441 protein-coding genes, 3 tRNA genes, 1 pseudogene and 6 riboswitches (2 of these 451 cut by a window edge) are annotated in these 461,373 nt (G+C 35.2%); of the genes and pseudogenes, 368 read left to right on the top strand and 77 right to left on the bottom strand.

The genetic code is table 11. The features are described from left to right. From GSH73_RS09970 to GSH73_RS09875, 20 genes are all read left to right on the top strand, one after another. Nucleotides 1-546 carry the 3' portion of a glycoside hydrolase family 1 protein gene (locus GSH73_RS09970; protein WP_014758159.1) on the top strand. Its footprint begins 849 nt before the window's first position, so only the last 546 of its 1,395 coding nucleotides appear in the window; its start codon lies off the left edge, out of view; the stop codon is at nt 544-546. Nucleotides 547-773: 227 nt separating this feature from the next. Further along, nucleotides 774-1,784, top strand: coding sequence for a LacI family DNA-binding transcriptional regulator (locus GSH73_RS09965; RefSeq protein WP_014758160.1), 1,011 nt, complete (start codon nt 774-776; stop codon nt 1,782-1,784). 24 nt (nt 1,785-1,808) lie between these two features. Further along, nucleotides 1,809-3,287, top strand: a complete 1,479-nt coding sequence (locus tag GSH73_RS13465; protein ID WP_014758161.1) for an ABC transporter permease — start codon at nt 1,809-1,811, stop codon at nt 3,285-3,287. 11 nt (nt 3,288-3,298) lie between these two features. Continuing rightward, nucleotides 3,299-4,258 (top strand): carbohydrate ABC transporter permease, encoded by a 960-nt coding sequence (locus tag GSH73_RS09955; RefSeq protein WP_014758162.1) that lies wholly within the window; start codon nt 3,299-3,301, stop codon nt 4,256-4,258. Between the two features lie 79 nt (nt 4,259-4,337). Beyond that, nucleotides 4,338-6,086 carry a type 2 periplasmic-binding domain-containing protein gene (locus tag GSH73_RS09950; RefSeq protein WP_014758163.1) on the top strand — a complete coding sequence of 583 codons (1,749 nt, stop codon included), beginning with the start codon at nt 4,338-4,340 and terminating at the stop codon, nt 6,084-6,086. 78 nt (nt 6,087-6,164) lie between these two features. Then, nucleotides 6,165-7,931, top strand: coding sequence for a hypothetical protein (locus tag GSH73_RS09945; protein WP_014758164.1), 1,767 nt, complete (start codon nt 6,165-6,167; stop codon nt 7,929-7,931). 52 nt (nt 7,932-7,983) lie between these two features. Continuing rightward, entirely contained in the window at nt 7,984-9,255 is a 1,272-nt protein-coding gene (locus GSH73_RS09940; RefSeq protein ID WP_014758165.1) for an alpha-L-fucosidase, read from the top strand. A 51-nt stretch (nt 9,256-9,306) separates the two neighbouring features. Next, nucleotides 9,307-11,385 carry a beta-galactosidase gene (locus tag GSH73_RS09935; RefSeq protein ID WP_014758166.1) on the top strand — a complete coding sequence of 693 codons (2,079 nt, stop codon included), beginning with the start codon at nt 9,307-9,309 and terminating at the stop codon, nt 11,383-11,385. Then, entirely contained in the window at nt 11,385-13,709 is a 2,325-nt protein-coding gene (yicI, locus tag GSH73_RS09930) for an alpha-xylosidase (RefSeq protein ID WP_014758167.1), read from the top strand. The genes GSH73_RS09935 and yicI overlap by 1 nt, the downstream gene beginning before the upstream one ends. A gap of 389 nt (nt 13,710-14,098) precedes the next feature. Further along, complete coding sequence (locus GSH73_RS09925; RefSeq protein WP_014758168.1) at nt 14,099-15,583, top strand: alpha-N-arabinofuranosidase; 1,485 nt, start codon at nt 14,099-14,101, stop codon at nt 15,581-15,583. A gap of 213 nt (nt 15,584-15,796) precedes the next feature. Continuing rightward, complete coding sequence (locus tag GSH73_RS09920; RefSeq protein WP_084214989.1) at nt 15,797-16,987, top strand: sugar ABC transporter substrate-binding protein; 1,191 nt, start codon at nt 15,797-15,799, stop codon at nt 16,985-16,987. An 87-nt stretch (nt 16,988-17,074) separates the two neighbouring features. Then, nucleotides 17,075-18,046 carry an ABC transporter permease gene (locus tag GSH73_RS09915; RefSeq protein ID WP_014758170.1) on the top strand — a complete coding sequence of 324 codons (972 nt, stop codon included), beginning with the start codon at nt 17,075-17,077 and terminating at the stop codon, nt 18,044-18,046. Between the two features lie 11 nt (nt 18,047-18,057). Then, nucleotides 18,058-19,554: a sugar ABC transporter ATP-binding protein gene (locus GSH73_RS09910; protein ID WP_014758171.1), complete on the top strand. Its 1,497-nt coding sequence runs from the start codon at nt 18,058-18,060 to the stop codon at nt 19,552-19,554. Between the two features lie 15 nt (nt 19,555-19,569). Then, entirely contained in the window at nt 19,570-20,550 is a 981-nt protein-coding gene (locus GSH73_RS09905) for an ABC transporter permease (protein WP_014758172.1), read from the top strand. Nucleotides 20,551-20,637: 87 nt separating this feature from the next. Further along, nucleotides 20,638-22,035 carry an L-fucose/L-arabinose isomerase family protein gene (locus GSH73_RS09900; protein WP_014758173.1) on the top strand — a complete coding sequence of 466 codons (1,398 nt, stop codon included), beginning with the start codon at nt 20,638-20,640 and terminating at the stop codon, nt 22,033-22,035. 13 nt (nt 22,036-22,048) lie between these two features. Beyond that, a complete protein-coding gene (locus GSH73_RS09895; protein WP_014758174.1) occupies nt 22,049-23,743 on the top strand; it encodes a ribulokinase in 1,695 nt (564 codons plus the stop codon). Then, on the top strand, nt 23,712-24,353 hold the full coding sequence (locus GSH73_RS09890; protein ID WP_014758175.1) for an L-ribulose-5-phosphate 4-epimerase: 642 nt from the start codon (nt 23,712-23,714) through the stop codon (nt 24,351-24,353). Before GSH73_RS09895 ends, GSH73_RS09890 begins: the two co-directional genes overlap by 32 nt. A 36-nt stretch (nt 24,354-24,389) precedes the next feature. Then, entirely contained in the window at nt 24,390-25,871 is a 1,482-nt protein-coding gene (locus tag GSH73_RS09885) for an L-fucose/L-arabinose isomerase family protein (protein ID WP_014758176.1), read from the top strand. A 185-nt stretch (nt 25,872-26,056) separates the two neighbouring features. Continuing rightward, the gene (locus tag GSH73_RS09880; protein ID WP_014758177.1) at nt 26,057-27,169 is read left to right on the top strand and encodes a GntR family transcriptional regulator; all 1,113 of its coding nucleotides are present in this window, start codon (nt 26,057-26,059) and stop codon (nt 27,167-27,169) included. Beyond that, entirely contained in the window at nt 27,166-28,452 is a 1,287-nt protein-coding gene (locus tag GSH73_RS09875; RefSeq protein WP_014758178.1) for a sn-glycerol-1-phosphate dehydrogenase, read from the top strand. Before GSH73_RS09880 ends, GSH73_RS09875 begins: the two co-directional genes overlap by 4 nt. 23 nt (nt 28,453-28,475) lie before the next feature. On the opposite strand, the gene GSH73_RS09870 is transcribed toward GSH73_RS09875, so the two are convergent. Then, the gene (locus tag GSH73_RS09870) at nt 28,476-31,337 is read right to left on the bottom strand and encodes a cation-translocating P-type ATPase (protein WP_014758179.1); all 2,862 of its coding nucleotides are present in this window, start codon (nt 31,335-31,337) and stop codon (nt 28,476-28,478) included. Between the two features lie 157 nt (nt 31,338-31,494). Here GSH73_RS09870 and GSH73_RS09865 point away from each other — a divergent pair, with 157 nt between their 5' ends. From GSH73_RS09865 to GSH73_RS09815, 11 genes are all read left to right on the top strand, one after another. Further along, a complete protein-coding gene (locus tag GSH73_RS09865) occupies nt 31,495-31,731 on the top strand; it encodes a hypothetical protein (protein WP_013787363.1) in 237 nt (78 codons plus the stop codon). A gap of 32 nt (nt 31,732-31,763) precedes the next feature. Next, complete coding sequence (locus GSH73_RS09860; protein WP_014758180.1) at nt 31,764-33,959, top strand: heavy metal translocating P-type ATPase; 2,196 nt, start codon at nt 31,764-31,766, stop codon at nt 33,957-33,959. Beyond that, nucleotides 33,901-34,128: a hypothetical protein gene (locus GSH73_RS09855; RefSeq protein WP_014758181.1), complete on the top strand. Its 228-nt coding sequence runs from the start codon at nt 33,901-33,903 to the stop codon at nt 34,126-34,128. The genes GSH73_RS09860 and GSH73_RS09855 overlap by 59 nt, the downstream gene beginning before the upstream one ends. 65 nt (nt 34,129-34,193) lie before the next feature. After that, entirely contained in the window at nt 34,194-34,553 is a 360-nt protein-coding gene (locus GSH73_RS09850; RefSeq protein ID WP_014758182.1) for a hypothetical protein, read from the top strand. A gap of 126 nt (nt 34,554-34,679) precedes the next feature. Beyond that, nucleotides 34,680-36,239 carry a UDP-glucose--hexose-1-phosphate uridylyltransferase gene (gene galT, locus GSH73_RS09845; RefSeq protein ID WP_014758183.1) on the top strand — a complete coding sequence of 520 codons (1,560 nt, stop codon included), beginning with the start codon at nt 34,680-34,682 and terminating at the stop codon, nt 36,237-36,239. A 17-nt stretch (nt 36,240-36,256) separates the two neighbouring features. Then, nucleotides 36,257-37,414, top strand: coding sequence for a galactokinase (locus tag GSH73_RS09840; RefSeq protein ID WP_014758184.1), 1,158 nt, complete (start codon nt 36,257-36,259; stop codon nt 37,412-37,414). Between the two features lie 17 nt (nt 37,415-37,431). Then, nucleotides 37,432-38,421 carry a UDP-glucose 4-epimerase GalE gene (gene galE / locus GSH73_RS09835; RefSeq protein ID WP_014758185.1) on the top strand — a complete coding sequence of 330 codons (990 nt, stop codon included), beginning with the start codon at nt 37,432-37,434 and terminating at the stop codon, nt 38,419-38,421. An 11-nt stretch (nt 38,422-38,432) separates the two neighbouring features. Continuing rightward, a complete protein-coding gene (locus tag GSH73_RS09830; protein ID WP_014758186.1) occupies nt 38,433-39,623 on the top strand; it encodes an ROK family transcriptional regulator in 1,191 nt (396 codons plus the stop codon). Nucleotides 39,624-39,706: 83 nt separating this feature from the next. Next, the gene (locus tag GSH73_RS09825; RefSeq protein ID WP_014758187.1) at nt 39,707-40,432 is read left to right on the top strand and encodes a YesL family protein; all 726 of its coding nucleotides are present in this window, start codon (nt 39,707-39,709) and stop codon (nt 40,430-40,432) included. A 77-nt stretch (nt 40,433-40,509) separates the two neighbouring features. After that, complete coding sequence (locus GSH73_RS09820; RefSeq protein WP_014758188.1) at nt 40,510-41,145, top strand: ferritin family protein; 636 nt, start codon at nt 40,510-40,512, stop codon at nt 41,143-41,145. Between the two features lie 46 nt (nt 41,146-41,191). After that, nucleotides 41,192-42,475, top strand: a complete 1,284-nt coding sequence (locus tag GSH73_RS09815; RefSeq protein WP_014758189.1) for an ABC transporter substrate-binding protein — start codon at nt 41,192-41,194, stop codon at nt 42,473-42,475. On the opposite strand, the gene GSH73_RS09810 is transcribed toward GSH73_RS09815, so the two are convergent. Together GSH73_RS09810 and GSH73_RS09805 are read right to left on the bottom strand one after the other, a co-directional pair. Then, nucleotides 42,472-43,017, bottom strand: a complete 546-nt coding sequence (locus GSH73_RS09810) for a YkoP family protein (protein WP_014758190.1) — start codon at nt 43,015-43,017, stop codon at nt 42,472-42,474. The two genes, GSH73_RS09815 and GSH73_RS09810, sit on opposite strands and share 4 nt — an antisense overlap. A 14-nt stretch (nt 43,018-43,031) precedes the next feature. Continuing rightward, complete coding sequence (locus GSH73_RS09805; protein ID WP_014758191.1) at nt 43,032-43,742, bottom strand: polysaccharide deacetylase family protein; 711 nt, start codon at nt 43,740-43,742, stop codon at nt 43,032-43,034. 165 nt (nt 43,743-43,907) lie between these two features. On the opposite strand from GSH73_RS09805, the gene GSH73_RS09800 reads away from it, so the two are divergent. Together GSH73_RS09800 and GSH73_RS09795 are read left to right on the top strand one after the other, a co-directional pair. Beyond that, complete coding sequence (locus GSH73_RS09800; protein ID WP_038069990.1) at nt 43,908-44,957, top strand: FAD:protein FMN transferase; 1,050 nt, start codon at nt 43,908-43,910, stop codon at nt 44,955-44,957. Further along, nucleotides 44,944-45,312 (top strand): NusG domain II-containing protein, encoded by a 369-nt coding sequence (locus GSH73_RS09795; protein WP_014758193.1) that lies wholly within the window; start codon nt 44,944-44,946, stop codon nt 45,310-45,312. Before GSH73_RS09800 ends, GSH73_RS09795 begins: the two co-directional genes overlap by 14 nt. Nucleotides 45,313-45,336: 24 nt before the next feature. On the opposite strand, the gene GSH73_RS09790 is transcribed toward GSH73_RS09795, so the two are convergent. The 3 genes from GSH73_RS09790 to ku all read right to left on the bottom strand — a co-directional run bounded on the left by GSH73_RS09790 (nt 45,337) and on the right by ku (nt 48,802). Continuing rightward, nucleotides 45,337-46,998, bottom strand: coding sequence for a peptidoglycan D,D-transpeptidase FtsI family protein (locus GSH73_RS09790; protein ID WP_014758194.1), 1,662 nt, complete (start codon nt 46,996-46,998; stop codon nt 45,337-45,339). A 67-nt stretch (nt 46,999-47,065) separates the two neighbouring features. Next, nucleotides 47,066-47,989: an ATP-dependent DNA ligase gene (locus GSH73_RS09785; protein WP_014758195.1), complete on the bottom strand. Its 924-nt coding sequence runs from the start codon at nt 47,987-47,989 to the stop codon at nt 47,066-47,068. A 3-nt stretch (nt 47,990-47,992) separates the two neighbouring features. Continuing rightward, nucleotides 47,993-48,802, bottom strand: coding sequence for a non-homologous end joining protein Ku (gene ku / locus GSH73_RS09780; RefSeq protein WP_014758196.1), 810 nt, complete (start codon nt 48,800-48,802; stop codon nt 47,993-47,995). Nucleotides 48,803-48,952: 150 nt separating this feature from the next. Next, a riboswitch (cyclic di-AMP (ydaO/yuaA leader) is annotated at nt 48,953-49,070 on the top strand. Nucleotides 49,071-49,075: 5 nt separating this feature from the next. Between ku and GSH73_RS09775 the strand changes: the two genes are divergently transcribed. The 6 genes from GSH73_RS09775 (at nt 49,076) to GSH73_RS09755 (ending at nt 53,945) form a co-directional block, all read left to right on the top strand. Further along, nucleotides 49,076-49,756, top strand: a complete 681-nt coding sequence (locus GSH73_RS09775) for a C40 family peptidase (RefSeq protein ID WP_014758197.1) — start codon at nt 49,076-49,078, stop codon at nt 49,754-49,756. A 266-nt stretch (nt 49,757-50,022) separates the two neighbouring features. Next, nucleotides 50,023-50,412: a helix-turn-helix domain-containing protein gene (locus GSH73_RS09770; protein ID WP_233432466.1), complete on the top strand. Its 390-nt coding sequence runs from the start codon at nt 50,023-50,025 to the stop codon at nt 50,410-50,412. 3 nt (nt 50,413-50,415) lie between these two features. Further along, nucleotides 50,416-50,589 carry a sigma factor-like helix-turn-helix DNA-binding protein gene (locus tag GSH73_RS13590; RefSeq protein ID WP_233432467.1) on the top strand — a complete coding sequence of 58 codons (174 nt, stop codon included), beginning with the start codon at nt 50,416-50,418 and terminating at the stop codon, nt 50,587-50,589. A 25-nt stretch (nt 50,590-50,614) separates the two neighbouring features. Next, nucleotides 50,615-51,037: a PaaI family thioesterase gene (locus GSH73_RS09765; protein WP_014758198.1), complete on the top strand. Its 423-nt coding sequence runs from the start codon at nt 50,615-50,617 to the stop codon at nt 51,035-51,037. 40 nt (nt 51,038-51,077) lie between these two features. After that, entirely contained in the window at nt 51,078-51,824 is a 747-nt protein-coding gene (locus tag GSH73_RS09760) for a cysteine hydrolase family protein (RefSeq protein WP_014758199.1), read from the top strand. Nucleotides 51,825-52,037: 213 nt separating this feature from the next. Next, nucleotides 52,038-53,945 carry an acyltransferase family protein gene (locus tag GSH73_RS09755; protein WP_014758200.1) on the top strand — a complete coding sequence of 636 codons (1,908 nt, stop codon included), beginning with the start codon at nt 52,038-52,040 and terminating at the stop codon, nt 53,943-53,945. Nucleotides 53,946-53,988: 43 nt separating this feature from the next. Here the strand turns inward: GSH73_RS09755 and GSH73_RS09750 are convergent, their stop codons facing one another. From GSH73_RS09750 to metA, 3 genes are all read right to left on the bottom strand, one after another. Further along, nucleotides 53,989-54,918 carry an APC family permease gene (locus GSH73_RS09750; protein WP_268744524.1) on the bottom strand — a complete coding sequence of 310 codons (930 nt, stop codon included), beginning with the start codon at nt 54,916-54,918 and terminating at the stop codon, nt 53,989-53,991. Continuing rightward, nucleotides 54,906-55,328, bottom strand: coding sequence for an amino acid permease (locus GSH73_RS13865; RefSeq protein WP_268744523.1), 423 nt, complete (start codon nt 55,326-55,328; stop codon nt 54,906-54,908). The genes GSH73_RS09750 and GSH73_RS13865 overlap by 13 nt, the downstream gene beginning before the upstream one ends. 143 nt (nt 55,329-55,471) lie before the next feature. After that, nucleotides 55,472-56,389, bottom strand: coding sequence for a homoserine O-acetyltransferase MetA (gene metA / locus GSH73_RS09745; protein ID WP_014758202.1), 918 nt, complete (start codon nt 56,387-56,389; stop codon nt 55,472-55,474). A gap of 62 nt (nt 56,390-56,451) precedes the next feature. Continuing rightward, nucleotides 56,452-56,559: riboswitch (SAM riboswitch) on the bottom strand. A gap of 188 nt (nt 56,560-56,747) precedes the next feature. On the opposite strand from metA, the gene GSH73_RS09740 reads away from it, so the two are divergent. From GSH73_RS09740 to GSH73_RS09705, 8 genes are all read left to right on the top strand, one after another. Continuing rightward, the gene (locus GSH73_RS09740) at nt 56,748-57,893 is read left to right on the top strand and encodes a geranylgeranyl reductase family protein (protein WP_014758203.1); all 1,146 of its coding nucleotides are present in this window, start codon (nt 56,748-56,750) and stop codon (nt 57,891-57,893) included. Between the two features lie 93 nt (nt 57,894-57,986). Continuing rightward, nucleotides 57,987-58,211, top strand: coding sequence for a copper chaperone CopZ (gene copZ, locus GSH73_RS09735; protein ID WP_014758204.1), 225 nt, complete (start codon nt 57,987-57,989; stop codon nt 58,209-58,211). A 159-nt stretch (nt 58,212-58,370) separates the two neighbouring features. Beyond that, nucleotides 58,371-59,303: a cysteine synthase A gene (gene cysK / locus GSH73_RS09730; RefSeq protein WP_014758205.1), complete on the top strand. Its 933-nt coding sequence runs from the start codon at nt 58,371-58,373 to the stop codon at nt 59,301-59,303. Between the two features lie 334 nt (nt 59,304-59,637). After that, nucleotides 59,638-61,344: a DNA polymerase/3'-5' exonuclease PolX gene (gene polX, locus GSH73_RS09725; protein ID WP_038068557.1), complete on the top strand. Its 1,707-nt coding sequence runs from the start codon at nt 59,638-59,640 to the stop codon at nt 61,342-61,344. Nucleotides 61,345-61,417: 73 nt separating this feature from the next. Continuing rightward, a riboswitch (SAM riboswitch) is annotated at nt 61,418-61,520 on the top strand. Between the two features lie 133 nt (nt 61,521-61,653). Next, nucleotides 61,654-62,946, top strand: coding sequence for a homocysteine synthase (locus GSH73_RS09720; RefSeq protein ID WP_014758207.1), 1,293 nt, complete (start codon nt 61,654-61,656; stop codon nt 62,944-62,946). 128 nt (nt 62,947-63,074) lie between these two features. Further along, complete coding sequence (locus tag GSH73_RS09715; protein WP_014758208.1) at nt 63,075-63,794, top strand: PspA/IM30 family protein; 720 nt, start codon at nt 63,075-63,077, stop codon at nt 63,792-63,794. A gap of 6 nt (nt 63,795-63,800) precedes the next feature. Further along, entirely contained in the window at nt 63,801-64,451 is a 651-nt protein-coding gene (locus tag GSH73_RS09710) for a coiled-coil domain-containing protein (RefSeq protein WP_014758209.1), read from the top strand. Between the two features lie 161 nt (nt 64,452-64,612). Then, entirely contained in the window at nt 64,613-65,884 is a 1,272-nt protein-coding gene (locus GSH73_RS09705) for an Nramp family divalent metal transporter (protein ID WP_014758210.1), read from the top strand. A gap of 49 nt (nt 65,885-65,933) precedes the next feature. Here GSH73_RS09705 and GSH73_RS09700 read toward each other — a convergent pair whose 3' ends face one another. After that, nucleotides 65,934-66,224: a hypothetical protein gene (locus tag GSH73_RS09700; protein WP_014758211.1), complete on the bottom strand. Its 291-nt coding sequence runs from the start codon at nt 66,222-66,224 to the stop codon at nt 65,934-65,936. 113 nt (nt 66,225-66,337) lie between these two features. After that, on the bottom strand, nt 66,338-66,964 hold the full coding sequence (locus GSH73_RS09695) for a class I SAM-dependent methyltransferase (RefSeq protein ID WP_014758212.1): 627 nt from the start codon (nt 66,962-66,964) through the stop codon (nt 66,338-66,340). 118 nt (nt 66,965-67,082) lie between these two features. Here GSH73_RS09695 and sigY point away from each other — a divergent pair, with 118 nt between their 5' ends. The 6 genes from sigY (at nt 67,083) to GSH73_RS09665 (ending at nt 70,312) form a co-directional block, all read left to right on the top strand. Further along, the gene (sigY, locus tag GSH73_RS09690) at nt 67,083-67,613 is read left to right on the top strand and encodes an RNA polymerase sigma factor SigY (protein ID WP_014758213.1); all 531 of its coding nucleotides are present in this window, start codon (nt 67,083-67,085) and stop codon (nt 67,611-67,613) included. Further along, nucleotides 67,610-67,975: a DUF5345 family protein gene (locus GSH73_RS09685; RefSeq protein ID WP_014758214.1), complete on the top strand. Its 366-nt coding sequence runs from the start codon at nt 67,610-67,612 to the stop codon at nt 67,973-67,975. The genes sigY and GSH73_RS09685 overlap by 4 nt, the downstream gene beginning before the upstream one ends. Nucleotides 67,976-67,983: 8 nt before the next feature. Then, nucleotides 67,984-68,319, top strand: coding sequence for a zinc ribbon domain-containing protein (locus GSH73_RS09680; protein ID WP_014758215.1), 336 nt, complete (start codon nt 67,984-67,986; stop codon nt 68,317-68,319). 3 nt (nt 68,320-68,322) lie between these two features. After that, on the top strand, nt 68,323-68,529 hold the full coding sequence (locus GSH73_RS09675; protein WP_014758216.1) for a PLD nuclease N-terminal domain-containing protein: 207 nt from the start codon (nt 68,323-68,325) through the stop codon (nt 68,527-68,529). 123 nt (nt 68,530-68,652) lie between these two features. Continuing rightward, nucleotides 68,653-69,573 carry an ABC transporter ATP-binding protein gene (locus GSH73_RS09670; RefSeq protein WP_038068542.1) on the top strand — a complete coding sequence of 307 codons (921 nt, stop codon included), beginning with the start codon at nt 68,653-68,655 and terminating at the stop codon, nt 69,571-69,573. Next, nucleotides 69,560-70,312, top strand: coding sequence for an ABC transporter permease (locus GSH73_RS09665; RefSeq protein WP_014758217.1), 753 nt, complete (start codon nt 69,560-69,562; stop codon nt 70,310-70,312). Before GSH73_RS09670 ends, GSH73_RS09665 begins: the two co-directional genes overlap by 14 nt. A gap of 179 nt (nt 70,313-70,491) precedes the next feature. Here GSH73_RS09665 and GSH73_RS09655 read toward each other — a convergent pair whose 3' ends face one another. Further along, nucleotides 70,492-70,644 (bottom strand): DUF1540 domain-containing protein, encoded by a 153-nt coding sequence (locus GSH73_RS09655; protein WP_014758218.1) that lies wholly within the window; start codon nt 70,642-70,644, stop codon nt 70,492-70,494. A 171-nt stretch (nt 70,645-70,815) separates the two neighbouring features. On the opposite strand from GSH73_RS09655, the gene GSH73_RS09650 reads away from it, so the two are divergent. The 13 genes from GSH73_RS09650 (at nt 70,816) to GSH73_RS09595 (ending at nt 91,066) form a co-directional block, all read left to right on the top strand. Further along, entirely contained in the window at nt 70,816-71,136 is a 321-nt protein-coding gene (locus GSH73_RS09650; RefSeq protein WP_014758219.1) for a DF family (seleno)protein, read from the top strand. 18 nt (nt 71,137-71,154) lie between these two features. After that, entirely contained in the window at nt 71,155-73,551 is a 2,397-nt protein-coding gene (locus GSH73_RS09645) for a heavy metal translocating P-type ATPase (RefSeq protein ID WP_014758220.1), read from the top strand. A 13-nt stretch (nt 73,552-73,564) separates the two neighbouring features. Then, nucleotides 73,565-73,735: a hypothetical protein gene (locus GSH73_RS13900; protein WP_013297276.1), complete on the top strand. Its 171-nt coding sequence runs from the start codon at nt 73,565-73,567 to the stop codon at nt 73,733-73,735. A gap of 156 nt (nt 73,736-73,891) precedes the next feature. Then, nucleotides 73,892-74,797 (top strand): UDP-N-acetylmuramate dehydrogenase, encoded by a 906-nt coding sequence (gene murB / locus GSH73_RS09640; RefSeq protein ID WP_014758221.1) that lies wholly within the window; start codon nt 73,892-73,894, stop codon nt 74,795-74,797. Between the two features lie 7 nt (nt 74,798-74,804). Then, entirely contained in the window at nt 74,805-75,536 is a 732-nt protein-coding gene (locus tag GSH73_RS09635) for a PHP domain-containing protein (protein WP_038068549.1), read from the top strand. 5 nt (nt 75,537-75,541) lie between these two features. After that, on the top strand, nt 75,542-76,396 hold the full coding sequence (gene rapZ, locus GSH73_RS09630) for an RNase adapter RapZ (protein WP_014758223.1): 855 nt from the start codon (nt 75,542-75,544) through the stop codon (nt 76,394-76,396). A 44-nt stretch (nt 76,397-76,440) separates the two neighbouring features. Continuing rightward, complete coding sequence (locus GSH73_RS09625) at nt 76,441-77,412, top strand: YvcK family protein (RefSeq protein ID WP_014758224.1); 972 nt, start codon at nt 76,441-76,443, stop codon at nt 77,410-77,412. 426 nt (nt 77,413-77,838) lie between these two features. Continuing rightward, nucleotides 77,839-79,122, top strand: a complete 1,284-nt coding sequence (locus GSH73_RS09620) for an IS110 family RNA-guided transposase (RefSeq protein ID WP_014757542.1) — start codon at nt 77,839-77,841, stop codon at nt 79,120-79,122. 530 nt (nt 79,123-79,652) lie between these two features. Further along, nucleotides 79,653-85,250: an alpha amylase N-terminal ig-like domain-containing protein gene (locus tag GSH73_RS09615; RefSeq protein ID WP_014758225.1), complete on the top strand. Its 5,598-nt coding sequence runs from the start codon at nt 79,653-79,655 to the stop codon at nt 85,248-85,250. A 390-nt stretch (nt 85,251-85,640) separates the two neighbouring features. After that, nucleotides 85,641-86,981, top strand: a complete 1,341-nt coding sequence (locus GSH73_RS09610) for an ABC transporter substrate-binding protein (protein ID WP_014758226.1) — start codon at nt 85,641-85,643, stop codon at nt 86,979-86,981. Nucleotides 86,982-87,054: 73 nt separating this feature from the next. Next, nucleotides 87,055-87,933 carry a carbohydrate ABC transporter permease gene (locus GSH73_RS09605; protein ID WP_014758227.1) on the top strand — a complete coding sequence of 293 codons (879 nt, stop codon included), beginning with the start codon at nt 87,055-87,057 and terminating at the stop codon, nt 87,931-87,933. Then, complete coding sequence (locus tag GSH73_RS09600) at nt 87,933-88,757, top strand: carbohydrate ABC transporter permease (protein WP_014758228.1); 825 nt, start codon at nt 87,933-87,935, stop codon at nt 88,755-88,757. The genes GSH73_RS09605 and GSH73_RS09600 overlap by 1 nt, the downstream gene beginning before the upstream one ends. Nucleotides 88,758-88,933: 176 nt before the next feature. Then, nucleotides 88,934-91,066, top strand: a complete 2,133-nt coding sequence (locus GSH73_RS09595; protein WP_014758229.1) for an alpha-amylase family glycosyl hydrolase — start codon at nt 88,934-88,936, stop codon at nt 91,064-91,066. A 65-nt stretch (nt 91,067-91,131) separates the two neighbouring features. Here the strand turns inward: GSH73_RS09595 and GSH73_RS09590 are convergent, their stop codons facing one another. Continuing rightward, nucleotides 91,132-93,225 carry a methyl-accepting chemotaxis protein gene (locus GSH73_RS09590; RefSeq protein WP_014758230.1) on the bottom strand — a complete coding sequence of 698 codons (2,094 nt, stop codon included), beginning with the start codon at nt 93,223-93,225 and terminating at the stop codon, nt 91,132-91,134. Nucleotides 93,226-94,130: 905 nt separating this feature from the next. Here GSH73_RS09590 and GSH73_RS09585 point away from each other — a divergent pair. From GSH73_RS09585 to GSH73_RS09555, 7 genes are all read left to right on the top strand, one after another. Continuing rightward, nucleotides 94,131-95,393, top strand: a complete 1,263-nt coding sequence (locus GSH73_RS09585; protein WP_014758231.1) for a sugar ABC transporter substrate-binding protein — start codon at nt 94,131-94,133, stop codon at nt 95,391-95,393. A gap of 49 nt (nt 95,394-95,442) precedes the next feature. Beyond that, entirely contained in the window at nt 95,443-96,363 is a 921-nt protein-coding gene (locus tag GSH73_RS09580) for a carbohydrate ABC transporter permease (RefSeq protein ID WP_013787422.1), read from the top strand. Between the two features lie 4 nt (nt 96,364-96,367). After that, nucleotides 96,368-97,249 carry a sugar ABC transporter permease gene (locus GSH73_RS09575; protein ID WP_014758232.1) on the top strand — a complete coding sequence of 294 codons (882 nt, stop codon included), beginning with the start codon at nt 96,368-96,370 and terminating at the stop codon, nt 97,247-97,249. A gap of 119 nt (nt 97,250-97,368) precedes the next feature. Then, entirely contained in the window at nt 97,369-98,352 is a 984-nt protein-coding gene (locus tag GSH73_RS09570) for an acyl-CoA dehydratase activase-related protein (RefSeq protein WP_014758233.1), read from the top strand. Further along, complete coding sequence (locus GSH73_RS09565; RefSeq protein ID WP_014758234.1) at nt 98,349-99,419, top strand: 2-hydroxyacyl-CoA dehydratase; 1,071 nt, start codon at nt 98,349-98,351, stop codon at nt 99,417-99,419. Before GSH73_RS09570 ends, GSH73_RS09565 begins: the two co-directional genes overlap by 4 nt. Nucleotides 99,420-99,531: 112 nt before the next feature. Then, nucleotides 99,532-100,350: a helix-turn-helix domain-containing protein gene (locus GSH73_RS09560; protein ID WP_014758235.1), complete on the top strand. Its 819-nt coding sequence runs from the start codon at nt 99,532-99,534 to the stop codon at nt 100,348-100,350. A gap of 14 nt (nt 100,351-100,364) precedes the next feature. After that, nucleotides 100,365-102,089, top strand: coding sequence for a glycoside hydrolase family 13 protein (locus tag GSH73_RS09555; protein WP_014758236.1), 1,725 nt, complete (start codon nt 100,365-100,367; stop codon nt 102,087-102,089). 62 nt (nt 102,090-102,151) lie between these two features. Here the strand turns inward: GSH73_RS09555 and glgP are convergent, their stop codons facing one another. Next, complete coding sequence (glgP, locus tag GSH73_RS09550; RefSeq protein ID WP_014758237.1) at nt 102,152-103,771, bottom strand: alpha-glucan family phosphorylase; 1,620 nt, start codon at nt 103,769-103,771, stop codon at nt 102,152-102,154. Between the two features lie 185 nt (nt 103,772-103,956). Here glgP and GSH73_RS09545 point away from each other — a divergent pair, with 185 nt between their 5' ends. The 12 genes from GSH73_RS09545 to GSH73_RS09490 all read left to right on the top strand — a co-directional run bounded on the left by GSH73_RS09545 (nt 103,957) and on the right by GSH73_RS09490 (nt 118,254). Continuing rightward, nucleotides 103,957-104,193 carry a hypothetical protein gene (locus GSH73_RS09545; RefSeq protein ID WP_014758238.1) on the top strand — a complete coding sequence of 79 codons (237 nt, stop codon included), beginning with the start codon at nt 103,957-103,959 and terminating at the stop codon, nt 104,191-104,193. 88 nt (nt 104,194-104,281) lie between these two features. After that, nucleotides 104,282-105,247, top strand: a complete 966-nt coding sequence (gene whiA / locus GSH73_RS09540; protein WP_014758239.1) for a DNA-binding protein WhiA — start codon at nt 104,282-104,284, stop codon at nt 105,245-105,247. After that, complete coding sequence (locus tag GSH73_RS09535; RefSeq protein ID WP_014758240.1) at nt 105,240-105,506, top strand: HPr family phosphocarrier protein; 267 nt, start codon at nt 105,240-105,242, stop codon at nt 105,504-105,506. Before whiA ends, GSH73_RS09535 begins: the two co-directional genes overlap by 8 nt. 50 nt (nt 105,507-105,556) lie before the next feature. Beyond that, on the top strand, nt 105,557-106,864 hold the full coding sequence (locus GSH73_RS09530; RefSeq protein WP_038070195.1) for a DRTGG domain-containing protein: 1,308 nt from the start codon (nt 105,557-105,559) through the stop codon (nt 106,862-106,864). 10 nt (nt 106,865-106,874) lie between these two features. Then, nucleotides 106,875-110,309 carry a DNA polymerase III subunit alpha gene (locus tag GSH73_RS09525; RefSeq protein ID WP_014758242.1) on the top strand — a complete coding sequence of 1,145 codons (3,435 nt, stop codon included), beginning with the start codon at nt 106,875-106,877 and terminating at the stop codon, nt 110,307-110,309. A gap of 73 nt (nt 110,310-110,382) precedes the next feature. Further along, entirely contained in the window at nt 110,383-110,580 is a 198-nt protein-coding gene (locus GSH73_RS09520; RefSeq protein ID WP_013787433.1) for a hypothetical protein, read from the top strand. 70 nt (nt 110,581-110,650) lie between these two features. After that, a complete protein-coding gene (gene pfkA / locus GSH73_RS09515) occupies nt 110,651-111,616 on the top strand; it encodes a 6-phosphofructokinase (protein WP_014758243.1) in 966 nt (321 codons plus the stop codon). Between the two features lie 11 nt (nt 111,617-111,627). Beyond that, nucleotides 111,628-113,379 carry a pyruvate kinase gene (gene pyk, locus GSH73_RS09510; RefSeq protein ID WP_014758244.1) on the top strand — a complete coding sequence of 584 codons (1,752 nt, stop codon included), beginning with the start codon at nt 111,628-111,630 and terminating at the stop codon, nt 113,377-113,379. 46 nt (nt 113,380-113,425) lie between these two features. Further along, nucleotides 113,426-113,848, top strand: coding sequence for an acyl-CoA thioesterase (locus GSH73_RS09505; RefSeq protein ID WP_014758245.1), 423 nt, complete (start codon nt 113,426-113,428; stop codon nt 113,846-113,848). A 149-nt stretch (nt 113,849-113,997) separates the two neighbouring features. Then, a complete protein-coding gene (locus tag GSH73_RS09500; RefSeq protein ID WP_014758246.1) occupies nt 113,998-116,109 on the top strand; it encodes a glucan 1,4-alpha-glucosidase in 2,112 nt (703 codons plus the stop codon). 101 nt (nt 116,110-116,210) lie between these two features. Further along, entirely contained in the window at nt 116,211-117,569 is a 1,359-nt protein-coding gene (gene rlmD, locus GSH73_RS09495; protein WP_014758247.1) for a 23S rRNA (uracil(1939)-C(5))-methyltransferase RlmD, read from the top strand. A gap of 190 nt (nt 117,570-117,759) precedes the next feature. Beyond that, nucleotides 117,760-118,254 carry a GNAT family N-acetyltransferase gene (locus tag GSH73_RS09490; protein ID WP_014758248.1) on the top strand — a complete coding sequence of 165 codons (495 nt, stop codon included), beginning with the start codon at nt 117,760-117,762 and terminating at the stop codon, nt 118,252-118,254. 442 nt (nt 118,255-118,696) lie between these two features. On the opposite strand, the gene GSH73_RS09485 is transcribed toward GSH73_RS09490, so the two are convergent. Further along, entirely contained in the window at nt 118,697-119,242 is a 546-nt protein-coding gene (locus tag GSH73_RS09485; protein ID WP_014758249.1) for a TetR/AcrR family transcriptional regulator, read from the bottom strand. 147 nt (nt 119,243-119,389) lie between these two features. Between GSH73_RS09485 and GSH73_RS09480 the strand changes: the two genes are divergently transcribed. Then, nucleotides 119,390-120,526 carry an alpha/beta fold hydrolase gene (locus GSH73_RS09480; RefSeq protein ID WP_014758250.1) on the top strand — a complete coding sequence of 379 codons (1,137 nt, stop codon included), beginning with the start codon at nt 119,390-119,392 and terminating at the stop codon, nt 120,524-120,526. Between the two features lie 273 nt (nt 120,527-120,799). On the opposite strand, the gene GSH73_RS09475 is transcribed toward GSH73_RS09480, so the two are convergent. Continuing rightward, nucleotides 120,800-121,702, bottom strand: a complete 903-nt coding sequence (locus GSH73_RS09475) for an IS3 family transposase (RefSeq protein ID WP_014758251.1) — start codon at nt 121,700-121,702, stop codon at nt 120,800-120,802. Continuing rightward, nucleotides 121,699-121,986, bottom strand: a complete 288-nt coding sequence (locus GSH73_RS09470) for a transposase (RefSeq protein WP_014758252.1) — start codon at nt 121,984-121,986, stop codon at nt 121,699-121,701. Before GSH73_RS09470 ends, GSH73_RS09475 begins: the two co-directional genes overlap by 4 nt. A 40-nt stretch (nt 121,987-122,026) precedes the next feature. On the opposite strand from GSH73_RS09470, the gene GSH73_RS09465 reads away from it, so the two are divergent. From GSH73_RS09465 to GSH73_RS09420, 10 genes are all read left to right on the top strand, one after another. Beyond that, nucleotides 122,027-122,989, top strand: a complete 963-nt coding sequence (locus GSH73_RS09465) for a UPF0236 family transposase-like protein (RefSeq protein WP_014758253.1) — start codon at nt 122,027-122,029, stop codon at nt 122,987-122,989. Nucleotides 122,990-123,185: 196 nt separating this feature from the next. Beyond that, the gene (locus GSH73_RS09460) at nt 123,186-123,956 is read left to right on the top strand and encodes a helix-turn-helix domain-containing protein (protein ID WP_014758254.1); all 771 of its coding nucleotides are present in this window, start codon (nt 123,186-123,188) and stop codon (nt 123,954-123,956) included. 62 nt (nt 123,957-124,018) lie between these two features. Then, nucleotides 124,019-126,922, top strand: a complete 2,904-nt coding sequence (locus tag GSH73_RS09455; RefSeq protein ID WP_014758255.1) for a DEAD/DEAH box helicase — start codon at nt 124,019-124,021, stop codon at nt 126,920-126,922. A gap of 457 nt (nt 126,923-127,379) precedes the next feature. Then, nucleotides 127,380-127,862, top strand: a complete 483-nt coding sequence (locus GSH73_RS09450; protein ID WP_014758256.1) for a MarR family winged helix-turn-helix transcriptional regulator — start codon at nt 127,380-127,382, stop codon at nt 127,860-127,862. A 126-nt stretch (nt 127,863-127,988) separates the two neighbouring features. Continuing rightward, nucleotides 127,989-129,248, top strand: a complete 1,260-nt coding sequence (locus tag GSH73_RS09445; protein ID WP_014758257.1) for an MFS transporter — start codon at nt 127,989-127,991, stop codon at nt 129,246-129,248. A gap of 136 nt (nt 129,249-129,384) precedes the next feature. Continuing rightward, nucleotides 129,385-130,044 (top strand): response regulator transcription factor, encoded by a 660-nt coding sequence (locus tag GSH73_RS09440; RefSeq protein ID WP_014758258.1) that lies wholly within the window; start codon nt 129,385-129,387, stop codon nt 130,042-130,044. Next, nucleotides 130,041-131,072, top strand: a complete 1,032-nt coding sequence (locus GSH73_RS09435; RefSeq protein WP_014758259.1) for a HAMP domain-containing sensor histidine kinase — start codon at nt 130,041-130,043, stop codon at nt 131,070-131,072. The genes GSH73_RS09440 and GSH73_RS09435 overlap by 4 nt, the downstream gene beginning before the upstream one ends. Before the next feature lie 64 nt (nt 131,073-131,136). Further along, nucleotides 131,137-132,096, top strand: a complete 960-nt coding sequence (locus GSH73_RS09430) for a daunorubicin resistance protein DrrA family ABC transporter ATP-binding protein (protein WP_014758260.1) — start codon at nt 131,137-131,139, stop codon at nt 132,094-132,096. A 1-nt stretch (nt 132,097) separates the two neighbouring features. After that, nucleotides 132,098-132,910 carry an ABC transporter permease gene (locus tag GSH73_RS09425; protein WP_014758261.1) on the top strand — a complete coding sequence of 271 codons (813 nt, stop codon included), beginning with the start codon at nt 132,098-132,100 and terminating at the stop codon, nt 132,908-132,910. A 470-nt stretch (nt 132,911-133,380) separates the two neighbouring features. After that, on the top strand, nt 133,381-135,066 hold the full coding sequence (locus GSH73_RS09420) for an SWIM zinc finger family protein (protein WP_014758262.1): 1,686 nt from the start codon (nt 133,381-133,383) through the stop codon (nt 135,064-135,066). Nucleotides 135,067-135,314: 248 nt separating this feature from the next. Here GSH73_RS09420 and GSH73_RS09410 read toward each other — a convergent pair whose 3' ends face one another. Beyond that, nucleotides 135,315-136,190 (bottom strand): nitroreductase family protein, encoded by an 876-nt coding sequence (locus tag GSH73_RS09410; RefSeq protein ID WP_014758263.1) that lies wholly within the window; start codon nt 136,188-136,190, stop codon nt 135,315-135,317. A gap of 316 nt (nt 136,191-136,506) precedes the next feature. Between GSH73_RS09410 and GSH73_RS09405 the strand changes: the two genes are divergently transcribed. Next, nucleotides 136,507-137,406 carry a DUF1848 domain-containing protein gene (locus GSH73_RS09405; RefSeq protein ID WP_014758264.1) on the top strand — a complete coding sequence of 300 codons (900 nt, stop codon included), beginning with the start codon at nt 136,507-136,509 and terminating at the stop codon, nt 137,404-137,406. Between the two features lie 23 nt (nt 137,407-137,429). Here GSH73_RS09405 and GSH73_RS09400 read toward each other — a convergent pair whose 3' ends face one another. Beyond that, nucleotides 137,430-138,392 (bottom strand): small ribosomal subunit Rsm22 family protein, encoded by a 963-nt coding sequence (locus GSH73_RS09400; protein WP_014758265.1) that lies wholly within the window; start codon nt 138,390-138,392, stop codon nt 137,430-137,432. A 113-nt stretch (nt 138,393-138,505) separates the two neighbouring features. On the opposite strand from GSH73_RS09400, the gene GSH73_RS09395 reads away from it, so the two are divergent. Genes GSH73_RS09395 through GSH73_RS09385 form a run of 3 tightly spaced genes read left to right on the top strand, consistent with a single transcriptional unit; the run spans nt 138,506 to nt 142,323 of the window. Beyond that, entirely contained in the window at nt 138,506-140,845 is a 2,340-nt protein-coding gene (locus GSH73_RS09395) for an ATP-dependent DNA helicase (RefSeq protein WP_014758266.1), read from the top strand. Continuing rightward, a complete protein-coding gene (locus GSH73_RS09390; protein WP_014758267.1) occupies nt 140,845-141,513 on the top strand; it encodes a 4'-phosphopantetheinyl transferase family protein in 669 nt (222 codons plus the stop codon). Before GSH73_RS09395 ends, GSH73_RS09390 begins: the two co-directional genes overlap by 1 nt. 36 nt (nt 141,514-141,549) lie before the next feature. Continuing rightward, on the top strand, nt 141,550-142,323 hold the full coding sequence (locus GSH73_RS09385) for an alpha/beta hydrolase (RefSeq protein WP_014758268.1): 774 nt from the start codon (nt 141,550-141,552) through the stop codon (nt 142,321-142,323). A 26-nt stretch (nt 142,324-142,349) separates the two neighbouring features. Here the strand turns inward: GSH73_RS09385 and pepT are convergent, their stop codons facing one another. The 3 genes from pepT to GSH73_RS09370 all read right to left on the bottom strand — a co-directional run bounded on the left by pepT (nt 142,350) and on the right by GSH73_RS09370 (nt 144,910). Beyond that, on the bottom strand, nt 142,350-143,576 hold the full coding sequence (gene pepT / locus GSH73_RS09380) for a peptidase T (RefSeq protein ID WP_014758269.1): 1,227 nt from the start codon (nt 143,574-143,576) through the stop codon (nt 142,350-142,352). Between the two features lie 90 nt (nt 143,577-143,666). Then, nucleotides 143,667-144,263, bottom strand: coding sequence for a 30S ribosomal protein S4 (gene rpsD, locus GSH73_RS09375; RefSeq protein WP_014758270.1), 597 nt, complete (start codon nt 144,261-144,263; stop codon nt 143,667-143,669). Nucleotides 144,264-144,412: 149 nt separating this feature from the next. Beyond that, the gene (locus GSH73_RS09370) at nt 144,413-144,910 is read right to left on the bottom strand and encodes a nitroreductase family protein (RefSeq protein WP_014758271.1); all 498 of its coding nucleotides are present in this window, start codon (nt 144,908-144,910) and stop codon (nt 144,413-144,415) included. Between the two features lie 122 nt (nt 144,911-145,032). Between GSH73_RS09370 and GSH73_RS09365 the strand changes: the two genes are divergently transcribed. The 4 genes from GSH73_RS09365 to GSH73_RS09350 all read left to right on the top strand — a co-directional run bounded on the left by GSH73_RS09365 (nt 145,033) and on the right by GSH73_RS09350 (nt 148,363). Continuing rightward, on the top strand, nt 145,033-145,521 hold the full coding sequence (locus tag GSH73_RS09365; protein WP_014758272.1) for a hypothetical protein: 489 nt from the start codon (nt 145,033-145,035) through the stop codon (nt 145,519-145,521). A gap of 33 nt (nt 145,522-145,554) precedes the next feature. Then, the gene (locus GSH73_RS09360; protein WP_014758273.1) at nt 145,555-146,052 is read left to right on the top strand and encodes an HD domain-containing protein; all 498 of its coding nucleotides are present in this window, start codon (nt 145,555-145,557) and stop codon (nt 146,050-146,052) included. 64 nt (nt 146,053-146,116) lie between these two features. Continuing rightward, nucleotides 146,117-147,472: a glucose-6-phosphate isomerase gene (locus GSH73_RS09355; protein ID WP_014758274.1), complete on the top strand. Its 1,356-nt coding sequence runs from the start codon at nt 146,117-146,119 to the stop codon at nt 147,470-147,472. Between the two features lie 93 nt (nt 147,473-147,565). Further along, nucleotides 147,566-148,363 carry a sugar phosphate isomerase/epimerase family protein gene (locus tag GSH73_RS09350; RefSeq protein WP_014758275.1) on the top strand — a complete coding sequence of 266 codons (798 nt, stop codon included), beginning with the start codon at nt 147,566-147,568 and terminating at the stop codon, nt 148,361-148,363. Between the two features lie 25 nt (nt 148,364-148,388). Here the strand turns inward: GSH73_RS09350 and GSH73_RS09345 are convergent, their stop codons facing one another. Together GSH73_RS09345 and GSH73_RS09340 are read right to left on the bottom strand one after the other, a co-directional pair. After that, a complete protein-coding gene (locus GSH73_RS09345) occupies nt 148,389-149,318 on the bottom strand; it encodes a DUF362 domain-containing protein (protein WP_014758276.1) in 930 nt (309 codons plus the stop codon). A gap of 150 nt (nt 149,319-149,468) precedes the next feature. Further along, nucleotides 149,469-149,563: riboswitch (SAM riboswitch) on the top strand. Between the two features lie 240 nt (nt 149,564-149,803). After that, nucleotides 149,804-151,315, bottom strand: coding sequence for a hypothetical protein (locus GSH73_RS09340; protein ID WP_014759563.1), 1,512 nt, complete (start codon nt 151,313-151,315; stop codon nt 149,804-149,806). 282 nt (nt 151,316-151,597) lie between these two features. Here GSH73_RS09340 and GSH73_RS09335 point away from each other — a divergent pair, with 282 nt between their 5' ends. After that, the gene (locus GSH73_RS09335) at nt 151,598-152,500 is read left to right on the top strand and encodes a methylenetetrahydrofolate reductase (protein ID WP_014758277.1); all 903 of its coding nucleotides are present in this window, start codon (nt 151,598-151,600) and stop codon (nt 152,498-152,500) included. 22 nt (nt 152,501-152,522) lie between these two features. After that, on the top strand, nt 152,523-154,928 hold the full coding sequence (locus GSH73_RS09330) for a homocysteine S-methyltransferase family protein (RefSeq protein ID WP_014758278.1): 2,406 nt from the start codon (nt 152,523-152,525) through the stop codon (nt 154,926-154,928). A 30-nt stretch (nt 154,929-154,958) separates the two neighbouring features. On the opposite strand, the gene GSH73_RS09325 is transcribed toward GSH73_RS09330, so the two are convergent. From GSH73_RS09325 to GSH73_RS09315, 3 genes are read right to left on the bottom strand one after another with little or no spacing between them, the layout of a single operon-like run. Beyond that, on the bottom strand, nt 154,959-155,531 hold the full coding sequence (locus GSH73_RS09325) for a manganese catalase family protein (protein ID WP_014758279.1): 573 nt from the start codon (nt 155,529-155,531) through the stop codon (nt 154,959-154,961). A gap of 12 nt (nt 155,532-155,543) precedes the next feature. After that, a complete protein-coding gene (locus GSH73_RS09320; RefSeq protein ID WP_014758280.1) occupies nt 155,544-155,804 on the bottom strand; it encodes a spore coat protein CotJB in 261 nt (86 codons plus the stop codon). A 2-nt stretch (nt 155,805-155,806) separates the two neighbouring features. Beyond that, complete coding sequence (locus GSH73_RS09315) at nt 155,807-155,989, bottom strand: spore coat associated protein CotJA (RefSeq protein WP_014758281.1); 183 nt, start codon at nt 155,987-155,989, stop codon at nt 155,807-155,809. A gap of 145 nt (nt 155,990-156,134) precedes the next feature. Between GSH73_RS09315 and rlmD (GSH73_RS09310) the strand changes: the two genes are divergently transcribed. The 29 genes and pseudogenes from rlmD (GSH73_RS09310) to GSH73_RS09165 all read left to right on the top strand — a co-directional run bounded on the left by rlmD (GSH73_RS09310) (nt 156,135) and on the right by GSH73_RS09165 (nt 181,489). Beyond that, nucleotides 156,135-157,493: a 23S rRNA (uracil(1939)-C(5))-methyltransferase RlmD gene (gene rlmD, locus GSH73_RS09310; protein WP_014758282.1), complete on the top strand. Its 1,359-nt coding sequence runs from the start codon at nt 156,135-156,137 to the stop codon at nt 157,491-157,493. 645 nt (nt 157,494-158,138) lie between these two features. Next, on the top strand, nt 158,139-158,471 hold the full coding sequence (locus tag GSH73_RS09305) for a carboxymuconolactone decarboxylase family protein (protein WP_014758283.1): 333 nt from the start codon (nt 158,139-158,141) through the stop codon (nt 158,469-158,471). Between the two features lie 17 nt (nt 158,472-158,488). After that, complete coding sequence (locus GSH73_RS09300) at nt 158,489-158,899, top strand: cupin domain-containing protein (RefSeq protein WP_038069446.1); 411 nt, start codon at nt 158,489-158,491, stop codon at nt 158,897-158,899. Nucleotides 158,900-159,432: 533 nt separating this feature from the next. Then, nucleotides 159,433-159,984 (top strand): flavodoxin, encoded by a 552-nt coding sequence (locus GSH73_RS09285; protein ID WP_014758285.1) that lies wholly within the window; start codon nt 159,433-159,435, stop codon nt 159,982-159,984. Between the two features lies 1 nt (nt 159,985). Beyond that, entirely contained in the window at nt 159,986-160,948 is a 963-nt protein-coding gene (locus GSH73_RS09280; RefSeq protein WP_014758286.1) for an aldo/keto reductase, read from the top strand. Between the two features lie 40 nt (nt 160,949-160,988). Next, nucleotides 160,989-161,834 (top strand): aldo/keto reductase, encoded by an 846-nt coding sequence (locus tag GSH73_RS09275; RefSeq protein WP_014758287.1) that lies wholly within the window; start codon nt 160,989-160,991, stop codon nt 161,832-161,834. 91 nt (nt 161,835-161,925) lie between these two features. After that, nucleotides 161,926-162,543 carry a flavodoxin family protein gene (locus tag GSH73_RS09270; RefSeq protein ID WP_014758288.1) on the top strand — a complete coding sequence of 206 codons (618 nt, stop codon included), beginning with the start codon at nt 161,926-161,928 and terminating at the stop codon, nt 162,541-162,543. 86 nt (nt 162,544-162,629) lie between these two features. Further along, nucleotides 162,630-162,944, top strand: a pseudogene (locus GSH73_RS09265) (hypothetical protein); the annotation flags it as partial. A 118-nt stretch (nt 162,945-163,062) separates the two neighbouring features. Continuing rightward, nucleotides 163,063-163,215, top strand: coding sequence for a hypothetical protein (locus GSH73_RS09260; protein ID WP_014758289.1), 153 nt, complete (start codon nt 163,063-163,065; stop codon nt 163,213-163,215). Beyond that, on the top strand, nt 163,166-163,321 hold the full coding sequence (locus tag GSH73_RS13895; RefSeq protein ID WP_489884299.1) for a hypothetical protein: 156 nt from the start codon (nt 163,166-163,168) through the stop codon (nt 163,319-163,321). The genes GSH73_RS09260 and GSH73_RS13895 overlap by 50 nt, the downstream gene beginning before the upstream one ends. Further along, nucleotides 163,254-163,733, top strand: coding sequence for a flavodoxin (locus GSH73_RS09255; RefSeq protein WP_038069456.1), 480 nt, complete (start codon nt 163,254-163,256; stop codon nt 163,731-163,733). The genes GSH73_RS13895 and GSH73_RS09255 overlap by 68 nt, the downstream gene beginning before the upstream one ends. A gap of 251 nt (nt 163,734-163,984) precedes the next feature. Further along, nucleotides 163,985-164,368 carry a MerR family transcriptional regulator gene (locus GSH73_RS09250; protein WP_014758291.1) on the top strand — a complete coding sequence of 128 codons (384 nt, stop codon included), beginning with the start codon at nt 163,985-163,987 and terminating at the stop codon, nt 164,366-164,368. Between the two features lie 121 nt (nt 164,369-164,489). Further along, entirely contained in the window at nt 164,490-165,323 is an 834-nt protein-coding gene (locus GSH73_RS09245; protein ID WP_014758292.1) for a deoxyribonuclease IV, read from the top strand. 21 nt (nt 165,324-165,344) lie between these two features. Continuing rightward, nucleotides 165,345-166,256, top strand: a complete 912-nt coding sequence (locus GSH73_RS09240) for a ribonuclease Z (protein ID WP_014758293.1) — start codon at nt 165,345-165,347, stop codon at nt 166,254-166,256. Between the two features lie 121 nt (nt 166,257-166,377). After that, entirely contained in the window at nt 166,378-167,676 is a 1,299-nt protein-coding gene (gene tig, locus GSH73_RS09235; protein ID WP_014758294.1) for a trigger factor, read from the top strand. A 4-nt stretch (nt 167,677-167,680) separates the two neighbouring features. Then, complete coding sequence (clpP, locus tag GSH73_RS09230) at nt 167,681-168,265, top strand: ATP-dependent Clp endopeptidase proteolytic subunit ClpP (protein ID WP_014758295.1); 585 nt, start codon at nt 167,681-167,683, stop codon at nt 168,263-168,265. A gap of 20 nt (nt 168,266-168,285) precedes the next feature. Beyond that, nucleotides 168,286-169,560, top strand: coding sequence for an ATP-dependent Clp protease ATP-binding subunit ClpX (gene clpX, locus GSH73_RS09225; RefSeq protein WP_013788585.1), 1,275 nt, complete (start codon nt 168,286-168,288; stop codon nt 169,558-169,560). 61 nt (nt 169,561-169,621) lie between these two features. Further along, entirely contained in the window at nt 169,622-170,482 is an 861-nt protein-coding gene (locus GSH73_RS09220; protein ID WP_014758296.1) for a sigma 54-interacting transcriptional regulator, read from the top strand. 70 nt (nt 170,483-170,552) lie between these two features. Beyond that, nucleotides 170,553-172,871 (top strand): endopeptidase La, encoded by a 2,319-nt coding sequence (lon, locus tag GSH73_RS09215; RefSeq protein WP_014758297.1) that lies wholly within the window; start codon nt 170,553-170,555, stop codon nt 172,869-172,871. Between the two features lie 2 nt (nt 172,872-172,873). After that, nucleotides 172,874-173,476 carry a ribosome biogenesis GTP-binding protein YihA/YsxC gene (gene yihA / locus GSH73_RS09210; protein ID WP_014758298.1) on the top strand — a complete coding sequence of 201 codons (603 nt, stop codon included), beginning with the start codon at nt 172,874-172,876 and terminating at the stop codon, nt 173,474-173,476. Between the two features lie 223 nt (nt 173,477-173,699). Continuing rightward, nucleotides 173,700-174,356: a F0F1 ATP synthase subunit A gene (locus GSH73_RS09205; RefSeq protein WP_014758299.1), complete on the top strand. Its 657-nt coding sequence runs from the start codon at nt 173,700-173,702 to the stop codon at nt 174,354-174,356. A gap of 82 nt (nt 174,357-174,438) precedes the next feature. Then, on the top strand, nt 174,439-174,663 hold the full coding sequence (gene atpE, locus GSH73_RS09200; protein ID WP_013788580.1) for an ATP synthase F0 subunit C: 225 nt from the start codon (nt 174,439-174,441) through the stop codon (nt 174,661-174,663). A gap of 22 nt (nt 174,664-174,685) precedes the next feature. After that, nucleotides 174,686-175,174, top strand: a complete 489-nt coding sequence (gene atpF, locus GSH73_RS09195; protein ID WP_013788579.1) for a F0F1 ATP synthase subunit B — start codon at nt 174,686-174,688, stop codon at nt 175,172-175,174. After that, nucleotides 175,162-175,695, top strand: a complete 534-nt coding sequence (atpH, locus tag GSH73_RS09190; protein ID WP_014758300.1) for an ATP synthase F1 subunit delta — start codon at nt 175,162-175,164, stop codon at nt 175,693-175,695. The genes atpF and atpH overlap by 13 nt, the downstream gene beginning before the upstream one ends. Nucleotides 175,696-175,724: 29 nt before the next feature. Next, nucleotides 175,725-177,245: a F0F1 ATP synthase subunit alpha gene (atpA, locus tag GSH73_RS09185; protein WP_014758301.1), complete on the top strand. Its 1,521-nt coding sequence runs from the start codon at nt 175,725-175,727 to the stop codon at nt 177,243-177,245. Beyond that, complete coding sequence (gene atpG / locus GSH73_RS09180) at nt 177,245-178,102, top strand: ATP synthase F1 subunit gamma (protein ID WP_014758302.1); 858 nt, start codon at nt 177,245-177,247, stop codon at nt 178,100-178,102. The genes atpA and atpG overlap by 1 nt, the downstream gene beginning before the upstream one ends. 38 nt (nt 178,103-178,140) lie before the next feature. Further along, the gene (gene atpD / locus GSH73_RS09175) at nt 178,141-179,526 is read left to right on the top strand and encodes a F0F1 ATP synthase subunit beta (RefSeq protein WP_014758303.1); all 1,386 of its coding nucleotides are present in this window, start codon (nt 178,141-178,143) and stop codon (nt 179,524-179,526) included. A 10-nt stretch (nt 179,527-179,536) separates the two neighbouring features. Further along, the gene (locus tag GSH73_RS09170) at nt 179,537-179,950 is read left to right on the top strand and encodes a F0F1 ATP synthase subunit epsilon (protein ID WP_014758304.1); all 414 of its coding nucleotides are present in this window, start codon (nt 179,537-179,539) and stop codon (nt 179,948-179,950) included. An 81-nt stretch (nt 179,951-180,031) separates the two neighbouring features. After that, nucleotides 180,032-181,489 carry a PepSY1/2 domain-containing protein gene (locus GSH73_RS09165; RefSeq protein ID WP_014758305.1) on the top strand — a complete coding sequence of 486 codons (1,458 nt, stop codon included), beginning with the start codon at nt 180,032-180,034 and terminating at the stop codon, nt 181,487-181,489. Nucleotides 181,490-181,500: 11 nt separating this feature from the next. On the opposite strand, the gene GSH73_RS09160 is transcribed toward GSH73_RS09165, so the two are convergent. The 5 genes from GSH73_RS09160 to GSH73_RS09140 form a co-directional block, all read right to left on the bottom strand. Continuing rightward, the gene (locus GSH73_RS09160) at nt 181,501-182,367 is read right to left on the bottom strand and encodes a DMT family transporter (protein WP_014758306.1); all 867 of its coding nucleotides are present in this window, start codon (nt 182,365-182,367) and stop codon (nt 181,501-181,503) included. Between the two features lie 19 nt (nt 182,368-182,386). Further along, the gene (locus GSH73_RS09155; RefSeq protein ID WP_014758307.1) at nt 182,387-184,024 is read right to left on the bottom strand and encodes an NAD+ synthase; all 1,638 of its coding nucleotides are present in this window, start codon (nt 184,022-184,024) and stop codon (nt 182,387-182,389) included. Nucleotides 184,025-184,111: 87 nt separating this feature from the next. Beyond that, nucleotides 184,112-184,921 (bottom strand): ABC transporter permease, encoded by an 810-nt coding sequence (locus GSH73_RS09150; protein ID WP_014758308.1) that lies wholly within the window; start codon nt 184,919-184,921, stop codon nt 184,112-184,114. Beyond that, nucleotides 184,914-185,660 carry an ABC transporter ATP-binding protein gene (locus GSH73_RS09145; protein ID WP_014758309.1) on the bottom strand — a complete coding sequence of 249 codons (747 nt, stop codon included), beginning with the start codon at nt 185,658-185,660 and terminating at the stop codon, nt 184,914-184,916. Before GSH73_RS09145 ends, GSH73_RS09150 begins: the two co-directional genes overlap by 8 nt. Nucleotides 185,661-185,727: 67 nt before the next feature. Beyond that, nucleotides 185,728-186,744: an ABC transporter substrate-binding protein gene (locus GSH73_RS09140; RefSeq protein WP_014758310.1), complete on the bottom strand. Its 1,017-nt coding sequence runs from the start codon at nt 186,742-186,744 to the stop codon at nt 185,728-185,730. 186 nt (nt 186,745-186,930) lie between these two features. On the opposite strand from GSH73_RS09140, the gene GSH73_RS09135 reads away from it, so the two are divergent. The 4 genes from GSH73_RS09135 (at nt 186,931) to GSH73_RS09120 (ending at nt 191,721) form a co-directional block, all read left to right on the top strand. Continuing rightward, entirely contained in the window at nt 186,931-189,438 is a 2,508-nt protein-coding gene (locus tag GSH73_RS09135) for an O-antigen ligase family protein (protein ID WP_014758311.1), read from the top strand. Nucleotides 189,439-189,548: 110 nt separating this feature from the next. Then, nucleotides 189,549-190,427 (top strand): pyridoxal 5'-phosphate synthase lyase subunit PdxS, encoded by an 879-nt coding sequence (pdxS, locus tag GSH73_RS09130; RefSeq protein ID WP_014758312.1) that lies wholly within the window; start codon nt 189,549-189,551, stop codon nt 190,425-190,427. A gap of 1 nt (nt 190,428) precedes the next feature. Continuing rightward, nucleotides 190,429-190,995 (top strand): pyridoxal 5'-phosphate synthase glutaminase subunit PdxT, encoded by a 567-nt coding sequence (gene pdxT, locus GSH73_RS09125; protein ID WP_014758313.1) that lies wholly within the window; start codon nt 190,429-190,431, stop codon nt 190,993-190,995. A 144-nt stretch (nt 190,996-191,139) separates the two neighbouring features. Beyond that, nucleotides 191,140-191,721 (top strand): YdcF family protein, encoded by a 582-nt coding sequence (locus GSH73_RS09120; RefSeq protein WP_038069441.1) that lies wholly within the window; start codon nt 191,140-191,142, stop codon nt 191,719-191,721. Nucleotides 191,722-191,772: 51 nt separating this feature from the next. On the opposite strand, the gene GSH73_RS09115 is transcribed toward GSH73_RS09120, so the two are convergent. Then, complete coding sequence (locus GSH73_RS09115; RefSeq protein ID WP_014758315.1) at nt 191,773-192,156, bottom strand: carboxymuconolactone decarboxylase family protein; 384 nt, start codon at nt 192,154-192,156, stop codon at nt 191,773-191,775. Nucleotides 192,157-192,663: 507 nt separating this feature from the next. On the opposite strand from GSH73_RS09115, the gene GSH73_RS09105 reads away from it, so the two are divergent. The 16 genes from GSH73_RS09105 to GSH73_RS09030 all read left to right on the top strand — a co-directional run bounded on the left by GSH73_RS09105 (nt 192,664) and on the right by GSH73_RS09030 (nt 211,157). Beyond that, entirely contained in the window at nt 192,664-193,041 is a 378-nt protein-coding gene (locus GSH73_RS09105; RefSeq protein ID WP_014758316.1) for a nucleotidyltransferase family protein, read from the top strand. Next, nucleotides 193,038-193,541, top strand: coding sequence for a ribonuclease toxin HepT-like protein (locus GSH73_RS09100; RefSeq protein ID WP_014758317.1), 504 nt, complete (start codon nt 193,038-193,040; stop codon nt 193,539-193,541). Before GSH73_RS09105 ends, GSH73_RS09100 begins: the two co-directional genes overlap by 4 nt. Nucleotides 193,542-193,650: 109 nt before the next feature. Then, nucleotides 193,651-193,750, top strand: a riboswitch (TPP riboswitch). Between the two features lie 113 nt (nt 193,751-193,863). After that, a complete protein-coding gene (gene thiC, locus GSH73_RS09095; RefSeq protein ID WP_014758318.1) occupies nt 193,864-195,168 on the top strand; it encodes a phosphomethylpyrimidine synthase ThiC in 1,305 nt (434 codons plus the stop codon). A 25-nt stretch (nt 195,169-195,193) separates the two neighbouring features. Beyond that, nucleotides 195,194-195,676: an energy coupling factor transporter S component ThiW gene (gene thiW / locus GSH73_RS09090; protein ID WP_014758319.1), complete on the top strand. Its 483-nt coding sequence runs from the start codon at nt 195,194-195,196 to the stop codon at nt 195,674-195,676. 80 nt (nt 195,677-195,756) lie between these two features. Next, a complete protein-coding gene (locus tag GSH73_RS09085; protein ID WP_014758320.1) occupies nt 195,757-196,059 on the top strand; it encodes a ferritin family protein in 303 nt (100 codons plus the stop codon). A 432-nt stretch (nt 196,060-196,491) separates the two neighbouring features. After that, nucleotides 196,492-197,178, top strand: a complete 687-nt coding sequence (locus GSH73_RS09080; protein WP_014758321.1) for a GntR family transcriptional regulator — start codon at nt 196,492-196,494, stop codon at nt 197,176-197,178. A gap of 41 nt (nt 197,179-197,219) precedes the next feature. Further along, complete coding sequence (gene uxuA, locus GSH73_RS09075; RefSeq protein ID WP_014758322.1) at nt 197,220-198,293, top strand: mannonate dehydratase; 1,074 nt, start codon at nt 197,220-197,222, stop codon at nt 198,291-198,293. An 80-nt stretch (nt 198,294-198,373) separates the two neighbouring features. Further along, on the top strand, nt 198,374-199,342 hold the full coding sequence (locus tag GSH73_RS09070; protein WP_014758323.1) for an ABC transporter permease: 969 nt from the start codon (nt 198,374-198,376) through the stop codon (nt 199,340-199,342). 15 nt (nt 199,343-199,357) lie between these two features. Beyond that, a complete protein-coding gene (locus GSH73_RS09065; protein ID WP_014758324.1) occupies nt 199,358-200,230 on the top strand; it encodes a carbohydrate ABC transporter permease in 873 nt (290 codons plus the stop codon). A 144-nt stretch (nt 200,231-200,374) separates the two neighbouring features. Further along, nucleotides 200,375-202,042, top strand: a complete 1,668-nt coding sequence (locus tag GSH73_RS09060) for an ABC transporter substrate-binding protein (protein ID WP_014758325.1) — start codon at nt 200,375-200,377, stop codon at nt 202,040-202,042. A gap of 133 nt (nt 202,043-202,175) precedes the next feature. Further along, nucleotides 202,176-204,245: an alpha-glucuronidase family glycosyl hydrolase gene (locus GSH73_RS09055; protein ID WP_038069454.1), complete on the top strand. Its 2,070-nt coding sequence runs from the start codon at nt 202,176-202,178 to the stop codon at nt 204,243-204,245. An 89-nt stretch (nt 204,246-204,334) separates the two neighbouring features. Next, complete coding sequence (locus GSH73_RS09050; protein WP_014758327.1) at nt 204,335-205,495, top strand: Gfo/Idh/MocA family protein; 1,161 nt, start codon at nt 204,335-204,337, stop codon at nt 205,493-205,495. An 18-nt stretch (nt 205,496-205,513) separates the two neighbouring features. Continuing rightward, nucleotides 205,514-206,584 (top strand): Gfo/Idh/MocA family protein, encoded by a 1,071-nt coding sequence (locus GSH73_RS09045; RefSeq protein ID WP_014758328.1) that lies wholly within the window; start codon nt 205,514-205,516, stop codon nt 206,582-206,584. Nucleotides 206,585-206,610: 26 nt separating this feature from the next. Beyond that, entirely contained in the window at nt 206,611-208,653 is a 2,043-nt protein-coding gene (locus tag GSH73_RS09040; protein ID WP_014758329.1) for a glycoside hydrolase family 52 protein, read from the top strand. A gap of 17 nt (nt 208,654-208,670) precedes the next feature. Continuing rightward, nucleotides 208,671-210,173, top strand: a complete 1,503-nt coding sequence (locus GSH73_RS09035; RefSeq protein ID WP_014758330.1) for a GH39 family glycosyl hydrolase — start codon at nt 208,671-208,673, stop codon at nt 210,171-210,173. A 21-nt stretch (nt 210,174-210,194) separates the two neighbouring features. Continuing rightward, nucleotides 210,195-211,157, top strand: a complete 963-nt coding sequence (locus GSH73_RS09030) for an acetylxylan esterase (protein ID WP_014758331.1) — start codon at nt 210,195-210,197, stop codon at nt 211,155-211,157. A gap of 21 nt (nt 211,158-211,178) precedes the next feature. Here the strand turns inward: GSH73_RS09030 and GSH73_RS09025 are convergent, their stop codons facing one another. Continuing rightward, nucleotides 211,179-212,786, bottom strand: a complete 1,608-nt coding sequence (locus tag GSH73_RS09025; RefSeq protein WP_014758332.1) for a response regulator — start codon at nt 212,784-212,786, stop codon at nt 211,179-211,181. Between the two features lies 1 nt (nt 212,787). Beyond that, nucleotides 212,788-214,536, bottom strand: coding sequence for a sensor histidine kinase (locus GSH73_RS09020; protein WP_014758333.1), 1,749 nt, complete (start codon nt 214,534-214,536; stop codon nt 212,788-212,790). Between the two features lie 541 nt (nt 214,537-215,077). Here GSH73_RS09020 and GSH73_RS09015 point away from each other — a divergent pair. The 4 genes from GSH73_RS09015 (at nt 215,078) to GSH73_RS09000 (ending at nt 223,188) form a co-directional block, all read left to right on the top strand. Further along, on the top strand, nt 215,078-216,757 hold the full coding sequence (locus GSH73_RS09015) for an ABC transporter substrate-binding protein (protein WP_014758334.1): 1,680 nt from the start codon (nt 215,078-215,080) through the stop codon (nt 216,755-216,757). Nucleotides 216,758-216,842: 85 nt separating this feature from the next. After that, a complete protein-coding gene (locus GSH73_RS09010) occupies nt 216,843-217,820 on the top strand; it encodes an ABC transporter permease (protein ID WP_014758335.1) in 978 nt (325 codons plus the stop codon). A gap of 31 nt (nt 217,821-217,851) precedes the next feature. After that, a complete protein-coding gene (locus GSH73_RS09005) occupies nt 217,852-218,757 on the top strand; it encodes a carbohydrate ABC transporter permease (RefSeq protein WP_014758336.1) in 906 nt (301 codons plus the stop codon). 132 nt (nt 218,758-218,889) lie between these two features. Continuing rightward, entirely contained in the window at nt 218,890-223,188 is a 4,299-nt protein-coding gene (locus GSH73_RS09000) for an endo-1,4-beta-xylanase (protein ID WP_014758337.1), read from the top strand. Nucleotides 223,189-223,241: 53 nt separating this feature from the next. On the opposite strand, the gene GSH73_RS08995 is transcribed toward GSH73_RS09000, so the two are convergent. Further along, on the bottom strand, nt 223,242-224,483 hold the full coding sequence (locus GSH73_RS08995; RefSeq protein ID WP_014758338.1) for an endo-1,4-beta-xylanase: 1,242 nt from the start codon (nt 224,481-224,483) through the stop codon (nt 223,242-223,244). A 256-nt stretch (nt 224,484-224,739) separates the two neighbouring features. Here GSH73_RS08995 and GSH73_RS08990 point away from each other — a divergent pair, with 256 nt between their 5' ends. The 19 genes from GSH73_RS08990 (at nt 224,740) to GSH73_RS08900 (ending at nt 245,709) form a co-directional block, all read left to right on the top strand. Further along, the gene (locus GSH73_RS08990) at nt 224,740-226,062 is read left to right on the top strand and encodes a sugar ABC transporter substrate-binding protein (RefSeq protein WP_014758339.1); all 1,323 of its coding nucleotides are present in this window, start codon (nt 224,740-224,742) and stop codon (nt 226,060-226,062) included. Between the two features lie 184 nt (nt 226,063-226,246). Beyond that, complete coding sequence (locus GSH73_RS08985) at nt 226,247-227,572, top strand: sugar ABC transporter substrate-binding protein (RefSeq protein WP_014758340.1); 1,326 nt, start codon at nt 226,247-226,249, stop codon at nt 227,570-227,572. A 96-nt stretch (nt 227,573-227,668) separates the two neighbouring features. Then, complete coding sequence (locus GSH73_RS08980; protein WP_014758341.1) at nt 227,669-228,553, top strand: carbohydrate ABC transporter permease; 885 nt, start codon at nt 227,669-227,671, stop codon at nt 228,551-228,553. A 13-nt stretch (nt 228,554-228,566) separates the two neighbouring features. Continuing rightward, a complete protein-coding gene (locus GSH73_RS08975) occupies nt 228,567-229,427 on the top strand; it encodes a carbohydrate ABC transporter permease (RefSeq protein WP_014758342.1) in 861 nt (286 codons plus the stop codon). A 53-nt stretch (nt 229,428-229,480) separates the two neighbouring features. Further along, on the top strand, nt 229,481-230,281 hold the full coding sequence (locus GSH73_RS08970; protein ID WP_014758343.1) for a polysaccharide deacetylase family protein: 801 nt from the start codon (nt 229,481-229,483) through the stop codon (nt 230,279-230,281). Nucleotides 230,282-230,394: 113 nt separating this feature from the next. Further along, a complete protein-coding gene (locus tag GSH73_RS08965) occupies nt 230,395-231,045 on the top strand; it encodes a copper amine oxidase N-terminal domain-containing protein (RefSeq protein ID WP_014758344.1) in 651 nt (216 codons plus the stop codon). A 152-nt stretch (nt 231,046-231,197) separates the two neighbouring features. Beyond that, entirely contained in the window at nt 231,198-231,800 is a 603-nt protein-coding gene (locus GSH73_RS08960) for a TetR/AcrR family transcriptional regulator (protein WP_014758345.1), read from the top strand. Between the two features lie 122 nt (nt 231,801-231,922). Next, nucleotides 231,923-232,627 carry an ABC transporter ATP-binding protein gene (locus tag GSH73_RS08955; protein ID WP_014758346.1) on the top strand — a complete coding sequence of 235 codons (705 nt, stop codon included), beginning with the start codon at nt 231,923-231,925 and terminating at the stop codon, nt 232,625-232,627. Continuing rightward, nucleotides 232,628-235,879: an FtsX-like permease family protein gene (locus GSH73_RS08950; RefSeq protein WP_014758347.1), complete on the top strand. Its 3,252-nt coding sequence runs from the start codon at nt 232,628-232,630 to the stop codon at nt 235,877-235,879. A gap of 137 nt (nt 235,880-236,016) precedes the next feature. After that, nucleotides 236,017-236,367 carry a phenylpyruvate tautomerase MIF-related protein gene (locus GSH73_RS08945; protein ID WP_014758349.1) on the top strand — a complete coding sequence of 117 codons (351 nt, stop codon included), beginning with the start codon at nt 236,017-236,019 and terminating at the stop codon, nt 236,365-236,367. A gap of 12 nt (nt 236,368-236,379) precedes the next feature. Next, nucleotides 236,380-236,523, top strand: a complete 144-nt coding sequence (locus tag GSH73_RS08940) for a DUF2397 family protein (RefSeq protein WP_014758350.1) — start codon at nt 236,380-236,382, stop codon at nt 236,521-236,523. Between the two features lies 1 nt (nt 236,524). Further along, the gene (locus GSH73_RS08935) at nt 236,525-236,908 is read left to right on the top strand and encodes a DUF2399 domain-containing protein (RefSeq protein WP_014758351.1); all 384 of its coding nucleotides are present in this window, start codon (nt 236,525-236,527) and stop codon (nt 236,906-236,908) included. 115 nt (nt 236,909-237,023) lie between these two features. Then, nucleotides 237,024-238,394, top strand: coding sequence for a phosphomannomutase/phosphoglucomutase (locus GSH73_RS08930; protein ID WP_014758352.1), 1,371 nt, complete (start codon nt 237,024-237,026; stop codon nt 238,392-238,394). A 144-nt stretch (nt 238,395-238,538) separates the two neighbouring features. Next, entirely contained in the window at nt 238,539-239,099 is a 561-nt protein-coding gene (gene loaP, locus GSH73_RS08925) for an antiterminator LoaP (protein ID WP_014758353.1), read from the top strand. An 18-nt stretch (nt 239,100-239,117) separates the two neighbouring features. After that, the gene (galU, locus tag GSH73_RS08920; protein WP_014758354.1) at nt 239,118-240,026 is read left to right on the top strand and encodes a UTP--glucose-1-phosphate uridylyltransferase GalU; all 909 of its coding nucleotides are present in this window, start codon (nt 239,118-239,120) and stop codon (nt 240,024-240,026) included. Between the two features lie 22 nt (nt 240,027-240,048). Beyond that, nucleotides 240,049-240,987, top strand: coding sequence for a YveK family protein (locus GSH73_RS08915; protein ID WP_014758355.1), 939 nt, complete (start codon nt 240,049-240,051; stop codon nt 240,985-240,987). A gap of 157 nt (nt 240,988-241,144) precedes the next feature. Then, the gene (locus tag GSH73_RS08910; RefSeq protein ID WP_014758356.1) at nt 241,145-242,194 is read left to right on the top strand and encodes a YkvI family membrane protein; all 1,050 of its coding nucleotides are present in this window, start codon (nt 241,145-241,147) and stop codon (nt 242,192-242,194) included. 97 nt (nt 242,195-242,291) lie between these two features. Continuing rightward, nucleotides 242,292-242,945 (top strand): DUF2225 domain-containing protein, encoded by a 654-nt coding sequence (locus tag GSH73_RS08905; RefSeq protein WP_014758357.1) that lies wholly within the window; start codon nt 242,292-242,294, stop codon nt 242,943-242,945. Between the two features lie 64 nt (nt 242,946-243,009). Continuing rightward, complete coding sequence (locus tag GSH73_RS08900) at nt 243,010-245,709, top strand: calcium-translocating P-type ATPase, SERCA-type (RefSeq protein ID WP_014758358.1); 2,700 nt, start codon at nt 243,010-243,012, stop codon at nt 245,707-245,709. Between the two features lie 3 nt (nt 245,710-245,712). On the opposite strand, the gene GSH73_RS08895 is transcribed toward GSH73_RS08900, so the two are convergent. From GSH73_RS08895 to GSH73_RS08885, 3 genes are read right to left on the bottom strand one after another with little or no spacing between them, the layout of a single operon-like run. Continuing rightward, nucleotides 245,713-246,045: a hypothetical protein gene (locus GSH73_RS08895; RefSeq protein ID WP_014758359.1), complete on the bottom strand. Its 333-nt coding sequence runs from the start codon at nt 246,043-246,045 to the stop codon at nt 245,713-245,715. Between the two features lie 53 nt (nt 246,046-246,098). Then, nucleotides 246,099-246,515 carry a nucleoside-diphosphate kinase gene (gene ndk / locus GSH73_RS08890; protein WP_014758360.1) on the bottom strand — a complete coding sequence of 139 codons (417 nt, stop codon included), beginning with the start codon at nt 246,513-246,515 and terminating at the stop codon, nt 246,099-246,101. Continuing rightward, on the bottom strand, nt 246,516-247,925 hold the full coding sequence (locus GSH73_RS08885; protein WP_014758361.1) for an MFS transporter: 1,410 nt from the start codon (nt 247,923-247,925) through the stop codon (nt 246,516-246,518). Nucleotides 247,926-248,099: 174 nt separating this feature from the next. On the opposite strand from GSH73_RS08885, the gene GSH73_RS08880 reads away from it, so the two are divergent. The 4 genes from GSH73_RS08880 to GSH73_RS08865 all read left to right on the top strand — a co-directional run bounded on the left by GSH73_RS08880 (nt 248,100) and on the right by GSH73_RS08865 (nt 252,084). Continuing rightward, the gene (locus GSH73_RS08880; RefSeq protein ID WP_014758362.1) at nt 248,100-248,909 is read left to right on the top strand and encodes a lipid II flippase Amj family protein; all 810 of its coding nucleotides are present in this window, start codon (nt 248,100-248,102) and stop codon (nt 248,907-248,909) included. An 81-nt stretch (nt 248,910-248,990) separates the two neighbouring features. Then, on the top strand, nt 248,991-249,467 hold the full coding sequence (locus GSH73_RS08875) for a ribonuclease H-like YkuK family protein (RefSeq protein ID WP_038069401.1): 477 nt from the start codon (nt 248,991-248,993) through the stop codon (nt 249,465-249,467). A 172-nt stretch (nt 249,468-249,639) separates the two neighbouring features. Beyond that, the gene (locus GSH73_RS08870) at nt 249,640-250,827 is read left to right on the top strand and encodes an FprA family A-type flavoprotein (protein ID WP_014758364.1); all 1,188 of its coding nucleotides are present in this window, start codon (nt 249,640-249,642) and stop codon (nt 250,825-250,827) included. Between the two features lie 63 nt (nt 250,828-250,890). Continuing rightward, nucleotides 250,891-252,084 (top strand): NAD(P)/FAD-dependent oxidoreductase, encoded by a 1,194-nt coding sequence (locus tag GSH73_RS08865; protein WP_233432468.1) that lies wholly within the window; start codon nt 250,891-250,893, stop codon nt 252,082-252,084. Nucleotides 252,085-252,102: 18 nt separating this feature from the next. Here the strand turns inward: GSH73_RS08865 and GSH73_RS08860 are convergent, their stop codons facing one another. Continuing rightward, entirely contained in the window at nt 252,103-252,966 is an 864-nt protein-coding gene (locus tag GSH73_RS08860) for a phosphatase PAP2 family protein (RefSeq protein ID WP_014758366.1), read from the bottom strand. A gap of 165 nt (nt 252,967-253,131) precedes the next feature. Here GSH73_RS08860 and GSH73_RS08855 point away from each other — a divergent pair, with 165 nt between their 5' ends. The 6 genes from GSH73_RS08855 to larC2 all read left to right on the top strand — a co-directional run bounded on the left by GSH73_RS08855 (nt 253,132) and on the right by larC2 (nt 257,002). Next, nucleotides 253,132-253,602: a hypothetical protein gene (locus GSH73_RS08855; protein ID WP_014758367.1), complete on the top strand. Its 471-nt coding sequence runs from the start codon at nt 253,132-253,134 to the stop codon at nt 253,600-253,602. A gap of 82 nt (nt 253,603-253,684) precedes the next feature. Beyond that, nucleotides 253,685-254,200 (top strand): CDP-alcohol phosphatidyltransferase family protein, encoded by a 516-nt coding sequence (locus tag GSH73_RS08850; RefSeq protein WP_014758368.1) that lies wholly within the window; start codon nt 253,685-253,687, stop codon nt 254,198-254,200. A gap of 65 nt (nt 254,201-254,265) precedes the next feature. Continuing rightward, a complete protein-coding gene (larE, locus tag GSH73_RS08845; RefSeq protein ID WP_014758369.1) occupies nt 254,266-255,093 on the top strand; it encodes an ATP-dependent sacrificial sulfur transferase LarE in 828 nt (275 codons plus the stop codon). Further along, on the top strand, nt 255,080-255,835 hold the full coding sequence (gene larB, locus GSH73_RS08840) for a nickel pincer cofactor biosynthesis protein LarB (protein WP_014758370.1): 756 nt from the start codon (nt 255,080-255,082) through the stop codon (nt 255,833-255,835). Before larE ends, larB begins: the two co-directional genes overlap by 14 nt. A 4-nt stretch (nt 255,836-255,839) precedes the next feature. Continuing rightward, nucleotides 255,840-256,571, top strand: a complete 732-nt coding sequence (larC, locus tag GSH73_RS13720) for a nickel pincer cofactor biosynthesis protein LarC (protein WP_014758371.1) — start codon at nt 255,840-255,842, stop codon at nt 256,569-256,571. Between the two features lie 35 nt (nt 256,572-256,606). Beyond that, complete coding sequence (larC2, locus tag GSH73_RS13715) at nt 256,607-257,002, top strand: nickel pincer cofactor biosynthesis protein LarC2 (protein WP_014758372.1); 396 nt, start codon at nt 256,607-256,609, stop codon at nt 257,000-257,002. Between the two features lie 12 nt (nt 257,003-257,014). Here the strand turns inward: larC2 and GSH73_RS08825 are convergent, their stop codons facing one another. Next, entirely contained in the window at nt 257,015-257,593 is a 579-nt protein-coding gene (locus GSH73_RS08825; protein WP_014758373.1) for a biotin transporter BioY, read from the bottom strand. Between the two features lie 386 nt (nt 257,594-257,979). Between GSH73_RS08825 and GSH73_RS08820 the strand changes: the two genes are divergently transcribed. The 6 genes from GSH73_RS08820 (at nt 257,980) to GSH73_RS08795 (ending at nt 263,921) form a co-directional block, all read left to right on the top strand. Further along, on the top strand, nt 257,980-260,616 hold the full coding sequence (locus GSH73_RS08820; protein ID WP_014758374.1) for a valine--tRNA ligase: 2,637 nt from the start codon (nt 257,980-257,982) through the stop codon (nt 260,614-260,616). 28 nt (nt 260,617-260,644) lie between these two features. Next, the gene (locus GSH73_RS08815) at nt 260,645-261,181 is read left to right on the top strand and encodes a GNAT family N-acetyltransferase (RefSeq protein ID WP_038069394.1); all 537 of its coding nucleotides are present in this window, start codon (nt 260,645-260,647) and stop codon (nt 261,179-261,181) included. A gap of 57 nt (nt 261,182-261,238) precedes the next feature. Next, nucleotides 261,239-262,516 (top strand): bifunctional folylpolyglutamate synthase/dihydrofolate synthase, encoded by a 1,278-nt coding sequence (locus GSH73_RS08810; protein WP_014758376.1) that lies wholly within the window; start codon nt 261,239-261,241, stop codon nt 262,514-262,516. Between the two features lie 50 nt (nt 262,517-262,566). Next, on the top strand, nt 262,567-262,800 hold the full coding sequence (locus tag GSH73_RS08805; RefSeq protein WP_014758377.1) for a hypothetical protein: 234 nt from the start codon (nt 262,567-262,569) through the stop codon (nt 262,798-262,800). A 71-nt stretch (nt 262,801-262,871) separates the two neighbouring features. Continuing rightward, nucleotides 262,872-262,946: transfer RNA gene (locus tag GSH73_RS08800), tRNA-Pro, on the top strand. Between the two features lie 63 nt (nt 262,947-263,009). Further along, nucleotides 263,010-263,921: a YncE family protein gene (locus tag GSH73_RS08795; protein WP_014758378.1), complete on the top strand. Its 912-nt coding sequence runs from the start codon at nt 263,010-263,012 to the stop codon at nt 263,919-263,921. On the opposite strand, the gene GSH73_RS08790 is transcribed toward GSH73_RS08795, so the two are convergent. Beyond that, nucleotides 263,908-264,423 (bottom strand): DUF4364 family protein, encoded by a 516-nt coding sequence (locus GSH73_RS08790; protein ID WP_014758379.1) that lies wholly within the window; start codon nt 264,421-264,423, stop codon nt 263,908-263,910. The two genes, GSH73_RS08795 and GSH73_RS08790, sit on opposite strands and share 14 nt — an antisense overlap. Before the next feature lie 93 nt (nt 264,424-264,516). Continuing rightward, the gene (locus GSH73_RS08785; RefSeq protein WP_014758380.1) at nt 264,517-264,813 is read right to left on the bottom strand and encodes an alpha/beta-type small acid-soluble spore protein; all 297 of its coding nucleotides are present in this window, start codon (nt 264,811-264,813) and stop codon (nt 264,517-264,519) included. A 123-nt stretch (nt 264,814-264,936) separates the two neighbouring features. On the opposite strand from GSH73_RS08785, the gene GSH73_RS08780 reads away from it, so the two are divergent. Then, nucleotides 264,937-265,614 carry a 4Fe-4S double cluster binding domain-containing protein gene (locus GSH73_RS08780; protein WP_014758381.1) on the top strand — a complete coding sequence of 226 codons (678 nt, stop codon included), beginning with the start codon at nt 264,937-264,939 and terminating at the stop codon, nt 265,612-265,614. A gap of 72 nt (nt 265,615-265,686) precedes the next feature. Further along, the gene (locus GSH73_RS08775; protein ID WP_014758382.1) at nt 265,687-267,504 is read left to right on the top strand and encodes a WD40/YVTN/BNR-like repeat-containing protein; all 1,818 of its coding nucleotides are present in this window, start codon (nt 265,687-265,689) and stop codon (nt 267,502-267,504) included. 163 nt (nt 267,505-267,667) lie between these two features. Here the strand turns inward: GSH73_RS08775 and GSH73_RS08770 are convergent, their stop codons facing one another. Continuing rightward, nucleotides 267,668-268,033: a hypothetical protein gene (locus tag GSH73_RS08770; protein WP_014758383.1), complete on the bottom strand. Its 366-nt coding sequence runs from the start codon at nt 268,031-268,033 to the stop codon at nt 267,668-267,670. Between the two features lie 357 nt (nt 268,034-268,390). On the opposite strand from GSH73_RS08770, the gene GSH73_RS08765 reads away from it, so the two are divergent. From GSH73_RS08765 to GSH73_RS08695, 15 genes are all read left to right on the top strand, one after another. Beyond that, complete coding sequence (locus GSH73_RS08765; protein WP_152528716.1) at nt 268,391-268,585, top strand: hypothetical protein; 195 nt, start codon at nt 268,391-268,393, stop codon at nt 268,583-268,585. A gap of 126 nt (nt 268,586-268,711) precedes the next feature. Further along, on the top strand, nt 268,712-269,722 hold the full coding sequence (locus GSH73_RS08760) for a LacI family DNA-binding transcriptional regulator (protein WP_014758385.1): 1,011 nt from the start codon (nt 268,712-268,714) through the stop codon (nt 269,720-269,722). Between the two features lie 59 nt (nt 269,723-269,781). Further along, nucleotides 269,782-272,106, top strand: a complete 2,325-nt coding sequence (locus GSH73_RS08755) for a kojibiose phosphorylase (RefSeq protein ID WP_014758386.1) — start codon at nt 269,782-269,784, stop codon at nt 272,104-272,106. A gap of 147 nt (nt 272,107-272,253) precedes the next feature. Continuing rightward, nucleotides 272,254-273,525, top strand: a complete 1,272-nt coding sequence (locus GSH73_RS08750; RefSeq protein ID WP_014758387.1) for an ABC transporter substrate-binding protein — start codon at nt 272,254-272,256, stop codon at nt 273,523-273,525. Nucleotides 273,526-273,609: 84 nt separating this feature from the next. Then, nucleotides 273,610-274,509 (top strand): carbohydrate ABC transporter permease, encoded by a 900-nt coding sequence (locus GSH73_RS08745; protein WP_014758388.1) that lies wholly within the window; start codon nt 273,610-273,612, stop codon nt 274,507-274,509. 13 nt (nt 274,510-274,522) lie between these two features. Further along, a complete protein-coding gene (locus tag GSH73_RS08740; RefSeq protein ID WP_014758389.1) occupies nt 274,523-275,332 on the top strand; it encodes a carbohydrate ABC transporter permease in 810 nt (269 codons plus the stop codon). A 102-nt stretch (nt 275,333-275,434) separates the two neighbouring features. Beyond that, a complete protein-coding gene (locus tag GSH73_RS08735) occupies nt 275,435-276,457 on the top strand; it encodes a LacI family DNA-binding transcriptional regulator (RefSeq protein WP_038069361.1) in 1,023 nt (340 codons plus the stop codon). Between the two features lie 391 nt (nt 276,458-276,848). After that, on the top strand, nt 276,849-278,132 hold the full coding sequence (locus GSH73_RS08730; protein WP_014758391.1) for an ABC transporter substrate-binding protein: 1,284 nt from the start codon (nt 276,849-276,851) through the stop codon (nt 278,130-278,132). Between the two features lie 87 nt (nt 278,133-278,219). Beyond that, nucleotides 278,220-279,095, top strand: a complete 876-nt coding sequence (locus GSH73_RS08725) for a carbohydrate ABC transporter permease (RefSeq protein WP_014758392.1) — start codon at nt 278,220-278,222, stop codon at nt 279,093-279,095. After that, on the top strand, nt 279,095-279,940 hold the full coding sequence (locus tag GSH73_RS08720; protein ID WP_014758393.1) for a carbohydrate ABC transporter permease: 846 nt from the start codon (nt 279,095-279,097) through the stop codon (nt 279,938-279,940). The genes GSH73_RS08725 and GSH73_RS08720 overlap by 1 nt, the downstream gene beginning before the upstream one ends. Nucleotides 279,941-279,976: 36 nt before the next feature. Beyond that, on the top strand, nt 279,977-282,313 hold the full coding sequence (locus GSH73_RS08715) for a glycoside hydrolase family 65 protein (RefSeq protein ID WP_014758394.1): 2,337 nt from the start codon (nt 279,977-279,979) through the stop codon (nt 282,311-282,313). Then, entirely contained in the window at nt 282,303-282,962 is a 660-nt protein-coding gene (pgmB, locus tag GSH73_RS08710; RefSeq protein ID WP_014758395.1) for a beta-phosphoglucomutase, read from the top strand. The genes GSH73_RS08715 and pgmB overlap by 11 nt, the downstream gene beginning before the upstream one ends. A 66-nt stretch (nt 282,963-283,028) precedes the next feature. Continuing rightward, nucleotides 283,029-283,799, top strand: coding sequence for a polysaccharide deacetylase family protein (locus GSH73_RS08705; RefSeq protein WP_014758396.1), 771 nt, complete (start codon nt 283,029-283,031; stop codon nt 283,797-283,799). A 239-nt stretch (nt 283,800-284,038) separates the two neighbouring features. Further along, nucleotides 284,039-284,698 carry a single-stranded DNA-binding protein gene (locus GSH73_RS08700; protein ID WP_014758397.1) on the top strand — a complete coding sequence of 220 codons (660 nt, stop codon included), beginning with the start codon at nt 284,039-284,041 and terminating at the stop codon, nt 284,696-284,698. 28 nt (nt 284,699-284,726) lie between these two features. Then, the gene (locus tag GSH73_RS08695; RefSeq protein ID WP_014758398.1) at nt 284,727-285,254 is read left to right on the top strand and encodes a cob(I)yrinic acid a,c-diamide adenosyltransferase; all 528 of its coding nucleotides are present in this window, start codon (nt 284,727-284,729) and stop codon (nt 285,252-285,254) included. 22 nt (nt 285,255-285,276) lie between these two features. Here the strand turns inward: GSH73_RS08695 and dapD are convergent, their stop codons facing one another. From dapD to GSH73_RS08670, 5 genes are all read right to left on the bottom strand, one after another. Beyond that, nucleotides 285,277-285,990 carry a 2,3,4,5-tetrahydropyridine-2,6-dicarboxylate N-acetyltransferase gene (gene dapD / locus GSH73_RS08690; protein ID WP_014758399.1) on the bottom strand — a complete coding sequence of 238 codons (714 nt, stop codon included), beginning with the start codon at nt 285,988-285,990 and terminating at the stop codon, nt 285,277-285,279. 6 nt (nt 285,991-285,996) lie between these two features. Further along, nucleotides 285,997-286,752, bottom strand: coding sequence for a 4-hydroxy-tetrahydrodipicolinate reductase (dapB, locus tag GSH73_RS08685; RefSeq protein WP_014758400.1), 756 nt, complete (start codon nt 286,750-286,752; stop codon nt 285,997-285,999). 13 nt (nt 286,753-286,765) lie between these two features. Further along, the gene (gene dapA / locus GSH73_RS08680) at nt 286,766-287,647 is read right to left on the bottom strand and encodes a 4-hydroxy-tetrahydrodipicolinate synthase (RefSeq protein WP_014758401.1); all 882 of its coding nucleotides are present in this window, start codon (nt 287,645-287,647) and stop codon (nt 286,766-286,768) included. Between the two features lie 32 nt (nt 287,648-287,679). Next, a complete protein-coding gene (locus tag GSH73_RS08675) occupies nt 287,680-288,663 on the bottom strand; it encodes an aspartate-semialdehyde dehydrogenase (RefSeq protein ID WP_014758402.1) in 984 nt (327 codons plus the stop codon). A gap of 129 nt (nt 288,664-288,792) precedes the next feature. Beyond that, nucleotides 288,793-289,662 (bottom strand): hypothetical protein, encoded by an 870-nt coding sequence (locus GSH73_RS08670; RefSeq protein ID WP_014758403.1) that lies wholly within the window; start codon nt 289,660-289,662, stop codon nt 288,793-288,795. 162 nt (nt 289,663-289,824) lie between these two features. Here GSH73_RS08670 and GSH73_RS08665 point away from each other — a divergent pair, with 162 nt between their 5' ends. The 3 genes from GSH73_RS08665 (at nt 289,825) to GSH73_RS08655 (ending at nt 292,153) form a co-directional block, all read left to right on the top strand. After that, the gene (locus tag GSH73_RS08665) at nt 289,825-290,106 is read left to right on the top strand and encodes a hypothetical protein (protein WP_014758404.1); all 282 of its coding nucleotides are present in this window, start codon (nt 289,825-289,827) and stop codon (nt 290,104-290,106) included. Nucleotides 290,107-290,235: 129 nt separating this feature from the next. Then, nucleotides 290,236-291,570 carry a type I glutamate--ammonia ligase gene (gene glnA / locus GSH73_RS08660; protein ID WP_014758405.1) on the top strand — a complete coding sequence of 445 codons (1,335 nt, stop codon included), beginning with the start codon at nt 290,236-290,238 and terminating at the stop codon, nt 291,568-291,570. Nucleotides 291,571-291,583: 13 nt separating this feature from the next. Then, nucleotides 291,584-292,153, top strand: a complete 570-nt coding sequence (locus GSH73_RS08655) for an ANTAR domain-containing response regulator (RefSeq protein WP_014758406.1) — start codon at nt 291,584-291,586, stop codon at nt 292,151-292,153. A gap of 129 nt (nt 292,154-292,282) precedes the next feature. Here the strand turns inward: GSH73_RS08655 and GSH73_RS08650 are convergent, their stop codons facing one another. Then, on the bottom strand, nt 292,283-294,016 hold the full coding sequence (locus GSH73_RS08650; protein WP_014758407.1) for an FAD-dependent oxidoreductase: 1,734 nt from the start codon (nt 294,014-294,016) through the stop codon (nt 292,283-292,285). Nucleotides 294,017-294,154: 138 nt separating this feature from the next. On the opposite strand from GSH73_RS08650, the gene GSH73_RS08645 reads away from it, so the two are divergent. Both GSH73_RS08645 and GSH73_RS08640 read left to right on the top strand, forming a co-directional pair. Next, entirely contained in the window at nt 294,155-294,682 is a 528-nt protein-coding gene (locus GSH73_RS08645; RefSeq protein WP_233432469.1) for a Gx transporter family protein, read from the top strand. A gap of 9 nt (nt 294,683-294,691) precedes the next feature. After that, nucleotides 294,692-295,651, top strand: coding sequence for a polyprenyl synthetase family protein (locus GSH73_RS08640; RefSeq protein ID WP_014758409.1), 960 nt, complete (start codon nt 294,692-294,694; stop codon nt 295,649-295,651). Nucleotides 295,652-295,694: 43 nt separating this feature from the next. Here GSH73_RS08640 and iadA read toward each other — a convergent pair whose 3' ends face one another. Further along, on the bottom strand, nt 295,695-296,864 hold the full coding sequence (gene iadA, locus GSH73_RS08635) for a beta-aspartyl-peptidase (protein ID WP_014758410.1): 1,170 nt from the start codon (nt 296,862-296,864) through the stop codon (nt 295,695-295,697). A 106-nt stretch (nt 296,865-296,970) separates the two neighbouring features. Here iadA and pdxR point away from each other — a divergent pair, with 106 nt between their 5' ends. From pdxR to GSH73_RS08615, 4 genes are all read left to right on the top strand, one after another. Next, nucleotides 296,971-298,404 carry a MocR-like pyridoxine biosynthesis transcription factor PdxR gene (pdxR, locus tag GSH73_RS08630; RefSeq protein WP_014758411.1) on the top strand — a complete coding sequence of 478 codons (1,434 nt, stop codon included), beginning with the start codon at nt 296,971-296,973 and terminating at the stop codon, nt 298,402-298,404. Nucleotides 298,405-298,491: 87 nt separating this feature from the next. Further along, nucleotides 298,492-298,674: a spore coat protein gene (locus GSH73_RS08625; protein ID WP_014758412.1), complete on the top strand. Its 183-nt coding sequence runs from the start codon at nt 298,492-298,494 to the stop codon at nt 298,672-298,674. A gap of 11 nt (nt 298,675-298,685) precedes the next feature. After that, nucleotides 298,686-299,225, top strand: coding sequence for a spore coat protein (locus GSH73_RS08620; RefSeq protein ID WP_014758413.1), 540 nt, complete (start codon nt 298,686-298,688; stop codon nt 299,223-299,225). A 109-nt stretch (nt 299,226-299,334) separates the two neighbouring features. Then, complete coding sequence (locus tag GSH73_RS08615; protein WP_014758414.1) at nt 299,335-300,879, top strand: glycosyl hydrolase family 18 protein; 1,545 nt, start codon at nt 299,335-299,337, stop codon at nt 300,877-300,879. Between the two features lie 14 nt (nt 300,880-300,893). Here the strand turns inward: GSH73_RS08615 and GSH73_RS08610 are convergent, their stop codons facing one another. Together GSH73_RS08610 and GSH73_RS08605 are read right to left on the bottom strand one after the other, a co-directional pair. After that, complete coding sequence (locus tag GSH73_RS08610) at nt 300,894-301,301, bottom strand: bactofilin family protein (protein WP_014758415.1); 408 nt, start codon at nt 301,299-301,301, stop codon at nt 300,894-300,896. A gap of 36 nt (nt 301,302-301,337) precedes the next feature. After that, the gene (locus GSH73_RS08605) at nt 301,338-302,252 is read right to left on the bottom strand and encodes a M23 family metallopeptidase (RefSeq protein ID WP_014758416.1); all 915 of its coding nucleotides are present in this window, start codon (nt 302,250-302,252) and stop codon (nt 301,338-301,340) included. Between the two features lie 174 nt (nt 302,253-302,426). Here GSH73_RS08605 and GSH73_RS08600 point away from each other — a divergent pair, with 174 nt between their 5' ends. The 4 genes from GSH73_RS08600 (at nt 302,427) to GSH73_RS08585 (ending at nt 304,378) form a co-directional block, all read left to right on the top strand. Beyond that, entirely contained in the window at nt 302,427-303,431 is a 1,005-nt protein-coding gene (locus tag GSH73_RS08600) for a glycosyltransferase (RefSeq protein ID WP_014758417.1), read from the top strand. Nucleotides 303,432-303,532: 101 nt separating this feature from the next. Then, complete coding sequence (locus tag GSH73_RS08595; RefSeq protein WP_051408276.1) at nt 303,533-303,853, top strand: hypothetical protein; 321 nt, start codon at nt 303,533-303,535, stop codon at nt 303,851-303,853. Nucleotides 303,854-303,906: 53 nt separating this feature from the next. Further along, nucleotides 303,907-304,182, top strand: a complete 276-nt coding sequence (locus GSH73_RS08590; RefSeq protein ID WP_014758419.1) for a YkuS family protein — start codon at nt 303,907-303,909, stop codon at nt 304,180-304,182. Further along, nucleotides 304,175-304,378, top strand: coding sequence for a hypothetical protein (locus GSH73_RS08585; RefSeq protein WP_014758420.1), 204 nt, complete (start codon nt 304,175-304,177; stop codon nt 304,376-304,378). The genes GSH73_RS08590 and GSH73_RS08585 overlap by 8 nt, the downstream gene beginning before the upstream one ends. Before the next feature lie 28 nt (nt 304,379-304,406). Here the strand turns inward: GSH73_RS08585 and GSH73_RS08580 are convergent, their stop codons facing one another. Both GSH73_RS08580 and GSH73_RS08575 read right to left on the bottom strand, forming a co-directional pair. Next, nucleotides 304,407-305,552: an amidase domain-containing protein gene (locus GSH73_RS08580; RefSeq protein ID WP_014758421.1), complete on the bottom strand. Its 1,146-nt coding sequence runs from the start codon at nt 305,550-305,552 to the stop codon at nt 304,407-304,409. 149 nt (nt 305,553-305,701) lie between these two features. Next, a complete protein-coding gene (locus GSH73_RS08575) occupies nt 305,702-306,109 on the bottom strand; it encodes a putative zinc-binding protein (protein ID WP_014758422.1) in 408 nt (135 codons plus the stop codon). Between the two features lie 189 nt (nt 306,110-306,298). Here GSH73_RS08575 and GSH73_RS13710 point away from each other — a divergent pair, with 189 nt between their 5' ends. The 11 genes from GSH73_RS13710 to thiI all read left to right on the top strand — a co-directional run bounded on the left by GSH73_RS13710 (nt 306,299) and on the right by thiI (nt 317,064). Continuing rightward, the gene (locus GSH73_RS13710; protein WP_014758423.1) at nt 306,299-306,433 is read left to right on the top strand and encodes a hypothetical protein; all 135 of its coding nucleotides are present in this window, start codon (nt 306,299-306,301) and stop codon (nt 306,431-306,433) included. Between the two features lie 34 nt (nt 306,434-306,467). Continuing rightward, a complete protein-coding gene (locus GSH73_RS08570; protein WP_014758424.1) occupies nt 306,468-308,030 on the top strand; it encodes a recombinase family protein in 1,563 nt (520 codons plus the stop codon). Nucleotides 308,031-308,209: 179 nt separating this feature from the next. Then, nucleotides 308,210-309,322, top strand: a complete 1,113-nt coding sequence (locus GSH73_RS08565) for a glycosyltransferase family 4 protein (RefSeq protein WP_014758425.1) — start codon at nt 308,210-308,212, stop codon at nt 309,320-309,322. 12 nt (nt 309,323-309,334) lie between these two features. Next, complete coding sequence (locus GSH73_RS08560; protein ID WP_013787818.1) at nt 309,335-309,601, top strand: metal-sensitive transcriptional regulator; 267 nt, start codon at nt 309,335-309,337, stop codon at nt 309,599-309,601. 98 nt (nt 309,602-309,699) lie between these two features. Next, complete coding sequence (locus GSH73_RS08555) at nt 309,700-309,900, top strand: DUF3006 family protein (RefSeq protein WP_014758426.1); 201 nt, start codon at nt 309,700-309,702, stop codon at nt 309,898-309,900. A 101-nt stretch (nt 309,901-310,001) separates the two neighbouring features. Then, entirely contained in the window at nt 310,002-310,247 is a 246-nt protein-coding gene (locus GSH73_RS08550) for a (2Fe-2S) ferredoxin domain-containing protein (RefSeq protein WP_014758427.1), read from the top strand. Continuing rightward, nucleotides 310,244-311,962, top strand: a complete 1,719-nt coding sequence (locus GSH73_RS08545; RefSeq protein WP_014758428.1) for a [Fe-Fe] hydrogenase large subunit C-terminal domain-containing protein — start codon at nt 310,244-310,246, stop codon at nt 311,960-311,962. The genes GSH73_RS08550 and GSH73_RS08545 overlap by 4 nt, the downstream gene beginning before the upstream one ends. After that, entirely contained in the window at nt 311,959-313,119 is a 1,161-nt protein-coding gene (locus tag GSH73_RS08540; RefSeq protein WP_014758429.1) for a SpoIIE family protein phosphatase, read from the top strand. Before GSH73_RS08545 ends, GSH73_RS08540 begins: the two co-directional genes overlap by 4 nt. 15 nt (nt 313,120-313,134) lie before the next feature. Further along, nucleotides 313,135-314,649 carry a 4Fe-4S dicluster domain-containing protein gene (locus tag GSH73_RS08535; RefSeq protein WP_014758430.1) on the top strand — a complete coding sequence of 505 codons (1,515 nt, stop codon included), beginning with the start codon at nt 313,135-313,137 and terminating at the stop codon, nt 314,647-314,649. A 112-nt stretch (nt 314,650-314,761) separates the two neighbouring features. Further along, nucleotides 314,762-315,916: a cysteine desulfurase family protein gene (locus GSH73_RS08530; protein WP_014758431.1), complete on the top strand. Its 1,155-nt coding sequence runs from the start codon at nt 314,762-314,764 to the stop codon at nt 315,914-315,916. Nucleotides 315,917-315,918: 2 nt separating this feature from the next. Then, entirely contained in the window at nt 315,919-317,064 is a 1,146-nt protein-coding gene (gene thiI / locus GSH73_RS08525) for a tRNA uracil 4-sulfurtransferase ThiI (protein WP_014758432.1), read from the top strand. A 30-nt stretch (nt 317,065-317,094) separates the two neighbouring features. Here the strand turns inward: thiI and ychF are convergent, their stop codons facing one another. Then, nucleotides 317,095-318,186 (bottom strand): redox-regulated ATPase YchF, encoded by a 1,092-nt coding sequence (gene ychF / locus GSH73_RS08520; RefSeq protein ID WP_014758433.1) that lies wholly within the window; start codon nt 318,184-318,186, stop codon nt 317,095-317,097. A gap of 169 nt (nt 318,187-318,355) precedes the next feature. Between ychF and GSH73_RS08515 the strand changes: the two genes are divergently transcribed. The 42 genes from GSH73_RS08515 to GSH73_RS08310 all read left to right on the top strand — a co-directional run bounded on the left by GSH73_RS08515 (nt 318,356) and on the right by GSH73_RS08310 (nt 359,273). Beyond that, nucleotides 318,356-318,928 carry a YhcN/YlaJ family sporulation lipoprotein gene (locus GSH73_RS08515; RefSeq protein ID WP_014758434.1) on the top strand — a complete coding sequence of 191 codons (573 nt, stop codon included), beginning with the start codon at nt 318,356-318,358 and terminating at the stop codon, nt 318,926-318,928. Nucleotides 318,929-319,026: 98 nt separating this feature from the next. After that, a complete protein-coding gene (yfmF, locus tag GSH73_RS08510; protein ID WP_014758435.1) occupies nt 319,027-320,289 on the top strand; it encodes an EF-P 5-aminopentanol modification-associated protein YfmF in 1,263 nt (420 codons plus the stop codon). A 6-nt stretch (nt 320,290-320,295) separates the two neighbouring features. After that, nucleotides 320,296-321,564 (top strand): EF-P 5-aminopentanol modification-associated protein YfmH, encoded by a 1,269-nt coding sequence (gene yfmH, locus GSH73_RS08505; RefSeq protein ID WP_014758436.1) that lies wholly within the window; start codon nt 320,296-320,298, stop codon nt 321,562-321,564. Between the two features lie 155 nt (nt 321,565-321,719). After that, nucleotides 321,720-322,151 (top strand): division/cell wall cluster transcriptional repressor MraZ, encoded by a 432-nt coding sequence (gene mraZ, locus GSH73_RS08500; RefSeq protein WP_038069353.1) that lies wholly within the window; start codon nt 321,720-321,722, stop codon nt 322,149-322,151. Nucleotides 322,152-322,161: 10 nt separating this feature from the next. Next, the gene (gene rsmH / locus GSH73_RS08495; protein ID WP_014758438.1) at nt 322,162-323,094 is read left to right on the top strand and encodes a 16S rRNA (cytosine(1402)-N(4))-methyltransferase RsmH; all 933 of its coding nucleotides are present in this window, start codon (nt 322,162-322,164) and stop codon (nt 323,092-323,094) included. Nucleotides 323,095-323,115: 21 nt separating this feature from the next. Next, nucleotides 323,116-323,547, top strand: a complete 432-nt coding sequence (gene ftsL / locus GSH73_RS08490; RefSeq protein ID WP_014758439.1) for a cell division protein FtsL — start codon at nt 323,116-323,118, stop codon at nt 323,545-323,547. Nucleotides 323,548-323,559: 12 nt separating this feature from the next. Beyond that, complete coding sequence (locus tag GSH73_RS08485) at nt 323,560-325,635, top strand: stage V sporulation protein D (protein ID WP_432416191.1); 2,076 nt, start codon at nt 323,560-323,562, stop codon at nt 325,633-325,635. 88 nt (nt 325,636-325,723) lie between these two features. After that, nucleotides 325,724-327,178 (top strand): UDP-N-acetylmuramoyl-L-alanyl-D-glutamate--2,6-diaminopimelate ligase, encoded by a 1,455-nt coding sequence (locus GSH73_RS08480; protein WP_014758441.1) that lies wholly within the window; start codon nt 325,724-325,726, stop codon nt 327,176-327,178. Next, a complete protein-coding gene (locus GSH73_RS08475; RefSeq protein ID WP_014758442.1) occupies nt 327,175-328,548 on the top strand; it encodes a UDP-N-acetylmuramoyl-tripeptide--D-alanyl-D-alanine ligase in 1,374 nt (457 codons plus the stop codon). The genes GSH73_RS08480 and GSH73_RS08475 overlap by 4 nt, the downstream gene beginning before the upstream one ends. Beyond that, the gene (gene mraY / locus GSH73_RS08470) at nt 328,545-329,495 is read left to right on the top strand and encodes a phospho-N-acetylmuramoyl-pentapeptide-transferase (RefSeq protein WP_014758443.1); all 951 of its coding nucleotides are present in this window, start codon (nt 328,545-328,547) and stop codon (nt 329,493-329,495) included. The genes GSH73_RS08475 and mraY overlap by 4 nt, the downstream gene beginning before the upstream one ends. Nucleotides 329,496-329,545: 50 nt before the next feature. Next, the gene (gene murD / locus GSH73_RS08465; protein ID WP_014758444.1) at nt 329,546-330,910 is read left to right on the top strand and encodes a UDP-N-acetylmuramoyl-L-alanine--D-glutamate ligase; all 1,365 of its coding nucleotides are present in this window, start codon (nt 329,546-329,548) and stop codon (nt 330,908-330,910) included. A gap of 5 nt (nt 330,911-330,915) precedes the next feature. Further along, the gene (spoVE, locus tag GSH73_RS08460; protein ID WP_014758445.1) at nt 330,916-332,022 is read left to right on the top strand and encodes a stage V sporulation protein E; all 1,107 of its coding nucleotides are present in this window, start codon (nt 330,916-330,918) and stop codon (nt 332,020-332,022) included. A 4-nt stretch (nt 332,023-332,026) separates the two neighbouring features. After that, the gene (gene murG, locus GSH73_RS08455; RefSeq protein WP_014758446.1) at nt 332,027-333,121 is read left to right on the top strand and encodes an undecaprenyldiphospho-muramoylpentapeptide beta-N-acetylglucosaminyltransferase; all 1,095 of its coding nucleotides are present in this window, start codon (nt 332,027-332,029) and stop codon (nt 333,119-333,121) included. A 70-nt stretch (nt 333,122-333,191) separates the two neighbouring features. Beyond that, complete coding sequence (gene murA / locus GSH73_RS08450) at nt 333,192-334,442, top strand: UDP-N-acetylglucosamine 1-carboxyvinyltransferase (protein ID WP_014758447.1); 1,251 nt, start codon at nt 333,192-333,194, stop codon at nt 334,440-334,442. Between the two features lie 62 nt (nt 334,443-334,504). Then, nucleotides 334,505-335,224: a cell division protein FtsQ/DivIB gene (locus tag GSH73_RS08445; RefSeq protein WP_014758448.1), complete on the top strand. Its 720-nt coding sequence runs from the start codon at nt 334,505-334,507 to the stop codon at nt 335,222-335,224. Nucleotides 335,225-335,241: 17 nt separating this feature from the next. Further along, entirely contained in the window at nt 335,242-335,961 is a 720-nt protein-coding gene (locus GSH73_RS08440; protein WP_014758449.1) for a DUF881 domain-containing protein, read from the top strand. Then, the gene (locus GSH73_RS08435; RefSeq protein ID WP_013787843.1) at nt 335,961-336,308 is read left to right on the top strand and encodes a small basic family protein; all 348 of its coding nucleotides are present in this window, start codon (nt 335,961-335,963) and stop codon (nt 336,306-336,308) included. Before GSH73_RS08440 ends, GSH73_RS08435 begins: the two co-directional genes overlap by 1 nt. A gap of 22 nt (nt 336,309-336,330) precedes the next feature. Then, on the top strand, nt 336,331-337,557 hold the full coding sequence (gene ftsA / locus GSH73_RS08430) for a cell division protein FtsA (protein WP_014758450.1): 1,227 nt from the start codon (nt 336,331-336,333) through the stop codon (nt 337,555-337,557). Nucleotides 337,558-337,574: 17 nt separating this feature from the next. Beyond that, nucleotides 337,575-338,663, top strand: a complete 1,089-nt coding sequence (gene ftsZ / locus GSH73_RS08425; protein ID WP_014758451.1) for a cell division protein FtsZ — start codon at nt 337,575-337,577, stop codon at nt 338,661-338,663. 232 nt (nt 338,664-338,895) lie between these two features. Continuing rightward, nucleotides 338,896-339,738 (top strand): sigma-E processing peptidase SpoIIGA, encoded by an 843-nt coding sequence (spoIIGA, locus tag GSH73_RS08420; RefSeq protein ID WP_014758452.1) that lies wholly within the window; start codon nt 338,896-338,898, stop codon nt 339,736-339,738. A gap of 15 nt (nt 339,739-339,753) precedes the next feature. Then, nucleotides 339,754-340,479, top strand: coding sequence for an RNA polymerase sporulation sigma factor SigE (gene sigE, locus GSH73_RS08415; protein WP_014758453.1), 726 nt, complete (start codon nt 339,754-339,756; stop codon nt 340,477-340,479). A 65-nt stretch (nt 340,480-340,544) separates the two neighbouring features. Beyond that, nucleotides 340,545-341,315, top strand: a complete 771-nt coding sequence (gene sigG, locus GSH73_RS08410) for an RNA polymerase sporulation sigma factor SigG (RefSeq protein ID WP_013787848.1) — start codon at nt 340,545-340,547, stop codon at nt 341,313-341,315. 86 nt (nt 341,316-341,401) lie between these two features. Then, nucleotides 341,402-341,653, top strand: coding sequence for a YlmC/YmxH family sporulation protein (locus tag GSH73_RS08405; protein WP_014758454.1), 252 nt, complete (start codon nt 341,402-341,404; stop codon nt 341,651-341,653). A gap of 88 nt (nt 341,654-341,741) precedes the next feature. Beyond that, entirely contained in the window at nt 341,742-342,209 is a 468-nt protein-coding gene (gene nrdR / locus GSH73_RS08400; RefSeq protein WP_013787850.1) for a transcriptional regulator NrdR, read from the top strand. A 40-nt stretch (nt 342,210-342,249) separates the two neighbouring features. Further along, entirely contained in the window at nt 342,250-342,957 is a 708-nt protein-coding gene (locus GSH73_RS08395) for a response regulator (protein ID WP_014758455.1), read from the top strand. After that, nucleotides 342,950-344,311, top strand: a complete 1,362-nt coding sequence (gene pnpS, locus GSH73_RS08390) for a two-component system histidine kinase PnpS (protein WP_014758456.1) — start codon at nt 342,950-342,952, stop codon at nt 344,309-344,311. Before GSH73_RS08395 ends, pnpS begins: the two co-directional genes overlap by 8 nt. Before the next feature lie 93 nt (nt 344,312-344,404). Continuing rightward, nucleotides 344,405-345,298, top strand: a complete 894-nt coding sequence (locus GSH73_RS08385; protein ID WP_014758457.1) for a phosphate ABC transporter substrate-binding protein — start codon at nt 344,405-344,407, stop codon at nt 345,296-345,298. A gap of 77 nt (nt 345,299-345,375) precedes the next feature. Further along, nucleotides 345,376-347,055 carry a methyl-accepting chemotaxis protein gene (locus GSH73_RS08380; protein WP_014758458.1) on the top strand — a complete coding sequence of 560 codons (1,680 nt, stop codon included), beginning with the start codon at nt 345,376-345,378 and terminating at the stop codon, nt 347,053-347,055. A 101-nt stretch (nt 347,056-347,156) separates the two neighbouring features. Continuing rightward, nucleotides 347,157-348,062 (top strand): phosphate ABC transporter permease subunit PstC, encoded by a 906-nt coding sequence (gene pstC, locus GSH73_RS08375; protein ID WP_014758459.1) that lies wholly within the window; start codon nt 347,157-347,159, stop codon nt 348,060-348,062. Then, a complete protein-coding gene (gene pstA / locus GSH73_RS08370) occupies nt 348,059-348,946 on the top strand; it encodes a phosphate ABC transporter permease PstA (RefSeq protein ID WP_014758460.1) in 888 nt (295 codons plus the stop codon). The genes pstC and pstA overlap by 4 nt, the downstream gene beginning before the upstream one ends. A 37-nt stretch (nt 348,947-348,983) precedes the next feature. Continuing rightward, nucleotides 348,984-349,733, top strand: a complete 750-nt coding sequence (pstB, locus tag GSH73_RS08365) for a phosphate ABC transporter ATP-binding protein PstB (RefSeq protein WP_013787856.1) — start codon at nt 348,984-348,986, stop codon at nt 349,731-349,733. Nucleotides 349,734-349,746: 13 nt separating this feature from the next. Next, nucleotides 349,747-350,403: a phosphate signaling complex protein PhoU gene (phoU, locus tag GSH73_RS08360; protein WP_014758461.1), complete on the top strand. Its 657-nt coding sequence runs from the start codon at nt 349,747-349,749 to the stop codon at nt 350,401-350,403. A gap of 81 nt (nt 350,404-350,484) precedes the next feature. Next, nucleotides 350,485-351,201 (top strand): DUF1614 domain-containing protein, encoded by a 717-nt coding sequence (locus tag GSH73_RS08355; RefSeq protein WP_014758462.1) that lies wholly within the window; start codon nt 350,485-350,487, stop codon nt 351,199-351,201. Continuing rightward, nucleotides 351,182-352,315 carry a stage II sporulation protein P gene (gene spoIIP, locus GSH73_RS08350; protein ID WP_014758463.1) on the top strand — a complete coding sequence of 378 codons (1,134 nt, stop codon included), beginning with the start codon at nt 351,182-351,184 and terminating at the stop codon, nt 352,313-352,315. Before GSH73_RS08355 ends, spoIIP begins: the two co-directional genes overlap by 20 nt. Nucleotides 352,316-352,355: 40 nt before the next feature. Continuing rightward, nucleotides 352,356-352,814: a DUF3189 family protein gene (locus GSH73_RS08345; protein WP_014758464.1), complete on the top strand. Its 459-nt coding sequence runs from the start codon at nt 352,356-352,358 to the stop codon at nt 352,812-352,814. Beyond that, nucleotides 352,811-353,275, top strand: coding sequence for a DUF3189 family protein (locus tag GSH73_RS08340; RefSeq protein WP_014758465.1), 465 nt, complete (start codon nt 352,811-352,813; stop codon nt 353,273-353,275). Before GSH73_RS08345 ends, GSH73_RS08340 begins: the two co-directional genes overlap by 4 nt. A gap of 51 nt (nt 353,276-353,326) precedes the next feature. Next, a complete protein-coding gene (locus tag GSH73_RS08335) occupies nt 353,327-354,628 on the top strand; it encodes a DUF512 domain-containing protein (RefSeq protein WP_014758466.1) in 1,302 nt (433 codons plus the stop codon). A gap of 4 nt (nt 354,629-354,632) precedes the next feature. Continuing rightward, nucleotides 354,633-355,952 carry a ribosome biogenesis GTPase Der gene (der, locus tag GSH73_RS08330; protein ID WP_038069382.1) on the top strand — a complete coding sequence of 440 codons (1,320 nt, stop codon included), beginning with the start codon at nt 354,633-354,635 and terminating at the stop codon, nt 355,950-355,952. A 16-nt stretch (nt 355,953-355,968) separates the two neighbouring features. Next, nucleotides 355,969-356,565, top strand: a complete 597-nt coding sequence (gene plsY, locus GSH73_RS08325; RefSeq protein WP_014758468.1) for a glycerol-3-phosphate 1-O-acyltransferase PlsY — start codon at nt 355,969-355,971, stop codon at nt 356,563-356,565. A gap of 13 nt (nt 356,566-356,578) precedes the next feature. Then, on the top strand, nt 356,579-357,571 hold the full coding sequence (locus GSH73_RS08320) for an NAD(P)H-dependent glycerol-3-phosphate dehydrogenase (protein WP_014758469.1): 993 nt from the start codon (nt 356,579-356,581) through the stop codon (nt 357,569-357,571). A 100-nt stretch (nt 357,572-357,671) separates the two neighbouring features. Continuing rightward, nucleotides 357,672-359,150, top strand: coding sequence for a stage IV sporulation protein A (gene spoIVA, locus GSH73_RS08315; RefSeq protein WP_014758470.1), 1,479 nt, complete (start codon nt 357,672-357,674; stop codon nt 359,148-359,150). Nucleotides 359,151-359,197: 47 nt separating this feature from the next. Then, nucleotides 359,198-359,273, top strand: a tRNA-Pro gene (locus tag GSH73_RS08310). A gap of 143 nt (nt 359,274-359,416) precedes the next feature. Here the strand turns inward: GSH73_RS08310 and GSH73_RS08305 are convergent. Further along, complete coding sequence (locus GSH73_RS08305; protein ID WP_014758471.1) at nt 359,417-360,643, bottom strand: M48 family metallopeptidase; 1,227 nt, start codon at nt 360,641-360,643, stop codon at nt 359,417-359,419. Nucleotides 360,644-360,778: 135 nt separating this feature from the next. Between GSH73_RS08305 and GSH73_RS08300 the strand changes: the two genes are divergently transcribed. From GSH73_RS08300 to GSH73_RS08285, 4 genes are all read left to right on the top strand, one after another. Then, the gene (locus tag GSH73_RS08300) at nt 360,779-362,455 is read left to right on the top strand and encodes a B12-binding domain-containing radical SAM protein (protein WP_014758472.1); all 1,677 of its coding nucleotides are present in this window, start codon (nt 360,779-360,781) and stop codon (nt 362,453-362,455) included. An 11-nt stretch (nt 362,456-362,466) separates the two neighbouring features. After that, nucleotides 362,467-363,201 carry a glycerophosphodiester phosphodiesterase gene (locus tag GSH73_RS08295; RefSeq protein WP_014758473.1) on the top strand — a complete coding sequence of 245 codons (735 nt, stop codon included), beginning with the start codon at nt 362,467-362,469 and terminating at the stop codon, nt 363,199-363,201. 19 nt (nt 363,202-363,220) lie between these two features. Then, complete coding sequence (locus tag GSH73_RS08290; RefSeq protein WP_014758474.1) at nt 363,221-363,871, top strand: hypothetical protein; 651 nt, start codon at nt 363,221-363,223, stop codon at nt 363,869-363,871. A gap of 66 nt (nt 363,872-363,937) precedes the next feature. Beyond that, nucleotides 363,938-364,459, top strand: coding sequence for an O-acetyl-ADP-ribose deacetylase (locus GSH73_RS08285; RefSeq protein ID WP_014758475.1), 522 nt, complete (start codon nt 363,938-363,940; stop codon nt 364,457-364,459). Nucleotides 364,460-364,494: 35 nt separating this feature from the next. Here GSH73_RS08285 and GSH73_RS08280 read toward each other — a convergent pair whose 3' ends face one another. After that, complete coding sequence (locus tag GSH73_RS08280) at nt 364,495-365,301, bottom strand: undecaprenyl-diphosphate phosphatase (protein ID WP_014758476.1); 807 nt, start codon at nt 365,299-365,301, stop codon at nt 364,495-364,497. Nucleotides 365,302-365,444: 143 nt separating this feature from the next. Between GSH73_RS08280 and GSH73_RS08275 the strand changes: the two genes are divergently transcribed. Both GSH73_RS08275 and sspI read left to right on the top strand, forming a co-directional pair. After that, the gene (locus GSH73_RS08275; RefSeq protein WP_014758477.1) at nt 365,445-365,717 is read left to right on the top strand and encodes a pro-sigmaK processing inhibitor BofA family protein; all 273 of its coding nucleotides are present in this window, start codon (nt 365,445-365,447) and stop codon (nt 365,715-365,717) included. 75 nt (nt 365,718-365,792) lie between these two features. After that, nucleotides 365,793-365,993, top strand: a complete 201-nt coding sequence (gene sspI, locus GSH73_RS08270; protein WP_014758478.1) for a small acid-soluble spore protein SspI — start codon at nt 365,793-365,795, stop codon at nt 365,991-365,993. 33 nt (nt 365,994-366,026) lie between these two features. Here sspI and GSH73_RS08265 read toward each other — a convergent pair whose 3' ends face one another. After that, complete coding sequence (locus tag GSH73_RS08265; RefSeq protein WP_014758479.1) at nt 366,027-367,382, bottom strand: hypothetical protein; 1,356 nt, start codon at nt 367,380-367,382, stop codon at nt 366,027-366,029. A gap of 111 nt (nt 367,383-367,493) precedes the next feature. Here GSH73_RS08265 and GSH73_RS08260 point away from each other — a divergent pair, with 111 nt between their 5' ends. From GSH73_RS08260 to GSH73_RS08185, 17 genes are all read left to right on the top strand, one after another. Continuing rightward, nucleotides 367,494-368,672, top strand: coding sequence for an FprA family A-type flavoprotein (locus tag GSH73_RS08260; protein WP_014758480.1), 1,179 nt, complete (start codon nt 367,494-367,496; stop codon nt 368,670-368,672). Nucleotides 368,673-368,735: 63 nt separating this feature from the next. Next, complete coding sequence (locus GSH73_RS08255; protein ID WP_014758481.1) at nt 368,736-369,047, top strand: hypothetical protein; 312 nt, start codon at nt 368,736-368,738, stop codon at nt 369,045-369,047. 229 nt (nt 369,048-369,276) lie between these two features. Then, the gene (zwf, locus tag GSH73_RS08250; RefSeq protein ID WP_014758482.1) at nt 369,277-370,755 is read left to right on the top strand and encodes a glucose-6-phosphate dehydrogenase; all 1,479 of its coding nucleotides are present in this window, start codon (nt 369,277-369,279) and stop codon (nt 370,753-370,755) included. Continuing rightward, complete coding sequence (locus tag GSH73_RS08245) at nt 370,742-371,371, top strand: cyclase family protein (RefSeq protein ID WP_014758483.1); 630 nt, start codon at nt 370,742-370,744, stop codon at nt 371,369-371,371. Before zwf ends, GSH73_RS08245 begins: the two co-directional genes overlap by 14 nt. Continuing rightward, nucleotides 371,368-371,595, top strand: coding sequence for a hypothetical protein (locus GSH73_RS08240; protein WP_014758484.1), 228 nt, complete (start codon nt 371,368-371,370; stop codon nt 371,593-371,595). The genes GSH73_RS08245 and GSH73_RS08240 overlap by 4 nt, the downstream gene beginning before the upstream one ends. Before the next feature lie 15 nt (nt 371,596-371,610). Then, nucleotides 371,611-373,410 carry an oligoendopeptidase F gene (gene pepF / locus GSH73_RS08235; RefSeq protein ID WP_014758485.1) on the top strand — a complete coding sequence of 600 codons (1,800 nt, stop codon included), beginning with the start codon at nt 371,611-371,613 and terminating at the stop codon, nt 373,408-373,410. After that, complete coding sequence (gene sdaAB / locus GSH73_RS08230; RefSeq protein ID WP_014758486.1) at nt 373,410-374,093, top strand: L-serine ammonia-lyase, iron-sulfur-dependent subunit beta; 684 nt, start codon at nt 373,410-373,412, stop codon at nt 374,091-374,093. Before pepF ends, sdaAB begins: the two co-directional genes overlap by 1 nt. A 24-nt stretch (nt 374,094-374,117) precedes the next feature. Beyond that, nucleotides 374,118-374,993, top strand: a complete 876-nt coding sequence (gene sdaAA, locus GSH73_RS08225) for an L-serine ammonia-lyase, iron-sulfur-dependent, subunit alpha (RefSeq protein ID WP_014758487.1) — start codon at nt 374,118-374,120, stop codon at nt 374,991-374,993. A 159-nt stretch (nt 374,994-375,152) separates the two neighbouring features. Beyond that, complete coding sequence (gene aroB, locus GSH73_RS08220; RefSeq protein WP_014758488.1) at nt 375,153-376,223, top strand: 3-dehydroquinate synthase; 1,071 nt, start codon at nt 375,153-375,155, stop codon at nt 376,221-376,223. Between the two features lie 72 nt (nt 376,224-376,295). Further along, nucleotides 376,296-377,120: a prephenate dehydratase gene (gene pheA / locus GSH73_RS08215; RefSeq protein ID WP_014758489.1), complete on the top strand. Its 825-nt coding sequence runs from the start codon at nt 376,296-376,298 to the stop codon at nt 377,118-377,120. Between the two features lie 24 nt (nt 377,121-377,144). Beyond that, a complete protein-coding gene (aroF, locus tag GSH73_RS08210) occupies nt 377,145-378,161 on the top strand; it encodes a 3-deoxy-7-phosphoheptulonate synthase (RefSeq protein WP_014758490.1) in 1,017 nt (338 codons plus the stop codon). After that, a complete protein-coding gene (locus GSH73_RS08205) occupies nt 378,158-379,003 on the top strand; it encodes a prephenate dehydrogenase (protein WP_014758491.1) in 846 nt (281 codons plus the stop codon). The genes aroF and GSH73_RS08205 overlap by 4 nt, the downstream gene beginning before the upstream one ends. Before the next feature lie 24 nt (nt 379,004-379,027). After that, nucleotides 379,028-380,299: a 3-phosphoshikimate 1-carboxyvinyltransferase gene (gene aroA / locus GSH73_RS08200; protein ID WP_014758492.1), complete on the top strand. Its 1,272-nt coding sequence runs from the start codon at nt 379,028-379,030 to the stop codon at nt 380,297-380,299. Nucleotides 380,300-380,317: 18 nt separating this feature from the next. Then, nucleotides 380,318-381,004 (top strand): response regulator transcription factor, encoded by a 687-nt coding sequence (locus GSH73_RS08195; RefSeq protein WP_014758493.1) that lies wholly within the window; start codon nt 380,318-380,320, stop codon nt 381,002-381,004. After that, nucleotides 380,994-382,364, top strand: coding sequence for a sensor histidine kinase (locus GSH73_RS08190; protein ID WP_014758494.1), 1,371 nt, complete (start codon nt 380,994-380,996; stop codon nt 382,362-382,364). Before GSH73_RS08195 ends, GSH73_RS08190 begins: the two co-directional genes overlap by 11 nt. 91 nt (nt 382,365-382,455) lie before the next feature. Next, nucleotides 382,456-382,602, top strand: a complete 147-nt coding sequence (locus tag GSH73_RS13460; RefSeq protein WP_014758495.1) for a hypothetical protein — start codon at nt 382,456-382,458, stop codon at nt 382,600-382,602. A gap of 57 nt (nt 382,603-382,659) precedes the next feature. Further along, nucleotides 382,660-382,788: riboswitch (cyclic di-AMP (ydaO/yuaA leader) on the top strand. Then, nucleotides 382,788-383,612, top strand: a complete 825-nt coding sequence (locus GSH73_RS08185) for a cell wall hydrolase (protein ID WP_014758496.1) — start codon at nt 382,788-382,790, stop codon at nt 383,610-383,612. (Overlaps the previous riboswitch by 1 nt.) A 64-nt stretch (nt 383,613-383,676) precedes the next feature. Here GSH73_RS08185 and GSH73_RS08180 read toward each other — a convergent pair whose 3' ends face one another. The 5 genes from GSH73_RS08180 to GSH73_RS08160 all read right to left on the bottom strand — a co-directional run bounded on the left by GSH73_RS08180 (nt 383,677) and on the right by GSH73_RS08160 (nt 386,440). Further along, nucleotides 383,677-384,240: a TMEM165/GDT1 family protein gene (locus tag GSH73_RS08180; protein ID WP_014758497.1), complete on the bottom strand. Its 564-nt coding sequence runs from the start codon at nt 384,238-384,240 to the stop codon at nt 383,677-383,679. A gap of 225 nt (nt 384,241-384,465) precedes the next feature. Continuing rightward, nucleotides 384,466-384,798: a hypothetical protein gene (locus GSH73_RS08175; RefSeq protein WP_014758498.1), complete on the bottom strand. Its 333-nt coding sequence runs from the start codon at nt 384,796-384,798 to the stop codon at nt 384,466-384,468. Between the two features lie 56 nt (nt 384,799-384,854). Continuing rightward, nucleotides 384,855-385,520, bottom strand: a complete 666-nt coding sequence (locus GSH73_RS08170; RefSeq protein ID WP_014758499.1) for a hypothetical protein — start codon at nt 385,518-385,520, stop codon at nt 384,855-384,857. 37 nt (nt 385,521-385,557) lie between these two features. Beyond that, nucleotides 385,558-386,058 (bottom strand): hypothetical protein, encoded by a 501-nt coding sequence (locus tag GSH73_RS08165; RefSeq protein ID WP_160175247.1) that lies wholly within the window; start codon nt 386,056-386,058, stop codon nt 385,558-385,560. A 67-nt stretch (nt 386,059-386,125) separates the two neighbouring features. Beyond that, nucleotides 386,126-386,440, bottom strand: coding sequence for a hypothetical protein (locus tag GSH73_RS08160; RefSeq protein WP_014758501.1), 315 nt, complete (start codon nt 386,438-386,440; stop codon nt 386,126-386,128). 221 nt (nt 386,441-386,661) lie between these two features. Here GSH73_RS08160 and GSH73_RS08155 point away from each other — a divergent pair, with 221 nt between their 5' ends. The 8 genes from GSH73_RS08155 to GSH73_RS08120 all read left to right on the top strand — a co-directional run bounded on the left by GSH73_RS08155 (nt 386,662) and on the right by GSH73_RS08120 (nt 392,800). After that, entirely contained in the window at nt 386,662-387,810 is a 1,149-nt protein-coding gene (locus GSH73_RS08155) for an ROK family transcriptional regulator (RefSeq protein ID WP_014758502.1), read from the top strand. Between the two features lie 18 nt (nt 387,811-387,828). Beyond that, complete coding sequence (nagB, locus tag GSH73_RS08150) at nt 387,829-388,599, top strand: glucosamine-6-phosphate deaminase (protein ID WP_014758503.1); 771 nt, start codon at nt 387,829-387,831, stop codon at nt 388,597-388,599. Nucleotides 388,600-388,689: 90 nt separating this feature from the next. Further along, on the top strand, nt 388,690-389,352 hold the full coding sequence (locus GSH73_RS08145) for a cytochrome c biogenesis CcdA family protein (RefSeq protein ID WP_014758504.1): 663 nt from the start codon (nt 388,690-388,692) through the stop codon (nt 389,350-389,352). Nucleotides 389,353-389,357: 5 nt separating this feature from the next. Then, entirely contained in the window at nt 389,358-389,948 is a 591-nt protein-coding gene (locus GSH73_RS08140; protein ID WP_014758505.1) for a peroxiredoxin family protein, read from the top strand. Nucleotides 389,949-390,032: 84 nt separating this feature from the next. Further along, complete coding sequence (gene trxA, locus GSH73_RS08135) at nt 390,033-390,365, top strand: thioredoxin (RefSeq protein WP_014758506.1); 333 nt, start codon at nt 390,033-390,035, stop codon at nt 390,363-390,365. A 104-nt stretch (nt 390,366-390,469) separates the two neighbouring features. Beyond that, nucleotides 390,470-391,159: a response regulator transcription factor gene (locus tag GSH73_RS08130; RefSeq protein ID WP_014758507.1), complete on the top strand. Its 690-nt coding sequence runs from the start codon at nt 390,470-390,472 to the stop codon at nt 391,157-391,159. Then, nucleotides 391,152-392,501, top strand: a complete 1,350-nt coding sequence (locus GSH73_RS08125) for a sensor histidine kinase (protein ID WP_235062566.1) — start codon at nt 391,152-391,154, stop codon at nt 392,499-392,501. Before GSH73_RS08130 ends, GSH73_RS08125 begins: the two co-directional genes overlap by 8 nt. A gap of 56 nt (nt 392,502-392,557) precedes the next feature. Continuing rightward, nucleotides 392,558-392,800, top strand: a complete 243-nt coding sequence (locus tag GSH73_RS08120) for an SHOCT domain-containing protein (protein ID WP_014758509.1) — start codon at nt 392,558-392,560, stop codon at nt 392,798-392,800. A 35-nt stretch (nt 392,801-392,835) separates the two neighbouring features. On the opposite strand, the gene GSH73_RS08115 is transcribed toward GSH73_RS08120, so the two are convergent. After that, nucleotides 392,836-394,323 carry an aminotransferase class I/II-fold pyridoxal phosphate-dependent enzyme gene (locus tag GSH73_RS08115; RefSeq protein ID WP_014758510.1) on the bottom strand — a complete coding sequence of 496 codons (1,488 nt, stop codon included), beginning with the start codon at nt 394,321-394,323 and terminating at the stop codon, nt 392,836-392,838. Nucleotides 394,324-394,670: 347 nt separating this feature from the next. Between GSH73_RS08115 and GSH73_RS08110 the strand changes: the two genes are divergently transcribed. Then, the gene (locus GSH73_RS08110) at nt 394,671-398,438 is read left to right on the top strand and encodes a phosphoribosylformylglycinamidine synthase (RefSeq protein ID WP_014758511.1); all 3,768 of its coding nucleotides are present in this window, start codon (nt 394,671-394,673) and stop codon (nt 398,436-398,438) included. A 31-nt stretch (nt 398,439-398,469) separates the two neighbouring features. On the opposite strand, the gene GSH73_RS08105 is transcribed toward GSH73_RS08110, so the two are convergent. Together GSH73_RS08105 and GSH73_RS08100 are read right to left on the bottom strand one after the other, a co-directional pair. Next, complete coding sequence (locus GSH73_RS08105) at nt 398,470-399,924, bottom strand: MFS transporter (protein ID WP_014758512.1); 1,455 nt, start codon at nt 399,922-399,924, stop codon at nt 398,470-398,472. Nucleotides 399,925-399,926: 2 nt separating this feature from the next. Beyond that, nucleotides 399,927-400,382 (bottom strand): MerR family transcriptional regulator, encoded by a 456-nt coding sequence (locus tag GSH73_RS08100; protein WP_014758513.1) that lies wholly within the window; start codon nt 400,380-400,382, stop codon nt 399,927-399,929. Between the two features lie 119 nt (nt 400,383-400,501). Between GSH73_RS08100 and amrA the strand changes: the two genes are divergently transcribed. The 10 genes from amrA to cobA all read left to right on the top strand — a co-directional run bounded on the left by amrA (nt 400,502) and on the right by cobA (nt 412,673). Further along, entirely contained in the window at nt 400,502-401,908 is a 1,407-nt protein-coding gene (gene amrA, locus GSH73_RS08095) for an AmmeMemoRadiSam system protein A (protein ID WP_014758514.1), read from the top strand. After that, nucleotides 401,905-402,885 (top strand): AmmeMemoRadiSam system radical SAM enzyme, encoded by a 981-nt coding sequence (gene amrS, locus GSH73_RS08090; RefSeq protein WP_014758515.1) that lies wholly within the window; start codon nt 401,905-401,907, stop codon nt 402,883-402,885. Before amrA ends, amrS begins: the two co-directional genes overlap by 4 nt. A gap of 558 nt (nt 402,886-403,443) precedes the next feature. Then, on the top strand, nt 403,444-405,249 hold the full coding sequence (locus GSH73_RS08085; RefSeq protein ID WP_014758516.1) for an ABC transporter substrate-binding protein: 1,806 nt from the start codon (nt 403,444-403,446) through the stop codon (nt 405,247-405,249). 20 nt (nt 405,250-405,269) lie between these two features. Then, nucleotides 405,270-406,274, top strand: coding sequence for an ABC transporter permease (locus GSH73_RS08080; protein ID WP_014758517.1), 1,005 nt, complete (start codon nt 405,270-405,272; stop codon nt 406,272-406,274). Nucleotides 406,275-406,280: 6 nt separating this feature from the next. Beyond that, a complete protein-coding gene (locus GSH73_RS08075) occupies nt 406,281-407,117 on the top strand; it encodes an ABC transporter permease (protein WP_014758518.1) in 837 nt (278 codons plus the stop codon). Nucleotides 407,118-407,122: 5 nt separating this feature from the next. Then, nucleotides 407,123-408,145: an ABC transporter ATP-binding protein gene (locus GSH73_RS08070; RefSeq protein WP_014758519.1), complete on the top strand. Its 1,023-nt coding sequence runs from the start codon at nt 407,123-407,125 to the stop codon at nt 408,143-408,145. Then, the gene (locus GSH73_RS08065; RefSeq protein WP_014758520.1) at nt 408,120-408,917 is read left to right on the top strand and encodes an ABC transporter ATP-binding protein; all 798 of its coding nucleotides are present in this window, start codon (nt 408,120-408,122) and stop codon (nt 408,915-408,917) included. The genes GSH73_RS08070 and GSH73_RS08065 overlap by 26 nt, the downstream gene beginning before the upstream one ends. 137 nt (nt 408,918-409,054) lie before the next feature. Then, on the top strand, nt 409,055-410,293 hold the full coding sequence (hemA, locus tag GSH73_RS08060) for a glutamyl-tRNA reductase (RefSeq protein ID WP_014758521.1): 1,239 nt from the start codon (nt 409,055-409,057) through the stop codon (nt 410,291-410,293). Then, the gene (gene hemC / locus GSH73_RS08055; protein WP_014758522.1) at nt 410,290-411,183 is read left to right on the top strand and encodes a hydroxymethylbilane synthase; all 894 of its coding nucleotides are present in this window, start codon (nt 410,290-410,292) and stop codon (nt 411,181-411,183) included. The genes hemA and hemC overlap by 4 nt, the downstream gene beginning before the upstream one ends. After that, on the top strand, nt 411,183-412,673 hold the full coding sequence (gene cobA / locus GSH73_RS08050) for a uroporphyrinogen-III C-methyltransferase (protein ID WP_014758523.1): 1,491 nt from the start codon (nt 411,183-411,185) through the stop codon (nt 412,671-412,673). The genes hemC and cobA overlap by 1 nt, the downstream gene beginning before the upstream one ends. Before the next feature lie 31 nt (nt 412,674-412,704). Here the strand turns inward: cobA and hemL are convergent, their stop codons facing one another. Genes hemL through hemB form a run of 3 tightly spaced genes read right to left on the bottom strand, consistent with a single transcriptional unit; the run spans nt 412,705 to nt 415,537 of the window. Beyond that, nucleotides 412,705-413,997 (bottom strand): glutamate-1-semialdehyde 2,1-aminomutase, encoded by a 1,293-nt coding sequence (gene hemL, locus GSH73_RS08045; RefSeq protein ID WP_014758524.1) that lies wholly within the window; start codon nt 413,995-413,997, stop codon nt 412,705-412,707. Beyond that, nucleotides 413,994-414,581, bottom strand: a complete 588-nt coding sequence (locus GSH73_RS08040) for a precorrin-2 dehydrogenase/sirohydrochlorin ferrochelatase family protein (protein ID WP_014758525.1) — start codon at nt 414,579-414,581, stop codon at nt 413,994-413,996. Before GSH73_RS08040 ends, hemL begins: the two co-directional genes overlap by 4 nt. Further along, complete coding sequence (hemB, locus tag GSH73_RS08035; RefSeq protein WP_014758526.1) at nt 414,563-415,537, bottom strand: porphobilinogen synthase; 975 nt, start codon at nt 415,535-415,537, stop codon at nt 414,563-414,565. The genes GSH73_RS08040 and hemB overlap by 19 nt, the downstream gene beginning before the upstream one ends. Nucleotides 415,538-415,726: 189 nt before the next feature. Here hemB and GSH73_RS08030 point away from each other — a divergent pair, with 189 nt between their 5' ends. From GSH73_RS08030 to GSH73_RS07965, 14 genes are all read left to right on the top strand, one after another. Beyond that, nucleotides 415,727-416,599, top strand: a complete 873-nt coding sequence (locus GSH73_RS08030) for a 4Fe-4S binding protein (protein ID WP_014758527.1) — start codon at nt 415,727-415,729, stop codon at nt 416,597-416,599. Continuing rightward, a complete protein-coding gene (gene thiS / locus GSH73_RS08025; protein ID WP_233432471.1) occupies nt 416,596-416,820 on the top strand; it encodes a sulfur carrier protein ThiS in 225 nt (74 codons plus the stop codon). The genes GSH73_RS08030 and thiS overlap by 4 nt, the downstream gene beginning before the upstream one ends. Continuing rightward, on the top strand, nt 416,817-417,638 hold the full coding sequence (locus tag GSH73_RS08020; protein ID WP_014758529.1) for a HesA/MoeB/ThiF family protein: 822 nt from the start codon (nt 416,817-416,819) through the stop codon (nt 417,636-417,638). Before thiS ends, GSH73_RS08020 begins: the two co-directional genes overlap by 4 nt. Continuing rightward, nucleotides 417,635-418,048 (top strand): M67 family metallopeptidase, encoded by a 414-nt coding sequence (locus GSH73_RS08015; protein ID WP_014758530.1) that lies wholly within the window; start codon nt 417,635-417,637, stop codon nt 418,046-418,048. The genes GSH73_RS08020 and GSH73_RS08015 overlap by 4 nt, the downstream gene beginning before the upstream one ends. Nucleotides 418,049-418,072: 24 nt before the next feature. Next, the gene (locus GSH73_RS08010; protein WP_014758531.1) at nt 418,073-418,330 is read left to right on the top strand and encodes a sulfurtransferase TusA family protein; all 258 of its coding nucleotides are present in this window, start codon (nt 418,073-418,075) and stop codon (nt 418,328-418,330) included. Continuing rightward, on the top strand, nt 418,320-419,546 hold the full coding sequence (locus GSH73_RS08005) for an O-acetylhomoserine aminocarboxypropyltransferase/cysteine synthase family protein (protein WP_014758532.1): 1,227 nt from the start codon (nt 418,320-418,322) through the stop codon (nt 419,544-419,546). The genes GSH73_RS08010 and GSH73_RS08005 overlap by 11 nt, the downstream gene beginning before the upstream one ends. Nucleotides 419,547-419,608: 62 nt before the next feature. Beyond that, complete coding sequence (gene cysD / locus GSH73_RS08000) at nt 419,609-420,409, top strand: sulfate adenylyltransferase subunit CysD (RefSeq protein WP_014758533.1); 801 nt, start codon at nt 419,609-419,611, stop codon at nt 420,407-420,409. An 11-nt stretch (nt 420,410-420,420) separates the two neighbouring features. Then, entirely contained in the window at nt 420,421-422,106 is a 1,686-nt protein-coding gene (locus tag GSH73_RS07995; RefSeq protein ID WP_014758534.1) for a sulfate adenylyltransferase subunit 1, read from the top strand. 17 nt (nt 422,107-422,123) lie between these two features. Beyond that, nucleotides 422,124-422,972, top strand: coding sequence for an ABC transporter ATP-binding protein (locus GSH73_RS07990; protein ID WP_233432472.1), 849 nt, complete (start codon nt 422,124-422,126; stop codon nt 422,970-422,972). Then, nucleotides 422,884-423,672: an ABC transporter permease gene (locus GSH73_RS07985; RefSeq protein ID WP_432422540.1), complete on the top strand. Its 789-nt coding sequence runs from the start codon at nt 422,884-422,886 to the stop codon at nt 423,670-423,672. Before GSH73_RS07990 ends, GSH73_RS07985 begins: the two co-directional genes overlap by 89 nt. Before the next feature lie 26 nt (nt 423,673-423,698). Beyond that, nucleotides 423,699-424,427, top strand: a complete 729-nt coding sequence (locus GSH73_RS07980; protein ID WP_014758537.1) for a phosphoadenylyl-sulfate reductase — start codon at nt 423,699-423,701, stop codon at nt 424,425-424,427. A 167-nt stretch (nt 424,428-424,594) separates the two neighbouring features. Further along, nucleotides 424,595-425,368 (top strand): Lrp/AsnC family transcriptional regulator, encoded by a 774-nt coding sequence (locus GSH73_RS07975; protein WP_014758538.1) that lies wholly within the window; start codon nt 424,595-424,597, stop codon nt 425,366-425,368. Nucleotides 425,369-425,476: 108 nt separating this feature from the next. Then, the gene (locus GSH73_RS07970) at nt 425,477-425,707 is read left to right on the top strand and encodes a hypothetical protein (protein ID WP_152528713.1); all 231 of its coding nucleotides are present in this window, start codon (nt 425,477-425,479) and stop codon (nt 425,705-425,707) included. Nucleotides 425,708-425,750: 43 nt separating this feature from the next. Next, nucleotides 425,751-426,254, top strand: a complete 504-nt coding sequence (locus GSH73_RS07965) for a hypothetical protein (protein ID WP_014758540.1) — start codon at nt 425,751-425,753, stop codon at nt 426,252-426,254. A gap of 115 nt (nt 426,255-426,369) precedes the next feature. Here the strand turns inward: GSH73_RS07965 and GSH73_RS07960 are convergent. Then, nucleotides 426,370-426,453, bottom strand: a tRNA-Leu gene (locus GSH73_RS07960). Nucleotides 426,454-426,575: 122 nt separating this feature from the next. Between GSH73_RS07960 and hflX the strand changes: the two genes are divergently transcribed. Next, nucleotides 426,576-427,814, top strand: a complete 1,239-nt coding sequence (hflX, locus tag GSH73_RS07955; protein WP_014758541.1) for a GTPase HflX — start codon at nt 426,576-426,578, stop codon at nt 427,812-427,814. Here the strand turns inward: hflX and GSH73_RS07950 are convergent. Further along, entirely contained in the window at nt 427,804-428,286 is a 483-nt protein-coding gene (locus tag GSH73_RS07950; RefSeq protein ID WP_014758542.1) for a DUF3189 family protein, read from the bottom strand. The two genes, hflX and GSH73_RS07950, sit on opposite strands and share 11 nt — an antisense overlap. A gap of 240 nt (nt 428,287-428,526) precedes the next feature. Between GSH73_RS07950 and GSH73_RS07945 the strand changes: the two genes are divergently transcribed. The 4 genes from GSH73_RS07945 to GSH73_RS07930 all read left to right on the top strand — a co-directional run bounded on the left by GSH73_RS07945 (nt 428,527) and on the right by GSH73_RS07930 (nt 430,385). After that, nucleotides 428,527-428,955 (top strand): NUDIX hydrolase, encoded by a 429-nt coding sequence (locus GSH73_RS07945; RefSeq protein ID WP_014758543.1) that lies wholly within the window; start codon nt 428,527-428,529, stop codon nt 428,953-428,955. A gap of 66 nt (nt 428,956-429,021) precedes the next feature. Continuing rightward, the gene (locus tag GSH73_RS07940; protein ID WP_014758544.1) at nt 429,022-429,669 is read left to right on the top strand and encodes a YigZ family protein; all 648 of its coding nucleotides are present in this window, start codon (nt 429,022-429,024) and stop codon (nt 429,667-429,669) included. A 69-nt stretch (nt 429,670-429,738) separates the two neighbouring features. Further along, nucleotides 429,739-429,978, top strand: a complete 240-nt coding sequence (locus GSH73_RS07935) for a hypothetical protein (RefSeq protein ID WP_014758545.1) — start codon at nt 429,739-429,741, stop codon at nt 429,976-429,978. A 17-nt stretch (nt 429,979-429,995) separates the two neighbouring features. Then, nucleotides 429,996-430,385 carry a CoA-binding protein gene (locus GSH73_RS07930; protein WP_014758546.1) on the top strand — a complete coding sequence of 130 codons (390 nt, stop codon included), beginning with the start codon at nt 429,996-429,998 and terminating at the stop codon, nt 430,383-430,385. 91 nt (nt 430,386-430,476) lie between these two features. Here GSH73_RS07930 and GSH73_RS07925 read toward each other — a convergent pair whose 3' ends face one another. Both GSH73_RS07925 and GSH73_RS07920 read right to left on the bottom strand, forming a co-directional pair. Next, nucleotides 430,477-430,872 (bottom strand): sulfite exporter TauE/SafE family protein, encoded by a 396-nt coding sequence (locus tag GSH73_RS07925; RefSeq protein ID WP_014758547.1) that lies wholly within the window; start codon nt 430,870-430,872, stop codon nt 430,477-430,479. Nucleotides 430,873-430,892: 20 nt separating this feature from the next. Beyond that, nucleotides 430,893-431,252 (bottom strand): sulfite exporter TauE/SafE family protein, encoded by a 360-nt coding sequence (locus GSH73_RS07920; protein WP_014758548.1) that lies wholly within the window; start codon nt 431,250-431,252, stop codon nt 430,893-430,895. 188 nt (nt 431,253-431,440) lie between these two features. On the opposite strand from GSH73_RS07920, the gene GSH73_RS07915 reads away from it, so the two are divergent. Beyond that, nucleotides 431,441-432,175 (top strand): YebC/PmpR family DNA-binding transcriptional regulator, encoded by a 735-nt coding sequence (locus GSH73_RS07915; protein ID WP_014758549.1) that lies wholly within the window; start codon nt 431,441-431,443, stop codon nt 432,173-432,175. 9 nt (nt 432,176-432,184) lie between these two features. On the opposite strand, the gene GSH73_RS07910 is transcribed toward GSH73_RS07915, so the two are convergent. Further along, on the bottom strand, nt 432,185-432,631 hold the full coding sequence (locus GSH73_RS07910) for a chemotaxis protein CheW (RefSeq protein ID WP_014758550.1): 447 nt from the start codon (nt 432,629-432,631) through the stop codon (nt 432,185-432,187). A 142-nt stretch (nt 432,632-432,773) separates the two neighbouring features. On the opposite strand from GSH73_RS07910, the gene GSH73_RS07905 reads away from it, so the two are divergent. From GSH73_RS07905 to GSH73_RS07805, 21 genes are all read left to right on the top strand, one after another. Beyond that, nucleotides 432,774-433,325, top strand: a complete 552-nt coding sequence (locus GSH73_RS07905; RefSeq protein WP_014758551.1) for a hypothetical protein — start codon at nt 432,774-432,776, stop codon at nt 433,323-433,325. A 76-nt stretch (nt 433,326-433,401) separates the two neighbouring features. Beyond that, nucleotides 433,402-433,899 carry a crossover junction endodeoxyribonuclease RuvC gene (gene ruvC / locus GSH73_RS07900; RefSeq protein ID WP_014758552.1) on the top strand — a complete coding sequence of 166 codons (498 nt, stop codon included), beginning with the start codon at nt 433,402-433,404 and terminating at the stop codon, nt 433,897-433,899. Then, entirely contained in the window at nt 433,896-434,456 is a 561-nt protein-coding gene (ruvA, locus tag GSH73_RS07895) for a Holliday junction branch migration protein RuvA (RefSeq protein ID WP_014758553.1), read from the top strand. The genes ruvC and ruvA overlap by 4 nt, the downstream gene beginning before the upstream one ends. A gap of 9 nt (nt 434,457-434,465) precedes the next feature. After that, entirely contained in the window at nt 434,466-435,461 is a 996-nt protein-coding gene (ruvB, locus tag GSH73_RS07890; RefSeq protein ID WP_014758554.1) for a Holliday junction branch migration DNA helicase RuvB, read from the top strand. Nucleotides 435,462-435,470: 9 nt separating this feature from the next. After that, nucleotides 435,471-435,683 carry a DUF2905 domain-containing protein gene (locus GSH73_RS07885; protein WP_014758555.1) on the top strand — a complete coding sequence of 71 codons (213 nt, stop codon included), beginning with the start codon at nt 435,471-435,473 and terminating at the stop codon, nt 435,681-435,683. Between the two features lie 19 nt (nt 435,684-435,702). Beyond that, a complete protein-coding gene (locus GSH73_RS07880) occupies nt 435,703-437,286 on the top strand; it encodes a SpoIID/LytB domain-containing protein (protein ID WP_014758556.1) in 1,584 nt (527 codons plus the stop codon). A gap of 29 nt (nt 437,287-437,315) precedes the next feature. Beyond that, nucleotides 437,316-438,341, top strand: a complete 1,026-nt coding sequence (gene queA, locus GSH73_RS07875; RefSeq protein ID WP_014758557.1) for a tRNA preQ1(34) S-adenosylmethionine ribosyltransferase-isomerase QueA — start codon at nt 437,316-437,318, stop codon at nt 438,339-438,341. A 12-nt stretch (nt 438,342-438,353) separates the two neighbouring features. Further along, entirely contained in the window at nt 438,354-439,478 is a 1,125-nt protein-coding gene (tgt, locus tag GSH73_RS07870; protein WP_014758558.1) for a tRNA guanosine(34) transglycosylase Tgt, read from the top strand. A gap of 1 nt (nt 439,479) precedes the next feature. Then, nucleotides 439,480-439,764 (top strand): preprotein translocase subunit YajC, encoded by a 285-nt coding sequence (gene yajC, locus GSH73_RS07865; protein ID WP_014758559.1) that lies wholly within the window; start codon nt 439,480-439,482, stop codon nt 439,762-439,764. A 98-nt stretch (nt 439,765-439,862) separates the two neighbouring features. Then, nucleotides 439,863-440,255 (top strand): TIGR04086 family membrane protein, encoded by a 393-nt coding sequence (locus tag GSH73_RS07860; protein WP_014758560.1) that lies wholly within the window; start codon nt 439,863-439,865, stop codon nt 440,253-440,255. 54 nt (nt 440,256-440,309) lie between these two features. Further along, nucleotides 440,310-440,447 (top strand): six-cysteine ranthipeptide SCIFF, encoded by a 138-nt coding sequence (gene scfA / locus GSH73_RS07855; protein ID WP_084214943.1) that lies wholly within the window; start codon nt 440,310-440,312, stop codon nt 440,445-440,447. Between the two features lie 62 nt (nt 440,448-440,509). Next, nucleotides 440,510-441,889 carry a thioether cross-link-forming SCIFF peptide maturase gene (gene scfB / locus GSH73_RS07850; protein WP_014758561.1) on the top strand — a complete coding sequence of 460 codons (1,380 nt, stop codon included), beginning with the start codon at nt 440,510-440,512 and terminating at the stop codon, nt 441,887-441,889. 82 nt (nt 441,890-441,971) lie between these two features. Further along, nucleotides 441,972-443,207 carry a protein translocase subunit SecD gene (gene secD / locus GSH73_RS07845; RefSeq protein ID WP_014758562.1) on the top strand — a complete coding sequence of 412 codons (1,236 nt, stop codon included), beginning with the start codon at nt 441,972-441,974 and terminating at the stop codon, nt 443,205-443,207. Nucleotides 443,208-443,220: 13 nt separating this feature from the next. Next, nucleotides 443,221-444,159: a protein translocase subunit SecF gene (gene secF, locus GSH73_RS07840; protein ID WP_014758563.1), complete on the top strand. Its 939-nt coding sequence runs from the start codon at nt 443,221-443,223 to the stop codon at nt 444,157-444,159. 14 nt (nt 444,160-444,173) lie between these two features. Further along, on the top strand, nt 444,174-444,485 hold the full coding sequence (locus tag GSH73_RS07835) for a phasin family protein (RefSeq protein WP_014758564.1): 312 nt from the start codon (nt 444,174-444,176) through the stop codon (nt 444,483-444,485). Nucleotides 444,486-444,550: 65 nt separating this feature from the next. Next, nucleotides 444,551-446,221 carry a 2-polyprenylphenol 6-hydroxylase gene (ubiB, locus tag GSH73_RS07830; RefSeq protein ID WP_014758565.1) on the top strand — a complete coding sequence of 557 codons (1,671 nt, stop codon included), beginning with the start codon at nt 444,551-444,553 and terminating at the stop codon, nt 446,219-446,221. 26 nt (nt 446,222-446,247) lie between these two features. Continuing rightward, on the top strand, nt 446,248-448,701 hold the full coding sequence (gene recJ / locus GSH73_RS07825; RefSeq protein WP_014758566.1) for a single-stranded-DNA-specific exonuclease RecJ: 2,454 nt from the start codon (nt 446,248-446,250) through the stop codon (nt 448,699-448,701). Next, nucleotides 448,698-449,219, top strand: a complete 522-nt coding sequence (locus tag GSH73_RS07820; protein ID WP_014758567.1) for an adenine phosphoribosyltransferase — start codon at nt 448,698-448,700, stop codon at nt 449,217-449,219. The genes recJ and GSH73_RS07820 overlap by 4 nt, the downstream gene beginning before the upstream one ends. A 31-nt stretch (nt 449,220-449,250) precedes the next feature. Next, a complete protein-coding gene (locus tag GSH73_RS07815; protein ID WP_014758568.1) occupies nt 449,251-451,407 on the top strand; it encodes a RelA/SpoT family protein in 2,157 nt (718 codons plus the stop codon). 42 nt (nt 451,408-451,449) lie between these two features. Beyond that, nucleotides 451,450-451,899: a D-aminoacyl-tRNA deacylase gene (gene dtd, locus GSH73_RS07810; RefSeq protein ID WP_014758569.1), complete on the top strand. Its 450-nt coding sequence runs from the start codon at nt 451,450-451,452 to the stop codon at nt 451,897-451,899. A gap of 12 nt (nt 451,900-451,911) precedes the next feature. Next, the gene (locus tag GSH73_RS07805; RefSeq protein ID WP_014758570.1) at nt 451,912-452,553 is read left to right on the top strand and encodes an MBL fold metallo-hydrolase; all 642 of its coding nucleotides are present in this window, start codon (nt 451,912-451,914) and stop codon (nt 452,551-452,553) included. Here GSH73_RS07805 and GSH73_RS07800 read toward each other — a convergent pair. After that, nucleotides 452,548-453,525, bottom strand: a complete 978-nt coding sequence (locus tag GSH73_RS07800; RefSeq protein ID WP_014758571.1) for an AIR synthase family protein — start codon at nt 453,523-453,525, stop codon at nt 452,548-452,550. The genes GSH73_RS07805 and GSH73_RS07800 overlap by 6 nt on opposite strands. Nucleotides 453,526-453,651: 126 nt before the next feature. On the opposite strand from GSH73_RS07800, the gene GSH73_RS07795 reads away from it, so the two are divergent. From GSH73_RS07795 to pyrE, 8 genes are all read left to right on the top strand, one after another. Beyond that, the gene (locus GSH73_RS07795; protein ID WP_014758572.1) at nt 453,652-453,894 is read left to right on the top strand and encodes a hypothetical protein; all 243 of its coding nucleotides are present in this window, start codon (nt 453,652-453,654) and stop codon (nt 453,892-453,894) included. Nucleotides 453,895-454,087: 193 nt separating this feature from the next. Then, complete coding sequence (pyrR, locus tag GSH73_RS07790; RefSeq protein ID WP_014758573.1) at nt 454,088-454,621, top strand: bifunctional pyr operon transcriptional regulator/uracil phosphoribosyltransferase PyrR; 534 nt, start codon at nt 454,088-454,090, stop codon at nt 454,619-454,621. A 205-nt stretch (nt 454,622-454,826) separates the two neighbouring features. Next, on the top strand, nt 454,827-455,759 hold the full coding sequence (locus tag GSH73_RS07785; RefSeq protein WP_014758574.1) for an aspartate carbamoyltransferase catalytic subunit: 933 nt from the start codon (nt 454,827-454,829) through the stop codon (nt 455,757-455,759). Then, nucleotides 455,743-457,038 (top strand): dihydroorotase, encoded by a 1,296-nt coding sequence (locus GSH73_RS07780; RefSeq protein WP_014758575.1) that lies wholly within the window; start codon nt 455,743-455,745, stop codon nt 457,036-457,038. The genes GSH73_RS07785 and GSH73_RS07780 overlap by 17 nt, the downstream gene beginning before the upstream one ends. Before the next feature lie 55 nt (nt 457,039-457,093). Continuing rightward, nucleotides 457,094-458,014, top strand: a complete 921-nt coding sequence (gene pyrF / locus GSH73_RS07775) for an orotidine-5'-phosphate decarboxylase (RefSeq protein WP_014758576.1) — start codon at nt 457,094-457,096, stop codon at nt 458,012-458,014. Nucleotides 458,015-458,022: 8 nt separating this feature from the next. Then, nucleotides 458,023-458,754, top strand: a complete 732-nt coding sequence (locus GSH73_RS07770; RefSeq protein WP_014758577.1) for a dihydroorotate dehydrogenase electron transfer subunit — start codon at nt 458,023-458,025, stop codon at nt 458,752-458,754. Further along, nucleotides 458,751-459,656 (top strand): dihydroorotate dehydrogenase, encoded by a 906-nt coding sequence (locus GSH73_RS07765; protein ID WP_014758578.1) that lies wholly within the window; start codon nt 458,751-458,753, stop codon nt 459,654-459,656. The genes GSH73_RS07770 and GSH73_RS07765 overlap by 4 nt, the downstream gene beginning before the upstream one ends. Nucleotides 459,657-459,691: 35 nt before the next feature. Beyond that, entirely contained in the window at nt 459,692-460,267 is a 576-nt protein-coding gene (gene pyrE, locus GSH73_RS07760) for an orotate phosphoribosyltransferase (RefSeq protein WP_014758579.1), read from the top strand. Nucleotides 460,268-460,291: 24 nt separating this feature from the next. On the opposite strand, the gene GSH73_RS07755 is transcribed toward pyrE, so the two are convergent. Next, nucleotides 460,292-461,373: the 3' portion of a class I SAM-dependent rRNA methyltransferase gene (locus GSH73_RS07755; RefSeq protein ID WP_014758580.1), read on the bottom strand. 94 nt of this gene lie beyond the right edge of the window; the window shows 1,082 of its 1,176 coding nt (coding positions 95-1,176); its start codon lies beyond the right edge, outside the window; it ends in the stop codon at nt 460,292-460,294.

Genomic DNA, 461,373 nt, shown 5'->3' with positions numbered 1-461,373 from the left:
CTTGAACTCATAAAGAATAATACGGTTGACTATCTTGGAGTAAATTACTATCAGCCAAGAAGGGTTAAAGCAAAGGAAAACATGCCAAATCCTTATGGAGTATTTACGCCTGATTGGTTTTTTGATGAGTATGTAATGCCAGGAAGAAGGATGAATCCGTACAGAGGATGGGAGATATATGAAAAAGGAATATATGACATCTTGATAAATGTAAGGGACAACTATGGAAACATTGAATCGTATATTTCAGAAAACGGCATGGGCGTGGAAGGAGAAGAACGCTTCATAAAAGACGGTGTAATCCAGGATGATTATAGAATAGATTTTATCAAAGGTCATTTAATATGGCTTCATAAGGCGATTGAAGAAGGATGCAATGTAAAAGGCTATCACCTTTGGTCTTTCATGGACAACTGGTCATTTATAAACGCTTATAAAAATCGCTATGGGCTCGTATCAGTCGACATATCAACACAAAAGAGGACTATCAAGAAAAGTGGATATTGGTATAAAGAATTAGCAAAAAACAATGGGTTTAGCGAATGAAATTTTCCCTCTTTATGAGGGATTTTTTTATTTGTTATAGAAATTGTTATCTATAAAATTATTTTTTTCAGGAGATGTTTAAAATTAAGATAGAAGTAATAGTGAGATTAATCTACGAATTGCTATGTTTTTGAGATAAAAAATTTTTTATGATAAAGCAGGAATTTTTAAATTTTTGTAGAATAAATATTATAATATAGAAATTGATTACTATGGAGGTATTTAATTTGGAAAATGTAACGATAAAAGATGTTGCAAAGCATGCACAAGTGTCAATAGCAACTGTTTCGAGAGTGCTAAACGACAATTATCCTGTTAGTAAAGAGACTAAAGAAAAAGTTTTAAAAGCAATGAATGAGTTGAACTTTAAACCCAATAGTATAGCAAGAAGTTTGAAAAGCAATATTACACATTTAATTGGTGTAGTTATTCCTGATATTTCTAATTCGTTTTTTATGGAAATAATAAAAGGAATTGATAGTGTTGTCAGCAAGGAAGAATATAGTTTAATTCTTTCATACACAGATGAAAATTTCGATAAAGAGCTAAATGTTCTTAAAAGATTGTCACAAAAACGTGTTGATGCAATAATTTTGGCATCTTCGAATACAGATAATAAATATGTTGATGATTTAATTAAGGAAAATATTCCTGTTGTATTGATAGATAGAAAGATTAAAACCAGCAATGTGGACGTTATTGCAAGTGATGATTTCGGAAGTGCTTATACGTTGACTAAATATTTGATAGAAATGGGACATAGGGATATTTGTATTGTAAATGGCAATTTAAATGTTAGCACTGGCATAGAAAGATATGATGGATTTAAAGCCGCTATGATGGATTACAACATTGAAATTAAAGATGAGCTTGTACTAAATGGGTATTATTCTTGGGAAAAAGCATATGAAGAAGTAAAAAAATTAATTGTGGATAAAAAGATTATACCATCAGCTATTTTCGCAGCTAATAATAGGATGGCTGAAGGTACGATGCTAGTGTTAAAAGAGAATCATTTAAAAATTCCTGATGATGTTTCCCTTGTGACTTTTGAAGAAATTGAAAATCAGAAATTGATAGAACCAAAGCTTACCTGTATTAAACAAAATGCGTTGTTGATGGGGAAAAAAGCCGGACAAATGATTTTAGAAAGAATAAAAGATAAAGAAACGAATCCTAAAGAGATAGTTGTAGTGTCTGATCTCGTTATTAATGGCTCTGTCAAAAAAATAAATTAAATTAAACTATAGGTGGTGAATATAATGCCTGGAACAAATAGTGTTTTAGTGGTATCAAAAAATCAGCTTAACAAAATCAACACTTGGATGTTTTTACTGCGCGGATGTGCGATTCTGATTTTGGTATCAACATTTATTCCTGCATTGAACCCAGCGATGGTCAGTGGTTTGATTGATAAGAATTCTGCTTTATTTACTATGGCAGTGTCTTATAGTTCGCTTGTAGAAGGATTTACAAGAGCGATAAACAGAGGATGGGTTAATAGCAGTACAGTGCTAAACATATATGTTTCTTCTCTTCTGACATTTCTTAGTGTTGCGGCGATTGTGGCAGGTTGTTGCATGACGCTGGGTAAGTTGAAATTGCAAAGATTAGGTATAAAAATTATCATTATAGGGTGTGGAGCAGCTATAATTTCTTTGCTTCTTTTGTTTCCGGCGTATTATGCTCTTTGTGGAAGTACTAACCTTAACGCAGTTCAACCTATGATATCATATTCATATTTGATTTTTGCTATATTTTTAATTATTTGTGCTATATTAGGGATTGCTAATATAAAATTATTACCAAAGCCGTCGGAAAACGATAAATATGAAATGGAAGCAAAATATAAATTGTTTTTAATGGCGCTCCCGTTTGTAATCCTTTGCTTTTTGTTCTCATATTTGCCTCTTTGGGGATGGCGGTATGCATTTTTTGATTATACTCCAGGACTTGGACTAAGCTGGAATAATTTCGTTGGACTTAAATGGTTTGAATTTTTGTTTAAAAATGCAGCTAGTAGAGCTGATATCATAAGGGTTATGACAAATACTCTTGCGATGAGTGGAATTGGTATTGCAACGTCGTTCTTGCCAATGGCTTTTGCAATTTGCCTTACAGAAATAAGATCAGTAAAATTGAGAAAATCAATTCAAGTTGTTACAACGATACCGAATTTTATCAGTTGGGTTTTGGTATACAGTTTGGCTTTTGCCATGTTTTCTACTGAAGGTTTTGTCAACACAGTTTTGATAAAATTAGGATTGGAGAAAACTGCCACTAATTTTCTTATGAGTGGAAGTCATATTTGGCTTAAAATGTGGTTATGGGGAACATGGAAAGGTCTTGGATGGAGTGCAATCATATACATAGCAGCCATCTCAGGCATAGATCAACAACTTTATGAAGCAGCTACTGTGGATGGTGCAGGACGATTTAAAAAAATATGGCATATTACTATACCGGGACTTATGCCAACATTTTATGTGTTACTTCTCCTGAGTATTGCAGGCATTCTTTCAAATGGCATGGACCAATATTATGTATTCAGGAATGCGGCAAATCAAAATTCAATTGAGGTGTTAGATTTATACGTATATTTATTAGGGCTTGGCAGTGGGGGCACTGGAAATATACCGTTGGCAACGGTTGTTGGCATGTTGAAATCTGTAATCAGTATTACGTTATTAATGGCTGCAAATTGGTTTTCTAAATTGTTACGTGGTGAAAGTATAATTTAGGGGGATTAGTTATGAATGTAGATAGTGTAAATAAGACTAATTTATCATCGAAAAAGTTTAAGGTATTTAAGGTTAGAAATGATAGAAGTTTAGGCGATATAATTTTTGATTTCTTTAATCATGTGTTTTTCATATTGTTTAGTTTAATTTGCTTATTCCCATTTTATTATCTTTTTATAAACACTATAAGTGATAATAATTTAGTAAGCTCAGGACAGATATTATGGTATCCTAAAGGAATTCATTTTGATAATTACTTAGCTCTGCTACAAGTACATGATCTTGCAACTGCAACATTTGTATCTGTAGCCAGGACTATTTTAGGAACGGCTTTAATGGTATTGGCATCGGCTTTTGTTGGATATTTAGTGACAAAACAAAAAATGTATGGTCGTAAGTTCATTTATCGCTTTATAGTAATTACCATGTATTTTAATGCTGGTTTAATTCCATGGTATTTGAATATGTCCATGCTTGGCTTAACTAATAATTTTTGGGGTTATATAATTCCTGGAATAGTATCGCCATTTAATATTATATTAGTAAAAACATATATTGAGTCAATACCACCAGATCTTGAAGAAAGTGCCGAAATTGATGGAGCGGGATATTTTACTATATTTTGGAAAATTATTTTGCCGCTATCTAAGCCCATTTTAGCTACTATTGCCATATTTGGTGCTGTTGGCAATTGGAATAGTTTTACCGATTCTATGATATTAATGTCTGGGAATCCATCATTATATACATTACAGTATAGGTTGTATATATATTTGACAAGTACATCAGATTTAGCGACTCTCATGAATTCAGGCGGTTCAGTTTCTCAAAATGTCATAAATTCAGTCATGAATATGAGGACGATGAGAATGACTGTAGCGATGGTTACTCTTATTCCAATTTTGCTGGTATATCCATTTATGCAGCGATACTTTGAGAAAGGAATTATGATTGGTGCTGTTAAAGGATGAGATGTTTGGATAAGTTAAAAATTAATATTTTAAAAATATTAATTTTTATAAATATCATAATTTTAAAGGAGGTTTTAATGTGAAAATCAGGAAATTTGTAGCCGTTTTAGCAGCCAGTTTCATGGTATTATTTACGTTGGCTGGCTGCACACCTAAAGTAACTCAAACAAAATCAAATAATTCAAATGCTGTTTCAGCTAATTCAAAAGAAGGCGACATAGCATCAATCAGACCTATGAACCCTATAACACTTACTGTCTATAGCCAGCTGGCGAATTTTCAAGGTGAACAAACAGGATGGTTTGCGAAGGTCCTTTTGGACAAATTCAATGTAAAATTGAATATAGTTAAGGATGGCGACGGTGTCTTTGCTACAAGGCTGGAATCAGGCAATCTTGGTGATATAGTGGTATTTGGAAATGACTCTACAGATTACCAGACAGCAGTGAAAGCAGGCGCATTGCTTGATTGGAATAAAGACAATTTACTTGATGATTACGGTCCTTATATTAAAGCACATATGCAAATGGCATTGGAAAAGAATAAATCCATTTCTGGAGGACATATATATGGTTTTGGACACGATGTAGGCAGTAGTGCTACAGAACATTCAGCTCCATTTTATGGTCCGTTTATTAGATGGGATTTGTATAAACAGTTAGGATATCCAAAGATAAATACATTAGAAGATTTTATTCCTCTTTTAGAAAAAATGCAGCAATTAGCGCCAACATCTGATACAGGGAAGAAAACATATGGAGTCTCTTTATTTAAAGACTGGGATGGAAATATGGTTATGTTTGTAAAAGCAACGGCAGCTCTATACGGTTGGGATGAATTTGGATTTGGATTGTATAATGTGAATACAGGAGAGTATCAAGATGCACTAAAGCCAGGCGGAGAGTACTTAAGGATGTTAAAGTTCTACAATACTTTATATCAAAAAGGGTTACTTGATCCAAACTCCATGACGCAGACTTTTGACGATGTAACACAGACTTACAAAACAGGTGGTGCATTCTTTAATATATTTGACTTTATGAGCAGTGCAATATACAATACACCAGATCATCTGAAAGCAGGAAAGGCCATGATGCCTTTAGTAGCTTCTGATCAAAAAAATGTAGCTTACGGTTTAAATATGTATGGAGGAAATCGTGTCTGGACTATTGGTGCAAAAACACAATATCCTGAATTATGTATGGCTATTATAAATTGGCTATCGACACCTGAAGGTGTAATGACAAACAACTATGGACCGAAAGGAGTGACTTGGGATTACGATAAGGAAGGCAGACCGATTTTGACACAATTAGGTGAAAAAGCCATGAGTGATGGCAATACAGAGCTTCCTGCTCCATATTCAGGGAAATTCAGCGATGGTGTTGATGAAATAAATAACACTACTTGGGCAATAGATTCGAAAAATCCAGATGCGAAAAATGGAGATACTTACAACTATAAATTCTGGGAAACTCGACAATCATTGCCTGTAAGTTCAATTGAACAGGATTGGAGAGACAAAATGGGCGTTCCTAACTTGGATCAATATTTGGTGAAAAACAATCAATTAGCAATTTCCCTTGGAACTACTTATTCTGCTACACCTATGTCTAATGAATTAACTACTACCTGGAACCAAGTAAAGCAAATAATTGTAAATGGTTCTTGGAAAGCAATATATGCAAAATCAGATGCAGAATTTGACTCCATTGTAAAAGATATGACGAATCAAGCATATGCACATGGATATGAGGATTGTATAAAGTATCAACAGCATGAAGCACAGATACGTAAGTCATTAGATGACAAAGTGAGAAATAAATAAGCAGTATTGGGGTCTTACGCTTATTTGGTAAGATCCCAATTTTTCAATCAATTTAAACGAAAGGAGCATTTATCAATCATGAACATTGAAGGAAACAACCATTCTTCAGATAAAGAATTTGGTACGAAAAGTTATAACAATTTTAAAGCTGCAATATACTGCCCTGTCGGCGATTTAATAGGCATTACAGATATAGAGCTATTTGCAAAAAAATTTGAATGGATTGAGAAACATATAAACATAGGAAAAGTCTACTTGGAAACATATCGGCAAGGTGTTACTATTTCTAATGAACAAATCATAAAGTTAATAAACTTTTTTAAAGAAAAAGGAATTGAGACTGCAGGAGGGATTACGACTGACAATGCTCAAAATGGGGAAGGAGGTTTTAATCCACTATGCTATACCAATCCTGATACAGTTCAATTTCTAAAAGATGTGGTGGAATTTACGGCTTCACTATTTGATGAAATAATTTTAGATGATTTTTATTTTACAAATTGTAGATGTTCATCATGTATCGAAGCAAAAGGGAATAGATCGTGGAAAGATTTTAGATTAGAGTTGATGAAAGAAATCTCTGAGAAAATAATAGTCGGTGCAGCTAAAGCGGTAAATCCAAATGTAAAGATGATTATAAAATATCCAAATTGGTATGAACATTATCAGGAGACAGGATATAATCTTGAAGAGGAACCTAAGATTTTTGATGGAATTTATACAGGCACAGAAACGCGAAATCCTACATATACTCAACAGCATTTGCCAAAGTATCTAAGCTATTTTAATTTGCGTTATATGGAGAACGTAGCACCTAAGCGGAATGGTGGCGGTTGGTATGACCCATTTGAGTGTTCATACAATCTTACATCATACGCAGAGCAAGCTTACTTGACGTTGTTTGCAAAAGCAAAAGAGGTGATGATGTTTAGTTTAGGGTCATTATTGAATCCAGAGTTTTCGCTATGTGTGCCTGTAAATGGCCAAATTTTTACGGATTTGGATTCTTATTTAGGAGATATAGGTGAACCGATTGGTATTGCTACGTACTTGCCATATCATAGCCATGGGGAAGACTATTTGCATGACTATATAGGTATGTTGGGAATTCCACTTGAGCCATATCCTAAGTATCCCGAAAATGCCAAAACAATATTTTTAACAAAAACTGCAGCTATGGATAAAGATATTGTCTTTAAAGTAGCTAAAAGCTTAGAAAATGGTGCAGATGTTATAGTTACTTCTGGTTTTCTTGAAGCAGCTACAAATCTTGGATTTCAGAATGTATTGGCAAATGTTACAATAACAAATAGAAAGACAAGTATTAACAGTTACGCTTACTCAAATGATGGAGGAATTACATTTGGTGGCTGTGAAGAATCGTCAAAATCAATCGAAATACCACAAATAGAATTTCAGACTAATGATACTTGGGAACTTATTGCAGGCCTTGGACAGGATAATAACTTTCCTATATTGTTAAAAACAGTTTATGGGAAAGGACATCTATATATACTTACTATACCTGAAGATTATGGGGATTTATACAATTATCCCAGAAAAATTCTCTATATAATTCGAACTGTATTTTTGAAAAATAGTCCCGTAATGTTAGATTCTGTTTCAAAGATAGGATTGTTTCTTTATGATAATGACTGCTTTATTTTACATTCTTTTATACCTTGGTACGATGAAGTTTGCTTGATATTAAAAAATGGGTATACATCTGTAAAGGATTTGGTGAATAAAAAGATTTTAAAGGCGGAAATTGAGAAAGGAAATTATGTTATAAGACTTCGTGTTTCTCCAGGAATAAATAAAGCATTTAAGCTTATAAAAGAATGAATAATGTTTAACTGTGGTTTAAATTCAAAGTTAACGAAAAGGAGGTTTTGTTATGATACCAAAAAAAGCGAAATCTATTAACTGGTTTACAAATGCCCGTTTTGGTATGTTTATACACTGGGGATTGTATGCAATTCCTGCACGAGGTGAATGGGTACGCAGCCAAGAAAGAATATCTAATGAAGACTATGAAATATATTTTAGAGAATTCAATCCTACAAATTATGATCCTAAGAAATGGGCTCAATTGGCTAAATATGCAGGCATGAAATATGCTGTAATGACTGCGAAGCATCATGACGGATTTTGTTTATTTGACAGTAAATTAACTGATTATAAGTCCACAAATACGCCTGTTAAAAAAGATTTAATAAAAGATTACTTAGATGCTTTTCGAAAGGAGAATTTGCGCGTTGGATTATACTATTCGTTGCTTGATTGGCATCATGATGAATATCCTGCATATAATGATCCCTATCATCCCATGAGAGGAAATGAATTATTTAGAAACAAGGAGTATGATTTTTCTAAGTATGTAGATTACATGCACAGTCAGGTGAGAGAGCTTACAACAAATTACGGTAAGTTAGATATTATGTGGTTTGACTTTTCTTATGATGACAAAACAGGGGATGCATGGGGAGCATCAGAGCTTGTCAAAATGGTTCGTTCTAATCAACCAGAAATATTAATAAACAGTAGATTAGGTGGCAATTTAAAGTCAATAGATCCAGAAGTATATGCAGGTGATTTTGCAACACCTGAGCAGATGATTCCAGCAGAAGGTGTTTTTGATGAATTGGGCAATCCTGTGCCATGGGAAGCATGTATAACAATGAATGATCATTGGGGGTATTGTGCAATAGATAAAGATTTTAAATCTGCAAAACAAATTATAAGACTTTTGGTAGAATGTGTGAGTAAAGATGGCAATTTGCTTTTAAATGTTGGCCCAAATGCAAAAGGGGAAATACCAGAAGAATCTGTAGAGGTGCTTTTGCAAATAGGTAAATGGATGAATAAAAATAGCGATAGTATTTACGATTGTGGGTCATCTGAACTGCCAAAACCAGAATGGGGAAGGTACACGAAAAACGGAAAAAAACTATATGCACATATTTTTGAAAGAAGTTTAGGACCGATAGTATTGAAGGGATTAAAAGGGAAAATAAATAAAGCCAGATTGCTGTCTGATCTTTCAGAAATTAAAGTTACTGATTACTGGCATAACAATTTAGATGATCAAGATAGTGCATTTCTTGACGTTCAATGGGCAGGACTCCCGGACGAAATTGATACTGTAATCGAGTTGGAACTAAAATAATGAAAATACATCTTAATATATGATTATATATAGTTAAATGGAGGAAAATTTATGAGAGAGTATAAACCAATAAGTGAAAAATATCCACATTTTCTCCATGGAGGCGACTATAATCCAGATCAATGGCTATATTATCCTAAAATTTTAGATGAAGACATAAGATTGATGAAATTAGCTAATTGGAATGTGGTAAGTCTAGGCATATTTGCTTGGGCCGCTTTAGAACCAGAAGAAGGAAATTATCAATTTAAATGGTTGGACAGTATAATGGACAAGTTGTATGACAATGGAATATATGTCATACTTGCAACACCTAGTGCTGCACCTCCTGCATGGCTTCTTGAAAAGTATCCAGAAGTAGCGAGGGTTGATTCAAATAGAATAAGACATCTTTTTGGAGGGAGGCAGAACCATTGTTTTACATCTCCAATATACAGAGAAAAAGTGAGAAATATCAATAGAAAACTTGCAGAGAGATATAAGGACCATCCAGCTTTGATTGCTTGGCATGTATCAAATGAATACGGAAATGATTGTCATTGCAATTTATGTCAAGAAGCATTCAGAAATTGGCTTAAGAAAAAATACGATAATGATATAAAAAAATTAAATCATGAATGGTGGAGCTACTTTTGGAGCCATACATTTACAGATTGGTCACAGATACAAACGCCATCACCAATTGGCGAAACAACTATACATGGATTAAACTTGGATTACAAGAGATTTGTAACAGATCAGACTATAGATTTTTTTGAAAATGAGATTGCACCTTTAAAAGAGCTAACACCAAATATCCCTGTAACAACTAATTTTATGGGGACTTTTCCGGGACTTAACTATTGGAAATTTGCAAAACATCTTGATGTCATATCATGGGACAGTTATCCAACTTGGCATGGAAATGAAGAAGATTGGGTAGTTGCATATAAAACAGCATTTGTTCATGACATAAATCGCTCCCTTAAAAGTGGGCAGCCATTCATGCTGATGGAAAGCACACCAAGTGTTACAAATTGGCAGCCTGTCTCAAAATTAAAAAGACCAGGAATGCATGTTTTATCATCAATACAGGCAGTTGCTCATGGAGCAGATACTGTTCAGTATTTTCAATGGAGAAAAAGCAGGGGCGGATTTGAAAAATTTCATGGTGCAGTAGTGGATCACTGTGGACATGAGAACACAAGAGTATTTAAAGATGTTAAAGAAGTGGGAGAAATACTAAAAAAGTTAGATTCGATTATAGGTACAACTGTAGAACCAGAGGTGGCTATAATTTACGATTGGGAGAACAATTGGGCGATAGAAGATGCAAAAGGCCCAAGGCAAGAAAAAAAAGATTACCTTTTGACGTGTCAATCACATTATAGGCCATTTTGGAGTAAAGGTGTTCCGGTAGATGTGATCGACATGGAAAGCGATTTTAATAGATACAAGCTGTTGATAGCTCCAATGCTTTACATGATAAAAGAAGGTGTAACTGAAAAAATAAAACAATTCGTAAAAAGTGGTGGAACTTTTGTAACGACGTATTTAAGTGGCATAGCAAACGAAAATGATCTTTGTTATCTAGGTGGTTTTCCAGGACCGCTAAAAGAGGTATTGGGGATTTGGAGCGAAGAAATAGATGCATTGCACGATAAAGATGAAAATTATGTAGTTTTTAATGAAACTAATGAATTAGGTATTAAAGGTGAATATAAGGCGAAAGAGCTTTGCGAAATTATTCATCTTGAAGGAGGAAGAGATTTAGCCAAGTATAAAGGAGACTTTTATGCAGGTTATCCTGCTGTGACAGTTAATAATTATGGTAATGGAAAGGCATATTATATAGCATTTAGAAATAATGATGATTTTGTGGATGATTTCTATGACAAAATAATAGAACTTTTAGATATAAAAAGAACGATAGATATTGATTTGCCAATGGGCGTTACTGCTCAATTACGAACAGATGGAAATAGAGAATTTATATTCTTGTTAAACTTCACAGATGAAGAAAAGAAATTAGATCTAAAAGACATTGAATATATAGATATAGTAGATAATAGCATGTTAGACGGAAAAGTTATGTTGCCGCCTTATGGATTTAAGATTATAGAAAATAGAAAACAAGGGGTTGATAGATAATGAAATTTACAGATGGAAATTGGCTTGTTAGAGAAGAATACAAGGTTTATGGAGCCACTGAAGTAAATGATTATGAGATTAGTGATAATAGTGTAATTTTATATGTACCTACGTTTCATGTAAACAGTAGAGGAGATACATTAGGCGGTCCTCTTCTGACTGTAGAAATAAGTTCGCCTATGGAAGATGTGATTAGTGTTAAATTATATCATTTTAAAGGTAAAGCAAATAAGAGCCCTAAATTTGAGATAAACAGAAAAGATGTCATAGAAGTAGGTATCAAACAAGATGATAGTCATATTACTTTTACAAGCGGAAATCTTACGGCTAAGATAAAAACTAAAGGAGATTGGTCAATTGACTTTTTTATAGGCGATAGACGAATTACTGGTACAGGTTTTAAAAACATGGCATATATAACATCGCAAAATGGAAAAAATTATTTAAGAGAGCAATTAGACTTGGGTGTTGATGAATATATATATGGCTTAGGAGAGAGGTTTACGCCTTTTATTAAAAATGGTCAACAGGTAGATATATGGAATAGGGATGGTGGTACCAGCAGTGAGCAAGCGTATAAAAATATACCACTTTATGTAACAAACAAAGGATATGGTGTTTTTGTAAATGATACTGGACTTGTATCATATGAGATAGCTTCTGAGAGAGTTTCAAAAGTGCAGTTTAGTGTAATGGATGAAGAGATGGAATATTTTATAATCGGCGGAGGAACCATAAAAGACGTACTTATAAATTATACTTCTCTAACAGGTAAGCCATCATTGCCTCCTGCGTGGTCATTTGGATTGTGGCTTACAACATCATTTTTAACAAATTATGATGAGAAGACGGTTAGCTTTTTTATAGATGAAATGCTAAGGAGGGACATACCACTTAGTGTATTTCACTTTGATTGTTTTTGGATGAAGGAATTTCAGTGGTGTGATTTTGAATGGGACTCAAGATACTTTCCTGATCCTGAAAATATGTTAAAGAGGTTAAAGGAAAAGGGCGTTAAGATATCTGTTTGGATAAATCCATATATAGCTCAAAAGTCGAAACTATTTGCTGAAGCAGCAAAAAACGGCTATCTCCTGAAAAAGGCAAATGGGGATGTATGGCAATGGGATCTATGGCAGCCTGGAATGGGAATAGTTGATTTCACAAATCCTTATGCGTGCCAATGGTTTTCATCAAAATTAGAAAAACTTGTTGACATGGGCGTAGATTGCTTTAAGACAGACTTTGGTGAGAGAATCCCAACAGATGTTGTTTACTATGATGGCTCTGATCCTGAAAAAATGCACAACTATTATACATTTTTATACAACAAAGTAGTTTATAATACACTTGCTAAAAAATTTGGGAAAGATAAAGCGATTGTTTTTGCAAGGTCAGCTACAGTAGGTAGTCAACAGTTCCCAGTTCATTGGGGTGGAGACTGCAATGCTACATATGAATCAATGGCAGAAACCTTACGTGGTGGTTTGTCATTAAGCATGTCTGGATTTGCTTTTTGGAGTCATGATATAGCAGGATTTGAAAGTACAGCCACGCCAGATATATATAAAAGATGGACGGCTTTTGGACTTTTGTCATCACATAGTAGACTTCACGGTAATGCAGCATATAAAGTGCCTTGGGTATACGATGAAGAAGCAGTTGATGTATTAAGGCATTTTACAAGATTGAAAAACAAATTGATGCCTTACCTTTATTCAAAAGCTTATGAAGCATCAATTACTGGCATACCAATAATGAGGACAATGGTTATGGAATTTCAAGATGATCCAACTTGTGCGTACATTGATAGACAATATATGCTTGGAGATTCTCTATTAGTTGCTCCAATATTTAATGAAGAAGGAATTGCAAAATACTATTTACCAAATGGGAAATGGACTAATTATTTAAATGGCGCGGTCATAGATGGTCAACAATGGATTCAAGAGAAACATGGTTACATGAGCATACCTCTTATGGTTAGACCAAATACGATTATCGCAACAGGAAATATTGACAGTAGACCTGACTATGATTATTTGGACAATGTAACTTTTGAGATATTCCAGTTAGAAGATGGTTTAGAGACATCTACAATAGTTTATGGAATAAACGGAGAAGATAAAGTGACCGTAATTGCTAAAAAAGAAAGAAATTCAATTGAAGTGAATGTAAATGGTACCCAAAAACCTTGGACCATATTGCTGAGAGGAATTTATAATGTAAATGAAGTAGCAGGCGCTTCATATGATAATTGTGAGTTTGGCGTAAGGATAATACCTGAGAAAGATAGTTCAAAAATAAATATCATATTGTTATGAAATATTATCAATAAACAAAAGGTTTCCATTAATAAACTTATAATGTGGAAACCTTTTATTTTATTTTCATAAAAAATTTTTAAAATCAAAGAAGGAATTTTAAAAATGACGTCGAATATATTATAATAAGATGTACGTACAATGATAAAATTATATGTAATTTATAAGCACGTAAAAAGAATTGCCTTAAAATGGCTGATAATCTAAGGAAAGATGTTAGCATAAAAAAATTTTAAAAAAATTTTAAAATAGAAGGAGGAATTTTAAAAAACATGTAGAATATATATTAATATAAGATGTACGTATAAATCAAAATCATAATGTCAAATGTATAGATAAGTATTGCGGTTATTCGATAAAAGTAAACTTTATATTAAGGGAGCATTTATATGTTAGCAAAAATCGTTATCAATGCGGATAATAAAAAAGGCAAGATCAGTAAAAATATCTACGGACATTTTGCAGAGCATTTAGGAAGATGTATTTATGGTGGATTTTGGGTTGGAAAAGATTCAGAGATACCCAATATAGATGGGATTCGGAAAGATGTTGTTGAAGCATTAAAGAAGATTAAGATACCTGTGTTGAGATGGCCTGGTGGATGTTTTGCGGATGAATACCATTGGAAAGATGGTATAGGACCTTACGAATCAAGACCAAAGATGGTCAATGTACATTGGGGCGGTGTAATCGAAAACAACCATTTTGGTACACACGAGTTTTTTGAATTATGCGATCTTTTGAATGCAGAGCCATATATTTGCGGTAATGTAGGCAGTGGTACAGTCCAAGAGATGAGAGAATGGATAGAATACATGACATTTGATGGAGAGTCGCCAATGGCAAGTTTGCGAGCTTCAAATGGTAGAAAAGAACCGTGGAAGCTTAAATACTTTGGTGTTGGCAATGAAAGCTGGGGCTGCGGTGGTAATATGCGTCCAGAGTATTATGTTGATGTATATAGAAGATATTCCACATATGTAAGGAATTTTGGCAGCAATAGGATATTTAAGATTGCTTGTGGACCCAATACAAACGATTATAATTGGACAGAAGTGTTGATGAGAGAAGCTGGAAAGTTTATGGATGGCCTTAGTTTGCATTACTATACAGTACCAGGCACATGGGAAAGAAAAGGAACAGCTACTAATTTTGACGAAGAAGAATGGTTTATTACCATGAAGAAAGCGTTGTACATGGACGAATTAATAACAAAACATTCTACGATAATGGATAAATATGATTCTGAAAAAAGCGTTGCGTTAGTTGTAGATGAATGGGGCACATGGTACGATGTAGAGCCTGGTACAAACCCTGGGTTTTTGTATCAACAAAATACAATGAGAGATGCTCTAGTTGCAGGCATTCACTTTAACATATTTAATAAGCATTGCGATAGAGTCAAAATGGCTAATATAGCACAGACCGTAAATGTTTTACAAGCCGTTATTCTTACAGATGGGCCTCAAATGGTACTCACACCGACATATCATGTATTTGACATGTATAAGGTTCATCAAGATGCAGAATTATTAGATTTTAATATTGATACACCTGAATATATGGTAGATTCAGAAGAAAGCATACCTCAAGTGACAGCAACTGTTTCTACTGATGATAGTGGGAAAATTCATATTTCTCTGTGCAATCTAAGTCCTAAAGAATCAATAACAGTGGAGTGTGAACTTAGAGGAGCAAATGTAAACAAAGTAACAGGGACAATATTAACTGCTGATGAAATGAATGCACATAATACTTTTGACAATCCTAATAAAGTTGTACCCAAAGAATTTGACGAAATTAAAATTACTGAAAATAAGATGGTTATAACAATGCCTAAGATGGCGATTGTAGGGGTAAAAGCATGTATATAGGTAGAATATTTGTAAAAGATTTTAAGTTTGAAAGGATTTATTTCTATAACTTGTTTTCATAAGGATTTTTCCATTGTGATCAATTGATGACGAACTAAATAACATTTTAGACATTTTTGAATGGAAAAATCCTTTGAAATAAATTAAATGCCTTATATTTATTATAAGGTTATACAAAAAATATAATGAAAGGAGAGTTTATCAGTGAAAAAAATGAAAAAAATTATTGCCTCAATTTTAGTTCTTGCAATGTTGTTTTCATTAAGTGCATGTGGCAATAGTAATTCAAACAAGACAGCACAAAATAATAGCACTAGTAGTAGCAATTCAACAACTCAAAATTCAAACTCAAATAATCAGAAAATTAAAATTGGTGTATCTATTTGGAGCTCAACAGACGTTCTTGGTAGCCAAGTCAAAAAAATGCTTGATTATGCAGCAAATGCACTTGGCATAGAATTGATGTACGTAGATCAAGGGCATATTTCTGAAAAGGTTACAGCCAGTGTTAAAACGTTAGCTGCTGCTGGATGTCAGGGAATAATAATTTGTAACTCTGCTGACTCGGAAATGGCATCGGCAATTCAAACTGCTGATCAATATCATGTATATCTCGCACAGTTTTTCCGCATAATCAGCAAAGATAGAAGTCCACAAATATATGAACAAGCGCAGAAATCTAAATACTATGTTGGTGCAGTTCATGAAGATGAAGTAGTAAATGGATATAATCTTGTAAATATCTTGATAAACAAAGGCAAGAGGTTTATAGGTTTAATAGGATGGAATCCAGGTGATGCTACATTCCTCCTAAGATGGGAAGGCTACAAGAAAGCTGTTGATCAATGGAATCAAAATCATCCAAATGACAAAGTTTTCATGACAGAACCTGTATATGCTGGTACAACCGCTGATGGTGGTGCATCTGCAGCTACTTCATTGATGAATTCATATCCAAAGATGGATGCGTTGATCGTTGCAGGTGGTGGAGGAGATCCTTTAGTTGGTGCATTAAATGCTATTAAAAATGCTGGAAAGACTGGTAAAATAGGTGTCGTTTCTACAGACTTTTTGCCTGACTTAGGACAAGAGTTACAAAGCGGTGCAATGACTGCTGAATCAGGTGGTCACTTTGCAGATCCATTATATGCTCTTATGATGGTTTACAACGCAATAAGAGGTAAGTATGTAAAACCTGAAAATAGTTTTTATGAGATAAAGTTCCCGTATCTTTATGTTTCATCTCCAAGTGAATACAACGATTATCAAAAATATTTTGTAGATAGTTTGCCTTACAATACAGAAGAAATAAAAGCAATGGCGAATGATTCATTCCAGCAATTAGCTGAACAAGCATTGAACTTGTCTATAGACGATGTTAAGAAGCGTCATGGCGGTCAATAAAGTTCATAAACGTAAGCTTGGTTAAGTTTTAAAAAGCCGTCAGTCATAGCGGCTGACGGCAAAATACAAATTAGGCGGGTGATAATAATGAGCAGTAGTACAGATTTTGTCAAAAGGAAAAGTATTGATGTATACTTTAAAAAATATTTTGGTATTTTATTGTTAATATTACTTACAGTAATCTTTTGGTTTATTTTTAAAGTGATTTCGCCAAATAATTTTGGGACACCAGGAAGACTTTTATCGTATTTTCAATCAAGTTTAATTTATGCTGTTGGCGGGTGTGGTCTATATTTTATCGTTGCCATGGGCTTATGGGATTTTAGCATTGGAGCTAATCTTGTTTTATCATCAATATTAGCATGCTATTTTTCTCAACATTATGGATATTTAGGGTTAATTTTAGCGCCTATTGTTAGTGGGACATTGATAGGTTTATTGAATGGTATTGTCTATATAAATTTTCATATACCATCAATGATTGTTACTGTTGGACTTTCGCTAATATATGAAAGTTTAAGTGTTTTTGCGACACAAGGTCAAGAGCAAATTTTAGGCCCAAATTATCGTGCTTTTGGAACATACCCATATAATGTAATTTTAGCAATATGTGCCTTTGTATTTGTGAGTTTAGTTATTAAATATACGAAGATGGGAACTTACATGTATGCAATAGGCAGCAATGAATATTTAGCTAAAAATATGGGTGTTGATGTAAATAAGTTTAAAGTATTATCGTATGTGCTATGTGGTTTTTTAGTTGGTATCATGAGCATTCTAAATATCAGTTATGGAACATCTATGACTGCTGCATCTGGCATGTCATCAATGAGCATGAATTTTACACCTTTAATGGGAACTTTTTTTGGAATGTCATTTAGGAAATACGGAACGCCTGTAATAGCTATCATAATTGGTGAATTCATAATTTCACTAATTTTTAACGGATTTGTCGCTATTGGTGCTCCTACTACAATTCAAAACGTTGTTACAGGAATAGCTTTGTTGTTGATAGTTACAATTACTACAAAACCAGTTAGAGGCATTGTCGTCAAGTGAGGTGAAATATATTGAAGGAAGAAATTTTAAGAGTAGAAAAATTAAATAAATATTTTGGTAGTAATCATGTCGTAAAAGATGCTACTCTATCATTTAAAAGAGGAGAGATACATGGTTTAATTGGAGAAAATGGTTCAGGAAAATCCACGCTAGTTTCTATGATATCAGGTATTTATGAAATAAATAGTGGAAAAGTTTTTTTAGAAGGCAGAGAAATTAAGGTAAGATCTCTTGTCGAAGCAAATAGAAATGGCATTTCCATAATTGTTCAAGAGGCTGGTACGATATTAGGCTTAACTGTAGCGGAAAATATTTTTTTAGGCAATGAGGAAAAATTCATAAAACATGGTATTAAAAATATTGCATCTATGAATAGAGAAGCACAAGAATTATTAGAAAAATACGAATGCAGTAACATAAATGCTACAGATTTAATCGATAAATATAATTTTGAAGAGCGAAAACTTATCGAAATAATTAAAGCTATATATATTGGACCAAAAATTTTTATTGTTGATGAAACAACTACTGCTTTAAGCCAAAATGGTCGCGAACTATTATATAAGCAGATGACACGAATAAAAGAAGAAGGAAATACTGTTATTTTTATTACTCACGATTTAGATGAATTAATCAAATGGACTGATCGCATTACGGTGATGCGTGATGGTGTAGTAGTTGATACAGTTGATAGTGATTCAGTAACGGAAGATGATATAAAAAGATTAATGGTAGGAAGAGAATTAAGCGGACATTATTATCGTACAGATTATGAAAAACCTGTATTTAAAGAAACAGTTCTAAAATTAAGTAATGTAACTGTGCCAGGACAGTTCGACAATATTAGCTTTGATTTACACAAAGGAGAAATCCTTGGAATTGGTGGACTTAGTGAATGCGGAATGCATGAGATAGGTAAAGCAATTTTTGGAGCATCATTTAATAGATCAGGCGATGTTGTTCTTGGAAATGGAGTTAAGATTAACTCTATTGAAGTTGCTATAAAAAATGGTATTGCCTATGTTTCAAAGGATAGAGATAATGAATCGCTTATAGTTAATGATACAATTTCAGACAATATCTGCATTACATCGTTAGATGATTTAAAAGAACACAACATAATATTTAATGGTAAACTTAGTAAATTTGCCAATAAATATGCGGAAGTATTAAGCGTAAAGATGGAAAATGTAAATCAGTTAGTATCGGATTTATCTGGCGGCAATAAGCAAAAGGTTGCTTTGGCAAGGTGGATTGCTAAAAATTCTGAAATATTTATATTAGACAGTCCAACCAGAGGTATCGATGTTAAAGTTAAAGCTGATATTTATGATTTGATGACTGAGATGAAAAACCAAGGGAAATCAATACTTTTGATTTCTGAAGAAATTTTAGAATTAATAGGTATGTGCGACAGAATTTTAATAATGAAGAACGGAAAAATCAATGGTGAATTTATGAGAGACATTAATTTAACAGAGGAAGATTTAATAATGAAAATGATTTAAGTGAGGGTGAAATGTATGACTGACTTGCAGAATAGTGTTGAGATAAATGGTGTAAAAAACAAGATACAAAGATATTTGGAAAAGCCAATTGCAAGAAGCATATTACCAGTAGTAGGGTTGGTAGTCGTATTGGTTATGTTTACTATGCTAACAGGCGGTAAAATTATAAGTCCATTAAATGTAACATTATTGCTTGATGAAGTGTACGTGCTTATGATAGCTTCAATTGGCGTGTTTTTTATCATGACGATGGGATGCTTAGATTTTTCTCAGGGATCCATACTTGGAATTGCATCGATAGTATTTTCCTATCTATCTGGCTTTAATATTTTGTTGGCAATTGTAGGTGCAATTATTGCAGGAGCGATTATTGGAGCAATAAATGGTTTTTTTCACGTGAAGCGTAAAATACCTTCATTTATTGTTACAATATGTACAATGTTTTTGTTTCGTGGGCTTATTGCATATTTGACGACTAATTCACCTGTTTATGCGGTAAGTGATATTTTGAATTATAACACAGTAACAGTTAAATTAATATCAACAGGGGTAATTTTATTGATTGCTTTTTTAATTTTCCACTTTACTAAGTTGGGAATCTATTTAAAAGCAATTGGGGCCGGAGAAATTGGTTCAAGATTTGCTGGAGTAGATGTTGATAAGATTAAATGGTTAATGTATATAGTAGCTGGAATGATTACAGGATTCGCAGCATTCATAAATGTTATTGAAGTTGGATCTGTAACAGCATCAGGTGGAAGTATGTTTGAAACAGAAATTTTAATTGCATTAGTTTTGGGAGGATTACCAATTACAGGAGGTGTGATGGCGCGCTTTTCAAACATCATTACAGGTGTGCTGACATATAAGGTTTTGTCTGCAGGATTAAATATGATAGGTCTTACAACTCAAACTCAACAATTAATAGAAGGTATTATATTCTTGTTAGTTGTGGCGCTCTTCAGCGATAGAAAATCGTTGCATATTATTAAATGATATAGTAATTGGATTTTCTTAAGCTATAGGTAGTTTTTTAAATCAAATCTAAGATAAAACTTATTTTAATCCAAAGGAGTGATTATTGTGTACAAAGATGAAAAGCCCAGGATAGGTTTTTTGGGTATTATGCAGGAGTTATACGATGATATGTTGCCTGGTATTACTGAAAGGCAAGAGATGTATGCACAACAGGTTATAGGTAGATTAGGTGATGTTGCTGATTTTTATTTCCCAGGTGCTGCAAAAAACAGAAATGATATAGAAAGGATAGTTAAGGAATTCAACGATAAAGATCTTGACGGAATAATGATCGTGATGCTGACATACGGACCAGCCACAAATCTTGTGAATGCTTTAAGAAACAATAGGCTTCCGATTATGCTGGCGAATATACAGCCAGAAAGCACTGTGACAGACGATTGGGATATGGGGGACTTGACCTACAACCAAGGTGTTCATGGTGCACAGGATACTTCAAATATTATTCTGAGAATGGGCATAACTTGTCCTGTTATAACAGAAGATTGGCATTCTGATGAATTTAAAGATTTTGTGAATGATTGGGCAAAAACTGTAAAGACAGTAAAAGCTTTGAGGAATATGAAGATAGCACAATTTGGAAGAATGCATGGTATGTATGACATAATGGGTGATGATGCAGCTTTTACAAGAAAATTGGGGCCGCAAATAAACCAGGAGTACATTGGCCAAGTTTTTAGATATATGGAAGAAGCTACAAATGAAGAAATTGACAAAGTGATAGAGGAAAACAAGAAGAACTTTTATATAGATCCTAAATTAAGTGATGAGAGCCACAGATATGCTGCAAGGCTTCAAATAGGATTTAAGAAATTGCTTGAGGAGAAAGGGTACTCTGGCTTTAGTGCTCACTTTGATGTGTTTAAAGGCGATGGAAGATTTAAGCAGATACACATGATGGCAGCATCAAACTTGATGGCAGAAGGATATGGCTATGCGGCAGAGGGCGATGTAGTTACGGCAAGCCTGGTGGCAGCAGGTCATGTTTTGATAGGCAATGCACACTTTACCGAGATGTATGCGATGGATTTTAAGAGAGATTCAATTTTGATGAGCCACATGGGAGAGGGCAATTGGAAGATAGCCAGAAAAGATAGACCTATAAAATTAGTCGATCGAGAGCTTGGCATAGGAAAGCTTGATAATCCTCCAACAGTGGTGTTTATGGCTCAACCAGGCATTGCGACATTGGCATCATTAGTGTCTTTAGAAGGCGAAAAATATAGACTTGTTGTTTCAAAGGGAGAAATTTTAGATACAGAAGAAGCGAAAAATATAGAGATGCCGTATTTCCATTTTAGACCTGAAAACGGAGTTAGGGCTTGTCTAAATGGCTGGCTTAAAAATGGTGGTACACATCATCAGTGCTTGACATTAGGTGATGCTACTAAAAGATGGAAGCTTTTATGCGAATTATTAGATATCGAGTATGTTGAAGTGTAAAGGGGTTGGTAACATGGCAAAATTTTCAATAGGTATTGATTACGGCACAGAATCTGCAAGGGCATTGCTTTTAAATCTTGATACAGCAGAGGAAGTAGCTTCTTCAACGATGAACTATCCGCATGGAGTCATGGATGAGAGACTTCCAGACGGGACAGTATTGCCGCAGGATTGGGCATTAGAGCATCCTGATGATTATATAGAAGTTTTGAAAAAGATAATTCCAGATGTGATAATGAAATCTGGTGTAAATAAAGATGATGTTGTAGGTATTGGCATAGACTTTACAGCATGTACGATGCTTCCTATAAAAAAAGATGGTACGCCTTTGTGCGATTTACCAGAATATAAATCAAATCCCCATGCGTATGTCAAACTGTGGAAGCATCACGCAGCACAGCCTGAGGCAAATATGCTAAATAAGATTGCATCCGAAAGAGGTGAGGATTTCTTAGCAAGATATGGTGGAAAGATTTCCTCCGAATGGCTGATACCGAAAATATGGCAGATTTTAAATGAGGCTCCAGATGTCTATGAAGAGGCAGATAAATTCATAGAAGCGACTGATTGGGTGATATTGAAGCTTACTGGCAATGAAAGGAGAAATAGCTGTACTGCAGGCTATAAAGCCATTTGGCACAAGAGAAAGGGGTATCCTTCAAAGGAATTTTTTAAAGCATTGGATGAAAGGCTTGAAAATGTAGTAGATGAAAAGCTGTCAAGAGACATATATCCTTTAGGAACAAAAGCAGGTGAATTAACTGAGGAAATGGCTAATATGATCGGTTTAAAACCTGGTATTGCTGTTGCGGTAGGCAATGTCGATGCACATGTTTCGCTGCCTGCTGTAGGCGTAGCATCTCCAGGAAAGATGGTTATGATAATGGGCACGTCTATATGCCATGTAGTCTTAGGCGATAAAGAAGTTGAAGTTCCTGGTATGTGTGGAGTAGTTGAAGACGGTATTGTGCCAGGATATTATGGATATGAAGCTGGACAGTCAGCAGTAGGAGATATATTTGCTTGGTTTGTAGATAATTGCGTTCCAGATGGTTACAAAAAAGAAGCCGAAGAAAGAGGCATATCTGTACATCAGCTTTTGACAGAAAAGGCTTCAAAGTTAAAACCAGGAGAAAGCGGACTTCTTGCACTTGATTGGCTTAATGGAAATAGATCTGTCTTGGTTGATGCGGATCTTACTGGTTTGATTTTAGGATTGACACTCAGGACGAAACCTGAAGAAATATACAGAGCTTTGATAGAGTCAACAGCGTACGGTACACGCATGATAATAGATACATTCAATGAGTATGGCATAAAGATAGATGAACTTTACGCATGTGGTGGACTTCCTGAAAAAAATCCGATGCTTATGCAGATATACGCTGATGTGACAAACTTGGAGATAAAAGTTTCCAAGTCAAACCAGACGCCTGCGTTAGGTGCGGCAATGTTTGGCGCAGTGGCGGCAGGGAAGGAAAATGGCGGTTTTGACAGCATATTTGAAGCAGCTAAAGTAATACCAAAGTTAAAAGATGAAACATTCAAGCCTATCCTTGAAAATGTTGAAATTTACGAGAAGCTCTTTCAGGAGTACAAACTGCTCCATGACTACTTTGGAAGAGGTGCAAATGATGTGATGAAAAGGCTTAAAAACATAAAAGAGGTGGTTTCAGATGTTAGAGAACCTAAAACAACGTGTATATAAAATGAACATGATGCTTCCTAAAAACAATTTAGTCACAATGACAAGCGGCAATGTCAGCGGAAGAGATCCTGAGACAAATCTTGTAGTCATAAAGCCCAGCGGAGTTTTGTACGATGAAATGACGCCAGATGATATGGTAGTCGTGGATTTGGATGGCAATGTGGTTGAGGGTAAGCTAAAACCATCTGTCGATACTGCTACACATCTTTACGTCTACAGGCATAGAAATGATGTAAACGGCATTGTCCATACACACTCACCGTATGCTACAAGTTTTGCCGCACTTGGCCGGTCAATTCCGGTCTATCTTACAGCTATTGCAGACGAGTTTGGATGCGCAATTCCTGTAGGGCCTTATGCCAAAATTGGCGGGGAAGAGATAGGAAAAGCCATCGTAGATTATATAGGTGAGAGTCCTGCAATACTTATGAAAAATCACGGCGTTTTTACCATTGGCAATTCACCTGAAGCAGCCTTAAAAGCTGCTGTTATGGTAGAAGATACAGCTAAGACGGTGCACTTATCACTGCTTTTAGGCACACCTGATGTAATACCAGATGAAGAAGTAAAAAGAGCCCATGAAAGATATCTTACAAAATACGGTCAATGAAAAAAATGATGTCAGTTTAATGAAGGAGGACTTTGCATGATAAACATACCAGAAGTTAAAGTAGGAATTGTAGCTACCAGCAGGGATTGTTTTCCAATCACTTTAAGTGAGAAAAGAAGAAATGCGGTAGTAAAAGCATGTATTGAAAAAGGCATATCTATAAATGAAGTCACCACAACTGTAGAAAATGAAATAGATGCAATGAATGCATTGAAAGAAGCTTACGACTTAGGTGTAAATGCACTTGTTGTATACCTTGGGAATTTTGGACCTGAAGGTCCTGAGACGATGCTTGCCCAAAAGTTTGACGGTCCAGTGATGTTTGTAGCTGCAGCGGAGGAGACAAAGGACAATCTTTACGATGGACGCGGAGATGCGTATTGTGGGATGCTTAATGCGTCGTACAACATAAATTTAAGGAATTTAAGGGTTTATATACCGGAATATCCGGTTGGCTATGCAGATGAAATAGCTGATATGATATCAGATTTTAAAGATATTTCAAGAGTGGTGCTTGGACTTAAGAAGCTAAAAATAATGAGCTTTGGTCCAAGACCGCAGGATTTTCTTGCATGCAACGCCCCTATAAAACCTTTGTACGACTTAGGAATTGAGATAATGGAGAACTCGGAATTAGATCTATTTGAATCATTCAACAATCATAAGGATGATAAAAGGATTCCAGATGTTGTAGAAGACATGGAAAAAGAATTAGGCGCAGGAAATAAGTACGGAAGCATATTGCCAAAACTTGCCCAGTATGAGCTGACTCTTAAAGATTGGGTAGAAAAAAACATTGGTGCATCAGAGTATGTTGTGTTTGCAAACAAGTGCTGGCCAGCATTTCAGACACAGTTTGGATTTGTGCCATGCTTTGTAAATTCAAGGCTTGCAGCAAATGGCATACCTGTGGCCTGTGAGACAGACATTTACGGTGCACTTAGCGAGTACATCATAACATGCGCTACAGACTTGCCAGCTACGCTTCTTGATATAAACAATACAGTGCCAAAGGATATGTACGAAAACAATAAGGAAATCATAGGAGATTATAAAAATAGCGATCTTTTTATGGGATTTCACTGTGGCAATACCAGCAGTTGCATGATGAAAAATTTCTCTATGAAGTATCAAAGAATAATGCACAGGTTGCTGGAGCCAGACAAAGAGCCTGATATAACGAGAGGTACATTAGAAGGCACTATAAGGCCTGGCGACATAACTTTGTTTAGGCTGCAAAGCACTGCAGATACTAAGCTTAGAAGTTATGTAGCAGAAGGCGAAGTGCTTGATATAGATCCTATGTCATTTGGAAGCATTGGAGTGTTTGCGGTTAAAGAGATGGCTCGCTTTTACAGGCATGTATTGATAGAAAAGAATTTCCCGCATCATGTTGGCGTTGCATTTAAACATGCAGGTAAAGTCTTGTACGCCGCTATGAAGTTATTAGGCGTAGATGATGTTTCATTTAATCAGCCAGCTTCAATGTTGTACAAAAACGAGAACCCATTTAAATAAGATGTTTTTAAATTATCACCTGTTTAGATAATTTCAGGTGATAATTTTATTACCTTATTTTAAATAATAAAATAATTGTGACGAATATTTAATAAATATTTTGTCGGATTTGGAATTTAGTTATATTCTGAGTAAGCGATATAATTATATATAGGTAGATATGATGTGAGGGAGGATGTTTGATTTTGGAAGAAAATGTACCAAAATATCAAATAGTAAAAGACTATATTACCAATTTAATAATAAAGAACAATATAAACATAGATGATCCACTGCCGACGGAAAGCGAACTGATGGAAATATTCGGTGTAAGCAGACATACTATTAGGAAAGCTCTTGATGACCTTGAAAATGAAGGGTGGCTTTACAGGAAGCAAGGTCTGGGGACTTTTTGCGCAGATAGGAATTCTGTGAAAAGCTATGATAATAAAAATATTGCAGTCATAACGACGTATATAAACGACTATATATTTCCAAGGATCATAAAAGGAATTGATCAAATATTAGCTAAAAATGGATACTCCATATTGCTTTTCAATACGAATAACCGCATTGAGACTGAAATGGACATATTGGAGAACGTCTTGGCGAAAGACATTAGAGGACTGATCATCGAGCCTACAAAAAGCGCACTACCCCATATCAATCTAAATTATTTTGATGAGTTAAAAAACAAAGGGATACCGTACATTTTTATCAATAGCTTTTATGAAGAATTAAATCCATCTTACATCATTCAGGATGATGAAGGTGGAGGATACATGGCAACAGACCATCTTATAAAACTTGGGCACAAAAACATAATAGGCATATTTAAAAGCGACGATAACCAGGGGCTTAATAGGTATAAAGGATATGTGAAAGCCTTAAGGGAGCACAATATTAAAATCAAAGAGGACAACATAATCTTTTATACGACGGAAGAGATGAAGACAAAACCAAGGGAAAAAATATACGAGATATACTCGAAGTGGGTCAATAAACCGACGGCTATTGTCAGCTACAACGATCAAATTGCCATGTGGATCTTAGATCCGATAAGAGAATTGGGCTACAGCGTGCCTGATGATATTTCGATTGTAAGCTTTGATGACTCTGATTATGCAGAGCTTTCCAATGTAAAACTTACATCCATCATACATCCTAAAGAAGAAATGGGAAGGCTTGCTGCTTCGACTCTATTTGACCTAATAAAAAAAGGGAAAAAGGCTTTTGCAAATCCTGTAAATATTCGCATAAAACCTGAAATAAGGATTAGAAATTCTACTAAGGAGATCGAATTGGAGGAAGTGCGATGAATGATGGCACAAAGATAAAGGAGATAGAAATTTGCAGTGGCGCCTTGCATGATGTTCCGAATATATTGAATAAGGTAGGTATAAATTCTAAAGTATTGATCGTATGTGATAAAAATACTTACGAAGCTGCAGGATTGACTCTAAAAAATGTATTGGAAGATAAAAAGTACGATGTGCTGTTGTGCAATCTGAATAGAACTGGAAATTTAGTGCCTGATGAAAGGGCAGTAGGTGAAGTGTTGATACATCTTAATGATGGCATTGAGGCTTTAATTGCCGTTGGTTCAGGCACAATAAACGATGTTGTGAAATTTGTAAGCAGCAGAGCTAAAATACCGTATGGCATAGTTGCAACAGCTCCATCGATGGATGGATATGCGTCATCTGTGTCGCCTCTTATCGTAAATGGCTTCAAAAGGACTTACGATGCTACGTATCCAATATTTATTGTGGGTGATACTAAAGTGCTTAAAGATGCACCATATGACATGATTGCATCAGGATTTGGAGATATAATCGGCAAATTCACATCATTAGCGGATTGGTATGTAAGTAACATCATAACGGGAGAGGACTATTCTGAGGAAATCGCAGATGATGTGAAAAAGTCCCTTTATAAATGTGTAGATGTCAGCAAAAGCTTAAAAAACAAGGATGAAAGTGCTGTAAGTAAGCTTATGGATGCGTTAATTTTGTCAGGCATATCGATGCTTAAGTTTGGAAATTCCAGGCCTGCATCGGGTGCAGAGCATCATCTGTCACATTTCATCGAGATGAAAGAGCTTTCAAACGGGGAAATTCATCACTCCCATGGCGCAAAAGTAGGCATAATGACGAAAATCGCTGTCAAACTTTACAATACTGTATTTTCTTTTGACAGAGATGATATTATTGAAATGATGAAGGAAAGAAAGAGTGAATCAAAAGATGAGTTTGAATGTAGGATAAATAGAAATTTTGGAAAATTATCATCTGAGATTTTTGACGATATAGGTTATTACTATTTGGATGAAGCTGAGAGAAGAATGAGACAGGATAGGATTTTGGACAATTGGGATACGATGAAGGAGTGGGTATCAGAAAATGTACCGACGGTGGAGTATGTTGATGAGCTTTTAAATGACGCCGGCGCACCAAATGATGTTGCATATCTTGAACTTAAATATGATGACCTTAAAGATATCTTATTGAATGCAAAAGAGGTAAGAAAAAGGTATACCATTTTAAGGCTTGCTGAAGACATAAACATCGAGAAGATATTTGACATGGCGATAAAGAATTGAGGCCAAAAGCTCTCAATTCTTTATTAAATTCTGCTGATGATGCCGGAGCTTAAAAGAACGATGAGCCAATCCATAAGGCTAAGCTTTGCATTTCCAAATATATTTGCAATAGGGTTTACGTATATGGTTGCCAATAGCGTTGCGATAGATATGGCTACAGATGGCACCAACAATTTATTTTGTGATATTGGTGTAGGCATTTCTGCACGTCTTGCGTCAAATACATTGAACATCTGTGCCATGACTAAGTTTGAGTATGCCATGGTTTTGGCGATGACTGGATTTCTAAGTGCTTCACCGTATTTAAAGGCAAATAGCGTCGTAAATCCTATTAAAGAGCCTCTTTTGAGTATGTAGTTGTATAGTTTGCTGTCAAGCAATTGTGCATTTTCATTCTTTTTAAGTTTTAATGATGATGGTTCTACTCCTAATGCCAGAGCAGGTATTCCTTCAGTGACAAGATTTATGCTTAAAATCTGGCTTGATGTAAGCGGCATTTCCATGCCTGTCATGGATGCCATGGCTAAAGCTATTATTTCGCCAACATTTCCTGACAAAACGTATCTTAAAAATTTTTTTATGTTTTCGTTGATGCCGCGACCTTCTTTTATAGCCATGACAATGGTAGTGAAATTGTCATCAGCCAGTGTTATATCGGAGGCATTTCTTGTAACGTCTGTTCCGCCTTTACCCATTGCAATGCCGATATTTGCCTCTTTTACTGCTGGTGCATCGTTGATGCCATCTCCTGTCATGGCAACGATGTACCCTTTTTTTCTCAAAGCTCTGACGATCTTTAGCTTGTGATGCGGAGAAGTTCTGTAAAATATGTTTACGTCATCTATAAGGTTTATTAACTCATCGTCATCCATTTTATCAAGCTCTTGGCCTGAAATTGCTTTTTTGCCTTTTAAAAGTCCGATTCTCTTTCCTATTGACACAGCAGTGTTTTTTTGGTCTCCTGTTATCATGACAACGTTAATCCCACTTCTAAGGCATTCTTCAATAGTCTGACTGACTTCATCCTTTGGCGGATCTTCCATGCCTATAAGACCAGCAAATATGAAATCACTGTCAACGTTATTGTCTTCATCGTTTAAAATCTTGTAAGAAACAGCTAAGACTCTTAATGCTTTGTTAGACATTTCATCGTTTTGCCTGATGATCTTGTTTTTGTTTATTTTTCCTAATTTTATAGCTTTGCCTGACCTTAAAAAGTAGCTGCATTTGTTTAATATCACATCAGGAGCTCCTTTTGATATGGCCAACTTGTATGAAGCAGTATCGACTACGACAGTCATGAATTTGTTTGACGAGTCGAAAGGTATCTCATCAATTCTCTCGTATTGTTTATTCTCAATGCCAGCTTTTGCTGCAGCAACGATTATAGCACCTTCTGTTGGATCACCAGATACTGTCCAATCATTTTCTTTTTTTATCAATTTTGAATTGCTGCACATAGCACCGTATTGTAAGATTGAATATAGGTCTTTATCATCTTTTGGATTTATCTTGACATTGTCATGATAAAAACTACCTAATGGCGAATACCCAATTCCTGATATGATCCATATTTTATCGAGAGTCCGTATTTCTTTTACTGTCATTTCGTTTTTTGTAAGTGTACCAGTTTTATCGGTACATATTACATTGGCTACTCCCAATGTTTCTACAGAATTAAGTTTTCTCACTATAGCATTTCTTTTTGCCATTCGCTGTACACCGTAAGCTAAAGCTATCGTCACGATTGTAGATAAGCCTTCTGGTATGGCTCCTATAGCAAGGCTTATGCCTATTCCAAGCATCTGCGAGAAGGATTTGCCTCTTATTATTCCGCTTAAGAAAATGCTGAAGCTGATAATTATGATTGCTACTGTTATGTTTTTTCCTAAAACTTCAAGGCTTTTGTTAAGTGGCGATAAAACATTTCTTTCTTCATTTAGCATTTTTGCAATTTTGCCTATTTCTGTTGACATTCCGGTTGAGACTATGATAAGCTTGCCGTATCCTTTGGTGATGCTTGTTCCCATGTAAGCCATGTTTTTTCGTTCAGCTAATGGGATATCATCTTTTAGTATCACCAAATCGTGCTTTGACGATGGATGGGACTCACCTGTCAAACAGCTTTCATCAGTCTCAAGATTTTTACATTCAACGATGCGACCATCCGCAGGAACAATGTCTCCTGGATTTACGATCACTACATCTCCTGGTACAAGTTCTGATGAGCTTAACAATGATATTTTACCGTCTCTTAAAACAGATGATCGAGGCGATGTCAACTTGTGCAGCGATTCTAAAGATTTTTCCGCATTGTACTCTTGAAGCACTCCAAGGCTTGATTCTATTACGACAATCGATATTATCACGATAGAATCAGCTACATCTCCAATCAAAAAAGAAATACCGCCTGCAAAAAGAAGTATCTTAAATAGGTAGTTGTTAACTTGACTTAACATCATTTTAAAGAAGGATGGTTTATTTCCGCTTATCAGTTGGTTCAAACCGTATGTACTCAGTCTTTTTTTAGCTTCAACTGTTGATAGCCCATTGTCAATATCTGAGTTTAGGACTTTTTCTATTTGCCTCTTTGTCATGATGTGCCAAGGGTATTGAGCTTGTTGTTTCATAGGGAAAATATCTTTACCATCTCTTATATTGAATTTTATCTTGTATATTTCTTTCTTTATGTCTTCGACTTTTAAACTGCTGTCAAAAGCAACGATTATATTTCCTGTCATTGGGTTTGCTGTTACGCTTAATATTCCACTTTTGAGGGATAGATTTTTTTCCAGCCTTTTCGCTAATAATTCATTTCTGTATAGGCCGTTTACGGAGAACCTGATTCGCTTCGTATATGATGTATATTTTCTTATGAGTTCCATCTTCATACCTCCAGAACGTCTTATAATAAAAATATTTTGTCCAAAATTTTTTATTTCACAGAAGGAAAAATTATGAATGACAGCTTTCGATGACTTTCATTAATATTATTTGTAAATGGCGGTTAAAATAAATAAAAATAGACAGGAGGTTTTTAAGATGAGCAAAGAATTTTGGATTGGCGTAGGAGCATTGGGAATAGCACTTTTATTGGCGAAGCCGGCAAAGAAATTAGCGGTAGGGCTTGTAGGCACTGCCATGATTCTTGCCGATAAAGGCAAAGAATTGGCTATAAACGTGAAAGAAGAAGTAGAAGACATAATAGCCGAAGCCCAGTATCAACATACTCAATCAAAAATAAAGACACAGCCTGAAACAGCAGATAATCCCTCATAAGAGGGATTATGCGTGTATTTGGAGGATTTGACATGATAAGAGAGATTTTTTCGCTGCCTGGATTAGCACGATTAAGCTTTGATGTACTTTACAAAGACAAATCCATTGAGAAAAAGATTAATCATTATTTAAAAAGATCTAAAGGGATCAAATATATAAGTGCCAGCAGTGTTACTGGAAAAGTGCTTGTCAAATACGAAGGCAAGACAATAGAAGAAATAAAAAGAGAAATCATAAATGCTATTTTCAAAGATAATGTAGATGATAATGTAAAGCCGTATGAACCAGAAGATTTACCGCTTAAGACTCAATTTGTGATGGTATTTATGCCATTGGCTGCTACGATTTACACCGCATTAAAGCGCATATTTGCTGGTAAATCGCCGTTAAGCGGCCATTATGGGTTATTAAGCATGTCATCAATTGTGTCGATTGTGGCTGGATACCCAATATTTAGAAGTGGCATAAATACACTGTTTAAGGAACACAAAATAAATGGCGATTTGATGATAACAGTTGCTACAACTATAATGCTTTTTATAAGAGAAAGCATATTAGGGCTTGTGGTAATTTTTCTCGTCAATTTAAGTGTCCTTATTCACTCGTTAAACATACACTATAATAAAAAAGCACTTGAAAGCTTCCTTAAATTAAAGCCAGGTAAAGTGTGGATGGCATTAGAAGGAAGAGAAATAGAAGTGCCTGTAGAGGAGCTTAATGAAGGCGATGTGATTTCGCTTAAAAAAGGTGATGTGGCGCCGTATGAATGCGAAGTAGTTGAAGGCAGTGCAATTGTAGATGAAAAGTATATACGAGGAAAAGTAAAGTACGTCAAAAAGCAAAAAGGCGATAAAATCGTAGAATCATCTTTGATCGTCGATGGAGAAGTAAAGGGCAGAATAACTGATATTGAGGCAAATGAAAGCATAGAAGATCTGTACAAGATTGTGGAATTAGAATCAAAGGAGAAGTATATTACAAATACTGCTGATGTATATATCAACAAAATTATACCGCTGTCTTTTATCATTACAGGGCTTGTGGCGCTTTATACAAATGATATATTGAAGGGAATATCATCAATGCTTGTTTTATGTCCATGTACTTTTGCACATGGTTCTACTGGTGTCTACGGCATAGCTGTCAAAAATGCGGCGAAGAGAGGTATATTGATAAAAAGTTCATCTGCAATCGAAAATATGGCAAAAGCTGATGTGCTGATTTTTGACAAAACGGGAACTCTTACGGAAGGCAGACCTATTGTAAGCGAAATTTTGCCGTCATCAAATACTGACAAAAATCATATATTAAAGATAGCTGCGTCTGCAGAATCTGGTGTCATACATCCTGTAGCATTGTCTATAATTAAAAAAGCAGATGATATGGGAATAAAAGTAGAAGATTTTTCTCATGGCAAAGAAGTCAAAAGCATGGGTGCTTTTGCTTATGTAGATGGGAAACAATTGCACGTTGGCAACGAAAGGTTTATGGAGATAAACAACATTGATCTACATGATGTGGAGGATCTCAGCAATGTTTTAAAAAACCTAAATAGAGGTGTGATATACGTTGCTGTTGATGGGAATGCTATTGGCGTCATCGGAATGAAAGACGTGCTTAAGAAGAAAAGCAAAGCTGCAGTAGAATTTACACGATCATTAGGCTTTAACGATGATGGTATCTATATTTTATCAGGTGATGATAAAGAACCCACAGATAGAGTGGCTTATGAATTAGGTATAGTAAATGCGTTTAGCAGTGTATCGCCTGATGAGAAGAAGAATTTTGTAAAAAGGCAAAAGGATGATGGCAGAACTGTCGTAATGGTCGGCGATGGACTAAATGATGTGAAGGCGATGAGAAGCGCTGATGTTGGAATCATTTTGGGAAGGCCCATAAGTAAGAAGATATTAAAAGCCCTCGATGTGGCTGTAATCGACGAAAACCCTTTAAAAATACCGTATTTGATAGAGCTATCAAGGTATTCAAAGGAAGTGATAAATCAAAATCATGTTATAGCATCGATGATGAGCTATGTAGAATACATCATGACGCTTTTTGGCAAAGTGAATCCATTTATGGCAGCAATGCTGCACAGCATTAATCAGATGATCGTGTTGGCCAATTCGCTTAAAGTCTATAAATATTCATCAAGGAGGATTATTTCTGATGGAAGAAATGAAAAAGAAATTCGAAGAAGCTTCGAAAGTTTTACGACAGACGGTTGACATATCATTTACAGAGTATTCAAAAGACAAATCAACTAAAAATGAAATTGTAAAATTGTGGCAGTTAACAATTAACGATTTTTTACAATATGCGGTAAAGATGAGCGAAAAACATCAGGCTAAAGAATTGTACAAATCAATTGCAAGAGCACTCATTTTTGGAAAATAGCGATTTAATAATATATTTTTTTCGGGATAAAATAATAGAAGAACCTATGAAGGGAGGAAACTTCAATGGGTATCGTTAAAACTTTAGGAAGTAGAAGCTTTTTCTGGGGAATTGGTGTTGCTGCATTAAGTTATATTTTATTTCCAAAAGCAAAAGAGAAAGTAAAGCCAGTTCTAATAAATGGCGTAAAAAGCACTTATGATATGGCTGATAAGGCATCTTCGGCAATCAATAAAGGCAAAGACAGAATAGCGAAAATGTTTAGCGACAATGAAAGAAATGACAAAGCAGATGAAAACTTGTATCAAAGCGAGATAGACAACTTAGAAGAAGAAAGAGAGAAGGCAATAAGAGAAGTAAATGAGCTTAAAAGCAGGATAGAAATGTTAGAAAGTGAGTTAAGCAGATTAAAAACTGCTGAATGATTAAAAAACCCAACTAAACGTTGGGCTTTTTTTAGTGTAAATTAACTTTATTAAAATATTGAAAAAAGTTGAAGAATGTAGTATCATGTTATTAAGATGACAATGAATACGAAAGGAATGTGTGAAATGGATGTTACTACTGCTTCGCTAAAAATCGAAGAACTGCTTTTATATGCCTTAAAGCATGGCATAATAGAAAGTACAGACTATATCCAATGTCGCAATTCACTGCTGGATTTGTTTGAGATACAGGAGCCGTACAATGGGCCTGTAGATGATGTCAATTTAGACGATCCACATGATATTCTCAATTCTCTTTTAGATTATGCATACGAAAAAGGTTTTTTTGAGGAAAATACGATTACAAATAGAGATCTTTTTGATACAAGGATTATGGGTTTGTTGATGCCAAGACAGTCTGAAGTCATTAGAAGGTTTGATGATATAGAAAGATCAGCAGGCATTGAAAAAGCCACAGACTATTTTTACAGCTTGTCAAAAGATTCATATTATATACGGATGGATAGAATTGCGAAAAATAAATACTGGAGAACAGATACAGAGTACGGCAGTTTAGAGATTACCATCAACCTTTCAAAGCCTGAAAAGGATCCAAAAGACATAGCGGCAGCTAAAGCATTAAAAGAGACAAACTATCCTAAATGCCTTTTGTGCCTGGAGAATGTAGGCTTTAGCGGCAATTTGAATCATCCAGCGAGGCAAAATCATAGGGTGATACCAGTAAAGGTTGCGGGAGAGCAGTGGTATTTTCAGTATTCGCCTTATGTTTACTACAATGAACATTGCATATTATTTTACGAAAAGCATGTGCCGATGCAAATATCAGAAAAGACGTTTATAAGGTTATTGGACTTCATAGATCAATTTCCACACTATTTTATAGGTTCTAATGCTGATTTGCCGATAGTAGGTGGTTCTATCTTATCCCATGAGCACTTTCAAGGTGGACGTCATGTGTTTCCTATGGAGGAAGCAAAGGTAGAAAAGCGTTATAAAAGTGAAATGTTTAAAGATGTGGACGCTGGAATATTGAAGTGGCCTCTATCAGTAATAAGGCTTTCAAGTAAAAACAGAGATGAATTGCTGAAGGCATCATCCATGATTTTAAGAGAGTGGAGAAATTACAGCGATCCATCTATTGATGTAATTGCGTATAGTACAGTTTCTGGAAGTGAAATACCACATAATACCATAACACCTATTGCAAGGAAAAATGGTGATGGTGTGTATGAGATGGATTTAGTCCTGAGGAACAACAGGACAACCGATGAATACCCTTATGGTATTTTTCATCCACATGAGGAGCTCCACCATGTAAAGAAGGAAAATATAGGGCTTATTGAAGTTATGGGGCTTGCTGTTCTTCCTGGAAGACTTAAAAATGAACTTGATGATATAGAAATGATATTATCAGGTGACAGAAAATACGACAAAAAAGAGATTTCTGCAGATGATCCGCTTTTTAAGCATGTGCCATGGATTGATGAGCTTGTAAATAAATATGGTATGAATCTTAAGAGGGAAGAGGCAGAAGTTGTAGTAAAAGATGAGGTGGGTAAAATTTTCTTAAAAGTGCTGATGGATGCAGGCGTCTTTAAGCGGGATGAGAAGGGAAAAGCGGCATTCGATAAGTTTTTAGATAGCATACATTTTAAAAAAATTTAATAAAGGAGAGGGATTAAATGGCAACAAAAATTGTGGAAGAATTTAAAAGAATCTATGGCAGTAGCGAAGGAGTAAGGTTATTCTATTCGCCAGGCAGGGTAAATTTAATAGGGGAGCACACAGATTACAATGGAGGATATGTATTTCCATGTGCTCTTGACTTTGGGACGTTTATGGCCATAAGAATGAGGGATGATGGAAAGGTACGCCTTTCTTCACTGAATTTTGATCTTAAAGTCGAAGTGGACATAGACGAATTAATTTATGATAGAAAAGATGACTGGGCAAATTATCCAAAGGGCGTATTGAAAGTTTTGCAAGATGAAGGTTATAAGCTAAGAGGGTTTGAAGCGCTGTACGAAGGAAATATACCAAATGGAGCAGGACTTTCTTCTTCTGCATCCATAGAGCTTGTAACTGCTGTGGCCATGAATGAAATTTTGAATCTTGGAATTGATAGGGTTGAATTAGTCAAAATGTGTCAAAAAGCCGAAAATATTTTTGTTGGTGTCAATTGCGGCATAATGGATCAATTTGCTGTAGGAATGGGCAAAGCTGACTATGCTATATTTTTAAAATGTGATACAATTGATTATAAATACGTTCCACTTAAATTAGATGGTTACAGGATAGTTATATCAAATACAAATAAGCGAAGGGGGCTTCAAGATTCTAAGTACAACGAGAGAAGGAGTCAGTGCGAGGCTGCATTAAGCTACCTTAAGAAGAAATTGGATGTAGACAATCTTGGACAGGTTACACTGGAAGAATTCGATAGATACAGATATTTGATACCAGACGATGTTTTAGTAAAGAGGGCAAGACATGTGGTGACAGAAGATGAGAGAGTTTTGGATGCTGTAGAGGCGTTAAAGAATAATGATATTAAACGATTTGGCCAACTGATGGTACAGTCTCACAATTCGTTAAGGGATGACTACGAAGTTACCGGCAAGGAATTGGATGCTTTAGTCGATGAAGCGCTTAAATTAGATTACGTCTTAGGCTCCAGAATGACAGGTGCAGGGTTTGGTGGATGTACCGTAAGCATCGTCAAAGAAGAATTTGTAGAAGATTTCATTAAAGAAGTGACAAAAGGATACAAGGAAAGAATAGGTTATGAACCGTCCATGTATGTGACGGGTGTAGGAGATGGAGCAAAAGAAATAAAATAGAAAGGGGTATATATTGTATGTCTATTTTAGTGTGCGGTGGTGCTGGATACATTGGCAGCCATACTGCCTATGAGCTTTTTAAAAGAGGAGAAGATGTAATAGTAGTTGACAGTTTGATAACAGGCCATAAAAAAGCGGTAATTGGAGGCAAGCTTTACGTTGGGGATCTTAGGGACAGCGAATTTATGGACAAAGTTTTTGAAGAAAATGACATAGAAGCCGTCATTGACTTTGCGGCATATTCTTTAGTAGGTGAAAGTGTTGGCAAGCCATTGGATTACTATGAAAACAATGTATATGGGACAATGTGTTTACTTAAGAAAATGGTTGAGTTTGGAGTTGATAAGATAGTGTTTTCATCTACTGCTGCCACATATGGAGAACCTGAAAGAATTCCCATAAAAGAAGACGACAAGACATTTCCTACAAATCCTTATGGTGAAACTAAATTGGCTGTAGAGAAAATGCTTAAGTGGTGTGACAATGCTTATGGAATAAAGCATGTTGTGCTTAGGTATTTTAATGTGGCCGGTGCTGATGAAAGCGGAGTCATAGGGGAAGATCATAATCCAGAAACCCATCTTATACCACTTATCTTGCAAGTGCCATTAGGGAAAAGAGAATTCATAGAAATCTACGGTGACGACTACGACACAAAAGATGGTACATGTGTAAGAGATTATATACACGTTACAGACCTTGCTGATGCTCATATTTTGGCATTAGATAAGCTAAGAAAGGATAAGAGCAGTGCAATATACAATTTGGGAAATGGAGAAGGGTTTACAGTCAATGAAGTTGTTGAAACAGCAAGAAAAGTGACTGGACATCCAATACCAGCAAAAATTGCAGCAAGGCGCCCTGGAGATCCTGCTAAACTGGTAGCATCATCAGACAAGATTATAAATGAGTTAGGCTGGAATCCTAAGCACGATTCACTTGAGGAGATTATAGAGTCTGCGTGGAAATGGCATAAATCAAATCCTTATGGATTTAGCGATAAATAGAGGTGGTAATTTTGGCAGATTTGATTCCAGTAAGTTACAAGTTATTGAAAGGAATGAATGAAAGTCTCATATTGAATGTGATACGTCACAACAAATACGTATCAAGGTCTGAAATAGCAAAGATAACGAATTTGACGCCACCTACAGTTACGAATATCATAAACAAGCTCTTAGAAGATGGGCTTGTGAAAGAGGACAAATTAGGGGAATCCAGCGGTGGCAGGCCGCCTGTCATATTGAAGATAAATAACGAAGCTTTTGATATAATCGTGATAATAATCGGGACAGATATAATGGAAGAGTACCTATTGGACGCTGAACTCACAATAAAAGAATCAAAAGTTGACAACATAAAAAAAGAAGATGCGGAAAGCATATTCAAACTTTTGTTTGACAGAATAAGGTATTTAAAAGATATTTCAAAGAAAGAGATAGCTGGCATCGGCATAGTAGTTAGAGGTCCTGTAAAGTCAAGCGAAGGCATATCTGTATTTTCTCCTAACATAGGATGGAGAAATGTGCCTATAAAGGATATGATAGAAAAAGAATTTGGGATTCCTACGTTTGTTGAAAATGATGTTAGAGCCATGGCTTTAGGTGAATTTTACAACGGAATTGCTAAAAATGTCGGCAATGTTGTGTTTTTAAAGGTGGGACACGGAATAGGCTCTACAATAATATTGGATGGGAAAATATACAGAGGAATTAATGACATGGCTGGTGAGATAGGACATACTACAATTGATGTTGCAGGTCCTAAATGCAGTTGTGGTAATTATGGATGCTTTGAAGCTTTGGCATCTGAGAAAGCGCTGGTAAACAATGTGGTAAAAAGGATAAAAGAGGGATCTTATTCTCTCGTATCTGAATACGTCAACGGAGATTTAGAAAATATAACAACAAGATTTGTGTACAAAGCTGCAGAAGAAGGCGATGAAGTTGCCTTGTCAGAGTTAAACAAGATCGCCATTTACTTAGGCATAGGCATTGCGAATATAGTCAATATCTTTAGCCCTGAGTTGGTGCTCATATCAGGAGGAATAGTGAGAGGTCGAAAGTTTATAGAAGACGTTGTATTGGAAACCATCAAAAAGCGCTCTTTTGAAGCAAACTATTCATCATGCAGCATTGCTTTTTCAAATCCAGATTACAATACGGCCCTGATGGGTATATCGAATATAATATTAGATAGTATTTTGTAATGCTATCTAATATTTTTTATCATTGAAAATTCTCTGCATACCATTTATAATTGAAGTATAGACTGATATAGGAGAGGTAAACGATGTTTGGAAATTTTTTTAATAGAATGTACTATGGTGATCCGCGGAGACCTGATTTAAAAGCTGATGATATACCCAAGAAAGGTGTTTCATTGTTTTTTGATATTTTAAAGAACAATTTCTGGCAGCTTATAAGCCTTAATCTTTTATTGATTGTGTCGTGCATACCTATTGTGACGATAGGACCTGCTTTGGCGGGGTTTAATAATGTGCTTAGGAATCATGCACTTAATAGAAATGTGTGGCTTTGGAATGATTTCAAAGATGGGTTTGTTAAGAATTTTAAGCAAAGCTTTATAATTACGTTGATAAACGCTTTAGCAGCTTTTATATTAATCAATAATTACAAGATTTATTCTTCATACAGTACAGGCTTTATAAAGATTGCAGGCAGCTATATTACTATATTTATTGGCTTTATACTTGTTCTCATGAATGTGTATATTTATCCTTTGATGGTTACGTATGATTTAAAGATAAAGCATATATATAAAAATGCTTTGATATTTTCAATCATAAAGTTGCCTCAGACGATAGGCATTGTGCTATTAAGCTTATTATTGTTTGGACTTTGCATTTTGTTCGCGTTTATTCCGCTTATTGTCATTGGATTTAGCTTAGTCGGGCTTGCCATAAATGTGTATGACAGAAGCGTGTTCGAGAAGTACATTGACAGCAGAGTCAATCAAGGAGATAAAAAAATGGAAGATAAACCTGAAAATCAGTAGATGTATAAAACTTTCCATAATGGATAATATAACTAACGTTAGCTTATATTACACATTATGGAAGGAGCGAAAGATATATGGAAAATAAGGAAAGCTTAATGAAAGTTTTATCAGATGGCATAAATAGTGAGGCTCTGGCGATTGAACAGTACATGGCTGATTTAGACAAGATTCGCAATCCTTATGTGAGAAACATCTTTAAAAAAGTGCTGTTTGATGAAAAATCACATCAAAATAGCTTTAGGAGAGCCTATGATTTTTTTGGTAAGACTCGCAACAATGAGCTTACATGGCAAGACAATGTGTCGATGAGATTTAAAATGCTAAGCAATTTTATGGGTACAAATACTACAAAAGGCTTTTTACTGGGAATAAGCGCTGCATTTATACTTGCATCTATAGGGCCAAATATAAAAAGGGCTTTGAAGCCAGTAGCTGTTGGTGCTGTCTCTGGTGCGATGACAGTATCTGAAAAGATGAAGAATTTAGCAGATGCAGCAAAACAAAACATCGATGGCATAGCAAAAGATGCTGTAAAGTACAAAGACGAGCAGTTGTCGAAAATGAGAAGTGATAGCGATGAGATCGCAAAAAGCATCATAGAAGAGCTTCAGAATCAAAGGGATGCAGCCTTAAAAGAAGCACAGGATCTAAAAGCGAGAATGGATGCATTAGAAAAAGAAATAAGTGAACTTAGTAAAAATAAAGAGTGATATGGAATGTTTAACGTGAATATAGATAGAGTAAGAGGTGAATCTTATGAAAAAACCTTTTGCTCTTTTTTTAATTTTATTGATTGTTGCTTTTTTAGTCATATGGCCATATTACATGTACTTGTATGAAACAGGCAAAATAAACTTTACAGAAGTTAATGACGAAGACTATAGAGGGATAATTACATTTTGCGATTTTCCCCATTGGTCAACTGATGATCCGATAGGTTTTAATTTTATAAAGAAAAAGATACAGGATTTTGAATATTTGCATCCAGGGGTTATAATTGAATTTGAGCCAATTAAAAGTGGAAATTTTTATTATAATGTCAATGATATAATTGGCAATGGCAAACCCGATATAATCCCTATAACTTCAGACAGCCCATTTATCTACAATGGCAAATTAAATCCCCTTGACAAATATATAGATAAAAACTATAAGAAGTCATTAAGAGAGAATGTCCTCAATGGATTCATGTACGACAATAGCGTTTATGGCATTCCTTTAGGGATGTACACAAGTGTCATTTACATTAACAGCGATTTATTCAGCAAAAAAGAAGTGGAAGTTCCCCAAAATGGAGAGTGGAGCTATGAGGAGTTTTTAAATGATATGGATAAGCTTACTTATCAAGAAGGCAAAAAAGAAAAAAAGAATTTCTACGGAGTAACTATGTATATAGAAAGAAGTTATAATATTTGGGGATTTTTGATGGCTGATGGCTTAAACATAATCGATGATAAAGGGATAGTTTCATTTAAAGGACCGCAGGCGGAGTCTGGCCTTAAAAAATTGATAGAATTATATGCAAAAGGGACAATAGATCCTGTGTCTTTTGGTGGTGATTACAGCAAAGTGTGGGACAGTTTTACAGCGAATAAAGAAAGCGCTGTTTTGGTTGATGAAAGTTACAAAGTTCAATACCTTAAATACCTTGAAAACAAGAATAAACTTTTTCAGTTTGATGTTGCGCTGTATCCAGAAGGAGATGGCGATGTGCCTATAACAATATCTCCAAAAATTTACGGTTATGGCATCACAAAGCAGAGCGACAAAAAGAAGTTGGATATGGCAGTTAAATTTGTAAAATTCATTACAGATTCTCAAGAAAGCGTAGAAAAGATAGGGTATATTCCAGTGAAGAAGGATGTGCCTATAACCGATGAACTTATGAAAAAAATTGACATGGCAGTGAAATACACTGATAATATACCGAAGAATTGGCATGATAAAAATATCATGTTTAATAAAGCATTAATAGATGGATTAAAAGATAAAGAAAGTGAAAAAGTGATTTTGGAAAAAATCAAAAAAGCATTAAATTAGTAGCGGTTGTTTATCGTCTTTTTTGTAATCAAAACCATCTTTGCCGTAAATTTATTGTTGCGAAGCCGCTTAAATCCTTCAGGGTGAAATATGCCCAGAAGAAAGCTTTCATAATGAGTGATTATGAATCTTTCAAGAGGTGATTTCATGTCCATTACTTCAAAGCCCAGCATTTCCACACCTTGATTGAAAAGTGTGTATCCCATAAATACATTTACATCATCAAAATCGTGATTTTCATTGATGTAAGCTTTTAATGCCTTTAAAGATTTTTTAAACCTTTTTAGTACTATGATGCCTATAGCAATAGGTGAACTGCTGCTGGATGTTATTTCGGTAAGGACTTTGTTGTTTAAGTGAAGCTCAGCAAATTTATCGCCTTTATCTAAAACTGTGCCATCTTTCAGCACGATCTTTTTGCCTCTGTATCTTTTTATTGCGATTCTTATTTCAGAATCATCTCCACCTACTGTGTGGATATTATTTAATTTTGCAAATACAAATTCCCACAAAGACCAAATGTACATAAAAATCTTTTTCATAATGATTACCCCGTTTACGAAAAGATAAATTTATTTATGTCGACAATTTCTAAGTTTTTCTCTTTTATCCCGCTTATTATCTTATCAAGAGCTATAAGCATTGTCTCAGGAGCTTCTTTGTCTGACCCTATGTTGTCGCTGCTATCGTGAAATATCAAAATGTTTCCACCTTTTACTTTGTTTAATACGCGATTAACTATCAGATTTGGATCTTTTACTTTCCAATCCCAGCTCATGTAGCTCCATAAAATTATTTTGATGCCTAATTTTTTTGAATATTGGTAGATAAAAGTTGTAAATAGTCCCCACGGTGGCCTATAATATGAAGGATACTTTCCGGTAATCTGAGAGATAATTTCGACTGATTTTAATAATTCCTTGTATGTGGCAATAGGTCCTAAGAACCAGTTTATGTGATGCTTATAACCGTGTATGCCTATCTCGTGACCTCTATTTACGATTTCTTTGGCTAAATCTGGATACTTTTCAACTTTGTCTGCCAACAAAAAAAAGCACGCTTTAACATTGTATTTATCCAAAAGGGACAAAAGTGTAGGCGTGTACTCAGGATCTGGACCGTCATCAAAAGTAATCGCTATCCATGGCACTTTCTTTTTTCTGCTTGTATAGATGACATTATAATGGAAAATACGACCCAGCATAGTAGGAAGCAATGCTACTAAAACTAAGTAAAGTATGTAAATTTTTATCATGAATTTTATCATTCCGCTAATTTCCCCCTTACAATAAGATTATATACGTAAAAAATGAATCTTACAAGTTTATAGAGCTTGAAATGAATGCTAATAGCATTTTGCTTGAAGAGTTTAGAAAAAAAATTTATAATAGAAGAGGTGAATTTAACTTATATTGAGAGGATTGTTTAGATGATGAATCATTTGATAAAAAAAGTTGTGGCAATTATTGTGACAATGCTTATCGCTGTATCCGTTGTAGGGTGTGGCAACAACGATCAACAGTATACGCGTACTGATTTTATGATGGATACTGTCATGCAAGTCACTGCATACGGCAGGAATGCCAAAAAAGCAGTTGATGAGTCTATGAACAAATTGAGAGAAATCGACAATCTTATGAGCAGTCAGAAAAGCGGCAGCGATGTACAAAAGATAAACGACAATGCTGGTGTAAAGTATGTGAAAGTAAATCCTGAGACGTTTTACGTCATAAAGACGGCTTTAAAGTACAGTAAAATAAGCGACGGGTATTTCGATATAACTGTCGCTCCATTGGTGAATTTATGGGGTATCGGTACTGACCATGCCCATGTTCCGACGGAAAGCCAGATTAAGGATGCCATGAAATACATAAATTACAAAGATGTATTGCTGGATGAAAAGAACGATGAGGTGAAATTAAGCAGAAAAGGCATGGCAATTGACTTGGGAGGAATTGCCAAGGGTTTTGCCGCAGACGAAGTAGAAAACATTATGAAAGAAAATGGTATAAAGCACGCGCTTATAAACTTAGGCGGCAGCAGCGTATACCTTTATGGTTCAAAGCCAGATGGCTCCAACTGGAATATAGGCATACAGAATCCTTTTGGAGATAAAGGTACGTATTTTGCTATTGTTTCAGGCAAAGACATGCTTATTGATACATCTGGCAATTATGAAAGGTACTTTATTCAAAACGGCAAAAGGTACCATCATATATTAAATCCTTTTACAGGGTATCCTGCAGAAAGCGGCGTCGTCAGTACGACAATAGTTTCTTCTAATATTAAGTCTATTGATGCTGATGCTTTATCTACGATTACCTTTATTTTAGGCGTTGACAAAGGGATGAAATTGATAGAGAGTATGCCTGGCGTAGACGCGATTTTTGTCACACCGGACTATAAAGTATATGCAACATCAGGCCTTAAAGGTAAATTAAAGATAACAGATTCGAGGTTTAAGCTATATGAAAATAGGTGATAAGATTTTAATAGGTGTTCTTTTGATTATTTCTCTTGTTTCTGCCTATTTTACTTATGACAAGGCGCTATCAAGAACTGGCACAGATGTTGTAATTGAAGTAAATGGTTCTAAATATCAAGAATTGCCTTTAAACGTTGATAAAACAGTGACAATCCACAATGGCCAGCATTTAAATGTCGTTGAGATAAAAGATGGCAAGGTCAGAATGAAAGAAGCCAATTGCCCAGATCAGATATGTGTCAGGACTGGCTGGATAGATAAGGAAGGCCAGCAGATAGTATGTCTTCCCAATAGAGTAGTTGTAAGAGTTACAGGTGGTAAAAAAGGAGAAGTGGATGATGTAGTATATTAAATAGCCGCGCATTTTTGTGCACGGCTATTTCTTTATCATCAGATATCTTAACGTATTTGAAAGTATGTCTTTTACGACAGGTGCTGCGATTTCGCCACCCATGTGGCCGTTTTTAGTAGGATTTCTTATGACCACTAAGACGGCTACTTGAGGGTTGTCCACAGGTGCGAATGCGGCAAAAGATGCTGTGTATTTCCCAGGCGAATAATTTTCAGTTGTGCCTGATTTTCCTCCTACTGTAAAGCCGGATATTTGACATGCTGTTCCTGTTCCTTCATCGACGACTTTTTTAAGCAACTCTTTCATTGTGTTTGACGTATCTTGTGATATTACTTGTCGTATGACTTGAGGTTTAAATTCTTTTATGACTTTATCGCCTGACTTTATTTCTTTTACTATGTTTGGTTTCATCAAGTATCCACCATTTATAGTTGCCGAAAAAGCATCTATCATTTGAAGTGGTGTCACTGCTATGCCTTGTCCAAAAGACATGGATGCAAGGTCTACAGGATGAACATTTTTCTCTGGTATTATCATGCCAGATGCTTCGCCTGGAAGCTGTATTCCAGTCGGGCTTCCGAACCCAAAGGCGTTTATGTACTTGTACAATGTATTTAATTTAAGCCGTTCTACGATTATCTTCATGAATACAGTATCGCTGGACATTGCCACTGCTTGTGAAAAATCGATATTTCCTAATTTTGTCCAGCTATTTATCCTGTGGCCTGATACTATGTAGTAACCGGGATCGTAAAATTGCTCATTTGGCGTGACTAAAGATTCTTCTAATGCAGCAGATGCTGTTACTACTTTAAATACTGATCCTGGTTCGTACAGATAAGATACAGCAGGATTTGACCATGTGTCGATGGAGCTGACCTTATTTGGCTCATTTGGATCAAAATCAGGAATATTTGCCATGGCTAAGATATCGCCTGTCTTCGGATTCATCACGATTGCAGAAATGCCATTAGCAGGGCTGTAAGTTTCATAAGCTTTTTCTATGGCTGTTTCTGCATATCCCTGAATAACTGAGTCGACAGTAAGGACTAAATCATCGCCTTTTTCTGGCTCATACAATTTTTCGGGAAGTCCTATGACATGACCTACTTCGTCAGTTGTGGCTACTTCTAATCCCGATGTTCCTTTTAAGTATTTATCAAATGAGTATTCTAAACCGTATAGACCATTTCCGTCTACACCAGTGAATCCTAATGTCTGTGACAATAGACTGCCGTCTGGATAGCTTCTAATGTTGGTATCTTCTACGTATATGCCTGCAAGGTTTAACTTTTTTATCTTGTTTACATTGTCCAGTGAGACATTTTTTTTAAGGACAGTCCACTCAGAATTTTTATTGCTGAGAAGCTTGTACAGTGAATCTTTTTTCATGCCTAATAAGCTGTACAATTTGTCTGCGACTGCATCTGGATGTGTTATATTTTTAGGTGCAGCATATACATCGCCGCCGCTTACATTAGTGGCCAGGATATTTCCATTTGCATCGTAAATAATTCCTCTCTGTGGCTTTAATACTATCTTAGATGTTGTCTGATTTTTTACGGCCAGTGAATATTTTGGAGCCATGACAACCTGTAGCCATATTAATCGTGCTACAAGACATGCGATTAAAAATAAAAATGTTATTAATACGAGCAAAATGCGCTTTTTATTTATTGATGCCAATTGAAAGTATCCCCCTTGTACGTTTATAATTTTATTTTAAATCAATAATGTGTACATTTCAATTGGTTTACATGAATCTGCATTCGGTAGGTTTCACATCTAAGGCAAATTCTAAGAAAGATGGTGCTCTCATTTTGAAATTTTCTGACCATTCCATGAATTTAACCTTACATACAATAAAAGGCATTATCCATTGAACGTTGTTAATGGCAAGACCGTAAAATTCCGATCCGACCTTCAGATCATTGGCGACATATAAGAACGATGATAATTCTTTTTGTGATATTCCAGATTCTACATTTCCAATGTGCACAAGTTTGTCCTCCTCGTTGTAAAGGCCCAAGACTAACGCAGTTTTGTCTATCATATAACCTAATATTACAGCATTTAGCACTATGTGGTGTTTGAATTTTTGCCACAGACTGCTTCTTTTTCCTAAATAATATTTTGAGTCTGCTTTTTTAGCCATTACTCCTTCCAATTGTTTTTTGCCAGTTTCCGCAAATAAAGTTTTGCCGTGTCCAAATATGTAATCAGATATCCTTATTAGATTGCTTTCACTGACGATTTTACTTAAAATTTCTCTGCGCTCAATCAGTGGGTAGTTTAATAACTCTTTTCCATCAACATATATTACATCCCATGTTATAAATATTGCGGGATTGGATTTACTTAAAAGTTCGATTCTTAGTTTGTTTTGTTGGTGTTTTCGCATCATTATGTTTCTATAGCTTGGTTTATTGTCTTTTAGAACGATCAATTCACCGTCAAGTATGGCTTCATTTGATTTTAGACATTTATTTATGTTCATAAGTTCTGGAAATTGGTGGCTTATATTTACAAGTCTTCTGTCTTGAAGCTTTGTAGAAGATGAAAGAAATGCTATTGTCCTTGAACCATCCCATTTGATTTCATATACCCAATTCGGATCGTCAAATACATTTCCCGATATAGCCAGCATAGGAGGAATTTTTTCATCCATCATGGACAATCTTTATGCACCTTTTTTCTTTTTTGTTTTTTTTGCCATGTTTTCTTCTTTTACTGACTCGATGCTGGCTTTTAATGCACTTACAAGATCCAGGACATTTTCTTCCTTTGGCGATTCGGGTATTTCGATTTTTCTATCTTGAATTTTCGACTCGATTATTTCAATTAGAGCTTTTCTGTAATTGTCATCGTATTTTTCTGGAGAAAAATCAGATGTCAGAGTATCCACAAGCTTTATAGCCATTTTCACCTCATTTTCATGAAGATCTACATTGCGGATAGGCGGAAGCTCGTTTGTACTTCTTATTTCATCAGGGAAGTGCATTGTTTCCATTACCATGTAGTTGTCATTGAAAACTCTTATGCAGGCTAAATCTTGCCTTGAGCGTATGACGACTCTTGCAACTGCAACACGGTTTAATTTCTTCATAGAATCTCTTAAAAGTACGTATGGTTTTGCACCTATTTCATCTGGTGCGATGTAGTATGTCCTATCGAAATATATAGGGTCTATTTGTCTTAAATCTGTAAAATCGATAATGTCTATCGTTTTAACTGTTGACTTTGGAATTCTCTCTAAGTCTTCTTCATCTATGATGACAAATTTTCCTGGCTCATATTCATAGCCTCTTACGATTTCTTCATCAGAAACTTCTTTATTGCACACAGGACAAATCTTCTCGTATTTTATGGGTGATTTGCAGTCCTTGTGAAGCTGTCTAAAATGGATAGAGTTGTCTTCTGTGGCTGCATAGAGTTTTATGGGGATGCTGACAAGGCCGAAACTAATGGCTCCTTTCCACATTGAACGCATTTTTTCACCTTCTTTCGATATTTATTAATTAGTATAACCATGAAAAACTCACAATCTTCAGGTAATTTATGGAATGTGGTTGACTTCGATACAATTTACCTTTATAATATTAATTAATTATTAAAAATATAAATTTTTTATTAAATTTATTTAAAAAATATGCCTAATCGAAAGAGCGGGGGATATCTTTGGGGTGAATCCGCGTATGCGGTAGGGTTTCTCTTTACCGAACCCGTCAACTAACCTCGTAGGCATAAAGAGAGGATGAATGAATTGAATTACAAAAAAATAGTGGCAACAGCGGTTGTGTCAATAACGCTTATGCAAGCGCCAAGTGCATTTGCAATGGAACTTTTAAAATACGGCTCGAAAGGACAAGCAGTGGTTAGCCTGCAGCAAACGTTAAACAGGCTTGGCTATAGCACAGGTGGTATTGACGGAATATTTGGCAGCAAGACAAAAAGTGCAGTGATCGCATTGCAAAAAAGGTATGGCTTATCTCCAGATGGGATTGTAGGACCAGCTACAGAGGCTGTACTAAATAGGACGACTGTAACTGGCGTTTCATCAAGGGGTGGTTATGATCGCCCATCAAATTTTGATATAGTAAACATTGCAGAAAGATATCTTGGAGTACCGTATGTTTTCGGTGGTACTACACCTGCAGGTTTTGATTGTTCTGGATTTGTTCAATATGTGTTTAGGCAAGCTGGAAAAAGCATCGGTAGAACTACGTATGACCAATATGCAGGTGGAAGGGCTATAAGCTTATCTGATCTTCAACCAGGCGATATATTGTTTTTCTCTACATCAGGCGGTGGTCCTACACATGAAGGCATATACATAGGAGGTAATCGCTTGATACACATGAGCGATTCACTTGGTAAGGCTGCTATCGCAGATTTCAGCGGTTGGTTTAGGACGTACTATATTGGTGCAAGAAGATATTATTAAAATTTAAAAGAGAAGATCTACATAGAGGCGCATGTGTTTTTTGATTTAACATATGTGTCTCTTTTATTTTTGGAAATTCCATAAAGTCCTAAAGGGAAATCTTTGTTTTGCCAGTAAGTAATGCCATAAATAACTGATTATTATAAATTTTCTCCATTGACTTTTTATAACTCGCAATTACAAAAACATTTGTTCGTTTAATATAATTAAAGCACAGTGCTGCACTGAAAGGGACCGGTCCTCACTTTATGTGGGGTGTGTAGTAGATGATAAGCTATAATGAACTGTGCTTTAAGGCTAAAAGTGGTGATAAAGATTCTGTCTATGAGATTTTAAAAAAATTCAATCCTCTTTTGATAAAATTAGCAAAGAAGTTTCCATACGACAGTTTTGATGATATGATTCAGGATGGAAGAGAAGTGCTCATTACTGCTATTCATCAGTTTGATGAGAAAAAAGGCAAAGAATTTATAGCATATGGCAGTATGCAGCTTAAATTTTACTTTTTAAATGTCTATAGAAAGAAAAAGCCATTTCTTTCTTTGAATGCAAAGGCAGATGATGATGAAGATGAGATCATCGATTTGATTGAAAGCGATGGACTTACGCCGGAAGAAAAATTTTTTGATGATATCATGAAAAAGGATTTAAAATAAGCCTTGAATAGACTTACTGCAAAGCAGAAAAACATAATAATGCTTTACTTTTTCGAGAGAAAAACGCTTGTTGAAATATCGAAAGAATTAGGAGTAGGTTACCAAAGTGTTGTTAAACTTAAAGACAGGGCTTTAGATAGATTAAGATTTTTGATAAAAAATGATATAATTATGTAAAACGGCTTGAAAGGATGATGTATACTTGGAAGCTAAAAATCTCGGTATAAATGAAGAATTATTCAAAGAAATAATCGAGTTGAACCAAAAAGCTCAGTTTCACAATCTAATCGGCATGGAGATTGCTGAGCTTGGCAGTGGTAAAGTGACGATGGAAATGACGATTTCCGAGAAACATCTAAATATCTTTGGGATTGCTCACGGCGGTGTACTTTTTTCTCTCATGGATACAGCTATGGGAATTGCTGCAAAGACGATGGGGAAAAACATGGTGACTCTCGAGATGAACATAAACTATATAAAGCCATTAAAAGACAAAGACAGGATCAAGGCAATAGGGAAGATCATCCACATGGGCAAGACGACTGCTGTTGCAGTATGTGATGCATACAATCAAGATGGCAAACTTGTGGGGTCTTCCCGTGAGACATTTTACTGCATAGATTAAATGGTATACAATAAATATAAGATGAAAGGAGGCCATGAAAATGAATTTTGATAGCTTTTTGTACAATACAAGACCTTTTTTGAATTATTTGTTTGATTTTTATAGCAACTTAGATGACATGAAGTTAAGCACCGTCATAAAAGATGCCGGAAGTGCTGACAATGTGTCGATTATAGTCGTTGACATGATAAATGGTTTTTGCAAAAATGGAGCTTTGTCAAGTCCTCGAATAGGAGGGATTATAGAACATATAAAGAGCCTCATTAAAGCTTCATACAGAATGGGCATAAAGAATGTGATGTTTGTAAATGATGCACATGTCAAAGGCGCTGCAGAATTTGCGAATTATCCAGAACATTGTGTCAAAGGAACTGATGAAAGCCGTATTGTAGAGGAGCTTTTAGAAGTAGTCAAGGACAAGCCGAATGTGTACGAGAAAAATTCGCTAAATGTTTTTTTCGGCGGAGAAGATGGCGATGGGAATGAGTTTTTGAGAAAGATATTTGATATGATAAAAGGAGGCAAATCTACATTTATCATCGTAGGTAATTGCACTGATTTGTGTGTATATCAGACGGCGATTTCTATAAAGATGATTGCAAATGCCAATAATTTAAGTGCCAATGTGATTGTGCCTGAAAATTGTGTTGAGACTTATGATATAAGTGTGAAGACGGCGGAAAGGCTGAAAATAGTTCCACACGATGGCGACTTAACACATACTATGTTTCTATACCACATGAAGCTTAATGGCATAAATATAGTCAAAGAACTGCTGGAAGAATAAAATAAAAAGTTTTAAAGAGCTCTTTAACGTATAAAGGGCTCTTTTTATTAATAAATATTTATAAGATATTTATATTTTGTTTATCAGTTGTAATGCTGTTGTAATATTGATAATATATAATGGATTCATAGAAAAATGGCTGTTTTAGATGAATGATGAAGAATTTTGTTGCAAATTGCTTTTTATTGTGAGGGATCTTAGGAGGGGATTTCAGTGCCAAAGCCTTTAAACGAAAACGCAAGATACATGGCAGGACTTGACGGGCTACGGGCTTTAGCTGTACTTGCTGTCATTGGGTATCATCTTAATCTGACTTTTTTGCAAGGTGGTTTTTTTGGCGTCAGCATATTTTTTGTGTTGTCAGGATACTTGATAACAAATATAATTGCATCAGAATGGGAGAAAAACAATAAAGTTGATTTAAAAAATTTTTGGAAGCGCAGGATGTTGAGGCTGTTTCCAGCCCTCTTTATCATGATAATTGTAGTCGTCTCTTATGTTACGCTTTTCGACGCTTCAAGGCTTTCATCTATTAAAGGTGATGCTATAACAAGTTTGCTTTATGTCAACAATTGGTGGCTTATATTCCACAAGGTATCTTACTTTGCTAAATTTGGGCCACAATCAACGTTTGGCAATCTATGGTCACTGGCTGTTGAAGGACAGTTTTACCTTATTTGGCCATTAGCTTTGATTGCGGCATTTAAGTATATAAAGAAGAAAAAGCACATTTTTATTATCACTTTGCTGCTTTCTGCGCTTTCTGCCTTAGCAATGGGTATGATGTACATTCCAGGAATGGATCCCAGCCGTGTGTATTATGGCACCGATACTCGCGCTTTTGGGCTTCTTTTAGGTTCAGCTTTAGCACTGATTCTGCCCAGCAACAAATTTTCTCACACTGAGGCTAAAAGAAAAGTATTGATTTATGATGCGATTGGCTTTTTGGCAATAGCTTCGGTTTTTGCTATGCTTATGTACGTCAATCAATACGATTCTTTTGTATATAAAGGCGGCATGTACTTGCTATCTATAATAACTGCTGTAGTGGTGGCTGTGTCAGCACATCCTAAAAGCTTGTTAGGAAAAATATTAGGATGCGGTCCATTAAGATGGTTGGGGGCAAGGTCGTATGGAGTGTACCTTTGGTACTTTCCAGTGCTTATTTTGACGACGCCAACTGTAGATACGAAAGGCTTAGACCCTATTCGGGCGCTATTGCAGGTATTTATGATCATCGTTATTTCTGCCTTGTCATGGAAATACGTGGAGGATCCAATAAGGCACGGGGCACTTAAAAAAATCATAAACGACTTAAAATCATTGAGATTTGAAAAAGGTAAAATACTACCTACACTTAAAACATCTGCTTTAGTTTCATTATCCGTATGCTTAATGGGTATTTTTATTGCGGGCATGAGTGGAATCATACCTGCCAGCGCATCAGTTTCATTAAATTCAGGTGCGGCAAATGCTGCTTCAGATTCACCATCTTATGTAGAAAGCGGTAATAGTAATAGCAGTGATTTACAGGGATACAATGATAATCTGCCAGATAATAGAAGGGATATTAAATACTATCCGTATAAAGGAGGGAATCCCAGCTCAGCGGCCTCAAGTAGCGGTAATTCCACAATCAGCCCTGTACAGGATGGAAAGGGCATAACCATAATAGGTGACTCAATATTGATAGATACGAAGCCTTATTTGGAGGAGATGCTGCCGGGAATCACCATCGATGGCAAAGTAGGCAGGCAAATGTATCAGGCAAAAGATGTCGTGAAAAGCCTTAAAGCAAAGGGAAAAATAGATACTTTGATAGTTGAGTTGGGAACAAATGGGCCTTTCACTGAAGACCAGCTTTTGTCGCTTTTAAAGAGTGCAGAGCCCGTAAAACACGTAATATTGGTAAATGTTCGCGTCCCACGGCCCTGGGAAAGCATCGTAAATGAGACATTGTCAAAAGTGTCTTCAGAATATCCACATACTACTTTAGTCGACTGGTATAAAGCCAGTTATGGACACGATTCATTCTTTTCACCCGATGCGGTTCACTTAGAGCCCAGTGGTGCTAAGTATTTTGCTTCACTTATAGCAAACGCAGTAAAAGAAGAAAATTAAAGCTATGTAAAAAAGGCTGCATTTTGCAGCCTATATTTTATAATTATTCTAAGACTTTTCGAATCTCGCTTAGTTTTGTGCTATTTTTGTACTTCATGTATATATAGAATGGTATGCCGCACATAAGCATTATGAATCCGTACATGACAGTCTCGGCTCCAGATCCGTATATTGTCCACATAGCGTATGCAAATCCTAAAAGCGGAACAATGGAATTTTTTATAAAGCCTAATACGCTGACATTTTTGTCTCTTTTTATAAGAAGCATCATTTCAGATGCGGCTGTAAAAGCGTATACGGGCAGGAAAGATAGAGTTGCCAGCAATATTATGAAATTAAACGCAGAAACAAGAGATTTTGTATAGTTCATCAGCAATAGCAAATTTACAAGTACCGATCCTATAATCAATGACACGTGAGGAGTCTTGTATTTAGGATGTACTTTTGAAAAGATTTCTGGAAATAGGCCGTCTTTACCTGCCGCATAAGCCACACGAGCTGTAGATAAAAGCCATCCGACAGTTGTGCCGAGCACACTTACTACAGAGCCTACTATTATGACATTTGCAATGTTTTTTCCTAAAAACTGTTTAAGGATGTCAGCTATAGGAGAAGCACTTTTTGCAAGCTGGCTTTGCGGCATTGCACCCATTGCCGAGAGGTTTATGGCAAGGTACATTACTACTGCTATTAATATCCCCAATATTGTGCTTAATTTTACGTTTCTTTCAGGGTTTTTGATTTCTTCAGCAGTTATTGACGCAGTTTCAAGTCCTACAAATGCCCACAGCGTTGAAGTGGCTGCTGCAGATAAAGTATTCATGCCTTTTCCTGCAGGGAATAATGGCATTACATTGCTTGACTTGAAATGCACTGCTGATACGATTATGAAGAACAAAAAAAGACATACTTCAAAAACAGTTATTGTTGTTTGAGTTGATCCAGCCTTTTTTACACCTATTATAAAATCCATAAGATTCCACTGGTGTACAGAAAAGCAGCTAAATGATTTTGCGATAAAATCGGGAATAAAGCGCTTGAATAACTGGCAACTGCAATGACAACGGCAGCGTTTCCGATCCAAGAACCATTCCAGTATAGCCACGCATTGATAAAACCTATAAAGTCTCCAAAAGCTAATTTTGAGTATTCGTACGGGCCACCAGCTTTTGGAATCCTTGAACCTAAATTTGCAAATGACAATGCCAACAATATTGATCCAATGCCTGTAACAAGCCATGCCAGTATTGTTGCGCCTGGGCCTGATTTAGATGCAAGTGTAGCAGGAAGCATGAATATGCCGGAACCCATCATGTTGCCTGTCACAAGCGCTGTAGCGATAAATAGGCCAATGTCTTTTTTAAGCTTTTGTGTTTTGTCCATATAGTACAATTCCTTTCTATAAATTTTTGAAATAGCATAATTAAATTAGCACAGGAAAGTGAAAAAGTCAATGAATAATTTTGCAAAAATGATATAAAAAATGCAGGATATAAAATTTAGCTTTATACCTGCTTAAATTGCGCTTATTCAATTGAATTTACATCGTATGGAGTTTTTTGATATACATAGTAGTTTAACCAATTAGAAAATAATAGATTTGCATGGCTTCTCCATTTCACAATTGGCTCATTATTGGGGTCATCTCCCGGGAAATAATGTTTTGGTATTTTTATGGGTATGCCTTTTTTTAAATCCCTTTCGTATTCTGATTTTAACGTCAAAGGGTCGTATTCAGAGTGGCCTGTCACAAATATCTGTCTTCCAGATTTTGATGATACTATGTATACGCCTGCTTCGTCAGATTCAGAAAGTATTTCAAGGTCATCTACAAGCTCTATATCTTCTTTTCTGACTTCTGTGTACCTTGAATGGGGCGCATAAAATTCATCGTCAAAACCTCTTAATAAATCGACATTTTTCTTGGAAACCTTATGCAAAAACACGCCAAACATCTTCTCTTTCAGCGGGTATTTTGGTACGCCGTAGTGATAATAAAGACCAGCTTGAGCACCCCAGCAAATGTGGAATGTTGAAAATACATTGTGTTTGCTCCATTCCATTATTTCTTTAAGCTCATGCCAATAATCTACATCTGAAAAGTCTAAAGTTTCTACAGGTGCTCCGGTTATTATGAGGCCATCAAATTTTTCGTATTTTACATCATCAAACGTTTTATAAAAAGCTTCTAAATACTCTGGCGCGGTGTTCTTAGATTTATGTGATGCCGCATAGAGAAATTTTAGATCAATTTGCAGTGGATTATTGCTAAGTAACCTTAATAGCTGTGTTTCTGTCACACTTTTTGTAGGCATCAAGTTTAAGATGGCGATTTTAAGGGGGCGTATATCTTGATGAATAGCCCTTTCTTCAGCCATTACGAATATATTTTCTTTAGCTAAAATATCGATGGCAGGTAGGCCATTTGGTATATTGATGGGCATTTGCAAACCTCCTTCAATGTAAAAATAAAACGCCTCAGAGATGAGGCGTAGATACTCACATCTACTCATCTCCCAAAGCTATACGCTTTGCAGGAATTAGCACCATTTTCATAAAACATGACGGTTGCCGGGTTTCATAGGGCCAGTCCCTCCACCGCTCTTGATGAGTTTTGATTTACGATTTTAAATTGTTAAAATAATTATATATTCATTAATTGATGATGTCAATAACGTGAAAGGTATTTTCCATCGTTCCTTGTATCAACAACTGTTTAATTATAAATAGATTAAAATAATCCAATTTGCAGCTTTTATTTAGCATATTTTGCAATTATAATTGAACTTAGAGGTGAAAAAAATGTATGATGCAATAATAATAGGTGGAGGACCTGCAGGATCCACATTAGGAAGAAAGCTGTCTAAAGAAGGATATAAGGCATTGTTGATAGAAAAGCATGTTTTTCCAAGGTACAAAGCCTGCGGTGGCGGAATAACGAAAAGGTGTTATAAGTTATTAGATATTGATATAAGCCAATATGTAGAAGATATTACCAATGAAATTGTCTTTAAATTTCCAAACGGCAAACAGACTGTTTTACAAACCGATGAACCTATAATATATCAGGTAGACAGGGTTAAATTTGACAAATATTTGATCGATATGGCAGCTTATTACGGGTGTGAAATACATGATGGGGAAACATTTTATGACTTTTATGATAATGGAAAAAGTCTTGTTGTGATGACAGACAAAGGCGAATATGAAACGAAGATTTTAGTAGGTGCAGATGGGATAAACAGCAACGTGGCTTATAAAACAAGATTAATAAACGGTAAAAAAGGTATAGCGCTTGAAGGTGAAGTATATGTCGATAATAGCTTAATAGATGGATTAAAAGGAAAAGTTGTGGTGGATTTTAATGCGATAAAATATGGATATGGATGGGTATTTCCTAAAGGTGATAGATTGTCTATTGGTGTCGGGACTTTTTTAAATAAAATTTCAAATATAAAGGAAATACTGTCTAAAATGATAGAGGGAAATGTGGACGAAAATATAAAAGACTGTAAAATTTACGGTCATCAATTGTCGTTTCCTGATGGAAGCGATGGGGTATTTAATGATGATAAAGTAATACTAATTGGAGATGCTACAAGGCTTGCCGATCCATTTACAGGTGAAGGGATATACAATGCTTTGCTTACTGCAGACATCTCTTTTGACGTTATAAAAAAGCATTTCGATGGAGAATGTGGATTGAATGAATACACTCTTAGACTCAATAGAGAAATTGTGCCAGATATCGGTTGGGCATACAGATTAGCGCAATTCACATACAATAATATGGACTTCATAGAGAAATCTGTAAGGCATTTTCCTAATGTGCTATCATACTTTGTAGATATAATGATGGGTGATAATACATATAAGAATTTTAAGGTAAAGGTTCCAATGTATTCACTGCGTATAATGAACTCTAAGACGAAAATCAAAGTAGAATGAGATGATATCATAAAATAATTGACTTTCATGTTCAGTTAAATTAAACTATGTATAGGTAATACCCCTTATGAGTATAGAAAGGAGAGTTTAAACATGAGTTTATTTGGTCCAAAAGGTGAAACTGTGACGATCGATGTAAGAGGTATGTCGTGCAATCATTGCAAAATGACTGTAGAAAAAGCATTAAAAGGCCTTGATGGAGTGTCAAAAGCGACAGTAGACTTAGATAAGGCCAATGTCACCGTAACATACGATCCTAAAAAAGTTACTATAGATGACATGAAAAAAGCGATAATTGATGCAGGATATGAAGCTTAATATTTTTTATTATATGATTAATTAACCGCTAATGCGGTTATTTTTTTATGTTTAATGTATAATAAAATTGAAAAATGTTGTTTACAAAAAGCTTCATTTGATATATAATAAATACATAAAATCCAATCGGAATAGTATATTTTAAAAGGAGAGGATACAATGTCAAAGATTGCAAAAAATCTTACGGATTTAATAGGCAATACGCCGCTATTAGAATTGTCAAACTACAATAAAGAAAATAACATTGAAGCAAGGCTTATAGCAAAATTAGAGTATTTTAATCCGTTAAGCAGTGTAAAGGACAGAATCGGATATGCTATGATAAAGGATGCAGAAGAAAAAGGGCTTATAAATAAAGACACTGTTATAATTGAGCCAACAAGCGGCAATACAGGAATAGCATTGGCTTTTGTTGCAGCGGCTAAAAAATACAGATTAATATTGACTATGCCTGAAACCATGAGCATTGAAAGAAGAAATTTGCTTAAAGCGCTTGGCGCTGAAATAGTGTTGACACCTGGTCCAGAAGGCATGTCTGGAGCTGTGAGAAAAGCTGAAGAGTTGGCTAAACAGTATGGCAATGCATTTATACCGCAACAGTTTAAAAATCCCGTCAATCCAGAGATACACAGAAAGACGACAGCAGAAGAAATATGGAGAGACACTGATGGCAATGTAGATATATTTGTTGCAGGCATTGGCACAGGTGGGACAATAACAGGTGTTGGTGAAGTTTTAAAATCAAGAAAACCTGATGTAAAGATTGTAGCAGTTGAGCCTGCTGATTCTCCAGTTTTATCTGGTGGAAAACCTGGCCCGCATAAGATACAAGGAATAGGAGCTGGATTTGTGCCTGATGTTTTGAATAGAGAGATCATTGATGAAATATACCAAGTCAAGAACAATGAAGCATTTGAAACTTCAAGGGCATTGGCAAAATCTGAAGGCTTATTAGTTGGCATATCATCAGGTGCAGCCGCATTTGCAGCGACTCAGATTGCAAAGAGGCCAGAAAACAAAGGCAAGACGATAGTCGTATTGCTTCCTGATACAGGGGAAAGATACCTTTCCACATCATTGTACCAAGATTGAACAAAATACTTTAACATAGAGGAATAAAATGGTATAATACCCTGACTTTTACAGCAAAACTCAAAAATCTAAATGAGAACTTTTGGGCTTTCTGATTTTGCCAATAATGCAAGACAATGTCAAGGTTGTAAATGATGGAGTATGCTCAATATTAGCTGTAATTTTTATAACTATCTTTAGGATAGAAAAGTAAACAAACTATAAATCAAAGTATGGTTTACACATGAACCATACTTTATTATTTTTGTTTTACAGTTAAAATGATATAATATATTAAGAATACATCGGCAATTATTTAGGTTGGGTGATATTAAAATATAGAGATGTGATGAGTGTGGATAAGAAAACCGTTGTCAATATACTTAATGAAATAGGGCTTTTATTAGAATTAAAGGGTGAAAATCCTTTTAAGTCGAGAGCGTATTATAATGCTGCTCGTACAATAGAAGTCCTTGATGACGATATTGAAAAATTAATAAAAGAAGATAGATTAAAAGATGTAAAGGGTATAGGTGATGCGATTAATAAAAAGCTTACTGAGCTTGTTACTACAGGTAGACTTGAATACTACGAAAATCTTAAAGCATCAATACCTGAGGGCCTCATTGAGATGTTAAAAATACCAGGTCTTGGACCTAAAAAGATAAAAACATTGTATGACAAACTTGATATAAAGACGGTTGGTGAGCTGGAATATGCCTGTATTGAAAATAGACTTGTAGAATTGCCGGGATTTGGTGAAAAGACGCAGAAAAAAATCTTGGAAGGCATACAATTTATAAAACAGTTTAGTGGTAAGCATCTATTTATGGATGCATATATAGAGGCTACATCATTAAAACAATACCTTGTTGATAGTGGATTGACAATAAGATGCGAGATTGCTGGAAGTTTAAGGCGAAGAAAAGAGATAGTTAAGGACATAGATGTTCTTGCTACCACAGAAAGCCCTGAGAAGCTTATGGATGTATTTACAAAATATGAAGGTATAAGGGATATTGTAGCTAAGGGTGAAACTAAGACCAGCATAACATTGAGATCTGGCATAAATGTAGACTTAAGGGTTGTCAAAGATGAAGAATTTCCATATGCATTGCACCATTTTACAGGCAGCAAAGAGCATAATACAGCTATGAGGCATAGGGCAAAGCAAATGGGAATAAAGATGAACGAATATGGTCTATTTAAAGATGAACTGCCTATTAAATGCCGTGATGAAGAAGAGATATTTAATAGTCTCAATTTATCGTATATTCCTCCAGAACTTCGTGAAAATATGGGTGAAATTGAAGCAGCGGAAAAAGGGCTACTTCCAGTATTAATAGAGGAAAAAGACATCAAAGGGGTTTTTCATGTACATACGATATACAGCGATGGTGCAAATACACTTTTTGAGATGGTGAATGCGGCAAGAGATCGCGGTTATAAAATCATTGGTATCACAGATCACAGTAAATCTGCATTTTATGCGAATGGACTTAAAGAAGAAGATGTTTTAAGGCAATTGGATGAAATAGATGAATTGAATAGCAAATACAGTGATATAAAGATATTAAAAGGCATAGAATCTGATATATTAAGAGATGGCTCTCTTGATTATGACGAAGATATATTGAGAAGATTTGACTTTGTCATCGCATCTGTTCATTCCAACTTTAAAATGAACAAAGACGACATGACAGAGAGAATAATAAAAGCTATAAAAAATAGATACACAAAAATCATTGGACACATGACAGGGAGACTCCTCCTTGCAAGAGATGGTTATGACATCGATGTGTATAAAGTTATAGATAGTGCTGCTGAATATGGCAAAATAATTGAAATAAATTCGAGCCCTTATAGACTGGATATTGATTGGAGATACATAAAATATGCAAAAGAAAAAGGTGTAAAATTTGCAATCTGTCCAGATGCACATAGGATAGAAGGGCTTGATGATGTAAAATATGGTATAGGCATTGCTCGTAAAGGCTGGCTTGAAGCGAAAGATGTGATAAATACGTATGATTTTGATGAATTAAAAATGGTTTTAAAATAAAATTCCAAGAAAACATATTGACATTAATGATTTAAAGTGTTAATATAAATAAAAATAAAATAGAATATGAAACCTCTTATCAAGAGTGGTGGAGGGACTGGCCCGATGAAACCCGGCAACCGGCATATATTATGCGTTTGGTGCCAAATCCTGCAGGGAAACCTGAGAGATGAGAGGAGCGGCGTAAATTTAGCCCTCTTCTACATCGAAGAGGGCTTTTTAATATTCTAAAAAAGTGAAGAGGGGTGAATTGTAAAGAAAGAGCATTTCAATTTTTTAAAATTAAATTAAAATAGAGGAGAGATTTAGATGAGTGAAGAAAGAAAGTTAAAATTTGACACATTGCAGGTACATGCGGGGCAAGAACCAGATCCAACTACAGGTGCAGTGGCAGTGCCAATTTATCAAACATCGTCGTATATATTTAAAGATACTGAACATGCCGCTTCTTTATTTAGCCTTAAAGAACCAGGTAATATTTACACACGAATTATGAATCCAACTAATGATGTATTTGAAAAGAGAATAGCAGCCTTAGAAGGCGGTGTTGGTGCTGTTGCGACAGCTTCTGGCTCTGCTGCTATAACATACGCTATTTTAAATATAGCAGGTGCAGGCGATGAAATAGTATCTGCCAGCACATTATACGGTGGAACATACAATCTATTTGCTTTGACACTGCCTAAACTTGGCATTAAAACGACGTTTGTAGATCCAGATGATCCAGAAAATTTTAGAAGTGCAATAACAGACAGAACAAAGGCATTGTATATAGAGACAATAGGAAATCCCGGGATAAATATACCTGATTTCGAGGCTATAGCGAAAATAGCCCATGAGAATAAAATACCACTTATCGTAGACAATACATTTGCAACGCCATATCTCTTCCGTCCGTTTGAATACGGAGCAGATATAGTAGTACATTCAGCTACAAAATTTATAGGAGGCCACGGGACGTCAATAGGCGGAGTAATAGTAGATTCAGGAAAATTTGATTGGGCAGGAAGCGGAAGATTCCCTGAATTTGTAGAACCAGATTCCAGCTACCATGGACTTAAATACGTTGAATCATTTGGACCGGCCGCATATATTACAAAGTTAAGGGTACAGCTTTTAAGAGATACTGGTGCATCATTAAGCCCGTTCAATGCATTTTTGTTTTTACAAGGATTGGAAACTTTGTCATTAAGAGTCCAAAGGCATGTAGAAAATGCACAAAAAGTAGCAGAATTCTTGGCAAAAAATCCAAATGTGACGTGGGTAAACTATCCCGGGCTTAAAGAAAACAAATACCATGAACTTGCAAAGAAATACTTGCCGAAAGGTGCTGGAGCGATATTGACATTTGGAATAAAAGGTGGAATAAATGCTGGAATCAAATTCATAAACAGCCTTGAATTATTCTCATTGCTGGCTAATGTTGGTGACGCAAAGTCTTTGGTAATTCATCCAGCAAGCACGACACATTCCCAATTAAGTGAGGAAGAATTGGCATTAGCAGGTGTAACTCCTGACCAAATAAGACTTTCGATAGGCATAGAAGACATCGACGACATATTGTATGACCTTGACCAAGCACTTAAAAAAGCAGCAGAATAAATATTATAGAGCTTTCTTCACAATAGAAGAGGGCTCTTGATATTTTTTAGCAAAATAGATATTTTTCACAAGATCTTCACATTTTTAAGGTAATATTAAAATATAAAATTGTAAAGGAGAGATTAATTATGAGTTTAGTAAAACGCATATCTAATATTTTTAGAGCTAAAGCAAATGACATAGTAGAAAAGATGGAGGATCCTGAAGACACTTTAAATTACTCATTAGTAGAGATGAGAGAAAATTTATCTAAAATAAAAAAATCTATGATAGATGTGGCAACATTAAAGAAAAAATTAGAAAATGAATTAAGCGGCATCAATATTAAAATATCAGAATACGGCAAAAATGCTGAATTAGCTTTAGAAAGCGGTAGAGAGGATTTAGCAAAAGCGTCAATACAAAATAAAAATGATTTAATAGAAAAAAAGACAAACCTTGAATCACAGATAAAAAGCATAGAGGAGCAGCTTAAGAATATAGAAAAAAGTAAGGAACAAATGGAAGACAATTTAATAAAATTACAGAGCAAAAAAGAAGAACTTATCACTATGAAAAAAGTATCGGATGCACAGGTAATGATAAAAGAAACGCTGACAGGTATTGCAAATGATACAAGTGATTTAGGTGAAAGAATAAGAAATGCAGAAGAAAAAATTAAAGAAAAATATGCAAAATCACAAGCCATTGATTATATGGTTGATGCAGGCATGCTTGATAACATATTAGATGATGAAGATAATGTAGAAAAAGAATTAAAAGAAATTGAAAAGCAAAAAAGAGCTGAAGAAGAATTTGAAGAACTTAAAAAGAGAGTAGCTGCAAAGAATCAAGCAATTAAGGAGTGAGCTATAGTGGGATGCGGCGGAAGAGGTTTTTATAGGTTCTTTGACTTAATTGATGATTTTGGATGCTGTGGAAATAGAGGATTCTACCATGAAAGACATTACGAATACGACAAATACGATGAAATGATAGCTGTAATAGATAGATTGTACGCAGAGGGTAAAATAGATACTGAATACTACCAAAGATTGAGGAAAGAAGCTGCTATTGGCAATCTAACGATGGACGATTTAATGAGAATTGAGATTAATAGCCAAAAGAAATTAAGCCGTGAATACAAAGATATAGATCCAGAATTAAACAAATATTATGATAAGTTGAATCGAATTGATAAGGCCAAAGAAGAATCAGAGAAGATAAAAAATGATTTATTATCAGAGATTGAGAATTTGAAAAGAAGATCTGAAAGATTAGAGAAAGCTGCAGAAACGATGATTTCTGTAGACGAGGCTTCAACAAAAGATTATATTAAAGAAAAAATAGAAATTGAGAGTAGAATATCGACTCTTGAAAAGAGAAAACAAGATCTTGAAAAAGATATTTCTGACATAGATGAACTTAAAAATGAGTTAAACCTTAAAATCCTTGAATTAAAATCATTAAAGCAAAGAGACATGCTAAATGACTTAAAATTTGATATAAAGGATATGAATAAATAAATAGAACTCTAAAAGGGTTCTATTTATTATTGCAATATAGGGAAATATATTGTATAATCTAATTGATAATGAATTTCAAAATCAAAGAATTGTAAAAATAAGTTTACATTTCTTATTGCTTTATTGAATTCATAAAAAACTTATGTATAAGGGGTGCTTAAATGTCTTTAAACGAAAACGAACTTACACTATCTCATGAATTTGAAGGATCAAAAAAGAAAAAATCTGCTATTTTATTACTACTTGCAACAATAGGTCCTGGGCTTACTGTCATGTTAGCAGATACTGATGCAGGATCTATTATAACATCGGCGCAATCTGGTGCAAGATGGGGTTATAGTTTGTTGTGGCTGCAATTTTTACTTATCCCGATTTTGTATTTTGTGCAGGAGCTTACAACGCGTATTGGAATAACAACTGGTAAAGGGCATGGTGAATTGATCAAAGAAAAGTTTGGTGCAGGTTGGGCATGGTTCTCAGTTTTAACACTTGTGGTTTCTGCTATAGGTGCTTTAGTCACAGAATTTTCCGGCATTGCCAGCGTTGGCTTATTGTTTGGCATACCGAAGTGGATAAGCATATCACTTGCATCAATCTCCTTAATATTAATAACAGGCTTTGGACGTTATACTATTGTTGAACGCATAGCTATATTTATTGGACTATTTGAACTAAGCTTTATACCAGCGGTTGTACTTGCACATCCCGATACTTCGTCAATAATAAATGGGATTATCGGACAGAAGCCTTTCTACGATGAATCTTATAGGCTTCTTATAGCAGCAAATGTTGGAGCGGTAATAATGCCTTGGATGATATTTTACCAACAAGGCGCTGTGATAGACAAAAAATTAACAGAAAAATCCATAAGGTTTAGCCGAATTGACACTGCTGCCGGCTCAGTTGTGACTCAGGTAATCATGGCGGTTGTACTTGTATTAACGGCTGCTACTATTGGACGGATAAATCCAAATGTTTCACTTACGAATATTCAGCAGATTGCTGATTCACTTATACCATTTGTAGGTCAGGTTGGTGGCAAAATCTTATTTTCAGCAGGTATTATCGGTGCTTCCTTGATAGCAGCTGTCGTTGTTTCATTGGCAACTTCATGGTCGTTAGGTGAAGTTATGGATTTTAAGCGAAGCCTTAATTCATCGTGGAAAGAAGCTCCAATATTTTATGGATTATATGCTGCAGGCATTATTGTTTCCGCCATTATCGTTTTATCAGGAGTACCCCTTGTAACATTGACAATTTCGGTTGAAATAATGAATTCGTTGCTTTTGCCAATTGTCCTTGGTTTTTTGATAGCACTGGGATGGAAGGCATTACCTGAAAAATATAAATTAAAAAATTGGGAAAAAATCGTGCTTGCGATAATATACGTACTTGTATGTTCTTTAGGAATTCTTACATTGTTTCAGATATGATTTTAAATATGAATTAACTGTGTAAAAAAGGAGCCATTTGGCTCCTAAATTACTTTTGCTGTTCATTGATTTCGTTCTTTAGCGCATTTGTGCATGCATTTAACATATTTTGCGCATCTTTTTCATCTATATTTCCACCCATCATATTTTGCACATCTTTTGCTGTCAGTCCTTTCATGTAGTTGTACATGGCACTATAGTTGAAATTTGAACCCATCATGTTAAACCCATAGCCGTTATTAATTGTATCGGCTTTTGCTCTTAATGCAGTTATTTGCGTAAATGCTATAGCACCTATTATTAGCACGCCTGCGAATATAGCTATAACTTTCTTTCTCATTTAAGATTCCTCCTTGTTTTTTATTGTGATTTTATTATACAATGCAATTATAAAGATCTTATGAAGATTGAGAAACTTTTTATAGAACTTTTTTATTTCACATATCGACTTTTTTATTTGCCTGCAATTATAAGTTTCATTATGTCAAGAGCCAGGTTTTCTTCTTTGAGTATTTTAAATCCTGAAATCTTCAAATTTTTTACAGTATCTCTATTTATGTTTGCACCCCATGTGTTTACTGTAAGAGGATTGAGTATATCCATTAGTGTACCTAAGATTAGTTTTTTGCTTCTTACGTGCTCAAGCATAAAAAGCTTCCCATCATTTTTTAATACTCTTTTAAGTTCTTTTAATCCTTTTATAGGATCCGGCACAGAACAAAACACACAGCTTGTTACGACAGCATCAAATGTATTATCATTAAACTCAAGGCTTTCTATATCCATTACTCTAATATCGACATCTTTGCCATATCTTTTGGCTTTATCTTTTGCTATTTCTACCATTTTAGGTGAAAAATCAATACCATAAATATTTTTACCTTCAGGATAATATAAAATATTACTGCCAGTGCCAATACCTGCTTCAAGTATAGTGTTTCCTGAAACCTCGGACCAAAGCATATTTCTCCACCTTTTACCACCTGAAGACTCCATAAGGCTTTCCATCAGATCATAATATTTTGCAATTCTTTCATATCTTCTTTTAATAATTTCAGTTCTATTCGTTGAGCTTCCCATATTGAATCAACTCCTTCATGCAATATTATACCTAAATCTATTTTTCTGATAAATCTGTTAAAATAAATGTGAACTTTTTTAAAATTTATGCGTTATATTTATGAGAGGTGGGCATGTGATGGATGAGAGCAAACTTATAAATGATGCAAAAAACGGCGATAAATATGCATTAAATCTGCTTATAACTGAAAATTATAATATTGTTCTTGGATATTGCATTAAAATGACGGGGAATATGTCACTTGCCCAGGACATAGCACAGGAGGCTATGTTGAAAGCTGTATTAAATATTAATAAGTTTACACCGGATTTTAAATTTTCTTCTTGGTTAATAAGGATTGCCATCAATATTTACAAAGATTTTTTAAGAAAAAACAAAATAGCTGAATGTATAGATGATATAGATATATTTTCTGAAAGTAATGTAGAAGATGACATTATAAACAAGGTCCATTATAAGGAAGTTATGAAAATATTGTTAAACCTTCCATATGAAAAAAGGGCGGTATTTATATTGAAACACTATTATGGATATAAATACGAAGAAATTTCTAAAATAATGAATTGTCCAGTTGGAACGGTGCGTTCAAGGTTGCACTACTGCATTAAGTATATTATGAATGAGATGGAAAGAAGGAAATGGATATGAAGAAATATCATAATGATATAGACCCTAAGCTTATAGATTCTTTTTATAATGAGTCAGATAATAAAAACATAGATAATGATGCATTTAATAAACTCAACAAAATTTCAGATATGTTTGATATTTTTAATGAACCTAACGTAAAAATTAATGCATTTGAATTTATCCAAAAAGCTAATGAAATACGTAATAAAAAAAGAAATAGAAAAGAGCTTGCAATCTTCATGCTTGTTTCAATTACGTTTATAGCATTTTTGATTTTAGTTGCATTTAAAGATTTTAAGTTAATAATCATTTGTCAAATTATAATTTATTTATCTTTGCCGTTAACTGTTGTGCCGTTATTAAAATTTAGAGAGGAGTAGAGGCTAAAATGAAGTATCTATTATTTGTTCTATTGATTATATTACTTGTATTACAGGCGACATGGATATTTATAGATGCAAAAAAAAGAGGCGAAAAATATTATTGGCTTTGGGGGTTGTTTGGACTTTTAAATGTGCCATCATCGTTAATAATCTATATTTTGGTGACCCGCTATGAAGTTTCCAAATGTTCGAAATGCGGTGCGTTGATAAAAAAAAGTTACAAGTATTGTCCATACTGCGGCAATATGTTAAAGACTTCATTATGTCCGCATTGTGGCAGGGAGATTAAAGATGAATGGGTATATTGCCCTAATTGCTCAAAAAAATTGAGGGAGGAATAAATTATGTATGATAATTTAAGTACATCTGAAATAATAAGACTTTTTGCTCCATTAATAATTATTCAATTAGGTCTTATGATTTTCTCAATATATCGTCTTACAAAGGATAAAGTCAGATTTTTGCCGAAATGGGCCTGGCTTATAATTATAGTGCTTGGAGAAATTTTAGGACCACTTATGTTTCTCATCATCGGAAGGGAAAAAGAGTAGACAATTTGTCAATCGATCTATCTATCCATCATATTATTCTGATTCCCAATGCAAATAGGTGAAGAATATTTGATCACAATGAATGTAGAAGTTATAAATTGATTAGAGAGGAATGTTTTTTATATGATTGAAGTAAATAATTTAACTAAAAGCTATGGAAATAACACAGTTTTGAAACAAATATCTTTCAAAATCGATAGAGGCTCAATTTATGGTTTTTTAGGGAAAAATGGTGCTGGTAAGACAACAACAATGAATATTCTTACAGGTTTTACCAGATATGATAGTGGCGAAATATATATTGATGGTCTAAAATTTAGTGAAAATAAAAGAAAACTATTAAAAAAAATCGGTTATCTGCCTGAAAATCCCGAGTTTTATAACTATATGAACTCAGAAGAATACTTAAACTTCATAGGTGAATTAAGCAATATGAAAAGCAAAGATAAACGTATTGAGACCATTCTTGAAAGTGTAAATCTAAAATATGCAAAAAAAAAGAAAATTGGGGAATATTCGAGGGGTATGAAGCAGAGACTTGGTATAGCTGCAGCATTGTTGAATGATCCAGAGATAATATTTCTCGATGAACCAACATCTGCACTTGACCCAGAAGGCAGAATTGAAGTATTGGAAATAATAGCTGAATTGAAAAAGCGAGGGAAAACAGTGTTTTTATCAACACATATTTTAAATGATGTTGAAAGAGTTTGTGATTATATAAGTATACTGGATAAAGGTGAAATCATCATATCTCAAAATCTGAATGAGCTTAAAAAGAAATATATCCAGCCTATTTATGACATTGAATTTGAAAATCCATGTGGTGATTTAAGTAATAGATTTGCTGATATAAAGTGGATTGATAGCATAAGAATAAATAAAAATACTGTAAGTATATATGTAAATGACATTTATGAAGCAAAGACAAAACTGATAAGAGAAATCGCAAAACTTGATAATCCTGTAATCTCATATAAAATCCGTGAAGCAAGTTTAGAAGATATATTTATAAGGATGGTGAAGCAAAATGCCAACATTTAATGCATATTTTAAGAAGGAAATAATTGAGTCAATAAGACAATATAAATACCTTATTCTTGCCATTGGTATAATACTTTTTGCGATGCTCGACCCTATCATGTTAAAGATGTTACCATTGATGCTTAAGAATAAGATTCCAGGTGATATCAGTGCATTAATAAAAATAAACTTTAGTACTGCTATTCAAAACTATATAAAGGATTTAAGCCAAATATCTTTTCTAATCGTAATATTGACATTGATGGGGATATTAAGTGATGAGATATCATCGCATAAATTACTTTTTCCATATTCAAAGGGCTTGAATCCTGCTGCAATGGTCGCATCAAAAATATTGCATTATTCAATTGTATTGATAATATTCATATTTTTGGGATTTTCCATTAACTATTATTATGCAGATACCTTATTTAAAGATAATACAATACCTTTTAGTAAAATCATGTTTTCTGCAACATTGATATCACTTTTTTATATCTATACAGTAATATTGCTTACATTTTTGAGCAGTCTTTTTAAGAAATCAATCGTTGCAGCTGTCGCATTGTTGATTATAAATTTTGCGGCTTCAGCACTAATGAATATTGAAAAATTATCCGTATATATACCAAATAAGCTTATTGCATTAGCAAGTACATTTAATACATCAGATATTATAAAACCGCTAATATCTACTTTAATGTTAAGCATAGTATTTTATATCATTTCTATAATTAGAATGAACAAAATTGAAATGTAAAAAATCATTGTTTGCCTCCCAAACAAAATAGTTGTATCGTTTAGTAAAAGCAATACCGATGTTGATGGTATAGTGTATTAATGTGATAAACTGATAAGTAGGAAAATTTTAATAAAATTAAGTGTTAAAAGAAAGCGTTGTATATACGCTTTCTTTTAACACTAAAAATAGACTATTTTTTATCTTGACCTGAATGTGGTACATTCAGTTTCTGCGCTGGTCTTTGCTGTCGGGGTCTTTGGATTTACTTCGATTGATTGTGCATGGCATCTCATATCTTTCCAATATGTGCATGTGTTAACACCACATTTTACTACGCTTTCTGCATTCATAAAGAACACCTCCAATTGATTTTAATCAAAAATTATTATTTGCATAAAGGATGTAGTTATACATAAGCTTGTGAAAAAGCGTTAAAATAATATTGACATAAACATATCGGAATTATATAATAAAATTGCAATACCCATAAGGGGTATAATATGTTTAAAAGAGGAGAATGGATGAAAATGCATATTCGCTTTTTATATTTCGAAGGATGTCCTAACTCAGAACCAGCATTAAAAATGTTAAAAGAGGTTTTATCAGAAAAAAATATTAAAGATGATATAGACATAGTAAAGATAGAGTCTGAAGAAGACGCATATAGATATAAATTTTTAGGTTCACCGTCAATTCATATCAATGGAGAAGACATCGAAAAAGAGAGAAGGAATGATGAACCTCTTTATGGATGCAGAGTGTATAAAGTGAATGGACATAATTCCGGTGTGCCACCGAAAGAAATGATTTCAAAAGCTATTGATGAGGCATTGGCAATATAATTTAAGGAGATGATTTATATGCCTGAAAAAGCTACTTTAAAAATTACTGGCATGACTTGTGCATCTTGTGCCGCTCACATAGAAAAAGGTCTTAAAAATTTAGAAGGAATTGATGAAGCCAATGTCAACTTGGCTGTGGAAAAGGCAACAGTTGTATACGACCCGACTAAAGTTAATATTGATGATATGACGAAAAAAATTGAAGATTTAGGGTATGGTGTAGTAAGGGACAAAGCAGATCTTGTATTGATTGGTATGTCATGTGCTTCATGCGCTACTAAAATAGAAAAGACTTTGAATAAATTGCCCGGTGTATATAAAGCCAACGTTAATTTTGCTACAGAGGAGGCATCTGTAGAATATAATTCAGACGCAATAAGTGTAGAACAGATGGCAAAAGCTATAAGAGACATCGGCTATGATGCGAAAGAAAAAAAAGATAATGCATTAGACTATGAAAAGGATGAGAGAGATGCCGAGATAAAAAGGACAAAAACCATGGTGATTATATCTTCGATTTTGACTTTCCCACTTCTTCTGGCTATGATATTAAAAGTTTTTAAATTGCCTGCAGGAATTTTGGAGGTTCCGTGGTTTCAAATACTTTTAGCAACGCCAGTTCAATTTATTATTGGATATAGATATTACAAAGGTGCTTGGCATAATTTAAAAAATATGTCAGCTAACATGGATACATTGGTGGCTCTTGGCACGTCTGCTGCATACTTCTATAGCTTGTACAATGTTTTTACTAAGCCTATGTCAGAGGTACACAATTATTTATATTTTGAAGCGTCGGCTGTTGTAATCACTCTTATTACATTGGGGAAAATGCTTGAAGCTATAGCGAAAGGCAAAACATCTGAAGCAATAAAAAAACTTATGGGACTTCAGGCGAAAACTGCAAGAGTCATAAGAAACGGAGAAGAAATAGACATACCTATTGAAGAAGTAAAAGTCGGAGATGTAGTTATAGTAAGGCCGGGTGAAAAAATACCTGTAGACGGTGTAATTGTAGAAGGAAGTTCTGCTATAGATGAATCTATGATAACAGGAGAGTCTATTCCTGTTGATAAAAATGTCAATGACGAAGTAATAGGTGCTACAATAAATAAAACGGGCACATTTAAGTTTAAAGCGACTAAGGTTGGGAAAGATACTGTCTTATCACAGATAATAAAGATGGTTGAGGATGCACAGGGCTCAAAAGCGCCTATCCAAGAGATTGCCGATAAAGTGTCAGGAGTTTTTGTACCTGTGGTTATAGGAATAGCAGTAATCACATTTTTGATATGGTATCTTGTTTTAGGAAATCTTAATGCAGGTGTAATAAGTGCTGTATCTGTGCTTGTAATTGCATGTCCTTGTGCATTAGGCCTTGCAACACCAACCTCTGTTATGGTAGGTACAGGCAAAGGAGCAGAAAATGGCATACTTATAAAAGGTGGGGAATATTTGCAAAAAGCAAAAGAGATTAATGCTATTGTATTAGACAAAACTGGTACTATTACAAAAGGAGAACCAGTAGTCACTGATGTCATTTCGTTCAGCCAATTGAAAGAGGATGATTTGCTGTATATTGCTGGAATAGCTGAAAAAAATTCTGAGCATCCGCTTGGTAAAGCAATTGTGAATAAATCAAAGGAAAAATGCGAAAAATTGCCAGATCCGAGCAAATTTGAGACTATACCAGGCTACGGTATTTGTGCTATAATTAACGAAAAAGAATATTATATTGGCAATAGAAGGTTGATGGATAGGCAAAGTGTAGATATATCTGACATAAAACATTATTTAGAAGATCTTGAGAGCGAAGGCAAAACCGTTATGATTTTATCATCTGAAGGCAAAGTTTTGGGTGTAATAGCGGTTGCGGATGTGCCTAAGGAAGATTCAGCAAAGGCTATACAAGAATTAAAAGCTTTAAACATAGATGTATACATGATAACTGGTGACAACGCAAAAACTGCTGAGGCCATTGCAAAGCAAGTAGGTATTGCACACGTGTTAGCAGAAGTTTTGCCAGAAAAAAAGGCGGAAGAAGTCATAAAATTACAAAAACAGGGTAAAATAGTTGCAATGGTTGGAGATGGGATAAATGACGCTCCAGCATTAGCACAGTCAGATTTAGGTATTGCTATAGGCACAGGGACAGACGTGGCTATAGAAACATCAGACATTACACTTATAAGTGGCAGTCTCATGAGTTTGGTGACAGCCATAAAATTAAGCAGAGCTACTATGAGAAATATCTACCAGAATCTGTTTTGGGCTTTTATTTACAACACGATAGGAATACCATTTGCTGCAGCAGGTCTTTTGAATCCAGCTATTGCAGGGGGTGCAATGGCATTTAGCTCAGTATCAGTTGTATCAAACGCCTTAAGGCTGAGGAGGTTCAGATCAGCTAATTAGTGAGGTGAGTTATATGGAATGCCCAAATTGCAAAAGCACTAATGTGGGCAAGATAGGCAATAACCTATATTTTTGTAGGGATTGCAATTGTGAGATTAAGATTAAGAAATGTACGGCTGTTGTTAGTGTTTATGACTCTGAGGGCTGCATTAGTAAAAGATTTAAAGTATGTTACAATGTTTGATGAAGGCTTACAGGCCTTCTATTTTTTTGTCTTTTTTATGTTTAAAAAAAGTGTTATACTCTTAAATGGAAAACAAAATGGAATTAAACATGATAATAGTTGATAAAATATTACTGAATGAAGGTTTCCTGTAAATACATGTAGGGAGTTGATATATTGGAAAAGATTGTAGAAACATTAAGGAAAGTGGTTTCGGATGAGAATATATATATAAATGAACCTATGTCAAGGCATACATCTTTTAGGATTGGTGGTCCGGCGGACGTACTGATTATACCTCAAAGCGTGGATGAACTGATAAAAGTTATGGGCTTAATAAAAGCTGAAAATATTCCTTATTTTATACTTGGCAACGGAACAAATATCATAGTCTCAGATAAGGGAATAAGGGGCGTGGTGGTAAAACTGACTGCTATTAGGAAAATTTCTGTAGACGGTGAGATAATTGTGTCGGAGGCTGGTGCATTGCTTTCAGTAATTGCCAATACTGCTCTTGACAATGAGCTTACAGGCTTTGAATTTGCCAGCGGGATACCAGGCACATTAGGTGGTGCTATAACTATGAATGCTGGTGCTTACGGCCCTGAAATAAAAGATGTAGTTGAAAAAGTAGAGGTTATCGATAAAGATGGTTCTATATATGAAGTGAAAAATGGCAATATGAGGTTTGGATATAGAAGCAGTTTAATACAGTCAGATAATCTGATTGCAATAAGAGCGTGGATTCACTTAAAAAAAGGGAATTATAAGGATATAAAGGCAAAAATGGATGAATTGAATGGATTAAGGAAAATGAAGCAACCATTGGAATATCCAAGCGCTGGAAGTGTATTTAAAAGGCCAGAAGGATTTTATGCAGGGAAATTGATTCAGGATGCTGGACTTCAAGGGTATGCAATCGGTGGTGCACAAGTGTCTGAAAAACATTGTGGTTTTATAATAAATAGAGGCAATGCGACTGCAGACGACGTTTTAAATCTAATCGCACATATAAAGAGAACAGTCAAAGATAAATTTGGCGTAGATCTGGAGACGGAAGTAAAAATAATTGGTGAAAGGTAATTCGATGATGGAAATTTTTGCTGATTATCACACACACACTGTATTTAGCCATGGAAAAGGTACAATCGAAGACAATGTAAAAGCTGCGATACAAAAAGGACTTAAAGAAATTGCTATCACTGATCATGGACCGAGGCATATATTTTTTGGCATAAGAAGTCGCAATTACAGGAAAATAAGAGACGAAATAGATAGAGTGAACGATAAATTTCCTGATATAAAGGTTTTAATGGGAGTAGAAGCAAATCTTATAAGTTTAAATGGTGATATTGATGTCGATGATGAGCTTTTAAAATATATAGATATACTGCTTATGGGTTATCACACAGGTGTTTCGCCATTTGATTTCTATAACCTTGTCAATTTGTTTGGGAAAAATGCAGCCAGCAAATATTTTATATCTTTAAAACCAGTCGTTAGAGAACAGAACACAGATGCGATGATAAAAGCCATAAATAAATACGATATAAATATAATTACACATCCTGGAGCAAAAGTCGATATAGATACTAAAAGACTTGCTTTGGCGGCTAAAGCAAGAGGAACGGCTCTTGAGATAAACTCAAGCCACGGATACATGACTGTAGAATACGTAAAAATAGCAAAATCTGTTGGTGCAAAATTCGTAATTGACAGCGATGCACATACACCATCGAGAGTTGGCGATTTTGCGAGAGGAATCGAAATTGCGAAAAAAGCAGGACTTACAACAAATGATATAATAAATGCTAAGGAGTGATACAAATGAGATTTGTGATAATTACCGGTCTTTCGGGCGCCGGGAAAAGCCAAGCATTGAAATCTATGGAGGACATCGGATTCTTTTGCATTGACAATTTTCCTCCAGCATTGATACCGAAGTTGGCTGATCTCTTTTATGGTTCTAAAGACATAGATAAAGTGGCGCTCGGTATGGATCTTAGAGGTGGACAACTATTTAAAGATATTTTTTCTGCTATAGACTATTTAAAGAAAAATAAGTACGATTATGAAATAATCTTTTTGGAGGCTTCAGATGAAGCTTTGATAAAGAGATTTAAGGAAACAAGGAGACGACATCCACTTACAGATGGCGGATCAATAATAAACGGAATAAAAGACGAAAGGCAAAAACTTGCGGAAATAAGAAAAATGGCAAACAGCATCATTGACACGACGAATTTAACTGCAGCTCAGCTTAAACAGGAATTGTACAATATTTTCATCGAAGGAAGAAAATTCAAAGGTTTAATCGTAAATGTAATGTCATTTGGATTTAAATACGGTATACCACTTGATGCCGATCTTGTATTCGATGTGAGGTTTTTGCCGAATCCTTATTATATAGATGAACTTAGACCACTTACAGGAAATGATAAAAAAGTAATGGATTATGTCATGAAGTGGGAAGAAGCAAAACAATTTTTAAATAAGTTGGAAGACATGATAGAGTTTTTACTGCCATTTTATATAAGGGAAGGCAAATCACAGCTTGTAATAGCTGTTGGGTGCACAGGCGGTAAGCATAGATCTGTGACTATTGCAAATGCACTGTACGATCTGCTTAGAAAAAGGGATTACACAGCTATAATAAATCATAGGGATATTAGAGAAGAATAACCGATATTTTCCTTTATATGACTTATTGCAAAGGGGTTGCTTGTATGAAGAATTTTGCTTACTTAAATGGACCAAAAGTCGTGGTTATTGGTGGTGGTACAGGATTATCAACAATGCTTAGAGGACTTAAGAAGTACACCCATAACATTACTGCAATCGTAACAGTTGCAGATGATGGAGGAGGTTCTGGTGTATTAAGAGAGGATTTAGGCATGTTGCCGCCTGGTGATATAAGAAACTGTATACTGGCGTTAGCAAATACTGAACCTACAATGGAAAAGCTTTTACAATACAGGTTTACTGATGGTATGCTTAAAGGGCAAAGCTTTGGAAATCTTTTTTTAGCTGCTATGAATGGCATATCAAATAGTTTTGAAGAAGCTGTAAAGAAAATGAGTGAAGTTTTAGCTGTGTCAGGAAAGGTTTTGCCTGTCACATTGGATGATGTCAAACTAAAAGCTAAGTTAAAAAACGGTATAGTCATAGATGGAGAGTCTTTAATACCGAAACTTCAAATGAAAGAAAAAAGCCCGATAGAAAGAATATTTTTGGAGCCGAAAGATGCAAAACCAGTAAAAGAAGCCTTAACAGATATCATGGATGCTGATGAAATTATATTAGGCCCTGGGAGTTTATACACCAGTATAATACCAAATCTATTAGTCAATGATGTGTGTGAAGCAATAGAAGATTCAAAAGCAATTAAGGTATATGTGTGCAATATAATGACACAGCCTGGTGAGACAATTGGCTACGATGCCAATGCACACGTTGATGCGCTTTTTCTGCATGGGTTAAAATCTCTTGACTATGTCATCGTAAATAATGGTGAAATTCCTTATGAGTACAAAGATAGATATAAAGAAGACATGTCGCAACCTGTAAGTTATGATGTAGAAAGCTTTAAGCAAAAGGGAATAAAAGTCATCGAAAAAGATGTGTTAGCAATAAGAAACAATTATATAAGACATGATGAGCAAAAGCTTGCAGAGATACTAATGGGACTACTTGAGTGATTTATTCAAGGTCCTTTTTTTTAACAATAAAAATGATAATAAATTTATTCTTATAAAAAGGGTATGAATAGAGTTTGAAAATTATTAAATACTTCACGCATTAAAATTTGATTGACATTATTGACATTCTTTAGTAAAGATAATATAATATTACTCAAAGGAAAACCGGTTGCGCAAATTTTTTGCACATTCATTTCGTTACAGCAATCTCAAACTATTTTGTTCTAATTTCAGTAAATAAACGATTTTGAAAGGAGGTCAATTGTAGGACAATACGTTAATTTAAATTTGTTTCAATTCAAAAAATAATGGGAGCATTCCTGTAATAAAAAAATATAAGATTTGAAATAAAAAGTACCTCCTGATAAAATACAAGATGTCGATTGTTCATGAACACGACTCTCAAATAACAAGGAGGTACCTAATATGAAGTATAACCAAAATTTAAAGATATTGCAAATAACAGAAAAGACATTAATTGTAGGTGTAGACATTGCTAAAGAGACACATCACGCTAGAGCTTTTGATTTTAGAGGAATAGAATACGGTAAGCGTATTGAATTTAGCAATGACATTGATGGAATGGAAAGATTCTTTAAATGGGCTGCAGAGATTATGAATAAAAGCAACAAAGAGCATTTAATGGTTGGCATGGAACCAACAGGCCATTATTGGCTCTGCTTTGCACAGTTTCTTAAAGATAAGAACCATAAGGTGGTGCTGGTAAATCCATTCCACGTAAAAAGAAGTAAGGAATTTGATGATAACTCGCCAACTAAAAATGACAGAAAAGACCCTAAGACAATTGCAATGCTAGTTAAAGATGGAAGATATGTTGAACCTAATATACCTGAGGGTATATACAGCGAGCTTAGAATTGCAGTGGACATAAGGGAAATGCTTACAAAAGACTTAAATAAGATAAAGAACCGGGTTGCAAGATGGCTTGATATATACTTTCCTGAGTTTAATAAAGTTTTTGCAGATTGGGAAGGGAAAGCGGCACTGATAACATTGAAAGAATTTCCAACGCCTGCAAAGATATTAGGTATTGGAGCCAAAGAAATACTTGCAGCCTGGAAGAAGGAAGTTAACCGTGCTGTAGGTATAAAGAGGGCTTTAAAGCTTATAGAAGCTGCCAGTCGAAGTGTGGGTAAAAGAGATGGCATTGAGATGGCAGAGATAGAGATAAAAATTATACTTGAACAGTACGAAATGCTAGTAAAGCAGTTTAAAGAAATAGAAAGCAAAATAGAAGAGCTTTTTATGCAAGTATCTGATGCTAGTGAAATGCTAGGTATAAAAGGTGTAGGAGTAATAACAGCAGCAACATTTATTGCTGAAGTTAGCGATATAACAAGATATGAGCATCCAAAACAAATCCAGAAGCTTGCGGGTTACAATCTGGTTGAGAATAGTTCAGGGCAGCATAAAGGGCAAACCACCATAAGCAAAAGAGGAAGAAGGCGGCTAAGAAGTACTTTATACAAAATGATGATGCCCATACTTGCAAACAATAAAGAATTTCAGGAATTGCACAAATACTACACCACAAGAAAAGAAAACCCGCTAAAAAAGAAACAGTCCATGATAGTTTTATGCTGCAAGCTAATTAGAGTATTTTTTGTCATACTGAAAAAAGGAGTAAAATACAACGGAAATAAGATGTTAAGAGACATAAAAAGACCAGAGATTAGGAATGCTGCATAAATTGCACCGCCGTGGTGATGATACACCGCAGTCACTCGTCAGTCAAGGGCAAGGACCACGTCTCAGCTTTGCTGCGTTTCACTTCACAAAGCTGACCCTTGACAGCCTCGCTCCTGCGATGGTTTGGATAATTAAGCGGTGCCAAAAATAAAGCAAATAAAGATTTAAAACTCAATTTAAAAATTCGAAGATTGACAAAGAGAGCCGGAATTGTCAGGTTGGTAATTTTACCATAAGGGCATAAGACCCAGCATGGGAGCATAATTGACATCCACCTCATGTAAGGCAGAACGAAGGAATTAAGGACAAAGATCCTGTGAGACATGGGAGGGTATGCCACATGAGCTTAAGTGGAATCCATAGGCCAAAATATGGAAAGAACAATAGAAGCTTATTTGGGTTACATATCACATGTCAAATTCATGAATAAATAGCATTGATATACATGAGGGCTTCTTTGAAGATCGTGAGAATCTGAGAATGAGTGAGATATTAAAAGAAAATCAAAGATTATAGAGGGAGGCTTTGATATGAATAAAAAGCTTTTTACCAACAGATTCATAAGCTTTAATATGTCGCTTTTATTAGTATTGACAGCGGTATTTTCTTCAATACCACTTCACAGTGTACATGCTGCTGATAATGCAAGCGTTGTAGCAAATATCGTAGGGGAATTTCAAGATCAACTGGGTGATTCTAACTGGAATATTGATAGTAACATTACCATAATGCAGTATATGGGAAATGGACTGTATGAATTTACTACGCCAACTCAACTAAAAGCTGGTAGCTATCAGTATAAAGTTGCATTAAACCATTCATGGGATGGTGGAGGTGTCCCATCTCAAGGAAATCTAACGCTGAACTTAGCAAATGATTCATATGTTACATTTTGGTTTGACTATAATACACAATCTGTAACTGATTCTACTAAATATACTCCAATAGCTAATGACAAATTGCCCAGATTAGTTGGAACAATTCAATCAGCTATTGGAGCAGGTAATGATTGGGATCCTGGAACATCGACAGCAATAATGACAGATGATAATTTTGACAACGTTTATTCATACACTGCGCATGTCCCAAAGGGTGACTATCAATACAAGGTGACATTAGGAAATACATGGGATGAAAATTATGGTGCAAATGGTGTGAAAGATGGTTCAAATATACAAATAAATGTCACAAACGATGCCGATATAACGTTTTATTATGATGCAAATACTCATAATATTTGGACCAATTATAGTCCCATCCTCACTGGTTTAGATAACAACATATATTATGATGACCTAAAGCATGATACACATGATTCGTTTTTTAGGAATCCTTTTGGCGCTATAAAAGTAGGGCAAACTGTCACATTAAGAATTCAAGCAAAAAATCATGATCTCGAGTCTGCCAGAATATCGTATTGGGACGATATAAATAAGATTAGGACAGAATTACCTATGACAAGAATAGGTGAAAGTCCTGATGGTAATTATGAATATTGGGAAATAAAGTTGAGTTTTGATCATCCAACGAGAATTTGGTATTACTTTATATTAAAAGATGGAACTAAAACAGCTTATTATGGCGACAATGATGATCAACTTGGTGGTGTTGGAAAAGCAACAGATACTGTAAATAAGGATTTTGAATTAACTGTATATGATAAAAATTTTGATACGCCTGATTGGATGAAAGGCGCTGTCATGTATCAAATTTTCCCTGACAGGTTTTATAATGGCGATACATCTAATGATCATGCAAAGACATTAAGCCGTGGCAATGATCCAATAGAGTTCCATAATAATTGGAATGATCTGCCGGATAACCCTAATAATGCTGGAACTCCAGGTTATACTGGCGATGGTATTTGGTCAAACGACTTTTTTGGTGGTGATTTAAAAGGAATCGATGATAAACTTGATTATCTGAAAGGACTTGGAGTATCTGTAATTTACTTAAATCCAATATTTGAATCACCTTCAAATCATAAGTATGATACTGCTGATTATACAAAGATTGATGAAATGTTTGGTACTACACAAGATTTTGAAAAGTTAATGAGTGATGCACATGCTAAAGGTATAAAAATAATTCTTGATGGTGTATTCAATCACACCAGTGATGATAGTATATATTTTAATAGATACGGCAAATATCCGGGATTAGGTGCATATCAAGCTTGGAAAGAAGGAAATCAGTCTTTATCGCCGTATGGTGATTGGTATACTATAAATTCCGACGGTACTTACGAGTGCTGGTGGGGTTATGACAGTTTGCCTGTTATAAAATCATTAAATGGTAGTGAATATAACGTTACAAGTTGGGCCAACTTTATAATAAACAATGAAAATGCCATTTCCAAGTATTGGCTAAATTCAGATGGGAATTTAAATGATGGTGCTGATGGTTGGCGTTTGGATGTGGAAAATGAAGTTGCACATGATTTCTGGACACATTTTAGGAATGCTATTAATACCGTAAAATTTGAAGCGCCAATGATAGCAGAAAATTGGGGAGATGCGTCCCTTGATTTACTTGGCGATTCTTTTAATTCAGTTATGAATTATCAGTTTAGAAATGACATCATAGATTTTTTGATTGGGCAATCTTTCGATGATGGAAATGGTCAACACAATCCTATAGATGCAGCAAAACTTGACCAAAGGCTGATGAGCATATATGAAAGATATCCGTTGCCTGCTTTTTATTCAACGATGAATTTGCTTGGTTCTCATGATACAATGAGAATATTAACAGTGTTTGGATATAACTCTGCAGATCCTAACGAAAACTCAGACGCTGCTAAACAACTGGCAGAACAAAAGCTAAAATTAGCAACAATTTTGCAGATGGGATATCCTGGTATGGCGGATATTTACTATGGCGATGAAGCAGGAGTTTCTGGCGGTAAAGATCCAGATGATAGAAGAACATTCCCGTGGGGAAATGAAGATACGACATTACAAGATTTCTTTAAAAATATATCAAGCATAAGAAATAACAATCAAGTATTAAAAACTGGTGATTTGGAGACTTTATATGCACAAAATGATGTTTATGCCATTGGTAGGAGAATTATAAATGGTAAAGATGCTTTTGGCACTTCATACCCTGATAGCGCTGCAATTGTTGCAATAAATAGAAGCAAGTCAGATAAACAAATAGCTATTGATACTACAAAGTTTTTAAGAGATGGAGTTACTTTTAAAGATTTAATTAACAACAATGTATCGTATTCAATAAGTAATGGACAGATAGTTATAGATGTACCTGCTATGAGCGGTGTAATGCTTATATCAGATGATGGGCAAGATTTAACTGCTCCACAAGCTCCTTCAAATGTTGTTGTTACTTCCGGCAATGGTAAAGTTGATTTATCGTGGTCGCAATCTGATGGTGCAACAGGATACAATATATATCGTTCGTCAGTAGAAGGTGGTTTATATGAAAAAATAGCATCAAATGTAACTGAAACAACGTTTGAAGATGCCAATGTTACAAATGGATTAAAATATGTATATGCAATATCAGCAATTGATGAATTAGGCAATGAAAGCGGAATTAGTAATGATGCAGTAGCATATCCAGCGTATCCTATAGGGTGGGTAGGAAATCTTACACAAGTATCTGATAATCATATAATAGGTGTTGATAAACCAACAGAAGATATTTATGCGGAAGTTTGGGCAGATGGACTTACAAATAGCACTGGTCAAGGTCCAAATATGATAGCGCAATTAGGATATAAATATGTTGGCGGTACTATTTATGATTCAGTATATGGAAGTGTATATAACAGCGTATATGGCGTAGATGATAGTGGCTTTACCTGGGTAAATGCTCAATATGTTGGAGACATAGGAAATAATGATCAGTACAAAGCAAGTTTTACACCTGATAAAATAGGTCAATGGGAATATTTGATGAGATTTTCCGACAATCAAGGGCAAGACTGGATTACCACAAGCACATTATCATTTTATGTTGTTCCTTCTGACGATTTAATAAAGCCAACTGCACCTTATTTGAATCAGCCAGGTACAGAATCATCGAGAGTCTCGCTTACATGGAATCCATCTACCGACAATGTCGGTATATACGATTATGAAATTTATAGGTCCGATGGTGGAACATTTAATAAAATAGCTACTGTATCAAATGAAGTTTATAATTATATTGATACGAGCGTAATTAATGGTGTAACTTACAATTATAAAGTTGTTGCTGTTGATCTATCATTTAATAGGACAGAATCTAATGTGGTTACAATAAAACCAGATGTAGTACCTATAAAAGTTATTTTTAATGTAACTGTACCTGATTATACACCAGATGCTGTTAATTTGGCAGGAACATTTCCTAATGCTACTTGGGATCCATCAGCACAACAGATGACAAAAATAGATAATAATACTTATAGCATTACACTTACGCTTGAAGAAGGAACACAAATAGAATACAAATATGCCAGAGGTAGTTGGGATAAGGTTGAAAAAGACGAATACGGAAATGAGCTTGCATCAAACAGAAAAGTAACGATTGTAAATCAAGGCAACAATGAAATGACGATAAATGATACGGTTTATAGGTGGAGGGATATTCCAATATTTATATATTCTCCAAGTAGCAATATGACAGTTGATTCTAATATAAGTACAATGGAAATCAAAGGTAACACGTATAAAGGTGCTAAAGTCATAATAAACGGTGATGGTTTTGTCCAAGATGAAAATGGTGTATTTACTAAAGATGTTTCTTTAAATTATGGGATAAATACGATTAAGATACATGTTGAACCAAATGATGGTAGTGTTTATGGTAACGATCAAGGCAGAATAACTGAACTTACAAAGGATATTGAGATTGATGTAATTAGACAAGAGAATAATAGTGGAAGCGGCATAGGAAATAATAATACAGGCACAAGTGGAAGCAATTCAAGCAGCGCAGGGAGCGGTAACACTGAAAGTACAGGTACAAGCACAACAAGTACTACAAGCGGCAATAGCAGCAATACGAACAATACAATTGGAACAGTCAATAAAAATGGCAACATTATCACATTGACGCTTGATGCGGGAAAAGCTAAAGACCTTATAGTAAATTCAAAAGACAAGAAAATCGTATTTGACATAACAACAATAGGTGAAGGACAACAAAAAGTCGTGCAGATTTCTAAGGACATTTTAGACTCAAGTGCTGCCAACGACAAAGACATCGTCATAAAATCAGACAATGCATCGATAGCACTTACGAAAGATGCACTTAACCAAGACCAGATACAAAACGGTGTCAATGTATCAATAAAAGACAATGGAAAGCCTAATGTGACAAATTATGTGCCGCTTTCTAATGTAGTAGACATAACAATAAACGGTAGCAGTGGGAATGTAGCATTGGCAAAACCAGTAGAGGTAACATTAAATATATCAAAAGCTAACGATCCAAGAAAAGTAGCAGTTTACTACTACAACCCAACGACAAATCAATGGGAGTACGTAGGTGGTAAAGTAGACGCATCATCTGGAACAATAACATTCAATGCGACGCACTTCTCACAATATGCAGCATTTGAGTACGACAAGACATTTAATGACATAAAAGACAATTGGGCGAAAGATGTAATAGAAGTATTAGCATCAAGGCACATAGTAGAAGGGATGACAGATACACAGTATGAACCAAACAAGACAGTGACGAGAGCAGAATTCACAGCAATGATACTGAGGCTTCTAAACATAAAAGAAGAAGCATACAGCGGAGAATTTAGCGATGTAAAAAGTGGAGACTGGTATGCAAACGCAATAGAAGCAGCATACAAAGCAGGGATAATCGAAGGTGACGGAAAGAACGCAAGGCCCAATGACAGCATAACAAGAGAAGAAATGACAGCAATAGCCATGAGGGCATACGAGATGCTGACACAGTACAAAGAAGATAATATAGGTGCGACAACATTTAGCGATGACAAATCCATAAGCGATTGGGCAAGAAATGTAGTGGCAAATGCAGCGAAATTAGGAATAGTAAATGGTGAGCCAAATAACGTATTTGTACCTAAAGGAAATGCCACGAGAGCAGAAGCAGCAGCTATCATATACGGCTCATTAGAAAAAAGCGGAAACATATAAAATTGTATAAATTAGTTATGATGAGAAAGATATGATTTTAATTGTTTACTTTTATATCTTTCTCAAAATATAATTTAAGATAACCTTTTTAAATTTTTTTGATTTAATAAATAAGTCTATTGACTTTTGTAATCAAAGGATATAAAATATAATTAAGCAAAGCGCAACCGGTTGCAAATATTCTATGAAATACTATGATAAGGAGGGATGTCTGTTAACTTTAAATTAAATTACATGAAAACGCTTATATATGTAGATAAAAAGAAAAAATAAAAGATTGATAAGATTCATTAAACATTTTTTATCAATATGGAACTGCATAAATTTTATAATTAAAAATCACATAAGTCAATGGAAAAAATTGGCTTATTGAAGAGGAGGATTTTGATTATGAGGAAAACCTCAAAAGTAATTGCGCTGCTTTTAGTGCTTTTAATGGCATTTTCAGTGCTTATAACAGGATGCGGAAATAGTACAAAATCTGATCAAAGCAAAACTTCAGAAAATAGTTCAACTCAAAATAAGACTGAGACTACAAGCCAACCTGTAACATTAGACATTTTCCAATTTAAAGTTGAAATAAAAGATGCTCTTCAAAATGCTATAAATACTTACATGAAAGAAAATCCTAATGTTAAGATCAATTTAGAAACTGTAGGCGGAGGACAAGATTACGGTGCTGCATTAAAAGCTAAATTCAATTCAGGTTCAGAGCCAGCAATATACAATGTAGGTGGACCACAGGATGTTGCTACATGGAAGCCAAAATTGGCTGATCTGTCAGATACAAAAGCTGCAAAAGCCGCTCTTCCTGGTACTCTTACTGGTGTGACGCAGGACGGTAAAATTTATGGTTTACCATTTGATTTAGAGGGATATGGATTAATCTACAACAAACAGATATTCAGCAAAGCAGGTATTGATCCATCCAGCATTAAAACTTTTGATGCATTGGTGAATGCTGTAAAGACTTTGGATTCAAAGAAGAAAGAGTTAGGCATCGAAGCTGTTTTCGCATTCCCGGCAAAAGAAACTTGGGTTACTGGACTCCATCTATCTAATGCATTCTTGTCACCAGAATTTGATGGAGATGTCATGAAAGCATTTAATTCTAAGACAGTAGACTTCAAATATGGTGATGCAATGAAGCAGATGATTGATCTTCAGAATAAGTATTCAGTACAACCTACAGCAAGTCTTGACTACAGCACGCAAGTTGAAAAGCTTTTTGGAACTGGAAAAGTTGCGATGATTCAGCAAGGTAACTGGGTATATCCTACATTAGAGTCACTTGATAAGAACTTTGCACAAAATGATATTGGCATGTTGCCATACCCTGTTCCAGGATATAAAGAAGACTCATATCCCGAAGGTGTCCCAATGTATTGGGCAGTTAACAGCGACAAACCAGCGGATGTTCAAAAAGCTGCTAAAGATTTCTTAGATTGGTTGTATACATCAGATGAAGGAAAACAGATAGTTACTCAGCAGTTTAAGTTTGTCCCAGCATATACTGGGTACAATTCAAATAGCATATCTGATCCGCTTGGAATGCAGCTTTTTGTGGCAGCAAGTCAAGGCAAGACATATGGATGGGTATTCATGGGGTATCCAAACAATTGGGGTCAAAATGTCCTTGGTGCTGATATACAGCTTTATGTGAATGGTTCATTAAGTTGGGATAAAGTGATTTCACATGCTAAACAGGCTTGGGCAGATGCGAGAAAATAATTAAAAATTGTAGTGGGAGAGTATAATTGTATTCTCCCACTTTGCAAATATGAACAAGAAGGAAGGTAATACAATGGCAAAAAAAGCGAAATTTTTTAAAAACGGGATTTGGTATTGGCTTTTTATAGCACCAACACTATTGTCACTTATTATTGTCGTATTAATACCATTTATTATAGGAATATATTATTCATTTACAGATTGGAATGGAATAAATCAACCTGTATTTATTGGATTAAAAAATTTCATGACACTTAGAGACGATGCTGAGTTTTGGAATTCAATAATTTTTACAGCTAAATTTGCAGTCGCGTGTATCGTGATCATAAATGTGGTAGGCTTGAGTCTTGCCATGCTTGTAACAAGAAAAATATTTGCCAGAAATTTCATGCGTACAGCATTTTACTTGCCTAATCTAATAGGTGGACTCATATTAGGATTTATATGGAATTTCATTTTTGTGGATGTGTTTCAAACAATTTCAGACGCTACACATATTGGATGGCTTGGAGGCTGGTTATCCACAACTAATACTGGCTTTTGGGGGCTTGTGATTGTGACATCATGGCAAATGATAGGCTATGTTATGGTGATTTATATAGCATATATTGAAAGCATTCCTACTGATTTAATAGAAGCTTCAAAGATTGATGGCGCAAATTCATGGCAACAATTTAGGAATGTCGTATTTCCGCTTATAGCGCCAGCGTTTACAGTGAGTTTGTTTATTACGCTTTCAAATTCATTTAAACTATTTGATCAAAACTTATCATTAACTGCTGGAGCGCCTGGCAATACCACACAAATGATAACACTTAATATATACCAAACGGCTTTTTCAGCTCAGGAAATGGCTGTAGGACAGGCAAAAGCGGTAATAATGTTCTTAATAATTGCTGTTATTTCTGTCATTCAAGTTTACTTGACACAGAAAAGAGAGGTTGAGATGTGATGAGAAAAGTTCATGTTCAAAAATATTTATTGACATTTTTAGGAATTGTGCTTTCGCTTTTATGGATATCTCCTTTTTATATAATACTTGTCAACTCTTTCAAGACAAAATTAGAGCTGTTTACAAATACATTGTCACTTCCAAAAAGTTTGATGCTGGATAATTATAAAACGGCAGCCGCAAATTTAAATTTAAGTGAAGCATTTTCAAATACATTAATAATAACGGTTTTTAGCATATTGATTATTGCAATATTTTCATCTATGACGGCATATGCACTTCAAAGAGTAAAAAGAAAAAGCAGTGTAATTATATATATGATTTTTACAGTGGCTATGTTGATCCCGTTTCAATCAGTTATGATTCCATTAGTAGCGGAATTTGGCAAATTTCATTTTCTTACAAGGTCAGGGCTTGTGTTTATGTATTTGGGATTTGGATCAAGCTTAGGAGTGTTTTTATACTATGGTGCATTAAAAGGAATACCGACATCTTTAGATGAAGCAGCATTAATAGATGGTTGCAGTAGATTTAGAATTTACTGGAATATTATATTGCCTTTATTAAATCCTACTACGATTACTTTGGCTGTATTGGATATCATGTGGATATGGAATGACTACTTATTGCCATCTTTAGTCATAAACAAAGTTGGTTATAGGACTCTCCCATTAATGATTTTTTACTTCTTTAGTCAATACACAAAGCAATGGAATCTCGGTATGGCAGGGCTAACTATAGCAATTTTACCCGTTGTAATTTTCTACTTCTTGGCGCAGAGAAAATTGGTTACAGCCATAATAGCTGGTGCTGTTAAACAGTAAGATGAATATTTGTATTTAAAACAAGTTAATTTAAAATTATAGACGATATGCAATCGATATAAAAGTATTTTGACATTAATATCGATTGCTTTTATATAACAGAAAGGAGTGATTGAAAACCAATAAATTATTAAACAACTCGCTAATCAAAAAAATAATTAAAAGGAGGGTCTTACATGAAAAAAACGTTTAAATTGATATTGGTGCTGATGCTTTCACTTACACTTGTTTTTGGATTGACAGCACCAATACAGGCAGCTTCTGATACAGCAGTAAGTAATGTTGTCAATTACTCGACGGATGTAATTTATCAGATTGTCACTGATAGATTTGTTGATGGAAATACCAGCAACAATCCAACTGGTGATTTGTATGATCCAACACATACAAGTTTGAAAAAGTACTTTGGTGGAGACTGGCAGGGTATTATTAACAAGATAAATGATGGCTATCTAACAGGAATGGGTGTAACAGCAATTTGGATATCTCAGCCTGTAGAAAATATTTATGCAGTCTTACCTGATTCAACTTTTGGTGGAAGTACATCGTACCATGGTTATTGGGCTCGTGATTTTAAGAGAACAAATCCATACTTTGGAAGCTTTACTGATTTTCAAAATTTGATTAATACAGCTCATGCACATAACATAAAAGTAATTATCGATTTTGCACCAAATCATACTTCACCTGCATCTGAAACCGATCCGACTTATGCTGAAAATGGAAGGCTATACGACAATGGAACATTGCTTGGCGGGTATACAAATGATACAAACGGGTATTTTCATCATTATGGAGGAACAGATTTTTCATCTTATGAAGATGGCATTTATCGTAACTTATTTGATTTAGCAGATTTAAATCAACAGAATAGTACAATCGATTCATACTTAAAATCAGCAATTAAGGTGTGGCTCGATATGGGAATAGACGGTATACGTCTAGATGCTGTAAAACATATGCCGTTCGGATGGCAGAAGAATTTTATGGATAGCATATTGAGCTATAGGCCTGTATTTACATTTGGAGAGTGGTTTCTTGGAACGAATGAAATTGATGCAAATAACACATACTTTGCGAATGAAAGCGGTATGAGTCTTTTGGACTTTAGGTTTTCTCAAAAAGTGAGGCAGGTATTTAGGGATAATACGGATACTATGTATGGACTTGATTCAATGATTCAATCAACTGCATCTGATTATAATTTTATAAATGATATGGTTACTTTTATTGATAATCATGATATGGATAGATTCTATAATGGTGGTTCTACTCGTCCAGTTGAACAAGCATTAGCATTTACTTTGACTTCGAGGGGAGTACCTGCTATATATTATGGAACAGAACAGTATATGACAGGCAATGGAGACCCTTATAATAGAGCTATGATGACCTCATTTAATACATCAACTACAGCATATAATGTAATTAAAAAACTTGCTCCTTTGCGCAAATCTAATCCTGCAATTGCTTATGGTACTACTCAGCAACGTTGGATAAACAATGATGTTTATATATATGAAAGAAAATTTGGGAATAATGTTGCTCTTGTTGCTATAAATAGAAATCTTTCAACAAGTTATAATATAACAGGACTGTATACAGCGCTTCCTGCTGGTACTTATACTGATGTTCTTGGTGGACTTTTAAATGGTAATAGTATTTCTGTCGCGAGTGATGGTTCTGTAACACCATTTACACTTAGTGCCGGTGAAGTTGCAGTATGGCAGTATGTAAGTTCAAGTAATTCTCCGTTGATAGGACATGTTGGGCCAACAATGACAAAAGCAGGGCAAACTATAACAATAGATGGAAGAGGTTTTGGTACGACATCAGGACAAGTTTTGTTTGGTTCGACGGCTGGTACTATTGTCTCTTGGGATGATACAGAGGTAAAAGTAAAAGTTCCTTCGGTGACACCTGGTAAATATAATATATCATTAAAAACTTCAAGTGGTGCTACAAGCAATACTTATAATAATATTAACATTCTTACAGGCAATCAGATATGTGTTAGATTTGTTGTAAATAATGCAAGTACAGTGTATGGAGAGAATGTTTATCTTACTGGTAATGTAGCTGAATTGGGAAACTGGGATACGTCAAAAGCAATAGGACCAATGTTTAATCAGGTAGTATATCAGTATCCTACATGGTATTATGATGTAAGTGTTCCAGCGGGTACAACAATACAATTTAAGTTTATAAAGAAAAATGGCAATACGATAACATGGGAAGGTGGTAGTAACCATACTTATACAGTTCCATCATCTGGTACAGGTACTGTAATTGTAAACTGGCAACAATAGATTAAAATAATAAGGGTCAAGAGATCTAATCGTTATGATTTCTTGACCCTTAATTTACTTTTAATTTATTTACTTATCTTAAAATTGTTAACAGCAGCCATTAATGTATTAGCAATAGTATTTAAATCTCTTGCATATTTTGATATTTCATCTATTGCTTTTTTCTGAGTTTCAGCAGATGAAGAAATCTCCTCAGTAGATGCTGCTGTTTCTTCAGTTACAGATGCTATATTTTCAATAGATGTTATCATATTAGTTTTACTTTGCGATATCCTTTCCATAGAATCGTTTAATTTTTTTAGTTCACTGACAATACAATTTACAGCTGACTGAATATCATGGAAAGTATGTATGGTTTTGTCCAATGCTTTATTTTGTTCTTCTATTGATGAGGTAGCATCTTCAACAATTTTATATGTTGTATCTATGTTAGCTTGTATCTCTCTTATTATCTGTTCTATGGTATTAGCTGCTTTTGATGACTGACTTGCGAGTTTTCTGACTTCATCGGCAACAACAGCAAATCCTTTTCCGCTTTCACCGGCTCTTGCTGCTTCTATAGCAGCATTTAGTGATAGAAGATTAGTTTGATCTGCAATTGAAGTAATTGTTTCTACTATATTGCCAATCTCTATTGATTTTTTCTTAAGGTATGAAGTCGATTCTTTTACTTTATTCTGCATTAAATCAGTTAATTTAGATTTTTCACTTAAATCTTTTATATTTTCAATCCCTTGATTAGTAGCGCAAATTACATTATTTGTTTCATTATTTATGTTTTCCGAATTCTTAATTGCAATGTCTACATGTTTACTTAATTCATCCGTAAGTGACGCACTGTTTTCAGCATCTTTAGCTTGTTCTTGAGCTCCTTTTGCAATTTCTTTCATTGCAATAGCGACTTCATTTGTTATTATTTCGGCTTTTTGTGATGAAGAAGTCAATTTTTCGGAATACAAATTAACATTGTTTGCGGCATTAAATACTTCCATTATGAGATTTTTAATGCCATCAATCATTTCATTAAAACCATTTGCAAGTAATCCAATTTCATCTTTTGCTTTTATATTTATTTTTTGAGCTATGTTTCCTTTTGAAGCTTCATTCATGATTTGCATTATTTTCTTTATATTGGATGTAATGCCTTTTGAGAAGAAATATGCTATTAGAAGCCCTATCAGGAGGCATATTAAGCTAAACAAAATTATATTGTATTTTATTTGTGCCACACTATCATTAAGTTCTGAAGAATTCATATCAACAACTGCTTTCCAACCGAAGTTGCTGAGATTTTTTATAGTTGCAAATTTTACTATTCCGTTATCAGTATATTGAAAGGTGGTATCATTTGAAGAAATCATCTTTTTGCCATAATCTCTTTTGGTTATATATGTAAAAAGGCTATTTTTATCTTTACTTGCTAATATGATACCATCATTTGATAGAATATATACATTTCCAGTTTTACCTATCGCAATTGATGAAATCATATTGGAAAGGGAATCAAGGTTAATGTCAAAGGCTAAAACACCTATTACATCAGATGAAGCAGATGTTAATGAACTTTTAATAGCTTTTGAGACAGTGAAAACTGCACCGTTTGTGCCATTGTTGCTGTAGGGCCCTGTCCACATTATTGAGTCAGGATTTTCTATTGCATCTTTGTACCATTTTTGTGCGGTTGGGTCATAATTTGAATCAAGAGGCAAATCTGGTGATTGAATCATTTTTTTGTCAGGTGTTGCAAAATAAATTATTGATATTTTACTATTCTTTGCATTTAAAATATTTGTAAATAGATCTTGAAGATTTTGCTTATCTGTTGTGAAATCTGCTTTGCCGTAATTTAATAATTGACTGTTGTCAGATAGAATGGTAAGCTGAGTTTCTACATCATTTTTAAAAAGATTTACGTAATTATTTATAAGCTCAAGAGTATCCTTGTTAGAAACGTCGATACGAGCTTTTAGAATTTGAGTAGATTTGTTTGCAGACATATAACCTGTAAATGTAAGTGGCAAAATTATAATTAAAGCGATAAAAACCATTAACTTAGTAAAAATGCTTTTGTTATTTATTACAAGTTTTTGAAAATTTGGTTTAACTAAAGTTGATTTTTGCTTACGAGTGGTTTGAGGTGTTAACAACTTTTTCTTCATAATTACTCCTCCCTCCAAATTAAATAAGCAAAGAACACAAACGATTGCATAATAATATTATAGCATTAATATATAAAATTGCAAATGAAATATATAGAATAGTTTGAACTTAATATCATTTTGATCGAGCATAATAAGATTTAATTAAAATCGTAATTGTAAAAATTTAACTGTATTTTTATAATTGTATATTTAAAATATATTGTTTGAAAATTGCGTAAAAATTAAGATAGAAGTTTTGATGTGGCTGATGAAAATTAATCTAAAATTTTAAAAAGACAGTTATAAAATTTGCTCTTGATATGCCTATTGGAACTGTTATGCGCTTTAGTTGGACCTATAATTCATACGGGACGTTGTAGAAGATAGACTGACAGAAACCAACTTTTAATATAAATGGATTATTGTTGTTACATTAATTGATATGTTAATTTATTAATTGGAAATGTTGAGCAACCTTTATAAAACAAAAACAATATTTTTATAAAAAGCATATTGACAATTTTTGAATCTGGATATACAATTATATTAAAGGCGGCGCAAGCGATTGCAAATTTTATTTGCAGTTAAGCGCTTTTAAAAATAGCGCTAAAGAAAGCGATTGCTGTAATTTAATAGTAATCACTAAGGGGATGATACTAGTAAAAGATTATGATTATGAAGTTTGTCTGCAGCATTTTTAGTTAATATACATCAATTTGTTATTATGTTGGAGAAAAATAAAATGCATTATTGTTTTATTCGGTTGTAAAACTGATATGGAGAAAATCGATGCAGGGCGATGCTATATATACAATAACTATATATGTAAACATTGTAGCAAAAGCTTAGATTGAGGTTTGAAATAAAATTTTGGGATATACCCAAAAAAATCATAAAAATTTTATTTTGTGAGGAGGATTTACATGAAAAAGTACACAAAAATTTTTGCAATACTTACTGCCATGGTATTGCTATTATCAGTTGCTTTAACAGGCTGTGGAAGCAGCAAGACAAATGAATCAAAGTCTTCAGATAATAGTTCTAATAACACTTCTCAGACACAGCAAAAAAAGGAACCAGTTGAATTGACGGTATGGTCACATTTGACAGATCCTGAAATAGCCAAGGTGCAAGAAATCGCTAACAAATGGGCTCAAGAGACAGGCAATAAAGTAAAAGTATTGGCTGATCAAAGCGACTTCCAGGCGTTTTCTACGGCAGCTCAGAGCGGTAAAGGGCCGGATATTATGTTTGGATTGCCGCATGATAATCTTGGAACATTCCAAAAGGCTGGGCTTTTAGCAGAAGTACCTGATGGAGTTATTAATAAATCTGATTATGTCCCGATGAGCATAGATGCAGTTTCATATGATGGGAAGATGTATGCAATACCATTATCAATGGAGACATACGGACTTTTCTACAATACAAGCAAAGTTCAAACTCCTCCAGCTACACTTGATGACTTGATTAAGGTTGGGCAGCAAGTTGGATTCCAATATGATATAAATAATTTCTACTACAGCTTTGCATTTATGGCTGCTTATGGTGGTTATGTATTTAAAAATAATGGAGGCGCTCTCGATCCAAATGACATAGGCTTAAATAATGATGGCGCAAAAAAAGGTTTGTCTTTGATAAGAGATTTTGTAAAAACTTATAAGTTTATGACTGCTGATATTAAGGGTGATATAGCTAAAGGCAATTTCCAAAATGGAAAGATAGGCCTTTATATAAGTGGTCCATGGGATGTTGATGGATTTAAGAAAGCAAATGTTCCTTTTAAAGTGGCTCCACTGCCTACAGTTGATGGGAAGCCGATGCCTTCATTTGCTGGTGTACAGGCAGCTTTTGTAAGCGCTAATTCTAAACATCAACAAGAAGCATGGGATTTATTAAAATATCTTGCTCAAAATACGGCATTGCCTCTTTTTGAAACAGGCAATAGAATTCCGGTTCTCAATTCTGTGTTAAACAATGATGAAGTTAAAAACAACGATATTTTGAATGCATTTGCTGAGCAAGCTAAGAATGCTATTCCTATGCCAAACATTCCTGCCATGACAGCAGTTTGGACACCGGCTGGTAATGCACTGCAGCTTGTAACATCAGGTAAAGCAACTCCTGATAAGGCAGCAGATGATATGGTCAATCAGATAAAGCAGGGTATTGCTACTCAGCAATAAATAAAGGGGCTAAGTGCCCCTTTCCAATTATTTTAGAGGAGGACATTTTATGAAGACAGGAACAAAAATCAGAGACAAATTGACACCATATGCGTTTTTGTCACCTGCAATATTATCAATGACGGTGTTAAGTTTCTTACCTATTGCATATACCATATATATTGCGTTTACCAATTTTAGCCTGAATCACTTTAAACAATATCAATTTGTAGGATTTAAAAACTTTATCGATATTATCAATGGTCCGTTAAGAACGGTTTTTTTGCCAGTGCTTTTATGGACGGTTGTTTTTGCAGCGATAGCAACATTGGCTAATTATGTTATAGGTTTATTTTTGGCGGTTTTACTCAATAACAAAAATATGTGGGAAACGAATATTTATAGAGCCATACTCATAATTCCATGGGCATTGCCATCAACAATTGCAATATTAGCTTGGCAGGGTCTATACAATCAAGATTATGGTGGAATAAATACTTTGCTAAGTTACTTGCATATTTCAAAAATACCTTGGCTTACGGATCCATTCTGGGCAAGAGTGGGAATAATAATTGCCAGTGCGTGGATGGGATATCCTTTTATGATGAATGCATCTTTAGGGGGATTACAAGCTATACCACCAGAGTTATATGAAGTAGCAGATTTGGATGGTGCTACTTGGTTTCAAAAGTTAAGGCTTATAACACTTCCTATGCTTATGTCATCAGCGCTGCCACTTATTATATCATCATTTGCTTTTAATTTTAATAATTTTGGTTCTGTGTTTTTGATAACTGGTGGAGGCCCTCCAAGAACAGATACAGCTTTTGCTGGTACTACAGATTTACTCGTAAGTGCAGCTTATAAAATGACAATGCAATTTAATAGATACGATTTGGCGTCAGCATTGTCAATAATTATATTTTTGATAATTGGAACATTAAGCTATGTGAATATGAGAATGACGCATGCATTTGAGGAGGTGGACTAAAGTGATGACGTCAGCTAATGCAAATATGAATAAAAGCAAATTAAAAGAAGATCGAAAAATGCGTCCAAACGAGAAAGTAACTTTGTGGGTTAGCAGAATTATAATTTGGATTTTCATTATAATAATTCTTTTTCCTGTGGCATGGGTTGTAGGTGCTTCGTTGGGGACAGGTGATGCTTTCTTTTCCGGTACAATTTTTCCAAAGCATATAAGCTTTCAAAATTATATAGACTTGTTTCAAAAAACACAGCTATTAACATGGATAAAAAACAGTATGATCTTGTGCTTTGGAGTGGCTATCATACAATCTATTTTAACATCTACTTCCTCATATGCATTTAGCAGAATGAAATTCGTCGGAAGAAAAAATGGATTAATGACTCTTTTGATTTTACAGATGTTTCCAACATTTATGTCTTTGCCAGCGATATACGGAATTTTGGCAAAATTAGATTTGCTTGATAATTTATATGTATTTGTTTTGGTGCTTGCAGGTGGTAGTGCTTTTAATATATGGCTTTTAAAAGGGTATATAGATGGATTGCCAAAAGAACTTGATGAAGCGGCATTGGTTGATGGCGCGTCATATTGGCAAATATTTATTAGAATAATATTGCCACTTACTGCACCTATGCTTGTTGTAATATTTTTGTTTAGCTTTATAGGGACATATAGCGAATTTATATTGTCAAGTGCTGTACTAAAATCACCTGAAAGTTATACTGTGGCACTTGGACTTCAAAGATTTATTACAAATCAATTTTCAGCCCATTGGACATTATTTGCGGCAGCGTCTGTTGTAGCTTCATTGCCACTTGTAATTATATTTATGGCATTGCAAAGGTATTTGCAACAAGGGCTTGCAGCTGGTGCTGTAAAAGGATAAAATGTTGCACATGGAACAAATTGTAAACACTGGAATGTATTCCAGTGTTTTTTGTATATTATGGTCGTTTAATGTTAAAAATAATATTGTTTTATTATTAAATTATTTGGAGGTAAGAGATGAGTAAAAAGGTTGGTATTCCAAAAGGGCTTTTATACTACAACTTTTATCCTATGTGGAAAGCATTTTTTGAAGAACTGGGCGCTGAAGTGGTTACTTCCAGTGATACATGCAAAAAAATAATTGATGATGGTGTCAAGACTTGTGTTGATGAAACGTGTCTTCCTGTAAAGACATTTATGGGACATGTGATTGATTTGAAGGAAAAAGGTGTTGATTATATTTTTGTTCCCAGAGTCATAAGCGTAGAAAGACATAGATATCTCTGCTCAAAATTTTTGGGGTTGCCTGACTTAGTGAGAAATCTTGTTTCTGATTTGCCGCCAATAATAGATATGAAGATTGATTTTTATCGTGGCGATGATTTTATGAAAAGAGAAATATTGAGAGTTGGTAAATTGTTCATCAACGATGTCAGTAAAATTAAAGACGCATACGAAAAATCTTTAAAAATGCAAAGGACTTTTGAATGCATCGTTCGAGAAGGTTTTTCAAATACAGAAGCAATAAAGATTATGGAAGGAGAAAAATTAGATGCAAATGCAAAAGGGGATTTAAAAATAGCTTTATTAGCCCATCCCTACGATATAATGGATGATTATTTATCTATGGGGTTGATAAATAGACTTAAGAATATGGGAGCTTATGTGCTTACTACAAATATGATAGAAAGAGATAAAATTGAAAAAGGTGCCGGTAAACTTCAAAAAGATTTGTTTTGGACTTATGGAAGGGATATTTTAGGTGCAGGTAAATATTTTATTGAAAGTGAAGATATAGATGGTGTAATATCTGTTTCAGCATTTGGATGTGGACCAGACTCTATCACTGAAGATCTTTTAGAAAGGGATTATAAAAGAGATGGTAGGATTCCATTTATGTCAATAACTATTGATGAGCATACTGGTGAGGCTGGTCTAAATACCAGATTAGAAGCATTTATTGATTTATTAAGATGGCGCAAAGGAGAGATTATGGCATGAAAATAACATATCCACATATGGGTTCATTAAATATGATATTAAAGACGATGTTTGAAGGAATCAATGTAGAAGTTGTGGAGCCACCACCTGTGACTAATAAGACTCTATCAATTGGAGTAAAATATTCACCTGAGTTTGTCTGTCTTCCGTATAAGATAAATCTGGGAAATTTTATAGAAGCACTTGAAAATGGTGCTGATACTATAATAATGTTGGGTGGTATAGGCCCTTGCAGGTTTGGCTATTATGGACAAGCACAAAAAGAAACATTGATAGATTTAGGGTATAAGTTTAATATGATAATATTAGATCCGCCTCATGGAAGGCTAGTTGACTTTTTAAAAGAACTTTCATCGTATTTTCCAGACGTATATTGGAAAGATGCTTTGAAGGCTTTTATTTTTGCTGTTCAAAAAATGATAATTGCTGATAAATTCGAAAAGAAGCTTTTGATTTTAAGAGCACATGAAAATAGAGCAGGAGTTACGACTAAAATCTTTGAAGACTACATGGAAAAAATAAAAAATGCGAAAAACAAAAAAGAGTTAGATGGCATTTACAAAGAAGGCTTGGAAAAGTTAAGACAAAATGCAACTACAAAAAGGGAAATTCAGCTTAAAGTAGCTTTAGTCGGAGAAATCTACCTTATGCTGGAGCCTTTTTCTAATTTGGATATTTGCAGATCATTGAATGAATTAGGCATAGAAGTTACTAAAACTGATTTTCTCTCGGATTATTTGATAAACAGCGCTTTTAAATTGCCTCAGAGAATGGAATTTAAAAAATATGCGCATGGATATTTAGAAAGGGACATTGGCGGTCATGGCTTAAATACTGTTGCAAACACTGTAAAATATGCAGAAAAAAATTACGATGGCATAATACAGATTTTTCCTTTTACTTGCACACCTGAAATTGTCGCACAAGGAATAATCGCCAAAGTAAGCAGAGATAAAAATATACCGGTTATGTCATTAAGCTACGATGAAAAAACCGGTGAAGCTGGCTATCAGACGAGATTAGAAGCGTTTAAAGATTTATTGGAGAGGCGGAGATTGAAAATATAAAAAAATATTAAATTTTTTATCTGGATATCGAAAAAAATATAAATTATTGGTATACTTATATTTGTATATAAATAGATTATTTTTTATGGAAGATCGACGATGAGGTGATTTTATGAATGAACTTGGTGATATACTTAAAAATGCGCGATTAAAAAAAGGCATGACACTTGACGATCTTCAGGAGATTACTAAAATTCGCACAAGATATTTGAAAGCCATAGAAGATGGTGATTTTAATGTGATCCCAGCTTTAGTGTATGCAAAGGGCTTTGTGAAGAGCTATGCAGAGGCCGTAGGTTTAGATGCGGGTGAACTGTTAAAAAAGTATAGTTATCTTTTTGAGGAACCCAAAGAAAAGGATGATGTAGTGCAACATGTAAATGCACCTGTAGAGAAAGAAAGTTCTTTTGATTTATCAGCTCTCCTTAAAAGACTTATAAAGCCATTTATAGGAGTTTTGCTGGTATGCCTTTTTGCATTTGGCGTATATTATATGATAAATCAAATAAATAAAGGATTGGCGCCTCTTCCAAGTACAGAGCAAAGCGCGAATAACACTACTAATAAATCACAAAATCAAAATAATGATAATACTACTTCGAATGATGTATATAGTAATAATCAAAAAACGACTACGTTTAATTTGGTAAACAGCACAAAAAGCGAAGTTGATTATAAAGTTTCACCTGTTGCTGATTCATACAAAGTCGATCTATCTATACCTGGAGAGAAATGCTGGGTTAGTGTGAAGGTGGATGGTGTCAATACCTATCAGTATTTGATGACATCAGGCATGGTAAAAACATTTGATGTCAAAAATAATATAGAAATCTTGATGGGAAATCCGCCAGATGCTAAAATAACAGTAGATGGCAAAGAAATACCACACATCGATATTCCAGCACCAGTAACTGTAAAACTTGAAAAATGAGAGAGGGGTATTGTATGATAAGACAAGCTATATATCACAAAAGTGATGTTCCGTTTGCATATCCTTTAAATAAGGATGAGCTTCATATAGTTTTAAGGACTGCTTCTACAGATATAAAAAGATGTTACATTTTTTATCGTGACAGATATGATTGGATGGGTAAGTTCAAAGTAAAAGAAATGTTTTTAACTCAATCAAATGAGTTATTCGATTATTATGTAACGACACTTAAATTAAACAAGAAATTTGTATACTTTTTTTACTTAATATCTATGAAGGATGAAAGAGTCTACTATACGGAATCAGGTTTTTATGAGGAGAAGCCAGAGAATAGCTTTCATGGTTTTTTTCAGTTTCCTTATATATGCGATATGGATGTTTTTTTTGCACCAAAATGGACAAGCGATTGCATTGTATATCAAATATTCCCTGATAGGTTCAACAATGGAGATAAATCAAATGATCCAGAGAATGTGAGACCTTGGGGTGAGAGACCTGGACCAACTACATTTTTTGGGGGAGATATTCAGGGGATTATTGATAAAATTGAATATCTTAAGGAACTTGGAATTAATGCAATATATATGACGCCAATATTTTTGTCACCGTCTACACATAAATACAATACAACAGATTATTATAAAATAGATCCTCATTTTGGTGATACACAAAAGGCAAAAGAATTAATTGATAAATGCCATAAAAATGAGATAAGAGTGATTTTTGATGCTGTCTTCAATCATTGCGGCTATGACTTTTTCGCATTTCAAGACGTAATTAAGAATGGGAAAGATTCAAAATATTGGGATTGGTTTAACGTATATGAATGGCCTATAAAAACAACACCTCTTCCATCATATGAGGCTTTTGCGGATCATGAATGGAGAATGCCGAAGCTTATGACTAAAAATCCTGATGTGCAAGAGTACTTGCTTAATGTTGCTGAATATTGGATTAAAGAAGTAGGCATTGATGGTTGGAGGCTTGATGTTGCAAATGAAATAGATCATCATTTTTGGAGAAAATTTAGGGAGATTGTGAAAAAAGCGAAGCATGATGCTATAATTGTCGGTGAGGTTATGCATGATGCGTCACCTTGGCTTTATGGTGATCAGTTTGATAGTGTCATGAATTATCCTTTTAAGAATGCTCTTGTTGACTTTTTTGCAAAGAGAAGCATAGATGCAAAGCGATTTAACACTATTATGACTGAACAATTGATGAGGCACATGGATGGTGTTAATAGAGCCATGCTAAACCTAATAGGGAGTCATGATACAGAGAGATTTTTGACAATGTGCAATGGCATGGTAATGCGAATGAAGCTGGCTCTTGTATTTCAATTTGCTTATATTGGAGTTCCGTATATATATTATGGGGATGAAGTTGGTATGGTTGGTGGATATGACCCTGATTGCAGAAGATGTATGATTTGGGACGAAGAAAAACAAAACTTGAAGTTATTCAATTTTTATAAAAGGCTTATTTCTTTGAGAAAGGAAAATGAAGAACTAAGATATGGAACATATAAAACACTATATGCAAAAGATGGAGTTATAAGTTTCAAAAGGGAATACAAAGGTAAATCGATTATTGTGATAATAAATAATAGCAGCAAAGAGAACTCAATATTGTTAAATGGCATACAAGGAAAGGCAGATATTTTAGGAATGGGCAAGATAAAGATAAGGGGTAAAATTATATCATTAGAGCCAAACTGTGCCTATATTCTAAAATAAATTAGTGTTATCCTTTATATGACTAAAGCCGGACTATTTGTCCGGCTTAAAACATGGAAATTTTAACGTTTTGTATACATTAATTCGTAGTATTCTTTAAGCATTCTATTTGCAGAAAAGGCATCATAGGTTGTTCTAATGCTTTCTCTCATCATATTTTCCCATTTTTCCTTATCGTTATAATATGTTGGTACCACTTTATTTAACAGTACATCGTACAATGCTTCAAGGTCGTGCTTGTCTAAAATTTCTACATCATCAGATTCAAATCCATCGCCAAATTGCCAGCCATTTACACCGTCAATGCAAGCTTCAGGCCACCAACCATCTAAAATACTTAAGTTTAATACACCGTTCATAGCAGCTTTCATGCCAGATGTACCGCTTGCTTCCTTTGGCCTTCGAGGATTGTTAAGCCAAACATCGGAACCTCTTGTCAACATTTTACCTATTGTCATATCATAATCTGGAAGAAATACGACACTTTCTGGGTATTTTTTGGTCATCTCAATTAACTTTGCTACGATTTTTTTCCCAACATCATCTAAAGGATGTCCTTTTCCCGAAAATACCATTTGTATTTTTCTTGATTTTAAGTATTCACCTATAACTTCATCATTTGTGAAAATAAGGTCACTTCTCTTGTAAGGGGCAGCTCTTCTTGAAAAACCTATTAGCAATTTGTCTGAATCAAGCTTTACACCAGTGCGTTCATATACAAAATCAATTAATTCTTGTTTTATTATATTATGTGTTTTCAGAAGATTTTCCCCTTTATTGTATGCTTCCGTGATTCTACTATCTACCCATGTTTTTCTATCAATACCGTTTGTAATTGATATGATTGGAGCCGCATTATCAACATGTGCCCACATTTTATTTGCAGTCTGTCCGTGCAATTTTGCGACACCGTTTGCAATTCGTGAAAGTCTTAGCCCTGCAACAGTCATATTAAAGGGAACTCCGCCTATTTGAGCCATTTGCTCAATTGTTAGACCGTTGTTTGCGCCCATGTACATGAGAAGCTCTATGTTGTGAAATTCGTTCCCTTCAATTACAGGTGTATGTGTCGTAAAGACAACTTCTTGTCGTGTTGCATTCCATGCTTCATCGAACGTCATATTTTTATTTTCCATTTTTTCTCGTATAAGTTCCAATGCTGCTAATGCGGCATGGCCTTCATTAAAGTGATAGACATCGATGTCGATTCCCAATGCTCTTAAAGCTCTTACACCACCGATGCCAAGCACGATTTCCTGTGCAACTCTTTCTTCGCCAAACCATCCGTAAAGTTGTCCTGTTATCCATCTATCTCCATTTTCAGGTATATCCGTATCTAAAAGGTACAGTGGTGCATTGTCAAAACTATCTACGAGCCAGACTTTGCAGTATACATCTTGATTTCTAATTTTAACTTTTACTTTCACACCTGTATCTTTTAGAAAATCGTACTTGTAGTTATGATATGCGTCATAAGGATAACCGTCTTTGCCTATATGTTGTTCTGTATAACCTTGTTTCCATAGGATGCCGATGCCTACAAGAGGCATGCCAAGTTCTTTCGCGGCTTTCAAATGATCACCTGCTAAGATTCCAAGGCCTCCAGCGTAAAGTTTAAAATCCGAATGAAGTCCGTATTCCATGCAAAAGTATGCCACTCTTGGGAGTTTTTCTCTGTCCATTTTATACCTCCTTATAAAACTTTTAAGTATATTATAATATTAAAAAATCAACAATGCAATGGGTTGCACAAAATTTCATAACCGATGTACGCTAAGTAACCTTATTTGAGATTTGTGAATATTATGCAGTATATATTAAAATATGGCTAAATGCCATCTTTCCATACTGTAATTGGGGTGAGATTATGGAGGCAAATGGGAGATACGGAAGAGATTATCACTACTATAAAGAGTACGAAAAGCTGTATGGAAGCCTTGATATTTTTAGGTTTTTAGCTGCAAAAAGATTAAATGAACTTGGAGAATATGAAGAGTGGAAAGACTATAAAGAATTCAAAGATTGGCTTTCATCAAGAGAAATATCTGACTGGAAAACCTCGAAAGATTATTTAGAATGGGAAAGAAAAAAGTTAGATTTTTAAATTATTTTCAAACTCCTATAAAAAATTTATAGGAGTTTTTTTAAAATTATGTAGTATAATAGATATAGGACCCTGCGAGGTGATTTATATGTCCTTTTCGTCTATCACAAAAAACGAGTTATCGAGAATATACCCCGATGATAGCTGTTGCAAATTGGCTGAACTTGCTGCTTTGATAAGAACAATAGGCTCAATATCTATATATGGTCATCAGAGAATTAGTTTAAGCCTTGTAACTGAAAATGCTTCTGTGGCAAGATTAGTATTTAAGCTTTTAAAAGATATATTCAATGTTGTAGCAGAGGTGATGGTGAGGAGAAATAGCCAGCTAAAAAAATCCTTAAGCTATTTGATTTTAGTCTCTGACAAAGATGCAGCCGAGAACATATTGAGAAAAGTTGGACTTCTAAAGTATGACGGTGAAGGCAGTAAGTTAAATTATGGCATAGACAAAAGCATTGTCAGCAAAAAGTGTTGTAAGAAGGCATATATTAGAGGTGCTTTTCTTGGAGGTGGTTCGATTAGCGATCCGGAAAAGGCATACCATTTGGAATTTATAACGCACAATTTAGATCATGCTAAGGATTTAAGCAAATTAATAAATAATTATCATTTGCATTCAAAAATTATTGCAAGAAAAAATAATTATGTAGTATACTTAAAAGAGGGAGAACAAATAGTAGATGTCCTAAACATAATGGGGGCACATAATTCCTTATTGAACTTAGAAAATATACGCGTATATAAAGACATAAGGAATAATGTAAACAGGCTTGTTAATTGTGAGACTGCCAATCTTACAAAGACCATAAATGCATCATTGAGGCAGATAGAGAATATAAATTATATAAAGAATAGCGTAGGGCTTAATTACCTCCCGGATAATTTAAAAGAGATTGCAGAAAAAAGGCTTAAATATCCAGATATAAGCCTTAAAGAATTGGGTCAAATGCTAGATCCTCCTGTTGGAAAATCAGGAGTCAATCATAGATTAAGAAAAATTGAAGAAATTGTATCAAAATTAAAAGAGAGGAGAGTCAATAATTATGACTGAAAAGACAGTAGAAATTAAAAATAAGACAGGTCTTCATGCGAGACCAGCAGCTTTGTTTGTACAAGCGGCAAGCAAATTTTCATCACAGATTTGGGTGGAAAAGGAAAATAAAAAGGTAAATGCGAAAAGCATCATGGGTATTATGTCATTAGGAGTTGCACAGGGGAATACAGTGAAACTTATCGCTGATGGCAGCGACGAGCAAGAAGCAATTAAGACACTTGTTGATTTAATTGATTCAAAATTTGGAGAAGAATAATCTAAAAAGGTTTCTTAGGAAACCTTTTTTGCATGAAGGATGATTTTTTTATGACTAAAAATGAGAGGGTGCTGGAGTATCTTAAAAGCCTGCCAGAAGGAACGAAAATATCAGTAAGAAGTTTGGCACAGGCTTTGAAGATAAGCGAAGGCACTGCGTATAAAGCCATAAAAGATGCAGAAAGCATGTATATTGTGACAACTATTCCGAGAGCAGGTACCATAAGGACGAAGCCTAAGAATAAACTGTTTGACAGACTGACGTACGAGGAAATAAAAAATGTCGTGGATGGGACTGTCTTAGGAGGAGAGAATGGGCTCAATATAGAGCTTAACAAGTTTTTGATAGGTGCCATGACAACGGAAGAAATGGTAAAATACATTCAACCAGGTGATCTTATTATACTTGGCAATAGAGATAATGCACAGATGGCAGCATTAAAAGCAGGTGCTGCCGTCCTTATAACAGGTGGATTTGATGCTAAAATAGAAGTTAAAACTTTGGCAGATAAGCTTTCATTGCCATTGATCTCAACTACGTATGATACCTTTACCGTGGCAACCTTGATCAATAAGGCAGTAAACGAGAGGATGACAAAGAAAAGGATACTGCTTGTAAGCAATATCATGTCAACTAACCCCATCTACATGACGACAAATCAGACAGTAAATGATTGGAAGGCACTATTAAATAAGACAAGCCATACGAGGTATCCTGTTGTAGATGAAAGCGGTACTTTAGTTGGAATAGTTACATCCAGAGAAATAGCTAAAGCTGACGATTATGATAAAATAGGAGATATAATGGCCAGAAATCCAATATATGTCACTGAAACTACGACTGTAGCGTTTGCGGCCCATCTAATGATATGGTGGAATATAGAAGTTTTGCCTGTTACTAACAATAAAGAACTTGTCGGCATCATAAGTAGAGAAGACGTGATAAAAGCCCTTCAATACATGGCAAAACAGCCTCAGATTGAGGAAACTATCAATGATACATTGTTAAAAGACTTTCATGCTGAGAAAACACAAGATGGGATGAAATTTTATGGAACGATACCGCAAAACATGGTAAATCAATTAGGAACGGTCAGCAGCAGTGCCCTCATGATGCTTATGAGCGAATGCGGCATATCGTCAGTGACGAGAAATAAAAGATTTGATGCTGTTGTAGATAATTTTTTAGTTTATTTTATAAGGCCTCTACAGACAGAAAAGACGATTGAAGTAAATACCGCTATCATAGATTATAGCGGCAATTTCTGCAAAGTTGAGATATCAGTTTTATACGAAGAAACAATGATTGCAAAAGCACTGATGTCTTTGAGGCTTTTAAAGAACAAAAAACTTTTTTAAGGTGATTGTAATGTTTGTACATTTGCACGTTCACAGCGAATACAGCCTTCTCGATGGTTCATGTAGGATAAAAGAGCTTATAAAGAGGACGAAAGAGCTTGGAATGAATTCCATAGCTATTACGGACCACGGCGTCATGTACGGTGCCATAGATTTTTACAAAGAGGCCGTATCTTATGGTGTAAAACCTATAATTGGGTGTGAAATTTACGTCTCTCCAAGGTCTTTGTACGATAAAGAATACGGCATAGATAATTTGAATTATCATCTGATTTTGCTGTGCAAAAACATGACTGGATATGAAAATTTGATGAAAATTGTCTCAAAGGCATCTATCGATGGTTTTTACTATAAACCGAGGGTTGATCATCAATACTTAAAAGAACACAGCGAAGGCTTAATAGCGCTTAGCTCATGTCTTGGCGGTGAAATACCATCGTATCTCCTTTCTGATGAATATGAAAAAGCTAAAGAGACTGCTATTTTTTATAACTCCATTTTTGGGACAGGCAATTTTTATCTTGAGCTTCAATACCATGGTTTAAGCCAGCAGGAAAAAGTAAATGCGGAATTGATAAAACTTTCAAAAGAGCTAAACATACCTCTCGCGGCCACAAATGATGTTCATTATCTTAATAAAGAGGATCATTTGGCACATGAAGTCCTTTTGTGCATTCAGACAGGCAAGAACATGGATGATGCTGATAGGATGTCATTTCCGACAGATCAATTTTATCTAAAATCCCCTGATGAGATGTATGATATGTTTTCGTATTGCAAGGAAGCTTTGGAGAATACCGTAAAAATTGCCGATATGTGCAATCTGGAATTTGAATTTAATAAGACTAAGCTTCCAAAGTATGAAGTGCCAGATGGCATGAAGTCAGATGAATACTTGAGAAAACTTTGCATGGATGGGTTGTATAAAAGGTATCCAAATCCAACCGATGAAGTGATAGAAAGGTTAAACTACGAGCTTTCTGTAATAGAAAAAATGGGATATGTTGATTACTTCTTAATCGTGTGGGATTTTATTAAATTTGCCCGCGACAATGGAATAATGACTGGTCCTGGGAGAGGCTCGGCTGCTGGGAGCCTTGTGGCATACTGCCTCGGCATAACAAAGATTGATCCTATAAAGTACAATCTCCTTTTTGAAAGATTTTTAAACCCTGAAAGAGTAAGCATGCCAGATATAGACTCTGATTTTTGCTATGAAAGAAGACAAGAGGTAATTGATTATGTAGTCAAAAAGTATGGAGAAGACAGAGTGGCTCAAATAATAACATTTGGTACGATGGCTGCAAGGGCTGCCATAAGAGATGTTGGCCGTGCTTTAAACTTTCCTTACGCTGAAGTTGATGTCATTGCGAAAATGATACCTTTCGAACTTGGAATGACTATAGATAAAGCAATTGAATTAAATCCAGAGTTAAAAGATAAGTACGAAAATGACGAAAAGATTAGGCAGTTGATTGATATTTCAAGATCTCTTGAAGGACTTCCACGTCATGCTTCAACGCATGCTGCAGGCGTAGTTATATCAAGCGAACCGCTGGTAAAATACGTTCCATTGCAGAAAAATGAAGGTTCTATTGTCACGCAGTTTACGATGACGACTTTGGAAGAATTAGGCCTTTTAAAGATGGATTTTTTGGGTTTAAGGACACTTACTGTCATAAGAGACACTTTAGATATTGTAAAAGAGACCAGAGGGATAGATGTTGACATAGACAATATTGACTTTGAAGATAAAGAAGTTTATGCATTAATAAGCAGAGGCGATACTGAAGGTGTATTTCAATTAGAATCATCTGGAATGAAACAGTTTATGACAGAGCTAAAGCCAGAAAAGCTGGAAGATGTAATAGCAGGTATATCGCTTTATAGACCTGGTCCAATGGATCAAATACCCAGATACATAGAAAATAAAAATCACCCTGAAAACATAAAATATGAACATCCGCTTCTAAGGCCAATTCTTGATGTCACTTATGGCTGCATGGTTTATCAGGAGCAAGTTATGCAGATAGTGAGGGATTTGGCAGGGTACTCGTTGGGAAGGTCTGACTTGGTTCGCCGTGCCATGGCGAAGAAGAAAATGAAGGTTATGGAGGAAGAGAGGAAGAACTTCATCTATGGAATCAAAGATGAAAATGGCAATTACATCGTACCAGGAGCTGTAAACAAAGGTGTTGATGAAGATACGGCCAACAGGCTTTTTGACGAAATGATTGATTTTGCCAATTATGCATTCAATAAATCTCACGCTGCAGCTTATGCTGTTGTGGCTTTTCAAACGGCGTATTTAAAGAGATACTATCCTGTTGAATTCATGGCTGCATTGCTTAATAGCTTTGTTGACAATACGGATAAAGTGGCTTTCTATGTACAAGTTCTAAAAAAGATGGGTATACAAGTTTTGCCACCGGATATAAACGAAAGCTATTCCTACTTTACCGTCGCCAATGGCAAAATCAGATTTGGTCTTGCTGCTGTTAAAAACGTCGGCTTAAACGCTACATTAGAAATTGTAGAGGACAGAAAGAAAAACGGCAGATATACATCTATCATAGATTTCTTTGAGAGAATAGACGAAATGCAATTAAACAAGAAAGCCGTTGAAAGTCTCATAAAATCTGGTGCATTTGATTCATTTGGCGTCTACAGATCTCAATTATTAGCAGTTTACGAAGGCATAATGGAAAGCATTCATAGAAGCAGAGAGAGGAATATAAAAGGGCAGATATCATTATTTGAAAGCGATGCGGAAAGCTATAAAATCGATTATTCGCTTCCAGACATCAAAGAATTTTCTAAAGACGTAATACTTTCTATGGAAAAAGAAACTATGGGGCTTTATATTAGCGGACATCCACTTGATGAATATCAAGACGATATACGAAGAATAGCAAATTGTACAACGAGGGACTTGAAAAATAGCGATGACTCATTTGCAAAAAAAACGGCCTTTGATGATCAAGATGTTGTTTTGGTAGGGATTGTAGAAAGCAAGAAAATAAAGTTTACAAAAAACAATAATATGATGGCTTTTGTAAATCTTGCAGATCTGTACGGTACCATCGAAGTCATCGTATTTCCTGCTGTGTACGAAAGATACTCAAAATTTTTAAGTGAAGATTTGCCTGTTGTAGTAAAAGGCAAAGTAAGTTTAAGGGAAGATGAAGAGCCAAAGATTTTATGCGATGAAGTTAAGCCGCTTACACACATGATACGAGAAAAATTGTGGCTTAATGTGAAGGAACAAAAGGATGTGGAAAAGATTAAAGGAATTTTAGTCAAATACAGAGGAAACATTCCTGTTTTTATAAGATATGCAAATAAAAATCTGGCAGCTCAAAAAGATCTTTGGGTAAATGGTGCAAATGAGCTTTTGGACGAACTTGCAAGTGTACTTGGAGAAGAAAATGTTAAAATTGTATAACGTGTAAATATATATTGATATTATACAAAAAATAAATTAAAATAGTAGTTAGAATATTCAAGGAGGCCTTTTTATGTGGACTGTTATATATATGGCGCACAGCATGGAAGTTGCAGAAAAGGTCAAAGATGTGCTGACAAAAGAAGGCTTTTTAGTGAAATTAAAACCATTGAAAAAAAATGTAGACAATAACGACGGCTACTGTGAAGTTATGGTTCCTAATTCAGAAGCTCAGGATGCACAGAATATTATTATTGAATATGGTCTTTAATTACCCCTTATAAGGGGGACTTTTAATAAAATGGGACATATAATGACCCGGTTGGTAAGGAGGATATATTATGAGAACAATAGGAGTTTTAACAAGTGGTGGAGATGCACCAGGCATGAATGCTGCCATAAGGGCAGTGGTAAGATGCGGCATATATAACGGGCTGACAGTAAAAGGCATCATGAGAGGCTATCAGGGGCTTATAGACGACGAGATAGAAGACATGACATTGTCATCAGTAGGTGACATAATTCAAAGAGGCGGTACAATACTTCGTACAGCCAGAAGTGCAGAATTTAAAACAAAAGAAGGAAGAGCCAAGGCTGCAGAGGTATTGAAAAAGCACAATATTGAAGGGCTTGTGGTCATAGGCGGAGATGGCTCTTTTAGAGGTGCACAGCTTTTAAGTAATGAACATGGTGTTAATACGATCGGTATTCCAGGCACTATCGACAATGACATACCGTGTACAGATTATACAATCGGTTTTGATACAGCTTGCAATACGGCTATAGATGCCATCAACAAGATTAGAGACACGGCAACGTCACACGAAAGAGCAAATATCATAGAGGTAATGGGAAGAAATGCTGGGTACATAGCGCTTTATGCAGGACTTGCTGGAGGAGCAGAGATTATAATAATACCGGAAGTCAAGTTTGACATAGATGAAGTGTGCGAAAAAATTTCGTACGGCATAAAGAGGGGCAAGCTGCATCACATAATTGTACTGGCAGAAGGTGTAATGAGCGGTCTGGAGTTATCAAAGATGATTCAAGAGAGACTTCCTAAGCTTGATTTAAGGCATACGACTTTGGGCCACATACAAAGGGGTGGCGCGCCTACTGTCATGGACAGAGTTATCGCAAGCCAAATGGGATCAAGAGCTGTAGAGCTTCTGTTAGAAAACAAATCTCAAAGGATAATAAGCATAAGAAATAACCAGATTGTGGATGATGATATAGACACTGCTTTGGCAATGAAAAAAGAGTTTAATTTAAAGCTTTATGAACTCAGCAAAATATTATCAATTTAAGGAGTGAAGATATGCGTAGAACTAAGATAATATGCACGATTGGTCCTGCCAGTGAAAAATATGAGATATTGAAAGAGCTTATAGAAAGCGGTCTTAATATTTGCAGGTTGAATTTTTCACATGGGGATCATGAAGAGCATGGAAGCAGAATAGACAATATTATAAAGATTAGAGAAGAACTTAAGCTGCCTATTGCAATTATGCTTGATACAAAAGGGCCTGAAATAAGGACTGGCAGATTTAAAGGCGGTGTTGCAGAGCTTAAAGAAGGCCAGACATTTACGATAACATCAAGGGAAATTGAAGGAGATAACACTATTTGTTCTGTTTCATACAAGGGGCTTCCTCAAGATGTGGAGAGAGGTTCTCGCATATTGATTGATGACGGATTAGTATCATTGAAAGTCAATGACGTAAAAGGTGAAGATATAGTATGCACTGTGGAGAATTCTGGTACAATAGGTGATCACAAAGGTGTAAATGTACCTGGTACAAAGCTTAATTTGCCTGCCATAACGCAAAAAGACGTGGATGATATAGAGTTTGGAATAAAAAAAGGAATCGACATGATTGCAGCGTCTTTTGTCAGAAAAGCAGCAGATGTAATTGCCATAAGGAGATTGTTAGAAGACAATGACGCTGGCCATATACTTATCATATCAAAAATTGAAAATCGCGAAGGCGTAGAAAATATTGACGAAATAATCAAAGTCTCTGATGGCATAATGGTAGCCCGCGGCGATTTGGGTGTCGAAATTCCTATAGAGGAAATACCTATCGTTCAGAAAAGGATAATTGAAAAATGCAACAAAGCAGGTAAACCAGTAGTTACTGCTACACAGATGCTTGACTCTATGATAAGAAATCCAAGGCCAACAAGGGCAGAAGTAACAGATGTAGCCAATGCTATATTGGATGGCACTGATGCGATAATGTTGTCTGGTGAAACAGCGCAAGGCAAATATCCTGTAGAGGCTTTTAAGACGATGTCAAAGATAGCTGAAAAGATTGAGACGTATATAAATTACAAAGAAAATTTAGATAAAAATGTGGATTACAATATTTCTATGACAAATGCCATAAGCCATGCTACGTGCACTACCGCGAGAGATATAGGCGCAACTGCCATTATTACATCTACAATATCAGGTTATACTGCGAGAATGGTGTCTAAGTATAGACCGTCAGCACCTATAATAGCAGTGACGCCAAACAAAGATGTTGCAAGAAGGCTTAGCATCGTGTGGGGTGTACATCCATTGATATCACAGGAAGTCAATTCTACAGATGAAATGATAGAAGTATCAGTAAATACGGCTTTAAATGAAGGATTAATTCGAAATGGCGATATTGTAGTAATATCGGCAGGAATACCTGTCGCGACTACAGGCACAACAAATATGTTGAAGGTTCATATTGTGGGAGATGTAATAGTAAAAGGCACAGGCATAGGCACTAAATCCATAAGTGGTGTTGTTTCCATCATAAGAGATCCATACAAGGACAAAGATAAGTTCAGAGAAGGAGATATCATCGTTGCTCAAAAAACTGAAAGGGATTATATGCCTATAATTGAGAAGGCTTCAGCTATCATAACAGAAGAAGGTGGACTAACGTCCCATGCTGCAATAGTTGGATTGAACTATGGATTACCTGTCATTGTAGGCTGTGAAGGAGTAACTTCAAAGCTTAAAGATGGAATGACGGTAACTCTCGATACTGCCAGAGGATTGGTCTACAAAGGTATAGTGAATATAAAATAGGACAGGAAGTCATCTTCTTGTCTTTATTTTTTTGAGGTGATAATACATGTATACTTACGACGTAAAAGTAAGGGTAAGATATGGCGAAACAGATAAAATGGGCATAGTGTATCATGCAAATTATTTAAACTGGTTTGAAATAGGAAGGACAGAATTTTTCAGATCTTTAGGCATGACTTATCGAGAATTAGAACAGAACAATATCATGCTTCCGGTGATAGAAGCCAGTTGCAAATACTTTTGGCCTGCAGAATATGATGATGTAATAATTATAAAGACAAAAATAGGTTTATTGAAAGGCTCAAGGATAAGATTTGAGTACGATATAATGAAAGAAGATGGAAATAAGCTTTTGGCACAAGGCATGACAGAACATCCATTTACGACACTTGACAGGAAACCTGTAAATATAAAGAAGGCTTTGCCACATGTTTACGAAATGCTGAATAAATGCTTTGAAGGTGTATGAAGTTTGAATATAATTCAATAAATTGGTTATAATGGTATTGGTAACCGATTATATCAATGGGCGGCATTCGCCCTATTTTTTTTGCCTTTATATAAAATCGGTTGCACAAACCTCAGATATAATGTAAAATAGTATTGGAGGCGATGAAATTGAATAGAAAACTTATAAAATACCTACCTGTATTATTTCTTGCATCCAGTGTGCTAAGCGGATGTGGAAACAATAATATATCAAGTATGAAAATTGAAAGATTAAATAATGTGCAAGCAATAAATGGCCCGGGAGAGGCCGATACATGGGCAAAAGCCCAGAAACAATGTGTAGGTACTGCAAACAACTATACTTCCAAAGTGTGGTTTACACTTGCAGACGGAGCGATATCTGAGGTTTACTATCCCACTATAGATACTGCTGATGTAAAAAATATTAAATTTTTTGTGACAGATGGAAAAACGTTTGTCTCTGACGAGACAAAAGACACAATAACCAAAGTAGAAAAGTTCACTGAAAAATCGTTAGGTTATAAAATCATTAACACAGATAAAGTTGGGAGATATAAGATAACTAAAGAAGTATTTACTGATGTAAAGCGAAATTCTCTCATAATTAAGACGAAATTTGAAGCTTTAAAAGGCAATGTTGATGATTACAGACTTTATGTAATGTGTGATCCTCATGTAAAAAATCAGGGCAAATACAATGAAGGATACGCAGTTAAGGCAAATGGCAATGTTGCGCTAATTGCTGAAAGAGATGGGATTTACACTGCATTGTCTTCTGATGTAGGCTGGAAAAAGTATTCGATAGGTTATTATAAAGTAAATGATATTGAGACCGATCTTTATAAAAACATGCAAATGACTTACAATTACAATAGTGCAAGAGGCAACATCATAGAAGGTGCTGAAATAGATCTTAAGAAAAATACTCAATTTGAAATCGTATTGTCTTTCGGACAAAGTGAAAATGAAGCGGTAAGGACAAACATGGAAACTTTAAATGATGATTATGGCAGTTTAAAGAAGGCGTATATAGACGAATGGGAGAAGTATTGCAATAGCCTTAATGATTTTGGCGGAAAAGCAAATTCACTGTATTTCAATAGCATGATGATATTAAAAGCCAGTGAAGACAAGACAAACAAGGGTGCTTATATAGCATCGCTATCAATCCCATGGGGTGATGGCCAAGAAGATGACAATATCGGTGGTTACCATCTTGTATGGTCACGAGATCTGTACCATGTAGCAAATGCATTTATTGTTGCTGGCGATACTGATTCGGCAAACAGAGCGTTGGATTATTTAGTCAAAGTAGTAAAAGACAATGGAATGATTCCACAAAATACATGGATAAATGGAAAGCCTTATTGGACAGGCATACAGCTTGATGAGCAGGCAGACCCAATAATATTAAGCTACAGGCTTAAAAGATACGATCTCTATGAAAGCCTTGTTAAGCCTTTGGCGGATTTCATTGTGAAAATAGGCCCTAAGACGGGACAGGAAAGATGGGAAGAAATAGGAGGATATTCACCAGCAACGCTGGCTTCAGAAGTAGCAGGACTTACATGTGCTGCGTATATAGCTGAAGAAAATAAGGATTTTGAATCTGCTAAAAAGTATCAAGAAAAGGCGGACAACTGGCAAAGGCTTATTGACAGCCTAACTTACACAGAAAAAGGTCCTTTGGGAAATGGTCAATACTATATAAGGATAGCAGGACTTCCAGATCCAAATGCTGATTTCATGATAAGCATAGCGAATGGCGGTGGTGTATACGACCAAAAAGAAATCGTGGATCCAAGTTTTCTGGAACTTGTAAGGCTTGGAGTAAAATCAGCAGATGACCCTAAAATACTAAATACGCTGAAAGTCGTAGATGAAACAATAAAAGTCGATACGCCGAAAGGACCGTCGTGGTACAGGTATAATCATGATGGATATGGCGAGATGTCTAAGACAGAACTATATCATGGGACAGGGAAGGGAAGATTGTGGCCGCTGCTTACAGGTGAGAGAGGCATGTACGAGATTGCTGCAGGGAAAGATGCGACATCTTATGTAAAAGCCATGGAGAACTTTGCAAATGAAAGCGGCATAATATCTGAGCAAGTATGGGAAGATACTGGACTTCCTACAGATTCAGCATCACCGCTTAATTGGGCACATGCCGAATACGTAATATTATTTGCATCGAATATAGAACATAAAGTGCTTGACATGCCAGACATTGTTTATAAAAGGTATGCTTCGAAGTGATACACAGATTTTCCGGATGACTATATCCGGGAAATCTGTTTTTTATTGCTTAAATAGAGTATAATTGTGTATGTGAAAATATTAATTTGGAGTGATAATTGTTGCAAAATTTAAACATTGGCGATATATACGAAGTATTCATTGACAATATGGCGCATGAGGGCCAGGGCGTCGGAAGATTAGATGGAATTGCTGTTTTTGTAAAAGGCGCTTTAAAAGGAGAGAAGGTCTTAGCCAAAATTGATGAAAAACATAAAAATTATTTAAATGCACATGTAGAAGAAATATTAGAGCCATCACAGGAAAGAATTATGCCTAAATGCCAATATGCTGATAAATGTGGAGGTTGTATGCTTCAACATTTAACATACAGCGGACAGTTAGAATTTAAAAAACATGTTGTTGAAGAAAGCTTGAAAAGAATTGGGAAAATTGATGCTTCTGTATTTGATACGATAGGCATGTCTGACCCACTGCATTACAGGGATAAAGCGGAATATCCATTGAGCTTTAGAGATGGCATGGTAGAAGGTGGATTTTACGCATCTAAATCACATGAAGTGATCGGCATAGATTCCTGCATGATTCAAAATAGCGTCAGTGTCGATGTGATGAAAACCGTTGTAGAATGGGCAAACGACTATAAGATTGCAGTTTACGACAAAAAAACTGAAAAAGGGATTTTAAGGCATGTGATAACAAAGATTGGTTTTGCAACAAAAGAAGTCATGGTTATCATTGTGGCAAATGGCAGAGACATTCCACACAAGAAAGAACTTGTAAGCCGGCTTAAAGGAAATATTGAAAACTTAAAAAGTGTTGTTTTAAATGTAAATAAAAGCAACGGAAAACAAGTCATGGGTAACAAAAATATTGTCATATATTGTAATGATTATATTACTGATTTTATTGGGGATAAAAAATTTGAAATATCTCCTTTGTCGTTCTTTCAAGTAAATCCGGTTCAAACCAAAGTATTGTATGAGAAAGCGTTGGAATATGCAGATTTAAAAGGCGATGAAACCGTCTTTGATGTGTACTGTGGCATAGGCACGATATCGATATTTTTTGCAGAATATGCAAGAAAAGTCTATGGTATAGAGGTAATACCAGACGCTGTAGAAGATGCGAAGCGAAATGCAGCTATAAATGGAATATATAATGCAGAATTCATCGCTGGAAAAGCAGAAGACGTCATGAAAAAACTTTTTGACAAAGGACTAAATCCTGACGTCATAGTGTTTGACCCACCAAGAAAAGGCCTGGACAAAGAGGTTGTGAAAACGTCCATAGATATGAATCCTAAAAAAATAGTTTATGTTTCTTGTAACCCGACTACATTGGCAAGGGATTTAAGGATTTTTGAAGACAATGGATATAAAACAAAAAAAGTACAACCGGTCGATATGTTTCCATACACACATCACGTTGAGTGCGTGGTATTGATGTCAAGGGTGTAGAACTGGGCTTCTGAAATGGCTTGATATAAGCCATTTGTGTGATTTTGTGTTTGAAGTTGTAGCGTAAAAAATGTGTTTTTTTGCTTCGTGGGAACATATCCAGACAAGCTGCAATGCTTTTGACAGAGCGATTTGGATGTCATTGGTTCGTGAGTGGTCAGTTCAACAGTTGGATAATGGAGGGATTTATATGTTTTTTGGATTAAAAGGTTTCTATATAGATTCAGTTGAGAATAAGGATTTAAATGAAGTTGTTGAAGTTTATAATTCTAATAAACATTTTTTATTAAGCCATATGGACAAGGAAAAAGTAACAAAAGAATGGATACTTCAAGAACTTGAATCAATGAAAGAAGTTGGATTTCATTCTTGTAAGATAGTTGAGATAAGTTCAGAAAAGATAATCGGAGTAATGGACTTTAAGGTAGGAAAAGAAACTTATTTATCACTGTTGATGATACATAATGATTTTAAAAGTAAAGGCTTTGGGAAACTAATTTTTCGAGCTTTTGAGGAATATGCCAAATCACAAAGAAGCAAATGTATCAGAATAGATGTAGTCACTAATTATGACAATTCTGTACTTGATTTTTGGATTAAAAATGGATTTACTAAATTTAAAAATGTGGAATTAAATTGGACAGGAAAAATTTTACCTGCCATTACTATGAAGAAGAACCTATAAATATTAAGACACAACATTTATAAAAGACGAATTATAAAAATAAAAGAGGCTTCCACCGAAAGAATTTATTTGCATAGCATAAGCAAGTTACCTTACAGAAAATCAACGAAAAAGCAAAAAATGCAGTTCAAAGCATAGAAAAACAAAATAGCCTAATAACTTCATGTTGAGTGCGTAGTATTGATGATAAATGTAAAAAATGGATGAGAGGCTGAAAAATGGCTTAAATACAGGGTTTTCCGGTGATTTGCCGCCCGCCGAAAATGTGCTTTTTGGAGGTGGAGGAACAGGGAAGCTTTGTATTTTTATGTGTATAATTGTTCGTGGAAACACATCCACAGCCTTTCGGGGCGGATTTTGGCGGGTAGGGTAGTGCTGACGGAAAAGGCGGGGGTTGATAGTTTGCGGGGACGTGTCTATCAGAATTTTCGTAATATTTAACTCAGAGAGCAGCTATATTTATAGTCTGTTTCAAAATATCTGTTAATTCTTCAGGAGAAGGCTTCATATCGCCCTCGACCCATCGTATTAGCATTCCATATAGCCCTCCTATGCTGTAAGACAATGCAAATTCGAGTATTTTTTCATTGGATTTAATTGTCGGTTTTACAATCTGAAAAATTGAGGGTGCCACTTTTTTTGCCATATTGTAAAGAGTATCCAACAACATGTTTCTTTTCAGTAATTTTAAAAAATCTATATGTTCCTGCCAAAAGCTGAAATAAACTGCGGCAACTTCCGGATAATGCTTTGGCTTGCTTTCCTTTATTTTTTCCAAAAAGCTTGTAGTGAGCAAGGCCATATATTCGTTGAGTATATCTTCTTTGGTTTTATAAAGACGATAAAATGTCCGGCGTGACAAATCTGCTTCCTTACAAATCTGCGTGATCGTAATTTTTGAATAATCATCAGTTGCCATAAGCTTTATTAGTGTATCTGTAAGCATTTTCTTTGATTGTAAAGCAATCCTGTAATTCATTTTGTTCATATATAAAATTCTTCCTTTCTCGTAGAATGTCACAAATTTTGCAAATATGCGGCACAATAGCTTAATCCCTTGAAAAACACTACCAAGTATAGCATAATATGAATTGTAAAGTGCGTCAAGTGTAACATATTAAGGAGGATAAATTTAATGGCTTATATCAAAAATATAACTGGAATTCAGATGTTTGATTTTCAGATAAACCGTGTGCTTACTTACGGAGAAGCAGCGGCAGATGAAAAAGAGGTTGTTGAAAAAGCGGGCAATATTAGGAATTTGGCACAGTGGTTTGATTTTTGGGTTGCGCTTGGGGAAAAGTGCGAAGGTTTAGATGAATACATGCGTGCGGCTTATGCGTACCGGATGGCCGAATTTTTCCTGAAAGAAGATCATCCTCAAAAATATCATATGTATAAAAAATCCGTTGAGAATTTTCATAAGGCTTTTCGCAAGATGAAGCTGGATTATGAAATTCACGAGATTCCTTACATGGGAAAGGAAATACACAGCATAATTTTCAAAAATAAAAACGAGAAAGGAATCTTACTTGCTTGCGGAGGTTATGATTCCTTTATTGAAGAATTTGTGCTGGCGTTAACACAATTTGCACAAGAGGGCTATACAATTATTCTATTTGAGGGTGATGGACAGGGGAAGACGTTGAAAAACGGGCTTAAATTTATTGCAAACTGGGAACGTCCTACATCATGTGTACTGGATTACTACGGTGTAAAAGAATGCACAATGATTGGCATATCATGGGGCGGGTATCTAGCGGTGAGAGCCGCGGCTTTTGAAAAGCGCATTAAGGCGGTCGTTGCATATGATGTGCTTGAAAACGGATTTGACTGTATGACAAGTATACTCCCGAGAGTTTTAAGACTGGTTGTAAGATATTGCGTCTTAAAAAACAAAAAGATATTTGTGAACAGATTGCTTGGATACGTAAGAAAGAGAAACTTGCTTGCAGACTGGGCAATGATGCAGGGCATGTATATCACCGGAACAGATACGCCTTATGATTTTTATAAGGAACTCCAAAAGCATAACCTGTCGCAGGATGTATGCGATAGGCTGAACTGCCATGTGCTGCTGCTTGCAGGGGAAAAAGATCATTATATTCCCAACGACCAATTTTACAAACTAATAAATAAGATAAAATACGCAAAAAGCTTATCCGCAAGGATGTTTACAGAAGCGGAAGGCGGCGAGCAACATTGCCAAATAGGAAATCATCAGCTTGCTATTGAAGAAATCTTTAAATGGATAAAGAAAATTAGCAATTGATGAAAATAAAAGCTTTTAGGGACGCACTGATTAAGTCAAGAGAGGAATTTAAGCTACGAAATGGCAATCGAATTTTTGTACTGCAAACTGCTTGTACGTATGTAAATCTTGAAATATACCAGTGTCATATAAAGAGTCATCGCCAATAAGAACATTTACTGGTACTATGTCAAGAAAAAGTACAAATTAAAATGAGCAAGTTATTTCCTAGTATTTCCGTACGTATTAAATTATGAATTTCAAGCAGAGAATGTCTTTATGCATATTTATTGCTTACCCAATAAGTTTTGTTGCCTTCTTCAAGTATTGTGCTTCATACTGATCTGGCAATTTATAGTCGCAGTGGCTATGAATTCGTACAGTGTTATAAAAGGTCTCAATATATTCAAATACTAGCTTTCTAGCATGATCATAATCTCTGATTTTATATTGATTTAGCCATTCACGTTTAATTAGTGAATGAAAGGACTCTATGCAGGCGTTATCCCAAGGACATCCCTTCTTTGAGTTACTGAGTGTCATTTTTGATGCAGCTTTCCGGTATTCCTTCGATACATACTGACTTCCACGATCACTGTGGATAACTAGTGGGTTAGTTAACCTTCTAGTTGCCTTTGCTTTATTTATGGTATCTAAAACACATGATACATCTAGTGTTTTGGAAAGTGTCCACGCTATAATTTTCCGTGAATATAAATCCATGATACTGGTCAGGTATACAAATCCATCTACAGTCCAGATATATGTTATATCAGTACACCAGACTGCATTAGGAGAGTCCGGATTGAACTGTTGCTGTAAGATGTTCTCAAGAGAACTACTTAAGTTTGAGTTACGCGTTGTAACTGTATAAGGCTTGATATACCTTGCTTTTAAGCCTATTTCTTTCATATATTTACCTACAGTTCTTTCTGAGATGACCTCTCCAGCTTTATGTAGTTCTTTTGTAATTTTAGGAGCTCCGTAAATATCATGAGACTTTGCATGGATTTCACGAATTTTGTCCTGGACAGACTCTTTCCTTAGCTGCTGTTTTGATGGTTTGCGCTTTAACCAAGAGTTATAACCGGATCTGGAAACGCCTAAATGACGCAGCATTCCGCTAACAGAAACGCGGCGTTTCCCTTTGGAAGCTTCACACTTGCGATAGACTTCAAGATAAATCGCCTCTGTCATTTTCCCAGAATGCTGATGGCTTTTTTTAGTACATCAAGTGCATCCTTTGCATCGCGTAATTCTCTCCGCAGCCTGGCATTTTCTTTTTCTACGTCAGAAGCGTAGTTGCCAGAACCACGAGTTGGGATCGTTCCGTTATTTGTGCTATAATCCCTAACCCACTTGCTAAAAGTGCTATAACCTATACCAAGGTTTTCTGCACACCCTCGAAGCCCTAGATCCTTATGGTCAAGGTAATACTTGACAGCTTCCTCCTTAAATTGTTGATCATGTTGTTTTGCCATGAGAAGTTCCCCCATTCTTTCTATATTTATTGTAATACTTATGTGGAACTTTCTCAATTCAACTTGTACTATTTATATTCTACCATCAGATAGACCAAAAGGCAAAAAAAGCAGAGGAAAGAAAGAAATAAAATTAGCAGTAGCATATGATGGATGGGTAAAAAGAAGCCCAGGAAGTGATGAATATATAACACATAACAAAATAGCATGTGCAGGATTTGCAAGCAGTAAAGAATTTAAAGAATTAGTAGATGCAACGATAGCAAAAGAATACAACGTAGACGAAATAGAAATAAAGATAATAAATGGAGATGGAGCAAGTTGGATTAAAGAAAGTTTAGGCGAAGAAGGAGTATATTTTCAATTAGATCCATTTCATAAAAGCCAAGCAGTAATAAAGAATGTAGAGGACAAAAAAGATGCTCACAAATTAATAAAAATGCTAGATGAAGGAAAAGCGGAAGAAAGTCTAGAATACATAACAAAATTGATAATAGAGCAAAAAGATGATGAAAAGCAGAAGGAAAAACTAGAAAAACTATATAACTATTTAGTAGCCAATAAAGAAGGGATAACACCATACCAAAAGAGAGAAGAAATAAAAATACCAGAAGCCCCAGAAGGAATAGAATACAAACATTTAGGGACAATGGAAAACAATATATTTGATATATTAGCAAACAGAATGAATGCAGGTAAAATGAGTTGGACAGAAAAAGGGGCAAACAATTTAGCAAAGATATTAGCCTTAAAGACAAATGGAAAACTTAATAGTGTTGTAGAAGCATATTTTAATGTAACAATTTCAGAAGAAAAATTAGCAGAGATAAAAGAAGAAATAAAACTATCAGCAGCTGATGTAAACAAAAAACAGAAAAAAGCTAAGGCATATCACATACAAAGAGGCGGTATGCCGTTTGAAGGTTGCGCAATGACAAACAGTCGAAAAGCGATAAGGGAAATACTCAGATACAAATGCTTAAGTGAACTAAAAGTCATATAAAAGGTGCAATATAAAAAGAAAAATGGAGCAAAAACAATTGCACGAAAATTCACAATACGTTAAACATTATGCGGATAAAATTTGAAGAAAAAATTTACCAACGACTACTTGACACAAACTTGATATTGAAAAAGTTTGACATATTTGTAGCGTTGTGTTACAATAATTCCAGACTCTCTTAAATGGAGGATTTTTTATGAAAAATAAAGAAGAACTATTCAGGGAAAATCATTTATTCACGCGGGAAGATATTATAAAGTCATTAGAGTTATTTATTGAACATGAAGAACTAAATGAAGAACCTAGATACTCAAATGATGTTTTAAAAAACAGAATAAAGCTTTGCAAAAAATTCTTAGCTGCAGTAAAGAAAAGCAAGCTCCCAGCTTTGTCAGAACTTTGGTGGTTTTATGAATATCAGTTTTTAGGGAATCGTATGGAATTAAACCTATGCCATGCTGATGAAATTAAGGTTGAAAATGGCGAAATAAGTAGCATGATAGATACAGTAGAACATACCTTGATTACTGTTGAATGCGATTACCTTACAGTTGAACAATATGCGTCAATGCTTGGTGTTGAGCCTGTTACCGTCAGACAATGGATTAGGCGTGGGAAATTGAGACATGCCAAAAAAATTGGACGTGACTGGCTGATTCCTGATACTGAAGAAAAACCCCGTAGAGGGTTTACCTGTGTGCAGTATGTAGTAGATAAAGAAGTAAAAATTGAGAGTGATGAATTTCCGTTGCTTTCGGCATGCGACTCAATATCAATATTTCAAGATCAAGATAACAAAAGGAAATTTATTTGTTACCTGAGAAATTATAAAACAAACTTTAGTAGTAAACTTGAATTGACTAGAAGCGAGGCTGAACGACTGGAGCATACAATAATTGAATCAGGAAAAGCAAGAGTTGAAGGAAATATACAATACGTGCCGAACATTCGAGATATTTTAGACTAAGCAATAGGATGTAATAAATCCAAGCTGATGTTCAAAACATGAATTTGGTTTGGAGGGGGAGCATGTCTGTTTTTAGCGAATACAAAGAAAGATTTATCCTTGAGCCTAAAACGGGAAGCGGCTTAAGGAAATGCCAATTAGGTGCTATTTGGGCTCTGAAAAGTTATTTCATTTCAAATACATCTGAAGCAGCAACTCTCATTAGTTTACCAACTGGGTCGGGCAAAAGTGCAATAATGATGGCGGCCTGTTTTGAGTTGAATCTTAAGAAGATTTTAATTATAGAACCTTCAAAAGTATTAAGAACACAAATTAGTGAACAATTTTGCCGTTTAGAGATTTTAAAGCGTATTGGATGCCTTCCAGAAGATTTCCCGGAAGTAAAAGTATATGAAGTGAAGCATATTCAGTCAGCGGATAAGTGGGCGGAAATTTTTCAAGAACACGATGTTGTTGTTGCTCACCCTAATAGTATATCCCCATATTATAAAAAAGTGTCCCCTATCCCAGCTGAATTTATTGATGCTATTTTTATGGATGAAGCGCACCATGAAGCAGCTCCTACTTGGAAAGCAATTAACTCTTATTATAATAATGTAAAGAGAATTTTTTTAACGGCTACACCATTTCGGCGAGATAGAAAAACGATGGAAGCAAAATTGATTTATCATTATTCGCTTAAACAAGCTTTTGATGATGGTATATTAAGACCAGTTGATTTTTTAGGGGTTAAAGCTGGATTAGATACTGAAAGCGATTCAATATTAATAGAAGCTGCAAAGAAAACATTCATTGAGCAAAAAAAATATAATCCAGTTTCCATAATGATAAGAACAGATAGAATTCATCATGCAGAGTACTTGCTTGAACGCTATAAATCTTCAGGTTTAAATGTTGATATTGTACATTCGGACCGAGAAGATCGAGATAATATACGTGTTGTTAATGAAGTTAAGGAAGGCAAACTTGATGGATTAATAAGTGTTGGAATGGCCAGCGAAGGATTAGATATACCTTTGTTAAAAATCGCAGTATTACATGCAACACCGAAATCTATTCCTTATACTATCCAATTTTTGGGTAGAATCTCTCGCCAACCATTAGAACAAAGTGGAAACGCTATTTTAATTGCCAATAAAGATGAGGTTAAAGGAGAGGTTAGCCGTTTATATAACTCTGATGAGACTTGGGCTAAACTTGTACCACAACTAATTGATGAGAGTATGAAGAAAGCACGATATTATCGTTCTGCTTTAATTGATGAACCAGATTTCGTCTTGCCAGACTTAAATATTTACTTTAGTACTGTTATTTATGATGCTTCCGATGACTTTTCATTTAATACGGACTTCAAAGTGAAAAGTACATCTCCATACAGGGTTTCATATGTATCACAAAAAGACATTAATAGCCCACTAGTAGTAATTACAGTAATTGATAAACCTATTGAATGGGCGAATAGAAAAATTTATATTGAGAACTATCTAGATATTCATATTCTGTACCACATTCCTGAAAAGAACCTTTTGTTTGAATTGACTTCTAGTGAAGAAGCGCTCGATTCTTTTACTAAGAGCCTATATATTGGAAGTATAAGTAGGATTTCATATTCAAAATTGTATAAAGCATTATCTAAATTTGATCACGAAAATTATATTATGGTTGGAATGAAAAATGCAGTTATGCCGGGTATTGCACATCCTTCCTATAAAACATTTATTGGGAATAGCGTTCAAGATACGATCCGAAATTCAGAGGGAAGGGTTTTTGGAGTTAGATATGCTCTCATGAATATGGGAGAAAAAAAGACTTGGGGTATCGCAACTAAGAGAAGCAGAGTTTGGGCTATGAAGCGAGGTACCATCGACGAATATAAAATTTGGTGTGATAATTTGGCTGATTTACTAGATTCGAATATTGACTGTTCTACATTACCGGGCTTATCTTTTCTCGCAAGCACAACTCCAATTAATAAACTTGAGGAAGCACCAATAGCAATACTTCAGGATGATGTGTTTTATAGAGCGGAGTTTTTGATAATTAGTATAGAAGGTGGAAAAACGTATATGAATGCTGTACCCAATATTGAGGTTCGATCATTTGATTCTACTAGTGGTATCTTAACTTGCGTTTTAACACTGGAATCATTTTCATGCAAAATGATTATGAACTTTGATAATCCGTTATTGTGGACTGTTGTTTCAAATAAGGCAATAACTATAAGATTGTTCAAGAGTGCAAATGATGTTATTACAGCAGATTTAGAGAAGATCATAAACACCTTTCCACCAACTTTAATTATGCCAAAAGGTTACATAATTGAAGGACGAACAAAGATTATTCCTAATAGCTCTATTGAGGATATACCCGATGAAGTTTGGGTAAAGAAAGATTGGAGCAATTGTAACATTCAAGCAGAAGCATATAAGAAAAAGCCGAATCCCAAAGAACTACCTGTAATTAATAAAACAATAAAATTTATAGAAACCGACTTTGACAAACAGTCTGATATTCTTATTCTTGATGATGGTGCACATGAAATATCTGACTTGATATGGATACAAGGCTTAAAGCATATTATTCATTTTATTCATTGTAAACCATCTAAATCAGACAAGCCGGGTTGTCGGAAAAGTGACTGTGATATTGTATTTACTCAAGCAATGAGGAGTATTCATTGGGTGTATTCGGAACTAATGTTTGAACGTATTAAGGAAAGACTTCATGGTGAATCAAAAATAATATTTGGATCTTCGCAGTTATTGGACGAAATTGCAGCAACTTTTAAAGTAAATCAATGGAAGTACAAAATAATTGTTGCTCAACCAGGTTTTGATATTGATAAGGTATCTAATAAAAAGCTGAGTAACAATAATGTTTATGAATTAGCAATTCCTACGTATGAAAGAATTACAGCAGGATTGGCTGATTTTGAAATATGGGGAAATCAAAAAAATCAAAATTGATATGTACCCGTGAATGACGATTTTTCAAAAATAGCACAAAAACCCATTGACATGTTTCCACATACAGATACTCTAAAAAATGGCCCGCAGACATCAATTCCATCAACTCAAGCCATGTTGAGTGCGTGGTATTGATGACAAATGTAAAAAACGGATGAGAGGCTGAAAAACGGCTTGAATACAAGGTTTTTCGATGATCTACCGCCCACCGAAAATGTGTTTTTTGGCAGCGGAGATGCCGGGAGACCCTGTATTTTTATGTGTGTAATTATTCGTGGGAACATGCCATATTTGTATGTCGGACTTGATTGCAAGTCTGATGAAGTAGAAAAGCGTGATTACAAGATCTTTTATGTTTTGTCACATACTTCCTGAAATAATCATTTCAATTTTGTTGAAATGGAAACGATAATTTAATATAATATTGTTAACGCACCAATGGACGGGAGGGCAGGCTATGAACAAAGAAGAGCAGCTTATAATGGGTTTGAGAGATTTATACAATAAGATAGTTTTTCTTAATAAGTTTAAGATGGAGGAAGCTCTTAAAGGTTACAAACCTTCTGAAGTACATTGTATTGAATATATTGGCAAGAATGTTGAACCAAACGTTACAAAGTTAGCTGAATATTTTTATATGACTAGAAGTGCCATAAGCAAAATAACAAAAAAATTAATAAATAAAGGTGTTATAGAGAGCTATCAGAAACCGGATAATCAAAAGGAAATTTATTTTAGACTTACTGAAAAAGGAAAAGAAATTTATAAAATTCATGAAGAATTGCATAAAGGGTTTCATGAAAGAGATAAAGTCGTATTTGAAGAGATAAGTGAGGAACAATTAGATATTATGCTTAACTTTGTGGAGAAATATAATAGACACTTGGATAACAAAATAAAGAAACAATATAAGAATATAAGTCATAAGAAATCTTTATAATAGAAAAACATGGCAGCCTTATTATTTAATTAAGGCTGTTTTTTAATTTTGTTGACAAAGAAACAAAAAATATGTTATAATTGTTTTGTTTCTTAGGAAACAAAACAATTAGTGAGGTGAACTCAAATGATTAAATTAAAGTTATTTAAAAAAGATTTTATGCTTCTTGTGTTAGGCCAAATTATTTCTATATTTGGTAATCAGATATTAAGATATGCACTGCCTCTTTATTTGCTAAATCAGGCAGGCTCATCTGTTTTATTTGGAACAATTTTGGCGTCTTCTTTTGTTCCTATGCTTTTACTGTTTCCGATAGGCGGAGTAATTGCTGACCGGGTAAATAAGAGAAATATTATGGTGATTTTGGATTTTAGCACAGCAATACTTATTTCTCTATTTTATCTACTGGTAGGTAAAATAGATATAGTTCCACTTATGGCAATTACAATGATTATTTTGTATGGCATACAAGGTGCTTATCAGCCAGCGGTTAAAGCAAGCGTACCTGTGCTAGTAGAATCGGAATATATTATGAAAGCAAACTCGGTTGTTGATATGATTAGCTCTCTTGCCAGTATGGTTGGACCGGTAATCGGAGGTTTTCTATTCTCTGTTTTGGGATTAACACCTATTTTATACGCAAGTATTAGCTGTTTTTTCGCGGCCGCTGTGATGGAGATTTTTATTCATATTCCATTTAAAAAGAAGAAGACAATCGGGAATATATTTACTATCGGGCTTAGCGACATTAAAGAAAGTTTCGGTTTTATGTTTATGGAACGGCCTGTACTCTGGAAAATATCCTTAATATTCGGTTCTTCTAATTTATTATTGATTTCATTGATTATGATTGCTCTTCCTGTATTAATTACGCAGCGTTTAGGTTTTGCTTTGGACACTGCTAACCGATTATATGGCTATTCGCAAGGTGTAGCAGCTACAGGTGCTGTCTTAGGTGGACTACTTGCCGGAGTTTTATCAAAAAAATTAAAAGCAAAGACTAGTCCACTTCTTTTAATCGGTTGTGCTTTATCTATATTTTTAGAAGGTATTGCTCTACATACGCTGAGGACATCTATGGCAATTTACATTGTTTTACTAATTAATTCAGGACTGTTATTGATGTTACAAACATTATTTCAAATTCAGATGTCGACATATATGCAACTTTTAACGCCAAAAGATTTAATAGGAAAAGTTATTTCATGTTTTATGTGTATTGTTATAGGTACAATTCCATTAGGGCAATTTATCTATGGATTTGTTTTTGAACATATAGGAAATTTCACGTATATTCCTTTTTATATAGCCGCACTTATAATGATAGCAATTAGTATCTTTACCCGTCGCATTTTCTATGAAATTGAGTATCTTATAGAACAATAAAAAGTACATGAAGAGAAATTTGACTTTTCGAGGTTACCATGCCATGAAAAAAAAGCTCTATGTATAGTAAGATGACATTGTTCAATTTAAATTTTGTTTACATTTAAAAGATATAATAAATTCGAGGTGGTGAATGATGCCGAAAATTCTCATCGTAGATGATGACCCGTTTATCAGGGAGCTGGTGAGGAAAATATTGCAAAACGGCGGATTTGAAGCTATTGAAGCCTCTGACGGGCGGGAGGCGCTCGAAAAAATCAACGGTTGTGACTGTGCCATCGTCGACATAATGATGCCAAAAATTGATGGATATCAACTTGTTGAGAAGATACGCAAATACTATGAAAACTTACCCGTGCTTATGCTGACAGCAAAGAGCAGTTTAACCGATAAGGCCAGAGGCTTTGAACTAGGCGTGGACGATTATCTCACAAAGCCATTCGAAGGCGAAGAACTGTTAATGCGCATCAAGGCGCTGTTGCGTCGTTATAAAATTGTATCGTCTCAGATTATTACAATTGGAAGGTTGACGATCGACCGCAATGGATTTAGCGCAAATGGTGAAACTATTCCCATGAAAGAGTTTGAATTGCTGTTCAAATTGGCCAGTTCCCCTGGCCGGACATTTTCAAGAGACAAGTTGATAGAAGATATTTGGGGATATGATTTCGACGGCAACGAGCGGACGCTTGATGTTCATATTGGGCGGCTTCGCGAGCGCTTTCCAGAGGAGAAATACGGCTTTAAAATCACGACCGTACGAGGCATTGGATATAAGATCGAGGTGACAGTATGAATAATGGAGAAAGCAGAAAGCCCGGCAAAATCAGCGTAGTTTTTGGATTTTTGGCGTTTTTTATTGCTTTCTGTGTGTTTATAGCACTGGCATATATTATCGTTAGATACGCAGAACTTTCCGAATTTGCGACGGTGATGTTATCGGGAATAGGCGGATTAATATTTTTTTGTGTGTTTGTCGTGCTTATTAACTTTATCCGGATGCAGCGCTTTAAGCATACCGGACATTTTCTACACGATATTTTGCTTGACGCTTTTGAACAAGTTTCACATGGAAATTTTAACATATTTGTTGAATCAAATCCTAACGATCCGCACTCGGAAATAGCGGATGCATTTAATGAAATGGTTAAAAACCTTGGCTCCATAGAAACTATGCGACAGGATTTTATCAGCAACGTCAGCCACGAAATCCAGTCGCCTCTTACGTCGATAAAAGGTTTTGCTGCGATGCTTAAGAACGATGATTTGCTGCCGGAGGAACGCCGGCGATATGCAGAGATTATAGAAATAGAAAGCCAGAGACTTTCAAGTTTGAGCGATAACCTATTGAAACTCTCCATCCTTGATAGCGAAAAGAAACCGCTAAACATCCACAAATATAGGCTTGACTTGCAGCTTCAATCTGTTGCACTAATGCTTGAACCGCAGTGGTCAGCGAAAAATATCACGCTTGAGGCAGATTTAGAGAAAGTAACAATCGATGGTGATGAGGAGCTTTTATTACAAGTATGGGTTAATCTTTTGCACAACGCGATTAAATTTACACCTGATGGCGGCTCAATAAAAGTCACCGCAGGTAATGAAAAAGTTACTATCAGTGATACAGGCTGCGGCATAAGAAAAGAAGACTTGCCTCATATTTTTGAACGGTTCTACAAAGCCGACAAAGCTCGTGACCGTTCACTCGGTGGGAATGGATTAGGACTTGCACTTGTTAAAAAAATTATTGATCTGCATGGATTTTCGATTGATGTGGAAAGTGAAGAAAATAAAGGTACTCGGTTTACAATCCGTTTAATTTGAGTTTAACCTCCGTTTAAGTGGCAGTTATAAGATATGACTGTAAAGAAAAAACGGAGGTGTTTTTATGGACAAAGTAAAAAATAGTGAATACGCAGTCGAAGTTGTGAAACTAGTAAAGATGTTTGACAAAAAGAAAGCTGTAGATGGAATAAGTTTTACAATTCGGACCGGGACAATCTGTGGCCTACTTGGTCCTAACGGTGCTGGAAAGACAACCACCATTAATATGCTTGCAACGCTCATTAAGCCCGATGGGGGAACAGCAAAAATTTTCGGATATGATGTGAAGAAAGATGTGCAAAAGGTGCGTCAACTCATCGGTTTGACAGGGCAATACGCCACATTAGATGAAAGTCTGACAGCGATGGAGAACTTAAAAATATTTGCTCGTCTATTAGGTTTTTCCCGCATTGAAGCAAAACGCAAAGCCGAAGAATTGTTGGAGGAGTTTTCATTGACAGAAGCGGCAAACCGCAAAGTTTCCATGTTTTCCGGTGGTATGCGCCGACGGCTTGATATTGCGGTCAGCTTGTTGTCTAATCCGCCGCTTATTTTCCTTGACGAGCCGACGACGGGGCTTGATCCCCGCACAAGAGCACAGATGTGGCAGACTATTCGAACACTCGTCAAAAATGGCTCTACCATTTTACTGACAACACAGTATCTTGATGAAGCTGACCAACTTGCCGACGATATTGTTGTTATCGATAAAGGCAAAGTTGTTGCTCACGATACTCCAACTGGGTTGAAACGCTCCATAAGTGCCTCAAGTCTGCAATTAACAGTAAAAAATCCCGATTATGCTCCTAAAGCCGCTCAAATCGTGGAAAAAGTTCTTGGAGGCAAGACACAAATATCGGAAGCGGCGGAAATCACCATACCCCTTGCGGACACTGCCAAACTTGTGGATGTTTTGACTAAGTTAAAAGAAATGGGAATCGGCTTAACTGCTGTAAATGTCCGCGAACCGTCGCTTGACGAAGTTTTCCTTGCTCTCACAGGTGACACAAAGGAGGTTGTTTAGTATGAAAGACACTACTATTATTCCTGCTAACGAACGCGAATTAAAAAACCGCATCAGTTTTGATACTGCTATTGAAAATATGCTTACTTTTGCATACAGGACACTTCTTAAAACTGTGTACAATCCTGAAAGCCTTTTGGACGTCACGCTTATGCCGATACTGTTTACGTTAATGTTCACATATTTGTTTGGTGGTGCGATTTCGGGTAACATCGAAAGCTATCTTCCGATTATTATTCCGGGAATTTTGATCCAGACTTGTATCACATCCTCCGGCAATGCTGGCACGCAACTGAGGGAGGACATTGATAAGAGCATATTCAACCGTTTCAAATCCATGCCTATAGCAAGGATATCACCGCTTGCAGGTGTACTGACTGCTGACCTCTTGCGCTATGCCATAGCGGGCGCGATTGTGTTCACAGTCGGTGCAATTATCGGATATAGACCAAGCTTTTTGAAGGTTGTAGTTTCCATCGAATTTATGATGTTTGTCGGTTGGTGCTTAAGTTGGCTGTTTGCGTTTGTGGCTTTGACGGCAAAATCTGTATCATCTGCATCAATGTACGCAATGCTTATCATGTTTCCACTGACGTTTCTGTCAAATGCCTTTGTTCCAACAAAAACTATGCCTAAAGTAGTTCGCTACTTTGCCGAACATATCAATCCTGTATCCAAAGCAATAACGGCTGTGCGAGAGATATTGGGAAATGGAACAATCGGCACGGATTTTTGGATTGCACTAATAGGTACTTTTACAATCTTCATAGTATCTGTACCGCTTACGCTGTGGGCATATAATCGGAACATGTAAGGATTTTTAAGAGAGCAACATATGAAGTGGAATAATTCAAATAAAAATACAAATGAACAGCACCATAGCTTGTCTTCAGGCGAGCTGTGGTGCTGTTAAGACGTAATTCAAGGATACCGACATCTGTTGAAATAGATGATTGGATTGATGAGACTTGGACGAAACATCAGGTAAATCTTCTTGCTTTTGCTTGTCGTCTGGTGTTACATTGATGTAGAAAGCAGGACTGAAATTTTCTGTTGGGAATATCGAATATGACTAAATAGAAATGTTATTTACATAATATTGCTTATAAATTGCATTATGCAATACAATCGCATATAATATTCTATAAAAGAAGGCATTTTAATATAGAAAGGATAGCGAATATATTTGTTCTTGTTAAACCTGAAATCGCGAAATTCTTTTTAAGAAATTCCTTTTAATATGAAACTAAGTTGCCATTTTAGAAAGAAAGCGAGGAACTATAGGTGAATATAAACAATTTTGAAAATCATGTTGACAAAACTATTTTAGATAGAGGGTATGATTATTATATTAATGGCAATATAGTTGAAGTCTATAAACGCGGAGATAACGAATATGTATTTCAAGTACAAGGAAGTGATGATTATGAGGTAATAGTTAAGATAGATAACGATGGAGAAATTATTTATTCAGAATGTGATTGCCCCTATGATTTTGGACCAATATGTAAACATCAAGTGGCGGCATATTTTAAGCTATTTGAGATAATAAATAACAAAAACAATATAATACATATAAAGAAAAATGCGATAAATCAGTTTTCGATTAGAGAAGTACTAAATAATCTTTCTAAAAAAGAATTGATTAAAATAATAATGGATATAACCGAAAATGATGAAGCTTTAAGAAACAGTCTCATTGTAAGATATTCAAAAGGTAGTTACGAACAAGAACTTGAAAAATGCAAAAAGCTTATTAATTCCATTGTGAAAAAATATACAGGCAGAGAAGGCTTTATATCGTATAGAGAAACTTACAGCTTTGTAAATGATATGGAAGATATATTGCGGAAATCAAGAAATACCGATAATATATTATTAGCTCTGGATATTGCATTTCTTCTGCTTAACGAGTCTATAAGAGCTTTTCAATACGCCGATGATTCCAATGGCGATATAGGTTTCCTCGTATCTGAAACTATAGACTTAATAGGAGATATAGTAACAGATGGTAGTTATTTAGATGATGATTTAAAAGAGGAGATATTTAATAAATTGCTTACGCAAATTGACAATGAAATTTTAGACGAATGGAATGATTATAAAATTGATCTTCTTAGACTATGTATTGAATTTGCAGATGTTGAAAAGCTAAGGAATGAGCTTATAGCGAAAATAAAGTCTATTATTACTATGAATTCAGGTGATGAGTATAAAAGATACAGCAATGAGAAGATGTTGCAAATATTGTTTGAAATAATTGACACTTATGGCACTGATGAAGAAGCTTTAGAATTTATAGAAAAAAACTTAGATTATACCTCATTTAGGGAGTTACTTATAAGTAAGTTCATGAAAGAAAAAAATTTTAATAAAGTTATAGAATTAGCTTTAGAAGGTGAAAAGAAAGACAAAAAATATGCAGGATTAGCATTGAAATGGAAGAAAATAAGATATGAAGCCTATAAAAAACTTTCCCTAAAAGAAGAACAAAAAAAATTAGCCAAAGAACTTCTTTTTGAAGGCAACTTTGAATATTACAATGAACTTAAAGAACTAATTACGGGTGATAAGACAGAATTTTACAACAACTTGAAACAAGAATTAAAAAAGAATGAGGGATGGGTCAGCAAGAATATTTATCTTAAGCTTATAGTAGAAGAAAAAGATCTTGATGAGATAATGGAGTTTGTAAAAGAAAATCCAAGTATCATAGAAGGATATGCCGAAATGTTGCAAGAAAAATTTAAAGATGAGGTGATTGAGGTATATAAGAAGCATATAATGGCAGTTGCAAATTCATCATCTAATAGAAAAGAGTATAAAAAAGTATGTGAAGTTGTTAAAAAGTATAAAAAGATAGCAGGCAATAAAAATATGGAGGAAATAGTTGATAAGCTAATTGCTTTATACAAAAATAAGCCAGCATTTGTAGACGAACTAAATAAAATTAAAAAAATAAAAAAATAACAAAGAATGCATCTTTGAGGAATTAGTTAATCCTACAGCTACAACGAATGTGCTGATAAAAATTGCCAAACGATTCAGAGATCTTATGAAATTTCCCCTTGATTGGAGCACCATTGTCTCTATTATTAAAATTGAGACGAACTATCGTTACCTTAAGTGTGGACAATATACACTTTTTATCGTTATGAAAATGATACTGTATATGATTCAATGCTGGATTTACCGGTTCTTGACCAAGGGGATCATTATTATTTCACATCCAGCCTATTAATGTGAAATGTTTCATCCAAAAAATCAAAGCCTTGTTCTTTGAAAAAATTCCATATCCATTGATTCATACCTATCATTTGTATAGGGTTGTAATGAAAGCCAAACAATTTTTGTGCTGGATTTATGTAGCCGTTTTTTTCAACATTTGTTTTCACTTTGTCTGCAAAGTCTTTTCCACTAACTGCTGAAGCGATATTGTAAAGTTCATCTATCAAATAGCTATTTTTGTCATTGATGAACGTGTTGCTGTTTTGATATTTTTCTCCATAATATCTTTCAATTTCTTCATCGCTTAATTTCTTGTACTTCTCATAAAAAACGACTGCATCTTTTTGAAGCTTTTTTCTGGAATTCAGAGTACCTTTTATATTTCCGAGGCACATAGCAAGAATGGGTATAGTAAGTTCTGGTAATTCTAAAAGTTCTTTTATTTCCTCATACCGTAGATTTGGCGTACCTAAATAAACACTGCCTATACCTTTTAAAGTACATGCACATTCAATGCTTTGAGCAACACACATTACATCTTCTAATGAGATAATAAATTCTAAAAAAGATCTGTTTCGCCCGTAAGGCGCTGCATTTATTTCGCACCATCTTTTTTGCTTGTAAAAATCCAAAAGAAATACTAAGACAGTATCAGATTTTTCGATAAAATTTTGTCCAAGAAGATCTTTAAGTTTTGATTTTCTATCTTTGTCTCTTATCTTAATTATAGTACATGGTTGAGTATTTCCTCCGCTGGCAGCATTTAAACCAACCTCAAGAATGTTGTTCAAAACTTTATCGTCTATTGGGACATCAGAAAAGTTTCTGCAACTTCTTCTATTTTTCAATAATTCGATTGCATCCATTTGGCGATCCTCCTAAAATAAAATTATCGCATAGTGCTATACTATTTTATAGTATTATATTAAACCTAAAGTCAAGTATTTTCTTTAATAAGTTTTTATAAACTAATGATTGATGAGAAAAATAACTATTTAAAGACTGACTTATTACATGGATTTCATGATTTGAGAAGATATTTTAAATTGACAAAGGAATATAATGAACAGTATAATTCTTGTACGAGGTAAAAAACTGTTTTGGGTGTTGATTTGTATGTAATTTCATAAGAAGTATGTGATTTCATATCACAGTTGTATTTGCGAAAAGGAAGGATACTATATGATAATAAGCGTCAGCAGGAGGACAGATGTGCCGGCTTTTTACAGTGATTGGTTTTACAATAGAGTTAAAGATGGTTATGTCTTAGTAAGGAACCCTTTTAATCATCATCAAATAAGCAAAGTCTCCTTGTCGTTGGATGCTGTTGACTGCTTTGTGTTTTGGAGCAAAAATCCTGAAAATATGATCGGCAATCTTCACATTATAGACAATTATCCGTTCTATTTTCAGTTTACATTGAATCCTTACGATGATAAAGTTGAAAAAGGTGTTCCGAAAAAATCAAAAATAATTGATACATTTAAGAGATTATCAGATAAAATAGGGCCCAATAGAGTAATTTGGAGGTACGATCCCATCATTATAGCTGAAGCTATTAGCGAGAAATACCATTATAAATATTTTGAAGTATTGGCATCGAAACTTAAAGGTTATACATCAAAGTGTATCATAAGCTTTGTGGATTTTTACCCTAAAGTAAAGAAAAGCCTTGAGAAGATAGGCGCTTTTGAGATTAGCGATGAAGATAAAATAAGGATAGCTAAAAGACTTGGAGAAATTGCGGAAACATATTCTCTTAAAATTGAAACATGTGCAGAAAAAATAGATTTATCTCAATTTGGAATAGAGCATGGCAGGTGCGTGGATCCTAATCTGATTAAGGAAATTTCTGGACGTGATATTAAGGATGAAAAAGACAAGAATCAAAGAAAAGCATGTGGTTGTGCTGCCAGTGTAGATATAGGAGCTTATGATACGTGCTTGCATGGGTGCATCTACTGCTATGCAAACTACAGCAGTAGGGTTGTCAATGGCAATATGACTTTATACGATGTTAATTCTCCATTATTGTGCAGCAGTATAACAGATGAGGATTTAATAACGGAAAGAAACAGGTAGCTATTTTGTTATTATGTCTAATCTCATTCAAAGATAGAACCCCATTTTGTATTTCTGGCTTTTTTGTAAATATCTCCATCGCTTTTCTTGACCGTGACTTTCTTGATGCCATCTTTTGTGCACAAATCCAGTATTATGTGGCCCTTCCTTATCTGCGGATGTCTTATGATTCTGCTTTTTATCATGTTGCAAGGGCTTTTTGATACACATATGTAGGAGAATTTTTCATCTTCGTATGAAAGTTGGCCGTTTTTGACTTTTCTGTGTATGTTTGTTCTTTGTACACGAGATGAAAAGTGACACCAGTCATCAAAATCTATTGGACATTCTTTATCGTGTGGACATGGCGCTATTACATGGGCACCAAGAGGCATTAAGATTTCCAGTGCTCTTTTTATGTTAGAAAAGCCAATCTTAGTTCCCGGCTCTATGATTATCAGCATGTCGTTAGCGCTTTCCCAAAGTTTTTTTATTATTTCACCGTGTACATCATCATTTAGCTCACCGATTGAATACGATGCAATTACAATATCATGTTTAGGCAGTTCAGATAAACTTTCTAAGTCAGCTTCCATCCAAATAGAATTCTTAATAGATCTATTGTTTGAGTTTGCTGACAGCTTTTTGCCGATTTTTATCATGTTTATATTTCTCTCTAAAAGCGTTATCTTATCTAAATCATTCCATATGGAAGTTGCTGCCCATATTGCAGTACCTGGTCCAGCCCCTACATCTAAAATCGATTTTGGTTTTAAATCATCACCGCATATATCTTTTACATCTTTCAAAACTGTGTAGATGGCTTCGAACGTAGCAGGCATCCTGTATGAAACGTATGCAATGGCTTCTTCGTAAGATAAAATATGTTTCTCATCAGTATTTCTGTATCGATTAGAAATGTCAGAAACCAAAGAAATCAATTTATTTACAGGTATCTTGCTTGCTTCTTCTTCGATTCCATTTAAAAGCTCTGTTGGTATGTTCATTAAAAACAGCCCTTTCTATGCGCATTTACAAATATATTATACCATCTTAAATGAATTTATGTTATAATTCAATTCGAGAAATTTTTCTATGATGCGTTAAAGGACTTGATGCGATGGTTAAAGAAAAGATAAAAATTTCAGTCAGAGACATGGTTGAATTTATATTGAGGTGCGGGGATTTAAACGATGAATTTTTAGGCAGCAGTAATTTAAGAGCATTAGAAGGCACAAAGATACACAAAAAAATTCAGAGTTCCAAAGGTGAGAATTATAAAAAGGAAGTAACGTTAAGATACGAGAGAGAATTTGATGAGTTTATTATTGTTGTAGAAGGTCGTGCAGACGGCATCATTGTAGATGACGGCAATGTGACAATCGATGAAATAAAGACTACGAGCGCCAATATAGATGAAATAGATGAAGCCTACAATCCTCTACATTTAGCACAAGCAAAATGTTATGCCTACATATATTCGATTCAAAATAGTTTGAATATGATAGATATCCAACTTACGTATTATCAAGTCGATGACGGCGATATGAAATTTTTAAGGTATACATATTCATTAGATGAGTTAAAAATATTTTTTGACGATCTTATAGAGAAGTACTATTATTGGGCAAGCATGTTATACAATTGGATAAGGGAACGAAACAGTTCAATAGATAAGATGGATTTTCCATACAAGGATTTTCGAAAAGGTCAAAAGAAACTTATGGTAGCTGTCTACAAAGCGATTGAAAATGGAAAGAATCTGTTTGCCGAAGCGCCAACTGGGATAGGGAAAACCATATCTACAATTTTTCCGTCATTAAAGGCGATGAAAAAAGGGTTAACTTCAAAGATATTTTACCTTACAGCTAAGACGATAGCCAGAACAGTAGCAGAAGAAACATTTAACACATTAAGAACCAAAGGGTTAAAAGCAAAAACATTGGTTTTAACTGCTAAGGAGAAAATATGTTTTAATGAAAAGACCGAATGTAGGCCTGAGGCATGTATGTTTGCAAAAGGTCATTTTGATAGGATAAATGATGCGCTAGTTGATATATTTTTGAATGAAGATAATTTTAATCGTTCAAAAATTGAAGAGTACGCAAAAAAGCATATGGTATGCCCATTTGAGTTTTCACTGGATTTATCTTTGTGGTCAGATGTTATAATATGCGATTATAATTACGTCTTTGATCCAAATGTGGGACTTAAAAGGTTCTTTCAGGAAAAAACCGATTTTACACTTCTCGTGGATGAAGCACACAATTTGGTAGATAGATCGAGAGAGATGTTTTCAGCAGAATTATTCAAAAAAGATTTTTTGTCTTTAAAGAAAGAGATTAAAGGTAAAAGCATCAAGCTTGAAAAGTCGTTGTCAAAAATCAATTCAATATTTCTTAAATTGAAGAAAAGATGTGGTGAAAAAGGCTATTTTGTGACAGATGAGATATTTAGTGATCTAAATGGATATTTAAAGCAATTTATAGGAGAAGCGGAATTGTTTCTTTCAAATGAAAGAAAGCCGTTTGCTGGAGAAGCTGTCACCGATCTGTATTTTGAAGTGATCAGGTATCTTAAGGTTTCTGATATGTACAATGAGTCATATACGACTTATGTTGAGAAAAAAGCTGACGATTTAAAAGTCAAATTATTTTGCTTAGATCCCTCTAAACTGCTTAATGAAACGCTTGAAAAAGTAAGAAGCACTGTATTTTTTTCGGCTACACTTATTCCTATGGCGTATTATATGTCTTTATTAGGTGGAAATCGACAAGATTATGGGCTTCGTCTTGATTCGCCGTTTGATATTAAAAACAGGATGATACTTATTGCTAACGATGTGTCTACTAAGTACAAAGACAGAGAAAAAACTTCAGAGGAAATAGTGGAATATATACATACAGTTGTATCAAAGAAAAAGGGGAATTATATTGTGTATTTTCCATCTTATGAATATTTAAACATGGTATACGACATTTACAAGGAGAGAGGCATTGGCTATTTACTTAAACAGGAAAGCGCGATGATGGAAAACGAGAAAGATGATTTTTTACGCATGTTTGAAGACGGTCGAAATGGTGTTTTGGCATTTTGCGTGTTAGGTGGTGCTTTTTCAGAAGGCATTGATTTAGCAAAAGACCGTTTGATAGGTGTTATAATAATTGGTGTAGGCATACCGCAGATATGCCTTGAAAGGGATATAATTAGAGAGCATTTTGAGAGAAAATACGGGCAGGGATATGAATATGCTTACCTTTATCCAGGCTTCAATAAAGTCATGCAGTCAGCAGGGCGTGTCATAAGAACTGAAGAAGACAAAGGTATAATTTTACTTATAGATGAAAGGTTTTTGCACAAAAATTATATTAAGATATTTCCGAAAGAATGGTTCCCATATACAAAGGTAAATAAAAGCAATTTAGGCTTTCATCTTGATAGCTTTTGGGGGAATTTTTAATGGTAGAAATATATGCTGTGAAGGTAACGAGGGATATTGATGAGTATGAATACGAAAAACTATCAGCTTTTTCATCAGAAGAAAAGAGACGAAGGGTAAGCAAGATTAAAAAGCGTGAAGACGCTGTAAGGACGCTTTTGGCGGATGTTATGCTTAGGATTATATTGATTGAGAAATTTGGACTAAGTAATATAGATATCGCATTTTGCAATAACGAATATGGGAAGCCTTTTTTGAAAGACAAAAGCATATTTTTCAGCATATCCCATTCATGCCAATGGGTATCTGTAGCCGTTGATAGAAAAAACCTTGGAATCGACATTGAAAAAATCAGGGATGTCAACTTAAACGTGGCAAAACGATTTTTTTCACCGGATGAGTTTGAAGACATGATGAAAACTTCTGATAAAATAGATTACTTTTTTACTCTTTGGACTTTAAAGGAAAGCTATGTAAAAGCATTGGGGATGGGCCTTCATATACCTTTAAATTCTTTTACAATAAAGATTGGAGATGAAATTAAGCTTTTAAGCGAGAAGGATAACAAATATCATTTTAGGCAATTTTGCGTGGATGATGAATACAAGATGGCCGTATGCGCTGAAAGTAATTTGTTTTGCAATGAAATTAACGTCGTAAACATTGATGAAATTTTTAATTTTATATAATATATGGTATAATTTAGAAAAAAGAGAGGTGATATTGTGCAGAAATCTGTTGAGCTTACGTATGGAGCTAAGACATTGAGAGGCATGATGCACATTCCTGATAGTACAAGCGGAAAAGTGCCAATGGTAGCCATATTTCATGGTTTTACCGGCAATAAAGTCGAGTCCCATTTCATATTTGTGAAATTGTCGAGAGAGCTGGAGAAGGCAGGCATTGGCAGCGTCAGATTTGACTTCTATGGTTCTGGAGAAAGCGATGGCGATTTTATGGATATGACATTTAGCGGTGAAGTAGAAGATGCAAGGCATATTTTAGAATTTGTCAAAAATCACCCGGCTACAGATGTTGATAATATAGGGATATTGGGACTTAGCATGGGTGGAGCGATAGCTGCCATAATCGCAAAAGAGTACAAAGACATCGTAAAATCATTAGTCCTATGGGCTCCTGCTTTTAACATGAGGGACATAGTTGAGCTTCAACAGCAAAGCGAGGCTGGAAATCTGCTTAGTCAACACGGCTTTGTAGACATAGGAGGACTTGCGTTAGGGCAAAACTTTGTGTTTGACATGATTAAGACGGATATATTTCAGTCAGCGAAGGGATACGACAAAGATGTACTTATAATTCATGGGACTAAAGATGAAGCCGTTCCATATACTGTATCGGAGGAAATTTTAAGGACAGTTTACAAAGAAAAAGGCAAGAGAATATCTATTGATGGTTCAGATCATACGTTCAATAGGCTTGATTGGCAGAAAAGAGCTATAGATGAATCAGTGTCTTTTTTGAAAGAAAAATTGAGGTAAAAGGGCCAGTTATTGGCCCTTTAAAATTATCCTTCTGCAATAAGATTTATAATATTAAGTATTACCTCAACTGCTTTTTCGATAGCAAAAGTAGGTATGTATTCGTATTTGCCATGGTAGTTGTGACCGCCAGTAAAGATATTGGGAGTAGGAAGTCCCATGTAAGAAAGCCTTGCACCATCTGTTCCTCCTCTTATAGGGGATATATTAGGTTTTAAGCCGGCAAGCTCCATGGCTTTTACTGCTATATCCACTACTCTCATATCTTTTTCTATTATTTCTCTCATGTTGTAGTATTGGTCTTTTAAATCTATTTCAACAGTATCTTTGCCGTATTTTTCATTTAAGTTGTCGATCAAATTTATCAGATAATTTTTTCGGTTTTCGAAGTTTTCTTTGTCAAAATCCCTTATTATATATTGCATGTGGGTTTCTTCTACATTTCCTTCAAAATTGGTCAGATGATAAAAGCCTTCGTATCCTTCTGTGTTGGCAGGCGTTTCTTCAAGTGGAAGCATGGAAGCAAGTTCCACCCCAATCAACACTGAGTTTTTCATCTTACCCTTTGCCATACCTGGATGGACATTTCTGCCGTGTATGGTTATTTTGGCTGAAGCAGCGTTAAAATTCTCGTACTCCAGTTGTCCAATGTTTTCACCATCGATTGTATATGCAAAATCTGCTCCAAATTTCTCTATATTGAATTTATCGGCGCCTCTTCCAATTTCCTCATCTGGTGTAAAGCATATTTTAATCGTGCCATGCTTTATTTCAGGGTGCGAAATAAGATATTCGCAAGCTGTGACGATCTCTGCAATGCCTGCTTTATCATCGGCGCCTAATAGTGTTGTACCATCTGTTGTAATTAATGTTTTTCCTATGTATTGCTTTAATTCAGGGAAATCATTTGGCGACAAAACCACATTAAGATCTCTATTTAGGATTATATCTTTCCCATCGTAGTTTTCTATAATCTGAGGATTTACATTTTTTCCTGACATATCAGGACTTGTATCCATGTGAGCTATAAATCCCACAACAGGCACATTTTTGTCAATGTTTGATGGTATGGCGCCCATTACATAACCATTTTCATCAACAGACACGTCTTCAAGTCCTATGGATTTCAGCTCGTCAGACAAGATTCTTGCAAAGGCAATTTGACCTTCCGTACTGGGACATTTCGAAGAATTTTCATCTGATGTTGTTTCATATTTTACATACTTTAAAAATCGTTTAACCGCAGTTTCCAATGTTACCCCTTCTTTCACAAAATATTCTACAATTTAATTTTATCACTTATAAAAAAATTTTAAAAGAAATAAAGCCTGGATTACCAGGCTTTAATAAAATTCTACTAATAAATGGTCGTCAATTTCTACAGGAATTTCGCTTCTTCTTGGCAATTTAATTAATTTGCCTTCCATTTTATTTGCATCGACATTGATATATGGTGGAATATCATTTGTGCCGATGCTTTGTTTTATGAGGGGAATATTTCTACTTTTTTCTTTAACGGAGACGACATCTCCGACATTTACTTCATAAGATGGGATATTTACTTTTTTGCCATTTACTAAAATATGGCCATGCGAAACGAGCTGACGTGCAGAATATATTGTAGGAGCAAAGCCCATCCTGTATACAATATTGTCAAGGCGCCTTTCAAGAAGTGAAAGAAGTTTTTCACTTGTCGGTTCCTTGCTTTTTAGTGCTTTTTCAAAATACCTTCTATACTGTCTTTCCTTAACGTTGTAGATTGATTTGAGTTTTTGCTTTTCAAGAAGTCTTCTGCCGTATTCAGAAAGCTTTTTGCCTCTAGCTAGCCCATGCTGTCCAGGAGCGTACGGCCGCTTTAACGAAGGACATTTTGGGCTACCGCATAGGGGACGTCCTACAATTCTGCACATTCTATGCTTTGGTGTTATTGTTCTTGCCAACTGCTCACCTCCATTTTATAATGATAATCATTATCAATTAACCACATCCAAATTATATAGTATGAAATAAAATTTATCAAGTATTTTTTAAGTATATTTTTATCAAAGAACTAAAAAATATACAAAAACCCGGCATTAAGCCGAGTTTTTTAAAATTTTTCCCAATGCAGTACATCACTTAATGATTTTTTGTTTCTTGGAGATGGGTTGTCTTGACTGTACCCTAATGGAATGATAGAAATCATCCTCAGATTAGAAGGAACGTTTAGCCGCTCATTGATGTCATTTTCGTAACTGCGGTCATATCCAGCGACCCAGCATGAAGAAATTCCATATGCTTTTGCCGCTAACATGATGTTTTCTGTTGCGGCAGATCCATCTTCCAGATGATGTCTATTGTCCTTATCGCAGTATACTACAACACATGCTGCCGCATCTTTTATAAATTTGCCGTATGTAGCCTTTTCTGAGATGAATTTTAGAGTGTCTTTGTCAGTCACAACGACAAAATGCCATGGTTGGACATTGTTTCCTGATGGAGCCAACCTTCCGCAATCGATGATGTCCTCTAAAATATTTTTTGGTATCGGTTTATCTTCAAAAGTCCTAACAGCTCTTCTTTGTTTTAATACTTCTATTGCATCCATTTAAAACACCTCCATCTAATATTATAACCACAATAAAATTGATTTCAAAATTTATAAAATATTTATTGACGTAAAACTATCATTATGCAAAAATAATAGTAAAGAAAAGGGGGAGATATGTGATGGGTAGCATTGAAGGCAGAATCGGCGGTGTATTTGCAGGATATGACATATATGCGCTGTTAGAAGATGGAAATGTTAATGGGAGAATTGGAGGCTCTGTCATTGGCGATGATATAAACATAAAGTATTCTTTGGCTGATGGTACTATCAATGGCAGATTTGGAGGAGCGATTTTTGGAAAAGACATATCAGGCAATATCGGAAATGATTTCGTAGATGCAAGGATTGGCGGCGGTATTGATGGGCATGACTTGAAACTGAAACAGGATGGAAATACAGTTTATGGCAGATGCGGAGGCATTGTTGATGGATTTGACGTTCTCATAAATTTTCAAGGGTCTACCGCAACAGGTAGATTAGGCGGCACATTCGATGGTTTTGATGTCGAGTGCCAGTGTGTCGATGTAGAGCCTGTAATATCTGCGGTCATAATTGCATCGGCGTATTATTTGTATAAGAAGCATCAAAATAATAATCACTCTGGTTAAATGAAAGGTAAGTTTACATAAGGAGATGAGATTATGTCGAGGCTTAAATACATTATTGAGCTTAAAGAATACTATGGCGCTGACTTAAAGAGGATAAATCACGCATTGAAAGTGCTTAACTACGCTGACAGGATTGCTTATGGTGAGAATATCGCAGATGAAAAGATGAAAAAGATCATATACATATGTGCAATTTTGCACGATATTGGCATCAAAAAGGCTGAGGAAAAGTATGGCAGCTCATCTGGCAAATATCAGGAGATAGAAGGGCCACCGATTGCAAGAGAAATAATGTTAAAAAATAATGAAGATGAGGATATTATAGATAGAGTTGCATACATTATAGGTGGACACCATACGGCGTCTAAAAATGATGGTGTCGATTTTCAGATAATATGGGAATCAGATCTTTTAGTAAACATTGAAGAAGACGAATTGTACAAGGATAGAAAAAATGTAGCAAATATTATTGAGAGAAATTTCAAGACACAGACAGGCAAGATGATTGCAAATGATATGTTTCTCAGCTAAAGCTTGATAATATGTATTATATGGTATAAAATATGAGATGTAAAAAAAGATTGGAGGTTTACATATGACAAATGTATTAAACTTTGATTATTCAAATGCGCTAAATTTTGTCAATGAGCATGAAATATCATATCTTGAGAAGCAAGCGCTTCTATCGTTAGATATGGTGCTTAATAAGACAGCTCAGGGAAGCGATTTCCTTGGTTGGGTGGATCTGCCTAAAGATTATGACAAGGAAGAATTTGCTCGCATTAAAAAGGCTGCAGAGAAGATAAAATCGGATTCAGATGCACTTGTGGTTATCGGCATTGGTGGCTCGTACTTAGGTGCAAGAGCAGCGATTGAGATGCTTACACACTCATTTTACAATGTTTTGCCGCAATCTGTTAGAAAAGCGCCAGAGATATACTTTGCAGGAAATAGCATAAGCTCTACATATCTTCAAGACTTATTAGAAATATTAGAAGGAAAAGATGTTTCTATAAATGTCATATCGAAATCTGGCACTACTACAGAACCGGCTATAGCTTTTAGAGTTTTCAGAGATTTTCTGGAGAAAAAATACGGAAAAGAAGAAGCAAAGTCAAGGATATATGTTACGACAGACAGGCAAAAAGGCGCTCTTAAAAAACTGGCTGATGAAGAAGGATACGAAACATTTGTCATTCCTGACGATGTAGGTGGAAGATATTCGGTTTTGACGGCTGTAGGTCTGCTTCCTATAGCGGCTGCAGGAATAGATATCGATGAAATGATGAAAGGTGCATACGATGCGTCTATAGTCTTCAAAAAGCCAGACATCAAAGAAAATTTAAGTATGCAGTACGCTGTTTTAAGAAATGCTCTTTACAGAAAAGGAAAATCAGTGGAGATTTTAGTCAATTATGAGCCGAGGCTTCACTATTTTTCTGAGTGGTGGAAACAGCTTTACGGTGAAAGTGAAGGAAAGGATCACAAAGGAATATATCCCGCTTCAGTAGACTTTTCTACGGATTTGCACTCAATGGGACAATTCATTCAAGATGGAAGCAGGATAATGTTTGAGACTGTCATAAATGTCGAAAAGCCTCTTAAAGAAATAACGATAAATGAAGACAAGGATAATGTAGACGGGCTTAATTTCTTGACGGGCAAGACAGTTGACTTAGTAAACAAGAAAGCTTTCGAAGGGACAGTGCTTGCTCACAATGACGGCGGAGTGCCTAACCTAATTGTGAATGTGCCTGAGATATCAGCTTACAATTTTGGATATCTTGTATACTTCTTTGAGATGGCTTGTGGCATAAGCGGGTATTTAAATGGCGTCAATCCGTTTGACCAACCAGGCGTTGAAGCATACAAGAAAAACATGTTCGCACTTTTAGGCAAACCTGGTTATGAAAAAGAAAAAGAGGAATTGGAAAAGAGGCTAAAAAGATAGTTATGAAAGATATGCCGATTGGCATATCTTTTTTTGTCAGAAAGGTTTCATGTATAATATAATATGTAAGAATTGTTTTTGGATGGTGATGAAATGGAAGTAGGTATATCTACGGCTTGTTTTTATCCTGAATTTCTTACTGAGGAGACAATACCGATAATAGCTGAAATAGGCATAAAAAATGTGGAAGTTTTTTTGGAATCTTACAGCGAATATGATAAAGATTATTGCAAAGCTATGAGGGATGATTTAGATAGATACGGAATTGAAGTTAATTCAGTACATGCAATAGGAACCCAATTTGAGCCGCAGCTTTTTTCAGTGACTGAAAGGCAAAGGAACGATGCCTCAAAGATGCTCATTAAAGTCTTGGAAGCGGCAAAGATACTTAAGGCAAAGATTTACGTTTTTCACGGACCTGCTGTTAAAAAGGATACGACACCTAATATTGATTTTGACAAGATTGCGAAATATGTGGATTATATAGCTGACAAATCAGGAGAATATGGGATTAAATTTTCTTGGGAAAATGTCTATTGGTGCTGGTTTGCATATCCGGAATTTGCCACATTCATAAGACAGTCTGTGAAAAGCAGAAATGTTTATTTCACATTGGATATAAAGCAGGCTATGAAAAGCAAGAAAGATCCATTTGAATACTTAAAATCAATGGGTGATAAACTTATCAATGTTCATTTGTGCGATTACGATGATCGCGGCAATCTGTACCTTCCAGGCAGAGGAACATTTGACTTTGCAAAGCTTAATAGAGAGTTAAAAAAATTGGATTACAATGGATCTATCATAATGGAAGTCTACAGAAGCAACTATAAAGATATTGATGACTTAAAAGAAGGCATTGAATACCTAAAAAGCATCTTTGAAAGATAAAGATAAGGGAGTAAACCCTTATCCTTTAAGCTTTACCGGGTACCATTTGCTTTATTCCGCTTGAATCAAGGGCTATGCCATAGCCATACGCTATCGTAGAAAAATTTAGCTCAGCCTGTTGCAATGGTATGCCTTTAATAGTGACGTTTTTAAGCTCGCCTGTGCCTACACCTCTTTTAGCACATTGAAACAAGTAGTTGACGCCCTGAGGCATAAGCCCAAACATTCTGGCACCTACTGTATCTGTTGCTACAGGATCTGTTCCTGCTATTATCATGTTTGCATTGATAGGCTTTCCTTCTGATGGTCCTGTGCCTATCATTGCTTCTTGGCCGCTTAATATCGTAAGATCTATAGATATTTTTTCAGCCATAGCACGTATGAAATTGTGAAGGTCATCGTGTATTCCTAAATTTTTTTTGGGAAATCCGTGTATTTCTGCAGGAGGCCAGCTTAAGGCTATGTTCTTGATTCCAAGCGATACTGTGGCTTCTTCATGCATTTTCATTTGAGTGAATGAAATTAGCACATCCATTTTTTCATAAAGCTCATTTACTTTTGTTGATTTTAAAAGGCAGTCGTCCAGCAACAATTCCACATAAGGACCGTAATTTAGATCTACAAATTCCACGCCTTCTTCTGAAATGACTTTGTCAAACCCATTGTCAGATAAAACTTTCGGTGTAGGATCTCCGCCAGAACCAGCAGCGATTACAATCCTTCCAGGATTTTTGGATTTTACGTATCTTATAAGGGCTCTCAATGTATTTGGCCCTACTATCGTACCGCTTTGAGGAGGTTTGCTTTTGACGAAATTCGGCGTTATCACAACGGTATTGCCTGTTTCGATTAGATTTTGCAAAGGCAGCAAGTTTAAAGCGGTATTTAAGTTTTGTATCTCATCAGGACCAGATGTTATTGCTACTACTGGTTCTACGATTTTTCTGTACCTCATAAAATCACCTCATATATATGATTTGCATTTTATCAAAAATTAAAATAATCGAAGCAAAAAGCCTAAGTAATTTTAACATTTCAACAAATATTTCATTGACAATTGTACCAGAGGACGGTATCATATAATTTAATAAATTAATATGGTAAACTCTTATCAAGAGTAGCGGAGGGACTGGCCCTATGAAGCTCGGCAACCGGATATCACGGTGCCAATTCCAGCAGCATATCGCTGAAAGATGGGAGCAAAAATATCTCTTCTTTTGGCGAAGAGGTTTTTTATGAGTGATTTCGGAAACTAATTTCCAGCGTCATACTATGGCATAAATTAGAAATTAGATACAGAAAATAACAAAGCCTTTGCGATAAAATACTGAAAAGAGGAAAGAAAATGTAAAATAATGAAAATCAATTTAAAAAAAGAGTATAAGAAATAAAGCCTAATAAAATAGGTTTAAAAATTAACAGTATATGGAATCTCAATATTTATGCTGCTCTACCTAATAATCCATCAAGCATAGAAATAAAATCAAACTTAGATTTTTTCAATCTAGCATCAAGATGGATATTAATAGAATGTATCATAATCCAGAAAGACCAACGCTTTTTGCCTCTGGTTTTAGATAGCTCCAACTCATAGTCATTAAGAAGCCTTTTGTTAACACGCTCAGAAGAAGTTCGCTTTTTCATCTCGCATTTCCATTCATCAGAACCACGTGGAATGACGGTAAACAAGCGAGGATCAGATGAAGGCTTCGTATAAACGGTTCTACCATAATCAGAAGAGGAGCACTTATCTTTACAATTACATGAATCAACTTTACCAGTCGCAAAAGGACAGCGCCATTTAATTCTGTTACGGTCTTTCATAAAACCATTGTAAACCATAGATAATCCTGCCATACAGACAGGAATACCATTTTCATTGATTTTAATAGTACCTTGGTACTTGCTGTTGTTTTTATTCTTCTTATTAAGCGGAATTACAGGTTTAATATTCCACTTATTAAGAAGATGATAAGTAGGGTAATTATCATGAGCACAATCACCAATAAATTTATCAAAAACGAAATCAGGATACAAAGCCCTTGCTTCAGACAAAGCAATAATAGCAGTAACACCATCATAACGAGGAGCCTCAACCAAGCGAAGATAAATCGGAATATCAGATTTAAGCTCTTCGTTGTATGTCACTAAAAAATAACCAGAATAACCATAAAACCATGTCTCATGATAACTATCCCAACCATAGCGAGCATCGGGGTCAGAGAACTTGCGATGGCAGTCACAATTAAATATACCCTTATTAGCACAATCACAAGTTCTAATACCGAAAGGACTTCCGCCGGTTTTAATACAAGTACCGTCACCGGAGATAGTAAGTTTTTCAATATCACCGAGGATGCCATCATTGGCGGAAGGCCTAACAGCAACATCGGCAAAAATTTGTTGAAGAAGCTTCTCAGGTCTTGACTCAAAAATTTTACCCTGTAAAGCCAAATCAACAAATTTCTGTATAATACCAGGGTGGCGTGGTGGGAGCTTCTGATTTTTAGCAAGTTTTTTACGTGGTTTGCGTTTAAAAGGATGGAGAGAATCCTGTCGGTCTTTTTCAATATCAGGATCCTCAAGCCATAACCTGTTAATCAAGTCATAATGAGTACCAACACCAGGAATATTATCAGGAGACACGCCAATCATGCAACACAAAAGATTATCATGATGAAGCGTGTAAACCCATTTAGTAATACTGTGACATTTAAGAAGAGACATAAGTACAAAAGACCGAAAAACTTCAGGCTGATTTTTGGCTGGAGAACCAGTATTAGAGTAATAAGGTTCCAGTACAGGTTTAAGAACATCAAGATCTAAATTATAGAGTTTAGATAAAGCTTCAGAAAATTGAAGGACACGATTTTTATCTGAAGCATAAATGGGTTGAATATTTTCGACAAGGAAAGACTGATAATCAGAATGCGAACGCCATGCGCCCAACATAAAATCACCTCAATAACAAGTAGTATGGTAAAAACACCATCCATTTCGATTATTGGGGCGATTTAAAAAAGTCAAGATAGAATGCAACCATATATGTTAAATAAAGGGAAATATAAAGAAAAAATCTTACAATGTAAATAAAGATGTAAATGAATTGGAAATCGAAAAAGGATTTCAGAATGAAATTTTGGGGGATAAATTTAAAAGATGTCTCCTGAAATTCAGATATATCAGGCAACAGAAGTTGCCGAAAATATTCTTTATTTTTAAGGAGGGGTTGTTTTGCCAAAGTCTATAAACTTATGTCAAAAGCTTAAAAATAAGCAATTTGTCATAACTGTGGAGATATCGACGCCAAAAGGAGCTGATATTTCAAATTCTATTGAAGAAGCGAGAAAACTATATGGAATAGCAGATGCTTTAAATATAACTGACTGTCCTATGGCAAACATGAGAATGAGCCCTATTGCATTGGCACACCTTTTGCAAAATCATCTAAATATAGAGACCATATTCCATTTAACGTGTAGAGACAGAAATCTTATTGGACTTCAGGCAGAGCTATTGGGAGCGTATGCTCTGGGAGTTAGAAATATTCTTGCCCTTACAGGAGATGACCCAAAGCGAGGCGATGTGCCCCAGGCAACAGGTGTGTATGATGTAGATTCTGTAGGTCTTGTGAAGATAGCAAAATCACTAAATGATGGATTTGACTACAGCGGAAATAAATTAGAATCATCTACAAATTTCTGCATAGGGACAACAGCAAATCCAAATGATTTAAGATCTGAATCAATAGAAAAATTAAAGACGAAAATAGAAAGTGGAGCATCTTTTATACAGACTCAGCCTGTTTACGATGAGGAGATTTTATACAGATTTCTTGATGCTGTAAAGCAGTTTGATATTCCCGTATTAGTTGGAGTATTGCCGCTTAAAAGTTATAAAATGGCTGTAAACTTGAACGAAAAGGTGCCTGGCATAGAGATACCTGAGAAAATAATAGACAGGTTAAAAAACGGTGAAAAGGGTGAAGGGACAAAAATTGCAATAGAATTTATAAATAAGATAAAAGATAAAGTAGGTGGTGTCCATATCATGCCGCTTGGCAAGACAGATATAGTTGTTGACATTGTAAATGGCGTAAAAAACATAGGACAAAACGATATAGAAGAAGTATTGTAGTCATCATAAGGAGATGTTGCAATTGGATATTTTTGAAAATCTAAAGAATAGTGCAATCGTCTTTGACGGAGCAATGGGCACTATGCTGCAGAAGAAAGGCCTTAAAACAGGAGAATGCCCAGAGTATTACAATCTTTCGCATCCTGACATTGTGTACGAAATCCACAAGTCGTACATAGATGCAGGTGCTGATGTGATTGAGACGAATACATTTGGTGCTAATAGGATAAAATTAAAATCCTACAATCTTTCAGATAAATTGCCTGAAATAGTCAAAAGTGCAGTGCAGATAGCCAGAAAAGCTGCTGGTGATAAAGCTGTTGCTCTCTCTATAGGGCCTATTGGCGAATTAATGGAACCTTTTGGCAAACTGACATTTGACGAGGCTTATAGTGCTTTTGCTGAGGTTGCTGTAGAAGGGGAAAAAGCTGGTGCTGATTTGGCGCTTATTGAGACTATGTCAGATATATTAGAAGCGAAAGCGGCTATTCTCGCTGTAAAGGAGAATACTAATTTAAAGGCAATTTGCACCATGACGTTTCAAGAAGACGGAAGGACGCTTATGGGGACAGATCCTGTTACAGCAGTAGTAAGCCTCCAAGGGCTTGGCCTTGACGCTATAGGTGTCAATTGTTCTACGGGACCTGACATGATGGCAGACATAGTGAAAAAGATGGCTGAAGTCTCAAGAATACCGATTTTAGCTCAGCCCAACGCAGGAATGCCTCATTTAGAAGATGGGAAGACTCTTTACGACATTACGAAAGAGCAATTTGCCGTTGAGACAAAAAAGCTTTTAGAATGCGGGGCATCTATTGTTGGCGGTTGTTGTGGTACGACTCCGGAATTCATCAAGCTTTTGAAAGCGGAGGTACACGGTACAGAGAAAGACTCTATCGTAAAAAAATACACAGCGGTTTCATCAAACACAAAGACCATTTTTATAGGCAGCGATTATCCGGTGTGCATAATCGGAGAGAGGATAAATCCTACAGGAAAGAAAAAATTAAGTGCAGCCATAAGAGAAGGCAATTTTAATCTAATATATGATGAAGCTTTGTCTCAGGAAAAGCTTGGTGCAAGCGTACTTGACGTAAATATCGGTGTACCGGGTATAAATGAAGAGGAATTGATGCCTAAAATCATTTCACAGGTACAGAATATCGTCAACGTGCCGTTGCAGATAGACAGTAGCAATGTAAGGGCGATCGAAAAAGCGGTTAGGGTAGTCAGAGGTAAACCTATTATAAATTCTGTCAGCGCAAAAGAGAAAAGCCTACAAGAAGTGTTGCCTATTGTAAAAAAATACGGTACAAGCGTTATAGGCTTGACAATAAGTGACGATGGTCTTCCTAAAAATGCAGATGAAAGGCTTAAAAATGCCGAGAAAATAGTAAAAGCCGCTTTAGACTATGGAATACCAAAAGAGGATATAATAATTGACTGTATCGCGCTTACAGTATCATCTGAACAGACGGCAGCAATGGAAACATTAAGAGCCATCAACCTTGTCAAGTCTAAGCTTGGAGTAAGTACGGTTATAGGACTCAGCAACATATCTTATGGATTGCCTGAGCGGCAGTTTATAAATACTGCATTTCTCGCAATGGCAGTATCATACGGTTTAGATGCTGTTATAGTCAATCCAAATGATAAGATAACGATGGATATATTAAACGCTTCAATGGTTTTATCATCAAGAGATAAAAGATGCGAAAGATACATAAATACATACAAAAAAGATGATGGGACAAATAAGACGCCAGTATCATCTGTAGAGAAAAAAACTGATGTCAATGCAAGCGATATGCTTTATAGAAATATATTAGAAGGCAAAAAGGCTGACATAGATAGATTAGTGCTGGAAATACTTAATGAGGGCGTAGAACCATTAAGCATAGTTGACAATACTGTAATACCAGCGCTTAAAGATGTAGGAGATAAATATGATAAAGGAATATATTTTCTTCCACAGCTTTTAAATTCAGCAGAAGTCGTTGAAAGTGCTTTTAAAGTTTTAAAGGAAAAGATGCCTAAAGGTATGGGCTCTAAAGGTAAAATAATACTGGCAACAGTTGAAGGCGACATACACGATATAGGTAAAAATATAGTAAAAGTGCTGCTTGAAAATTATGGCTATGAAGTTATAGATCTTGGGAAAGATGTTAAACCATCTATAATTGTAGATGAAGTAAAAAGGACAAATGCGAAGCTTGTAGGGCTTAGCGCACTGATGACAACTACGTTAAATAATATGGAAAAGACTATTGAAGTGTTGAGAAACATAAAGGACATAAAGATAATGGTAGGCGGTGCTGTCCTTACAAAAGATTATGCATTGAAGATTGGAGCCGATTACTACGGAGCTAACGCGCAAGAAGCTGTAAGGATAGCAGATAAAGTGTTTAGTGAATTAAATACGAATTGAGCAGACAAAAAGCCGGTATAGCCGGCTTTTTTAAAATATTTTCTTGCTTCTTAGATGTTCTTGCACCAGATCCAAAGTCTCTCCGAATCTCTGGAAGTGTACAATTTCCCTTTCTCTTAAAAACCTTAATGTATCTTTTACGCAAGGATCGTCAGTTAGATTTATAAGGTGTTCATACGTTGCTCTCGCCTTTTCTTCTGCTGCCATGTCTTCGTGAAGATCTGCGATTATGTCGCCTTTTGCTTGGATATATGCAGCACTCCATAGCATACCTGTCGTATCGCTGTAGAAAAGAGCTCTATCGTGTTCTGTGTACTGTTCTCCAAGGCCTTCCCTTTTAAGCTCCTCTACTTGAACACCTTTTAGTAGCTTAAAGACCAATGTGGCAATTATTTCTAAGTGCCCGAATTCTTCTGTGGATATGTCTGTCAATGTTCCCTTTGCTTGGCCTGTAGGCATTGTGTATCTTTGAGTTTGGTATCTCAACGCCGCCGCCAATTCACCATCCGGTCCACCATACTGTGCAATTAAAAATTTGGCCATTTTAATGTCTGGTTTACACACATTGGCAGGGTATTCTAACTTCTTTTCATACACCCACATAATATCACCTCTTTAATATTGGATTTCCCATGGCCATGGATCATCTACCCATTTAAATCTGTTGCATTGTGAAGGTGTTTCGCCAAAAGACATCAATGGACCGTAAAGCTGCTCATATTGCGCCTTTAGAGATCTTGACTGTTGGCTATAGTAGTTGTAGTCTCTAAGTGCTTTTTGGTCATCAGGATGTGTGTCAAGGTATAGATTTAAATCGATACAAGCAAAATCCAGTTCCATTATTCTTTTGATGAGAGCTACTTGATTCGCGTCCATTGTTAGTACCCCCTCATTTTTTCTTCCATGTAAGGTTTATCTAATTCTGGGAAGATAGTTCCGCGCTTTAAACCTTGTTCAGGAGGATATGATGATACATATCTTTGCATTGGAATATACGCTTCAGCTAAACCTTTTTGACCTACGTCATAGCTTTGTATATAAAATCCATTATACTCATACATATATAAAACCCCCATTTAATGTTTTCGATATATAATATTCAAAAATATATATTTGTGTGATAATATGCGAATGCAGGTTGTTTTGACGTATTCTGCTTTGTATGGTATATATATTGTATATAAATTAGGTTAGGAGTAATGCGATATGAAGAAAAACGATGAGGTAATGATTTATATAGATGATATGAATTTAGATGGTTATGGATTATCACATTTGGATGAAAATATCATTAAAGTGAGAGGAGCCGTTAAGGGACAGAAAGTAAGGGGAAGAATAAAAAAAGTAAAAGGCAAAGAAATTGAAGCAGATATCGTAGAGATACTCGAGAGATCACCTTTAGAACATGATAATGTATGCAAACACTTTGGCAAATGTGGTGGCTGTGCATATTTAAATATAAATTATGAGAATCAATTAAGGTTAAAAGAAGATTATGTAAAAAAGCTTCTTGATGAAGCAGGCATAAAAGATTTTGAATTTTTAGGAATTGTAGGGAGCCCTGATGTTTTTTCGTACAGAAACAAGATGGAGTACACGTTTGGAAAAGATGACAATGACGCGACACAATTGGGACTTCATGTAAAAGGCAGGTATTACGATATTATAACGACGGATGACTGCAGGATTGTAGACAGCGATTTTATTGCATGTTTAAAAAATGTTTTAAATTATACAAGGCAGCAAGGTTTACCACATTATAATATAAAGACACACGAAGGCTATATGAGATACTTAGTCATTAGAAAAGCTGCAAACACAGGTGAAATTCTCATAAATATCGTTACAACATCTCAGCTAAAACACGATTTTAGCAATCTTGTAAATGAGCTTATAAATGCAAAATTAAACGGCAAGCTTGTTGGCATATTGCACACTGTAAATGACAGTTATTCTGATGCAGTTAAATGTGAAAAACTTGAAGTGTTATATGGCAGAGACTATATAATGGAAGAAATACTCGGCCTTAAATTTAAGATAAGTGCATTTTCGTTTTTTCAGACCAATTCAAAAGGCGCAGAGAAGCTCTACAGCGTAGCAAGGGAATTTGCAGGTGAAATATCCAATAAAACTTTATTTGACTTGTACTGTGGCACGGGAACCATAGGGATAATAATGGCACCACTTGCTAAAAAAGTAGTAGGCATAGAACTTGTTGAAGAAGCCGTTGATGCTGCACGAGAAAATGCGCGATTAAATGGGCTTAGTAATATACATTTTATAGCAGGTGATGTCGCACAAAAGATAAGGGAAATAAACGAGAAGCCGGATGTGGTTGTATTAGATCCTCCAAGACCAGGAGTAAACCCAAAGGCTATAATGGACATCATAAAATTAGACCCAGAAAAGATAATCTACGTATCATGCAATCCTGTATCCCTGGTAAGGGATTTAAAGATGCTTACTGAGAGACAGTACAAAGTGGAAAAAGTAAAATGCGTTGATATGTTTCCTCACACATATCATGTGGAGACGGTGGTGCTGTTGAAAAACAAAAAAATGTAGAAAGTTGTATGGTGGAACCATTAATCGGATTATTATTTGGATTAGCACCTATTCTGTGCGCAAATATTAGTTGTTTTTTATGGCCGGAATAATGGGAATCTTTAAGGAAAAGATTTCATGTTTTATGTGTATTGTTATAGGTACAATAATTTATCTATGGGTTTGTTTTTGAACATATAGGGGATTTCACACATGCTCCTTTTTAATTGATAAAAGCATCGTTTAAACGATGCTTTTTTGCTGTGCTCCCGGCATGGGCGGTAACTTGGCATTGAAAGCTCGTTGTAGGCGATATTAAGATAACCATGTCTGATGATTAGTATAAGTTTATATATTTTAAGAAAGATTATTTTTATGATAACATAGAAAAACAATTAAAAAACCTCTTGACTTGGAGTTAACTCAAAGGATTATCATTATATTAACATTTATAGGTGTATGTGTAAATCATATACTATGCATCCCGCATCTATTATGATCGGCAAAGATATTTGGATTTGTAGTTCCAGGTGTAACCATTGGTTATGGCGCTTAATCGTTGCTGGTGCGGTTGTAGCAAAGGATATCCCTATAAATGTTGTTGTAGGCGGAGTGCCTGCAAAAATAATTAAGAAAATATAAAGTATTTAGGAGGGAAGTTTTAAGATGAAAAAACAGACTGCAGGTAGAGATGCCCTGGGAGCATTTGCACCAAAATTTGCTGAATTAAACGATGACGTTCTTTTTGGAGAAGTTTGGTCTAGAGAAGACAAATTATCATTAAGAGATCGCAGTATTATCACTGTGACTGCTCTCATAGCAAAAGGAATTTTTGACAATTCTCTAAAACATCACATTGCCAATGCAAAAAACAATGGTATTAGTGCTGAGGAAATGGCAGAAATAATCACACATTTAGCATTCTATGCAGGATGGCCTAATGCATGGGCAGCATTTTTGTTGGCAAAAGATATATATGCTGAACAATCAAAAAATTGAATGGGGTGAATTTTATTATGGTTAGATATGAATTAGAAAAGATATCTGATTTTCCATTAGGTGAGGAAAATGTAGCATTTGCACAATATTTTACTGGAAAGAGTTATTTAAGCCTCTTAAATGATAAAGAAGTAAATATTCATAATGTTACGTTTGAACCTGGATGCCGAAACAATTGGCATATACATCATGGCTGTGGTCAGATACTTATATGTGTTGGTGGGTATGGCTTATATCAAGAAGCTGGGAAAGATGCACGACTATTAAAAAGCGGCGATGTAGTATATATACCACCGGAGATTAAGCATTGGCACGGCGCCGTCAAGGATGAAGGGTTTGCACATCTTTCATTAACAGTTCCGACGGAAGGAGCAAACACTGAATGGTGTGAACCGGTTACCGATGAAGAGTATAACAAACTACTTTGAAATTTTTAAATAAAGTGTTTGTTTCTGAATGCATTAAATGCAGACTATGATTGGAATCGACGAAGTAATGATGCATTCCATTTTCCTGCGCTTGGCGCATGTGGTAAGCAAAGCATTCTCATAATCTTCAATGGGCAGCTCAAGTGCCTTCTCGCAGTCGGAGCCAGTGGCGTAAAGGATGTTGAAGATTTTTTTGATCTCATATATTTTTTGTCAAATGCTCCTTTCTCGCCTGCTCCAAAGAAACATCGGCAGGCAGTATACCAAACAAGGATTTTGCCATTTCAACTTTGTCCTGTTTTGTATTTGTAAGTTTGGCAATGGTTTTGCCGTTTTTTGTAATTATATATGTCCTATGTGTTCAAAATTTCATTGGATATGTTTCCTACAATGAGTGTGGGGTATGCGCAAGAATTGGGCATATCAAAAAATATTTGTTGAAAACCTCTTGACTTAGAGTTAACTCAAAGACTTATCATGATATTAATACATAATTATATCCTTAAAGCATTGATTTAAAGAGGTGAGTAGAAATGAATAAATTTAATGACAAAAAAATTTTAATAGCCTATTTTTCAAGAGAAGGGGGCAATTATGTCAGTGGTCGCATTGTGAATTTGTCGGTTGGAAATACGGAAGTTGTAGCTAAAATGATTCAGAAAATAACCGGCGGTGAACTGTTCCGCATTAACACGGTAAAAAAATATCCTGATAATTATAAAGAAGCTACAAAAGTTGCTCAGCAAGAATTACGTGATAATGCAAGACCTGAGCTTTCAGAATATCTTGATAATATTGACGACTATGAAATTATCATATTATGCTATCCCAATTGGTGGGGAACTATGCCTATGCCTGTATTTACTTTTCTTGAGAAATATGACTTTACCGAAAAAACCATTATTCCGGTCTGTACACATGAAGGAAGTGGTTTGGGACACAGCGAAAGCGATATAAGAAAGACTTGTCCAAATGTAAGGCTTGAAAAAGGGCTTGCTATAAAAGGTAGCAATGTACATTCAGCTCAGCCTGAGATTGAGAAATGGCTGCAAAAATACATAAATAATTTTGAGGAGGAAAAGTGAAATGGAATATTCAAAATTAGGAAATTCTGATATTCTTGTTTCTCGTATTTGCGTAGGTTGCATGAGCTTTGGTGACACGTCAAGTAATTTTCATGCATGGACACTAAACGCTGAAGATAGTGAAGCAATAATCAAACATGCTCTTGATCTTGGCATAAATTTTTTTGACACTGCAAATGTATATTCTGGCGATACCAGTGAAGAATATCTTGGCCGTGCGATAAAGAACAATATAGCTCGTGATAAGGTAGTTATAGCTACTAAAGTTTATTTTAACGAAGGCAAACTTTCAAAAAAAGCGATACTTCGTGAGATTGATGGCTCACTAAAACGGTTGGGCACAGATTACGTTGATCTTTACATTATCCATCGCTTTGATTACGACACACCGATAGAGGAAACGATGGAAGCACTTGACAGTCTTGTCAAGGCAGGAAAGGTGAGAGCTCTCGGTGCTTCAGCAATGTATAGCTACCAGTTCTACAATATGCAGCTTTCTGCCGAGAAGAACGGTTGGACAAAGTTTGTTTCAATGCAGAATCACTACAATCTGCTTTACCGTGAGGATGAGCGGGAACTTATTCCGATTTGCAAGCAAATGAATGTTGCACTTACTCCATACAGTCCACTTGCTGCTGGAAGGCTTTCACGTCTTGAATGGAAGGCAGATACGAAACGAAGCCAGACAGATAAAACTGCAATGTCAAAGTACGATAGTACCCAAGAGACAGACTATGGAATAGTACTTCGCGTAAATGAACTTGCTAAGAAGTATGATGTAACAATGACGCAAATTTCTCTTGCATGGCATTTTGCTAAGGGAGTTACAGCGCCAATTATTGGTGCAACAAAGGCAAAGTATTTAGACGACGCTGTAGGTGCTCTCAATGTAAGACTTACAGACGATGACATTGCCTACCTTGAGGAACTGTATGTTCCACACAAAATAGTCGGTGCACTTTAATTCTTGATTTTAAATTAATGTATTTGAAAGGGGTATTTGTATGCAAAAAGTAGTTTTAAATAATGGCGTGGAAATGCCGATTTTAGGATTTGGCGTTTATCAAATAAATGATGCCAACGAGTGTGAATGTTGTGTTCTGGATGCGATTGAAGCAGGGTATCGTCTTATTGATACAGCTGCATCATACGGCAATGAAGAAGCTGTAGGAAGAGCAATAAAAAGGAGCGGTGTTCCGAGAGAAGAACTTTTTATTACTACAAAACTTTGGGTTCAAGATGCCGGTTATGAAAACACTAAAAAAGCTTTTGAAAAATCGCTTAAAAATCTTCAGCTTGATTATCTTGACCTTTATTTGATTCATCAACCGTTTGGCGATGTCTATGGCTCATGGCGTGCTATGGAGGAGCTGTACCGTGAGGGGAAAGTCAGAGCAATTGGAGTAAGCAACTTTTACCCAGACAGGCTTGTTGATTTAATCCTCAATAATGAAATACTTCCCGCGGTAAATCAAGTAGAAACGCATCCATTCTGCCAGCAAATTGACAGTCAAAAAATAATGAAAGAATACAAAGTACAAATAGAATCATGGGGTCCTTTTGCCGAGGGCAGAAACAACATGTTTCAAAATGAAGTGCTGGTATCGCTGGCCCAAAAGCACGGTAGATCGGTTGCTCAAATTATATTGCGTTGGCTTGTACAAAGGGGAGTTGTTGCAATTCCAAAATCAGTGCGTAAGGAAAGGATTATTGAAAATTTCAACATATTTGATTTTGAACTTTCTGCAGAAGATATGGATAAAATTGCGACACTGGATAAGAAAGAAAGTGCATTCTTTTCACACAGGGACCCTGAAGTCGTAAAATGGATTTGTTCATTAAAGAGATAAGCTATTAAAGTGGGTATTGAAATGGGACTTTATGCACGGGAAATACAAAGGCTATAGCGAAAAAGATTAGTTGAGATTAGGAGGAAATAGTGTGAAGGTATTACTTATTAACGGAAGCCCTAATGAGAAAGGATGCACATATACAGCTTTGAGCGAAGTAGCAAAAACTTTGACAGAGCAAGGAATTGAAATAGAAATTATCCATGTGGGGAATAAGGACATCAGAGGATGTATCGGATGCCGCAGATGCAAAACTATAGGCAAATGCGTTTTTAATGATATTGTAAATGAAACGGCGCCTAAATTTGAAGAAGCCGATGGCATTGTAGTCGGATCGCCTGTATATTACGCATCGGCGAATGGAACGCTTATATCTTTTTTAGATCGTCTTTTTTATAGTGTGCCGTTTGATAAAACCATGAAGGTAGGAGCGGCGGTTGTATCGGCAAGAAGAGGCGGATGCTCAGCAACATTTGATGAAATCAATAAATATTTTACAATTTCAGGTATGCCAATTGCTTCAAGTCAATATTGGAACAGTGTTCATGGATATACGCCAGATGATGTTAAAAAAGACGAAGAAGGACTGCAAACAATGCGCACACTAGGCAAAAATATGGCATTTTTAATCAAGAGCATTGCATTAGGCAAAGAAAAGTTTGGATTGCCAGAAAAAGAGCAGCGGATTGCTACCAATTTTATTCGATGAAAAAATTTAAAAGAGAAATGAATGTGATTGCGATGTAAGAATATATAAATGGACAAAAGTAAGTTTAGCTTTTTGGAGCTTTTACCGATTGTAACCATGGTCAAGGGCTGGCTGTTATCCACCCTGCCTACTATCGCCATATCGTAAAAGATGCGGAGGAAAAATTTACTCGGTTTGCAAAGATCGTGTTTAATGTTGATAATGCTAAGGCAGGTATTGACGCTCTGACCGACTTTATCAAGGAGTGCGGATTGCCAACAAAAATGGGGCAACTGAAATCTAAAGTGGAGATTACACCAGAGGTGCTGCGTAAAGTAGCCGATACCTGCAATATCATAAAATATAATCCTCGTGAACTGAGCAGGGATGAAATTTATGAAATCCTGATGGAATGCTTGTGATGAAGGAGTATTGTGTCAACAGAGCAAATGTTCATCTTTAGTATGATAATGTTTTTTTAAAACCTAAAAATACTTGAAAATATATTTGAAGCTTTAAAAAAGGAGAGAATAAAACATTATGAAGAAATTAGGCTTTGGATTGATGCGCCTGCCATTATTAGACAATAACGATCAGTCAAGTAAAAAGGCACTCTCGCGACAGTTTTACTTTGACAACAAAAATGCCCACAATGTTTCTGAAAACACGACAAGATATGGAGCGTATTTTTAATGAACAGCTTGAAAAATGCGGCGTTGAGTATTTTGATTATGATCTGCTTAGTAGCTTATTTTTCATGTACTGGTACAACAAAAAATGTGGCGGAAATTCTTGCTGATGTAGCTGGAGCTGACCTTTATGAAATCAAGCCTGAGGTGCCTTATACCGATGCAGACCTTAATTGGATGGACAAGAAAAGCCGTAGTTCGATGGAGATGAAAGATCCGTCCTCACGACCTGCTATTGCAGGCAAAGTTTCCAACATGATGGAGTATGAAGTTGTCTTTCTTGGATTTCCCATATGGTGGTATACGGCACCAAACATTATAAATACCTTTTTGGAAAGCTATGATTTTTCAGGGAAAACTATCATACCATTTGCCACTTCTGGAGGAAGCGGTTTTGGGAAAACGATGGAAAAACTTAAAAATAGTGTTTCGCCAGAGGCAAAAATTAAGGAAGGTAGGATTTTAAATGGAAAGCCATCCAGAGGGGAGCTTGCTTCATGGGTAAAACATCTTGGTTTGTAAATAAAATAAAAAGATGATTTTGCTACTTGATAACAATTAGTTTTTATTCACAAACAGTTAGATTGTTATTAAAAACCTTCTGTATGCAGGGTTTTTCTTGATGCACAATTTTTGTTGGTATAAAGAATAACCCTGTTTTTTATATATTGACAAATAAAAACATGAAGGAGGTTAAAGAATTTTACATTCTCACGGCTGACTTTAAACACTGTAATTATGATATAATATTGGTTATTAGGAGGTAATAATTTATGACGATTGCAGAAGTAAGTGAAAAATACGATATATCGCAAGATACACTTCGCTATTATGAACGGATTGGATTGATTCCTCCTGTGAACCGCAATAAAAGCGGAAACAGGGATTATACGGATGAAGACTGTAAGTGGGTTGAATTTATCAAATGTATGAGGAATGCAGGTCTTTCAATTGAAGTATTAATTGAATATGTTTCGCTGGTGGAAAAAGGTGACGAAACTATTGAGGCAAGGAAAGAACTTCTAATTGAGCAGCGCAATCATCTAATAAAAAAAATAGAAGACATGAATAAAACATTAGAGCGATTAAACTATAAAATTGAAGTGTATGAGAGATTATTGGTTGAGAAAGAGAAAGAGCTAAAAAATGCGAAATAGAAATAAATTGAGATTTATTGTAAATGGGGATCTTTTAATGTTGTTTTGTTTGGAGAAATTGCAGTCATATATTATAATGAAGAAAAAGGCATCTGTCTAAATGCACTTTAGGAGGAAATTTATGTTATATATAGGATGTCACTTATCAGTTTCAAATGGATATAAAGCAATGGCGGAGGAAGCGTTAAAGCTTGATGCCAATACACTGCAATTTTTCACGAGAAATCCAAGGGGTAGCAAGGCGAAGGATATTGATGAGAATGACTGCAATTCGTTTTTAGAAATTGCGGACAAAAATAATTTTTCTAAGGTTGTCGCACATGCACCATATACTCTAAATCCGTCTTCACCAGATGATAGGACGAGAGAGTTTGCCAAAGAAGTAATGGCGGACGATCTTATGCGGTTAGAGTATCTTCCAGGCAATCTTTATGATTTTCACCCGGGAAGCCATGTGAAGCAAGGTGCTCAAAAGGGCATAGACTATACTGTTGAAACGTTAAATCAAATATTAAAGCCAAATCAGTCTACGATTGTGCTTTTAGAGACGATGGCAGGAAAAGGGACTGAAATAGGCCGGTCTTTTGACGAACTGAAGCAGATCTTAGATAGAGTAGATTTGCAAGAAAAAATAGGTGTGTGCTTTGACACATGCCATGTTTATGATGCAGGTTATGATATAGTAAATAATCTCGATGGAGTGTTAGAGGAGTTTGACAAAATCATAGGGTTAGATAAACTTTTTGCTATACACTTAAATGATAGCAAAAATCCTATAGGCAGCCATAAAGACAGGCATGAGAAGATCGGCAAAGGATATATAGGTATAGATGCTATAGCAAAAGTCATAAATCACCCAAGTTTAAAACACCTGCCATTTATATTGGAGACGCCCAATGATCTTGAAGGTTACGGAGAGGAAATAAAGCTCTTGAGAAGCCTTTATAATGATTGATTTTTGATTTGAGGGATTTGTATGTTTGACGTATGTTTATTGGGTACAGGAGGTATGATGCCTGTGCCAGGAAGAAACCTATCCTCTTTAATATTGAGGTATGGTGGTGTTTCTATATTGGTGGACTGTGGTGAAGGCACGCAAGTTCCACTTCAAAAATTAGGATGGGGCTTTTTGAATATAGATACGATATTTTTCACGCATTATCATGCAGACCACATTATGGGGCTTCCTGGCATAATATATCAGATGATAAACCAAGAGCGGAAAAAGAAGCTTAATTTAATAGGTCCTGAAGGAATAGATGTATTGAAAAATCTTTTAAATGTTCTTTTTGTGGAGATGCCGTTTGAAGTTGAATATACTGAATTAAAAGATGAAGATTCATTAAATGTGGGTGGAATAGCAGTAAAAAATGCTGTAATGCAGCATACATCATTGTGCCTTGCTTACAGCTTTGAAGTCAAAAGACTTCCGAAATTTGATGCAAAAAAAGCGAAGGAATTAAACATACCCGTTGAATACTGGCATAGACTTCAGCACGGCGAAAGCATTGCAAAAGATGGCAACATCATGTATACACCTGAAATGGTGTTAGGTTCCGATAGAAAGGGATTAAAGGTAAGTTACTCTACCGACACTCGCCCTACAAAAGACCTCATAAAACTTGCTGAGAATAGCGATCTTTTTGTTGGGGAAGGAATGTACGGCGATCCATCAGATGCAGAAAAAGCAGTAAAAAAATACCATTCCACGTTTTTAGAGACGGCTTTGGTGGCGAAAGAAGCCAATGTGAAAGAGCTTTGGCTGACGCATTTTAGTCCTTCATTGAAAAATCCAGACAAATATCTAAAGTACGCTAAGGATGTATTTGAAAATAGCGTTGTCGGATTTGATATGATGACAAAAGAACTGCGCTTTAAAAACTCATAAAAATAGTTTCATTTATGCTGGAAAATGATAAAATAAAGTATAGACATTTGCTTAAAATAATTTTTATGATATAATAAATAGAAGTTATTAACGCAAACAAATGAATAGGAGGATTTATTTAATGAGCAGTAATCTTAAAAAAATAGAGAACAGTGTTGCAACAATCGAGTTAAATATTCCAAAGGAAAAATTTGAAGAAGGATTAAACTTTTCATACAAAAAAAATGTAGGTAGATTTAATATACCAGGCTTTAGGCGTGGAAAGGCTCCGAGGATTATCGTAGAGAAGTATTACGGCGAGGGTGTGCTTTATGAAGACGCTATAGAGCACGTATTTCCAGATGCATATCAAGAAGCTATTGACTCTTTTAAATTGGAACCGATAGACAACCCAACAATTGACATTTTGCAGATTGGGAAGGGTCAAGATCTTATCATAGAGGCAGTAGTGCCAGTATTGCCCGATGTAGAGCTTGGACAGTACAAGGGTATAGAAGTCAAAAAAGTAGAGTATAATGTTAAAGACGAAGACATTAATAATAGACTTGAACAGATGAGACAGAGGAATGCGAGAGTAGTACCAGTAGAAGACAGAGCAGCTCAGATGGGCGATATAGTTGACATAAGTTTTGAAGGCTTCTTGGACGGCGTGCCATTTGAAGGAGGCAAAAGTGATAATTATTCATTAGAGTTAGGCTCTAAGACATTTATTCCAGGGTTTGAGGAGCAAATAGTTGGACACAATGTTAATGAGGAGTTTGACGTAAATGTAAAATTCCCTGAGGATTACAGAGCTGAAGAGTTAAAAGGAAAAGATGTAGTATTTAAAGTAAAATTGCTTTCAATAAAGCACAAAGAATTGCCGGAGCTAAATGATGATTTTGCAAAAGACGTAAGCGAGTTTGATACATTAGATGAATTGAAAGAGGACATAAAGAGAGAATTACAAGAACAGTATGATTTTAGCGCTAAAGAAGAAATGAAAGAAAATGCTGTAAAGGCAGTTGTTGAAAATTCTAAGGTTGATATACCAGAAATAATGATAGATAGACAAATTGACATATCTTTAAGAGATCTCGATTACAATTTGAGATATCAAGGATTGGATCTCGACAAATACTTAGAGATAACAGGCAAGAGCAAAGAAGATTTAAGGAAAGAAATGCACGATGATGCAGCTTTAAGAGTTAAGACACAATTGGTAGTTGATAAGATAGGGAAAATAGAGAATATAACAGCTACAGATGAAGAAGTAGATAAGAGACTTAATGAAATGGCAACAAATTACAATGTAAAAGTGGAAGATTTGAAGAAAGAGCTGACTGAGTCTCAGATAAACAATATAAAAGACGATATAGTCTACTTTAAGACGATTGACTTTATTTTTGAGAATAGTAAAATTATAGATAAAGAGGAGTGATATTATGAGCTTAGTGCCTATCGTTGTAGAGCAAACAAATAGAGGAGAGCGCTCTTACGACATATATTCCAGGCTTTTAAAAGACAGGATAGTCTTCTTGGGGGAAGAGATAAACGACGTATCAGCAAGTCTCGTCGTTGCGCAGCTTTTGTTTTTAGAGGGAGAAGATCCTGATAAGGATATTTGGCTTTATATAAATAGCCCTGGTGGTTCCATAACATCTGCATTTGCCATATACGATACGATGCAGTATATAAAACCTGATGTTGTCACGATGTGCGTTGGTATGGCAGCATCGGCAGGTGCATTCTTGCTTGCTGCAGGTGCAAAGGGCAAGAGATTTTCGCTTCCAAACAGCGAGATAATGATACATCAGCCATTAGGTGGTACACAGGGTCAAGCTACAGACATAAAGATTCACGCTGAGAGAATCATAAAAATGAAGCAAAAACTAAATAAGATATTGTCAGAGAGGACTGGACAACCATTAGAAAAAATTGAAAGAGATACAGAAAGGGACTTTTTCATGGACCCAGAAGAAGCAAAAGCTTATGGGCTCATTGATGATATATTAGTGAAGAGAAAATAGGCCCCGGAAGAGGTGAAAAAATGGCTAAATATGATAATCAAAAACAGTTGAAGTGCTCTTTTTGCGGGAAGTCACAGGATCAGGTAAAAAGATTAGTTGCCGGTCCAGGCGTATATATCTGTGACGAGTGTATAGAGCTTTGCCAAGAAATCATCGATGAAGAATTTGAAGAAAACATCGATGTAGAGATAGGTGAACTTCCGAAGCCAAAGGAGATAAAAGAGTTTCTTGACCAGTATGTAATAGGTCAAGACAAGGCAAAAAAAGCGTTGGCAGTAGCGGTTTACAATCATTACAAGAGGATTAATAGCAGAGTAAAATCTGACGATGTAGAGCTTCAAAAAAGCAATATCCTGATGTTAGGCCCTACTGGTTCCGGTAAGACGCTTCTTGCACAGACATTAGCCAGGATGCTTAATGTGCCGTTTGCAATAGCAGATGCTACATCACTTACGGAAGCGGGTTATGTAGGTGAAGATGTGGAAAACATCCTTCTTAAGCTTATACAGGCGGCAGATTACGACATAGAAAAGGCAGAAAAAGGTATTGTATACATTGATGAGGTTGATAAGATAGCCAGAAAATCAGAGAATCCGTCGATTACGCGTGATGTCTCTGGTGAAGGTGTACAGCAAGCATTGTTAAAGATTTTAGAAGGTACTGTGGCAAATGTTCCACCTCAAGGTGGGCGGAAACACCCTCATCAAGAATTCATACAGATTGATACCACAAACATCTTGTTCATTGTTGGCGGTGCCTTTGACGGCATTGAAAAGATAATAGAATCCAGGATAGGTAAAAAGTCATTAGGTTTTGGATCAGAGATTCAGAGCAAACAGGAGAAGAAGATAGGTGAGATCTTAAAGAATATCATGCCTGAAGATCTCTTGAAATTTGGACTTATTCCAGAGTTTATCGGAAGGCTTCCTATTGTTGTGACACTTGATTCTCTTGATAAGGATGCTTTGATACGCATATTGACAGAGCCTAAAAATGCACTTACAAAGCAGTATGAAAAGTTGTTTGAATTGGATGGCGTGAAACTTGAGTTTGACAAAAAAGCCTTAAGTGTTATTGCACAAAAGGCAATAGACAGGAAGACGGGCGCGAGAGGATTAAGGTCTATACTTGAAGAGCTTATGCTTGATGTAATGTATGAGATACCATCCAGCGACAACATTGAGAAGTGCATCATAACAGAAGAAACAGTTTTAAACAATGCTCCACCTACGATTGTTTACTCAGAGTCGCAAAAGACAAAAAAGAGAGTCAAGAAATCTGAGTCTGTATCGTAACAAGTAAGTATATAAGAACCTCCTTCTATCACATAATATCAGATGTAGAAGGAGGTTTTTTATGACACAAAATACTGCGATGCCATACGAAGATAGGCAAAAATTCATTCAAATGCATCTTGATGAACCTCTTAAAGAAAAGTGCCGGGTGCAAAAGGTTGGTGATATTTTAGGTCAAGATGAGGCTGTGTTAAAAATACTGAATAATTTGCGGAGCCAAAACCCTAAGAGCATGGTATTAACTGGTCCTGGAGGTTCGTGGAAAAGGGATATTTTAAGAGCGTGTTTTAGAGAGGTTAAAAATAGCGAAGGAAGCTTCTTTAAAAGTGGAGAGTTTGTAGAATACTATCCTGATATGAAAACCAGCGATGTCTTTATTAGCAATTCATTGTTTGGATACGTATATGAAACTGCTTTTGGCTTTTACAAAGTGAAAAAAATAAAGATAGGGCTTGTCACAAGGGCAAATAAGGGGATTCTTTACATTAGTAATGCAGAAAACTTGACGTCAGACAATATTTTAAAGCTTTTAGATGTTATGAAATCGAAAAAAGTGCACTACGAAGACAGTTTGATTTTAAATGCTCCAGATCATGTGAAGCGCTTTTTAAAAGAAGGATTTCCGGCAGATTTTCGTGTTGCTGTTAATGCAGATGATTTTACATTTTTACCAGATGAATTGTTAGATTTATGCGAAATCATTCAATTTAAGGAATACCATAAAAGAGTATTGGCAGATATAATCAAAAATGCTGCTAATAAGGGGATGTTTCACGTTGATGATGGAGTATGCATAAAAATTGCTGACGCTGCAAAAAATGGAGAAGATGCTGTAGGTATGCTTCAGCATCTGGCTATTGAAGCGCTAAAGCATGGGAGAGATGAAATAACTGCAGATGACTTAAAAAGAGTGATTTTATAGTTTTTGAGATTAGAATATTTTAATGTATAATATATTTATCATAAGGCAAATAGGCAAAAGAGGTGACTTTATGGACAAGAAATACATACTACCGATGGTTCCGCTAAGAGGCATAACAGTGTTTCCGTATATGGTCATGCACTTTGATGTAGGAAGGGGAAAATCTGTTAAAGCTATTGAAGAGGCAATGCTTAGAAATCAACTTGTCTTTTTGGTTACGCAAAAACAAGCTGATATAGATGAGCCTTCAATAGATGATATATATAGAGTTGGCACCATAACAAAAGTAAAACAGATGCTTAAACTTCCGGGAGAAGTCGTAAGGGTTTTGGTGGAAGGCATTTCCAGAGCAGAATTAAAAAATCTTATTAGCGATGAAAGCTTTTATGAAGTAGAAGTTTTAGAGAAGATAGATTTAGAGGTAGAAAAAGACAGCGAATTAGAGGCTTTGATGAGAAGTGTAACGTCAGCTTTTGAAGAATATATAAGCATTTCGTCAAAAATACCGTTGGATAGCATTTACAATGTCGTGACGATTGAAGAACCTGGAAGGTTAGCTGATGTGATAGCAGAACATTTAAGCTTAAACCAAGACAAAAATCAAGAGCTTTTAGAGTGCTTTGATCCAAGAGAAAGGTTGGAAAAATTATTAGGATTTATCTTAAAAGAGCTTGACATACTGGAGATTGAAAAAAAGATCAACATGCGAGTTCATAAGCAGATAGACAAAAGCCAAAGAGAATACTATTTGAGAGAGCAATTAAAAGCGATAAGAGCAGAACTTGGTGAAGCTGACGAGATTGATCAAGAAATAGACGAGTATGAAGAAAAAATCGAATCAAAGGATTTGCCTGATTACGTAAAGGAAAAAGCGAGAGAAGAATTAAGAAGGCTAAGCAGAATGGGACCAGGCTATCAAGAGGCTTCTGTCATAAGGACGTACATCGATTGGCTTTTAGACCTGCCGTGGAATGAAGAGACTAAAGATGTGCTTGATATAAAAAGAGCCGAGAAAATATTAAATGAAGATCACTATGGATTAAAAAAAGTCAAAGAGAGGATTTTAGAGTTTTTGGCTGTAAGGAGCTTCCATGAGAAAATGAAAAGCCCTATTTTGTGCCTTGTAGGACCTCCAGGAGTAGGGAAGACTTCTTTAGGAAAGTCAATCGCGAGAGCCATGAACAGAAAATTTGTGCGTCTGTCATTGGGCGGCGTAAGGGATGAAGCCGAGATAAGAGGTCACAGGAGGACGTACGTAGGAGCTATACCAGGTGGCATAATAAATTCTTTGAAAATAGCTGGTTCAAAGAATCCAGTGTTTCTTCTTGATGAGATCGATAAAATGAGCTCTGATTTTAGAGGGGATCCGGCATCAGCCATGCTGGAAGTCTTGGATCCAGAGCAAAATTCTACGTACAGAGATCATTACATAGATTTGCCATTTGATTTGTCAAAAGTGTTATTTGTGACTACAGCCAATACACTTGATACGGTACCGGCTCCGCTTTTAGACAGGATGGAAGTTATATACATTTCTGGATATACAGAAGAAGAAAAGTTGAACATAGCTAAGGAGTATTTGATTCCAAAAATTTTAAAAGAGCACGGTGCTAATGAAGACATCATAAAGATACAAGATTCGGCAATCGTAGGCATAATCTCTGAGTACACCAGAGAAGCCGGTGTGAGATCACTTGAGCAAAACATTGCAAAAGTTGTGCGAAAATCCATAAAGGCCATAGTAGAAAATAAAGAAAAGTCTATAAAAGTAGGAAAGAAAAATCTGCAAAAATACCTTGGGAAGCCAATATACAGGGTAGACAAGGCCAATCTGAAAGATAAAGTAGGCATGGTGACAGGACTTGCGTGGACAAGGGTAGGTGGTGATACGCTTACTGTTGAAGCGACTACGATGCCTGGAAGCGGAAAACTCACATTGACAGGACAGTTGGGAGATGTGATGAAAGAATCGGCACAAGCAGGTTTCAGCTATATAAGGTCAAATGCAGATGCTTTGGGAATAGATAGCGATTTTTACAAAAATTTAGACATTCACATACATGTGCCTGAAGGTGCGATACCGAAAGATGGCCCATCAGCAGGCGTAACAATGGTTACGGCTATGGTATCTGCGATAAAGAAAGTTCCTGTAAAAGGCGATATTGCCATGACCGGCGAAATAACCCTTACAGGTAAAGTCTTACCGATAGGCGGCTTAAAGGAAAAAGTGCTGGCTGCACATAGAGCAGGTATTTTTAAAGTAATTGCGCCAGAAGACAACAAAAGGGATTTAGATGAGATACCGCAAAGTGTAAAGAAGAAAATGGAATTTAAATTTGTTTCAAACATAGATGAAGTTTTGAAACTGTCGTTAGTAGGTGATGAGTGACTATGAAGGTAAAGTCAATAGAGCTTAAAATTTCAGCATACAATAAGACACAGTATCCAAATGATGGACTTAAGCAAATTGCAGTAATAGGCCGGTCTAATGTAGGGAAGTCGTCTTTCATAAATGCAATAGTAAACAGAAACAATTTTGCAAGGGTAAGCCAAAAACCTGGAAAGACTCAGGGAATTAATTTCTACATCGTAAATGATTCTTTTTACTTGGTGGATTTGCCGGGCTATGGCTATGCAGAGGTATCAAAAGAGCTTAAGAAGCAATGGGCTAAAAATATTGAGACGTACTTAAACACATCAACATGCCTGGTAGGTGCCATAATGTTGGTTGATATAAGGCATAAACCTACAGATGACGATGTCTTAATGGTTGACTACTTAAAGAATAGAAGCATTGACTTTCAAGTAGTTGCTACAAAGTCAGACAAGTTGAAAAGATATGAGATACAGATGTCTTTAAAAGTCATATCTGAGACGCTTTTGGTTGATAAGGAGAAGATTATACCATTTTCTTCCTTAAAAAAGACAGGTGTAGATGATGTCTACACCTACTTGGATTCAATTGTTGAACATAATGATGTGACGATTGAGTAAAATTTTTTATGATATAGCATTAAAGTAAATGGGATGATAGACGATATAATTGATGAGGCGATAAAGCCGTAATTTGTGTTTAAATGAAGCATATAAAAGTAATTATGCGAATAATGATAATGAGAAGAAATTTTTTCTAAGTTGTTGCATGAAAATAGGATTTGAAATTTACATCATGAAGTATTATAATTGTATTTATCAATGAGCGAAAGGGGTGATATAAGTGGAAATAGGACAATCGGTAGTGTTTACGATCCCCATATTTGGAGGCATTCCAGTCACAACTACAGTCGTAGTTACGTGGATAATAATGGCCATATTGACGATAGCTTCTCTCATCGTCACCAGAGGTTGGAATCAGGTTCCTACTGGTGTGCAGAATTTTGTTGAGACCATCATAGACGTATTAAATTCTTTTACAAAAGATGCGTTAGGGGAGTATTGGGCATCATTTGCACCGTATTTAGGGACTGTTGCTTTGTATCTGATACTTGCAAACACTATCGATTTATTTGGTTTGACACCTCCTACAAAAGACTTAAGCGCAACTTCAGCTTTGGCAATCATGTCTATCATAGTAGTCATAATTGCGTCGATTAAAGCTAAGGGCTTGAAAGGCTACGCAAAATCATTTTTTGAGCCGATGCCATTCTTTTTCCCTATGAAGATTCTTGATATGTTTACAAGACCACTATCACTTGCAGCCAGGTTGTTTGGCAACATCATAGCAGCTTTTATAATCATGGGCTTAATAAGCAAAGTAGTACCAATAGTCGTACCGGCCATATTCAGCATATACTTTGATTTATTCGATGGTGCACTGCAGATGGTGGTGTTTGTATTTTTGACCATGCTTTATATTGAAGAAGCAGTTGAATAGTAATATAATTTAGATGATTTGTTGATAATTGAAATGTTTTAGCAAAAGATATAATTAAAATTAATTAAAAGGAGAGATGAAAATGAATTTATTGGCTATAGGAGCAGGAATAGCTGCAATTTCAGGTATTGGTGCAGGAATAGGTATAGGTATTGCTACAGGAAAGGCGGTTGAAGCTGTATCAAGACAGCCAGAATCAAGAGGCAGTGTAATGCAGTTTTTACTCCTTGGAGGTGCTTTGTCTGAAGCAACAGCTATTTATGGTCTTTTAGTTGCCTTTTTGATTATATTCTTCATGAAACCATAATGATACGAAAGAAGGTAATAAATTGAGCCTTATAAATCCGTATACTTTCATTTTCACCATAATAAATCTTGTCGTCTTATACTTGATATTGAGAAAATTTTTGTTTAAACCAGTCACGCAATTTATGGAGGAAAGGTCGCAGAGGATAAAAAATTCTCTGGACGAAGCAGATAGAAAGGTTCATGAAGCTAACGAATTAAAAGCGCAATATGAAGAAATATTGAAAAAAGCAGATGATGAAGGAAAAGCCATCATCGACAGAGCAGAAAAGTATGCAAAAGAAAAGGCAGAAAAGATCATAGAAGAGGCAAACATAGAGGCAAAAGCCATAATAGAAAGGGCAAAAGAAGAAGCCGAGACTGAAAAGATAAAGGCGATGCACGATCTTAGGGTTAGCTTGTCACACCTTATAATAGAAGCAGCCTCAAAGGCTATTGGCAATATCAACATCGATGACGACAAAATAATAAATGAGGTGGTTAAGGAGGCAGGTGCATCTTGGAACAAGTAATAGCAAAAAAATATGCACGTGCTCTTTTTAACGCCGCCAGAGAAAATGACAGCATCGAAAAATACTACAGTGAGCTTAAAAGCATATCTGAAATGTTAAAAAATAGACAAATATACAAAATTATTACAACAAGGGGCATCTACATCAAACAAAAGATGCGCTTGATAGATGACATCTTAAATGGTTATGATAAAGAAGTCATAAATTTTATAAAGCTCATCATATCAAAACACAGAGAACACATCTTTCAAGAGATATTTAATGAATATGAGAAACTGTACTTAGACTACAAAGGTATCGTAAATGCCACAGTAGTTTCTGCACACCCGCTTGACTCAAAAACACTTGAAGATATAAAAAGCAGATTGGAGTCGAATTTCAAGAAAACAGTCAATTTAAATCCTACAGTTGATGAGTCTATACTGGGTGGATTGAAGATTATGATTGGAAACAAAGTCATTGATGGTTCTATAAAGGGAAAACTTGAAACAATGCTTAAAAATTTAGTAAGTGTAAGTTGAATTAGACTTTAAAAATAGAAGGTGAATATATGGATATAAAACCTGAAGAAATCACATCAATTCTGGAAGACAAGATAAAAAATTTTGATTTCTCGATTAAAACAGAAGATGTAGGCCGTGTTATAACAGCAGGTGATGGCATAGCAAAGATATACGGGCTTGACGAAGCCATATACGGTGAGATGGTAGAGTTTGAAAATGGCGTATACGGCATGGTGATGAATTTAGAAGAAGACAGCGTAGGCGTAATTGTCTTAGGAGAGCCTGAGTCCATAAAGGAAGGCACAGTTGTAAAAAGAACAGGGAAAGTTGTGGAAGTACCTGTTGGATACGGCCTTTTAGGTAGAGTCGTAAATCCATTGGGACAGCCTTTAGATGGAAAAGGACCTGTAAAAAGTGATGGCACAAGGCCTGTAGAGTATCCAGCACCACCTATAATAAAGAGGAAGTCTGTGGATACTCCGTTGCAGACAGGAATCCTAGCAATTGATGCCATGATTCCAATAGGCAGAGGACAGAGAGAACTTATAATAGGAGATAGGCAGACAGGTAAAACTGCCATAGCTGTAGATACGATAATCAATCAAAAGGATAAAGATGTCTACTGTATATATGTGGCAATTGGTCAAAAAGCTTCTACTATTGCTGGACTCGTAAACACATTAGAGAAATTTGGTGCAATGTCATATACAACAGTAGTTGCGTCAACTGCCAGTGATTCAGCGGCACTTCAGTATTTGGCACCTTATGCAGGTTGTGCGATGGCAGAGCATTTTATGTATGACAAAAAAGACGTCCTCATAGTGTACGATGACCTTTCAAAACATGCTGTGGCGTACAGGACGATTTCGCTTCTTTTGAGAAGGCCACCAGGAAGAGAGGCATATCCTGGAGATGTATTCTATCTGCATTCAAGGCTTTTGGAGCGTTCAGCTAAGCTATCTGACGACATGGGTGGCGGATCGATTACGGCGTTGCCGATAATAGAAACCCTTGCAGGCGATATTTCAGCATACATTCCTACAAACGTCATATCAATAACAGATGGTCAGATTTATCTGGAGTCAGAGCTTTTCTATTCAGGTATAAGACCTGCTATAAATGTCGGCCTTTCAGTGTCACGTGTCGGCGGTGCAGCTCAGAAAAAGGCCATGAAAAAAGTATCTGGAAGAATGAGATTGGAGCTGTCACAGTACAGGGAGTTAGAGGTTTTTGCACAGTTTGGATCTGATCTTGATAAATCTACACTTGATTTGCTAAGGCAAGGCGAGAGAATTGTTGAGATAACTAAGCAGCCAAGGTATCAGCCTATTTCAATGGAAGATCAGGTTATAATGATATACACGGTAATGAATAAGTACCTCATGGATGTTGAGCTTCAAGACGTTAAGAAATTTATAAAAGATTTGCTGGAGTTTATTGACATAAATCATCCTGATATAAAGAAAACTATCAGAGAAACAGGAAAGTTGGAAGATGATACGATCGAAAAGTTGAAGGCGGCTATTGAGGAGTACAGGAGCAAATACGCATCGAAAGGTGATGCATAATGGGAAAGAGAGACATTCAACTCAGAATAAAAAGCGTAAAAGAGACTCGCAAAATAACAAGAGCCATGAATCTCATTTCAGCCGCGAAGTTTAGAAAAGCAAAAACGATGCTGGACAATGTAAGGCCGTACTATGAAAAGATACAATCAACTATGGAAGATATACTTATTCATAGCGGTGAAGCGACTTCACATTATTTTGAAAGACAGCATGAAGCAAAAGGAAAAAGGAAAAAGGCAGTCATCGTCATAACTGGTGACAAAGGATTGTGCGGCGGATACAATCACAATGTCATCAAAAAAGCGGAGGAAGTCATAGATGGTGATACGCAGAATTTGATGGTTATTGGCGAAGTGGGACGCAGCTATTTTCTAAACAAGGGTTACAATGTGGATGTGGAATTTTTATACACAGCCCAAAATCCCACCACATCAGCAGCAGGTGAAATATCTGATTTACTTGTGGATATTTACGATAGAGGGATAATAGACGATATTTACGCTGTTTACACTGAGATGGCTGGATTAAGGCAGATTGTAAAAACGGTAAAAATCTTGCCTTTAGACATAAAGAATTTCAACAGCGATAAAGATGTCAAAATTTTAAGCGATATGATATACGACCCATCGCCGACAAAAGTTTTTAACCTTTTAGTTCCTGAGTACATCAAAGGTTTGGTGTACAGCTTTTTGGTAAATGCTTTTGCATCAGAGCACTTTTCGCGAATGGTTGCGATGGATGGTGCTACATCAAATGCTGACAAGATGATTGCGAAGTACACATTAGAGTACAATAGATTAAGACAGGCTTCTATAACGCAGGAGCTTTCGGAGATAATCGGAGGTTCATCCGTTTAAAGGCTTTGAAAAATTTTTTAGATTGAATGGAGGCTAATATGAATAAGGGTTATATAACACAGGTAATAGGACCGGTTGTTGATATACGTTTTGACGAAGATTTGCCGCCAATCAACAATGCCATAAGAATCCCATTTAAAGGTGATGAGATAATCGTAGAAGTATCTCAGCATACAGGCGACAACACCGTAAGGTGCGTTGCAATGTCGTCTACAGATGGACTAAAGAGAGGGATGGAATGTTTTGATACAGGCGGGCCAATTTCTGTACCGGTAGGCGAAGGAACGCTTGGCAGGATGTTTAATGTGTTGGGCAAGACGATGGACGAACTTGGCGAAGTAAAAGCAGACAAGTACATGCCTATACACAGAGATGCCCCCAGCTTTGAAGAACAAAGCCCAGTAACAGAAATCTTGGAGACCGGCATAAAAGTCATAGATCTTCTTACACCTTATGCAAAAGGCGGTAAGATAGGTTTGTTTGGTGGAGCTGGCGTTGGCAAGACGGTTTTGATTGAAGAGCTTATAAGGAATATAGCGACAGAGCATGGCGGATATTCTATTTTTACAGGTGTTGGTGAAAGAACGCGTGAAGGCAATGACTTGTGGCATGAAATGAAGGAATCTGGCGTCATTGACAAGACTGCATTTGTCTTTGGACAGATGAATGAGCCGCCAGGAGCCAGAATGAGAGTTGCTCTTACAGGTCTTACAATGGCTGAGTACTTTAGGGATGAAAAGCATCAGGATGTGCTTTTGTTCATCGACAATATTTTCAGGTTTGTCCAGGCAGGTTCAGAAGTATCTGCACTTCTTGGCAGAATGCCGTCTGCGGTTGGTTATCAGCCAACACTTGCAACAGAGTTGGGGGCACTTCAAGAGAGGATAACTTCTACAAGAAGTGGATCAATAACATCTGTACAGGCTGTCTATGTGCCTGCAGACGATTTGACAGACCCTGCACCTGCGACCACATTTACTCATCTTGATGCGACTACGGTTTTGTCGAGAAGCATCGTTGAGATGGGCATATATCCAGCAGTAGATCCATTAGATTCTACGTCAAGAATATTGGAGCCAAATATAGTCGGTGAAGAACATTACACTGTTGCAAGGCGTGTTCAGGAAATACTCCAGAAGTACAAAGAGCTTCAAGATATAATAGCAATACTTGGCATGGATGAATTGTCAGATGAAGACAAGCTTACAGTGTATAGAGCAAGGAAGATACAGAGGTTTTTATCACAGCCTTTCTTCGTTGCCGAGACATTTACAGGCATACCAGGAAAATATGTGCCACTTAAGGAAACAATAGAAGGATTTAAGAAGATCGTCAACGGTGAAATGGATGACATACCTGAAGCAGCATTTTTCATGGTAGGAAACATTGACGAAGTGTACAAAAAGGCTGAAGAAATGAAGTGAGGTGCATAACATGGACAATAAGTATCACCTCGAAGTATTGACTCCATATCGCAAATTTTACGATGGCGATGTGGAGGAGATCATTGTTACTACAAGTGCTGGTGAAGTAGGAGTCCAAAAGGGGCACATTCCGATGACTGTCGCATTAGGAATTGGCACGCTTAAAATAAAAAACGACAATGAATGGAAAGAAGCCAGCATTTCAAATGGCTTTATGGAAGTGAAGCAGGACAATGTCGTAATACTTGCTAATGCTGCAGAATGGCCTGAAGAGATAGACATAAAAAGGGCTGAAGCAGCTAAAGAGAGAGCAGAAGAAAGGCTAAGGCAAAAGAAAAGTCAGAAAGAGTATCTTCTCGCTAAAGCAGCATTGAGGCGTGCTTTAGTGAGAATGACAATTGCAAAAAAATACAAAAATATATAAGAATTACCTCCACCATTGTGTATAAAAACATCCTATTTAGACCAAAATCTAAATAGGAGAAAATAGTGGAGGTGTTTTTATATGAAAAAATTAATAGCTTCTGTATTTGCATTTATAATTTTGACAGGAATATTTAATGTTTATGCAGCGGAAACTTCACCTGTTATTTCAAAAGAAGAAGCCATATCTATAGTAAAAGAAAAATTGGGAGACATAAAATACGACAGTGAGAATATTCAATACAGAGAATTTACAAACAAAGACTCTGTATGGATTTTAAGCTATACAAAGAACGATGTTTTTGAGAATACAACTGTCACTGTAGACGCTAAGACAGGTGAAATAATAAGGTACAATTTTATCACTGATTTTAAAGGCAATAAGAATATAAAGCGAAACGATGCGAAAAAGATAGCAGAGGAATTTCTGGACAGAGTAAATCCTAAGAACTTAGGCAAGTACAAGTATGATGCAAATTACAAAAACGACAGTTACGATGAATATAGTTTTAAATGGAAAAGAGAAGAAAATGGCATTGTGTTTCTGTACGACACAATAAATGTTTCTGTAGATAAAAGAACAGGTTTAGTCACTCATTACACATACGATTGGACAGAAGGGGACTTGCCTACACTGAAAAACGTGATCGATATAAATGAAGCTACAAAACTTTTTAAAGAATACCTAAAACCCAGATTGGTTTATACGGTAATTTACAATAGAAATAAAGGCGATGTAAAACTTGTGTATGTTTCACCATCGCCTCAGTACATGATAAATGCGTATACAGGCGACATAATAGACATAAATGGAAACGCAGTAAAGTTAAGTGCTCCAAGCAATGTGGATATTAAAATGGATATGGAGCCTGTATTAAACAAAACACCTGTAAACAAAGATGAAGCATTTAAGATAGCAGCAAAATATGCAGGAAGCGATTATGAATTAAAGGATACAGCCTACATTGAAAAATATGGTGGGCTTAATTTGAAAGTATGGACGTTTTCATGGAACAAATCAAATGGAATAGGCTATTTGCATGTAGCGGTAAATGCGGATACGGGAAATGTGGTGGATATTTTAAAAAGCAGTAAAAGTAGTTTTGATTCATCAATTTCCCGGGAAACAGCCCTTAATAAAGCAGAATCATTTGTAAGAGAAAATTTCAAAGAAGCATTGCCGTATATTGATTTTGGATTTAATGATGTTGATAATATGAATAGCAATATCTATGGATACCACTTTGTCTTCCCACTAAAACATTACAACATACCTTTTATAAACAATGCCATAACTGTAGATGTTGATGGAGATGGAAATGTATCTTCGTATACTTACAAAAACTACGATATACCTTATCCAAAGCCTGTTGACATTATGAATCAAGGCGACGTTACAGCTAAATACCTGAAGAAATGTAATTTTTCATTGAAATATTACAAAACGGAAAAAGGCATTATACCGGTTTATACAGTTGATGATCCTGTTGAATCAAGTTTAATAGATGCAAAGTCAGGTGAAATAATAAAACCATATTAAAAAAGGGCTTTTTAAGCCCTTAAATTATCTTTAGACGGCATTTCAGATAAAATCATGCTTAAAAGCATGAGAAAGCCTCCTATGATGGATCGCAATGTCATGATTTCTCCAGATACTAAATAAGCAGTTATGGCTGAAAAAACTGGTTCTAAAGAGAATATGATGGCAGCATGTGTAGCTGATGTATTAGCTTGCATAGTGTTTTGAACTGCCAATGCAAATGCTGTCGCAAAGATTCCTGTCAATATAAGTGCAAACCAAACGGTTTTGTCAGTCGGTATTGCAGGTTTCTCATAAATAAATGAAAAAATTCCGCTTAATATTGTTACGACAAATATCTGAATTATCGCAAATGATACGGTATCCACAGATGGTGCGTATTTTGCTATCAAAACTACTTGAAACGCAAAAGATACAGCACAAAGGAGAGTGAGAAAGTCTCCAAAGTTAATTTTTAAGTCAATATTGGCCGTCATTAGAAATAATCCACTAAGTGCTAATAATACGCTTAACCATGATGTCTTTGACAGTTTAGTTTTTAAGAAAAATGATTCCAATATAGGTACAAGCACTACATTAAATCCAGTAATAAAACCAGATTTTGATGCAGTCGTGTATTTTAAGCCTAATGTCTGAAAAGCATAACCTAAAAAAAGCATTATGCCTACCATGATAGAAACTGCAAATGTATTTTTATCAATGTGAAGCAGTCTCTTGCCGAACATTATGACAAGCACGATGAGCGCTATGAGAAATCTTAAAAACAAAAAATTGTAAACCGGCAATATACTTGTAGCTTTTTTTACTATGACAAATGTAGAACCCCAAATGATAGTCACTAAGACCAACATTATATCGCTTTTTAATTTTTTAGACAATATTTAAGCCTCCCTTAAATCATGGTCTGAAACGCTGTGCAATTGGCATCCGTCTTCCTACGCCAAATGCTTTTGTGGTAACTTTAAGACCTGGCGCTGCTTGCTTTCTCTTGTATTCGGCGTTATTCACCTTCCTTATGACATCTTTTACCAATGCTTCATCGTAGCCTTTTGACACGATCTCACTTACCGATTTATCTTCTTCTATGTACAGCTTCAATATATCGTCGAGTATCTCATACGGTGGCAGAGAATCTGTATCTTTTTGATTTGGCCTAAGTTCGGCCGATGGAGCCTTTTCTATAGTGGATATAGGGATTATTGTCTTTTCCTTATTTATATACTTTGCAAGCTCATACACCATTGTCTTTGGAACATCAGATATTACAGCAAGCCCACCACTCATGTCGCCATACAGTGTGCAGTATCCTACGGCTATCTCTGATTTGTTTCCTGTTGTCAAGACCATATGACCTTCTCTATTTGATATGAACATTAGATAATTGCCTCTTATTCTGGCCTGGAGATTTTCTTCCGCAAGGTCACCTACAGTATCGCCATTTCTATTAAAAATTGATATGTAGCTTTTAAAGACATCTTCAATAGGTATTACCCGATATTCTATGTTTAAGTTTTTAGCAAGATCTCTTGCATCATCTTTGCTGCCTTCTGATGAATACCGAGATGGCATAGAAACACCCAGCACATTTTCATGCCCTAAAGCCTTTACTGCAAGTGCGCATGTGACAGCAGAGTCAATTCCTCCACTTAAGCCTACAACTGCCTTTTTAAAGCCAGTTTTCCTGAAGTAGTCTTTAAGGCCCAAGATCAGGGCATCGTGAACCCATGATATGTCTTCTTTTACATCTTTTAAAGGCGCAAGATATTTAAGCTCATCAGTATCGATAAAAACGAGATCTTCGCAAAAAGCTTTAAGGTTTGCTACTCTATCACCATTTGAATTTATCACAAAACTATTTCCATCAAAAATCAGTTCGTCATTGCCGCCTACTTGATTTACGTATATAAGAGGCAGTTTGTATTTCTTTGATATTTGTTTTACCATTTGTACTTTTAATTCGTGTTTTCCAAGGTTATATGGAGATGCAGAAATATTTATAAAAATGTCTGGGTTTAACTTATACTGCTCTTCCAAGACATCTATATCGTACCTTGGCCTTTCCCAAAAATCCTTGTCGTTCCAGATGTCTTCACAGATATTGATTGCAAGCCGCATTCCTTTAAAGTCGATGCAAGTACGCTTTTTAGCTGGTTCAAAATACCTTTGCTCATCAAATACATCGTAATTTGGCAAAAGGGTCTTATCTGCTTGTCCCACTATTTTGCCATTGTAAAGGAGAAGCGCTGAATTGTGAAGCAAATAGTCTTTCTCTTCATCTCTTGTAACGGTTCCTACAATGACGCCAATACCTTCTGTTTCAGGCAAAAGCATATCATTAAGGGCTCTATATGATGTTTCTAAAAAATCAGGGTTGTATAATAAGTCCTTTGGAGGATATCCGATTATAGACAATTCTGGGAAAACGATAAGATCCATATTGGCTTTTTTAGCCTCTTTTATATTCATGATTATCTTTTCGCAATTGGTTTTTATATCGCCGACAGTCGGATTTAATTGTGCTAATGCTATCTTCATTTAGTATCACCTCGAATTATTTTCATAAAGATATTTTAGCACATAATAAAAAAAAATACACCAGCATAAACGGTGTATCAATGAAAACTACTGCCACTTGATGATTTTCTTTTCGATGTAGACTAATAGAACGTACATAAGTGCGGCCAGGATAGACAGTATAAGGACACTTGTCATTACTATGTCTAACTTGAATACTTGCCCTCCATAGACGATAAGGTATCCCAATCCTGCTTTTGATACCAAAAACTCTCCTGTTATGACACCGACCCAGGATAAACCCATATTGATTTTTATAGCAGACATGATAGTTGGTATGCTGGCGGGCAGTATACATTTTGTCAGTATTTGAAATTTGGTGGCTCCAAATGTCTTTAGAAGCTTTATCTTATCTTCATCTACCTGTTTAAACCCTGTCTCGAGGCTTATAATAGTCACAATCAGCGATATGGCTAAGCCCATTGTTATAATTGGTGCTTCGCCATTTCCCATCCAGACTATAAATATTGGTCCTAAGGCGATTTTAGGGAGGCTGTTTAAGACGATCAAATACGGTTCTGCGACTTTTGAGGCAAAGTCAGACCACCAAAGCAGTATAGCTATCACTATGCCAGAAAATGTCCCGAGAGCAAATCCAATAAGCGTCTCGCTTAATGTGACCCATATATGCGTAAAAAGTGAGCCGTCTTCGCTTAAGTTTATTATGGTCTTTATCATGCGAGATGGTTGGCTGAACAGAAATGGATCTATGAGCCTTAGCCTTCCTGCTATTTCCCATAATGCGAAAAAAGCAACGAGTATGGATATTTGAGTGATTTTAATGGCGATTTCTTTTCTTTTCACTTTCTTCAGAAATTCTACATGCTCCTTTGACATGTTTTGAGTTGCTTCATACATGCACATCAAGCTCCTTCCATATTTCGTTGAAGTATTCTTTGAATTCAGGTGCTTTTCTGCATCCGATAGGCGATCGGTCGTCACACGTAAGATGTATCTCATATATGTTTTTTACGACTGCAGGCCTTTTGGACAAGACTACAATCCTGTCACACATTGCGATGGCTTCGGAAATATCGTGGGTTACTATTACCGCTGTCTTTTTAACATTTTTCAAAATAGTCCACACTTCATCAGATATGGCGAGCCTCGTTTGATAGTCAAGGGCCGAGAAAGCCTCGTCGAGAAGCATGATATCAGGCTTTAAGGCCAATGTCCTGATTAGCGCTGCTCTCTGTCTCATTCCACCGGATATTTGATTAGGATAATGGTACTTAAATTCTGATAATCCATATCTTTCCAGTAGATCTTCTACGTTTTTTATAGAGTTTTCATTGACAGCGTTTTGTATCTCAAGACCTAAAAGGACGTTTTGCATGATGTTTCTCCATTCAAAAAGATGGTCTTTTTGAAGCATGTATCCTACTTTTCCGTTTACAATTACGCTTCCATTTGACGGCTTTAAAAGACCAGCAATGATAGACAAAAGTGTGGATTTACCGCATCCAGAAGGGCCTATGACGCCTACGAATTCTCCTTCATATACGTTAAATGATACGTCTTTTATAGCTTCCGTCTCGCCTTTTATCGTATGATAGTTTAGAGATATGTTTGAAAGCTCAACCATTACTTTCTTCACCAGATGCACCTCCTGTCATATTTTAGACATGCTTACAGGGGACAATCTTTCGGTTGTCCCCAATTTATTATTTCTTTATTGTTGCGACAGCCTTGTCTGCAAAAGTATTGTCGATTAATGCGTTTGGATCTACCTTGCTGTCGATTTCACCAGCGTTTAATAAGACATTCTGAAGAGCATCAAAATCAGATGGTTTCATCTGTGGTGTAGTGCCCCATGCATCTATGCTTTTATACCTGTCGATTACTTTTGCAATTATATCAATATCAGTATCTGGGAAAAATGATTTTATGTCTTCGGCTACTTGCTTTGATGAATGAGACTGCACGTACAACATGCCTTTGTAAACTGCATTTGTAAAGTGTTGGATGATATCAGGATGCTCCTTTATATAGCTTTTTCTTGCGTTAAATGTTGTATACGGCACATCGTGTCCGGCGGCACCTACAGATGCCACGATGTATCCTCCTTTTTCGCTTTCAACTTGTGATGCAGTTGGTTCAAAAAGTGCCACATAGTCTGCATCTGATCTCATGAAAGCACCTGCTGTCGCTGTGAACTGAAGATTCGTTACAAGATTTACATCTTTTTTAGGGTTTATACCATGCTCTTTCAGTATATATTCAAGAGTCATTTCTGGCATTCCGCCAGGTCTTCCGCCTATTATCTTTTTGCCCTTTAGATTTTCCCATTTGAAATTAGGCTCCGGTTTTTTGCCAACTAAGAAAGAACCATCTTTCTTAGTAAGCTGTGCAAAATTTACGAGATAATCTTGTTTTCCTTCTTTGTACACATAAACGGTGGTTTCTGGACCTTGTAGTCCAATGTCAGCTTGACCTGAAACTACGGCAGTCGCAGCTTTATCTGAGCCTTGTGCAGTAGTTATCTCTAATTGCAGTCCTTCTTCTTTGAAAAAGCCTTTGTTGACAGCTACATAATATGGCGCGTAAAAAATTGAATGCACGGTTTCAATAAAGTTTATCTTTGTAAGCTTTTGCTCTTTTGCCTTGCAACCGGTGAATAAGAAAGATGTAAGTACAAATATGAGTATAAGAGTGAAAATAAGTAATTTTCTGCCTCTCATGTGGATACCTCCTATTTAATTTGATTTCAGTTTATTATATTCTATCAATTGTAAATGGTGATTGAAAAAAGATGAAGTTTTTTTCTTACTTTATTTTGTTAAATGATTTCACAAGGAGGAAATTAAATTTTTTTGTCGAATAAGATTATTTGTGCATTTTTATAAAATATATAAAGGAGAATCGATATGGCACAAAAAGCAGCAAAAAAGAACAAGGTCAACATTGATGTTTCTAAAAGAAGCACAGATTACACAAACGTGATGAATATTGTATTTTACATATCATTGCTTCTTCTTATAGCATTGCCGCCGTATTTTCGTGGCATGTACTTTGACAATGAGTTTTTGCCTACTATATGCATTACTTCAATTGTCGTCATAATATGGTCATTGGTGAAGATTGTAAAAAAAGAGCCGATAATCTCTGAAAGACTGGATTATGCTGCAATATCAATAATAGGCGCATATCTAATCTCTACGTTTTTTGCTGTAAATGTAAGATCTGCAATAGGAGAAGTATTAAAGTACGTCGATTATGTTTTTATATACTTTTTGGTCAGCAGACTTGCCAATGACAAGAAAAAAATATGGATACTTTTGAATGTGCTTGTTTTAAGCTCATTTGGAGTAGCTTTAGTAGGTCTTTTGTCTGCAGCGGGGTACGTAAACTACAATGGTTCATGGGTTGGAGGAAGGATTAATTCCACATTTCAATATGCTAATACTGCTGCATCGTTTTTGATGGCATTTTTGTTTGTAAATTTTGCACTCATATCGTACACAGAAAACAGGTATTTAAAAGCACTTTACGGAGTAGAAGCTTTTATGCAGCTTTATGCTTATGTTTTTACGCTATCCAGAGGCGCTTGGGTGATGTTTCCTTTTCTGTTTTTATTCCTTATAATAATGATGCCAAAAGGGAAAAGGGTAGAGCCATTTATTTACTTGATAGGTATAATCGTAGCGTCAGCGTTGCCAATACTTAAATTTAACTCTGTCGTAAATGGATCTAAGCCTCACAATTTGGTTATGTGGATACTTGTAGGATGCCTCTTAGCATTGTTATTTACGTACATTGTGAGTTTTTTGGTAGAAACGGTAAACAAGATAAGTTTAAAAATAGGCATATCCATAATTGTCATTGTTGGTGTGTTATCAACCGTAGCAGGTTATATGGTATTGACAACGGAAGTACCTCTTACACTAAGTCATAGTCAAAACGAGGCAGATAGCGGTAAAAGTGTTACAAGATTTGTCGACGTGGATGCTGACAGAATATATGTGTTGAAGTACGATGTGATATCAAAGAATGGTGATAATAAGGATTGGGCGTACGACATTACCATAGAAAGCAGAAATGACCTCGATCAGCCTACGAAGATAAAAGATGTGTACGACAAAGAAACTTTCAGTGGTGAAAAGACGATAGAATTCTCCACTTTGAAAGATACGAAAAGATTAGCTATTACTTTTACAAACTATTTTAAAGGTACCTCTGTGACATTTGACAAGGCGTACATCTATCCTAAGAATGACCCAAATGCTGTTCAAAATATAATGCTTAAATATAAATACTTGCCTGAAAATGTGGCATCAAGGATACAAGACATAAGCTTGACAAGCCATAGTAGCTCAGAGCGAATGCAGTTTTACAAGGACGGATTCAAGATTTTCAAAGACTATCCACTTTTTGGTGCAGGCGGAGGTGCTTGGGCGTCACTTTACTTCAAATATCAGTCATACTTGTACTGGACTACACAGACACATAATTACTTCATGCAGGTTTTGCTTGATACAGGCTTAGTTGGAGCTTTAGCGATGATATTCTTCTTAGTTACATTAGTACTGTCAGTTATCAAGCTTTATAAATCCGACTTAGACGTAGAGGAGTGCATACTGCTGGCGGCAGCAACTTTAGGCATATTGAGCATATATGCCCATGCTGCTATGGATTTTGATCTTTCGCTGTCTGCCGTCACAATAGCCTTATATTCCCTTATCGGCATAATAAACAGCATGAACATAAGCAAAGCACCTAAAAATATAGCTGTAGTGAAAGGGAAGAAATTATACAATGGATATTACAGTTTTGGCGTTTTGGCAGCAGGCATAGTTGTCATGTTTATGTCTTTCTCACTTTCCACAGCTTTGAGCTATGCAGAAAAAGGAGACCAATTTGCAAAGACTAACAATATTCCTCAGGCAATGCAGTATTACAAAAGCGCTGTTTCTTATGATCCGTGGAATGCGAAGTACAGGATGTCTTACGGTCAGACATTGGCAAGTATAGCAGATCAGACAAAAGATGGGGCTACTTATCAAGCAGCGATGACCCAAGAACAAAAAGCAGTCGATTTAGAACCGCACAACTCTCAGCTTTTGGCACAGCTTGGAGCATTTTATCTATCTCATGGTCAGATAGATAATGGGCTTAAATATGTTAAAAAGGCCGTCGATGTACAGCCTTTAAGGCCAGAAAATTATCAGCAGTTGGCTGATGCTTATAATAAAGTAGGCATGTTTTACCTGCAAAACAATGATAAAACAAAAGCTAAAGAATATCTTGAAAAGGCTGTAGATGTTGAGAACTTGTTTAATAAGGCTAATTCAAAGTCAGAAGAGCCAAAACCCATGACTGATGCCACAAAGCAAATAATACAAAACTCAAAAGAAGTGTTGAAAGGGATACAGTGATGTATCCCTTTTTTGTATTCATATTGTACTGATTGACATGTTTGTATTAAATAGATACAATTGATATAAATTAATAAAATTGTTATATAAAAATAGGAGGAATAAGTACAATGAATGAAAGATATGAGTTAAATAAAAACTTGGCCCAGATGTTAAAAGGCGGAGTTATAATGGATGTTACAACACCTGAACAGGCTGTAATTGCAGAAAAGGCAGGCGCAGTTGCGGTAATGGCACTTGAAAGGGTACCTGCTGATATAAGGGCACATGGCGGCGTAGCAAGGATGTCAGATCCGAAGATAATAAAAGCCATCAAAGAAGCTGTGTCAATACCTGTCATGGCAAAAGTCAGGATAGGACATTTTGTGGAAGCACAGGTTTTAGAAGCTTTAAAGATAGATTATATAGATGAAAGTGAAGTATTGACACCTGCAGATGAATCATATCACATAAACAAGTGGCAGTTTAAAGTTCCATTTGTTTGCGGTGCAAGAAACTTAGGCGAAGCATTAAGGAGAATTGGCGAAGGCGCTTCAATGATAAGGACTAAAGGCGAAGCAGGCACAGGAAATGTAGTTGAAGCAGTAAGACATATGAGGACTATCAATGCCGAAATCAAAAAGCTTACGACTCTAAGCGAAGAAGAGCTTATGACAGCAGCAAAAGAATTGCAAGCACCTTATGAATTAGTAAAATATGTTGCGAAAAACGGGAGACTACCAGTTGTGAATTTTGCAGCGGGTGGCATTGCAACACCTGCAGATGCCGCACTGATGATGCAGCTTGGAGCAGATGGAGTCTTTGTAGGTTCAGGCATATTTAAATCAGAGAACCCTGAAAAGCGCGCTGAAGCGATTGTAAAAGCTACGACATATTATGATAAACCAGAGATAATAGCAGAGGTATCAGAAGGATTAGGAGAAGCAATGAATAGCATCGATATAAGGGATCTTTCAGAAAAAGATTTATATGCAAGTAGGGGCTGGTAAAATGCGCGTTGGAGTCCTTGCAATACAAGGTTCTGTAAAAGAACACATAGAAAAACTAAAAAGATTAGATGGCATAACACCTGTGGAGGCAAAAGATAAAGAGACTTTGAAAAACATAGACGCACTTATACTGCCTGGTGGGGAAAGCACTGCCATAGGGAAAATGCTTAATGACTTTGACTTAAAAGATGCCATAATAGATCTTTATAGATTTGGTATGCCTATATGGGGAACATGCGCAGGCATGATATTGATGGCCAAACACATCGCAAATGACGATAAAGTTCATCTAGGCATAATGGACATAAAGGTGCGGAGAAATGCATATGGAAGTCAGCTTGACAGCTTTACTGCAAAACTTAGTATGCCTGACGTATCAAAAGAGGAAGTAGATGCAGTGTTTATAAGAGCACCTTATATTGAGGATGTAGGAGAAAATGTAAAAGTGCTATCTATATACGATGGTAAAATAGTGGCTGCAAGGGAAGGAAACCTTTTTGCTACATCATTCCATCCAGAATTGACGGACGACTTAAGTTTTTACAAGTATTTTTTAGGGCTGCATTAATGCAGCCTTAATCGATATTTAAAAAATTTATTAAAAATTTGATGGCAAAAGAAGGATTTTCAAAATTTATGTTGAATTAAATTAAAGTAGTGATATTATCAAAAATATCCCCATTTTTAGGATAGAAAATTTGGTGTTGCCATGATGAAGCTTTTTATAAAGATTACTGTATTCCTAATGATTTTTCTCATCATTTTAAATATCATTGTAGAAATACAAGTGATAGCATTTGCATATAATATAAAACCACTAAAATCTGATGCTATTATCGTCCTCGGTTGTGCAGTTTACGGTGAAAACCCCAGTCCTTTTTATAAAGAAAGGTTAAATGAGGCTATAAAGCTTTATAAAGAGGGATTTGGCAAATATATCATTGTGTCTGGCGGCAAAGGATCTGGTGAGGATATATCTGAAGCAGAAGCAGGGAAAAAATATCTTTTGAAAAATGGTATACCTGATAATATAGTATTAAAAGATGACGAATCGTATTCAACATTGCAAAACCTTAAAAATTCTAAAAAAATTATGGATGAAAAATCGCTGAAGACGGCAATAATTGTATCAAATAGCTTTCATTTAAAAAGGGCAAGCATGATTGCGAAAGAAGCCGGAATAAATGCAAGCTATTCAGGAGTATTTGTAAAAAGGTATTTTTATGAAGAAGTATACGGCTTTTTACGAGAAGTACCTGCATTATTGTATATGTATTTAAAAAATATTGTGTAAAAGGCTTTCCTTTTTTTGTAGAAGAAGGAAAGCCTTTAGTGAAAGCGTATTTTATTTTTCAGATGGCTTTATCATTAGTCCATTGTTGAAGTGGTTCAAACCGCTCATTAGATCGATGACTGATAAAAGCTCTACTATTTCTTCATCAGTTACGCCAGCTTCTTTTAATTTATTGGTGTATGTGGTTATGCACATTTCACAATTGTTTAAAATTGACACAGTTAAAGCGACGAAAAGTTTTGTTTTAGAGTCGATTTTTCCTGGTCCCATTGCTACTTGAGATTTCTGAAGAAATAATTTTAAATATTCTGGCTTATTTGCCATTGCACGCATTGTTGGAGGAACAAATCCCATCTGCTTTTCTATTTGTTCAAATATTTGCTGTACTTCTGGGCTTGCATCTTCCTTGCTGACTAATTTAACACCTATAGCCATACTATCACTCCTAAAAATGAAATAATATATACCCACCCCTCTGTGATGGGGTATAACATAATGATACTACTATTCTATTGTGAATGCAAGTGAGGTGAAAATTTCAGCTTATGTAAGCTTTGAAGCAATTAAAGAGATATTCAACATATAAGTTCCTGTTAGGTTTTTATAAATTTTTATTATTATACTCGTTAAATATTTGCTGTTGTAATTATTGAATCATAAGCCAGTATATCTCCATGGATGTCACTTGATAGACAGGGTTGGATACAATAAATTTAAAGAGGTTATATTAAAGTGTGTGGAATTAAACCATGAAGCTATGGTTGCAGATAGAATATTTTGGTCAGAAACTGAATACAGGTCTTAAGCCTGTTTGTGATAACTAGCTCAAAAGTGAAAGAAACTCCTTCACTTTTTTGATGGTTTATTGTATATTTTAAGTGAATTGATTATTTTGATGTAAAATGATAAAATTAAGCCATATAAATTTTAGGTGGTGATATTGTGCCGCTTTCGGATCAAGAGAGAAAAAATATGCGTGAAACATGGCGTATAAAATTCAAGAAAGATAGAGAAATAGAAAAATATAGAAAAAAAGAAGCTTTTGATAGAGTGTATAAAATTGCAAAGATTCTAAAAGAAAAGTATTTTGTTGATAAGGTTATATTGTATGGTTCACTTGCAAGAGATGACCGTTTTGATAATCTGTCTGATATTGATATTTTTATTGATGGATGGGATGATAGTAAATTTAACTATTGGACGATGCTGATTGATGTTGAAAATGTTGCAAAGCCTTATAAAATAAGCATAGTTACGCAAAAAGAAGCTTATAAATCTCTGCTAAATGAAATATTAAGAGAAGGGAAGATTATAGAGTGACGGATATTAATAAAATTAAAGTCACATTAGCAAGACTACAATTAGAACTTGAGAATATACAGAAATTGTATGATATTTTAAATGAGAGAGGCTTATTAGATAGTAAAAACAGAAAAGAGAAATTGACTGATGATTTCATGCTAAGGGCTGTTGGCTCTATTTTTCATGATTTTTATACTTCCGTTGAGAATATGTTTAAAATTGTGGGTAGAAATATAGATAATTTGATCCCTTCAAGCTCCGAATGGCATTTAGAATTACTTGAACAAATGTCGACTCCTATAGAAGGAGAAAGGCCGGCTTTTATTAGTTCTAATTCAAAGTTTTTGCTTAATGAGTTTAGGGGATTTCGTCATGTATTTCGTAATGTTTATGGATTTAACCTAGTATCAGAACGTATTGAAAGGCTACTAGATATTTTCCCTCATACTGTTGATAATTTAAAAATGGATGTAGTACAGTTTATAGAAGACATGCAATCTATCATGAGAGATGAGTGATTTGAGGCTTAAGGCTCTAATTACTTTTACTTAATACTGTTGATATAATTTTTACCTTTACAATTTTAGAGTTTTAAAGTATAATTAGATTAAATTTAATACTTGCGTAAATAGTTTGCGGGGGAACCATTTTGGTTGAGAAGGTAAAACCTGACCCTTAGAACCTGATGTAGTTAATACTACCGTAGGGAAGCAAGCTTTTGATTATAAAGCTTTACCATGCGGTAAGGCTTTTTTTATTTACTACATTTAAGTATAACCTTCTTTCTCCCCTTCATTTTACAAATATCAAAACAAAATAATTTATGAAAGGATGAGCAAAATGAACTACACTACGCAATTAGACGCAGCAAAAAAAGGAATTATAACTGAAGAGATGAATGTTGTGGCAGCAAAAGAGGACATTGAAGTAGATTTATTGCTGAGCAAGGTAGCTTCTGGTAAAGTAGTCATACCTGCTAATAAAAATCATGAAGCATTAAGTCCTGAAGGCGTAGGGGAAGGACTTAGAACAAAAATAAATGTAAACTTAGGTGTATCAAGGGACTGCAACAATATAGATGCAGAATTAGAAAAGGCAAAAAAGGCAATAGAAATGAAGGCAGAGTCTATCATGGATTTAAGTTCATATGGTAAAACTTTTGAATTTAGAAACAGATTGATAGGCATTTCTGAAGCCATGATAGGTACTGTGCCAGTATATGATGCTATAGGATATTACGACAAAGATTTAAAAGATATTGTTCCTTCGGAATTTATAAAGATCGTCGAAAGGCATGCACAAGATGGCGTTGATTTTATGACTATTCATGCAGGTATCAATAGAGAAACAGCGGAAATTTTCAAAAGAAATGAAAGACTTCTAAATATCGTTTCTCGCGGAGGCTCTTTGTTATATACGTGGATGGAATTAAATGACAAGGAAAATCCTTTTTATGAGTATTTTGATGATATTCTTGACATATGCGCTGAGTACGATGTAACAATAAGCCTTGGCGATGCATTGAGGCCAGGCTGTATAAATGATTCTACAGATGCATGCCAAATAAAAGAGCTTATAACTCTTGGAGAATTGGCAAAAAGAGCTTATGAAAAGAATGTTCAAGTGATTATTGAGGGCCCAGGTCATATGAGGCTAAATGAAATCGAAGCAAATGTTCTGTTGGAAAAAAAGCTATGTAATGGTGCACCGTTTTATGTATTGGGGCCAATCGTAACAGACATTGCACCTGGATATGATCATATTACAAGTGCAATTGGTGGTGCAATTGCCGCAGCAAGTGGAGCGGATTTCCTGTGTTATGTAACACCCGCTGAACATCTGAGGCTTCCAACGATTGAAGATATGAAGGAAGGCATCATTGCTGCTAAAATAGCTGCTCATGCAGCAGATCTGGCAAAAGGCATACGCAATGTAGAAAAATGGGATAATGATATGTCTTATGCCAGGAGAAAGCTTGATTGGGATGAAATGTTTAGATTAGCCATAGATCCTGAAAAGGCAAGAAGGTACAGAAATGAATCTCTACCACATGATAGCGAGACATGTACAATGTGCGGAAATATGTGTGCTGTAAAAAACATGAATAAAGTTATTACAGGAGAAGATATAAGCCTATTAAAATAGTTTTTTAAAATGAGGAGGATTGTAAATGAATATAAAAAAGATCACTTATTCAGCTATGCTGATTGCAATCGGTGTAGTTTTTGCAAATTTTGTATTTTTCCCCGTAGGTGTTTCGAAAACGACACCTATACAGCATATAATTAATGTCATAGCTGCAGTGACACTTGGTCCAGGATATGCGGTACTAATCGCATTTTCAATATCCATAATCAGAAACATAATGGGGACTGGAACACTATTGGCTTTTCCAGGCAGCATGATTGGTGCTTTATTGGCAGGGGTTTTATATAAATTGACAGGGAGAAAGATCTTAGCTGCTTTAGGTGAGGTTTTTGGTACAGGGATAATAGGAGGTCTTGTGGCATTTCCGATAGCTAAATATATCATTGGTAAAGATGTGGGAGCACTTTTCTTCGTCACTCCATTTTTAATAAATACAGTAACAGGAAGCATTATAGCCCTTATTTTGCTTGAAGTTTTGGATAAGTCGAAAAAGGTTTATAAATAAAATATGCTAATTCGGTAAATTCCTAATTTTGTGATATAATGAATTTACAATCAAATAACAATAAAAAAGGGGGCTACAGTATGCCTGATTTTGGTACTCCATTTGCTGGACTTGCAAATAAAAACAAAATAACTCATGAAGAGCTTATAAGAGCTATACGATTTATGGTGGCAGCAGAGTATGAGGCTATACAGTTATACATGCAATTGGCAGAGTCTACAGATAATAAATTAGCAAAGGATGTTTTAATAGATATAGCTAACGAAGAAAGAGTGCATGCCGGAGAATTCTTAAGGCTTTTGAAGGAATTATCACCAGACGAAGAAAAGCTGTATGAAGAAGGAGCAAAAGAAGTAGAAGAGATGATTGAAAAAAATAAATAGATTAGGTGTAGTAAAATTTCACTGAAATGCTGATATGAATACACAAAAATAACGCTTTTAGATTTCGTAAATAAGGAAGGGAAAGATATGGCTTTAAAGGTACAAGTGAAAACTCTCTTGTGCCTTATTTTTAATTTCAATCTTTGTTTTATTTTTCCATAAAAAATTTTTTTAAAAAAAGAAGGATTTTTTGAATTTGCGTAGAATATTTATAATATAAAGAGCGACATATTAATATACTAGTATACAAGTTAAAACTAAAATGATTTTTACTAACTCATTGCTTTATGTCCCCTATGAAATATTTTTAGGAAGAAAAAATTGAATAAAAAAGAAGGAATTTTAAAAAATGTGTCGAATATATAGAAATATGAATATTAATATTCTAGTATACAAGCATACAAGTTATTCAAAAATAGGGGATGTGAAGCGATGGGATTAGAACTTTTGGAAAACAATACGTATGAGTCTAAAAAAGACTACATCTACAGGATGATTAGAAAGAACATAATCGACATCAATCTAAAACCTGGAGAGGTTATATCGGAGAATGATATAGCTAATGCATTTGAAACCAGCAGGACACCTATTAGAGAAGCATTTACGAGGCTGGCAAATGAAGAACTGATTGAAATCTATCCACAAAAAGGCACCTTTGTTTCTTTGATAGATATAAAGCGCGCTCAAGAAGCAAAATTCATGAGGGAAAACCTTGAAAAAGAAATCGTAAGACAGGCTTGTAGAGAGTTTCCAGATGACATCTTGTTTCAGCTTGAAGCGAATATAAACCAGCAAGAATTTTGTGTCATGAAAGAAAATTATATAACCATATTCGACTTAGACAACGAGATGCATGAGCTTATATACAGAGGATGTAAAATGGATAGAATATGGTCGGCCATAAGGTTTATAAGCGGTGATTATGACAGAATAAGGACATTGAGATTGTCTTCTGATACTGATTGGGATGCTATCATAAGCGATCACAAAAATATTGTAAGCGCCATAAAGGAGAAAGATGAAGAAAAAGGTTTAAAGATAATAAGTGAACACTTGACAATGATAGACAGAGATGTAGTACTTTTGAAAGAAAAATATCCAGAGTACTTTAAACAATAAATTACATTGCAACAAAAATCTACAATAAGGGAGTAAGATATATGAAGATGACTTTCAGATGGTTTGGCGAAAAAGACGACAGCGTGACACTTTGGCAAATTCGCCAGATACCGGGTATCTATGGGATTGTAGGGGCTTTGTATGATGTGCCGGTAGGAGAAATTTGGCCAATTGAAAAAATACTTGAATTAAAGACAAAAGTTGAGTCATACGGCCTTAAACTGGAGGTGATAGAGAGTGTAAATGTTCACGAAGACATCAAATTGGGACTTCCGACGAGAGATAGATACATTGAAAATTATAAACAAACTATAAAAAACCTTGGCAAGTTAGGGATAAAAGTCGTATGCTACAACTTCATGCCTGTTTTCGACTGGATACGTACGAATCTAAATGAGGAATTACCTGACGGATCTTATGTAATGTCATACGATGATGATATGTTAAAAGGGAAAGATCCGCTTAAGCTTATTGAAGACATGGACAATGGATCAAATGGCTTTATACTTCCAGGGTGGGAACTTGACCGCCTTAAAGAATTGAAGACGCTGCTTGATATGTACAAAGATGTTGATGAGGAAAAACTGTTTGAAAATTTAAAGTACTTCTTGGAAAATGTAATACCGACATGCGAAGAATACGATGTGAAAATGGCTATACATCCAGATGATCCGCCATGGTCATTATTTGGACTGCCAAGGATCGTAACTTGCAAAGAAAATCTTGAAAGGATTGTAAACCTTGTAGACAGTCCTTACAATGGATTGACGCTTTGCAGTGGTTCTTTAGGCTCAAATCCTGAAAACAATATACCGCAGCTTATAAGGCATTTTGGAAAGATGGGAAGAATCCATTTTGGTCATGTAAGGAATATAAAGTTTATAGGAGAGAGAAAGTTTTACGAATCAGCGCATTTATCAAGCGAAGGATCATTTGATATGTTTGAAATCATGAAAGCTTATTATGATATAGGTTTTGAAGGATATATAAGGCCAGATCATGGTAGGATGATATGGAATGAGAAAGCGAGACCGGGATATGGACTTTACGACAGAGCTTTAGGTGTGACGTATTTGAATGGACTTTGGGAAGCAATAAATAAGATGTCTAAATGAACTATTGTAAGAAAACAGTTGACAGTATTAAAGGCTATATTAAAACTAATTATTTGTTTTGCTGAGAAAGGAGAAAAAGTATGGATTCTGCAATGATTAACAAAGGTGGGGGTAAGGAGGCTAAACAAGGGAAAAATAGGGATTTTAAGAAAACATTAAAAGCTATTAAAAAAGATTGGCAATTATATAGCCTGCTTATACTACCTATAGCATATTACATCATATTTAGATACGTGCCTATGTACGGCAATATCATAGCTTTTAGGAGATTTGTTCCTGGAGGACCTGTATATGGCACGGAATGGGTTGGACTTAGGTACTTTGACATGTTTATACATGACCCATCGTTTTGGCAAGTATTTAGAAATACGATAATTTTAAGTGTTGAGTATTTGGTAATAAGCTTTCCGTTTCCGATAATTTTTGCCTTGCTTTTGAATGAGATCAAAAGTACGTGGTTTAAGAGATTTACCCAAACAGTGTCATATTTGCCATACTTCATATCGACTGTCGTTGTGGCAGATATGATAATGCAGATACTTGATCCATCGTCAGGCGTTATTAACATGATTGTAAAACATTACATTGGGCATACTATCAACTTTTTGGCAGAGCCTCAATGGTTTAGGACTATATACATTGTTTCAGGTATTTGGCAAGGCATGGGTTGGGGAGCTATACTGTACCTTGCAGCGCTGACAAATATCAATCCAGAATTGTACGAAGCGGCTATAATAGATGGTGCCAGCAGATGGCAACAAACAATATATGTGACTATTCCAGGTATATTGCCTACGATCATGATACTTTTGATATTAAACATTGGTGGTCTTTTATCAGTAGGATTTGAAAAGATACTGCTACTTTATAATCCATTGACATATTCTACGGCAGATGTCATATCGACGTATCTGTACAGAATGGGGCTTGTTTCAAATAACTTTAGCTATGCCGCAGCAATAGGCATGTTTGAAGCAGTGATAGGTCTTACTTTGGTTTACACTGCAAACTACTTGTCAAGAAAATTCACAGAATCCAGTCTATGGTAAGGGAAGTGATGATAGATGAAAGAGTCGAAACAATATAAAATATTTAAAGTAGTAAATACAATAATAATGATTTTAGTAATATTGGTTACACTGTATCCTTTCTGGTATCTATTAAGTGTGTCTTTAAGCGGCGAAAAATACGTTTATGCAGGTTTGGTGTCTTTATATCCAAAGGGCTTTACATTAAAGACGTATCAAGTTCTTTTGGCAGAAAAAGAATTCTGGACCAGCTATAAAAATACGATTATTTATACTGTTGTAGGTACACTTGTTTCACTGTTTTTGTCGACGCTTTTAGCGTATCCGTTGTCTAAAAAGCGATTAAAAGGTAGAGGAATCATTTTAGGCTTTGTGGTGTTTACTATGTTTTTTAGTGGTGGACTTATACCGACCTACCTTTTAGTAAACGCTTTAGGCATGAGAAATACCATATGGGGTGTTGTGCTTCCAGGTGCAGTCAGCACGTTTAACGTAATGGTTATGAAGACTTTCTTCGAAGGCATACCGGCGGAGTTAGAGGAAGCTGCAGAAGTTGATGGAATGAGCACATATGGTATTCTTCTTAAGATAATCCTTCCGCTTTCAAAACCTATAATGTACGTTATGGCGCTTTTCTACGCAGTAGGCGTTTGGAACAACTGGTTTGGTCCATTTATATACCTTGATGACAGCTCAAAATTTCCTGTTGCACTTTATTTGAGAAATATTTTAGCAGGTGCACAGCAGACGGCGGTTAGCAGTACATCTGACCAAAGTGAATTGGCTCAAATATCTGCGACTTTAAAATCAGCCAGTGTCATATTGACTTCGATACCAATCATGATGGTATATCCATTTATACAAAAGTACTTTGTTCAAGGTGTCATGATTGGTTCATTAAAAGGTTAAAAGGCATCATTAATGATTATTTAATTCAATAAAAAAGGAGGGAGCATTTGAGTTGATTTTTAAGGGGGTGGTGGCAACATAAAAAACCAAATCTTTATGATGATAAGCTTTTGATTTTAATTAATTAAGAGGAGGATATTTTATATGAGTAAAAATGCAAAAAGATTGCTGTCGTTTTTGCTGGTTGTAGTTTTGGCTGTAGGTGTTTTGTTATCAGGCTGTGGAAATAAAAATTCTTCGTCCAGCAGCAACAATACAAGCAAACAAACTCAGACTGCCACAAACAATAGCGATCCACAAAACCTACACTTTAAATCAGATAAGCCATTAGAATTTACAATGCTTTATAGCGACCATCCAAATTATCCTTACAAATCAGATTGGCTTTTGTGGAAAGCCATAAAAGATGCTACTAATGTCACGCTAAAGCTTACTATAGTGCCAATGAGTGATTATGCTCAAAAGAGAAGCCTTCTTATTAGCTCAGGCCAGGCACCAGAGATAATACCAAAGACTTATCCAGGACAAGAGGTACCATTTGTTTCATCAGGTGCAATACTGCCAATAAGCGACTATATAAATCAAATGCCTAATTTCTCAAGAGAAGTAAAAGAGTGGGGACTTCAAAATGACATCAATTCATTAAAGCAAGCTGATGGAAAGTTCTACGTTTTGCCAATGTTGCATCAAACTTATACAATGCAATATTCGCTGGCAATAAGACAAGATATTTTTGAGAAAAATAATATACCGATTCCAAATACATGGGATGAATTGGAATCAGCTTTGAAAAAGTTGAAAGAAATATATCCAAACACATATCCATTGTCGGATAGATGGCAAGGCAAAGCTTTAATAGGTGAAGCATTACCGACATTTGGTGTGCCGATTGCAGGAAGCGATGGACTATTTGATTGGACTCAAACTTCAACTGTTTTGTACAACAGCGCAAAGGATGATTGGGAATTCTACCCAACATCACAAGAATACAAAGATACATTGACATACTTCAATAGACTTGTAAAAGAAGGACTTCTTGATCCAGCCAGCTTCACACAGACAGACGACCAAGCAGTACAGAAATTTGTAACAGGCAAGTCATTCGTCATCATGACAAATACGCAGGAAATTCAGAATATGATCAATCAGATGAATCAGACATTAGGAAAAGGTAACTTTAAAGTGACGCAGATTTTACCATTGGCAGGACCAAAAGGTGGCGTTATTGCAGGCAATCGTCTTGAAAACGGTATAATGATCTCGGCTAAAGCAAAAGACGATCCAAACTTCCCACAACTTCTTAAGTTTGTAGACTGGTTGTGGTACAGCGAAGCAGGTGAGACCCTTACAAAGTGGGGTGTTGAAGGCGTAACGTATCAGAAAGTCAATGGTAAGTTCCAGCTTATGCCTGACGTAAACTACATGAACTTGAACCCAAGCGGCACAAAGAACTTGCAGAAAGATTATGGTTTCTCTGGTGGTGTCTTCTGCTTGCTGTATGGTGGTCCAAAAGATCTTGCTGAATCGATGATGACTCCAGAAGTAGCAAATTTTGAAAACCAAGTTAATACTCAAAGAAAGCTGTTACCAGTTGCACCGCCTGTGCCGTTTACTGAAAGCCAGAGAGAGCAAGCTAATATGCTTAGCCAGCCAATTTCTGACTATGTAGAACAGATGATGTTGAAATTCATAACAGGTGTTGCATCTATAGACAAAGACTGGGATAGCTATGTACAACAAGTTAATGCTAAAGGCGTAGATCAATTAGTCAAACTTACGAATGATGTATATAAAAGCAGCAAAAACAAATAATGATTGATGTTCATTCTATTTTCCCTTTGATGGCTTGTGCCTTCAAAGGGAAAAATGTTAGTGAGGTAAATTTACTTAAGAGTTCAAAATGATGGTATCATATTATTATAATGGACTTGTGGAGAGTGATATTATGATTAGCGATAGGAAATTTGCTGGCAGTATGTACGACTGCTGGCTTAGATATGAAATTTGTGATGAAAAAGTACTTGATGAATATAAGGATTATTTTAAGTATATTGTCGTTAAAAAAGATAATCCGATTATAAATAATGCTGTCGACGAGCTTAAAAAAGCTTTATCAAAGCTTGTAGATGATGCAAAAGTGTTAAGGCACATGATAGAATCTGATTGCATTTTTATAGGCACGCTTGATGATTTTGAATCAGAAGGATTATATGTTGACTTAGAAGATGAACTTAAAAGTGAAGGATTTGCATTAAAGATATTAAAAAGAAATGGTAAAAATGTATTGTCCATAATTGGCGGAAGCGAAAAGGGCGTTTTATACGGTGTTTTTCACCTTATAAGATCTGTGTTTGGCGGTAAAAATCTGGAAGATACATTGTGCATTGAAAATCCTCAAAATGATTTTAGGATATTAAATCATTGGGATAATATGGATGGCAATATTGAAAGGGGATATGCGGGAAAATCTATTTTCTTTAGAGATAATCGCATAGTCCAAGACTTTTCCAGGATAAAAGATTATGCAAGGCTGCTTGCATCCATTGCAGTAAATGGAGTCGTAATAAATAATGTCAATGTTCATCAGCAAGAAACTAAGCTTATTACAGATGAATTTTTACCTGATGTGGCGAAGATAGCAGATGTATTTAGGAATTATGGAATAAAGACGTACTTAAGCATAAATTTTGCATCACCTGTTGAGATAGGTGGCTTGTCTACTGCAGATCCACTTGACGATGGAGTTAAGAAGTGGTGGAAAGATGCAGCATCGAAAATATACAGTTACATTCCTGACTTTGGCGGCTTTTTAGTGAAAGCAGATTCAGAGTTTAGACCTGGACCATTCACGTATGGGCGCAATCATGCCGATGGTGCGAATATGTTGTCTGAGGCATTAAAACCATATGGAGGTATTGTCATTTGGAGAACATTTGTATACAATTGCATGGTTGACTGGAGAGACCGATCTACAGATAGGGCAAAAGCGGCTTATGATAATTTCAAACCGTTAGATGGAAAATTCTTAGATAACGTCGTCTTGCAAGTTAAAAATGGACCGATGGATTTCCAGATCAGAGAACCAATCACACCACTATTTGGCGCCATGGAAAAGACAAATGTTTTTATGGAGTTCCAGATTACTCAAGAGTATACAGGACAGCAGAAACACTTATGTTACCTTGTGCCGCTTTGGAAGGAAGCTTTAGACTTTGATACATTTGCAAAAGGAGAAGGCTCGTTTGTGAAAAAAGTTGTAAATGGCAGCTTGTTTGGAGCAAGATATGGTGGGATTGTGGCTGTGGCCAATGTAGGAGACAGTGAGTGTTGGACAGGACATCCACTTGCACAATCAAATCTTTATGGCTTTGGAAGGCTTGCATGGAATCCGGACCTTTCATCGAGGGAGATAGCTGAAGAATGGGTGAGGCTTACATTTGGATGTGATAAAGATGTTTTGGATACAGTCGTACCGATGCTTTTGGAATCGAGAGAAATATATGAGGAGTACACAAGCCCTCTTGGGATAGGGTGGATGGTAAACCCAGGCCATCATTATGGCCCTAATGTAGATGGATATGAGTATTCTCATTGGGGTACGTATCACTACGCAGATTTTAAGGGCATAGGCGTCGATAGGACTGTAGCAACAGGCACAGGTTACACAGCACAGTATAAAGAGCCTGTTGCAAAGATGTACGAAAATATAGATACATGTCCTGATGAACTTTTGCTATTTTTCCACCATGTACCGTACAGCCACAAGTTAAAATCAGGTAAGACGGTCATACAACACATATACGACACTCATTTTGAAGGTGTAGAGCGAGCAGAAAAAATGAGGGATGCTTGGATTACGTTGAAAGGAAAAATAAGCGATGAGATTTATGAGGCTGTGTTAGAAAGATTTGACATACAAGTAGTTGATGCTAAAGAGTGGAGAGATGTTGTAAACACTTATTTTTACAGGAAGACTGGCATAAAAGATGAACATGGAAGGAAAATTTATGAATAACCGACTTAGACGAAGCTTGGGAGAGAAATACAGTAAAAATCGAAAAATTTAGATTAATAACTTAGTTGATTGATTGGAGGAAGTTTATTATGATTAATATAGCCATAATTGGGGCAGGTAATATTTCATCTGCTCACATACAAGGCTTTTTAGAGTTTAAAGATAGGTGCAAGATTGTCGCTATAGCTGATATCTACGAAGACAAGGCTTATGAAAAAAAGAAGCGGTTTGGCTTAGATGATGCCATATTGTACAGCAATTACAAAGAGATATTGGAAAGAGAAGATATCGATTTGGTGGACATATGTACGCCGCCTTACACACACGCAGACATTGCAGTGGAAAGTTTAAATTCTAAGAAACATGTAATCGTAGAAAAACCGATGGCATCATCATTAGAAGAATGCGACAGGATGATTGAGGCATCAAGGAAAAACAAAAAGCTTCTTTCAGTAATAGCGCAGAACCGCTTCAGAACGCAATTCATGAAGCTAAAGAAGGTTGTAGAATCAGGTTTAGCGGGGGATATAGTACATGCACAAGTTGACTCATTTTGGTGGAGAGGTCATTCATACTACGATTTGTGGTGGAGAGGCACATGGGAAAAAGAGGGCGGTGGTTGCACATTAAATCATGCAATACACCATATAGACATGCTTATATGGCTTTTGGGGATGCCTGAAGAAGTGCAAGCTGTAATGAGTAATGTAGCGCATGACAATGCAGAAGTGGAAGACATATCCATAGCCATATTAAAGTACAAAAGCGGCGCTTTAGCCCAAGTAACCAGTTCGGTAGTTCACCATGGAGAAGAGCAACAAATTGTGCTTCAAGGCAAAAAAGCCCGAATATCAGTGCCATGGAAAGTATATGCATCTACAGCATCCAGCAATGGTTTTCCATCTGGAGAAGATGAAGAACTGGAGAGGAAAATACAGGAATACTACGACAGCCTTGATGTGACAAAATACACAGGGCACACCCCACAGCTTGACGATGTATTAAAAGCATTAGAATCAAACCATGAAATTTTGGTAAGTGGTAGCGACGGAAGAAATGCAATAGAACTTATAACCGCCATATACAAAGCAGCCACGACAAAAGAAGCTGTCAAATTGCCACTTGAAAAAGATGATCCATTCTACACAGTAGATGGAATAATGGCAAGAGTGCCTCATTTTTATGAGAAAAAAACGTTTGTAGAAAATTTCAATGACGAACGCATAACATTTGGAAGGGAAATAAAGTAAAAAGAGGAGGAACGCCAAATGAGCAAAGAAAACGGTATGTACTATATGCCTGAAAGCAGGGCTAAAAAAGTCTGTGGCGATGGAGAATTTAAATTTGCAGCCATTGGATTAGATCATGGGCACATATATGGAATGACAAAAGGCTTGATAGAAGCTGGTGCTGAAGTAAAGTGGGCATATGACAAAGATCCAGAAAAAGTAGAAAGATTCATAAAAGCATTTCCGACTGCAAAAAAAGCTAAAGGTGAAGATGAAATACTCATGGACAGTGAAGTAAGATTAGTAGCAAGTGCAGCAATACCGTCAGAAAGATGTGACATAGGCTTAAAAGCAATGGATGCAGGTAAAGACTACTTTGCAGATAAACCTCCAATGACGACATGGCAGCAATTAGAGAAAGCAAAAGAAAAAGTCAAAAAGACAAGTAGAAAGTATGCTGTGTACTATGGAGAGAGGCTTCACAACGAAGCATCAGTTTATGCTGGACAGCTAATAGAAAAAGGAGCAATAGGCAGAGTAATACAAGTATTAGGGATGGGACCACACAGAGAAGGAAAAGGAAGGCCAGATTGGTTTTACGAAAAAGACAAATTTGGAGGCATACTGTGCGACATAGGAAGCCACCAGATAGAGCAGTTTTTGTATTATACAGGTGCAAAAGACGCAAAAGTCCAATCAGCAAAAGTAGCAAATTACAATCACAAGCAATATCCCACATTTGAAGACTTCGGCGATGTGACGCTAATTGGAGACAATGGAGCCACAGGATATTTCAGGCTTGATTGGTTTACGCCTGATGGACTTGGCACATGGGGCGATGGAAGGCTGTTTATATTGGGCACAGAAGGCTACATAGAGCTAAGAAAGTACATTGATGTTGCCAGAGAAAATGCTCCAGACCATGTGTACTTGGTAAACAAAGACGGTGAATTTTTAATAGATGTAAAAGGGAAGGTAGGGTTTCCTTTCTTTGGGGACTTGATACTGGACTCATTAAACAGGACAGAAAATGCCATGACTCAGGAGCACATTTTTAAAGCAATAGAGCTGGCACTGGAAGCTCAAACAAATGCCATAAAGGTTGAATGAAATTTATTTAAGAAGAGGTGTTTTAAATGATAAGTAAATCTTTTTATGCGCATCACAGCGCATTTGGCGCTTTCTCAAGTTTTGTAATCGGTAAATGCGGTAAAGGCGGTGGCGTCGTACTAAATGATGTTCGGCCGCCTGAAAACAACGTCTACATTGGATACAAAAGAGATGGTGTTATAAGCTTGCTGCCATTTATTAAAGATGATACAAAAAATGCTGAAGAAGAGTTTACAGGAGAAGTCTCTACAAGCAAAAAAGAAAAAAACATAAAAATCTTTGGGGAAGATGAGATAGAAAGAGAGTTATGCTGGGCATCAGACACTTGGACAGCAGGAGACTTCAAATTTTCCATCATCACTCCATTTGGATACGTAAAAGATCCTTCGGTGATGAATGGAGACGAAAAGAAACTTGCACTGGCACCTGTCATATTTGTACAGTTGACAATGGATAATACTGACAGCGATAAGGATGCTGAGATGATATTTGGCTTTGAAGGTCCGAAAAGGATATTATCTGAGCTTACAGATGGAAAATACTTAGGAGGAGTATACGGCAGAAAATACGGTTTTGCTATCAAAAAAAGCGATGATGTAAGAGAGCTTTCAAGGCTTGATATTTTGACATCATGGGCAAATGACAACTATCAAAATCATGGGCTTGGCAGAGCGCCGTCTTTGATATTTAAAGTGCCGAGAGGGGAGAAAAGGACATATACTGTGGCATTGGCAACGTATCAAAGCGGCGTCATAACAACAGGAATCGATGCTGAATTTTACTACACATCTGTTTTTAAGTCATTGGAAGAAGTATTATCCTTTGGACTTGACAATCAAGATTATTACTTAAATTTAGCAAAGGAAAGAGATGAAGAGCTTAAGAAAAGCGGTTTAAATGAATACAGGCAGTTTTTATTGGCACATGCAGCCCACAGTTACTATGCCAGCACGGAGCTTTTAAAGAGAGACGATGGTATGCCTCTTTGGGTGGTAAACGAAGGCGAATACATTATGATAAATACATTTGATTTGACGGTTGATCATGTCTTCTGGGAAATGAGGTTCCATCCTTGGACGATTACAAATACATTGGATCTGTACTATGAAAAGTACAGCTACAGGGATCAAGCAGGTCTTGCCTTTACGCATGATATGGGTGTCGCAGATGGTTTTTCTAAAGAAGGCTATTCATCTTACGAGCTTCCAAACCTGACTGGATGTTTTAGCTACATGACACATGAGGAGCTTTTGAATTGGGTTTTGACAGGTTCTGTCTATGCAATAAAAATAAATGATAAAGAATGGTTAAAGAAAAACATGGGTGTATTCGAAGATTGTTTCGATTCTCTTGTGGCAAGAGATAAAAATAATGATGGAATAATGGACGTTGACAGTTCAAGGTGTGAGACGGGGTCGGAAATAACGACTTACGATAGCCTTGACGAAAGCTTGGGACAGGCGAGAAACAATCTATACCTTGGTGTTAAGACATGGGCAGCTTACGTGATGTTGCATGGTTTGTTTAAAGAAAATGATCTTAGTGAAAAGGCAGAAAAAGCTTTAGAAAAGGCAAGACAGGCTGCTAATACTATCGTTGCCAAGTTTGACGAAGAAAATCAGTATATACCTGCAGTATTTGAGAATGGCAACACATCAAGGATAATACCTGCTGTAGAGGCATTGGTATATCCATATGTTGTAGGATATACTGACTTTGTAAGTGAAGATGGTGTATTTGGTGGGCTTATAAAAGCCTTAAAGAAGCATGTAATGACGATTATGAAGCCTGGTATATGCATAGATGAAGTATCTGGAGGTTGGAAGCTTTCGTCAACCAGCAAGAACACATGGAATAGTAAAATTTTCTTATGCCAATATGTGATAAAAGATGTGCTTAATATAGACTTTGGAGACAAAGAGATTGAGTGGGACAAAGTACACGCAATGTGGCAACAGGTGTCTTGCAGTGAAGATTGCGCTACAGATCAGGTAAACAGCGATACAGGTACGCCAAGAGGAAGCCGCTTGTATCCGAGACTTGTGACAAGTGTATTGTGGATGAAATAGACTTTGGGGGTCTTAACATGATTAAAGTGATAGTGCCAGATTTTTCCGATAAGAAGTTTTCTGATAGGTGGAGATATTGTGTTGGAACAGGCAGACTTGGCCTTGCGCTACAAAAGGAATACATCGATACATTAAAATATGTGAAAGAAAACATAGACTTTAAGTATATAAGAGGACATGGCCTTTTGTGTGACGATGTAGGAATATACAGAGAAGATGTGGTAGGCGATGAAATAAAGCCTTTTTACAATTTTACCTATATAGATAGGATTTTTGACTCATTTTTAGAAATCGGAATAAGGCCATTTGTGGAAATCGGATTTATGCCTAAAAGATTAGCATCTGGTACACAGGCGGTATTTTATTGGGAGGGGAATGTCACTCCTCCCAAGGATTATAAAAAGTGGGAGAACCTCATAAAAGCTGTCGTTTCGCATTTCATATCAAGGTACGGAATAGATGAAGTGGCAAAATGGCCATTTGAAATTTGGAATGAGCCGAACTTAAAAGAGTTTTGGAAAGATGCTGACGAGAAGGAGTATTTTAAGCTGTACAAGATAACTGCAAAGGCTATAAAGGAAGTAAATGAGAATATAAAAGTAGGAGGACCTGCTATATGTGGTGGTGCTGACTATTGGATAGAAGATTTTTTGAATTTCTGCTATGAGGAAAATGTTCCTGTAGATTTTGTGTCGCGACATGCGTATACGTCTAAGCAAGGCGAATATACGCCGCACTTAATATACCAAGAGATCATGCCGTCGGAATACATGCTAAACGAATTTAAAACGGTGAGAGATATCATTAAAAACTCGCATTTTCCAAACCTTCCGTTTCACATAACTGAATACAATACATCTTACAGTCCTCAAAATCCTGTACATGATACGCCATTTAATGCTGCCTATATTGCCAGGATTTTAAGCGAAGGCGGAGATTATGTTGATTCATTTTCTTACTGGACGTTTAGCGACGTTTTCGAAGAAAGAGATGTGCCGCGATCGCAATTTCATGGAGGATTTGGACTTGTGGCTCTAAATATGGTACCAAAGCCTACCTTTTACACATTTAAATTTTTTAATGCTATGGGAGAGGAAATGCTTTATAGAGATGAGCATATGATTGTGACGAGAAGGGATGATGGCTCTGTTGCGCTCATAGCGTGGAATGAAGTCATGGATAAGACTGAAAATCCAGATAAAGAGTATGAAGTCCAGATACCAGTTGGATTCAAAGATGTGTTTATTAAAAGACAATTAATTGATGAAGAACATGGCAATCCATGGGGAACGTGGATACACATGGGTAGGCCGAGGTATCCCAGCAAAAAAGAGATAAATACGCTTAGAGAAATTGCAAAGCCGGAGATTATGACAAGCCATGCTGTTACCAATGATGGATACTTAAATCTAAAGTTTAAATTAGGCAAAAATGCGGTTGTGCTTTATGAATTGACAGAAAGGATTGACGAATCGAGCACATATATAGGACTTGATGATAGCAAGATAAACGGATATTGATATGCATTTGGAGGGATTGATATGGGACTTTTCGACATGCCATTACAAAAACTTAGAGAATACACTGGTACAAATCCATGCCCTGAAGATTTCGATGAGTATTGGAATAGGGCTTTAGATGAGATGAGGTCAGTTGATCCTAAAATTGAATTGAAAGAAAGTAGCTTTCAAGTATCCTTTGCAGAATGCTATGACTTGTACTTTACAGGTGTTCGTGGTGCCAGAATTCATGCAAAGTATATAAAACCTAAGACAGAAGGGAAACATCCAGCGTTGATAAGATTTCATGGATATTCGTCAAATTCAGGCGACTGGAACGACAAATTAAATTACGTGGCGGCAGGCTTCACCGTTGTGGCTATGGATGTAAGAGGTCAAGGAGGGCAGTCTCAAGATGTTGGCGGTGTAACTGGGAATACTTTAAATGGGCATATTATAAGAGGGCTAGACGATGATGCTGATAATATGCTTTTCAGGCATATTTTCTTAGACACTGCCCAATTGGCTGGAATAGTTATGAACATGCCAGAAGTTGATGAAGATAGAGTGGGAGTCATGGGACCTTCTCAAGGCGGAGGGCTGTCGTTGGCGTGTGCTGCATTGGAGCCAAGGGTACGCAAAGTAGTATCTGAATATCCTTTTTTATCTGACTACAAGAGAGTTTGGGACTTAGACCTTGCAAAAAACGCCTATCAAGAGATTACGGACTATTTCAGGCTTTTTGACCCAAGGCATGAAAGGGAGAATGAGGTATTTACAAAGCTTGGATATATAGACGTTAAAAACCTTGCGAAAAGGATAAAAGGCGATGTCTTAATGTGCGTTGGGCTTATGGACCAAGTATGTCCGCCATCAACTGTTTTTGCAGCCTACAACAACATACAGTCAAAAAAAGATATAAAAGTGTATCCTGATTATGGACATGAACCTATGAGAGGATTTGGAGATTTAGCGATGCAGTTTATGCTGGAGCTAAATTCATAAGGAGATGCTTTAAGCATCTCCTTAAACTGTATTTTTTATTAATTTTTTATATTCACTTACGTTTAAGCCTGTGTACTTTTTAAAACATGATGAAAAGTAATTTGGGTCTTGTATGCCTACGACATTAGCTATTTCAAATGATTTCATGTTCTTCTCTTTAATAAGGCTTATTGCTTTTTCCATTCGCTTATTTGTAAGGTATTCTATGAAGTTTATGCCCGTTTCCTTTTTAAACGTACGGCTTAAATAGCTGGGGTTTAAGTAAAAATGCTTTGCTACAAATGATAGTGACAAATTGCTGTCACCAAGATTTTCTTCTATAAATTTTTTAACATTATCAATTAAATTATTTATATTGCTAATCTGTTCTTTGTTGACAGCTTTTATTGTGTTTGTTACTATGGAGGATAAAAACTCTATCATTTCAGGCAACGTTTCTATATTAACTATCTTGTTATACGTGTTTATTTCAGATAAATATACATCGTCAAAATTTTCTTTTAATTCAAGAGAAACCGAGAAGCAAACGGAAATAATGTTTAATGCACTTACGTGTATCAACTTAAGTGCATTTTCACTTTTAACATCTATCAAAGAAAAAACTTCTTTTACAGTTTTTATCGCATCATCTTCTAATCCGGACTTTAAATAAAATTTTAATTCATTTAAGAGATGCATTGTGTCACTGTCTGATTTGCTTTCTCTAAACTGTACGTCCCTATAATGTATTATATTGTTGTTCCCGACTGCAATGTGATAGTTTAATGCGTCGACGGCCTCCATATAAGATGCTCGAACTTCGCTGATATTTTCTTTTATATTTCCGATGCCGATATTTAAAGTACAATAAAGCTCTTTATTTATTTTGTTTTTAAGGCGCATGCAAATTTTATATAAATCTATCTTTTCGTCATTGCTTAAGATGACGATTCTATTCATCTGGTCAGAGAACACAATGATATTTTTTAGCTTTTTAAAATAGCTTTTGACGTAGTTGTTGACTTTAAAATTTTGAATCAAGCGAGATTCTTCACCCATGTCCGTTGAATTAGCAATTTCTATCGCAGCAATTTGAAAATTTCCATTTTTAAAGTTAAGTTTGAAAAAATTAAGCTTTTCAGTTATAGAATTTTCAGACAAGTTGTTAGTAATCAACTCATTTAAAAAACGCTCTTTTAGATAAGGCAGATTCTCATATAGTTGCTTTTTTAGATCATCAAGCTCTTTCTTTTCTTTTTTCTTTCCTTCAATGTATGATTTCACTTTTTTTGCTGTTGTTAAGACTTCGTTTTCGTCAATAGGTTTAAGCAGAAAATCAAAGATTCCCAATTTTACAGATTTTTGGGCATAATTAAAGTCATTGTAGCCTGTAAGAACTATAATTATTAAGGATGGGTGTCTTTTTAAAATGAATTCGCTAAATTCGATGCCGTCTATTCCAGGCATTTTTATATCGGTAAATACAATATCTGGCTTTAATTCGTCGATTAATTTTATGCCTTCATTTGCGTTAGAGGCTTCTCCCACAATCTCCATTCCTAACGATTCCCAGTTTATGCATTGCTTCAAAAGACTTCTTTCTAAATATTCATCATCTATTATAAACACCTTAATGCTATTTTCCAACATTTTAGTCCTCCTCATTTATTGGAATAGTTATTACTATGGTTGTACCTTCGTCTGGTTTGCTGTGAATCTTCACAACATCGTTGTAATTATAGTAGATTTTCAATCTTTCAATCGTAGATCTAAGTCCAACTCCTTTTGATTGACCGGATTCTATTTCCCTTAGCTTTTCTTCACTCATGCCTTTTCCATTGTCAGAGACAATAAGGGTTATTTGATTTGAAGCGTAAAGAGATTTTATTGTTATTATGCCTTGGCCGTCTTTTCCTCTTACACCGTGATTCAATGCATTTTCTACTAAAGGCTGAAGTATCAGTTTTGGTATTTTATATGGCAGCGTCTTATCGTCAATTTCTTTTATGATGTCAAATTTGTCTCCAAAGCGGATCTTTTGAATCGTAAGATAATTGTCTATTATTTCTAATTCATCTTTTATAGTTATTTCCTCGTTGCCGTTCATCAAAAAAGATCTGTAAAACTTTCCTAAAGCTTTTACGATTTTACTGGCGTTTTTCGTGTCATTCATCAAAATCAACGCACTTATTGCATCAAAAGAATTAAACAGAAAATGAGGCTTTATCTGTGATTGCATTACTTCCAGCTCTAATTTCCTTTTCATCTTTTGCTCATTTATTATATCACCGATGAGCTTCTTTATCTCATCGATCATCTTGTTGTACACGTCTTTTAACATGCCTATCTCGTCGTTTCCTGTGACGATATCTACTTTTTCAAATTTACCATCTTTTATACCTTTCATAGAGTTTACTAATTTTACTATAGGTTGCGATATAAAAAGCGATATAAAGAGAAGACCCAGTAAAAGCAACACTATGTTTATGATTATGACAAAAAGAAGTATTATGTTGTAGATCCAAAATTGGCTATTAAGCTCATTAAACGGCGTTATGCTGATGATATTCCAGCCGAAGTCATTTTTCAAGTCTGATATTATATAGACTTTACCATCTATCTTTTTAACTGTTGAACCATTTGGATTGATGAATGTATATATTTCGCTGTTTAAATTTTTGCTGATGTTTGTCGGTTTAATTATTGTATTGCCTTTCTCGTCTCTTATGATTATGCCGGATGTATAGGTATTTATTGAACTATTTATATACTTGTACAAATAGGACTCAGAAATATTTATTATCATGATTCCGGCAGGCTTCTGGCTATTTATATCGTTTATGACCCTTATAAATGATACATATCCTTTATTTCCACTGCTTTGATCTATGAGATCTCCATCATTTGCTTCCAGTATATATTTTCCATTTAAACTCACAAGCCTATCATACCATTTAGCTGTCTTTATTGTGGACAAGCTTATGCTTTTAAAAGAAACATTATCAACAAAGTATTCGTTTCCTCGGTTGTCAAAAATATATATGGAAGAAATAAAGTCGTTAAAGTTTAAAAAATCTGACAAATATTTGCTCATTGGCTGTATATAGCTTGCATAGTTGCCTGCATTTCCGTTTGCTAATGCTGATTGCAGAATCTGGCTTGATATTAATATTTTAGATTGATTGTCTACAGTGTTTATTAACGACTCTATGCTTGAATTAATATTAGACACAATTTCGTTTGAAACCTGCATCACCTTGTTGCTGGTGATATTGCTGTTTATTTCTTGGTACGCAATAGAAAGGAAAGAAATTGAAATAATAAGCACAAACAAGTAATACAGCACTATCTTAGAGGATATACTTAGATCTCCAAACTTTTTAATTACCTTGTCAAACATCTTATTTACTCCTTTGGAGCTGATTTTTTTAAACGCATCTACGAGTAAAGCTGTGTAATATCGATTTTGTGACATTTAAACGAAATACTTTAATTATATTTTATCACATCTTGAGAAAAAAAGTAACCAGTTTATTTGTTGATTAGACAAAGTAAAAAAATTAAAGAATCAGGTAAAAAAATTCTATTTTCTTAAAAAAATTTTGATATATAATTCTCTTATAAATAAAAGTTAGAAATAAAAACAAGTATTAACAATAACTTAATTTTATTCCTTTATATTCTTTTGTTTTATTTAATTTCTTTTAAATTTCTTTTATTCAGCAGAGAAATCATTAAATAATGCTTTAGTAAACGTTAAGTGCAAAATGATGGTATATATGGGTAGATATGTTGCGAATATTTAAACACTTGTTTGATTATTTAAAAATAATTCTCTACTCATATATAAAAATATATTTGAACTATACGGAGGTGGTGATATTATAAAAAATATTTCTGATATTTTCTGAATTTTTTAATATCTTGTGGGAGGGGAAAAGATGAAAGGGAAAAAAGTATTTATTCTAATTCTGTCAATTGTAATGGTTATCTCAGTGCTTTTGACAGGCTGTAGCAACACGAAAACAACCAGCAATAATACAAGTAAAAACACATCTAACAATAATACTAAACAAATGAAGACATTCACACTTTTCTATGATACATCAACAGCTACGCCATATGACTATACAAAAACACCTGTCTGGAAAAAACTTTCTGAATTGACAGGTGTGAATTTACAAGTAAGTTATCTTGTTGGAACAGATGAAACATCAAAAGCGACACTTATGATAAGTGGTGGCGATTTGCCTGATTTAATTGTGGCAAGTAATAACACATTTGAACTTTTTAGAGAGGCTAATGATCTGGTACCTCTTGATGACTTGATTGACAAATACGGTACAAACATAAAAAGATGGTATTCTCAAGAAGATTTAAACAAGATGAAAGACCCGAAAGATGGTCATATCTATTATTTGACACCAGCAAGAAAAACATTATACTTATACCCATATTCTGGTTTCTATCTACCGTTAGAGGTTTTAAGAGAAGCTGGATGGCCTAAGAAATTAACACTTGATCAATATTTTAACATAATTGAAGATTATGTAAAAAAACATCCGACATATAATGGACAGCCAGTAATAGGATTTACTGCTCTCACTGATAGTTGGAAGATATTCACTTTAACTGGTGCTCCAAGTTACTTAGCTGGAAATGCTAATACAGGCGATGTATGGGTTGATGACAATAATAAAGCACATCCATTTGCAATAAGCCAATGGGCACATGATTACTATAAGAAGTTGAACGAAGAATGGAACAAAGGCATACTCGACAAGCAGATGTTTACCAGAAATTATGATTCATATCTATCTTTGATTTCATCAGGAAGGGTTTTAGGATTTTACGATCAACGTTGGGACATACAGAATGCAATTAATTCACTCGAGCAACAGAAACTTTATGACAGAGTACCTTTTGCTTTACCTGTAACCTTCGATGGTGTTACAAAAGAAGACTATAATAGTATGAATATGACAGGCAATAGTGCAGGTATTGTTATAACAAAGAGCTGCAAAGATCCAGTCGCTGCGTTTAAATTTTTAGATGCCATGTGCAGTGATGAAGCTTTGAAGCTTGAAAACTGGGGAATTGAAGGTAAAGATTATTCAGTAAAAGATGGAAAGATGTACATGACACCAGAACAATTGACTCAATATAAAGATAGCAATTATACTAAACAAGAAGGAATCGGACAGTATTGGTATTTCCCACATCCAAATGACGGTGTAAAACTTGCAGATGGCAATTTTGCATCACCTCAAGACACTCCAGAATATATAGCAAGTTCATACAAGCCATACGAACAAGAAGTATTAAAAGCATATAATATAACTAATCTATCACAAATGATGGCACCACCAATTGAGACACCTTACGGTTTTGTATACGATATAAGCATACCAGATAGTGAACAGCAGATTAAGGTTGCAAATCAAAAGGCATCTGATCTTACAAGAAAGTATGTAGCACAAATGATACCTGCAAAACCGGATCAATTTGAAAGCATATGGAAAGAATACGTTTCTGAAATGCAGAAAGCACATTACGACCTTGAAGTGCCATATATCCAACAGCAAATTGATTGGAGAATACAGCATTGGGGTACAAAATAATGAATTAATATAATTAAAAACTTTCTGTAATGAAGTACGAGTTCCGTACTTCATTACGCTTAAAATATTATTTGGAGGATTGAACATGGCTGTTACAGATGCTAGAGTAGAAGTTTTATCAGAAGGGAAAATGATAAATGATAAAAGAGATAAAAGAAAGAAATTTTTAAAAAAATTAGTTCAACAAAAAGAACTGGTATTGATTGTATTGCCGTTTCTTGTATTGCTTATTATATTTAGCTATCTTCCGTTGTGGGGATGGATAATAGCATTTAAAAATTTTAATCCGGCTATTGGAATAAACAAATCGCCTTGGGTTGGACTTGAAAACTTCAAAATGCTGTTTGAAGATCCAACTTTTTATCAGTCAATACGAAATACGTTAGGAATAAGTATTTTAAAATATTTTATTGGATTTTTTTCTTCAATAACATTGGCGGTTTTGATAAATGAAGTTAGAAATATGAAGTTTAAAAAGACAGTACAGACTATTTCATATTTGCCACATTTCGTTTCATGGGTTGTTGCAGCAAGCATTGTCCTCGATGTCTTGTCGCCGGATGGAGTTATAAATCAACTGCTTTTAAAATTTCACATTATAAAGCAGTCCATAAACTTTATAGGAGTTCCACATCTTTTCTGGCCTTTAATGGCGCTTTCGGACATGTGGAAAGAAGTTGGATGGAATTCAATTATTTATCTGGCGGCAATGACTGCTATAGACAGTGAGTTATATGAAGCGGCAAGTATTGATGGAGCAGGTAGGATAAGAAGAATTTTCTCCATAACATTACCATCAATAGTGCCAACCATAAAAATCCTTTTAATATTAAATGCAGGATGGATATTAAATGCTGGATTTGAACAAGTATTTCTATTGTCAAATCCCATGGTCATAGACTATTCACAGACATTGGAATTGTATGTATACAATTATGGTATACCAATGGGCAGATTTTCATTTGCGACAGCAGCCGGTATATTTAACTCAGTTGTTTCTTTAGCAATGGTTACATTAGCAAATAGAATATCGAAAGCACTTAGTGGTGAAAGTGCATTTTAATCTAATTTACAAGATTTCAGGGGGTTATAAAGTGGCTAAAAATAATAGAATAAGGTTGAGCACAGAAGATATTGTATTTGACACGATTAATTACATTCTTCTCACGATTGTAATAATAGTCACCCTGTATCCGTTTGTACATGTGTTGGCAGTTTCATTTAACGATGCTATAGATACTGTGAGGGGTGGAATTTATCTATTTCCAAGAAAATTTACGACTTTTAATTACGTTTCAATTTTAAGCGATCCTGAGATTTACAATGCTACAATCATTTCAGCATTAAGAGCTGTTATAGGTTCTGTTTTAAATGTGATTGCCAGCATAATAGTTGCATATGCCATAAGCAGAAGGGATTTTGTTTTAAGAGGTATAGTTTCAAAAGTATTTACTTACTCAATGTATTTTACAAGTGGCTTAATTCCATATTACTTGCTGATTAGAGATTTACATCTTATGAACAATTTCTTGGTTTACATCTTGCCAGGGATAGTAAGCGCATGGAATATAATGGTTGTTAGGAGTTATATTGATGGCTTGCCAGCCAGTCTTGTGGAATCGGCAAAAATAGATGGCGCTAGTGAGCTGAGGATAATATTTTCTATCATATTTCCACTTAGTGTTCCAGTATTAGCGACAATAACGCTTTTTGTTGCAGTTGGACAATGGAATTCGTGGTTTGATACAATGCTTTTTTGTTCCATGAATCCAAATTTAAGCACATTACAGTATGAATTGCAAAAAGTATTGCAGTCGACTCAACAGTTTACACAACAAGCGTCTTTTGATATGGGGTTAAGAAATAATTCTAATTCAGTTACCCCGGAAAGCATAAGAGCTGCTATGACGGTAGTGGCAGTGGTTCCTATTATGATGGTTTATCCATTCTTGCAGAAGTATTTTGTAAAGGGTTTAACCATTGGCAGTGTTAAGGGTTAGTACATCTTTGGTTTTTTATAAATGCTGAAAGGGGGGAAATTTAAAAATACTTATTAGACAAAATTTTTTAATTGCGAGGTGATAGTAAATAAATTTTTCAATAAATTAAATTTACTGAGGGAGGAAGTAAGAATGAAGAGTATTGTAAACAGAGTTGTATCTATCGTTACAGCTTTAATAATGATTTTTGGGACATCACTGTTTTCACAACACATAAGGGCATTTGCTGATGACACTAATACAAATCTGGTTTCTAATGGGGACTTTGAGACAGGCACAATTGATGGCTGGATTAAGCAAGGTAATCCTACATTAGAAGTAACTACTGAACAAGCAATTGGGCAATACAGTATGAAAGTTACGGGTAGAACACAGACATATGAAGGACCTGCATATAGCTTTTTAGGAAAAATGCAGAAAGGTGAATCATATAATGTATCGCTTAAAGTTAGACTTGTTTCTGAACAAAATTCATCTAATCCTTTTATTACCGTGACTATGTTTAGAGAAGATGACAATGGCAAGCATTATGATACAATAGTTTGGCAAAAACAAGTTTCTGAAGATTCATGGACTACTGTAAGCGGGACTTATACATTAGATTATACTGGAACATTAAAAACATTATACATGTATGTAGAATCACCCGATCCAACGCTGGAATACTATATTGATGATGTTGTAGTGACACCACAAAATCCAATACAAGTAGGAAATGTGATTACCAATGGAACTTTTGAAAATGGAAATACTTCAGGATGGGTTGGAACAGGCTCATCTGTTGTTAAGGCAGTGTATGGAGTGGCTCATAGCGGAGGTTATAGTTTATTGACGACAGGGAGAACAGCTAATTGGAATGGTCCTAGCTATGATTTGACTGGCAAAATAGTACCAGGTCAACAATACAATGTTGATTTTTGGGTGAAATTTGTTAATGGCAATGATACAGAACAAATAAAGGCTACTGTTAAAGCGACTTCTGACAAAGACAATTATATACAAGTTAATGATTTTGCAAATGTAAATAAAGGCGAATGGACAGAAATAAAAGGCAGTTTTACTTTACCTGTGGCAGATTACAGCGGTGTCAGCATCTATGTAGAATCTCAAAATCCTACTTTAGAGTTTTACATTGATGATTTTTCTGTAATAGGTGAAATTTCAAATAATCAGATTACAATACAAAATGATATTCCGGATTTATATTCAGTATTCAAAGATTATTTCCCCATCGGTGTTGCAGTTGATCCGAGTAGATTAAATGATGCTGATCCACATGCTCAATTGACTGCTAAACATTTTAATATGCTTGTTGCAGAAAATGCCATGAAACCGGAAAGCTTGCAGCCTACAGAGGGAAACTTTACCTTTGATAATGCTGATAAGATTGTTGATTATGCAATAGCACATAATATGAAGATGAGAGGTCATACATTGCTTTGGCATAATCAGGTTCCGGATTGGTTTTTCCAGGACCCATCTGATCCGTCTAAACCAGCTTCAAGGGATCTGCTGCTTCAAAGATTAAGAACGCACATAACAACTGTGTTAGATCATTTTAAAACAAAATACGGTTCTCAAAATCCAATAATCGGATGGGATGTTGTAAATGAGGTTCTTGATGATAATGGCAATTTAAGAAATTCTAAGTGGTTACAAATTATAGGACCTGATTATATAGAAAAAGCCTTTGAATATGCGCATGAGGCAGATCCATCTATGAAATTGTTTATTAATGATTACAACATCGAAAATAATGGCGTTAAAACACAGGCAATGTATGATTTAGTGAAAAAGTTAAAAAATGAAGGTGTGCCTATAAACGGAATAGGCATGCAAATGCACATAAGCATAAATTCAAATATAGACAATATAAAAGCTTCTATAGAAAAACTTGCATCATTAGGTGTGGAAATACAGGTAACTGAATTAGATATGAACATGAATGGTGATGTATCTAACGACGCATTGCTTAAGCAAGCGAGATTGTATAAACAATTATTTGACTTGTTTAAAGCAGAAAAACAATATATAACTGCTGTAGTTTTTTGGGGAGTTTCAGATGATGTAAGTTGGCTTAGTAAGCCAAATGCTCCGCTACTTTTTGATTCAAAGTTACAGGCAAAGCCAGCATACTGGGCAATTGTAGATCCAGGCAAAGCCATACCTGACATTCAATCTGCAAAAGCTTTAGAAGGATCACCGACGATTGGTGCAAATGTTGATAGTTCTTGGAAACTTGTAAAACCATTGTATGCTAATACTTATGTGAAAGGAACTATTGGAGCAACTGCTGCTGTTAAATCTATGTGGGATACTAAAAACTTATATTTGTTAGTACAAATTTCAGACAATACTCCATCTAATAATGATGGCATCGAGATTTTTGTGGATAAGAATGACAACAAATCTACTACCTATGAAAGTGACGATGAACATTATATAGTTAAGAGGGATGGTACAGGGAGTTCAAATATTACAAAGTATGTAATGTCTAATGCTGATGGCTATGTAGCACAGATAGCTATTCCAATTGAAGACATTAGTCCTGTGCTGAATGATAAAATTGGATTTGATATCAGAATAAATGATGACCAAGGCAGTGGCAATGTAAATGCGATAACAGTTTGGAATGATTATACAAACAGTCAAGATACTAATACGGCATATTTTGGAGATTTAGTATTATCAAAACCTGCACAGATTGCAACAGCTATATATGGCACTCCTGTTATTGACGGTAAAGTAGATGGCGTTTGGAATAATGCTGAAGCTATTTCGACAAATACATGGGTCTTGGGTTCAAATGGTGCTACTGCAACAGCAAAAATGATGTGGGACGATAAATATCTTTATATATTGGCAGATGTAACAGATAACAATTTAAATAAATCCAGTGTAAATCCTTATGAACAGGATTCTGTGGAAGTTTTTGTAGATCAGAATAATGATAAGACAACTTATTATGAAAATGATGATGGGCAGTTTAGAGTTAACTATGATAATGAACAAAGTTTTGGAGGAAGCACTAATTCAAATGGATTTAAGTCGGCAACAAGTCTTACACAAAATGGATATATTGTAGAAGAAGCTATTCCTTGGACGAGTATTACTCCGTTAAATGGTACTATCATAGGGTTTGACTTGCAAGTTAACGATGCAGATGAAAATGGTAAGAGGACAGGTATTGTCACATGGTGTGATCCAAGCGGAAATTCATGGCAAGATACTTCTGGATTTGGAAACTTGATGCTTACAGGTAAGCCATCTTGGGGCAGTACAAGTAATTCGGGAACTACAAGCAGTAGCAGTAATACAAGCAGTACAATAGGTGTAATCACAAAGAACGGCAACGTTATTACATTGATACTTGATGCAGGAAAAGCTAAAGACCTTATAGTAAATTCAAAGGACAAGAAAGTCGTATTTGACATAACAACAATAGGTGAAGGACAACAGAAAGTTGTGCAGATTTCTAAGGACATTTTAGACACAAGTGCTGCCAACGGCAAAGACATCGTCATAAAATCAGACAATGCATCGATAGCACTCACGAAAGATGCACTTAATCAAAACCAGATACAAAACGGTGTCAATGTATCAATAAAAGACAATGGAAAGCCTAATGTGACAAATTATGTGACGCTTTCTAATGTAGTAGATATAACAATAAGCGGTAGCAGTGGGAATGTAGCATTGGCAAAACCAGTAGAGGTGACATTAAATATATCAAAAGCTAACGATCCAAGAAAAGTAGCAGTTTACTACTACAACCCAACAACAAATCAATGGGAGTACGTAGGGGGTAAAGTAGACGCATCATCTGGAACAATAACATTCAATGCAACGCACTTTTCACAATATGCAGCATTTGAGTATGACAAGACATTTAATGACATAAAAGACAATTGGGCGAAAGACGTAATAGAAGTATTAGCATCAAGGCATATAGTAGAAGGAATGACAGATACACAGTATGAACCAAACAAGACAGTGACGAGAGCAGAATTTACAGCAATGATACTGAGGCTTCTAAACATAAAAGAAGAAGCATACAGTGGAGAATTTAGCGATGTAAAAAGTGGAGACTGGTATGCAAACGCGATAGAAGCAGCATACAAAGCAGGGATAATCGAAGGTGACGGAAAGAACGCAAGGCCAAATGACAGCATAACAAGAGAAGAGATGACAGCAATAGCCATGAGGGCATACGAGATGCTGACACAGTACAAAGAAGAGAATATAGGTGCGACAACATTTAGCGACGACAAATCCATAAGCGATTGGGCAAGAAATGTAGTGGCAAATGCAGCGAAATTAGGAATAGTAAATGGTGAGCCAAATAACGTATTTGCACCTAAAGGAAATGCCACAAGAGCAGAAGCAGCAGCTATCATATACGGCTTATTAGAAAAAACAAATAATCTTTAAGTAAAAAGGCAGAGAGGAATAATCTTCCCTCTGCCTTTTTACTTTGTGATAATTTAGACTGTTATTTCTATTGATATGTCGTTTTTATCTAAATTGAAATGAAATTTTCTATCATTAATGATTAATTCATATTCTCCTAAAAAGCCTGTAAATTCGAATTCACCTGTATTGCTTGTGACAAGACGTGTTTGATGTGTCCACCATTCGTCTTTAATAAGCTTTTTTAATTCGTAATATGATGGCTTGCATGAATTGTCCTCTCTAAGAAGGCCTGCAGGCGCACCAAGCCATGCATTTTCATCGCAGAAATTCCACCATGTGATTGATTCTACCATTGGATGTGAAAAGAGAGTCTTATAATGTTTTACGACTTCCGTTGCTTGTCGTTCTTCCCCATCAGGTGTTGAAGGCCAATCACTTATCTGGTAGTCATTTAGGTCTTCTATTTCAGGTGGCATCAAATGCCCTGATAATAATGTGTTTTCTGTAAAATGCAATGGAATATTGAAATGCGAAAATCTTTCGAGTACTTCTAAAGTTTTTTCAACTCCCCAATATCCTTGATGCATGTGTGATTGGATCCCTATGGCATCAATAGGGATTCCAGCTTCAAGGCATCCTTCTATGAGTATTTCATATGAAATTGATGTATTAAAGTCATTTATAAGGAGAACTGCTTCAGGATTAGCTTTTTTAGCTTCATTAAAAACTTCTTTTACGAGGCGAATACGTCCTAATTCTTTGCATATCCTGGTTATTCCATTGTCGTACTTATTAAAAATAGGCATTATGACAACTTCATTTATTACATCCCATATATTCACTAATCCTTTAAAATCACTTGCTTCACGTTTTATGCGGGATAGCTGAGCCTTTAATATGTCTTCATTGCTCATATCTAAGAGCCAAGGTGCTGTTACAGTATGCCAGCAAAGTGGATGGCCTTTTACAAGGCAACCTTTTGATACAAGCCATTCTGAAGCCTTTTTGAGTCTATTTGTGTCTGGCTTTCCTTTTTCAGGCTCGAACCTGCCCCAATAAAATGGAATCGTAGCATAGTTAAATAAGTCAAAAAATTTCTCAAAACGGTCTTCAATTTTTTCTTTATCATTTTCTTTCAATTCACCATTGGCAAGAGGAAGAGAATCAAATGCTCCACAACCAAATAAAAATTTATGCTTCACCTGAGATACAGCGACTTCTGCATCTTTTATAGGTGAACCATCTTTCTTAACTAACTTTATTTTGGCGATTCCTTTGCGGTGTTTTAATTTATCTGCAGCATCCGCATTCATTATAATCCCTCCAACATATGTAATTGTTTATAAATAAAATTTACTCTCACACTTTGAATAAGTCAATAAATCATACTTATAAGACTAACATAATATTAAGGCGTTTTTTTGTCGCATTTGACTATGTTTTTTTTTTACATTAACAAGTAAAAATATTTAAGATTGTAGTAAAAAAATTATATTCATTATAATTATATGGTATTTTATCATATTATTGTAAACAATTTAATCAAAATAATAGAAAGGATGTGGAGACATGAAGTTGTTTAAAAAGATCATGTTGATCATGCTATCAATTATGTTGATAGTTAGTGCATCGGCATGTGGTACAGGTTCAAGCGGTTCCAGTAATTCTAATGCTTCTAAGTCTTCAAATTCATCTGGTACGCCACAAAAGATAACGCTTACATTCTGGAATATCTTCACTAACGATCCGCAAAAGACCATAGTTAAAAATATAGTAGACAAATGGAATCAGGAAAATCCAAATGTGCAGATAGAGCAAAGCATTACAGAGAATGATGCGTATAAGACAAAGATAAAGACTGCAATAGCGGCAAATGAAGCTCCTGATATTATATACGCATGGGGTGGAGGATTTTCAAAGCCATTTGTTGATGCAGGAAAGATATTGGCTTTGGATGATTATTTAAATGATGGAACAAAAGATAAGATGTTGCCTGGAGCGCTCAATAATATTACGTACAATGGAAAGGTTTACGGCTTGACATTTGCACAGCAAGCCAGCGTACTCTATGTAAACAAAGAGCTTTTTGACAAGTACAATGTAAAGATACCGACAACTTTTAGCGAATTAATCGATGCCATAAAGACATTTAAGTCAAAAGGAATTACACCATTTGCTTTAGGAGAAAAAGATGAATGGCCTGGAATGTGGTACTACGATATGATAGCTCTCCGAGAGGCTGGCGCACAGCTTTGTAGAGATGCGTTAAATGGAAAGGCTTCTTTTGAGGATCAGGCATTTGTGGATGCTGCTGAGAAGCTTCAAGAGATGGTTAATGCTGGTGCGTTTGACCAAGGCGTCATGGGGCTTACAAGAGATGAAGCGACAGCAGAATTCAACCAAGGCAAAGCTGCTATGTATTTTGGAGGAAATTTTGATGCAGCTTCTTTTGAAGTAGATTCTTCATTAGTCAAGGGCAAAGTAGAAGCTGTAAGATTTCCTACCATCGAGGGAGGTAAAGGAGATCCGACTGAATACATTGGCGGTGGCAGTGATGTTTTACTTGTAAATGCCAATACTAAATATAAAGACGAGGCAGTAAAAGCTGCAAAATATCTGGCTCAAAATATGTCTCTTGAGTTTTACAAAGTTGGAGCTGCTTTACCCACATGGAAGTACGACAGTGTAGATCAGTCAAAAGTTGATCCTTTAGAGATACAGATAATGAATAATATAGTAGCTAATTCAAAAGACAGTGTTCTTGCATGGGATCTGTACCTTGAAGGAGATCAAGCACAGACACATAAAGATTTGGTAGCACAATTATTTGCAAAACAGATTACTCCACAGGATTATGCAAAACAAATGCAAGAAAAAATCAATGGGAAGTAAGTTCAGCTTGCCGCAAAGTTTTTGACTGCTTTGCGGCATTTTAAATTTTTGTATAAATGATGAATAGGTAAATAAATTAAAGATTGTGGTAAAAAATTTGTATTCAATAAAGTTTAATGATGCTTTATCATATAAGTGTAAGATGTAAACATTACAATAACAAATTTAGAAAGGATGCGTGGCAATGAAAAGATTAAAAAAACTCATGTTAGTTTTGCTATCGATGATTCTGATTATTTCGGCATCAGCTTGTGGAACTAACTCAAACAATTCAAGTAGTTCCAATGCCTCTAATTCATCGAAGCCGTCTGGTTCATCCGAAAAGATAACGCTTACGTTTTGGAATCTATATACCGGTGAACCTGCAAAGACAAAGGTTAAAGAGATCATCGATCAATGGAATAAGGAAAATCCAAATGTGCAGATTGTGGAAAGCGTGACAGAAAATGATGCATACAAAACGAAGATAAAGACAGCAATAGCAGCAAATGAAGCGCCAGATATATTCGAGACGTGGGCTGGAGGATTTTCACAACCTTTTGTAGAATCAGGCAAAATTCTTCAGTTAGACAGTTATTTAAATGATGGTACAAAAGATCAATTGTTATCAGGTGCTTTTGACAATGTTACGTATGATGGAAAAATATATGGCATTCCATTTGATCAACAAGCGAGTGTACTTTATATAAACAAAGAGCTTTTTGACAAATACAATGTAAAGGTTCCAACAACTTTTAGCGAACTTATCGATGCTATAAAGACATTTAAGTCTAAAGGTATAACTCCATTTGCTTTAGGCGAGAAAGATGAATGGCCTGGAATGTGGTACTACGATATGATAGCGCTTCGCGAAGGTGGCGTGCAGCTTACGAGAGATGCTTTAAATGGCAAAACATCGTTTGACAACCAAGCATTTATAGATGCTGCAGAGAAGCTTCAAGAGATGGTAAACGCTGGTGCATTTGACCAAGGTGTCATGGGGCTTACAAGGGATGAAGCGACAGCAGAATTCAACCAAGGCAAAGCTGCTATGTACTTTGGAGGAAATTTTGATGCAGCAGCATTTGATTCAGATCCATCATCTCTTGTAAAAGGTAAGATTGAAGCGGTGAGATTCCCGACAATAGAAGGTGGCAAAGGCGATCCTACAGAGTATATTGGAGGATCAGTTGGAGCATTAATGGTCAGTGCAAATTCAAAGCATAAGGATGAAGCTGTTAAAGCTGCAAAATATCTTGCAAAACAGTTATCAGACATGGAATATTTGATAGCTGCTGGTTTGCCAGAGTGGAAATACGATAGTGTAGATCAGTCAAAAGTTGACCCATTAGAAATACAGATTATGAATAATATCGTTGCAAACGCTAAAGGTAGTGTTCCTGCATGGGATATTTATCTTAGTGGCGATGCTGCACAGATTCACAAAGATTTAGTAGCACAATTGTTTGCAAAACAGATCACACCTCAGGACTATGCAAAACAAATGCAACAGAAGATAAACGGCAAATAATGATATCTTCAATTTCCTGCTAATTATTCCATAATTAGCAGGAAATTATTTAGCTATAATACTATTTGCTTTACTATTTTTGTTAGGAGGTTTCCTATGGAAAAAATCTTAAGCGATAAGAAGGCTATATTCCTCTTTGTGTTTCCAGCTTTTTTAGTCTTTTTAGTCATCGTATTGCTTCCCATATTTTTTTCTTTCTACTACAGCTTGCTAAAATGGGATGGATTCAGCAAAGGTGTATTTATTGGGCTTCAAAATTATAAGAACCTATTTATAAACAATACAGACGGATTTATTATTTCAGTAAAAAATTCATTTATCTTAGCTTTGCTATCTGTTTTTATTCAGCTACCTATTTCTCTTTTGCTGGCTCTTATTCTCTCAAGAGGCATCAAAGGCGAGAAGTTTTACAGGACTGTTTACTTCATACCTGTCATTTTGTCTACTGTCGTCATAGGACAACTTTGGATGAAAATATACAATCCCAATTACGGCCTTTTGAATTTTATCTTGACTAAGATAGGGCTGCAATCACTTACGAATCAATGGCTGGGAAATACTAAGACGGCTCTGGGAGCAGTTTTTGTGCCCATACTGTGGCAGTACATTGGCTATCACATGCTTTTAATGTATGCATCAGCAAAATCCATACCTACTGACATATACGAAGCTGCTAAAATTGATGGTGCGACAGAATCGCAGATAGCTTTCAGAATAACAATACCTCTTATGAAGCCGATATTAAAAGTCTGCGTCATATTTGCAGTAATTGGTTCTTTTAAAGCTTTTGATTTAATATACGTTCTTACAAACGGCGGACCACTTCATGCCAGTGAAGTGCCATCGACACTTATGTACAATATGATATTCTTCAGATATCAGTATGGTTATGGCAGTGCTATGGCTATATTTATCATATTGGAATCACTGATTGGAACAGTTATCATACAAAAACTATTTGGAAAAGATGAAGCATATTAAAGGTGGTGTAAAAATGGAGAATATAGCAAACAAGAAAAATAAAAGCGGCGGAAGAAAAATTGGTTTTTACCTATTGGAAGCTATGTTGGTGATTTGGGCTATAATACAGCTATATCCATTGTTTTGGTTGTTTTTGTTTTCTGTTAAAAACAATACTGAGATTTTTGGTGGCAATATTTTAGGTTTTCCACGAATATGGCAGTGGTCAAACTATTCTGAAGCATTGTCCAGCGGCAATGTAGGAAGGTACTTTATAAATAGCTCTATCGTCACTATTTTGACCATAGTAATATCAAGTATTTTAGTTTCAACAAGTGCTTATGCCATTGTAAGGATGAAATGGAAGTACAGCAAATTGGTTTTAACCATATTTTTGATGGGTATGATGGTGCCGATACATGCTACACTGCTTCCACTTTTTATAATATTGAAAGACTTGAACTTGCTTAATACTTATGCATCATTGGTGATACCTTATGTGGCATTTGCTATACCGATGGGCATATTCATTTTGACTGGATTTCTTTATACGATACCAAAAGAACTTGAAGAATCTGCTTTTTTAGATGGATGCAGCATATACAAGTCGTTTTATTACATCATACTGCCGCTTATAAGGCCTGCATTGGCGACAATAGCGATTTTTACCTATTTGTCAACGTGGAATGAGCTTATGTTTGCGAATACTTTTATAAACAGCGATGCCATAAAGACATTGACAGTCGGCATAATGTCCCTATCTGGACAATATCAGACGGAATGGGGGCCTATCGGTGCTGGTCTTGTAATCGCTACGATCCCAACCATATTGATATACGTATTATTAAGCGAGCAAGTACAAAAGAGCCTTGTGGTAGGAGCTGTAAAGGGGTAAAATTATAATAGTGATCATATTAGTAGAAAAATTTTTAAAAGGAGATAATGAAAGTGAGAATACGCTTCAGTTATTATCCTGACGGCAAGAAGAAAGCCTTGACTATGAGTTATGATGATGGACAGGTTTACGACAGAAGGCTGGTTGATATCTTCAATAAATACGGCATAAAAGGCACATTCAATCTTAATTCAGGTATGTTTGACGCTGAACCTTATGTATCAAAGGACGAGATAAAAGAATTGTACGATGGGCATGAAGTTGCCGTCCATACAGTAGACCATCCATACCTTACTTTAATACCAAAAGAAGAATTGGTGTATCAAATAATGGAAGATAGAAAGAACCTTGAGACATTGGTAGGATATCAAGTGCGAGGTATGGCATATCCATTTGGAGATTACAACCATAAAGTGGCAAAAAAGCTTAAATCATTTGGGATTGAGTATTCAAGGACTGTTAATTCTACAAAAAGCTTTAGAATACCAAGTGATTTTTTAGAGTGGCATCCAACGTGTCATCATGACCAAGATGTAATAGAAAAACTTAAGGATTTTAAAAATGTTCCAAAGTGGGAGCAGATGCCTTTATTCTACGTTTGGGGACACAGTTTTGAATTTGAGAGAAATGGCAATTGGGAGTTGATAGAAGAATTTTGCAAGATGGCGGCCTTTGACGAAGATGTTTGGTATGCTACAAATATTGAGATTGTGAATTATATAAATGCGCTAAAAAGCTTAAAGTTTAGCGCTGATGGCAGCATTGTATATAATCCATCAGCAATACCTGTATGGATTGAAGTGGACGGTGAGGCGATTAAGATAGATTCTGGTGAGATGAAGAAATTAAAATAGCATTTATTTATGTTCAATCCACTATGTCGATAGCAATACGATATAGTGGATGATTTTTTTGCGGTTTAAGAAAAATTCCTTTTATCCGATATATAGATTGAGGAGGTGATAGTGTGAAAAAGACGATGGCTATTGCACTTTCTGTGGCAATTGTGGCAAGTTCCATATCGCTTGTTGCAGCAAAGCCGAGGGAAGATCATAGAAATGCTTTAAGACAGGAAAGTGCAATAACTGTAAAAAGTGAAAGTAGAGAAGAAGTATCTTTTGGCAAAACCAATGAGGCAACTTACACATTGTATCGTGGAAAAGTCAGAGCCAAAGGTAGAGAAATCAAGTTTGATGTTCCTCCTGTAATCAAAAGCGGCACGATGCTTATTCCAGTCAGAGCTGTTGTTGAAAGCTTAGGTGCAAATGTAAATTGGGATGCTGCAACAAATACTGTTACTATCACAAAAGGTGGTACGACAATTGTATTTGACTTAAACAGCTCAAAAACGTACGTCAATGGTACTGAAGCGACTTTAAGTATGCCGGCAATGGAAATAAGCAATAGGACTTTTGTGCCAATAAGATTTATAGCAGAAACACTTGGAGTAAATATAAATTATGACGATAAAACAGGCGACGTCGATATGGAAGATGGAAGCCAAGAAGGCAGTACAGTGTCGCAAAGTGTTTATGGACAGACAAGTGACACTGTATCGCAAGATGTCTATGGTTCTGATGATACGGTGACAAATAGTGTATATGGCGAACAGGACTAACCGTCACACAAAAAAGTTGTAAGTCCATATTAAAAAAATGGATTTACAACTTTTACTTTATTTTGAAGAATTTTTGGAACTATATAAATTATTGAACACAGTTTTACATTATGATACTATATTTTTAGATTTTAGAGAAAGAGTGAATACTGATGAATGGTGAACAATTGGAGACAAAAGAAAAGATACTTAATGCGACGATTGACATAGTTGGCATGAAAGGAGAGGCGACAATCAGAGAGATCACTGAAAAAGCTGGTGTCAATGTCGCGTCCATAAATTACTACTTTGGCAATAAAAACAACCTGCTAAAAGAAGTAGAAAACTACTACGCAGAGAAACTTTTAAAATCAGGTTATGATATTTTATTGGATACAACTTTGACGCCTCAAAATAGGCTTTTTAAGTGGGCACTAAATTTAATAGAGTACATGTACAAATATCCTGCATTGATTTCTATCATTGTAAAACTGACACATGATGATAAAAGCTACAATCCGGTGATCATTAAAAAAATATATTTTAATGATGAAGTGCAAAGGATAGTTGAGAATATCATTAAAGATATAACAAAAATAGAAGACAGTAGAATTTTAAATTTCAAGTATCTTCAGCTTTTTTCAGGGATTTTGGGCACTGTCATAAATCACGTTGTAGTAAGTATTTACGGTGATGAAAAGAATATTTTAGATTTAGGCGATCCTGAAGAATTAAGACAATATTTGGTACTTTTAATAGAAAGTATTTTAAGGTAAAAGCGCAATTGTTATTTTTTTGATTTTTAAACATATAATATTGATTAAATAGTTTTGTTGTGCTAAACTTAAAACAAACATTTTAAACAGTTGTTTAATTATATGAGCGGGAGTAGATGTAAATGGGAAGCTTTGTAGAAGTTACAAACCTTGTAAAAAGGTATAGGATGGGAGAAATAACCATCACTGCTGTATCTGGAGTAAGTTTCAATATAAATAAAGGGGAATTTACAGTTATAGTAGGTGAGAGTGGGGCAGGTAAGACGACAGTTCTTAATATGCTTGGTGGAATGGATACTTGTGATGAGGGACAAATAATTGTAGATGGAAATGACATAAGCAAATACAATCAGCGACAGTTGACTACTTACCGCAGAAAGGACATTGGGTTTGTATTTCAATTTTATAATCTGGTTCCGAATCTTACTGCTTTAGAGAATGTTGAGCTGGCAACGGACATCTGCGATAATCCAATGGATCCTGTAGAAGTGCTTAGAGAAGTGGGACTTTCTGAAAGGTTAAATAATTTTCCTTCCCAATTATCAGGTGGCGAACAGCAAAGGGTTGCTATAGCCAGAGCATTGGCTAAAAATCCCAAATTGCTTTTGTGCGATGAACCAACGGGGGCATTAGATTATAAGACTGGCAGGGCAATTTTAAAACTATTGCACGATACCTGCAGGAGATTGGGAATGACCATCATAATAATAACTCACAATAAAGCGATTGCGCCAATGGCAGATAAAGTTATAAGCCTTAGAAATGGCAGTATCGATAAGATATCTATTAATGATGCTCCAGTACCTATAGAAAGGATAGAATGGTAAATGGGAAAATCTTTGATGAAAGACATACTTAGAGAGATATCTAATACGAGAAAAAGATTTTTATCATTGTTTTTCATCGTGTTGATGGGTGTTGGTGTTTTTGGTGGAATAAAAGCAGCCAGCCAAGACATGAAGCTTACTGCCTCAAAATACGCTGCTGATTATAATTTGTTTGATGTACAAATTTTGTCTACAATGGGTCTTACAAATGATGATTTGAATAGCATCAAATCTGTAAATGGCGTATTATCGGCATACCCGTTTTACACGGTTGATGCTGTGGTTGATAAAAATAATAAAGGGTTTGTAGTAAAAGTCATAAGTGTAGATCCAGTTAAAATTAATAATGATAAAAATTATGTAAACAAACCTAAACTTTTAGAAGGTAGATTTCCTGAAAACAATTCTGAGTGTGTCGTTGAGACAAAATTTCTTAAAGATTTAGGATTTTCAATAGGCGATACTGTAACCATAAATTTGGATTCTCAAAATCAAAACAATATAAAAAACAAAAAATTCAAAATAGTAGGTGTAGTGGAAACACCTTACTATATTTCAAGAGACAGAGGTTCCAGCAATGTGGGAAATGGTCAGATACAAGCTTTTATGATGGTACCTAATTCTAACTTTTCAATGGATGCCTACACCGAAATAGATGTGCTGGTAGATGGCGCAAAGAAATTTTCTACATTTTCAGATGAATACTACAATTTTATTCAACCTGTAAAAGATGATTTAACAAAATTAGGTAAAACTCGAAGTGAAATCAGATATGAAGAAATTAAAAATAAAGCACAAAAGGAAATCGACGATGCTAAAAAAGCTCTGGAGGATAAAGAAACTAAGTACAACAAGGAATTATCTGATGCAAAAGCAAAGCTTGATGAAACAAAAACTACACTTCAAAATTCTCAAATCCAGTTAAATAAAAGACAAGCCAGTTTTAATGAGCAAATGGCTTTAAACCAGAAAAAAATTGATGATGGGAAAAATCAGATTGCTAATACTCAAGCTGCCATATCACAAAATGAGGTGGAATTAAACAGTGCAGAAGCTGAGATACAGGCAAAAGAAAAAGAATTAAATTATGATGACAACATGAAAAAATTAAGTTCGACGTACGATGAGCTTAATAGTTCTCTGAATCAATTGAATTCTGAGATAAACAATAACCCGTCTTTGAAAGATCAGCTAAAACCAAAGGTAGATGAATTAAACGGGCAAATCGCAAGCATATCAAAACAAATAGATACACTTAATGCCAGCAAAAAAGCATTGGATGAGAATATGGCCCAGTTAAATCAAAAGAAGTCGCAGCTTGAGAATGCAAAAGCACAATTAGCTGCTTCACAGGAAAGCATAAAAGAACAGGAATTAGCTTTAAGCGAAGCCAAGGTTCAAGGACAAATGCAGATAGATAATGCAGCAAAACAGCTAAATGATGCATTATTAAAGCTTAATGATAATTACAAGAAATATGAGGCCAATAAAGCAGAATTTGACAAAGAGATAAGTGAAGCAAAAGAAAAAATAGCATCTTCGGAAGAAAAACTTAAAGATTTAAAAAAGCCTACATGGTATATATTAGATAGAAAATCTAACATAGGCTATGTGGAGTACGGGGACGAAGCAGACAGGATAAAGGCATTAGGCAATGTATTTCCTACCATATTTTTCTTAGTTGCAGCGTTAGTAAGTTTAACTTCTATGACCAGGATGGTTGAAGAGCAAAGGACGCAGATGGGGATTTTAAAAGCTTTAGGTTATGGCAGGCTTGCCATAATGCTCAAATTCGTCATTTATTCATCTGTTGCGACAATATTAGGCGGATTTGCAGGTTTGCTTTTAGGTTTTAACATATTGCCGAAGATAATTTTCAATGCGTACGGGATGATGTATACATTGCCACCTGTGATTACGGAATTTAATTCATATTATGCTTTTGTAGGAATTTCCGCTGCGCTTGTGTCTACTACTGCTGTTGCGGCACTTGTGTGCTTTAATGATTTAAAAGAAGTTCCTGCATCGTTGATGAGACTTAAAGCACCTATGGCAGGCAAAAGAGTTCTGTTGGAAAACGTGAGATTTATTTGGTCTCGACTCGATTTTATGCAGAAAGTGACTGCCAGAAACATATTTAGATACAAAAGGAGATTTTTAATGACTGTAATAGGGATAGGTGGATGCACCGCACTGCTGCTTACTGGATTTGGAATCAGAGACTCAATAAATATCATTGTGTCTAAGCAGTTTAATGAAATCTTCAAATATCAGATGATAACGACTTTTAAAAGTGACGCTTCTAAAGAAGATCTAAAAGAGCTTACAAATGTTATAAATAGTGACAAAAATATAAAAGAAAGCATCATGCTTAATCAATCCAGCGTCGATGTTATAAAAGGAAATGCGAAAAAGAGTGCATTTCTCGTCGTCGCAGGAGATAAAAACCAGTTTAGAGATTTTATAGTTTTGAGAAATAGAAATACAGGTACAGAGATACCCCTCAAAGATGATGGAGTTGTAATAACGGAAAAACTTTCTAATATGCTAAAAATAAAAAATGGCGATTATATATACTTGGATACAGGCAGTGGAGGAAAAGTGAAAGTTAAAATTGATGGCATAGCAGAAAATTATCTACAGCATTACGTTTATATGAGCTCATCTTTGTATGAAAAAGTATTTAATAAGAAGATGCAATCAAACGAGATACTGTCGAAGATAAATGATAGTTCAAGCACGAAAGAAGATGAAATATCTCAAAAGATATTGAAATCAAAAGCTGTAATGACGGTCAATTTTATTTCATCTGTTAAAAAGACGTTTCAGGATGTCGTAAACAATTTGCTGTCAGTCGTGTTAGTCTTGATTGTATCTGCAGGTACGCTTGCTTTTGTGGTTCTTTACAACCTGACAAATATCAATATAACCGAAAGGATAAGAGAGCTTGCTACAATGAAAGTTTTGGGATTTTATGATGAAGAAGTTTCTCTGTACGTCATGAGAGAGAATTTTATCTTGACAATCATAGGGATTTTATTGGGGTTTGTGATGGGTGTTTTTCTTCACAGATATCTCATGTCCACAGTAGAAGTTGATATATTGATGTTTGGAAGAAATATTGAACCGATGAGTTTCTTGTATTCTGCACTTATAACAATGGGATTTTCTATCCTTGTAAGCATCGTAGTGCACTTCCAGCTTAAGAAAGTCGATATGGTGCAGTCGTTAAAAAGCCCAGAGATTGATTAATGAATAGTATTGTGCTATCATCTAATGAAGATTTTAATGATAGCACAATATTTTCTATTTCTGTTGATGAATTTTACACATTAATTTATAATTGTTAATAAGTTATTAAATCTCTATTTGTAAAGGAGTGTATCTATATGCCTATAATCAATTCTATAACAAAGGAAAAACTAAGTGACGACTTGAAAAATACTTTAAAGACAGAGTTTGCATCTATGATGATGGATGTAGCTGGTAAAAGCGAGAATTGGCTTATGGTGAGATTTGCAGAAGGTGACGACATATACTTTCATGGAGAACCTTTAGACAAAGGGGCAATCGTTGAGATACAATTAATAGGAAAGCTTACAAGAGGACAAAAGGAGAAGATTTCAGCCAGAATCTGCGATATTTTTGAAAGTAATCTAAAATATCCCAAGGACAATGTGTACATAGTCATTCAAGAATTTGCTGGTGAAAATTGGGGATACAATGGCAGTACATTTTAAAGGTGAAAAATTATGTCTGATAAAATAGATTTTAATGTCATAAGACCTATTGATGAGGCAAGATACCTTACTGCTGATAATGCATCAAGGTATCGCCTCATCATGCGATATTTTTACCAAAATTATGAGCGGCTTAGATACTGGCTAACTAAATAGGATGTATACGATATTTGAAGAATACAGATTAATCGACACATTAGAATCATACTTTGATAAAAAGCTGACCAGCCTTTTAGATATGCTGTATAAAAACGACACAGATATATATTATTCAGGTGATTTTGATCCGGAGGGATTACAGATAGCCCAAAGGCTTTTTAAAAGATATCCTGACAGATTTCATTTTTGGAGGTACGATGTTGAAGATTATATAAAGGCTTTGTCAGATAAAACATTGTTTGAATCAAGGCTTAAAATGATAGATAAAATCGATACGGTTCAATTAAAGCCTTTAACAGATAAAATGAGATTATTGAGAAAAACTGGCTATCAAGAGCTTATTGTTGATGACATCATTAAAGATGTATTGGCAATAATATAAGAAATATTTAAAATGTAATTGTTAATTTGACAGAATTTTAATGATGTGGCTTGTGAATGTAATATTTTAGTATATAATATATATTGTGAAACGCTAATTTAAAGGAGGGAGTTTTATGGCTCTAAATCAAAATATGTTTAGAATGTATGATATAAGAGGTGTATGGAATGATGACCTTACTGAGGAAACAGCAGAACTTATAGGTAAGGCCTTCGGTACATATATTCAAAATGAAAAAGGTATAAAGGATGTAATTGTAGGCAGGGACAACAGGATATCTTCAAAACCCATAAGAAACGCGGTAGTAGATGGACTTATGTCTACCGGATGTAATGTACTTGATATTGGTGTTCTGTCGACGCCTGCTTTTTACTATTCCCGTATACTATATAATTACGATGCAGGACTTATGATAACAGCAAGCCACAATCCACCACAGTTTAATGGTTTTAAAGTTGCATTTGGCCCGTCTACTATATATGGTGATGAGCTTAAAAAACTATACCATATCGCTGAGAAAGGTGATTTTAAGACTGGGACAGGTTCTTTGAAATACGCATATCCTATACAAAGCTATATAAAGATGATACAGGACAAAGTAAAGCTTGGTGATAAAAAGCTTAAAGTTGTCGTAGACTGTGGAAACGGTACCTGTTCAAACATATATCCTGACATTATATACGGATTAGGATGTGAAGTCTATCCATTGTACTGTGAATCAGATCCAACATTTCCAAACCATTTTCCTGATCCAGTCAACGCAGACAATCTGAAAGACTTGATAAGTGAGGTAAAAAGACTTGGTGCAGACGTTGGCATAGCTTTTGACGGCGATGGAGATAGAATTGGCGTCGTTGATGAGAAAGGCAACATAATCTGGGGCGATATGCTTATGGTGCTTTACTGGAGAGAAATAATGAAAAAACATCCAGGCTCGGATGCCATAGTAGAGGTAAAATGTTCAAAGGCACTGCCAGAGGAGATAAAGAAACTTGGAGGCAATCCGATCTTCTATAAGACTGGTCACAGCCTTATAAAAGCAAAGATGAAAGAAATCAACGCTGTCTTTACAGGTGAGATGTCTGGACACATGTTCTTTGCTGATGAGTATTATGGGTACGATGATGCGGCGTATGCTGCAGCAAGGCTTCTTAGGATACTTTCCAATACGGATAGGACATTGTCGGAACTTTTATCTGATGTTCCAAAATATCCGTCAACACCTGAATTGAGATTGCATTGTGATGATGATAAGAAATTTGACGTTGTAAAGGGTGTAACGGAACATTTTAAAGAAAAAGGGTACGAATTGATTGATATTGATGGCGCAAGAGTCATGTTTGACGGCGGATGGGGGCTTGTCAGAGCATCAAATACGGGCCCTGAATTGATTGTAAGATGTGAAGCTGATACTGAAAAACGGCTTGAAGAAATAAAAGCGGAACTTGCAGATGTGCTGAAAAAATATGGTGTTGAGCTTAAATAGGATTTTACGAGGGACGATAAAATAGTTCGTCCCTTTTTTAATGGAAAAATTTTATTATTTTTTGTTGTAAACGGTCACTAAAGAAGGATTTTTAATATGTCGTGTCGAATACATCTTTAAATACGTCAAAAGGGGGCAGCATATGTGGAGGATGATGAAAAATGGTATGTCATTTATACTAAAACAGGAGATGAACTAAAAGTCAAAAGGTTAATTGAATTGGTATTTTGCAAATTAAAAAGAAAATCTATTAAAGTGTTGATACCTAAAAGAGCTATAATAGAGAGAAAAGGGAAAAATCGAATAGAAAAGATAAAGTTTTTATTTCCGGGATATGTATTTATAAAGACATGCATGAGCTATGAACTTTACAATGATTTTATGAGATTACCGCGTTTTTTGAAGTTTTTAAAAGATGATGCAGAGCCTGCTGAGGTAAAAGAAGAAGAAATAAACATCATACTGGCACTTATAGGAGACTCCGATATAGTCGGATTTTCGACAGGCATAAAAGTAGGTGGAAAGGTGAAAATCATTGATGGGCCGCTTAAAGGTTTTGAAGGTCTTATCGAGAAAATTGACAAAAGGAAAGGAAGGGTAAAAGTTAGGCTAAATGTATCTGGAAATGTCAACCTGGTTGATTTAGGCATCCGAATTGTGGAGAATTTAGACAAAGATGAAAATGAACTGTCAGAAGTTTCGTGATATGATGGGGGAATACGCATGAAAATAAGAAAAGCGATAATACCTGCGGCAGGGCTTGGGACAAGATTTTTGCCTGCAACAAAAGCACAGCCAAAAGAAATGCTGCCAATAGTAGACAAACCTACGATTCAGTATATAGTTGAAGAAGCTGTAAACTCTGGCATAGAAGACATACTCATAATAACCGGAAGAAATAAAAGAGCCATAGAAGACCACTTCGACAAATCAGTGGAATTAGAATTAGAGCTTAAGAAGAAAGGCAAAGAAAATCTTTTAAGCCTCGTTGAAGACATAACAAACATGGTTGACATACATTATATAAGGCAGAAAGAGCCAAAAGGATTGGGCCATGCCATCTACTGTGCCAGAACATTTGTAGGCGATGAGCCTTTTGCAGTTTTATTAGGAGATGATATAGTTGATGCAAAAGTGCCAGTATTAAAACAGATGATAGAGCAGTATGAAAGGTACAACTGTTCAATAATAGGTGTACAAGAGGTGCCAAAGAGCGAAGTAGACAAATACGGCATAGTAGACGCCAATATGATTGATGATAGGCTTTATAGAGTAAACAACCTAATAGAGAAACCAAGGATAGATGAAGCGCCATCGAACATGGCGATATTAGGAAGGTATATAATATCTCCCAAGATATTTGAGATATTGGAAGATGTAAAACCTGGAGCAGGAGGAGAGATACAGCTTACAGACGCACTTAAATTGCTATTGGAGTATGAAGCCATATACGCGTATGATTTCGAAGGGAAAAGGTACGATGTAGGAGACAAGATGGGGTACTTGAAGGCAACGATAGAGTACGCCTTAAAGCGAGATGATTTGAAGGATGAATTTAGAAAATACTTAAAAGAAATTGCGGCTACTGCCGAAAAATATTATGAAGAGGTCGCTATACACAGTGAAAAATAAATAACAAAATAGGAGGAATAAGATGGAAGAAGAAATTTCTTTGAGAGAATTGTTGGAGATTATATGGAAATGGCGAAGGACAATTGCCATTATAACTATTGCATCTGTATTGATAGCTGGTTTATTGAGCTTTTTTGTGATAAAACCTACTTATGAAGCAACTACGACTATAAGTGTATCAGACATAACGCCCCAAACAGGATTTTTTGGTTCAAATACGACAGTTGTTTTGCCTAATCAAAATAGCAATGATGGGTCAATGATACAAAGCGATACAGCTGATAAAGATTTATCGTATTTGTTGTCGTCTATTTTAAAGTATCAAGATATGACAGTAAATACATATAAAGAGGAAGTCACGAATCCACAAGTATTGTTAGATACGATTAAACAATTAAAGCTTGACCCTAAAAGATACACGCTTGATAATTTTAAAAATGAAATTGACGTGCAAACAATTGATAATACTAATTTAATAACAATTACTGTAAAAGAGAAAGATCCTAAATTAGCGGCTAAAATAGCTGATGCTATTGCAGCAAATTTTAAATCTTACATAGTATCAAGAAATAATAGGCAGACAGATAAACTTATAGCCACGATAGAAAGTCTTATAAATCTGCAAAATTCAAAGATTGAGACAGCCACAAACGCATTAAACAGTACAAATCCTGCAAACAAAGCTGAATATGAACAAAATCAGACAAAGTTGAACCTTTTAAAAAGCACGAGAGATATAATGATGGAAAAGTACAACATGCTTCAACTTGTAAAAGCATCTAACTTAGGTGAACAAGGCATAATGGTTACATCAAAAGCCATCGTTCCTGATAAACCTGTATCGCCCAAGAAATCATTAAATATAGCAATTGCCTTTATATTAGGCCTTATGGTAAGTGTGTTTGTAGTATTTTTTGCGGAATATTGGAAAAGCACCAGTGTCAAAGTTGAAAATAAATAATAGAGTTAAACAATGAAAATCCCGTTTTGTAAAGACGGGATTTTTGCATTAGTTGAACAATTTTACAATTGGTTTTATAGTATTAAAAGTGACATATAAATAAAAATCGTTTTGGAGAATATATATATTAGTGAAAAAGTGCTTAGGAGGCGTAATCTTGAAGAATAAAGGATTGTCGGTATTTTCAATTGCTGCTACATATATAGGTACTGTGGTGGGGGCTGGATTTGCATCTGGACAGGAAGTACTGCAATTCTTTGGGTATCACGGTGTCAAAGGATTTGTCGGTCTTTTTGCTGCTGCTATTATATTTATTGTATACGGGTATTTTATATTGCTTTTGGGTAATAAGCTTAATGCTGCTTCCCATTATGAGGTCATTATGAATATTGGAGGTCCTTATTTTGGCAAAATAATGGACTTTGTAATCATATTTTTTTTATTCGGAGCTTTTACAGCAATGGTGGCTGGAACGGCAGCGATTTTTAAAGAACAGTTTGGGTTGCCATCCCAATTTGGAGCTGTTTTTATGGCTGTAGTATCTGTCATGACAGTATTGACAGGGATAGCAGGCGTTATTTCTGCTATTTCTTTTGTGGTGCCGATTTTGCTGGTAGGAGTATTTTTGGTGAGTGTATTAGCTTTGCTTTATACACCAGATATTTCTGTGTTAAGTCGCATATCTATGCCGTTCGATGCAGCTGTCAAAAACTTTTTCGTATCTGGAATCATCTACGCTTCATATAATTTGCTTATGTCTGTAGCAATATTAGCACCTCTTGGAAATCAAACAAAGAATAAATCAGATTTAAAATTAGGCGCTTTATTTGGCGGATTAGGTTTGTGGGCTGGTGCCACAATGATCTTGGTGGCAATTCTTTTGAACATGCCTCAGGTTTCCAATTATCAGATACCTATGCTTTACATCGCTGGCAGATTCTCAACATTGCTTAAGCTAATATACAGCTTTATATTAATCGCAGAGATTTATACGACAGCGGTTGGGAATCTTTATGGTTTTGTGGCGAGATTGACCGATGTTAAAAGCACATTGTATAAGGTCTGCACAATAATAACAGGTGGCGTAGGACTTATATTAAGCGGGTTTGGATTTTCAAAATTAGTGCACTACATGTATCCAGTTGCAGGCTATGCTGGAATTGTGATGTTGATTGGGATAACATATGGTTTGATGAAGAAAAAATGATGTAAATAAGCTATTTTGCTAATATTTTTTGTGTGTAATTCGAAATATATATTGGATAGATAGTATTGCTGCAGACTTCATAGACAGGAGTGAAAATATGAACTCTTTTTTGTACGATGCAAAAACAAAATGCCCAGTATGTGGCAGGGAATTCACTTATACTAAAGTTAGGATGTCCCATTTAAGAACTGTAGAAATCAGAAAGGATCTGTATATTAAGTATGATGGAATAGAGCCTTTTTTTTATGATCCTATTGTATGCCCAAATTGTGGGTATGCTGCATTAAGCGATTCGTTTGACAGCATTACCGAAGAAAGCAGAAAAGAAGTTCTCTCAAAAATAACCACAAACTGGACGAAAAGAAAGTTTTCTGGTGAAAGGACACCTAAAAAGGCCTTAGAATCGTATCTTTTATCTTTGTATTGTTCAGAAATAAAGAACGATAAAGATATAATATTTGCTAAGACATGTTTAAGGATAAGTTGGATATACGATATATTAGGAGATACTGCCAATAAAATGAAGTTTTTGAAAATTTCATTAGACAAGTATGAGAAAGCGTATGCAGGAAATGATTCATTTGAAGGTGAGATACAGCTTATATATCTGATAGGTGAGTTAAACAAGCTATTAGGCAATAGAGATGAAGCTTTAAAGTGGTTTAACAAAGTAATAAATCATCCATTGCGAAGCAATTATTCTATGATAGTGGATTTTGCAAGAGATGAATGGCAAAGCCTAAAAATATGAGGTCATGTTTTTACATGTGACCTCATATTTTTATATGAGGAGAAATGTACAAAGGGGGATACAAATGTTTCAGACAAAGAAACCAGAAAATAGTACAATCTACTTTTTTAATGCTGAATCCGCTAAAAATGGGTTAAGTCAGCAAGAAGCACAGAAAAGATTATTGAAATACGGTCCAAATGTTCTTGATGAAGGTAAAAAGTTGACTGCTTTCGATATTTTTTTAGACCAATTTAAAGATTTTATTGTGATGGTTTTGCTGATTGCAACGCTGATTTCTGCTCTTATGGGTGAAATAGCCGATGCAGTGACGATTACGGTTATCATCATCCTTAATGCGATTCTTGGTTTTGTGCAAGAATACAGGACTGAACAGTCGCTGGACGCTTTAAAAAAGCTTTCCGCTCCATCTTCAAAGGTTTTAAGAGATGGCGCTTTAAAAGAAATTCCTTCAGAAGAAATAACAATTGATGATGTCATAGTCCTCGAAGCAGGCGACAAAGTCCCAGCAGATGCTATTGTATTTGAATCATACAACCTTAGATTGGATGAATCCATTCTGACTGGTGAATCTATTCCTGTGACAAAAGAACCTGCAGAAATAGGGAATAGAAAGGCCGCTTCAAAGAACAGCTTCATATACATGGGTACTGTAGTCACAAGCGGACGCTGCAAAGCTTTAGTTGTTGATGTAGGCATGAGGACTGAAATGGGCAAAATTGCAGGTATGATTAAAGATATCGACGATAACATGACACCGCTTCAGAGAAGGCTTGATAAATTAGGCAAGATCCTTGTAACAGGTTCTTTATTAATTTGCGCTCTTGTAGTGGTAATGGGAATCATTAGAGGCGAATCTATCTATTATATGTTTTTATCTGGAGTCAGCCTTGCAGTGGCTGCCATACCTGAAGGGCTTCCTGCCGTTGTTACAGTGTCGCTTGCAATAGGAGTACAAAGGATGTTAAAGCGAAATGCGATTGTCAGAAAACTGCCGGCTGTAGAAACTCTTGGATGTACTAACGTCATCTGCACCGATAAAACAGGCACTTTGACGGAAAACAAGATGACAGTTAAAAAGATTTTTGTAAATGATGGCATTGTGGAGATTGAAGGCAAGTCAAACAATGTTAAATTCACATTGAATGGTAGAAAAGTAGAACCTATTTACGATCCTGCATTGAAAAGGCTATTAGAAATAGGTTGTGTATGCAATAATGCAGATGTAAAAATAGAAAAGGTCAAAGTAAGAAATGAAGTTGTGGAAGATGTAAAATACGTTGGAGATCCTACAGAAGCTGCTATCATGTATGCTTCAGTTTTAGGAGGCGTATCTAAAGAGTACGCAGAGAAAAATATGAGACGCATTGAAGAAATTCCATTTGATTCAGATAGAAAAAGGATGAGCGTGATAATTGAAGAAGGTGGATTGATTTACGCATTTACAAAAGGTGCGCCTGATGTGGTAATAGAGCTTTGCAATAGGATTTTGAAAGACGGTAGGGAGGTTTCTTTAAGTCAAATTGAAAAGAAAAGAATACTTGATGCAAACGAAAGGTTTAGCCGGGAAGCTCTTAGAGTGTTGGCATTTGCCTATAGGAGGCTTCCTAAAGGAGTTGGATACGGTGATCCATCATTTATTGAGAGGGATTTGGTCTTTGTCGGATTAGAAGGAATGATAGATCCACCAAGAAAAGAAGCATACGATGCTGTGTTAAAGTGCAAATTAGCAGGTATCAAACCTATAATGATAACAGGCGATCATAAGTTGACTGCTGCAGCCATTGCAGATGAATTAAATATGCATTCAAAGACTGATAATATCATGACGGGTGATGATATAGACAAGATGGATGATAAGAAACTCAATGAAGCAGTGGAAAATACCACGGTTTACGCGAGAGTTTCTCCAAAACACAAATTGAGGATTGTGAGAGCCTTAAAGAGCAGGGGATATGTTGTAGCCATGACTGGAGATGGGGTAAATGATGCACCTGCCATTAAAGAAGCTGATATTGGCATTTCTATGGGAAAAAGCGGTACTGATGTGGCTAAAGAGGCATCTTCTATGATTTTGACTGATGACAATTTTGCCACCATTGTAGCGGCAATTGAAGAAGGGAGAATTATATACGACAACATAAGAAAATTTATAAGGTATTTATTGTCGTGCAACATTGGAGAAGTAATAACGATGTTTTTGGCTGCTTTGTCATCTTTGGAGCTTCCGCTTGTTCCTATACAAATTTTGATGGTAAATCTTGTGACAGACGGGCTGCCTGCATTGGCATTGGGGCTTGATCCCGCTGATAAAGACATAATGAATTTAAAGCCGAGAAAGGCAGATGAAAGCATCTTTGCAAACGGCCTTGGGATAAGAATAGGCATCGTTGGAACATTAATGGCTGTTTGCACGTTGTCATCGTACATATTTGCTTTGACTTACGGCACATTGGACAGGGCAAGAACAATTGCGTTTTCGACTTTAGTCATGGTGGAGCTCATACATTCGTTTGAATGTAGATCAGAGAGGCATTTGATATTTGAGTTAGGCTTATTCACAAATAAATATTTGGTAGTTGCAGTTGCTGCATCATTTTTGCTTTTTCTCTCAACTATATACATACCATTTTTAAGCGCTGTCTTCAGGACTGTACCTTTGACTTGGTTTGACTGGCTGGTAGTGGTATTTTTTTCATCTATAGAATTTGTTTTTAACAATCTATATACTGCCTTTGTGTTGCCAAAAAAAGAGGCGAAGTAAATTTTACTTCGCCTCTTTTAAAACTTTCAAAGAATATCTAAGTTCTAAATAATTCACAAGTTTTTTTACTACGTCTTTCTTATCGTCATTTATGAAATTCCATTTATGTCTGTAGTCTGCAATGATGGATTCCGATATTGTACTTTGATTTAACACATCTCTTTCAATGTCTTTGTATATAAAAAGCCTTGAAACCCTTCCAGCACCTTTTGACAATGTCTTTGGATTTATTCCGTAATCGACGACATCAGCTTGCACTAAAGCATACCAATTGTAGTCGTCTATCTTTCCATATATAATTCCATACTTGTTGGTTTTGCTGTATACTTTGATCATTGAATATTCTCCTCCAATAGAATTTTTCTTCTATTAGAGTTTATTTACTTGTCCTAAATTTTATTCGCGTATTCTGGAAACCATAAAAGTATTTCTCTTTTTGCACTTTCCAAGCTGTCAGAGCCGTGCACTATGTTGAATGTCGTATTTGTGCAAAAATCTCCTCGTATTGTACCTGGCTGAGCATCTTCAATTTTTGTAGGGCCGTTTAAAAGCCTTACTATTTTAACAGCATTATCGCCTTCTAAAACCATGGCGAAGACGGGGCCAGACATCATGTAGCGGATGAGATCATTGTAAAAAGGTTTGTCTTTGTGTTCTTCATAATGTTTTTGAAGTAAATCCAATGAAGGCCATATGACTTTTGCGGCTACAAGGTTAAGTCCTTTGCTTTCGTACCTCTTTAATATCTCGCCTATGAGCCCTCTCTTTACACCGTCTGGCTTTACCATAGCAAATGTTTTTTCCATTTACATTCCATCCTTTTCTAAATTATTCTTTTTATTAATTTTATCCCTAACAAGGGATGTTAATGCACAGATTATGGAAAATATTCCTGCGACTATATAAGCATCTCTCAATCCAAGTAAAAATGCGCTGCTGCTATTTATTTTAAGCGATTCATAAAACATCTGCCTGTTGGTAAATATTGCACTTCCCATGGCTATACCAAGAACCATTCCTGCATTTCTCATTGTAGCTAAGAAGGCAGACGCAATGCCAAGTCTATTTTTTGAAACACTGCCCATTATAGAGCTGTTGTTAGGCGTCTGAAAGATTCCGTTGCCAATGCCGAAAAGACCTAATCTTAACATTATTGATGACATTGATGAATGCAATGTCAGCGTTGACATAGAAAAAAGTGCCACCGCTGTAATCAAAGCACCGATAGTAGATAGAATTTGCGCTCCATATCTGTCAGATAAAATGCCGCTTAACGGTGCGACAACAAGCATTATAAGAGGAAAAGACGTCATTATGATACCGGACAAATCTGTAGAATATCCGATTTTTTGCAAAAGAAAGGGTGTCAAAAATGTCATGGTGTTTTGTGCCATAAAATTTATTAATGTGCTTAAATTTCCAAATGTAAATAACCTTATTTTAAATAAGCTCAAGTCAAGCATCGGAAATTCTACTTTGTACTCTATTATCACAAATGCTATAAAAAATACAATAAATGTTAATAGAGATATGATGCTTAAAATAGACGTCCAACCCCAAGTACCGCCTTCGGATATAAACATAAGAAGAGCCGTGAGAAAGATAAACGCTGATAGTGCTCCAAATGGGTCAAATTTTTCTGGCACTCCTTTGTTGTCAGGAACCACTATTTGAGCCCATATAAATCCAATTATGCCTATTGGTATGTTTATATAAAATATAGATCTCCATCCTAAGTACGTAAGCAAGAAACCGCCTAATGTAGGCCCTATCGAAAGACCGACTGACACGGCCATTGCATTAAAACCTAATGCTTTACCTCTTTCGCTTGGGGGAAATGTAGCAGTTATTATAGCTGGAGCCATTGACATAAGCATTCCTGCACCAACAGCTTGAAAAGCTCTTACGATAATAAGCATGTAAATGTTGTTAGACATGCTTAATATGGCTGATGTAACGGAAAAAGTTATTAAACCGTACTGATATAGCTTTTTATAGCCTACCATGTCCCCAAGCCTGCCAAATGTCAGCATAAGACTTGAAAGCATCAACAAGTATGTCATGGAAATCCAACTGGTTGTGGTAATATCCGTGTGAAAAATTTTTGCCAGTTGTGGCATTGCAATATTTGTCACGCTGCCGTCTATAGGACCCATGACTGTACCTATTAATACGGCAGATAAGATTATCCATTTATTAGTGCGAAGTTTTTCCATACGTGCCTTTTCCTTTCTTGTAGTTTTTATAGTGGTTTTGACATAAAAAATTATAACACAGTTTTTACCTAAAAACGAAATGAAGAGTGATTTTAAGGATCATGGTCATGTATTGCTTTTTTTGTTAAATATGTCTATAATTTAACTGTATATTTTAGCTTAGGATGTGTGCAGATGGTAGATGTAAAGAGGCTATTAATCGTTTGCTTTTTCACAATGATAATAAATTTGATTGATACACTATCGTATTCCATAAGGCCATCCGGTGTAAGGACCAGGAAACTGGCAGTATCACTGTCATTGTTTAACATAATGGCTGTAATTTCCAGATTGTCAAACATGATTCAAGGGCCGTTTTTAGGAAGCCTTGTTGATATATCCATAAAGTACAAAATGGTTTCAGCATTAAGCGTTGATATGAGATTTGTCTTGTTGTCGGCTACATTAGGCGCTTTGATAGGTGCACCGTTAATGCCTACATTTGTTTCAGTGTTTTCATCTGCTATAAACGGCATGGAGAAAGCCGGATCTGTGCCGAAACTTGTACTTATGTCTTTAAAGTGGAGCAATATAAAGAAAATAGGGACTAAGATAGTCTTACCTAAGATTAGTATGCTAAGGGGCATTAAAGAGACGAAAATACCTAAAAGCTTTTTGGTTTACAATGTGGTGATAACTTCTATATACACAACAGGCATTATATCGTCATTGTATGCAGGCGCATTGCTGCCTGAGTTTAGGACTACAGCAAGTCTGCTTTCTGGAATAGTCAATGGATTCGCCACAATCCTTTTGACAGTTATTGTCGATCCTGTTGCAGCGCTTATTACGGATCAAGCACTGGCAGGGAAAAGGACACAGCAAGACGTAAATACAATGGTGATATTATTGGTGTTTGGGAAAATAATAGGTACGCTATTGGCGCAGATAGTCTTTGTGCCAGCATCTCATTTGATCCTATTTGTCACAAAATTGATTGTTTAATGAAAATTTAACACAGAAGAAACGAAAATAGTGTATAATATATAAAAAAGGTTCTTATAGGAATCAAAGGAGATGGGTGCCTTGAATTTTGTAAATCCAACAAAAGGCGTTTTGGATATTGATAAGATGTTTAATGATATTGTAGAGTTTATAAAAAGTGATAAAAATTCCAAGTACAAGCTTATGATAGGGACTGATTCACAGCCTGGCAAAGTCATATGCTTTGTTTCTGCAGTAATCATATATCGCGAAGGAAAAGGTGCCAGGTATTACTATAGGAAGTTTCAACATAAAAAGATTCCATCTCTAAGACAAAGGATTTTTATGGAGGCTAATTACAGCATAGAGCTTGCAAATATATTGTCATCAAAATTTGAAAAAATGGGTAAGAAAGATTTTAATATAGAGATACACCTTGATGTTGGAGAGAATGGCATGACGAAAGATATTATAAAAGAAGTAGTAGGTATGGTTACTGGCTGTGGCTTTGATGCACAGGTAAAACCTGATTCATACGGAGCAAGCAAAGTAGCTGATAAACACACAAAGTCAATGTAAATCATGTTCAACGGAAACCTCTTTTGAGGTTTTTATTTTTTTAGCAGCAAATTTCATTTTAAATTTTGAAAAATTATTTTTTTAACTATTGCAATATTGGCAGCAAGTGGTATAATTAAATTAAAAGAAATATAATATTAGTTGATAATTATTATCCACAAGAGGTGATATTATGGATAAAGTTGTAAAAATAAAAAATGACGTTTATTGGGTAGGCGTTTTAGATCCTGATCTTGAATATTTTGATATAATATGGAGGACACCGTGGGGAACTTCTTACAATTCATATCTTGTAAAAGGAAAAGAAAAAATAGCATTGATTGAAACGGTAAAAGAGCCGTTTTACGATGAGTACGTTGATAAGATAAAAAGTCTTGTAAACTTAGAGGACATTGATTACATCATTGTAGATCATACGGAACCTGATCACTCAGGTGCATTGCCAAAACTTCTTAGAGAGGCGGCAAATGCAGAGGTTATCGGCAGCAGAACGGCTATAACTTTTTTGAAAGGACAGATAAACCGCGATTTTAAATTTAGGATCGTGAATGATGGTGACTCTATCGATTTAGGCGGTAAGACATTAAAATTCATCATGGCGCCGTTTCTTCATTGGCCAGACACGATGTTCACGTATTTAGAAGAAGAAAAGATTTTGTTTACATGTGATGCTTTCGGCTGCCATTATACTCCTAAACATCTTTTTAATGATCTTGAAGATGATTTTAGAGAAGCGTACAAACTTTATTTTGATTCCATCATAAGTCCATTTAAGCCAAAGGTTTTAGAAGCATTGGAAAAAATTAAGGATATTCCTCTCGATGTTATAGCTGTAGGACATGGACCTGTCTTAAGGAAAAATATCGATAAATATTTGCAAGATTATAAAGAGTGGAGCAAAGAAGATGGCGTTCACAAGAAGAAAGTGCTTATATACTATGTTTCTGCATATGGAAATACGAGAAAAATGGCAGAGGAGATTGGCAATGGCATAAGAGATTCTGGAGTCATAGATGTTGAAATATATAATGCAAAAGCTGTCGACTTAGATAATGCAAGGGATAAAATGGAAAAGGCGGATGGACTTTTGTTTGGATCACCTACAATTACCGGCGATGCTGTGGAACCTATATGGAATGTCATAGATAAAATAAATCCGATAAAGAACAAAAATAAGCCTGCTGCTGTTTTTGGATCTTATGGATGGAGTGGTGAAGCAATACCACTGATGGAAGAAAGGCTTAAAAGCCTTAGGCTAAATTTAGTTGAACCGGGTCTTAAAGTTAATTTTATTCCAAGCGATGACGATATTGAAAGATGCAGAGATTTTGGAAGAATATTTGCTTCATCGCTTGTATAACATAAAAGTGTTATATGCGTCATGCATATAACACGTAGCTAAATTTTTACATAGAAAGGACTGATGATATTGAAATTTATGATCATTGGAAATGGAATCGCTGCACTTCAAGCTGCTGAAAACATCAGAAAAAATGACAGTGAATCAAAGATCACGATGATCTCGAGGGAGAAATACAACACATACTACAGAGTAAAATTGTCGCATTTGCTTGGACAGCAATTTGATTTAGAAAAATTATATGTAAAACCTAACCAATGGTATGAAGACAACAATATAGATGTTTTGCTTAAGAGAAATGTGACGTCAGTGGATACAGATAAAAAAATTGTGAAATTGGACGACGGCAGCATTTTAGAATACGATATTTTAATAATTGCGTCTGGAAGCTATAGTTTTATTCCTCCAGTTAAAGGAAACGATAAAAAGGGTGTTTACGCTGTAAGAAGCCTTGACGATGTGGAAAAATTAAACGAGTATATAAATGGCAAAAAACGAGGTGTAGTAGTGGGAGGTGGATTGTTAGGACTTGAAGCGGCGTGGTCGTTAAGGCAAATTGGTTATGACGTGACAGTTATAGAATTTTTCCCAAGATTGTTGCCTAAACAGTCTGATGAAGAAGGTTCGAGGATTATTGAAAAGATTATTGAAGATAGCGGCATAAAACTCGTGTTAGGTGCAGAAGTAGATGAGATAACCGGTGATCCAGCAGATGGTGTTGTGCTTAAAAATAAAGACAAAGTCGATGCTGATTTTGTGATATTTTCAGCAGGCGTAAGACCTAATTTAGATGCAATAAATGGTTCGGGCATTAAAATCAACAAAGGGATATTAGTTGATGATTTTATGAAGACAAGTATTGATGATGTATACGCGGCAGGTGATGTTGCTGAGCACAATGGGAAAATATATGGGCTTTGGACCGTCGCTTTAGCACAAGGAAGGACGGCAGGTTTAAATGCCGTTGGCGTTAAGACGGCATACAAAGAAGTCCTTCCATCAAGCACATTGAAGATAACTGGCGTGGATGTTTTTTCGTCGGGAGATATTTTCGATGAAGCTGCAGCAACTTACAGATATAAAAATGGAAATGTTTATTATAAATTGTTTGTAAAAGAAAATAAATTGATAGGAGCGATTCTCATAGGCGATATAACTTATTCTGCAAAAGCGAAGAAAGCTATTGATTCCAGAGTTGATTTAAAAGAACTTTTAATTTCAGCGAAAGATGCCAAGGAGGTATTAGAAAAAATATAATACTTGGAGATCTAAGTATTATAAGAGCTTTTTATTAAGTTTAAGTTTGTTGAATAGAAATGGTGCACCAATTGAAATCCATAGTCCTCCAACGAAATATCTTAAACCATTAAAGATATCGGTATATGGCATCAAGTATTTTAAAACGATTAGTATTACAGCAAAAATCGATAAACCAATTATCAACTTTGCTATTTGACCTTTGATTGTGTTATTTACGGTAAATTTAAAGTAATGGTCGTCGATAAAATATCCTATCGTTGTGCCTGATGCTAATGCCATGTATTCGAAATTTTCATTGTATGGAAATAGAATTATCAATCCTAAAGGCACAATTAGCGAAAGAATTATTTTGTATACAAGCTTCGTGTCGTACTTGCTTTCTATAATTATGCTGTCTACAAGCTCTGCGACTATCACCACTAATAAAGCGATTAAAATTCCACCAACTATATCGACAGGCCAGTGAACACCGAGGTACAACCTGGAAAGAGAGACCAATATTATTGCAGTTACGCCTAAAATTTTTGTGATTTTTTTATTGTATTTAAACATCATTGTGCCCCAAAACGTAGTTGTGCCTTGTGCATGGCCACTGGGAAATGAATACCCACCAGCGGATTGTGTAAAAATCGATCTGATGCCAGGGTATCCAATCGGTCTTTGAACCATCGTCACGTTTTTTATTACTGTATTGACGTATATAGATGACAAAAGCACTAATCCTAATTTAAGCCCAAATCTTTTATCAATGCACCAATAAAATAGAGGCAATGCTAAAAAATAAAAGAATGAGCTTCCCATCATCGTTATACCGATAAAAAAATAATCTAAAATTGGATTTGTTAAAAGCTGAATATCCTTTATAATAGCTGCTTGCATTTTATCACCTCGATATATATATTCTACAAGTTTAGAAATCTTCCTTCAATATCAAATCAGTAATTTATAAAATTATTTAGAATCATTTTTGTCGAAAATTATTTTCCTTTAAAAAGAAGGATTTTTAAAATTTATAAAGAATAATAATATATAGGTGGTGTTAATGTGAAAGCTGAAAAAGTATTTTTGAGAGATGTGGAAAAGAGGGACAAAAAGTCATTTTCTATATGGCTTAAAGATGTTGACGTAGTGAAATTCTTGATAGACATGTTTAAGGTCTCAAGAAAAAGTGAAAATGTATTGAATATTCCCTTTGGGAAAAACAGAAAAATATTTATATTGCAGACAAATGAGGGAGAAAACATAGGCTTTTGTGGACTTTACAATATCAATTGGCAGCTTAAAAGATGCAGCATGTATGTTTACATCGATGATTATGAAAATGTAAGCGATGATGTGATTAGCGATGCTATGAATTCTATTGTAAAAAGCATAGGTCTTTTGAAGAAATTCAGGATATTAGAAGTTCACGCTAAAGCTGATATATTGAAAAAGTATATAGAAAAAATGAACGATGGTAGAAAATGCGACAACGAGTCTGTTTTTGAGATAGGATTAAACGGTAAAATTGTGTGAAGGCCTTGAAGGCCTTTATTTACTTTTTGTCAAATAAATAATATAATACAATACAAGCGATAATTGTTTAAGAGGTGCTTTTATGAACATACCGAATACACTGACTTTGATTAGGTTTGTACTTATACCTGTTTTTGTTTACAGTTTTTTTTACATAAACAACGGTAATATTTATGCTGCAGTCGTGTTCTTAATATCTGGTATTACTGATGTGCTTGATGGGTATATTGCTCGCCATTATAATCAGATAACGAAGGTAGGCATATTGATGGATCCGCTGGCGGACAAGTTGATGATTATAACTGTCCTGTTGAGCCTTTGGGCAAAAGGAGTAATACCATTTTTTATAATATTGATCGTCATTATAAAAGAAGTGACGATGATAATAGGTGCATTTATTTTGTACAAAAGGAGAGATATCACAATACCTGCTAACAGGTTTGGAAAGACTGCGACACTTCTTTTTTATGTAGCTATAATTTTTTCTATATTTGATTGGCCCTACGGTCTTACACTTATGATAATAGCCTTGCTTTTAGCACTTGTAGCCTTTTTTATTTATTCGATAGAGTTTAGGCTTTACAATAAAAAGCAATGATGTTCTAATTCGAAAGTTTTGTTTTTCGAGTTTTTTGTGTTATATTTTTTTGAGGGGGTATGGCTATGAAACTTGAAGAAAAATACGAAAATTTAAAGAAGTACATAGAAAAACTTGGAAGTGCTGTCATAGCTTTTTCCGGAGGAGTTGATAGCACTTTTCTTGCAAAAGTCTGCTATGATGTTCTTAAGGATAGATGTTTAGCTGTTACTGCTACATCTTCTACATATCCGCAAAGAGAATTTAGAGAAGCGCAAGAATTGGCCAAAGAAATTGGTATAAGGCATAAAGTCATAAGATCTGAGGAGTTGGAGATAGAAGGCTTTTCAAAAAATCCTATAGATAGGTGTTATTATTGCAAAAGCGAATTGTTTTCAAAGTTAAAAAATGTGGCAGATGAGGAAGGCATTAAGTATGTTCTTGACGGCACAAACTACGATGACACAGGAGATTTCAGACCTGGAAGGCGCGCAGCAAGGGAATTAGGCGTAAAAAGTCCTTTATTGGAGTGCGGATTTACGAAAAACGATATAAGAGAGATGTCTAAAATTTTGGGACTTCCGACTTGGAACAAACCTGCTTATGCATGTCTTTCTTCTCGCTTTCCTTATGGGCAGGAAATAACAGATGAAAAATTGTCTATGGTGGATAAAGCGGAGGAATATCTTTTGAATTTAGGCTTTGTAGGTTTTAGAGTAAGACATCATGGGGATATTGCCAGAATAGAACTTGACCAAAGACAGATTAACATGATGCTGGATGAATCTGTGAGAAAAAATGTAGTTTCAAAATTAAAAGAGATAGGGTTTAAATATGTAGCTCTTGATCTTGAAGGGTATAGGACAGGCAGCATGAATGAAGCCGTAGCGGAGTTGATAAATGATGTACGATAATTATATAAAAGATGTATTAGAAAAGTACAATAGCGGAATCATGAAATTAGATGAAGCTTTAGAAAAGTTAAAAAAACTTCCTTATGAAGATTTAGGCTTTGCAAAGATAGACTACAATAGAGAAGTCAGGCGCGGATACCCTGAAGTCATATACTGCGAAGGTAAAACCCCTGAACAAGTAAGAGAAATAGCAGCAAGAATGTACGAAAAAGGCAGTGATGTTTTAGGTACGAGAGCATCATTGGATCATTTTAAGGCAGTAAAGGAAGTATGCGATAATGCTGTTTATTACGATGTGGCGAGGATAATATCAATAAGAGCAAATGAGGCAAAAAAGACAAAAGGTGTAATAGGAGTTGTTGCAGCAGGCACATCAGATCTTCCTGTTGCGGAAGAAGCGGCTGTAACTGCTGAGTTGATGGGCAATACTGTGAAGCGCATATATGATGTAGGTGTTGCTGGAATACACAGATTGATGAGCAAAGTGGATGAGCTAAGGAGTTTTAGAGTCATAATATGCATTGCCGGAATGGAAGGTGCTTTGCCTACCGTTGTAGGAGGGCTTGTCGCATGTCCAATCATTGCGGTACCCACAAGTGTAGGATATGGAGCTAATTTTCATGGGCTTTCGGCTCTTCTCGCGATGCTTAACTCATGTTCAAGTGGTGTCAGTGTTGTCAATATTGATAATGGATTTGGTGCAGCGTACTCCGCAAGTTTGATAAATAGGATAGGAGAGTAGATGTATGAAGCTTTTGTACTTTGACTGTTTCGCGGGAATTTCAGGAGATATGACTATTTCATCTCTTTTAGGACATGGCATAGATGTAGACAAATTTAAAGAGGAGCTGAATAAGCTTTCATTAAGTGGATACAGCTTGAAATTTGGAACAGCTAAGAAGAATGGGATAACTGCAAATACTTTTAAAGTCGACTTTGATGAAGAACATCACCATCACAGGACCATGAAGGACATTGAAGACATAATAAATGGCAGTTTGTTAAATGATAACATAAAAGAGATGAGCCTTAAAATATTTCGCAATTTGGCAGATGCCGAAGGAAAAGTCCATGGCATGCCGCCTCATGAAGTTCACTTCCATGAAGTGGGAGCAGTAGATTCCATCATTGACATAGTTGGGACATCTGTGCTTGTAGACATGATAAAACCTGATAAAATCATCTTTTCGAAATTGCCTTTAGGGTCTGGATTTGTGAAAAGCCAGCATGGTTTGATACCTATTCCGGCACCAGCTACAGCAGAATTATTAAAAGGCATACCTGTATACGATAATGGAGTACGCGGTGAGCTTGTGACGCCTACAGGTGCGGCAATAGCTAAAACATTGGCTCATGAGTTTGGAGCGATACCAGAATGTGAATTTGAATCTATAGGATATGGAGCAGGGAATAAAGATTTTGAAGTGCCAAATGTTTTGAGGACGATTATAGGTACTGTAGAATTAAAAAAAAAGTAGAGACCGTTTATATCCTCGAGACAAATATCGATGACATGAGCCCGGAGTATTATCAGTACATATTTGATAGGCTTTTAAAAAGTGGAGCTTTGGATGTCTATGCTACTCCCATATTTATGAAAAAACAAAGACCGGCCAATATGCTTTCTGTGCTTTGCAAGGAAGAAAATTTGGATATTTTAAGAAAAGTGATTTTCGAAGAAACATCTACATTTGGTTTAAGGCAGTATAAAGTGGATAGATATGCTCTTGAAAGAAATTTCAAGGTCATCAGGACACCTTTTGGTGATGTAAGAGTCAAAATGGGTTATCTTGATGGGAAACTCATAAAATCCCATATAGAGTCAGATGACGTAAGAATAATAGCCGAAAAAACAGGCCTTTCTGTGCAGGCTGTTTTAAATGTTTTGCGTCAGTATGATGGCACATAAAAACTGAAAGCATCATCTTTCAGTTTTTATGTGCTTTTTTAATATCGGCATCAATTTTAAAGCTAAGTATGAAGACAGTAAAACTTTTATAAAATCACCAGGTATGTATGGCAGTGCACCTAATAAAATTGCTTTTTTTAAATTTAATTGTGCTACAATACCTAATTGTAGAACTCCCAAAAGATAGACTATCACTATGCCGCCGATTATATTAGAAACAATCAGCTTCAAAAAGCTAATCCTTCCATATTTTAATACTGTAGATGTGACAAATGATGCGATTGGCATAGCCAATAAATATCCACCTGTAGGGCCCATAAGTATTCCTATGCCACCGTGAAATCCTGCAAAAACAGGTATTCCGATTGCGCCAAGTGCCAGATAAATGATCATGCTTAAAAAAGCTGTTGCTGGTTCTAAAAGGCTTCCAGACAACATTAATGCCAATGTTTGACCTGTTATTGGCACAGGAGAGAAAGGAAGTGGTATACTTATAAAGCTTAGCACTACAGTGATTGATGCAAACATAGATGCTAATGTCAGCTTTTTTAAATGTAAAGATAAAGACTTGTTTGAATTGTAGTTATTCAAAAGATTCACCTCCAACATAATTTATTTGTATTATACAAAATGCGACAGATATTTGTCAACCTGATATTTAAATTTAGTTAACAAATAAGCGATATTGACAATTTGTATGTTAATGTATATATTAATATTAATAAAATATTTTGCTGTGATAGTGAGGAGTAAATGTACCAGATAAAAGAGATGGATTCCCAAGGCTGAAAGGTTTCCTTATTGTTGAGTACATTGAAGGTAGCACTGGAGCAAGTAAGCTGAAACATAAGTAGGCTTAAACGGGTATGCCCGATACAGCTTAAGTTATAAAATAAGGTGGTACCGCGGAAAACCTTCGCCCTTTTGGGAAAGGTTTTTTTTATTTTATCAAAACATAAAATCGAAAGGAGATAAAGATGGAAATTTCTAAGACGTACAATCCTAAGGAATTTGAAGATAGAATATACAGCGAATGGATGGAAAAAGGCTATTTTACGCCAAAGATTGATTTAAGCAAGAAGCCATTTACTATTGTAATACCACCTCCAAACATCACAGGGCAACTGCACATGGGTCACGCTTTAGACAATACGATGCAGGACATAATAATCAGATGGAAAAGAATGCAGGGCTTCGTCACTTTATGGATACCAGGCTCAGACCACGCCAGCATTGCTACAGAAGTTAAAGTTCTTGACCAAATCAGAGAAGAAACAGGGCTTACCAAAAGAGACATAGGAAGAGAAAAATTCTTAGAGAGAGCATGGCAGTGGAAGGAAAAGTATGAAAATAGGATTTTGGATCAGCTTAAAAAATTAGGATCTTCATGCGATTGGACGAGAAAAAGGTTCACAATGGACGAAGCGCTGTCGAAAGCCGTAAGAGAAGTCTTCGTTTCTCTCTATGAGAAAGGGCTTATTTATCGTGGAGACAGGATAATAAACTGGTGTCCCAGTTGCAAAACCGCATTATCAGATGCAGAAGTAGAACATGAAGATGAACAAGGACATCTTTGGTACATAAAATATCCTGTAAAAGGTGAAGAAGGATATATAACAATAGCTACTACAAGACCTGAGACAATGTTAGGAGATGTGGCTGTAGCTGTAAATCCTAATGATGAAAGGTACAAACAGTTTATAGGCAAAGTTCTCATATTGCCGATCGTCGGAAGGGAAATTCCGGTCGTAGGTGATGATTACGTAGATCCTTCATTCGGAACAGGAGCTGTAAAAGTTACTCCTGCACATGATCCAAATGATTTTGAAATAGGCATAAGACATGGCCTTGATTTCATAAATATAATGAATGAAGACGCATCGATAAATGAAAATGGTGGAGAATACTCTGGACTGGATAGATATGAGGCGCGAAAGAAGATAGTCGAAAAGCTAAGGGATATGGGACTTTTGGTAAAAGTTGAAGATCTAAATCATAGCGTAGGACACTGTTATAGATGCCATACAACAGTTGAACCATTTTTGTCAAAACAATGGTTTGTCAAGATGGAGCCTCTTGCAAAGCCGGCGTTGGATGCGGTAAGGACAGGTAAAATAGAATTTATACCTGAAAGATTTGAAAAGATATATTTTAATTGGCTTGAAAACATCAAAGATTGGTGTATATCAAGGCAGCTATGGTGGGGTCATAGGATACCAGCATGGTATTGCGATGATTGTGGTCATGTTAATGTCTCAAAAGACGATCCTACATGCTGTGAAAAATGTGGCAGCAAAAACATACATCAAGATGAAGATGTACTTGATACATGGTTTAGTTCAGCATTATGGCCATTTTCGACTATGGGTTGGCCAGAAGAAACAAATGATCTTAAATACTTCTTCCCAACCGATGTGCTGGTTACAGGTTATGACATAATATTTTTCTGGGTTGCCAGGATGATTTTCATGAGCTTGGAATTCATGAAAGAAGTGCCTTTTAGGCGAGTCTTGATACACGGGCTTGTAAGAGACTCGCAAGGAAGAAAAATGAGTAAATCTTTAGGTAATGGCATTGATCCTCTGGAGATAATAGATAAGTATGGTGCTGATACGTTAAGATTCACTCTTATCACTGGCAATGCTCCAGGAAACGATATGAGATTTAGCGATGATAAAGTGGAAGCCAGTAGAAATTTTGCTAACAAGCTTTGGAATGCATCAAGGTATGTGATGCTTAACCTTACAAGTGATGATACGACGCTTTATTTGGAAAATCTCAACATAGCTGATAAATGGATTTTAACAAGGTTAAACGGTGTAATAAAAGAAGTGACAGAAAACTTGGAGAAGTACGAATTAGGTATAGCTGCCGGAAAGTTATACGATTTTCTCTGGAGTGAGTTCTGTGATTGGTATATAGAACTTAGCAAGCCTGTCCTTTATGGTGATGATTTGGAAGCAAAGAAGGTAACGAAGTCTGTCTTAAGATATGTGTTGGATAACACATTGAGACTGTTGCATCCTTTTATGCCGTTTATAACAGAAGAGATATTTAGAAATATACCACATGAAGGCGATACGATTATGCTTAGCAAATGGCCTGAGTACAGAGAAGATTTGATTTTTGAAAAAGAAGCAAAAGATACTATGTTAATAATGGATGCAATAAAGACAATAAGGAATCTAAGGGCAGAGGCTTCTGTAGCACCGTCAAAAAAGGCGAGAGTTATAATAAATACAGACAAAGAAGATGTTATAAAAATATTTAAAGATGGAGAGAATTATATTACTAAACTTGCTGGTGCCAGCGAAGTGATGTATATTAAAGATAAAGATGTGTTGCCTCAAAAAGCTGTGTCAGGTTCAATCGAAGGTGCATTGGTCGTAATGCCTCTTGAAGACTTGATCGACATAAAAGACGAGATAGAAAGGCTTAAATCTGAAAGAGAGAAAGTTTTAAGCGAGATAAAGAGAGCCGAAGGAATGCTTAAAAATGAAAAGTTTGTAGGCAAAGCGCCAAAGCATGTAGTGGACGCTGAAAAAGAGAAATATGAAAAATACAGTGAAATGCTTAAGAATCTTGATGAACGCATCGAGTATTTGCTAAAATGATTTTGATGCCTCTGAAGGAGGTAATATGGTGTTTACACTATTCAAAAGGGTAGAAAAAAATCCGACTTTAACCATAAGGGAAGCAAATATCAAGGATGCCAAAGGAATAGTGAAGCTAATCGAAAGCGTTGGAAAAGAAAAAATATACATGGTTTCAGAAGAGCCGGGATGGACGGAAGAAGAGGAAAGGCAAATGATAAAGCGGCTTGATCGTGGGAAAGACTTGATTTTGGTTGCTGATTATGGTGGACAAATAGTTGGTTGCCTTACGCTTTTTAGATATTATGGTGGCAGATCTTCCAAAGTTCAACATGTAGGTGAGATTGGTATAAGCGTGGATGCTAAATACAGAAATATAGGCATTGGTTCGAAGCTGTTTGAATATGCCATCGATTGGGCCAAAAAGAGAAGCTATTCAAAGCTGTGTTTAAGTGTATTTAGCTCTAATGCCAATGCCATCCATCTGTATCAAAAATACGGATTTGAAGAAGAAGGCCGCAGAAAGAAACAATTTAAAATCGGAAATGAATACGTAGATGAAATAATGATGGGATTATTTTTATAAAATATCCCCAGACAATCGATGTCTTGTCTGGGGTTTTGAATTTCGGAGGATGATAATGTGAATTACAGTGATGCAATGGAATACATTCACAATACTAATAAATTTGGCATAAAATTGGGACTTGATAACATAAGACGCCTTCTTGAGTATATGGGAAATCCTCAAAAAAATCTCAAATTCATTCATGTAGCAGGTACAAATGGAAAGGGTTCTACATGTGCTTTCATAAATAGTATCTTAATCAGTGCTGGGTTTAAAGTAGGACTTTACACGTCACCATATTTGGAAGAATTTGAAGAAAGAATGAGAATAAACAATGAAAATATTCCAAAGGATAAATTGACAGATTACGTTGAATATATAAAGGGCGTTGTTGACAGGCTGTTAGCTGATGGGTATCATCATCCGACAGAATTTGAATTGATTACCGCAATTGCATTTAAGTATTTTTGCGATGAAAATGTCGATTTTGTGGTGCTGGAAGTGGGATTAGGTGGACGCTTTGATGCTACCAATGTCATTGACGATTCTTTAGTATCTGTGATTTCTACGATAGACTATGACCACATGGACAAGTTGGGAGATACTTTGGGAAAAATAGCCTATGAAAAAGCAGGAATAATAAAAGAGAATGGAACTGTAGTAAGTTTTTATCAAAAAGATGAAGCACTGCAGGTGATTAAAAGAGCAGCAAGCCTTAAAAAAGCATCTTTGGATATTTTGGATATTAACGATGTTGAAATAGTAGAGTCCAACAGCGATTATCAGATTTTTAATTACAAAGATTATAGAAATCTTAAGATATGTATAATTGGCAAACACCAGATTTACAATGCCTCATTGGCTTTAATGGCTGTAGAAAAACTTAAATCCCAAGGCATAACTATAAGTGAAGAAGCTATAAGAGCTGGACTTACCTATGCGAGATGGCCTGGCAGAATTGAAGTATTAAACAGATGCCCATTTATCGTGATAGACGGTGCCCACAATCCTCAAGGCATGGCAGTATTAAAAGAGGCTTTAAGCTTGTTTTCTTATGAAAGACTGGTGCTTGTCATCGGTATGTTGAAAGACAAAGATACTGACAAAATGCTTAAGCTAATAGTACCTATGGCAGATATTGTAATAACGACAAAGCCTATAAGCGACAGAGCTTATACGGCAGAAGAATTGGCTGAAAAGATTAAAAATGTGAATCCGTTACATTTTGAAGATATAGATGATGCTATTGATGAAGCTTTGAAAAAAGCCAGTGAAAAAGATTTGATACTTTTCTGTGGTTCACTTTATATGATAGGACATGTAAGAACATATTTGAAAAGGGTAATAAAATAATAAAGACAATAATATAATATACAAAACTACAGTCTCCAGAAGGTGGTTGTATGGAATATAACAGTGCAGATCTTTTACAGGAGATAGACAATGCACTAAAGAGACTTAAAGAGAGCGAATTATACCTTGAAAGGGTGGAGAAAGACAACTACCTTAAAACAAAGCTTGCACAATTAAAATATGATTTTGCGAGGGAAGAATACTTAAGACTTTTGAGAATTGCCAGAGATGAACATATAAAGTACGACATGAAGGACTTATATAAAAAGATCATAGATATTTGATAAGGCAAGAATTCGAATTATTAAATTGTACTTGATATAATGATTTGTTTATGATAAAATTGTAAATGCGTCGGGGCATGGCGCAGAGGTAGCGCGCGCGGTTCGGGACCGTGAGGTCGCAGGTTCAAATCCTGTTGCCCCGACCATTTTTGTGACATTAATACCTTCCGTGCATATTATAAATTAGCATATGCATGGGGGGATGAACATTGAAAATATTCGTTGCCAACAAAGGCGATGACACCATAAGCTATATAAGCGATAATCATACAAGGACATTTCTCAAGTTGATTGATGATGACTTTACTTATAAAAGTGATAAATTGCACATTCCACAGAAGGGACCCCATAGATTGCTTATTAATAGCATAAGAAAAGAACTTTATTCTCTAAATGTGTTTGATGATTCAATAAGTATTATTGACATTGATGATTTTCACCTGCAAGATACTGTATATATTGGGCCATCTCCAAACGATGGTATGATTTTAAATAATCTCATATATGTTTTAAATGGAGATGCAGATTGTCTAACCGTGTTTGACATAATGACAGGTAAGATAATAGAGCAGGTTAATGTGGGCTTTCAGCCACAATCTATAATATACAGTAAAAAGCGCAATAAAATTTTTGTTTCAAATACGAATTCTGACTCGGTTTCGTTGATAAATCCAATTGATTTGTGTGTAGAAAAAACATTGTTTGTCAAGTCAAAACCATTTGGAATGTGTTTATCAGACGATGAAAAGTTTTTATTTGTGGCAAATTCGTATTTAGAGACAGGGCTTGATGGTTCTATATCTGTGTATGACATAATTAATGATACATTTGACGACGATATTAAGTGCGGTAAATTGCCAATATCTGTTGCGTTTTTTAAAAGCTCTTTACTTGTTGTAAATTCGTGTTCTAACACTTTGATGAAGATTGATTTGCGTACAAAAAAGCGTACAGAACTTTTTTGCGGCTATATGCCGGTTTTTGTAAGGGTGTTTAAGAACTATGCATTAATAACTGTTTCTGGTGAAAATAAGCTAATTTTAGTGGATATAGAGAATCTTAAAATTGAAAGGAAAATAGAAGTTGGGAAAGAGCCCGATGGTCTCATTATTGAGGCGTAAGGGCTTTTACAATATAATTGTATACATCATTTGACTTTTGCTTCCAGTTGTCACATACGATCTTTGCTTGTTGAGCATTTACTAAATTTAAATTTATTTCTATAAGAACTATGTCGTTTTCTACAACTTGCAAATTTGCAATGTATTCTCTGTCAGATTTTTTATAATACGTGGCTATATATTGCGATTCTTGCTTGAATTTTTCCTTATTTATGACTATGTATTCATCTATTTTCTTCCTTGTGTCCTCCTGAATGTGCTTAAAAAATAGCTTTAATGCATTTAAACCGAATTCAGTTAATATATATTTACTTTCTTTAAGATCTACAAAATTGCTTTCTTCTAATTCATTTAGGTATTGCTGAAGATAAAAGTAATTCATAAGGTTGTTGTCGGAAATTATTCTGTTTATCTGCTCGCCTGTGATAGGCATATCTATTCTATTTAAAATGTACAAAATTATCAGTTTGTTTTCTGCTAATTCTTGAATCTCATAACTCAACTTTCACACCTCTCACAACATGTTGTATACTATTTATATTCTACCACAAAATATATATCAAAAAAAGAGAGTATTTTAAATACTCTCAAAGTATCATTTGTTCATGTATTCTGCTTCGCTACCTGCTGCGCCGTTTCCGATTTTTGTTGTCTTTTCACCGCTTATGCTGACGCCGTTTGACATGGCGGATTCAGCGTAGTGTACCATTCTTTTTAACATGTGTCCTCCAACAGCGCCGCAATCACGAGATGTAAGTGTACCCCAATAATCTTCAGAGCCTTGTTTTACTGGCAAACCTAATTCTTTTGCTATTTCATATTTTAAATTATCAAGTGCTTGATGCGCTTCAGGCACTACTTTTGTTTTATCATTCCAACTTCCTCTTGCCATGTTTTTACCTCCTCAAAATTATTCCCACATCTAATTTTGCGTAAAAATGTGCAATTTATTCTTTTTTTGCTTAACAATAATGTGTTAAAATTATTTTGGAATAAAAGCAAAAAGGTGATGTGAATGGATAAGCAGAAGATTATTTTAGAAAAAATTAAAGAATGGGGTGCATCAGAAGTTGGCTTCTCTTACCTTGGTGATGTGCTTCCTGAAAGTTTGCAGGATTTGAAATATGGTATAAGTGTTTTGATAAAATTGTCAGATAGAATAATTAATGAAATTGATGATAAACCAACTTATACTTACTTTCATCATTATCGCTCTGTGAATACATTGATAGACCAAATCACACTGAAAACTGTACTTTTATTAGAAAAATGGGGATACAATGCATTAGCTGTACCCGCCTCTCAGTCTATAAAGGAGCTTGGAGAGTACAGAGGATTATTTCAACATAAAACTGCTGCAACAATGGCTGGATTAGGATGGATAGGGAAAAACGGGCTTTTAGTCACTGAAAAATATGGGCCTCGAGTAAGGCTAGGGACAGTATTGACCGATTTTGAATTGGAGCCAGGCACTCCTATTAGCGAAAGCAAATGTGGGGAATGTAACTTGTGCGTAACAAGCTGCCCAGCAATGGCGCTACACGGCAGACTGTGGGAAGCTGGTATAGACAGAAAGGAAATTGTTGATGCTCACGCATGCAGCGAATATATGAATAAAAACTTTAAACACATAGGACGAGGGTCTGTTTGCGGAATATGTATCAGGGTATGTCCATACGGCATCAAAATTTAATAATTTTTTTATGAAATTCTTTTAAATGTCTGATAAAATTTACTTAGAAAGATAAAAAGGGGAGTCACGATTATGTGGCGATTACTATATAAAATGATAATGCCATTAGCGATCTTAACGGTTTTTCTAACTGGCTGTGGTATAAGCAAAACTCAGGAAAATGGCATTAACGATACTACGTATAAAATAAATAGGAATATTGAATTCAGCTATAATCTAAATAATGCTCCCAAATTTGGCCTTCAGGCGATTTACTTTATAAATGGAAAAGATGGATGGGCTGGGGGACAAGGAATCATTTTGTCTACAAATGATGGAGGCAAAAACTGGACAGTTGAACATACAGGTTCTTTTAATATAATAGGGTTTGATTTTGTCAATTCTATTTATGGTTGGGCTATATCATCTGATAAATCTATTTTGAAGACGACAGATGGCGGTAAGACGTGGATTGAATTGCCTAAAATGAATGAGAACATCGAAAATATAAAGTTTGTAACGGTAGACAGAGGCTATGGTACACATGAAGGCAAGCTCTACATCACTAACGACGGAGGTCGGACGTGGGAAAGCATAAATACAAAAATTAAAATTGATTCGTATGATTTCGTCGATCAATATCATGGATTCGCATCGTACAATAATAGTATATATTATACGAGAGACGGTGGAATTTCATGGAATTTTATTTACAACCCATATTTGCAAGGTCAGTGGAATGTAGAGATCTCTGCATTAGATATAAACAATATATGGGTTATTTATAGAGGGAAATGGACATCAGAAAATGAAGAGCCATATCTTATTTTAAAAACTGCAGATGGTGGGAAAAGTTGGACTGCTTTAGCAGAGGAAAAAAATTTTAGCAGTTTTTACGGAAGTCATAAAACCAACAATTTTTTGGGTTATTATTTAAGTTCAATAAACATCGTCGACAAAGAAACTGCTTTTGCTATTGGATTGAATCCGAAAAATGATAGCGATAAGATTTTAATATCCAGAACTACCGATGGCGGAAATACGTGGAGCAGCTATCCTGTTCCGCAATTTGACTTAGAAAGCGTTATTGAAGGACCTATTCCGATGACATTCGTAGACACTTACAATGGTTGGATTGCATCTACGAAGAATGGCAATGGGCTAATATTAAGCACTCTTGATGGTGGCCAAACATGGCAACAGCAGTATCCTGTGAGAAAAGACAATAATCAAAAAAATATTGAATATGTAAATCCGATTATCATAGATGCTTTAAAAGACATTGAAAGCAATGCGATAATTAAGATTTATGCTCCTGCAGTTGTACCTTTGCCAGAAGATAAAAAAAGCATGTATATAACTGCTGTGCCTGAAATGGGGAAGTTTAACAACAGCTACAATGTCGATTTAATCATATCTGATAAACCGTATGATTTAAAAAACACAAAGATAGATTTAAATAATATTAGTGCCAACGATATTTTAGGAGATTTTGGAGGATTTCTTTTTGGGTCAGATGTTGATGCTGAAAATTATGTAAATGCAATCCGTCAGAATAATGGCTTCATAGTCGATAAAGAGAGTAGAAATCTAAATTACAAAGATTTTATATGGGGTCAAGTTTATTATGGGAAAGGCAAGTACAGCGTACAGTGGAGAGAGGGCAGGTGGACTGTTGAAGTAGACTCTACTGACAAGCCTCAGATTGATTTGGCAAAGCAGATGGTGAAATACTTACAAAACTACAATTTGCCTGTTCCGCTAAACAAAGGTTTGATTGTTGTAAATGTGTCCAAAAATAAAACTACAACTAACATTTACTGGACAAAAGAATCAAGTGTATACTATATAAATTACAATTTTAAACCTGTTGACGCATTGCAAATGGCAGTATCGATGAGAGAAAATTGAAAGGTAATATGTATTCCAATTGTCGAAAAGCGCAAATAATTGCTTTGTAGGCAATTGGAATTGTAAAACATAGTTAAAAATTATTTTCAGGCTTATTATATTGTATCTTAACTGAAATAATAAGATAAATTCAGATAAAAAACATTTGTTAGTATATTATTACTTAAAAACTTTTTGATATTAGATCCCATAGCCATCTATTATTATCGACGTCTTCTTCTCCACAATCTATTATTTTAGTATGTGAAGTTACATAATTTCTTACTATCGGGAATTTTGATGCAATAGATTCAACATCTAAATGTGCCATAATTTCTATCATTAACGATTGGGGAGTTATATAAAGTGTTTTTTTGAATATTTCTTTATAGTTTATCAAGATATCTAATGATAATCGCGCTATCCCAGCTTGTTCGTATTCATTATAAAAAGCTTTTAAAGCATCATCATTTAATATATGAGCCCACTTTTCTTCAAAATTCACAGTTATTTTATAAGAACCTGGCTCTGATAATATTCTTTTTACCACAATATCATCTCCTAATAGTTATTTTTTATATTAATAATTCTATGAAATTATTAAATTTTTGTTACATTGAATAGAATTTTGTGTTTTAAAGTTGAAAAATTTCATTAATTTTGTTAAAATAAAAACAGTTATGCATTGCTTTAAGAAGGTGTTTTTATGATTACAAGGAATTTAATTAATATTTTTATATATATTTTTATTTCTTTAATTTTATGCATACAGTATGTTTGGCATGCAGTTATTGTTGGAAGTCATTCTACACATATGACAGTTCAAGAATTTTGCGTATTTATATTTTTATCTATTTTGGTTTGTCTATCTGTATATTTAAACAATATATTTGCGAAGAGAATATTAATGAATTTTATTATGACTTATCTTTTGTTTGCTGAAGAAAGTGTTTTATCTATATTATGGATAGTTTCTATATTAGACAGTTTTAGGTATAAAAATGAAGTTCTTACAACAATTGCTGGATTTATAGGACTTGTTTCTATGTTAATATTATTTTCGCTTGGCATAAAATATATTTTCAGATATACATCTAGATAATTATTGTATGACTTAAATTCTTTAAAAATTTATTTTAAGAAAGCTATTATTATGTATCTTGACATATAAAAAGAAATGGTATACAATAAAATTAAACCAAAACGTTTTGGAAAAGGTGGATATGTAATGGCAGTTACTATAAAAGATATTGCAAAATACGCAGGTGTTTCTGTAACTACGGTTTCCAGAGCTTTAAACGGATATCCGGATGTAAGCGAAGAAACAAGAGAAAAAATCAAGAAGATAGCCGAAGAATTAAATTACTCTCCTAATTCTATTGCAAGAGGATTAGTGACCAATAGGACTCACACAGTTGGTCTGGTTGTTTCAGAACTTATTAAACCTGGTGCATACCATCCGTTTTTTTTGGAGATATTAGCAGGCATAAAGGCAGGTTTAAGAAAAGATAAGTATGATCTCATTTTGTATACAGTTGATCCGACTTCACAAGATGTGACGCCTTATGAAAAATTATGCAATGACAGAAAAGTTGATGGCGCAATTGTGGAAGGGCTAAAATTAAGCGATCCGTATATAGAGGAGATAAAAAACACAGAGATTCCAACTGTATTAATAGATATCCCTATATTAAATGATAAAGTAGGCTATGTAAGTTCAGATAACGTGCAAGCTGCTTTTGAGGCAACAAGCTATTTAATAAAATTGGGACACAAAAATATTGGTTTTATAAATGGGCATAATGATGCTGCAGTGAGTTTTGAAAGATTGGAAGGATATAAAAAAGCTCTTTACAAAAACAACATTCCTTATAAAGACGAATATGTTGTCTTTGATGATTTTACTCAAGATGGAGGATATAATTGTTTCAGAAAGATGATTTTTGAAAATCCTGAAATCACAGCAGTTTTTCATGCTTCAGATTTGATGGCCATAGGTTCATTAAAGGCTGCACAAGATCTTGGCATGCGGGTTCCTGACGATGTATCTATAGTTGGTTTTGATGATATTGAATTATCATCATTGATAACTCCAGGTTTGACAACAATAAGGCAGGAAAATTACAAAATAGGTTATATGGCGGCCAGACATCTTGTGTCGATAATAAAAGGCGAAAAACCGAGGCACATAATAATACCACATCGACTTATTATTAGGCAATCGGCAAAAAAAATATAATTTTTTTTAAGATGTTACCAAAACGTTTCGGATGCGTTTATTTGGCAGGAGGTATACATGTGGCTAAATTTACATTTGTTGACGATATAAATAAATTATTAAGCGATGATAAATGGCTTATTTTACAGGAAAGATATGATAAAAAATTAAATCAGAGATATGAGACGAATTTCACGCTTGCAAATGGATATATGGGACTAAGAGGAAGCTTTGAAGAAGGCTCTGATGATGAATGTCCAGGCAACTTTATTGCTGGAATTTTTGATAAGTCAGAAGCTCAAGTAAGGGAATTGGTCAATGTACAAAATTGGGTTGGCATAAAAGTATATGTTAATGGCAAGAATCTAAATCTTGATAAATGCGAAATCTTAGATTTTATCAGAATTTTAGATATGAAACATGGAATCTTGTTTAGAGGCATTACATTAAAAGATGATTCTGGAATGATTACCCGCATAGAAGGATACAGATTTTTAAGCAAACATAACGTTCATCGAGCTGCCATAAAACTATTCATAACACCTGTGAATTATAATGGTGCCATTGCTGTAGAAAGCATAATAGATGGTTCTGTGTTGAATTCGAAAGAGAATCCAGCCTACAAGACAAAGCATTTACGCATTGTTGAAAATACTAACTTTGTCAATGGCGGTTGTTACCTTGAGACAGCCACAAGAGATGATGATACAAGGATTGGAACAGGCTTTTATGTAAAAGTTTATCGCAGTGATGATGGAAACAATATTGTAAAGCATAAAAGATTTGCTCCATTAGGTGAAATATCTTCAGAATACTATGAGTTTGATGTAACTGAAAATAAAACTGTCGAAGTAGATAAATTTGTTTCAACTTATACATCAAGGGATATATCAAAGGAAAAGATTAAAAGTGAAGTCGAAAAAGATGTTTACAATTTTGCTTCAGAGGGCATAGATAAAGAACTTTTAAAGCATATTGAGATATACGAGAAACTTTGGAATGTTGCAGATATTAAAATAGAGGGCGATGATGAGGCAGATAAAGCTTTGAGGTTCAATATATTTCATCTGATGAGCTCTGTCAGCGAAAGCGATTATAGGGTAAGCATTGCAGCAAAAGCTCTCCACGGTGAAGGGTACAAGGGTCATGTTTTTTGGGATACAGAAATATTTATGCTTCCATTTTTCATATACGTGTATCCAAAAGCAGCTAAGACACTTCTTATGTATAGATACAATCTTTTGGATGCAGCAAGGCAAAATGCCATACGAAATGGATATAAAGGAGCTCAATATCCATGGGAATCTGCTGATACAGGAAATGAAGAGACACCACAATGGGGTGTTGATTATAAAGGCAATCCTGTAAGAATATGGACAGGAGATATAGAGTACCATATAACTGCTGATATTGCTTTCGCTGTTTTTGAATACTATAGAGCTACAGATGATATAGATTTTATGCTTAAATACGGGATAGAAATGATATTAGAAACTGCCAGATTTTGGGTATCAAGATGTGAGTACAATAGTTCTCTAGATAGGTATGAAATAAATGATGTAATTGGACCTGATGAGTTTCATGAACATGTAAACAATAATTCATATACTAATTTTCTCGCGCGGTGGAATATTCAAAAAGCAATTGAATTCGTTGAGTTTTTGAAAAAGGAATATCCATCAACGTACGAAATGTTGACATCTAAGATTTGTTTGACAGAAGATGAACTGAAAAATTGGGGAGATATTATTCCTAAAATTTATATACCATTTGATAAAGAAAAAAAGATTTTAGAGCAGTTTGAAGGTTATTTTAAAAGAAAAGATTACGTAATAGATAAATTTGATGAGAATAATATGCCGATATGGCCTGACGGTGTAGATATTACAAAATTAAATGATACGCAGCTTGTAAAACAGGCTGATGTAGTGATGCTTATGCTGTTATTAGGTGAAGAATTTGATTATGAGACGAAAAAGATAAACTACGAATACTATCAGAAGAGAACAATGCATAAATCTTCGTTAGGTCCCAGCATGTATGCTATCATGGGACTGAAAGTTGGGGATTATAAGAACGCATATTATTCCTTCTTAAGGAGTGCTAATGTTGACCTTGTAGATAATCAAGGCAACACAAAAGAGGGTCTCCATGCTGCTTCTGCTGGAGGTACATGGCAAGTTGCCGTATTTGGATTTGGCGGTTTGTATGTGGACAAAGAGGGTGCCTTGAATATCAATCCATGGTTGCCAGAGAAATGGCGAAAGTTGTCATATCAAATTTATTGGAAAGGCAATTTGCTTCAAATCAATATTGTTAAAGATAACGTTGATGTAAAAATTCTCGAAAGCAATGGAAAGAAGATAAAAGTAAAAATAAAAGGAAAAGATGTTGAAGTTAATTAGATGTGTAATAGGCATAAGCAGAAATTGCTGCTTTGCCTATTAAAGATAAATAATGTGAATAGGGGGGATTTAGGACTACTTTAATATCTTTAATAAGGCTTGGTTTTGTTTAAGATTATATATTTATAGGAGAGGGGTTAAATAAAAATGGGTAAAAAATTTATAAGCATTTTTGTTGTCACAATACTTTTGATAGCTGCTTTGCTTTCTGGATGTTCAACAAAACAAAACACTGCTTCCACCAACAACAATAATAAAACTAACTCTGTTCAGAAACAAGACACTTCAAAACCTGTAACTTTAAAACTTGGAATGTGGTCTTCTTCGCCTGCTGAAACGAAGATTGTAAATGACCAGTTAGCTGCATTTAAGAAAAAATATCCTAATATTAATGTACAAATTGAAACAATAGTAGGCGATTACATGCAGAAACTGCAAACAGAAATTGCTGCAAATGTAGCTCCAGACATTTTTTATCTTGATAGTATGCCTGCACCACAGCTTATGTCGTCAGGAGTTTTGGAACCATTAGATGATTATATTAAGAAATACAATGTAGATGTAAATGATTTCGAACCATCGTTGCTTTCAGCTTTTCAGTGGGAAGGAAAAACGTACGGTCTTCCGAAGGATTATAACACATTAGCGCTATTCTATAATAAAGACATGTTTAATGCTGCAGGTATTAGTGAGCCTCCAAAGACATGGGATGAATTAAAAGCAGATGCTCAAAAATTGACTAAGAATGGTGTAAAAGGCTTGGTTTTATCGTCAGATCTTGCAAGGTTCGAAGCTTTTATGCTTCAAAATGGTGGCTCAGTATATAAAGATGGTAAGGTGACTTTAAATCTTCCAGAAAATGCTCAAGCGCTTGATTTTTACACAGGGCTTATTACAAAGGACAAGGTAGCAGATACGCCACAGAATTTAGGTGGAGGATGGAATGGTGATGTATTTGCAGCTAAAAAAGCCGCAATGGCGATAGAGGGAGGATGGATGATACCATTTTTAAAGGATAAGGATCCAAACCTTAATTACGGAATAGCAGAGCTTCCTGAAGGCAAACAAAAGGCAACATTAGCTTTTACCGTTGCTTATGTAATGAATAAAAACAGCAAAAATAAAGATGATGCATTTAAATTATTGGAGTTTTTAACTGGAAAAGAAGGGCAACAATTTGTTGTTGATTCAGGTCTTGCTCTTCCATCAAGAAAGTCTATGGAAGAAGGATTTAGGACAAAATATCCAGATAGAGTAGCATTTATAGATGGCGCGGCTTATTCTTATCCATGGCAGTTTGGACTTCTTGGGACAAAAGTATCTGATGCTGCAAATAAAGCTTCAGATTCACTTATAATGAAGCAGGCAAAAAATGCTCAAGAAGCACTTGATAATGCGCAGAAGCAGCTTGGACAATGATGTTATGCAGCACCTTAAGGTGCTGCATAAAGATTTTACTATTTGTTTTTTTGCAATTAATGGATTGAAAGGAAGAGTCTTAGTATGAAAGCTCATTCAATTTCAAAGAAAAGATATGTAAATGAAGCTATTTCGGGATACGCCTTTATGATGCCTTTTGTCGTTTCTATTTCTGTGTTTATTATTGGACCATTAATTTATGCATTTATAATAAGCTTTAAAGATTTTTCATACTTAAATCCTTCTTTGAGTCACTGGGTAGGATTTAAAAATTATATAGGTTTGTTAAACGATCAAACGTTTAAAAGGGCATTGCTTAACACAACGATATATTCATTGTTTGTGGTACCTACACAATTATTTATAGCATTAGTCCTTGCATTAGTCGTTGATTCTGATATTAAAGGGAAAACTTTTTTTAGGGTTGCGTATTATATACCTACTGTAACATCGACAGTTGCCGTATCAGTCATATTTTTGTATTTATTTAAAGCAGATGGATTAGTCAACACGATTCTGTCTAAAATCGGAATACATGGTCAGGCATGGTTTAACAATGTCAACTTTGCTTTGCCGTCAATCATGATGATGGCAATTTGGTCATCAGTTGGAAATTATATGGTGATATTCTTGGCAGGACTTCAAGACATCCCTGCGGAATTGTATGAAGCGGCAGAAGTAGATGGCGCAAATAAATTTCAACGATTTATAAAAATAACGCTTCCGTTGTTGAGGCACGTTGTGTTCTTCAATCTCGTAGTCTCGTTGATAGGTACGTTTCAAATCTTTGACCAGGCCTATGTTGTGTCAGGGGGAAGTGGAGGGCCACTTGATGCGACGATGACGGTGGTTCTTGACATATATAAAACAGGATTTAAAGATTTTAACATGGGTTACGCATCAGCTATGGCTTTTGTACTATTTCTGATTATTCTGATTTTAACACTATTGCAGCGAGTATTATTTAAAGAAGAAATGTATTAAGAGGTGATATATAATGACTAAAGTATTTAGATTTGTTCTCTATTTGGTAGCCATAGTTTATGCTGCAATCACATTAGGGCCGTTTATTTGGTCTATAATAACTTCACTCAAACCTACAAGTGAATTAGATAGTTTAAGTGTCAATTTAAAAAATTTGACGTTTAGCAATTATAGTATGATTGTAAGCCAGTTTCCGTTTTTGAGATGGTTCTTTAATAGTTTGATCGTTGCTGCCGCAGTTACATTTGGAAATTTATTGTTTAATTCAATGGCTGGATATGCTCTTGCCAGAATTAATTTTGCAGGCCGCAATTTCTTGTTCATTATTGTGTTAGCGCTTATGATGGTTCCTGGGCAGGTTGTAATGGTGCCAACATATATCTTATTGAGCAAACTGGGCTGGGTGAATACGTATTGGGGACTCACAATACCGTTTTTAACCAGTAGTTTTGGTATATTTTTAATGAGGCAGTTCTTTTTATCTATTCCGAAGGAGATGGAAGAAGCTGCCACAATAGACGGTTTGTCTAAATTTAGGATTTTTCTACAAATAGTTTTGCCATTGTCAAAGCCTGCTCTTACAACACAGTTTATATTCATGTTTACAGGCAATTGGAACAGCTTTTTGTGGCCCAGCCTTTTGACGACCAGCGATAATATGTACACACTGCCAGTTGGATTAAATTCATTTTACGGGCAGTATTATCAATTTTGGAATCAAGTTATGGCAGGTGCTATACTTTTAACGTTGCCTATGATACTTATATTTCTCATTTTCCAAAAACAATTTGTCAAGGGGATTTCCACAACAGGCCTTAAATGATTTGTGTTGTTGTTTTGAAGCAAATGTGATATAATTGTAAGCGGTTACTATTTTATGCGCGTTGCGACTTTAATATTATTGCGAAGGGAATGTATTGTTTGTATGGCAAATATAGATGATGTAGCAAAACTGGCAAATGTCTCAACAGCGACTGTTTCAAGGGTTTTTAATAATAGCCCATATGTCAGTGAAAAGGCAAGGGAAAGCGTATTAAAAGCAGCAAAAGAGCTTGGCTATGAGCCAAGCATATTAGCACGCAGTTTGGCAATGAAGAAGACAAATACTATAGGATTAATAGTTCCTGACATATCTAACCCATATTATAGTGAAGTTGTTCGAGGGATAGAAGATGTGTGCAATATATATAAGTACAACATAATTCTTTGTAATGCCGATAATTCAAGGGATAAAGAAATACAGTACATCGACATGCTGAAAAGTAGATGGGTAGATGGCATAATATTCCACAGTGATTATTTTTCTGATGAAATATACCATATTTTCAAAGATAGAAAAATACCATTAGTATTAGCCGGAAGAGCTACAAGCTATGATATACCGTATGTAGTAATAGACAATAGGAAAGCTGCTTACGATGCTACAAAGTACTTAATATCGCAGGGGCATAAAAAGATAGGTGTTATTCATGGTGATTTGAACGGTATGAAGGAAACTGTTGATAGTGTCGATAGACTTTATGGATTTCTTGATGCTATGAAAGAAGCTGGTCTTAAAGTGTATGATGAGCTGATAAAAGAAAGCAATTTTAAGGCAAAAGGGGGATATATGGCTGCAAAAGAAATGCTAATGGGCAATGTAAAACCAGATGCTATTTTTGCTTTCAGTGATATAATGGCTATGGGAGCTATTAACGCTATTTTTGATGCTGGTTTAAAATGTCCGGAAGATGTTTCGGTAATAGGATTTGATAATCTTGATTTGGCAGAGGTAACGAGGCCAGCTTTAGCTACAGTTGCACAGCCTATGTATGATATTGGTGCTGTTGCAGCTCGCATGCTGATAAAGATAATCGATAATAAAAAGATATCTGAGAAGAAGGTTATTTTAAAGCATAGATTGATTATTCGTCAATCTTGCATTAAAAGAGATGCACAAAAAATTTAAAAAAATAATTGAAAACCTATTGATTATTTTTTTAAAAGGTGCTACAATATAGCTGTAAGCGGTTACAGATTGTGTTTATTGACAGTCTATCTTAGATTGGATGATATAAAAAAACTGTAACTTTTATTTGTGAGAAAACTGTAAGCGGTTACAGTTATACTTTATCAAGCTTAAATTTGGCAAGCAATCAAGCAATAGATAAGATCATTAAAAGTATTTTTTGAAAAAATATTTGAAGTGTCAGTGCTTGCCGGATTTAAGTCAAATTTTTGGTTTATGCATGATAAGTTTTATGCTGCTTATCTGGAAAAACTATAAGGGGGTGCTAAATAAAAAATTCAATTGCAATTTTATGATCATCATAAAAATAAAAAATAGGAGGAGTGTTTGTATGAAAAAAATACTGAGTTTGTTAATTTCGACGATCTTGATAGCTGCTTTAGTGACGGGGTGTTCATCAAGCAATAATAGCAAAACGAGTCAAAATGGTACATCTTCTGGTCAGAACAGCAAAATAACTATAACCGTTATGCAAAGTAAAACCGAAATACAGTCAGATCTTCAAACAATAATTGATGACTACAATAAATCACAGGATAAAGTAGAAGTAAAACTTTTGGGTACTTCAGGAGATAACTTTGCAACTGTTTTGCAGTCTCAGTTTTCTGCATCACCTGAAAAAGCACCTACAATATTTACTATTGCTGGACCAGATACTCCTAAATTTCAACCGTATATGGCTGAAATAAAAAATTCGAAAGCCGCTGAAATGTTGGCAGATGGAGTGAAAGATGATGTCACTGTTGATGGCAAATTATATGGTCTTCCTTCAGCAGTTGAAGGGTATGGTTTGATTTACAATAAAAATTTGTTTAAAGAGGCAAACATAGATCCAGCATCAATAACAAGCATTGATGCATTAGTTAATGCATGTGAAAAATTGTCGAAATTAAACGGTGTTGTTAAACCTATTGCTTTTGCGAAAGAGACGTACTTCTCATTTATACATCCTTTTAACTGGGCTTTCGCAGTTGATCCAAACTACAAGACTGACATAGAGAAGCTCGACAAAGGGCAAATCACTATGAAAGATATACCAAGTGTAGTCCAATGGATAAAAGACATGGACAGGATAAAACCATATACAAACAGTGCACTTGATTCATACGATGATCAAGTGGCGGGATTTGCAAGCGGCAAATATGCTATGATACATCAAGGCGACTGGGTACAATCAGTTTTGGATCAAGACAAACCTAATTTTGATTATGGAATTATTCCGTTCCCGACTGGTGGAAATACAAAATTGGCTGTTGGTACTGCTACTGCTTGGCGTGTAAATAAATATGCAACTCCAGAACAGCAAAAAGCTGCAATTGAATTTTTAGATTGGTTGATAACAAGCGATAAAGGACAAGAATATTCTGCAGATACTTTGAAGTTTATTCCAGCGTATAAAGGAGTAAAAGCTCCAAAGGCTCCACTGGCAGCGGAAGTTGCTCAGTATGTTGATAAAGGTCAAATTATTCCTTGGGTGTACAACAACTACTTCCCTAACGGAATAGATGTTGATGGTTCTAATGTAATTCAGAAATACTATGCTGGACTTATAAAAAATGACGATCAATTCTTGTCAGAATTGACAAATGTTTGGGTTCAAGATGCTGGCAAGTAATTAGCTTAAAGGACATACTTCTTAAATTATATGTTAGAAGAAGTATGTCCTAATTTAAATCAATGTGCATACGATAGGAGTGAAAATATGAAAAAAAATAGCAGTAGATTGACGTTTTGGCTATTTTTGATACCATCGCTGTTTATCTTCATAAATGTAGTAATAATTCCTTTTATATTAGGCATAATTTATTCTTTTACAGATTGGGATGGGTTCACATTTTTTGGTTCAAAATTTGTAGCATTTAACAACTATTTAAAGGTATTTAAAGATCAAAATTTTTTAAGCGCATTTTTATTGACTTTTAGATATGCGATTATTATGGTAATAGTTTCAAATATAATTGGTTTTTCTTTAGCACTTCTCGTTACCAGAAAAATGAGAACCAGAAATATTTTAAGATCTATTTTCTTTATGCCTAATTTAATAGGCGGCTTGATATTAGGATTTATTTGGCAATTTATATTTACAAAACTATTTGTGCAGTTGGGAACTGTGTTACACGCCTCAAATATATTCTTCAACTGGATAAATGATCCTAATATGGCCTTTTGGAGCATTGTAATTGTGTCGGCGTGGCAAATGTCTGGGTACGTAATGATCATATATATTGCTGGATTAGAAAGCATTAACCCGGACATAATCGAAGCATCTCTTATTGATGGCGCAGGTCCTGTAAGAAGACTTTTTAACATAATACTGCCGCTTACTGTTCCTTCTTTTACTATAAGCCTTTTTATAACTTTATCAAATTCATTTAAGCAATATGACACAAATTTATCGCTTACTAATGGAGGACCTTATGGTACGACAGAATTATTGACGATGAATATAGTGCAGACGGCGTATAAGCACAATCAATATGCCATAGCTCAATCAAAAGCTGTTGTATTTTTTGTTGTAATAATGGCTATTACACTTGTACAGGTGTATTTAACGAAGAAAAGAGAGGTTGAGATGTGATGGAGAAAACCAAAAAAAATATGACTATTTTAGAAATATTCGGTTGGATATTGACACTATTCGTTATATTTCCTGTCTACATCATGGTTATTAATTCTTTCAAAGATAGAAAAGAAATATTTACGAATGAATTAAGTCTACCTAAGGCCTTAAATTTCACATATTATATTCAGGCAATACAAAAGATGGATTTTTTGACTGCTTTGGGCAATTCTCTGTTTATAACAGTTACAAGTGTCGTGTTTATAATCGTGTTATCATCGATGGCGGCATGGGTTCTCGAAAGGAATAAAACGACTATTTCCAATATCATTTTTTATACATTTGTCGCAACAATGCTGATACCATTTCAATCTGTCATGATACCATTAGTGCAGTATCTAAGCAAGTGGCAGATTCCGGGGACGAATTTTTCGCTGATTGATACCAGATACGGGCTTATCTTTATGAATATAGGTTTTGGTATAGGTATGTCTACATTTTTGTTTCATGGATTTATTAAAAATGTTCCGCTTGAAATGGAGGAAGCTGCTACGATTGATGGATGCAATAAATTTCAATTGTTTTGGAGAATAGTTTTTCCTAACCTTAAACCTATTATTGTGACTGTGGCTATATTGAATGTTATATCATTCTGGAATGACTATTTGCTTCCGTCATTGGTTTTGCGGAGTCCTAATCTCAGAACTATTCCGCTGTCAACATTTTTCTTCTTTGGAGAGTTTACCATAGAGTGGAATTTGGCATTAGCAGGTTTAGTGCTGACGATAATACCGGTAATTATATTTTACCTGTTCTCACAGAAATACATTATTAAAGGTGTCATGGCTGGTGCAATAAAATAGGTTTGTCGACTTTATTTAGAAAGCGTGGAGGTTCAAATGAAAAAATCAATATATCCTTATGATGAGTGGAAGATAAGAGAAAGCAAATTCCGTATAGAAACAAATTATCGCAATGAAACTATTTTTTCTTTAGGAAATGGATATTTTGGCATGAGGGGTACATTTGAAGAAGGTTACTCAGGTCCTAATGGAACATCATTTAATGCAACATATATTAACGGATTTTATGAAATCTATGATATCAATTATGCAGAAGGTGGATATGGTTTTCCAACTTACGGTGAAGCAATGGTAAATGTTGCTGATAGCAAAATTGTAAAATTGTTTGTAGATGACGAACCATTTGACTTGTTAAAAGGCAATTTGATTGAATATGAAAGAACACTTGACATGAAAGAAGGGTTTACAGAGCGAAAAATTGTTTGGGAGAATGAGAAAAGGAAAAAACTTGAGATAAGTGTAAAAAGATTAATTTCTTTTAAAAGGCAGCATTTAGGCACTATAGTTTTTAGCTTTAAACCGTTAAACTTTAATGGAAAGGTAAAGTTGATTTCCGAAGTCGATGGAAATATATATTATGGAAATGAGACAGATGACATGCGAGTAGGAAACAACATGAGAGGGAAAGTCATAAATACTATAGATAGCTATGTTGACGGATGCATTGGATGGTTAATGCAAAGCACAAAAAGAAGCAAATTAAAATACGTTTGTTCCGTGAACCATGATGTTAAAACTGATTGTCATTATGAGATTAAAAATTATAAATCAGATGATAAAATATGTTTTGAATTTTCTATTGATGCTGAAAAGGACAAAACTTTTCAGCTTGATAAATTTATTTCATACTACACATCAAGAGAATGTTTAGAGGATAAGCTTATTGATAGTGCAGTTAATGAGGTTGTAAATGCTAAATTAGATGGTGCAAATATCATCTTCAAGGAGCAGTTTGATTATTTAGAAGAATTTTGGGCGGATGCAGATGTGGAAATAGACGGCGATATTTCTTTGCAGCAGGGTATAAGGTACAACGAATTTCAATTATTGCAGTCTGTATCAAAGAATGATATTGCGAATATATGTGCCAAAGGGCTGACTGGTGAAGGATATGAAGGACACTATTTTTGGGACTCTGATGTTTACATCATGCCGTTTTTTCTGTACACAAAGCCAGAGATTGCTAAAAACTTTGTAATGTTTCGCTACAACTTATTAGATGCGGCCAGAAAAAGGGCAAAAGAATTGGGATATAAAGGTGCTCTTTATCCATGGAGGACGATAGATGGACCGGAATGTTCATCTTATTTTCCGGCTGGAACTGCCCAATATCATATAAACTCCGATATAGTTTTGTCCATAAAAAAATATGTTGAAGCAACTTCAGACTATGAATTTTTATATAAGTACGGTGCAGAAATTGTATTTGAAACTGCAAGGTTATGGATAAGTATAGGTGCGTATATTCCTTTAAAAAATAATAAGTTTTGCTTGAATTGCGTAACAGGACCTGATGAGTATACGGCGTTAGTTGACAACAATGCGTATACAAATTACATGGCACAGATGAACTTGGAGTACGCATGCTTTATTGCCAAGGAGATGGCTAGAAAAGCTCCCGATCATTTTACGAATATCAAAGAAAAGATTGGGCTTACTGATGAAGAGTTGAATGAATGGAATAATGCTGCAAAAAATATGTATCTTCCGTATTCGGATGATTTTGGAATTATTCCTCAGGATGATAGCTTTCTCTACAAAGAAAGATTGAATGCTAAAGATTTAGAAGATGAAAAGCCGCTTTTGCTTCACAGGCACTATCTAAATATATACAGATATCAGATATGCAAGCAGCCCGATGTACTGTTACTTATGTACCTAAGAAGAGAATTATTTAGCATTGACGAGGTTAAACGAAATTATGATTACTATGAGCCAATAACGACTCATGATTCATCGTTGTCTCCAGCAATATTCAGCATTCTTGCTAATGAGATTGGATATTATGACAAAGCCTATGAATATTTTATGCTGACAGCGAGAATGGATCTAGATGATTACAATGGAAATGTTAAAGATGGGATACACACTGCTTGTATGGCTGGAGCGTGGAGTGCAATTATAAGCGGATTTGGTGGAATGATGACATATCCTGATGGACTTCATTTTATGCCTAATATACCTAAAAGCTGGAGGTCACTATCCTACAATATCAGATATAAAAATTGCAAAATACATGTAAATATTACTCAAGAAAAGGCATCATTTTTGTTGGTTGAAGGCGAGATGTTGAAAATTAGCGTGTATGATGAAGAAATAATGCTTTTAAAAGGTAATACGGTTGAAAAAGAGGTGAAAAAAGTTGATAGATAAAGATGTTAAATACAAAGGAGTGATATTTGATTTAGATGGTGTAATAACGGATACTGCAGAATACCACTACTTGGCGTGGAAAAAATTAGCTGATGAATTAAATGTATATTTTGACAGGAAGATAAATGAAAACTTAAAAGGCATCAGCAGAATTGAGTCGTTGGAGATAATTTTAAAAAATACCGATAAATCTTTCAGTGAAGAAGAAAAGCACCGTCTGGCCGATAAAAAAAATGAATACTACAAAGAGATGATAAAGGAAATAACACCTAAGGACATACTTCCTGGCGTATTAGATTTAATAAAGGAATTAAAAAATAGAGGAATAAAAATGGCTGTTGCTTCTGTAAGCAAAAATGCAAAAACTGTGCTTTTAAACCTTGGATTAATAGAAACATTCGATTATATCGTTGATGCGAATAAAATAAAGAATGGCAAACCAGATCCAGAAATTTTTTTAAATGCTGCTTATGGAATTGATGTTGAACCTAAATTATGTATAGGAATAGAGGATTCTAAAGCTGGAATCGAAGCTATAAATAGAGCTGGGATGCTATCTATCGGAGTTGGCAATTATGAAACGGTGAAAGAGGCAGATATTGTTTTAAAAGACTTAAGTGATTCATCGGCAATATTAAACTTGCTATAAAATAGTAATAATAACCTCCCAAAGGAATAAATTTATTATAGATTCGTAGTTGGGAGGTTATTTTTTGTGAAGATATATTATATCAAGAAAAGCGTCATCATAAACTTATTAGCTGTTTTTGTATTAGCATTTATATCTATTTTGTACACAAATTACGGCGTTCCACCTGTTATAAATACGCTATTTAATATAAATAGACAGCTTCCTATTTACAGTGTTGATATTCCTGACAAGAGGGTTGCTATATCGTTTGACGCATCATGGGGCAGTGATAAGACAGAAAGACTTTTGCAGATATTAAGAGATAAAAATGTAAAGGCTACATTTTTTTTGACAGGACTTTGGATTGATAAATATCCTGATCTTGTAAAAAAAATTTACGAAGAAGGTCATGATGTGGAAAACCACAGCAATACACATCCCCACATGACGCAGTTAAGCGATTCAGAAATGGTAGATGAGATAAAGGCCTGTGAGGAGAAACTTGTAAAGATCACTGGACGAAAGCCTTACTTATTTAGACCTCCATACGGTGATTACAATGATAAAGTCATTGAGATAGCAAAGAGTTTAGGATATTATACCATACAGTGGGATGTGGATTCGCTTGATTGGAGAGGCCTTGATACGGAGGCGATAATAAATAGAGTATTGCCAAATGTCAAAAAAGGTTCTATTATTCTATTTCATAATAATGGCCAATTTACACCTGAGGCAATACCGTACATTATCGATAAGCTGAAAGAAAATGGATATCAAATAGTTCCTATAAGTCAGTTAATATATAAGGAAAATTACTATATTGATCACGAAGGAAGGCAACATAAAAAACAATAAAATTTTATTAACTTGTACAATAATAATTGCAAAAAAATAAAATTAATGATATTATTTTGATAATGTTGAGAAAAATAATATTAAAATTTTTTTGCAATACTTCGTATTGAGGTTGGGTGGTTCAATGAAGTTTATTTATGTAAAACGATTAAATATTTTAATAAACCTGTCATAAATGCTCTTCTTTGATAATATCTATATTTTAAGAAGGTACACATGATGGAAGGGAGAGTAAACAGATGGCAGGCAATATATTGGGGAATAACATGGTTAATTTAGCTGGTAAAATTGTAAATGACTTGGAATTTAGTCACGAGCTTTATGGAGAGCAGTTTTATAATTTCACTCTTGAAGTGCCAAGACTAAGTGATGCAAAGGATATGCTTCCAATCACTATTTCAAACAGGCTATTTGAAGGTATAAATTTAGCTCCAGGCACTAAGGTAAAAATCGAAGGACAGCTTAGGTCTTACAATAGGCAGTCGCCAAATGGTGGTAAAAATAGGTTGATATTGACCATTTTTGCAAGGGACATTATAGTCGTAAGCGACGATGAAAGCATTAAAAATCCTAATGAGATATTTTTAGATGGATTTATATGCAAGGAGCCTGTTTATAGAACAACTCCATTTGGAAGAGAAATATCCGATTTGCTTGTGGCTGTCAATAGACCATACAGCAAGTCTGACTACATTCCTGTAATTGCATGGGGAAGAAATGCCAGATTTTGTGAAAAATTGAAAGTTGGCGATCGCATAAAGCTGTGGGGAAGAGTGCAAAGCAGAGAATATCAAAAAAAAGGAGATAATAATGAAATTATAACGAGAACTGCCTATGAAGTATCCATAACAAAAATGGAAAAAGTGAATAAGGATGATTTAGCGCTGAAAGAAGAATAGATATCTACATACAAAAGGGGAGATTCCATTGAAAAACGGTCTGATTCAAATATATACAGGTGATGGGAAAGGCAAGACGACTGCTGCCATAGGTCTTGCCATAAGAGCTTTAGGCAGAGGCTTTAGAGTCTATATGGTTCAATTTTTAAAAGGTAGAGATACAGGAGAGCTTTATGTTTTGAAAAACTTAGAAAACTTTAAAGTGTTTAGATTTCAGTCAAGTGAAAAATTCTTTTTTCAAATGGATGAGAACGAAAAAAATGTACTTAGGGATGAGATGCATAAAGCTTATGACTTTATAGAAAATGTCATTAAAAATGAAGAATGCGATATGCTCATATTAGACGAAATAATGGGGGTAATACAGAACAATATTTTCTCTGTAGAAGATGTACTTAAACTTATGAAGGAGAAGCCAGACACAATGGAGATGGTTTTAACAGGAAGAAATGCTCCTAAAGAGCTTATTGACAATGCAGATCTTGTAACTGAAATGAAGTTAGTCAAACATCCTTTTGAAAAAGGCATTTCCGCCAGATACGGAATAGAATTTTAAAACCCGGCTTAGCCGGGTTTTTCTAACCTCTTAAATCATCCAATAGTTTAGTTTTTTCTCTGGTTTTTTCGTCTTTGATTTTGACAATTTTAGCAGGAACACCGGCCACGACAGTGTTTGGAGGTACGTCTTCTGTGACGACAGACCCTGCTGCTACAACAGCATCGTGACCAACTCTGACACCTTCTAAAAGGACGGCATTGGCGCCTATGAGTACATTGTCTTCCACGATAACGGGGATACTGCTTGGTGGCTCCAACACGCCTGCTATGACTGCACCAGCGCCAACATGGACATTTTTTCCGATTATTCCTCTTGCACCAACAACGGCATTCATATCTATCATTGTGTTTTCGCCAATTTCAGCCCCTATATTGATGATGGCACCCATCATGATTACTGCATTTTTTCCTATTTTTACTCTGTCTCTTATAATAGCGCCTGGTTCAATTCGAGCATTTAAGTCTTTTATATCCAACAATGGTATTGCAGAATTTCTCCTATCGTATTCGAGGTGATAATCCTTAATTTTGTCTTTGTTTTCATCTAAAAGTTTTTTTACATCTTCTAACTCTCCGAAGATTATTTTGAAATTATCGGTGCCAAAAACTTTAAATGTTTTTTCGTCTACATCTATATTTCCGCTTATGTAGGCTTTTACTGGTGTGGATTTTTTAGATTCCTTTATGAATTTTGCTATTTCATAAGGGTTTGTCAATTCATCTTTTGAATTCAAAAGTCATCATCCTTTCTTGACAAGTGATTCCATGTCATAAAGTCCAGGTTTTTGATTTATTAAAAATTTAGCTGCTAAAAGTGCGCCATTTCCAAATATTTCTCTTGATCTTGCTGAATGGCTAATCTTGATGATTTCATCGTGACCAGCAAAAATCACTTCATGTTCACCTACTACGGTGCCACCTCTTAACGCATGGATACCTATTTCATTTTTATTCCGCTTATCTATATTTGAGTGCCTACCGTACACATATTCCATTTTATCGGCCAAAACGCTATTTATGGCATCTGCAATCAATAATGCTGTTCCACTGGGAGAATCTTTTTTCATGTTGTGGTGCATCTCAAGTATCTCTATATCAAAATTGTCACTTAAGACTCTTGCGGCTTCTTTGACTAAACTTATAAGTACATTGATGCCTAACGACATATTAGCAGACCTAAATATGGGAATATGGTTAGATGCTTCTCTTAAAGAATTAATTTCTTCCTCATCAAGACCTGTTGTTGCAACGACAACAGGTAAATTTTTGCTTACGGCGGCTTTTAGCAATTGTGGCACAGCCGTATGATATGAAAAATCTATTACTACATCGGCATCCACATCTACTTCATCAAGACTTTTGTACACAGGAAATCCGCATTGACACTGATTTTGGTCGATTCCAGCAACAACTTCAAAGTCTGGGTTTTGTGAAGCCATATTTGCGATTACTTTGCCCATTTTTCCACAACAACCATTTATTATCACTCTTATCATTAATACGGCCTCCTTATATTAGCCCAAATTCTTTTAATGTAGATTTTAGTGTGCTTAGATTCTTTTCGGACATATCGACTAAAGGAAGCCTCAACGGTCCGACATTGAAACCCATTAAATTCATTGCTGTCTTGACTGGAATTGGATTCGTTTCTATGAACATGACACTATTTAAAGGATTTAATTCCAATTGCAATTTTCTTGCGGCCTCTATATTTCCATTCAAAAACAGCATTACCATTTCGTGTATTTTTTTAGGCACGATATTTGCAGTGACGGAAATTACACCTATGCCGCCTAATGATAGTATTGGCACGACCTGATCGTCATTTCCTGAGTATATTTCAAATTTATCGCCCATTATTCGCGCTATTTCAGCTATTTGAACTATATCGCTGCTGGCTTCTTTTACACCAACAACATTGTCAACGTGTTTGCATATTTCTAAGTATGTTTCTGGTTTTACATTCATACCCGTTCTACTTGGAACATTGTATATTATTATTGGCTTATCAACATTTTTTGCGATTTCTGTAAAATGTTTGACAAGTCCTGCTTGAGTAGTCTTATTGTAGTACGGCGTTATGACAAGTAGAGCATCAGCGCCAACAGTTGAAGCATATTTGCTTAGTTCAATGCTGTGTCGCGTATCATTGCTGCCTGTTCCAGCTATGACAGGAATGCGACCTTTTACTTTGTCAACCGCAAATTTGATCGTATCCATTTTTTCTTTATCTGTCATTGTTGACGATTCACCGGTCGTGCCACATATTATTACAGCATCTGTACCTTCTTTTATATGCCATTCTAAAAGTTCCTCTAACTTGTTAAAATTAACTCCGTCTTCAGTGAATGGAGTAACGAGGGCAACACCTGAACCCTTAAATACTGGCATCATTTATCATCCTTTCTCAGAACATAAAGACATTATTTAATCAAAAGCTCGGCAATTTGCACAGCGTTAGATGCGGCGCCTTTCCTTATATTGTCAGCCACAATCCACATATTTAATCCGCTGTAGACTGTTTCATCACGTCTTAATCTTCCTACAAATACTTCATCATGTCCTGTTGCGATTGTTGCAACTGGGTATATGTTGTTTTCCGGATCGTCCATTAAAACGACTCCAGGAGCATTTTTTAAAACGCTTCTTAAGTCTTCCATTTGATAAGGTTTTTCAAATTCGATATTGACGCTTTCGCTGTGGGAATTCTTAACGGGTACTCTAACCGTCGTAGGTGATACTTTTATAGAGTTGTCACCCATTATCTTTTTTGTCTCATTGATCATCTTAAGCTCCTCTTTAGTGTATCCATCAGGCAAAAAAACATCTATATGTGGAATGCAGTTATATGCTATAGGATAAGGGAAACATTGATTTTTTTCACCATTTAATGTTCTTTCAAGGTCATCGACGCCTTTTTTACCCGCACCAGATACCGCTTGATACGTTGAGACGACAATTCTCTTGATTTTGTATCTGTCATGAAGGGGCTTTAGCGGGACTACCATTTGAATCGTTGAACAATTAGGATTTGCTATTATACCTTTATTCCATTTAATATCTTGTGGATTTACTTCAGGAACTACCAGTGGTACATTATCATCCATTCGCCATGCGCTGGAGTTGTCAACGACTGTTACTCCTTTTTCTGCTGCTATAGGAGCGTACATTTTACTTACTGTAGCGCCTGCTGAGAATAATGCTATCTTTATGTCTCTATCAAAGCTTTTTTCTGTCAATTCTTCTACAGTGTATTCATTTCCTTTAAATGTAAGCTTTTGGCCAGCAGTTCTTTTTGAGGCGAACAAATACAAATTGTCCACCGGGAAATTTCTCTCTTCTAAAACTTTAATAAACGTTCTTCCTACGAGGCCAGTCGCACCTACGATTGCTACATTGACTCCCATTATTATCCTCCTTAAAAATAAAAATTCATTGATATAGTGCAATAAAGTAAGTTTGTTATTTAAAATATATCATTATTATTATATGAAGTCAATAAAATAAGGTTATACAAAAATAACCCCTAAAAGAGGTTATTTTTGTGACTTTGAGGCTTTTTCAAGCGATTTAATGTCTGTCTCTAAAACGCTTGTTTTGATTTTGGTGATGGTGCTGTCTTTTGACTGTACAGCTTTTTCCAATTCACTAAGACCTGCATCAAATTTATCTGAAGCATTTTTAGCGTCTTTAGGCAGTTTTATCCTTATGTTTTTCCAAATCGCCTTTATATCATCTATATCTTTTAATGCAATATCCCATTTGCCTAAAGACGAATTAAACTCGATGTCTCTGCTGTAAAATCTAAGTTTTTTAATATCTGGTGGTGTTGTTGTCTTAAAGTAATTTTCAATTTCAGGCACAAATTTGTAGACATTATTTGCGGCAATCATTGTATCATCTAAAGATTTGCTGGAGGACTTTGTAGTCAGAATATTTATTGATGTACTTACATTGTTTACTAAATCAGAACTGGCTCCAGCTTTTGCAGCAATAGGGCTTAAAGCATTCCAATTTGTATGTATATCTTTTACAGTTTTATCTATTGCGCTCCATGATTTTTCTTCTGGTGGCTGCTTTTGCTGTTTTTTATTAGCACCTTTTTCATTAGATTTTCCGCCATCTTGACTTTTTGAAGAACTTTGCTTTTTATTCTGAGGTGCTAATGTTGTAGCTGATTGTTGAGTGCTTTTGCCACTCTGGGATTCTTTAAGTTTTTTAGCTTCTTTTATTATCGTGTCGATGTCGCTTTCGATTTTAGTAAGCTCTTTTGGTGTAGACATTTTTTGAGTCGTACTGGGCTTTTTCTGCGGAATGGGCTTTTTTTGCTTATTCTTGCAAGCAGAAAGCTGAAATACTGAAATAAATATCAATAATATGCAGAAAATTTTACGATACTTTTTCATAGAATCACCTCAATAGATAGTATTGCCAGTATGATTTAATTTAATGACTGTATAATTTTTTTAAAATTTGTAAGGTTGTAAATTTTTGTACTTGCATAAGAAAATTATGGTATAATATAATTATAATGTAGTAGCTGAAGGCTACAGGAAAGGAGAGTGTGTATGTGGAATTATAAGATCAAAAAAGTGTCTGTTTTTTCTGTCTTTAAGTTTACATTGTTGTACGGCATTATAATTGGAGCTGTTTTGGGTTTAATTGGAGGTTTATTCGGGAGTATAGGAGATGCTAGATTTTTTGGCTTGGGTGTATTTGGAGGACTCATATTTGGAATAATTTATGGGGTGATGTTGGCGCTAATTAGCGCTTTTGGAACATGGATTTTCAATCTCGTATCTGGTGTAATAGATGGAATAGATGTTGAACTTGAAAAAAAGGACGAATGATATTGTTATGTTGAAATACATATGTTATAATCTTGTAAAGTCATATTTTTAGATGGGCAATGGTGTCCTCAATGAAGGAAGATAATGTCCTTAATTGAGTACACCTATTTTAATTTAAGGAGGATTGTTATGGGAAACAAATACAGTGTAGAAGATGTATTGAGGATTTCCAAAGAGCGTGGTGTTGAGTTTATTCATTTACAGTTTAGCGACATTTTCGGCGTCATGAAAAATGTCTCGATTCCTATTGAAGAGCTGGATAAGGCTTTAAACAATGAAATAATGTTTGACGGCTCATCAATAGATGGATTTGTCAGAATCGAGGAGTCTGATATGTATTTAAGGCCAGATACAGATACTTTTGTAATATTTCCATGGAGGACAACAAGCGGCGTAGAGGCAAGGCTTATCTGCGATATATACAATCCGGATGGTACGCCCTTTGAGGGGGATCCGAGGTATATTCTCAAAAAAAATTTAGAAGAAGCAAAAAAATTAGGTTATACAATGAATGTAGGGCCAGAGTGTGAATTTTATCTGTTTTTGACAGATGAAAAAGGAAATCCTACTACAATCACTCAGGATGCAGCAGGATATTTTGATATGGCACCAGTTGATTTAGGAGAAAGTGCCCGAAAGGAAATGGTTTCTACACTTAAAGAGATGGGATTTGCAATAGAGGCATCACACCATGAAGTAGGTCCAGGACAACATGAAATAGATTTTAAATACGATGATGCGCTTGCAACGGCAGATAATGTTATGACATTTAAAATGGTAGTAAGGATAATAGCTCAAAAACATGGACTCCATGCGACATTTATGCCTAAACCTGTGTACGGGATTGCAGGTTCAGGTATGCATTTAAATCAGTCTCTTATGAAAAATGGTGAAAATGCATTTTACGATCCAAGCGACCAGATGGGCCTTAGCAAAGATTGCTATTACTACATTGGAGGCCTTTTGAAACATGCAAAGGCATTGACGTCCATAACAAATCCTACAGTAAATTCATACAAAAGGCTTGTATCTGGTTTTGAAGCTCCTGTTTACATTGCCTGGTCTGGAAGAAATAGAAGTCCCCTCATAAGGATACCTGCTAAAAGAGGAAATTCAACAAGGATAGAGCTTAGATCACCTGATCCTTCTAACAATCCGTACTTGGCATTAGCTTGTTCGTTAGCTGCAGGACTCGATGGCATAAAAAATAAGATAGATCCACCATCGCCAGTTGATAAAAATATTTATGAAATGAGCGAAACTGAGCTGAATGAATTGAACATAGAGAAATTGCCTGAATCTTTAGAAGAAGCCTTAACCATTTTAGAAAAAGATGAGGTTATAAAAAATGCATTAGGCGAACACATATACAATAAATATGTTGAGGCAAAATGGTCTGAGTGGGATTCCTACAGGACTTACGTCACAAGGTGGGAGATAGACCAATACCTTACTAAGTTTTAAGGTAGGTGTTCTCATGAGTCAATGGCGCATCATAATTGCTGATAGCAATGATTACAGCAGAAGTATGCTTAAAGGGATGCTTTTATCCAGCGGTCACCTGGTATATGAAGCAAGAGACGGTGGAAGCGCAGTAAGGCTTTCGCGATCATTGATGCCTGATCTCGTCTTGGTGGACATGGGCATTGTTGGAATGAATGCTTACGAAGTAGCGCATATTATCGATAGCGATAATGTGGCACCTGTCATATTGATGACACAGACCATTCAAAGAGGTTTTATTGAAGAAGTGAAAAATTATTCTGTATTCGCTTATCTATTGAAGCCAATTGATAAAGCTGTTTTATTAAGCCTTACTGAATTTGTGATAGAAAATCACAAGAAGTATTTATCTTTAAAAAATGAAATAGAAAGCTTAAAAAAGCAAATAGAAGCCCGCAAGAAAATAGAGAGAGCTAAAGGGTTGTTGATGAAAGTAAAAAAACTTGATGAGGAAGAAGCTTATACTTTGATGAGAAAGATGAGCATGGACTCAACACTTCCTATGGAAGTCATAGCAGAGAGGATATTGACAAAATACTCGTAAAAAAAACTTAAGCACATAAAAACGTATTTGTGCTTAAGTTTTTTTCTTTGGGATTAAATGAAAAGAGCTTAAAATATATTTCTGAGTAAATAAAGAAAAGGCTATAGGAGATTTCCTACAGCCTCTTTATTAAAATACATTAAGTTTTAGCTTTTTTCTTCTTACCCAATGTTTTAATACTTTTGAAAGCCAAGGCATTACATAGTAGTCGAGACCAAATGATCTTCCGGCGCCGCCCATTATAGCTATGGCGGTTATGACGTACCACCAGTTGTTGAATGTCGCCATACCTGATAAGTAGAAATTAATATGAAGGAATATGGTTCCAAGTGCAGCAATAAACGTAAATAATCCTGCAACAAGCAAAAGGCCAATACCTATTTCAGACAATGTTATCAACGACTGGAAGAATATGGCGTGAGGCAATATGAACTTTTCCATAAACCATCCATACCATGCAGGCACATTTTGCATTGGAGCTGCTGACGCGCCAGCAGATAATTTGACTGATGACAGCCAACCTTCTTGTATGTGTTGTATGCCGCTTATTATCCACATTAAACCTAAGAAGACCCTCATGAGTGATAGCCAAAACATATTTGTAGTAACAGCTACATGATTTTCAATTATGCTTAATTTGCCTTTATCAGGTACATCGATAAACTGATCTCTTATATACTGTGCGCACATGCCAAGGCCGCTTAAACCAAATAAGTAATGCATGTTTACTATGTGTTTCATAAACGTAGCTGGGTATCCTGACAGCCCGCCTATGCCAGAAAGTTCTGCGATGGCGAATCTTCTTCCTACAGATACCATATTTCCGTGAAGATTTAGTTTAAGCTCTTTCTTTGGCATATTTTTAATGGAGGCGGCGATATTGTATGCAGCGGCATCAGCAGATTGCAAAGCAGATTCAACTAAAGCAGGCATAGGTTTTCCATCTTCTCCTACATAGGAAGCGCTGTCGCCGATGGCATATACATACGGATTAGATGACTCCATGTATTTATTTACTACGATTCTTCCTTTTTTATCTGTATTAAGTCCGATATTGGCGACGAAGCTATTTCCTTGAATACCGCCTGTCCAAATCAGCGTTTTTGTAGGAATTTCTTCGCCTGTCTTTAATGTGATGCCATCTGGTGTAACACTTGTGATCATGGAGTTTGTCTTGACTTCTACGCCATTTTTATTGAGGAAATTCACTACTTTTTGAACTAAATTTTCCCTGCTGACCGTAGGCAAAATTTTAGGCAATGCTTCAACAAGAGTTAATCTAACTTCATCTCTTGAAACTCTGTACTCTTTACACAGCCTATCTACCCACTCCATGAGTTCGCCTATCATCTCTACTCCTGTAAAACCACCGCCGCCAACTATAAATGTAAGCATTTTTGCTCTTTTTTGTCTGTCTGTTTCATATTGTGCCTTTTTAAACATTTCGCGAATGTGCTTATTTATTTTTTCAGCGTCCTTTAAAGACCATAATGTAAAAGCATACTCTTTCATGCCAGGAATTCCAAAATAAGCTGGTTCACTGCCACAAGCTATTATAAGATAATCGTAATCATACTCAGACGTTTCTGAGTACAATTTTTTGTTTTCTATATCAACTTTGTTTATTTCATCTTGTACAATCTTGACGCGCGTGTACTCTAATGCTTCTTTCAATGATACTTTTACGCCTTCAGGCTTTATTCTATTTCCAGCTACTTCGTGCAACTCTGTAAGGTATGTCTGACTATCATTTTTTTCGATAAGTGTTATTTCTACATCGTCGTTAAGTAAATATTTATCAAGTTTTTGTGCAGCAGTAGCTCCTCCAAATCCTCCGCCCAACACTATTACTTTAGTGCTCATATAAAAACCTCCTGTTAAAATTATCTATCATCTTGATTATAGCATAATTATTTAACAAACAAAAATTTTTTAGTAAATGATATCAGTTGATTAAATATAAAAAAACAAATATAATAAATTATGATGTGTTTTATAGGATTGGAGGGCACAAAACTGTCTAATAAAAAACTTGTATATATTTCTATATTAGTTTCGCAAGCATTGGTTTTGAACATTGTTGAAAGCTTTATTCCCGTTCCTATTCCTGTTCCAGGGATAAAGATCGGGCTTGCTAATATAGTCACTTTAGTGACAATATTGCTGTTTGGATTTAAGGAATCTCTCATTGTTGTCATCATGAGGACATTGTTAGCGCAATTGCTTGTTGGAAATTTAACGTCATTTTTGTACAGTGTATCCGGTGGTATTTTGAGTGCATGCATTATGTTTTTTGTCTATAAGAGATACAGCAAATACTTCAGCTTAGTTGGTGTAAGTGTTTTTGGCTCTGTTGCCCACAATGTAGGTCAGCTATTTGTTGCGGCGTTAATCATAAACAATTTTTTAATATTTTCTTATTTGCCTGTACTCATGATTGCTGGAATCATAATGGGGGTTTTCACAGGACTTGTGGCTAACTATTTTAAAAAATACATCAAAAACGTTAAATACGATTCTAAGTGGTAGGTGTTTATTTTGTTTGATAAATATGAGTTTGTCAAGGAAGACATGAAAAAGATAGATGAATTTATTTTGGAAAATATCAAGACTAATTCTCCAACTATAAAAAAAGCGATTGATGATTTAGTCTTATCTGGAGGTAAAAGGATAAGGCCGCTTCTTGTCATAGCTATTGCCAGAATGGGTGAATACAGTGAGGAGAAAATCATTCCAATAGCTGCTTCTATAGAGATAATGCACATGGCTACGCTTATACATGATGATATCATTGATGATTCAAAGATGAGGCGTGGACGAAAGTCGATTCAAAGCAAATACGGTAAAGAAACAGCAGTTTTTACTGGTGATTTTTTATTCAGCCAAGCCTTTAACTTGATAGCTGATATTATTTCCAAGGAAAATCTAAAATTGATCGCAAGAGGCGTTAAAGCTATTTGTGAGGGCGAAATTGAACAATTTGACAATAGATACAATCTTGATTTGAGCATTAGGAAATATCTAAAAAGGATTTACAGAAAAACTGCCTTATTGTTCGCAATTAGCTGTGAATCTGGTGCATCACAGGCGGGACTTACGAAAGAAATGATAAGAGCTATGAGGCACTTTGGATTAGAAATAGGTGTTGCATTTCAGATTGTTGATGATATTCTTGATTACGAAGGTGTAGAGAGAATCGTAGGAAAGCCTTTAGGCAGTGATTTATTAAATGGAATTTACACATTGCCTCTTATTTATGCGCTTAAAACGGATCGCAAGAAGGCGATTGAGGGAATTTTGAAAAAAAGAGATTTAAGCAGAAGAGATGTGAATCACATAATAAAGGAAGTAAGATTGAGTGGTGGTATAGATTACTCAAAAGAACTTGCTGTCAAATATGTAAAAAAAGCTGTTAAATACTTGGAAATTATGCCAGACTGCGAGCAGAAGAATTTGATGATGGATATTGCTGACGATGTGTTGAAGAGGAATTATTGATTTTTGATAAACATAATGAAAGGACATTTTTAAAAATGTCCTTTCATTCGAATATGCCTTTTTTTACTATCTCGTTGAATTTAATCATAAATTGTCCTTTTGCTATGACTGATGAGATGTTTAAATTTTTATCTAAAACTACTAAATCGGCATCAGAGTTTTCTTTTATACAACCTTTTTTTGGGTATAGAAGAAGCACTTTAGCCACATTTTCAGTTATTATTTTTATGGCAGTTTCAAGTGGTAAGACACCATTTGTTATTATCTCTTTTAAATCTCTATAAAGTGTTAATGTACTTCCAACCATGACTTTAATAAGTTTTTTGTTTTCGTCAAACACAGGTATGCTTCCGTTGCTGTCAGAGCTCATAGTCACATTATCCAATGGAAGATTGTTTTCTACAATTTTTCTTACTGCATCTATTGGCTTAAGTGCAGTTTTGGAGTTTTCATCAGGTTTTATATCTGATGTTAAATCGATACGGCCTCCCATCTTTAAAAATTTCATCGCTTGTGAAAAAAGATGATCATTTCTATTTACATGTGTTGGAATAAACTGTGTGACGGGTATTTCAGTATTTTTGACGATGTCTATGATAGGCGTAAGACCTCTTATGCCATCACCAACGTGCAAATGCACAATTCCCGGTTTATTTCCTAACAGCCCGCCAACTCTGGCTTCTGCAGCAAGTTTTGTCAAATCTTCTTCTGTTGGTTGAGCCGATCTGTGATCGGATATTGCGATTTCGCCGGTGCCTAACACTTTATCGATTATCGCTATGTCAGATCTAACGCTATTGGTAAGTGTTCTCGTAGGAAGCTCATAAGCACCTGTGTATATATAGGTGGTAAGGCCTTCTTCTTCCAGTGCCCTTGCTTTTGCCAGCAATTCTGTCATGCTTCTTGTTATGCCATCTGCGCCTAAAAGCCCTACAACTGTGGTAATGCCTGCTTTTGTTAGATCGGTCAGTTTTATCTCAGGAGTTCTTGTCGCAGGACCTCCTTCGCCGCCACCACCTGCAATATGCACATGCTGATCAATAAAACCAGGTACAATTATATTCCCGCTTAAATCGACGGTTGAAAGTTCAGGAAGATCTTTTATATCTATATTTTTTGCTATCTTTACAATTTTTTCGTTGCAGGTAAGTATATCCATTTTGCTTATGCATTTTGGCGTGTAAACTTCTGCGCCTTTTAACAATAAGAACATTTTTCCACCTTCTTTACAGTTTTTTTCTTGCAAATTATTTTGTACAAAATTGTCATTATTTATGTTATCATTAAATTGTATCGAAACAAATTAAGAGGTGTTGAAGATGGTGAATTTTTCAGTAGATAAAAGCAAGTCTACTCCACTTTATATACAGATTTTTAATCAATTTAAAAAATACATTGAAAATGGCAGTATACCACCAGGCTACAAACTGCCAACCATACGTTCTTTAGCCAAAGAATTGGGCGTAAACAATGTTACTGTTATAAATGCATATAGGCTACTTGAGGCAAATGGGTATATAGACAAAAAAGTCGGAAGCGGAACGTATGTATCAGAGACAGTCAGACAATCAGATGTGTCTATCGAAGATATAAAAGCTTTGGAACACGGACAGATACTTGTAAATAAAAACATGATAAATTTTTCATCATCATCTCCAAATCCTGAGTTGTTTCCGGTTGACGATTTTAAAGTGATTATAAACAAAGTTTTGGAGAGAGATGGCGGATACGCATTTGAATATCAAGATACAAAGGGATATATGCCACTCAGAAAAGTCATTGCTGAGTTTATAAAGAAAGATGAGGTAAACATCGATTTCGAAGATGTGCAAATCATATCGGGTGGACAACAGGGAATAGACGTTGTATCAAAGGCGTTGGTAAATTTTGGTGATTGTGTTTTGGTTGAGTCACCTACGTATTCATGGGCCATAGCGTCTTTTAAATCAAGAGGTGCTGAAATTGTGGATATAGAGCTTGAGAAAGACGGAATCAATATAGATGCGTTAGAGGAGAAGCTTAAGATTTTCAAACCAAAATTAATATACACTATGCCGGTTTTTCAAAATCCAACTGGTATATCATACAGCGTAGAAAAGATGAAAAGACTAATTGAGATTGCATACAAGTATGATACGTATATCGTGGAGGACGATTTTTCAAATGAGTTGAATTTCAGCAATAACAAACATTTACCATTAAAAGCTTATGACAAATACGACAGGGTAATATATATAAAAAGTTTTTCTAAGATATACATGCCTGGATTGAGATTAGGATTTATATTATCTCCTAAAAATCTTATAAATTCTTTTGCTGAAGCCAAATATGTTACAGATCTATCAACTTCCGGCTTGATGCAAAGAGCGTTTGAGATTTATTTGAGGGAAGGAATGTGGGAAAAACACGTAGAAAGATTTAAAAAAATCATGAGAAATAGGTTTGATGAGATGAAACGCCTTTTGGCTGACAATAGTTATTTTGAGATTAATATTCCAGATGGGGGATTTTATTTTTGGTTAAAATTGAAAAAAAATATTTCTGCTAAATTGATATATTTAAAATGTATTGAGAGAAACGTTTCTATTGTTCCAGGGAGTATATTTTTTTCCAATAAAATAGACGATTCACATATAAGATTAAGCTATGCGTCATGTGAAGCAGATAAAATAAGAAAAGGCATACTGACTATTGAGGAAGTGATTAAAGATATTGATGAGGCGGGAAATAGTGAATATATTCCAATCGTTTAAAAGCGCTTTAATGCGCTTTTTTTTGAATTAAAAAGAATCAACTACAAATAATAAATATGCAAAAACAATTGTGGAGGAGGTAAAAATATGACATTAACTCAAAAAGAACTTGGATATATTTCGGATGAACTTGCATCAGAGCAATTGATAATAAAGAAGTATCAGACGGCTGTGAATCAAGTGACAGATCCACAGCTTAAAAATCTATTTCAGAAAAATATAAACGTGCATCAAAATCATTACAACTCTTTATTAAATTTATTGAAATAGGAGTGATATAAATGGGTAGAAAAAGTGCAAAAGTAAATACTACTGCCATGAATTCGGCAGCTATGCCGGATATGTCGGGTGGCAGTATTAGCAAACAAATAGATTCATATACAAATTCCAATTTAAAAAATGTATCAGCAAACGCTACTGCTACTGCAACTGGCAGTATAAATGCTACAGGTATGCCTAATGACTATTCGCCGGCAGGTAGCATAAGCAAGGCGATTGACAATACTACGATGCAGAATCTAAATAGTGCAAGCAGTAAGAATCAAACTTATACAGCGGGTGCATCTCAAACATCAACTCTTACTGATAAAGATATAACTGCAGATTGTTTAAAATCAGAAATACTTTTACTACAATCTTATAACAGTGCTTGTATAGAAAGCGCAAATCAAAATGTATATTCCAACATTAAGAATATACTAAATGAAGAACACGATGTCCACTATGAGATATTCAATTTGATGAAACAGAAAGGATGGTATCCTGTAAGCAATGCAAACCAGCAGGATATCGATAATACTAGAAATATGTTTCAAGGATAGATGAGGCCTTTATGGGCCTCATTTCCTTTTTATGAAAATTTATACGGTTGAATATATATGCTTGCCAATGTTATCATATATATTGAAAATGCACAAGGGGGATTTTGGCATGCGTATAAAAAAAGCTTTTTTTATGCTGATAGCAGCTTTTATAGTTCTATCTTTGTTTTTGTTTAATTTCGCTAAAACCAGTGCATCGGCGAGGGTTGTGTATGCTTATGCGACACATGATTACGATTCAGACAACAGTTCTTACGATTCTTTTATGCAAAATGAATCAAACATCAATTACGTAATAACGTTTACTTACGGCATTGATGAAAACGGCAATTTAAACGGTACTGAAAATGATGAGATAAAAGATGAAGCCATAAAAGACAACGTGATACCTCTTTTGCTTATTCACAATATGCGGGGAGGGACATTCGACAATAGTTTGATACATTCCGTATTAAATAATACATCTGCAAGAAATAATTTGATTGATAACATTGTAGGTGCAGTAAAAAGCGGTGGGTACAAAGGAGTTAACATTGACTTTGAGAATATTGGATATAACGACAGACAAAACTACAACCAGTTTTTATCGGATCTAAAATCAAAATTGGAAGTTAACAATTTAATGCTTACTGTTGCTATACCTGCTATGACTTCGGACAGCCCATCAAGCCTTTGGGCTGGAGGCTTTGATTACGCATCAATATCTAAGATAGCTGATAAAATTATCATAATGGCTTACGATCAGCATTGGTCAGGTGGAAGCAGCGGCCCAATTTGCTCGTTTGATTGGCTTCAAAATGTCACTAACTATGCTTTATCGACGATTGATAAGGATAAAATAGTTATGGGGCTTCCGGCTTATGGATACGATTGGTCTTCAACTGGAACGACTTCTGTTACAGAAGACGATGTAAAAAGTTTGATTGGAATGTACGGTGGCAACGCCTTATGGGATAATGTGTATAAGGAACCTTACTATATTTACTATAAAAATGGAGTAAAGCATACTGTATGGTTTGAAAATTCCTATAGCTTTAAGTTGAAATTAGATTATCTTTCATCAGTAGGGATAAACAGTATATCTTTTTGGAGGCTTGGTTACGAAAGTCAGGATTTTTGGGAAGCTATTGAAGGAAATACAGTTGATTATTTCGGAGACATATTTGCAAGTTGGGCAAGAGATGATATCAACGATATGGCGATGCTTAAATATGTCTCCGGATATGGTGATGGTACATATAGACCTAATAATTACATAACAAGAGCAGAATTTGTCACATTGCTTTTAAGAGTAATGGGAATTGACGAAGTTCCTGGTGAAGGATTTTGGGATACGCAGCAGAGTTTTGCAAAAGATGCCATAGCCACAGCTAAAAAACTTGGGATAGTAAGTGGATATAGTGATGGCAGTTTTAGGCCCAATAATTACATAACAAGGGAAGAAATTGCTGCTATAATCGCAAAAGCTTATGGTTATAAGCCATATTCTAATAGTTCATTTATCGACATAAACAATAGCTTTGCTAAAGATGATATTGTCGCTTTGTCAAATAGAGGAATTATATCTGGATATGATACATATCACTTTATGCCAAAAAATTTTGCGACTCGGGCAGAAGCCACAGCGATACTTCATAGACTTATACAAAAATAAGGAGCTTTAGCTCCTTATTTTACATCTTTTTTCTTTTGTTGAGTATCCACATTCTTTTCTGATTTTTTGTTCATTTTACATTTTCCATCAAAGATTGCACCTTCGTCAATGATGAGATTTTGTACTTCTATGTCACCATACACTTTTCCTGTGGATGTTATCTGAACCTGATTTTTTATTGTAAGATTTCCGACTATCTCTCCAGAAACTGAAATATTATCAGCTTTTACATCAGCTTCTATTTTTGAATTTTCTCCGACTATCAAATTACCTTCTACTTCGACTTTTCCAGTAACGATTCCATCAATTCTCATAGTGCCCTGAGAAACGATGTTTCCTTCTATCTTCGTGTTCTTGCCAATTATTGTATCGATTTTATCAGTATTTGCATCAAATGTATTAGCATCTTTTCTTTGAAACATAGTACACCTCCTTTTGGGTTTGGCAACTATCATACGTCATTTGCTAAGATACTTCATAGGATCAACTGGATTGCCATTTAACCTTATTTCAAAATGCACGTGTGGCCCTGTACTGCGACCTGTGCTGCCAGATTTTGCTATGACATCACCCCTATTTACAGTTTGTCCTACTTTTACTAACAGTTGAGAATTATGGCCATAAACAGAAGTGATTCCATAACCATGATTTATCATGACCACATTTCCATATCCGGAAAGCCATCCTGCATAGGTTACAATGCCTTTGCCTGCTGCTTTAACAGGTGTGCCATATCCAACGGCAATGTCTATTCCAGGGTGAAATTCTGAGCTTTCGCCATAAGGGGATGTGCGACTTCCAAATGGTGATGTTATAGGTCCTACGACGGGATAGGATGATGGCAGCGATGCAAGATAATCCAATCTTTTACTTATGTCATCTATCAGTGCTTTGTATTCGTACGTTTTATTATCTATTTCGCTTGAAAGTTCATTTGTAGTTTTTTCATCCAGAGTTAGATTCCTTGAATCACGTGTTATGCCGCCACGACTTGTTTCTGGTGAGCTTAACCCTACCATTCGCCTGACTTTTTGCTCTAACTCGTCAAGGCTTTTCATTTTGTCACTTATTTTCTTGGCATTATCATTAAGCATGGCGATTTTTTTGTCTTGAGATTGATTTATGTCTTGCATTTCTGCTATTTTTTGATTTTTTTCTGCAATTATCTTGTCTTTTTCATAAACTGCAGCGGAAAGATATGTGTATTTTCCTGCAAAATAAAAAAAGGTTGAAAACAAGCCTATCAAAAGTACTGTTGCTGCAAATATATAAGCTTTTAAAGCAGATCTCTTTATTTTAAAGCTTTTTATGTCCTTTTTAGAGCTTGGCACAACCATTATGTTTATGTACTCATCTTTCTTTTTTATGTGCATTTAATCCAGTAACACCTCCTTCATAAAATAGCCAATTAATTATATTCTACATTAAGTTTAAAATTCCTGCTTTGATAATAAATTAACAATATTTGTGGATTTTAGAATTAGCGAAATTGAGATTTTCTGAATATTATGGGTACAAAGTTAGAAAATTTAGCAGGAGGTATTTGTATGGCGACGATTATATATCCACCTACTATTAATTTTAATTGGCTTTATCAGAGACCCCAGCAGATATTAAGCCGTATGTCTGAAAGAAATTATACGGTTTACTATGTTAATAAATCTTTTGATGATAGTTATAATAGAGGAATAATAGAGGTGAAGAAAAATTTATACATTGTAAATGGTGTAGACATTGGCAGTGTAAAGTTTAAAGAGATTCCAATAGTATGGATATCATATCCTCCCAATTACAGTTTTTTAAAAATGTTTAAGAAAAAATATTTGATATTTGACTCTATAGATTATCCATCAGAAGAATTTACAGAATGGAAGCTTAATTTTGAAGAAATGCAAAAAGCTGCCAATATAGTATTTGCTTCATCTGAAAAACTATTTAATATAAATATTAAAGCCAATAAAAGAACTTTTTTGTTGCCAAATGGTGCGGATTTTGATCATTTTAAAAAAGCAAGCAAAATTTTTTCAGAAAGACCTTTTGATTTGCCTGAAGGTAAACCTATAGTTGGATATATAGGAGCATTAGCAACATGGATAGATTGGGATTTAGTGGATTATATTGCTTTAAAATGTCCTGAGTACAAGTTTGTGTACATTGGTCCTAATCTGAATACAAGCAAAGTGCCGGTTAGAGACAATATTTTTTATTTGGGAGAGAAAAAATATGATATTCTTCCAGAATATTTACAGTATTTTGATGTTGCTATAATTCCTTTTAAAATAACTTCTATGACGGAAGGAGCCGATCCAATAAAAATGTATGAATACTTAAGCGCTGGAAAACAAATTGTTTCTTCCAAATTGCCTTCTATCATAAGATGCGATGGAATTTACACTGCCGATGGCAAGGAAGAATTTGTGCATTTAATAAAAAAAGCCATTGAAAATATTGACGTCGTGAAAAAGGAAAGGCTTATGGAAGTGGCGCGAGAAAATTCATGGGATAAAAGAGCAGAGTATGCCGACAGAATTATAAGATATTATTTGATATGATATATTATATTTGCTTAAGATTAAATGTAGCAATAATCAAAATATGATATAATTATTCGAGAAGAAAAAGGTAGATATTAATGTATTTAGGAGTTGTTAGCTTGAAAGGTATTTTGCTGGGTATAATTTTATCTCTTATTGCAGTTATTGCTAATATTGCTTTAAATGGAATACATTCTACGTACGTAAGTTACAGCAACTATTTTTTTATTGTCGGGTGTATTGTAGGGCTTATTGGAGGTTTTTTGTATGTATCATATTGGTTTAATGATATGAGGACTATCAGCAGAATATTTAGAAATCTTGAACTTCCTGAGAGGAGATATGATTTTATTTATATGACACAATGGGGAAAAGTGTTATTGACGGCGGCCGCGCTTTTAATGTTTTTATCGCTTTTAATAGTCCTCCTATGCGAATAAAAAGACACATTAAACTAATAATAATTATGTATTCGCTATTGGAGGTGTTTTTGATGGGGAAAAAGATAGCCGTTGAAAGAGAGCTTTCAAATGTAAAAAGATACCTTACTGGTAAAGGATATGATGTGGTAAATCTTGAGCAAGATAGCAATTTAAGCGGTATTAACGTAAATGATTATGATGCAATTGTAATAACAGGACAACACAAAGACATGCTTGGCTTTGAAAATACGTATACAAGATCGCCAATAATTGATGCAACTGGAATGACGCCAGAAGACATAGAAAACGCGATAAAAAGAAGTACAGGCGGTGATATAAATGGCTAATAGAGATCAGCTAAAAGCAGTGGGTGAAATGTGTCCTGATTTTAGCTATGATGGTTCTTTAGGGAAGGCTTCAGTGATGTCTATGGCAAACTTATCATCAAGAAGCTGTGAAATATGTACTCATTGGGATGTAAAAAATCAGAAATGCAGGATAGATGTCTTTGATGATGTTCTTACAAGTCTTGATCAGACATAAATGATTAAAGAGAGGATCTTGCCTCTCTTTAATCATTTATGTGGATAAACCTATAGATGACTTTCTTATCCCATCCTAAGTCAAATGGAACGTGGTATCTATCAGATGTATGCGTGTTTACGACAGGAATTCCGTAAGAATCAAAACCAGTTACAACGCCGAAGTGAACAATTTCACCCTTTTCTTCATAGCAAATAAGATCGCCTTTTTTTAGTTCCCGTATCGCCCCTGCAGGGTGTGAATCCGATGGTTTTACCATGTCTGTGTATGTACCTTGTGCGATAAGCCTTCCTTTTCCATTGTATATAAGGTAGTTAAACAGTGCAGGAGCTTGTGCCCATGCCGTACTGGAGTCACGACCGTTAAAGTTCCATATGTAGTCCATTTTTAGTCCGCCCCCTTCGTGTAAGACTTGTGAAGCAAAATTTGTGCAGTCGCCACCAATGCCATTGTAATCTCTGTATTTTTTGTTGTATTCATAGTTATTTCCGCTGCCCCATGCAGCACCGGCGTATGTATCAGCATACCTGACAGCACCTTCTCTGTCATAATTTCCTTTTTTTTGATTTTGGGTGTCTCCTGCAGGAGTGGTATTGGTTGGCGATATTTCTGTGGCTATCCCGTCAGCAGGGCTAATATCTATAAATGCCGAATCTTCATCTAATGGATCGTAATACCAATCACGGCGTATCACCCAATTGCCATTGATTTTAACCAATTGAATGGAATGGCGAATCCCAAGCCCCATGTAGTTTATCAAATTAGGCTTTACATTGTACTCGTAGCCCATCTTCATCGTCTCTACCAAATAGAGCCATATAGACTGTTCACCAACTTTTAGACTTTTGATTCTGTAAATTGATTGTGCTTCTACGAATTTAAGATTTCTTTTTTCAGACCATCCTTTTACATAGTCGATTCTCCTTTTTTCATGCTCTAATGCCCATTTGCCGTTTGTGTTAGCAACATCGTAATATTTTTCTATGTCTTTAATATTTCCGCTTAAAAGTACACTTCCTCTTGACTCAAAAAAAGCATCCAGAAAAGGCTTTATTTCTTCTTTGTTGTCTGCTACAGTAGATAATGTTTTATTGAAAAACAATATTCCCCAGATGCTTGTGGCTATTAACAACAAAATAGGAATTGCTATTTTATGATACCCTTTAAATAGCAAAAAATATCCCTCCCTGCCTATCATTTATAGTAAATAATATGTACAAATAAAATAAATAATTCTATGTAACATTCAATGTATTTAAAATTTGAAAATAAAAAAATAAGCATAGAAACTAATGAATAAACTTAGTTTGCTATGCTTAATTTTTATCTATTTAAAAGATTTTTTACTAACATACTGGCATCTTCAGTCATTTTTTGAATGGCCAATTTAGATTTTTCACCTAATTTTCCTCTTTTCTCATCTTTCAGCGAGATCTTTTCTTTCTTCAGTATGTCCGGAAGATAAACTTCCGCTTCGACTTGGCCGCCTTTTTGCAAAATCAATTTTGTCGCGCATCGATCTTTACATCCATTTAAAACCAATACAGGATATTCGTTTATAAAATCTATATCTTCCTGAATATCTACTGCTAAAGCTGGTGGACACACTAAAACGGTGTTTTCAGGGTATAAATCATCAACAAGATTGTATCCAACTTCCCTTGTTATTTGCCCAAAAATTTGCCCAATCCCTGCACAAGGCATTATTGCTACTTTGTCATTATTATTCACAGTAAAATTCCTCCTTCTATGGGATACCCTTATATACCGGGTGGGTATATATCGCCTATTATAATAGCATGATTAGCGATTTTTTTCAATATTATTATGAGGATAGAATTACGGAAGCTTTTTCTGAAATTAAAAAAATTATTGATTCATATATTGTATAAGATGAATTTTAAAGGGGGGGCAGTTCAATTGGGCAGAAAGAAAAAGAAATCAGATAAAATGGATGATGATAATATTGTTGTTGAGAGGGTCTTTAATGAAAAAGGGAAAAGTTTAGATGATTTATTAAAGCAAATCGTTAAACAAGCTTTAAGCATCAAATAATATGTTGTAGTGGTTATTTGTTAAGGAGGGTGCTATGTTAAATAAAATTTGGGATTGTGCCATTTACTGCAGGCTTTCTAAAGAAGATCTTAACAAAGGTTATAGTGAAAGTATAAAAATGCAGGAAAACGAGCTTAAAAGGTATGTTTTTGAGAACAATTGGAACCTTGTCGATGTTTACATAGATGACGGTGTAAGTGGTACTACGTTTGAAAGAAATGATTTTAAAAGAATGATGGAAGATGTGGAAAGAGGATTAGTAAACTGCATCGTGACTAAAGATCTTTCTCGCCTCGGAAGGGATTACATTGAGATGGGAAAGTATTTGGAAAAAATTTTTCCAGAGTACGGCGTTAGATACATTGCTTTAAATGATGGCATCGATACATTAAATGGGGAAGATGATAGCATACCATTTAGAAATGTTGTAAACGACATGTATGCAAAAGATATATCAAAAAAAATTAGATTTAATCTTAGAAGCAAAATGAAAGACGGTTTATTCATCGGTGCATTCGCTCCATACGGATACAAAAAGGATCCTAATAATAAGAATAGATTGGTACCTGCCAACGATATTACGACTGAAGCAATCAAAAGAATTTTTTCATTATATATGGAAGGTTTTGGCAAGCAAAAGATAGCTAAAATATTGACTGATGAAGGTTATCCAACTCCAGCAGAATCAAAAGAAAATTATAAAAATGGTAATCAAAAAATTAAAATGTGGAACAGCAACGCTGTCCACAGAATATTGACAAACGAAGTATATATTGGAACGATTGTTCAGCACAAAAGGAAAAGAATATCGTATAAAGTTAAGAAAATGAAAGATGTTCCTGAAGAAGAGTGGATAAAAAAACCTAATATGCATGAAGCAATTATAAGTGAAGATGTTTTTTGGCATGTGCAAGATATAATAAAGAATCGTTCTAAGTTGAAATTTAGACCTGGACATGTTGTTCATCTTTTTTCAGGCAAGGCAAGGTGTGGCGATTGCGGTTCCTACATGGGATATTTTTACGATAAAGACAGAAAAGAGCCGTGTTGGAAACTTATCTGTGGAGCATTTAGGAAATATGGTTCAAAGGCTTGTACAATGCATTCTATATCCGAAGAAAAGTTAAAACAGGTGATATTGAATGATTTAAAAAGTATTTCAGGAAAATACGTAGACAAAACTCAATTGCTAAAACTTGCAGAAGATTCAGTTGAAGAAAATTATACAGAGCAAAAAATTTTTTATGAAGAGTATAAACGCAAATTATCAGATCTGCAGAATACTTTTAAACAAATGTATTTTGACAAGATCAAAGGACTGTTGACAGATGAACAGTTTAAAATGCTTTCAGAAGGGCTTCAGAAAGAAGCAAGTATTTATAGCGAAAAACTAAAAGAAATTGAAAATGAGATAAATGCTGAAAACAGGAAAATTCATTTGTTGCAGCAGGCGGTGGAAAAAATAAAATGCATAGTCGAGATGAATGATTTGACACGACAAATGGTGGAAAGTCTCATCGATGAAATTGAGATATTTAATGACCACAAAATAAAAATTCATTACAGGTTTTCAAATCCTGAAAATTACATCTCATAGTACGCAACCGCCTGAGTGCGAGGAGTTTCCGACAAATGTATGTGATGAATTCATGCAAAGGCCATTCCCACCTATATTCCCTCCACAGAAAGCTCCGTATTCACCGTATTAAAAGTCGTATTAAAAACAAGAAAAGCCAGCATAAGCTGGCTTTTCTTGTAAGCGTGAGGAGGTTATCTATGAAAATTTTATTTATAACATTTATTGATATTTTAAATTCGCTTCCCCAAAGAAGTCACCATCTTATAGATTATCTAAAAGACAAATATGATTTGACGGTAGTATTTTGCAGATACGATGATTTTGGAGTATTAAAAAAGCAAGAAGGGACTATTAATTATATAGGGATTCCTGTTAAATTTGCAAGTCTTTTTAGCCCGATGATTTTATATAAAAAATATATGGAACTCGATTATTCTAAATACGATATATGCATTGCACAAGGCCCATGGGCAGGTTTGACTGCTGTTGAACTTCTGAAAGCAGGTAGAATAAAATTTTTGGCTTATGAGGATATTGACTATTTTCCTGCGTTTTTTGAGTATGATGATATTTACGAGAGAACGAAAAACATGGAGAAATATTGTATTGAAAATTCCGATGTTACATTTTCTGTTAATCAACATCTGATAGAATTGAGAAAAAACATGACAGGCATTACACCATATTACATACCAAATGGTGTCAATTGTGAATTATTTAGTGGAGAAAGGGAAAAGCATCAAGGAATAGTCATTTTATTTAGTGGTTCATTAGAACATTGGTCGGGTATTGAGATGCCTATAAAAGCCCTTCCTATATTAAGACGAGAGTATGACGTTTCGATGATGATACTCGGGAAGGGAAAATATGAACATGTTCTTAGGAAATTATCGAGAGACTGCAAAGTAAGTGATGCTGTACATTTTTTGGGGAAAGTAAAGTATAATGATTTGCCGATGTACTTTAATAAAGCCGATCTTGGACTTTGTACGCTTTTTCCAACAGAGCTTATTAAATATTCTTTTCCACTTAAAGCTGTAGAATACATGGCGTCGGGTCTTCCTGTCGTAGCAACAGACATTGGCGATTTAGGAAAATTGATTAAAGAAAATGAGTGTGGTATAACTATAAAGTACAATGTATCTGATTTTGTTGAAAAAACTATAGATTTGATAGAAAATTATGATAAAATGAGTATATACGGACAAAATGGGAGAAAATTTGCTAAAATGTTTGACTGGAAAGAACTTTTTAAGAAAGAAATGAGCATAATTTTTGAAAAATTAGATAAGGGGATAAAATATAATTGAAAGGTGAGCGCTATGACCAAAAGTATAAAAGATGATGTACTTTTAAGATTAAAAACCATAAAAGGGCATATAGCTGGAATAGAAAAAATGGTGGAAGAAGACAAAGGGTGTTCTAATATTTTGCTTCAAATAGCAGCAGTAAGAGCTTCCTTGGAAAAGGTTGGATTGTCTATCATAAATGAACATGCTGAACAGTGCTTTCTCGCAAATGAGGATGGAAAGATAACTTATGAGGAACTTCAAAGTGTTGTCGATTTGCTTGTAAAGTTTTTAAAATAAAATGTGTGGCAACAAAACTTTTGCGGCATAAAAGATCCTTCTTAATGTTGATAAAGGAAATTGACGGGTGTATAATTAATAAAAAGAAGGTGTTTTACGTGAGAATACATGGCATTGTAGAAAAAATAGAAGATGATGTGGCTGTAATTGTCCTTGATGACGATAGGAAGATAAACATTCCAACAAAATATCTTCCCAGCAATATTGCTGAAGAAGATGCCATAGATATTTCATTGGATGTCAATGAAAGAGGACGAAAATTAAAAAAGTTGATTGAAGAATCAAGGGAGGAAGACTAATTTTTTAATTTTTTTAACGTTAATTGTTAATAAATTAACTATTGTTTACACACTTTCTTTTATGTAATAAAATAATTGTATACAGTATACGGGTGATTTTTATGGTTATTACTGTTTGTGTAGGAAGTTCATGCCACTTAAAAGGTTCCTACGATGTTATAAACAAATTAAAAGAAATGATTAAAAATTACGGTATTGAGGATAAAGTGGAGTTGAAGGCTGACTTTTGCATGGGCAATTGTTTAAGGGCGGTTTCTGTAAAAATTGATGGCGGTGCGTGTTTATCAATAAAACCAAATAGCGTTGAGAGATTTTTTAAAGAACATGTTTTAGGTGAACTAAAATGAGTGTCATTAATTTCAAAGAAGCCAATTGCAGAAACTGCTATAAATGCATTAGATATTGCCCTGTAAAAGCGATAAAAGTCAATGATGAACAGGCTGAAATCATAGAATACAGGTGCATAGCATGCGGAAGATGCTTAAATATCTGTCCTCAGAATGCAAAAACAGTTAGATCAGACGTAGAAAGAGTTCAATCTTTTTTAAATAAAGGAGAAAAAGTTGCTTTCACTGTAGCTCCATCATATCCTGCTCTTGTTGGACATGATGGTGCTTTGAACTTTTTAAAGGCTTTAAAAAGTTTAGGAGCCGAAATGATAGTTGAGACATCAGTAGGTGCTATGCTTATATCTAAGGAGTATGAAAGGTATTATAATGATTTGAAATATGACAATTTGATTACTACTTCATGTCCATCGGTAAATTATTTGGTTGAAAAATACTACCCTGATCTTATAAAATGCCTTGTGCCAGTTGTATCGCCGATGGTGGCTGTTGGAAGAGCTATAAAAAATATACACGGTGAAGGTGTGAAAGTCGTATTTATAGGCCCGTGCCTTGCTAAAAAAGCAGAGATGAGCGATTTTAGCTGTGAAGGCGCTATAGATGCTGTATTGACTTTTGAAGAAGTAATGAATTTGTTTAATACAAATAAAATAGGTGTTGAATGCACGAAAGAGAATTTAGAAGATGTTGACTCTGAAAGCCGATTTAAATTGTATCCAATAGAGGGCAAAACCATGGATTGCATGGATGTTGATTTAAATTTAAGAAAATTTATCTCTGTATCATCGATAGAAAATGTGAAAGATATTTTAAATGATTTAAGAGCTGGCAATCTACACGGATATTGGATAGAAGCTAATGCCTGTGATGGAGGCTGCATCAATGGCCCTGCATTTGGAAAGTTAGAAAGTGGTATTGCAAAAAGAAAAGAAGAAGTTATAAGCTATTCTCGCATGAAAGAAAGGTTTAGCGGTGATTTCAGCGGCATTACCGATTTTTCCTTAGATTTAAGCAGAAAGTTTATTGATTTAAGTGATAGATGGAAAATGCCAAGCGAGATGGAGATAAAAGAGATATTGTCGAAGATTGGCAAGTTTTCTGTAGAAGACGAATTGAATTGCGGTGCATGTGGCTATGACACTTGCAGGGAAAAGGCTATTGCAGTCTTTAACGGAATGGCGGAACCGTATATGTGCTTGCCATATATGAGAGGGAGGGCTGAAACGCTGTCTAATATCATAATAAGTTCTACTCCAAACGCTATAATTGCAGTTAATAATGAGTATGAAATTCAAGATATGAATAGAGCGTTTGAGAAGATGTTTTTGGTAAATTCAGCCATGGTTAAAGGTGAAGATTTATCGTTGATCTTTGATATATCTGATTTTGTAGAGGTTATTGAAAATAAGAAAAGCATTTTTAATAAAAAAGTTTCGTTTAAAAATTACGGAATCATAGCATTGGAAAGCATCTACTATTTGGAAGAATATAAAATTGCCATTGGAATTTTTACAGATATAACAAAGATGGAGAAACAAAAGGAGAGCTTCTCAAAGCTTAAAAGGGAAAACTACCAATTGGCGCAGCAAGTGATAGATAGACAGATGAAGGTTGCACAAGAGATAGCAAGCTTGTTAGGAGAAACGACTGCGGAGACAAAAGTGATACTGACTAAGATGAAAGATATGCTGTTAAATCAAGGTGATGATGAATGAGTCATTACATCGATATTGCACATGCATCATTGAATAAATACGATGAAGAACTGTGTGGAGATAGTGTTCAAATAATAAGAAAGAAAGATTATGCAATGGCAGTTATGGCAGATGGCCTTGGCAGCGGTGTTAAGGCGAATATTCTATCTACTTTGACAACGCGAATAGTGTCAAAAATGTTGGATATGGGTTCTGAGCTAAGAGATGTTGTAGAAACGGTGGCTGAGACATTGCCAATATGCAAAGAAAGAAATATAGCGTATTCAACATTTACTGTTGTTTCTATATATGGGGACAATGCTCATTTAGTTGAATATGACAATCCATCGGTTTTTTATTTTAAGAATGGTGTGCATAAGAAGGTCGATAGAAAATGTGTTGAAATAGGTGATAAGAAAATCTTTGAAAGCAGCTTCAAATTGGATTTGAATGATGCGCTGATAGTTGTATCTGATGGAGTAATTCATGCAGGCGTAGGAGGGATATTAAATCTTGGTTGGCAATGGGATAATGTTAAACAATATTTATCAAAAGTATTGGAAGTTTACAGCGATGCATCAGATATCTGTTCACAACTTATAACAACCTGCAATAATTTGTACAAAAATAGGCCAGGCGATGATACAACTGCAATAGTGATAAAAGTTAACGAATCTAAAAAAGTTACGGTAATGGTAGGACCGCCGATTTTAAAGAATATGGATGAATGGGTTGTTAAAAAACTCATGAAAAGTGAAGGCTTAAAGGTAGTATGTGGTGGTACCGCTGCAAAAATTGTAAGCAGGATTTTAAATAAAGACGTGATTACATCTACCGAGTATATTGATCCTGATATACCTCCTTATGCACATATTGATGGGATTGATCTGGTGACAGAGGGCGTATTGACTTTAAGAAAGACTGTTGAAATTTTCAAAGAATACATGAATGATAAAGACTCAAATTTGCTGAGATTTTCAAAAAAAGATGCTGCAACTCGATTATTTAAAATCTTAAATTACGCTACTGACGTAAATTTCTTAGTAGGCCAGGCTGTAAACAGTGCCCATCAAAATCCTGATTTTCCATCCGATCTTAGAATAAAGGTCAGGATTGTGGAAGAACTTATAAGCTTATTAGAGAGATTAAATAAAAATGTGGAAGTAAATTATTTTTAGAAAGGATAGATTGCCTTGTTTAAGTTTAACACAGATGTTCAGATGTTAAAGTACGAGGTGCTTTACAACGTAGCTAAATTGACGCTTGAAGATAGGCTTGAAGATGAATACGACGAAATACCTTACGAGATAATACCGGGAACAAAACCGAGGTTTAGGTGTTGCGTGTATAAGGAAAGGGCTATAATTGAGCAGAGAACTAAAGTCGCAATGGGGAAAAATTTAAAGCGCACTATGAAACATGCAGTTGACGGTGAAGAGCCGATAATTCAAGTTTTAGATATTGCCTGTGAGGAGTGTCCTATCAAAAGGTATCGTGTAACTGAAGCTTGTAGAGGGTGTATTACTCATAGGTGTACAGAAGTATGTCCAAAAGGAGCCATAACGATAATAAACAAAAAGGCCAACATCGACTACGACAAGTGCATAGAGTGTGGCAGGTGCAAAGATGCGTGTCCATACAATGCTATTTCTGACAATTTGAGGCCGTGTATTAGATCTTGTTCAGCAAAGGCCATAACTATGGATGAAGAATTGAAAGCTGCCATAAATTACGAAAAATGTACTTCGTGTGGTGCTTGCACATTGGCATGTCCATTCGGAGCCATAACCGATAAGTCTTATATTGTAGACATTATAAGGGCGATTAAGAGCGGGAAAAAAGTTTATGCATTGGTAGCGCCAGCCATAGCATCCCAATTTAAGGATGTAACTGTAGGACAGATAAAATCTGCTTTAAAAGAATTTGGATTTGTTGATGTGATTGAAGTTGCTCTTGGCGCAGATTTTGTAGCTATGGAAGAAGCCAAAGAATTCAGCCATAAAATAAAAGACATAAAAGTCATGACGAGTTCATGTTGTCCTGCATTTGTGGCACACATAAAGAAAAGTTATCCTGAGCTATCGCAAAATATATCGACAACTGTATCTCCAATGACAGCTATATCGAAATACATCAAAAAACACGATCCTATGGCAGTGACAGTATTTATAGGTCCATGTACTGCAAAGAAATCGGAAGTCATGAGAGATGATGTAAAGGGCATAACGGATTTTGCCATGACATTTGAAGAGATGGTTGCTGTGTTGGATGCGGCAAAAATAGACATGAAAGAACAGCAAGATGTGGAAGTGGATGATGCTACGCTTTTTGGAAGAAAGTTTGCAAGATCTGGAGGCGTCTTAGAGGCTGTGGTTGAAGCCGTTAAAGAAATAGGCGCGGATGTTGAAGTAAACCCTGTAGTATGCAATGGGCTTGATGAATGCAACAAGACATTGAAAATAATGAAAGCTGGCAAATTGCCAAACAATTTTATAGAAGGCATGGCTTGCATCGGAGGATGTATAGGCGGTGCAGGCGTAATAAATAACAATGTAAATCAGGCAAAATTGGCTGTTAACAAATTTGGCGATTCATCTTACCATAAAAGCATAAAAGATAGAATCAGCCAATTTGATACTGATGACGTTGATTTCCATGTTGACAGCGGTGAAGATGAGTCAAGTGAAACATCGTTTAAAGAAGCTTAGGAGTTTTAAAAATAATGGGTCCATCTATTGGGCCCTAAATTTTTGTTGAAATATATATCCTTATTAACATATAATATATTTGAATTACATAAAAATGTGAGGACTGATATGTATGGAGGTATATCTTGACAATAGTGCCACGACGAAAGTTCGTAGAGAAGTAGTTGAAAAAATGGTTGAAGCAATGGAAGTCGAATACGGCAATCCATCGTCGGTACATCGTAAAGGATATAATGCAGAAAAGATATTGTCCAAGTCCAGAGAAGATGTGGCGAAATTATTAGGGTGTGAATCACATGAAGTATTTTTCACATCAGGTGGAACTGAATCAAATAATTTGGCTATACGTGGTATTGTGCATAGCATGAAAAGAAATGGCAATCATCTAATAACCACCAAAATCGAACATCCATCTGTATTGAACGTAATGAAGCAGCTTGAAGAAGAAGGCTTTGATGTCACTTATCTTAATGTGGACAATCATGGATATGTAGACTTAGATGAACTAAAAAATGCCATAAATGACAGGACGATTTTGATGTCTATAATGGCTGCCAACAATGAGATAGGCACTATAGAACCATTAGATGAGATTGCTAAATTAAAACGGATGAAAGATAAATTTTATTTTCATGTTGATGGTGTACAGGCAGTAGGAAAAATTAATATCGATTTAAAAAATATTGACATAGACCTTTTGTCTATAAGCGGACATAAAATGCATGGACCAAAGGGCATAGGCGCTCTATACGTAAAAAAAGGAACTAAAATTAAACCTATTTTGTACGGTGGAGGACAGGAAGCAAATTTAAGGTCAGGGACCGAAAATATGCCAGGTATTGTGGGACTTGGTGAGGCATGTCGCTTTATGAAGGACAATTTTATTGAGTACGAGGGTAAACTTAGAGCATTAAAGAAAAGATTGTACGATGGTATAAAAAGTGAGATTCCTGATATTCACTTAAATGGTCCTGACATCGACGACGGTGCTCCTCAAATATTAAATATATCCTTTTTAGGTGTAAGAGGTGAGGTGCTGCTTCACGCTTTGGAAGAAAAGGGCATATATGTGTCAACTGGTTCTGCTTGTTCATCTCATAAAAATACTGAAAGCCATGTATTAAAGGCTATAGGACTAAGTCACGAATACATTGAAGGTGCGATTAGGTTTTCGCTGAGCGTATTTAATACAGAGGAAGAAATAGATTATGCTATTCAAGTTTTAAAGGAGAAAGTGAATTTCTTAAGGAGATACAAAAGGAGGTAAAAATGGAGGTTATTCTTATAAAGTATGGTGAATTAGCTTTAAAAGGCGGTAATAGATCTTTTTTTGAAAATAAACTTGTTAGAAACATTAAAGAAGCTTTAAAAAGCTTTGATGGGGTCAAAGTTGAGAAGACCCATGGGAGAATATATGTAGAAACAAGCAATAATGCAAAAGAAGCTATTGACAGGCTCAGAAAGGTATTTGGAATAGTTGGGATAACAATAGCTAAAAAAGTGGAATTGGACCTTAATGCGATATGCGATTCAGCAATTGAGGTTATGCGACATCATTCAGGTAAGAGCTTTAAAGTGGAGACGAGGAGACCTAATAAATCATTTCCTTATGAAAGCATCGAAATAAGCAGAATGATTGGAGGCGAAATACTTAAAAACGTCGATGACGTTCATGTTGATGTGCACAACCCTGATGTAGTTTTGAATGTGGAAATACGGGAGAAGGCGTATTTATACTCTGATACGGTAGATGGAATCGGAGGAATGCCCATAGGTACCAATGGAAAAGCTGTGGTTTTATTATCAGGCGGAATTGATAGCCCTGTTGCAGCATGGATGATGATGAAAAGAGGAGTAGAAGTAGAAGCTGTGTATTTTCACAGTCCACCTTATACGCAGGAGCGTGCAAAGGACAAAGTAATTGATTTGTGCAAAAAACTTTCAGAGTATGGGCAAGATATATATTTGCATGTGGTGAATTTTACAGATTTTCAACTGGCCATATACGACAAGTGTCCTCCAAAATTGACTACTATTATAATGAGAAGGATGATGATGAGAGTCGCAGAAAACATTGCTCTTAAGTACGGAGCAAAAGCGCTTATAACAGGCGAAAGCTTAGGACAAGTTGCCAGCCAAACCATAGAGAGCTTGTACTGCACAAATGCAGTGACACACATGCCAGTGTTTAGACCACTTATTGGAATGGATAAAAGCGAAATTGTTGAAATTTCTAAAAAAATCGGGACGTACGATATATCTATAAGGCCGTATGAAGACTGCTGCACCATATTCGTTCCGAAACATCCTATTATAAAGCCGGATTTAGATGATGTCATTAAAGGTGAGAAAGAATTAGATTATGAGCAATTCATCAGCAGTCTTGAAATAGATGAGATAAAAGTTAAAAGCTGAAAAATCCCATAGATATTAATCTATGGGATTTTATACGTTAAATCTAAATACTATTATATCTCCATCTTCTACGACATAATCTTTTCCTTCTAATCTCATCAATCCCTTCTCTTTTGCTGGAGTTTCTCCACCTGATTCGACGTAATCTTTATACGATATTACTTCGGCACGTATAAAGCCCTTTTCAAAATCTGAGTGTATTTTGCCGGCAGCTTGTGGCGCCTTCGTACCTTGCTTAATAGTCCAGGCTCTGACCTCTTTTGGCCCTGCTGTAAAAAATGTAATAAGCCCTAAAAGAGAATATCCATGACGAATTATATTGTTTAATCCGGGTTCTTCTAAGCCGTATTCAGAAAGCAATTCATATTTTTCTTCATCTGGAAGTGACGAAAGTTCTTCTTCTATTTTTGCTGATATTACAATAACATCAGATTTCTCATTTTTTGCAAACTCTTTAAGTTTTTTAACATACTCATTTTCGTTTTTAGATATAAGATCGTCTTCTGATATATTTGCTGCATACATAACAGGCTTTGAAGTAAGGAGCATAAGTTGATTTACAAAGGATAATTCCTCATCATCAAAGTCCATTGTGCGTATAGGCTTGCCATCATCTAATGTCTTTTTGATTCTTTCCAGCACATTCAATTCGAATGCAGCAGTTTTATCGTTTTTAGCATATTTGGAAGTCTTTGCAATTCTCTTTTCGACAACTTCCAAATCAGCCAGTATGAGCTCCAATGTTATTATTTCAATGTCTCTTATTGGATCAATGCTGCCTTCAACGTGAGTTATGTTGCTGTCATCAAAGCATCTGACGACATTTAATATTGCATCGACTTCTCTTATGTGCGATAAAAATTTATTGCCTAACCCTTCGCCTTTACTGGCGCCCTTTACTAATCCCGCTATATCGACAAATTTTATCGTGGCAGGTATTATCTTTTGAGGATTCACGATTTTTGCCAGTTCATTAAGCCTTTTGTCGGGTACAGATACAATTCCAACATTAGGTTCTATCGTACAAAAAGGATAATTTGCACATTCGGCGCCTGCTTGTGTTATCGCATTGAAAATTGTGCTTTTTCCAACATTAGGTAGACCAACTATTCCTATTTCCATTTGTATTCCTCCGCTTTTCAAAATCAAGAAAAATTTTTTCTAAATGCATCAAATAGAATTATATATGAAAAAACATAAAACTTCAAACCAAGATATTGGATAGAATTTACATTGGATATTGTAATAAATTGACTTCATCTGAGCAAAATATTGATTGGAGGTGTTTGAATTGAAAAATAGCAAAAAAATTTTTTTAATACTTTTAGCATTGATAATGGCATTGTCTATATCTTTGACGGGTTGCAAGGCATCTAAAAAGCCATTGCCAACAAGATATACTCCTACGACACCTAGGACGACACCAGCTCCGTCACCAGGCATGACTACTCCTGCACCGTCAAGAGTGCCAACGACACCAACTCCAACAACACCTGCACCTACTACACCGACTCCAGCGAAAAAGCCGGTTCCGCAAAGTGTGAGAGCAGCAAAAATAGCCAGCAATGTGGCAAAACTTCCTGAAGTAAACAAGGCTACTGTAGTTATATCTGGAAACACTGCTATCGTAGGTATTGACATGAAGGCCAGTGTCCAAGGCACTCATGAGACGCAGGTTAAGAAAAAAGTAGAGAAGACAGTGAGAGATACTGATAAAGGGATAAAGAATGTATCTGTAACATCTGATCCCGATCTATATACGAGGATAAACAATATCGCAAAAGGAATAGCAGCCGGAAGACCATTGTCTGAATTTACTAAACAGATAACGGAGATACTAAAAAGGATAACGCCAAGTGCATAATATAAACCTGGGGAAACCCGGGTTTATGTTTTGTTGACATATTCGTACTTTTTAAATATAATTAGGTCAACTGGATTATTATAGAAGGAGTGAAAAATATGTCCATCATAAAGGAAAACATGGCAAATGGCATTGAGTTATATGTCAATAAGCTTAATAAGTTTAAGACAGTGACAATTAATGTATATATAAGCAATAAATTAAGCCATGAGACAGCAAAATTTGCATTGCTGCCATCGGTTTTAAGGAGAGGAAGCTTTAACTTTAAAACGTACAAAGAGATAACAAAACATTTAGAAGATCTTTATGGTGCTATGTTTGCTTATTCGGTTTATAAAAAAGGTGAGAGGCAGATTGCACAGTTTAAGATGGAGATTGTAGATAGTACATATTTAAAAGAAGATATATTGGAAGAAAGCGTTAAGTTTATATCAGATATACTTTTGAATCCGTTAATATTAAACGGTGGTTTTGAACAAACATATGTGCAGCAAGAAAAAGAAAAACAAAAAAATCTTATCAATTCTCGCATAAATGAAAAGACAAAATACGCCGTTGAAAGGTGTATAGAGGAAATGTGCAAGGATGAAGATTACTCAATTTATGAGCTTGGAAATGTAGATGACGTAGATAAAGTAGATGAAAAAAATCTTTATGAATATTATAAAAAAGCAATTAAAAGCCTTCCGATAGATATATTTGTCGTAGGCAATGTGGACGTAGATAATGTGAAAGAGTTTTTCAACAAACACTTTAAAATAGAGAGAACGAATGTAGAAGTGATTCCAGATACGCCCATATTGAGAAAGATTGATAAGGTAAAATATGTAGAAGATAGACTTGATGTTACTCAAGGCAAGCTGACTTTAGGATACAGGACAAACGTAAATCCATGGGACGAGGAGTATTTTTCACTTTTAGTATTAAGCGGTGTTTTAGGAGGAGGACCTTTCTCTAAACTTTTTATGAATGTTAGAGAAAGAGAAAGCCTTGCATATTACGCTCAGACAAGGTTAGAAAGATTTAAAGGATTAATGCTTGTAATGTCAGGCATTGAAATTGAAAATTACGAGAAAGCGTTGGAGATAATACAAAAGCAAGTAGAGGAGATAAAATCAGGCAACATATCTCATTATGAATTTAATTCGTCTGTGAAAGCCTTAGTTTCCTCGCTTAATTCAATAAAAGACAGTGGAACACAACTGGCAGATTTTTATTTATCACAGAAACTTTCACATACAGATTACAGCATAGATGATTTTATAAAGAAGATAGAAGAAGTTACCATAGATGACATCGTAGACGTCTCTAAGAAGTTACAATTAGACACTGTCTATTTCATGACAAAAAATGAGGAGTGATATGAAATGATGGAAATATTTAATGACTTGATAAAAGAGAAAATGTATAAATATGAGCATGAAAGTGGCTTGAATGTTTTTGTAATGCCTAAGAAAGGGTTTATAAAGCAATATGCCATGTTTGCGACTCATTATGGCTCTAACGACAGAGAATTTATAATTCCTGGTGAAAGTGAGCCTACGCATGTGCCAGACGGCATTGCGCATTTTTTGGAGCATAAAATGTTTGAAGAAGAAAGCGGAAGTATATTTGAAGAGTTTTCTAAGAATGGAGCTTCTGCAAATGCTTATACAAATTTTACAACTACTGCTTATTTGTTTTCATGCACAGACAATTTTTACGACAATTTAAGACTTCTTTTGGATTTTGTCCAAAGGCCTTATTTTACAGATGAAAATGTCGAAAAGGAGAAAGGCATAATAGCTCAAGAAATTCGCATGTATGATGATGATCCGTCTTGGAGGCTGTTTTTTAATATGTTAGGTGGATTGTACCACGTACATCCTGTCAAGATAGATATTGCTGGTACTATTGAATCTATATCGAAAATTGACAAAGATATTTTGTACAAATGCTACAATACATTTTACCATCCTTCAAATATGGTGTTGTTTGCGGTTGGCGATGTTGACGTGGATAAAGTTGCAGAAATCGTAAATGATAATGTTAAATCAAAGAAAAGAGATGGTCATATAAAACGCATTTATCCTAATGAGCCGTCTAAAATAAACAAGAATTATGTAGAACAAAAGATGTCCGTTTCGATGCCGCTATTTAATATTGGATTTAAAGACAATGACATAGGTTATGGAGGAAAGAGGTTACTTAAAAAGGACATAACTACACAGATTTGCTTAGAGATTTTAGCTGGCAGAAGCTCTGACTTATATGAAGAACTTTATAATGATGGACTTATTGATACAACTTTTGATGTGGAGTACGTAGGTGAAGTAGATCATGGATATTCTATAATAGGCGGGCAATCTATAGATCCTGAAGCTGTGAAAAAGGCTCTTATAGCTAAAATTTCATCCATTTATAAAATAGACGATGCTGATTTCTATAGAATCAGGAGGAAGTTGCTGGGTCGATTTATAAAATCATTTAATTCTGTTGAAAGCATTGCACACAACTTTATATCATATTACATGAAAGACATTAATATCTTGGATTTTACGTCTGTTATAGAAGATATAACTCCTGATGATGTGTTAGATAGATTTAAGACATATTTTAATGAAGACAACTGTGTACTGTCGATAGTAAAGCCGTAAAAATATAATTTTTGATAACGAGTCATACTCGTTATTTTTTTGTGAAAAAATTTTAAATTTGTTGAAGGATTTTTGAGTTTTATATAGAATAAACATAATAAGTGGTTTAAAGTGGTGCAAAGTGGTTAGAAGTGTAACAGAAATGGGTGTTCGGTATGCTGATGGGGCAATATGAACATACAATAGATCAAAAAGGGAGAGTTTTTATACCTGCCAAGTTCAGGGACGAACTGGGGTATAAATTTGTGTTGACGCGAGGGCTTGACAATTGCCTTTTTGCTTACTCCATGTCAGAGTGGTCAAATATTGAGGCAAAGCTAAAGACGCTGCCACTTAACAGAAAAGATGCCAGAGCGTTTACCAGATTTTTCTTAGCAGGCGCCACTGAATGCGAAATAGACAAGCAGGGAAGAGTATTAATACCGAACATCTTGAGAGAACATGCAAAAATTGAGAAAGAAGTCATAATAATTGGGGTATCGTCAAGAGTAGAGATTTGGAGCAAAGAAGTATGGATGGAATATTCAAATAATATTGATGTTTCTTTTGAAGATGTTGCAGAACATTTAGATGACTTAAACATATAAGGTGATTTTTATGGATTTCAAACATGAAAGCGTGTTGTTGCAAGAGACTATTGAATATTTAGAAATTAAGCCTGATGGTATTTATGTAGATGGAACTTTAGGCGGTGGCGGTCACTCAATGGAGATATTAAGACGGCTTGATAAGGGAAAATTAATCGCAATCGACAGGGATATGGATGCCATAAAGGCTGCATCTATTAGGCTTAAAGACTTCAATAATGTAACGTATATTCATGACAATTATAAGAATATAAAAGATATATTAAAAAAATGTGGGATTGAGGGCATAGATGGAGCTTTATTAGACCTTGGAGTATCTTCATATCAATTAGATGAGGCACAAAGGGGATTTTCTTACATGCACGATGCCCCGCTTGATATGAGAATGGACAAAGAAAGTGACCTTACAGCAGAGTATGTTGTAAACAATTATTCAGAAGATGAAATTGCAAAGGTAATTTCTGATTATGGTGAAGAACTATGGGCTAAACGAATTGCAAAGTTTATCGTTGAAGAAAGAAGGAGAAAACCTATTAAGACCACATTTGAGTTAGTAGACATAATAAAAAAAGCAATACCTGCATCAAAGAGGAGGACAGGACCGCATCCTGCAAAAAGGACGTTTCAAGCCATAAGGATTGAAGTCAATGAAGAACTAAAGGGGCTTGAAGATGCTATTGCTGATTTTGTAGATGTAATGAATCCAGGTGGAAGAATTGCTATCATAACATTCCACTCATTAGAAGATCGAATAGTAAAAAATACTTACAAAAAACTGGAGGATCCGTGTACATGCCCTAAGAATTTGCCATGTACATGCGGGAAAAAACCAGTAATAAAGATTGTTACTAAAAAACCTGTTGTACCAAATGAAGATGAAATAAAAGTAAACCCAAGATCTCGAAGTGCAAAACTAAGAGTTGCAGAAAAACTGCTGTTCTAAAGTATAAGGGGGGAGAATAAATTGGTATTAGAAAAGCACGATTACGATTATGAGCTAAAGCCGTATTATGAAGAAAACAAAGGAAAGAAACCCAAAAAGAATAGAAAACTTAAAAATCTTGCAGTGATAGTTTTTGTAGGTGTCTTAAGCATTACCGTTTTGTTTAGGTATGCATTGATCTATCAAAAATCTGTTGCATTAAGCAGCGTAGAAGCAAAAGCCAGTGAAATAGAAAAATTAAACCAGCAGTTAGAAGTCCAAATTGCTTCAATGAGCGATTTGCAGAGGATAGAGGAAATAGCGAAAAATCAGTTAGGAATGGTAGAGCCTGATAAAGGGCAGATAGTCTACATGAGTGTTGGCAAACAAAACCAAGTTGCTGAGAAAAAAACAGATGATGAAAATAGAAATAAAACCTTTCTTGGGAGGATTTTGGGACTGCTGGTGAGATAGGAGGGATTTTAAATATCACCAAGCATTTCTACCAAAAAAAGGATTTTATTTTTGCTGTTTTTTTCTATACTTATAATTTGCGTTCTCGTTGTTAGGCTTTTTTGGATACAGATAGTAAAAAGTGATGAATTTCAAAAGCTTGCCATACCTCAGTGGACATTAGACGTTTCAGTTACGCCAAAACGCGGCTTAATATTAGACAGAAATGGAAAGGCGCTTGCTGAAAGCGCAAGTTCAAACAAAGTTAGCATAATACCAAAAGAATTGAAGGAAAGCCAAAAAGTTGAAGTCGCATCAAAGCTTTCAGAGATCTTGAAAATGGACAAAGAAGACATACTTAAAAAGATAAATAACAAAAATGTGCAAGAGGTATTGATAGCAAGGAGAATTGATGATGATACGGCTAACAAGATAAGAAAATTAAATCTATCTTGTATTGTAATATCTGGAGATACAAAGAGATATTATCCAGAAAAGAATTTAGCTTCCCACATACTTGGGTTTACAGGTGTAGATAATCAAGGACTGGATGGAATCGAGTCTGTGTACGACAGCTATTTAAGAGGAATACCTGGAAGGATTTCATCGCCAGTTGATGCTTTAGGCAGGAAGATGGGGAACGGTGAAGAAGAATACATTCCGCCAATAGATGGTTATAATGTTGTTTTGACGATTGATTCAAACATACAGCATTTTGCAGAGAAAGCCCTTGATGATGCGTATGCACATACTAAGCCGACAAAAGGTGCTGTCGCAATCGTAATGGATCCCAAGACAGGTGATATTTTAGCTATGGCATCAAGGCCCGATTACGATCCAAACAACCCATTTGCCGGTCCCAAAAGCGATTGGTTTAAAAATTGGAGAGATAAGGCTATATCGGATGCTTACGAACCTGGTTCAGTTTTCAAGACAGTTACGGCATCAGCAGCATTGGAGGAAGGTGTTGTTGGCCTAAACGAGCAATTTTATGATCCAGGGTATATCATGGTTGCAGGGCAGAGGATAAATTGCTGGGCCACACATTATAGCGAAACATTTGTACAAGGAGTCCAAAATTCCTGCAACGTCGTTTTTGCGACGATTGCTCAAAGGCTTGGAGTAGATAAATTGTACAAGTACATTCATGAATTTGGCTTTGGAGAAACCACCGGCATAACATTGCCTGGAGAGGCACCGGGCCTTGTAATGAAAGAAAAAGATGTAGGCCCTGTAGAGCTTGCTACAAACTCATTTGGACAGGGAATTGCGGTTACGCCGCTTCAAATGATACGAGCAGTTTCAGCGATAGTAAATGGCGGGAAATTGATGGAACCTCATATAGTCAAAGAGATAGTCGATTCTGATGGGAAACCTATAAAAGAATTCAAACCAACTGTAATAAGGCAAGTGATATCCGAAAAAACATCAGCTACAATGAGGCAGATACTTGAAAGTGTAGTATCTGAAGGCACGGGCAAGGCAGGTTACATAGAAGGGTATGATGTTGGAGGGAAAACAGGCACTACGGAAAAGTATACGCCTGGAAAATATGTGGCTTCATACGTCGGATTCGCACCTGCCGAAGATCCCAAAGTGATAGCGCTTGTGGTAATCGACGAACCTAATGCCGAGACCCACTTTGGCAGTGCGTTAGCAGGACCTGTAGTAAGAAGCATATTGTATGACACGTTGACTTACTTAAATGTAAAACCAAAAGGCATTGTAGCTAAGCCACTTGTAAAAGTACCTGATGTAAGGAATTTAAACTTGAATGAAGCTCAAAATGCATTGTTAAAAGATAAGCTGCAGTTTTCCATCGAAGGAACTGGAAATACGGTTGTAGATCAAATGCCTAAACCGGGAGCGATGGTGGAAGAAGATTCGCAAATTGTCCTGTATTTAAATGAATACAATAATAGCGGAAAGGTTGATGTTCCTGATCTAAAAGGGAAATCTATCACAGAAGTGAGTAACATTTTAAGTTCTTTAGGGCTGAAGATAAAAATCAATGGCTCTGGCATTGCTGTAAGCCAGAAACCAGAAAAAGGTGAAAAAGTTGATAAAGGAACAACTGTTGAAGTCGACTTTAGGCCACTGGAAAATTAATTCAAGCACAATATGCAGTTTTTGATATATGCAAACTGCATAATTGTGCTATACTATTAGATGTATATAATGAATTAGGAGGCCTATTATGAGACTTGTGGATATATTAAAAGATGTGAAATATACGATTGTGAAAGGAAATATCGATGTTGATGTAAAAGGCATTTGTTATGATTCGAGAAATTCAAAAGAAGGTTCGCTGTTTGTAGCAATTAAAGGGTTTAAGTTTGACGGTGCTGATTACATAAATGATGCTGTAGAAAAAGGAGCCATTGCCGTCGCAGTTGAACATGAAGTAAGCATAGATAAAGACATTACCGTCATAAAAGTAGAAAATGCCAGAAAATCATTGGCTAAAATTGCATCAAATTATTACGGTGATCCTTCAAAGCAGCTTTTTATGATAGGTGTGACGGGAACAAACGGTAAGACTTCTGTCACCTACATGATAAAGTCCATACTTGAAAGCCAGAACAATAAAGTTGGGTTGATAGGGACGATTCACAATATGATTGGCGATAAAGTTTATCCAACTGAGAGGACTACTCCTGAGTCATTAGATCTTCAAAGATACCTTCGACTCATGGTTGATGAGGGTGTGAAATACGTGGTGATGGAGGTTTCATCGCATTCATTGGCGTTAAATAGAGTAGATGAATGCAAATTCGACATAGCAGTTTTTACAAATTTAACTCAAGATCATTTAGATTTTCACAAGACGATGGATGAATATGCCAATGCAAAGGCGAAACTTTTTAGGATGGCAAAGACAGCTTGCGTGATAAACATAGATGATGATTATTCTTCATTTATGATAGAAAATTCTAATGCTAAAGTTGTAACGTACGGCATAAAAGATTATGCATACATAATGGCAAAAGACATCAAAAACGATATTAAAGGTGCGAAATTCACTGTCCAAATTGAAGATATAAAAAGTGAAATAGCTTTAAAGATACCAGGGTTATTTAGTGTTTACAACTCACTGGCGGCTATTTCAGTAGCATTTATATTGGGTATACCGCTTCAGTCCGTAAAAATGGCTCTTAAGGATGTCAAGATAAAAGGCAGATTTGAAGTTCTTGACTTGGAGGTGCCTTACAATGTGGTAATTGACTACGCACATACTCCGGACGGACTTGAGAATTTAATGAAGGCATTTGGTGAATACAATACTGGGAAAAAGATATTGCTTTTTGGATGTGGTGGCGACAGAGATAAAGGCAAACGCCCTAAGATGGGAGAAGTTGCTGGCAAATATGCTGATTTTGTAATTATAACTTCGGACAATCCAAGGTCGGAAGAACCTATTGATATAATAAGGGAAATTGAAAAAGGCATTAAAAATACAAAGTGCCCCTATACAATCATTGAAGATAGGAAAGAGGCCATAAAGTATGCACTATCTATAGCAAAGGACAATGATGTAGTGATTTTAGCAGGCAAAGGGCATGAAACATATCAAGTATTAAAAGATAAAGTTATAGATTTTGATGAAAGAGACATAGTAAGAGAGATATTAAATGGAGATGAAAAAAGTTGATTTTAACAGTTAAAGAAATATTAGATGCAACAGAAGGAAAATTGCTATCTGGAGATATAAATATATGCGTAAGCGGTATAAGCACTGATTCGAGGACAATTAAGTCTGGAGACTTGTTTATACCTTTAAAAGGTGAAAGATTCAATGGAGAAGAATTCATAGATGATGCCTTAAATGTAGCTTCTGCTTCTCTTACAGAATCTATCAATTATATCAGACATGATAATAAGCCGATTATATTTGTCAAAGACACAAAAGACGCTTTACACAGGATAGCTAAGTATTACAGAAGCAAATTCGACATTCCGTTTATTGCCGTAACTGGCAGCAGTGGAAAAACTACGACTAAGGACATGATTTACGATGTTTTGTCGATGAAGTACAACGTCTTAAAGACAATCGGAAATTTCAACAATGAGATTGGCTTGCCGCTTACATTATTTAAGCTTAATGATGATCATGAGATGGCTGTTGTCGAAATGGGAATGAGCGGATTTGGTGAGATAAGAAGATTAAAAAACATTGCATCTCCTAATGTTGCGGTATATACGAATATTGGAGTTGCTCATATTGAAAAATTAGGTTCTCGTGAAAATATATTAAAGGCAAAATCAGAGCTTATTGAAGATTTTAAAGATGGCGATACAATCGTAATTAATGCAGATGATGATATGCTGATAAAATTGCTTGACAAAAAAGGTCCTAAATTTGTGACATACGGCATAAATAATGGCAATATAAAAGCTTTTGATATAGAGTTAAAAGAAGAATCTTCAAAGTACAAGGTTTTGATTGATGGATGTGTATTAGACGTAGAATTAAATGTACCTGGCAAGCATAACATATACAATTCATTAGCGGCAATTTGTATAGGAATCCAATTTGATGTCAATAAAGATGATATAAGGAAAGCATTGTCTGAGTTTCAACCAAGTGCTATGAGATTAAATATAATAGATGCTTTTGGTATAAAAATTATAAACGATGTTTACAATGCAAATCCTTCATCTATGAAAGCTGCTTTGTCAGTTTTAGGTGGATATGCCGGCAAAAGAAAAATAGCCGTTTTAGGCAATATGTTAGAGTTAGGACAGTATGCAGACGTTGCGCATCGAGAGGTTGGAGAGCATGTTAAGGAGAATGACATTGATGTGCTTATAACGGTTGGAGATTATGCTTTAAAGATAGCTGATGGCGCCGTAGAAAAAGGGATGGATAAAAATAATGTCTTTAGATGTGGTAATAATGCAGAAGCCATTGATGTCATAAAAAATATTATGAAAGAAAGTGATGTTTTTTTAGTTAAAGGTTCAAGAGGGATGAAGATGGAAGAAATAGTGAAATTTTTGCAGGAGAGTGCTTATAAATGATACAAAAGATGATATTTTCGACAATTGTCTCCTTTTTAATTTCTGTCATATTGGGGCCAATCGTTATTCCGTGGTTGACTAAATTGAAGTTTGGCCAAAGCGTAAGAAGCGATGGACCTAAGACACACCTTAAAAAGGCCGGAACACCTACAATGGGTGGAATAATCATAATTATCTCTTTGTTCATTGCAGATATTGTATTTTCAAAATGGGATAGATACATGGCCTTGTTAATCATGATAACATTAGGATATGGAGTAATCGGATTTTTAGATGACTACATAAAAGTGCGGTATAAAAGATCGTTAGGTCTTACCGCCAGGCAAAAGCTTTTAGGTCAATTTGCATTAGCGATTTTGTTTGCGTATTTTTCAAAGAATATAGTCGGCACTGATGTGATAATTCCATTTTTGAAGCGAGAAATTGACTTAGGCTACTTTTACATACCGTTTATAATGTTTGTAGTTGTTGGAACTGTAAATAGTGTTAATTTAACGGACGGACTGGATGGACTCGCATCAGGAGTATCTTTTATGGTTACCGCTTTTTTTACATTAATAGGCTTTTTTATGAACAATACATCATTAACTGTGTTTGGTGCAGCAATTACTGGTGCACTTCTTGGATTTTTGAAGTTTAATAGATACCCTGCTGAAGTGTTTATGGGGGATACAGGTTCGCTTGCAATTGGTGGCGCTGTAGCGGCTTTGGCTACAATGACTAAATTGCCTGTTATTTTAGTAGTGGTGGGAATTGTCTACGTCGCTGAAGCGTTATCGGTCATAATGCAAGTTGTGTCCTTCAGACTTACAGGTAAAAGGATATTTAAAATGAGTCCTCTCCATCATCATTTTGAGCTTTCTGGTTGGTCAGAGACTAAAGTCGTATTTTTATTTTGGATAGTAACTTTGATAGCAGTATTTGTGTCATTTTATGGGATAAGTTAAATATATCTAAAAAAATAGAATGCAAATTTTTTATGATTTAGGAGGAAAATATGGACTTTTGTGGTAAAAAAATTGTTGTAGCGGGATTTGGGTTAAGTGGCAAAGCTCTTTGCAGGGTTTTGTTGATGTTAAATGCTGAAATATTTGTGTTTGATTCGAAAGAAGAAGATAAGTTTGGCGATGATTTAAAAGAATTTAAAGAAAAAGGTGTGACATTTTGCTTTAAAAAGGTCACAGACGAACTTTTAAATGGCACAGAAATGGTTATTGTTAGTCCTGGGATTTCTATGGACTCTGATATAGTCCTATTATCAAAATCAAGGGGTATTGATGTAATAGGCGAGGTGGAGTTTGCTTACAGGCTATCAAAAGCTCCTATATACGCTATAACTGGGACGAATGGAAAGACTACGACAACATCATTGCTTGGTGAAATATTTAAAGCGTCAGGTGCAAAAACATATGTTGCAGGGAACATAGGATATCCTCTTGTTGAAGCGGCAATAAATGCTAATGCGGAAGATGTAATTGTGGCAGAGATAAGCAGTTTTCAGTTGGAAACAATAAAGGAGTTTAAACCTGAAATAAGCGCGATAATAAATATAACTCCGGATCATTTAAATAGACACAAGACATTAGAAAACTACATTGAGATTAAAGGGCGGATTTTTGAGAATCAAACTTCTGACCAATTTACTGTCTTAAATTATGATGATAAAAATATTTCTTCTTTGTTTAAAAAGGCTAAATGCAATGTTTTTCCTTTTAGCAGAAATAGAGTTTTAGAGTATGGCACATATCTTGAAAATGGGAAAATCATAATTTCTGCAGATGGAGAAAAAAAGACAATAATAGACGTTGAAGACATATATATTCCAGGGAATCACAATGTAGAAAATGCCATGGTAGCAGCTACAATGGCGTATTTAGCAGGCATTGATATTAAAGTCATAAATGAAACGTTGAGGACATTTAAGGGTGTAGAACATAGGATTGAATTTGTAAGAACCATAAATGGAGTAAAATATTACAATGACTCAAAAGGCACAAATCCAGATGCGGCAATAAAAGCTATTGAAGCCATGAAAGGGCCAATCATATTGATTGCTGGTGGATATGACAAAGGTGTAAGTTTTGATGAATTTACTGCTTCTTTTAAAGGTCGTGTAAAAAAATTGATTTTGCTTGGCGAGACAAAAGACTTAATTTACAAATCTGCCATAAAAGAAGGGTATTCAGAAGACGATGTTATTTTTGTAGAAAGCATAGGTGATGCTGTTTATGCTGCTTATAATGCGGCTAAACCCGGTGACAATGTGCTTTTATCGCCTGCCTGTGCAAGTTGGGATATGTTTAGAAATTATGAAGAGAGAGGCAGACTCTTTAAAGATGCAGTAAATTCTTTGAGGGGGTAAGCTTAGTGAATCGTAAGTATCCCGTTGATTACAATATACTTATATCTGTTTTGGTTCTTGTATCCATAGGTGTTGTGATGGTATTTAGCGCAAGCTCTGCAAATGCATATTATCAGTACCACGATTCATTCTACTTTTTGAAACGTCAGCTTTTGTGGGCAATTATCGGCTTTTTTGCCATGACGTTTATGATGAATTTTGATTATCATAAATTGAAGAAGTTGTCAAATGCGCTTTTGATATTGTCCATAGTTTTACTGATAGTAGTATTGCTGCCGGGAATAGGAAGTACGAGGTACAATTCTACCAGATGGATTGAAATAGGTGGATTCACCCTCCAGCCGTCAGAAATAGCTAAATACGCCATAATACTGTTTTTTGCAAAATATTTTGACAACAATCCTAATTATGCAAAAAGCTTCAAAAAGGGAGTTCTTCCTGTGCTATTGATTGCCGGAATATTCTTTTTACTTATTATGAAGCAGCCAAATTTCAGCACTGCTGGTACAATATTTATCATCTCTATAATAATCTTATTTGTGGCAGGTGCAAAGTTATCATTTATGGCCACGTTGTTTGGAGTTGGTGGTTCTGCGGCTATTATCGTTGTGACCAGCATAAAATACATAAGGCAAAGGGTTTTCACTTTTTTAAATCCTTGGCAGGACATAAAGGGACATGGCTATCAAATTGTGCAGTCTCTGTATGCTTTAGGTTCAGGAGGGCTTTTTGGAGTCGGTTTAGGCAGAAGTCGCCAAAAATTCATGTATCTGCCGATGCCGCAAAATGACTTTATTTTCTCAATAATCGGTGAAGAACTTGGTCTTATCGGGACGGCTTCTATATTATTACTTTTTCTGTATCTCATAATAAGAGGCCTTAGAGTCGCGGCAAAAGCTCCGGATGTATTTGGATGTCTTATTGCTACTGGCATTGTAGGAGTAATTGGCGTTCAAACCTTGATAAATGTTGCAGTTGTAACTTCATCAATGCCGGCTACTGGCGTATCTTTGCCGTTTATCAGCTATGGTGGAACATCTACAGTCTTTATGATGGCTGCAATGGGCATATTATTAAATATATCACGGTACGCAAACATGGATAGGAGTTGATGAAATGAGGTATTTGCTGACAGGCGGAGGCACAGGCGGTCACATATATCCGGCAGTGGCGATTGCAAATGAAATCATGCGAAATGAGAAAGATGCAGAGGTATTATTTGTAGGAACAGAAAATGGACTTGAAAAAGAATTGGTGCCGAAATCAGGCTATTCACTTAAAACGATAAGAGTAAAGGGATTTAAGCGCAAATTATCGTTTGATACAATAAAGACAATTAAGATAGCTTTTGATGGCTTGATAGATGCAAAAAAAATAATAAATGATTATAAGCCAGATGTAGTAATTGGAACGGGAGGATATGTGTGTGGTCCTGTAGTCATTACAGCAGCTCTTATGAAGATACCTACGCTAATTCATGAGCAAAATGCTTATCCAGGACTTACAAATAGAATACTTTCAAGGTTTGTAGATATTGTGGCTGTTGCATTTGATGAATCGAGAAAGTATTTTCGAAATAAAGGCAATGTCTTTGTGACAGGTAATCCCGTTAGAATGGAGATTTTGAATGGTGATAGAAAAAAGGCATTGAAAAAATGGGACTTTGACGAGACGAAAAAAATAGTGGTTTCTGTAGGGGGTAGCAGAGGTGCTGCCAAAATTAATGAATACATGGTTGAGGTGATAAAAAAGTCGAAAGAAGAATTTCAGATTCTCATGATAACAGGAAAAAATCAGTATGACAGTGTAATAAAAATGATCAAAGATTACGATATAAGAATAGGAGAAAATATTAAGATAATTCCGTATTGTTATGAAATGGGTGACATTTATTCAATTGCAGATGTAATGGTATGTAGATCAGGTGCAATTACTCTTGCAGAATTGTTAGCTACATCAACTGCATCAATTTTGATTCCGTCTCCGAATGTTACTCACAATCATCAAGAGTACAATGCAAGGGTTCTTGAAAAAAATGGTGCAGCTTTGGTAGTCCTTGAAAAAGACTTAGATGGAGATGTTTTGTACAATAAGATATTATCCATCGTAAATGATTCTGGTAAGCTTAAAAACATGAAGGCAAATGCAAAAAAACTATCGAAGATAGATGCCGCCAATGAAATCTATAGGCTTGTTTGCACGTTAAAATAGGCAATGTAACCTCCTGAAGCATAGGTGCATATTATGAATTGTACAGCTTAACAGGAGGTGATAAGATGGGATGAAATATGTCATTAAAGGAGGAAATAGATTAAAAGGTGAGGTACGGATAAACGGTGCGAAAAATTCTGTATTGCCAATACTTGCTGCAACACTATTAAACAAAGGTGTGAGTATTTTACACTCTTGCCCAAGATTAAAAGATGTTTATTCTATGATAGAAATATTAAGACACTTAGGCTGTACAGTAGAATTTGATGGGTCAGACATCATAGTAGATTCCAGCGGTATTATTGATTATCACATTCCAGACAGACTAATGAGAGCAATGAGATCATCCATTTTTTTGATGGGAGCATTGGTGGCAAGAAATAATATTGCTCAGATTAGCTTTCCAGGAGGATGTGATATAGGGCATAGGCCTATCGATTTGCATATAAAAAGCTTGAAAAAGCTTGGAATATCGATAGACGAATCATATGGATTTATCAACTGCGAAAGCAAATCGATTTGTGGCAACGAAATACATCTTGATATACCCAGTGTTGGTGCAACTGAAAATATAATGCTGGCTGCATCCATGGCTGATGGCACTACAGTTATAGGAAATGCTGCAAAGGAACCGGAAATAGAAGATCTACAGAATTTTCTAAATTCGATGGGGGCTAAGATTTCAGGTGCAGGTACAAATACCATTGTGATAAGGGGAGTAAAAGAGCTGCACGATACTGAATACACCATAATACCTGATAGAATAGTTGCAGGGACTTATCTTATAGCAACTGCTATTACAAAGGGTGAAGTAGTTATTGAAAATGTCATTAAGAGGCATATAGATTCTCTTTTGTCAAAACTAAATGAGTGCGGCTTTAAAGTATCACATGGCAATGATTTTATAAAGCTTAATTCTACTGGTAGAGCCAAGGCAGTTGACATGATAATAACTCTCCCATATCCGGGGTTTCCAACGGATCTTCAGGCACAGATGGTTTCACTTTTATCTACCGCAGATGGAACCTCCATAGTTACGGAAACCATTTTTGACAATAGATTCAAGTACACAGAAGAATTGGTAAGAATGGGGGCAGATATTAAAGTGGATGGGCGAATCGCTGTGGTAAAAGGAGTTGACAAACTTACGGGAACGAATGTTGTTGCAAAAGATTTAAGAGGTGGTGCAGCACTGGTCTTAGCCGGATTGGGTGCTATTGGCACTACAATTGTAGAAGACATAGAACATATTGATAGAGGATATGAAGATTTTAGCGAAAATTTAAAAAATCTTGGTGCTGACATAGAAAGGACTATGTAAAACAGCCGATGCTGTTTTACATCATCTAAAATTTGTACAAGCATACGATAGAGGCGATGTATATGATGGAAGAAAGGCAGTATAAAAAGAAAAAGAGGTTTAGTGTTTTTATCGTGTTTTTGCTTATTTTTTCAATCATACTTTATGTAATTTTATTTAGAACATCATTATTTGATGTAAAAAACATATACGTTTATGGGACAAGAACAGTAGATAAGAGCGATGTCATAAGGCTTTCGGGTATAGAGATAGGCAGCAATATTTTGAAGATCAATAAGTCTGATGTAATTAAATCTATCATGAGGGATCCGTACATTAAAGATGTTTCTATTAACATACTTTATCCGTCAAAGGTAGAAATAAGAGTAGATGAGAGACTATTGGCAGGGCAAATAAGCTATAAAGACAAGTTTTTATACGTAGACACTGATTGTGTTGCTGTTCAGTTAGGCGACTACAACAATAAGTTGCCAATATTAAGTGGTATTAATATTGAAAAATTTGAAATAGGAAGCAAAATCGACAATTTAAGTAATAATAAGGATATAGCAAAACTATTGCCGTTAATATATAATAAGAATATATATAATGCTATAATCGTTAATGGCTCGAAGATTACATTAAAAACGAACTCGGGAATAAATGTAGTATTGGAGAATGTTGATGACATTAACTACTCATTGAATTTTTCTGAAAAAATATTAAATGATTTAGAGAAAAAAGGCTATAACAGTGGAAATGTTCTTATAGTCAGCAACGGAAATCCAATTTATACGCCATAAGAAATGGAGGAAGTGCAGTGAAAAAGAGCTTTTTTGTTTCTATTGCTTTTGTATGTGTCGTCCTTGGCATAATGATATCGACACAGTTTAGAAATGTGAAAAACAGCGATAGCTTGACTGTACAAAGAGCTGAGGAACTTACAAGCAAATTAAATCAAGTTCAAAAAGAGAGAGATGAATTAAAAAAGCAAATAGATGATTTAGAATCGAAAATATCTGATTACGAAAATTCTGCGGCTAAGTCAAGCACAGTAACGAAATCCCTTAAGGATGACCTTGACAAGTACAAAGAATTAGCAGGACTTTCTGACGTTGAAGGGCCCGGTATCATAGTCACAATAAATGATGGCAATACGCAGCTTCAGCCTGGTGCTGATCAAAGTGCTTTTTTGATTCACGATGAAGACCTTCTAAATATAGTTAATGAGCTTAGAGCAGCAGGAGCCGAAGCAATATCTATAAATGATCAAAGACTTGTTGCCACATCTGAAATACGAATGATAGGCAATACCATTGATATTAATTCAGTTAGATTTACACCGCCATATGTGGTGAAAGCTATTGGAAATCCAGATACGTTGGAAGCTGCGTTGCGACTTAAAGGTGGAATCATAGATACATTATCAAATTGGGGAATTCAGGTTAACATTAAGCGCTCTGATAAAATATTAGTCAAAAAATATGACGGCGTTTTAACGTATAAATATGCGAAACCTTACGAAGGAGGGAATAATTGATGGCTTTAATTATCATTTTAAGTTTAGCTTTAGGACTTGCAATAGGCTTTTTCTTGCCAATTAATTTGCCTCCTGCATATACATCATACCTTTCCGTTGCCATACTGGCTGCACTAGATTCTGTTTTCGGTGGAATTCGTGCCAGCCTTGAAAATAAATTCAATAATGCTATTTTTATTTCAGGCTTTTTTGGAAATGCTATATTAGCTGCAGTTTTAGCTTATATAGGTGATGTGTTAGGAGTTCCGATTTATTTGGCTGCGATTTTTGCTTTTGGCAGCAGATTGTTTACAAATTTTGCTTATATTCGGAGATATATTTTGAATAATTTTTCTAAAAAACAATAAACTCCGAGGGGAGGAGAATTAATTGAATGAAATCATAACAGGTATTGATATTGGAACATCAAAAGTATGCACTATAATTGGCCAATGTGACAAAAATGGAGAGCTGAGGATAATTGGCATTGGAATGTATCCATGCAATGGCATGAGAAAGGGAGTTGTTGTTGATATAGAGACAACTGCTTTTTCTATTAAAAAATCTGTCGAACAGGCTGAAAGAATGGCGAATCAAAAGGTTACATCGGTTTATATAAAAATTCCCGGCGGCCTTACTGAAATATATAGAAATAGAGGTCTTGTTGCTGTAACAAGGGATGACAAAGAGATAACCGCACAAGATGTGGAAAGAGTGTTGCAAGCTGCTAAAATAATGGCTTTGCCATCTGATAAACAGATAATTGAGCTTATTCCTATTGAATACATAGTAGATGGTTATGGAGAAATTAAAGATCCTGTAGGTATGGCAGGGATAAGGCTGGAAGTTGATGCGGCGATTGTAACGGGCAGCTTGACAGCAGTACAGAATATGGAAAAATGTGTTAAGAAAGCCGGTTATACCATGTCGGGAATCATAGTAGAGCCATTAGCTACGGCGGAAGCTATAATGACCAAAGATGAGAAAGAACTGGGGGCAGCACTTATCGACATAGGCGCTGGTGTGACAGATATAGCAGTCTTTAAGTCTGGTAATTTGATATATACAGGCATGATACCTGTTGGTGGAAATCACATAACCAACGATTTGTCGATCGGGTTAAAGATTTCTTTCGAAGAAGCCGAAATTATAAAGAAGAAGTATGGTTCCGTGGTGAAGGTAGAGGATGACGAGACAGTAAAAATAGCAAATATAGCAAATCATAGTTCTCAAGAGACCAGACTTAATGATATAATAGATATAATAGAAGCAAGAACAAGTGAAATTTTTACGATGGTTTATGAGGAGATGAAAGACTCTAATGTTATAGACCAGATTTCAACAAATATTGTAATAACCGGAGGAGGAATATCTTTTATAAAAGGCAGTCTGGATTTAGCAGAAAGCATTTTAGGCAAAAATGTAAGGCTGGGTTTACCTAATGCTATTGGAGTTTCTACGCCTGTATATTCAACTGCAGTAGGAATCGTTAAATATGTTTTTGCAAATCGAAAGTATCTATATAAAAAGCAAGCTGAGATTCCGAAAGAAAAGGACAAAAAGAAAAGTGGGGTATTGTCAAAAATAAAAGACTGGTTTAATGATTTTTGGATATGATATGAGGAGGGTCTTATATGATAGGTATTGAAACAGATATGGAGCAATTTGCAAATATTAAAGTTATTGGTGTTGGCGGTGGCGGTGGGAATGCTGTAAACAGGATGATTGAGGCAGGACTTAAAGGTGTAGAATTCATTGCGATTAATACGGACAAGCAAGCACTTTACATGTCAAAGGCTGAGACAAAAATACAGATTGGCGACAAACTGACAAAAGGCCTTGGTGCAGGTGCAAATCCTGAGATTGGAAAGAAGGCAGCCGAAGAGACGAAAGATGAGATAGAAAAGATTATAAGCGGTGCTGATATGGTATTTATCACTGCAGGTATGGGTGGCGGTACAGGTACAGGTGCTGCTCCTGTAGTAGCTGAGATAACTAAGCAATTAGGTATTTTGACTGTTGGAGTTGTCACAAAGCCGTTTACCTTTGAAGGAAAAAAAAGAATGACTCACGCTGAAATGGGGATAAGTGAGCTTAAAAAACACGTAGACGCACTTGTCACGATTCCAAATGATAGACTGTTGCAGGTGGCAGAGAAAAAGACATCGATGTTAGATGCGTTTAAGATTGCAGATGATGTTTTAAGACAAGGTGTCCAAGGTATTTCTGACTTGATTGCAGTGCCTGGTCTTGTCAATGTTGATTTTGCTGATGTTAAGACCATCATGATGGAAACAGGTCTTGCACACATGGGCATAGGAATAGCATCTGGTGAAAATAAAGCTACCGAAGCAGCTAAGCAAGCGGTTCAAAGTCCACTTTTAGAAACATCGATAGAAGGTGCGAGAGGAATATTGTTAAATATAGCCGGTGGAACTAACTTAAGCATATTTGAGGTTAACGAAGCAGCTAATTACATATATGAAACGGCAGATCCTGATGCAAATATCATATTTGGTGCAGTTATTGATGAAAGCTTAGAGGATCAGATTAGGATTACAGTAATTGCAACAGGGTTTGAAAAGAGATTTGAAAGTGAAAAGAAACCGAAAATAGAAAAGGAAATCGCAAAACAAAGCGAAGTTAAAGACATAAACGAGGTTATAAAGTTTGACAATGACGACCTTGACATTCCTACTTTCTTGAGAAGAGGTAGAAAGTAAAAATAGAAACACCTTAATTAATATTTTAATTAAGGTGTTTTTTAATGCCTTTTTAACTACATTAATTAACATTAATGTATAAAATTCTTTAAAAAGATATTAACAACAGATAAAATTTAGTGCCAAATTATAACATTTTTATCGATATTTTTTTATTATAATAGGAATAAAGGGTTGTGGAATGAATATACATAGTTTAGGTAGTTTTTAAAATTATTTGGAGCTGATAGGAGTGTACGCCGATGTAATTTTTATTGAAAACTTGATTATAAATTATATAATTTTATATTTGACTAAGAGATTTTCCAGATCGAATGCCAATAATGCAAAGTTGATTTTTTCGTCTGCTTTAGGTGCTTTGTATGTGATTCTAATATTTTTTTCTTTACCTAATATAATTTATTCACTTGCATTTAAAATAATAATATCTATTTTAATGGTAGCAATTGCATTTGGATTTAACAGATTTTATGAGTTTATAAAAGTCTTAAGCATTTTTTATCTGGTTTCATTTATAATAGGTGGAACGGCTTTTGCATTGATTTATGTTGTTAACATAGACATCAGGCAGATCATAGTGGCAGCAGTATTGCTTGCAATACTTCTGACTTATATTAGTTGGGGCTATATATCAAAAAAGAATATAGAAAGCAGTATTCTGTATAGACTACATATAGACATGGATAATAAAGGTAAAGATGTAAAGGCAATATTGGATACAGGCAACACATTGCATGATCCTATTTCTAATTATCCTGTTGCAATAGTAGAATACGATGCTATAAAAGAATTGCTGCCAGAAAAATTAAAAAATGTGTTTGATTCTATGAGAAGTGAATCCATATTTGAAATGACTAAAGTCATAGATGACGATAAATGGCTTAAGAGGTTGAGATTAGTGCCTTTTAATTCTATTGGAAACGACAGCGGGATTTTGATAGGGTTTATACCTGACAATTTGGAGATTGATGGATATAGAAAATCGCAAAAGAATGTGATTGTAGGAATATATTTCAAAAAGTTAAATGAGACTTCAGATTATGAAGCACTTATAGGTACAGAATTGCTAAATTAATGGAGGGATGATGCGGTGAATATTAAGACAAAAGTGAAAGTAACTATTCAGTTGGCAATACTAAAAGTGTTGACAAAACTGAAAATTCGAGATTCGATCTTTTATGTTGGCGGCAGTGAGGCTTTGCCTCCTCCTCTTTCAGCAGAAGAAGAAATGTTTTTGATAGCGAAAATGGAAGCAGGCGATAATGAAGCCAAGTCAATGTTAATCGAGAGGAATTTGCGCCTTGTAGTCTATATTGCAAAAAAATTCGAGAATACTGGAGTAGGAATAGAAGATCTTATTTCCATAGGAACTATTGGACTTATTAAGTCAATAAATACATTCAATCCTCGTAAAAAGATAAAACTGGCTACTTATGCATCAAGATGCATAGAAAATGAAATACTCATGTATTTAAGGAGAAACAGCAAGACCAGAATGGAGGTTTCATTTGATGAACCACTGAATATTGATTGGGATGGGAATGAGCTTCTTCTTTCAGATATTTTAGGCACAGACAATGAGTTGGTGTATAAAATCATTGAAGACGAAGTCGACAAACAATTATTGAAAAATGCATTAAAAAAGCTATCTGATAGAGAAAAGCGAATCATAGGATTGAGGTTTGGACTCAGCGGTGGAACAGAAATGACTCAAAAGGAAGTAGCTGACCTATTAGGCATATCGCAGTCCTACATTTCAAGGCTGGAAAAAAGGATTTTAAAAAGACTCAAAAAAGAAATAAATAGATTAGTTTAAAATTGAATAAAATTTGCTCCGCAGGTAATACTTAAAATTAACCAATACATTTGGAGGATGGGCATATGAATAATAAAGTAGAGATCTGCGGAGTAAATACTTCCAAGTTACCTGTACTAAAAGGCGCTAAACAAAAGGAACTGCTTTTAAGAATGAAAAACGGCGATAAAAGCGCCAGAGAAGAATTCATAAATGGAAATTTGAGACTTGTATTAAGCGTTATACAAAGATTTAACAATCGTGGCGAGTATGTAGATGATTTGTTTCAAGTTGGCTGTATAGGCTTGATTAAGGCGATAGATAATTTTGATTTAAATCAGAACGTGAAATTTTCAACGTATGCAGTGCCAATGATCATTGGAGAGATCAGACGGTATTTAAGAGATAACAATTCTATTAGGGTTAGCAGATCATTGAGAGATGTGGCATATAAGGCTTTGCAAGTAAGAGATAAACTTGTCAATGAAAATTCAAAAGAACCTACGGTTGGCGATATAGCGAAAGAATTAAACATACCGAGAGAAGAAGTGGTTTTTGCACTTGATGCTATACAAGATCCTGTGTCACTTTTTGAGCCAATATACCATGATGGTGGAGACGCAATATACGTGATGGACCAGATTGGCGATGAAAAAAACGTAGACGAAGTATGGTTGGAACAAATAGCATTAAAGGAGGCGATAAAGAAGTTAAACGACAGAGAAAAGATGATATTGACGATGCGCTTCTTTGAAGGAAAAACTCAAATGGAGGTTGCAAAAGAGATTGGCATATCACAAGCTCAAGTGTCAAGACTTGAAAAATCAGCATTATCCCACATGAGAAAATATATATGACTTGCCTTATGGCAAGTTTTTCTATTGTAATTTGATAAGAATAACTGCATATATTTTTAGTATAAAGATTTGAAGGGGGAATCGAAATGTTTAAAACATCAGATTTAAGAGATAAAGACGTAATTGATGTAAAAACCGGCAAGAGACTTGGCAATATCATCGACATAGAAGTAAACTTGGAGGAAGGCAAAGTAGATGGATTTATAATACCAGGCGAGACAAAAGGATTTAGACTTTTTTCAAAGGATCAGGACTTGTACATACCATGGCATTCTGTAAAAAAAATAGGAGAAGATGTTATACTAATTGATATTAACGAAGATGTAACACAAGTTTGACTATTTACATCAATTTTATTATAATTTTATTAGCAATTGTCGATGAAAAAAGTTTTTTGATCGGTTGTGACGAAAGGAATGATAATTTTTGAAATGTCCTTTTTGCGGTTATTTAGATTCTAAAGTGATTGATTCTCGACCTACCGATGATTCTACTTCAATAAGGAGAAGGCGGGAATGCATAAATTGCGGCAAAAGGTTTACCACTTATGAAAAAGTCGAGCAAGTTCCAATTCTGGTAATAAAGAAAGATTTAAGCAGAGAGTCTTATGACAGGGATAAAATACTAAGAGGCATGATAAAGGCTTGTGAAAAAAGGCCTGTTCCTATTCAAAAATTAGAAGAGTTGACAGATGAAATAGAAAGAGATATTTACAATTCTTATGAAAAGGAAATCACATCTGCTAAAATTGGAGAGATGGTGATGGAAAAGCTTAAAAATGTTGATGAAGTGGCGTATGTAAGATTTGCATCTGTTTACAGACAATTTAAAGACATAAACACTTTTATGGACGAGCTAAAAAAATTGCTAAATGATACCGAGGAGAAGAAATGAATCTTTATTTTTGTACATGAGGTACTTAGGAGGTGCAATTTTGGCACATACAATTCTTGTTATTGAAGATGAAGCCCATATTTTAGAATTGCTAAGGTATAATTTGGAAGCACAAGGGTATAATGTTGTCTTGACTGATAATGGCAAAGATGGCCTTGAGAAATGTAAAGAAACGAATCCTGATCTGGTTCTTTTAGATTTGATGCTTCCAGATATAGATGGCATAGATGTGTGTAAGAAGTTAAAATCAGATGAACATCTTAAAAACATCCCTATAATTATGCTGACTGCAAAGAGCGAAGAAGTAGACAAGATATTAGGATTGGAACTTGGGGCAGATGATTACATTACAAAGCCTTTTAGCATAAGAGAGCTTCTGGCAAGGATTAAAGTAGTGTTAAGAAGATCTAAAAATGAGTCTGAAGATAATGAGATCATTAAGTTTGGAGATATTACGATAGATACTGAAAAGCATTTGGTTTATAAAGGCAATGAATTGCTTGATCTCACTTTAAAAGAGTTTGAGCTTTTAAAGCTTCTATCAAAAAATCGAGGCAAAGTTTTGACTCGAGATTATTTGTTGGACAAGGTATGGGGATATGAATACGCTGGCGAAACAAGAACTGTAGATGTCCACATACGGCATTTGAGAAAAAAGATAGAAGATGACGATAAGCTTCCAGTATATATTGAAACTGTACGTGGCATCGGGTACAAATTAAAGGATACAGGTGAAAGTGATGTTTAAAAAACTGTACTACACCTATTTTATCATAAGCTTTTTAGGCATCTTGGCAACATCATTTTTTTTTATTGGGAAAGTGTCAATGGTGAGGTTTGTCATCGGGATGCTTTTTGGGCTAATTGTCAGCAACTTTTTTGGTTACAGGCTAATAAAAGGTATTGTTCAGCCTATCAATGAGATTACCGATGTTGCTAAAGAGATAACGAAAGGCAATTACGAGCATAGAATTGAGATAAAATCAATCGATGAGATTGGTCAATTATCATTTGCCATAAATACAATGTCGGACAAGCTTCAAGAGACGATAGACGAGCTGTACGATAGAAATGCAAAGTTAGAAGCTATCTTGAAAAGTTTAGTAAATGGCGTTGTAGCTTTTGACGAAAATGAGAAAATTTTGCTCATAAATGATTCGGCTCGGACAATGCTTGGCATTAAGGACAATTATGCAGTTGGGAAACACATATTGGATGTTGTGAGAAATTCGAAATTTCACGATGTTTTAGAAAAAATCATAAAGGATAAGGGATACAATATAGATAACTTTGAGATTGACACATTTAACAAACATCTAAAAATATACTCCAGTCCAATCGTTCATCAAGTCACGCATAAAAAATTAGGATTTGTTGTCATAATAAATGATATAACGGAAATTAGAAAGTTAGAAAAAATCAGAAGTGATTTTGTGGCAAATGTATCACATGAGTTAAGGACGCCACTTACTTCTATAAGAGGTTTTATTGAGACATTAAGGGAAGGCGCAATTGATAATGTTGAGAGAAGGGACAGATTTTTAGAGATCATCGAATTTGAAGCTGAAAGGCTTACAAGGCTAATAAATGACATTTTAACGCTTTCTGAGATAGAAAATTTAAAAGAAGGTTTTGTAAAAGAGGATATTGCAATTGATGAAGAGATTAATGAGATTTTTTATATTATGGAAAAGACTGCTAATGATAAAAATATAAGGCTTATAAAAGATTTGAACTGCAGGAATGTTGTGATTAAGACCAGCAAGGATAGACTTAGGCAGATGATTATTAATCTTGTTGACAATGGCATAAAGTATACTCCTGAAGGTGGATATGTGAAAGTCACCACAAACGATAGAGAAAATAATGTCGTAATAGAAGTAGAAGACAGCGGAATAGGCATATCAAAGGAAAATATACCGAGACTTTTTGAGAGATTTTATCGTGTCGATAAAGGAAGATCCAGAAAATTAGGTGGCACTGGACTGGGGCTTGCAATTGTAAAACACATTGTAGAATCCATGAAAGGTACTATTGCTGTTGAAAGCGAGATTGGCAAAGGCACAAAATTTACGATTATTTTGCCTAAAGAGCAAAAATAGTACATGATTTTACATGATTTTAACACAAGCTTAATACAGGCTTTACAATAGACTGTTATACTAAACTTGTAAAAAAAATACGGAGGTGCAATTATGTCGAAGAGTAAAATAGCAAAAGTTTTGTTGTCTGTATTGATGGTTTTAAGTGTGTTTTTATTTTCTGCATGTGGTCCAAATACTAATAATTCAGGATCATCTAATCAATCAAGTAGCAATCAAGATATTTCTGGCACTGCAACAGCAGTTGGTTCTACAGCTTTACAGCCCTTAGTAGAGCAAGCAGCTACATTATTTAATCAAAAATATCCTAATGCGACTATCAATGTCCAAGGCGGCGGAAGTGGTACTGGTTTGACGCAGGTAGCACAAGGCGCAGCGGATATAGGCGATTCAGACATATACGCAGAAGAGAAATCAGGTATTGATGCAAAATCATTGGTAGATCACAAAGTTGCTGTTGTAGGTTTTGCTGTTGTTGTCAATAAAGACGTGACGATAGACAATTTGACGCAGCAACAATTGGTAGACATATTTACAGGCAAGATAAAAAATTGGAAAGAAGTTGGCGGTCCAGACGAACCTATTGTTGTAATAAATAGACCTACAAGTTCAGGTACAAGAGCTACTTTTAAGAAAATCGTATTAGGTGGACAAGATGAAGTGCAGGGATTGGCGTTGACAGAAGATGCTTCAGGTACTGTTAGAAAGACAGTTGCAGAAAAGAAAGGCGCAATAAGCTATCTTGCGTTCTCCTATCTTGACGATTCTGTAAAAGCTTTGAAGTACAATGGTGTTGCGCCTACAAAAGAAAATGTCATAAATGGCACGTATCCAATTGCATCGTACGAGCACATGTACACTAAAGGCGAACCTAAAGGCGTTGTGAAGGCATTCTTAGATTTTATGATGTCTGATGAAGTTCAAAAAGGACCTGCAGAGAAGCTTGGTTTTATAAACATAAATGACATGAAAGTAACTTTAAAATAGGCAAAAACAAAATATAAAATAATAATTTTTATAAGAGCTGGTATTTATACTGGCTCTTATGTTTAGGAGAGAAATAAATGAAGAAATTGAGTATATCTGGTCTTAGAATCAGAACAAAGATGATACTTCTTTTTTCAATCCTTGTATTGATATCTATAACAATTGTAGGCTTTACTACATATACAATTACAAAAAATTACATAGTCAATGACATACAAAATAGTTTATCAAGTTCCACAAAAACCATGATAAATCAAATCTCGCTTTTAGAAGGTGCTTATAATTCAAGTGAATTTGGAGCCAAACTTCAATATGTCATTGAAAGCGAAAAAGCTTCTTATATTACAAGAGGACTTAAACCACAAATTTACATATTTGATAGGCAACTAAATTCCATAAGATGGCAAGATGGCAGTTTAAAAAAAGAAGAAAACAATGTAATCAGTAAATCACAAATAGCTGAGATGTTTAAGAAAAATAATGGTCTTGTACATACAAAGCTGAGCAATAATGACGTATTAATAAGCTATAGATATATTATTGAAAAGGATTGGCTATACGTAATTATTGTTAGTGAAAATGCTTATTTAAAACCTGTATATGAAATAAGAAATGCAACTTTATTAATAGGTTTATTTTCGCTAATTTTTGCATTTATACTATCAATGATTGGAACTAAAGGGATTACAGAGCCTTTAACAAAATTGCAAAAAGTCTTCAATAAAATTTCAACTGGAGATTTAAAGATTGTATCTGATATTAAGACAGGGAGTCTTGAAATAGTTAATATTTCAAATAGTGTAAGTTACATGGTTTCTAATTTAAGAGACATAGTACAGAAAATTTATAAAATAATTGAAGGATTAAATGCACATGCAGAAACTTTTAAAGATGTTTCTGCAAAATCAATAGAAAAAACAAAAGAAATCTTTGAAAGCATGAAAGAGATATCATCAGGCTCTGAAAAACAGAAGATTGCTATAGAAAATACGACAAATAATATTGTTGAGATTAAATCATCAGCTAATTTGATGATGCTAAATGTAGATAAAACCGTAAATTCGGCTAAAGTTATGAATGAAACTGCTGTGATGGGTTTAAACGCAATCGAAAATGTTGCGGAAAACATGAAAGCAATTAGTTTGAGCGTTCAGGATACTTATGAATTATTTAAAAGATTGGTGATAAATTCAAAAAAGATAAATGACATCGTGGATATCATTAAAAATATATCAAAACAGACCCACTTACTTTCGCTGAATGCAGCAATTGAGGCTGCAAAAGCTAAAGAACATGGAAGAGGATTTAGGGTTGTCGCCGATGAAATAAGGAAATTATCCGTAGATTCTGAAAATGCTATTGTACAAGCATCGGCTATTCTATCTGAAGTGTTAGATGAGATTTACAGCGCTAATACCAGGATAGAAAAAGAAAAAGATGTGATTGCTAAGGGATTGTCTATAAGCGAAAGGGCGAAAGAAAATTTCAATGATATTTATATGAATATAAAGATCACAAAAGAAAATATTTTGGAATTAGAAGAGTATATAAAAAAAGTAACAGGAAATCTTGATAAAATAATGTCGGATGCGTTAATAGTGAAAGAAATATCAGCCGGTTTTAATCAAAATGCTGGTGCTGTGGAGAAAAATATTGATGAAGAGTATGAGATGATAATAAACTTGGAAAAAGCTACAAATGATTTGATTGATTACGCTCAATTGCTAAATGAATCAGTAAAAGATTTTAAGATTTAACATAAAATTAACACAAATTTTACATTACCTTAATGAATATTTTTTTTTATTTTGATACTATAATTAAAGTATTGTCGAAAATTCATATCAGGAGGTAAAAAATGTCTGAAAAGTATGACAAAAGACGAAAGATTTTTGACAAGATTGGAAAAACGTATGCTTTTATTTGTGCTTTCTTATTGATAGTTATAACTGTTTCCATTTTCTACTTTGTTGCAACAAAAGGGTTATCAACTTTTATTGTTGATAAGCGTTCTATAAGCGAATTTCTTTTTGGGACCACATGGAAACCAGATAGGCCTAATAGTCAAGGAGGACTTGCTATAGGTTCACTTCAGTTTATACTGGGTTCTGTGCTTGTATCAGTTTTTGCAATTTTGATAAGCACACCTCTTAGCATATCGGCAGCTATCTTCATGGTTGAAATAGCGAAAAAACTTGGAAGAAATTTATTGCAGCCTGCGATGGAGATATTCGTTGGAATCCCTTCTGTCGTATACGGTTGGATTGGACTTACCGTTTTAGTTCCTTTCATCAGCAAACATATTGGTGGATTAGGTTTTAGTCTGCTGGCAGGTATTTTAGTATTGACGATAATGGTGCTTCCTACGATAACAAGTGTCAGCACAGATGCTATTAAGTCATTGCCTTGGGAGATACGAGAGGCTTCTTATGCTCTTGGTGCTACAAGATGGCAGACGATTAGAAGGGTAGTATTGCCTGCCGCAAAGTCTGGTATACTTACGGCGGTTGTATTAGGGCTGGCTCGTGCTTTCGGTGAAGCTTTGGCGGTTCAAATGGTTATTGGAAACAGCCCGGCGATTCCTTTGTCGTTCTTGCAGCCTATGTCCACGATTACATCTGTTATTACTATGGATATGGCCAATACGGTTACTGGTTCAACTTGGAATAATGCCCTTTGGTCATTGGCATTATTATTGCTCTTGATTTCTTTCGGATTTATTCTCATAATAAGGCTTGTTGGCAGGAGGAGCATGTATAAATGAAATCAAAATTTTACGATAGGTTAGCAACGATTTACTTTTATGTTGTAGCAGGAGTCATAGTGCTTTTTCTCTTATCTCTTATAATGTATATATTGTATCAAGGCAGAAGCGAATTGAATTTGCATTTTATATTGACGCCTCCAAAGTTTATGGAGAAAGGCGGAGGCATAGCACCTCAGATATTTAATTCGCTGTTGCTTTTAGTACTAACGCTTATTATTTCAGTTCCAATTGGAGTTGGTGCAGGACTTTATATGGCAGAGTATGCAAGACCCAGCAAAATAACTGAGTTGATTAGGTTGTCAACAGAGACATTGTCATCGCTGCCATCAATTGTTGTAGGTCTTTTTGGACTTTTAATTTTTGTAAATATGCTTCATTGGGGATATTCGCTTATGTCAGGCGCGCTGGCTCTTACTGTATTAAATTTGCCTGTTATGGCAAGAGTCAGTGAAGATGCTATAAAAAGCGTTTCATCTTCTTTAAAAGAGGCAAGTTTTGCATTAGGTGCCACAAAATGGCAGACTATAGTAAAAGTTTTAATCCCATCTGCATTGCCGGGGCTTATAACAGGCATAATACTCACATCTGGTAGGATTTTTGGAGAAGCTGCTGCGCTTTTATACACCGCTGGTATGAGTACACCTATGCTTAATTTTAAAGTGTTAAATCCATTAATGCCAAACTCTCCATTTTATCCGTTTAGGGCCGCCGAGACTTTAGCTGTATACATTTGGAAAGTTAATAGTGAAGGGCTTGCGCCGGATGCCAGACAAATTGCAGATGGTTCAGCGGCAGTTCTTCTCATAATCGTATTGCTATTTAATATTTTAGCTCGTTGGCTTGGAAATATTTTATATAAAAAGATGACAGGCGGAAAATAATGCAATATAATTATTATAGAAAGGGGAAACCTTTTTCATGAAAAAGATTGAAGTAAGGGATCTTGATTTGTTTTATGGCCAGATGCAGGCTTTGAAAAAAATAAATATAGATGTGGAAGAAAACAGCGTCATGGCTTTAATTGGCCCATCTGGATGCGGAAAGTCTACTTTTTTAAGGACATTGAATAGGATGAATGACCTTATAGATGGGGTGACTATAAAAGGAACTGTAATGATAGACAATCAAAATATATACAAGGATGTGGATGCAATAGAGCTTAGAAAAAGGGTGGGAATGGTATTTCAAAAGCCAAATCCTTTTCCAATGACGATATACGATAATATTGCATACGGTCCGCGAATACACGGGCAGAAAAATAAGAAAATATTAAATGAGATAGTTGAAAAAAGTTTAAAAGATGCAGCTCTTTGGGATGAAGTTAAGGATAGGCTTAATGATTCAGCATTAGGCTTATCAGGTGGTCAGCAGCAGAGATTGTGTATAGCAAGGACATTGGCAATCGAACCAGAGATAATCTTGATGGATGAGCCTACATCTGCTCTTGATCCGATTTCAACCATGAAGATAGAAGAATTAATAGACCAATTGAAGAATAAATATACTATAGTTATTGTTACACACAATATGCAGCAGGCTGGAAGAGTGTCTGACTCAACGTCATTTTTCTTAAATGGCGAGATAATTGAGACAGGAAAAACTGAGGATATATTTTATAATCCACGTGACAAACGTACAGAGGATTATATAACGGGAAGATTCGGTTAAAGGAGGTGCTATTGTGAATAGGACACACTTTGAAAAAGAGTTGGAAGATTTACACTATGATATTTTGAAGATGGGTGCAATGGTTGAAGAAGCTATCGGAAATTCCATATTATCTTTAATAAACCATGATGTAGAAATGGCTCAGAAAGTAATCGATCAAGACGACAGGATAGATGAAAAAGAAGTGGAAATTGACGATAGATGTTCCAGGATAATTTTGACACAGCAGCCGTTGGCAAGAGATCTTAGGATTGTTCTTACAGGCCTTAAGATAAATACTGATTTGGAAAGAATGGCAGACCATGCAGTAGACATAGCAAAAACCACAATCAGAATAGCACATCAGACGTACATTAAGCCTCTCATTGACATACCAAGGATGAGCGACATTGTGAGAGAGATGGTTAAGCTGTCTCTTGACTCTTATGTGAATCAAGATACACAATTAGCTAAGACCATCAACCAAAAGGATGATATTGTCGATAGCTTATACAAGCAGATTTTTAGAGAGCTTCTCACCTATATGATAGAAGATCCAAAAAACATCGATCAAGCTGCACAATTCTTATTTGTCGCACGATATCTGGAGAGAATAGCAGATCATGCCACAAATATATGCGAATGGGTAATATATCTTGATAGTGGGCAGCACATAGATTTAAATGAATAAAAAACAAAAAACACCTTTTTAGGTGTTTTTTTTGTATACTTTTTTTAATACTGCAAAAGATATAAATCGAGGTGATGTTAAATGCCACTTGCTTACATAATATTATCTATAACGGGATTGTTTGTTCTTTTTGGATTCGCTCACAGAGTTTTAGACAGGATGAAGATGACAGACACATGGGCGTTGATAATAATAATGGGAATGATGGTAGGTACGTTCTTGCCGGATATACCATTAGGGAAAAAGATATCTATAAATATAGGAGGTGCTGTGATACCAGCGGCAGTTGCGGTTTATTTGTTCATAAGAGCGGAAAGAGGCGTTGAAAGAATAAATGCTGTAGTATCATCTATATTGGCGGGAACTGCTGTTTACTTGGCTGGAAAATTGCTGCCCAGTGAACCAGAAGCTATGTTTATAGAGCCTAACTATGTTTACGGCATTATCAGTGGTTTGATTGCGTATATGTTTGGCAGGTCAAGAAGATGTGCTTTTATTGCTGGTGTTATGGGAGTCATTTTAAGCGACTTAGCAGAAGGTATCACAAATATAATTTTGGCCAGACCAGGTACAATTTCTGTAGGAGGAGCAGGTGCATTTGATACTGTAGTCATATCGATGATAGTAGCAGTATTTTTCTCTGAAATACTGGGTGAAACAAGGGAAAAAATACAAGGTGGTACATCAAAGAAAAACACAGAACCGCATTTAACCAGCAGCCTTTTAAGCGAGGACGATATTAAAGCCATTAGAGAAAAATATCGCAAAAAGGACAGTGATGATTCAGATGAGAAATAAAAAAGTGATTGTGTTTATATTATTTACAGTATTAGTCACATCATTTTCATTTATAAAAGTAAATGCCGATGACTGGAGCGGCAAAGATGGCGGATATTATACGGTGTATTTAAACAAGACGAATAATGTGCTTTTTAGGATTTCTTGGGATTTAAAAGTAAACGACATGTATTTGTCGCATGACAATAAAATGTATAAGATAATAAAAGTGGATAAAAAAAATGACAAAGCTTATGCTACGTATTTAAAGACGGTAAAACTTCCAGATGTCAACATAGAAGAAGTTTCTCAAGCAATGGCTCAAAAAACAGGCGAAAGAAAAATTGCAATGTATTCTACACACAGTGATGAGTCGTATATACCGACAGATGGAACTGCCAGCATTTATGGACATGGAGGCATATATAAAGTCGATGCATCGTTAAGCAATGCGCTGTCAAAGAAGGGCATCAAAACATTTGTCGATGAGACGCTTTATTTACCGCACGACGCAATGGCATACAGGCGTTCTCGTGTTGGTGCATTAAAAATTTTAAAAAACGATAGACCTGACTTGCTGCTTGACATACACAGGGATGCTGCGCCATACCAAGATTATATACGAAAGATAGCTGGTACAAATGCAACAGGGGTTAGACTTGTCTTAGGCAGAACAAATGCGAATTTAAAAGCAAACCAAGACTTGGCTTTTCGAATAAAAGCAATAGCAGATAAAGAATATCCTAACTTGATAAAAGATATTTTTTACGGAAGTGGCGACTACAATCAAGATTTAACTCCTAATTCGTTGCTGCTGGAATTTGGAACAGATACCCATACAAGGCAGAGAGCTGAAGAATCAGCAAAGTTTATGGCTGACGTCCTTACGAAAGCTGTATATGGTACAGACGAGAAGAAACAAGTTGGCACTTTGACTAATACGCAAAAAGGAACGACATCGCAAAACAATTCTGCTGGTTGGGGCATTTGGATTCTTATAGGTGTAGCCGTTTTTTCAATTGTAGGATTTATGTTTCTGAGTACAGGTGGGCGAGAAATGATGTCTAAGATAAAAGATTATACAAAGAAAGAATTCAGCAGTTTTTTGGGAATTTTCAATAGAGATAAAAAGTGATCTAATTGGTGCAAAAAAGCACCATTTTTACAGTGTGGTGATGAAACTGAAGATAGTATACTACAGTTATTACGGATGTTTTTCATCGGTTGTTGCGGCGTATATTCACGCAGGATACTTAAAAGATGAGATATCAAAAGATACTGTATTTTCTTTGCCGGAAATGCTTGACTTAGACTACGGCGAACTAAAGTACATAGGTCTTGATGAAAACTTACATGAAATTTATGTCATAGGCATGAAAAATTTTAGCGATAATATAAAAAAAACATTAGAAGGGCTTAGAAAGATTTATAATTTGGAGTACGACAGATTAATCTTTATAGACACAAGCATGTATGAACCTAAATATCTAAAATTTATTTTTCCAATGAGAAAGATTGCGATTTTTAAAAAAATTGTCGATGAAATTTTATATAATTGGTTGATTAAGCGCTTTGATGGAATTAAAAATTTAGCTGAAGAATTAAAGAAATATGGTTTTGAGGAGAAAACATGATTATAGCTTATGTTTGTTATGGCAGTGCTCATTCGTCAATTGTGGCAGCAGCGATTCACGTTGGATTTCTTCCTGATGATAGGATTCCTGCTTTTGAAGAAATCTTGTCTTTGCCTCATTATGATATGACAGAAGGTAATCAGATAGGCATTCCGTTTTACATGGGCGTTGACGAATTTGACAATGATGTGTACGCGATTGGAGCTAAAAGCGGAAGGAAGATCATGATGAAGGCTGTAAAAAGCTTTTTAAGAGAATCCGGCATATCTGAAAAAGAAATAATGCTTATTGATACATTGCCAGCTATTGGACTCATGACGAAGTTTGGCGGTATGACGTCCAGAAGATTTAAAATGATATCCATTGGCAGACCTTTTACTGTCTATGGAATAATAAAAAAGTACAAAAACTTTTTAGACATAGTAAACAGTGTGAAGTCCAGATTAAAAGAGCTTGACTAAGTCCTTCTATTAATTCATAATATTATTGGATAATTAGTAGGAGGATATTAAATGGCATATCATAAAATAAAAGATGTACTAAAAGATAGCATTGCTGATGAAGTGGGGATTGAGCCAGGTGATACACTTATATCGATAAATGGCAGTGAAATAACAGATCTAATAGATTATAAGTTTCAAATAGCTAATGAAAATATAGAGCTTTTAATAAAGAAGGGAAATGGAGAGGAATATATTTACGAGATTGAGAAAGATTACGATGATGACTTGGGGCTTATTTTTGAGACAGGGATCATAGATAAGCTAAAGCACTGCAGAAATAAGTGCGTTTTTTGCTTTGTAGATCAATTGCCTAAGAATGTAAGGCGTAGTTTGGCTTTTAAAGATGATGACTATAGATTGTCTTTCCTTCAAGGCAATTTTGTGACGCTTACCAATGTAAGCGATGATGAATTTTCCAGGATTATAAGGTATAAGATGTCTCCAATATACTTGTCTGTTCATGCCACAGATGACGAGATCCGAAAAAAGATGATGAGGAATCCGAATGCTGGAGGGATTTTAGATAAAATAAAGGAGCTTATTAAAAATGATATTGAAGTACACTGCCAAGTAGTCTTATGTCCTGGGCTTAATGATGGGCAAATCCTTGATAAGACGATCGACGATTTGTCAAAGCTTTTTCCTGGAGTAAAGTCAGTTGCTGTTGTGCCGGTTGGGCTTACGGACCATAGAGAAGGGCTTTTTGAGCTTAAAACATTTGATAAAGAAGGAGCACAAGAAGTATTAAATAAAATATCTAAGTGGCAAGATAGATTGAAAAATGATATAAAAACATCATTTGTATTTGCAGCGGATGAATTTTACGTTTTAGCAGGAGCGGACATACCTGATTATAATGCGTATGAGAGCTTTCCGCAAATTGAAAATGGTGTAGGCCTTATGGCGATGTTTAAAAAGCAGTTTGTAGATTACTACAAAAAAATTAAGGATGTGAAACCTAAAGATAGATTTTGTGTTATAACGGGAGTATCGGCATATAAATTTATTGAAGAATTAGTTTACATGTTGAGCAAAAAAGGCATAGATATTAAAGTTGTTCCAATAATTAATAATTTCTTTGGCAAAAAGATCACTGTTTCAGGTCTTATAACAGGCAGAGATATTATAAGTCAATTAAAAGATAAAATAAATGGTGAAACTTTGATAATACCTGATTCCATGATAAAAGAAGGTACTGATTCATTTTTAGATGATGTGACAATAGACGATGTAGAAAAAGAGTTAAATACAAAAGTATTAGTTTCAGAAGTAGATGGTAAAAAATTTATACAAAAGATAATTGGAAGGTGATATGATGGCATATCCTATGGTAGGAATTGTAGGAAGACCAAATGTAGGAAAGTCAACGCTTTTTAATAAGATAACTGGACAACGCATTTCAATAGTTGAAGATCAACCTGGTGTAACAAGGGATAGGATTTACTATGAAACGGAATGGATGGATAAGAGGTTCATATTGGTTGACACAGGAGGACTTGAGCCAGATTCGGAAGATGAGTTTTTTTCGAAAATAAAAATGCAAGTTGAAGCTGCTTTAAAAACGGTTGATTTGATTTTATTTGTAATTGATGGAAAAGAAGGCGTAAGTCCTGTTGATGAGGACATAGCAAATATGCTGAGGAAATCTCGGAAAAAAGTTTTGCTTGTATTAAACAAAGTTGATAATTTTAAGGAAATGCCTATTAGCTATTATGATTCGATGCGGCTTGGATTTGGAGAACCAATAGCAATATCAGCATCTAATGGATTAGGCATAGGAGATTTGCTGGATGAAGTCATTGAAAATATACCTGATCATATAGACGAGTACGATGAAGAAACTATTAAAATATGTTTTATAGGAAAGCCAAATGTAGGCAAGTCTTCTCTTGTCAATAAGATATTAGGTGAGGAAAGAGCTATAGTTAGCGACATACCTGGCACTACAAGAGACGCTCTTGACACGTACTTTGAAAAAGATGATAAAAAATACGTCATAATCGATACGGCAGGCATGAGAAAAAAAGGAAGAATAGAAGATAAGATTGAAAGATATAGCGTTTTGAGGGCTTTAGCTGCAATTGATAGATCTGACATATGTATTCTTGTAATAGATGCTACTGAAGGTCCTACTGAGCAAGATACAAAAATTGCCGGTTATGCATTTGAGCAGAATAAAGCAATGATAATTGCGGTGAACAAATGGGATCTTATTGAAAAAGACAATAGCACCGTAAATGAATATACGAAGCTTATAAGGGAGAAATTTTCTTTTATGAGCTTTGCGCCAATAACGTTTATATCGGCCAAAACCGGTCAAAGATTGAATAAGCTTTTTGAACTAATAAATAGCGTGTGGGAAGAATACAATAAGAGGATTTCTACTGGTACGTTAAACAATGTGATAAGCGAAGCGTTGCTTATAAATCCGCCACCTGCAGAAAAAGGCCGCGTATTAAAAGTATACTACGTGACGCAATTTGGCATAAAGCCACCATCATTTGCGGTGTTTGTAAATGATCCAGAGATAATGCATTTCTCATATGTGAGGTTTATAGAGAATACAATCAGAGATAATTTTGGATTTGAAGGCGTGCCATTGAAAATCGAAGTTAGAAGAAAAGGTGAAAAGTAAAGGAGGTGAATCAACGGTGAAGATAGCATTAGCCGCTATACTTGCCTACTTAATTGGGTCATTTAACAGTGCTTATTTTTTTACTAATTTTATCAAAAAAACCGATATAAGAAAGTACGGCAGTGGAAATGCTGGCGCTACAAATGTCATGAGGGTTCTGGGATTTAAAGTTGCTTTTTTTGTGTTTTTATCTGATGTATTAAAAGGAGTTTTAGCTGTACTTCTTGGTAGACTGATTGCCGGAAATATAGGTGGATATGTTGGAGGGATCGCAGTAGTAGTCGGCCACAATTGGCCTGTTTTCTTGGGATTTAAAGGTGGTAAGGGGGTAGCTACAAGCTTTGGAGCTATTATGACCATAAGTCCTGTCATTGCGGTTTTGTCGCTTATAATAGGGATTGCTGTTATCTCTATCAGCAAGTATGTTTCGCTTGGTTCCATAATTGGAGCATTTACGTTTCTCATTTTTAATATTATTTACTATAGTTCGCTTAATATGTTGATATTTGCAATACTACTTACAGCAATGGTTGTATTTCAGCATAGAGCAAATATAAAACGATTACTCAATGGAACCGAATCGAAATTTGGGCAAAAAACAAATATAAAGTAAAGAGGGATTACAAATGGACGTTGCAATATTAGGCGCAGGCAGTTGGGGAACAGCAATGGCGATTCATTTGGATTCTATGAACCACAATGTTTGCATGTGGACGAGGGATCAAAACCAGGTGGAGGAAATCAAAAAAACAGGCTATAATAGAAGGTACCTTGATGCAAAATTGCCGAAAAGCATTGATATAACTACTGATATATATTATGCGATAAAAGACAAAAAAATAATAGTTTTAGCAGTTCCATCCCACGCAGTAAGATGTACGGTAGAGATGATGAAAGGGATCGTTGATAAATCGGCAATAATTGTAAATTTAGCAAAAGGTCTTGAAACTTCCAGCTTAAAAAGGATGTCCCAGGTTATAAAAGAGATAGTAGATAATCCAGTTGTAGTGCTTTCTGGACCAAGTCATGCCGAAGAAGTCTGTAGGCACATACCTACAGCATGTGTTATTTCATCAAACGATATAAACGCATGTGAATATGTGCAAGATGTAATGATGGATGAAAATTTCAGATTGTATATAAATAAAGACTTGATAGGCGTTGAATTAGGCGGCTCTCTTAAAAATATCATTGCATTAGGTGCTGGCATATCAGACGGGCTTGGCTTTGGAGATAATACTAAAGCTGCTCTTATGACGCGAGGACTTGCCGAAATTACTCGTTTAGGTGTTGCATTAGGGTCAGATCCACTTACTTTTTTGGGCTTGACAGGTATGGGGGATCTTATTGTAACATGCACAAGCATGTATTCACGCAACAGAAGGGCTGGCATAAAAATAGGGCAAGGAAAATCGTTAGACGAAGCATTAAGAGAAATCGGAATGGTGGTAGAGGGTGTTAATACGACTAAATCAGCTTATGAACTTTCTAAAATTCATGGAATTGAGATGCCAATAACTAATGAAATTTATTCGATATTATTTGAAGGCAAAAATCCAAGGGAAGCTGTATATTCATTGATGACTCGCAACAAAAAGCATGAGATGGAGGGCATATAAATTGTGTCCTCTTTTTTATTCATAATTGTCTATTTCCCTCATATATATGTAGTGTTAAAGTATAAAAACTATATTTATCTATAAGAAGGAGGGAAATGATGTGGAAAATTACGATATTTATAAGGATATAGCAGAAAGAACAGAAGGCGATATATATATAGGCGTCGTAGGTCCTGTTCGTACTGGGAAATCAACATTTATAAAAAGATTTATGGATATATTGGTATTGCCAAATATCGACAATTTGAACCTTAAAGAGAGAGTTCAAGATGAGTTGCCTCAGAGCGCGGCAGGCAAGACAATAATGACTACGGAGCCTAAATTTGTGCCAGAGAAAGCAGTGGAGATTTCACTAAATGAAAATACCAGTTTCAGTGTAAGATTAGTAGATTGTGTCGGGTACATGGTTAAAGGTGCGATGGGATATTTAGAAGGCGATAAACCAAGAATGGTCACTACACCATGGTATGATTACGAAATTCCGTTTGAAGAAGCCGCTGAAATAGGGACTAAAAAGGTAATAAATGACCATTCAACAATCGGATTGGTTGTGACCACCGATGGAAGCATTACAGAGATACCAAGAGATAATTACGTAGAACCAGAAGAAAGAGTTATAAAGGAATTAAAAGAAATACATAAACCATTTATAATATTACTGAATTCTACACATCCAGATGACGCCGATACAATTAAATTAGGCAAAGAAATGGAAATGAAGTACGATGTGCCTGTAGTTGTAGTCAATGTGCTTAAGATGAGCATGGCTGATATCAAAAATATACTTGAAAAAGTGCTTTATGAATTTCCAATTACAGAGCTTAATATTGATCTGCCAAGGTGGGTAGATGTACTTGAAAATGAACATTGGTTAAAACAGAGCATAATGAGTACAGTCAAACAAAGTATAGATGAGCTGTTTAGATTGAGGGACATAAAAAAGACAGTTGATGCCATAAAGTCCAATGAGCACATGGGCGATGTAGTGATTAAAAAGATAGACCCAGGTGAAGGTGTCGCAGACATAGAAGCAAAGACGAAGGAAGGTCTTTTCTTTAAAATATTAAGCGATGAATGTGGTCTTGAAATACGTGGTGATAGAGATCTTATGAAAATGATGAAGGAATTATCATACGCGAAAGCTGAGTACGACAAATTAAAAGATGCCATTGAAGATGCCAAGAAAAAAGGCGTGGGTGTTGTTCCTGCCAGCATAGATAATATGGAATTTGAGAAGCCAGAAATAGTTAGACAAGGTGGCAGCTTCGCTGTAAGGCTTAAAGCATCTGCACCTTCCCTTCACATATTTAGAACGGATGTTACAACTGAAGTGTCGCCAATCGTCGGCACAGAAAAGCAAAGTGAAGATTTTGTCAAATACATTACAGAGCAGTTTGAAAATGATCCGGATAAAATCTGGGAGTCAAATATATTTGGAAAATCGCTAAGCGATCTTGTAAAAGAAGGGATGCAAAACAAGCTTGGCAAGATTCCAGACAATGTAAGCATGAGGCTAAGGGATACACTTGAACGAATCGTCAATGACGGCGGTGGCGGTATAATCTGCATCATATTATGACACTTGATTTTTTAAACATTACGTTTTATAATACTATTGTAAGATGTCTGGGTGTGGCGCAGTTGGTAGCGCGCCAGAATGGGGTTCTGGAGGTCGCTGGTTCAAATCCAGTCACTCAGACCATTTAAAGTAATATCAAGGGTTTTAGAGGTTATCCACAGAGTAAAAAATATAGTAGTCAACATTAAACCCAAAAACATATTTAGAGTTACTTAACCACTTCGAAAGGAAGTGGTTATTTTGTTAGTAAAATTTGCAATTTGTTTTTATATCTTAGACTTTTCAACGGCTCTAATTCTATTCATGGCACTTGGATGCGTATAAGAAAACCACTCTATGAATTTTGGAGGTTCTACGTCGGATAAGCTTCTTTCTGCTAAATCTACCTGCAATTTGATTACTACATTTTTATCATGGAGGTATTGGACAGAAAGCAAATCAGCTTGCCTTTCCATTTGTCTTGATATGAAGTTCTGAATCGGATTTATATCGAAATTAACAAGCAGCATAAAAAGATAAAATACTGAGATTATATAAGGTCTATATCTAAGGCTTTGCATTTCGACTATACTTGCCTTCAAAAGAACATTAAAGGCGAGGAAAATTATAAATATTCCTAATGAACCAATTATTATGCTTTTTAAAACGTGATTTTCTTTCCAATGGGCAGCTTCATGTGCAATTACAGCTTTTATTTCATCGGGCGGATATTTTTTTAGAAGTGTATCGTAAAGGACTATTTTACTTGTACTGCCAAAACCATAAAAATACGCATTTGCAAGTGTTGTTCGCTTGCTGGCATCCATTTCTTCAACTCTATCAATTTTTATTCCTGCGTTTTTTGATATGTCGTTTACCATGCTGAGAATTGCTGGATCAGTAACAGGTGTAAATTTGTTGAACATAGGAGCAATGAAGGACGGCCAAATAAAATTTTGCAAAAATAGCATTGCAGTAAGAAATACAGATGCATATATCCACCACGTTTTTTGGAATTTATTTATAGCGAACAATAACAAAACAATTCCGATACTAGATAGAACAATGTCTATTAGAGAGTTTTTGATGTAATCTATCAACCATGACTGAATTGTTTGCACTGAGAATCCCCATTTTACCTGTAGCCTATATGAATAAAAACTAAATGGAAGCGATAACACTTTTAAAATTATCCACAAAAACAGAAAGAATATAAATACACTGAGATAATAATGTTTTCCACTTATTCTTTCACATATTTTTGACAATTTGATTGAGAATCCGCCAAAAACAAACCAAAGCAAAAAAACTAATTGAATTAAAAAAGAAGAAATATACAATAATCTATTTTCTTTATGATATGGAATAGATTTTTCTACTGTATAGTGTGAAAAAAATTTATATACGTCTTGAGATACGATATTAGGTGTCAATGTATAATATATGTACAAGGATGAAAACAACAATGCGATAAATGTCAGCAGAAACCATATTTTATTAAACTTTACGTACAAACTAATCACCTCTTTCTATAGATTATTACTACGAATATATTATATTATATGCAAAGATGGATTTAAAATTATTTTACTTTATTTTGACATGTATGTGCTATAATTAAGATAGATTTATCATTGGAAGGTGCAATAATGAAGACACTGCTGGTAGCATTGAATGCTAAATATTACCATACAAATTTGGCCATAAGAAATATTAAGCTGTATTGTAGACCTATGGACATTGAGCTTTTGGAAATGACCATAAATGATGATTTGGATTTGATTCTGCATGAGATTCTGAACAAAAGGCCTAACCTTATAGGGTTTTCGTGCTATATATGGAATATAGATAAAGTGTTGAAGCTTTGTGAATACATAAAAAAGATCAATAAAGATGTCTTAATAGTTCTTGGAGGACCTGAAGTATCTTATGATTCCGATGATTTACTGAAAATTGGTGTTGCAGATTTTATTGTATTAGGTGAAGGAGAAGCAACTTTTAAAAATCTTTTACAAAGAATCCATAATGGCGAAAACGTGTGTGACTTAAATGGCATAAGTTATATGAATGATGGAAAAGTAATATCGAGAGAGAACACTGATTATGTTTGCTTGGATGATATTCCATTTCCTTATGATGGTGAAGATATTTCCAATAAGCTTGTGTATTATGAGACATCCAGAGGGTGTCCTTTTAGATGTTCTTATTGCTTATCATCTCTTGATAATAAGTTGAGGTATGCCAGCATTGAAAAAGTGAGAGATGATTTAGAGAAACTGACAAGCATGGGTGCAAAAATTGTAAAGCTTATTGACAGATCTTTTGACAGCAACATAAAAAGAGCGGTAGAAATATTGGACATAATAAGAGAGTTGAGGTGCGATACAGTATTTCACTGTGAAGTTAATCCTGAGTTAGTCAATCAAGAGTTTATAGATAGCTTAAAAGGTATAGAAGATAAAGTTCAATTTGAAGTAGGTATACAGACGACTAATAAGGAAACTTTAAAGAATGTATCGAGAAATCCGGACGTCAGCAGTGCGTTAAAAGGCATAAAGCTTATCATAAATGCGGGTGTAAAGGTGCATGTAGATCTAATTGCAGGATTGCCTGGCGACGATTTTAATTCGATTGTGAAATCTTTTAATGATGTATATGAGCTAAATCCTGATGAAATTCAATTAGGCTTTTTAAAGCTTTTAAAAGGAAGTAGCCTTAGAAAAAACAAAGATATTTACGGCATAAGATATAGAAGTGATCCTCCGTACGAAGTTTTAATGACAAATACAATATCTTATATGGAGCTGCATGAGCTTAAAAACATTGCTTTTTTAGTAGATAAGTATTACAACTCTGGGAAATTTAAAATGTCATTAAGATTTTTGCTTGATTTTTTTAAAGAGCCGTTTAAGCTGTATAAACGCCTAAATTACTTTTGGGTAAAGAACGGCTTTTATGGCAAAAAGCATTCCCTGAATGATTTGTTTGATATTATTTATAGATTTGCCTCTTTGGAAGGCATAGATGTTGAGTATTTTAAGGACTGCTTAAGATATGATTACATGTACTTTACTAACAATAAGGCATATCCTGACTGTCTTAAAGAGGATAAAAAAATACCAGATGAAGTAAAATCATTGTTGCGAGATGATGAATGGTTAAAGTGCAATCTGCCGTCAGCAGTTGGTATGTCTAATTCTGAAAAAAATAGAAATCTGTCTATAGGCTTTTTTAGGCATGATGTTTTAAACATGGAGGAAGGAAATGTGTATATGGCCTTTCTCCACTGTGATAATAAAACATATTGTGTAAAAATAAATGTTTAAGGTGGGGTAGTATGTCAAAGACGCTTGTCATAGCACACCGCGGTGATTCTAAAAACGCTCCGGAAAATACGCTGTCGTCATTTAAGAGAGCTGTTGAATTAGGTTCGGATGGAATAGAATTAGATGTACAGCTTAGCAAAGATGGGTATCTTGTTGTAATACATGATGAACGAGTGGATAGGACAACTGATGGAATAGGATATGTTAAAGACTATACGTTAAAGGAGCTTAAAAGGTTAAACGCAGGAATAAAATTTGGCAGAAATTATGCAAGTGAGAAAATACCTACTTTGGCAGAGGTTTTTGAGTTATTGGAAGATAAAAGTGTATTGGTAAACATAGAGATAAAAAGCGGCTTAATATCATATCCGGGAATAGAAGAGAAGCTGGTTAACTGTATATTTGACTATAGTTTTGAAGATTTGGCTTTAATATCATCATTTAATCATTATAGCTTGAAGACAGTGAAAGAGATTGAGCCAAGGCTTAACATTGGACTTTTGTATGAGTGTGGACTTGTTGAACCGTGGCATATTGCAAGTAGGATGCATGCGTATTCACTTAATCCATTTTATGTGAATATAATACCTGAGGTTGTAAAAGGTTGCAAATCGAATAATGTTAAATTGTTTCCGTGGACGGTTGATGATGAAGAACTTATGAAAAATATGATTCGATTGGGGGTCGATGGAATAATCACTAACGATCCGTCAAAGCTGATTAATTTAGAGAAAAAGCTACATTAGTTTTACAGGAGGATATGGTATGAAATCAAACAAGTGGATGAAAGATATGACATTTAAAGAAAAAGCAGAGTACATTTGGGATTATTATAAGATACACATAATAGCTGGGATTATCGTTGTAGCTATAGTTGCATCATTTGTCAATTCAATTTTGACAAACAAAAATTACGTATTTGACTTCTCAATGATAGGGACATCGATAAATTTTGACAAGGAGATGAATTTCCAGAATACCATAACAAAAGAACTTTTAGGTACCGATAAGGGAAAAAATCAAGCATTAGTTGAATTTTATATGTTGACAAAAGGCAGTGACGGTAAGTTTCAGCTTGACCCAACATCTGTGCAAAAACTGATGGTTAAAATTTCTGCTGAAGAAGTGGATGTTATAGCGCTTGACAAGGATAATTTCTATGCACTGGGAAATCAAGGAGCGTTTTTAAATCTTGACAGTGTAAAAGATCTCAATTTAAGCGGATTAGACACAGAAAAGCTTCCTGCTTCAAAAGATGTCAAAGCAGGCACGTATGGTATATATCTTGATAAAGATAATCGCTATTTAGATGAAATTGGATATGATTACCATGACAAAATAATTGCCGTGCTATCCAATTCTAAAAACAAGGACTTGTCAATAAAATTCCTGAAATGGCTTCTTGATATAAAGTAGTTTTTCATGTATACTATGATTGTATTTTCAAAACTTGCTTATGGTGAATATTGACGAGGTGATAATGTGAAAGAAAAGATAAAGCTTCTTAAGGGTGATATAACAGAGCAAGAGGTTGATGCAATTGTAAATGCCGCCAATTCTGGTCTTTTAGGCGGTGGCGGTGTAGATGGTGCTATACATAAAGCAGGCGGGAAAGTAATAGATGAAGAATGCAAAGAAATAAGGGATAGAGAAGGTGGTTGTCCAACAGGAAAAGCTGTAATAACCCATGGAGGCAATCTGAAGGCAAACTATGTAATACACGCAGTTGGGCCAATTTGGAAAGATGGAAATAATGATGAAGACAACTTATTAGCCAGTGCATACATAGAGAGTTTGAAAATAGCTGACAAATACAATTTAAAGACAATTGCTTTTCCGTCTATAAGCACAGGTGCTTATGGATTTCCTGTTGAGAGGGCTGCAAAAATTGCTTTAAGGGCTGTATCTGATTACCTTGACAAAAGTCAAATCAAAGAAGTAAGATTCGTCCTTTATAGTGATAATGATTATGATGTATATTCAAAAGCTTACGATGAATTGTAAAAAAAGCAGACCAAATTTGGCCTGCTAATAAATTCTTATTTTACTATGTTTGTCAATACAAGTCCTATCATGATTATTCCTACTATCAATCTGTAGTAAGCGAAAGGCCTTAATGGATGACTTTTAAGGTACGATAGAAATTTGTCGACAACTATCAGTGCAACGATAAATGACATTATAAAACCTACTGCTAAAGCTTCCCATTCTATAGTGGTCATTGTGGCTATTCCTTTGTGAAGCGATACGACTGTAGCGCCAAGCATTGTGGGTATTGCCAGAAAAAATGAAAACTCTGCAGCGGCTTTTACTGATAGTCCTACCATCATTCCACCCATAATCGTTGATGCCGATCTAGACATACCGGGAAATAGGGACATACATTGTGCAACTCCGATCAAAAAAGACTTTCCTGGAGTTACTTTATCCATGTCATCAATTTTATAGTTTGAAAATGCATTTTCTACAATAATCATCATTATCGCACCTATTACAAGTGCTATAGATACTGTAAATGGTGAGAACAAATGCTTATCGATAAAATCATTAAGCAAAAGTCCTAAAATTGCTGATGGAATGAAAGCTATGACGATTTTAAGCCATAATCTGAATCCCCATTTATTAGGCGCTAAATTTTTTAGAGAATTCCATATCTTTTCTCTGTAGTAGTATACGATAGCCAAAATAGCACCCAGTTGTATGACCACTTCAAACATTGTGGCGTAGGCGCCTTTAAAGTTTAATAAATCTCCAACAATGATCAAATGCCCTGTTGAAGATACGGGTAAAAACTCAGTCAAGCCTTCTACAATACCAAGTATAAATGCTTTGATTAAAAGAATCATAAGATACCGACTCCTTACTATTTATTTGTTAAGCACTATTTAATTTTATATTAACTTTTGGTTTAATTCAACATGTCTTTTTTCCTTCTAATCTATTTTTAATGTGATATAATATGTGTATAAATATGTGGTGAGGTGGTTTTGTGCTTTTGCCTGGATTTTTTTCGTTTGCAATAGGAATCATAATGCTTGCGTTTGTCGTTTGGCTTTTTGGAAAATCAATAAAAATACTTTTTAAATTTATCTTAAACTCAATAATTGGCTATATATTTCTTTTGATTTTTAACTTTTTTGGTTCGATTTTTGGCTTAACATTGCATTTAGATATTATAAATGCTTTTATTGCAGGTGTTTTTGGTATACCAGGAATAATCGTATTGCTGATTTTGAAGTACGTATTTAAAATTCACTTTTAACCCGATTTGGGTTATTTTTTTATAACTAATATTGTTGACTTGATTTGGAATAATAAGTACGAAGGAGGTATTGAAATGGATATAAGAAGGATCATCCTTGACAATTTAAAAAATCGTTCAAAAGACGATATAAAAGGATTTATACAGGAAGCTGTAGATACAAAGGAGGAAAATGCTATACCTGGTCTTGGCATAATTTTTGAAGCAGCATGGGAGAAAATGAACGATGGTGAGAAAAACAACATGATGGATTACATAATGAGAGGGATAAGATAAAGGGTATCTTGCTGGATACCCTTTATTTATTCCTTATAGTAGCAATACTGTCACTATGTAGCCGCAAGTCAGCCCTATGATTACAGGAAGCAAATTTCTTTTGACTATCGCATCAGGGTCGACTTTAATGACGGCTGTTACTGGTACTACACTCCATGGGATTATGGTGCCGCCACCAACCCATATACAGGTGATTTCACCCAATGAAGCCAATATGGACGAATTTATATTAAGTGTATGGGCAAAAGTCTTAGAAAGCGCGCCTACCAAAGGTAGACCGGAGAAGCCTGAGCCTGATAGTCCTGTCAATATTCCTATCAATAGTTGCATTAATGCTACAGTGTATTTGTTTAAAGGAATGTGCTTTGAAAGGTAGATGCCGAGATCCATGAGATATCCTTTTGCATTGGGTCCTATGACTTGTTTCGCAGTTGTCAATTCTCCCAAAAAGAAAAAGGCACTTATCAATATGATTGGAGCGAATGTTTTGATTCCAGACAAAAAACCATTTTTCAAATAGTCTCTTGTTTTGTTCAGAAAATCTTTTTGTACGATAGTTGAAGATATAAGCACGATTATTGCAGTGCCGCCGATTAATGCCGTTGCCGCGTTCCCTTTGATTTTTAAAATATACATCAAAAAGGTGTCGATGGCGAAAAAGAGTACAGCTACAAACGAAATAATGTAACTTTCTTTATAAATTTTCTTTTCATCTAAATTATCATTGTAATTATTTGTTTTTTGCTTATTGTCTTTTAAATTTTTCATTGTAACAAAATAGAAGAAAACTATTGTGACAAAAGATGTTACGCCCCATATGGGTATACTGCTTAAAATTAGCTTTGCTGTAGGTATTCCAAGTGTTTTTGCTGTTACAGATGGAACGCCTTGTATAAAAAAATCTCCTGATAAAGCTGCCCCAAAGCCGAATATGGTTACTAAAGATGCAAAACTCAATTCATCAAAACCTGATTTTAAAACAGGACCTATTAAGACAGCACCTATTAGACCAACGGCAGGTGATGGCCACAAGAAAAGAGATAAAACCATCATCACTATGCCTATGATCCAAAATGTTTTACTTGGAGAATTTAGAAATCTCAATAATGGCTTTGTTATGACAACATCTGCACCTATATCGTCAAGTGCACGGGACATGGCAATAATCAAAGATATGATAAGTATTACCTGCCAAAGTTCTTTTCCGGACACAAATACAGAAGAATACAAGATTTCAATAGATTTCAATACATTTTTAGTCTGCGACAATGCTACGGCAAATATGCCTACGATACAAGGGAAAATTATGTCTTTTCGAAAGACCATAAATAAAAATATTACAAATATTGATATCAAGTAGACAATATGTGTTGTAGTTATGCTTATCATTGTAACACCTCGTTTTTAGGTTTTATTTATCCACTTCAATTACATATTTTGTGTTGAGTTTGGTAAAATTATTAAAAATGTGATAAAATATTCGATAAGGAGGTAGTTAAAATGAAACCAATGAAGCTTAAAGACGGTGTAACAAAAATTGGTGCAGTACACTTTGAAAGAAGATTGTTTGACTCTCTTATCCCACTTCCTGATGGGACGAGCTATAACGCTTATCTCATAGAAGGCAGTGAAAAGATAGCTTTGATAGACACGGTTGATCCTATGAAAATAGAAGTGCTTATAGATCAGCTAAAAGACGTCCAAAAGATAGACTACATCGTATCAAATCATTCTGAACAGGATCACTCTGGTGGGATTCCTTTTGTTTTAGAAAAGTATCCTGATGCAAAGGTTGTATGCACTCCAAAGGCAAAGGCTTTTTTAATGGATCTTCTACATATTTCTGAAGACAAGATAATTACTGTAGAAGACAATGAGACTATATCTCTTGGAGGAAAGACTCTTAGATTCATTCACGCGCCATGGGTGCACTGGCCTGAGACCATGTTTACATATCTTGAAGAAGACAATATCTTATTTACGTGTGATTTCTTGGGTTCACATTTGGCTACGTCGAAGCTTTTTGCAGAAGATGAATGCCATGTTTATAATTCAGCGAAAAGATATTATGCAGAAATAATGATGCCTTTTAGAAATTTTGTGGCAAAAAATCTTGAAAAAATAAAAGATTTGAAAATTGATTACATAGCTCCATCGCATGGTCCTGTTTACAATAGACCACAATTCATTTTTGATGCGTACAATAGCTGGGTATACGATGAGCCGAAAAATATAGTTGTTATACCATATGTTACAATGCACGGTTCTGTTAAAGCGATGGTAGATTATCTGACTGCTGCGCTTTCGCAAAAAGGTGTTGTTGTAAAACCATTTGATTTGACAGTCACAGATTTAGGTGAGCTTGCTATGTCGTTAGTTGACGCTGCCACAATAGTTGTAGGCACGCCGACGGTTTTGGCTGGGGCACACCCACAGGTGATTTATGCCACATATCTTGCAAATGCTCTAAAACCAAAAACTAAATTTTTGTCAATTGTTGGGTCGTACAGTTGGGGTGGAAAAGCTATCGACCAACTGTCCAGTATGATCACGAATTTAAAAGTTGAAGTTATACCACCAGTATTCATAAAAGGTCTGCCGAAAGAAGAAGATTATAAGCTTTTAGATGAATTAGCAGATAATATAGTTAAAAAACATGAAAAAGCAAACATTAAATAATTAATGTATAATAGAAGAATATAATAGTAAATTTGTGTATAGAATATCCTGTGAGGTGATTTCATGATAAATTTAAACGGACAAAATACCATAGCTCCAGGCATTATTAGCGCTATGACAACTTATGAAGAAGATCCACTTTTAAAGAAATCACAGGATGCATTAAATGTGTACGTCAATGGTGACTTTGTTGGTAAAAAAGTGCTTGTTGCAAACGGTGATGGTGGAGTAAATGCGGTAAAGGAGTATCTACTAAACAAAGGATATTCTCACTTTGAATATAAGGTAGACGGCAACAACATAATGATACAGGTTGACGATAGTGTGTGTGATGAAATAAAAAGACTGTTGAATGTGTATTTAACTATACGGTAAGGAGCTTTATTGCTCCTGTTTTTTATTTTTATGATGATTATTGATATTTCTTTATTTCAATAATCACAAAAAAGTAGTATAATATCTATTAAGAAAAATATATTAATAAATAATAATTATTAATGGGCGAAATTTTTTTGAAAGTTATTTTAAAAAAATTTGTTTCTGAGTTATTATAATGTATAGAAGTTGTTAAAATTTAAGACATTAAATGAAAGAAGGTGATATTATGGCAACAGACAATATATCCAGTATTATGGTTATTTTTGGTGGCACAGGAGACTTGACTCATAGAAAGTTGATGCCTGCCATTTACAATTTGCTCTACGATAAAAACCTTCCAGAAAATTTTTGTGTCGTATCGGTTGGAAGGCGTGACAAGACAGATGAGATTTATCGCAATGAAGTATACGAATCTATTAAGAAATTTTCGAGAATTAAAATAGATGATGAGCTTTGGAAAAATTTAAGAGACAGAATATACTATCAAAAGTTTGAGTTTCATGATGATGACGGATACTCAAGACTTAAAGACTTTTTGAAGGCACTTGATGATAGATATAAAACGAATGGAAATAGAATTTATTACTTGGCAGTGGCTCCTGAGTATTTTGAACTCATCGTTGAAAAGTTACATCAGCATGGAATGGCGGAAAATGAAAAGTCGTGGCAAAGAGTCATGATAGAAAAACCATTTGGCAAGGATTTGAATTCTGCAGTTTATTTAAACAAAAAGATAACTGACGTTTTTAGTGAGAAAAACACGTATCGCATAGACCATTATTTAGGCAAAGAAATGTTGCAGAACATAATGGTAATCAGGTTTGCTAATGTGTTTTTTGAACCGGTTTGGAACAACAAATACATAGACAATGTGCAGATATCTTCAAGTGAGACGGTTGGCGTAGAAAATAGAGGTGGATATTATGAAAAAGCTGGTGCTTTAAGAGACATGATTCAAAATCATATGTTGCAGCTTTTGACGCTGACTGCCATGGAACCACCTATTGATCTTACTACTGATTCTATCCATGATGAAAAAGTTAAGATATTGAAATCTCTTAAAGAATTAACGCCGGATCTTGTATTGAAAAATGCAGTGAGAGGTCAGTATGAAGGCTATAGGGATGAGGATAGGGTATCGCCTGATTCTGACACAGAGACATTTGCTGCAATTAAAGTCTTTGTGGATAATTTTAGATGGGCTGGCGTGCCTTTCTACATAAGAACAGGCAAAAAACTGCCAGTGAAATCCACTGAAATAATAATACAGTTTAAACCTCTCCCAGGCGTTTTGTACTTTAAAGAATATGGTGGACTTATGCCAGATCTGTTGGTCATTAAGATACAACCTGAAGAGGGTGTCTTTTTGCAGTTCAATGCGAAAAGACCTGGTACATTAAATAAGGTGATACCGGTGCGAATGGACTTTTGCCAAAATTGCCAAGTCGGTATGAATTCCCCAGAAGCTTATGAAAGATTGATTTATGATGCATTGCGAGGAGATTCTACTCTCTTTACGAGATGGGATGAAGTTGAGTATTCATGGAGGTTTGTAGACAAAATAGCTGAAGTCTGGAAGAACAATAAACCGGATTTTCCTAACTACAAGCCAGGAACTTGGGGACCATCTGATGCTGATGAATTACTTCTTAGAGATAATTTCAAGTGGTGGAACATAGGAGGTTTTTACGATGAAAATATATGATGTTTCAATGAATATCAATAAAAATATGCAGGTTTACAAAAACAAACCGGAGAAAAAACCCGATTTGATTGTCACCAGCGATTTTCCAAAAGACAGCGTTCATGAATCCAGGATATGTATGGACATGCACACAGGTACTCATTTCGATGCACCTCTTCACATGATAGAAGGCGGTGATACGATTGACCATTTTGATATAACAAAAGCTGTTTCAAAGTGCAAAGTTCTTGATTTTACCAACGTAGATGATAAGATAACCGCAGAAGATTTAAAAGAGAAAGAAATAGAAAGTGGAGAATTTATACTTTTAAAGACAAGAAATTCTTACGAAGACAGTTTTAATTTTAATTTCATTTTCTTAGATGCAAGCGGAGCTGAGTATTTGAAAGAAAAGAAAGTAATAGGAGTTGGAACTGATGGACTTGGAATAGAAAGAGCACAGCCAAATCACGAAACCCATAAAACGTTGCTTAGTAATGGCATCACTATATTAGAAGGGCTAAGATTGAAAGATGTTGATGAAGGCGAATATACATTGATTGCTGCTCCTTTAAAAATAGATGGTGCAGAGGCCGCTCCTGCCAGAGCCCTTTTGATAGAGGACGATAAAAAATGAAAGTCAACATTTACAACATAGGCAATTGTATTGTTGGCAATTCAGAGGTTGATTTGGACAGTATCCAAGAAATATCGAACATGCTTATAGACAAATACGGTGAAAACACAATGCTGGAATTTGTTGAAAACTATAAAATGGGGCAAAATTATTCAGATGCCTTTAAAAACGCTTTAAATAAAAAACACATGATTAAAAAATTGAAATTTAAGAAAGACATTTAATATTTGGAGGTTAGTATGGATAAGAAATTGAGAGATCGAAAAGACATCGATGATAAGTACAAGTGGAAATTAGAAGACATATATGAAAGCGATAAAGAGTGGAAGGATGATTTTGACAAAGCTAAAGAAATCATAAGGCAATTGTCAGATTTCAAAGGAAAAATTAAAGATGCAGAATCACTTCTGGCTGTTCTTAAGATAAATGATGCCTTGCAGATGGTCATAGAGAAGCTTTTTGTGTATGCCAGGATGAAAAAAGATGAGGACAACAGCAATGGCAAATATCAAGCATTGACAGATAAGGCTATGAGGATCAATGTTGAAGCATCCAGCGCAGCTTCTTTTATTGCTCCGGAGATTTTGTCGATGGATGAGGAAATCTTAAAAGACTGTATTGAGAATAATGATGATTTTATAGATTACAGGCATTTTTTGGAGGATTTATTAAGGTATAAGCCTCATACGCTTTCAGATAAAGAAGAGATGATATTGGCAGAAAGTGAAGTCATGGCACACTCTCCTGAGAATATATTCAAGATGCTGGATAATGCGGACATCAGATTTCCCTCTATTGAAGATGAAGATGGGGATTTGGTGGAACTGACCCATGGAAATTATATTAAGTACATAAGCAGTAAAAACAGAGATGTGAGAAAGAAGGCTTTTGAATCTCTTTACAGCGTCTACAAAAATTTTGCCAATACGTACGCAGCCATGACAGACTCCAATGTTAAGAAAGATGTATTTTATTCTAAGATGCGAAATTACAAGACATCTTTAGAAGCTTCGCTTTTCGATGACAATGTCCCTGTATCTGTCTACGACAATTTGATAGGGACTATACATGAAAGAATCGATTTGTTACACAGATATGTTTCTATTAGAAAAAGAATGCTTAATCTTGATGAGCTGCACATGTACGATCTCTATGTGCCATTAGTTGCAGACTTCGATAAAGAATATGAATACGAAGAAGCCAAAGATATAGTCATAAAAGCTTTAGAACCGTTAGGGAACGAATACGTAAGCATCTTAAAGGAAGGTTTTGATAATCGTTGGATAGACGTCTATGAGAATAGAGGAAAAACGTCTGGAGCGTATTCGTGGGGAACTTATGGCGTGCATCCATTTGTGCTTTTGAATTTTCAAGGTAAGTTGGATGATGTCTTTACCATAGCCCATGAGATGGGACATTCGCTTCATACGTATTATTCCGACAAAGCTCAGAAGTACATCAATTCTCACTATAAAATATTTGTTGCAGAAGTTGCATCGACTTGTAATGAATCTATTTTAATCGACTACCTTTTGAAAAATGCGAGAGACAAAAGTGAGAAGATGTATTTACTAAACCATTATCTTGAACAGTTTAAAGGAACGATATTTAGACAGGTTATGTTTGCTGAATTTGAGAAGTACACTCATGAAGAAGCTGAGAAAGGCGAGGCGCTGACTGCAGAAAAATTGTGTCAAAAGTATCACGAGCTCAATCAATTTTATTACGGAAATGATATAATAATAGATGGTGAGATCGATTATGAATGGGAAAGGATACCGCATTTTTATTCGAGCTTTTATGTCTACAAATATGCTACAGGATTTTCTGCTGCTGTCGCATTGTCGCAGATGATTTTAAATGAAGGCCATGCAGCAGTAGAAAGATATATAGAATTTTTAAAAAGCGGTGGTTCGGACTATCCACTTAATATCTTGAAAAAAGCAGGTGTAGATCTTACCACAAAGAAGCCGATTTTGGAAGCTTTAAATGTGTTTGAGGATATATTAGATGAAATGGAAAAACTTTTAGACAGGTGATGGATTTGAGAGAGTACAGTGTTTTTGATATAATGGGACCTGTCATGATTGGTCCCAGCAGTTCCCACACAGCGGGAGCTGCTAGGCTGGCAAAGATAGCCAGACAGATAGCAGGTGACGATGTAAAAGAGGTGCAGTTTATACTGTACGATTCTTTTGCGAATACATACAAGGGCCATGGTACTGATAAAGCGCTTGTTGCTGGAATCATAGGACTTGATCCCGATGATGAAAGGCTGCCTCATTCTTTTGAATTGGCAAAAGAACAAAACATATCATTTTCATTTGTGAAAAGTGATAAAGATGCGTCTCATCCTAATACGGTTAGGATGGTCATAAAAAATAAATCAGGTGATGTCATTGAAGTATTGGGTTCGTCAATAGGCGGAGGTAATGTTGTGCTTAAAGAAATTAACGGTATGAGTGTGGAGTTTACAGGAGAATATGAAACGCTCATTACGAAGCATATTGACAAACCTGGTATCATAGCGATGGTGACAAAAGTTTTATCGGAGCACATGATAAATATAGCATTTATGAGGGTGTACAGGCAGTTAAAGGGAGATATGGCTATAATGGTTATTGAATCAGATCAAACGATACCGGAAGATGTGCGAATAAGAATAGAACATATTGATGGGATAGAGAAGGCTATAGTTGTAGACAGCATAAACAAAGCATAAATAAAATGTACTGAGGTGAAGAAATTGTATCAGTTTAGCAGTGGATTTGAATTGCTGGAGCTTACAAAAAAATACAATATTCCTATATCAGAAGTTGTAATAAATTATGAGCATGAGATGACTGGAGATAGTAAAGACACATTAATAGAAAAGATGGCGTCAAATCTTGACGTCATGAGGAAATCTATCGAAAGAGGCTTGAAGGAAGACGTAAAATCTGTAGGCGGTTTTATCGGAGGAGATGCTAAGAGGCTGTACGATAAAATAATTAATAATTTTACAATAAGCGGTGAGACAGTTTCAAAAGCTGTTGCATCGGCTGTTGCAGTATCAGAAGTAAATGCAGCAATGGGGAAAATCGTTGCAGCGCCTACTGCTGGTTCCAGCGGTGTCATTCCTGGAGCATTGATAACTATTGCAAGAAAGTTTGGAAAAAGTGATGATGAATTGATAAAATCTCTATTTACGTCGTCTGGAATTGGGATAATAATAGCAAAGAATGCTACGCTTTCAGGTGCAGAAGGAGGGTGCCAGGCTGAAGTAGGATCGGCTTCGGCTATGGCTGCTGCTGCTTTAGTTGAACTTATGGGTGGTTCTCCTGAGGAGGCCCTTAATGCAGCGTCTTTTGCCATTATGAATCTTTTAGGGCTTGTATGTGATCCTGTAGCAGGATTGGTGGAGGTTCCGTGTGTTACGCGAAATGCAGTTGGTGCTGCAAATGCTTTGATTTGCGCTGATTTGGCTTTGTCTGGCATGAGAAGCATCATTCCTTTTGATGATGTTGTAAGTGCAATGGACAGTGTAGGAAAAGCTATGCCTTGTGCACTTAAAGAGACGGCTGAAGGTGGGCTTGCTAAGACTGCAACCGGCATTAAACTGAAAATGAATATGAGAGAATAGAAAAAGGCTTTACGAGTTATTCGTAAAGCCTTTTTAAAAGCCGATTTTTAATCGGCAATTACCTCTATAAGAGGTAGAACTGTTTAAATTTATTTAATTTTCTATTATAATATATGCATATATGATGATTTTGATACAAAGTTAAAGGGGGTTAATTCAATGGAAATCGTCAATGTAAATTTGAAAAATTATTCATATCCTATTTACATCTCAAATGGAATTTTAAGCGATATTGGATTGTATTTGAGAAACCACTTGAGAAGTGGAAGAGCAATCATAATCACTGATTCAAATGTGTCAAATATGTACCTTCAAAATGTAGAAAATGCTTTATCAAAAGATGGATTTGTTGTAAATCACTCAGTTATAAAAGCTGGTGAGGAAAGCAAAAATTTAGACACAGTAAAGCGATTGTTAGAAGAATGTTTCAACTTTGGCTTATTGAGGGATAGTGCTGTTATAGCATTAGGTGGAGGAGTTGTAGGTGATATAGCTGGTCTCGTAGCTGCGTTGTACATGAGAGGCGTAGATTTTATACAGATTCCGACTACGCTATTAGCACAAGTTGACAGCAGTGTTGGAGGTAAAGTTGGAGTAAATTTAGATAAAGGAAAGAATATTGCAGGTGCATTTTATCAGCCAAAGGCTGTTTTCATTGATACAAGTGTACTGAAAACTCTAAATAAAAGAGAAGTGTTAGGAGGAATTTCGGAGATAATAAAGTATGGCATAATTAAAGACGAATCATTGCTTAGTTTCATTGAAACCAATATGGAGAAGATATTAGATTTAGATGATGATATGATGAGACACCTGATAAAAAGATCGTGTGAGATAAAAAGCGACGTTGTATCAAAAGATGAGAAAGAAAATAGCATAAGAGCAATTTTGAACTATGGACATACTATAGGACATGCTTTAGAGTCAATTACACAATATAAAAAGTACATTCACGGTGAGGCTGTTGCCATTGGTATGTATTATGCTGGTAAAATCTCCTTAAACAGAAAGTACATTGATGAAAGCTATCTTTTGCGCATTAAAAATTTACTGATTTCATGTGGGCTTCCTGTTGATTACGGCAATATAGATAAATATGAAATAATTGATGGTATAAAGCATGATAAGAAAAATAGAGAGGGCAAGATAAAGTTTGTCCTGCCAGTAGGACATGGCAATGCTGAAGTCTTCGATGTTTTAGAAGAAGAAATATTGAATGTGTTGAATTAGCAAAAGGAATTTTCTTGACTTTAACAGAACAAAGTATTAAAATATCAAGAAAATAGTTAAAGGGGGTGTGGCATGAACATTTATTACCTTGGACCGAAGGGCACATTTTCTGAACAGGCTCTTATCTTTTATATTAATCAAAAACGAGGATACTGCATTAAAGAGTTAAAGACAATTCCAGACATTATTACAATGTTGAGCATTAATAAAGATGATGAGGGATTAGTTCCGATAGAAAACTCTATAGAAGGCACTGTAAATGTAACATTGGATATGCTTATAAACGATGCCGATGGTCTTAAAATAAAAGGTGAGGTAGTCATTCCCATATCTCATTGTCTTATCGCTGACAAAAGTTTGGACTTTGACGAAATAAAGGTTATAATCTCTCATCCACAAGCACTTGCTCAGTGCAGAGATTATATCAGGAGAAATTTGCCTAACGCTGAAATCATAACTGCAGATAGCACGGCAAAAGCCGTATCTGAAATAAAGAATAAAGCCCATGCTGCAGCTATAGGCAATGCCAGGGCTGCAGAGATTTACGGTGCACAAATAATCGACAGGGATATACAAGATGTGAAAAACAATTTTACGAGGTTTATCGTTCTTGCCTCGAATGATTGTGAATACACCGGGTATGACAAGACATCCATAATATTTTCTGTTCCAAATGAGCCAGGCAGCCTCTATAAGATATTAGAGGTCTTTGCCAGAGAAAATGTAAATATGACCAAGATAGAATCAAGGCCTTCTAGAAAGAAGATGGGCGAATACGTGTTTTGGGTTGACATTGAAGGTCATAGATGCGATAATCGCATTAATAAAATATTAGGTGTGTTAATGGGTAAAACGGAGTTTTTAAAAGTATTAGGTTCATATCCTAAATACATGTAAAACGGTAGAATGGAGGATTTTTAAATGGTAATTGTTATGAAGCCAAGTGCTACAGAAAAACAAATCTCTGATGTATCAAATCTTTTATTATCTCTTGATTTAAAACCCCACATTTCTAAAGGAGAAGAACGAGTAGTAATAGGTGTGATAGGAGACAAGAAAAAGCTTAAAGATAAAAATGTTGAGCTTATGGAAGGTGTGGAGAAAGTCATACCTATAGTTGAGTCATACAAACTTGCAAGTCGTACATTTAATCCCGTATCGACGATTGTAGATGTAGACGGCGTCCAAGTTGGCGGTAAAAGTGTGGTCATAATGGCTGGCCCTTGTGCTGTTGAAAGCAAAGAACAGCTTTTTGAAAGTGCAGAAGCGGTTAAGAAGTTTGGAGCTAAATTTTTACGAGGTGGAGCATACAAGCCTCGCACGTCTCCATATTCTTTCCAAGGACTTGAAAAAGAAGGACTTGAAATGCTGTATGAAGCTAAAAAGTATACGGGTTTAAAAATTGTCACGGAGGTTATGGACGTTTATTCCATAGAAATTGTAGCTAAATATGCGGATGTATTGCAAATTGGCGCAAGAAACATGCAAAACTTTTCGCTGCTTAAAGAAGTTGGCCGGTCCAACATGCCTGTTCTTTTAAAGAGAGGCATCGCAGCCACAATAGAAGAGTGGCTTAATGCTGCTGAATACATTTTAAGCGAAGGTAACAAGAATGTGATACTTTGCGAGAGAGGAATAAGGACATTTGAGCAGTACACAAGAAATACCCTTGATTTAAGTGCGGTGCCTGTTGTAAAAAGACTGAGTCACTTGCCAATAATAGTCGATCCGAGCCATGGGACAGGAAAATCTTTTTTAGTAAATCCGATGGCTAAAGCTGCAATAGCTGCCGGAGCAGATGGCCTCATAATTGAAGTTCATCCCGATCCTAAAAATGCTTTATCAGACGGTGCCCAGTCATTGACGCCAGACGAATTTAGAGTTTTGGCAGAAGAAATATCTAATGTAGCAACTGCTATAGGACGTGATTTTAAATGATCAAAAAAGTGGCTATCATAGGATTGGGTCTTATAGGAGGTTCTCTGGCCAAAGCCATAAGAAAATATACGAATTTAGGCATAATAGGCATAGACGTTAAAGATGATTATATAGAGGAAGCTTTAATGGAAGGAATAATTGATGATGGTTTAAAAAAGCTTGACATGAAAATAGATGCTGATGTTGTGTTTGTGTGCACTCCTGTTGGTGCAGTCATAAATTGCATAGAAGAAATGCTTCCTCATTTAAAGGACGGCTGTGTGATAACTGATGTTGGAAGCACAAAAAAAACGATAATGGATGCGGTAAAGGGTATATTGCCGAAAGATAAATTCTTTATAGGCGGTCATCCTATGGCAGGCTCTGAAAAGTGTGGATTTTCCTCAAGTAGTTCTGAACTCTTTTTTGGAAGCAATTATTTTATAATTCCCGACGAAAAAACACCAGACAATGTGGTAGAGATTTTTGTCGATGAAATCATTAAAAAAATTGGTGCTAATCCTATACTTGTAGACAGCTATTCACATGATAAGATAGTAGGTATTGTGAGCCATGTACCGCATATCTTATCGGCAGCATTGACTAATTTTGCATATAGAGAAGACGCAGATGCTATAAAATTCGCTGCCGGTGGCTTTAAAGATTCTACGAGAATATCAATGTCCCAGACTGAGATGTGGAAGGATATTATTTTGAATAATAAAGACGTGATAAAAAAGCTGATAATGGATTATGAAAATCTTTTAAACGAATTTTTATTTAGCCTTGATTGTGACGATATAAAATCACTGTGTGAATTTTTTGATTCAGCCAGAGAAATCAGAAAAAGCATAGCTTCTTGACTTTGGAAAGGAATGAATGTTTTTATGGATGTAGAAATTTCTAAAAAAAGCCATCTAAAAGGTGTAGTGAATGTTCCTGGAGATAAATCCATATCCCATAGAGCCATAATGTTTGGCTCTATTGCCACTGGCGATACTGTTGTGAAAGGTTTCTTAAAGAGTGAAGATTGCTTTTCGACGATAAATTGCATGAGAAAGTTAGGTGTAGACATAAAAATAGATAAAGATGATGTATATGTTAGAGGAAAAGGCATGTATCTGAATGAAAGCCTTGATATTTTAGATGCTGGAAATTCTGGTACAACGATGCGCCTTTTATCAGGCATTTTAGCCGGTCAGAAATTTACATCTACTATAACTGGTGATGAGTCTTTAAGAAAAAGGCCTATGAAGCGGATAATAAAGCCATTATCAATGATGGGGGCGGAAATAACAGCGGCTTATGACAACTATGCTCCTCTTACCATAAAAGGTAGTACACTTAATGGAATTAGCTACAAAACAGAAGTTGCCAGTGCTCAAGTAAAATCTTGCATAATGCTGGCAAGTTTGTATGCACAGGACGTTACGATAATCGAGGAACCGTATTTGTCCAGAAACCACAGCGAGCTTATGCTTAATTACTTTGGCGGAAATTTTGAATCTTATGACAATAAGGTGATATGCCGTCCTGTGGAAAAACTGCATGGGTGCGAAATCTTGGTTCCTGGTGACATATCTTCTGCTGCTTATTTTATGGTAGCAGCCAGCATATTACCTAATTCAGAAGTGTTGATAAAAAATGTAAATATAAACAACACGCGAACAGGAATAATAGATGTGTTGAATAAAATGGGTGGCAATATTGAAATAATAGATGCGAAAGTCGTAAACAATGAGCCTGTAGCGGACATAGTAGTAAAATCTTCACATCTAAAGGGAGTTGAGATTGGTGGTGAGATTATACCGAGGTTGATCGATGAGATACCGGTTATTGCGGTAGCGGCAGCTTACGCTGATGGTACTACAGTTATAAAAGATGCTGAAGAACTAAAAGTAAAAGAAAGCAATCGCATAGACACCATGGTAAGCCAATTGAGAAAAATGGGTGCTGACATAGAAGCTACAAGCGATGGTATGGTAATTGGTGGGAAAGAAAAGCTGTTTGGTGCTACGGTTGACAGCTACAACGATCATAGAGTTGCAATGTCATTAAGCATAGCTGCCCTAAAAGCTGATGGAAGTACAAAGATAAAAAATGCTGAATGTGTGAATATTTCATTTCCTGATTTTTATAGCGTACTTAATGTGCTATAATAAAAATTGGTGATTTTAATGGAAGAAAGCATACTCATAATTGAAGATGAGAAAAGAATTGCGAGATTTTTACAGATAGAGCTTGAACATGAAGGTTATAGTGTGACATTAGAATATAGCGGCAATAGTGGTTTAAGAAAGGCTTTAGATGGAGATTACGATTTGATAATCTTAGATTTGATGCTTCCAGGTTTGGATGGTTTTTCAGTCTTGAGAGAACTGAGAAAAAAATCATCAACACCTGTAATAATTTTAAGCGCAAAAGATGAGGTAAAAGACAAGGTATTAGGGCTTGATATAGGCGCTGATGATTATCTTACGAAGCCGTTTTCGATTGAAGAGCTTATGGCGAGAATAAGAAATGCCCTTAGAAAAAATGCAAAGTCAAATGCTAATAAATTGGCATATGATGGCATAACAATGGACCTGTCTACATACGAAGTAAAAAGAGATGGAATAAAGGTAGAGTTGACGAAAAAAGAGTTTGAGCTTTTGAAATATTTGATTATAAACTCTGAAATAGTGCTTACAAGAGAAAATATATTGGAGAATGTATGGGGCTACAATTATATTGGTGAGACAAACATAGTTGATGTGTACATAAGATATTTGAGGAGTAAAATTGATGAACCGTTTAATAATAAGTTGATACAGACGGTAAGAGGTGTAGGATACTCTTTAAGGAAAGAAAAAGATGAAGATTAAAGGCTTTAAATTATCAATAAAGTTGAGAATTGCATTGCTTTATGCTATCATATTTTCATTTATTTTAATAGTGCTTAATGCGTCTGTGTTGTACGGCCTCAAATATTACCTTGTATACCAAGCGTTTGACGATATACAAAATCAATCAGATGTCATAGTCGAAAAGCTGAAAGAGGTTGATGGAATAATTACAAGTGTAGACAAAGATTTGCTTTTCGGATCGTTGATAGGTGAAAATATGTATTTAAAGATTGTGGATTTGCAGGGGAAAATTGTGTACGTGTCTTCACCGCATTTGATTGATATATCCTACGATAAAAATATAAATACACCTACAAAAATAGAAAAAGATGAGACGCATATAGCATACATAAACAGAGAGTACATTTATGGGAATAAGGGCTTTTACATTCAGGTTTATGAGGATTTAAAAAATCAGTATTTCTTTTTAAAGCTTTTGTTTGTGATGATGGCTGTTTCTGATGTCATTGGAGTATTGGTGTCTTTTTTTGCAGGGTATTTTATAACAGGTAGAGCATTAAGACCTGTTGATTATATGGTTAGAGAAGTTCATGCAATCGACGAGAAAAAATTAAATAAAAGATTGAGCGTTAATGGAAATAATGATGAACTGTCTAAGCTTGCTGCTACATTTAATGACATGCTGGACAGGCTGGAAGACTATTTTAAAAGGCAGAATGCATTTATATCAAATGTGTCTCATGAGCTTAGGACACCTTTATCTGTCTTGAAAGGATATATAGAGCTTATAGACAGGTGGGGGAAGGATAACAAAGATGTACTGGAAGAGTCTATAGGTGCTTTAAAAAAAGAAGAGCAAGAAATGGAGATATTGATTGAAAGGCTTTTAATGCTGGCAAGAGGAGATAACAAGACGCTTAATGTAAACAAGAAATTATTTAACGTTTATGAATTGATTGCGGAAATAGTCAGGGATGCTAAAGTGATTTTTAATGAAAAGAACATTGAGATTTTTTGCGATAAAACTTTGGAAGTGAATGCAGATAGAAACCTTATAAAGGAGCTTCTAAGAATAATTCTTGATAATGCATTAAAATACACAGATATTGACGGCAATATAAAAATTTTTGCAGAAGAAGTAGATAAAAATGTAGCCGTAATAATTAAAGACGACGGAATCGGAATACCTGAAGAAGAGATTCCTTATATATTTGATAGATTTTATAGGGTTGACAAAGCAAGGAGCAAAGAAACTGGTGGAATGGGTTTAGGACTGTCTATTGCAAAGCTTATTGTTGAGCTGCATGGTGGAAGTATTGAAGTAAGAAGCAAATTAAATGAAGGATCTGAATTTAAAATAACGATCCCAAAAGTTTGACGGATGGGATTGTTATTTTATTTTTAGTGACATACTCCACAATATATGGTATAATATATTTATAAAATCACTATATATTGGAGGGTATAAAATGTTACAAAAAGAAGCGACGAAAAATCAGCAGATGGAGGTAAAAAGTTCTTCTAAAGAATATACATGCCCTGATTGTGGTGCACAGTTAGTTCCTGAAAGCGGATGTATTTACTGCCCATTTTGCGGTTACAGTGAATGCCACTAATTACCTATATTCCCATCAGTTTAATATGGACATATACAAGCATTCCCCTTATAATTAAAGTAAAATATGCCGAATCCCCGAAAAGGGGTACGGGGGATTTTTCTTTGGGGTGAATCCACTTAGGTGGTAGGGCGGCCCTTTGCCCGAACCCGTCAACTAACCTCGGAGGCAAAAGGGGGATTTTTATGTTAAAAAAATGTATTAAGGTAAAGCCTCTCATTGCTTCATTAGCAGCGGCTCTTTTATTTTCTCAGACGGCATTTGCGGCAACGTATACTGTAAAACCTGGTGATAGCCTATACAAGATAGGCTTAAATTATGGTACAACATACAATCAAATAATGAAGCTTAACAATCTCAGTGATACAGTAATATATCCCGGACAGGTATTAGTTGTACCTGGCAGTGACAACACATATACAGTCCAAAAAGGCGATAGTTTATACTTAATTGCCACAAAATATGGTATTACTGTAGATGCTTTAAAAAATGTAAATGGTTTAACAGGTGATATGATTTATCCGGGGCAAGTTTTTGTCATACCAACGTCTACGTCTGGTACACCATCAACTTCTTCAAGTATAAGAAGCGATGTAACTGCAAACAGAGGTTCAGTCCAAAGAGGTGTTATTTCATACACAAATGCCGATTTGGATCTTCTATCAAGGCTTATAAATGCGGAAGCTGGTGGTGAACCATATCAGGCTAAAGTTGCTGTCGGTGCCGTGATAGTAAATAGGGTAAAAAGCGGTATATTTCCTAACACAATACAAGGCGTAATATATCAAGTCGATAGCAATGGTTACTATCAATTTACGCCTGTTGAAAACGGCTGGATAAATGTACCTGCCACGCCAGACTCAATAAGTGCTGCGAGAGATGCCTTAAATGGTGTAGATCCTACAAACGGCGCACTTTATTACTTTGACAACAGCAATACCAATCAGTGGCTTTGGTCATTGCCGGTTGCATTAAAAGTAGGCAATATGGTATTTTCTTATGCAAGATAAAAATGATCGTTAATGAGAGGCTAAGAGGAGCAAAATGGATACCGAAAGGTATCCATTTTGCTTTCTATAGAGTTTTTGCTTCGTACAAAGTGATAAAACCAAATATTATAAAAATGAACGCTGATATGTAGTGCAAAAGCTTTGTTGGCAATTTCTTGCCTAAATAAACTCCCAATACGATTCCAATGACATCGGCTATGAAAATTCCCGCAGTAGCGCCTAATAAAACAAATACAGGATTTTTGTATGTGGCAGTAAGTGCTAATGTCGAAAGCTGCGTCTTATCTCCAAATTCTGAAATAAAATATGTACTTATTATGGTGAAAACTGGACCGTATTTGGATTTTCTGATTTTTTCATGCCCTTCATGGCCATTTTTTAATGTTATCAACCCAAAAATTAAAAAAGATATGGCAGCCAACAGCTTCACGTATTTTATCGGTATGTACTCTGTGATAAATGAGCCGAACAAAACCGCAATACCCATATTTAAAAGGGCAGCCACTAATATGCTTATTAAAACAGTTCTGGCTTTTATAAATGTGGCAAATGCCATAGCCATAAACTGTGACTTGTCGCCCATTTCAGATGCAAAAACGAGAATAAAAGACGATATTAAAGCATTCATCAAATCTGCCTCCTTGTAATTAGTATGCCAAAAAAATAAAACCTATTACATAATATGTGAACATATTACGTAAAGGTCTCATTCTTTAAGGCAAAGCCAGGTTAAAACCAGCATGTTGACTTTGCCACATATTTATATATGTGAACTACTCCCCCTTACATAGATAGATTATATAATATTTTTAGAAGACATCTACTCCATTATATAATAAGTCAAAAAATTATGTCAATGCAATTTGTTTCCTTTTCTAATTTTTTTCATGTTTATTAATTTTATTATGCCTCCGTAAATGAGGGAAATACCAATTATAGCTGGTATTATAAATGCTATTATATTTAGCACATCTGTCTCATCGATTATGGCGATTATCATGGGAATCAGTATTATAAAACCAATAATTATTTGTATAAAAGGATATTTGCCAACTCCTTTTATTGGTTCAGGAATCTTTCCTGTTCCAATATAATAGCCAGGGTTGTACTGATTTTCCTCCCATTCTTTTAGGTCATCTAATTCCTTCTCAAATTCATTTTTTTTATTCGGCTCATTGTCTTTCATAAATAACACCTCATTGAAACATTCTAACTTTAGAATTATTATACAACTTTAAATTATTAATTCAATATGAAGCCGGGAGACCAATGGATTTTATTCTTGCAGTCTACTATATCGTTAATTAGTCTTTTCCACAACGGATTTTTAATAGCATTCGAAGGAGTAAAATCAGCATTGTTTTCTATCCCATATGTTTTTAGTCCCTTCACATCTTTTTTTACAATTTCCACTAATTTATCATTTATGTCTTTCATCTTAGTAAACTTAGCCAATTGTTCTTTATTTAATTTAATAATTTCGTCTTTGTTGTATGCATAAATGTCAAATGATTGAGGAGGTCTATTCAATATTCGGCTTATGTACAATGAAAATTCCTCTGGAATGTAAGATATAATGTTACCCATAGGTATTTCTTCCATTGCATTATGTACATATATATCTACCAAATCAAAAATATCATTGCTCTGATTTAAAAATTCATTTCCCAGAATGTTAGCATTACCGACTGTAATTTGTTTACTATGCAAAGAATCATTTAATATTTGATCAGTTTTTAAGACTGATGATGCGAAACCAGAGGTATCTTCAAAAACTCTCCTTGAAAGGTAATTGTTTATATTTACCGATTTTAAATATAATAGAAGATTAGAGATAGACGAAACCAGCAATAATGCAATCAAGCCAATAAATATAAAAATCCATAAATTTTTATATTTGATTGTCATAAATACTCCTTTCCAGACCATTTAGTCTAAAATTATTTTAATATTTATCCATACCAGTCATATGCTTAAAATGAGGTAGAGGTCTGATTTCTTGATGAACATAAATAGTTTTAGAAAATCCCAATAGAATTTGAAAATTAATAGTTGCTGTAGCATCTAAAACAGTATCTAAATCTGAATCTAAAACTACACTGGTAACCTTGCATAAAGGAAAACTTTCATCTTGATTTAAGTTTATCAAAAGATCTTTATATACTATTATCCATAGTGATTGGTTATTTCCATTTGGCACATAATAAAACGATTGGTTATTTTCATTTTGTATATAATCATTACCATAACTTCCATTAGCATTTACCTTGGTACGAGGTGCATTAAGCAAAAAGTCATTCAATCCAGCATTAAGTCCAGATTTTACTTTTGATATGACCATATTTGTTTCAGAAGTCACGTCAGATATTACTAAAAAAATTAAAATACATAACATTATAAATACACTAATAACGATATATAGCTTACGAACATGCAATTTTTTCAATCTCCTTTCAAATTTTTAATGGATTAAACGCTTGTTAATTGCTTTAATATATTGATTTTTGATATTTCTACTGCAATTGCATCTTTTGTGCTAACATTTGGAATAGAGTATAAATTAGTGCCAACTTTATAATAATTAAAAAAAATGTATCATTTATATTTGTCTCGCCAGTTGAAAAGTATTTAATAGTACCAATTTTCTTGTCAATAGAAGTGACATCATCAGATGTACCAACATAAGTCTCGCCATTTAAAATGATAATTTTAGAAAATGCCCAGCTTTTTTCTTCATGATCATTTGAGCTATTTTTTGAACAACCTGCTGTAAAAGTCAAAGCAAATATTAATATTGCTATTAATAGGGTTTTTATTATAAAATTCATTTTTTATCCATAGTCATATTTACATCTTTTGTCTTTTAGCTTGCATAATTATAAAACATATATTCTACAAAAATTTAGAAATTCCTCCTAAATCGTATGTAAAAATTATTTACAAAAGCACATTATTGATGGTATAATAATATTAGATAAAAGTTCGAAGCTCGAACTAATTTTTTAAAGATATTTAGTTCGGACTAAGAACTAATTTGGGAGGTGATAGATTGACGCAGTATCGAAAGGGCACCAATTATCTTATCAAAAATATAAACACGGCAAATGTTTTGGATGTCATTAAAAAAATGCAGCCAATCTCTCGCGTGAAAATCTCAAAAATCCTTAATATGAGCAAATCTACTGTATCTGGAATAGTAGATGAATTGATAAAGGAAGGACTTGTAAGTGAGGAGGGATTTGGAAATACCGCGTCTGCAGGCAGAAAACCTATTGAGCTTACATTTAACCCGAATGCGAAATTTTCAATAGGCATCGATATAGAATCGACGAATACAATTGGAGTGCTTACAAATTTGGAAGGAAAAATAATAAAAAAGATAAAAAGACCTACAGGAATAAAAGAAAAAGCTTTCCTAAACACAGTCAAAATCATTAAGGAATTATTAGAACATCGAGATGATATTGCAGGAATAGGAGTTGGAGCTCCTGGTATAACAAATATAGAAAAAGGAACAGTGTACGCACCAGGACTTTCATGGGTTGACTTTAACCTTCTTTCTAAGTTGAAAGAAACGTTTGACTATGACATATTTATAGACAACAGCGTTAATTACGCAGCATTGGGTGAAAGATGGATTGGTTCATGCAAAGATGTCAACAATTTTGTGCTCGTGACGATAGGAAATGGCATTGGTTCTGGAATATACATTAACGGCAAATTAGTAAGGGGACACAAATATTCAGCAGGGGAAGTTGGCTACATGGCTATAGGCAGAGATGCTTTAGGCAAAAAGTATTTCTATGAAGATTACGGGTACTTTGAAAGCAAAGCATCGCTTTTAGGTCTTGTCTCCACATTAAAGAATATGTCGAATGGAAAATTTGATACGATAGAAGATTTTGTTAATGGATATTTGACAAAAGATGAAATTTGCATCAAAGCTTTTGAAGAATTTATAGAAAATTTAAGCATGGGTTTTGCCAACATTATTAGCATATTAAATCCGGAGCTAATAGTAATAGCAGGCGATGTGATAAACTTAGGCATCGATATAGTAGATAGTATAAAAAAGCTTGTTGAGAAAATGGTTCCATTTGATGCAAAAATCATATATACAAAGCTAAACGAAGATGCTGCTGCTATAGGAGCATCTGCAGATGTTCTTCTAAAGACAAATTACTTAATATTAATATAAAATGAAAGGATGATTATTGTGAGATTAATAATAACAAATGACTATGATGAAATGAGCAGAACTGCAGCGGAAATCATAAAAGAACAGGTAAACAGAAAAGCGAATTCTGTATTAGGTCTTGCCACAGGCTCTACACCGCTTGGAACTTATAAAGAGTTAATTAATATGTACAAGAATGGAGAAATTGATTTTTCTTATGTCATAACATTTAACCTTGATGAATATGTAGGATTGCCTGATGACCATCCTCAAAGTTATCACTACTTTATGTATGAAAATTTATTCAACCACATTAATATAAAAAAGGAAAACATTCATATTCCAAATGGCGTTTCGGATGATTTTGATAGAGATTGTAGGTTGTACGATGAAGCGATAGAAAAGTTTGGAGAAATTGATCTTCAATTGTTGGGTTTAGGTGTAAATGGGCACATTGGTTTTAATGAGCCTGATGACTATATAAATACAAAGACGCACATAGTAGATCTGGCGGAAGAAACTATAAATGCAAATAAGAGGTTTTTTAAAAGCATTGACGAGGTTCCGAGAAAGGCAGTCACGATGGGGCTTGGCACCATAATGAAATCGAAGAAAATTTTACTTCTGGCATCTGGTAAAAACAAAGCAAATGCTATAAAAGAAACTTTAAATGGCTATCTTACAACAGATGTCCCATCAACTGTTTTATCGTTACATCCTGATGTTACAGTTGTAATAGACAGTGATGCTGCATCTTTAGTAGATTTAGAAAAAGCAAGAAAGAATGTCGATATCATTTCAAAGCTATAAACAATCGTTTATAGCTTTATTTGTTTTTAAAAATTCGATGTAGTATAATTAAGTTAAACAACCCCTCTATAGGGGGTAAGGGGGATTTAAGTGTCTTTATTTGCAGCGTTTTTAGGTGGGATTGTTTCATTTTTTTCACCATGCATTTTACCGCTAATACCAGTTTATGTGACGTATATTTTCGGCGGTAAGAAGAAAAATTTTTTCAATTTATTTTTATTTGTGTTAGGCTTTAGCATCGTTTTTGTTCTCATGGGAGCTACAGCCAGTCAATTGGGAAAATTTTTTGTTTCATACAAAGTTCTATTTAGAAAAGCCAGTGGCATAATAATATTATTATTTGGACTTTATATGATGGGTATCATAAAGCCGGCTTTTCTGAGCAGGGAAGTAAAATTTAATATTCCCAGCAAAAAGGAGGGATATATTAGCAGTTTCATTTTTGGCATAGCTTTTGCTTCTGGATGGACACCATGCGTTGGTCCTATACTTGCGACTATCCTTTTATATGCAGGTGAACAAAACACTGTATCAATAGGAATTTTTCTGCTGTTTGCTTACTCGTTAGGGATTGGGATTCCTTTTATAGTTGCTGCAATACTAATTGATAAATTTAAAGCATTTTACAAAAAGATAAATTTTATTATGCCGTATATTGAAAAAATTGGCGGTTTGTTTCTGGTGATTTTTGGAGTTTTAATGTATTTTAATCTTATTATAAGGTTTGAAAGCTACATTAATATTTTGAGGTGATTTAAGTGAAATCAAATAAGAAGAAGTCAAATAGTACCAACAAAAATGTGATATTGGCTGTTTCAATAGTTTTAGTCTTGATTTTGGGAATATCAATTTACTTTTTAAACAATTACGTAGTGTCAAGCCAAGCAAAGAATCAAAGTGCGGATAATGCCATCAACAATGCTCAAGTAGGCATAGAAAAAGGCGATTTAGCACCAGATTTTACGCTAAAAGATGTAAATGGAAAAACAGTAACACTGTCAAAATTAAAAGGTAAAAAGGTTATATTAAATTTCTGGGCTACAACATGTCCATATTGTAAGATCGAGATGCCTGAATTAAACAAGTTTTACCAGAATAACAAAAATGATGTTGTTCTATTGGCGATAGATATTGGCGAAGATAAATCGACTGTTGAAAATTATCTTGAAGGAAAGGGATATGGCTTTGATGTTCTTTTAGACGGCGATGCAAAAGTAGCTATGGATTACAAGGTACAATTCATACCGATGTCATTTTTTATTGATAAAGATGGCATAATAAGGGCTATAAGCAATGGCGCAATGACGTACGACGAGGTAGATCAGTATTTTAAGACAATATCTCAATAATTATTGACAATTTGTTAAAAAGGTGGTATATTTAATTTAGCAATAACCCATATACCGGGGGTATAGTATAAGGAGGGATAATGGATGAAACCTATCAACGTAACAGATATGAACTTTGATGCTGAGGTGTATAATTCCGATAAGCCTGTTTTGGTCGACTTTTGGGCTGCATGGTGTGGACCTTGCAGAATGATGTCGCCTGTATTGGAAGAATTTGCAGAGGAATATTCTGATAAAATAAAGGTTGTGAAATTAAATGTTGACGAGAATCCTTTGATTGCATCGCAATATAGGATAATGAGCATTCCGACATTAGGTGTTTTTCAAAATGGACAATTAGTTGACAAAGTTATCGGATTTATGCCAAAAGAACAATTAGAATACAGGCTTGCAAGATATATAGATGCACAGGTATAAGTTTGTGAAAGATCTATAAAAAGATACCATAATTTAGATTGTGGTATCTTTTTTTCATTTATTCTTCACAATTGTAATGTATAATATATTTGAGGTGTTTTATGATGAAAATACTGGCAATAGATGATGAGGAGAAAATCTTGGACGTTATAAAAGCATACCTTGAAAAGGAAGGGTATACTGTATTGACCGAAACAAACGGTGCAAATGCTTTAAATGCTTTTAAAACTGTAAATCCAGATTTGGTCATATTAGATTTAATGCTGCCTGGTGTATCCGGCGAAGAAATATGCAGCAAAATAAGAGCTTTGTCAAAGGTGCCAATTATAATGCTTACAGCTAAAGTAAGTGAAGATGATAAGGTATATGGTTTTACAATTGGTGCGGATGATTACTTAACGAAGCCATTTAGTCCTCGAGAGTTGAGGATGAGAGTCAAAGCCATACTTAGAAGGGCAAAAGATGACCTGCCATTAAATGATATATTCATGTTTAATGATGGAGACCTTGTAATTGATACAAGATCATACGAAGTGAAAAAGAAAGGCAGGGTCGTCAGTTTAACGCCAAATGAGTACAAGTTGTTGACTGTGATGGCGCAAAATCCAAACAAAGTATTTACGAGAAGTGAACTTATTGAAAAGGCTTTTGGCTATGATTTTGATGGTTTCGATAGGACAATAGACGCCCATATAAAAAACTTGAGGCAAAAGATAGAAGATGATCCTAAAAATCCAAGATATATAAAAACTGTGTATGGGGCAGGTTATAAATTTGGTGAAGAAAATGATTAAAAATGATATAAGAACTAAAACTGCTGCATCGTTTATTTCTATTGCTTTATTGTCGATAGTTGTATTCAGCATTACCATAAATATTTTAATAATAAACAATTTTGGAATTTACATTAAACAGTCAGCAAATGCTGAATTTGACAACATTGCTACGTTAATAGCTGAAACGTACAAGGAAACTGGCAATTGGGATGATACAAGCAGCAGAATTGCACATAGTTTGATGATGAGTGGGTATGGCATCGTGGTTAGGGATTTGAAAGGCAATGAAGTAATGAAGATAGCTTCGATGTTTTCGATGATGGGGTTGGCAAATAACAGCAAAACATCAACTAAAACGCTTCCTGTTGTCGTAGATGGTAAAAAAGTCGCTTACGTTGACATAACGTATACTGGCACAATGCCTATGAACAAATTGGATTATAAATTTTTGTACGACGTGAATAAATACATTGCATTAATAACAATATTGACGATCGCATTGGTGTTTATAATCAGCTTGTATGTTTCAAAATACCTTACAAAGCCTATTTTAAATATAGCAAAAGTTGCAAGTAAACTGGAGAACGGAGACTACGACGTTAGAGTAGAAGATATACCAAAGGAAGAGGAGCTTCTTACATTAACTGCTGCTATAAATCATCTTGGTGCATCATTAAAAAGTCAAGGGATGTTAAGAGTACAGATGACGCAAAATATAGCGCATGAATTGAGGACACCTTTATCAACCCTTAAAAGTCACTTAGAAGCTATAATTGACGGTGTTTGGGAACCGTCTAAAGAAAGGATTGAAAGCCTTTATGAAGAAGTTGTGAGATTATCCAATCTCATAAATGATATTGAATTATTGAATAAGATAGAAATTGACAATTTAAAGATAAATAAAGCAAGATTCAATTTATCGGAATTGATTAAAATTTTGTTGATAAATTATGAAAGCATTTTTGTCAATAAAAATCAACATTTGGAGAAAAATATTGAAGATGACATTTTTGTTAATGCAGACAAAGATAGATTATCAGAGGTATTGATCAATTTGCTTACAAATGCTAATAAATACACAGGTGAAGGTGGAAACATAAAAGTAAGACTGTATAGCGAAGGACAGTATGCTGTGATTACAGTTTCTGATAATGGCATAGGCATATCGAAAGAAGATTTGCCTTTTATATACGAAAGATTTTACAGAAGTGAAAAGTCGCGAAGCAGGGATTATGGAGGCAGTGGCTTAGGGTTATCGATTGCTAAGGCCATAATAAAAGCTCATAATGGCACTATAAATGTAGAGAGCATATTAAATGAAGGGACAAAATTTACAGTAAAGTTGCCGTTAGATCTATAAAATTCATGAATTCTTCACAATTTTGTCATATAATAGATTTGAAGGAGGATGATATTATGATGTGGGGATTAATGAATGGATGGGGTTACGGTGGAGGCATAATTTTTGGCCTCATCTGGATGATACTTCAAGTTGTAATAGTAGTAGGCGCTATATATTTTATTGTTTCGCTGTTTCAGAACAAAAAAGGTTCAAATAGAAGTAGTAATGCACTTGAAATCTTGAAAGAGAGATATGCAAGAGGAGAAATAAGCGAAGAAGAATATAAAGAACGCAAAAGAAACTTGGAAGAAAAGTAATTTATAAAAAAGAGCTCTACTTGTTGTAGGGCTCTTTATGCTGTTATATTCAATATCTGCAAATCGTTGACTACTTTTATATATTCAACATTTGGATCTTCTGTTCCTTGAATGCTTAGTTTGGCATTTTTCATTTCAATTACATATTCTATGATTTCTCTGGTTATCCTTTCGCCAGGACATAATATTGGGATACCGGGCGGATATGCCATTAGAAATTCCGAGCTTATCTGTCCGATGCTTTCTTCCAAAGGCAATGCGATATTAGAACATTCGAACGCATATCTTGGGGACAAGACCATTTCTGGTATTTCTGGTATATCTAAAGCTTTCGACATTTCTACATTGTCTTTGTACAGAGTTTCACTGATTTCCCTCAATGCCCTTATAAGGTAATCTACATTCTCTTTTGTGTCACCTATGGAAAATACACACAATGTATTGTACATATCGGCTAATTCTGGTTGAATGTAGTATTTTTTTGCCAGTATATCTTCCAATTCGTGACCTGATATGCCAAGGCCTTTGGCGGTAATAGTGATTTTTGTCGGGTCAAAATCATACGCTCCATCTCGCCCTACAATTTCGTTTCCAAAACAATAAAGTCCATTTATGTTGTTGATCTCTCGACGAGCGTATTCTGCAAGTTCGATTGTCCTGTCCAACAATTCTTTTCCTTCTGTTACCATCTGCATTCTTGCAACATCAAGTGATGCTAATAAAATGTAAGAGGGACTTGTAGTCTGCAAAAGGCTCATAACTTGCTTCACTCTGTTTATATCAATTCTTTTCGATTTGACGTGCAACATAGAGCTTTGCGTCATAGAGCCTATTATCTTATGAGTGCTTTGTGCGCAAATGTCAGCACCAGCTTCCATTGCTGAAATAGGAAGTTTTTCATTGAACTTTAGGTGTGGACCATGGGCTTCATCCACCATCAGTATAGCTCCGTAGTCATGGACTATTTCAGCAATTTTTACAATGTCTGCAGAAACACCATAGTAAGTCGGATTTATAATTAAAACAGCCTTTGCATCAGGATTGTTTCTTAATGCTTCCTCTACAGTTTCAGGAGTCACATTAAGAGCAACGCCTACATTTTTATCAACTTCTGGTTGCATATAAACTGGGATAGCACCACTCAAGATAATACCTGATGTAACAGATTTGTGAATGTTTCTTGGAACAATTATTTTTTCATTTTCTCCCATAACGCTTAGGATCATAGCCTGAATAGCTCCCGATGTCCCATGGATGCAGAAAAATGTAGCATCAGCACCAAAAGCATCGGCAGCTAATTCCTGAGCTTTCTTAATGGGACCGGTAGGCTTGTGAAGGCTGTCAACTTGTTCAAACACAGTAACATCCATCGATAATACATTTTTTCCTACAAAATCAAAAAACTTTTTAGCCATTCCATTGCCTTTTTTGTGACCTGGGACATGAAATGGTATGGTGTTGTTGTTGACATACTCCATTAATGCATCGAATAATGGAGTTTCAAAATGATTTAGCTTTTCCAACTTGATAAACACCCTCTTTCATAAGTTTGGCTCCCAGAATAAAAGCCTGAACCTCGTTGCAATCGGTTCGGGCCTTTGCAGAGCGAAAATACACTTTATTATGTTTTCAATTTATTATAAGATATATTTTTTTAGATTTCAATATAAATTTTTTTCTTTTTTAAGTTTTTTGTTATATAATATGCAGAACCGATTAAGATGACATATACGCATAATAAGCAAACTTAATTGTAAAGTTGTCATTAAATGTTCGGTTTTTATAAGTTAAAATACTTATTGATTTAAGACGCATTATATATTATAATATTACAAAGTTCGTAATTTAGGCTAAATGGGGGAGATATTTTGTGAGTGATGTAAAAAGAATATACGTAGAAAAAAAGCCGCAATACAATATTGAAGCAAAAAAACTTTTTGATGATCTTAAAAATAATCTTAATATTTCTGGGCTTAAAGGTGTAAGGATAATAAACAGGTACGACGTTTTAGGACTATCAGGAGATATTTTTTTAAAAGCTGTTAAGACAATTTTTTCAGAGCCAAATCTTGATGATGTATACATTGAAAATTTGCCATATGAGAAAGATGATAGGGTATTTGCTATAGAATTTTTACCAGGTCAGTATGATCAAAGGGCTGATTCAGCCGAACAATGCATTCAAATACTTACAAATGGATTTAAACCTAAAGTGCTTTGTGGTAAAGTCGTGGTTTTAAGCGGTAAATTGACAGATGAGGAGTTTGACAAAATAAAAAGCTATTGTATTAATCCTGTCGATTCGAGAGAAGCTTCATTGGAAAAAAGAGAAGCTATTGATTTAGAAGTCGATTGTCCTGATGATGTAGAAATTCTTGATGGATTTATTGAATCTGATGATGTTTCAATAGAAAAGGTCTATGAGAAACTGAATTTGGCAATGAGCTTGGAAGATTTTAAATTTTGCCATTCCTATTTTAAAGATGTAGAAAAGAGAAATCCTACAATTACAGAGATAAGAGTTATCGATACCTATTGGTCTGATCACTGTCGCCACACCACATTTCTTACTAACATCAATGATGTGAAAATTTATGATGGAAAATACAATGAACCTATATTAAAAGCTTTTGAGGAATACAAAAATTCCAGAGAATTCGTCTATGGAGAAAGCAAGAAACCAATGTGCCTTATGGATATAGCCACAATTGTGATGAAAGAATTGAGAAAAAGAGGGTTGCTTGACGATTTAGATGAGTCTGATGAAAACAATGCGTGTAGCATCGAAATTGATGCAGATATAAATGGTAAAAGCGAAAAATGGCTGATAATGTTCAAAAATGAGACACACAATCACCCTACAGAAATAGAGCCTTATGGAGGTGCAGCTACTTGCCTTGGAGGGGCGATTAGAGATCCTCTATCAGGTCGTGCATATGTATATCAAGCAATGCGAGTTACAGGTTCTGGAGATCCAAGAACGCCAGTTGAAATGACCATAAAGGGCAAATTGCCTCAAAGAAAGATTACTAAGGAAGCAGCCCACGGCTACAGTTCATATGGGAATCAGATAGGACTTTCTACAGGGCAAGTTTCGGAGATTTACGATGATGGATATGTAGCTAAACGAATGGAGATAGGTGCGGTAATTGGCGCAGTTCCTAAGAGAAATGTTTATAGAGGAAAGCCGGCAGCAGGCGATGTAGTGATTTTGTTGGGTGGTAGAACAGGAAGAGATGGTTGTGGTGGTGCCACAGGTTCTTCAAAAGAACACACGCAAGAATCCATTTATACAAGCGGTGCAGAAGTGCAAAAGGGTAATCCCATAACAGAAAGAAAAATTCAAAGATTTTTTAGAAATCCTGATGTCTTAAAAATGATAAAAAAGTGCAATGATTTTGGAGCGGGTGGTGTGTCTGTAGCAATTGGAGAGTTAAGCGACGGACTTTTAATTGACCTTGATGCTGTACCGAAAAAATACGAGGGTTTGGATGGGACAGAACTTGCTATATCTGAATCACAAGAAAGAATGGCTGTATTAGTTTCACCAGAAGATGCTGAAAAGTTTGTAGAGCTTGCAAAAGAAGAGAATTTAGAAGCCACTAAAGTGGCAAAAGTCACGGATGATATGAGAATAAAAATGGTTTGGCATGGGAAAGTCATCGTAGATATAAGCAGGGAATTTTTAAATACGAATGGAATCTCTCAATTTACAGATGTCATTGTAGACAGTATAAGCTCTGAAAGCTATTTTGAAAGGTTAAAATTTGTCCAATCAATCACTAATATCGAGGAATTGTGGTTTAGGAATCTTGAAGATCTGAATGTGTGTAGCCAAAAAGGATTGACAGAGATGTTTGATTCCACAATTGGCGCTTCAACTGTTTTGATGCCATTTGGTGGCTTGCATCAGATGACGCCTTCAGAAGGGATGGCTGCAAAATTGCCTGTCGTAGAAGGAGATACAGATACGGCAACATTGATGGCATTTGGATATAATCCTAAACTGTCGAAATGGAGTCCTTTCCATGGTGCTGTTTATGCTATAATTGAAGCAACCTCTAAAATTGTGGCAATGGGTGGTGATTATAAGAAGATTAGACTATCACTTCAAGAGTATTTTGAGAAATTAGGCAAGGATCCAAAAAGATGGGGAAAACCATTTAGCTCACTGTTAGGCGCTTTATACGCACAGAAAGCTTTAGGCATACCTGCAATAGGCGGTAAAGACAGCATGTCAGGCACTTTTATGGATATGGACGTGCCTCCTACCTTAGTAGCATTCGCTGTTGCAACTGCTGATGCAGATAAAGTGTTATCTTCAGAATTTAAGAAAAGTGGTGATAAAGTAATAATTATTAAGGCGGAAAGGGACCGGCAAGATTTACCAAATTTTGAAAAACTAAAAAGAAATTTTGATAAGGTCAACGAACTATTAAATGAGAATTTGATATTGGCGGCATCTTCGGTAAAATACGGTGGAATTGCCGAATGCATCACTAAGATGGCTTTCGGGAATATGGTGGGCTTTCAATTAGAGGCGAAAATAAGCGAGGTGGACTTTTTCGTTCCTGAATACGGTTCTTTAATAATAGAAGTAGATGGTGATTTTGATGATGATAAATATTTAAAAGGAATTGATTATAAAATTTTAGGAAGGACGATTGATGAGCCATATATAATTTTAGAAGATGTGAAAATCCATCTTGATGAAGCGAAAAAACACTGGGAAAAACCGCTTGAAAAGATTTTTCCTACCGCTGTGGAAGAAAACATTAGACAAATACCGAATATTATGTACAATAAAAATAATTCTATTAAGGCAAGCCTCAGAGTTGCAAAACCAAGAGTTTTGATACCAGTCTTTCCTGGTACTAATTGCGAATATGACAGCAAAAAAGCCTTTGAAAAAGCCGGTGCATTGGTTGAAACGCATGTTTTTAAGAATTTAACAGGAACTGATATAGATGCGTCTATCGATGAGCTTGTTAAACTAATAGAGAATTCTCAGATAATCATGTTGCCAGGTGGATTCAGCGCTGGCGATGAACCTGATGGTTCTGGCAAGTTCATCGCAACGGTATTTAGAAATCCAAAGGTAAAAGATGCAGTTATGGAATTTTTAAAAAATCGTGATGGCTTGATGCTTGGTATATGCAACGGATTCCAAGCACTTATAAAACTTGGCTTGCTTCCTTATGGAGAGATTCGCGACATTGATACGACCGATCCGACGCTGACATTTAATACGATCGGCAGACATGTATCATGTTATATCAGGACAAAGATAACGTCGAATCTTTCACCATGGTTTAACAATGTCAAATGTGGCGACATTCATGTAATTCCTGTATCACATGGAGAAGGAAGATTTATAGCAAATGATGATGTTTTAGATATGTTAAAAAAGAATGGGCAAATTGCCACGCAGTATGTAGATATGAATGGAAATCCAACAATGGAGATGCCTTACAATCCTAATGGCTCTTACTGGGCTATAGAAGGCATTACAAGCCCTGATGGAAGGATACTTGGCAAGATGGGGCATTCTGAGAGGATTGGCAAGAATGTAGCGAAAAATATATACGGCAACAAGGATCAAAAGATATTTGAAGCAGGTGTTGAATATTTCAAATAAGAAACATAAAAGGTTACGATTCTGTAACCTTTTATGTTTCTTCTGTTTTTATCTTATGAGAGTTTTGGTTCCAATCTGGCTTTGGACCTCTTAAGTATGATATGAACGATGCTATTAGGCTAAATATCATGGATATAAGAAAGGCTTCTCTTAGTCCGGATATAAATTGTGCTATGGCAATACCTTTTGAACCGACTTGCGTGCCGACAAAAAGAGCTTGCATCGCGTCAGGAGTTATGCTTGATGACACGATTGCCATTGACAATGCTATGCTTATTACTTGTCCAGCATTGTTCATCATTGTTCTCGTGCCAGCGGCGATACCTCGCCTGTCGGACGGCACAGAACCCATAATTTCACTCGTATTAGGTGAGAAAAACATGCCAGATCCAAATCCCATAATAAGCATCCAAGTGATGAGTTCGGCAAGAGAAGTCTTTTGGGATATTCTCACAAAGCCCAATAAGCCGATAGCTGAAATCAAAAGACCTATAGAGCTTAATGCTCTCGCACCGTATTTATCAGACAAATATCCGCTTATTGGCGATACAATCATCATGGATAGTGCAAATGGTGCTAAGAATACCCCTGCTTTTAATGGATCCATCGCTTTTATTCCTTGCAGATAAAATATGAGCAAAAATGTCACTGCACCTCTTGCAATGCCATTAAGCAATGTACTTCCAAAAGCAAATGCCAAAATTCTTGTTTTAAACAATCTCAAATCCAACATTGGCTGTTCAGTAGTATTTTCGATGTGAATGAATGCTAAAATCATCGCTATTGATATGATGAATAAAGTTATGATTGACTTATTGTACCAGCCTACAAATCCACCGAAAGACAATGCGATTAAAAATAGCAATAATCCGATTGTGAAAAGCAGTGTGCCTTTTAAATCAAATTTTTGCCCTTCAGGTATTTTGTCAAGCTCTTTTAGCTGAATCAATGCCCATAGAGTACCTATAATTCCAAATGGTACATTTATATAGAATATATACCGCCATCCTAAACTCGTCAAAAATCCTCCTAATATAGGACCTATTACCGATGCTATGCTTACTACCATACTGTTTATGCCAAGAGCTTTGCCAAGTTCGTTTTTTGGAAAAGCGTCTGCTACGATTGCTGTGCTATTTGCAACCATTAAAGAACCGCCAACTGACTGCACTATTCTGTATATAAGCAGTTGTAGTCCGCTGTTTGAAATACCGCACAGCAATGAACCGATAGTAAATATGGCAAAACCGGATACGTACAATTTTTTTCTTCCGAACATATCTGCTATTCTACCGATAGCTGGTACTAATATTGTCAACGAAAGCATATATCCCATTACGATCCACATGATTATACCCATGTTGGCATGTAAACCCTTCATAATATCAGGAAGCGATATTAAAAGCATACTGCCGTTTAATACAGAAAAAAGGGCTCCAAGAGTCGTACAGGATAATGCTATCCACTTGTAACTAATATTTTTCATATTTAGTCTGCCTCCTTTGATTTTTGCTTTAATTTAGATAAATTTAGCAATAGCTCCTCAAATTTTTGTTTTGCCATCAATAGTTTTCTGCTCTTTTCCTCAATCAAATCTATTTGTTTTTCAATCAATTTAGCGTAATTATCGATTGTTTCTGTATCTGCAGTTTCACCAGATAATATGTTTTTGACATTTTTGTCAAGTTCAAGTGCTGCCTTGATTTCAGATAAACTGAAGCCTAGTGAATCCTTCAAAGATATTATCTTTTGGATTTTTTCTATGTCTTCATCTGTGTACAATCTATATCCGGACTCTGTCCTTTTAGGTGAAATAAGGTTTAAATCTTCGTAATACCTTATAGCTCTTTTTGTTAAACCTGTTTTTATTGAAACATCTTCGATTTTGTAATATTTTTTTCCATAGTAAAACCTCCAGAAAAATATTCTACTACTTATTAACATTAACGTCAAGGTTAATGTAAAATTATTTTATAATTTTCACAAGAAAAAACTTTAAAATGCATTATTTGCGGTATAATATATACTTGAAAGGCAATTATAACCAATGTGGAGGTAGGATTATGGGTAAATTAATGTCAGCATATTTAATGCCACACCCGCCAATAATTGTCCCTGAAGTAGGGCGTGGTGAAGAACATAAAATTCAAAAGACAATAGATTCTTTTGAAATAGCATCAAAAAGCATAAAAAATCAAAAACCAGATACAATAATTATCATTTCGCCACATGCGCATGTATTTAGTGATGCTGTATCTATAGATATGATGGAAGAAATTGAAGGTGATTTAGGGCAGTTTGGAGCATACAATGTAAAGATGAAGTTTCAAAGCGATTTATCGTTAGCAAAAGACATAGTTAAAAATGCAGAAAATGAAAAGATACCAGTAGCAAAAATAGACGACAAGATGATAAGTAGATTTAAGCTTTCCAAAAAACTTGACCATGGCTCAATTGTTCCGTTGTATTTTGTCAGAAAATATATTGATAGTTTTAAACTTATAAGGATGTCCTACGGCTTTTTATCATTTGAAAAGCTTTATGATTTTGGCGTCCAAATAGGGAAGTCCATCAGAGAAGGCGATAGAAATGTGGTATTTATTGCAAGCGGTGATTTATCACATAAACTGACACCTGATAGCCCTAATGGATATACACCGAAAGGAAAAGTGTTTGATGAGATGCTGCTGAGTTTGTTAAACAACATGAATGTTAAAGAAATAATCAATATGGATAAAACGTTGATAGAAGATGCTGCGGAATGTGGGTTTAGATCTGTTTGCGTCATGTTGGGTGTGTTGGATGGTTACAATGTCAAGGCAAATATTCTATCACATGAAGGGCCTTTTGGCGTTGGCTACTGTGTTGCTGAATTCATTCCTGAAAGTTATACAGGTATAAGTTTATTAGATGAACTATATAGGATTAAAAGGAAAATGATAGATGATATAAGGAAATCAGAAGACGATTATGTGAAATTAGCGAGAAAAAGCCTTGAATATTATCTAAGAAATAAAAAGTTCATGAATGTTCCTGATGGCTTACCAGAGGAAATGATAAAAACAAAAGCAGGCGTATTTGTATCATTGCATAAAGATGGAGAATTGAGAGGCTGTATAGGCACTGTATACCCTTCAAAGAATAATATCGCAGAAGAAATTATACGAAATGCAGTAAGCGCTGGTACAGAAGACCCGAGGTTCTATCCTGTTGAGATAGATGAACTGGACGACATAGTGTATTCAGTTGATGTTTTGACAAAACCTGAGCCTGTAAAATCAAAAGATGATCTTGATGCAAAAAAGTATGGAGTAATCGTTAAAAGTGGTTATAAAAGTGGGCTTTTGTTGCCAGATCTTGAAGGTGTTGATACAGTAGATCAACAGATATCAATTGCACTCAGAAAAGCCGGTATCTCACCGGATGAAAAATACACTATTGAAAGGTTCCAGGTCGTGAGGCATAAATGAAAGAAGCACTCTATTATGAGAAGATAGACGACGACAGTGTACACTGCTTGTTGTGCCCACAAAATTGTATAATAAAGGATGGGAAATATGGATTTTGCCGTGTCAGAAAAAATATAGACGGAGTGCTATACTCTGAAAATTATGGTGAAATAGCATCTATAGCAATTGATCCGATTGAGAAAAAGCCTTTGTACCATTTCATGCCAGGAAGCTACATACTTTCTGCTGGCACATATGGCTGCAACCTAAGATGCTTATTTTGCCAAAATTGGGAAATATCACAGCAAAGGGTAGAATGTCAGCACCTTCCACCGGAGAAATTAGTTGATATAGCCAAAAAACAGCGAGGCAATATTGGAATTGCGTATACCTATAATGAACCGTCGATCTGGTATGAATATGTGTTAGATTCTGCAAAGATTTCACATAAGGAAGGTCTTAAGAATGTACTTGTGACGAATGGATTTATAAATATCGACCCTTTAAAAGAGCTCTTGCAATATATTGATGCAGTAAATATAGATGTAAAAGCTTTTTCTAATGAATATTATAAAAAAATATGTCATGGAAATTTAGAAAGCGTTTTGAAAGTTGTTGAAGAAGCTGCGTTAAACTGTCATGTAGAAATAACAACATTGGTGGTGACAGGCGAAAACGACGATTATACTGAGATTGAAGAACTTTGCAAATGGGTATCAAGCATAAACAAGGATATACCAGTACATTTTTCTAAATATTTCCCTCGATATAAGATGAAAAATCCAGAAACACCGATAAAAGTGCTTGAAGATATTTATGCTATTGCAAAAAATCATCTGAATTATGTATATTTAGGCAACGTATCTGTATCTGACAACAATACTTATTGTCCTAATTGCGGACATCTATTGATTAAAAGAAAAGGTTATGTTCATGTTGTTGGAATCAATGATGGAAAATGTGAAAGATGTGGGATGAAATTTTACGGTGTGACATAATAGTACAAAACTTGTGTGGAATATAAAAATAAGTTACATTATATTGTCGAAAAAGACAACAAATTGTAACCTATTTTTAATTTTAAAATGAATTGATAATGTTTAAATAAGTTTAAAATAAAAATTTAATATAAATATTGACTTTATGTTTTGTATAAAATATAATAAGTTTAAACAAAGATTTTAGTTACATATTTAGGTTAAATATTAATTTTTTAAACACAAATTCTATAGTGTTTAATTCTTTGTAATCATCATAATAATATAACACTAAAAGTCAAAATTTCATCTTTTAAATTATTACAGTAAATGTTCTATCAAGGATTTTACTCAATATATTACGTATGTACATTTCACAAAAAAGATTTAAAATATATACAATATCACAGTTACAAAAGAACGGCCCAAATAAAAAATCATTGCTTTATCGCTTTCATAATTTAATTAAAATTTTAAAAAGGGAGGTGCCGTCTTTGTATTCTGTTGAAACATGGGGCCTTTTCACATGAATAAAATCTATGATTAGGCTCTAAAGTAAAAAAGAAAGAGGGGGATCTTATGAAATTCAGGAAGATTATAAGCGTGATACTGGTATTTTTAATGGTATCATTGCTTATAGTTGGATGCGGCAACAATTCAAATTCTAACAAGACATCTGAAAACGACAAGACCACCACTACAAGTGAGACTGCTGTAAAACCTGGAGAGGCTACGCCTCGAAATGAGACATTGTATATAAGCGGTTTACAATGGGGACCGCCTACGACGTTTAATCCTTTAAGCCCCAGTCAGACTTCACTTCCGCTGTCTGCAACCAGTATAGCAAGGGAGCTTACTTATGAAACATTGTTTATGTACAATCAGCTTGACGGAAAGATGTATCCGCTTCTTGGTAAGACATATCAGTTTTCGCCAGACAATACGGTTTGCACTGTAACTTTAAATCCTGATGCAAAATGGAATGACGGCGAAAAAGTTACGGCTGACGATGTCGCGTATACTTTTGAGTTGGGCAAAAAATATCCCGTTTCGTGGTCCAGCAACTGGAATTACCTTGACAGTGTAACTGCAAAAGATGAAACAACAGTAGAGTTTAAGCTGAAAAGCGATAATAAAAACCCCTTAATGGTTGAAGAAGCATTAGAATCAGTTTACATTCTTCCTAAACACGTTTGGACAAAAATAGAAGAAAAAGACAATAATGATTTTAGTAAAATATCAAGCGAAGTAAACGCAAATCCTGTGGCATCAGGTCCATACAAAGTTTACTATTATGACAATTCTAAAGTTGTCTTGATAAGAGATGACAACTACTGGGGCAAAACACCATCTATGTGGGGTAAATTGCCTGCACCAAAATATATAGTACACAACATTTTTAAGGACAATGCTGCTGGAGATACAGCTTTAAGACAAAATCAAGTAGACGTTTCACAGCAATTTACGCCCAACATACAGACATTTGGTCCAAATATAAAGACATACTTATCAAAACCACCGTATTATATGCCAGGAGTGATCCCGTGGCTTGTAATCAATGTCACAAAACCGGGACTTGACAATCCAAATGTGCGACGCGCAATAGCAATGGCCATTGACTACGATAAAATTGCTAAGAACGCCATGAGCGGCTATTCAGGAACGATGTCGCCATCACTGATGCTGCCACTTGATTCAGAGCAGAAGCTTATAGATCAAAACCAGTTAGCGCCTTTGCAGTGGAAATCAAATGATATCGCAGGAGCCAATGCACTGCTTGATTCGATTGGCGCAAAGAAAGGACCTGATGGAATAAGGGTGTTAAATGGTCAGAAACTATCTTTTAAGGTTGAATGTCCGACAGGATGGTCTGACTGGAATGCTGCATTGGAAATCGTAACGGAAAGCTGTAAAGAGATTGGCATTAATGTTCAAACGTATTTCCCACAACAATCCGTCTGGAACAACGACATGCAGACTGGCAATTTTGATATGGGAATGTACTCATATCAAGGCATTGGCATATCTTCACCATGGGCTCGTGCATATCAAGCAATGAGTTCAAATGGATATGTTCCTATAGGTCAGACAGCTTATTTTAACTATGGACGGTATAAAAACAGCGAAGTTGACACACTGCTTAATCAGATTCCGACTATAACGGACGAGAATCAATTGAAAGATGCATGGACAAAGCTTAATGAGATCTATCTAAAAGAAGTTCCGATGATTGGCTTAATGTACAGGCCTGCTGATTTCTACACCGTTAATACTTCTGTATGGAGTGGATTCCCTGTTGAAGGGGATGGAACAAATATCCCTCCAAATATCTGCATGGATGGCTATGGAATAGCGGCTCTTTACAAAATTCATTCTTCTAAATAAAAAATAGAGGAGAGTTTAAGGTGAAAAGTTATAGAAAATATATGACAAGTAAAATTGCGTGGTATGTCCTAACTTTTGTAGTAGCCGTATTTCTGAACTTTCTCTTACCAAGGTTGATACCGGGTAACCCGGTATCAACCATTGTCTCAAAAATTACCAGTGGCATGGCAGATACAAATTCAATCAAAAGGGTTTATGAGACGTTTGAAAAAGAGTTTGGACTAAATAAACCTATTTGGGACCAATTTATGATATATGTGTCAAACTTGTTTCATGGCAACATGGGTACTTCTTTTGGACAATATCCAAGGAAAGTTACGGATATTTTGGCGAGTTCAATTGTATGGACGATAGGACTTCAATTGCCGGCAATAATCGTAAGTTGGATTCTTGGCAATGTTTTAGGGGTTCTGGCTGCTTATATAAAAAAAGGTTTTGATAGAATTTTATTTCCAGTTTTTTTGTTTATAAGTTGTATACCTTCATTTGGATTTGCTATTGTAATGGTATGGTTGTTTGCAGTGGCGTTAAAAATAGCACCAGCCAGCGGAGGATATGCGTTTGATATGATTCCAAGTCCTACTTTTTCATTTTTCCTATCTGTTTTACAGCATTATCAGCTTCCATTTTGGTCAATTGTTTTAGTAGGTATTGGCGGTCAATCATTAGGCATGAGGGAAATGTCAATTTACGAGCTTAACGCGGATTATGTTAAATACTGTAGATTACTCGGACTTAGAGATTCAAAGATTGTCAAGTATGTCTTCAAAAATGCGGTTTTGCCACAAATAACAGGTTTGGCGCTTTCTTTAGGCACTATGGTTGGAGGTGCTCTTATTACGGAGATTGTCTTTAGCTATCCTGGTTTAGGCTCTGTACTTTTTAATGCGATAGCGGCGCAGGATTTTCCTCTTATATCAGGGTGTACTCTTTTAATTACTACTGGAGTTCTTGTTGCAAATTTTTTGATAGATATTGCGTATGGGCTGATAGATCCAAGAATAAAAGTGGCACAACGGGAGTGATGGAGCATGAAAGGTAATTTTAAGATGATTTTTAAGTCGGGCAAGTTCGATGTGGGAGTAGCTATCTTTGCTTTATTGATTTTATGTATTGTTATTTTTCCTTTATTAAACAAAGAAGATCCATTAAAGATGAATTACACAATGTTTCAGCCTCCGGGGGCGAATCTGCCATTAGGCGCAGATAATTTCGGACGAAATGAATTAGTTGAATTGATTGCTGGAGGGAAAACATCTTTAATTATAGGAATTTTAGCTGGAGCAATTGCTACATGTATAGGCCTTATCATCGGGCTATCAGGAGGGTATTTAGGAGGGCTGGCAGATAATATTTTGTCATCTGTCACAAATATTTTTATTGTAATCCCATCATTTATTATTCTCGTGCTAATATCTGTAAGCATAAGTTCAAGGTCGTTTTTGACAACAGCATTGGTGATTGGATTTACAAGTTGGCCGTGGACTGCACGAGCTGTAAGGGCACAGACAATATCCCTTCGAAATCGGGATCATGTGAATCTTGCAAAAGTTTCGGGTTATAGCATACCGAAAATTATCTTAATGGAAATATTGCCTTATATTGCATCTTATGTGGGTATGGCATTTATACTTCAAGTCGCGTCGGGAATTCTTTCAGAAGCGACTATATCAATGTTGGGGCTTGGTCCGCAAAATACTGTGACACTTGGGCTTATGTTGAATTGGGCTACCATGTATGAAGCACATATGAGCGGGGCATGGTGGGCTTTTGTACCGCCAGTATTGATGATTGCTCTTATTACATTTTCTCTTAATTTGATGAATACAGGACTTGACCAAGTATTTAATCCACAGATAAGGAGTTAATAATTATGGCTGAAATTTTATTGCAAGTTAAAAATTTAAAAAGCGTATATAAAACAAGGTTCAATGAAAGGATTATTGCTGTAGATGATGTGTCATTTGATTTGGAAAGCGGGAAATGCTTAGGTATAGCAGGAGAAAGCGGAAGTGGCAAATCTACATTAGCCATGAGCATCATGGGATATTACCATCCACCACTTTTTTATGAGAGCGGTGCTGTCTACATAGGCGGAATTGATATTGCTAAATTGCCGTATAATCAATTAAGGGAAAGAATTCTTGGAAAGGAAATGGCTTATATACCGCAAGCAGCTATGAATGCCTTAAATCCTACACAGAAGATAATAAATCTTGTTGCAGACGTCATGAAAGAGCATGTAAAAGGAATATCATTTAATGACGTGAAGAAAATCGCTGAAGAGAGATTTGAAACACTTAATTTACCTAAGGATGTTTTACAACGATATCCCATAGAGCTTTCGGGTGGTATGAAACAGAGAACAGTTATAGCCATCTCCACAATCCTTAATCCTAAAATTTTGGTTGCAGATGAACCTACATCTGCATTGGATGTTACATCGCAGAAGATAGTAATAAAGCTTTTAAAGGATTTAATAAAAAAAGGATTTATAAAAGCGATGATATTTATAACGCATGAATTGCCATTACTTTACAATATAGCCGACGAAATCATGGTAATGTACGCTGGAGAGATAGTTGAATCTGGAAAAGCAGAAGAAATCATATTTGACCCAATTCACCCTTATTCGTATGGACTTATGAATTCAATAATCGTCCCTGAGAAAGGTGTTAAAGGGAAAAAATTAGCAGTTATACCTGGTGCTCCGCCAAATTTAAAATCAAAATTGAATGGATGCAGATTTTTTGAACGATGTCAATTTGCAAAAGATGAGTGCAAGGGTGAGAAGATAAGTTTAAAAAATCATGGAGAAAGAAATTACAGATGCGCTTTTGAAATAGATGAGCTTAAGGAGATGTATGAAGATGGCAAAAAGTCTGCCACTACTTAGCGGGAGAGATGTAACTAAAGTTTTTGCTGACAAAAGGAAAAGAGTCGTGGCTGTTGATCATGTGAATTTCGATTTTAATAGCGGTGAAATAATATCAATTGTCGGTGAAAGCGGCAGTGGAAAGACTACATTGGCAAAAATGATATTAGGTTTGACAGTGCCGACGAATGGTAAAATATTTTTTAAAGATAATCCTATTGATTTGAAGACTAAAAAGAAAAGGATTGAATATTGGAGAAATGTGCAACCTATTTTTCAAGATCCTTTTTCTTCTTTTAATATATTTAGAAAGGTAAATAATGTACTGCTGGACTGCATAAAATTGATAGGAGTCAAACTAAAAAAAGATGAAGAGCATAAGATAATTGAAGAAGCTTTAAGCTTTGTGAATCTAAGATTTGATGAAATATACAATAAATATCCTTTTGAACTATCAGGCGGCCAAATGCAGAGACTTATGATAGCTCGAGTCTTGTTGATAAAACCAAGTCTTGTCATAGCTGATGAACCTACATCCATGATTGATGCTTGCTCGAGAGCCAGCATACTTGATGCATTGATGAAATTGAGAGATGAAATTGGCACTACTGTTGTTTTTATAACGCATGATATAGGCCTTGCATACTACGTCTCTGACAGGATATACGTTATGAAAGAAGGTAGGTTTGTGGAAGAAGGTTTGCCTGATGATGTCATATTAGGTCCTAAAGAGGATTACACAAAACATTTGATTGGAGATGTACCTAAAATAGAAAGTAAATGGGCTATATAAGAATCGCTGTTTTGGTATGGACATGTTCCTATATTGGAGCATGTTTTTTTGTTTTAAGCTTTTTTGAACAGTGTTTTTTGTGTTAAAATTATGATTAGTGTACAAGAGTAAATTTACATCAAAAGGAAGTTGATTGTATGAATGTTAATGGCATAAAGATGGTTGGAATAGATCAAAGCATCCCAATCGAAATTAGGGAAAGAGTAGCATTTAATAAAGATGTTGATGCTGCTTTAAATGTATTAAAGGAAAATGGTTTAGATGAAGCGATAATACTTTCGACGTGCCATAGAAGCGAGATATATTTTTTTTCTGAATCTAAAAGCTTTGAAGATATAAAAAACTTCTATATAAAGTATTTTAATTTGGATGATGAATTTAGAAAGTATTTTTGCTGCATATCAGGATTAGAGGCAGTTGAACATATATTTAGAGTTGCCAGTGGATTGGAATCTATGGTTTTAGGCGAGGACCAAATATTGGGACAAGTAAAAGAATCGTTGATGAATTCCCAAGTAAACGGAATTTCAGGAAAGATATTAAACAAGCTTTTTATGGATGCTATTTCAATGGGGAAAAAGGTACGGACAGAAACGGGATTAAAAAACTATTCATCATCTATAAGCCATATTGCGATAAAATTCGTGGAGAATGTGTTTGAAGATTTGAAAGGTAAAAATGCCTTTGTAATAGGTACAGGAGAGATGGGCAAAATCGCAATAAGGGGGCTTATCTTAAAAGGTGCCAATGTGTCAGTTTCTAACAGAACATATTCAAAAGTGCAGAAATTAAAATCAGAAATGCCGGATATCGAAATTGTCCCTTATTCAGACAAGTATGAACAGATTGCCAAAAGCGACATAGTGATAAGTGCTACAAACGCACCACATTATACTATTTCTTATGATAAATTTTATAATGTCTACAATGGCAAAAAGATCTGTATGGTTGATATTGCACTGCCAAGAGACATTGACCCTAAAATAGGTAGAATCCATGGCGTCAAGCTTTATTCGATTGACGATCTTAAAAGAACTGCTGAAGAAAACAGAAAGAAACAATTAAATGCCATCAAAAATGCTGAAGAAATAGTATTAAAAGGGGTAAATGAATTTAACACTTGGTTCAAAACAATAAAAGTTGAACCGCATATTAAAAAGATAACCATTTATTCTGACGAGATTTGCGACATGGAATTTGATAGGCTTGTAAATAAATTGGAAAAAATGACCGACAAAGACAAGGAAAATATCAAAAAGTCTTTGAAAAGGGTAGCTGAAAAAATGGCTAACGTAATGATAAAGCACCTGAAAGATGATGCTTTAGTCATGGATGAAATATCGTTTTGCATTGATGGGAGTGAAGTGAAAACATGAAGAAGATCAGAGTAGGAACTCGAGGAAGCGAATTAGCTTTGACGCAGACATTGATAATCATAAATGAAATAAAGAAATATAAGCCAGATTTGAAATTTGAAATAGTTAAGATAACCACAAAAGGAGACATTGTTAATGAGGCGTCTTTAAGCGAAATAGGAGGCAAGGGTCTTTTTATTAAGGAAATCGAAGATGCTTTGATGAATGGTGAAATTGATATGGCCATTCATAGCATGAAAGATATGCCCTTTGAAATACCTGAAGGATTGAAAATTTTGCCAGTCTTTAAAAGAGAAGATCCTCGGGATGTTTTTATTTCAAGATCAGATAAATTTATTGATTTAAAAGAAAACGCTAAAGTTGCCACAAGCAGTTTAAGGCGAAATGTACAGATTAGAAGTTTGAGACCGGACATTGATATAGTTCCTATACGAGGCAATATTGCTACAAGGATAAGAAAGATGGATGAATTAAATTTGGATGGAATAGTTTTAGCTGCTGCAGGCATAAAGAGGCTTGGACTTGATAAATTAGTGAAGGATTATTTTCCTGTTGACTTGGTTGTACCTGCGCCGTGCCAAGGTATATTGGCTGTTGAAATAAAAGAGGATTTTGAAAGTGAATTTTTCGAAATATATCCAATGCTTCTTGATGTAAAAACTTTTTTTGAGTCTTCTGCAGAGAGGAAGATAATGAAAAAGGTTGGTGGAAATTGCAAAACACCTTTAGGAGTATACAGTGAATACAAGAATAACGGTAATGAAGAATTGATTTCAATATTGGTTTCATACTATAAAGATGGCAAATTGCTTAAAATTAAAGAAACGGGTCTCATTAAAGATATCGAAAACATTAGTGAAATAATTGTTGAAAAAATTGGAGGGTTATGATGGCAGGTTTTGTTTATTTAGTAGGTGCAGGACCGGGTGACATAGGACTTATTACATTAAAAGCCATAAATGCGATAAAAAAGGCTGATGTAATTGTATATGACAGATTGGTTAATGAAAAGATGCTTGATTTTGCCAAAAAAAGCGCAGAATTTGTGGATGTTGGCAAGATTCCGGGACAGCATAAAGTTGCTCAGTCTGAAATAAATGAGATAATATCAGAAAAGGCTATTGAAGGAAAAGTTGTAGTTCGCTTAAAAGGTGGAGATCCATACGTTTTCGGAAGAGGTGGAGAAGAAGGAGAGTATCTTTACGATAAAGGAATACCGTTTGAAGTGATTCCGGGAATTACCTCTGCTATAGCAGTTTTAAATTATGCAGGTATTCCTATTACACATAGAAATTTAAGTTCATCGTTTCATGTCATAACGGGGCATGAAGCTGAAGGAAAATTAGAAAATTTAGATTGGGAATTGCTTTCGAAGCTTAATGGAACGCTTGTTTTTTTGATGGGTACGAAAAATATTGAATTTATAGTAAATAAGTTGATGGAAAATGGAATGTCTAAAGATATGCCTTCTGCTGTCATAATGAATGGAACAACTCCTTATCAAAAAGCGGTAGAAGGAACTTTATCAGATATTGTAGAGAAGACCAGGAATGAAGGCATCAATAATCCTGCAATAATAGTTGTAGGAAAGGTTGTAAGCATGTATAAAAAGCTTAATTGGTTTGAAAGAAAACCACTTTTTGGAAAAAGAATCCTTTTTACCGGTGATTTTGACTTGAACGTCGATGCAATCGATGAACTATTTAGTAGCGGTGCTGATGTTTTAATATGCCCGACTATCAAAATAGTTTATCAGGTAGATAATGTCATAAAACTTATTGATAATATTGATGATTATGAATATCTTATTTTCACAAGCCAAAATGGAGTCAAAGCCTTTAAAAACGCCATGAGCATGGTGAAGTTTGACTTGAGAAGATTGAATAAAGTAAAGATTGCATCCATCGGCGCAAAAACGAATGAAGCCTTGAATGAGATTTATATATATCCGGAAGTAGTACCAGAAGAATATACTTCAAAGGCTTTAGCAGATAAGCTCAAAAATATTCCAATAAAGGGGAAAGTTGCGCTTTTGACTTCTGATATAGGTGGTGATGTGCTTATTGGAGATTTAAAAGACACTATATTAATAGAGAAAATTGTGGCATATAAAAATGTTCCCAATCATGAAATAAAGGAAAAACTGATTAAAGAATTAAAAAATGGAATTGATATAGCTGTTTTTACAAGTGCATCAACATTTGACTACTTATCTTTGATACTAAAAAATGATGTTTCTCTGTTGAAAGATGTGAAGGTAGCTGCAATAGGTCCTGTGACAAAAGGCAGGATTGAAACGGCAGGTTACAAAGTTGATATTATCCCCAATATATACACACTTGAAAACTTGATTAGAGAGATTTTAAAGCGCGAAGCATGAGCTATATCCTTCGCGCTTTAATGTGTATTTGCTACGCTGAAATTTCTCTCGCTGCTTCAAAGCTGGCTTCAATCGTTCTATCAATGTCTTCATTGGTGTGAGCAGTGGATAAGAAAAACGTTTCAAATTGAGACGGTGGCAGATATATGCCTCTTTTTAACATGGCCTTGAAGTATTTTGCAAATAAGTCTGTATTTGATTTAGTGGCTGTTTCAAAATCGTGAACATTGCCATCTGTGAAAAACATGCACATCATTGTACCGACTCGATTTATTTCAACTTTTATGCCATTTTGCCTCATGCTTTCATATAATCCCATACAAAGTCTGTCAGCTTTTTTGTCAAGTTCATTATAGATAGAAGGATCTTCTGATAGTGCATTTAATGTTTCGTACCCTGCCACCATTGCAAGAGGGTTTCCTGATAATGTACCTGCTTGATAAACAGGTCCATCAGGCGATATCATCCTCATAATATCCTTTCTTCCACCATAAGCGCCAACAGGCAAACCACCTCCAATGATCTTTCCGAATGTTGTTATGTCCGGATTAATGTTATATAGCCCTTGAGCACATGTGTAAGATACTCTAAATCCAGTCATAACCTCGTCGAATATGAGAAGTGAACCATATGACTCTGTGACTTTCCGCAAAGTCTTCAAAAATCCCTCTTTAGGCGGAACAGTGCCCATGTTTCCTGCAATAGGTTCAACAATAACCGCGGCGATATCTTCTCCATATTTTTTAAATATCTCAACTATCAAGTCACTGTCGTTGTACCTTGCTATTATGGTGTTTTTAGCTGTTTCACTTGTTACGCCTTTTGAATCTGGTGTCCCGAATGTAAGAGCACCGGACCCTGCCTTGATGAGGAGGCTATCGGAATGGCCGTGGTAACATCCTTCAAATTTTACTATGATATTCCTTTTTGTGTATCCTCTTGCCAATCGTATGGCGCTCATAGTAGCTTCTGTACCCGAATTCACCATTCTTATTATTTCCACAGATGGTACAGCTTCTTTGATTTTTTCAGCTAATTTGATTTCTATTTCGGTGCAAGCCCCAAAACTTGTGCCACTTTCCAACTGATTTTTTAAAGCATTGACTATGCGGGGATTACAATGACCCAGTATAAGTGGACCCCATGAGAGAACGTAATCTATATATGTATTTCCATCTACATCTTCTATATGGCTGCCAAAGCCTTTTTTTATGAAAATGGGATTTGTTCCAACGGATTTAAACGCCCTTACGGGACTATTTACGCCACCAGGCATGAGAGTTTTGGCTTTTTCAAAGAGAATATTCGACATTTCATAGCTCATTTTTTATCATTCCCTCTCAAAATATTGTACTTATTTATGATATCGTCGTATAATTTTATTTTTTCTTCCTGTGTAGCAGAAGTTGTTTTGAGTTTATCCCTCAGATTGCTTAATTCAGCAATAAGATTTTCAACATCATCTTCAAACATATTGCCAAGCATTTCTTTTATTCGCTTTGCTAATAACGGACTTTTCCCATTTGTTGATACAGATATAGTAAGATCACCTTTTTTCATGACAGAAGGAACTATGAATGTAGAAAGCTCCTTGTCATCTACTACATTCACAAGTATATTTTTTTTCTTACATTCGTTAGAAATCTCTTTGTTTATGATTCTATCATTTGTTGCTACAACAACCAAAAAGTAATTATCAACATCATTTTTTTGATAGCTTCTTCTTATCAAATTAACTTTATGGTTTTTAGGCAGTTCCAAGATCTCATCTGTAAAATACGAGGATAATGCTGTAACAGTTGCGCCAAATTCAAGTAAAGGTAATATTTTTCTGTAAGCTACTTTACCACCACCTATGACAAGGCATTTTTTGTCTAAAATATTCAACATTATAGGATAGTAAGCCATTTTGCAACATCCTTAGCAAAGTAGGTTATTATGATATCTGCGCCAGCCCTTTTTATTCCAGTCAATGATTCCAAAACTGCTGATTTTTCATCAATATATCCCATCTGAGATGCGGCTTTTATCATTGAGTATTCACCGCTTACATTGTAGGCTGCGATTGGGATATTGAATGTATCTTTTGCCCTTCTTATTATATCAAGATACGGAAGTGCTGGTTTTATCATTATTATGTCAGCACCTTCCTCTATATCAAGTGAGATTTCTCTTAAAGCTTCGTCAGAGTTTGCAGGATCCATTTGGTATGATTTCCTATCGCCAAATTGTGGTGCTGATTCTGCCGCTTCTCTGAAAGGACCATAAAATGACGATGCATATTTAGCGCTGTAAGATATTATTGGTGTGTTTACATATCCATTTTCATCTAAAACGTCTCTTATTGCTTTTACACGTCCATCCATCATGTCAGAAGGTGCTACGATGTCTGCACCTGCTATCACATGGGATAAAGCGATTTTTGCAATGTATGAAGTCGTTTCGTCGTTTTGCACATAGCCATCTTTTACAATGCCACAATGGCCATGACTTGTATACTCGCACATGCACACATCTGTTATAATAAGCATTTCAGGTATTGCATTTTTTATGGATTTTATGGCTTGTTGAATTATTCCGTTTTCGTCGTAAGCTTCAGAGCCTAATTCATCTTTTTTTGATGGTATGCCAAAAAGCAATATAGCTGGTATCTTTAACTCGTTTATCTCTTTAACTTCTTTTAAAAGATTGTCAATAGAAAAACGGTATATGCCTGGCATAGAACTAATTTCTTCTTTTATGTTTTCTCCAGGTACGACAAACATAGGATATATCAAATCATCAATATTTATAGAAGTCTCTCTAATCATACTCCTTATAGTTTCGTTTCCTCTAAGCCTTCTTGGCCTCTTTAGCAGTCTCATGATAACACCTCACTTTTTATTTTATTTATATTATATCAACTTTTTGATTGATGTACAGAACACATTATCAAAATTGTGTTTAACAGTTCAATTAAAATTAGATTGACATTAATAAAACGATGTGTTAAATTATAAAAAAAGAAATCCATAAATTCATATCTGTTTACTATGAATTAAAAGGAGGATAAAATGATTTTCGATGATGATTTAGTGAAGGCATTAAAAGATGGTGGATTTATTAAACAAAAGCAAAAAGACTATTATTCGATAAGAATAAGAGTAGTCGCTGGCAATATAACTGCTGAGCAGATGAGGAAAGTATCAGAACTTGCTGAAAAGTATGGTAGGGGATATGTCACATTTACAGTAAGACTGGGGATAGAGATTCCATGGGTACACTACACTAAATTACAAGAAGTCAAGGAAGAGGTTGAGAGAATCGGACTTGCAATGGCTGGCTGTGGACCGAGAGTAAGACCGATTGTAGCTTGTAAAGGTACTGTTTGTCCATATGGATTGATTGACACTCAAGGTTTAGCTAAAAAACTGGATGACGAGTTTTTCCCCACACCTGGTTTTCCTCATAAATTCAAGATGGGCATTTCAGGCTGTCCTAACAATTGTACGAAACCTCAATTTAACGATATCGGATTTCAAGGGCAGGTAGAGCCTGAACTTAATGAGGATTTATGCACAGGTTGCGGACTATGTGCGGATGTTTGCGAAGCGAAAGCAATTTCGATTAAAGATGGTCTTGCTGTAAGAGACGATGATAAATGCATTTATTGTGGTTCATGCATAAGGGTGTGTCCAATGGATGCATGGAAGAAAAAAAGAAGTGGAGTAGCAGTCTTTGTGGGCGGCAAGTTTGGGAAGAAGTACAACTTTGGATACCATATTGCAGACCTTGTTGATGTAGAAAAAATACCAAACATTATTGAGAAAACAATGAATTTTTACAAAAGCAATGGAATCAGCAAAGAAAGGCTTTATGACACAATAAATAGAGTCGGACTCGAAAATTTCAAAAAAGAGGTTTTAGAAAATGAAGATGAAAAGTGAGGAGTGTAGCTATGAATATCAAAGTAAATGGCAATGATCAAAAAATTGACAGAGAGTATACTGTAAGGGAATTGTTAGATGTATTAAACGTTAAAATGAAAGAATATGTAACGGTTCAACTTAATGATGAAATATTGTCAAGAGATGATTTTGATAAAATAATTGTAAAAGACGGAGATACAGTTGAATTCCTCTATTACATGGGAGGAGGAAGTAGATGAATTTTTCCAATGAACAGTTAGAAAGGTATTCGCGTCATATTATATTAAAAGAAGTTGGTGCCAAAGGTCAGGAAAAAATATTAAATTCAAAGGTTTTGATAGTAGGGACAGGTGGACTTGGAGCACCGGCAGCTATGTACCTTGCGGCAGCAGGTGTTGGAACAATAGGATTAGTTGATTATGATAAGGTAGATTTATCCAACCTTCAAAGGCAAATAATTCATAGAACAAAGGACATTGGCAAAGACAAAGTTATATCTGGCAAAGAGACAATCAACGAGATGAATCCTGATGTAAATGTAATAACATATCATGAATGGATAAGCTCTAAAAACATAATTGATATCATAAATGATGAAGATTACGACTTTATAATTGACGGTACGGATAATTTTCCGGCAAAATTCTTAATAAATGATGCTTGTGTGCTTATAAAGAAACCTTTCTCACATGCCGGGATAATAAGATTTGAAGGTCAAACAATGACATATGTACCTGGTGAAGGACCGTGTTATAGATGTGTTTTTCAAGATCCGCCGCCGAAGGATGCCGTTCCTACTTGCAGACAGGCAGGAGTGCTTGGAGTCATGGGTGGGATAATTGGTACGATTCAGGCGACAGAAGCATTAAAATATATACTTGGAGTTGGTGAACTTTTAACAGGCTATTTATTGACATTTGATGCGTTAAAAATGGAATTCAGAAAGATAAAAATATCAAGGAGAAAGGGTTGTCAAGTTTGTGGTGTCCATCCTTCAATAAAAGAGCTGATAGATTATATAGGGCCACAGTGCGATCTTAAGGAGGAACGCAAATGATAATACTGTCAAAGAATGATTATAAAAAAATGTTGGATCATGCGAAGAAAGAAAGTCCTATTGAAGCATGTGGCTTACTTGCAGGAATAGTAGATGGTGAAAAGAAATTTGTTAAGGAAGTTCGTTTACTGACTAATATAGATAGAAGCCCTGAGCATTTTTCAATGGATCCAAAAGAACAATTTGAGGCTTTGAAGCATTTCAGGGAAAACAAACTTATGCTTATCGGGAATTTCCATAGCCATCCTCAATCACCGGCGAGACCTTCTGAAGAAGACAAAAGATTGGCATTTGATAGTAAACTCAGCTATTTAATATTGTCACTTATGGAAAAAGAAAACCCTGTCTTAAAGAGCTTCATAATTGTGGATGGGAATAGCTATGAAGAAGATATTTTAATTGAAGATTAAAAATTTTGGAAAGGAAGTATAGCCGTGAAAGATATAAAAGCTGACAGTTTTATAGATATAACTGATGTAGTATGCCCTATCACTTTTGTCAAAGCAAAGGTGGCTATAGAAGAATTAGAAGATGGGCAAATCCTTGAAGTAAGAATGAATGAAGGAGAGCCGATTAAGAATGTGCCATCCAGCTTTAAAGATGAGGGACATAAAATATTAAATGTTACAAATAACCGAGATGGGACTTATACGATATTTGTTAAAAAGGGAGGCCTTGTCAATGAGGTTTAATACAAAGCTATTACATCTGAATTATGGACCTGATGAAAAGACTGGAGCCTCATTGACGCCTATATATCAATCTACATCATTTAGCCATTCGGCAGAGGAATTGGAGAATATATTTAAAGGCAGCGAATATGGCTTTACATATACGAGAATAAATAACCCAACCATTGAAGCTTTTGAAAGAAGGATTGCATCACTGGAAAGCGGAATAGGGGCAGTTGCATGTTCCTCAGGAATGGCCGCTATAGCTTTAGCTATTTTAAATATCTTGAAGACTGGTGATGAAATACTATCTGGTTCAGGAATATTCGGCGGGACTTATGAACTATTTAAAGATTTCGAAAACTTTGGTATTACTGTAAAATTTGCAAAAGATAATTCCATAGACGCTTTTAAAAGATCAATAACTAATAACACAAAATTGATTTATATCGAAACGATTGGAAATCCTAAATTAGATGTTCCCGATATAAAAAGTCTTTCAGTTCTGGCACACGAAAATAAAATTCCTCTAATCGTTGATAATACTGTAACTACTCCATATTTAATTCGACCGATAGAAATGGGTGCAGACATCGTTATACATTCAACGTCAAAATTTATAAATGGACATGGAAATTCTATTGGTGGAGTTATAGTCGATTCTGGTAAATTCAATTGGGATTTTAATAAATATTCAATGCTTAAAAAGTTCGAAAAATATGGACAATTTGCTTATCTGGCAAAGCTTAGGAAAGGCCTTTTTAGAAATATTGGTGCGTGTATGTCTCCGTTTAATGCATATCTTAATAATTTGGGTTTAGAAACGCTTGGAATAAGGATGGAAAGGCTATGTCAGAATGCTTATGAATTAGCTGTTTTTTTGAAGAAATTTGATAAAGTGCTATCAGTTAACTATCCAGGGCTTAAAGAAAGCCCATTTCACGATATTGCTAAAAGGCAGTTTGGTGATGGATTTGGCGCTGTATTGACAATTCGTGTAGGTTCTAAAGAAAAAGCGTATAAAATGATTAACTCTTTAAAGTATGCAACAAATATCACGAATATAGGTGATACACGTACGCTTATAATTCATCCATCATCTACGATTTTTGCTGAAAGCAGTGATGAAGAAAAAGAATTCATGGGAGTGTTTGACGATTTAATAAGAATCTGTGTTGGACTGGAAGATATAGAAGATTTAAAAGAAGATTTTATGCAGGCTATTGATGGGCTATAATTTTTACTTAAATTATAAGTATTACGATATGTTTACTGATAATTATTTTGTGAGGTGTTAATATGGATAGATTAGATATGTTGGAAGCTGAAAGTATATACATATTAAGAGAGGCTTATAAAAGTTTTGGCAAACTTGGAATGTTGTGGTCGATTGGGAAAGACTCTACAGTAATGTTGTGGCTTGCTAAAAAAGCTTTTTTTGGACATTGCCCGTTTCCATTTATTCATATAGATACGACATATAAAATACCCGAAATGATAAGATTTAGAGATAAGATTGCGAAGGAGTATAATCTCGATCTTATCGTCTACACAAACTGGGATGCTATAAATAATGGCATGGGTCCGGAAAAAGGCAGATTAGTTTGCTGTAAGGCACTAAAAACGGATGCATTGCAGCATGTGATAGATAAGTATAAATTTGAAGGATTGATTGTGGGTGTGAGAAGGGATGAAGAAGGTTCAAGATCGAAAGAGAGGATTTTTAGTGAACGAAATAAAGACTCTGAGTGGAATTACACAAACCAGCCTCCAGAGCTTTGGGATCAGTTTAAGACAGATTTCCCGAAAGGTAATCATATCAGAGTACATCCTATATTGAACTGGACTGAGTTAGATATTTGGCAATATATAAAAAGGGAAAATATACCGGTTGTTGATTTGTATTTTGCAAAGAACGGCAAAAGGTATAGAAGCCTTGGGTGTGCGCAATGCACAGGACAAGTAGATTCAAATGCCTCAACAGTTGATGAAATTATAGAGGAATTAAAGCACACAAATATCAATGAACGGGCTGGAAGAGCTCAAGATAGAGAAGATGCTTATGCTATGCAAAAATTGAGGAAAGACGGTTATATGTAAGGAGGATAAAAATGGTTGAAAGTAAAGAGATTTTCAAAATAGTGGTAGTAGGTCACGTTGATCACGGAAAGTCGACAGTTATTGGAAGGCTTTTGTACGATACAAAGTCATTGCCGGAGGGGGCAATTGAAAAAGTAAAAAGAATATCAAAAGAAACCGGTAAGCCATTTGAATATGCATATTTATTAGATGCTTTTGAAGAGGAACAAAAACAAGGCATAACCATCGATACGACGCAAATTCAATTTCACACGAAAAAGAGAGATTACGTAATAATAGATGCACCAGGACATGTAGAATTTTTGAAAAACATGATATCTGGCGCAGCTAATGCAGAAGCCGCGCTGCTTGTTATCGACGCCAATGAAGGTGTAAGAGAACAGTCTAAAAGGCATGGGTACATTCTTTCGTTGTTGGGTATAAAAAAAGTTTGTGTCTTGATTAATAAAATGGACTTAATAGATTATTCGGAAGAAAAATTTTTAGATGTAAAAAGCGATATGGATATCTTTTTAAAAAGCATTAATGTCTTTCCACAAAAGTATATACCCGTATCCGCTTTTCATGGTGAGAATATAGCTTTAAGGTCAGAAAAGATGCCATGGTATAAAGGCGACACAGTCTTAGATGCATTAGATATTTTTGAAAAGGACAAAGAGATAACCGATAAGCCGTTGAGGCTGCCTATACAAGACGTTTATAAATTTGATAATAGAAGGATTATCGCTGGCAGGATAGAATCTGGCGTACTAAATGTGGGAGATGAAATAGTAATATATCCAAGTAAAAGAACGTCTAAAATAAAATCCATCGAATATTGGCAAGAAAAAGACAGGACGACAAAAGCTGAAGCAGGAATGTCAGTCGGAATTACGCTTTTTGACGAGTTTTTTTATAAAAGGGGAGAATTTATAACTGGCAAAAGCGATGAGGCTCCACTGGTGGGAGATACGTTTAAGGCGAATATATTCTGGATGAGTGAAAACAGGCTGACAGTAAATAAAAGATATAAACTTAAATTGGTTACACAAGAAACAGAATGTGAAATAGCTGCAATTAATAAAGTTATAGATGCTTCTACGCTTTTTTCAAATGATGACGCAAAGGAAGTAAATACTAATGAAGTTGCTGAAGTCGTGATAAAGACAAAAGATAAAATTTGCTTTGATGAATTTAGAAATAATCATGTAACAGGGCGTTTTGTCATTGTAGATGGTTATGATATAAGTGGTGGAGGAATAATAAATGGATTGGAAATTTTAGATGCAGCAAATAAATTTATAAAAGGAAATGTGGAACTTCAAATAACGTGCTTTGATGAATACTATTATTTAATACCATCTAATGAGATAAAAAAAGTAGCTGTTGAAAGAAAATCATACAAAATAGGAGATAAGTTGCCTATAAATGGAGATACGTATTATTACCCTGATAATTTTGATGTTGTTGACTTGAATAATGAGCTATCTGCCTTAATAAGAGACGGTAGATTGGTTGATTTAATCAATTTAAACGACTATGAGTATAAAGGTTATCCTGTATATAGCAGTGATGGATTTTTAGCAAATGTAAAAAATCAAGATGATTTTATCAATTTTAAAAATGATTTTAAGAAGTCAAAGTACGACTTAGTTGATTTCGCAAATAAATGGTATGATCCTATGGCTAATAAGCGGATTGTATATAAAGCTGTTTAAAAGCGGGAACTAAAGAGGTGTCTAATTTGTTTCTTATTGTTGAGAATATATCAAAAAGTTTTGGATTTAATTCAAAAGCGAATTTAGTATTGGATAATGTCAATCTTTTAATAAACAAGGGGGAATTTGTATGCCTTGTTGGCCCTTCCGGTTGCGGCAAGTCTACGCTGCTTAATATAATTGCCGGTCTTGAAAGTGCGTCATGCGGCAGAATTATTTTAAATGGTAGCGTAGTAAAGGATGCAGGCATTGACAGAGCAGTCGTGTTTCAAGAATCTGCTCTTTTTCCTTGGCTTACAGTAATAGATAATGTAGAATTTGGGATGAAAATGGCAGGCATAGAAAAGGAAGAAAGAAAAAGAAAAGCTATGAAATATTTAAAAATGGTCCATCTTACAAAGTTTAAAGATTCATATATTCATCAATTGTCTGGTGGCATGAGACAGCGGGTCGCACTTGCAAGAGCTTTAGCAATTGATTCTGAAGTGCTTTTGATGGATGAACCATTTTCGGCATTAGACAGTCAAACAAGAGATATTTTACAGATGGAATTGCAGCGAATTTGGATGGATACAAAAAGGACGATTGTCTTTGTCACACATAATATAGAAGAAGCGGTGATATTGGCGGATCGCGTCATTGTGATGTCCGCTAATCCGGGAAAGATTAAAAAAGAATTTAAGATAGAACTATCAAGACCGAGAAGACCAGAAAGTCCAGATGTAATTTACTATGTAAGAAAAATAACGGACGAATTAAAGGAGGAGGTAGAAAAAGTTGCAAAAGCTGAATACGACAGCGATTGGAGCATTGAAAAAGATTTGTTTCTATCTAATGCTGATAGCGATATGGGAATTGGTCTATAAAACAAATGTAGAAACTATAAAAATCTGGAATGCAAATGTTATACCTTCTCCAATCTCTGTTTTCCTTTTAATCGTTAGATTATTTAAAACCAAAACGCTTATATATGCAATATTATCCAGCATGAGAAGGCTTGTAATTGGATACTTAATATCTATTGTTATTGGTTTTTTCATAGGTTTTCTGATGATTCGTTTTAAATATATTGAAGAAAATTTCGGTTCATTGATATTAGGATTACAAACTCTGCCTAATCTTGCATGGGTACCTTTTGCAATTCTTTGGTTTGGATACAGTGAAAGTACAATAATTTTTGTTATTGTCATTGGCTCTATATTTTCCATTAGTCTTGCTGTAGATTTAGGGATTAAGAATATAAATCCTATTTATTTGAAAGCCGCAAAGACTATGGGGGCTAAAGGGTATAAATTGCATTTGAATGTGATTGTTCCGGCTGCACTTCCTAATTTGCTGTCTGGTCTTAAAGAAGGGTGGTCATTTGCTTGGAGAGGTTTGATTTCTGGTGAGATGTTGGTTTCTGCAACAGGTCTTGGGCAGATTCTTTCAAAAGGGAAAGACGCATCTAATATGAGTCTGGTTGTTGCTGTAATGGTGATAATTTTAAGTTTGGGCTTAATCATAGATAAATTTGTATTCGGACATATAGAAAAATCAATAAGGTATAGATGGGGTTTGATGTAAATTTTTCATAAAAGAGGTGAGATGCCATGAGCATAGATGAATTAGATCTTGAATTATTAAATAATGAATATAAAGATAAAAGTCCATTTGAGATTGTAAAGTATGTTTATTATAAAATTGGTGCACAACGTATTGCGTTAGCTTCAAGTCTTTCAATAGAAGATCAGCTTTTAACAGATATACTATTGAAGATTGATAATAAAGCAAGGATATTCTTTATCGATACTGGAAGACACTTTCAATCAACTTATGATCTGATGGATCGAACAATGAGGAAATATCATTTTAAATACGAGGTGTATGCGCCTGAAAGCCAGGACTTAGAACTACTGATTAGAGAACACGGTCCAAATCTTTTTTACCAAAGCGTTGATCTTAGGAAAAAATGCTGTGAAATTAGAAAAGTAAAACCGCTAAAAAGAGTTCTTGCTACGGTTGATGGATGGATATGTGGCTTAAGAAGAGAACAATCTGTAACCCGTGAAAATGTAAATATATTTGAATGGGATTGCGTTCATTCTATATACAAGGTGAATCCCATTGCATTTTGGACTGAAGATATGGTTTGGGAGTACATAAAAAAAGAAAATATCCCTTACAACAGCCTTTATGATAAAGGCTTCAGAAGCATTGGATGCCAGCCTTGCACAAGAGCTGTAAAACCTGGAGAAGATGTTAGAAGCGGAAGATGGTGGTGGGAGGACTCCGATAAAAAAGAATGTGGACTTCACATTCAAAATAAAACTGTAGAATAAGCAAAAAACTCGTTTAAGCTATGCTCATTATATGCATAAACTTAAACGAGTTTTTTGATGTTATATGCAAAAATTCTATACGTTTGATAAAAATTTTAGAAGGAATTTCTATACTTTTATAGAAAATATATATAACATAAGTACAAGTGGTAAGGGAGTTGATTTTAATGGGTAAAAATTTTTTTGACAAAGTAAATATTGATCCAAATAAACATATTTTTGATAACTCAATTAATGATGAAGAATTGAAGTATGAAAAAAAGAAAAATAACTTTTTGATATCAATACTTTATAATGCTATTACAAGATTTATTGGATATGAGTCTCTACTTAAGAGCGGGTACTTTTTTATTTTGTGCAATAAAAATGGATATATAATAAAAATTATCAATAATAATGAGTTGACTAATTATTTTAAAGAGTTAAATTTTAAAGAAGGTAATAGTTTGCGGATTGAAGATTGTGGGGTTAATGCAGTAAATCTTTCTATGAAATATAATAACTTAACTGAATTATACGGTAATGATCATTATTGTTGTCTGTTTAAAGATTGGTATTGTACAGCGATGCCAATTAGGGATGGTTACTATGGTAGAGTAATTGGTTATCTTGATGTTTCACGAATTGGAATTAACAACATTGTTCATCAAAATGCACTTCTAAAAAATATAGTTTCTTTTCTTGAAGAAAAAATATCCATTAAAAGCGAGAAGATTTCGCAAATATACGTGGGACTTGATGATATTGACACATTAATTCTATCTTCATTATTGCGCAATGGTGTAAGAAAAGCAGTGCTTGAGGAAATGGGCATTTCGGAGAAAACCCTGAGAAGGCGGGTTAATAAACTTTATAATTTGTTAAATGTAAATAATGATATTCGATTAATTATAAATGCTATGTATTTAAGGATTATAGACTGTTATGGGGATATATTATAAAATTAATATAATTCTTAAAATATTATATTTAATCGATGACCGAAAAAAGGTTGCAAAGAGACTTTCCATATTTTGAATTAAACTTTATAATACTAATTGACAGTAGTAATGTTAGCCTATTCCAGTGTTGTTTGGGGTTTTGGCGAGGAATCTGGAGAAGTAATATTGGCAAGCAATGGTCGTAATGATAATAGTTCTGGAACACGTAAGTGGGTTAGCAAATATGTTCACACATGGGCAGAGACTGTTCCTTCATTTAATATTTCATTAACTGATGTCGGCATTACATTGACTAATTCCAGTGCATCTTGGCAAATTGCCAGTTCTTTAATATATTAACGGTATATATTGCTTATATATAGGAAATAATAGAGGTGATGCTTTGAAAAAGAATAAAAATATTATTAGACTAATTGGTTTATTAGTAGTAGCTATCGTTTTATCAATAATTGTAGGCAAATATTTTTTTGCAAAAACAGTAAATCCTGAAAAATTCTTAAGAGATAAATACTCAAATAAACCCAATTATAGTATCAAAGTGCAAAAGACAAACAAGCATTTTTTAGGTTTTCTCGGACAAGATGGAGAAAATATTTATTTAGATTTGTTTAGAGATGGAAAATACTTTGGAGGATCAGTAGCATCAATAAAGCAAAGAGATTTGGTATGGGTTTATCAATTTCAGCAATATGAAACTCTTGTTGTTATTTATGGATATAATCCTGATTTAAATTATCTTTCATATTACCTCGAGATTTCCAGCACTACTACTGAACCCAAAGTAATTAAAAAGAATATATCGAAAGAAAAATATATCCTTGATATATATGTACTTGATACTAAGTATAATGGTATAGCTAATCTTCAACTTGTTAGAAAAAATTAAAAGAGCAGGATCCCTACATCCTGCTCTTTTATGATGCATAAAACAGCAACCTTTAAATTTCTTAGTCGATTATATTGCAAATTGTTTAATTATAAATTTGTTGAAATAATTCAAATGCCGAAGGTGGGACTCGAACCCACACGGTATCGCTACCACTGGATTTTGAGTCCAGCGCGTCTGCCAGTTTCACCACTTCGGCACGTCACATTAGATATATTATCATATAAAAAATAAAATTTCAATACCTATTTTAAAAATGTTGATTATTTTGTCAGTACAGGATAATATATATGTATCGAATACATGTGTGGAGTGAGTTTTATGGACAACAAAATAAATGATAGCAAGGAAAAGGCAGTATTAGTAGGTGTATTGATTGACGATGATGATAGAGAAAGCATTGAAGAATTGGAGGAATTGGCCAATACGGCTGGTGCAGAAGTTGTAGGTGTAATGACACAATCAAGAACAAATATAGATAGAACAAGTTATATAGGGAAAGGCAAACTTATGGAATTAAAAGAGTTTATCGAGAATAATGATGTTGATGTGATAATCGTTAATGATGAGTTAACAGGCATTCAGATTAAAAATATCGAGGATGTTACAAACGTAAAAGTAATCGATAGAACAGGGCTTATTTTAGATATTTTTGCAAAAAGAGCAAAATCAGCAGAAGGTATGCTTCAAGTTGAATTAGCTCAGTTGAAATACAGATTACCAAGACTTCAAGGAATCGGAAATGATTTATCGAGGTTGGGTGGTGGCATAGGTACAAGAGGCCCTGGTGAGACAAAGCTTGAGACAGATAGGCGACATATTAAAGAGCGAATAAGAGCAATCGAAGGCAAAATAGATGATTTGAGAAGACACAGAGAGCTTTTAAGAGAGAGAAGAAGGAAAAATGAAATTCCTGTTGTAGCCATCATAGGGTATACAAATGCCGGCAAATCTACATTAATGAATGTACTTACAAATTCATCAGTATATGCTGAAGATAAGCTTTTTGCTACGCTTGATCCTACAGCGAGAAAGCTCGTTTTGCCATCTGGGAGAGAAATTGTTTTGATTGACACTGTGGGATTTATAAGAAAACTGCCGCATGATTTGGTGGAAGCTTTTAAGTCAACGCTTGAGGAGCTAAAATATGCGGATGTCTTGCTTCATGTTATAGATATATCAGCGAAAGATGTGATGCATAAAATCGGTGTAGTTGAAAGTGTTCTTAAAGATCTTGATGTGATTGATAAACCTAAGATAAATGTGTACAACAAGTCTGATCTTTTGGACAAGATACCTGAAAACAAAGGTGATAATGTATATATTTCTGCTAAAGAAAGAATTGGCATTGATGAATTGTTAGAAACAATTGACAGATTTACATACAGCGATTTATCTGTTTTAGATTTCTATTTCGCATATGCAAACAATGATGAATACTTGTTTCTGAAGAAAAACTCAAAAATCCTTAAAGAAGAGTATGATGAAAAAGGTATTAAGATAAGAGCACAAGTAAGTGCAATGGAGAAAAATGTATTAAGAGATTTTATTATCTCTTAATGGCATTGTATTCAGCACTTTCTTGTGCTTTTACATTTTTCACAATTTGAACTATGTTTTTGTATGCTTTTGTCACTCCATACGATACTAAAGGCCTTCCTATTACAGGCATTTTCAAAGCTATCGATGTGAAACCACCTATTTTCATTATCCAGTTTGTGGCGGATGATGTATCTACAATAATCAGTCCATCATTTGTGTTGAATAAATGGTAATATAGATCTTTTAATGCTGGCTCTACAAGCTTTTTTACATTTTTTACGCCTAAAGAATATACGTTATTGCCATATTCGTCTGTACCTATTAATACTATATGACCTGTGTCGTTTTGACCGTTTAATCTATCAAACATAGGAATTCCTTCAATTTCTGATTTTGAAGGAATTTTATCTGTTGGCAGCATCCCAATATGGATGTAAGAAGCTATAACTGATGTATGAGTTCCTCCGTAACAATGGTAAATGATATGCATTCAAATCGCTCCTTTCAAATATATTTTTGTTAGAATCTATATTTATTATTCTAAAATTTTTAACCATTTTTAGAAACGAAGATAATTTTATACATAATTTTCTTTTGCTGTGGAAATAATAAAATAAAATTAAAAACAAAAAATTTTAGAAGGAATTTAAGAGTTTATAAAGAATATTATATAATAAGCAAATATTGTGATTAAATCACAATAAATATAAAAAGCTTAGGGGGCTTATATATGTTAATAAGAGAATGCTCTGGTGGAGTTGTATTTAGGGGAGATGAGGTATTTCTCCTAAAGAATGAAAAAAACGAATGGGTATTGCCTAAAGGCGCAATAAGAAACAATGAACTGTCTGTGGATGCAGCGTTAAGGAGAGTAAGGGCTGAAACCGGCTTAAAATCTTTGAATGTCCTATCTACTGCAGGCGAAACCAGTTATGAATTTTATTCTGTTACACGTCAACGTCCTGTCTATAATAAAATCACATGGTATTTAATGTCAACAGATGATAGAGAATTTAACATAAGCAACGAAGATGGCTTTTCAGATGGTGGATTTTACCCAATCGAGAAGGCTTTGGAGCTTATAACTTATAGTCAGGATAGAGCTTTAGTAAACGTTTCTTATTACAAATACAAATCCTTAAGCAAAGTTATCGCATAAAAATAAAAGCCATATGGCTTTTATTTTTATGCGAAAGTCTGGTATAATTTATTATGAGGTGGTAATTTGCTCTACAATTACAAAACGATATATGGGTATGGATGTAAAGAAATAGAAATAAAGAGATCACGGTTTATAGGACATGCAAAACCTGTACAAAATGAGGATGAAGCAATCGAGTTTATAAATAGCATAAAAAGTGCTCATAAAGATGCCACTCACAATGTATATGCATATATTTTAGGTGAAAGGGATGAGATACAAAGGTACAGTGATGATGGAGAGCCTTCTGGTACAGCCGGAGTTCCGGTTTTAAATGTCATAAAAAATGAAGGGCTAAAGAATACAGCCGTTGTGGTGACAAGGTATTTTGGCGGGATATTGCTTGGCGCTGGTGGCTTAATAAGGGCTTATGTTAAGAGCGCAAAATTAGGGCTTGAAGCTGCAACTATTGTTGAGAAGATTCTGTTTAAAAGTGTGCACATAACTGTTGATTATACTCTTTTTGGGACTGTGCAAAACGACCTAATAAAGAATAATTATCTAATAAAAGATATCGAGTATGCTGACAAGGTTACATTAACTGTGTACGTTCAATACGATAAAAAAGATGATTTTATAGAACACATTGTCAATTTGACTAATGCAAAATCTTTCATTGAAGACGGAAGCGATGTATATCTTTATAAAAAAGGTGATAAATATTTAGAATAATCATTTTGTACCTTGTATAGAATTTAATAAAATCAATTTGAATTGCCACATATTCTGGGGGTGCATTAAATGAATTATTACAAAGTCTTGATTTCATGCGGCCATTTAGGCAATTCAAAAGAAATAACTGTTACAAGGTACTTTAAAGCAAAAAATATAATAGACGCTTTTGAAAGCGGTAATAGAATGCCGAGAGCCAAAAGAAAACATTCCCATACATCTGTCTTACTTGTTAAACCTATTGATGAGATTTCATACATAAATGGAAAATGTCAGGAGAGAACAAATAAATATCTAATGATAAGATAGATTTGGAAGGTGATAGAATGGATTACGTTGAAGAAGCATTAAAAAGAAAAGTATGGGCTGTTGTAGGTGCTACAGACAACAAGGAAAAATTCGGGTACAAGATATATAAAAATCTGAAATTGGAAGGTTATACTGTTTATCCTGTCAACCCTAATTATGAAAGTGTTGATGGTGACAAGTGCTACGATTCATTATCAAAATTGCCAGTTGTCCCAGAGGTTGTTGATATGGTTGTATCACCTAAAAGAGGTGATGCTTTTGTGGAAGAAGCGGCAAAACTCGGTGTTGATATTATTTGGTTTCAGCCGGGAGCAGAAAGCGATGCACTGATTGAAAAAGCTGAAAATTTAGGACTTAATGTTGTTTATAATACGTGTGTAATGATGGAGACAGATAGGCGAAAATAATCATGTTTCGCCTCTGCCATCCCAAGTGATGTCATTTGTAACATAATAGTTTTCGCATATTTCCAGTTTTGATTTATTTATTTTAAATTTTTTACTGCTTTTTTTTATTTTGCGCTTTTTCATTTTGCTTTTCACCTATCTTTTGCTTTGATATTATTTCGTAAATTCCCATGATAAATAAGAATACTGCAAATAACCTTTTTAGCATGTATGAGTTGATGTAAATTGATATATACGAACCTATAAGACTTCCTATTAAACCGCTTAATATTATGTTTAAAATAATGTTTAAAAGTACATTTTTTTGTTTTAAATGATATAGGAGTGCGATGGTAGCTGTTGGAACGAAAGATAGCAAATTTACACTTTGAGCCATATGTTGTTCAATATTTGCAAAAATTGTCAAACCGGGGATTAAAATTGTTCCTCCACCAATACCCATCCCTCCGATGATACCGGATAAAAAGCCTATTATAAATAATTTCATTGCAATATATCCCTTTCGATTTATTTAGAAAATAAAATCCTTATCGACGCAGCAATCATTATTATTCCAAATATTTTGCGCAAATACTTTATAGGTACTTTATTTAAAATGGATGCGCCTAAAAGACCCCCTATCACACTGCCTAAAGTAACATTTAAAGTTATAGGCAAATTGAATATGCCGCTTTTTATGTATATGATAGAGCTAAAAATCGTCAGCGGAAGAATTATTGATATTGCTGTTGCATGTGCTTTATGGTCTTCGATTCCAAGCAAGAAAACCATAAAAGGCACAATGATAGTTCCACCACCAGCTCCAAATAGTCCATTTAAAAGTCCAGTCATAAAACCAATAATCATTAATTTTGTAAGTCTTTTCATTTCATCAATATCACCTTAAACTTTTTATTATATTATTCTTGCATAATTGACATAAGATATGTATAGGTTTAAAATTTTTATGTATCAGTATTAATGATACGACGGATTTTTTGATGTGATTTTAAATTTACTTATACGGCATTTTTTGATAAAATAAATTTTGGCACAAAGCAAAGGAGGTTTATTTTATGTCTGGACATTCAAAATGGGCTAATATAAAGCATAAAAAAGAAAAAATGGATGCACAGAAAGGAAAAATATTTACAAAACTTACGAAAGACATAATAATGGCGGCAAAAGAAGGCGGTGATCCTGAGACAAACAGCAAGTTAAGAGATGCCATAGAAAAGGCAAAGGCTAACAATCTTCCTAATGATAACATACAGAGGGCCATAAAGAAAGGTACCGGCGAATTAAGCGGTGGTAATCTCGAGGAAGTCGTTTATGAAGGTTATGGACCTGCAGGTTCTGCAATAATAGTGGAGGCTTTGACTGACAATAAGAATAGAACTGCTGGCGACATAAGGCATATATTTGATAGAAGCGGTGGAAGCTTAGGTTCAACTGGATGTGTCGCTTGGATGTTTGATAAAAAAGGCATTATAACTGTTGAAAAGAATGAAAATATTGATGAAGATGAATTGGCTATGGTTGCAATAGATGCAGGAGCCGACGATTTTTCATCTGATGGTGATGAATATGAGATATTGACGGATCCTACCAACTTTCAAGCTGTTAAAGATGCAATAAACAAGGCAGGATATGTCATGTCTTCCGCTGAAATAACGATGATTCCTCAAAATAGGGTAAAGCTTTCTGATAGCGATTATGAAAAATTCGAGAAATTCATAGAAAAATTGGAAGAAAATGATGATGTGCAAGAAGTATATCATAATGTTGATATGCCAGATGATGAGGAGTAGAAGAAATGATTACATTTCTTCTATCTCCTTTTTTTCTTTTTCAGTCAGTATTTTTTCTAAGTCTAAATTTATGATTAGGCGATCGTCATAGCTTATTACAGATTCTATGTATTCTTTTCCTATTCCTGCTATGATATCTGGCGCTTCCTTTATAGATTCAGGCTCTACGTGCAACACTTCTGTTACAGAGTCAACGATGAATCCAACAGATTTTTCATTGATTTTGATGATTATTATTCTTGTGTTATCGTCGTATTCTGTAAGTCTCATATTCAGTCTTTTTTTAAGATCTATGATTGGTATTACGGTACCCCTTAGATTGATGATGCCTTCTACAAAGCTTGGCACATCCGGTACTTTCGTTATCGACTGCATACGGATTATTTCTAACACATCCATTATATCTACGCAAAATTCCTCGTCGTTTAATTTGAATATAACAATTTGATTTAGCATATTATATTAATCAACTCCTTTCAATTGATAATATTCGATATAATTTTACAAAATCCTTCAAAAAATTTTAGTATAAAAAATTTTTTATTGGGTATAATTACAAAAAAGTTAAATTGTAATGGTGAAGGTAGGTAATTATTGTATGAAATATTTTATAAGGAAAATTATACCTATTGTATTGATTTTTGTAGCAGTTTTTTTGGCAGGATATTTGTATTATATAAGATATTACAGTCATTCTTCAAAAATGCCGCAATATACGAAAACAAAAGTCAATACCATTTTTACAAATAGCAGTGTCAGTCCAAATGGAAAACTGATTTTTGAAACTTTGTATAAAGGAACTGGAGATATAATAAAGGAAGAACAAAAAATAGGTGTTTCGATTGCTGGCAAAAGTGAAGACGAGATTTCAAAGATTTATAAAGGATGGAGCATCAAAAAATTTGACAGCGACGAGGTAATCCTGTACAAAGAAGAAGATGGTTTTCCACCAGGTTATTACATAATTTCCAGTTTAGATGGATATGTGTCACTATATAAATCAGATGGAAATGGTGGAAAAACACTTGTGGAAAAGACAGATATATTGGTAAATAATTTGAATCCAAACGATAAAGAGAGGATTTTAAACAATATTGTTGTGAAAGATGCGGATGAGGCATACTCAATACTTGCAAATTTAAGCAGTTAAACTCCCGATGTTTTAGGGAGTTTTTTCTTGTCTATGTACGATGTAGATGTTAAAATAGTATACGAGGAGGAATTTGATGAGAATTATTGGGATTGATCCTGGAATTGCAATCATGGGATATGGAGTAATTGATGACAATGGCGGAAAATTTAAAGTTTTGGAGTACGGAGCTATTACAACGCCGGTTGGAACTGAAAAAAGTTTGAGGCTTAAAGATGTGTACGATGGTGTAAAATTGCTGATTGAAAGGTACAAACCTGATGTTATGGCCATTGAAGAGCTTTTTTTTAATAAAAACGCTAAAACTGTCATAACCATAGGTGAAGCAAGGGGTGTGGCTATTTTAGCTGCAGTAAATTGTGGTATAAAGGTATTTGAATATACCCCATTGCAAGTGAAACAATCTGTAGTAGGTTATGGTAGAGCTGAAAAAAAGCAAGTTCAGAATATGGTAAAGGCGATTTTAAGATTGGAAGAAATACCGAAACCAGATGATGTAGCTGATGCGCTGGCAGTCGCACTTTGCCATAGTAACAGCAATATTTTGAATGCGAAATTGGGGTCATTAAAATGATAGATTATATAAAAGGTTATATTGTTGAAAAAGGCATTGATTATGTCGTTATTGAAACGCTTGGCATAGGTTTTAAAATAATAGTGCCAAGGAGCACTTTAAGCCAGTTGACAACTACAAGTGAGATGGTTAAGCTTTATACATATATGCATGTTAAAGAAGATGGATTTCAACTTTATGGATTTTTGACGATAAATGAGGTAGAAATTTTTAAAAAGTTAATAGCTGTAAATGGAGTTGGACCTAAAGCAGCAGTATCAATATTATCAACAATATCTATTGAAAATTTTTATGATGCCATAAGAAATAGCGATTCGAAAGCCATAGAGAAATCACCAGGTATTGGGAAGAAAACCGCACAGAGGATAATATTAGAGCTTAAAGACAAGCTAACGTTTGGTCATGAGGCAAAACTTGATGATTCATCGAATGATGTGGTTGATGCACTGTTATCGCTTGGATATACGAAACAGGAGTCCATAAAAGCATTAGAAGGAGTAGACTGTTCAAATTTAGAGTCTGCTTTAAAAGAGGCACTGAAAAAGCTTATGAAATAAGGTGATAAGATGGAGGAGAGGATTTTAACACAGAATTTTACACCAGAAGACGCCTCCGAGTATTCTTTACGTCCAAAAAGGTTGTCTGAATACATAGGACAGAGGAAGATTAAAGAGGAGCTAAAAATTTACATAGAGGCAGCTAAGATGAGAAGTGAACCATTAGACCATGTACTGCTTTTTGGACCGCCTGGCCTTGGCAAAACTACACTTGCCAACATTATATCGAATGAGATGGGTGTTGGCATTAGAATAACTTCCGGACCAGCCATAGAAAGGGCGGGGGATTTAGCAGCAATACTTACTAATTTGCAGGAAAATGATATTCTTTTTATTGATGAAATACACAGGCTTAATAGAAGTGTGGAAGAAATTTTATATCCAGCCATGGAAGATTTTGAATTAGATATAATAATTGGGAAAGGGCCCAGTGCAAGATCGCTGCGGCTTGATTTGCCGCATTTTACTCTTATAGGAGCAACGACAAGAGCTGGACTGATGACTTCTCCTCTAAGGGACAGATTTGGTGTAATCATGAGGCTGGAGTTTTATTCTGTTGAGGAATTAAGTGAGATCATAAAAAGGTCATCAGCCATATTGAATATAGGTATTGACGATGAGGCTGCTTATGAGTTGGGACGTCGTTCAAGAGGAACACCAAGGATAGCGAATAGGCTTTTAAAGAGAGTGAGAGATTTTGCTCAAGTGAAAGGCAATGGTTTTATTGATTTTCATATAGCAAAAGATGCTCTTGATATGTTGGGTGTAGATGATATGGGGCTTGAGCATATAGATAGAAAAATGCTAAAATCTATTATTGAGAAGTTTTCTGGAGGACCTGTCGGCATCGACACTATTGCAGCTTCAATAGGTGAAGAAAGCGATACTATTGAAGATGTTTATGAACCATATTTGATGCAGATCGGCTTTTTAAACAGGACTCCAAGGGGTAGGATAGCGACAAAATTGGCTTATGAGTACCTTAATTACAGTTTTCCTGAGTGAGGGGTCAATATGTTTCAAGAATTTGGAAAGACGTTGATTGTCATAGGTATAGTGCTTACAATAGTTGGTATAATCTTATTTTTTGGCGGCAAGTTCGGAATCGGACATTTGCCTGGTGATATTGTATTTAAGAAAGGCAATTTTACTTTTTACTTTCCATTGATGTCGTCAATAATTTTAAGTGTTGTTTTGACTTTAATACTATGGCTTTTTAGAAAATAAACGCAAAGGGGTCATGATTGTGAGGTTCAAAAAGTTTGTTTCATTTTTCTTGCTTTTCACACTTATTTTGATGAGTACCGTCAGCTATGTAAACGCCAGTATAAATATGCCGTCTTTGATAAAAATAGGGCTTTTTTATGCTTCCAATTCGTTGCCGTCCTATACAATAGTTTCTTCCAATGGATTTAAGGTTGGTACAGATGACGGCACTGGCAATGTAAAGGCTATATACAGTATTTCCTATAACAATGTTCAGGTGATAAAAGATGACAACTTTTACTTGCAAGAAGGCAATTTCCCTGATCAAATGACGGCGGACGGACAACAAACAAAATTAAGCTCTGATGTTTCAAATTCAATTGTGGGATACGATGGTAGTTATCATATTTATATTGGACCGTATTCAAGCCAATCTGATGCAAACGCAGCAATGAATAGCCTCAAATCTAAGTTTTCGGATATTAAGTTGGTATCTCCAAATGATCATATATTGATAACACAAAGTGGGAAATCTATATTTTTATATGTAGTAAGTAATCAGATTTACCTTATGGATACATCTGGAGATGGACCGATATCTATTAATGGGAAAAGATACAGAGGGTATTTTGAATTCATAAGGCAGCAGAATAGCGACATGACTGCGATAAACGTTTTGCCGTTGGAGGAATATTTGTATGGTGTTGTTCCTGCAGAAATGCCTGCCTCTTGGAATGTAGAAGCTTTAAAAGCACAGGCTGTGGCGGCAAGAACTTATGCAGTTTACAATATTGGGAAATACAGCAAATATGGATTTGATTTGACAAACGACGTCAGTTGCCAAGCATACAATGGATACGATGGAGAAAATCCAAATACAAATAAGGCTGTTGACGATACAAAGGGAGTAATAGCAATATACAATGGTCAGCCTATAGAAGCCATATTCCATTCACATAGTGGTGGTTACACAGAAGACAGCGAAAATGTCTATACAAACAGCGTTCCTTATTTAAGAGGCGTTGAAGATAAATATGTTTTCGGGTACAATGAGTCCATTGACAATTGGACTGTGAGTGTTACTGCCGATTCTATTACACAGAAATTAAAAGACAGTGGCATTGATATAGGCAATATCACAAATATTCAAGTCACCAGTAAAAGTTGGACTGGCAGGGCTATACAGGTAACAATTTATGGTGATAAAGGTAATTATGTTTTAAATAAAAACGACATAAGGAATTTTTTTGGACTTAAAAGCAATATGATAACAATAAGTGGGAATGGCAGTGCTTCAAATAGCAATACTGCTTATATTCAGTCACAACAGGGTATTGTCAGCAAATCATTGTCTGGTCTAACGGTCATATCTGCAAATGGACAAAAGACTGTTGGCAATAGTGATTTGTATATTTTAGGGCAAAACAAAACGATTAAAATTGCCAGTCAGAGTGGACCATCTACTATATTTACTATAAATGGCAGTGGATACGGGCATGGCGTCGGACTGAGCCAATATGGAGCTCGCGGGATGGCAGATCATGGGTATAATTATATAGACATATTAAAATACTACTATAAAGGAATCGATGTTTATGATACAATAAACAATAAGGCTTTATAAAATTTACGCAGAAATCTGGAGGCATTATTATGAACTTGCACGAATTTTACTACGATTTACCTGAAGAACTTATTGCACAGGAACCTCTTCAAAATCGCGATGAATCAAGATTGATGGTTTTAAATAAAGCTACAGGAGAAATTAAGCATGACATTTTTAAGAACATACTAAACTATTTAAGACCGAATGATGTTCTTGTTTTAAATGATACAAAGGTCATACCAGCAAGACTATACGGTGTTAGAGAGGACACTGGGGGGAAAATAGAATTTGTTCTTCTAAAAAGGCTTGGAATTAATGAATGGGAAATATTAGTAAAGCCAGGGCGGAGAGCTAAAATAGGTTCTAAGTTTATTTTTGGCAATGGAGAACTGAAGGCTTTAATATTATCAGATACAGATGCTGGCGGGAGAATTGTAAGATTTAGCTATGAAGGAGTTTTTGAAGAAGTGCTTGATAAACTTGGCGAGATGCCTGTACCGCCATACATAAAGAAAAAATTGAAAGATAAAAACATGTATCAGACGGTGTACGCAAAACATGAGGGATCTGCTGCAGCTCCTACTGCTGGTCTTCACTTTACGAATGAGCTTTTGGATAAGATAAGAGAATTTGGAGTTAAGACGGTTTTCATAACTCTTCACGTTGGGTTGGGAACATTTAGACCTGTTAAGGAAGAAGTAATAGAGAATCATAAGATGCACTCTGAATTTTACATTGTGAATGAAGATGCAGCGGATGCGATTAATGCTGCCAGAAAGTCAGGAGGCAGGATAATATCGGTCGGCACTACATCTACTCGAACTTTAGAGACCGTTGCCGATGATGACGGAATCATTCATGCTGGTAGTGGTTGGACTGACATTTTTATTTATCCTGGGTATAAGTATAAAGCAATAGACGGGATAATAACAAATTTTCATTTACCAGAATCGACGCTTATCATGATGATTTCTGCATTTGCAGGAAAAGAAAATGTCATGAATGCTTACAAGACTGCCATAGACAATAAATATAGATTTTATAGTTTTGGCGATGCTATGCTAATTATTTGATAGGAGGAAACGATGACAGCTATAAAATACGACTTAGTAAAAAAGGAAAAGAATACAAAAGCAAGATTGGGAGTGCTTCACACTCCACATGGCGATATTGAGACACCTGTTTTTATGCCAGTTGGCACTCAAGCGACGGTAAAAGCTATGACTCCTGAAGAACTTAAAGAAATTGGGGCTAATATAATATTAAGCAATACATACCATTTATACTTGAGACCGGGACATGAACTTATTAAAAAAGCTGGTGGATTGCATAAGTTTATGAATTGGGATAGAGCTATATTGACAGATAGCGGCGGGTTTCAAGTGTTTAGCTTAGGACCTTTGAGGAAGATCACAGAGGAAGGTGTAGAATTTCGTTCACATATAGATGGCTCAAAACATTTTTTAACGCCAGAAAAAGTGATAGAAATAGAAAATGCATTAGGTGCAGATATTATAATGTCATTTGATGAATGTGCGCCATATCCGGCTGATTATGGGTATGTGAAAAATTCTATGGAATTGACACTAAGGTGGGCAAGAAGGGGAAAGGATGCGCATAAAAATACAGAGAGACAAGCACTATTTGGCATCGTTCAAGGAGGTACTTATGATGATTTAAGAAAAGAATGTGCCAATAGATTGGTTGATATGGATTTCCCTGGATATTCTATAGGCGGATTAAGTGTTGGTGAAGAGAAACAATTGATGTATCATGTGGTAGATCTAACGACGGACTTTCTTCCTCAGGATAAACCTCGGTATCTTATGGGTGTTGGAAGTCCAGGTGACTTGATAGAAGGGGTAATAAGAGGAGTTGATATGTTTGACTGTGTTTTGCCAACACGTATAGCAAGAAATGGAACAGTTTTAACCAGTACAGGTAGACTTATAGTAAGAGATGCTCCACATGCAGAAGAGTTTATTCCATTAGATAGCGAATGTGATTGCTATACATGTAAAAACTTTTCAAGGGCGTATATAAGGCACCTTTTTAAAGCTAATGAAATTTTAGCAGCAAGGCTTGCAACAATACATAATTTAAGATTTTTGACAAGACTTATGGAAGGCATTAGAGAGGCCATTAAGCAAGACAAGCTGCTTGAATTTAAATCACAATTTTATAAAAAATACGGGTACAAGGAGGAATAAAATGAACGCTCAAACAATATACTTGATTGGCGAAATAGTAATTTTTATGGCAATCTTTTACTTTTTATTGATATTGCCGCAGCAGAGAAGAGAAAAGAAAGAGAAAGCTATGATTGATGCATTAAAGCCTGGTGACGAAATTATCACAAAAAGCGGCATTTACGGCAAGATATTAAACATAAAAGACGATGCGCTTACGATTGAAGTAGGTGCTGATAAAGTCAAATTAAAGATTGCCAAATGGTCTGTAGGAAAAGTATTAAGTTCACAAAGCGATAATAAATAAAAAGATGCGGGAAACCGCATTTTTTTGCTTTAATTAAGATGTAATATTGTCTTTTTTACAAGCATAAAATTTACTGATGAAAAAAGGGAGGTGCTTTAATGAAAAGCAAAACTCAAAATTACAACGATAGAGTATTAAACATACCTGGAATAATAGTCGGATTGTTAGTAAGCTATATAATTACGCTTCTGTTTTTTATAATTTATGCGTTGGTATTGACATATACACCACTTTCAGAGTTGACGCTTCCCACGCTGACAATGCTTATAACAATAATTGGCATAGTTTTATCCGGTGCTATAGCTGCCCGCAATACAAGAAGCAAAGGCTGGTTAAATGGAGGTTTGGCAGGTCTTCTCTATGTTCTCCTTATGCTGTTTTTAGGAGTTTATTTTGTAAAAGAAGCTGGCATAAATGCAGGAATAGCTTTAAAGCTTATTTGGGGAGTTGTTTTAGGTGCTATAGGCGGCATGATAGGCATAAATCTATAGCTTTTATTGTCGTGAATTATATGTTATAATCAAAAAGGAAGAGGAGGTATGAAAATGAGACATATTGTAACAATCAACAGATCATCATTGAAAGATAGCCTGAAAAAACCTGGATGTGGAGAATGTCAGGCATCATGCCAATCTGCTTGCAAGACTTCGTGCACTGTTGCAAATCAGGAGTGCCAAAATTAATTTACATAGGTTAGTGGCAGTAATAATACGTTACTGCCATTTAAAATGTATAGGAGGTTAAGATGCATAGCATAATACATAAATTTAGACAATTAGGGATGAATATTGTATTAGATCCTGTCAGTGGAGCAATACATGTTGTAGATGATTTGACTTATGAATTATTGGATTTATATTTGGATAATAATTTTGATACGATTGTTGAGCTATTGAAGGATAAATATGATGAATCAGAAATTAAAGAAGCGTATGATGAAATAGAGTCCCTCCGTCAAAAAGGGCTTCTTTATTCCGAAGATGTGTACAAGGATATAGATGTAAGCAGAAAAGATTCTGTGATAAAAGCTATTTGCCTTAATGTGGCACATGATTGTAATTTAAGATGCAGTTACTGTTTTGCGTCAACTGGAGATTTTAAAGGTGGCAGGAAGTTAATGACGTATGAAGTAGGCAAAAAAGCCATAGATTTTTTGATTAGAAATTCAGGAAATAGGAAGATTGTAGAGGTGGATTTTTTCGGAGGAGAACCGCTTTTAAATTTCGATGTTGTGAAGAAATTGGTTGATTACGGAAGGGAAGAAGCAAAAAAATATGGAAAGACTATTAAATACACTATAACTACGAATGCTGTATTATTAGATGAAGAAAAAGCCACGTACATAAATGAGAATTTCTCCAATGTTGTATTAAGCCTTGATGGCAGAAAAGATATAAATGATGCCATGAGAAAAAGGATTGATGGCAGTGGTTCATACGATGTGATTTTTCCTAAAATAAAGAATTTTGTTTTAAAAAGAGGTAATAAAGAGCATTATGTGAGAGGAACTTTTACAGCTAAAAATCTTGACTTTTCTGAAGATGTATTGCATTTGGTCGATATGGGAATAAGGGAAATTTCTGTAGAACCTGTAGTTGAGAAGGAAGATACAGATTACACATTAAAACAAGAACATCTGGAAAAGATTTTAAAAGAGTATGACAAGCTTGCAGAAAAGTATGTAGAGAGGATGGAAGATGGCAGACCTTTTTCATTCTATCATTTTAAAGTAAGTTTAGATAATGGCCCTTGCATTAAAAAAAGGCTTCAAGGCTGTGGTGCTGGGTTTGAATATGCGGCTGTAACTCCTGATGGTGAAATATATCCATGTCATCAGTTTGTGGGAAATGAATCTTTCAGATTAGGTAGCGTTGACAGTGGGATTAAAAATAAAGAGTTACAGGAGAATTTTATGGAAAGCGATATATACAAAAGAGAAGAGTGCAGCGAATGTTGGGCAAGATTTTACTGCAGTGGTGGATGTTTTGCCAACAATTATAATATAAATGGTGACATAAATAAGCCATATGAGCTATCCTGCGAGATGCAGAAAAAGAGGTTTGAGTGTGCTATAGCAATCAAGGCTTATGAAATGCTAAAAGAAAATGATATTTACGAAAAATAGCAAGCCATGGCAATTTGATAATTGACCGTTTACAATAAAAGTAATATAATAAAACGTAGCGAACAAAAGAAAGGGGATAATGATGAAATCGAGAGGATTGGCAAAATTTTTATCAGTAATCGTGCTTGCCATAATAGTAGCTTATGTTGCTTTTTATGGTGTAAATGCCGGAAATTATTCGATTAAGCCAGTTCAAGACAGTATAAGGCTGGGACTTGACTTAAGGGGTGGTGTCTATGTCTTGGAACAGGCGCAAGGAAATGTTTCACAAGACGCGATGACAAGGGCGATCTCTATAATAAGAAACAGGGTAGATGCTTTAGGCGTATCACAGCCGCTTATAGTTCAACAAGGGTCAAACAGAATAAGGATAGAGATTCCAGGTGTTAACGATCCTGATCAAGTTATTTCTTACTTAGGGCAGACGGCGCAGCTTAAATTTATAGGGCCGGACGGCAAAGTAATATTGACAGGTGCGGATGTTAAAGATTCAAAAGCAGTTTATCAGACGAGTCAGACTGGCGTGCAGGAGCCTGTTGTCACATTGGATTTGAACAGCAAAGGTGCGAAAGCTTTTGCGGATGCGACAGCGAAGTTTGTAGGCAAACAAATAGCGATAGTCCTTGACGATAAGACCATATCTGCACCAGTAGTGCAAGAACAGATTCCGGATGGCAAAGCAGTTATAAATGGTATGAAAGACTTTGATGAAGCGAAAAATTTGGCCAACCTTATAAGAGGTGGTGCGCTTCCAGTGACGCTGAAACAGGTTGAATACAGCTCTGTAGGTGCTACATTAGGACCAAGTGCATTAAAGGCCAGTGAAGAAGCGGGTATGTATGGACTTTTAATAGTTTTATTGTTTATGATAGCTTTCTATAGGCTGCCTGGATTGATAGCAGATATAGCTCTTGGTATATACATTTTAATAAACTTTATCGTATACGCATTGTTGCATGTTACGTTGGACTTGCCTGGTATTGCCGGTATGCTTTTGTCAATAGGTATGGCGGTTGACGCTAATATAATCATTTTTGAAAGAATGAAAGAAGAGATGAGAGCAGGAAAATCTATAAGAGCTTCCTTAGACGCCGGTTTTAGAAAAGCATTTGTGGCAGTATTTGATTCAAACATCACAACGCTTATTGGTGCATTTGTCCTGTTCTTCATGGGGGTAGGTACTGTAAAAGGGTTTGCATTGACGCTTATAATCGGTGTTATATCGAGTATGTTTACTGCAATAACTGTTTCAAGGTTCTTATTAAAGTCGATTATTGAGACAGAGTTTACCAAGAATATCAGAGTATACGGTGCATAAGGAGGCGAAAACTATGAGATGGAATAACATAAAGTGGAATATAGATGTCATAGGAAAAACCAAAGTCTGGTTTACTATATCAGGCATAATAATATTGGCAGGGCTTATTGCTTTGTTTACAATGGGTTTAAATTGGGGACTTGACTTTACAGGTGGTACTGTAGTTGAATTCAATATGCATAAACCTGTGACAATTGCTCTGAATAATGAAATCACAAGTATATTAAAAAGCAATGGGGTTAAAGATTCGCAGGTAAAAGCTATTGGGCCTAATAACACGCATGTTTCAATAACAACGCCGAGCCTTGACGATAAGACAAGGACTGCAGTTATAAATGCCATAGAGTCTAAGTACAAACTTACTGTTAAAGACCTTGTGTCATCACAGAATGTCAGCGCATCTATAGGAAAAGAGATGCAGTTTGGGACGATTTTGGCATCTGCGGTAGCTGCTCTTTTAATACTTATTTACATTGGCTTTAGGTTTAATTTTGAGATGGGTGCTGCTGCTGTTTTAGCGTTGATACATGATATTCTAATAATGATTTCAGCTTATGCGTTGCTTAGAATTGTTGTAGACACACCTTTTGTAGCAGCTATACTTACTGTTTTTGGTTATTCTATAAATGATACGATTGTCATATTTGATAGGATAAGGGATAACATTAAGTTGATGAGAAAGGCCAGCTACAAAGAAATAGCAAATGTCAGTGTGAATGAGACGATGACACGGTCTATAAATACTGTCATGACAGTTTTGATTATGCTTGTCCTCATGTATTTCTTTGGACCTTCATCTATAAAAAGCTTCGCTTTACCATTGTTAATTGGTATAACAAGTGGTGCGTATTCTTCAATTTTTATTGCAAGCCCACTTTGGGTTATATTTAAGGATAAAGAAGGAAAAAATAGTGTTGGAAACAAGGTAGGAAATAGACCTCAAAAAGCATGATAGGAGGTGATTACATGCTTAAGGAGATGTTTCTTGCAGGGCTTGGTGCTGTTTCACTGACGAAAGATAAGATAGAAGAGATCGCTCAAGAGCTTGTAAAGCGCGGCGAACTTACGGCAGAAGATAAAAATAACTTCATAAACAGTGCATTGAATTCTGTAAACAAACAGAAGCAGGTCATTAAAGAAAAGGCTTATGAGAACATTCAGCAATTGGCTAAGGAAGCGAATTTGGTGACGAGAGAAGAATACAATCTTTTGCTGGCGAGGATAGCCGAACTGGAAAGCAAGTTAGATCAGCTTATGCAAAACAATCAAAATATGTAAATTTCTTAATTAGTGGCATAATACTTTTAAGTATATTGCCGCTATATTTTTATTGAGGTGTTGAAATGAATCTGTTTAGTATTTTTTCAACGAGAAAGTATATAAAAAGGTATAGGGAGATACTAAAAATACTTACAAAAAACGGTTTTGGTTTTATCAGCGAAGTATTGTCAAAGAAAAAGAGCATACCGTTTGTTTACATACGGAAGAACGATTTGCCGATCGCTTTATCTGAAAGGATTCGAATCACTTTGGAGGAATTAGGGCCTACATTCGTCAAGATGGGACAGCTATTAAGCACAAGACCCGATTTGCTTCCACATGATGTTATTAATGAGTTATCAAAGCTTCAAGATGATGTTCCACCTGTAGAGTTTGATACAATGCGCCAAATCGTTGAAGATGAATTGGGAGATGAAATTTCTAATCTATTTTTGTCATTTGATAAAGAGCCGATAGCATCGGCATCTATTGGGCAAGTGTACAAAGCGGTTACGAGGGAAGGAAATGACGTTGTAGTCAAAGTCCAAAGGCCTGGTGTCTACGAGAAGATAACGGCGGATATTATCATATTAAAGACGATTGCAAAGATATTAAACGAGCGCCTTACTGATTCACCTGTTGATTTTTTGGATGTCGTCAATGAACTGTCAGAATCGCTTTTGAATGAATTAGATTACACATTAGAAGGAAACAATGCAGACAAGTTTAGAGAAAATTTTATTAATGAACCGTATGTCTATATACCAAAAATACATTGGGAATACACGACAAAAAAGGTTTTAACAATGGAGTACATTGACGGAATCAGCGTTAAAAACAAAGAGAAATTGCGCCATAGTGGCTTTGATTTAAAGAAAATTGCATACAACGGTGCTATGTCTATATTCATGCAGATATTCGTCTATGGATTCTTTCATGGTGACCCGCATCCAGGCAATATTCTAATAAGAAGGGATGGCAAGCTGTCATACATAGACTTTGGCATTGTAGGATATATAGACAGATCAAATCGCGAGATGATAGTAGAACTTTTTAAAGCTTTTGTTGACAATGATACAGATGAAGTTGTTTCGATTTTAACAGATATGGATGCTATAAGAGATGGAGTGAATATAAGACATTTGAAGTACGATCTTAGCGGAATCATAAGCTATTTTTACAACACTCCGCTTAAAAACATAAACATAAATGATTCTGCTAAAAAGATAACTGCAATCATCTACAAGTACAAATTGATCATGCCTGCAGAATTTACACTGTTGCTTAAGTCATTGGCTACCATCGAAGGAGTTGGCAAAGAATTAGATCCTGACTTCAGCATCTCTGACATTGCGAAAGACTTTGTAAAAAAGATATACATAAGCAATTTCAATTTTGCCAAAACGCTAAGTGAAAATGCGAAAGATCTTCACAAAATATACGTTCATCTAAAAAAGCTTCCATCAAAGCTTCAGGGTATAATTTCAAAGATATTAAAAGACAATGTAAGAGTAAAATTGGACATTGAAGAAACTGAAAAGATGAAGTACGACCTTAATTCAATGATAAACAAAATGATCATAAGCATTATAGCTGCGTCGCTTATAATAGGTTCATCACTTATAATGTCTTTAAACGGTGGGTATAAAATATATGGTTATAATGCGGTAGGATTGATTGGATATTTAATATCCTTCATATTATGTATGGCAATCGTCTATTACATACTTTTTATAGAGAAGAAGCGAAAATAATGTGTTTTGTGAGGTAACGGAATATTATGATCTACAACTGGGTATCTAAAAAAATCAAAGATGACAAATTGGTGCAGGAAATTGCAATCAAATTTAATTTAAAAACTTATGTTGCACAAACCATCGTCAATAGAGGATATGATGATTTGGAAAAAGTTTATGAATATTTAAACCCAACATTAAACGCGCTTAATAACCCTTACTTGTTAGAAGGAATAGAAAAAGCGGTTTCAATCATAAAATATCATGTCGGATTAAATAACAAAATAACAATATATGGTGATTACGATGTGGATGGCATAACCAGCACTTCAATTTTATATATGACATTAAAAAGGCTTGGTGCCAATGTAGATTTTTACATACCGGATCGCCTCTTAGAAGGTTATGGAATAAACATGGATGCTGTTAAAACATTGTGCGATTCTGGAACGAAGCTTATTATAACCGTCGATTGTGGGATAGCGTCATTAAAGGAAGTGCAGTATGCCAGAAACCTTGGACTTGATATTATTGTCACAGACCATCATCAGGTTCCGGATGTATTGCCGGAGGCTAATTGTATCGTAAATCCACACATTAAAGATTGTACATATCCATATATAGAATTAGCAGGAGTTGGAGTTACTTTTAAGCTTTGTTTGGCACTCTTAGGGGATGAAGCATTGGAATTTCTTGATATAGTTGCTTTAGGCACTGTGGCAGATATAGTGCCGCTTACTGGAGAGAATCGTGTGATCGTAAAAGAAGGATTAAAGATGATGAGACACACAAAAAACAAAGGATTAAGGGCTTTAATAAATTCTGTTGGCCTTAATGAAAAAGATATAGATACATACCATGTTGGGTTTATATTGGCCCCCAGGCTAAATGCTGCAGGAAGGTTGGAAAGTGCCGTATTGTGTGTGAATTTGTTGGTGACAGATAATCCTGTAGAAGCTGACAGAATAGCAGCCTATTTAAACAGCGAGAATGCGAAAAGGCAGGAAATCGAGAAAAAGATATTAGAAGAAGCTATCATGAAGGTTGAAAATGATGTGGACTTAGAAAAAGAAAAGGTCATTGTCCTTTATAGTGAAAATTGGCATCCTGGTGTAATTGGCATAGTTTCTTCAAGGATAACAGAAAGCTATCATAGACCGTCTATTTTAATAAGTCTCAGTGATGGTTTTGGTAAGGGTTCAGGAAGAAGCATAAAAGGATTTAATATATACGAGGCAATAAAATATGCTGGTGATTGTTTGATTAACTTTGGCGGACATGAAATGGCTGCAGGCTTGACTATAGATAGCAGTAAAATAGATGATTTTAAGCTTAAAATCAATGAATATGCCAAGACAAAATTAACTTCTTTTGATATGATGCCGATAATCGAGGTAGAAACTTCTATTGATGATGTACTGGATCTTGAAGGAGCAAATCAAATAAGTTTGTTAGAGCCTTTTGGCAGTGGAAATCCTATGCCAATGTATGTTATTAAAAATTTGGTTGCAAAACAAATCTTCCTCTTTGGAGATAACAAACACGTTCGAATAATGGCTGAGAAAAATGACGCGATGTACAACATCGTTTTATTCAATAGGGCTTGCGAATTTGATAAGATTAGCGCAGGAGCGGTTTTAGACATTGCAGGTTTTGCCAAGATAAATGAATGGAATGGAGAGAAGAAGCTTGAGATAATAGCTAAAGATGTTTTAGTGAAAGAGAAAAATGTATTATTTTTCAGAAATTTATACAATACTTTAATAGGTTTTAATGATGATTTCCGAGGATTAGAAAGCTATAATTTTATTGATGCGCGAAATATCGATGATAAAAGATCTTATGTTTTAAAATTGTTTAAAAATGATGATAGCACAGCAGTCATAATAAATACTCGATACCACATAAAAGAGATTATTAATTATCTTAATGCTTGCAACTATTATAATTTTAAGTTAAGCAATAAAATTGTCGATGCAAAAAATGCAGTTTTATGGTGCGTTAATGCTGATGAAATTATGCAGTTGCTTTCAAAATATAAAAATATAGTTTTCTACGATATACCATTTGATTCAAAAATGTTTTATAATATATTAGCAAACAACAGAGGAAGTGTTGTACACCTTTTATTTGGAAAGAAAGACTTAAAAAGCAGTTTAAATGATATCTGCAATATTGTGCCGAGAAGGAGTGATTTTGCTAAAGTATTTTTAAGCATAAAAGAAAATTCAGATACGTTGTTATTGAGAGATCAAATCTACGATTATTTTAATTTGAATTCTATAAAGTCAATGATATGTTTAAAAATTCTTAAAGACAATGGATTGATAAATATAGAAGAAAGTGATAATATTTTTGTGTTAAGGAGAAATAGCGTCGATTCAAAAGTGGATATTAAAGATCATCAGTTATTAAAGAAGCTGTACATGGCGGAAAAAAGTTTTATAAAATTTGCTTTTCAAATATTGAAAAAGAATGTTAAGGAGGAAACAGCATGACATTAGAAGATGTTAAATCACTGATAAGGGAGATACCGGATTTTCCGAAGGAAGGAATTGGTTTTAAAGACATAACACCTGTTTTAAAGGATAAAGATGCGTTTGTGTTCTCAATAGATATGTTAGCTGATGCCATAAAAGACAGGAATGCTGATTTGATTGCAGGTCCAGAGGCCAGAGGTTTTTTGTTTGGAGCACCACTGGCATATAAAACGGGATTAGGATTTGTGCCTGTAAGGAAACCGGGGAAACTACCTGCTGAAACTGTCAATTACCAATATGAACTTGAGTATGGTATGGATTCTTTGGAGATACACAAAGATGCTATTAATAAAGGACAAAGAGTCATTATCGTCGATGATTTATTGGCAACTGGTGGCACAATATATGCCGCAGCGAAGTTGATTGAAGAATTAGGCGGTATCGTTGATTGTATATTATTTTTGACAGAATTGACTTTTTTAAATGGACGCAAAAAGTTAGAAGGCTATGATGTCATTTCATTGATAAAGTTTTAAAATGTCGGTTTTAAAAAGGTGATCATTAATAATGATTGAAAAAATTATTGAGAGGGTCAAGAAATACGATCAGTCTGAAAATGATATTAATTTAATATTAAAAGCTTATGATTATGCGGTAAAAGCTCATAAAGGCCAATACAGAAATTCCGGAGAACCGTATATTGTCCATCCTGTAGAAGTTGCGATGATACTTGCTGATCTGGAACTTGATGTATCTACTATTGCCAGTGGACTCCTTCATGATGTAATAGAAGATACATCTATTACTTATGAAGACATAAAAAATGAATTTGGTCAAGAAATTGCTGATTTAGTAGATGGTGTGACAAAGCTTGGAATGATAGAGTACAAGTCGAAAGTAGAGCAGCAAGCTGAAAATATGCGCAAAATGCTTATTGCTATGGCTAAAGACATACGAGTCATAATGATAAAGCTTGCCGATCGCCTTCACAATATGCGTACTCTTAAATTTTTAAGCGAAGAGAAACAAAAAGAGAAAGCGCAAGAAACACTGGAAATTTACGCTCCTATTGCGCATAGGTTAGGTATGTCAATGATAAAATGGGAGTTGGAGGATTTATCATTGAGATACCTTCATCCTGATGAATATTATAGCCTCGTTGAAAAGGTTGCAAAGAAAAGGAAAGAGAGAGAAGAATCCATAAAGGAACTTATCGAAAAATTGAAGGAAAAATTGAATGAAATAGGAATAAAAGCCGATGTTGATGGAAGGCCTAAGCATTTTTACAGTATTTATAAAAAAATGAAGCAGCAAAACAAGACTTTTGAGCAGATTTACGATTTAATGGCTGTCAGAGTAATTGTCAATACTGTGAAAGATTGTTATGGCACATTAGGCGTTGTCCACACTTTGTGGAAACCAATGCCTGGCAGATTTAAAGATTATATTGCTATGCCGAAGCCAAATATGTACCAGTCTCTTCACACTACTGTAATTGGACCGAAAGGCGAACCTTTTGAAATACAAATTCGAACTTGGGATATGCACAGAACAGCAGAATACGGAATCGCAGCTCACTGGAAATATAAAGAAGGCAAATCTTACGAAGATGAGTTTGACGCTAAGCTTTCATGGCTGCGACAACTTTTGGAGTGGCAAAGAGAGCTAAAAGACGCTAAAGAATTCATGGAGACCTTAAAAATAGATTTGTTTACAGATGAAGTTTACGTTTTTACTCCTAAAGGCGATGTCATAAGTCTTCCAGCAGGTTCTACACCTATTGATTTTGCGTATAGCATTCATACTGAAATAGGCCACAGATTAAACGGTGCTAAAGTAAATGGAAAGATCGTTCCGATAGATTATGAGCTTAAAAATGGTGATATAGTTGAGATTCTTACAACGACAAATGCTGACAGGGGACCCAGTAGAGATTGGCTTCAGATTGTAAAAAGTTCACAAGCAAAAAATAAAATACGGCAATGGTTTAAAAAAGAAAAAAGAGAAGAAAATATCGAACGAGGACAAGAGATTTTTTACAGAGAGTTAAAAAGACAAGGGATACAGCAATCCCAATTAAAAAGCGATATAATGGAGTCTGTATTAAAAAAGCTAAACATGCATTCTGAAGAAGATTTGTATGCGGCGATTGGTTTTGGTGGACTTGCTTTAAATCAGATAATACCCCGCATAAAGGAAGAATTAAAGCAAATAGAAAGTGAGTCTAAAAGGCATATTCCTACTGTATTGGAAGCAAAGAAAAAGCAAAAGATTGGTGGAATGGGCGTCGTTGTAAAAGGCGAAGATAATGTCATGGTTAGATTTTCAAAATGCTGTTCTCCTGTTCCTGGCGATGAAATAGTAGGTTATGTCACAAAAGGCCGTGGAGTTTCAATACACAGAAAAGATTGTCCGAATATAAAGGATTATGTTTACGATAAAAACAGAATTATAGAAGTAGAATGGGATCAAGGCAAAAATATTGCGTATCAAGCAGATATTCAAATTATGGCTGTTGACAGGTACGGGCTTTTAACAGATGTAACCAGCATATTGGCTGATATAAAAATCTCTGTAAGAGCTGTAAATGCGAGAACAACAAAGGACAATATTGCAATAATCAATTTGACTTTAGAGATTACATCGAAAGAGCAGCTTGAAAAAATTATGAATAAGTTGAAAGCTCTTGATGGTGTGACGGATGTATACAGAATAAGTGCATAAAATTTACGCGTGACAAAAATGCAGCATTGGAGGTATTAAAACATGAGAGCTGTTGTTCAAAGAGCTTTGCAAGGAAATGTCACAGTTGAAGACAATATAGTAGGAGAAATTGGCAAAGGACTTGTAGTATTGGTAGGTATTTCAAATGATGATGATTTAGAAGATGTAGAATATATATCCGATAAGATCGCCAACTTAAGGATTTTTGATGACGAAGAAGGTAAGATGAACCTTTCTATAATTGATGTTGGTGGGGAAATTTTATTAGTGTCGCAATTTACACTTCTCGGGGATGTGAGAAAAGGGCGAAGACCTAATTATATGAATGCTGCCAAATCAGAAAAAGCATTGTACCTTTTTGATATGTTGTGCAATAAATTAAGTGAAACGGGACTTCCTGTTAAAACGGGAAAATTTGGAGCTATGATGCAGGTTTCTTTGATAAACGATGGACCAGTAACGATACTTTTAGATTCAAAAAAGGTCTTTTAAGGTGAGTGCAGTATGAGAAACGATTTAGATATTAAAAAATTTTCATTAGGGCGTTTACAAGCTAACTGTTATATAGTATCTGCAAAGGGTAGTCATGAATGTGTAATGATAGATCCTGGCGATTTTGCATTTGAAATAGAAAGTTATTTGGTAGATAATGATTTTAGCTTGAAATATATATTGATAACTCATGGGCATTTTGATCATATTGGAGGCGTTGATTATTTTAGAGACAAATTTGGGGCAAAAGTTTGCGTTTCTATCGATGATGCAGCAATGCTGACAAACCCAGCGATGAATTTGTCTGAGTTTGGCTTTGAAAAAATAATATCAAAAGATGCTGATATTTTGCTAATGGATGGTGATAATTTATCATTTGGAGGAGACATTATTATAACAACCATTTATACCCCGGGACATACGCCTGGTGGAGTATGTTATAAAATCGAAGATGTCTGCTTTACGGGAGATACGCTTTTTAAAGAATCTATAGGCCGAACGGATTTACCAGGTGGCGATTTCAATGAAATCATAAATTCAATTAAAAATAAATTGTTTATGCTGCCTGATACGACTTTAGTTTTTCCGGGGCATGGCGATATGACCACAATTAAGGATGAAAAGCTTAGAAACCCGTTTGTACGGCTCTTATGAAATTTTATATATTTCATCAGAAGCTGGCGAATTTATTTCTATTTTTTTGTTGCCATCTATAAGATATTTTCCGTATTTTGTAATTTTACCGACTATTGTCGCATCGATATTTTGCTTTTTCAATTCATCTACTATTTTTTTGCCGTTTGATGATGTAATAATCATTGAGCCGCTTGAGATAAGTTTAAATGGATCTAAGTTAAAATAATCGCAGATAATCTTAGTTTCATTTCTTACAGGAATTAAATCGCTGAAAATTTCAATTCCTACATTTGATGCTTCTGCGATTTCAAAGGCTGCACCGAGTATTCCGCCCTCCGTTATGTCATGCATACAATTTGCACCACACTCGGCCGCAATTAATCCCTCTTTTACTACGCTTAAATCTTTAATAAAGTTTTTCGCTCTATTTAAAACAGATTCAGAAATATGATTTGATAGCTTTCCATAGTAATCGTTGGCGATTATTAAGGTTCCTTCAATACCTACTGATTTGGTGACTATTACGTCATCATTTAATTTAGCACCGCTTGTCTTAATGAATTTGTCTTTGCTGCATATACCGATGGCAGTAGTCGATATTACTGGTTTGTTTACAGAAGATGTAACTTCGCTATGGCCGCCAAGAACCTCAATGTTAAGCTCTTTGGCTCCTCTATCTATTTCCTGCATGATTTTGTACAATGATTTTTCATCAGAATCTATTGGTAGCAAAATGGTTTCAAGTACGCCTATAGGTTTTGCACCGCATGATGCAATGTCATTGCAGGAAATGATTACAGATAAATATCCGCTTAAGTTATTTGAGGCTGTTATGGGATCTGTAGACAAGACAGCCGCATACTGGCCAAATTCAATAATGCTGCAATCTTCTCCTATACCTGCATGTACAACTACTTCGTCTCTCTTTACGCCTAAGTTCGTGTATACGAGTTTTGATAAAATGTCTGTTGGCACTTTTCCTTCTTTCATAGTAAGCACATCCTTTGAAAATTTTTGTATATATCTATATTAGCATAAATAATTTTTATGTTCTACATAAATGCAGTGTGGTAAAATATAAATACATGGAACATGATTTTATTAGGAGGCGGACATATGGGGAATAACAGTAATTTTAAAAAGATAGCCACGTTAGAAAGTGAGATAGAAGCAGGCCTTTTAGACAGTATACTTACTGATCGAAATATTCCTCATGCTATATGTTCATACAATGACTTGGTCTATGATGGCATATATCAAATGGTTAAAGGCTGGGGTTATGTCAGCTCTACAGATTTTTATAGTCAAGAAATTTTAGATATATTAAACGATATACGTAAGTTTTCAAATGATGACTGATTTGCTTTTTCAATTGATTTTAATTTATACATGAGTAATTTTTAAAAACCTATAGACAAACATAAAATATTGTGGTATCATATTTTAAAAGAAAGATTGAGCATCCTTTAACTGGTCCTGTGAGGCTGGCAAGGAGTTGAAATAGGTGATGACTTCTTGCTTTGTCGAGAAGTTTTTTGTGGAGGTATAAGATTTGAATTATAAAGCTGAGATAATGGACGAAAAGGCAATTGATAGAGCTTTAATTCGAATTTCACATGAGATTGTAGAAAAGAATAAAGGCATTGAAGATATTGTATTGGTTGGCATTATGCGCAGGGGTGTGCCTCTTGCAAATAGACTTGCCAAGTACATTGAACGCATTGAAGGCATAAGGCCTCCTATAGGTTCACTGGATATTACTTTATATAGAGATGATTTAACTACGAAGTTAGAGCAGCCAATTGTAAAAAAAAGGGATATAGGAGTAAATGTCGTCGGGAAAATTGTTGTTTTGGTGGATGATGTAATATATACAGGAAGAACTGTAAGGGCTGCTATGGATGCTGTTATAGATTTAGGGAGACCTAAGTCGATACAGTTGGCAGAACTCATTGATAGAGGGCATAGGGAACTTCCTATACGTCCTGATTATGTAGGGAAAAATGTGCCTACATCGAAAAGCGAAATTGTAAGTGTCATGCTTGAGGAAATTGATAATGTAAATAAAGTCGTAATAATAGAATAACAACCTTTAAATTAGTCCAGCGAGACTGATAAGGGAGAATTGCGGTTCTCCCACTTTAAGAAAGAAGGGAGATTTTTTATGGTTATTTTAGAATTCATAAGATTCAAAAAATATTCAAAAATCTTATATTTAAGAGCAGAGCCATTTTAAAATGTAAAAATGGTTGCTGCTCTATTTTTTAATAAAAAAGAAAGGATGGTTAAAAATGATAGGAAAAGATGTGTTAGGCATAAGGGAAATGTCAAAAGAAGATCTTTTAGAAATACTGGATACGGCAGGAGAAATGAAGAAAATCTTAGTTGGTAATAAAGATTCTGATATTTTGAGAGGAAAGACAGTCGTTACGATATTTTTTGAGCCAAGCACAAGGACAAGATTGTCATTTGAAATGGCGGCAAAATACCTTGGAGCGCATTTTGGAAACATAGAGACCAAAACAAGCAGCGTCGTAAAAGGTGAATCACTTATTGATACAGTAAGAACGATAGAAAAAATGAAAGCAGATGTAATTGTAGTGCGTCACAATATGTCTGGTGCTCCACATCTTATGGCAAAATATCTCGATGCATCAGTAATAAATGCAGGTGATGGTCTTAACGAACATCCTACACAGGCTTTGTTGGATTTAATGACAATAAGAGAAAAGAAAGGATTCTTTGACGGCTTAAAAGTAGTAATAGTTGGAGATATAGTCCATTCAAGAGTCGCAAGGTCTAATATATGGGGGTTGCAAAAATTAGGTGCTGAAGTTAGATTGGTGGGTCCTGCTACATTATTGCCAAAGACTTTTGAAAAGCTTGGAGCAAAAGTCTATTATGACATAGACAAAGCTGTTGATGGAGTTGATGTAGTCATGGGACTTAGAATTCAATTAGAAAGGCAGAAAAATGGCTTGTTTCCATCAAAAGATGAATTCTCAAAGTACTTTGGTATAACAGAAGAAAGAATGGGACTTGCAAAAAAAGATGCAATACTAATGCATCCTGGACCTATCAATAGAAATGTGGAACTTACATCAAAAGCAGCTAATGCCACATATTCAGTTATTGAGGAACAGGTTACAAATGGCGTAGCTGTAAGAATGGCATTATTAAAAATATTATGTGAAAGGAGAAAATCAAATGAAATTAGTTATTAAAGATGGGATAGTAATAGATGGAGAAAGATTTAATGAAAAAGCAGATATCTTAATAGAGAATGGGAAGATAAAAGGGATAGAAAAAAGAATATCACTGAATGATGCAATTTCAATTGATGCAAAAGGGAAACATGTATTTCCAGGATTTATTGATATGCACACACATTTGAGGCAGCCTGGCTTTGAAGAAAAAGAAACGATAAAAACAGGTACACATGCTGCTGTTGCTGGTGGGTATACAACTGTTGCATGTATGCCAAATACAAATCCTGTCATAGATAATGAAATTGTCGTGGAATATATAAAAAGTATTGCTGAAAAAGAAGGGTATTGTAAAGTAATTCCGATAGGTGCTATGACTAAAGGCATGCTGGGCGAGGAGATTTCAGAGATGGCGAAATTGAAAGATGTGGGAATAGTGGCTTTATCTGATGATGGATTCCCAATAATGAATTCAGGGCTCATGAAAAGAATAATGACTTATGGAAATATGTACGGTTTGCTTATGATAACTCACTGCGAAGATAAGATGTTAAGTGGTGAAGGTGTGATGAATAACGGGATAATTTCAACAAAAATTGGTTTACGGGGAATACCACATGAAGCGGAAGAGGTAATGTTGGCGCGAAATATTATATTGGCGAAATCTACTGGAGCAAAACTTCATGTAGCACATGTATCAACAAAGGATAGTGTTGAATTGATAAGAAGAGCTAAGGCGGACGGAGTAGATATAACGGCAGAAGTAACACCACACAATCTATGCCTTACTGAAGATATGGTTGATGGCTTTGACACGAATACAAAGGCTTATCCTCCATTAAGGACAAAAGAGGATGTAGATGCTCTTATAGAGGGATTAAAAGATGGCACCATAGATGTTATTGCAACAGATCATGCTCCACATACGAAAGATGATAAAAAAGTTCCTTATGAGATAGCGGCTTTTGGGATATCAGGAATCGAAATCGCCTTTTCTGTAGTGTATACGTACCTTGTTAAAAATGGATTGATTGCGATAGACGATTTGGTAAAACGCATGTCAATAGTACCTTCGAAACTATTAAAATTAACCCATGGCTTTAAGATAGGGAATGATGCAGATATGACAATAGTAGATTTAGGCAAAGAATATACAGTCGATGTAGACAATTTTAAATCAAAAGGCAAAAATTCACCATTTAATGGACAAAAATTGTACGGAGTGGTGGAATATACGATTGTAAATGGAGAAATAAAATTTAAAAATGATGGCAATTATCGAGTAAGTAATGTATAATATATATAGAATAATTATACATTGATATGAATAAATATTTATAAGAGGTGTTAATATGTTTTCGGATAATTTGATACATGCAATAAAATTCAAAAATAATCCCACGGTTGTCGGTTTGGATCCAAGAATTGAAAGCATTCCAGAATTCATAAAGAAAGCGGCCTTTAATAAGTACGGGAACAATACAAAAGGAATATCTGAAGCGATGTATAATTTTAATAAAGGCATTATTGATGCTGTATTTGATGTAGTACCAGCGGTAAAGATTCAAATTGCCTTTTACGAAGTTTATGGAGCAGATGGAATAGAAGCTTTTTATAAAACTGCTGAATATGCCAAAGAAAAAGGGCTTATAGTTATAGCAGATGTAAAAAGAGGTGATATAGCAGACGTAGCAGAGATGTATTCGAAAGCATATTTGCAGAATCCATCTATTGACGCAATTACAATCAATCCATACATGGGAGAAGATACCATGACACCATATATACATGACGTAATAGAATACGATAAAGGACTGTTTATTCTTGTGAAAACTTCCAATGTTGGTTCTGGTACAATTCAAAATTTAAAAACTATGAATGGCACTGTGTATGAAAATGTGGCATACATGGTTGATAAGATTTCAAAACTGGCCAAAGGCAGTTTAGGATATAGTTCTATAGGTGCAGTTGTTGGAGCTACGTATAAAGAGGAGGCCAAAATACTGAGAAAAATAATGCCATCTGCTATCTTTTTGGTGCCTGGATATGGAGCACAGGGTGCTACTGCAGAAGACGTCATTAATTGTTTTGACGAAAACAACTTAGGTGCTATAGTTAACTCATCGAGAAAAGTTATCTTTGCTTATAAAAGTCAATACTGGAAAGATGTTTATTCTGAATATGAGTATGCTCAAGCTGCACGTGCTGAAGTTCTTCTGATGATGGGGATGATTAATAATGCGTTTTTAAAAAGAAGATATGTTGCGTGTTGAGGTGAAATATGAGATACGTTGTTAGAGAAAATAGAGAAATTAGCAATGGAATATACAGACTTAGATTAGAATTTGATGGGATTCCTACGCCAGGGCAATTTATCATGATAAATTGCGGTGGCAATACATTATTAAAGAGGCCATTTAGCATATGCGATCATGATGCAGATGAAATCACAATTGTTTATCGGATAAAAGGAAAAGGCACTTATAATCTTTCGAAGGTTAAAGCTTTAGATACATTAGAGGTAACTGGTCCTCATGGTCATGGATTTGATATGTTTGATAAATTCAACAATATTCTCATCGTTGGTGGTGGCATAGGGATACCACCACTACTATTTCTTTCAAAAAAATTGAAATCGAAAAATCTAAAGATTGCTCTTGGTTTTAAAAGCGATGTATTTCTTGTGGATGAATTTAAAAAATATGGTGATGTCGTTATTGCGACTGAAGATGGGAATACCGGTATTAAAGGGTATGTTACCGATGCAATGAAAGATGAAATAAAGGATATTGATATGATTTATGGATGTGGCCCAATGCAAATGCTTAAATCTGTAAAAGACATGGCTGAAAAGTACGATGTGCCTTGTCAAATCTCTATTGAAGAACATATGGGTTGTGGAATTGGTGCGTGTATGGTATGTGCCTGTAAAACAAAAACTGATTCTGGATTTCAATATAAAAAAGTCTGTAAGGATGGTCCTGTATTTTGGTCAAGGGAGGTAGTATTTTGAATCTGAAAGTCAATATAGGAAACCTTGAACTTAAAAATCCAGTTCTTGTGGCATCTGGCACATTTGGCTTTGGGAGAGAGTATTCACATTATATCGATTTAGATGATTTAGGAGGAATAATGGTAAAGGGGCTTACATTGTATCCAAAAGAAGGAAATCCTCCACCGCGTATATACGAAACGCCATCAGGAATTTTAAATAGCGTTGGGCTGCAAAATCCAGGTGTCGATGCATTCATAAAAGATGAATTGCCATTTTTAAATAGGTTTAATACTAAAGTGATCGCAAATATAGCAGGAGAGACAATAGAAGAATTTGTATCATTAGCCCAAAAACTTAATATAGACGGTGTAGATGCATTAGAGATCAATGTTTCATGCCCAAATGTAAAAGAAGGAGGGATGTCGTTTGGAGTAGATCCCAACAGTGTATATGCGATAACTAAAAAAGTAAAACAAGCATCAAACAAAACAGTAATTGTAAAATTGACTCCAAATGTAACTGACATAAAGATTTATGCTAAAGCAGCAGAAGATGGTGGTGCTGATGCAATTTCTCTTATAAATACAGTTACTGGAATGGCTATAGACATAAACACAAGGCGACCTGTTTTCAAGAATGTGTTTGCTGGTTTATCAGGACCAGCTATAAAACCTATAGCGCTTAAAAATGTGTATGAAGCTAAAAGAGCTGTATCAATACCTGTGATAGGGATGGGAGGAATTTCATCTGCAGAAGATGCTTTAGAATTTATGATAGCAGGGGCCACTGCTGTAGCCGTTGGAACTTATAATTTTATCAATCCCGCCGGTTCAATAGACATTTTAGAAGGCATAAAAAAGTATATGTTAAGAAATAGCATATTTGATGTAAATCAATTGATGAATTCTATTAACGTATAATTATTATGGTAAACTAAAAGGAAAGGAAAATCAAAATGGATAAAGAAAAGGTACTTGAAATATTAAGTGATTTAAAAGTATTGAATAAAGGACATTTTCTACTGACTTCCGGTAGGCACAGCGACACATATCTCCAATGCGCCAAGATTTTTCAGTATCCTAATTACAGTGAATTATTTTCAAAAGAAATAGCAAGTAAATTTATTAAAGAAAAAATAGATGTAGTAATTGGGCCTGCCATTGGTGGTATTATATTTGCGTATGAAGTTGCGAGGCAATTGGGTACAAAAGCCATCTTTGCTGAAAGAGAAGACGGGGTAATGAAATTAAGAAGAGGATTTGAGGTAAACGAGGGAGATAGCGTCCTTGTAGTGGAAGATGTTGTCACAACAGGGGGCTCTGTAAAAGAAGTCATTGACCTAGTAAAAAGTTATAATGCAAATATTGTCGGTGTTGCAAGCATCGTCGATAGGAGCAATGGGAAAGTCAATTTTGGAGTAAAATTTGAATCTATAATATCAATTGATGTAGTGTCGTATGAAAGCGAAAAATGTCCACTATGTGAAAAGGGATTGCCTATATACAAACCTGGAAGCAGAAAATTTAAATAAGAAGCGAAAAGCTTCTTATTTAAACTAAAACACTTGCAATATTAGACACTTTAGATATTCAGTTTCACTGGACGCCAACAGTATAGGATGATCTTTTGATTGTGTTCTTTTTTCTATTAGCCTTGTATTCTTACGTGTGTCGTGTGCAGCTTCTTTAATTATGTTTAGAAACGCATCTGGACTTATGTGCTGTGAGCAAGAACAAGTAATGAGGAACCCACCCTTTTTCAAGATCTTCATTGCTCTTAAATTTATTTCTTTATATCCTCTTATGGCATCTTTTACTGTCTCTCTGTTTTTAGTAAATGCAGGTGGGTCAAGTATTATTACGTCAAATTGTTTATTTTCCTCATCGTATTTTTTTAACAGGTCAAATGCATTTTCACACGTAAAGTGGCACCTATCCAAGTATCCGTTTAGAGCTACGTTCTTTTTTGCCATGTCTAATGCTGATTCTGATATATCTACAGTTTCGACGCTTTTAGCACCGTAATGTAATGCATGTACTGAAAAAGAGCCAGTGTGGCTAAAACAATCTAATACATCAGCATCTTTTACATATTTTTTTATTGCTGCTCTATTTTCTTTTTGGTCTAAAAAATAACCGGTTTTTTGACCGTTCTCTATGTCAACCCAAAACTTAACACCATTTTCTTCAAATTGTTGAATTGTATCGAAATTGCCATATAAAAACCCTTTCGTTTCAGGCAATCCTTCCAGCATTCGCACAGATACATCATTTCTCTCATATATGCCTTTAGGTTTTAATAATTCAAGAAGTATATTTACTATTAAAGTTTTGTACTTTTCCATTCCAAGCGAAAGTGTTTGAACAACTAAATAATCGCCGAATTTGTCAACAATAAGAGCTGGCAAAAAATCAGCTTCTCCAAAAATTACCCTGCACGAATTCAAATTATCCATAATCCTTTTCCTGTATTCCCATGCTCTTAAAATTCTTTTTTTAAAAAAATCCTCATTTATTAACTCATCTTTTTCGTATGTGAGAAGCCTTACAGTTATCATGGATTTAAGATTTATGTATCCTCGCCCGATGAAGTTTTTCTTATGATCATATACATCAACGATTCCCCCAGGCTCATAAT

Origin of the sequence: Thermoanaerobacterium aotearoense (genome assembly GCF_009905255.1) — a bacterium.
In the GTDB taxonomy this organism is placed as follows: Bacteria; Bacillota; Thermoanaerobacteria; order Thermoanaerobacterales; family Thermoanaerobacteraceae; genus Thermoanaerobacterium; species Thermoanaerobacterium aotearoense.
Note: the sequence above shows the minus strand (reverse complement) of the source record. Positions and strands in the feature narration are given on the sequence as shown.

Bases quoted from the DNA above. Each gene is read 5' to 3' on its own strand.
- GSH73_RS09020 (WP_014758333.1), bottom strand. From the start codon at position 214,536: ATGTTTGACAAGGTAATTAAAAAGTTTGGAGATCTAAGTATATCCTCT.
- GSH73_RS09450 (WP_014758256.1), top strand. From the start codon at position 127,380: ATGAACAAAGAAGAGCAGCTTATAATGGGTTTGAGAGATTTATACAAT.
- tgt (WP_014758558.1), top strand. From the start codon at position 438,354: ATGACAGCTATAAAATACGACTTAGTAAAAAAGGAAAAGAATACAAAA.
- pdxR (WP_014758411.1), top strand. From the start codon at position 296,971: ATGGTGAATTTTTCAGTAGATAAAAGCAAGTCTACTCCACTTTATATA.
- GSH73_RS08905 (WP_014758357.1), top strand. From the start codon at position 242,292: ATGAACTCTTTTTTGTACGATGCAAAAACAAAATGCCCAGTATGTGGC.
- GSH73_RS13865 (WP_268744523.1), bottom strand. From the start codon at position 55,328: ATGGACAAAACACAAAAGCTTAAAAAAGACATTGGCCTATTTATCGCT.
- GSH73_RS09155 (WP_014758307.1), bottom strand. From the start codon at position 184,024: ATGAAGATAGCATTAGCACAATTAAATCCGACTGTCGGCGATATAAAA.
- GSH73_RS07820 (WP_014758567.1), top strand. From the start codon at position 448,698: ATGACATTAGAAGATGTTAAATCACTGATAAGGGAGATACCGGATTTT.
- GSH73_RS08740 (WP_014758389.1), top strand. From the start codon at position 274,523: ATGACTAAAGTATTTAGATTTGTTCTCTATTTGGTAGCCATAGTTTAT.
- GSH73_RS09085 (WP_014758320.1), top strand. From the start codon at position 195,757: ATGCCTGATTTTGGTACTCCATTTGCTGGACTTGCAAATAAAAACAAA.
- GSH73_RS09220 (WP_014758296.1), top strand. From the start codon at position 169,622: ATGACACAAAATACTGCGATGCCATACGAAGATAGGCAAAAATTCATT.
- trxA (WP_014758506.1), top strand. From the start codon at position 390,033: ATGAAACCTATCAACGTAACAGATATGAACTTTGATGCTGAGGTGTAT.
- larC2 (WP_014758372.1), top strand. From the start codon at position 256,607: ATGAGCCCGGAGTATTATCAGTACATATTTGATAGGCTTTTAAAAAGT.
- GSH73_RS08105 (WP_014758512.1), bottom strand. From the start codon at position 399,924: ATGAAAAATATTAGTTACAAGTGGATAGCATTATCCTGTACGACTCTT.
- GSH73_RS08585 (WP_014758420.1), top strand. From the start codon at position 304,175: ATGGCTAATAGAGATCAGCTAAAAGCAGTGGGTGAAATGTGTCCTGAT.
- GSH73_RS08335 (WP_014758466.1), top strand. From the start codon at position 353,327: ATGGCATATCATAAAATAAAAGATGTACTAAAAGATAGCATTGCTGAT.
- GSH73_RS08750 (WP_014758387.1), top strand. From the start codon at position 272,254: ATGGGTAAAAAATTTATAAGCATTTTTGTTGTCACAATACTTTTGATA.
- thiC (WP_014758318.1), top strand. From the start codon at position 193,864: ATGAACTACACTACGCAATTAGACGCAGCAAAAAAAGGAATTATAACT.
- yfmH (WP_014758436.1), top strand. From the start codon at position 320,296: ATGATGGAAATATTTAATGACTTGATAAAAGAGAAAATGTATAAATAT.
- cysK (WP_014758205.1), top strand. From the start codon at position 58,371: ATGTCAAAGATTGCAAAAAATCTTACGGATTTAATAGGCAATACGCCG.
- GSH73_RS09460 (WP_014758254.1), top strand. From the start codon at position 123,186: ATGAAAAATAAAGAAGAACTATTCAGGGAAAATCATTTATTCACGCGG.
- GSH73_RS09070 (WP_014758323.1), top strand. From the start codon at position 198,374: ATGGATTCTGCAATGATTAACAAAGGTGGGGGTAAGGAGGCTAAACAA.
- mraY (WP_014758443.1), top strand. From the start codon at position 328,545: ATGATACAAAAGATGATATTTTCGACAATTGTCTCCTTTTTAATTTCT.
- GSH73_RS08590 (WP_014758419.1), top strand. From the start codon at position 303,907: ATGGGGAAAAAGATAGCCGTTGAAAGAGAGCTTTCAAATGTAAAAAGA.
- GSH73_RS09065 (WP_014758324.1), top strand. From the start codon at position 199,358: ATGAAAGAGTCGAAACAATATAAAATATTTAAAGTAGTAAATACAATA.
- GSH73_RS07815 (WP_014758568.1), top strand. From the start codon at position 449,251: ATGATTGAAAAAATTATTGAGAGGGTCAAGAAATACGATCAGTCTGAA.
- GSH73_RS08030 (WP_014758527.1), top strand. From the start codon at position 415,727: ATGATTTTCGATGATGATTTAGTGAAGGCATTAAAAGATGGTGGATTT.
- GSH73_RS09080 (WP_014758321.1), top strand. From the start codon at position 196,492: ATGGGATTAGAACTTTTGGAAAACAATACGTATGAGTCTAAAAAAGAC.
- GSH73_RS08675 (WP_014758402.1), bottom strand. From the start codon at position 288,663: ATGGGAGTCAATGTAGCAATCGTAGGTGCGACTGGCCTCGTAGGAAGA.
- GSH73_RS08290 (WP_014758474.1), top strand. From the start codon at position 363,221: ATGAAATCAAACAAGTGGATGAAAGATATGACATTTAAAGAAAAAGCA.
- pyrE (WP_014758579.1), top strand. From the start codon at position 459,692: ATGGATAAAGAAAAGGTACTTGAAATATTAAGTGATTTAAAAGTATTG.
- GSH73_RS08130 (WP_014758507.1), top strand. From the start codon at position 390,470: ATGAAAATACTGGCAATAGATGATGAGGAGAAAATCTTGGACGTTATA.
- GSH73_RS09890 (WP_014758175.1), top strand. From the start codon at position 23,712: ATGTTAGAGAACCTAAAACAACGTGTATATAAAATGAACATGATGCTT.
- GSH73_RS07885 (WP_014758555.1), top strand. From the start codon at position 435,471: ATGTTTCAAGAATTTGGAAAGACGTTGATTGTCATAGGTATAGTGCTT.
- GSH73_RS08935 (WP_014758351.1), top strand. From the start codon at position 236,525: ATGTATACGATATTTGAAGAATACAGATTAATCGACACATTAGAATCA.
- GSH73_RS09675 (WP_014758216.1), top strand. From the start codon at position 68,323: ATGTATGATAATTTAAGTACATCTGAAATAATAAGACTTTTTGCTCCA.
- GSH73_RS08445 (WP_014758448.1), top strand. From the start codon at position 334,505: ATGATGGAAGAAAGGCAGTATAAAAAGAAAAAGAGGTTTAGTGTTTTT.
- GSH73_RS09575 (WP_014758232.1), top strand. From the start codon at position 96,368: ATGACGTCAGCTAATGCAAATATGAATAAAAGCAAATTAAAAGAAGAT.
- atpA (WP_014758301.1), top strand. From the start codon at position 175,725: ATGGATATAAAACCTGAAGAAATCACATCAATTCTGGAAGACAAGATA.
- GSH73_RS08550 (WP_014758427.1), top strand. From the start codon at position 310,002: ATGGTTATTACTGTTTGTGTAGGAAGTTCATGCCACTTAAAAGGTTCC.
- GSH73_RS09570 (WP_014758233.1), top strand. From the start codon at position 97,369: ATGAGTAAAAAGGTTGGTATTCCAAAAGGGCTTTTATACTACAACTTT.
- GSH73_RS07980 (WP_014758537.1), top strand. From the start codon at position 423,699: ATGAGCATAGATGAATTAGATCTTGAATTATTAAATAATGAATATAAA.
- GSH73_RS09875 (WP_014758178.1), top strand. From the start codon at position 27,166: ATGAATGATGGCACAAAGATAAAGGAGATAGAAATTTGCAGTGGCGCC.
- GSH73_RS08085 (WP_014758516.1), top strand. From the start codon at position 403,444: ATGAAATTCAGGAAGATTATAAGCGTGATACTGGTATTTTTAATGGTA.
- GSH73_RS07945 (WP_014758543.1), top strand. From the start codon at position 428,527: ATGTTAATAAGAGAATGCTCTGGTGGAGTTGTATTTAGGGGAGATGAG.
- galE (WP_014758185.1), top strand. From the start codon at position 37,432: ATGTCTATTTTAGTGTGCGGTGGTGCTGGATACATTGGCAGCCATACT.
- GSH73_RS08540 (WP_014758429.1), top strand. From the start codon at position 311,959: ATGAGTCATTACATCGATATTGCACATGCATCATTGAATAAATACGAT.
- GSH73_RS08785 (WP_014758380.1), bottom strand. From the start codon at position 264,813: ATGGCAAGAGGAAGTTGGAATGATAAAACAAAAGTAGTGCCTGAAGCG.
- GSH73_RS09670 (WP_038068542.1), top strand. From the start codon at position 68,653: ATGATTGAAGTAAATAATTTAACTAAAAGCTATGGAAATAACACAGTT.
- GSH73_RS09260 (WP_014758289.1), top strand. From the start codon at position 163,063: ATGAAGAAATTAGGCTTTGGATTGATGCGCCTGCCATTATTAGACAAT.
- GSH73_RS09140 (WP_014758310.1), bottom strand. From the start codon at position 186,744: ATGAGAGGCAGAAAATTACTTATTTTCACTCTTATACTCATATTTGTA.
- GSH73_RS13900 (WP_013297276.1), top strand. From the start codon at position 73,565: ATGGAATGCCCAAATTGCAAAAGCACTAATGTGGGCAAGATAGGCAAT.
- GSH73_RS09805 (WP_014758191.1), bottom strand. From the start codon at position 43,742: ATGATAAAATTCATGATAAAAATTTACATACTTTACTTAGTTTTAGTA.
- GSH73_RS09920 (WP_084214989.1), top strand. From the start codon at position 15,797: ATGAAAAAAATTATTGCCTCAATTTTAGTTCTTGCAATGTTGTTTTCA.
- pdxS (WP_014758312.1), top strand. From the start codon at position 189,549: ATGAATGAAAGATATGAGTTAAATAAAAACTTGGCCCAGATGTTAAAA.
- GSH73_RS08655 (WP_014758406.1), top strand. From the start codon at position 291,584: ATGAGTCAATGGCGCATCATAATTGCTGATAGCAATGATTACAGCAGA.
- GSH73_RS09715 (WP_014758208.1), top strand. From the start codon at position 63,075: ATGAGTTTAGTAAAACGCATATCTAATATTTTTAGAGCTAAAGCAAAT.
- GSH73_RS08295 (WP_014758473.1), top strand. From the start codon at position 362,467: ATGTCAAAGACGCTTGTCATAGCACACCGCGGTGATTCTAAAAACGCT.
- galU (WP_014758354.1), top strand. From the start codon at position 239,118: ATGAAAATAAGAAAAGCGATAATACCTGCGGCAGGGCTTGGGACAAGA.
- pepF (WP_014758485.1), top strand. From the start codon at position 371,611: ATGGATAAGAAATTGAGAGATCGAAAAGACATCGATGATAAGTACAAG.
- ndk (WP_014758360.1), bottom strand. From the start codon at position 246,515: ATGGAAAAAACATTTGCTATGGTAAAGCCAGACGGTGTAAAGAGAGGG.
- copZ (WP_014758204.1), top strand. From the start codon at position 57,987: ATGAGTTTATTTGGTCCAAAAGGTGAAACTGTGACGATCGATGTAAGA.
- GSH73_RS08700 (WP_014758397.1), top strand. From the start codon at position 284,039: ATGGCAGGCAATATATTGGGGAATAACATGGTTAATTTAGCTGGTAAA.
- GSH73_RS09555 (WP_014758236.1), top strand. From the start codon at position 100,365: ATGATAAGACAAGCTATATATCACAAAAGTGATGTTCCGTTTGCATAT.
- GSH73_RS09680 (WP_014758215.1), top strand. From the start codon at position 67,984: ATGAAGTATCTATTATTTGTTCTATTGATTATATTACTTGTATTACAG.
- GSH73_RS08955 (WP_014758346.1), top strand. From the start codon at position 231,923: ATGGGAAGCTTTGTAGAAGTTACAAACCTTGTAAAAAGGTATAGGATG.
- GSH73_RS09505 (WP_014758245.1), top strand. From the start codon at position 113,426: ATGTATACTTACGACGTAAAAGTAAGGGTAAGATATGGCGAAACAGAT.
- GSH73_RS07910 (WP_014758550.1), bottom strand. From the start codon at position 432,631: ATGCTAAATCAAATTGTTATATTCAAATTAAACGACGAGGAATTTTGC.
- GSH73_RS09480 (WP_014758250.1), top strand. From the start codon at position 119,390: ATGGCTTATATCAAAAATATAACTGGAATTCAGATGTTTGATTTTCAG.
- GSH73_RS08900 (WP_014758358.1), top strand. From the start codon at position 243,010: ATGTTTCAGACAAAGAAACCAGAAAATAGTACAATCTACTTTTTTAAT.
- yfmF (WP_014758435.1), top strand. From the start codon at position 319,027: ATGTCCATCATAAAGGAAAACATGGCAAATGGCATTGAGTTATATGTC.
- GSH73_RS08005 (WP_014758532.1), top strand. From the start codon at position 418,320: ATGAGGTTTAATACAAAGCTATTACATCTGAATTATGGACCTGATGAA.
- GSH73_RS08600 (WP_014758417.1), top strand. From the start codon at position 302,427: ATGGCGACGATTATATATCCACCTACTATTAATTTTAATTGGCTTTAT.
- aroB (WP_014758488.1), top strand. From the start codon at position 375,153: ATGGAAATCGTCAATGTAAATTTGAAAAATTATTCATATCCTATTTAC.
- GSH73_RS09165 (WP_014758305.1), top strand. From the start codon at position 180,032: ATGAAAAAATTAATAGCTTCTGTATTTGCATTTATAATTTTGACAGGA.
- GSH73_RS08125 (WP_235062566.1), top strand. From the start codon at position 391,152: ATGATTAAAAATGATATAAGAACTAAAACTGCTGCATCGTTTATTTCT.
- GSH73_RS08300 (WP_014758472.1), top strand. From the start codon at position 360,779: ATGAAGACACTGCTGGTAGCATTGAATGCTAAATATTACCATACAAAT.
- pnpS (WP_014758456.1), top strand. From the start codon at position 342,950: ATGTTTAAAAAACTGTACTACACCTATTTTATCATAAGCTTTTTAGGC.
- GSH73_RS08340 (WP_014758465.1), top strand. From the start codon at position 352,811: ATGATTATAGCTTATGTTTGTTATGGCAGTGCTCATTCGTCAATTGTG.
- pyrF (WP_014758576.1), top strand. From the start codon at position 457,094: ATGTTTTCGGATAATTTGATACATGCAATAAAATTCAAAAATAATCCC.
- GSH73_RS09865 (WP_013787363.1), top strand. From the start codon at position 31,495: ATGAGCAAAGAATTTTGGATTGGCGTAGGAGCATTGGGAATAGCACTT.
- sigG (WP_013787848.1), top strand. From the start codon at position 340,545: ATGAATAATAAAGTAGAGATCTGCGGAGTAAATACTTCCAAGTTACCT.
- GSH73_RS08040 (WP_014758525.1), bottom strand. From the start codon at position 414,581: ATGGCTTACTATCCTATAATGTTGAATATTTTAGACAAAAAATGCCTT.
- GSH73_RS07800 (WP_014758571.1), bottom strand. From the start codon at position 453,525: ATGAAAGAAGGAAAAGTGCCAACAGACATTTTATCAAAACTCGTATAC.
- glnA (WP_014758405.1), top strand. From the start codon at position 290,236: ATGGGAAACAAATACAGTGTAGAAGATGTATTGAGGATTTCCAAAGAG.
- GSH73_RS09055 (WP_038069454.1), top strand. From the start codon at position 202,176: ATGATTAGCGATAGGAAATTTGCTGGCAGTATGTACGACTGCTGGCTT.
- GSH73_RS13895 (WP_489884299.1), top strand. From the start codon at position 163,166: ATGCCCACAATGTTTCTGAAAACACGACAAGATATGGAGCGTATTTTT.
- metA (WP_014758202.1), bottom strand. From the start codon at position 56,389: ATGCCCATCAATATACCAAATGGCCTACCTGCCATCGATATTTTAGCT.
- GSH73_RS07860 (WP_014758560.1), top strand. From the start codon at position 439,863: ATGAAAAGCAAAACTCAAAATTACAACGATAGAGTATTAAACATACCT.
- GSH73_RS08380 (WP_014758458.1), top strand. From the start codon at position 345,376: ATGAAGAAATTGAGTATATCTGGTCTTAGAATCAGAACAAAGATGATA.
- atpG (WP_014758302.1), top strand. From the start codon at position 177,245: ATGGGAAAGAGAGACATTCAACTCAGAATAAAAAGCGTAAAAGAGACT.
- GSH73_RS09370 (WP_014758271.1), bottom strand. From the start codon at position 144,910: ATGGATGCAATAGAAGTATTAAAACAAAGAAGAGCTGTTAGGACTTTT.
- GSH73_RS09560 (WP_014758235.1), top strand. From the start codon at position 99,532: ATGAATGAACTTGGTGATATACTTAAAAATGCGCGATTAAAAAAAGGC.
- ruvC (WP_014758552.1), top strand. From the start codon at position 433,402: ATGAGAATTATTGGGATTGATCCTGGAATTGCAATCATGGGATATGGA.
- GSH73_RS08385 (WP_014758457.1), top strand. From the start codon at position 344,405: ATGTCGAAGAGTAAAATAGCAAAAGTTTTGTTGTCTGTATTGATGGTT.
- GSH73_RS08870 (WP_014758364.1), top strand. From the start codon at position 249,640: ATGGATAAAGTTGTAAAAATAAAAAATGACGTTTATTGGGTAGGCGTT.
- GSH73_RS09010 (WP_014758335.1), top strand. From the start codon at position 216,843: ATGGCTGTTACAGATGCTAGAGTAGAAGTTTTATCAGAAGGGAAAATG.
- GSH73_RS08850 (WP_014758368.1), top strand. From the start codon at position 253,685: ATGAACATACCGAATACACTGACTTTGATTAGGTTTGTACTTATACCT.
- yicI (WP_014758167.1), top strand. From the start codon at position 11,385: ATGAAATTTACAGATGGAAATTGGCTTGTTAGAGAAGAATACAAGGTT.
- pheA (WP_014758489.1), top strand. From the start codon at position 376,296: ATGAACATTTATTACCTTGGACCGAAGGGCACATTTTCTGAACAGGCT.
- GSH73_RS09120 (WP_038069441.1), top strand. From the start codon at position 191,140: ATGAAGCTTTTTATAAAGATTACTGTATTCCTAATGATTTTTCTCATC.
- clpP (WP_014758295.1), top strand. From the start codon at position 167,681: ATGAGCTTAGTGCCTATCGTTGTAGAGCAAACAAATAGAGGAGAGCGC.
- GSH73_RS08615 (WP_014758414.1), top strand. From the start codon at position 299,335: ATGCGTATAAAAAAAGCTTTTTTTATGCTGATAGCAGCTTTTATAGTT.
- GSH73_RS08530 (WP_014758431.1), top strand. From the start codon at position 314,762: ATGGAGGTATATCTTGACAATAGTGCCACGACGAAAGTTCGTAGAGAA.
- cobA (WP_014758523.1), top strand. From the start codon at position 411,183: ATGGCAGGTTTTGTTTATTTAGTAGGTGCAGGACCGGGTGACATAGGA.
- larB (WP_014758370.1), top strand. From the start codon at position 255,080: ATGATGTACGATAATTATATAAAAGATGTATTAGAAAAGTACAATAGC.
- GSH73_RS08780 (WP_014758381.1), top strand. From the start codon at position 264,937: ATGGATAAGCAGAAGATTATTTTAGAAAAAATTAAAGAATGGGGTGCA.
- GSH73_RS08620 (WP_014758413.1), top strand. From the start codon at position 298,686: ATGGGTAGAAAAAGTGCAAAAGTAAATACTACTGCCATGAATTCGGCA.
- GSH73_RS09040 (WP_014758329.1), top strand. From the start codon at position 206,611: ATGATAAGTAAATCTTTTTATGCGCATCACAGCGCATTTGGCGCTTTC.
- recJ (WP_014758566.1), top strand. From the start codon at position 446,248: ATGATCTACAACTGGGTATCTAAAAAAATCAAAGATGACAAATTGGTG.
- GSH73_RS09915 (WP_014758170.1), top strand. From the start codon at position 17,075: ATGAGCAGTAGTACAGATTTTGTCAAAAGGAAAAGTATTGATGTATAC.
- thiI (WP_014758432.1), top strand. From the start codon at position 315,919: ATGGAGGTTATTCTTATAAAGTATGGTGAATTAGCTTTAAAAGGCGGT.
- GSH73_RS08185 (WP_014758496.1), top strand. From the start codon at position 382,788: ATGTTAAAAAAATGTATTAAGGTAAAGCCTCTCATTGCTTCATTAGCA.
- GSH73_RS09810 (WP_014758190.1), bottom strand. From the start codon at position 43,017: ATGAAAAAGATTTTTATGTACATTTGGTCTTTGTGGGAATTTGTATTT.
- larC (WP_014758371.1), top strand. From the start codon at position 255,840: ATGAAGCTTTTGTACTTTGACTGTTTCGCGGGAATTTCAGGAGATATG.
- rlmD (WP_014758282.1), top strand. From the start codon at position 156,135: ATGAAGAAAAACGATGAGGTAATGATTTATATAGATGATATGAATTTA.
- GSH73_RS08545 (WP_014758428.1), top strand. From the start codon at position 310,244: ATGAGTGTCATTAATTTCAAAGAAGCCAATTGCAGAAACTGCTATAAA.
- GSH73_RS09425 (WP_014758261.1), top strand. From the start codon at position 132,098: ATGAAAGACACTACTATTATTCCTGCTAACGAACGCGAATTAAAAAAC.
- larE (WP_014758369.1), top strand. From the start codon at position 254,266: ATGAAACTTGAAGAAAAATACGAAAATTTAAAGAAGTACATAGAAAAA.
- GSH73_RS09895 (WP_014758174.1), top strand. From the start codon at position 22,049: ATGGCAAAATTTTCAATAGGTATTGATTACGGCACAGAATCTGCAAGG.
- dtd (WP_014758569.1), top strand. From the start codon at position 451,450: ATGAGAGCTGTTGTTCAAAGAGCTTTGCAAGGAAATGTCACAGTTGAA.
- GSH73_RS08610 (WP_014758415.1), bottom strand. From the start codon at position 301,301: ATGTTTCAAAGAAAAGATGCTAATACATTTGATGCAAATACTGATAAA.
- GSH73_RS09355 (WP_014758274.1), top strand. From the start codon at position 146,117: ATGACAAATGTATTAAACTTTGATTATTCAAATGCGCTAAATTTTGTC.
- GSH73_RS09245 (WP_014758292.1), top strand. From the start codon at position 164,490: ATGTTATATATAGGATGTCACTTATCAGTTTCAAATGGATATAAAGCA.
- GSH73_RS08245 (WP_014758483.1), top strand. From the start codon at position 370,742: ATGAAAATATATGATGTTTCAATGAATATCAATAAAAATATGCAGGTT.
- scfA (WP_084214943.1), top strand. From the start codon at position 440,310: ATGAGACATATTGTAACAATCAACAGATCATCATTGAAAGATAGCCTG.
- GSH73_RS09855 (WP_014758181.1), top strand. From the start codon at position 33,901: ATGGAAGAAATGAAAAAGAAATTCGAAGAAGCTTCGAAAGTTTTACGA.
- GSH73_RS07805 (WP_014758570.1), top strand. From the start codon at position 451,912: ATGAGAAACGATTTAGATATTAAAAAATTTTCATTAGGGCGTTTACAA.
- GSH73_RS08975 (WP_014758342.1), top strand. From the start codon at position 228,567: ATGGAGAATATAGCAAACAAGAAAAATAAAAGCGGCGGAAGAAAAATT.
- GSH73_RS09390 (WP_014758267.1), top strand. From the start codon at position 140,845: ATGGTAGAAATATATGCTGTGAAGGTAACGAGGGATATTGATGAGTAT.
- GSH73_RS09750 (WP_268744524.1), bottom strand. From the start codon at position 54,918: ATGGATTTTATAATAGGTGTAAAAAAGGCTGGATCAACTCAAACAACA.
- GSH73_RS09325 (WP_014758279.1), bottom strand. From the start codon at position 155,531: ATGTGGGTGTATGAAAAGAAGTTAGAATACCCTGCCAATGTGTGTAAA.
- GSH73_RS09610 (WP_014758226.1), top strand. From the start codon at position 85,641: ATGAGGAAAACCTCAAAAGTAATTGCGCTGCTTTTAGTGCTTTTAATG.
- GSH73_RS08860 (WP_014758366.1), bottom strand. From the start codon at position 252,966: ATGCAAGCAGCTATTATAAAGGATATTCAGCTTTTAACAAATCCAATT.
- GSH73_RS09955 (WP_014758162.1), top strand. From the start codon at position 3,299: ATGAATGTAGATAGTGTAAATAAGACTAATTTATCATCGAAAAAGTTT.
- GSH73_RS08180 (WP_014758497.1), bottom strand. From the start codon at position 384,240: ATGAATGCTTTAATATCGTCTTTTATTCTCGTTTTTGCATCTGAAATG.
- uxuA (WP_014758322.1), top strand. From the start codon at position 197,220: ATGAAGATGACTTTCAGATGGTTTGGCGAAAAAGACGACAGCGTGACA.
- pyk (WP_014758244.1), top strand. From the start codon at position 111,628: ATGCGTAGAACTAAGATAATATGCACGATTGGTCCTGCCAGTGAAAAA.
- GSH73_RS08020 (WP_014758529.1), top strand. From the start codon at position 416,817: ATGAATTTTTCCAATGAACAGTTAGAAAGGTATTCGCGTCATATTATA.
- GSH73_RS09045 (WP_014758328.1), top strand. From the start codon at position 205,514: ATGAGCAAAGAAAACGGTATGTACTATATGCCTGAAAGCAGGGCTAAA.
- GSH73_RS09365 (WP_014758272.1), top strand. From the start codon at position 145,033: ATGGGTAGCATTGAAGGCAGAATCGGCGGTGTATTTGCAGGATATGAC.
- GSH73_RS09435 (WP_014758259.1), top strand. From the start codon at position 130,041: ATGAATAATGGAGAAAGCAGAAAGCCCGGCAAAATCAGCGTAGTTTTT.
- GSH73_RS09250 (WP_014758291.1), top strand. From the start codon at position 163,985: ATGACGATTGCAGAAGTAAGTGAAAAATACGATATATCGCAAGATACA.
- GSH73_RS08065 (WP_014758520.1), top strand. From the start codon at position 408,120: ATGGCAAAAAGTCTGCCACTACTTAGCGGGAGAGATGTAACTAAAGTT.
- GSH73_RS09655 (WP_014758218.1), bottom strand. From the start codon at position 70,644: ATGAATGCAGAAAGCGTAGTAAAATGTGGTGTTAACACATGCACATAT.
- GSH73_RS09350 (WP_014758275.1), top strand. From the start codon at position 147,566: ATGGAAGTAGGTATATCTACGGCTTGTTTTTATCCTGAATTTCTTACT.
- amrA (WP_014758514.1), top strand. From the start codon at position 400,502: ATGGGTAAATTAATGTCAGCATATTTAATGCCACACCCGCCAATAATT.
- GSH73_RS09820 (WP_014758188.1), top strand. From the start codon at position 40,510: ATGGAAAATAAGGAAAGCTTAATGAAAGTTTTATCAGATGGCATAAAT.
- hemC (WP_014758522.1), top strand. From the start codon at position 410,290: ATGAAGAAGATCAGAGTAGGAACTCGAGGAAGCGAATTAGCTTTGACG.
- GSH73_RS09360 (WP_014758273.1), top strand. From the start codon at position 145,555: ATGTCGAGGCTTAAATACATTATTGAGCTTAAAGAATACTATGGCGCT.
- amrS (WP_014758515.1), top strand. From the start codon at position 401,905: ATGAAAGAAGCACTCTATTATGAGAAGATAGACGACGACAGTGTACAC.
- ku (WP_014758196.1), bottom strand. From the start codon at position 48,802: ATGCGTTCAATGTGGAAAGGAGCCATTAGTTTCGGCCTTGTCAGCATC.
- GSH73_RS08255 (WP_014758481.1), top strand. From the start codon at position 368,736: ATGATAAATTTAAACGGACAAAATACCATAGCTCCAGGCATTATTAGC.
- aroF (WP_014758490.1), top strand. From the start codon at position 377,145: ATGGTAATTGTTATGAAGCCAAGTGCTACAGAAAAACAAATCTCTGAT.
- galT (WP_014758183.1), top strand. From the start codon at position 34,680: ATGGATGTTACTACTGCTTCGCTAAAAATCGAAGAACTGCTTTTATAT.
- GSH73_RS09115 (WP_014758315.1), bottom strand. From the start codon at position 192,156: ATGGCTATAGGTGTTAAATTAGTCAGCAAGGAAGATGCAAGCCCAGAA.
- GSH73_RS08715 (WP_014758394.1), top strand. From the start codon at position 279,977: ATGAAAAAATCAATATATCCTTATGATGAGTGGAAGATAAGAGAAAGC.
- GSH73_RS09925 (WP_014758168.1), top strand. From the start codon at position 14,099: ATGTTAGCAAAAATCGTTATCAATGCGGATAATAAAAAAGGCAAGATC.
- GSH73_RS08265 (WP_014758479.1), bottom strand. From the start codon at position 367,382: ATGATAAGCATAACTACAACACATATTGTCTACTTGATATCAATATTT.
- GSH73_RS09825 (WP_014758187.1), top strand. From the start codon at position 39,707: ATGTTTGGAAATTTTTTTAATAGAATGTACTATGGTGATCCGCGGAGA.
- glgP (WP_014758237.1), bottom strand. From the start codon at position 103,771: ATGGACAGAGAAAAACTCCCAAGAGTGGCATACTTTTGCATGGAATAC.
- sigY (WP_014758213.1), top strand. From the start codon at position 67,083: ATGGATGAGAGCAAACTTATAAATGATGCAAAAAACGGCGATAAATAT.
- scfB (WP_014758561.1), top strand. From the start codon at position 440,510: ATGCATAGCATAATACATAAATTTAGACAATTAGGGATGAATATTGTA.
- GSH73_RS07770 (WP_014758577.1), top strand. From the start codon at position 458,023: ATGAGATACGTTGTTAGAGAAAATAGAGAAATTAGCAATGGAATATAC.
- mraZ (WP_038069353.1), top strand. From the start codon at position 321,720: ATGCTGATGGGGCAATATGAACATACAATAGATCAAAAAGGGAGAGTT.
- hemA (WP_014758521.1), top strand. From the start codon at position 409,055: ATGAATGTTAATGGCATAAAGATGGTTGGAATAGATCAAAGCATCCCA.
- GSH73_RS08195 (WP_014758493.1), top strand. From the start codon at position 380,318: ATGGAAGAAAGCATACTCATAATTGAAGATGAGAAAAGAATTGCGAGA.
- GSH73_RS09650 (WP_014758219.1), top strand. From the start codon at position 70,816: ATGAAAATGCATATTCGCTTTTTATATTTCGAAGGATGTCCTAACTCA.
- GSH73_RS09815 (WP_014758189.1), top strand. From the start codon at position 41,192: ATGAAAAAACCTTTTGCTCTTTTTTTAATTTTATTGATTGTTGCTTTT.
- GSH73_RS09050 (WP_014758327.1), top strand. From the start codon at position 204,335: ATGATTAATATAGCCATAATTGGGGCAGGTAATATTTCATCTGCTCAC.
- GSH73_RS08565 (WP_014758425.1), top strand. From the start codon at position 308,210: ATGAAAATTTTATTTATAACATTTATTGATATTTTAAATTCGCTTCCC.
- GSH73_RS09770 (WP_233432466.1), top strand. From the start codon at position 50,023: ATGATAAGCTATAATGAACTGTGCTTTAAGGCTAAAAGTGGTGATAAA.
- GSH73_RS08820 (WP_014758374.1), top strand. From the start codon at position 257,980: ATGGAAATTTCTAAGACGTACAATCCTAAGGAATTTGAAGATAGAATA.
- GSH73_RS09935 (WP_014758166.1), top strand. From the start codon at position 9,307: ATGAGAGAGTATAAACCAATAAGTGAAAAATATCCACATTTTCTCCAT.
- GSH73_RS08725 (WP_014758392.1), top strand. From the start codon at position 278,220: ATGAAAAAAAATAGCAGTAGATTGACGTTTTGGCTATTTTTGATACCA.
- ftsZ (WP_014758451.1), top strand. From the start codon at position 337,575: ATGATAGGTATTGAAACAGATATGGAGCAATTTGCAAATATTAAAGTT.
- ubiB (WP_014758565.1), top strand. From the start codon at position 444,551: ATGAATCTGTTTAGTATTTTTTCAACGAGAAAGTATATAAAAAGGTAT.
- tig (WP_014758294.1), top strand. From the start codon at position 166,378: ATGAGCAGTAATCTTAAAAAAATAGAGAACAGTGTTGCAACAATCGAG.
- GSH73_RS09760 (WP_014758199.1), top strand. From the start codon at position 51,078: ATGAATTTTGATAGCTTTTTGTACAATACAAGACCTTTTTTGAATTAT.
- GSH73_RS09000 (WP_014758337.1), top strand. From the start codon at position 218,890: ATGAAGAGTATTGTAAACAGAGTTGTATCTATCGTTACAGCTTTAATA.
- GSH73_RS08805 (WP_014758377.1), top strand. From the start codon at position 262,567: ATGGAATATAACAGTGCAGATCTTTTACAGGAGATAGACAATGCACTA.
- GSH73_RS08745 (WP_014758388.1), top strand. From the start codon at position 273,610: ATGAAAGCTCATTCAATTTCAAAGAAAAGATATGTAAATGAAGCTATT.
- GSH73_RS08990 (WP_014758339.1), top strand. From the start codon at position 224,740: ATGAAGTTGTTTAAAAAGATCATGTTGATCATGCTATCAATTATGTTG.
- GSH73_RS09025 (WP_014758332.1), bottom strand. From the start codon at position 212,786: ATGTTGGAAAATAGCATTAAGGTGTTTATAATAGATGATGAATATTTA.
- GSH73_RS09585 (WP_014758231.1), top strand. From the start codon at position 94,131: ATGAAAAAGTACACAAAAATTTTTGCAATACTTACTGCCATGGTATTG.
- GSH73_RS09485 (WP_014758249.1), bottom strand. From the start codon at position 119,242: ATGAACAAAATGAATTACAGGATTGCTTTACAATCAAAGAAAATGCTT.
- GSH73_RS09015 (WP_014758334.1), top strand. From the start codon at position 215,078: ATGAAAGGGAAAAAAGTATTTATTCTAATTCTGTCAATTGTAATGGTT.
- GSH73_RS09695 (WP_014758212.1), bottom strand. From the start codon at position 66,964: ATGGGAAGCTCAACGAATAGAACTGAAATTATTAAAAGAAGATATGAA.
- GSH73_RS08205 (WP_014758491.1), top strand. From the start codon at position 378,158: ATGATCAAAAAAGTGGCTATCATAGGATTGGGTCTTATAGGAGGTTCT.
- rapZ (WP_014758223.1), top strand. From the start codon at position 75,542: ATGAGATTTGTGATAATTACCGGTCTTTCGGGCGCCGGGAAAAGCCAA.
- GSH73_RS09870 (WP_014758179.1), bottom strand. From the start codon at position 31,337: ATGGAACTCATAAGAAAATATACATCATATACGAAGCGAATCAGGTTC.
- GSH73_RS08190 (WP_014758494.1), top strand. From the start codon at position 380,994: ATGAAGATTAAAGGCTTTAAATTATCAATAAAGTTGAGAATTGCATTG.
- GSH73_RS09885 (WP_014758176.1), top strand. From the start codon at position 24,390: ATGATAAACATACCAGAAGTTAAAGTAGGAATTGTAGCTACCAGCAGG.
- GSH73_RS08930 (WP_014758352.1), top strand. From the start codon at position 237,024: ATGGCTCTAAATCAAAATATGTTTAGAATGTATGATATAAGAGGTGTA.
- GSH73_RS08015 (WP_014758530.1), top strand. From the start codon at position 417,635: ATGATAATACTGTCAAAGAATGATTATAAAAAAATGTTGGATCATGCG.
- hemL (WP_014758524.1), bottom strand. From the start codon at position 413,997: ATGAGCTATGAAATGTCGAATATTCTCTTTGAAAAAGCCAAAACTCTC.
- pstA (WP_014758460.1), top strand. From the start codon at position 348,059: ATGAAATCAAAATTTTACGATAGGTTAGCAACGATTTACTTTTATGTT.
- hflX (WP_014758541.1), top strand. From the start codon at position 426,576: ATGGACAACAAAATAAATGATAGCAAGGAAAAGGCAGTATTAGTAGGT.
- lon (WP_014758297.1), top strand. From the start codon at position 170,553: ATGGACAAGAAATACATACTACCGATGGTTCCGCTAAGAGGCATAACA.
- GSH73_RS09665 (WP_014758217.1), top strand. From the start codon at position 69,560: ATGCCAACATTTAATGCATATTTTAAGAAGGAAATAATTGAGTCAATA.
- GSH73_RS08895 (WP_014758359.1), bottom strand. From the start codon at position 246,045: ATGATCAAAGTATACAGCAAAACCAACAAGTATGGAATTATATATGGA.
- GSH73_RS08665 (WP_014758404.1), top strand. From the start codon at position 289,825: ATGTGGAATTATAAGATCAAAAAAGTGTCTGTTTTTTCTGTCTTTAAG.
- pfkA (WP_014758243.1), top strand. From the start codon at position 110,651: ATGAGAACAATAGGAGTTTTAACAAGTGGTGGAGATGCACCAGGCATG.
- GSH73_RS07935 (WP_014758545.1), top strand. From the start codon at position 429,739: ATGAATTATTACAAAGTCTTGATTTCATGCGGCCATTTAGGCAATTCA.
- queA (WP_014758557.1), top strand. From the start codon at position 437,316: ATGAACTTGCACGAATTTTACTACGATTTACCTGAAGAACTTATTGCA.
- GSH73_RS09605 (WP_014758227.1), top strand. From the start codon at position 87,055: ATGGCAAAAAAAGCGAAATTTTTTAAAAACGGGATTTGGTATTGGCTT.
- GSH73_RS07780 (WP_014758575.1), top strand. From the start codon at position 455,743: ATGAAATTAGTTATTAAAGATGGGATAGTAATAGATGGAGAAAGATTT.
- GSH73_RS08100 (WP_014758513.1), bottom strand. From the start codon at position 400,382: ATGTTAATAAGTAGTAGAATATTTTTCTGGAGGTTTTACTATGGAAAA.
- GSH73_RS09530 (WP_038070195.1), top strand. From the start codon at position 105,557: ATGACTAAAAATGAGAGGGTGCTGGAGTATCTTAAAAGCCTGCCAGAA.
- GSH73_RS09170 (WP_014758304.1), top strand. From the start codon at position 179,537: ATGGACAATAAGTATCACCTCGAAGTATTGACTCCATATCGCAAATTT.
- GSH73_RS08865 (WP_233432468.1), top strand. From the start codon at position 250,891: ATGATATTGAAATTTATGATCATTGGAAATGGAATCGCTGCACTTCAA.
- cysD (WP_014758533.1), top strand. From the start codon at position 419,609: ATGGATAGATTAGATATGTTGGAAGCTGAAAGTATATACATATTAAGA.
- murA (WP_014758447.1), top strand. From the start codon at position 333,192: ATGAAATATGTCATTAAAGGAGGAAATAGATTAAAAGGTGAGGTACGG.
- GSH73_RS09060 (WP_014758325.1), top strand. From the start codon at position 200,375: ATGAGTAAAAATGCAAAAAGATTGCTGTCGTTTTTGCTGGTTGTAGTT.
- sspI (WP_014758478.1), top strand. From the start codon at position 365,793: ATGGATATAAGAAGGATCATCCTTGACAATTTAAAAAATCGTTCAAAA.
- sdaAB (WP_014758486.1), top strand. From the start codon at position 373,410: ATGGATTTGAGAGAGTACAGTGTTTTTGATATAATGGGACCTGTCATG.
- GSH73_RS09405 (WP_014758264.1), top strand. From the start codon at position 136,507: ATGATAATAAGCGTCAGCAGGAGGACAGATGTGCCGGCTTTTTACAGT.
- ruvA (WP_014758553.1), top strand. From the start codon at position 433,896: ATGATAGATTATATAAAAGGTTATATTGTTGAAAAAGGCATTGATTAT.
- der (WP_038069382.1), top strand. From the start codon at position 354,633: ATGGCATATCCTATGGTAGGAATTGTAGGAAGACCAAATGTAGGAAAG.
- GSH73_RS08730 (WP_014758391.1), top strand. From the start codon at position 276,849: ATGAAAAAAATACTGAGTTTGTTAATTTCGACGATCTTGATAGCTGCT.
- hemB (WP_014758526.1), bottom strand. From the start codon at position 415,537: ATGAGACTGCTAAAGAGGCCAAGAAGGCTTAGAGGAAACGAAACTATA.
- GSH73_RS08160 (WP_014758501.1), bottom strand. From the start codon at position 386,440: ATGAATTTTATAATAAAAACCCTATTAATAGCAATATTAATATTTGCT.
- GSH73_RS09490 (WP_014758248.1), top strand. From the start codon at position 117,760: ATGTTTTTTGGATTAAAAGGTTTCTATATAGATTCAGTTGAGAATAAG.
- GSH73_RS09135 (WP_014758311.1), top strand. From the start codon at position 186,931: ATGGCACAAAAAGCAGCAAAAAAGAACAAGGTCAACATTGATGTTTCT.
- GSH73_RS07925 (WP_014758547.1), bottom strand. From the start codon at position 430,872: ATGAAATTATTTATAATAGGCTTTTTATCCGGTATCATCGGAGGGATG.
- secD (WP_014758562.1), top strand. From the start codon at position 441,972: ATGAAATCGAGAGGATTGGCAAAATTTTTATCAGTAATCGTGCTTGCC.
- GSH73_RS09860 (WP_014758180.1), top strand. From the start codon at position 31,764: ATGATAAGAGAGATTTTTTCGCTGCCTGGATTAGCACGATTAAGCTTT.
- rsmH (WP_014758438.1), top strand. From the start codon at position 322,162: ATGGATTTCAAACATGAAAGCGTGTTGTTGCAAGAGACTATTGAATAT.
- GSH73_RS09615 (WP_014758225.1), top strand. From the start codon at position 79,653: ATGAATAAAAAGCTTTTTACCAACAGATTCATAAGCTTTAATATGTCG.
- GSH73_RS08980 (WP_014758341.1), top strand. From the start codon at position 227,669: ATGGAAAAAATCTTAAGCGATAAGAAGGCTATATTCCTCTTTGTGTTT.
- GSH73_RS08735 (WP_038069361.1), top strand. From the start codon at position 275,435: ATGGCAAATATAGATGATGTAGCAAAACTGGCAAATGTCTCAACAGCG.
- GSH73_RS09520 (WP_013787433.1), top strand. From the start codon at position 110,383: ATGTGGACTGTTATATATATGGCGCACAGCATGGAAGTTGCAGAAAAG.
- GSH73_RS09635 (WP_038068549.1), top strand. From the start codon at position 74,805: ATGGAAATTTTTGCTGATTATCACACACACACTGTATTTAGCCATGGA.
- GSH73_RS09445 (WP_014758257.1), top strand. From the start codon at position 127,989: ATGATTAAATTAAAGTTATTTAAAAAAGATTTTATGCTTCTTGTGTTA.
- clpX (WP_013788585.1), top strand. From the start codon at position 168,286: ATGGCTAAATATGATAATCAAAAACAGTTGAAGTGCTCTTTTTGCGGG.
- GSH73_RS09440 (WP_014758258.1), top strand. From the start codon at position 129,385: ATGCCGAAAATTCTCATCGTAGATGATGACCCGTTTATCAGGGAGCTG.
- GSH73_RS09470 (WP_014758252.1), bottom strand. From the start codon at position 121,986: ATGGCAAAACAACATGATCAACAATTTAAGGAGGAAGCTGTCAAGTAT.
- GSH73_RS08405 (WP_014758454.1), top strand. From the start codon at position 341,402: ATGTTTAAAACATCAGATTTAAGAGATAAAGACGTAATTGATGTAAAA.
- GSH73_RS09455 (WP_014758255.1), top strand. From the start codon at position 124,019: ATGTCTGTTTTTAGCGAATACAAAGAAAGATTTATCCTTGAGCCTAAA.
- GSH73_RS08345 (WP_014758464.1), top strand. From the start codon at position 352,356: ATGAAACTGAAGATAGTATACTACAGTTATTACGGATGTTTTTCATCG.
- GSH73_RS09430 (WP_014758260.1), top strand. From the start codon at position 131,137: ATGGACAAAGTAAAAAATAGTGAATACGCAGTCGAAGTTGTGAAACTA.
- GSH73_RS08950 (WP_014758347.1), top strand. From the start codon at position 232,628: ATGGGAAAATCTTTGATGAAAGACATACTTAGAGAGATATCTAATACG.
- GSH73_RS08070 (WP_014758519.1), top strand. From the start codon at position 407,123: ATGGCTGAAATTTTATTGCAAGTTAAAAATTTAAAAAGCGTATATAAA.
- GSH73_RS13460 (WP_014758495.1), top strand. From the start codon at position 382,456: ATGTTACAAAAAGAAGCGACGAAAAATCAGCAGATGGAGGTAAAAAGT.
- GSH73_RS08670 (WP_014758403.1), bottom strand. From the start codon at position 289,662: ATGAAAAAGTATCGTAAAATTTTCTGCATATTATTGATATTTATTTCA.
- spoIIP (WP_014758463.1), top strand. From the start codon at position 351,182: ATGATTCAGATGAGAAATAAAAAAGTGATTGTGTTTATATTATTTACA.
- GSH73_RS09475 (WP_014758251.1), bottom strand. From the start codon at position 121,702: ATGACAGAGGCGATTTATCTTGAAGTCTATCGCAAGTGTGAAGCTTCC.
- GSH73_RS09345 (WP_014758276.1), bottom strand. From the start codon at position 149,318: ATGAGGTACAGAAAAATCGTAGAACCAGTAGTAGCAATAACATCTGGT.
- GSH73_RS07970 (WP_152528713.1), top strand. From the start codon at position 425,477: ATGTTAGCCTATTCCAGTGTTGTTTGGGGTTTTGGCGAGGAATCTGGA.
- aroA (WP_014758492.1), top strand. From the start codon at position 379,028: ATGGATGTAGAAATTTCTAAAAAAAGCCATCTAAAAGGTGTAGTGAAT.
- GSH73_RS07995 (WP_014758534.1), top strand. From the start codon at position 420,421: ATGGTTGAAAGTAAAGAGATTTTCAAAATAGTGGTAGTAGGTCACGTT.
- GSH73_RS09940 (WP_014758165.1), top strand. From the start codon at position 7,984: ATGATACCAAAAAAAGCGAAATCTATTAACTGGTTTACAAATGCCCGT.
- GSH73_RS09705 (WP_014758210.1), top strand. From the start codon at position 64,613: ATGTCTTTAAACGAAAACGAACTTACACTATCTCATGAATTTGAAGGA.
- GSH73_RS09150 (WP_014758308.1), bottom strand. From the start codon at position 184,921: ATGTATGAAGCAACTCAAAACATGTCAAAGGAGCATGTAGAATTTCTG.
- GSH73_RS07795 (WP_014758572.1), top strand. From the start codon at position 453,652: ATGGGGAATAACAGTAATTTTAAAAAGATAGCCACGTTAGAAAGTGAG.
- iadA (WP_014758410.1), bottom strand. From the start codon at position 296,864: ATGTTCTTATTGTTAAAAGGCGCAGAAGTTTACACGCCAAAATGCATA.
- GSH73_RS08120 (WP_014758509.1), top strand. From the start codon at position 392,558: ATGATGTGGGGATTAATGAATGGATGGGGTTACGGTGGAGGCATAATT.
- GSH73_RS09620 (WP_014757542.1), top strand. From the start codon at position 77,839: ATGAAGTATAACCAAAATTTAAAGATATTGCAAATAACAGAAAAGACA.
- GSH73_RS09525 (WP_014758242.1), top strand. From the start codon at position 106,875: ATGTTTGTACATTTGCACGTTCACAGCGAATACAGCCTTCTCGATGGT.
- yajC (WP_014758559.1), top strand. From the start codon at position 439,480: ATGAACGCTCAAACAATATACTTGATTGGCGAAATAGTAATTTTTATG.
- GSH73_RS08960 (WP_014758345.1), top strand. From the start codon at position 231,198: ATGAATGGTGAACAATTGGAGACAAAAGAAAAGATACTTAATGCGACG.
- GSH73_RS09305 (WP_014758283.1), top strand. From the start codon at position 158,139: ATGAAAAAACAGACTGCAGGTAGAGATGCCCTGGGAGCATTTGCACCA.
- GSH73_RS08885 (WP_014758361.1), bottom strand. From the start codon at position 247,925: ATGGAAAAACTTCGCACTAATAAATGGATAATCTTATCTGCCGTATTA.
- GSH73_RS09035 (WP_014758330.1), top strand. From the start codon at position 208,671: ATGATTAAAGTGATAGTGCCAGATTTTTCCGATAAGAAGTTTTCTGAT.
- GSH73_RS09685 (WP_014758214.1), top strand. From the start codon at position 67,610: ATGAAGAAATATCATAATGATATAGACCCTAAGCTTATAGATTCTTTT.
- GSH73_RS08880 (WP_014758362.1), top strand. From the start codon at position 248,100: ATGGTAGATGTAAAGAGGCTATTAATCGTTTGCTTTTTCACAATGATA.
- GSH73_RS09700 (WP_014758211.1), bottom strand. From the start codon at position 66,224: ATGAGAAAGAAAGTTATAGCTATATTCGCAGGCGTGCTAATAATAGGT.
- GSH73_RS09395 (WP_014758266.1), top strand. From the start codon at position 138,506: ATGGTTAAAGAAAAGATAAAAATTTCAGTCAGAGACATGGTTGAATTT.
- GSH73_RS07835 (WP_014758564.1), top strand. From the start codon at position 444,174: ATGCTTAAGGAGATGTTTCTTGCAGGGCTTGGTGCTGTTTCACTGACG.
- pdxT (WP_014758313.1), top strand. From the start codon at position 190,429: ATGCGCGTTGGAGTCCTTGCAATACAAGGTTCTGTAAAAGAACACATA.
- GSH73_RS09600 (WP_014758228.1), top strand. From the start codon at position 87,933: ATGAGAAAAGTTCATGTTCAAAAATATTTATTGACATTTTTAGGAATT.
- GSH73_RS09275 (WP_014758287.1), top strand. From the start codon at position 160,989: ATGCAAAAAGTAGTTTTAAATAATGGCGTGGAAATGCCGATTTTAGGA.
- GSH73_RS08915 (WP_014758355.1), top strand. From the start codon at position 240,049: ATGGAAGAAGAAATTTCTTTGAGAGAATTGTTGGAGATTATATGGAAA.
- GSH73_RS09255 (WP_038069456.1), top strand. From the start codon at position 163,254: ATGATCTGCTTAGTAGCTTATTTTTCATGTACTGGTACAACAAAAAAT.
- GSH73_RS08320 (WP_014758469.1), top strand. From the start codon at position 356,579: ATGGACGTTGCAATATTAGGCGCAGGCAGTTGGGGAACAGCAATGGCG.
- GSH73_RS09720 (WP_014758207.1), top strand. From the start codon at position 61,654: ATGAGTGAAGAAAGAAAGTTAAAATTTGACACATTGCAGGTACATGCG.
- GSH73_RS08075 (WP_014758518.1), top strand. From the start codon at position 406,281: ATGAAAGGTAATTTTAAGATGATTTTTAAGTCGGGCAAGTTCGATGTG.
- GSH73_RS09800 (WP_038069990.1), top strand. From the start codon at position 43,908: ATGAATCATTTGATAAAAAAAGTTGTGGCAATTATTGTGACAATGCTT.
- GSH73_RS09580 (WP_013787422.1), top strand. From the start codon at position 95,443: ATGAAGACAGGAACAAAAATCAGAGACAAATTGACACCATATGCGTTT.
- GSH73_RS09300 (WP_038069446.1), top strand. From the start codon at position 158,489: ATGGTTAGATATGAATTAGAAAAGATATCTGATTTTCCATTAGGTGAG.
- whiA (WP_014758239.1), top strand. From the start codon at position 104,282: ATGTCCTTTTCGTCTATCACAAAAAACGAGTTATCGAGAATATACCCC.
- atpE (WP_013788580.1), top strand. From the start codon at position 174,439: ATGAATTTATTGGCTATAGGAGCAGGAATAGCTGCAATTTCAGGTATT.
- GSH73_RS09280 (WP_014758286.1), top strand. From the start codon at position 159,986: ATGGAATATTCAAAATTAGGAAATTCTGATATTCTTGTTTCTCGTATT.
- GSH73_RS07905 (WP_014758551.1), top strand. From the start codon at position 432,774: ATGAAATATTTTATAAGGAAAATTATACCTATTGTATTGATTTTTGTA.
- GSH73_RS08240 (WP_014758484.1), top strand. From the start codon at position 371,368: ATGAAAGTCAACATTTACAACATAGGCAATTGTATTGTTGGCAATTCA.
- GSH73_RS09840 (WP_014758184.1), top strand. From the start codon at position 36,257: ATGGCAACAAAAATTGTGGAAGAATTTAAAAGAATCTATGGCAGTAGC.
- GSH73_RS08605 (WP_014758416.1), bottom strand. From the start codon at position 302,252: ATGCACATAAAAAAGAAAGATGAGTACATAAACATAATGGTTGTGCCA.
- GSH73_RS08775 (WP_014758382.1), top strand. From the start codon at position 265,687: ATGTGGCGATTACTATATAAAATGATAATGCCATTAGCGATCTTAACG.
- ruvB (WP_014758554.1), top strand. From the start codon at position 434,466: ATGGAGGAGAGGATTTTAACACAGAATTTTACACCAGAAGACGCCTCC.
- GSH73_RS08995 (WP_014758338.1), bottom strand. From the start codon at position 224,483: ATGAATGCGGATGCTGCAGATAAATTAAAACACCGCAAAGGAATCGCC.
- GSH73_RS08940 (WP_014758350.1), top strand. From the start codon at position 236,380: ATGTCTGATAAAATAGATTTTAATGTCATAAGACCTATTGATGAGGCA.
- GSH73_RS09645 (WP_014758220.1), top strand. From the start codon at position 71,155: ATGCCTGAAAAAGCTACTTTAAAAATTACTGGCATGACTTGTGCATCT.
- GSH73_RS08945 (WP_014758349.1), top strand. From the start codon at position 236,017: ATGCCTATAATCAATTCTATAACAAAGGAAAAACTAAGTGACGACTTG.
- GSH73_RS08985 (WP_014758340.1), top strand. From the start codon at position 226,247: ATGAAAAGATTAAAAAAACTCATGTTAGTTTTGCTATCGATGATTCTG.
- GSH73_RS09850 (WP_014758182.1), top strand. From the start codon at position 34,194: ATGGGTATCGTTAAAACTTTAGGAAGTAGAAGCTTTTTCTGGGGAATT.
- GSH73_RS08560 (WP_013787818.1), top strand. From the start codon at position 309,335: ATGACCAAAAGTATAAAAGATGATGTACTTTTAAGATTAAAAACCATA.
- atpD (WP_014758303.1), top strand. From the start codon at position 178,141: ATGAATAAGGGTTATATAACACAGGTAATAGGACCGGTTGTTGATATA.
- GSH73_RS07950 (WP_014758542.1), bottom strand. From the start codon at position 428,286: ATGCATATCATTTACCATTGTTACGGAGGAACTCATACATCAGTTATA.
- GSH73_RS09410 (WP_014758263.1), bottom strand. From the start codon at position 136,190: ATGGATGCAATCGAATTATTGAAAAATAGAAGAAGTTGCAGAAACTTT.
- GSH73_RS07920 (WP_014758548.1), bottom strand. From the start codon at position 431,252: ATGAAAAGACTTACAAAATTAATGATTATTGGTTTTATGACTGGACTT.
- GSH73_RS09595 (WP_014758229.1), top strand. From the start codon at position 88,934: ATGAAAAAAACGTTTAAATTGATATTGGTGCTGATGCTTTCACTTACA.
- GSH73_RS08765 (WP_152528716.1), top strand. From the start codon at position 268,391: ATGAATTTTATTATGACTTATCTTTTGTTTGCTGAAGAAAGTGTTTTA.
- GSH73_RS09905 (WP_014758172.1), top strand. From the start codon at position 19,570: ATGACTGACTTGCAGAATAGTGTTGAGATAAATGGTGTAAAAAACAAG.
- GSH73_RS08355 (WP_014758462.1), top strand. From the start codon at position 350,485: ATGCCACTTGCTTACATAATATTATCTATAACGGGATTGTTTGTTCTT.
- zwf (WP_014758482.1), top strand. From the start codon at position 369,277: ATGGCAACAGACAATATATCCAGTATTATGGTTATTTTTGGTGGCACA.
- GSH73_RS09740 (WP_014758203.1), top strand. From the start codon at position 56,748: ATGTATGATGCAATAATAATAGGTGGAGGACCTGCAGGATCCACATTA.
- GSH73_RS08480 (WP_014758441.1), top strand. From the start codon at position 325,724: ATGAGACTTGTGGATATATTAAAAGATGTGAAATATACGATTGTGAAA.
- GSH73_RS09030 (WP_014758331.1), top strand. From the start codon at position 210,195: ATGGGACTTTTCGACATGCCATTACAAAAACTTAGAGAATACACTGGT.
- GSH73_RS07915 (WP_014758549.1), top strand. From the start codon at position 431,441: ATGTCTGGACATTCAAAATGGGCTAATATAAAGCATAAAAAAGAAAAA.
- GSH73_RS08720 (WP_014758393.1), top strand. From the start codon at position 279,095: ATGGAGAAAACCAAAAAAAATATGACTATTTTAGAAATATTCGGTTGG.
- GSH73_RS13465 (WP_014758161.1), top strand. From the start codon at position 1,809: ATGCCTGGAACAAATAGTGTTTTAGTGGTATCAAAAAATCAGCTTAAC.
- GSH73_RS09535 (WP_014758240.1), top strand. From the start codon at position 105,240: ATGACTGAAAAGACAGTAGAAATTAAAAATAAGACAGGTCTTCATGCG.
- GSH73_RS08625 (WP_014758412.1), top strand. From the start codon at position 298,492: ATGACATTAACTCAAAAAGAACTTGGATATATTTCGGATGAACTTGCA.
- GSH73_RS07930 (WP_014758546.1), top strand. From the start codon at position 429,996: ATGGATTACGTTGAAGAAGCATTAAAAAGAAAAGTATGGGCTGTTGTA.
- GSH73_RS08260 (WP_014758480.1), top strand. From the start codon at position 367,494: ATGAAACCAATGAAGCTTAAAGACGGTGTAACAAAAATTGGTGCAGTA.
- secF (WP_014758563.1), top strand. From the start codon at position 443,221: ATGAGATGGAATAACATAAAGTGGAATATAGATGTCATAGGAAAAACC.
- yihA (WP_014758298.1), top strand. From the start codon at position 172,874: ATGAAGGTAAAGTCAATAGAGCTTAAAATTTCAGCATACAATAAGACA.
- GSH73_RS09465 (WP_014758253.1), top strand. From the start codon at position 122,027: ATGTGGAACTTTCTCAATTCAACTTGTACTATTTATATTCTACCATCA.
- GSH73_RS09625 (WP_014758224.1), top strand. From the start codon at position 76,441: ATGAAGAATTTTGCTTACTTAAATGGACCAAAAGTCGTGGTTATTGGT.
- pstB (WP_013787856.1), top strand. From the start codon at position 348,984: ATGAAAAAGATTGAAGTAAGGGATCTTGATTTGTTTTATGGCCAGATG.
- GSH73_RS09945 (WP_014758164.1), top strand. From the start codon at position 6,165: ATGAACATTGAAGGAAACAACCATTCTTCAGATAAAGAATTTGGTACG.
- GSH73_RS09400 (WP_014758265.1), bottom strand. From the start codon at position 138,392: ATGAACATACCAACAGAGCTTTTAAATGGAATCGAAGAAGAAGCAAGC.
- GSH73_RS09795 (WP_014758193.1), top strand. From the start codon at position 44,944: ATGAAAATAGGTGATAAGATTTTAATAGGTGTTCTTTTGATTATTTCT.
- GSH73_RS08570 (WP_014758424.1), top strand. From the start codon at position 306,468: ATGTTAAATAAAATTTGGGATTGTGCCATTTACTGCAGGCTTTCTAAA.
- GSH73_RS08760 (WP_014758385.1), top strand. From the start codon at position 268,712: ATGGCAGTTACTATAAAAGATATTGCAAAATACGCAGGTGTTTCTGTA.
- GSH73_RS09565 (WP_014758234.1), top strand. From the start codon at position 98,349: ATGAAAATAACATATCCACATATGGGTTCATTAAATATGATATTAAAG.
- ychF (WP_014758433.1), bottom strand. From the start codon at position 318,186: ATGGAAATAGGAATAGTTGGTCTACCTAATGTTGGAAAAAGCACAATT.
- GSH73_RS09285 (WP_014758285.1), top strand. From the start codon at position 159,433: ATGAATAAATTTAATGACAAAAAAATTTTAATAGCCTATTTTTCAAGA.
- GSH73_RS09340 (WP_014759563.1), bottom strand. From the start codon at position 151,315: ATGTTGGGCGCATGGCGTTCGCATTCTGATTATCAGTCTTTCCTTGTC.
- pstC (WP_014758459.1), top strand. From the start codon at position 347,157: ATGTCTGAAAAGTATGACAAAAGACGAAAGATTTTTGACAAGATTGGA.
- murG (WP_014758446.1), top strand. From the start codon at position 332,027: ATGAGGTATTTGCTGACAGGCGGAGGCACAGGCGGTCACATATATCCG.
- murD (WP_014758444.1), top strand. From the start codon at position 329,546: ATGGACTTTTGTGGTAAAAAAATTGTTGTAGCGGGATTTGGGTTAAGT.
- GSH73_RS09315 (WP_014758281.1), bottom strand. From the start codon at position 155,989: ATGTATGAGTATAATGGATTTTATATACAAAGCTATGACGTAGGTCAA.
- GSH73_RS08175 (WP_014758498.1), bottom strand. From the start codon at position 384,798: ATGAAAGACAATGAGCCGAATAAAAAAAATGAATTTGAGAAGGAATTA.
- GSH73_RS08650 (WP_014758407.1), bottom strand. From the start codon at position 294,016: ATGAGCACTAAAGTAATAGTGTTGGGCGGAGGATTTGGAGGAGCTACT.
- GSH73_RS07975 (WP_014758538.1), top strand. From the start codon at position 424,595: ATGGGTAAAAATTTTTTTGACAAAGTAAATATTGATCCAAATAAACAT.
- GSH73_RS07785 (WP_014758574.1), top strand. From the start codon at position 454,827: ATGATAGGAAAAGATGTGTTAGGCATAAGGGAAATGTCAAAAGAAGAT.
- thiW (WP_014758319.1), top strand. From the start codon at position 195,194: ATGAATATAAAAAAGATCACTTATTCAGCTATGCTGATTGCAATCGGT.
- GSH73_RS08280 (WP_014758476.1), bottom strand. From the start codon at position 365,301: ATGATTCTTTTAATCAAAGCATTTATACTTGGTATTGTAGAAGGCTTG.
- GSH73_RS09320 (WP_014758280.1), bottom strand. From the start codon at position 155,804: ATGGACGCGAATCAAGTAGCTCTCATCAAAAGAATAATGGAACTGGAT.
- dapB (WP_014758400.1), bottom strand. From the start codon at position 286,752: ATGATAAGAGTGATAATAAATGGTTGTTGTGGAAAAATGGGCAAAGTA.
- GSH73_RS08170 (WP_014758499.1), bottom strand. From the start codon at position 385,520: ATGACAATCAAATATAAAAATTTATGGATTTTTATATTTATTGGCTTG.
- GSH73_RS09545 (WP_014758238.1), top strand. From the start codon at position 103,957: ATGGAGGCAAATGGGAGATACGGAAGAGATTATCACTACTATAAAGAG.
- GSH73_RS09590 (WP_014758230.1), bottom strand. From the start codon at position 93,225: ATGAAGAAAAAGTTGTTAACACCTCAAACCACTCGTAAGCAAAAATCA.
- dapA (WP_014758401.1), bottom strand. From the start codon at position 287,647: ATGCCAGTATTTAAGGGTTCAGGTGTTGCCCTCGTTACTCCATTCACT.
- GSH73_RS09240 (WP_014758293.1), top strand. From the start codon at position 165,345: ATGTTTGACGTATGTTTATTGGGTACAGGAGGTATGATGCCTGTGCCA.
- GSH73_RS08435 (WP_013787843.1), top strand. From the start codon at position 335,961: ATGGCTTTAATTATCATTTTAAGTTTAGCTTTAGGACTTGCAATAGGC.